This is a genomic window from Comamonas sp. AG1104 (assembly GCF_003350425.1).
GTDB classification, from domain to species: domain Bacteria; phylum Pseudomonadota; class Gammaproteobacteria; order Burkholderiales; family Burkholderiaceae_C; genus Comamonas; species Comamonas testosteroni.
On sequence record NZ_QQAS01000001.1, the window covers coordinates 171,099 to 632,471 of the forward strand.

Genomic DNA, 461,373 nt, shown 5'->3' on the forward strand with positions numbered 1-461,373 from the left:
GGAGACCGCGCTGCAGCGCATGTGCCAGGCCCATGTGCTGCTGCAGGACCAGGTGGATGTGCAACTGGTGCGTGATGGAGCGCTGGCTGGCATTGTGCTGCGCCCGGTGGGGGATGAGCCGCTGCCCAATTTCCTCTATGAGTTTTCCCTGCGTGTGCTGTGGCGGCTTACTGCCTGGCTGATGGGCGGTACGCTCAAGGTGCAGTACTTTGACTTTGCCTTCGGGCAGCCCGATTACGCCAACGACTACGGCGACACCTTTCCTGCGCCTCTGCATTTCGGCCTGCCGTTTTCGGCATTCTGGTTTGATGCGCGCAAGCTCGCCCGTGTCTGCAGCCGCGACGAGCAGGCTTTGCAGACCTTTGTGGCCAGCTGGCCGGCGGCGGCCATCATGCCGCCGCGTACCGGAGAAGGTGTGGATGCCCGGGTGCATGCCCATTTGCTGCAGTCGCGTCCGCAGTGGGCAGGACTGGAAGCTACGGCCGCCGAGCTGAACATGTCCGCCCCCACGCTGCAGCGCAAGCTGGCTGCTGCAGGCACGTCCTTTCAGGCCATCAAAGATGAGCTTCGCCGAGACATCGCGGTCTCTCGGCTGGGGACCAGCAAAGTCAGCTTTACAGAGCTGGCGGCAGATCTGGGGTTCGCCGACGCGGCGGCGTTTCAACGTGCATTCAAGGGCTGGACGGGCAGCTCTCCTGGCCTTTACCGCGCCAGGCCGCTCGAGAGCTGATTGCTTGAAAACCCTTGAGTGAAAGCCCTAGTTATTTTTACAGAGCAAATGATTGGTAAAAATAAAAAAGGCCGATATGCTGCATCTCATGCAAATAAGTCATGAAGCAGTCATGGAAAAAAAGCGCGGTCGAGGCAGGCCTCCGAAATCGGCCGATGAGCGCAATGAAAGCATGCGTCGTGGCGAACTGGTGAAGGTCGCGGCGCAGCTGTTCAGGCAGCGCGGATTTCATGGCACCAGCACACGCGATATCGCTGCAGCTGCAGGTATGCAGCCAGGTTCCCTGTTCTATTTTTTCGAGAGCAAGGAGGCCATCCTGCATGCGGTCATGCGCGATGGAATGGCACAGGCTGCCGCCAGCCAGGCCGCTGCACTGGATGGGCTGACGGCGCGTGCCAGCGGTGTGCAGCGCCTGCGGTCCCTGGTGCGCAATCACCTGCAGATCATGGTCGGCCCGGAGAGTGACTTCATTCCCGTCATGCTGTACGAATGGAGACTGCTCAGTGATGAGCAGCGCGTGGATGTGGGAGCGCAAAAAGACGAATACGAGGCGCAGTGGATGCCCGCACTGCAGGCCCTTCACCACACGGGAAAGCTCAAGGCAAGTCCCGAGATTGCACGCCTGTTGATCTTCGGTGCGCTGAACTGGACGGCTCAATGGTTTACCGAGGGCCGTGGGCTGACGCTGGATGAGCTTACCGAGCAAGCCCTGGCCTTATTCATTGGAGAGCGTTGATGTACCAATCCGTATTCCGTGCCGCACTGTTTGCGGGGCAGGTGGTTGTGGTGACCGGTAGCGGCTCGGGAATCGGTCGCTGTGTTGCGCACGAGCTCGCATCCCTGGGGGCCACAGTCGCCCTGGTGGGACGCAATCAGGACAAGCTGGCTGCGGTTCAAGCCGAGCTGCAGCAGGTCGGAGTACCTGAGGATAGAGTCAGCTGGCACAGAGCGGATATACGGGATGAGGCTGCCGTCAAAGCGCTGGTGGCCGAGGTTCTGGCCCGCCACGGGCGCATCGACGCCCTGGTCAATAACGCGGGTGGGCAGTACATCGCGCCCCTGGCCAGCATCGGAGCCAAGGGCTGGCAGGCCGTGCTGGACACCAATCTCACAGGCGGCTTTCTGATGGCGCGCGAATGCTTTGTGCAACACATGGCAAAGCATGGTGGCTCCATCGTCAACATGGTGGCCGACATGTGGGGCTCGATGCCGGGCATGGGGCACAGCGGTGCGGCGCGAGCGGGCATGGTCAGCCTTACTGAGACGGCGGCTGCGGAATGGGCATCCCATGGCGTGCGTGTGAATGCCATCGCACCCGGCTACATCGCCTCCAGCGGCATGGATCAATACCCACCCGAAGCGGCTGCCATGTTGCGAAAGATGCCCGCTACCGTGCCGGCTGGGCGCTTTGGCAACGAGGCCGAGGTTTCCGCCTCCATCGTGTTTTTGCTCAGTCCCGCAGCCAGTTTCATCAGCGGCACGGTTTTGCGCGTCGACGGTGCCCGTCCCCAGGTGCGCATGGGCATGGGCACGGTGGCTGCCAGCGCCGAGGTGCAGCAGCGCGGCGCAGTGCGTGCCTTTGACGGCTTTTCTCTCTACCAGACTCCCAAGGTGTTTCAGTCATGAGCGTCTTTGCATCGCAATGGAATGCAGCCGGCGAACAGGCGCAGCAGCGCCGGGCTGCCACGCTGGCGCGCATCGCCGCGCTGCGAGAGCTGGAGCAGCGGGCGGCCCAGGCGTCGCAGCGGGCCAAGCCGCAGTTTGAAAAGCGCGGCCAGTTGCTGCCGCGAGAGAGAGTTGCCTTGCTGCTGGATGCAGGAACGCCATGGTTGCCGCTGTGCACGCTGGCGGGTTTCATGCTGGACCAGGAAGACCCCGCCAAGTCGGTTCCCGGAGGCGGAATGCTGGCGGGCATCGGCTTTGTTAGCGGCGTGCGCTGCATGGTGGTAGCCAGCGACTCTGGCATCGAGGCGGGAGCCATCCAGGAAAAAGGCCTGGACAAGATGCTGCGCGTGCAGGAGATCGCGCTGCAGAACCAGCTGCCCTTCATTCATCTGGTGGAGAGTGCAGGCGCCAATCTCATGCGCTACCGCGTCGAGGGCTTTGTGATGGGCGGAGCCTTGTTTCGCAACCTGGCGCGGTTGTCGGCGGCAGGTTTGCCTGTCATCACCGTGCAGCATGGCTCGGGCACGGCCGGCGGTGCCTATATGCCCGGATTGTCGGACGTGGTCATCATGGTGCGCGGTCGCTCGCGCGCCTTTCTGGCCGGGCCGCCCCTGCTCAAGGCGGCGACCGGCGAGATCGCGACCGAGGAAGAGCTGGGAGGTGCCGAAATGCACACCAGTGTCTCGGGGCTGGGCGAGTATCTGGCGGAGGACGATCGCCATGCCCTGGGAATGGCGCGCGCTGTGGTGTCTCAGCTGTCGCAGTGGAAAAGGCCTGAAGCGCTTGATATATCCAAACAGGAGGCTATTGGTTCAGGAATCGTCGAGCCGCGTTACGAGGCCGATGAGCTCTTGGGGCTGATGCCGGCGCACCATCGCGAGCCAGTGGATATGCACGAAGTCATGGCGCGGCTGGTCGATGGTTCAGAGCTGCTGCTGTTCAAGTCCGGCTACGGTGCGGCCACGCTGTGTGCGCAGGCGCATATCGGGGGCCATGCCGTGGGCCTGATCTCCAACAACGGTCCCATCGATGTGGCTGGTGCCAACAAGGCTGCGCATTTCATCCAATGGATGTGCCAGCTCGGTCATCCCATCATCTATCTGCAGAACACCACGGGCTATATGGTGGGCAAGGACAGCGAGCAGGCCGGCATGATCAAGCACGGCAGCAAGATGATTCAGGCCGTGACCAATGCCAGCGTGCCGCAGATCACCATCCAGTGCGGGGCCAGCTTCGGTGCGGGCAACTACGGAATGTGCGGCCGCGGCTATGCACCGCGCTTTCTGTTCAGCTGGCCCGGCGCCAAGACGGCGGTGATGGGCGGCGAGCAGGCGGCCAGCACCATGCGTCAGGTCACCGAGGCTGCCATGGCACGCAAGGGCTTGCCCGTCGATGCCGAGCAGATGCAAAAGCAGTACGACCAGATCGTGGCCATGTTCGAGGCCCAGGCCGATGCGCTGGTGACCAGTGGGCTGCTGCTGGATGACGGCGTGATCGATCCGCGCGACACCCGCGAAGTGCTCTCGTTTTGCCTGCAGACCTTGCACGAAGCGCAGCAGCGCACCTTGCGTCCCATGCAGTTCGGGGTCGCGCGCATGTAGTGCGGCACCTCTTCCCTTTTTCTTCCAAACAGGACTCGACGGAGACAAGCCATGCAATGGACCCATGAACATCTGGAAGTGCGCAAGACCCTCAAGCGCTATATAGACGAGAAGATCAATCCCTATGTCGACGCATGGGAGGAAGAGGAAATCTTTCCCGCACACCAGGTCTTCAAGGGTCTGGGCGATCTGGGCTTGCTGGGCCTGACCAAGCCCGAAGCCTATGGCGGCTCGGGTCTGGACTATTCCTATAGCCTGATGATGGCCGAGACACTGGGCCATATCCGCTGCGGCGGCGTGCCCATGGCCATTGGTGTGCAGACCGATATGTGCACGCCCGCACTGGCACGCTTTGGCAGCGATGCCTTGCGCGAGCAGTTCCTGGCTCCCGCCATTGCGGGCGATATGGTGGGCTGCATAGGCGTGAGCGAGCCCGGTGCGGGCAGCGATGTATCGGGCATCAAAAGCCATGCCCGCAAGGATGGCGATGACTACGTCATCAGCGGCCAGAAGATGTGGATCACCAACAGCATTCAGGCGGACTGGATGTGCATGCTGGTCAACACCGGCGATGGACCGGTGCACAAGAATAAAAGTCTCATCATGGTGCCGCTGCGTGACGGCCCGCGCGGCAAGCTGACCAAGGGCGTGGAAGTGGCGCAGAAGCTGCGCAAGATCGGCATGAACTCCTCGGACACGGGCCTGCTGTTTTTTGACGAGGTGCGCGTGCCGCAGCGCTATCTGGTGGGGCAGGAGGGGCAGGGCTTCATCTATCAGATGCAGCAGTTTCAGGAGGAGCGGCTCTGGGCATCGGCCAGTGGCCTGCTCGCCATGGAGGATTGCATTCAGCAGACCATCGAGTGGGCGCAGCAGCGCCAGATGTTCGGCAGCACCCTGATTGATCAGCAATGGGTGCAGTTCAAGCTGGCCGAGTTGCAGACCGAAGTCGAGGCCCTGCGGGCACTGACCTATCGTGCTGCCCAGATGTATATGGCGGGCCACGATGCGCTGCAGCTGGCCAGCATGGCCAAGCTCAAGTCGGGGCGGCTGACGCGCGAAGTGGCCGACACCTGTCTGCAGTTCTGGGGTGGTATGGGCTTCACCTGGGACAACCGCGTCTCGCGCCTTTACCGCGACGGGCGCCTGGGCTCGATAGGCGGCGGTGCTGACGAGGTCATGCTGGGCATCATCGGCAAGACCATGGGGCTGATCAAGCGCCAGGCGCACTGAGGAGCGGCGCATGACTCAGGTGCTTGAAATCGAACGCCTGCCCTTGGGCAACGGCTTTGTGGAATGGTGGCGGCTGAACTCGCCGCAAACCCGCAATGCGCTGACCGATGAGATGGTGCAGGCCTTGCGCGATCAGGCCACAAGAGCGCAGAAGGATTCACAGCTGCGCGTGGTCGTGCTGTGCGGCAACGGCGGGCATTTCTGTGCGGGCGGCAGCCTGGGAGGCTTTGCCAGCAGCATAGGCTCGCCGCTGCCTGAGGGGGCGCAGGACCCGCTGGTTCAGGTCAACCGCGAGTTTGGTCAGCTGCTGCAGCAACTGGTAGAGCTGCCCCAGTTGCTGATCGCTGCCGTGCAGGGCGCAGCCATGGGCGGCGGTGTGGGGCTGGTCTGCGTGGCCGACTGGGTGGTGGCGGATCAGCAGGCCGTCTTTGCCACACCCGAGGTGACGCTGGGCATTGTGCCCGCGCAGATCGCGCCTTTTGTGTTGCGCAGGCTGGGCGATGGCTTGGCTCGCCAATGGCTGCTGGGCGGTCAGCGCTGGTCCGCAAACCAGGCGCAGCAGGCAGGCCTGGTGCAGACCGTGATCCAGGCCACAGACACTGCCCACTGGCACAGTCAGCTGCAGCAGCAGCTCGAGATCTGCGCGCAGGCAGCACCGCAGGCGGTGGCTCTCACCAAAAAGCTGCTGGCAGCCATTGGCGGGCAAAGTCTGGATGCATCGCTGAACCAGGGTGCGCAGGCCTTTGCCAGTGCGCTGCGCAGCGCTGAAGCGGGGGCCGGGCTCAAGGCCTTTTCCAGCAAGCAGCCCGCTCCCTGGACCTGCAATGCAGGAGGCACATCATGAAGCGCATTCTGATTGCCAATCGTGGCGAGATTGCGCTGCGCATCATGGCCACGGCCAGGCGCATGGGCATAGAGACCGTGGCGGTGTACTCGGATGCGGATGCGCAAAGCCTACATGTGCAACAGTCCACGCAGGCCTATGCACTGGGCGGGCTGACATCGGCACAGAGCTATCTGGACGTGAACAAGCTGCTGGCGGCCGCCAAGGCGACAGGGGCTGATGCCATTCATCCCGGTTACGGCTTTCTCAGTGAGGATGCGGGCTTTGCCCAGGCTGTGCAGGACGCGGGCCTGATCTGGATTGGCCCACCGCCGGCCGCGATCCGCCAGCTCGGCAGCAAGGCGGCCGCCAAGCAACTGGCCAAGACCCATGGCGTCCCCTGTCTGCCGGGCTATGAGGGCAATGACCAGAGCGATGCGCGCTTTGCCGACGAAGCAGCCATGATTGGCTACCCTGTCATGGTCAAGGCGGTGGCCGGTGGCGGCGGGCGCGGCATGCGGCTGGTGGAAAGTGCCCAGCAGCTGCATGCCGCTCTGAACAGTGCACGTTCGGAAGCGCTGGCTGGCTTCGGCAATGGTGACTTGCTGGTGGAGCGTGCCGTCATGCACCCGCGTCATGTGGAAGTGCAGGTGTTTGCCGACGGGCATGGCCATGTGATTCATCTGGGGGAGCGCGACTGCTCGGTTCAGCGTCGCCACCAGAAGATCATCGAGGAAGCCCCCAGTCCGGCCGTCAACGCCGAGCTGCGCGAGCACATGGGCAGCTGCGCCGTGGCCCTGGCCAAGGCGGCAGGCTATGTGGGGGCGGGTACGGTGGAGTTTCTGGTCGAAGGCCGACAGTTCTATCTGATGGAGATGAATACCAGACTGCAGGTCGAGCATCCTGTGACCGAGGCCTTGACGGGCCTGGATCTGGTCGAGTGGCAGATTCGCGTGGCGCGTGGCGAGGCCTTGCCGTTGACGCAGCAGCAGGTTCGGCTCGACGGCCATGCCATCGAGGTGCGGTTGTGCGCCGAAGACGAGAACTTTCAGCCCCATACCGGCGTGGTACGGCATTTCTCAGCCCCCGAGGCCGCCGTCTTCAACCGCGCGCCGCTGCGCTTTGACCACGCATTGCATACCGGCAGCGAAGTCACACCCTATTACGACGCCATGCTGGGCAAGCTGATCGTCCATGCGCCAACGCGAGAACAAGCCATTGACAGGCTGATTCATGCACTGGGCCGGCTCACGGTACTGGGCTTGCCGACCAATCGAGCTTTTCTGATTGAATGCCTGAACGACGAGGTGTTCAGGCGGGGCCAGGCCCTGATCTCCTATCTGACGGGGGATGCGTCACGCTTGCAGCAACTGCTGCGAGAAAAGGAAGCTCTTGCGCACCAGCATTGGGGAGCGCTGTGCGCCGTGGGCCAAAGGCCGGGGCCGCTGGCTTGCAGCTATGCCCAGTTGCGCAAGCTTCAGCACCGGGGCCGGGCACAGGAGCTGGCGCTGCGGCCCGAGACTGAACAAAGCTGGCTGCTGCACCGGCACGGCGCAGAGCCTGCGCTGCTGCAGGTCGACGAGTTGCTGGCCTATGGCTGGCGAGCGAGATCGGCGGGCCTGACCCAAACCGTGCATGCAGTGCAACTGCCCGCAGGGCAGGGCGGGACGCGCTGGCATCTGCAGGCTGGCGGTGTGGACTGGTGGGTCGAAGATGTCAGCTATGCCCCGCCCGAGAATGTGGCTGCAGCGGGCCAGACTGCAGAGCTGCGCGCACCGTTCAACGGCCGTGTGGTGCAACTGGGCGTGGAGACCGGGCAGGCGCTCAAGGCTGGCGATGTGGTCGTGGTCGTCGAATCCATGAAGCTGGAGCACAGCCTGAGCGTGAAGGCCGACTGCCGGGTGGAGGCCGTGCTGGTCAATGGCGGCCAGCAGGTTGCGCCGGGCCAGGTGCTGCTGAAACTGGCGCCCAGGTCTGGAGACACTGCATGACTGATGCCACTGAACGCGACATGCTCTATGACATGGTGCGCCGCTTTGCGCGTGAGCATATCGCTCCTCATGTCACGGCCTGGGACGAGGCGGGAGAGTTCCCGCGCCAGCTCTATCGCCAGGCCGCCGAGCTGGGGCTGCTCGGCATTGGCTACCCCCAGGAGCTCGGTGGTACTGTGGCCACGCACGGTCTGCGCGCCGTTTTGTGGCTGGCGCTGTGCCGCTACGGGGGCAGCGGCGGAGTGCTGGCCAGCCTGTTGTCGCACAACATCGGCCTGCCGCCTGTGGTGGCTCTGGGCAGCGATGCGCTCAAGAAGCAGGTGGTGCCCGATGTGCTGGCAGGCCGCAAGATAGCGGCCCTGGCGATTACCGAGCCTGGCGGTGGATCGGACGTGGCGGCACTGCGCACTAGGGCCAGGCGCGATGGCAACGAGTATGTGATCGAGGGCGAGAAGACCTTCATCACCTCGGGCATGCGTGCGGACTGGATCACGGTGGCGGTGCGCACGGGCGAGCAACGAGGTGCATCCGGTATCTCTCTGATCCTGGTGCCCGGCGAGAGTGCGGGACTGCGCCGCAGCCAGCTGCACAAGATGGGCTGGCAATGCTCGGATACCGCCCATCTGTTTTTTGATGGCGTGCGCGTGCCTGCCAGTCATCTGCTCGGGGCTGAGGGCGAGGGCTTTCGCGCCATCATGCAGAACTTCAACGGCGAGCGCCTGGGCATTGCCTGCGCTGCGCTGGGCTTTGCCCAGGCCTGTTATGACGAGGCGCTGGCCTGGGCGCAGCAGCGCCAGACCTTTGGCGTGACGCTCAATCAGCATCAGGTCATACGCCACAAGTTGGTGGACATGCAGCAGCGCCTGCGCAGCACCGAAGCCTGGCTCAACGCCGTCTGTGCACGTGCCGATGGCGGCGATAGCGGTGCGGACTGGGTGGGCGAGGTCTGCGTGCTCAAGAACCATGCCACCCAGACCATGCAGTTCTGCGCCGATACGGCGGTGCAGATCCTGGGCGGCATGGGCTTTATGCGCGGCACGCTGAGCGAGCGCATTTACCGCGAAGTCAAGGTGCTGACGATTGGCGGCGGCACCGAGGAAATCATGAAAGAGCTGGCCGCGCGCCAGTGGCGTATCTAGCGCGGCTGTCGCAGCAGCCTCAGCTGTTGCCGGGAGGTTTGAGCGAAATCAGCCTGAAACGCTTATGTGTAAAGCGTTGTCAGCTTCTATTCAAGGAGCAATATGTCCGATAAAGCCATTATTACCTGTTCCATTACCGGGGTGCTGACCGACCCGAATCAGCATCATGTGCCCGTGACGCCAGAGCAACTGGCGCAGGAAGCACGCCGAGCCTATGACGCGGGCGCATCGGTGGTGCATGTCCACTTCAGGCGCCAGGAGGAGGGCAAGGGCCATCTGCCCAGCTGGGATCCGGCAGTGGCCAGGGCCTGCGTGGATGCCATGCGTGCAGCCTGCCCGGAGCTCATCATCAATCAGACCACCGGGGTGGTTGGCCCCGATTACCAGGGACCGCTGGACTGCCTGCGTGCCACGCGACCCGAGATGGCGGCTTGCAATGCAGGCTCGCTCAACTATCTCAAAACCCGCAGCAACGGAAGCTGGGCCTGGCCGCCCATGCTGTTCGACAATCAGCCCGCCAAGGTGCAGGACTTTCTCGATGTGATGGCCGAGACCCAGACGCTGCCCGAGTTCGAGTGCTTTGATGTGGGCATTGTGCGCTGCGTGGGCATGTATGTGGAGACCGGCATGTACCGGGGCCTGCCCGAATACAACTTCGTGATGGGGGTGGAGTCAGGTATGCCGGCAGACCCGGATCTGCTGCCAATCCTGCTCAGGCTCAAGATCAAGGATGCGCCCTGGCAGACCACGCTGATCGGGCGCAGCGAGATCTGGCCCACCCATCTGCGCACGGCCGAGCTCGGCGGGCATCTGCGCAGCGGACTGGAAGACACTTTCTATCTGCCGGACGGTAGCAAGGTCACATCCAACGCTCCGCTGATCGAGCAGTTGGCGCGCTATGCGCGTGATGTGGGCCGTGAAGTCGCCACTCCCAGTGAGGCCAGGCAGATGCTGCACCTGGCGGCCTGAATCGAGGAGAGGTGGCAGATGAACACTTGTACTCCTCCTCGGACCGTGGCGCAGGCACTGGCGCAGACCGTGGCCGCTCATCCCCACAGGGATGCCTACATTGATCAGGGGCGCAGCTACAGCTGGCAACAGGTGGATGTCATGGCCAGCTCCTGGGCTGCCCATCTGTCCTCGCTGGGCCTGCGGCCCGGTGAACGCATCGGCATCATCCTGCCCAACGGTCTGCCCTGGGTGCTGAGCTATCTGGCAGCGGCGAAGACGGGGCTGGTCGTGGTGGGCCTCAGCGTCCGATACCGGGACGCCGAGCTGGACTTCATGCTGCAGGACAGCCAGGTCAAGGCCGTGCTTGCGCCGCGCGAGTTTGCCGGTTTCGACTACCAGAACTATCTGGCGCAGGCCCGTCGGCGTTTTGCGGCGCTGGAGCACCTGTTGTGGGTGGATGAAGGATTCGAGCAACCGCTGCAGTCCGGCGCGAAAGTCTTGCATGAAGGCACCGGTCCTGAACCGGATGACCTGCTGATGATCATCTACACCTCCGGCACCACAGGCAGGCCCAAGGCGGCGGGGCTGACGCATCGCTCCCAGTTGGGCTCAGCGCTGGCGCAGCACGCGCATGTGAGGGCTGTGGTGGACGATATGGTGCAACTGGCCATGCCGCTCAACCATGTGGGTGGCATTACCTGCGGCGTGCTGACCATGCTGCTGGCGGGCGGCACCTGCGAGCTGGTGCCCATGTTCAGCCCCGAGGCCGTCTGGAAGATGGCGCACCGGCATCCGCCGACCTGGCTGGTGGGCGTGCCCACCATGCTGACACTGCTGCTCATGCATCCGCTTCTGGCCGAGGTTGATATGAGCCGGCTGCGCCTGATCGTGGTGGGTGGATCCAATGTGGAGCCAGTGTTGCTGCAGCGGCTGCAGCAGCAGTTTCCGGGCGTGAGCATCATGAATCTCTACGGTCTGTCCGAGACTTCGGGGGCCATCGTGATGACGCCCTGGCAGGCGGATCAGCAGGCCCTGTTGCACAGCATAGGCACGCCGCTGCAAGGGGCGCAGCTGCGCGTGGCGGGGGCTGATGGAGAGGAGCTGCGGAGTGGCGAGGTGGGAGAGCTGTGGTTTCGCGGTGCGGGGGTGATTCCGGCCTATGTGGGGCAGCAGCAGGACCAAGAGGTGTTTGCCGGCGGCTGGCTGCATTCTGGGGATCTGGGGCTTGTCGATGAGCGGGGCCTGGTCTACCTCAAGGGGCGGCAAAAAGACATGTTCATACAGGGCGGTTTCAACGTCTATCCCAGCGAGGTGGAGAGCGTGATTGCCGGTCATGCAGGCGTGCTGATGGTCGCCGGCATCGGCGTGCCGGACCCCGTGCTGGGCGAGGTGGGGCGCTACTACATCGTGATCAGACCTGGTGCCAGCGTGAGTGGGGAGGAGCTGCTCGCGCATTGCCGCCAGCAGCTCGCTGACTACAAGCTGCCGCGCCAGCTGGTGTTTCGCGCCGAGTTGCCGCTGACCCCGGCAGGAAAGATCCAGAAAGCCTTGTTGCGAGCAGAGGAGTGCTGTTCATGAATGTGCAATTTGATTTTTCGGGCCGCCATGTGATGGTGTTTGGCGGCACCACAGGCATCAACCTGGGCATTGCCCAGCACTACGCGATGGCAGGAGCCAGGGTCTCGGTCGCCAGCCGCAAGCAGGCCAATGTGGATGCGGCCCTGGCGACGCTGGGGGCACAAGCCTTTGGCGTGGTGGCCGATGTGCGCGATGAGCAAGCGGTGGGCGCGGCGCTGGCGCAGGCCGTAGCCTGCCATGGGCCGCTCGACGTGCTGGTGTCTGGTGCGGCAGGCAACTTCCTGGCACCTGCAGAGCAGATGTCGTCCAACGCCTTCAAGGTGGTGGTGGACATCGATCTGCTGGGCAGCTTTCATGTCGCGCGTCAGGCTCTGGCGCATCTGCGGCAGCCGGGCGCCAGCCTGATCTTCATCACTGCGCCGCAGTCCACCGTGCCGATGATGTACCAGGCCCATGTCTGTGCCGCCAAGGCTGGAGTGGACCATCTGGCGCGGGTGCTGGCGTTGGAGTGGGGTGCCAGGGGCATTCGTGTGAACGCCATTTCCCCCGGCCCCATCGAGGGCACGGAGGGCATGCGCCGTCTGGCCCCGCAGGGCGCAGAAGGAGACGCTCTGGTGCGCAGCATGGTGCCGCTGGGGCGCATGGGCACAACCGCAGATATTGCCCGGCTGGCCATGTTTCTGGGCAGCGATGCGGCCAGCTACATCTCCGGCACGGTCATTGCCTGTGACGGCGGGGCGCAGGGCCAACTCTCGCCCATGGTTGCCGCCGCGGCGATGGCCATGCCGCAGCAGGATTAGAGACACAACAAGAAAAAGCGTGGGTTATGGGTTCCGGGTTGCACACTATCAAGGAGACAAACCATGATCGAGATGAGTCTGACGAAGGAGGCACGGCGCATCCGGCGCATTGCGCTGGGTGATCTGCTCTACCGCACGGCGCGCAAGTTCGGCAGCCGCACGGCGCTGGTCGATGGTGCTGAGCGCATCAGCTATGCCGAGCTGGATGCACGAAGCTCGCGCTTCGCGCATTATTTGCTGTCGACGCTGGGGACTGGCAAGCAGATCGGCATGTTGTGCGCCAATTCCATAGACATGGTGGTGGCCTGCAATGCCATTCACAAAGCGGGTCAGGTGTGGGTGCCCGTCAATATCAAGCTGGAGGCATCGAGCATCGACTACATCCTGCGGCATGCTGAGGTGTCGGCAGTGGTGCTCGATCAGGAGTTGCTGGCCCTGCCCGGACTGGCCGAAATTCTGCAGCAATTGCAAGTGCCGCTCATCATCACGCGCCTGCAAATGCCGCAGGTGCAGCAAGGACTGCCGGGCATATCGTTGACACAGGCCGAAGCAGGCCAGTCCGATACTTTGCCGGAGGTTGACATTGACGATAACCAGGCGGCCTTGCTCATGTACACCAGCGGCACCACGGGCAATCCCAAAGGCGTCGTGCATTCCCATCTATCGGTATATGCGGCGGTCAAGGGCAATATCGACGAAATGAAATATGGCGAGGCCGATGTGCTCAGCGGCTGGTTGCCCCTGTTTCATTGCGCACAGCATGCGCTGGTGCAGACTGCGCTGGCGGCAGGCGCCTGCACCGTGCTCACACGACAGTTTGTGCCGGCGGAGGTGGGGCAGCTGGTAATGAAGGAAGGCGTGACGATCTTTGTCGGGCTGCCCCTGATGTATGCAGCGATGCTGGCCGATCCGGGTTTTGCACCCACCACGATCCGGCAATGTATCTATGCCATGGCACCCATTCCCAAGCCCTTGATCGCCCAGATTGCGCAGCGCATGTGCCGCAATATCTCTCTGGCCACGGGGCAGACCGAGATATATCCGGCCACCATGACTTTCTACCCCTTGCTCAACGCCGAATGCGATGCCAATTTCTGGGGGCGCTCTCTGACCACTTGCGAGACTGCCGTAATGGATGATGATGGCAATCTGTTGGGAGCCTGCCAGATCGGCGAGATCGTGCATCGCGGCCCCAACGCCATGCTGGGTTATTTCAAGGACCCCAAGGCAACGGCCGAGGCACAGAAGTTTGGCTGGCACCATACCGGCGATCTGGGCATGTGGGACGAGCAGGGCCGCATGGAGTTCATAGATCGCAAAAAGGACATGATCAAGACCGGCGGCGAGAACGTTGCCAGCGTGAAGGTTGAGGCCGTGGTGCTGGCCCATCCCGATATCGCGGCCGCTGCCGTCTTCGGCTTGCCGCACCCGCATTGGAGCGAGGCGGTCTGCGCATTTGTGATGCGCAAGCCCGGAACCTCGGTCGATGCTGACTCGGTGCTTGCTCACTGTCGTCAGCATCTGGGGGGCTTCGAAGTGCCAAAGCTTGTGCACTTTGTCGATGCCTTCCCTTCCACGGCAACAGGCAAGGTACAGAAGAACGTGATGCGCAGGCAGTTCGAGCAGATTGCCAGGGATCTATGGGGGGAGTGATGCTCGCCGTGGATTGAAAAAGGCCGGCGATAGCTGGCCTTTTTGTCATCATTCCACGGTTTCCGGTACCCAGGCAAAGACGGGGGGAGTGCGTTCGGCAATGACCTTGTTGCGAGCCTCCAGCAAGGGGTAGAGCATTTCCGGCTGGGGAACAATCCAGTATTCGCCGCGTTCGATCGCCGCAAAAACCAGGCTGGCAAACTCGTCGCTGTCCAGACCGTTTGCATCAAGCAGATGTCTCATCATGCCGTGAAACTGGGCCGACGCGGCGGATGGTGCTTCTCGGAAGATAGCAGTCTTGACCGGACCGGGAGCCAACAGCGAGACCTTGATATGCGGGGTCAGAGCGGCCAGCTCGCTGGCCAGACTTTCGGTCAACGCCACCACGGCAAATTTGGTGGCCGAGTAGGGGGCCATCAGCGGGCTCGGCAGAAAGCCGCCTACCGATGCTGTGTTGATGATACGGGCAGGTCGGTTGGCCCTGAGCAGGCGCGGCACAAAAGCGCGCAGGCCGTTGACGATGCCGTTGACATTGACCTGCCAGGCTTGCTGCCATTGGGCATCGCTGATCTCCCAGCTATTGCCGGTGCTGAGAACGCCTGCGTTGTTGAAAAGCAGATCGACCTGACCGAAAGCTGCATAGGCCTTGTCGGCCAGCGCATCCAGCGACGCCTGGCTGGTGACATCGGTGGCCACGGCCAATGCCTGATCTCCCAGCTCCAGCGCGACTTTTTCAAGGCCCGTCTGGTCGCGGTCTGCAACCACGACCTTCATTCCAAGAGAGACTGCCTTTTTGGCAAGGCCTGCACCAATTCCACTGGCGGCGCCGGTGATGACTGCAACTTTCATGATTTCCTCTTTGGCTAAATACGAATGAATTAAAGCATTCCCGGCTTATCTATATTTCTCACGAAATCCCGCTTGACAGTTATTGAAGGTGTTTACAGTCTTCGTTGATTGATTTAATAAATGCAAATAATTGCTTGACATATAAAAAACCAGGGCACAGTACGTCCGAATGGATTAATGGTTTCCACTAGGGACTGTAAACACAAACTTATTTTGTAAAGAGGAAAACTCAGAGTGATTTGAATTTGAAAAGAACAAAGAATATCAATCCTCATCGCCAATTGGTGGCGGTCAGTCAGGATTGAGGTTTGAAAATGAATCCATGCATCAGTGGTTTGGAAGGAAAAGTGGTTCTGGTCACAGGTGGTGCCTCGGGCATTGGCTTGGCCAGTGCCCAGGCCCTGGCCTCCAGCGGAGCCAAGGTGGTGTGCGCCGATCTGCAGCAAAGCCAGGACTTGCCGCAGGGGTGCGAATTTCGCAAGCTCGACGTGAGCAGCGAGAAGCTGACCAATGAGTTGGTTGCTTACATGCTGGAGCGCTATGGGCAGATTGATGGACTGGTGACTTCGGCTGGCATTTCCCGCGTGGGTGATCTGCAGAGCATGCCCTTGCAGGAGTGGGAGCAGGTACTGCAGGTCAATTTGACAGGGACCATGCTCAGTGCACGTGCCGTGGCCAGCCACATGAAGCAGCGCGCTCAGGGCTCCATCGTCACCATCGCCAGTATCAACGGCATGCTGGGTAACCCGACCAATCTGGCCTATTGCACCTCCAAGGGGGCAGTGATCCAGATGGTGCGCAGTCTGGCTGCAGATCTCGGTGCTTACGGCGTGCGGGTCAACAGCATCAGCCCCGGCTATATCCATACGCCCATGACCACCATGCTTGATGAACTGCCTGTAGGCCAGGCTTTCGAGGCCATGCATCTGCTCAAGCGGGCGGGCAAGCCTCAAGAGGTGGGTAATGCCGTGGCATTTTTGCTTTCCGATATTTCTTCATTTATTACCGGGGTCAATCTTCCAGTGGATGGTGGATTCTCTGCAGCCAAAGTAATTAATATTTAAGGAATTCCAATGAAATATGATGTCATAGTTATTGGTTGCGGAATGTCCGGCATTCTGGCTGGTATTCACCTGAAAAATAGCGGGAAGAAATTCATTATTCTGGAGAAGGCCGAGACATTAGGAGGAACCTGGCGGGATAATACTTATCCTGGCCTGACTTGCGATGTGCCGTCGCACGCCTATACCTACTCTTTCGAGCCCAACCCCGAATGGTCTCGGGTACTGCCGCCCGGAGCCGAGATTCAGCAGTATTTCGAAGGTGTATTCCAGAAATACGGTATTGGCGATTTTTCGCAGTTCGGCACCGAAATCACGCGTGCCCAATGGACGGGCGATGCCTGGACGCTGCAGGATCAGCATGGCAAGCAATACCAAGGCAAGGTGGTGGTTGCTGCCACAGGTGTACTGCACCACCCCAACTATCCGCAGATCAAGGGCCTGGAGGAGTTCAACGGGAACACGATTCACAGTGCGCGCTGGGATCATTCGGTACCGCTGGACGGTAAAAGGATCGCCGTCATCGGCACCGGATCAACGGGCGTGCAAATTGTCTCGGCACTGGCTTCGCGTGCCGGGGTGCGGCACTTTCAGCGCACGGCCCAATGGATTTTCCCGGTCGAGAATCCGGCTTTCAGCGAAGAGCAGCGTGCCGAATTCCGCAGCAACCGCGATCTGCTGGTTTATCTGCAGCGCGAACCTACTTATGTGGCCAATGTTGAACGCTTTACCGAGGGTGTGCTGGATCCGAATTCGGAACAGATTCAGGAAATTCAGAGAATCTGCCAGGACAATCTGGATGGGTCTGTTGCAGACGCAAGCCTGCGTGAAAAACTGCAGCCTCATTACCGGGCCGGTTGCAAACGCCTGATTTACTCGCCCGACTACTACGAGGCGATCCAGCACCCCAACTCCGAGCTGATCACCGAAGCTATTGCCAAGGTCGAGAAAAAGGGAGTGCGTACCAGCGACGGCGTACTGCATGAGGTGGACGTCATCGTCCTGGCCACGGGATTCAAGACCGACCGCTATGTGCGCCCCATGAATGTGACGGGCCTGAACGGAGCCACGCTGGAGCAGGCCTGGTGCGATGTGCCAACTGCATACAAGGCCATTTCGGTGCCGGACTTTCCCAACTTTTACTTCATGAACGGGCCGACCTCTCCCGTGGGCAACTTCTCGTTGATCGATATCTCGGAAATGCAGTGGGGCTATATCTCACAGCTGATAGAGCGTGGTCAGCAAGCCGGTGTAGCAGGGCTTTCGGCCAGGCCCGAAGCCCTGGCTCAGTACGACCAGGAGCGCTTGCAGGCCGCCAAAGGCTCGGTCTTCGGCTCGGGCTGCAACAGCTGGTACCTGGACAGAAACGGTGTGCCCAACACCTGGCCTTGGTCGCAGTCGCGCTTCAGACAGGAGATGAGTGCGCCGGTGTGGCAGGACTATATCCACCACCAGACCGAAGAGCTTGTGGCCTGAGTGCCGCCTTGCGCCCGTCCTGGTCGGGCGCGCTCCATCAACTTCAAGGAGTCCCAATGCAGATACACCCCGAAATGGCTGCCGTGCTGGAGCAGTTCAAGGATGCTCCGCCCATGGATTTTGTGGCCACTCCGGTCCCCGAAATCCGCAAGCTCATGGACCACATGGCCTTCCCGCCTGCCGACCTGCCCATGCATGAGGTGCGTGAGATCGACATCCCCGGGGGTGACGGCCAGCCGCTCAAGCTGCGTCTGTACCGTCCCAGCACCGCGCAGGCAGCGCCGGTCATGGTCTATTTTCACGGTGGTGGCTGGTGCATAGGCACGCTGGAAACGCATGACAACCTGTGCCGCCACCTGGCGCGCCTGACTGGCATGAATCTTGTGTCGGTCGATTACCGTCTGGCTCCCGAGCATGTCTTTCCCGCCGCGCTGGACGACGCCTATGCCGCCACTCGCTGGGTGGCGCAGCATGCGGCCGAGCTGCATTGCGATGCGCATCAACTGATGGTGGCGGGGGACAGCGCGGGGGGCAATCTGGCCATTGCCACCTGCCTGCGGGCAAAAGAAGACGGCTGGAAAGGCATAGCCCAGCAACTGCTGCTCTATCCGGTCTGCGATGCGCATATGGATGCGCCATCGTATGCGCTTTATGGGCAGATGCCGTTTCTCACCACCGAAGCCATGGCCGCGATGTGGCGTCACTATCACCCTGCCATGCCTGCACACCCGCTGGCTTCCATCATGCAGTACCCCGATCTCGCTGGTTTGCCAGCAGCGGTGCTGGTGACTGCGGAACTGGACATATTGCGCGACGAAGGAGAGGCCTTTGGCCTGCGCCTGCATCAGGCCGGAGTGCCGGTGGCCTGCCTGCGGGCTCAAGGCATGTTGCATGGGTTTGCAAATTTCAGCACCCTGGTTCCGGCGGTGGCAAGCTTGCTCGAAGAGGCTTGTGCAGAGCTCCACCAGGTCAAGTCCTTGGGGCTTGCTCAGCCTTGAATTTTGCAACTGTTCATGCATACAGTTGTGTGTGATGAAAGCCTCAGTTTTATCCCCGCATCATGTGGACGCTCTTGTGGAAAACTATGCTTTCAATCCTTGAAACCCGCGCCAGATGGCGCTTTGCACGGATTGCCTAAAAAATAGACGATTTGAGCAAAGAGACTGAACAGAGGGTTTTTACCAGTGGTTCTGAGGTTGTAAAAAAGCCCGCCAACCGTTGCCGGTAGCGGGCTTTTTTGTGGGCTCAAACGTGCTCAGGAAAGTTGCTGAGGCGTGGGGCGTGTGCGGTAGAACTGCATGGGAGACTCTTTCATTTCCTTGGCATGCTGGTTGAGCACTGACTTCTTCATCTTGCCCACCACATGCATTTCGCAGGGCTTGCAGTCAAAGCGCAGTGTGAGCTTTTCCTTGCCGTTGATCAGCTGCAGCGGCTCTGCCTTGATGGTGCCCTTGACGCCGATCACGCCTTTGGCCTGCTTGGGGCACAGGCTCATCGAGAAGCGCACGCAGTGCTTGGTGATCATCAGCGAGACTTCGCCTTCCTCTTCCTTGCTCTCGTAGGCGGCGTCGATGATCTTCACGCCATGCTTCACATAGAAGTCATGGGCCTTCTGGTTGTAGACATTGGCCAGATAGGTCAGCGTGTCTTCAGGAAAAGGCACGGGTGGCTCCACGGGCTTGGCGCGGGGCAGGCGCACAAAGCCGTCGGCGCGGGCCTGCTCCAATGCGGCCACGGCATCGCGGCGTAGCTGGTTGAGCACCGATGCCGGGACAAACCAGGGCTGGCTCAGGCTCAGTGAGATATCGTTCACCTCGAAAACCGTGGCGCCAAAACGCCCCAGCTGCTCGCGCAGCGAGGCCTGGGCCTTTGCGGTATCGGTAGCGCTCTGGTGCTCCTGGTCAATGGCGGCCGCGCCGACAAAGCCGTCCTCATCGGTCAGCGTCAGCGCGAAGCCTGAAGCGGTCTCCTTAAACTCGGCCCACAGACCGATGCGGCGCTCGCTGGACTTTTTCTCAAGCGTACGCACCCAGTCCATATCGCGGTTGCGGTTGATTTCCAGGCCCTTGCGCAGGTCCTTGAATTCGGCAATCTCGTTCTTGGGGAAGACACGCCAGATGCCTTTTTTGGCACTCACGCATTCGGCACGGTTGATGTGCACGCCCACCAGTTCCTTTTGCAGATCGTAGTAGCACAGACCGTCGCCGTTGTGCAGCTCGGTGGCCTTGTCGCTGGTCTCGATCTCGAACCATTTGTCGCCGACCTGGGTCACCCAGCCGATGGCACGACCCGGTGTCTTGGGCGTGTCGAAGGCGCCGATGTCATCCTTGCGTCCGTTGACGAAGTAGTCGGTGAACTCGCGGTTGAAGTTCTGGTCCGGATCGGGTTCGAACGAGAAAGTGGTGCGGCCTGACGACGAGCGCGCCAGCGGCTGATCGGAGAACTCGCGCTCCTCGATGATTTCGTCTAGCAGCTTGCGGTAATGGGCCGTGATGTTCTTCACATAGCCCATGTCCTTGTAGCGGCCCTCGATCTTGAAGCTGCGCACGCCGGCATCGATCAGCGCACGCAGATTGTCGCTCTGGTTGTTGTCCTTCATGGACAGCACGTGCTTTTCATGCGCGATGATGCGGCCGCTGGCATCCGTCACCTCATAGGGCAGGCGGCAGGCCTGGTTGCAGTCGCCGCGGTTGGCGCTGCGACCCGTGTGGGCATGGCTGATGAAGCACTGGCCCGAGTAGGCCACGCACAGTGCGCCATGCACAAAGTATTCGATGGTGGTGCGGCTCGGGTCTGTCGCGGCGCGCACGGCGGCAATCTGCTTCAGATCCAGCTCGCGCGCCAGCACGATCTGCGACAGACCGGCGTCCTGCAGAAAGCGGCCCTTCTCGGGCGTGCGGATGTCGGTCTGGGTGGACGCGTGCAGCTGGATGGGTGGCAGGTCCAGCTCCAGCAGACCCATGTCCTGGATGATCAGTGCATCGGCTCCGGCGTTGTAGATCTGCCAGGCCATATCGCGCGCGCCCTGTAGTTCATCGTCGCGCAAGATGGTGTTGAGAGTGATGAAGATGCGGCTGCCGAAGCGGTGGGCATGCTTGATGAGCCGCTCCAGGTCGCGGATGTCATTGCCTGCCGTCGCGCGCGCACCAAAGGCCGGTCCGCCGATATAGACGGCGTCCGCGCCGTGATTGACGGCTTCGATGCCGATATCGGCGTCGCGCGCCGGGGACAGGAGTTCGAGCTGGTGGGGCAGGAGAGACATAGGGGCAGGATTATCTCAGCAAGCCCTGGTTTCGGCACAGTGGCGGGTAATCGCCTGTATCAATGGCCGCGTGGGCTGAAGGTTCGGGGGAAAACCACGGGGCCGCTGCGGTCCGCCAGCCGGTAGCCCATGGCGGGGCGGTTCGATGTGCCTTCCACATGGCCGGCCTCGACCAGAAAGTTCGCTGCCAGCATGCGGGTGCGAAAGCCGCTCTTGTCCACGCTGCGCCCCAGCACGGTTTCATAGACTTGCTGCAACTGGGGCAGGGTGAAGGGCTCGCTCAGCAAAAAAGCGGGCAGCGAGGTGTATTCGACCTTGTTGCGCAGACGTTCAACCGCCGCCTGCAAGATGGTGCCATGGTCGAACGCCAGAGCGGGCCGGCGCAGCAATTCATCCACTTCGAACCAGGCCACATCGGCCGCATTGGCGCCTTTCGTCAGTTGCAGATCATGGGCGGGAATTAGCGCAAAGTACACATGGGTGGCCGACCAGCCACGCGGATCACGCGCCGCACTGCCCCAACTGCCAAGCTGCTCCAGATAGGGGCTGTCCACACCCGTCTTCTCCTTGAGCTTGCGCGCGGCGCAGGCCTGCAGATCGGCATCCAGTTCCACATTCACAAACCCTCCGGGCAGGGCCCAGAGTCCGGGAAACGGATCGTCTTCATGGCCTGGGCGTTGCACCAGCAATACATTCAGGCGGCCCTGGGCAATCGTGAAGATCACCACATCCACCGTGGTGTAGGGGCGGGGAAAGTCCGGCGCTGGCTTGGAGTGACGCTGTGTAACGGTCATGAATCAGGCTTGACTGAATGAATGCTGGGTTGTATTGTACAACTTGCATAAGTTGCTCAATGCAACTTATGTCCTGTAGCTGGAGCCCAGACCAAGCATGCAGACGCATGCCAACAAAGCCTGGCCTGGGTTTGCGGCAAGGCAGTGGCACCGTGGAAAGTACGACAAGGTCGGGTCCCGGTAGCGCAAGGGCCTGTCATGAGCCAGATCGACAGCTTCAAACAAAGAGAAAAAGAGAACAAGAAAATGAAAAACCCAAACACCACCGCTCGCAGCAAGTTCCTCAGCCTGGTGCTCAGGCACAGTCCCGAGACCATAGGGCTCAAGCTCGACGAGGCGGGCTGGGCCCGGACCGATGAGCTGCTGGCCTGCCTGGCGCGCTCCGGTCGGCCCATCAGTCTGGTGGATCTGCAGACCATGGTTGCTGACAACAACAAGCAACGCTATTCCTTCAGCGCGGATGGCAAGCGCATTCGTGCCAATCAGGGCCACTCCATCAAGGTCGAGCTGGGCCTTGAGGCAAGGCGTCCTCCGGCAGTGCTCTTCCACGGAACGGCCACGCGTTTTCTGGATGCGATTTTTCATGAGGGCCTGAACCGGCAGTCACGCCACCATGTCCATCTTTCCGAAAGCCAGGCAGTGGCTGCTCAGGTCGGCAGTCGCCATGGCAAGCTGGCCCTGCTGCAGGTGGACGCCGCGCGCATGCAGGGCGAGGGCCATGTGTTCTACCGCTCCGACAACGGTGTGTGGCTGACCGATGTCGTCCCTGCCCGGTATCTGCTGAAGCTGGCGCCATGAATGCCTCGGGAATCATCGCCGTCGACGCGGATGGCGTGCTGCTGGACTACAACCTGGCATATGCCTCAGCCTGGGAGCGGGTATTTGGCGAGCGGCCCGCGCTGAAGCGGCCTGACGCCTACTGGGCCATGGACCGCTGGGGTGTTGCCAGCCTGCAGGGCGAGGCCTTGAGCCGCTTTCGCACCAGCTTTGATGCGCAGTTCTGGTCGAGCATTCCCGCGATTGACGGAGCGCTCCAGGCTTGCGAGCAGCTGTGCGCTGCGGGGTATGAGCTGGTCTGCGTGTCGGCGATTCAGCCGCAGTTCGCCGAGGCTCGGCAGACCAATCTGCGCAAGCTGGGCTTTCCCATATCGCGTGTGGTCGCCACCAGCGGCCGTGCCGATCCGGGTCCCAGCCCAAAGGCACAAGCCCTGGCGCAGTTGAGACCTCTGGCATTTGTCGATGACTTTCTGCCGTATTTCGACGGTGTGGATGCCCGGATTCACAAGGCGCTGGTGCTGCGCGAGCAAGGCGGGTCACCCAATACCGGGCCGGGTCTGCAGGCCATTGACTCCACTCATGCCACTTTGGCGGACTTTTCCCGTTGGTGGCTGAACCATTATCAAGAAGAACAGACATGAACCGAGATTACGATATTCGATCCGTAGCCGATCTGGTGGCCCAGCTCGACCAAGGCTACCGCCCCAAATACCTTTGTTTCTGGGGCCATCAAGCCGAAAGGAATGGCTCGGTGGGCAAAGGCTGTCTGAGCCAGTGGTTTTCTGCTCCATTCACCGTCGAGGGGGATCGCTTTGCCACGGCGGAGCATTTCATGATGGCAGGCAAGGCACGGCTGTTCGGGGACGAAGAGGCGCGCGCGCAGGTGCTGGCTGCACCGTCTCCTGCCAGTGCCAAGCAGATAGGGCGCAGCGTGCGCAATTTCGACGAGGCTCGCTGGAAGGCGGAGTGCTTCGACATCGTGGTGAGTGCCAATGTCGCCAAGTTCTCCCAGAACCCGGCCATGGGCGAATTTTTGCTGAGAACCGGCGAGCGTGTGCTGGTCGAGGCCAGTCCGCGCGACCGCATCTGGGGCATCGGCCTGGGCGCTGCCCATCCCGATGCCGAGCAGCCGCGCAAATGGCATGGACAGAACCTGCTGGGTTTTGCGCTGATGGCCGCACGCGCTCAGTTGAGAGTCGGACAATGAGCACGCTGGACCGTTTTGAAGGCGCTCTGCTGGGCCTGGCTTGTGGCGATGCCGTGGGTACGACGCTGGAGTTTCGGGAGCGCGGAAGCTTTGTGCCGCTGACCGATATGGTGGGGGGCGGGCCGTTTTCACTGAGAGCCGGACAATGGACGGATGACACGTCCATGGCTTTGTGCCTGGCCGAGAGCCTGGTTGTCAAAGGAGGTTGCGACCCCGGGGACCAGATGACGCGCTACGCCAACTGGTATCAGTGGGGTTACTGGAGCTCCACCGGTCACTGCTTTGATATCGGCATGGCAACGCGCGAGGCGATTCAGCACTATCTGCGCACCGGCAATGCGCTGGCGGGAAGTGAAGATGCGCGCAGCGCCGGCAATGGCTCGCTAATGCGGCTGGCCCCGGTGGCCATGGCGTATGCCCATGATGAGCAAGAGGTGCAGGAGCGGGCGGCGCTGAGCTCTCGCACCACGCATGCGGCTGCCGAGTGTCTGGATGCCTGCCGTCTGTTCGCCGTGGCACTGAGCCGCGCCCTGCGGGGCGCAGACAAGGCGCAGGTGCTGGATCTGGCTGCGTTGCCGTTTGGCAGCCCGCGCATCGCCGAGATTGCACAAGGCAGCTGGCGCAGCAAAAGCCGCGAACAGATCCAGAGTACGGGCTATGTGGTGCACAGTCTGGAAGCTGCTTTGTGGTGTTTTGACAGGCTCGATAGCTTTGAAGCCGTCGTGCTGGAGGCAGCCAACCTGGGTGACGATGCCGACACCACTGCGGCCATTGCCGGCCAGATTGCGGGTGCGTTCTGGGGTCGCGGCGGCATTCCTGCGCACTGGCTTGAAAGACTGCATCAGCAGGCCGATATTCGCGCGCTGGCGCAATCGATTTATGCGTTGAATCAGGTGCTGGCCCAATAAATTTTGCGTGGCCATGCTCCCTTCACGGGACCTGCTCGCATCAGGAAAGTTGGTCGCAGGTCCTTGGTTGTCGCAGCGGAGGTCGCGAGAGCCGTACCGGGTCTGCGCGGTCTGCGGGTGCCTGTGGCCGTGGTGAACATGCAGGCCTTCAAAAAAGCTTGCCCGCCAGCCAGGAAAGCTAGGCGCAGCGTGCACCATCCCTGTCAACGCGGCACAATCAAGGCGCTGAGTTGGCGACGGTGCGAGAGCTAGGTCGGCAGCTTCAGCCGAAAGCCGAAATATCCCCCGCAGCCGGAGTCTGTGCTCAACGCCGAAAGAGCCGAGCCTGCTCAGGCTTGCTGGCAATTGCTCCAATGGAGTTCTGGTCCTTAGACTCCAGAGATTGCCCCTTCGCTTGCACATTGAACTGGTATCGCAGGCTTTGCCGCTACGCTTGAGGCTTTGGCCTGGCGAAGGCTTGCATGCCACAGCCTTCCGCTTCATCAAGGAGAAAGCATGTCCATGACTGATCGCTCGGCCCAGAGCCGCCGTGTCCGCACCTCGTGTTCCCTGAGCCTGGCGCTGGTCGCTGTGTCCCTGACGTCCGCCCATGCAGCGGATGCGGAAAAGCCTCTGGTGGTGCGCATCGCCCATGGCGGCCCAGTCTCGGGTCCTATCGCCGCCTTGGGCAAGGATGAGGAAAATGGCGTGCGCATGGCGATTGACGAGCTCAACGCCCGCAAGCTGCAACTGGGCGGCCGCCCCGTGCACTGGCAGCTGGAGGCAGGCGATGATGTGGGTGACCCCGGCCAGGCCACGGCGTTGGCACGCCGTTTCTGCGACAAGAAGGTGGCGGCCGTGGTGGGGCATCTTCAGTCGGGCACCACGCTGCCCGCAGCCAAGATCTACAACGACTGCGGCATTCCCAATATCACCCCGGCAGCCACCAATCCCGCGATTACCGAGGCCGGCTATGACGACACCTTCCGTGTCATCGCCAATGACCGGGCCATGGTCAATGCCTTGCTGGACTATGCCGTCAAGCATCAGGGCGTCAAACGCATCGCGATCGTGGATGATCGAACTGCCTATGGACAGGGCATCGTCAAGCTGTTTGAGGCCGCAGCGGCCGAGCGCGATGTGCAGATTGTCGACAAGCAGTACACCAGCGACAAGGCCACGCAATTTTCGCCCATTCTCACGGCCATCAAAGGCCGTAAACCCGATGCGATCTTCTTCGGCGGTCTCGATGCGCAGGCCGCTCTCATGCTGCGTCAGATGTCGCAGCTGGCCATGAATCAGGTGAAGTTCCTGGGCGGTGATGCGCAATGTTCGGAGCGCCTGCCCTCCATGGCTGACAAGGTGCCGGCGCTCAAGAATGTGGTTTGCGTGATGAGCGGCAGCTCTCTGGGCAATATGCCCGGTGGTCTGCTCTGGAAGCAGAAGTATGACCAGCGCTTTCCCGGCCAGTATCAGGTCTACAGCCCTTACGCTTATGACGCGACCATGGTGCTTGCGAAGGCCATGCTGAGTGCCGATTCAGCTCAGGCCGAGGCCTATCTGCCCCGCTTGCGCCAGACGCGTTACGAGGGTGTGACGGGCACGATTGCCTTTGATTCGCAAGGCGAGTTGCAAAGCCCGCGGGTCACGCTTTATGGCTATGACTCCGGCGAACGCAAGGAACTGGTGATCAGCGGTCATTGAGCGGTATCGGTGTTTCTCAAAGGAATATCCGTCAAGCTATTGACTGTCAGGCGCATATAGCTATGGATTTTGATACTTCCGTGCACGAACACTTCATGCGCGAGGCGCTGGAGCAGGCGCGCTGCGCCGCCGACTGTGGCGAAGTGCCGGTGGGGGCAGTGGTCGTCAAGGACGGGCAGGTCATAGGCCGCGGTCATAACAGCCCGCTCTCTGCCCAGGACCCCACGGCCCATGCCGAGGTGCTGGCCTTGCGCGAAGCAGCTCGGACTCTCGGCAATTACCGGCTTGACGGCTGCACGCTGTATGTGACGCTGGAGCCCTGCACCATGTGCAGCGGCGCCATGCTGCATGCGCGTGTGGACGCCGTGGTCTATGGCGCGGCCGAACCCAGGACCGGCGCCGCCGGATCGGTGCTCGACGTCTTCGGCTACGCCGCCATCAACCACCAGACGCGGGTACTGCGCGGCGTGCTGGCAGCGCAATGCTCGGCACTGATGGCAGAGTTCTTCCAGCTGCGACGCCTGGAAAAAAAGGCGCAGCAGCCGCACCCGCTCAGGGACTGGGCGCTGCGAAATGCCGATGAGGCGTTTGCCGGCCTGCCCGCCTGGCCCTGGCAGCCGCAGTGGCGCAGCGACCTGCCGGCGCTGCAGGGGCTGCGTCTGGCGGTGGTCGATGAAGGGCCAGAGGATGCCGCAATGACCTGGCTGTGTCTGCATGGCTGCCCGGGCTGGGGCTATGGCTTCCGGCATCTGCTGCACGATTTGCTCGCTGCCGGTCATCGCGTGGTGGTGCCCGATCTGCCGGGTTTTGGCCGCAGCGACCAGCCCAAGAAGGACAAGCAGCACAGCGCGCCATGGCATTTGCAAATCATCGCCGAGCTGATCGAAGCGCTCGATCTGCGGCGGCTGGTACTGGTCGGCCAGGGCGATGGCGGCCGGCTGGGTCTGGCTGCAGCGCAAGCCCTGCCAGAGCGCTTTGCCGGCGCGTGGCTGATCGACACCTGGCCGCTGAATACGCAGCCGCAGCAGCGTCAGCAATGGTTTGAACAGGCTGCGCGCAAGCCCGGTTGGGATGTGGCCAGTGCCATGGCCGAATTGGAAGGGAGCAGCAATGCCGAAGAGGCCTGCGCCTGGAATGCCCCGTTTGCGCAGCCTGGCCATCGGGCCGCACTCAAGGCCTGGCCGCGCCTGCAGACCGAGCTGGCTGCGCCGCCCGCCGATCTGCTGCAGCAATGGGCGCAGGCCGATAGGCTGTGGCTGCAGCCCGCAGTCACGCAGCAGCCCGTGTCTGCTGCGCAATGGCAGGAAGCCTGGCTGCAGGCCGTGCCGCAACTGGCGGCGCAGACCAGGGTCTGGCGGCAAACCCAGCCTGGCGCTCCGGTTCCTGCTGCACAGCAGGGCGGCGGTGCAGCGGCTGTGGAATACTTTGCGCCGTAGCCCGATCGGCCAGGCCGGCGGAGCAAGCATCTGAACTAGGACTTATGCAAACAAGAATGCAACAAGGGCTCGCCTTCTGAGGCAGTCGCCCGGCCTGAATCTGTTTTGCGTAAGTCGTATGAACTTCTGAATCTGCGGATTCACCCACTTTCACGGAGCATGCGGCCGATGGCCGCATGAAAAGGCTTTGGCAACCTCGCGCAAATCCCCGGCATCCACTACAGCACCTCAGCAGCAAGATCCCCACCACCACGTCCACTCTCACGGGCATGAGCCGGCCCAGCAGGCTCATGTGCATGACGAGCACTGCAGCCATGAGCATGGTCACCACGATCATCAGGACCATGTGCACAGCGCCGATGGCAGCTGCTGCGGCCATGATCACAGCCATGGCGGCAAGCATGTCTACATCTATTCGCCCTCGGGGGCGGTGCGCGACAAGGCAGCCTTCAAACGCGGCGTCAAGCAACTGGAGGCTCTGGGCCACGAGGTGGAGATCGATGCCGATGCGCTGGCCAGCAGCCAGCGCTTTGCGGGTGACGACGCCACCCGTCTGGCGGCTATCCATCGTGCCGCCGCCAGTGGGGCAGATGTGGCACTGATTTCGCGCGGCGGCTACGGTCTCACGCGCATCCTGCCGGGCATCAAGTACAAGACCGTGGCCAAGGCGATTGCGGGCGGCACCAAGTTTGTCGGTCTCAGCGACTTCACGGCTTTTCAGCTGGCCATGCTGGCACAGACCGGCTCGGTCACCTGGGCGGGGCCCGCGCTCAACGCCGACTTTGGTGTGGATAGCAAAAAGACAGGCGAGCCCGTGGACGACATCATGCTGGACTGCTTCGAGGACCTGCTCAGCGGCCAGGGCGAGGGCGCGGGCTGGCAGATGCCCAGGATTGGCGAGCTGCCCAATGGCAGGCCCCAGCTCAAGGACTTCTATGTTCCCGGCGGAGCCACCTTGTGGGGCGGCAATCTGGCGGTGCTGGTGTCCCTGCTGGGCACGCCTTACTTCCCGCAGGTCGATGGCGGCATTCTGTTCATCGAAGACGTGGGCGAGCATCCCTACCGGATCGAGCGCATGCTGACGCAGCTGCTGCTGGCGGGCGTGCTGCAAAAGCAAAAAGCCATCGTCTTTGGCCAGTTCACCGAATTCAAGCTCACCACGCATGACAAGGGCTTCAAGCTGCAGACCGTCATCGACTGGCTGCGCATGCAGCTCAAGCGCCCCGTGCTGCAAGGTTTGCCCTTCGGCCATGTGCCCACCAAGGTGCTGCTGCCCGTGGGCGCGCAGGTGTCGCTGTCCGTGGAAGGGCGGGATGCGCTGATCTACTGGGGACATGTCTGACGGCAGACCGCCGCTGAGGCTGCAGGGGGCGTTGCCAGCATGGCCTGTGCCTTGTGCGGGGTCTAAGAGATCTCTGTTTTGATAGCTATCAACGTAGACTGCATAACGTCTGAGTGTTGATTTTGCTTGTACTTTGGATATCGGGAAGGACGCACGCATGGGCAAGGCTGCACTGCAGTGGAGCGAGGAAATGCTGGCCCGCCTGGGCCAGGAAAAAGACTCGGTGCTGGCCGAGCGCTGGGGCACCTCGGCCAAGACGGTCAACCTCAAGCGCAATGCGCTGGGCATTCCGGCTTTCGGGCATTTCCAGTGGACGCAGCCAGCGCTTGCTTTGTTGGGCCGGGAAGCGGACGCCGAGGTGGCTAAGCAGCTGGGCATCAGCAAGGCCAGCGTGGTGGCCAAGCGCACCGAGCTGGGCATTGCCTCGGTGACGGGCGCTGCTGCCAGCAGCGCTTTTGACTGGAGCGACGAGGCCGTGGCTTTGCTCGGTACCGCGTCCGATGCCAGGGTTGCCGAGCAACTGGGCCTGAGCCGCCTGACGGTCTACAACGCTCGCATCGCCAGAGGGATTGCTGCCGCAGGCCGGGCGGCGGGCAAGAGCCCGGAGCCATGAATCCGACTGCCGCGCCAGTGGCCGATCTTGCGGCAAACCGGCCGCAGACTCTGCTGCGCGCGGTATTGCTGGGCTGGCTGTGGGTGGCGGCCCTGGCCGGCTTTTCCCATCTGCTGACGCGCTTGCCGCCCTGGGGCTGGCTGCTGGCAGTCTTGCTGCTGGTGCTGCTGCCGGCCTGGGGGCATTGGCTGCTTCTGATGCTGCGCAAAAAGCTGCTGCGCATGCAGTTTGCGCCACAAGGGCATATCGGCCGCTGGCTCGGCGGCGGTTGGTGGCCGGCGTGCAAGGCATTGGCACTGGCCTTGCTGCTGTGCACCAGTTCACTCTGGCAGGCCTGGTTTCTGGCGCCCTGGGAATGGGCGCTGCTGGCGCTGGCACCCTTGCTTTATGCCTTGCTGGCCTGTGGCATGCAGGGGAGATTGAAGCGAGAGTTTTCATCCACGGCCTTTGCCTGGGCCTTCACTCAGCGCGCTGCTACTTGGTTGCTGCTGGTGCTTCTGGGTGGTGGCTGGCTCTATGGCATGGCCAGCCAGCAGGATATGGGACGGACACTGGCGGCCGGCATGGCGCCTGAAGCGCTGAATCTTGCTCTGGCCCAGATTCATGCCGCGCCCTCGGGGCTGGTGCGCTGGGGGCTGGATGCCCTGCTGGCCGTGCAGCTGGCCAGTGGCGCCATGGCCGACCTGCCCCAGTTGCCCGCGCTGCGCCTGTTGCTGCTGGCGCTGTTCGGTCCGGTAGGCGTGCTGCTGTGCCTGGGGCGCGCCATGCAGGGGGCATCGACTTCTTCGGCCCTCCTGCTGCAGGCCAGGCCTTCGGGGGCAGTGCGCAATGCGGCCTCTTCGCCGGCCGCACGTACGCCGGCCGCACCTACGCCGGCCGCACCTTTGCTGGCCCTGGTTGCCGTGCTGGTGCTGGGCATTCTGGTACAGACCACGGCCGCCCTTGACGGTCTGGCCCGTGCGCAGGAGAGCCCGCTGGCGCTCAAGCGCCTGCCCGAGTGCGAGCGCATCGGGCAGCAGCTCTACAGCCTTGGCACGCTGGACGCCACACGCCAGCAGGTTCTGCAACTGCTGGGCCGGGCCCAGGCCGGACAGGCCCTGTGCCAGAGCATCCCGCAGATGAACCGGCAGCTGGATGCCGTCGTCGAGCGCTATCTGGACTGGTATTTCAGTCTGGGGGCGGAGTGGGGACGCATCCTCAGTCTGCTCACGGGCGATGTGAGCCAGTTTCTGCAGAACAAGCTCAGCGAAACCCTGGGAGCCACGCCAGGGCTGGAGGGCTGGGTGCAGACTCTGCAAAAGCAGGCACTGACCAGCGGCGCTGCTCTGGCCGAGGGCCAGCAGCGCATCGAGGAAACCCTGGCGCGTCATCATCTGGCCCTGAGTCCCGAGCAATGTCTGGTGCGTGCCGAGGTGGCCAGCCTGCCTGCGCTGGAGTTGTTGGGCGATGCACGCCAGCGGCTGACGGCCAGCGCCCTGGTGGGCACGGGGGGCGGTGCTTTTGCCGCAGCCGTTGCGGGCAAAGCCATGGCCAAGGCCTCGATGAAGGCGGCCAGCAAGGTGCTGGCCAAGGCCGCTGCCAAGCAGGGTCTGGGCAAGGCCGGGGCAGCGGTAGCCGGTGCGGCCGTGGGCTCCGTCGTTCCCGGTGTCGGCACCGCCGTGGGGGCCGTGGCGGGAGCGGTCGCCGGTGTGGTGCTGGGCGTGGGGATTGATTGGGCGGCACTGTATGCCGAAGAACTGCTCACGCGCGATGCCATGCGCGCCGATCTGCGTGCTGCGCTGGGCGAGCAGCTGCAAGGCCTGAGCCGGGCCATGGGCTGTCCCTAGTCGACTCCGCAGTCGGCCCGGCGCTGCGCCAGAAGCCGCGAAAACCTGTGCTGCGGGTGCTGTCTAGGGCTGCATTCCCGCGAGCGCAGGCGTACAGTGAAGTTTCGCTGCAGGAGTTGCATATGCTCAATTACTCCCTCATGAAACCCGAAGGCATCTTGCTGCTGGAGCCCCATGGGCCTCTGACCGAGCAGGATTTCGACGGCGTCAGCCAGGATGTGGACGATTTCCTGGCCGAGCATCCCAAACTGCATGGGGTGATGATCCAGTCCAAGGACTTTCCCGGCTGGGAAAACTGGGCCGGCTTCAGCGCCCATATGGGCTTTGTCAGAGACCATCGCCATCAGGTGGAGCAGATCGCTCTGGTGACCGACAGTCATCTGGCGGGCATGGCCGAGTTCGTCGGCAGGCATCTCACGCATGCCGAGGTCAGGCATTTCCCGTTTACCGAAGATGCCATGGCCATGCAGTGGCTGCATGCGGCCTGAGTCGCCTGTCTGAAGCAGTCCGGCAACTCTGCCGCCGAGCCGCGGCAGAGTTGCCTGGATCATCCTAGCCCTGTTTTCGGTGGCCGGTCGTCGCGGTCGCTGCGGCCGCCGCCTGCTGCGGGGCCTGTGCGTAGCGCTTGAACTCCATGGTGTAGGTGGCGCGGCCCTGAGTCATGGAGCGCAGATGCGTGGCATAGCCGAACATTTCCGATAGCGGCACCTCGGCCCTGATGGTCTTGCCGTCGCCCGCCATGTCGTCCATGCCCTGCACGGCGCCGCGGCGCGAGGACAGATTGCCCATCACGGCGCCTGCGTATTCTTCGGGCGTCTCCACCTCGACGGCCATGATGGGCTCAAGAATCACCGGGTCGGCTCTCTTGCAGGCTTCCTTGAAGCCCAGGATGGCGGCCATGCGGAAGGCCTGCTCCGAGGAGTCAACCTCGTGATAGGAGCCGAAGGTCAGCCGCACCCGCACATCGACCACGGGGTAGCCGGCCAGAACACCAGAGTTCATGGCTTCGCGCAGGCCTTTTTCCACGGCGGGGATGAATTCGCGCGGAATCACTCCACCCTTGATTTCGTCGACGAATTCAAACCCCTTGCCCGATTCCAGCGGCTCCACGGTCAGCACCACATGGCCGTACTGGCCTTTGCCGCCGGACTGGCGCACGAACCTGCCGTCCACATCGCTGACTTTCTTGCGAATGGTTTCACGGTAGGCCACCTGGGGCTTTCCCACATTGGCGGCCACATTGAATTCGCGTTTCATGCGGTCGACGATGATTTCCAGGTGCAACTCGCCCATGCCGGCAATGATGGTCTGGCCCGATTCCTCGTCGCTGCTGACCCTGAAGGACGGGTCTTCGGCTGCGAGGCGTGCCAGTGCCTGGCCCATTTTTTCCTGATCGGCCTTGCTCCTGGGCTCCACGGCCTGGGCGATCACAGGTTCGGGGAAGGAGATTTTTTCGAGCACGATGGGCGCTTGCGGATCGCACAGCGTCTCGCCTGTGCTCACGTCCTTGAGACCCACGCAGGCCGCAATGTCACCTGCGCGGATTTCGTCGATCTCCTGGCGTGCGTTGGCATGCATCTGCACGATGCGGCCTATGCGCTCCTTTTTGCCCCGGGTCGGGTTGTAGACCAGATCGCCCTTGGCCAGCACGCCCGAGTAAACACGCACAAAGGTCAACTGGCCCACGAAAGGGTCGGTCATGAGCTTGAAGGCCAGGGCGGCGAATTTCTCGTCATCGCTGGCATGGCGTATGAGCGTGGCACTGGCGCTGTCGTCTTCGCTATGCCCTTCGATAGCCGGAACATCGAGCGGCGAAGGCATGAGCTCGACAATCGCGTCAAGCAGACGCTGTACGCCCCGGTTCTTGAAGGCCGAACCGCAGAGCATGGGCTGAATTTCGGTGGCAATGGTGCGCAGCCTCAGGCCGGTGATGATGTCCTCGGTATCGAGGTCGCCGCTGTCCAGGTATTTCTCTGTCAGGGCTTCATTGGCCTCGGCAGCGGCCTCCACCATCTTCTGGCGCCATTCCTGTGCACTGGCCAAAAGCGCTTCAGGGATTTCCTGGTACTCGAATTTCACCCCTTGCGACTCGTCATCCCAGAAGATGGCCTTCATCTTGATGAGATCGACGAGGCCGTGAAAATCGGCCTCGGCCCCGATGGGAATGACGATGGGCACGGGGTGGGCCTTGAGGCGGTCCACCATCATCTGGCGCACACGAAAGAAGTCGGCACCCACGCGGTCCATCTTGTTGACGAAGGCCAGGCGCGGCACCTTGTACTTGTTGGCCTGGCGCCAGACGGTCTCCGACTGCGGCTGCACGCCGCCCACGGAGTCGTAGACCATGACAGCGCCGTCGAGCACGCGCATGGAGCGTTCCACTTCAATCGTGAAGTCCACGTGGCCGGGGGTGTCGATGATGTTGATGCGATGGGCCGGGAAGTTGTGTTCCATGCCCGACCAGAAGGCCGTGGTGGCCGCCGAGGTGATGGTGATGCCGCGTTCCTGTTCCTGCTCCATCCAGTCCATGGTGGCAGCGCCGTCATGGACTTCGCCCAGCTTGTGGTTGACCCCGGTATAGAACAGTATGCGCTCGGTGGTGGTGGTCTTGCCGGCATCGATATGCGCGGAGATGCCGATATTGCGATAGCGCTCTATGGGCGTGTGGCGAGCCATGATGACCTCCCTGAAACACAGTTCTGAAACTGAAGCGCCGGCACCATGGTGGCGGTGCCGGCAAGCAGAGGAAACGCATCGGAAATACTAGAGAGATGGCTACAAGCTCACTGCCAGAGTGGGTATGGCCCGCGGCATAAAACAGAAAAGGCAGGCCAGGGCACAAGGCCTGTAGCCTGGCGGGCACCCGGCTTTACCTTCATTGAAGAACAAGGACTTGTGAACATGACAGAGCAGAGCATTCAGACAGCCGCCCACAAGATGGTCTACATCCTGGTGGTGGAGCAAAGCTTGCGTGCCGGCGAAGGCATGAGCGAGAAAGCGCTTGCTGCCGACCTGCAAAGACACGGCATAGGCGAGGGAGAGCGCCAGTCAGCGCTGGACTGGGCCGTCGGCAAGGGCTGGCTGGAGAAAGCCGAAGGCGACGAGGTGCGCCTGACCGAAGCCGGCTTTGACATGAATTTCACGCAGTAGCGGCAGACGCCGGGCCATCCACCCGGCGTCTATTCCAGGTAGACGCCTTTTTCCTTTTTGCGTGCCCGCATGCCGGTGCGCAGGAACAGTTCGCTGCCGCCTTGCACGGCCAGGGGCTGGCCGGGCTTGCCGCCGTCCTGGGCCAGGTGGGCATCGGCGCGCGCATTCCAGTGCTCCAGCAGATCCTGCAGGGCAAGGCGCTCCGCCTCGTTCAGCTGCGGGTGCTGCTCCAGGAACTCCTGCAGATACTGGCGCGCATCCTGCTCCAGCTGCTCGCGCGTGGTCGCCAGCGAGATATAGCTGATGTCATCGTCGCGTCCGCTGGTATGCGTGCCCAGCAGATAGCAGCCAATATAGTCGCCCCGGGGCTGACCCACGGCCGGGTCCTGGCTGAGTTTCTTGAACAGGCTGAAGGGCCACATGCGTTGAATTCCTTGGGACTGACGCAAACAGGGAAGCACGACGGGCATTTCCATCGACAGAAAACCATGCCTGATCCGAGTCTGCGTAAGTCGTTTACCTAACACCGGGCCGGGGCCCAAACAGGTATTGTCGCCCATGGCTGGACGCGATCAGCATGTGGATGTTGCGCACCGGACGCATGACAAGAGGCGATATGGGAGACATCACTTTGGCGGCAGAACCTTGCGCCCACCCCTGGCTCAGGCGCACATGGCATCTGGCGGCTGCGGCCTGCGGACTGGTTTTGCTGGCAGGGGCCGCCTTGGCGGTCTATGGCGTGCGGGCCCAGCCGCGCCTGGATGGCAAGCTGGTCCTCGAAGGGCTTGAGCGCAGCGTGTGGGTCAGGCGCGACGAGTCCGATGTCACGCATATCAGCGCTCAGTCGCCGCAGGATGTCTGGCGGGCCCTGGGCTATGTCCATGCGCAGGAGCGTGGCTGGCAGCTGGAGTTCAATCGCCGTCTCATGCAGGGGCGGTTGTCGGAGACTCTGGGCCCGGCCACGCTGGAGCTGGACAAGCTGATGCGTGCTCTCGATATTCATGGCGCGGCGCGTCGCCAGTACGTGGCGCTGCCGCCCTCGGTGCAGGAGGCCTTGCAGGCCTACAGCCAGGGTATCGCCGCCTTCTACGCCAGGCCCTCGCAGGCTGCAGCGCCGGAGTTCCTGCTGCTGGGCACCAGGGCCGGAGCAGGAGGGCCATCAACCTGGCAGCCTGAAGACACCGTGGGCTGGGCGCTGATGATGGCGCTGGACCTGGGCGGCAACTGGGGCAACGAGTTCGCGCGGCTGAATCTGCTGCAGGTCCTGAGCACCGAGCAGCTGTGGCAGCTGATGCCGCCCTATCCGGGCGAGCAGCCCGCGACGGCGGTGGATCTGGCCAGCCTGTACCGCCAGCTTGGTGTCTACCGGGAGGCGGATGCCCAGCCCAAGGTCTCGGCACCCGCCGGGCAGATGCAATCAGCCTTGCAGCAATGGGCGGCCTCCATGGCGAGGGATATGGGCACGAATGACGGACTGGGCAGCAATAACTGGGTGGTGGCCGGCAGCAAGACCCGAAGCGGCAAGCCCTTGCTGGCCAACGATCCGCATCTGGGGCTGAGCGCTCCGGCCATCTGGTATTTCGCGCGCCTTCAGTCGCCACAGGGTCGGGCCGGCGACGGCAGCGTCCTGAGCGCGCTGGATGTGACGGGTGCCACCTTGCCGGGCATGCCCTTTGTGGTGCTGGGCCGCACGGCGCAGGTGGCCTGGGGCTTTACCAACACCAACCCCGATGTGCAGGACCTGTATCTGGAGCAGATCAACCCGGCCGATGCCAGCCAGTACCGCACACCCAGTGGTTGGGAAAAATTTGCCGTGCGCGAGGAGGTCTTCAAGGTCAAGGGCCAGGGCGATGTCAGGGTGACGCTGCGCAGCACGCGCCACGGCCCCGTGATCAGCGATGCGCAGCAGCAATACGGCAAGGTCATCAACACCGATCGCTATGCGCTGGCCCTGCGCTGGGCGGCTCTGGACACGGACAACCGCACGGTGGAGGCCGGCCTCAGGGCCAACGGGGCGCAGACCGTGGCCGAACTGTTCGAGGCGTTTTCCATCTACCACTCGCCCATGCAAAGCATTGTGGCGGCCGATGTGCAGGGGCATATCGGCTTCAAGGCCGCGGGCAGGGTGCCGGTGCGTGCGCCGGGCAATGACTTGCGCGGCGTGGCGCCGGCGCCTGGCTGGGATGCGCGCTATGACTGGCAGGGCTGGCTGGGCTACGAGCAGACGCCGCAGGACGATGGCGGCACGCGGGGCTTTGTGGCTACGGCCAACCAGCGCGTGACGGAAGCGGGCTATGCACATTTCCTGACCCAGGACTGGAGCCTGCCCTATCGCCACCAGCGCATAGAGCAGTTGCTGGCGGCCGGCAGTCCGCACGATGTGGCCAGCATGGCGGCGATCCAGAACGATGTGCAGTCCCTGGCCACCCGGACCTTGCTGCCCGTGCTGCGCAAGGCGCAATCGAGCCACGCCCTGGCAGCGCAGGCGCAGCAACTGCTGACGGGCTTTGATGGGCAGATGGAGCGGGACAGGCCCGAGCCGCTGATCTTCTCGGTCTGGGTCGACGAGCTGACGCGCGCCCTGGTGATTGCGCGAATTGGCGAGCAGCGCTTTGCCATGAGCTACGGCAAGCGGGACTTCCGCGCCGGGCTGGAAGGAATGCTGGCGCGCAATGACGCCTGGTGGTGCGCGCCGCTGAGCTGCGAGCAACAGGCCGGCCAGGCGCTGACCCGCACGCTGGACAAGCTGCAGGCCGCTTACGGCGAGGACCCGCGCCGATGGCGCTGGGGCGCGGCGCACCCGGCGCTCAGCGCGCACAAGCCGCTGGGCTCGGTGGCAGCGCTGGCCGGCGTGTTCAATGTCAGTGTGGCCTCGGACGGTGACACCTATACCGTCAACGTCGGGCAGTACAACGCCAACCCCCAACCATCCGATGCCAAAGGCCCACTGGGCGGGCGCTTTGTCAGCCGCCACGCGCCTTCGCTGCGCGCCATCTACGACCTGGGCGATCCGGAGTCCTCGCAGTTCATCTACCAGACCGGGCAGAGCGGGCTGGCGCTGTCGGGTCGCTATGCCGACATGAGCCGGGAATGGGCCGACGGACGCTACCGCAAGCTGCAGATGCAGCCTCTGCGCTGGCGCCATGTGCTGGAACTGCAGGCCGGAAAGGGCGTGGAAAGCTATTGATAAGTGAGCTTGTAGCGTATGTCATATATTGATTTCAGATATAAATGATTCTGAAAACCAATGTTTACATGTGCTAAAAGCTCCTATGGAGATAGCAAAAACAGCCGCAGTCTCAGCAGTCGCAGTCTTTCAGCGCAAGAAATCCTCGATCAGGCCGGCCACGGCCACTGGCTGGTCGTGGTGCAGCATATGGCCCGCGTCCTGCACGCGGGCGATTTCGCATTGCGGGATGTGGCGAATGCGCTCGTGGTATTGCTCCAGCGTGTAGCGACCCTGGTGCCACTGGCCCAGGCTGTCGTCCGAGGCTTCGACCGACAAGGTGGGCGCGGTGATGGCGGCAAGGCAGGCCAGTGCTTCGTCCACGCGGTAGAGATAGGGGTTGGCGATCTTGTGCGCGGCGTCGCCCAGAATATGCCAGCGGCCCTGGGCATCGGGGGCCGACCAATGGTGAGCCAGCCATAGCGCCTTGTCGCGGGGCAGGCGGCGATTGGTTTTTTGCAGGCGATTGGCAACGGCCTCCACGCTGTCGTAGGACGCAAGGCCCAAGCCGCCGGCACGCTGCTCGCGCAACTGGTCCATCCACTGAGCCAGACGCCCTGGGGCCTGGCCGGGCGTGGTCGGCGCCATGCCGAAGCCCTCGAGATTGACAAAGCGGCGAATGCGCTCAGGCCGCGCCCCCGCGTACATGCAGGAGATATTGCCCCCCATGCTGTGACCGACCAGGTCAATGGGCCGATCGGGCGAGATCTGCTCCAGCAGCATGTCCAGGTCGGCCAGGTAGTCGGTGAAGTAGTAGCTGTCGCAGGGTTCGGCGCTGCGGCTCAGGCCGAAACCGCGCCAGTCGTGGGCCACGATGCGGCGGCCCTGCACAAAGGCGTCGCTGAAGGCGTCGACTACAAACTGGTAGGAGGCAGCCACATCCATCCAGCCATGGGCCAGCACCAGCACAGGCAGATCGGGATCGATTCCGGAAGCCGGCTCGGGCTCCCAGCTGCGCAGGTGGCACTGCATATTTCGCACGGGCAGCATCTGCGAGCGCCACTGGCGGCGCGGCTGATAGGGCGGGATATCGGTGAGCTGGCCGGTCAGCGTGGGGTTGTGCGTTGTCATATTGTCTCCGTTGTTTTGATTATTGCTGCGCTTGCAGCATGGCCCGTCGTGCACGGGACAGTTGTGTCAGCAAAAACAAGGTGTCGGCTCTGATCTTGCCCTGACCTTGTACTCTCAGGCCCTAAACTTGGAAGCATGACTTCTGCTGCATCCACTTCCCGTCTTTCCATGAATCCCGTTGCTCTGGGGCAGAGCGATCTGCGCGTCAGCCCCATCTGTCTGGGCACCATGACATTCGGCGAGCAAGTCGATGAGGCTGAAGCCTGGCGCATCATGGACCGCGCCGTGGAGCGCGGCGTGGATTTCTTCGACACGGCCGAGATGTATGCCGTGCCCGCTCGCCAGGCCACCTTTGGCGCGACGGAATCCATCATCGGCCGCTGGCTCAAGGCCCGCCCCGGCATGCGCGAGCAGATCACGCTGGCCAGCAAGGTGGCCGGCCCCTCGCGCGGCATGCCCTGGATCCGCGAAGGCTCGGGCCTGTCGGCGGATGACATTGTTCGCTCCTGCGACGCAAGCCTTGAGCGCCTGCAGACCGAGGTGATCGACCTCTACCAGATTCACTGGCCCGAGCGCCATGTGCCGGCCTTCGGCACCATGTATTACGACCCGCAGAAGGAAAGCTCGCTCACGCCCATCCACGAGCAGTTGCAGGCACTGGCCGGTCTGGTCAGGCAAGGCAAGATCCGCCACATCGGCCTGTCCAACGAGACGCCTTATGGCGTGCACGAGTTCGTGCGCCTGGCCGAGCAGCACGGACTGCCGCGTGTGGCTGCGATCCAGAACCCTTACTGCCTGATCAACCGCAGCTATGAGAACGGGCTGGACGAAACCTGTCACCGCCTCGATGTATCGCTGCTGGCCTATTCGCCGCTGGCGTTCGGCCTGCTGACGGGCAAGTTCGACCAGTTTGCGCCGACCGAGGAGGGCGCGCCCAAGCAGGCACGTATCGCCAGGTATGAATCTGTGCAGAAGCAGCGCTGGGGTCGCCCCGATGCGCTGGCCGCCGCGCGCCGCTACAACACGCTGGCGCGCGAGCATGGCCTCACTCCCACGCAGCTGGCATTGGCCTTTTGCTACACCAAGTGGCAGGTGGCCAGCACCATCATCGGTGTGACTTCGGTGGCCCAGCTCGACGAGGATCTCGATGCCTGGGGAGTCGAGCTGTCTGCCGAGCTGCTGGCCGAAGTCGACCGCATCCGCTGGGAGATGCGCGATCCCGCTGTCTGAGCACTTTATTGAGGGAAAATGGCTGATGACCCATATCGGGCATGCGCCACTAGCTATCAAAATTGAATCATGGCAAAAAAAGACAAAAACGCCCATGTCAGCGAGACTCCGGCCACGCAGATGCTCAGGGCCCACAAGGTGGAGTTCACCGAGCACCCATATGACTATGTGGAGCATGGCGGCACCGAAGAATCAGCGCGCCAGCTGGGGCTGGACGAGCATGCGGTGGTCAAGACCCTGGTGATGCAGGATCAGGATGCCAAGCCGCTGATCGTGCTCATGCATGGCGATTGCAAGGTATCGACGAAGAACCTGGCGCGCCAGATCGGGGCCAAGAGCGTGGAGCCTTGCAAGCCCGAAGTGGCCAACCGCCACAGCGGCTATCTGGTGGGCGGCACCTCGCCGTTTGGCACCAAGCGGGAAATGCCGGTCTATATCGAGGAAACCATACTCGCGCTGCCACGCATCGCCATCAACGGCGGGCGGCGCGGCTATCTGGTGCAACTGGCCCCTGAGGTCTGCACCCGTCTGCTCGATGCCCGGCCGGTGCACTGCGCGCTGGCAGAATAGGGGGCTAGCCAGCTGGGGGCAGACGCCGGCCGGCAAAAACGCAAACAACAAGGACTTACGCAAACCAGGATGCACAAGGGACATGACGGTCGACAAACCGCCATGCCTGATCCGGATTGCGCAAGTCGTGACAACAATCGGTGCCGTCGACCTTGGTTGGCGAGCCTAAGGGCCAGTCTCTGGCCGAGGAATTCCTTTGAACGCCCTCTATCCCGTTATTGCCGTCATCGCGGCCTATCTGATTGGTTCGCTGTCTTTCGCCGTCATCGTCAGCCGCGTCATGGGCCTGAACGATCCGCGCACCTATGGCAGCGGCAACCCCGGTGCCACCAATGTGCTGCGCTCGGGCAGCAAGGCGGCTGCGGCCGTCACGCTGCTGCTGGATGCGCTCAAGGGTCTGGTGCCTGTGGTTCTGGTCAAGGCCTTCGGAGAGCCGTTCGGTCTGGGTGACAGCACGGTGGCACTGGCCGGCCTGGCGGCCTTCCTGGGCCATCTGTACCCGGTGTTCTTCGGCTTCAAGGGTGGCAAGGGTGTGGCCACGGCCTTGGGCGTGCTGCTGGGCATCAGCGGCTGGCTGGGTCTGGCAACGGCGCTGACCTGGGTCATAGTGGCCGTGTTCTTCCGCTATTCCTCCCTGGCCGCGCTGGTGGCATCGGTGTTTGCGCCCGTGTACTACGTGCTGTGCAGCGGCATTGTCTGGGATGCAGAAACGCCCATCACCGCCGCGATTGTCGTGATGGCGATCCTGCTGGTCTGGCGTCATCGCGAAAACATCCAGCGCCTGATCGCAGGCAAGGAATCCAGGCTGGGACAGAAAAAGACCGAGAGCTCCAAGCCTGCAGAGGGCGCGGCCCGCAAGAGCAGCAAGAGCAAGCATCGCTAGGACGCGGCTGCTACATTTCGCCGAGGCCGCCTTCAGGCCTTTATCATTCAAGCGCAAGAAGCTCCTGATTAAATAGCAAAAAGATATGGCTTCCAGCCCATCGCAGCGCGACTACAGCGCTCCCTGTCCTGGTTGTGGCGCGCCGGTCCACTTCGCCAGTGCGCAATCGAGTTTTGCCGTCTGCGAGTTCTGTCGCAGCACGGTGCTGCGCGATGGCGAGACGCTCAAGCGCATTGGCTCCATGGCCGAGGTGTTCGAGGACTACAGCCCGCTGCAACTGGGCGCCTCGGGCATGGTCAAGCGCAACGGCAAACCCGAGCCCTTCACCCTCGTGGGCCGCGCGCAGTACAAAAGCGCGGCCGGCAGCTGGTCGGAATGGGTGGCTGCGCTCAGCAACGGCGAGCTGGCCTGGCTGAGCGAGGACAATGGCAGCTTTGTCTTTGCCGTGAACTGGCAGCCGCCGGGCTGGAACGTGACCGAGTTCCAGCAGCGCGAATGGCGCATGGGCCGCGAGCTCAAGGCCGGCACGGAATCCTTCACCGTCACCAGCATTCAGGATGCGCAGCTGATGGCGGCCCAGGGCGAGCTGCCCCAGTTGCCCCAGCTGGGCAAGAGCTTCAAGCTGGTGGAGCTGCGCAGCGACAAGAACCAGATTCTCTCCATCGACTTCAGCGACAAGACGCCGGCCTTCAGCCTGGGGGCGGCCGTGGTGCTGGATGCCTTGCAGATGCAGGGCCTGCGCAGCAGCGCCCAGCAAAAAACCCAGGGGCGCCACTTCAACTGTCCCAAGTGCGGTGCCGTGGTGCCCGTGCGCTTTGACACCACCAAGGCCCTGAGCTGCCCCAGCTGCGGCAGCCTGATCGACATGTCCAAGGGCATGGGGGCGGAGCTGAGCTATGCCGAGCAGCGCAGAAAGGTCAAGCCGCTGATCCCGCTGGGCAGCGAAGGCACGCTCGACGGCCTGAAATGGCAGGTCGTGGGTTTTCAAAGGCGCAGCGGGCGTGGCCTGGGCGAGGATGAGGACGACACCTTCACCTGGGACGAGTACCTGCTCTACAACAAGAAGGCGGGCTTTTCGTTCATCGTCGATTCGGAGGACGGCTGGAGCACGGCGCGCGTCATCACGGGCGCCCCCAAGCTCAGCAAGAATGGCGCCACGGCGACCTATCTGCAGCGCAAATACCAGCGCGACTATGCCTATCTGGCCGAGACGGAATATGCAGAAGGCGAGTTCTACTGGCCCGTCTTCAAGGGAGCCAAGTCCAGCAATGTGGACTTTGCCAATGGCGGCAAGCAGTCCACGCTGGCGCTGGAGACCGCCAATCAGGAAACCACCTGGACCCACGGGCAGCGTGCGTCGGCAGAGACCATTGCCAAGGCCTTCGGCACAGCCAAGCTCAAGGACCGCTCCCAGGTCAGCCCGCTGTCGGGCAGCGGCTTCAGCTGGGGCACGATTCTGTTCTGGCTGTTCCTGCTGCTGTTCATCCTGCCGTTTCTGCGTGCCTGCATGTCCAGCCCCAACTGCGATCCGCGCACCGACCCCAACTGCAGCTACAGCCGCTCCAGCAGCGGCTCCTATGGCGGCTATACCTCCGGCGGAAGCCACAAATAACGCCCCTATCTCATTCGAGGAGAGAGATCATGTTTGACTGGTTCAACCCCCAGAACTTCTTCGGCTCCATCATCTACGCCCTGGTGGGCGTGGTGGTGTTCTGGCTGTGCTTCATCATCATCGACAAGATCACGCCCGTGGACATGTGGGCCGAGATCGTGGAGAAGCACAACAAGGCGCTGGCCATGGTGGTGGCGGCCATGTGCCTGGGCATCAGCATCATTGTCGCTGCGGCGATTCACTAACACCCCCTGAGGCGCTTTGCCTGGGCGGCCCCGCGCCTTCCCCCTCTCTCGCTACGCGGGAGGGGGACGACCGCATCGCTGCGCGGCGGCGCTTGCTGGCTGTCCCTCGTTTGCCGCGCGCCCCGGGTCTGAGCTTCAGAGCCCAATGGGAAGTGCTGATTCCTGAGGAGTGCAGGCCGATGGTTTGCTGAACTAGATAGAAAGTACCTTTGATGACTTCGATGGTGGCCGAGCAGGACAGCGCTGGCCAGGGGCCTCGGCCCATTGATGTGGCGCTGCTGGCCAGCGTGTTCGTGATTGCGGCCTGCGGTCTGCTCTATGAGCTGGCAGCAGGCGCGCTGGCGTCCTATCTGCTCGGCGATTCGGTGCTGCAGTTCTCCACCATCATCGGCACCTACCTGTTTGCCATGGGCATAGGTTCGTGGCTGTCGCGCTATTTCGAAGATCAGCTGCCTGCGCATTTTCTGCGCGTGGAGCTGATGGTGGCGCTGGTCGGCGGAGCCTTGCCGGCCGTGCTGTTTCTGGCCAATGCCTATGCGCCGGGCGCGTTCCGCTTTCTGCTCTACGGCATGGTGATGGTGGTGGGCACGCTGGTGGGGCTGGAGATCCCGCTGGTGATGCGCATCTTGAAGCGCAATGCATCGCTCAAGGATCTGGTCTCCAAGGTGCTGACCTTCGACTATCTGGGGGCTCTGGCTGTGTCGCTGGCGTTTCCCATCGTGCTGGTGCCCAAGCTGGGGCTGGTGCGCACCGGTCTGCTGTTCGGCTTCATGAATGCGGCCATCGCCGTCTGGGCCCTGGTGCTGTTCAAGCATGAACTGCGCAATCTGCGTGCCCATGCCTGGGCCTGCGCGCTGGTGCTGCTTGCGCTGGGCGGCGGCATCGCGGGCGCGGATCAGCTGACCCGGCTGGCCGACGACCATTTCTACCAGGATCGCATCGTGCTGAGCAGCAGCTCGCCCTACCAGCGCATTGTGGTGACCCAGGGACGCCAGGGCGCGCGCCTGTACCTGAACGGCAATCTGCAGTTTGCCCAGAGCGACGAGTACCGCTATCACGAAGCGCTGGTCCACCCCGCCATGGCCGCACATGGCGCACCGAAGAAGGTGGCGGTGCTGGGTGGCGGCGACGGCATGGCCGTGCGCGAGGTGCTCAAGTACCCCGGCGTGGAGTCCGTGGTGCTGGTGGAGCTGGACCCGGCCATGACCGATCTGTTCAAGAGCAATGCCATGATGACGGCGCTCAATGGCAATGCGCTCAACGACGCCCGTGTGAGCATCGTCAATACCGATGCGTTTCACTGGCTGCAGCAAAGCACGGAGACTTTCGATGTGATCGTGGTGGATTTTCCCGATCCCACCAATTTCGCCATCGGCAAGCTGTTTACCAACAGTTTTTATTCGCTGCTGGACAAGCGTCTGGCGGCCAGCGGCTACGCCGTGATTCAGACCACCTCGCCGCTGATCGCGCGCCAGAGCTTCTGGACCGTGGTGCAGACCGTGGAGTCCGTGGGTCTGACGGCCAAGCCCTATCACGTGCATGTGCCCAGTTTTGGCGAATGGGGCTTTGTGCTGGCCAGCCATCGTCCCTGGCGCGAACCCGGGGCCTTGCCCGCTGGCATGCGTTTTCTGACCCTGCCCACGCTGCGCCTGATGTTTGACTTCCCTCTCGATATGGCGCGCGTGCCGACGGAGGTGAATCGCCTGTCCAATCAGGTGCTGGTCAACACCTATGAGCGCGAGTGGGGCAAGGTGGAGCATTGATGCCGGACTATCTGCACCGGCGTGACTGGCTCAAGCGGGCGGCTGTCGGCACCCTGGGCGCCCTGGGCGCTGTGGGTGCGGCCGGCCTGGCCGGCTGCAGGCAGGAGCAGCCCAGGCTGGAAGATCTGCCAGGTGGCTTCAGTGGCGTGGCGCTGGAGCGCGGTCATGGCCTGCGCCCTTTCTGGCAGCGCCTGGAGCAGGGGCTGGAGCTGCCCGCACCTGCCGTGGTGCACCGGGCGCCGGTCGTGATTGCGGGCGGGGGCATGGCCGGGCTGGCGGCGGCGCGCGCGCTGGAACTGGCTGGTGTTCAGGGCGCAGCCTTGCTCGATACCCAGGCTGCCATGGGAGGCAACAGCCAGGCTGGGCAAGTCAAGGGCATTGCCTGCCCGCTGGGCGCACACTATCTGCCCGTGCCCGGCGACGATGCCCATGAGGTGCAGGACTGGCTGGAGGAGCTGGGCGTGCGCCAGCGCTTGGCGGGCCGCTGGCGCTACGACGAGCGCTATCTTTGCCACAGCCCGCAGGAGCGCTTGTACTGGCAGGGCGGCTGGCATGAGGGACTGCTGCCCGTGCAGGGCGTGAGCCAGCGCACGCTGGAGCAATATGCACTGTTTGAAAAGCAGGTCGAGGCAGCGGCTCGGGCGGCGGCCTTTGCCATGCCATCGATCCGTGTCTGGCAGCGCGAAGCGGGTCTACCTGCCTCTCATGCGGTGCTCGATGCACAGCGTTTCGACCAATGGCTGGCGACGCAGGGCCTTGATGACGAGCGTCTGCTCTGGTATCTGGACTACAGCTGCCGGGATGATTTCGGTGCCGGTCTGAGCCGCGTCTCGGCCTGGGCGGGGATTCACTATTTCGCCAGCCGCCATGGTTTCCACGCGCCGCGTCCGCAGTCCGAGCATGAGAGCGAAGCGGACGGCGAGCAGGTGCTGACCTGGCCGCAGGGCAATGGCTGGCTGGCGCAGCAACTGGTGGCGGGGCTGAAAGCCACGCAGCTGCAGACCGATTGCAGCGTGCTCGCCGTCACCGAGGACGCGGGTGGCGTGCAGATCGATGTCTATCACCACGGCCGCCAGCAGCATGAACGCTGGCTGGCGCGACATTGCGTGGTGGCGCTGCCCAGCTTTGTGGCCGCAAGAGTGCTGCGCAATGCGCCCGATTTTCTGCGTGCCGTGACGGCCCGCCTGGACTGGGCGCCCTGGCTGGTGGCGAATATCCATATCGACCGGCCGCTGGCCGACTACCCTGGCGCCGAGCCCGCCTGGGACAATGTGCTCTACCGCGACGGCAATGCAGGAGGCCTGGGCTATGTGGATGCGGGCAATCAGCGGCTGGACCGCATACGCCGCCAGCCAACGGTGCTGAGTTACTACCAGGCGCTGGGTGACTGGGCCGATGGGCGCAGGCAATTGATGCAGCAGCCGTTTGCCTTCTGGCGCGAGCGCATCGTGAACACGCTGAGCGAGCCGCACCCAGACTTGCTGCAGCATGCCACACGCATGGAAATCACTCGCTATGGCCATGCGATGGCGATTCCGCGCCCTGGTGATCAGCAGGTATTGAGCGAAATAGCCGTCAAGTTCAGTTCCAGCAAGCGTAATCTGCTACTGAATGGGGAGCGAGTGCAGAGCCTGCCCACGCCTGCGACGGCGCGGCTGAGCTTTGCGCATTCGGACTGGGCCGGCTATTCGGTGCTGGAAGAGGCGTTCACGCGTGGCCACCATGCCGGCCTGATCACTGCACAAGGCGTTTAGAAAGGGTCAGCGTCTGCTGCCTGGCAGCTTCACCATGCGATACAGCTTGGCATTGCCGCGTGCACTGTGAATGCCCAGCTGTGCCATGGAGCGCAGGTCCAGGTCCAGCGTCAGCGACGAACGTGCCAGCGCGGAGGTGATGGCCGGCCTGCGCCCGTCCAGATGCAAGATGGGTGGGTACATGCTGTGGCCGTCACGGTCGATCACGCTGGCAATCTCGGGTTCTTCCAGACTCTTTCCGCAGCGCAGCACCACGGCCACCTCGCCGTTGCCTAGCTGTACATAGGTGCCGGGCGGGTACAGGCCCGCGACATCGATCAAGGCCTGCATGACCTCATCGGCGTATTGGCCACCCTGCTGCAGCACTTGCAAAGACTCGGTGGCCGAGCGGCCGCTACGGGTCTTGCGCGGGCTGATCAGGGCCGCATAACGGTCTACCGTGCCCAGAATGCGCACCAGACGCTCCAGCGGCTGCAACTGTGCCAGCGGCGCGGGCTGCAGCACCACATGGTGGTATTGCACGGTGTCCAGCCAGAGCGGGTCACGCACCATCAGCCTCTCCAGCATCAGGCGGCCCTCTGCGGGGTGCTGCTTGACGGCTTCGGCCTGCTGGCCGCTCAGCGGCGTACGTTGCTCGGCCAGCTGGTTTTGCAGCGCGGTCATGCCGATGTTCATGGTCAGAGCGGCCCGGATCAGCGTGTCGCGCTCCGATTGAGGCAGCTCAAGCTCCTTGGCAAGGATATGGCACAGGCCCGCGCAGACCACGGCGTGAGACGGGCTGTAGCCTACTGTTGTCGAGCTGGCACGCTGAAACATCAGATACAGCGCGGCATCGCTGTCCTGCGTGATGAGGTCCTGCAACCATAGATCGAGCTGGTGCAGCTTGATGGCAAAGCCGGGAATGCGCAGCGGCTCGGTCAGCAAAACCGCGAGTGCGGCCTCCAGATCCGACCATAGGCCCAGCAGGTCTTCGTAGGGGTCGTCGTAGCGTGCTTGCATGGGCGTGAGGCGGGTTCAGTTCTTTTCGAGAACCATCTCATTGCCCTTGCGGGTCATCTGAAACCGGGTCAGCAGACTGTTGCCCAGCAGCACATAGGGCATGGACTGGGGGGCAACGACGGCCTCTATGTCGTAGACCTCCATGTCGCCCAGTTTGACGCTCTCGAGCTTGATGCGCCAGCCCTGGGCAGTGCCGTTGGCCGTGCGCATCAGGACGGGGACACCCTGCTCGTAGGGCAGGCCCATGCGATCGGCATCGGCTCGGCCTATGGCAATGGTGCTGGCGCCGGTGTCCACCATGTACTGCATGGTTTTGCCATTGATATAGCCACGATCGACGAAATGGCCGCGCGAGTCGGCGATCAGGACCAGCCGGCCCGAGCGTGCTGCACCACCAATGCCGCCCCGGCTGCCTATGCTGACCGGAGCTGCTCCCAGGTGCACAGTCTGGCGCTGGCCCTTGATATCCACCACAGCGGAGTCGCCGCTGATCTGCAGCAGGCGCACGTCCTTGTGGCTTTCGTTGACGGCCAGCGCCTTGGGGGCGCTGCCATCAATGACCAGCAAGGCCTTGCTGCCCAGCACGCCGGTCAGGGCCACGGACTGCCCCCAGGCGCCGCCAGCGGCCAGACCGACCGACAGCGCAAGACCCATGCGCCGAACGGCGGCACAGGAGCAGGCAGTGAAGCTGCGCAGGGGGGGCTTCATTCAATCGCGGAAGTTGTTGAACGACAGAGGGTGGTCGGCCAGATCCTTGCGGATCAATGCCATGGCCGCCTGCAGATCGTCACGCTTGGCTCCGGTGATGCGGACCTTCTCTTCCTGAATGGCAGCCTGCACCTTGAGTTTGCTTTCCTTCATCAGCTTCTGGATCTTCTTGGCCAGCTCGGACTCGATGCCGTTCTTGACCTTGATGAGCTGCTTGACCTTGTCGCCGCCAATCTTCTGTGCCTTCTGGATGTCCAGGAAGCGCACGTCCACATTGCGCTTGGTCAGCTTGTTGCGCAGCAGGTCTTCGACTTGCTGCAGCTGGAACTCGGCATCGCCGTAAATGGTGATTTCCTTGTCCTTGAGTTCGACGGCGGCCGATGTGCCCTTGAAGTCGAAACGGGTGCCAATTTCCTTGGTGGCGTTGTCAACGGCGTTCTTCACTTCGACGAAATCGGCTTCGCAAACAGTGTCAAAAGAAGGCATGTGTAATTCCTATCAGTATCAGAGCGGTAAACAGCCACAGTGCGCCGGCCGTGATGTGCTGCTTGCCAGCAGCAGAGCAGGCGCAGTGCGACAATTGGATGGATGTTAGTCGAGAAAAATGTTCCCCTGCAGCATTGCAACACCTTTGGCATTGCCGCGCGCGCCGAAACACTGGTGCGCATTCGTAGCCAGGACGATATCCGCCAGTTCCTCGCCGACCCGCTATGGGGACGGCAGCCTGTGTTCGTCCTTGGCGGTGGCAGCAATGTGGTGCTCACGGGCGACGTGGCCCCCGTGGTGCTCAAGATGGAAATCATGGGCATGAGGCTGCTGCGCGAAACCGACAAGCACTGGATTGTCGAGATCGGCGCCGGTGAGCGTTGGCACGATATGGTGGCATGGACGCTGGCCCAGGGCTATACAGGCCTTGAGAACATGGCCCTGATTCCAGGCACGGTAGGCGCGGCCCCGGTGCAGAACATCGGCGCGTACGGGCTGGAACTGCAGGATCGTTTCGACTCCCTGGACGCGATCGATCTGGTCACCGGCGAACAGTTCAGCCTCAATGCTGCGCAATGTGCCTTTGGTTACCGTGACTCGGTGTTCAAGCATGCACCCGCTCAGCCCAAGTACTGGCCCGTGACGGGCTCGACGGCTGTCCCTCGCGGCCTGGGCCTCAAGGGGCGGGCGGTGATCACCCGGGTGCGTCTGGCGCTGCCCAAGAGCTGGCAACCGGATCTGGGCTATCTCGATCTGCAGCGCAAGCAGGCGGAAAAAGGCATAGAGCAGCCGAGCGCGCAGCAGATCTTTGAATGGGTCTGCGAGATCCGCCGTGCCAAGCTGCCGGACCCCGAAGTCATCGGCAATGCGGGCAGCTTTTTCAAGAACCCCACGGTGACGACCGAGCAATGCGCGGACATCATCGCGCGCGAGCCCAAGATCGTTCACTATCCCATGGATGACGGCTCCATCAAGCTGGCGGCCGGCTGGCTGATCGATGCCTGCGGCTGGAAAGGCAAGACCATGGGCCGGGCGGGTGTCTACGACAAGCAGGCGCTGGTACTGGTCAATCGAGGAGATCGCCACAGCACCGACGCCAGTGTGACCGGCGGCGAGGTGATGACACTGGCCGGGGCAATCCAGACCAGTGTCTACGAACGCTTTGGCATTCGCCTGGAACCCGAGCCTGTGGTGATCTGAGTTTGTGGCGGTCTCAACGAAAAATGGAGCCTCCCGGCTCCATCTTTTGTTGGCAAAAGCGCTTATTTCCAGAATGCCGGGCGCAGCAAAATGCCTGAAATACGGTAAGGAGCCTTGGGCTCGACCGCCAGTTCCATGGGCACAAAGCCCTTGGTGCAACTCAGCAGCACGCTGGTGGCCAGAGGTGTGGAGCTTTCCATGCGGCCGACCGTCTGGCAGCTGCCGACGCCGGTGCGCACGGAGTCCAGGGCTTTCTGCACGGTGTCGATGGGAGAGTTCTTGAGGAACTCTTCGTTGAAATTGCTGGCGGCCAGCTTGGACTTGCCGTCCATGGCAGCGACAACTGCCTGCAGGCGCTTGCGCAATGCGGCGTCTGCGGCAGCGGCGTCCACGTTGGCAGGGACTGCCTGAGCTGCAGGTGCTGCCTGAGCTGCCTGCGGAGCAGCAGCCTTGGTGGCATCGGTCGCAGCAGCATCGGGCTGGGCCTGTGCTGCAGTCATGAAGCCGGCAGCAGCCAGCAGGGCGGTCAGACAAACAGCATTGCGTGTTTTGGTGGTAATCATCCGTTGAGCCTTTCGTCAAACAACGACAGGCACTGTAAACCTTCTGCAAGCTTGATTTCGATAGACGGCACACTGTTTTTTGTGAATAAATGGCAAAGACCTGATGCTGGCTGTGACGGTGGTGCGACTTTGTTGCAGCGCAGACAAGCTTGTTTGTCAGGGTTACTGCTTGCCGATGAGGCTTGTGCACTGCCTAAAATCTGTTGCACTGCAATAGCTCAATTGACGACGGGGCCGATCCCCAGAACATAAAGGACTTGCGATGCAAGAAAACAAAGAGGGCAAAGAGGGTGATGTCCAGGTGGGGAATCAGCGAATCATCAAGAAGTATCCCAATCGTCGCCTCTACGACACCAATACCTCTTCATACATCACGCTGGCCGAGGTCAAGCAACTGGTCATGGATAGCGAGCCGGTGCTCATCAGGGATGCCAAGACCAATGAAGACCTGACGCGTTCCATCCTGCTGCAGATCATTCTGGAGGAAGAGGCGGGCGGGGCCCCCATGTTCTCCGAGGCCATGCTGGCCAACATCATCCGCTTCTATGGTCATGCCATGCAGGGCTTCATGGGGAGCTACATCGAAAAGAATGTGCAGATGTTCACAGACTTCCAGAGCAAGCTGGCGGGCCAGCCCCAGGGGATGAACCCCGAGGCCTGGAAGCAGTTCATGAGCATGCAGCCTCAAGCCATGCAGGGCTTGATGGGCAGCTATATGGAGCAGTCCCAGAACATGTTCACCCAGATGCAGGAGCAGATGCAAAAGCAGACAGAGCAGATGCTGGGTGTGTTTGGCATCAAGCGCTGAACGAAATCTGCTTTTCCCGAGCGGGCCAATGGCCCGCTTTTTTTGTGTCTGTTGCTGGCGTTTGCCTGCGCTAGTCCTAATTGACGATGCTTGCGCTTGCCAACGGTCGAACAATGATTTCGTTGCTTCGCAATTGCGAGTCGGCAAGGAAGAAGAACGATAAGAGAAGTTCAATGACAGGTAGATGCATGGCAGATGCATCCAAGGAGACTAGGCATGAAGTTAGGAGTGGGCCCCCGTTCGCTGGTGGTCTTGGCTGCAGGTGTATTGTTTGCGGGGGCAGGTTGGGCCAAGGCGACGCCCGATGAACTGGCCAGGCTGGGCAAGTCGTTGACCTGCACGGGGGGAGAAAAAGCGGGCTCAACCAGTGGTGTGCCCGAGTTCACAGGGAAATGGCTGGGTACACCACCCGGCATTCAATACAACCCGCATGCTGGTCAGCACCCGGTAGACCCCTATGCCGGTGAAAAGCCGTTGCTCACCATCACGGCTGAGAATATGGCGCAGTATGCCGAGCGCCTGAGCGAGGGCCAGAAGGCCATGTTTGCCAAATACCCCAGGACCTATCGCATTCCGGTCTATCAGGGGCATCGCGACTTCCGCTTTTCGGATGCCGTCTGCGCGGCGGCCCGAAAGAACGCCCAGGATGCGGTGATGAACGCAGACGGTCAGGGCACAACGGGTGCTGTCAAAGGAGCGCTGCCCTTCCCGTTCCCCAGAAACGGACTTGAGCTGGCCTTCAACAATCTCTTGCCTTCGCGTGCTTTCACCGAACACACGCTGCGTGACAACGCCAATGTGCTGGCCGATGGCAGCATCGTCTGGGGTCGTGCCGACAATCGCGCCTTCAGTCAGGTCAACGACCCGGCCAACGCAGGTCAACCCCTGAGCAGTCCCATGTCCCAGGGCATGAATGCAGTCAAGCTGCCCGAGCGTGAGAAGGGCGGCGTCAGCGTGGTGTCCGAGCCGGTTGAATTTGGCAAGGAAAAGCGCCTGGGCTGGAGCTATGACCCCGGCACACGTCGTGTGCGCCAGATTCCCGAATACGGTTTCGATCAGCCTCTATCGGGCACCGGCGGCAAGCTGACGATTGACTCCGATCGCCTGTTCAACGGCTCGCCCGAGCGCTACAACTGGAAGTCGCTGGGCAAGAGGGAAGTCTATGTGCCGGCCAACGCCTACAAGATTCACGGCAGCAACGTGAAGTATGCCGATCTGCTCAAACCGGGTCATGAAAACCCCGACTACATGCGCTACGAGCTGCGCCGTGTCTGGGTGCTGGAGGCTTCGCTCAAGGATGGCTATCGCCACATGTTCGGCAAGCGCGTGCTGTTCCTCGATGAAGATACCGGCCAGGCGCTGATGAGCGATTACTACGATGCCCGTGGCCAGTTGTGGCTGCAGGCGGTGGTCAATCATTACTACGCCTTCGACGCCCGGATCTGGCATGCGGGCACCAGCTTCTATCACGACCTGAACTCCGGCGGCTACGTGGCCTACAACCTGTTCCAGGAACGCCCCCAGGGGCCCGTCTTGAACAAGGGCAATATGACTGCGGCCATGTTTACGCCCGAAGCGGCGCGTAACGCAGGCAACTAAAAAATGAATGCGGCAAACAGCCTGTGGCGTACTTTGTGTGGCTGTGGGCTTTTGCCATTCAAGCAAGGAAGCGCTTGCGCCTCCTTTTTTATGTGGCCGTAGCAATGCCCTGTTCAGGGCTTGGACAAAATCAAGAGGAGACAGAGGATGACAAATCGTTTGCAGGGTAAGGTGGCGCTGGTCACTGGTGGTGCCAGCGGTGTGGGTCTTGAGGTGGTGAAGCTGCTTCTTGGTGAAGGCGCCAAGGTCGCATTCAGCGATATCAATGAAGCGGCGGGGCAGCAACTGGCGGCTGAACTGGGCGAACGCTCCATGTTTGTCCGCCATGACGTGAGCAGCGAGGCGGACTGGACGCTTGTGATGGCGGCGGTGCAGCGGCGTCTGGGCACGCTCAATGTGCTGGTCAACAATGCCGGCATCCTGCTGCCTGGTGACATGGAAACAGGGCGTCTGGAGGATTTCAGCCGCCTGCTCAAGATCAACACCGAGTCAGTCTTCATTGGTTGCCAGCAGGGCATTGCGGCGATGAAGGAGACAGGAGGCTCGATCATCAATATGGCCTCGGTATCGAGCTGGCTGCCCATAGAGCAATACGCCGGCTATAGCGCCAGCAAGTCCGCCGTGTCGGCACTGACCCGCGCCGCTGCACTGAACTGTCGCAAGCAAGGCTATGCGATTCGCGTCAATTCCATTCATCCCGATGGCATCTATACGCCCATGATGCAGGCTTCGCTGCCAAAGGGCGTGAGCAAGGAAATGGTCTTGCATGACCCCAAGCTCAACCGTGCCGGTCGCGCCTATATGCCCGAGCGTATCGCGCAGCTGGTGTTGTTCCTGGCCAGCGACGAGTCCAGTGTCATGAGCGGTAGCGAGCTGCATGCAGATAACTCGATTCTGGGCATGGGGCTATAGATGAAAGCTTGAATCTGACCGCCCCCGGAAGGCCTTGAAGCGTTTCAAGGCCTTTGCCGTTTTCTGAGTAGGATGATGCAGGCAATGGACTTGAGCGGTAACGATGCGGTCGTTCAAGTTCGGTTGGGTTTTGAGAGGATGCCTTCATGAAATTGGGTTACACAATCATCTACGTCCCGGATGTCTCGGCATCGCTGGAATTCTTTGGCCGGGCATTCGGCATACAACAGCGTTTTCTGCATGAATCCGGAACCTATGGCGAGCTCGAGACAGGGCAGACCACGCTGGCATTTGCCGCCCATGAGCTGGGCGCGTTGAATTTTCCTGGAGGTCATGTCGAAGCACACAGCTCTGCCAAGCCATTGGGATTTGAAATCGCGCTGGTCACGGAGGATGTCTTGCAGGCCCATCGGAACGCGCTGAGCGCAGGCGCCATCGAGATGGCCGCTCCGACGGCCAAACCCTGGGGGCAGATGGTGTCTTATCTGCGTTGCCCCGACGGCACCGTGGTGGAGCTTTGTACGCCCATGGCTGCCTGAGCCAAAGAGATGCTTGCCCGCAAGGGCGCAAGGTCGGGGCAGGGTCTCACGCACTGTTTGCAATATCGCGAACATGTGGCACAAGTTGCACGCTGGCAGAGTTTGAGCAGGCAGATCTCTGTGCTGCCCGGTCTGAGCGAGCCTTGAGCAGCAATGCTGTCCCGAGGCAAGAGACACTGCGCGGGCGCATGGCGGCTCTGTGACGATGGTCCAGGACGAGCCCATCGGCAGTCATTTCCATGCTGAGGCGGTTCAGTATGGTTTTGATAGCTGTCAACGCTTTATGGACAAGGTATTGCTTCTATATACTCACATTTTTTTGTGAACAGGGGAAGCAATGCTTGCGCGATGGTCTGGTGCTTTGGTGCTGTCGGCTTGGCTGTCAGTTTGGGGTTGTGCGCAGGCTCAGCCCAGCGAAACGGTCAATGCCGCGAAGACAGGTGATGTCGGGGCACAGTACGAGTTGGGAAAGGCCTATCTTTACGGCAATGGCGTGGAAAAGAATGCCGACGATGCCATGCGCTGGCTGCGCCTGGCCGCCGAGCACAATCATGCTCCGTCTCAGTATCTGCTGGGTCTGGTCTATGTACTGGGGGCCGAGGGTGTGAAAAAGGATCCTGAGGCAGGCCTGGCATACATTCATCAGGCTGCAAACGCTGGAAATCTTGATGCGCAGAACCTGCTTGGAACTATTTATCTAAAAGGCGAAGCAGTTGAAAAGGACGCCGCAAGAGGTGTCGCATGGCTGGAGCGCGCTGCACAGCAGGGCTCTGCAGCGGCACAAAATAGCCTGGGCTTTGTCTACCGCAAAGGCGAGCTGGTTGCCCAGGATCAGCAGGCCTCGTTTCGCTGGTATCTGAAGGCGGCCCAGCAAGCCGATGTGCTTGCTCAGTTCACGGTGGCCGAGATGTATTACCTTGGCGAAGGCGTGGAGAAGAACCATGCCGAAGCCGCGAAATGGCTGGCCCCGCTGGCAGACAAGGGCGTGCAGAAGGCCCAGTTACTGCTGGGAAAGATTTGCTTCGAAGGCCAGGGCGTGGACCCCGACTACAAGCGGGCCGTGCTGCTGCTGCATGCTGTTGCCATCCGTGGCTCGGGCGAGGCTTACTATGAATTGGGCCGTCTGTTCGAACAGGGAGAGGGCGAGTATCGCAATGAAAAGGAAGCGATTGCCTATTACACCCAGGCGCTGAAGTACCAGCATGCAGCGGCGGCGCAGCGGCTGGAGCAACTCTCCGCTTCGTCGCCCAAGTCCGCGGAGTTTGCGCAGTCCATGGAATACATGGAGAACCTGAACTCGGCTCTCAAGGGCAATGTTCTGGCCCAGTACAACGTCGGTGTCTTTCAATATCTGGGCAAGGGCTTTGCGCAACCCAACTACACCGAGGCCGCCAAGTGGTTCACCATGGCAGCCAATCAAGGCTATGCCAAGGCCCAGTACAACCTGGGCACCTTGTATGAAAACGGTGAGGGTGTGGGCAAGAGCCTGGTTCAGGCGCTGAAGTGGTACCGTCTGGCCGCCGAGCAGCAAGATGCCCCGGCCCAGTACGCGCTGGGAACTTTTTACCGGGACGGTCTGGGTGTGAAGAAGAATGCCAAGCAGGCTCGTGAGTGGTTGCAGCGCGCCGCAGAGCAAGGCTATGCACCGGCAAAAAAGGCTTTGGCACAGCTCTGACCTGACAAGCGGGGACCGTTTTCGCGGTCCCCGGCTGGCCCGGGCGAGGGTGAAGGCAGCTAGACCGGCTCCGAGATTTCGATGAGGTTCAGGTCGGGGTCACGCACATAGATGGAGCGAATTCGGGATGTGGCACCGGTGCGCATCACAGGGCCTTCGGCGATGGGAGTCGACAACTGCTGCAGACGCGCGATAACTTCGTCCAGCGGCACGGAGGCCAGGAAGCACAGATCCAGAGCTCCGGGTACCGGCGTATGAGCCTTGGGTTCGAACTCGCGCCCTTTCACATGCAGATTGATCTTCTGCTGGCCGAACACAAAGGCCTTGCGCTCCACGGGCGGGGTGCCGCCGATGAAGGATTCCAGCCGCATGCCGAGGACTTCGGTGTAAAAGCGTATGCATTGCGCTTCATTGGCCGTGGTGAGAACCAGGTGGTCGAGGTGACTGATCATGACTAGGCTACTGTCTGGTTGTGAAAGCGAGTGTGAGGGCACGCGATCTCGCGTTGCAGGGGAACGGCATGGCAATGGTGCAGCTGGAGGCAGGCATTGCCGTTAAGGCTGCAGTCCGGGTCGATTTTGTCAGGCTGTCGTCGTTGCGTCCTGGCGCATGACTCCCTGCAAAAATGCCTGTTCTGCAAGCTGTGCCAGCGGAGCGCGAGGGATGCGACCGCGGCGCTCTCCATCGATGAGCGCGATCACGGTTCCCAGCCATAACTCGGTCAGCGTTGCGGCACTGAAATCGATGCGGAACACGCCTTCCTGTTGGCCGCGCAGGAAAAAGGCATCGACCTTGGGTTCCCAGATCGCATTTTCCTCCATGGGTTTTTCGACTTCGTTCCAGTAATAGGTCAGGAACAGCGTGAATTCGCGATGTTCAAGATGCTTGGCATTGAGGCGCTTGAGTGCTTCGAGCACCGGGCCTTCCTCGATACGGGCTTCGTCCAGAGCCTCGTCCAGCGTGCGCAGGCTTTGCTCCAGCAGGCGCTTGATCAGCAGATCGCGCGTGGGGCAGAAGCGATAGAGGGTGGCCTTGCTGATGCCTATGGCCTTGGCCAGTTCCTGAAGCGTGGCGCGCGGGTGGTTGACCAGGGCCAGGGCCAAGGGGGGGAGGATTGCTGTGTTGTCGTGAGGGGCTGTCGTCATTCCTGGCTCCGGTTGGGGCGGATACGGATGAACCTATTTTGATTCAAGCGGCGAGCCTAAAAGCTTGAGATAGGAACTTTACTTGGTATCAAAATGCCATGAATCAATATAGGTCTTAATGAATCAAATTTGATTCAAAAAATATTTTCATGCATCATGCGCTTCTTTCAAGATTTGACAAGACTCAAAAGCCATGAAGAAGAAAAGCCAGAATGTGCGTGCCTGGCCGGCCCTGGCCGCATTGGCGGCCGCAATGATGTTGGGCGGCTGCATCAAGTCGGAAGCGGGCGGCCCGCCTCGGGAATTGCCGCTGGTGGATGTGGTGACCGTCAAGCCCAGGGCGCTGAGCCTCAGCGCAGAACTGCCCGGGCGCATCGAGCCCGTGCGTGTGGCGGAGGTGCGTGCGCGTGTGCCGGGCATCGTGCTGAGCCGTAACTTCAAAGAGGGCTCCGATGTGAAGGCCGGTGAGGTGCTGTTCAACATCGACCCAGCACCGCTGCGCGCGGCGCTGTCGCGGGCCCGGGGCGAATTGGCGCGAGCCGAGGCAGCGCTTTCCGAGGCTCAGTCCGTGGTGCGTCGTTACGAGCCGCTGGTGGCGCAGGAAGCCGTAAGCCGCCAGGATTTCGACAGCGCCAAGGCCGCTCTGCACAGTGCCATGGCCACGCGCCAATCTGCTCAGGCCGAAGTAGAGGCGGCACGCCTGAACCTGGACTATGCGACGGTGAGGGCCCCGATTGCGGGCCGCATCGGCCGTGCGCTGGTGACGGAGGGCGCACTGGTCGGCCAGGGGGAGGCCACACCGATGGCTGTGATACAGCAGCTCGACCCCATTTATGCCGATTTCCGCCAGACCGCAGCGCTGGCCACGCGCTTGCGTTCACAGCAGAAGGCGGAGCAGTCGCACAGGAGTGCTCCCGTGACGCTGGTGGCGGATGGCCTGGACGAGAAGCGCCAGGGACGCATGCTGTTTTCGGATGTGACGGTGGATCGCGGCACCGGCCAGCTTGCGCTGCGTGGTGAATTCCCCAACAAGGATGGCTTGCTGTTGCCCGGCATGTATGTGCGTGTGAACTTGGGGCTGGGTGAGGATCCCGCGGCCATTCTCGTTCCTCAGCGTGCGGTGCAGCGCGGCAGTGATGGGCTGGCCCATGTGCTGGTGCTCGACGAGCACAACATTGTGCAGTCCCAGAAGGTGGGCACCGGCGCCATGTACGGATCCGAGTGGCATATCACCGAGGGCCTGAAGGAAAACGCCAGGGTGTTGGTCGGAGGCCTTGCGGCAGCCGCGCCCGGCACCAAGGTGCAGATCAGAGCGGCCGCTGCAAATGTCGCCGACGTCGTCAAGGACGCGGAAGTTACGGAAAAGAAATGAGCACTATGCGCTGGTCCTGCAAGCGCTGAATGCCAAAAAGACAAGCCTTATTCAAGGATAGATAATGTCCCGGTTTTTTATTGATCGCCCCAAGCTGGCCTGGGTGGTCGCGATCTTCATCCTGCTTGCCGGCCTGCTGGCAATCCCGGCATTGCCCGTGGCGCAGTTTCCCAATGTGGCTCCGCCGCAGATCTCCATCTCGGCAACCTATCCGGGGGCATCGGCCACCACGGTGATGGAGTCGGTGACCAGCGTCATCGAGGAGGAGCTCAACGGCACCAAGGGTCTGCTGTACTTCGACTCGTCCAGCGGTGCCACGGGCCTGGCCGAAATCACGGCCACCTTCGCGCCTGGTACCGATCCCGCACTGGCTCAGGTCGAGGTGCAGAACCGCATCAAAAAGGCCGAAGCCAGACTGCCCGCATCGGTGATGCAGATGGGTCTGCAGGTCGAGCAGGCCAGCGCCAACTTCCTGCTGATCTATTCGCTGACCTACAAGGGCGACGATAGCGGCAAGAACGAGGTCCGCCTCTCCGACTATGCGGTGCGCAACATCAATAACGAGATCCGCCGCGTGCCCGGTGTGGGCAAGGTGCAGTACTTTGGCGCCGATGTCGCCATGCGGGTCTGGGTCGATCCGCAGAAGCTGCTGGGCTACGGCCTGTCTGTGGCGGACGTGAATGCTGCCATTGCCGCGCAGAATGCCCAGGTGCCGGCGGGCAGCTTCGGCAGCCAGCCCGGATCGTCCGAGCAGGAACTCAGCGCCACGATTGCCGTCAAGGGAACGCTGAGTTCGCCCGAGGAGTTCGGTCAGATCGTGTTGCAGGCCAGGGCCGATGGCTCGGCCGTGCACCTGGCCGATGTGGCGCGTCTCGAGGTCGGCCAGCTCGATTACAGCTTCGCCTCGCGCGAGGACGGCCACAAAGGAGTGGCGGCCGCCGTGCAACTGGCACCTGGTGCCAATGCTATGCAGACCGCCAAGGCGGTCAAGGCGAGGCTAGCCGAGCTGTCGCAGAACTTCCCGGACGATATTCAGTACGCCGTGCCCTACGACACCTCGCGCTTTGTGGAAGTCGCCATCGGCAAGGTGATCCAGACCCTGGTCGAGGCCGTGGTGCTGGTGTTCCTGGTGATGTGGCTGTTTCTGCAGAACCTGCGCTATACGCTGATTCCCACCATCGTGGTCCCGGTGTGTCTGGCCGGCACCCTGGCGGTGATGTATGCGCTGGGCTTCTCGGTCAATATGATGACCATGTTCGGCATGGTGCTGGCCATCGGCATTCTGGTCGACGATGCCATCGTGGTGGTGGAGAACGTGGAGCGTCTCATGGCCGAGGAGGGCCTCTCGCCGCTGGCCGCCACGGTGAAGGCCATGCAGCAGGTCTCGGGGGCCATCGTCGGCATCACGCTGGTGCTGGTGGCCGTGTTCCTGCCCTTGGCCTTCATGAGCGGCTCGGTGGGCGTGATCTACCGTCAGTTCTCGCTGTCGCTGGCGGTCTCCATCCTGTTCTCGGGCCTGCTGGCGCTGACATTCACGCCAGCGCTGTGCGCCACGCTGCTCAAGCCTGTTGCCGAGGATCACCACGAGGAGAAGAAAGGCCTCTTCGGTTGGTTCAACCGCCACTTTGCCAAGCTGACCGAGCGCTTTTCGCTGCTCAACCAGCGTCTGGTCAGGCGCACGGGCCGCTATATGCTGATCTATGCAGCCATCGTGGGCGGGCTGGGCTTTGCCTATACGCGCATGCCCGAGTCCTTTGTGCCTTATGAAGACATGGGCTACTACATCGTCAGCGTGCAACTGCCCCCTGGTGCGACCGAAGCACGCACCGAGGCCGTGGTGCGCGACATGGAAGCCTATGTGCAAAGCCGCCCCGCCACGGCCCAGGCCGAGTTCCTCATGGGTTACAGCTTCTCGGGCATGGGGCAGAACGCGGCCATGGCCTTCGTCACGCTCAAGGACTGGTCCTTGCGCGGCAAGGGTCAGGCGTCGTGGGACGAGGTCCAGGCCTTCAATCAGCGCTTCGGCAGTCTGTCCGACGGTGCTGCCATGGCGGTGGACCCGCCACCCATTGACGGCCTGGGCAATTCCGGCGGCTTTGCGCTGCGTCTGCAGGACCGCGCCAATCTGGGTCGCGAGGCTCTGGTTGCCGCGCGTGACGAGTTGCTGAAGAAGGCCAATGCCTCGCCAGTGATCGCCTACGCGATGATGGAAAATCTCGAAGATGCGCCGCAGCTGCGTCTGGACATAGACCGGCGCAAGGCCCAGGCCCAGGGCGTGAGCTTCGCCAGCATCAGTGCCGTGCTGTCCACGGCCTATGGCTCGGCCGTGATCAACGAGTTTCCGAATGCCGGACGCCTGCAGCGCGTGGTGGTGCAGGCCGACACGGCCGCGCGCATGACGCCCGAAGCCCTGCTGCGCCTGTATGTGCCCAATGCCCAGGGAGAGCAGGTGCCGCTGGCCTCGTTTGCCAGTGTGGAATGGGAGCAGGGGCCGGTGCAGATCTCGCGCTACAACGGCTATCCGGCCTTCCGCATCGCGGGCGACGCCAAGCCCGGCCACACCACGGGTGAGGCCATGGCCGAGCTCGAACGAATCCTGGGCGAGATGCCGCGCGGCATAGGCTACGAGTGGACGGCGCTGTCCTATCAGGAAAAGGCCGCTGGCGCACAGGCCCCCAAGCTGTTCGCACTGGCGATCTTGGTGGTGTTCCTGCTGCTCGTGGCCCTGTACGAAAGCTGGAGCATTCCAGCAGCCGTGATGCTGATCGTGCCCATAGGCGCGCTGGGATCGGTGCTGGCCACTTCGTCGCTGGGACTCTCGAACGACGTGTACTTCAAGGTCGGTCTGATCACCATCATCGGCCTGGCGGCCAAGAACGCCATCCTGATCGTGGAGTTCGCCAAGGACCTGCACGAGCGCGGCCATTCGCTGACGGAGGCTGCATTGCAGGCAGCCCGTTTGCGCTTCCGCCCCATCGTGATGACGTCGCTGGCCTTCATTCTGGGGGTGGTGCCGCTGGCACTTGCCACCGGGGCGGGGGCCTCCAGCCAGGCCGCCATCGGCGTCGGCGTGATCGGCGGCATGCTCAGTGCCACTTTGCTGGGCGTGCTGTTCGTGCCCATCTTCTTTGTCTTCGTGCTCTCGCTGCGGCGCAAGCGCCGCTCAGTGCCGGAGGAAAAAAACACAGACTCCGAAGGAGAACCCGCATGAACGGGCGAAACCCCATGCGTACCGCTGCGCTGACGCTGATTGCCGCAGTGCTCTCCGGCTGCTCTTTTGCACCGACCTATGACAGGCCTGCTGCGCCCATTCCCGGCACCTGGAGCGCGACATCATCGGCCTCGGCTGCGTCGGTGCAGAGCTTGCACTGGAAGGATTTCGTGATCGATGAGCGCCTGCGCTCGCGTATCGAAACGGCACTGGCCAACAACCGCGATCTGCGTCAGACACTGCTCAATGTTCAGACCGCACGCGCGGCCTATCGCGTGCAGCGTGCGGACCAACTGCCCGGTCTGGAGGCACAGGCCGGCGGCAACCGCCAGCGCCTGCCTGCCGACCTGAGCGGCACAGGAGCGGCCAGGGTGCAGAGCAACTATCAGGCAGGTCTCGGGCTGATGGCTTTCGAGCTCGATCTATTCGGCCGTGTGCGCTCGCTGTCCGAGGCCGCGCTCATGGAGTATCTGGCCACCGAAGAGGCTGCGCGCAGCGTGCAGATCAGCCTGATCGCAGAAGTGATTCAGGCCTCGCTGGCGCAGGACAGCGCACGGCAGCGCCATACCCTGGCGCTGCGTACCTTGCAGGCGCGCGAGAAGGAGTGGCAGCTGATGAGCGAGCGCAGAAAGACCGGCACGGCAAGCCGTCTGGATGAGCAGGAGGCGCAAGGACAGCTTGAGCTGGCGCGCGCCGAAGTCGAGCGCTTCGAGCGCGAGCTGCGCCAGACTGCGAACGCACTGGACTGGCTGGTGGGCGATGGCGTGGTGCAGGCTGTCGTGGATTTGAATGTCAAACCCATGGTGCAGGAGATTGGAGCCGGTCTGCCGTCCGAGCTGCTGGAGCGGCGCCCCGATATCCGCGCCGCCGAATATCAGCTGCGCGCGCGCAATGCAAGCATTGGCGCGGCGCGGGCCGCGTTCTTTCCGCGCATCTCGCTCACGGGCTCCTATGGTTCGGCAAGCTCCGAGCTTTCCGATCTGTTCGCCGGCGGTCAGCGCTCCTGGTCCTTCATGCCGCAGCTGAGCCTGCCGATTTTTGATGGCGGCCGCAACCGCGCCAATCTGGAAATCGCGCAGCTGCGCAAGGACATGGCGGTCGCCAGCTACGAGCGCAGCATCCAGACGGCATTCCGTGAGGTCAGCGATGCACTGGCCTCCGTGGAGACGCTGAGGCGCGAGGAGCTTGCCCGCCAGCGCCTGGTGCAGACCAGCGCGAATACGCTCAAGCTGGCCGAGCTGCGCTATCGCGCCGGTGTGGACAGTCATCTGCGCTATCTGGATGCCCAGCGCACGGACTATGCGCAGCAGATGGCACTGATCGAGGTCAGCGCGCAGCGGCAGATGGCCCTGGCCACGCTGTTCAAGGCCTTGGGCGGCGGCTGGGGCCCAGCGGCTGGTTGAGTGTTGCAGGGCTTGCCGCCCGTCAACCCGCTTCACGCGAGCTCGCCAAGCGAGAGAGGCCGCCGGGAGCAATCCGGCGCTGCAGGCGAAAGAGCCAGGACCTAGTCCTGGCTCTTTTTTTTGCGCTTAGGCGGCAGCAGGACCGCTTGTTGACTTGCAAGACCATGCAGTCCCTCGCACTCGCCGGTACCAGGCTGGATGTGCTTGGTGCTAATGCTGCACCGTGAATTCAAATTGCATCCACGGTCGAATACGCCAAAAAGAAAAAAGGCCTTGAATTTCTTCAAGGCCTTTTATCATTTGGCGGAGCAGGCGGGATTCGAACCCGCGGTGGGCTATTAACCCACACACGCTTTCCAGGCGTGCGACTTAAACCACTCATCCACCGCTCCACAGCGATCCCAAAATACTTCATTTCTGAAGTAAAAAACCAAGTGTGGTCGACTTGATTTTAAAATCTGGCGGAGCAGGCGGGATTCGAACCCGCGGTGGGCTATTAACCCACACACGCTTTCCAGGCGTGCGACTTAAACCACTCATCCACCGCTCCGTGTGATGAAGCCGCTATTCTAACCAGAAATTTCGACCTCAAAATGAAAGTGCAGAAAGTTCTTTTCTGCATGCCGCGTGAAGCGAGCAGGCTCAGGCGCTCTTGCCCACCTGAACCATCTTCATGGCGGAAGCAATCAGGCCGGAGACCTCGGTCATGTTTGCAGGAATGACCAGAGTGGTGTTGGAGTCCGCAGCCACCTTGCTGTAGGCCTCCACGGCGCTTTCAGCCACCTTGAGCTGAACGGCCTGCTCGCCGCCGGGCTGGCGAATGGCCGTGGCCACGCGCTCCAGCGCCTGTCCGGTGGCTTCGGCCACGGTGGTGATGGCGGCAGCTTCACCTTGCGCCTTGTTGATGGCGGCTTGCTTCTCGCCCTCGGAGCGGGCGATGAAAGCTTCGCGCTCGCCGGTGGCGATGTTGATCTGTTCCTGGCGTCGACCTTCGGAAGCGGCGATCAAGGCACGCTTTTCGCGTTCGGCCGTGATCTGGGCCTGCATGGCGCGCAGAATTTCAGCGGGCGGTGTCAGATCCTTGATTTCGTAGCGCAGCACCTTCACGCCCCAGTTCAGCGCCGCCTCGTCGATGGCATTGACGACCTGGGCATTGATCATGTCGCGCTCTTCAAAGGTCTTGTCCAGCTCCAGCTTGCCGATCACGCTGCGCAGCGAGGTCTGGGCGAGCTGGGTGACGGCCATGATGTAGTTGGACGAGCCATAGCTGGCGCGCATGGGGTCGGTGACCTGGAAGTAGAGAATGCCGTCCACGGTCAGCTGCGTGTTGTCGCGCGTGATGCAGACCTGGCTGGGCACGTCCAGGGGAATTTCCTTGAGGCTGTGCTTGTAGGCGATGCGATCCACGAACGGGATCAGAAAGTTCAGGCCGGGTGTGAGCGTGCCTGCGTATTTGCCCAGACGCTCCTTGACCCATGCATGCTGCTGGGGAACCACCTTGATCGAGCGGACGATGAAGATGACGGCAATGATGGCGATGGCGAGAGGGACTGCGTAATCCATATTGTCTCCAGCCCTTGTGGGGCGTTGGTGTGAAGAAAGAGAGTGAGGCGTTCCAGCGCCCAGCATAACCATGCCGGGGCTGGCCGATGATCAGATCTTGTCAACCAGAAGGCGGTTGCCAATGACTTCGGCCACGCGATGTGGGCCTGGAATGGGCAGGGCGCCCTGGCGTCCCATGACAGTCCAGGTGGCTCCGCGATAGCGAACCTGGGCCGTGCCGTCGGCGTTCCACTGCTCCACGACCACGGTTTCGCCCACATCCATGTTGACATCGCGATTGCTGGAAGAGGGCAGTCTGCGCGGGCTGCGCTTGCGCAGCAGATAGCAGACGAGGACGGCACCCGAGCCCAGCAGGGCTGCGGCGACGATCTGGTTGCTGGTGCCCAGGCCGAAGTGAGCGCAAAGCGCACCGGCAATGGCACCAAGAGCCAGCATGAGGAGATAGAAAGTACCGGTCAACAGCTCCGCAATGACCAGCAAACCGACAAGCAACCACCACGCGGTGGAGTGATCCATACCTGAGCTCCTGTTAAGGCCTGTATTTAGTGCACCACATTCTGGGTTAAAAACAGCCTGTTTCAAAGCCGCAATAAGGATATTCCTTACACTTCGCGGCTGTTTCGTTTTTTAGGCCTGATTGGTACGGAGGCTGTTCATGAAGTTTCGCTTTCCCATCGTCATCATCGACGAGGACTATCGTTCCGAGAACACCTCGGGACTGGGCATCCGCGCCCTGGCTCAAGCCATTGAAGAAGAGGGCTTTGAAGTCCTGGGCGTGACCAGTTATGGCGATCTGTCGCAGTTCGCCCAGCAGCAAAGCCGGGCCAGTGCCTTTATTTTGTCGATCGACGACGAGGAGTTCCAGCTCGGCGGCGACAGGGACCCCATCATTCACAGCCTGCGCGACTTCATCGGTGAAGTGCGCCGCAAGAATGAGGAGGTGCCCATCTATATCTACGGCGAGACCAAGACCAGCCGTCACCTGCCCAACGACATTCTGCGTGAGCTGCATGGCTTCATTCACATGTTCGAGGACACGCCCGAGTTCGTGGCCAAGCACATCATCCGCGAAGCCAAGAGCTATCTGGAGAGCGTGCAGCCTCCGTTTTTCAAGGCACTGCTGGACTACGCCGAAGACGGCTCCTACAGCTGGCACTGCCCCGGTCACTCGGGCGGTGTGGCCTTTCTCAAGAGCCCCGTGGGCCAGATGTATCACCAGTTCTACGGTGAGAACATGCTGCGCGCCGACGTCTGCAATGCCGTGGAAGAGCTGGGCCAGCTGCTGGACCACAACGGCGCCATCGGCGAGTCCGAGCGCAATGCCGCGCGCATCTTCAATGCCGATCACTGCTACTTTGTGACCAATGGCACATCGACCTCCAACAAGATCGTCTGGCACCACACCGTGGCACCCGGCGATGTGGTGGTGGTGGATCGCAACTGCCACAAGTCCATCCTGCACTCGATCATCATGACGGGTGCGATTCCGGTGTTTCTCAAGCCCACGCGCAATCACTTCGGCATCATCGGCCCGATTCCGCAAAGCGAGTTCAGCGTGGAGTCCATCCAGGCCAAGATTGCCGCCAACCCGCTGCTCAAGGGCGTGGATGCCAAGGCCGTCAAGCCCCGCGTGCTGACGCTGACACAGTCCACCTACGACGGCGTGCTCTACAACACCGAGACCATCAAGAGCATGCTGGACGGCTATGTGGCCAATCTGCACTTCGATGAAGCCTGGCTGCCCCACGCTGCCTTCCACCCCTTCTATGGCAGCTATCACGCCATGGGCAAGAAGCGCAAGCGTCCGATGCACTCGGTGGTCTATGCCACCCAGTCCATCCACAAGCTGCTGGCCGGCATCAGCCAGGCCTCGCATGTGCTGGTGCAGGACAGCCAGACCGAGAAGCTGGATCACCCGCTGTTCAACGAGGCGTATCTGATGCACACCTCGACCAGCCCCCAGTACAGCATCATCGCCAGCTGCGACGTGGCTGCCGCCATGATGGAGCCGCCCGGCGGCACGGCGCTGGTGGAAGAGTCGATTGTCGAGGCGCTGGACTTCCGCCGTGCCATGCGCAAGGTGGAAGACGAGTTCGGCGACGACGACTGGTGGTTCGAGGTCTGGGGCCCTGAAGCCCTGGCCGAGGAAGGCGTGGGCACGGCCCAGGACTGGATCATCCGCGGCACGGATGCGTCGACCAAGACCCGCTCCAAGAAGAACGGCAAGGAGTTCGACAACTGGCACGGCTTTGGCGATCTGGCCGACGGCTTCAACATGCTGGACCCCATCAAGTCCACCATCGTCACGCCCGGCCTGGACCTGGACGGCGACTTTGCCGACACCGGCATTCCCGCGTCCATCGTCACCAAGTACCTGGCCGAGCATGGCGTGGTGGTCGAGAAGACCGGCCTGTATTCCTTCTTCATCATGTTCACCATCGGCATCACCAAGGGCCGCTGGAACACCATGCTGACCGCGCTGCAGCAGTTCAAGGACGACTACGACCGCAACCAGCCGCTGGCGCGCATCCTGCCCGAGTTCTGCCAGCAGCATCGCCGCTACGAGCGCATGGGCCTCAAGGACCTGTGCCAGCACGTGCACGAGCTGTATGCCAAGTACGATATTGCACGCCTGACGACCGAGATGTATCTGTCGGATCTCAAGCCTGCGATGAAGCCCTCGGATGCCTATGCGCATATCGCGCAGCGCAAGACCGAGCGTGTGGAAATCGACCACCTGGTCGGCCGCACCACCGTGGGTCTGGTCACGCCTTACCCACCCGGAATTCCGCTGCTGATTCCCGGTGAAGTCTTCAACAAGAAGATCGTGGACTACCTGGTGTTCGCGCGCGAATTCGCCAAGGAGTGCCCGGGCTTCGAGACCGATATCCACGGTCTGGTGGAGCTGGAAGACGAAAACGGCGAAGTCCGCTACTACGCGGACTGCGTGGCCGAGCAAAGCGTCAAGGCTGTGGCAGTGAAGAAGACGGCTGCGGTGAAGAAGCCCGCTGCCAAGAAGCCCGTTGCCAAGAAGACGGCAGTCAAGAAGACGGCTGCGGCGCCCGGAGCCACGACCGTTGCCAAGACGCCTGCCACAAAGGCGGCAACAAAACCGGCAACAAAACCGGCAACAAAGGCCGCAGCCAAGTCCACCGCAAAGCCTGCAGTGAAGGCTGCGGCCAAAACTGCAAGGAAGGCTGCATAAGCCTTGGCTTTTGCAAGGCCGGGGCGATCCCGGCCTTTTGCACATCAGCCCGGAGTGCCTGCACTTCGGGCTTTTTCATATCCCTGCCATGCATTCATTCCTGAAACCGGCTGGCGCCGTGCCTCTGTGGAAGCTGTTGGCGGCAGCCAGCCTGGGCTGGGCCTTGTTCATGCTCTGGGGCTGCCTCAATGAGACGGGCAGCAGCGGTGGGCTGATTCTCAGACTGTTCCCGTTTCTGGGTGGCTTCGAGCACACGGACAAGCTGGTGCATGCCGGCTTGCATGCTGTGCTGGCGGGTTTGCTCTGCTGCGCGGGGCTGGCGCGTGCGCATGCTACCGGCTTGCGCTGGGCAGCCGGGCAAGCACTGGCCGTGGTGCTGTTGTGCGCCGGCTATGGCGGCGTGATCGAGCTGCTGCAGGCCGGCTTCTCCACCACGCGGTCAGCCGAGTGGCTCGATGCGCTGGCCAATGCCGCGGGCGCGAGCCTGGCTGTGCTGTTCATTGAGGGGCTGCGCTGCATGAATCAAAAATAGTAGCTGCTTGCGCTTTACCTATATTGTTTTAATGTATTAAACAATCTGAAATATAGTTAGTTGTTGCGCAAGTAGCTCCTGTTTTTGATGTCTATTCCAGAGTGATTTTCGCGTCGCGGATCAGCGCAGCCCAGCTGGCCTGCTCCTTTTGCAGATAGGCCTGGGCATCCTGCAGGCTGCCGCCCATGGGTGTGCTGCCTTCGGACTGCAACTGCTTGAGCACTGCAGGGTCCTGCAAGCCGGTGTTCACGGCGGAGTTGATCTTCTGCGCCAGCGCGGCGGGCGTGTTTCTGGGGGCCACGATCAGCTTCCAGTCCACGGCTTCAAAGCCGGGGAAGCCGGACTCGGCCACGGTGGGGACCTGGGGCAGGATGGCAAGACGCTTGGCCGAGGTCACGGCCAGGGCGCGCAGGCGCTGGCCCTTGATCATGGGGTAGACCGCCTGAGGCGTGCCGAACATATAGTGGGTCTGCTTGCCCAGCAGATCGGTCACGGCCGGCGCGGCGCCCTTGTAGGGCACGTTGAGCACATCGATCTTGGCCTTGTAGGAAAGCATTTCCCCTGCCAGATGGCCGACGGTGCCCGTGGACGCCAGGCCTTGCTTGATGGCTCCGGGCTGGGCCTTGGCTGCGGCGATCAGGTCATGCAGCGATTTCCAGGGCGAATCGGTGGGCACGACCAGTACCACGGGCTGCGAGGCCACCAGCGCCACGGCAAGCAGATCGGTCTTGGCGTTGAAAGGCATGCTGGGCAGCAGCGATGGATTGATGGCCAGATTGGCGGTCTGTCCCATGCCGAAGGTATAGCCGTCGGCCGGTGCCTTGGCGACGGCATCAAGTCCGATATTGCCGCCCGCACCGGGCTTGTTGTCCACCACGATGACCCAGCGATTCGCGGTCGCCATGCGCTCGCTGATCTGGCGCGTCACCGTGTCGGTGCCGCCGCCAGGCGTGAAGGGCACGACCATGCGTATCGACTTGGCGGGCCATTCGCCGGGCTGGGCTGCAGCATTGCCTGCGGCAAGCGTCATGGCCATCAGCGTGCATGCTGCTATCGCCTGGCGGCGGCTCGGGTGTCGGGAAGAAGGGCTGTGTGGCATGGTTTTGTCTCCTGAAATCTGGAAATTGGGGTAAAGAATCCCCGCAGGGCGCGCGTGGGCGTCCTGTTCTGGGGGGGGCGTGAAATCGGGCGGGGCGATGGCCCCGCAGGCCGCTCAGTCGGGCAGGCCCTGTGACAGCGCCTGGGCCTGATCCCGGCTGTAGCCCAGCGCCGTCAGAATCTCCAGGCTGTGCTCGCCGAGTCTGGGGGGTGAGAGGCGCACCTGCAGGTGCTTGCCGTCCAGGGTCAGCGGCAGCAGCACGGTCTTGCTGTCGCGGCCGTCCGGCAAGGTGATGGGGGCCAGCGCTCCGGTGGCGTTCAGGTGCGGGTCCTCGAGCAGATCGTGCGGGCGGGCGATGGGCGCAAACGGCAGGCCCTTGTCCTCGAAGACCTGAGCGATATGCGCGGCGCTGTATCCGGCCATGGTTTCGCGCAGCAGCGGCATCAGCCAGCTGCGGGCCTGCACGCGGTCGTTGTTGCTGCCAAGGCGCGGGTCGTCACGCAGCTGCTCCAGGCCGAAGGCGTTGCAGAACTCGCGCCATGCGCCGTCGCTGACCACGGCCAGAAAGATCTGCTCGCCGCCCTGGACTTCGAACACGTCGTAGATCGCCCAGGCCGAGATGCGCGCGGGCATGGGGGCTGCGGGCTTGCCGGTCACCGCGTACTGCATCATGTGCTGGGCGATCAGAAACACATTGTTCTCGAACAGTGCGCTTTGCACTTCCTGGCCCTTGCCGGTCTTTTCGCGCTGGGCCAGGGCTGCCATGGCTCCCATGGCGCCGAACATGCCGCCCATGATGTCGTTGACACTGGTGCCCGCGCGCAGCGGGTCGCCGGGCCGGCCTGTCATATATGCGAGGCCCCCCATCATCTGCACCACCTCGTCAAGTGCCGTGCGATGCTCGTAGGGGCCGGGCAGAAAGCCCTTGTGGCTCACATAGATGAGGCGCGGAAACTGCTGCTTGAGGCTTTCGTAGTCGAGACCCAGCTTGGTCATGGTGCCGGGCTTGAAGTTCTCGGTCACCACATCGGCCGTGGCGATCAGCCGCAGCGCGGCTTCCTTGCCTTCGGGGGTCTGCAGATCCAGCGTCAGGCTTTTCTTGTTGCGGTTGAACAGCGGGAAAAAGCCCGAGCCTGAGCCCAGCAGCTTGCGCGTGGCATCGCCGTTGCGGCCGTGGCCCACGGGCTCAACCTTGATGACTTCGGCGCCCAGGTCGGCCAGCATCAGGCCGCAACTGGGGCCCATGACCATATGGGTGAATTCCACCACGCGGATGCCGGCATAGGGCAGGGGAGCTGCGCCGGTGTCGGCGGATTCGGTTGAGGAGTACATATTCATCTCTTGTGGTGCTCGGCTCGTCGATGAGCCGAGGCGTGATCAGTAACGGTGAGGCACAAAGCCCTTGGGCAGGCCTGCGGGTGGCAGCATGCCGTACAGCGCCTCGCCCGGCAGACCGGCGGCCAGCGTTTCTCGCGCTGCAAGCAATCGCTCAATATCAATGCCGGTGCGCAGTCCCATGGCTTCGAACATGAAGACCAGATCTTCGGTCACCACATTGCCCGAAGCGCCGGGGGCATAGGGGCAGCCGCCCAGCCCGGCCTGGGAAGCGTCGAAAGTGCGCACACCTGCCTCATAGGCGGCCAGGCAGTTGGCCAGACCCAGGCCTCTGGTGTTGTGCATATGTGCGGCGCCGGCCCTGTCGCCGAGTTCGCTACGCAGGCGAGTGAACAGGCGCTTGACCTGGGCCGGGTTGGCCATGCCTGTGGTGTCCGACAGCCCCGATTCGTCGGCTCCGGCGGCCACGCAGGCTGCAGCCAGGGCGATCACCTCGTCCTCGGGCACCAGGCCCTGCAAGGTGCAGCCGAAAGCGGTGGAGATGCCGGCCTCGATATGCACGGCAGGGGCCATCTCGTCGCGAAGCCTGGCGATGGCGCGTACTTCCTCCACCATCTGTGCAGGCGTCTTGCGCACATTGGCCATGGAGTGCGCGGGGCTGGCCGATACGGGCAACGTGATCTTGTGCGCGCCGGCGCGCATGGCGGCTTCGGCTCCCTTGAGGTTGGGCACCAGGGCCATGATGGTGACGCCGGGGTGGGTGACGGCGTGGCGCACGACCTCGGCGGCATCGGCCATCTGCGGCAGCAGCTTGGGCGAGACAAAGGAGCCGACCTCGATTTCCTGCACGCCCGAAGCCACCAGGGCATCGATCCAGGCGTATTTATGGGCCGTGCTCATGGTGGCCGAGACCGACTGCAGGCCGTCGCGGGGGCCGACTTCGCTGATCAGGAGATCGAAGCGGTGGGGGAATGACATGGTTGCCTCACTTGGATTTCATGCTTGCATTGCAGCTGGCACAATGCTTTAATGGCGTTCTATCTAATAGAACTTAATTCTTTCTATTGAAATATTGCCTTGCGTCCTGATGCCCTGTCAAGCTGAGAGGCAGGAGTTTTTATGCCGCGTAAATCCCTGAATGAATCCGTAGCCGACGAGAATGCCGCGCCTGGCGGTGTGGCCGCAGTGGACCGCGCCCTCAGCGTGCTGGGCGCATTCCAGGATGGCGATGCCGCGCTGAGCCTGGCCGAGCTGGCCGAGCGCACGCGCCTGTACAAGAGCACGGTGCTGCGATTGCTGGCCTCTCTGGAGCATGGCGGCTGGGTTCAGCGCCAGGATGACGGGCGCTATGCGGTGGGCTCGGCCGTGGCCAGGCTGCATGCGGTTTACGAACAGAGCTTCTCGTTGGACAAGCTGGTCATGCCGGTGCTGCGCGCACTGGTTCAGGCCACAGGCGAGAGTGCTGCCTACCATGTGCGCCAGGGGCGCGAACGCCTGTGCCTGTACCGCGTGGATTCGCCGCACCCGGTGCGCGACCATGCGCGTGCCGGCGATCTGCTGCCTCTGGACAAAGGCGCTGGCGGGCGCGTGCTGGTCGCTTTCGATCCCGAGCTGGGCGACTGGGTGAAGAAGCAGCGCAGCCACTATGCGCGTGTACGGGCCGATGGCTATGAAGCGCTGGTGGGTGACAGGCATAGCGAGATCGCTGGCATTTCGGCCCCGGTTTTCCGCCGCAGCGGTGAGCTGGCCGCCGCCCTGACGCTGACCATGCCAGCGCATCGCTATGACGAGCGCTATGTCAAAAACGTGCTGCAGGCCGCGCGCGACCTGGGGGCGCAACTGCCGTAGCCACTGATGTCGCGGGATTCAAACGCATGGCCGGGGGCAGTCAGCGAGGACACCTGAATCACGGGCCTGCCGGCTCGGGCTGAAAGCCTGGCTCACTGCGCACGCGCAAGAAGCGGGCAAAGCGCGGCAGGCCGCTTTTCTCGTGCAGGCCCTGGTAGCGGTAGGTGACCCAGCTGCCGAGCGCAGGCGGGCTTTTGCGCATCTGCGCCGTCAGTCCGGAGCCCAGTGAAAACTGCTTGCCGTCCGGGGTCTGCACCAGCAGCGCACCCGTCATGCCCTGCCATTGCCCGCGTCCGCTTTTGTAGCCTATGACCCGGGCTTCGGCATCATCGAAAGGCTTGAGCTTGAGCAGGTCGTCGCTGCGGCCCGGGCGATAGGGCGCGCTGCCCTTGTGCAGCATCAAGCCCTCGCCGCCGCCTTTGACGACCGTGTGCAGCCATTGCTGCAACTCGGCTTCCGAGCCCAGCTTGCGCTGCTCCACCATCTGCACCCAGTCCTGGGAAATGACCCCGACGGTGCGCTGCAGCAGCGGCAGGCGCTGGTCAAAGCTGCCCGGAGCTGCGGGTAGATCAAACACCATGAATCTCATCTGGCGCCAGGCCCGATCGTCCGGGATGGCCTGTGCCGTGGTGGACTGAGCATGGGCAAACCGGCCGCGTCCGGCCCAGAGCTCGCCATCCATGGGGGTGGCCGGCCAGTCCCGAACAAACCACTCTGGCGTCGCGATCCGCTGCCCGCCACGGCTGACGAGCTGGTGGCCGTTCCAGTAGCCGCGTACGCCGTCCAGTTTTTCGCTGACCCAGTAGTCCTGCAGCGGCAGGCCGCTGCGCCAGACCTGGGCCAGCATCAGCGAAGGCGGCTGGGCCGTGGTCTGGGCCCGCACGGCAGCAAAGCCCATGCAGAGACAGGCGCAGACCAGCCAGAGAATGCATTCCCGAAGGGATCGGTGCCGTGGTTCAGGCATGGCTATCTCCCGGTAAAGATGCAACTCATGCTAGAGCGCGGAGCCTGTGCTGTCGATGCGGGTACGAACCCATATCAAAGAACATAGCCATCAGCGGCTTATCTATAGGGATTGTGGTGATTCCAATGAAAAAAGCCGCTGCAGCCAGGCAGCGGCTTTTGTCAAAGCGGCAGGGCCTTCAGTCGCGGCTGATGACGGCGCAGGCGATGAGCGCGCCGGCATTGCCCGTGGGCTGGGTGGTGTAGTCGTCGGGCTGGGCATGGACGATCACTGCCCGGCCTATGACATTGCCAGGGCCGGCCAGCAAGGTGATGTCTGCCGACTGTACGTTGACGGTGGCCACGCCGTTGGAGTCGGCCTTCAGGCTTGGCAGGTCGCCCATATGGTGCTGGGTCGAGTCATATTTGCCATGCGGATTGCCCAGCGGGTTGAAGTGGCCGGCAGCGGCATTGCCGTTGTCGCCGCAGTCGCCCTTGTCGTGGATGTGAAAGCCGTGCTCGGAATTGGGCTTGAGGCCGTGAATCACGGCATTGATCACGACCTGCTGGCCGCTCTTCTGGGTGAATTTCACATCGCCGCTGACCTTGCTGCCCGAAGTGGCCTGCAATCTGGCGATGGCCTGGGCGGGCTGGGGCTCGGGGGTGCTGCAGGCCGTCAGGGCAGCAGCGGATGCGGTCAGGATGAGAAAACGATATGGCATGTAAGCTCCTCTTGAATATTCGTCAGAACCATAGAGAAAACACTGTGAACCATAGCGTCAGTGCCTTGCCGCGCTTGTAGGGCAAGGGCCAAGATGTCGGCAGCGGTCCCCAAAAAACAAAGCCCCGCAGGCTGCTGAAGCCTGCGGGGCTGGTGTCGTCAAAAGCCTGGGGCTCAGACTTGGTCGGCCGACAGGCCTGCGGTCTGGCTGAAGCCGCCGTCCACGTAGGTGATCTCGGCGGTCACGCCGGAGGCCAGGTCGGACAGCAGGAAGGCAGCGACATTGCCCACGTCTTCAATGGTCACGTTGCGGCGCAGGGGTGCGGCATCGGCCACACGGCCCAGCAGCTTGCCGAAGTCCTTGATGCCCGAGGCCGCCAGGGTCTTGATGGGGCCGGCGGAGATGCCGTTGGCGCGGATGGCGCGGCCGTCGGCAGTGCGGCCCACGGCTTCGGCCAGGTAGCGCACGGAAGCTTCCAGCGATGCCTTGGCCAGGCCCATGGTGTTGTAGTTGGGGATGGAGCGCAGAGCACCCAGATAGGACAGCGTCAGCAGCGAGGACTTGTCGTTCAGGTAAGGCAGGGCCGCCTTGGCCATGGCGGGGAAGCTGTAGGCGCTGATATCGTGGGCGATCTTGAAGTTCTCGCGGCTCAGGCCGTCGAGAAAGTTGCCGGCAATGGCTTCACGGGGGGCAAAACCGATGGAGTGCACAAAGCCGTCGAACTTGCCCCAGGTGGCGCCCAGGTCGGCGAACAGCTTTTCGATCTGGGCGTCGTCGCCCACGTCGCAGTCGAACACCAGCTTGGAGTCGAAGTCGGCAGCAAATTCGGTAATGCGGTCCTTGAAGCGTTCACCCACATAGCTGAAAGCCAGTTCTGCGCCTTGCTCGTGGCAGGCCTTGGCAATGCCGTAGGCAATGGAACGGTTGGACAGAACGCCCGTGATCAGCAGCTTTTTACCGGCGAGAAAACCCATTGTTGTTCTCCAAAGAAAATTGAAAGAGATGATGGCTGCATCTGTGGCAGACGCGCCATCTTTGAAAACGTATCTGTACGAACTGGGTGCGAATCAGTCGGGGTAGGGCAGAATTGTCGCATGCGCCATTGGATGATTTGCTCAGCCCTGATTGTCAGCAGCCAAGTTGCCACACCTGCCCTGGCAGCACATGGCTATGCGCTCTGGGGTCAGCCCAAGTATGCGGCCGACTTCAAGCACTTTGACTATGTGAACCCTCAAGCGCCCAAGGGCGGCGAGCTGCGCATGGTCAGCAATCTGCGCTATTCGACCTTCGACAAGTACAACCCCTTCACGATCAAGGGCTCGCCGCCCGCCTATCTGGCGGACATGCTGTTCGAGACCTTGCTGACTCCCAGTCTCGACGAGACGGCGACGGGCTACGGCCTGCTGTCCGAGGATGTGGAGGTGGCGGCCGACGGCCTGTCCGCGACCTTCAAGCTGCGCAAACAGGCGCGCTTTCACAATGGCAAGCCGGTGCTGGCTCAGGATGTGAAACACAGCTACGAGACGCTGCTGAGCAAATATGTCTCGCCCGGCTACAAGACGCTGTTTGCCGAGGTGGCCGGCTGTGACGTGATCGACGAGCGCACGGTGCGCTTTCGCTTCAAGAAGCCCAATCGTGACCTGCCGCTGACCGTGGGCACCCTGCTGCCGGTGTTCAGCCGCGACTGGGGGCTGGGCGCGGATGGCAGGCCCAAGGCCTTTGACCAGGTGGTGATGGACACGCCGATTGGCAGCGGGCCCTACAAGATCGGTCCGGTCAAGTTCGGCAAGGACATCAGCTATGTGCGCGACGCGGGCTACTGGGGGGCAGCCTTGCCGGTGCGTGTCGGCCTGGCCAACTTCGACCGCATCACCATCAAGATCTACAAGGACGGAACGGCGCGGCTGGAGGCGCTCAAGGCCGGCGAGTTCGATCTCATGCGCATCAATAGCGCGGGTGACTGGGCCAGGCGGTTGACGGGCAGGCGCTTTGCCTCGGGCGAGCTGGTCAAGGGCGCATTCGAGAATAAGCTGCCCTCAGGTTTTCAGAGCTTCTTCCTGAACCTGCGCCGCGAGCAGCTCAAGGATGTGCGCGTGCGCGAGGCCTTGGGTCTGGCCTATGACTACGAGTGGATGAACCGCCAGATGTTCTACGGCGCCTACCAGCGCGTGCACGGGTTGTTCGGCAACACGGCGTGCGAGACCCGGGGCGAACCCACCGAGGCGGAGCTGGCCCTGCTCACCCCTTTCAAGACCAGCCTGCCGCCCGCCACGCTGGGGCCCATGGCCCAGCCGCCACGCACCGATACGGGCGACGGCCTGCGCGGCAATCTGCGCCGCGCGCAGAAGCTGCTGGCCGATGCAGGCTGGACGGTCAAGGACGGAGCCTTGCGCAACGCCAGCGGCGAGCCCATGGTGCTGGAATATCTGGACAGCAGTGAGAGCGGCGTCAAGATCGTCAGCAGCTGGATGCGCAATCTGGAAAAGCTGGGCATCACGCTCAAGGTGCGCAATGTGGACTACGCGCTCTATCAGCAGCGTATGGACAAATACGACTTCGACATCGTGACGCTGAACGTGCCCGGTACGCACAACCCGGGTCAGGAATATGCCGAGCTGTTTGGCAGCGCCGCCGCCGATGTGGAGGGAGCCTCGAACTATGTCGGCCTCAAGAGCAGGGCGGTGGATGCCATCATCGCCCAGATGGCTGCGGCCAAGTCCGAGCAGCAGATGCTGCCCGCCTGCCATGCGCTGGAGCGCATCATCGTGCACGGCCATTACCTGATTCCCCAGTATTACTCGGGCACGCACCGCATGGTCTATGACGCCTGGAGGCTGGCGCTGCCGGGGCAGATTCCGGCCTATTCGCCGGGCGAGCTATGGGCGGTCTATGCCTGGTGGGCCAAGTGAAGTCGCCCCCACGCTCCACCGTTGCACGGGTTGCTGTCCCCCGAGGGGGCTGGCCTTGCTTGGGGCGGCCCGGCGCTGCGGCCATCGCCGCTGCGGCTGAAAACAAGGGTTGATCGAAGATGTTTGCCTATATTCTCAAACGCATTTTTCTGATGATCCCCACGCTGCTGGGCGTGCTGCTGCTGACCTTTGTGGTCATCCAGTTTGTGCCCGGCGGCCCGGTGGAGCAGTATCTGGCCGAGGCCAAGGCTGGCGCTGGACATGGAGCCGAAGGCGCTTCCATGAGCTATCGCGGCGGCCAGGGCGTGGATCCCAAGCGCCTGGAGGAGATCAAGGCGCTGTACGGCTTTGACAAGCCGCCGGTCGAACGGTTCGTGCAGATGCTGGGCCAGTTTGCGCGCTTCGATCTGGGTACCAGCTTTTTTCAGAACAAAAGCGTCTGGGCGCTGGTCAAGGAAAAGCTGCCGGTCTCCATCAGCCTGGGCCTGTGGACGTTTTTCATCAGCTATCTGGTGGCTGTGCCGCTGGGCGTGGCCAAGGCCGTGCGAGCGGGCTCACGCTTCGATCTGGCGACCACCATTGTGATTCTCATCGGCTATGCCATCCCTGGCTTTGTGCTGGGTGTGGCGCTGCTGGTCATCTTTGGCGGGCAGCTGCAGTGGTTTCCGCTGCGCGGGCTGACATCGGCCAATTTCGACGAACTCAGCACCATGGGCAAGGTGGCGGACTATCTCTGGCATATCGCGCTGCCCGTGACGGCCATGGTGGCCGGCAGCTTTGCCGTGACAGCCATGCTGACCAAGAACTCGTTTCTTGAGGAGATCCGCAAGCAGTATGTGCTGACGGCCCGCGCCAAGGGCCTGTCCGAGCGCCAGGTGCTCTACAAGCATGTGTTTCGCAATGCGCTGATTCCCATCGTTACGGGCTTTCCCTCGGCTTTCATCGGTGCCTTCTTTGCCGGGGCGCTGCTGATCGAGACCCTGTTCTCGCTCGACGGTCTGGGTCTGCTCAGCTACGAAAGCGTGATCCGGCGCGACTTTCCCGTGGTGCTGGGCACGCTTTATCTGTTCACGCTGATCGGCCTGGTGACCAAGCTCATCAGCGATCTTTGCTATGTCTGGGTGGACCCCCGGGTCAAGTTTGACTGATTTATGCAAGATAAGCCTCAAACCAATGCCCCGCAAGCGCAAGAAGCTATGAATACAGGAGTAGAGCGCGCGCCGGCGGCGCCTGCTGCCCAATCCGAATCCCCAGGGCGTCGGGCCTGGAGGCGTTTCAAATCCAACCGGCTGGGCTTTGTCAGCCTGCTGATCTTCTCGGTGCTGGTGGTGCTCAGCCTGTTTGCCGAGCTGCTGTCCAACGACAAGCCGCTCATCGTGCGCTATGAGGGGCAGACCTATCTGCCGCTGCTGCACGATTACCCGGAAACCACGTTTGGCGGCGATTTCCATACGCCTACCGACTATCTGGACCCCTTCATCCGGCAAAGGCTCGGTGAGGGCGATAACTGGGCGATCTTCCCGCTCAACCGCTATGGCAAGTCCACCATCAACTACTTTGCCAAGTCTCCCAACCCTTCTGCGCCGTCGGCGGACAACTGGCTGGGCACCGACGACCGGGGGCGCGATCTGCTGGCCCAGCTTATATATGGTTTTCGCGTCAGCGTGCTGTTCGGCCTGGCGTTGACGGCCGTGGGCGTGCTGCTGGGCGTGCTGGCGGGGGCGGTACAGGGCTTCTTTGGCGGCAGGACGGATCTGGCCTTTCAGCGCCTGACGGAAATCTGGGGCTCCATGCCCGAGCTATACCTGCTCATCATCTTCAGCGCGCTGTTTGCGCCCAGTGTCTCGCTGCTGCTGATCCTGCTGAGCCTGTTTGGCTGGATGGGGCTGGCCGACTATGTGCGCGCCGAGTTTCTGCGCAATCGCCAGCTCGACTATGTGAAATCCGCCCAGGCGCTGGGTGCCAGCAATCGCTCCATCATCTTTCGCCACATCCTGCCCAACAGCATGACGCCGGTGATCACCTTTTTGCCGTTTCGCATGAGCGGAGCCATCCTGGCTCTGACCTCGCTCGATTTCCTGGGCCTGGGCGTCCCGCCGGGCACGCCCAGCCTGGGCGAGCTGCTGAGCCAGGGCAAGAATAATATCGATGCCTGGTGGATTTCCCTGTCCACCTTTGGCGTGCTGGTCATCACGTTGCTGCTGCTGACCTTTATGGGGGACGCCCTGCGCGATGCGCTGGACCCGCGCAAGGCGTAGGCTTGAGCATTGCCCTATACCGCGCACGTACCTACTTATCTTCCTGAGTTTGCATTGTGATTAAAAAATTTTTACAAGAAGTCATCCGTATTCATAAAACAGGTGCCGCTACGGAGCACTCTTATCGCCCTGCATTGCAAATGCTGTTGGAGAGTGTGGGCAGCGAAATCACTGCGATTAACGAACCCAAACGGGTGGCCTGCGGTGCGCCTGACTTCATCATCCAGCGTGGTGAGTTGGCCGTGGGGCATGTAGAGGCCAAAGACTTGCATGTTGGTTTGCGTGGCATGAAGGATGCCAACAAGGCGCAGCAAGAGCGCTACCGCAAAGCTCTGCCTAACCTGATTTACACCAACTGCCTAGATTGGGATTTTTATCGCAATGGCGAGCTGTTTGCCTCGGTCAGTATTGCCGATTACTTGCTAGGCATCCAGCCTAAGGCAGAACAGTTTTTAACCCTGGAAAAACTGCTCAAAGACTTCATCAGTCAGCGCCCGCAAAGCATTAGCAGCCCTGAAGTGCTGGCCACAATGATGGCGGGCAAGGCGCAGCTGATGAAAGACATTTTCGCCAAGACCCTGAGCGCCGATGACGGCAGTAGCAGCGAGCTGTCCGGCCATTACCAGGCCTTTAAGCAACAGTTGATACGCGACATCAGCATGGCTGACTTTGCCGACCTGTACGCTGAAACCATCGCCTACGGCCTGTTTGCAGCCCGCCTGCATGACGACACGCCCGAGAGCTTCAACCGTCAGGAGGCCTTGGACCTGCTGCCCAAATCCAACCCGTTTTTGCGCAGCCTGTTTGGCTTTATTGCCGGGGTTGATCTGGACCCGCGCATTGCCTGGGTGATTGATGACTTGGCCGCTGTATTCCAGGCTGCCGACGTCAAAAAAATCATGCAGGGCTTTGGCCAGCTGACGGGGCGCAAAGACCCCTTTCTGCATTTTTACGAAACCTTCCTATCTGCCTACAACCCCGGCAAGCGCAAATCCCGGGGCGTTTGGTACACCCCAGAGGCTGTGGTGAACTTTATCGTCCGGGCCGTGGATGAGGTGCTGCAAACCGAGTTTGGTTTGGCCGATGGATTGGCCGACACCAGCAAAATCGCCATCGACTGGGACACCGACGCCAACGACAAAAAAGGCAAAGCCGTCACGCAGAAAAAAGACATTCACCGGGTGCAAATTCTGGACCCGGCCACGGGCACCGGCACCTTTTTGGCCGAAGTGGTCAAGCAGATTGCACCAAAAATCAAAAGTGTAGGTGAGAGTCTCTGGACTTCGTATATTGAAGAGGACTTGATTCCGCGTCTGCACGGTTTTGAGTTGCTCATGGCCTCCTACAGCATGTGCCACATGAAGCTGGACATGATCCTGACCGAGCTGGGTTACCTGCCAGGCAACAATCCGCCACGTTTGAGCGTGTACCTGACCAACAGCCTGGAAGAGGGCGAGCGCGAAGTCATGGATTTATTCATGGCGCAGTGGCTCACGCGTGAGGCCCGCGAAGCCAGCGCCATCAAGCGTAAAAATCCCATCATGTGCATCCTGGGCAACCCACCCTATGCCGGCGAAAGCAGCAACAAGGGTGCGTGGATCATGGACTTGATGGAAGCCTATAAAAAAGAGCCAGGCGGCAAACAAAAACTGCAAGAGCGCAACTCCAAATGGATCAATGACGACTATGTGAAATTCATCCGCATGTCCGAGCATTTGATTGAGAAAAATGGTGAAGGCGTATTGGGTTTTATCACCAACCACGGCTATCTGGATAACCCCACTTTTCGTGGTATGCGCTGGCATTTAATGCGCAGCTTTGACAAAATGTATGTGCTGGATTTGCACGGCAACAGCAAAAAGAAAGAAATTACCCCCGAAGGCAATCCCGACATCAATGTGTTTGATATTCAGCAGGGTGTCAGCATTTTAATTGCAGTCAAGCACAAGCGAAATATCGAAAAAAAATCCCCCGCAAAACCCCTGGCACAGGTATTTCATGGTGATTTATGGGGCAAACGTGAAGATAAATACAAAGCATTGTTTGACAGCAACTTGGCCAGCTTTGAATGGCAAAAGTTAGCACCCCAAGCGCCGCAATATGCCTTTATCTGCCGCAACCATGGATTGCAAGAAAAATACCAGCAGGGCTTTGCTGTGCATGAATTAATGCCGGTCAATTCTGTGGGCATAGTCACTGCCCGCGATGCGCTGACCATTGACAGCGACAAGGATAAGCTGTGGCAGCGTGTCAACGATTTTGTCGAACTAGAGCCCGAAGCCGCGCGGCGGAAATACCAGCTGGGTGTGGATGTGCAGGACTGGCAGGTAGCCGAGGCGCAAAAAGATGCCAAGGCCAATCTCAGCATGGAAAAGCTGGTGCCCATAGCCTACCGACCTTTTGATAACCGCTGGACGCTCTATACAGGTACATCACGCGGTTTTCATTGCCGTCCGCGCGAAGGTGTTATGCGGCATATGCTGCATGAAAATTATGGATTAGCAACGGCAAGAAGTAATAAAACTTCTACGGTTGATCATTTCTATGTGGTTAATGGATTAATGGAAACTAAGTGCGCTGAAAGAAGTACTCAGTCAGCTATTTTTCCTCTTTATTTATACCCCGAAGGCGATGCGCTCAAAGAAAAGCGTCAAATCAACTTTGACCCCAAGCTGTATAAAAAACTGCAAACACTGGCTAAGCATAAAAAAAACGGCCAGCCCGACGAACTGGCAGTATTCGATTACATCTATGCCGTGCTGCACTGCCCGGTCTATCGCAGCACTTATGCAGAGTTTCTGAAATATGATTTCCCGCGCATCCCCTGGCCTGCCAATGCGGATGAGTTTTGGCGCTTGCGCGAGCAGGGCAGTCAATTGCGCCGGTTGCATTTGATGCAATCCACGGCCATTGGTGGCACCTCTTATCCGTTGAAAGGCGAAGGGGATCGCTGTATTGACCAACCCAAGCTGCAAAAAAACCAAATTTGGATTAACAAAAACCAATACCTTGACGAAGTGCCCGATGGTGTGTGGGATTTTTATATTGGTGGCTACCAGCCTGCGCAAAAATGGCTCAAAGACCGTAAAGGCCAAACACTGAGCTTCAACCAAGTCAAGCATTACCAAAGTATTTTAAAAATCCTCGCCCGCACGGCAGAAATCATGCAGGGCATCCACCTGGAGGCTTTGGCATGAACCAGGTTGATGCATCGGCCCTTGCGGGGGCTGTGCAGCCCCTGCTCCAGGTCGAAAACCTGCAGGTCAGCTTTGGCGGCAAAACCGTCGTCCAGGGTGTGAGCTTCAGCCTCCACGCCGGTGAAAAGCTGGCACTGGTGGGGGAGTCCGGCTCGGGCAAGTCGGTCACGGCGCTGTCGCTGCTGCGCCTGGTGGGCGATGCGCAACTGGGTGGCCGGGCCCTGCTGGACGGGCGCGATCTGCTGGGGCTTTCGGAGCGCGAGATGCAGGGCATACGCGGCGGCGATATCGCCATGATCTTTCAGGAGCCGATGACGGCGCTGAACCCGCTGATGACCGTGGGCGCGCAGGTCGCCGAGGTGCTGCAGCTCAAGCAGGCACTGAGCCGTGCTCAGGCCTTGGAGCAGGCGGTGGAGCTGCTGGCCACGACCGGCATTCCCGAGCCTGGACGCAGGGCGCAGAGCTTTCCGCACCAGCTCAGCGGCGGCCAGCGTCAGCGCGCCATGATTGCCATGGCCCTGGCCAGTCGTCCCCGGCTGCTGCTGGCCGACGAGCCGACGACGGCGCTGGATGTGACGCTGCGTGGCCAGATCCTGGATCTGCTGGCCGATCTGCAGCGGCAGACCGGCATGGCCGTGCTGATGATCACGCATGACCTGAACCTGGTGCGCCGCTTCGCCGACCGCGTGGCGGTCATGGAAAAAGGCCGTCTCGTTGAGCAGGGCGCTGTGGCCGATCTCATGCAGAACCCGCAGCATGCCTATACCCGCAAGCTGCTGGCCAGTCGGCCGGTGCGCAATGTGGTGGAGGGGGTCGAGCCCGCCGGCAAGGCGGCCGTGGTCCAGACCCGGGCCCTGCAGGTGAGCTATGCCACACCCTTGCCCGGCATTCGTGGCTGGTTCAAAAAAGGGGCATTCGTGGCGGTCAAGGGCGCGGATATGCTGCTGCGCCCCGGTCGTACCCTGGGCGTGATCGGTGAATCGGGCTCGGGTAAATCCACGCTGGCCCAGGCCGTGCTGGGGCTGTTGCCGGCGGCCGGGGAGCTGCAGGTGGCCGGCAGGCCATGGCAGCAGCCGGCCATCCGCAACAGCGCGGCCAATCTGGCGCTGCGGCGCAAGATCCAGGTGGTGTTTCAGGATCCGTTTTCTTCGCTGTCGCCGCGCATGACGGTCGAAGAGATCGTCGGTGAAGGCCTGCAGATCCATGTCCCCGAGCTCGCCGCCGGGCTGCGGCGCGAGCGCGTGCTCAAGATGCTGGAAGAGGTGGGGCTGACCGAGGCCCAGTTTCCCGGCCTGCTGCAGCGATATCCGCATGAATTCTCGGGCGGGCAGCGGCAGCGCCTGGCGATTTCACGAGCTCTCATCATGGAGCCCGAGGTGCTGGTGCTGGATGAGCCCACCAGTGCGCTCGACGTCACCATTCAGCAGCAAGTGCTGGCCCTGCTGCAGCGGCTGCAAAAGGAGCGTGGTCTGGCCTATCTGCTCATCACCCACGATGTGGATGTGATTCGCGCCATGGCCCATGAGGTGCTGGTCATGAAGGACGGGCAGATCGTGGAGCAGGGCGGGGTGCAGGCGGTGCTCACGGCGCCGCAGCAGGCCTATACGCGTCAGCTGGTCGAGGCCGCCGGGGTCGTTGCCGAGTCGCCGGCGGTCTGAAGGTGATGGCGGGCAGCGCTTTCCCTTCAAGGGTTTGAGGCGTTGAACACCTGCAATTGCTGTCGATTCACTGATTCGCGAGGCAGGCATTCGCTGAAAAACACTGAATCCGCACTCGAAAGTTTGTATTTATTTGGCGCGAATTCTCTGGCTGTGGCCTAATTGATCCTTTTCAACCTCCCAATTGAGAATTCGACATGGGCAATAAGATCGTTACCGAAGCAGACCGCAAGGCCACTCCCCGTCCCCAGGCACCCAATGGCGTGACCCTGCCCACTCCCGGCCGTGGCCAGCGCGTGAGCCTGGAGCGTGGTTCGCACACTCGCAGCAAGAAGCAGCCCGGCAAGCGCCACGGCTAATTCCTGCAGCAGGCTGCGCCCTGGTGTGCGGCCCGCAAAAAAGCCCTCGTCACTTCGGTGCGAGGGCTTTTTGCTTTTCACGGCTTCAGAGCGCTGGTTCGCTCATCCCTGCAGATTCTTCAGCTTGCGGCGCAATTGCTGCACTTCCTCGATGAGATCGGTGGTCAGGGCGGCGAGCTGAGGGTCGGCGTCGAAGCTGTGTTCCAGTTGGGCAATGCGGCGTGCACGCACCAGCGTCTGGCTGCTGAAGCGCCATTGCTCGTGGCTGATCTCGCGCAGCTGACCTTCGTTGTCGTAGCTGATGACGCCTGTCTGCACATGCTCTATCACCCATTGCGGGCTGGTGCAGCAATGGCGCGCCAGCTCGTGCAGATCAAGCACGGCCTGCTCCAGCAGCTCGGCAGGTTCGTAGAAAGGGTAGTGGGAGGTGCTCATGGGAAAACCTTTCAACTCAGGCTGCGGGCATCGAACTGCGGGAAGGCCTTGGCAAAGTCGGCATAGGCCTGCTTTTGCTCGGGCGTCGCGGCGGGCGGGAAGACCACATCCAGCACCAGATACAGATCACCCGGCGTGGCGGCAGGCAGGCCCTTGCCCTTGAGGCGCAGCTTGCGGCCCGAGCGATAGCCGGCAGGCACGGTGACTTCCAGCTCTCCGGCCAGCGTCTTGAAGCGCACGGGGCCGCCCAGCTCGGCCTCCCAGGGCGCGAGCGGCACGCGCTGGTAGACATCCTTGCCCTCGGACCACCAGCGTGGGTCGCTGCGAAAGTGCACCTCCAGCAGCAGATCGCCCGGGGCACCCTTGCCCAGGCCGGGGTTGCCCTGGCCGGCAAGGCGAATCATCTGGCCCTCGCGCACGCCTTTGGGAATGGTGACCTGCAGCTCCTTGTCCTTGTAGGTGGGGATGCCTTGTTCGTCGAGTACGGTGGCACGCAGATGCAGCGAGCGCACGGCTCCGCTATAGCTGTCCTGCAGATCAAGCTCTATGCTGGCATGCTGGTCCTGGCCGCGCATATCGGGTGTGCTGCGCGCGCCTTGCTGGCCCTGATGGCGTCGTGCACGAGCGGCCTGGCCGAACATCTGCGAGAAGAAATCGCTGAAATCGGCGTCGCTGCCGGCATTGCCCTGGCTGCTGAAGTGAAAATCCTGCTGATCCCAGTCTGGCGGCGGGCGAAAGCCTCCGCCGCCCTGGGCTCTGGCGTTTTGCGCAAACTGCATCTCGTCGCCCATGGCGTCGTAGGCGGCGCGCTTTTCGGGGTCGGAGAGTACGGTGTTGGCTTCGTTGACCTCGGCCATGCGAGCGTCCGCATCTTTTTCCTTGCTGATGTCGGGGTGGTATTTGCGGGCGAGCTTGCGATAGGCCTTCTTGATGTCCTCGGTGGAGGCCTTTTTGTCCACGCCAAGTATCTTGTAATAGTCCTTGTAATCCATGGAGTCACCAATCTTCTTGTCGAAAGAAGGGCGCAAGCTAGCTGCTATGGCTGCTGCCATTGCCGCGCCCGGGTTCAGGAAAATAATAGGGATAGAGTGCGGCAGCTTCAAGGGTCTCAATGTGCGCTGGTCGGGTGATGACCGGGGTTTGAGTCCTTGGGGGCATCTGGCGCTACCATTGCGGGGATCAATGCAGGGGCGTGTGCGAAGGCCTGCCCAGAGTTTGTGAAATGAAACAAGAAATTACAAAAGCAGACGCATGGCTGGTTGTCTGCCTCTGTGCTGACTGGTGCGGTACCTGTAAACAGTACCGGCAACCCTTCGAGGCTCTTGCTGCCCAGTTTCCGCTTATGCGTTTTGTCTGGCTCGATGTGGAAGACCGCGAGGATGTCGCTGGCGATCTGGACATAGAGACCTTTCCGTCCATTTTGGTGGCGCAGGGCGAGCAGGCCAGATTCCTGGGACCTGTGCTTCCGCAGACGGGGGTGCTGGCGCGGATGCTGCAATCCCTGCCCGCAGATGCTGCGGCGAGGCCTGCCGATGTGCAGGAGGCCCAGGATTTGCTGCAGCGATTGTTGCGCGCCGATGACCTGCAGGAAGTCTTGCGTTGATCGCTGTTTTATGCGAGACACTTTTTGCGAAAACAATGGTTTGCGGCTACAATCACGGCTTCACGACCAAACGGGCGGGTACATACCGCCCGTTTTTTTTGGGCAATTCATGGCGAAACCTGTTTTTGACAGAGCTAAGTCCATGATTTGACAGATTTTTCGGGATTGAACTGAATACACGTGGCACTACAGCAAATCGTTGAACAAACCGTGACAGGTCTGGGCTATGACCTGGTTGAAATCGAGCGCTCGGCCGGTGGCCTGCTGCGCATCACGATTGATTTGCCTTGGCAGGCGCCGGAGGAAGGTGCGCCTGAGCTGCCCGAGCAGTTCGTGACAGTGGAAGACTGCGAAAAAGTCACGCGCCAGCTTCAGTTTGCGCTGGAAGTCGATGGTGCGGACTACGCCCGCCTGGAGGTCTCTTCTCCAGGCATTGACCGTTTGCTGCGCCATGAGCAGGACTTCATCCGCTTTGAAGGCTCGGAGGTGGATCTGACGCTCAAGGCTCCCATCGGGGCTGCTGGTGGCGACAAGATCAATGCAAACCGCAAGAAATTTCGTGGCACGCTGGAACGGACTGAAGAAGGTGGCTGGCAGATCGTCTGGAGCGATGAGCCGCCTCCCAAGCCGGGCGTGCGCGTCAGCAAGAAGCGTGAGCCAGCGCCGTTGAACGCCATGGGCTTTACGCTTGACGAGTTGCGCGAAGCTCGTCTGGCACCGATTGTGAATTTCAAAGGACGCGCAGCCAAGCCTGAATGAGGCAGCTGAAGCGTTGGAATCTTTTGGGGCAAAGAGGTCGCATGCAAATCCTCTTTGTGTGATTGAAATAGGAGAGTCGTCGCATGAATCGCGAACTGTTGATGTTGGTTGAAGCCATTTCGCGTGAAAAGAACGTGGAACGCGATGTGGTTTTTGGTGCCGTGGAATCCGCACTGGCACAGGCCACCAAGAAGCTGTACCAAGGTGAAGTAGACATCCGCGTGTCCATCGATCGCGAAAGCGGCGACTACGACACCTTCCGCCGCTGGGTGGTGGTGTCTGACGATGCCGGTCTGCAGAACCCCGACGCCGAAGAAATGCTGATGGATGCGGAAGACCGCGTGCCCGGCATTCAAATTGGTGAGTTCATTGAAGAGCAGATCGAGTCGCTGCCCATTGGCCGTATTGGTGCCATGGCTGCCAAGCAGGTCATCTTGCAGAAGATTCGCGACGCCGAGCGCGAAATGCTGCTCAACGAATTCCTGGCCCGTGGCGAGAAGATCTTCACCGGTACCGTCAAGCGCATGGACAAGGGCGACATCATTGTCGAATCCGGCCGTGTGGAAGGCCGGCTCAAGCGCGGCGAGATGATCCCCAAGGAAAATCTGCGCAATGGCGACCGCGTGCGTGCCATGATCATGGAAGTCGATGCGACCTTGCGCGGCGCTCCCATCCTGCTGTCGCGCTCGGCCCCCGAATTCATGGTGGAGTTGTTCCGCAATGAAGTGCCGGAGATCGAGCAAGGCCTGCTGGAGATCAAGAGCTGCGCCCGTGACGCCGGCTCTCGTGCCAAGATCGCCGTACTGAGCCACGACAAGCGCGTGGATCCCATCGGCACCTGCGTCGGCGTGCGCGGTACCCGTGTGAACGCCGTGACCAACGAACTGGCCGGCGAGCGTGTGGATATCGTGCTGTGGTCCGAAGACCCCGCACAGTTCGTGATCGGTGCTCTGGCTCCTGCCAATGTCTCTTCCATCGTCGTGGATGAGGAAAAGCACGCCATGGACGTGGTGGTGGACGAGGAAAATCTGGCCATCGCCATCGGTCGCGGCGGTCAGAACGTACGTCTGGCCTCCGAGCTGACAGGCTGGAAGATCAACATCATGGACGCTGCCGAGTCTGCTCAGAAGCAGGCCGACGAGTCGGCTGTCTCGCGCAAGCTGTTCATGGAAAAGCTGGATGTGGACGAGGAAATCGCCAACATCCTGATCGAAGAAGGTTTCGAGACCCTGGAAGAAGTGGCCTATGTGCCGCTGCAGGAAATGCTCGAAATCGAATCCTTCGACGAAGAGACGGTGAACGAGCTGCGTAGCCGCGCCAAGGATGCACTGCTGAGTCAGGAAATTGCTCGCGAAGAAAATGTGAGCAAGGCATCCGAGGATCTGGTGTCTCTGGACGGCATGAGTGCCGAACTGCTGGACAAGCTGGCGCAAGCTGATGTGCACACCCGTGACGATCTGGCCGACCTGGCAATCGACGAGCTGACCGAAATCACCGGTCAGACTGCCGAAGAAGCCAAGGCCTTGATCATGAAGGCGCGTGAGCACTGGTTTACCGATGGGCAAGAGTAAGGTCAGGGAGGTACAGAGCATTTATGTCGAGTAATACGGTTGCAGAATTTGCGAAAGAGCGCAACACGACCCCTGATACCTTGCTGCAGCAGCTCAAGGCCGCCGGGGTTGACAAGGCCAATGCCGCTGATGCGCTGACCGAAGGTGACAAGCAGCGTTTGCTGTCTCACCTGCAGGCAAGCCATGGCAGCGGTGCCAAGAAGATCACGCTGACCAAGAAGTCCACCAGCGAAATCAAGCAGGCGGATTCATCGGGCCGTGCCCGTACGATTCAGGTGGAAGTGCGCAAGAAGCGCACTTTCGTGAAGCGGGAAGACACTCCCGCCGAGGCTCAGGCCAATGCGGAAAGCATGGCTAAGGCTGTGCAGGAGCGTGCCGCTAGTCAAGAGCTGGTACGCCGTGAAGAAGATGCTCGCCGCGAGGCCGAGCTGTTGAGCCATCAGGAAGAACAATTGGCCAAGGAACGTCAAGAGCGCGAAGAGCGCGAGCGCCGCGAGCGCGAAGCCGAGGAACGTGCTGCAGCCTATGCAGCCGCTGAAGTCGCCAAGGTGGCTGAAGCCAAGGCGGCAAAGGAAGAGGAAAAGCGCGAGCACGCCGCAGGCGCTGCTGCACGTGCTGCGGCCCAGGCCGATGCACGCGCCAAGGCGGAAGCCGAATCCCAGGCCAAGGCTGCTGAAGAAGCCAGCCGCGCCAAGGATCTGGATGAACGCCGCCGCAAGGCACTGGCCGAGGCGGAAGCCATCCGTGCCATGATGGCCGCGCCCAAGAAGGTGCTGGTTGCCAAGAAGCCCGAAGAGCCCAAGAAGGCTGCTCCGGTCGCTGCGGATGCCAAGAAGCCTGTTGCCGCCAAGGATGGCAACAAGCCTGCAGGCAGCGCTGGTGCAGCCAACGCCGGCGGCGGTGCCCGTCCTGGCAAGGAAGTCAAGTCTGCCAAGCTGTCTTCGAGCTGGTCCAACGATGCGGCCAAGAAGAAGGAAATCAAGACCCGTGGCGACAGCTCCGGTGGCGTCGCTGGCCGCTCCAACTGGCGCGGCGGACCCAGGGGTGGCCGTCGTGGCAATGACCGTCACGAGCAGCAACAGCAGCAGGCTCCCGAGTTCCGTCAGCTGGAGATCTCGGTGCCCGAGACCATCACCGTGGCCGAACTGGCCCACAAGATGGCCATCAAGGCATCCGAAGTCATCAAGGTTCTGATGAAGATGGGCCAGATGGTTACCATCAACCAGCCGCTGGATCAGGACACCGCCATGATCGTGGTGGAAGAAATGGGCCACACCGCCAAGGTGGCTGCGCTGGACGATCCCGAAGCCTTCACAGCCGAGGAAGTTTCCAACTCCGAAGCCGAGCAACTGCCCCGCGCTCCTGTGGTGACCGTCATGGGTCACGTGGACCACGGCAAGACCTCGCTGCTGGACTACATCCGCCGCACCAAGGTGGCGTCGGGCGAAGCCGGCGGCATCACGCAGCACATCGGTGCCTACCATGTGAAGACGCCTCGCGGCATCATCACCTTCCTGGACACTCCCGGTCACGAGGCCTTCACGGCCATGCGTGCTCGCGGTGCCAAGTCCACCGACATCGTGATTCTGGTGGCTGCTGCCGACGACGGCGTCATGCCCCAGACCAAGGAAGCCATCAAGCACGCCAAGGCGGCTGGTGTCCCCATCGTGGTGGCCATCACCAAGGCCGACAAGCCCGAAGCCAACCCCGACCGCGTCAAGCAGGAGCTGGTCGTGGAAGAGGTGCTGCCCGAAGAGTACGGCGGTGATTCTCCCTTCGTTGCCGTGTCCTCCAAGACTGGCCAGGGCATCGACGAGCTGCTGGAGCAAGTGCTGCTGCAGGCCGAAGTGCTGGAACTCAAGGCGCCGGTGGAAGCCGCTGCCAAGGGTATCGTGATCGAAGCCCAGCTGGACAAGGGCCGCGGTACCGTGGCTACGGTGCTGGTGCAGTCCGGTACGCTGAAGGTCGGCGACGTGGTGCTGGCAGGCCAGACCTATGGTCGTGTGCGAGCCATGCTCGACGAAGACGGCAAGCAGACCAAGGAAGCCGGTCCTTCCATCCCTGTCGAGATTCAGGGTCTGAACGAAGTGCCCATGGCTGGTGACGACTTCATGGTGCTGAGCGACGAACGCCGTGCCCGTGAAATCGCGACCTACCGCGCCGGCAAGTTCCGCAATACCAAGCTGGCCAAGCAGCAGGCTGCGAAGCTGGAAAACATGTTCGCCGAAATGTCCGCTGGCGATGTGCAGACTCTGCCCATCATCATCAAGGCCGACATGCAAGGCTCGCAGGAAGCTCTGGCAGCCTCGCTGCTCAAGCTGTCGACCGACGAGATCAAGGTTCAGCTGGTGTACTCCGGCGTGGGCGGTATCTCCGAGTCCGACGTCAACCTGGCTCTGGCTTCCAAGGCCATCATCATCGGCTTCAACGTGCGTGCGGATGCTCAGGCCCGCAAGACCGCTGAAGGCAACGATGTCGACGTGCGCTACTACAACATCATCTACGACGCCGTGGATGAGGTGAAGGCTGCGATGTCGGGCATGCTGGCTCCCGAGAAGCGCGAAGAGATCATCGGTATGGCCGAGATCCGTACCGTGTTCGTGGCGACGAAGATCGGCACCATTGCCGGCTCGTACATCACGCAAGGTCACGTCACCCGCAACGCACACTTCCGTCTGCTGCGCGACAACGTGGTCATCTACACGGGCGAGATCGAGTCGCTGCGCCGCCTCAAGGACGATGTCAAGGAAGTCAAGGAAGGCTTCGAGTGCGGTATCAAGCTGCGCAACTACAACGACATCAAGGAAGGCGACGTGCTGGAAGTCTTCGAGATCAAGGAAATCGCTCGTACGCTGTAAAAGCAATAGCTGCTAGCGCCTGCTGCGCAAGGGTTTGAGGCTGAGAACGCCTTGAACTCCTTGTGCAGCAAGCGCAAATAGCTCCTTTTTTATTCATGGCAACCAAACGCAAATCTGCTGCACCCAACCGCAGCTTCAAAGTTTCCGACCAGATCCAGCGTGATCTGTCGGAGCTGATCGCCCGCGAGTTGAAGGACCCGCGCGTCGGCATGGTCACGCTGCAAGGCGTGGAGGTGACTCCTGACTATGCCCACGCCAAGGTGTTCTTCAGCGTGCTCGTCGGCGATCCCGAAGTGACGCTGGCTGCACTCAATCAGGCCGCAGGCTTTCTGCGCAACGGCCTGTTCAAGCGTCTGCACATTCATACCGTGCCCACGCTGCATTTCGTCTACGACCGCACTACAGAGCGTGCTGCCGACATGAACGCCTTGATCGCCAAGGCTGTGGCGTCGCGCGGACCCGAAGAGGAATAAGCACATGAACGCCCCTCGCACCCGGGTGCAGCGGCGCCCTGTGCATGGGGTGTTGCTGCTTGATAAACCGCTGGGCTGGTCCAGCAACGATATCTTGCAGAAGGTCAAGTGGCTGCTGCGCGCCGAAAAGGCCGGGCATACAGGCACGCTTGATCCGCTGGCCAGTGGCGTGCTGCCGCTGTGTTTCGGCGCTGCCACCAAATTCAGTCAGCTTCAGCTCGAAGCCGAGAAAACCTACGAAGCCATTGCCCGCCTGGGCCAGACCACGACCACGGCCGATGCCGAGGGCGATGTGGTGCTGGAGCGTGCCGTCGACCTGGCAGCCATCACGCCCGAGCGCCTGGCGCAGGTGCAGGCCCAGTTCACGGGCGACATCAAGCAGGTGCCGCCCATGCACAGTGCGCTGAAGAAGGACGGCAAGGCACTCTATGAATACGCCCGTGCGGGCGTGGAAGTGGAGCGCCCCGCACGCGATGTCACGATTCATGCATTGGATCTGACGCTGGTGCAGGACGATCAGGGGCATCCGGCCGTCAAGATGAGAGTGACCTGCAGCAAGGGCACTTACATCCGCACATTGGGCGAAGACGTGGGCGAGGCCCTGGGCTGTGGCGCCCATTTGCGTTTTTTGCGCCGTGTGGAAACCGGCGGTCTTGAAGTGTCGCGCTGCGTGACGCTGCAGGCGCTGGAAGCCATGAACGATGAAGAGCGCATCGCGCAGGTCCAGCCTGTGGATACCCTGCTGCATCGTCATGCCGTCGTCACCTTGGGTGAACAGGATGCAGGACGCTTTCTATCAGGCTTGCGCCGTCGAGGGTCTTGGGCTGATGCCCCGGCCGTGGCGGTGTATGGTGAGCGCCCGCATGCCCTTTTAGGGGTAGGCCGTGTGGCGAGCGGGGAGTTGATCCCCGAGCGCCTGCTCAGTCCGCTAGAAATTCAACAAATTTTGGAAGGAACGCCGCGTCCACAAGCAAGCGGCATTTTGGAAACATTATGAGCAAACAAATCCGCAACATTGCGATCATCGCGCACGTTGACCACGGTAAGACCACCATGGTGGACCAGCTGCTGCGCCAGTCCGGCACTTTTGCCGAGCACGAAAAAGTCGTCGACACCGTGATGGACAACCATGCCATCGAACGTGAGCGCGGCATCACCATTCTGGCCAAGAACTGCGCCGTGTCCTGGAAGGACACCCACATCAACATTCTCGACACGCCCGGTCACGCGGACTTCGGCGGCGAAGTGGAACGCGCCCTGTCCATGGTCGACGGCGTGGTGCTGCTGATCGACGCGCAAGAGGGCCCCATGCCCCAGACGCGCTTCGTGACCAAGAAGGCTCTGGCCCTGGGCCTGCGCCCCATCGTGGTGGTGAACAAGGTGGACAAGCCCGGTGCCAACCCCGACAAGGTGATCAACGCCGCTTTCGACCTGTTCGACAAGCTGGGCGCCACCGACGAGCAGCTGGACTTCCCCGTGGTCTACGCCTCCGGCATCAACGGCTGGTCGTCCAAGGAAGAGGGCGAGCCCGGTGCCAAGTGGGGTGAGGACATGTCCGCCCTGTTCGACACCATCCTGGATCACGTGCCTTCCGTGCAGGGCGACGCCAGCGCTCCCCTGCAGCTGCAGGTCTCCGCTCTGGACTACTCCACCTTCGTGGGTCGTATCGGCGTGGGCCGTATCACCCAGGGCACGCTCAAGCCCGGTCAGCAAGTGGCTGTGATGGCCGGTCCTGACGGCAAGAGCTACAGCGGCAAGATCAACCAGGTGCATACCTTCCAGGGTATCGATCGCGTGCAGGCCACCGAAGCCGGTCCTTCCGAGATCGTGCTGATCAGCGGTATCGAAAACATCGGTATCGGCGAGACCGTCACCGACCCGGTCAATCCCCAGCCTCTGCCCATGCTGAAGATTGACGAGCCCACCCTGACCATGAACTTCTGCGTGAACACCTCGCCCCTGGCAGGTCGTGAAGGCAAGTTCGTGACCAGCCGCCAGATCTGGGACCGTCTGCAAAAGGAACTGCGCTCCAACGTGGCTCTGCGCGTCAAGGAAACCGACGAAGACGGTATCTTTGAAGTCTCCGGCCGTGGTGAACTGCACCTGACCATTTTGCTGGAAGAAATGCGCCGCGAAGGCTACGAGCTGGCCGTCTCCAAGCCCCGCGTCGTGATGCAGATGATCGACGGCGAAAAGCACGAGCCTATCGAGCTGGTGACTGCCGACATCGAAGAAGGCCACCAGGGCGGCGTGATGCAGGCACTGGGCGAGCGCAAGGGCGAGCTGGTGAACATGGAACCCGATGGCCGCGGTCGCGTCCGTCTGGAATACCGTATTCCTGCCCGTGGCCTGATCGGTTTCACCAACGAATTCCTGAACCTGACACGTGGTTCCGGCCTGATTGCCAACATCTTCGACAGCTACGAACCCCATAAGGGCGACATCGGCGGCCGCAAGAACGGCGTGCTGATCTCCATGGACGACGGTGAAATCTTCACCTACGCCTTGGGCAAGCTGGACGACCGTGGCCGCATGTTCGTGAAGGCCGGCGACCCCGTGTACGAAGGCATGATCATCGGTATCCACAGCCGCGACAACGACCTGGTGGTGAACGCCACGCGTACCAAGCAGCTGACCAACTTCCGCGTCAGCGGCAAGGAAGATGCAATCAAGATCACGCCTCCCATCGACCTGTCGCTGGAATACGGTGTGGAATTCATCGAAGACGACGAGCTGCTGGAAATCACCCCCACCAGCCTGCGCGTGCGCAAGCGTCACCTGAAGGAGCACGATCGCAAGCGTGCTTCGCGTGATGCGTAATTCACAAGCCCAGGCTGTGAATCCAAAAAAAGGCCCTTAGGGGCCTTTTTTATGGCACGTCTGCTGCTGGGCGGGCTGCTCATCTGCCTGGCTTGATACATCGCAACCGCTGCGGTATCGATTCGTCGCCATGCGAGCAATGGGCAGAGTTGCTGCCGAGTTGTTGCCGGACTGCTGCCGAGTTTCAGCCGGGCTGTGGCAGTCAAGTGCTGCAGATGCTGACCTCACGGGTGCGGAGCGAAGTCTGGACGTCTGGCGCCGCAGCGCTGATGCAAGAGCAGGGGGAGGCGCTGAGTCGCGGGGGCGTCAGAAACAAAAAAACCGCATGGCAGCCATGCGGTTTTTGAGAACGGCCTTGTCTCGCGCCGTTGAGAAGCAGTCGATTTACTTCTGCGCCAGAATCCAGGCCACCAGCTTCTTGGCATCGGCGTCGTTCACCTGGGGATTGGCGGGCATGGGCACGGGGCCCCACACGCCGGAGCCGCCCTTGATGACTTTGGCAGCCAGCTTGTCTGCTGCATCCTTTTGGCCTGCATACTTGGCGGCCACATCCTTGAATGCGGGACCAACCAGCTTCTTGTCAACGGCGTGGCAGGCCATGCAGTTCTTGGACTGCGCCAGGGCCTGATCGGCCATGGCAGGGGCCACGGCAGCGGCGGAAAGGGCGAAAGCGATCAGAAATTGCTTCATCATGAGTTCCCAGGGTGCGGGGTTAAAGTTGATCTTTTAGCGCATTGTAGTGCTTGGGTTGTGTACTCTCCAGTGCACTCTGTGTTTTGGAAAATCAGTAAAAAAGGGGATGTATGTATCTGTTAGGTTTGGCGATCGTGTTGTCGCTGCTCAAGCTTGCGCAGATCGGGCCTGTCGCAGGCTGGAGCTGGTGGCCGATTCTGGGTATTTATGGCGCGGCTGCCGCCTGGTGGGCCTGGGCCGATGCTTCCGGCTATACCAAGCGCAAGGCCATGGAGAAGATGGACCAGCGCAAGAAAGAGCGTATCGAGCGTCAGAAGCAGGCCATGGCACCGGGCCAGCGACGTCGTTGAGCAGCGAATCAGACATCGTGATTGACGATGTCTTGCGATTGTTTTGCCTGACAGCCCGCCATGGGCTAGGCATCGCTGCCTTGCAGTGCTGGGCCATAATCCAAAGAATCATTTCCCGATAACGTCTTATAGCGAACCCCATGCCCGCATACCGTTCCAAAACCTCCACTGGCGGCCGCAACATGGCCGGTGCGCGCGCCCTGTGGCGTGCCACCGGCATGAAAGATGGCGATTTTGACAAGCCCATCATTGCGATTGCCAATTCCTTCACCCAGTTCGTGCCCGGCCATGTGCATCTGAAGGATCTGGGGCAACTGGTCGCGCGCGAGATCGAGGCGGCCGGCGGTGTGGCCAAGGAGTTCAACACCATCGCCGTGGACGATGGCATCGCCATGGGCCATGATGGCATGCTGTATTCGCTGCCCAGTCGCGACCTGATCGCGGACTCGGTCGAATACATGGTCAATGCCCATTGCGCCGATGCGCTGGTGTGCATCTCCAACTGCGACAAGATCACCCCCGGCATGCTGATGGCCGCGATGCGCCTGAACATTCCGGTGATCTTTGTTTCCGGCGGCCCCATGGAAGCCGGCAAGACCAAGTTGGCCAACCCCGAAACCAAGACCATCGAGTTCAAGAAGCTGGACCTGGTGGATGCCATGGTGATCGCGGCCGATCAGCGCTATTCCGACGCCGAAGTGGCCGAGGTGGAGCGCTCCGCCTGTCCGACCTGCGGTTCCTGCTCGGGCATGTTCACCGCCAATTCGATGAACTGCCTGACCGAAGCGCTGGGCCTGTCCCTGCCTGGCAACGGCACCGTGGTGGCCACGCATGCGGATCGCGAAGAGCTGTTCCTGCGCGCCGGCCGCCGTATCGTCGAGCTGGCCCGCGACTATTACGAGAACGACAACGACAGCGTGCTGCCACGCTCCGTGGGCTTCAAGGCGTTCGAGAACTGCATCACGCTGGACATCGCCATGGGTGGCTCCACCAATACCATCCTGCACCTGCTGGCCATCGCCCAGGAAGCGGGTATCGACTTCACCATGGCCGACATCGACCGCCTCTCGCGCGTCGTGCCCCAGCTGTGCAAGGTGGCGCCCAACACGCCCAAGTACCACATCGAAGACGTGCACCGCGCCGGCGGCATCATGGCCATCCTGGGCGAGCTGGACCGCGCCGGCAAGCTGCACACCGACGTGCCCACGGTGCATGCCAAGACCATGAAGGATGCGCTGGAGCAGTGGGACATCATGCGCACGCAGGACGAGTCCGTGCGTCACTTCTACATGGCCGGCCCGGCCGGCATTCCCACGCAGGTGGCGTTCAGCCAGAACACCCGCTGGCCCAGCCTGGACCTGGACCGTGCCGAAGGCTGCATCCGCAGCTACGAGCACGCTTTCAGCAAGGAAGGCGGCCTGGCCGTGCTGCGCGGCAATATTGCGCTGGACGGCTGCGTGGTGAAGTCCGCAGGTGTGGACGAATCGATCCTGGTGTTCGAAGGTCCGGCCCATGTGGTCGAGTCGCAGGACGAGGCCGTTGCCAACATCCTGGCCGACAAGGTCAAGGCCGGCGACGTGGTCATAGTGCGCTACGAAGGCCCCAAGGGCGGCCCCGGCATGCAGGAGATGCTCTATCCCACCAGCTACATCAAGTCCAAGGGGCTGGGCAAGGCCTGCGCGCTGCTGACGGATGGCCGCTTCTCGGGCGGTACCTCCGGTCTGTCCATCGGTCACTGCTCTCCCGAGGCGGCAGCCGGCGGCGCGATCGGTCTGGTGCAGAACGGCGACATCATCCGCATCGACATTCCCAACCGAAGCATCAACATGCTGGTCAGCGACGAAGAGCTGGCCCGCCGCCGTGAAGCGCAGAATGCCAAGGGCTGGAAGCCTGCCCAGGCGCGTCCCCGCAAGATCTCGGCGGCCCTCAAGGCCTATGCCAAGCTGGTGACCAGCGCCGACACCGGCGCCGTGCGCGATCTGTCTTTGCTGGACGACTGAACGATCGCCGTTACGTTTGTTTCGTCATTTCGTCAGCGTGGACTCCCATGCTGACGGACAATCCCACAGCCGCTCGATGCAAGTCGCGCGGCTGTTTTTATTGTCTTGCCAGAAAGTGATCTCCATGTCTTTCGCTGTTCGCCCCTCCTTCTTGTCGAAGACCGCAGGGCTGCTGGCCTTGCTGGGGGCATTGACGGCGCAGGCTGCAGAAGGGCGTTATCCGCAGCGTCCCGTGCGTCTGGTGGTTCCTTTCACACCCGGAGGCTCCACCGATATCGTGGCGCGACTGGTTGCCGATGCCATGCACACGACGCTCGGTCAGCCCGTGGTGGTCGACAACCGCTCCGGCGCCAGCGGCTTCATCGGGGCCGAGGCCGTGGCCAATGCCGCGCCTGACGGCTACACGATCGGCCTGGGCACCATTAGCACGCTGGTGGTCAATCCCATCATGCTGCCCCAGTCGGCACGCATAGACCCTGCCAAGGCCTTTGTACCGGTGGTTGCACTGGCGTCCATTCCGTCGGTGTTCTCCGTGCATCCCAATATGGGTGTGCAGAACTACGCCCAGTTCCTCACTCTTGCGCGCAGCAAGCCGGGTCAGTTCAATATCGGATCGGCCGGAGTCGGCTCCATCGGGCATCTGATTGCCGAGCGCCTCAATGCCGATCTCAAGCTCAAGCTGCACCACATTCCCTACAAGGGGCAGGGGCCGGTGATCAGTGGCGCGTTGTCGGGCGAGACCCAGGTGCTCAGCGATCAATATCCCTCGTCGGCTGCGCATGTGGCTGCGGGCCGCCTGGTTGCGTTCGCCGTGGCCGCACAGGAGCGCTTGCCGGCCCTGCCGCAGGTGCCCACGTTCAGGGAGTTGGGTCACCCTGCGCTCAACGGTCTGGCCATCACCTGGTTCGGTATCGTTGCTCCGGCAGGAACGCCGCAGGCCGTCGTGACCAGGCTCAACGGCGCTGCCAACGCGGCCCTGCAGGAGCCTGCCGTACAGGAGCGGCTGCAGGCCATGGGCGTGCATGTCTTGGGCGGCACACCGCAGCGATTGAGCACCATGATGGATGAGACCGCCAGGGTCGTGCGCCAGACCGTGCGCGAGCAGGGTCTGGCGGTGGACAAGCCGCATTGACGCTTCGCATGGGGCTTCCGGTGCCGGATGCCGCAGTCATCCAGGCCGCGGCTTGGCGCCTCTGAGGTCTTTGAATCGAGGAATGAGGCCTTGCCGCGTTCTCGGTGCATGCAGTTTTGCAGAAACGTCATCGGCCTGCGGCACAATGCCTGACATGCTGATGTATCCGCACATTGATCCTGTAGCCGTGCAGATTGGCCCGCTGGCCGTGCACTGGTATGGCATAACCTATCTGGTGGCCTTTGGTCTGTTCCTGTTTCTGGGCACGCGCCGACTGCACCACCCTCCATTCAAATACATGACGGGCGAGCGTGCTTGGGCGCGCAAGGATGTGGAGGATATTCTCTTCCTCGGCGTGCTGGGCGTGGTCGTGGGCGGGCGCATCGGCTACTGCCTGTTCTACAAGCCTGGCTACTACCTCTCGCATCCGCTGGAGATTCTTGCCGTCTGGCAGGGCGGCATGAGCTTTCACGGCGGCCTGCTGGGCGTAATCGGCTCCATGATCTGGTTTGCGCGCTCGCGCAAGCGCAACTGGCTGGAAGTCGCAGATTTTGTGGCGCCCTGCGTGCCCACGGGGCTGGCTGCGGGCCGGATCGGCAACTTCATCAACGGCGAACTCTGGGGGCGTTTTGCGAGTGCCGATCTGCCCTGGGCCATGGTGTTTCCGCAAAGCGGCTCCATGCTGCCGCGTCATCCCTCGCAGATCTATCAGTTTCTGATGGAAGGGCTGCTGCTGTTCATCATTCTGTGGCTGTACGCGCGCAAGGAGCGCAAGCCCGGCCAGGTCGCGGCGGTATTTCTGATCGGCTATGGGGCCTTCCGCTTCATTGCAGAGTACTTCCGCGAGCCCGACGACTTCCTGGGCATTCTGTCTCTGGGCATGAGCATGGGGCAGTGGCTGTGCATTCCCATGATCGTGGCCGGTGTGCTCATGTGGGTGTGGTGCGGCAAGCGCCAGGCCTACGCGGTTCAGCGAACCACGGCCTGAAGGCCAGATTCTGAAAAACGCAGACCTCGGTCTGCGTTTTTTATGGTGCGGTGTGCGAGGCAGAAAAACTGCACATAATGGCTGAAAGCGTTACTGCAATTGCGGTATCTGCTTCTTCAATGAGAGCATGATGGTGCTGGAACAAGGAGATGCATATGGGGTGGGCAGCCGAGTGGATTGAGCAAACCAAGCTGTGGGTGCGCGGGGCTGAGGGCGAGAAGGGCGATGGCCAGCATCGCCCGCTGGCGCAACGCCTGGAGGCCACCTTGCGTCGCGGGGAGGAGGCGCTGTCGCCGCGCGAGCTGCGTCGCTTGCTGCAGGACATGCAGCAGGTGGCCGATACCGCGCTCAGTGACGTGGAAGGCGGCCGTCACGCGCAGGTGCTGATGGACTGGTATGGCAAGGCCGATCTGGCTGCACGCAAGGACTTCTGGTTGCTGGCGATCGAAAAGTTCGGCCCCGATGCCAAGGCCTTGCAGGCGGCCCGCGAGCGCTACGACAAGGCGGGCAGCGATGTAGAGCGCGGCGAGGCCGAGATGAGTCTGCGCCGTGCCCTGGTTTCATCGCGCACGCGGCTGCTGCAGCGTTTTGCCCAGCCCAGGGGCGGCATGGGCTTTTTGGTCGATATGCGTGCCGAACTGCTGGCCTTGCCCAAGGCCGAGCAGCACTATGTGGCGCTGGACGCCGAGCTGGAGCATCTGTTTTCCAGCTGGTTCGATGTGGCCTTGCTGGAGCTCAGAAGCCTGAATTGGGATTCGCCCGCATCGCTGCTGGAGAAGCTGATCAAGTACGAGGCAGTGCACGATATCCGCAGCTGGGCCGATCTGAAAAATCGCCTCGACAGCGACCGCCGCTGTTATGGGTTCTTTCACCCGCGCATGCCCAATGTGCCGCTGATCTTTGTGGAGGTGGCACTGCTGGACAAGATGGCAGGCAGCATGGCGCCGCTGCTGGACGAGGCCGCAGCGGCCGCCGATCTGGCCAAGGCCAATACCGCCATCTTCTATTCCATCAGCAACACCCAGACCGGACTCAAGGGCGTGAGCTTCGGCGATTCGCTGATCAAGCATGTGGTGGAGACGCTCACGCAGGAGTTCCCCAAGCTCAAGCAGTTCGCCACGCTGTCGCCCATTCCGGGACTGCGCAGCTGGCTGAGCAAGAACGGCGATGCAGCGCTGGCGGAGCTGGACGACAAGCAAAAGGCAGCTCTGGAAAAAGTCGCTGGCGGAGTGAGCGCTGCGCAATTGCTGGCTGCGCTGGACGACCCCGGCTCGCTGCCGGAAAAGTCGGTGGTGCGTCAGGCTGCCATGTTTTGCGCTGCGCGCTATCTGGGTCGGGAAACTGCCAAGGGGCGTCCGCTGGATGCCGTGGCACGCTTTCACCTTGGCAACGGTGCGCGCGTGGAGCGCCTGAACTGGGCGGCAGACCTGTCGTCCAAGGGGCTCAAGCAATCCATGGGGCTGATGGTCAACTATCTGTATGACCTCAAGCGCCTGGACAAGCACCGCAGCCTGTTGGCGCAGAGCAAGATTCCCGTTTCCTCGGAGATCGAATCGCTGTGCAAGGGTTGAGTGCATCGCGACTCGCGCTGCGCCCGGCCTGAGCCGGCTTTTGCTGCTGCGTCTTCCAACCACAAGCCTGGCTGCGGCGATGTTGCTGACCAGGCGCGCAGAGGAGATATAGATGCAGGATTCTTGGGCAAAGAGCGTGGGTTTGCAGCGGCGCACGCTGCTGGGGTCGGCGGGGGCGCTGCTGGCGGCTGGGGCATCGGGCTGGACGGGCATGGCCCAGGCATCGGAGTGGCCGAGCAGGCCTGTCAATTTGATCGTGCCTTTTCCTGCCGGTGGCGGCACCGACACCTTTGCCAGACCGTTCTCTGCCCAGTTCGCCAAGACCTCGGGCAAGACCCTGGTGATAGACAACCGCGGTGGCGCGGGCGGCACGCTGGGTGCCAGCATTGCGGCCAAGGCCGCACCTGACGGCTACAACTTCTTCATGGGCGGCACCCACCATGTGATTGCGCCCTCGGTCTATCCCAAGCTCGAATACGATCTGGAGCGCGACTTCATCCCGCTGGCGCTGCTGGCCAGCGTGCCGCAGGTCGTAGTGGTCAATCCCAAGAAGGTGACTCATGCCAGCTTGCAGGCTCTTGTGCAGGACCTACGTGCCAACCCCGGCAAGTACAACTATGCCTCGGCAGGGCCGGGTTCCTCGCACCACCTGGCAGGTGAGCTGTTCAAGCTGCAGACCAAGACCCAGATCACCCATATTCCTTACAAGGGCGCAGGCCCTGCGCTGCAGGACCTGATCGCCGGCAATGTGGACATGCTGTTCGACGGCCTGGGCTCATCGGCCCAGCATATCAAGGGCGGCCGCATCAAGGCCTTGATGGTGGCGGGCGCCAAGCGCAACCCCGCCTTCCCCGATGTGCCCAGCGCCGCCGAGTGCGGCCTGCCGGACTTCACCGTCACCACCTGGTATGGACTGTGGGCCCCCAGGGGCACGCCTGCTGCCGTGCAGCAGCAGATGCTGGACGAGGTGCGCAAGATCGGAGCCGCCGAGGACATCAAGGCTGCCTGGGCCAAGAACGGCGCCGATTACGGCCAGCTGAGCCAGCCGCAGTTTGCTGCCATGGTGCAAAGCGAGATCCAGCGCTGGGCCCATGTGGTCAAGGCGGCGAATGTGAAGATTGACTCCTGAGCCCGCTGGCTGCCTTGCGGGGCGGCCTTTGCTCGCATCCCATTTGAAGAAGTGCGTTTTTTCAGTGCCTGGCGCCACCGGCCAGGCCAGGGCCGGGCCTATGATGGCCATGGACCTTTTGCTTTCACCGTTTCCGAGTTCGACAGCATCACGATGACCGACATGCCTCAAGCCAATCTTTTCAGCGCGCTGCGCGCTGCGTTTCCTGCGGATCTGACGAAAATCGCCGTGGAGGCCATCGAGCCCGATGGCTCCAGCCTCTACTACACCTGGGCCGATCTGGAGCAGGGCAGTGCACGCATGGCCAATTTGCTGGCCTCTCTGGATCTGCCCGAGGGCAGCCGCATTGCGGTGCAGGTGGAAAAGTCGGTCGAAGCCATGATGCTCTACCTGGCCACGCTGCGCAGCGGCCATGTGTTCCTGCCGCTGAACACGGCCTACCAGAGCGCAGAGATGGAGTACTTCATCACCAATGCCGAGCCGGCCGTGGTGGTCTGCGCACCCGGCTGTTTCGGCTGGGTGTCCAAGATTGCATTCAACCACGGCGTGGGCCATGTCTACACCCTGGGTACCGACCGCACGGGCAGCTTGCTGGAGCGCGCGGCCCACCACAGCGACGAGCACCAGGTCGTTGCGCGCCGCGCCGACGATCTGGCGGCGATTCTCTACACCAGCGGCACCACGGGGCGCAGCAAGGGCGCCATGCTCAGCCACGGCAATCTGCTGAGCAATGCGGCCATGCTCAAGGTGTACTGGGGCTGGCAGGAAGGCGATGTGCTGATTCACGCGCTGCCCATCTTCCATGTGCATGGCCTGTTTGTCGCCATTCACGGGGCGCTGCTCAACGGCAGTCCCATGATCTGGTTTGCCCGCTTCGAGCCCGAGGCCGTCATGGCGCGCTTCAAGGACGCGACCGTCTTCATGGGGGTGCCGACCCTTTATGTGCGCATGCTGGCCGACGCCCGGCTGGACCGCGACATGGCCGCGCACATGCGTCTGTTCATCTCGGGCTCGGCCCCCATGCTGATCGAGACCTTCCGCGCCTGGAAGACGCGTACCGGTCACACCATCCTTGAGCGCTATGGCATGAGCGAGACCATCATGCTGACCTCCAACCCCTATCAGGCTGATGCGCGCTATGGCAACGAGGCCGAGCGCCGTGGCGCAACCGTGGGCTTTCCCCTGCCTGGCGTGGGCGTACGCATTCATGGCGACGACGGCAAGGCCCTGCCCGCAGGCGAGATCGGCAATATCGAGGTGCAGGGCCCTAATGTCTTCAAGGGCTACTGGCGCATGCCGGAGAAGACGGCAGAGGAGTTCACGGCCGACGGCTGGTTCAAGACCGGCGATGTGGGTCTGCAGGATGAGCGCGGCTATTTCAGCATCGTGGGGCGCAGCAAGGACTTGATCATCTCGGGCGGCTACAACGTCTATCCGGCCGAGGTGGAGGGCTTCATCAACGATCTGCCTGGCGTGGACGAAAGCGCACTGGTTGGAGTGCCGCACCCGGACTTTGGCGAGGTCGGCGTTGCCGTCATCGTGCCGCGCAAGGGTGCGCAGCTCGATGGGCTGAAGATTCTGGAGTCGCTCAAGGCCAGGCTGGCCAACTTCAAGGTGCCCAAGCGCTGCTATGTGGTGGACAGCCTGCCGCGCAACACCATGGGCAAGGTTCAGAAGAAGCTGCTGCGCGATCAGTATCAGCAGGAGTTCTCCTGAACCTGCTGCCGAGTGTCTCCAGCTGGACGCCAAGCGTTGGTTTTTGGCTGCACTATTGGCTGCGTTTCAGGCGCTTGTCTTTTGACTTGACTCCTGAAAAGTGAGCTGTTCACGCAGCTTGCAAGGCAGATTCAGCATCGAATCGACCCATAAATAAAGCAGCTTGTACGCAAGCTGCTTTTAATTTGTGAGTGGCAAACGGCGACCCCTGAGCAGCCTGTGTCACTGGATATCAGGGGGCAAGATCGGCCAGGGGCGCCCGGCGAGGTCCGTCCCGTCATTGGAAGCCGCGAAGCGGCTCAAGGGGAGCCAGTCAGCGCAGCACCAGCACCGGCACGGGTGAGTGCGTCAGCACATGCTGGGTTTCGCTGCCCAGCAGCAGGCGCTGCAGGCCCTTGCGACCGTGCGAAGCCATGACGATCAGGTCGCAGTCATGCTTTTTGGCCATTTCCACAATCGACTCGGCCACCAGGTCGGAGTGGGCGATTTCGGTCGTGACATTGACCTTGCGCTCATGGCCAAAGGCTTTGACGCCGTTCAGCAGGGTCTGGGCCTGATTGGTCCATTGCTCCTCAACGCGCTTGGCTTCCTTGATGTCCAGCAAGTCGCTGCCTTCCAGATAGCTGCGCGGATAGTGCGAGACAACCTTGAGCGCAATCACGCTGGCGCCGCACAAAGCGGCCAGATCCAGGCCTGCATGCACAGCCTTGTCCGAGAGTTCGGTGCCGTCGGTAGCAATCAAAATGCGGTTGTACATAGCTTTCTCCTTAGGTTGCAGGTGTTGTAAATACAAGCATATGTCGATTGGGCAGTTAACGGTTGATTAATGTCAAGGTGGGTATCATCTGGCGTAGTTACGCTTGAAACATGTCCCAACACACTACTGTCCAGCCTTCCGCGGCAGAGCATGCTGTTGCTGACACCGGTTCCCTGAACTTGTCCCAGATGCACAGTCATCTGCTGGACGATCCGCAAGAATGGAGCTCGTTTGGTCGCCCCGCCGGCCAGAGCCCCAAGGCCCCAATCTCCGAGAACGCAACCGAGTCCCCGGTGTGGGATTCCTTCGTGGTTTTGGAGGGCATGCACTGTGCTGCGTGCGCGCTGACCATCGAGGAGGCGCTTCGGGCCGTCCCCGGAGTGCAGGCAGCCGAAGTCAGTGCCGCAACGCGCCGAGCCCGTGTCGAGTGGCGTCCTGCCCAGGTGCTTCCATCGCAATGGATGGAGGCCGTATCGCGTGCCGGCTATCGGGCCTTGCCCGCGCGCGATGCGTTCGCGCGCGAGCTGCGCCAGGCCGAGACGCGCCGTGCCCTGTGGCGCTGGCTGGTGGCCGGCCTGTGCATGATGCAGGTGATGATGTATGCATGGCCGGCCTACACGGCGCGGCCCGGCGACCTGTCGCTGGAGATGGAGACCTTGCTGCGCTGGGCCTCCTGGGTGATTTCTCTGCCTGTGGTGCTGTTTTGCTGCGGCCCCTTCTTCAAGAGCGCGCTCAAGGACATCAGCCAGCGCCGCGTGAGCATGGACCTGCCCGTGGCCATTGGCATGCTGATCACCTTTGTCATCAGCACGCTGGGCACTTTCGATCCCTCCGGTCCCTTCGGTCACGAAGTCTTCTTCGACTCGCTGACCATGTTTGTCTTTTTCCTGCTCACGGGTCGCTGGCTGGAGCTGCGCCTGCGCGACCGCACGGCCGGTGCATTGGAGGCCGTGATGAACCGGCTGCCGGATTCGGTGCTGCGTCAGCAGCCCGACTCGGGCGAGTTCGAGCGTGTGGCCACGCGCCGCCTGCGTGTGGGTGATGTGGTGCGTGTGCTCACGGGCGAAGCTTTCCCCGCAGACGGCCGGATTCTGCGCGGCACCACCCATGCCGATGAGGCGCTTTTGACTGGCGAATCCACGCCTGTTTTGCGCGCACAAGGCGATGCCGTCACCGCTGGCAGCTACAACCTGGACAGTGTTGTCGATATGAGGGTGGACAGCGTGGGTGAGGGCACCCGCTTTGCGCAGATCGTGAATCTGATGGAAAGCGCTTCGCTGCAAAAGCCCACTCTGGCCCAGCTGGCCGACAAGGTGGCCCGGCCTTTCCTTGTCGTGGTGCTGCTGGCGGCGCTGGCTGCCGCCATCTGGTGGTGGCCCACCGACCCGGGCAAGGCCATGATGGTGGCCGTGGCGGTGCTCATCGTCACCTGCCCCTGTGCGCTTTCGCTGGCCACGCCCGTGGCCATGCTGACGGCGGCTGGCACCCTGGCGCGCAGCGGCGTGCTGGTGCGCAATCTGCAGGGGCTGGAGGCGCTGGCCGCTGTGGATACGCTGGTGTTCGACAAGACCGGAACGCTGACGCGCGACGGCCTGGTGCTGCGTGCGCTGACACCTGCTGAAGGTCAGGGCACGGATGAGCTGCTGGCGCTGGCCGCCTTGCTGGCGCGTCAGTCCATGCATCCCGCTTCCAGGGCCCTGGCGCAGGCAGCCGAGGTGGCCGAACTGCCTGCCAGCGCGTGGCTGCTGGACTCCGTACAGGAAGTTGCTGGCAGCGGCCTCGATGTCTGGGTGCAGGCGCGCAGCAATACCGCTTTGCGCCGCCACCTTCGCCTGGGCTCGGCCGCGCATTGCGGCGTGCCCGAGTTGGCACCGCATGAGCCGGGTCAGAGCGTGATGCTGGCCGAGGAATCGAAAAGTGGCTGGCGGCCCCTGGCGCAGTTCCATCTGAGCGAGGACGTGCGCCCCGAAGCGGCCCAGGTCATTGCCGACCTCAGGCAGCAAGGTGTGGCGGTGCAACTGCTCTCGGGAGACCGTTCTGCAGCGGTGCAAACCGTGGCCGCCAAGCTGGGCATAGAGCAGGCGCAGGGCGATTGCCAACCGCAGGACAAGCTGGCAGCCATGCAGGCGGCACAGGCTGCAGGGCATAAGGTTGCCATGGTGGGCGACGGCCTGAATGACGGCCCAGTTTTAGCCGGAGCGCATGTCTCTTTTGCTTTTGGTAGAGCAGTGCCGCTGGCACAATCGCGAGCAGACTTCGTGGTACTGGGAGACAGCCTGGAGTTAGTGTTGCAAAGCCTGTTGCTGGCCCGACGGACCCTGTCCGTGGTGCGCCAGAACCTGGGCTGGGCAGCAGCCTATAACGCGATCTCTATTCCTCTGGCCCTTGTGGGCTGGATGCCTGCCTGGCTGGCAGGGCTCGGCATGGCGCTGAGCTCCTTGCTGGTCGTCGCCAACGCAGCCCGTCTTGCACGTGCGTTGCCGCTGCAGGCTGTAGATAGCAACGCGTCCGCCCCCGCGCACCTTGCGCCGCGGGGCACCGTCATGCCACTGACTCAAGGAGGCCATTGATGGATATTTTGTATGTATTGATTCCGCTGTCGGTTGTTCTGGTCATGGCCATTGTGGCTGCCCTGTGGTGGGCCGTGTACCGGGGCCAGTTCGAGAGCGTGGAACAAGAAGGCGAGCGCATTCTTCGCGACGATTGATGTGGCTCAACGAGCCCGACCAGAAACCAATGAACACTTTGCAAGATATCTAAGAGGTGCCCGATGGAAGCAACAAATAACAATGCTGTCTATTACGACGACACCGTCGTAAGACAGTTCTCTATCATGGCTGTGGTATGGGGGGTGGTAGGTATGGCGGTGGGCGTGTTTATCGCGTCCCAGCTGGCCTGGCCGGAACTCAACTTCGGCATTCCCTGGCTGAGCTACGGACGTCTGCGTCCGCTGCATACCAATGCCGTGATCTTCGCTTTTGGTGGCTCGGCGCTGTTCGCGACCAGCTACTACGTGGTGCAACGCACCTGCCAGACCAAGCTGTTCATGCCCAAGCTGGCCAGCCTGACCTTCTGGGCCTGGCAACTGGTTATCGTCGGCGCTGCCATCAGCCTGCCTCTGGGTTATACCCAGGGCAAGGAATACGCCGAGCTGGAATGGCCTCTGGACCTGCTGATCGCAGTGACCTGGGTGTCCTACGCCATCGTGTTCTTCGGCACTATCGGCATCCGCAAGGTCAAGCACATCTATGTGGCAAACTGGTTCTTCGGCGCCTTTATCCTGGCCGTGGCCCTGCTGCACATCGTCAACAATATTTCCATCCCCGCCGGCTGGATGAAGAGCTACTCGGCTTACGCCGGCGTGCAGGATGCGATGGTTCAGTGGTGGTACGGGCACAACGCCGTGGGCTTCTTCCTGACCGCCGGCTTCCTGGGCATGATGTATTACTTCATCCCCAAGCAGGCGGGTCGTCCCGTGTACTCGTATCGCCTGTCGATCGTGCACTTCTGGGCGCTGATCTTCACGTATATGTGGGCGGGTCCTCACCACCTGCACTACACCGCTTTGCCTGACTGGACTCAGTCCGTGGGCATGGTGTTCTCGCTGATCCTGCTGGCTCCCAGCTGGGGCGGCATGATCAACGGCATCATGACGCTGTCGGGTGCCTGGCACAAGCTGCGCGACGATCCCATCCTGCGTTTCCTGATCGTGTCCCTGTCGTTCTACGGCATGTCCACCTTCGAAGGCCCGATGATGGCCATCAAGACCGTGAACGCGCTGAGCCACTACACCGATTGGACCGTGGGTCACGTGCACTCCGGCGCGCTGGGCTGGGTGGGTCTGATCACCATGGGCTCTCTGTACTACCTGATCCCCCGTCTGTTCGGCCGCGAGAAGATGCACTCCGTGCCCGCAATCGAGCTGCACTTCTGGATGGCGACCATCGGCATCGTGCTGTACATCGCCGCAATGTGGATTGCCGGTGTGATGCAGGGCCTGATGTGGCGCGCTGTCAACCCCGACGGCACGCTGACCTACACCTTCGTGGAAAGCGTGAAGGCGACCTATCCCTTCTATGTGATTCGCGTGACTGGCGGTCTGCTGTATCTGGGCGGCATGCTGGTGATGGCATGGAACACCTGGAAGACCGCAGTGGCCGGCCGTTCCGTCAAGGTGGCAGTGCCTGCCGTGGTGGCTCACGCCTGAGCATTGAGGAGCAAAAGCAATGTCTGATCAAAATAACGCAGCTCCCAAGAGCTTTTCGCACGAGAAGATCGAGACCAGCAACTTTTTGCTGATCGCGCTGACGCTGTTCGTGCTGACCATTGGTGGCCTGGTGGAAATCGTGCCGCTGTTCTTCCAGAAGTCCACGACCGAAGCCGTGGCGGGTCTCAAGCCCTACACGCCGTTGCAGCTGATGGGGCGCGACGTCTATCTGCGCGAGGGTTGCTACAACTGCCACTCGCAGATGATCCGTCCCTTCCGCGCCGAGACCATGCGCTACGGCCACTACTCGGTGGCTGGCGAGTTCGTGTACGACCACCCCTTCCAGTGGGGTTCCAAGCGTACCGGCCCCGACCTGCATCGCGTGGGCGGCAAGTACAGCGACGAATGGCATCGCATCCACCTGAACAACCCGCGTGACGTGGTGCCCGAGTCCAACATGCCTGCCTACCCCTGGCTGGAAGCCAACAAGGTGGAAGACACGGCCGTGGCAACGCGCATGAGCGCGCTGCGCAAGGTGGGTGTCCCGTACACCGATGCGGAAATCGCCGGTGCTCAGGCCGAGGTCAAGGACAAGACAGAGATGGAGGCAGTGATTGCCTATCTGCAGGTCCTTGGTCGCGCTGTCAAGTAAGAGAGAAAGGGCTGGAAATGGATATCACCACCATGCGTATCGTGGCCACGCTGGCATCGCTGGCGTGTTTCGTGGGCATCTGGTGGTGGGCGTATGCCCGCCGCAACCAGGCCCGTTTTGACGAGGCAGCTCAGGTTCCATTCCTGGAAGACTGAGTCTGATCACCACAACGAGAACATCCCATGAGCGATTTCATTAACAATTTCTGGTCGGTGTATGTCGCGGCGATTACGCTGATCGGCATCTTTGGCTGCTTGCTGCTGCTGATTCTGGTGGCCAGCAAGAAGGTCGTTCCCTCGGGCGACAACACCACGGGCCACGTCTGGGACGAAGACCTGCGTGAACTCAACAACCCCATGCCCAAGTGGTGGATGGGTCTGTTCGTGATCACCGTGGTTTTCAGCCTGGGCTATCTTGTGGTCTACCCAGGTCTGGGTGGCTTCAGCGGCAAGCTGGACTGGAGCCAGACCGGCGCCTACGACAAGGAAATGGCCAAGGCCAAGGCGGACCTGGAGCCCCTGTATGCCAAGTTCACCAGCATGCCTACCGAAGAAATGGCCAAGGACCCTCAGGCCATGGCTATTGGCGAGCGTCTGTTCATGAACAACTGTGCCCAATGCCACGGCTCTGACGCTCGCGGCAGCAAGTCCTTCCCGAATCTGGCGGACGGTGACTGGTTGCATGGTGGATCTCCCGAAAAGATCAGGGAGACCATCACCAACGGCCGTATCGGCATGATGCCGCCCATGGCGGCAGCCGTGGGCTCGGCGGAAGATGTGCGCAATGTGGCGCACTATGTGCTGAGCCTTTCGGGCAGCCCTCACGATGCCGTCAAGGCTTCGCAAGGCAAGTCCAAGTTCGTGGCCTGTGCGGCTTGTCACGGCATGGACGGCAAGGGCAACCCTGCACTGGGAGCGCCTAACCTGACCGATGACATCTGGCTGCATGGCTGGGGTGAGGCGGCAATCGTCAACATTGTCAACAACGGCAAGCACAATGAGATGCCTGCCCAGAAAGAGAAGTTGACGGAGGCTCAAATTGCCGTGTTGGCTTCCTATGTCTGGAGTCTTTCGAATACGCAAAACCAGAAGTAATGCGTTCTTAAAAGGCGGTGCTCTGGCACCGCCTTTTTCGCGTTTCAATTTTCAGTAATTACAAAAATATTAAGGAACTGCGATGCCGTGCGATCAGGGAAAGCCCCGAAAAGTCATACCGATCACGCCTGAGCCTCACGAGGGCGGGCCTGAGTTGGTGCCGATGTTCGCTTCCGAGCAAAAAGTGTACTCACGCTCTATTAGCGGCGTGTTCTCACGGTGGCGCTGGGCCATGGTGTTTCTGACCCAGATCGTCTTCTACGGCCTGCCCTGGCTGCAGTGGGGCGAGCGCCAGATGGTGTTGTTCGATCTGGGAGCCCGGCGCTTCTATCTGTTCGGACTGGTGCTGTATCCGCAGGACTTCATCTATCTGACGGGGCTGCTGATCATCAGCGCGCTGGGGCTGTTCCTGTTTACCGCCGTGGCCGGGCGTCTGTGGTGTGGCTTCTCCTGTCCGCAGACGGTCTACACCGAGATCTTCATGTGGATCGAAAGCAAGGTCGAAGGCGATCGCAGTGCCCGCATGCGTATCGACAAGAACGGCTGGACTTTGGAGAAGATCTGGAAAAAGTCGCTCAAGCAGTTTCTCTGGATCGTTCTGTCTCTCTGGACAGGCTTCACCTTTGTCGGCTACTTCGTGCCCATCCGTGAATTGGGTGTGGAGTTGATGGCCTTCCAGGGCAACTGGCAGATTTTCTGGGTGGCGTTCTACGGCTTCGCCACCTACGGCAATGCTGGCTATATGCGCGAGCAGGTCTGCAAGTACATGTGTCCCTATGCACGCTTTCAGAGTGCCATGTTCGACAAGGACACCATGATCGTCAGCTACGACGCCGAACGTGGCGAAGCTCGTGGTCCGCGCAAGAAGGACGTTGACTACAAGGCTCAGGGTCTGGGGGACTGCATAGATTGCAAGCTTTGCGTTCAGGTCTGCCCCGTGGGCATCGATATCCGCAAAGGGCTGCAGTACGAGTGCATTGGCTGCGGTCTGTGCATCGATGCCTGCAACTCCGTGATGGACAAGATGGAGTATCCGCGCGGCCTGATCCGGCTGACCACTCAGAATGCCGTGGCCAAGGCCTGGAAGCAGGTGCAGGTGATCCGCCGCATTTTCCGCCCCCGTGTGTTGATCTACTCGGCCGTGCTGGTGGCCCTGAGCGCCGCCATGATCGCCAGTCTGGTGCTGCGCGAGCCGCTCAAGGTCGACGTGATTCGCGACCGTGCTGCGCTTTCGCGCATCGTGGCGGGAGGCAAGCTGGAGAACGTCTACCGTCTGCAGATCATGAACGCCACCGAGTCCGAGCAGCACTACCGTATCAGCGCCGTGGGCCTGGAGAATCTGGAAGTCGCATCCGAGCAGGAAGTGACCGTTGGCCCTGCCGAGACGCGCGGCATTGCGGTGCGGCTGCAGATTCCGTATGGCTCAGCAGCTCCCGGCTCGCACCCCGTACACTTCAATGTGGATGCAGTGACTGCCGGAGCAGGGCGTATTTCCGAGAAGACGGTATTCCTGGTGCCGCGTTAATGCCAGGTCTTGCCGGTCTTCGTGGGCCATCACGGAGGCCGGACAAGGACACTGCCAATCGGCAGCAATCTATGCCACCTTGCCATATGTGCCTGGGTGGCCAGAATTTTGGAAAGAGGTTTCATCATGTCGGCAGCACAAGCCAAGGTCTCGCAAACGGCCAAGATCATCCACCCCGAGGACGGCAAGCCGTGGTGGAAGTTTGCCCATGTCTGGCTCATCATCGCCGGCCCTGTGATCGTGGTGATTGCCGGCTTTGTCACCGCATACATCGCACTGAGCAGGCCCGATCCCGTGATTGACCCTGACTACTACCGCCATGGCATGGAAATCAACCAGCGCCTGAGCGAAAGTGAAAAAAGCATGGCCCCTGCAGTCACCGGCCGCAATCATGCGGCCACTCCAGCCAAGGATCATCCGCTGGATCGCTGAGCGCTCCGGCGCTTGCTCCGCCAAGGTCGCTTTTGCGGCCTTTTTTGTTCCCGATATCAAAATCAGAGCGTGCTGCGCATGCTCTGTCTAACGTTGATGCAGCAATAAATGGTTTTTTGTTATTAGGAAGGCGCAGGGTGCTACTGAAAAGAGAGTAATTCAGGGTTTCCCGCCACGGTGCATGCCCGCAGTCCTGCATGAATGGTCACCACTGTTGTGCAAAATATGACCAAGCCCACAGCCCAAGGAGAATCAGGATGGATGCTCGACGCTGGATGTGGATTGTCTGGCCGGCCTTTCTGGCGGCGGCAATCATGGAGATGGTGGTTTTTGCCTTTGTGGACCCGCTGGATGTGCACTGGCTGGGCTCCCCTCTGGACTGGTCGCGCCAGGCCATCTATACGGTCGCTTTTTTTGCCTTCTGGGTCGTGACCCTGATGGGAGGTGCGATGACGGTGATGCTGGGGCGCTCCGTCAGCGATCTCAATGGCGGCATTGTTTCCGAGCCTCTGCCCGAGTAATTCGCCCAGACAAAAAAGCCCGCTGTCCGCGGGCTTTGTCTTGAGTGCATCTGCTGACTCGGTTCAGCTCTGGCATTGCTGGCTGTTGACGATGCGTTTGAGCGCCTCGGTATCCAGAATGCGCAGGTGGCGCTGCTTGACTTCGATGATGCCTTCCTCGGCGAACTTGGAGAAGGTGCGACTCACGGTTTCCAGCTTGAGGCCCAGATAGCTGCCGATTTCTTCACGCGTCATGCGCAGCACCAGCTCCGACTTCGAAAAGCCGCGTGCCGACAGACGCTGGACCAGGTTCAGCACAAAGGCCGCCAGGCGCTCTTCTGCGCGCATGCTGCCCAGCAGCAGCATCACGCCATGCTCGCGCACGATTTCGCGGCTCATGACCTTGTGCACGTGGTTCTGCAGGGCCGTGACCTCGCGCGAGAGCTGCTCCAGTTTGTCAAACGGCATGACACAGACCTCGGCGTCTTCAAGGGCCACGGCATCGCAAGTGTGGTGGTCGTTGACGATGCCGTCCAGACCAATGATTTCGCCCGCCATCTGAAAGCCTGTGACCTGATCGCGTCCGTCTTCGGTGGCCACGCTGGTCTTGAAGAAGCCGGTTCGAATGGCATACAGGGAAGTGAACTCTTCGCCATTGCGAAACAGCAGCCCGCCGCGCTTGATTTTGCGGCGCGTGGCCACAATCTCGTCAATGCGCTCCATTTGTTCATCGTCCAGGCCCATGGGCATGCACAGTTCACGCAGATTGCAGTTGGAGCAGGATGCTTTGATGGTCTGAAGATTCATGGGCTTTTTGCAACCGCGCAGACAGGCACAGAGTGGAGAGTCGCGCTGGTCATTGACCTCGTGGTTGAAGATGAGATGGATCAAATTGTCGCAGCACTTGCCTTGAAGTCTCTTGATTTTCATCAAGGACAGGGTGATTGCCTTGGGGCACATTGCCTATATTCGTTCAAAAACATGCGCTTTTGCCTATTTTGGGCATGATTTTCAGGATCTGATTTCCATTGAAATATGCTCCATACAGTGTGTGGGCGCACCCTAACTCCCAGTTATGACCGCAGTCACGCCTGAGTTGCTGAGCCGCTTTGATATCCCCGGCCCACGCTACACATCGTTCCCAACAGCCGACCGTTTTGTTGAGGCTTTTGGTGCAGACGACTACATACTGGCACTAAAGCAGCGCAAGACGCATTCCGGCTCGCGCGCTTTGCCCCTGTCCGTTTATGTGCATGTGCCGTTCTGTGAGTCGCTTTGCTATTACTGCGCCTGCAACAAGATCGTGACCAAGCATCATGAAAAGGCTGCCGAGTATCTGGACTACCTGAGTCGAGAGCTGGCCATGCATACCGAGCATTGCGGCAAAGGCCAGCTCGTAAGCCAGCTGCATCTGGGTGGAGGCACACCGACCTTCTTCAGCGATGCCGAGTTGCAGCAACTGATGGTCTTGATGCGTGAGCATTTCAAGCTGGATCCGGCGGGCGAGTACTCCATCGAGGTCGATCCGCGCACCGTCAGCAACGAGCGGCTGAGAGCTCTCAAGGACATGGGGTTCAATCGACTGAGCTTTGGCGTGCAGGACTTTGATCCCGCGGTGCAGAAAGCGGTGCACCGCGAGCAGCCCGCCGAGCAAGTCTTTGCGTTGGTGGCCGAGGCGCGCCGCCTGGGCTTTGTCTCCATCAATGTGGACCTGATCTACGGTCTTCCCAGACAGACGCCCGAGTCTTTTGCGCGCACGCTGGCACAGGTCAATGAGCTGCGCCCCGATCGCATTGCGCTGTATGCCTATGCGCATCTGCCCGAGCGCTTCAAACCGCAAAGGCGGATCGAATCGGCAGACCTGCCCATGGGACAGGACAAGCTGAACATGCTCTCCGGCGCAATCGATGCGTTCATGAATGGCGGCTATGTCTATGTAGGCATGGACCACTTTGCACTGCCTGACGACTCTCTGGCCATTGCCAAGCGTCAGGGGCGCTTGCATCGCAACTTTCAGGGCTACAGCACCCAGCCTGATTGCGATCTGATTGCACTGGGCGTATCGGCTATCGGCAAGGTGGGCGCGACCTACAGTCAGAACGTCAAGACTCTTGAAGAGTATTACGACGCCGTCGATGGTGGCGTGCTGCCCGTGCAGCGCGGATTGGCGCTTTCGCGTGACGATCTGGTACGCAGAGCCGTCATCATGTCCATCATGTGCCAGGGCTCCGTCCTGTATGAACCCATGGAGCAGGCCTGGCTCATCAATTTCCGCGAGTACTTCGCTGCGGAGCTCGATGCGCTGGCGGAGATGCAGCGCAACGGCTTGGTCGAACTGTCCGTCGAGGGCTTCAAGGTCACCGGCCTGGGCTGGTTTTTTGTGCGCGGAGTAGCCATGCTGTTTGACCGATATTTGCAGGCCGACCGGAACCGCGCCCGCTTTTCACGCATCATCTAGCGCATGTTGTTTTCGCTGGTCTGGACTGCTTTGATCATGGGGCTCGTGGGTGGGCCCCATTGTCTTGTGATGTGCGCTGCCCCCTGCAGTGTGGTCACAGCAGCGAAGCCCATCGGTGGCGGGCAGCCCATTGCCGTGCACGGCCTGCAAAAACGCCAGTGGCTGCGTACTAGCCTGTTTCATCTGGGCCGCATCGCTGCCTATGCCCTGCTGGGCGGGATTGCGGCCGTGGCCATGGAAAGTCTGGCCTGGCTGACCAGTCAGACAACGGCATTGCAGAGACTTTGGACGCTGATGCATGTGGCGGTAATGGCCTGGGGACTGGCCATGGTGGTGCAGGCGCGGCAACCAGCCTGGCTGGAGCGGGCGGGGCGTTCCGTCTGGGCCAGGGTTCAGCCCTGGGTCACTGCGCCGGGCGGAAGTCTGGCCGCCGGCTTTGCCTGGGCACTGATGCCTTGTGGTTTGCTGTATTCGGCGGTATTGGTGGCAGCCTTGAGTGGCGGTGCCTGGCAAGGTGCTTTGTCCATGGCAGCCTTTGCAGTCGGCGGCGCAGTGTGGCTGCTGGCGGGACCCTGGCTGTGGCAATTGGGGCAGTCACATGTCAATGCATTGCGGGCCAGGTGGGGCACTAGAGTCGCAGGTCTGATGCTGATTGGTGTTGCGAGTTGGGCTTTGTGGATGGACCTGGTCTACAAACCCAGCCTTTGGTGCCGATAAGTCACACAAGAGGGGCTTGTTGATGCTGTTTGCATCCCAACAGACCCTAGTCATGGTTGAGCAGTCATGGAACTGCGGAATAATGTCTTATCTTGTGTGTAGCGCTCAAAGTGAATCGTTTCGTTGCTATTGATATCGGACAACTGCGTATCGGCATGTATGTCCATCTGGAGACTGGCTGGTTGCGCCATCCATTTCCCGTCAGCAGCTTCAAGATTGTCAATGACGAGCAGTTGCAGACACTAAGGACTCTGAAGCTCAAGGCAGTTCAGGTCGATCTCTCAAGAAGTGATCTGGAAGAGGCGGCAGCGTCTGTGGCTGCAGACCCTCAACCCGCTCCTTGCCCCCCCGAGAACGATGCGCATGCATGGCGCAACAGTATTTTGGGCCTGCAATCCAGGTTTCTGGGCGCGGTTTCCGTATTTGATGACGTGCAGGCCTTGTTGCCAGTCAACCCCGAGAAGGCTCGAACAACGACGGATATGCTGGTTGCGCAGCAAGTCGTCAAACTGGCACAGGCTCGTGATCTGAGTTTGCATCTGCTCGCGGATACGGGGGGCGCCACCTTTGGCGTTCATGGTGTCAATGTCTCCGTACTGAGTCTGTTGCTGGGCAAGACGCTGGGCCTGCGCAATGACGTATTGCAGGATCTGGGCACGGCGGCGCTGTTGCATGACATGGGCAAGCCGGGGCTGGAGATTTCCGCATCGGCCAACGCACTGAATCAAGGCACGGGCCGCACGCCTCTGCGAGAGACCGTGTATGCACGTCATGTCGGAGAGTCAGTGGCATTGGCTCTATCCATGGGCTATCCTCCTTCCGTCACGACGGCCATCGCCCAGCATCATGAATGGGCCGATGGGTCAGGCTTTCCACTCGGCTTGCTGGCCGCAGATATGGACATTGCCGGACAGATCCTGGCGCTGGTCAATAATTTTGAGCGCTTGTGCAATCTGCCACTGCAAGGCAACGAAATGACGCCTCATGAAGCCATGGCTGCACTTTACGGGCAGTATCGCCAGCGATATGCGCCCGATGTGCTCAAGGCATTCGTGCAGACCTTGGGGGTCTATCCGCCGGGCTCTTTGGTGGAGCTAAGCGATGGGCGGATGGGCGTGGTGGTGTCCGTCAACACCAGCCAGTCGCTCAAGCCGCAGGTGCTGACCTATGACATTCAGGCGCCGCAGAAACTGCGGTTTGTAGATTTGCTTGAATATGTGGGTTTGGGTATTCGCCGAGGGTTGACGCGAAATCAGCTTTCTCGAAATGCGTTAGAAGCTTTACAGCCGCAAAGGCGTCTTTGCTACTTTTTTGATAGTTCTGCAGCACCTGCTGCCGAGAAAGACCTCGCGTGACTTTGCAGCAGAGTTTTTTGATTGACCCTCTGCTTGCCTCCATGCTCGATGGTTTGCAGGAGGCGGTCTGGCTGCTGGATGCGCAGACGTTGCGTGTCGTGCATGCCAATGCAGCCAGTATGCAACTCACAGGCTACACGCCCGAGCAGGCGCAGGAGCAGTATGTTGATGTGCTGTGCGCCTCTCTGGTGCAAAAAGCGTTCTGGCAGGATGCCTCAAACTGGGTGGGTGGTGCGAAATTTCTCACGGAAATTTGTACAGCCAATGGTTCATTGACAGCTGTGGAGATGGGGGTGGGCTCCGTCGCCCTGAACCCGCGCTGGTTGATGCTCACCATGCTCGACCGCAGCGAGCAGTTGCGGCACGAGAGCGAACTGGACATGCTGCTTGCGGAGTTGCGGGCGACGCTTGAGTCCGCTGCAGACGGCATGCTGGTCTGTGATCTGCGCGGCGGCATTCGTGCATTCAACCACCGTTTCGCGGAGCTGTGGCAACTACCCGAACCACTGCTCGTGCAGCGAGATGATGCGGCCATCTTTACCCACCTGGAAGCGCAGACCATCAGCAGCGAGAGTCAGTTCACTCTTTTGCAGGATGCGCAGGACCTGTCGGCTCCTGAAACCTCGGAGGTACTGCAACTGCTCAATGGCAGGGTTCTGGAGCGCCGCTCCGTGCCTCAGCTCAGTCGCGGTGTGGCAATAGGACGTATCTACTCCTATCGAGACATCACGGTGGAATCCAGCTCGGCGACCGAGCTGCGCCTGGCTGCAAGAGTGTTCGAGTCCAGCCTGGACGGTATCTTCATTGCCGATGCCAATGGTGTCATCGTTCAGGTCAACCCGGCTGGCGGGCAGTTGCTGCATGGCAAGGCGGTGCTGGGGCTCGCTGCCTGGACTCTGTTCGAGTCCGAGGGGGGGGCTGTGTCCGACCTGCTGGAGCTGGCCGCTGCGCGCTGGGATGTGGGCAGCTTCTGGGAGGGCAATCTTTGGCTCAAGCAGAGTGAAGGTCAGCGCTGCGCGGTCTGGCTGTCCTGGGTGGCATTGCGTGACGGCTATGGGCGTCTAGTGCAAAGCATTGGCTTTATGCGCGACATGACCATGCAGCGCAGTGCACAAAAGCAGATTGAGCAGCTGGCTTACAGTGATGCGTTGACAGGGCTGCCCAATCGCCTGAGTTTGAGCCGTCACGTGCAAGCCGCCATCACTGCTGCGCGCTTCACACAGCAGCCTTTCAGCATTCTGTTTCTGGATCTGGACCGTTTCAAGATCATCAACGATTCACTGGGCCATGACTTCGGCGACCGGGTGCTCAAGCTGGTTGCTCAGCGGCTGAGCGGACTGCTGCGCCCTGCCGATGTGCTGTGCCGTCAGGGCGGAGATGAATTTGTTCTCTATCTGCATGATTGCACGGGGGAAGGGGCTTCGGCCGTAGCCGCCCGTATCCTGGACGAAATGCGCCAGCCCTTCATGCTTGACGGTCTGGGCTTTTCCGTTCAGTGCAGCATTGGGGCTGCGCAATTTCCGGCAGATGGTTTGACGCTGGACGAGCTGATTCGCCAGGCCGATATCGCCATGTATCGCGTCAAGGAGCGTGGACGCGGCAATTTCAGCTTCTATCAGCCGCAAATGAGTGCGGGTCTGCTCTCGCGCATGAAGCTGGAGCATGCCATGCGCCAGGCGCTGGACAAGGGGCATATGGCCGTGCACTTTCAGCCACAGGTACATATCCGTTCGGGTCGCATCGTGGCGGCAGAGGCTTTGCTTCGATGGACGGACCCCGAACTGGGGGTGATCTCTCCTGCAGCCTTCATTCCCTTGGCCGAGGAGTCCGGCTATGTGGTTGCGCTGGATGCCTGGGTGCTGGAGCAATCAGTACAAGAGGCGGCGCGCTGGCTGGCTATGGACATGCCCGTCAAGGTATCGGTGAATGTCTCCGCGCTGGAGTTCAGGCAGCCGGACTTTGTGGATCGCCTCAAATCTGTGCTGGAAGCCAGCGGCTTGCCGGCACAGTGGCTGGAGCTGGAGCTGACCGAGAGCATTTTGCTGCAGGAGGCGCAGGAAATGGCTTTGCGTGTCCACCAGATCGCAGAACTGGGTGTGGGTCTGGTCATTGACGACTTCGGTACCGGCTATTCGAGCTTGGCTTATTTGAAAAAACTGCCGATCTCCAAGATCAAGATCGACCAGAGTTTTGTTCGCGGCCTGCCGCACGATGCGGGAGACAAGGCCATTGTGGGCGCCATCATCAGCATGGGGCAGGCATTGGGCGTGGAGCTTGTGGCAGAAGGTGTGGAAACACAGGAGCAATGCCAGGCAATTGAGCAGTTACAAGGCGACTACTTTCAGGGCTATCTGTGCTCGCCAGCCTTGCCTGCGGAGCAATTCCGAAAGCGTTTGGAGCAGAGCGCATCCGAGCAGGAGCCGAGGGTTCAGCCGTATTCGCCGGATGACGATGCCAGCGGTATTCATATTGCAGGTCTGCAATAGTCGGGGGACATGCTTTTTTGCTAGGTTTCCTATCGTCTGATTTGACGATGCGCAGTTTCTGAGGATTCAGCAAAATCAAGGCATTTCTTGGGCCGACTTCCGGGTGCGTGCATCAATGAAGAACGCGCGCAGAGTTGAGTAACTGTGCAGTATTTGATGGGCCGGATTTTTTGAGACAGCAAATGCCCAAAAGCGATTACGCATCTTTTGATTTCTACAACTATCGCTCGGATGCTCTTCAGGCCATCGCCGGCTTTCCCGTTCCTAACGCTGTGGAGCCTGAGGCAGCTTCTTCGCCGGAGCAGGCATCGGTCATCGGTGCCGAAGCCCTGAGTCAACTGATTACTGCGCTGTACGAGTCAGCCATGGACCCGCAGAACTGGAAGGTATTTCTGGAGCTGCTGCGCTCAAGCGCCAATGGCAACTACGCCTCGCTCGTGGTGCGAGACCCTCATGGTGAGAATGTGGGCTGGGTAATTTCAGCAACGGGCGGTCGCTCCGAAGTCATTCCTTACGACCCTTATGCGCAATGGAGTCCGTTTCTCGGTATCGTCAAGGACAAGGTGCTCACCCTGCTGGATGTGATGACGGAGGCCGAATGGCATTCCTGTCGCTACTACACCGACTGGTGCAAGGGGGTGGACATCGAGCACATTCTGGCCGTGGATGTCATGACCGATAACGGCTGCTCCTATGGTTGGCGCATCACGCGGCCAGCGGCGGCGGGAGCATTCGATTCAGCACATCTGGACATGGTGCGCATGTTGGTGCCGCACCTCAAGCGGGTGTTGAACATGCAGCTGAATCTGCATCGCGACCGGCAGGTCATCTCGCTATACGGGCGTGCCACCGCGCAGCTGATGATGGGCGTGGTCATTCTCGATCAGACGGGGAAAATGATCGAGGCCAACCCGGCGGCCACCACCATTTTGAACGTGGGTGATGGAATACGGGTCAACAACGGTGCGCTCGAGGCGGTCTATGCCAATGACAATCGCCGGCTGCAGCGTCTGATCCGTGATGCCTTGCTTTCGCCCAAGCTGGAGAGCGTCTCCATGACTGAGGGCATGTCCATCACTCGCCAGTCCGGTCAACTCAACTGGGGTGTGGTGGTGCAGAGCATCTCTCCCGACGAATGGACCGAAGGCAAGCAGCGTCCCAGCGTAGCGGTTTTTCTGCGCGATACGACGGGCAAGGCAGAGCCGCCCGTCAAGCTCACACAACAGCTTTTCCATCTGACTCCTGCAGAGACAGCAGTGGCCACGCATCTGAGCAACGGCATGTCTTTGGAGGAGGCGGCCGAGGCGTTGGGTATCAAACCCAATACCGCCCGTGCCCATTTGCGCTCCATCTTCTCCAAGACCGGTGTTCGTCGTCAGACCGAACTGGTGAGACTCTTTCTCAACAGCGTGGCCTGGCTGGGCAATCATTGATTCCAGCCCGGAAATAGGCAAAAAAGATCCTCATTCACCGGCTGGGCCCATGCCTTGGAGGTCGGCACTATCACGGCGGAGACGCAGCCTGCAAGGTTGAAACCAGCTTTGAATGCGAAGGCAAGCATTCCACCGACGTCTGGAACTGTCGAATGCCGATCGCAGTCTTTCAGTGGGCCGCCTGGTACGCTTGCTGCAGAGGCGAGAGCATCGAGCACTGTCGGCTGAGTTGCCCGCGCAGGCTGCATGCAGGGGAACAGGGTGGCAGTTGTTTGCAATGCTTTGCGGCATGCTTGGGATCTCGCTTTCTATTTCTGCACCCCGAATGAGAAAAGCACGCGAAGGGCCGGGGTGTTTGTGGGCAGTGGCTGCAGGGCGGTGCTCGTCTCTGGCCTTCTTGAAAGCTGGAAGGGATGGATGCGCGGAAGCTGCCGCAGCACCTACCAGATTGAGTGGTGATCACAGGGCGCCAGAAAGTAAAATTTAAATAGTTGAGAGCTATGGGTAACTGCTTCTGATTAATTGAGTGAGGCATGTATGGATCGAATGGATGCCAGTGCAACGTATGAAATGAGCCCGCGCAGGGTCGTGCTTGAGTACAGGACCAACGGTGAGGCTCGATCGGCAGCTATCAGTGGCGATGCGCTTGAGCGCCTGAAGAGAGCCAAGGAACTTGCTGGAGCGGGGCAGAATCTGGCGGCATACAGAGCCCATTGGCAAGCAATTCATGGGCTGGCTGCGACAAAGCACGATCAAGGTCAGGGGCCTGTCGTCATTCGCGTCGGTGATATTCACGCTCGATAGAGTGATGTGGGTCCTGTGCCAGCACTCCCTGTGCTCATGAAGGAATCGGACGGCGGCCTTTCTTGCTTCCTGAATCTGAACGTCAAGCCACTCGGCCTTGACGGTCAGCTCTGTACGTTACGAAGCGGCTGTAAAGGGTATGGGATTTGCTTAATGGTGCAGTGCGCATCGCGCTCCAGGAAGTTAAAAGCTCGCTCGGTGGCGAGCCTGTTTGTCGGTTGAAGTGGCTTGTCAGGGCTCACTCATGTGGCTCACGTTTGGAGTGCAGTTAATTCATGTCGGACGTCTTGGCGTTGGCAGATGGCCGCCGTCGACGTAGATGTTCTGACCGGTGATCCACTCGCCTTGATCGCTGCACAGGAATGTGACCAAGTGGGCGATGTCTTCGCCGGTACCTGCCCGACCCAGAGAGATGTAGCCGGCGATCATGTCGTCCCACACTTTGCCGCGAGGCACATCATCCAGGCGACTTGTTTCCACGATGCCTGGAGCCACGACATTCACGCGGATCTTCTTGGGGCCAAGCTCTCGCGCCATGATGGTGCTCAGACCATTGATGGCCACCTTGGTGGTGGCGTAGGCCCCGGTGTCGGGTGCCAGCAGCTGCGCTGCCAGCGATGAAATATTGATGATGGCGCCGCCGTCTCCCTGTTCCCCCATTTGTTTTGCGAACGCACGAGACATATAGAAGGTTCCGTTCAGGTTGACATTCATCACCCGATGCCATGTATCGATGGATAGCTCCGTCACCGGGATGCGGTCGTCGCCGCGGGTTGCGCCCGCGTTGTTGATCAGAAAATCCACACGCCCCAATTCTGCAATCGTGCGTGCAAGCAGTGCGTCGATGGACTCTGGGTTGCTGACGTCGGAAACCACAGGCAGGGCGCGGCGCCCGAGCTGGCGGACTTCATCTGCCACCGATTCGATATCGCGCCAATGCGCCTCGCGCTCATCTTCCGGATAGGTTTCGGGGGCGCGGCCCGTGCCCGTCAAGACAACATCACAACCCGCCTGCGCCAATGCCAGTGCAATGGGCCGACCGATGCTGCGCATCCGGCCAGCACCAGTGACTACGGCCACTTTGCCTTCAAAACCAGTCAACGTATACGACATGCCACTTCCTTACGATAGGGTCCCGGAACATTCAGACGAATCAAGATTCTTCGGTCTGGCTTGAGGCTCATGCACTCCAATCTGCGCATCAGGGACGATGCATCCGTTGAAGATCGAGCAACTCATCAGCCGGATTCTTGGAGTGGCGCCGCTGAGGAAAATCGTCTGATGAGACTAGGGATACGCGCCCATTGATGCATTCCTGCTTGCTTGTCAGTCAGGAGGCGCGCGCTGGTTGCAAGTGGGTGAGGTCGGTACTCCTTTTGCGCTAGAGCAGCGCCAGCCTAGACGCAGGGTAGAGCGACTGACAGCATGGGCTGAAGCAGCGCGCTCTCCAGAAAGAAAAAACCCGCTCAGTGCGGGTTTGGATCGGGGCCGATCAAGCGCGGCGAAGTGCTCAGATGCCTTGAAATTTGAATGGCGGCGACGCTTTGAATTGTTTGGTTGCATCCCCGGAATAGGTGTGATTCTGGTCCGGTCCCAGATCGATCTTCATTACCTTGCCTTTTTCCTTGCTGAAGTCCAGTGCCTTCAGGTCCACCCAGAATGTGTTGGGCGTCAGTGCCGACTCAAAGAAATACAGCTTGCGCTCGTGATCAAACACGGTGCGCCAGCGGGTGGAGGAGATATTGGGCTCTTCCGGGGTATTGAGGCCGTACGGCACGGAGGCATTGCGGATCACGCTGAAGACGCTGGCCAGTGCCTTGTTCGGGCTTTGATCCTTGGGTATGGCGTTGACGTAGAACGAAGCGCGGGCGAAGCGGTCTGCAGCACGGTTGGTACCGGGCAACATGGTGGTGCCCCCAATCTGCTTCCAATAGGTATTGAGCGCCAGTTGCTGGTCGAAGGTCGGCGAGTTTGTCATGACCTGGTATTGGCGACCATGATGAATGACTTGCTTGCCGCCGATGTACTCCACGATCGCGCTATCACCGCTGGCATCGGAGATGGAGAGGTGCACGGTGGTCAGCCGATTTTCTCCCGGCATGGTGTCGGATACCAGGGTGAATGGTTCTTCGCTCAGGGCGGCCACAGCCTGCTGCACGGTCGCAAAGTTGTCCAGCACATATTGAGCCCAGGCAGCGATTGACAGACCCGGCTTGCTATTGGCGCCGAAGGAGGGATATTGAGACTCGACGAGCCACAGAAGGTTGGCATTCAGGCCGGCCTCGTTGACGCCGTCGGTGGTGGAAATGTCATAGCCCGAGGTGATGACGCTGCCGTACTTGGATGTCCAGCGCACGGTGTTGGGGCCGGTTTCGCCGGTGCGCTGCATGCCTCGCGGCAGGACCCAGAGGTTGCTGACGATGTCACTTTTCCAGTCCATGGATCGTGCAGTGATCACGTGGCCGTTGGCGCCCTGAAATACCAGTCGTGTGCATGCCCAGGAACTGGACACCGCCGCAAGACCTGAAACTCCCAGCACAAAAGCAGCCACATGAGGGCGGATACATGGCATGTTCATCTTCATTAGTGCCTCCACGGTTAAAAAATGTGAATGGTGCCAAGCATGCCACATGCATCGGTAGTGAGATATTGATCAAGCTCCAGCGGCATGGATGCCAGGCTGTAGACATTCAAGCGCCCTCAGTACCCGCTCTTGCAAGAAGCCCAGCAAGGCAGTGGTGATTTGCGAACGTCAGGTGCATGCGCTCTTCCAAAGACAAATCACGTTGCATGGCAGGCAGGACTCGAGAAGTGGATCTTCAGAACACTTGTTCGCATGGCACGTCGGCTCCGGGCGCGGCCTTGGTGTCGGCGATGCTGGCGCTGTCCGGGAAGAATGCAAGACCATTGCGGCCTTGGCCTCCCTTCGCTTCAACTAGATCGGGATTCAGACGCGGAAGCTTGCCCTTGGCAATGGCACCATCAGTATTAGGCGGCGATCGTCCAGGCTCTCGGCGGCCATGATCGTATCGAGAAGCGCCAAGTTCTTGATAGCTGCGGGTAGAGGGCGGGAGTGACCATCCATAAGGACGTTATCTGGTGGATCAGGCCCTTGGCTAGCTAAAGATTTGAACTAGGCGAGTACCACGCAATTGCGTCCAGCTGCCTTGCCTTGATACATGGCAGCATCAGCGCGCGAGATGAGGGCTTCTGCGGTTTCTCCCTGTCGATACTGAGCCGCACCCAGCGTACAGGTCACTTGCAGATCCTTGTGCACTAACTGTGCCCACGGGAGTGCTTCTGTGCTTTCGCGAATTCTTTCGAGCAGCACTTCTGCTTGGGCCAGTTGCGTGTCACAGAGCACCAGAAGAAATTCTTCTCCACCGTAACGACCAGCGCAATCGGTTGCACGAATCTGCGAAGACAGAAGCTGTCCAAAAGCTCGAAGCACTTGATCTCCTCCTTCATGCCCGTAACGGTCATTGACCTGTTTGAAGAAGTCAATGTCAAGCATTGCGATGCAAAACGAGGCGCCTCTGCGTTGAGCTGCATGAATACATTGCTGCAGTCGATCCATGACCCCTCGGCGGTTTGCCAGTCCCGTCAAGTCATCGTTGCGCACCAAGTTTTCAATCTGCTTCAGCGCGACGGCCAGTTTTTCATTACTCGCACTGAGTCGATATTGCATGCTGCGAAAGTAGGTGACCAGGACGCTGCATCGGACGACCGCTCCGAGCATGACACCGACAGTGAGGAACTGCCCGATGAGGGTATCGGTGGTCATGCGCATCTGTGGCCCTACCCAATAAACGGCCAACGCAATTGCAATGAGCGTGCAACTCCAGGTCATCCAGAAACTTGTACGCCGCGGCGCAAGAAAGCCGTCGGTACTGAAGACCAGAAGCATAACCAGTGCCTGGAACGCAGCCTGAGGAGCGGCGACAAGTAAGCCCAGCACCCCTGTAACCGCGACCAGCTGGTGCCAGAAGAACAAGCCAGGGTCACTCCGAGTCTGGCTCCAGCCGCTGGCGTAGGCCCAGGTGATAAAGGCCATCCCTGCGCCTATCCAGAGTCCATACAGCAGCACTGCATGCAGCGGTACGTAGCCTGCCCAGCAGTGGCCGAGGAATAGCAGGAAGGCATATAGATGGCTCAATAGGACCGAAGCGTGCAACTGCCATGTGCGCTTACGCCAGCGTTCGAAATGCTGAGTTTCATCGGCAAGAGGCGATGAAGACTTAGGGCCCCACAAAGGTGGTCCGCGTGTTTTTTCAGGGGAGTGAGCCATTGCCGGTTAATGGTCGCTGAAGTGCAAAGTGCGATTGGTTGTTACAAATAACAGTTTGCCCGAATTCTGGCCCTGGAAAATTACGGCGAGTGACCTGACGAAGCTCGGATCGAACTGACAACTATCGGGGTGTCAGACAATGCGACTCAGAGCCATTGGAAGGCTATATCGGTAGAAGTGTTTCCTGACGCCTTTAGCTCGACATGACGACCTAAGGCACAGCGGTAAATGTTCATGCTCTTGAACATTGCGCTCCAGAAACAAAAAAGCCTGCTTGAGCCGGGCTGGTGCACTAATTGGGTAGGCAAACAGGAAGTTCAACAAGAACTTACATGAGGCGCGCGCGGCAAGACTAGCCTGCAAGGCTCCACGTTCTTAAGGAGTTGCTATGAAGGCGCTACTTTTAATCGCAGCACTTGCCGGTACGCTGGCTGGATGCTCAATGATGCCGGGGCGTAGTTCAGGGTCCATGCCTGCCGAGGGTTCCAGTCAGACGATGGGTGGCATGAATATGAGCGGCGACCGGGATCGCTGGATGTATGACGACAATGGGCGTCCTTGGACCGGAGGTGATGGTGCCTTCTATGGCGCACAGAACAGATAGGTGAATAGCTGGGTCAAGGTTTTGCTTTGAGGCACTGCACGGTCCTTTCGTCCAGCCGCTCGGCATACGTGTCTGGGCATACGAATTCGTCGCGCAGTGCCTTCACTGAAACAAAGGACTCATCAGCCTGCGCGAAAGAGCCGATCAGCCCCTACCTCTGGTAGACAGCCAAGTTTTATGGCTTCGAAGCTTCAAAAAACAGAGCGCATGAATACTGACTGTTGTATGAATTAGGTAAGCAAAGTAGCCGTTCAACAAGAATTTACAGTGGGCACTTACCTCAGGAATAGTCTTGAAGACTCCTTCTTCTCAAGGGGTTGTCATGAAAGCGCTACTTTTAATTGCAGCAGTAGCCAGTACGCTGGCGGGCTGCTCAATGATGCCGGGGCGTGATGCCGGGCGCATGCAAGAGCAAGGTGCCCAACGGACGATGGGAAACAGTGATATGCGCTATGAGTGGGGGCGTGGAGCGTATCAAGGTCCTGGCAGCATGCCGCAGTGGGCAGGCGGGGATGACACTTCTGGAGGCCTTGGCTGGCGTCGTGATTAGGCTGGAAGAGCGCATCTTGTGCGAACGCCGCTATTTTCTACCTGGCCCCCAAGGATTTTCCTTTAGACACTGCACGCTCTTGGCACCCAGCCACTCCAGGAGGCTCCGATCGCCTGGTACTGACTGAGTAAGTCGGGCATCCTTCAACCAGAGGCATTTCCCTGCCATCGACCGCAATCATCACGCCTGTTGCGTTGGCGTCGATTTCAACAGGAAGATCATTGGGTTTGTCCAAGGAGTTGATGTGATTGGCCAGGCTCCGGCCTTGCCGCAGATGCGCGAGGTGGTCATTCCCGATGCGCCCGATGCGTCCAATGTGAGCCTGCCGGACGCGCCGGCGTTTTTGGCGCTGAGCACGCACCAGTTTGGTGGCGTGAATCTGCACGAGGACTGGCTGGCCAAGCTCGATGACATGCCCGAGCTGCAGCTGCTGGAGCCGCCGCCCTTTGAGTTCAAACGTGCGCCGGGCTATGCATCGGCCTTGCTCGACAACCTCAAAGCCGTGATTGCAACCCGCATTCAGGGCCGCACCGGGCTGAAGCCCGAAGCAGAGCAAGCCATCTGGGACCGTTCGCGCGACCGCGAAACCCAGGTGGCGCTGGCGCGCGAGCAGGAGGTGATGCGCGCGGCCGAGGAGCTGGGCTTTCCGCTGCCGTCCGGGGTGCTGGTCGGCTAGTTGGCCGATGCCCGTCGTGAGTTCCACGACAAGCTCTCGGGCCTGTCGCGCGACATCGCCATCAAGCAGGCCGAGCTGGAGCAGGCCAATGTGAAGGACGCGATCACCCAGGGGCTGGCGCTGGAAGGCCAGTTGATGGACCAGGCCATGCAGCTGGACCGCCTGTCATTCGAGGCGGTCAAGGCGACGGCCGACCATGGCATTGCGACTCATAACGCGGCGCTCGAGCGCTTCAAGGCCTTGCAGAACTGCCGGTCGAGGTGGCCAAGATGGATGCCGCAGCCAAGCCGTCGGCCATTCTGGTGGACGGCTACAAGGTGAGTGCCAGCGCCTAGAGCAGGGTGCCTGCTTCGGCAGGTATCACTGGCGGCGTTGGCTGGAGCTATAGCGGATCGCTTTATCAGTGATGAAGGACTGAAAACGACCCAAAGCGGAATTCCAAAAGATCAGGTTCAGTGCTAGATGCGCAGAGGATGCCTTCCTATACCTGCATAAAATCTGAGGAAAATTAACAGGTTAGTAAGCAGAATCAGGGGCCGCTGCGTCGGCTTTGGTCTGATCTCGCATCCGATGACCCCATTGATCAGCCCACTGCGTCAGGGGTTTGAGGGCACTTCCCAGCTTCCTGCCTTCTTCCGTGAGCCGGTACCCCCCCTCCGCGTGATCCACCAAGCCCACCTCACGCAGTTCGCCGAGTCGAATGTTCAATAGACGGGTGTTTGTCTCGCAAGCGTCCAGCAAAGCGCGAAACGTCAGCGAGCCTGACTGCAGCTCCCAAAGAATTCGCAGCGTAGTCCGTCTTCCTAGCAAATCCAGGACGACCATGAGAGGGCGTCCTGACTTGGAACCTCGGACTGGTTTGTCAATAGCGGGTGTCATACGTATGCTTTACTTTATACAGCGCGCAATATAGCCTGAACTTCAGGTTAGGGGCGCCGGCTGGCGGTTGCTCCAACCTGCACTATTTGGAAGGCAATACATGACAGCACGCATCGCCCCCGCACACCCCCCCTTTGAGTCCGATATCGCGGAGCGCATCGACAAGACCATGAAGGGTCGCCCGCCGCTGTGGCTTTTCGCGACCTTGGCCCGCGATCCTCGTCTGGCCAGGAAGTTTTTCTCCGGCAGTCTGTTGGATCGCGGTCATTTGACAATACGGCAAAGGGAAATCGTAATTGACCGCACGACGGCTCTGTGTCGCTCTGAATACGAATGGGGGATCCACGTAACCGGCTTTGCGAAGCTGGCCGAACTCACTCACGATCAGGTTCGCTCGACCGTTCTCGGCTCGGCAGCAGATGCCTGCTGGAGCGACGAGGAGAAACTGCTGATACGGGTCTGTGATGCACTGCACTCGCACTGCGATATCGACGACCAACTCTGGGCGAGCCTCAGTGCCACCTTCCCCGAGAACGCCTTGATGGAACTCCTGATGCTGGCAGGTTTCTATCGAACAGTCAGCTACCTGACCAACGCACTGCGGATGCCGCTCGAAGACAACGCGGAGCGATTTCCCACGGCCTAGCGCCGGATTGGGCTGTGCCTACGCGGAGCCCCTTTGGCATCCGCGTACATGCAAGACTCTGTTGCAGAAAATCGTTCACAGGAAGCTGAGCCAGCAGAGGCGTGAAGTTCATGCATGGCGGGGCTGACCCTAGATCTGGACAGCCCGGCCAATGAACTGGATGGGGCCGGTGGGGCGTCCACTCGGCGATCCGCCGTAGGGCTCCAGGGTCAGCTCAAACAGTTGGTTGGGCTGCAGGGGCGGGAGCTTGTCCACTGGGACCTCTATGGCCTGGCCCGGCGTGACCAGACCGAGCGATACCGGAGCGCTCCAGCCGTCGGCTTTGGTCCAGAACTGCAGAGACTTCTCGGCGGGAACACTATCGGTGCCCAGCGGGAGCAGGCGCAGTCTTCCTTCGACTTGGGCCTGTACCAACCAGCCTGGAGACTGGCTCTGGGGTGCGGCCAACACGACGAAATAGCGTGGCGCTGCCGGAGGAGACGCTTCACGCACTGCAAGAACAGTGGCCAGCACTGCTGCAGCGGCGAAACCCGCGCCCGTCAGGCTGCGCCAAAGAGCGAGGCTGTCCCATTGCCACCAGCGTATTCGGGATGGAGTGGCTTGGGGGTGAGTCTTGGGTGCAATGCTTGCGGCGATGCGCTGCCATAGGCCGGCCGCCGGCTCGACCGGCTCGGCCAGGGTCGTGAGCGGCAACAGGCGCTGCTCCCATTCATCCACTGCTGCGCGCAGGGCAGGCTCAGATATCAGGCGGGATTCAATGGAGCGGCGCTGGTCTGCATTGAGCGTGCCCAATACATACTCTCCGGCCTGGGTGTGCAGGTCGTCTGGAGGCAGTGATTGTTGGGTTTCGCCGCTCATTGCATGCATTCCCGCAGTGCGCGCAGTCCGCGCTGAATCCAGGCTTTTACTGTGCCCAAAGGGGCTTGCACCCTTTCGGCAATTTCGCTGTGTGTGCAGCCGTCAACATAAGCGTGCAACAAGCAGGCGCGGCGTGCAGGCTCCAAACCATCCAGGCATTGCCCCAGACGGCCAAGCGCTGCCTGTCGTGCAAGCTCATCGCCGCTTTCCTGCCACGTCGCAAGAGCTGCTTGTGCATCGAGGTGAGTCGTCGCCGGTTCATCCAGCACTGTCTCGCGAGCACTGTCCCGCACTCGATTCAGGGCAGCATGTCTGACTATGCTGTAGATCCAGCCCCGCCCAGCACCTCGGCCGGCGTCGAAGCTCGATGCGCGCTCCCAGATGGACACAAAAGCATCGTGCAGAACATCCTCTGCAGCAGCACGATCCCGAACAATTCTGAGAGCCACGCCCAGCAGGTAGCGCGCTTCGTGCTCATAGATGCTGCGCAAGGCCTCGCGATTACCTCGCGCACAGGCTTGTAGCGCAGCGTCGTGGTCGAAAGCGTCGTCTTTAAGGGCGGCTGCAGGCGGCACAAATAAAAGGGTAGAAGGAAATAGAGATAGATCCTTCATGCATTCTAGTCATGCTGTTGCAAAGCCTTACATCGTGGGTTTCCAGAAGATGTAATCGGCCTGGTACTTGACCATGGTCTTTTGGCCTTTGGTGGTCGAGGTGCAAGGTTGGTCGGCCGGTGCTACGCCTCCTTGGAGCGCTACGCGTTGGATGTAGCTAACGCCTACCAGAGCGCCGGCACCCATGGCGGGATTGGCTTTGACCAATTGGTATGGCAAGTTGCCGGGGCCAGAAGGAGCGACTGCAATCTGCGTAGCCGTAAGCTTGGAGCCGTCGTTGGCCTCCCAGGTTGCGGGAGGGCCGTAGTAGCGACCAATGGACTTGCCCGCACGATCTTTCAGCACCGCATCGGGGCCGACGAAGACCCATTCGGTTTGACCTGGTGCGTTGGCCTTGTCCCGGCACTCATAGGTGATGTCGCCACTGCCTACGGTTTCCCAGGCTACCTTGTGACCTGCGGGGACCTGAATGGGCGCTGGCAGCGAAGCCTGCGAGAAAGTGCTGGCCGGAGACTTCATCGAGCCGCAGGCGGCGAGCAGCGCTGCCGTAGAGGTAACGGCAACCATGGCCGCGAAACGGGGTGCGAAGCGAGTGGACGACATTGAGATTCTCCAATTGGATCGGTTGCAAGGATTCACTGAAGCAGCACATTTCTTGTGTTGCTGCAGGTACTACCCACGAGATCGATGTTTGGATGCACCCGATGCAGATTTTTCTTTGAAAATGTCCCGTAACGCTATGACTTGCGCTGCTTTAGTAGCCTTCGACCAAAGACATCTCCGTTCCATCGACCGCCATCATCACGCTCGTGGTGTTGGGGTCGATTTCAATTGGGATGCCCCACAGCTCGTTGGGTGTACCGAAGGAATTGATGATGTTCAACTGCCGCAGCACTTGCGGCGGCATCTTGATGATGCTTGGGATCGCGTTGTTATGGGCCTTCCAGTGCCTCAGGAGGGTTTGGCAAACACGCTTGCGGACTGTGTGGATCGGTGATTCATCGATCATGGCGCGATTGTCTCAGAGCAGATCGCTCTTTTGTCGGCCATGCTGAGCCATGTCTTGCACCGAGCGGCACAATTCCAGCATCTCAATATGCTGCGCATCCAGTAGAGGGTCGCGTACAGCTCATGCTGTACGACCATTGAAGGATGACTTTCATCGGCGAACTCCTTGCGCCCTCTGTACACAGTCACAGCACGGAGCCCACCAAATTCAATTTATGCGCTGCTTTCTCGGTTTATGTCATACCGGTGTGACGATCTCGGGAAGTTTTACCGATGCCTGGACTGAGCACTTGGCTCCCTCAACTGTGTAAGGCAACTAGCGCTATTGGATTCCTGCTTGAGGTCGATCTGCGCCAGTCGCGATCCGGTTGTGAGTTCAACTGGTCAATACAGCATATGTGCTGAAAATCTCCGCAGGTGCTATAGCCAGCCGGCACGACGAAAGCGGTAGTAGATATAGGCGCAAACGCCGACAATCAATAACAGTGCCGCAGGGTAGCCATACTGCCACTTCAGCTCTGGCATATGCTCAAAATTCATTCCCCAGATGCCTACGAAGGCCGTGCATATTGCAAAGATGCTGGCCCAGGCCGCCAGCCGTTTGGTGACTTCGTTTTCATCGATTGCGACCAGTGCCAAGTTGACCTGCATCGCGGTCGAAATGGTGTCTCGCATTCCCTCGATGAGACCATTAATGCGGACCAAATGGTCTGCTACATCACGGAAGTAATCCTGCGATCCAGTGCATACCTGTGGCACACGTCCACCGTAGAGCTTGCTTACCGCCTCGAGCAATGGTGCAACAGCGTGTTTGAGAACCATGACGCGTTGCTTCAGCCCATAAAGCTGCTTGATGCTCTCTCGTGCAGCTCGCTGCGTGAAGATCTGTAGCTCAACGGCCTCTAGCTCGGCCTCTAGGGCTTCAAGGATCGGAAAGTAACGGTCAACCACCGCGTCCATCAGCGCATACAAGACAAATCCCGCGCCGTGTTTAAGAAGCTCGGGTTCTTTCTCGCAGCGATCCCGTACTCCCAGAAAACCTTGTTTGCTGCGATTTCTGACCGATAGAACGTAGTTGGAGCCGATGAACACATCCACCTCACCCAAGTTGAAATGGCCTGGTTGATTGGGGTCTGGCTCCAGAAGGTGCATGACGGCAAAGAGCGACTGACCGTACTCCTCTATCTTGGGTCGTTGATGCCCATGATGGGCATCCTCTACAGCAAGCTCATGTAGGTCGAACTCTTCACGCATTTCTTCTAGCTCTGTCGACGTCGCATCGGACAGAGCGACCCAGACAAAGCAGTTAGGTCTTGCAATGTACTCGCTGATATCGGCGACTGGAATGTCTGCCAGTTTGGATCCTTTTTCGTAGGCCACGCAATTGATCAGCATCGAGATCCTCTTGAAACAATCGAAAAGCACCAATGGTGCCATGCACGAACCTCAGCAGAGTCCGGCGATAAACAGATGAAAGTGGACCGATAACAGCGGGACAGGTTTTCCTTAACGCCCTTCACCCTCTTTGAGGCTATTGCTGAGGAAACACTACGGTCCCGGCCCGAAATACACAAGCCCATCCTCTACGTTGACCGCAAGCAGTCATCCAAGGTGGGCTTCTTCTGTGATCTGGTCGCTGGCGCTGCTTGGCAGGATGCGCTCATTGAGCCGCCCTCAGTTCGAGGGCGCTTTTGTTCCAGTGAGCGGGGGCATGGCAACGGCTTGTAAGCCGTTGAGCTGAGCTGGACGCGAAACAAAAAACACTTCCGGGCGAATTAAGACTCCCCAGGACGGTACATCGGTTATGGTGGGTAACTTAAATCACTAAGGAATCGCCTGATGCCAAAACCAAACTACCAATTCGAAAAAAGGCAGCGGGAGCTCGAGAAAAAGAAAAAGAAGGCTGAGAAGGCTCAGCGCAAAGCTACAGGGCCCGAAACAGCTGCGCCAGTCCTGAACTCTGAGGCACTGGTTGAGAACAAGTAGGTAAGGGATAGGCTTTGTGTCGGTGCGACTTTTGAGAGCCTCAAAAGAGCTGCGCCGGCATTTAGATAAGCGGCTTACCAAAGCATGATCAATGGTGCCTGGATATCTACAGCCTTGAACTTTGGAAGCTGGAAAAAGATTGCCTGCTAGATGAGTCATCGCGCAGACAATTTTTTTCCAAAACCGGAACACATGCTGGAACAGTTCCCGGAACGTCTTCAAAATTTATAGCATTACATCTTTGATGCCTGAGGCCGGAATCGACCCGCCACGCCTTGCGGCGGGGGATTTTGAGTCCCCTTGGTTGGGCGTTCGATGAGCCGGGCTAGGGGCAGGCAAAACGTGTGGTATGGATTTCGCCGCGCCGTGTGCGCTGGCCGAGTTGTGAAATCGCTGGAAGGATCCGGCGTCCGGTGAGCCGGTGCAGAGCTACAACACGCTGACCATCAATGCCGACTCACATTCCCTGATGAGTCGCATGCACAAGCCAGATCCCAGGCTGCTGGCGGACCAGCAGGACAAACGCAGCGTGATACCGATCGAGATGCAGGGTGTGGACCAGTGGCTGGCGGGGACTCAGAAAGAAGCGTCTGAACTGTTGCGGCTGGCACCGGTCGGCGTGTTCGATGCCGTACCGGCCTGGTTCCAGGCGCCTGCTATCGGCCAGAAGCCCTTGCCTCGGGTTTTCACCCTCCCCCGCGTTTGAATGCTTTGACTTGCCACAACATGCCAAGCTTCAGTGATTGCCCCGTGCGCGGGCTTGCGTCCACACTCGACTTCGTTTCAAAAGTAACAAGTCATTAGCTGTGCGCCTACAAATCCCTGTCGCCTTCCAGGCTCTCACCCTGGCCACCTGCCAGACTGCTGTTCCCAGCTCCTCCACACGCTCCAGCTCCGCCGGACTGCTGGGCCTGCTGTGTCTGGGCTGGCTCTCGCCGGTGCTGTCCCAGCCGGTCTCTATTCCCGATGCGGGCAGCCTGCAGCGTGAGACCGAGCGCAGCCTTCAAGCGCCAGGTGCCATCCCCCAGTTGCGCGCCAAGCCGGCGCAGGAGCAAGCCGCAGACCCCGATGCCCCTCGCGTCACGGTGCAGCGCTTTGTCATCGAAGGCGCCCAACTGCTGCCAGAGCCCGCGCTGCAGGCCTTGCTGGCCGATTTGCAGGGCCATGCGCTGAGCATGCAGGAGCTGGAGCAGGCCGTGTCCCGCATAGAGCGGGCCTACCGCGATGCCGGCTGGTATGCCCGGGTCTGGCCGCCGCCGCAGGATGTCACCCAGGGCGTGGTGCACATCCAGGTGCTGGAGGGCCGCTTTGGCCAAGCCAGCGTGCAGCCTGCCGCATCGTCCGCCGGTGCTCCGCTGCGGGCCGATGCCCAGCGCGTTTTGCGCACCGTCACAGCAGGGCTGCAAGCAGGCCAGCCCCTGTCGGCGGTCAAGCTGGAGCGCGGCCTGCTGCTGGCCAACGACCTGCCCGGCGTGGAGGCCACGGCCGTGCTGCAAGCCGGCCAGGCCACGGGCAGCAGCGACCTGGCCATCGAGGTCGCAGACCAGCCCCTGCTCACGGGCGATATGGCCCTCAGCAACTACGGCCTGCGCACCACGGGAAAGGGCCAGCTCTCGGGCGGGCTGGCCGTCAATAATCTCTCGGGCCGGGGCGACCAGCTCAGCCTGCGCATGCTGGGCTCGGCCCACCTGGGCAGCGTGCAGGCCCGCTACAGCCTGCCCCTGGGCTACGACGGCCTGCGCCTGGCGGTCTGGAGCTCGGCCATGGATTACAAGCTGGCCGGCAGCTACAGCAGCCTGGACGCCAAGGGCCAGGCCTATAGTGCCGGCATGGGTCTGAGCTATCCGCTGCTGCGTCAGCAGGCCCGCAATCTGCAGCTGCATGTGGGCCTGCAGCACCGCCGCTACGACGACGACATGCTGGACACGGCCGTGCGCCGCCAGCGCAACGAGGTCTTGAACTTAGGGCTCAGCGGCAACCTCAGCGACAGCCTGGGCGGCGGCGGCATCAACTGGGGTAGCGTGCAGCTGCTGCATGGTCGGCTGCGCATGCAGGCCAGCACCGGAGAAGTCACACAAGACGCAGCAGGCCCCAACACCCGGGGTAATTACACCAAGCTGGCCTGGCAGGCCAACCGCCTGCAAAGCCTGGCGGGCTGGCTGGGCCAGGGCTGGCAGCTGCAAGCCAGTGCCAGCGGGCAATGGGCCAATCAAAACCTGGGCAGCGCCGAGCGCATGGGCCTGGGCGGACCCGACCAAATCCGCGCCTACCCCGTCAACGAGGCCATGGGCGACCAAGGCCTGCTGCTCAAGCTGCAGCTGCAGCGCGAGCTGGGCAGTGCCCTGGGCGGGGGCTGGCAGGCCCAGCTGTTCTACGACTGGGGCCAGATCCGCCAGCACAAAAAGCCATGGCAGGGCTGGGATGGAGGCAGTGGCATGGCCAACAGCTACCACCTGGCCGGCTGGGGCCTGGGCCTGCGCTGGAGCGGCCAGGGCGACTGGCGTGGCTGGCAGATGCAAGCCAGCGTGGCCACCCCGGTGGGCAACAACCCTGCTGCCAGCCAGGGACGCAACAGCGACGGCAGCAGCCAGCGCAGCAGCCGGGGCTGGTTGGTACTCAGCCGCAGCTTCTAAGGGGTAAGGGGCGGCCCAGCCCCCATCGCTTGAACTCACAGAACCATCGCTGTCAGCGCTACGGATAGGTGCGCACAGCGTTTTTAAACCCATTTTTTTGCAGGTGCATCGCATGAACCACTACTACCGCCTTGTACGCAGCGCCGACGGCACGCGCTATATGCCCGCCCCCGAAACCGCCAAGAGCCAGGGCAAGGCCAGCAAGGCCGTGGCCTCGGTCAGCGTGCTGCTGGGCCTGGTTTCGGCAGGGGGCAATGCCTGGGCCCAGGCGCCACCGGCCAATGCATTGCCTACCGGCGGCCAGGTCGCGGCTGGCCAGGCCAGCATCGGCCAAAACGGCAAGCAGATGACCATCAACCAGGGCAGCGACCGTGCCGTCATTAACTGGCAGGGCTTTGACATCGGCAGCCAGGCTGCCGTGCGCTTTAACCAGCCCGGCACCAGCTCCGTGGCCCTGAACCGGGTGGTGGCAGGCGATGCCAGCCAGATCCACGGCCAGCTCAGCGCCAATGGCCAGCTCTGGGTGCTCAACCCCAACGGCGTGGTGTTTGGCGCCGGCAGCCGGGTGGATGTGGGCGGCCTGGTGGCCAGCACCATGCACAGCAGCGACGCCGACTTCATGGCCGGCAAGGCCGTGTTCCATCGCAACGGCAGCACAGGTAGCGTCCTCAATCAAGGGGAGATCACCGCCCATGGCGATGGCGGCCAGGGCGGCCTGGTGGCCCTGCTGGCCCCCACCGTGAAAAACGAGGGCATCATCCGCGCCCAGCTGGGCAGCGTGGTGCTGGCCGCGGGCGATCGCATCACGCTCAGCACCGGCGTGGGCGGCAGGCTGCAGGTGGCGCCAGACCCGGCCACCGTGAAGACGCTGATCGAGAACAAGCAGCTCATCGTGGCCGATGGCGGCCAGGTGCTGATGACCAGCCGCGCCGCCGATGCGCTGTCGGCCGGCGTGGTCTCCAACAGCGGCACCGTGCAGGCCCGCACCCTGGCCCACCAGGAAGGCCGCATTGTGTTGCTGGCCGATATGCAGCATGGCAGCACCCAAGTGGCAGGTCTGCTGGACGCCAGCGCCCCCGATGGCGGCAATGGTGGCTTTGTGGACACCAGCGCGGCCCGGGTGCAGATCCAGGCCGGCACCCGCGTGACCACCCAGGCCGCCAGTGGCAAGACCGGGCAGTGGCTGATTGACCCCACGGACTTCACCATCAGCGCCGGCGCAGCTACCCAGACAGACAGCGGCATAGGCGCAGACACCCTGGTTGCCAACCTGGCCAGCACCGATGTCACACTGCAAACCGTGGCCGCCGGCAGCGACAAGGGCAGCATCCATGTGAATGCCGATGTGCGCTACGACGCCAACCAACTCACGCTCAATGCCCACCACGACATCAACATCAACGCCACCATGGATGTGGGCGGCACGGGCAGCCTGGCACTGAACCATGGCAACACCCTGGGCAACGCCTGGACTGCTCCGGCAGCAGACAGCCAGCTGAGCATCAATGGCCGCGTGAACTTTGCGCAAGCCGGTGCGGGCCTGCTCAGCATCAACGGCCATGGCTATACCGTGATCAACGATGTGGACGCCCTGCAGGCCATGAGCATCAATCTGAGCGGCAAATACGCCCTGGGTGCCGACATCGACGCCAGCGCCACAGCCGGCTGGAACTGGAACTGGGATGTCAGTGTCAACAACGGCTTTGTGCCCATTGGCAGCGGCAGCGACAACACCGACGCCACGCGCTTTACCGGCAGCTTCGATGGCCTGGGCCACAGCATCCGCGATCTGACGGTCAATGTGACTCAGCCGCAGTACTCCAGCAACTATGGCTACAGCGCCAGCTATGCGGGCCTGTTTGGCACTACCGGCAGCGCTGCGCGCATTGCCCATGTGGGCCTGGACAATGCCAGCATCAAGGCGTCGGGGGGGAGCACCAACTCGGCGGGCACGCTGGTGGGGAGGAACAGCGGCGCTATCGTCCAAAGCTATGCCACGGGCAACGCCACGGCAGAGGGGGGGGAGAAAAACTCCGCGGGCGCGCTGGTGGGGGAAAACTACGGCAGCATCAGCCAAAGCTATGCCACGGGCAGCGCCACGGCAGAGGGGGGAGGGAGGAACTTCAGCAACTCCGCGGGCGCGCTGGTGGGGGAGAACATCCGCGGCAACATCAGCCAAAGCTATGCCACGGGCAGCGCCACGGCAGTGGGTGCGGGAGGCTACAGCAAAAACTCCGCGGGCGCGCTGGTGGGGGAGAACCTCGACGGCAACATCAGCCAAAGCTATGCCACGGGCAGCGCCACCGCATCGGGAGAAGGGAGCTACGAAAACTCCGCGGGCGCGTTGGTGGGGGCGAACGTCTACGGCAGCATCAGCCAAAGCTATGCCACAGGCAGCGCCACGGCAGAGGGGGCGGACTGGAACTTCGCGGGTGCGCTGGTGGGGATGAACAACGGCAGCATCAGCCAAAGCTACTGGAACAAAGAACTGGCTACCAGTGCGGTGGGCGTCGACAGCGCCGCTGGTGCGACGGGGCTGACCACGGAGCAAATGTTCGATGCCCGCCACCTTGCGGGTTTTGCATGGGGCACGGTCTGGGGCAATGCAGGCAACCAAAGCACGCCCTATCTGCTGGGGATGGCAGGCAATCAGGTGTTTATCAAGACCGATGTGCCCAGCAGCGTCAGCCATGCCAGCCGCCCGCCGATGTACACCGCCATTCAGGATGTGCAGCAATTGCAGGCCATGCAAAACGATCTGGCAGGCCGCTATGCACTGGTCAACCATATCGATGCCAGCGCCACCGCTGGCTGGAACCTGAATGCCGGCATCTACAACGGCTTTGTGCCCATTGGCAGCAACAGCGACAACGACGCCACACGCTTTACCGGCAGCTTCGACGGCCTGGGCCACAGCATCCGCGATCTGACGGTCAATGTGACTCAGCCGCAGTACCCCGGCAACTCTGGCTACGACAACACCAGCTACGCGGGCCTGTTTGGCGCTACCGGCAGCGCTGCGCGCATTGCCCATGTGGGCCTGGACAATGCCAGCATCAAGGCATCGGAGGGGAACTGGAACTACGCGGGCGCGCTGGTGGGGGAAAACAACGGCGATATCGTCCAAAGCTATGCCACGGGCAACGCCACGGCATCGGGGTGGGGCTCGAACTCCGCGGGCGCGCTGGTGGGTAAAAACAACGGCAACATCAGCCAAAGCTATGCCACGGGCAGCGCCACGGCATCGGGGGGGAGCTACCACTACGCGGGCGCGCTGGTGGGTGAAAACAACGGCAGCATCCGCCAAAGCTATGCCACGGGCAGTGCCACGGCATCGGGGGGGTACTGGGGGAACTACGCGGGCGCGCTGGTGGGGATGATCCACTTCGGCAGCAGCATCAGCCAAAGCTATGCCACGGGCAGCGCCACGGCATCGGGGGGGAGCTACAACAACTCCGCAGGCGCGCTGGTGGGGAGAAACTACTACGGCAGCATCAGCCAAAGCTACTGGAACAAAGACCTGGCCACCAGTGCGGTGGGCGACGGCAGCGCCGATGACGCTATGGGGTTGACCACGGAGCAAATGTTCGATGCCAGCCACTTTACGGGTTTTGCATGGGGCACGGTCTGGGGCAATGCAGGCAACCAAAGCACGCCTTATCTGCTGGGGATGGCAGGCAATCAGGTGTTTATCAAGACAGATGTGCCCAGCAGCGTCAGCCATGCCAGCCGCCCGCCGCTGTACACCGCCATTCAGGATGTGCAGCAATTGCAGGCCATGCAAAACGATCTGGCAGGCCGCTATGCACTGGTCAACCATATCGATGCCAGCGCCACCGCCGGCTGGAACCTGAATGCCGGCATCTACAACGGCTTTGCGCCCATTGGCAGCAGCAGCGACAACACCGACGCCACGCGCTTTACCGGCAGCTTCGATGGCCTGGGCCACAGCATCCGCGATCTGACGGTCAATGTGACTCAGCCGCAGTACCCCGGCAACCCTGGCTTCAGCTCCAGCTATGCGGGCCTGTTTGGTGCTACCGGCAGCGCTGCGCGCATTGCCCATGTGGGCCTGGACAATGCCAGCATCAAGGCATCGGGGGGGATCTGGAACTCTGCGGGCGCGCTGGTGGGGTGGAACAACGGCGCTATCGTCCAAAGCTATGCCACGGGCAACGCCACGGCAGAGGGGGGAATCGGCACCTACGCGGGCGCGCTGGTGGGGGAAAACTACGGCAGCATCAGCCAAAGCTATGCCATGGGCAGCGCCACAGCAGAGGGGGGCTCAGGCAACTCCGCGGGCGCTCTGGTGGGGGTGAACATCAACGGCAACATCAGCCAAAGCTATGCCACGGGCAACGCCACAGCCAAAGATGGCAACGCCAACTTCGCGGGCGCGCTGGCGGGGGAAAACTACGGCAGCATCAGCCAAAGCTACTGGAGCGCGGACCGCAATCCCGGGCAACCAGGGGTGGGAAATAACAGCGGTTTAGATGCCGAATCCCAGGGGCTCACGGATGCCGAGTTCCAAAAAGCCAGCAGCTTTGCGGCCTGGGGCAGCGATATTGATGACCAGGGCGGCACGGGCGCAGCCTGGCGCATTTACGAAGGTCACAGCACGCCGTTGCTGCGCACGTTTTTAAAGCAGGTCACGGTGGACCTGGGAGCATTAGCGAGCAAGACCTACGATGGCACCACAGGCAGCGGCGTAATCGGCGGCTCGGATTACAGCATTGCACCAGGTGTTGTTCTAGGCGGTGCAGGCAGCGACCTCAGCTACCAAAGCAACAATAAGAACGCCGGCAACTACAGCGCAAAAAATGGCGGACTCTTGGTAAGTGGGCTGTATTCAAACCAGCAAGGCTACGACATCAGCTACCAAGGCAGCTTTGAAATCACCCAAGCCTCACTGACCGTGACGGCCGATGCGGCCAGCAAGGTCTATGGCGATGCCGATGACCTGAAGTACACCAGCAGTGGCTTGATCCACGGCGACAGCCTGGGCGGAAGCCTGGGCCGTGCTGCTGGTGAAAACGTGGGCAGCTATGCCATCCACCAGGGCAGCTTGGCCAACAGCAATTACCGCATCACGTTCACGGGCAACCAGCTGCAGATCACACCCAAGGCCTTGACCGTGACGGCCGATGCGGCCAGCAAAGTCTATGGCGATGCCGATGACCTGAAGTACACCAGCAGCGGCTTGATCAACGGCGACCGCCTGGGCGGAAGCCTGGGCCGTGCTGCTGGTGAAAATGTGGGTAGCTATGCCATCCACCAGGGCAGCTTGGCCAACAGCAACTACAGCATCAGCTTCAATGGCAACCAGTTGCAGATCACGCCCAAGGCCCTGACCGTGACGGCCGATGCGGCCAGCAAAGTCTATGGCGATGCCGATGACCTGAGGTACACCAGCAGCGGCTTGATCCACGGCGACAGCTTGAGCGGAAGCCTGGGCCGTGCTGCTGGTGAAAACGTGGGCAGCTATGCCATCAACCAGGGCAGCCTGGCCAACAGCAACTACAGCATCAGCTTCAATGGCAACCAGTTGCAGATCACGCCCAAGGCCCTGACCGTGACGGCCGATGCGGCCAGCAAAGTCTATGGCGATGCCGATGACCTGAGGTACACCAGCAGCGGCTTGATCCACGGCGACCGCCTGGGCGGAAGCCTGGGCCGTGCTGCTGGTGAAAATGTGGGCAGCTATGCCATCCACCAGGGCAGCCTGGCCAACAGCAATTACCGCATCACGTTCACGGGCAACCAGTTGCAGATCACGCCCAAGGCCCTGACCGTGACGGCCGATGCGGCCAGCAAAGTCTATGGCGATGCCGATGACCTGAAGTACACCAGCAGCGGCTTGATCAACGGCGACCGCCTGGGCGGAAGCCTGGGCCGTGCTGCTGGCGAAAATGTGGGTAGCTATGCCATCCACCAGGGCAGCTTGGCCAACAGCAACTACAGCATCAGCTTCAATGGCAACCAGTTGCAGATCACGCCCAAGGCCCTGACCGTGACGGCCGATGCGGCCAGCAAGGTGTACGGCGATGGCGATGCCGATGACCTGAAGTACACCAGCAGCGGCTTGATCAACGGCGACCGCCTGGGCGGAAGCCTGGGCCGTGCTGCTGGCGAAAATGTGGGCAGCTATGCTATCCACCAGGGCAGCTTGGCCAACAGCAATTACCGCATCACGTTCACGGGCAACCAGCTGCAGATCACACCCAAGGCCTTGACCGTGACGGCCGATGCGGCCAGCAAAGTCTATGGCGATGCCGATGACCTGAAGTACACCAGCAGCGGCTTGATCAACGGCGACCGCCTGGGCGGAAGCCTGGGCCGTGCCGCTGGTGAAAATGTGGGTAGTTATGCCATCAACCAGGGCACGCTGGCCAACAGCAACTACAGCATCACATTCACGGGCGACCAGCTGCAGATCACGCCCAAGGCCCTGACCGTGACGGCCGATGCGGCCAGCAAGGTCTATGGCGATGCCGATGACCTGAGGTACACCAGCAGCGGCTTGATCAACGGCGACCGCTTGGGCGGAAGCCTGGGCCGTGCTGCTGGTGAAAACGTGGGCAGCTATGCCATCCACCAGGGCAGCCTGGCCCACAGCAACTACAGCATCACGTTCACGGGCGACCAGCTGCAGATCACACCCAAGGCACTGACGATTACCGCCGGCAATGCTCAGAAAACGACAGGTCAGAGCCTGGTGTTTCAGGGTCATGAGTTCACGGCCCAAGGCCTGGTGGGTTCAGAGCAGATTCAGAGCGTGCAGCTGGATAGCGCAGGGGCCGCGGCCAGCGCTGCAGCAGGCAGCTACGCCATCGTGGCCAGTCATCTGCGCGCAGGTGCGGGCTTTGATGCACGCAACTACGACATTCGCTATGTGGATGGGCAGCTGCAAGTGCAGGCGCAGGCACAGCGCACCGCCCTGGGCGTGGGTGATCTCTGGCGCCTCTACAGCCCGCAGCTGATGCAGCAGCCAGGCCCACAAGTCCCTCCGGCACAAAAGAAACCGCTGCTGACCATAGAGCCGGAGCACATTCGGATGGCGGCCATATAAGGTCCGACTGCCCAGCCAGAGCCGCCCTATAGCCCCGATTCCCGCCGGTGCTGTTGGCGGCTGTGCGTTAGTAAGCAGCCATTGGGGGGACTTATTCCCGAACTTCTGCTTGGGGTCGTTTACGGACTCAGGTTTTGCCGAAGCTCGCGTAAGGCTTTGCGCCAATCCCATGGTGCGACTGGCTCGGCATCTCGCCAAAGTCCAACTTTTCGCACCGCAGCTTCTTGCTCCGCAAACTCGTATTGGCCGCTAGCGTTCTGGGACGTCGATGTCCTGCGGCCTGACTTTGACTTGCTCATAAGCGCCAGGCTCACCACAGCGGGCGGGGTCAGGGTGTGGCCGCCTGAGATGCCGACAAGGAGGCAAAGGAGGGCGGCTGCCGAGCATAGCCTCAGTCTATTAGGCAAGAAAAAAGCCCGCAATGCGGGCTAATCATCAATTCAAAATAGATGCCTAAGTTGTTGATTCCAATTGCGTGCAACTGGCTGGTTTTGTTTGGCTTTTGAGGCCATTTATTGTGAAAAAACCAACTAAACCAACAGCTTGTATGTGTAAAGGTGTCTGCAAATGCCACCGGTTCGTCATCCTGAACCGGGGGTTCAGGTGGGCAAGAGCAACCTATCGTTGGGTTCATCTGACGCGAGACGATCACGCTCAATAGGTGATTTATCAAGCCCATGCTCGTTGAGCATTGGTTCAAGGAAATATAAAAACCGGCAGATTTGCAGACGGTTTTATTCTAACGGGTATTGGCAGTCGCGCGGAGGTCATGACTGCTTTGCTGCTGAGGTTACCTGATCAGAGCAGCCTGGCGTCAGCATCCAGTGCCTGATCGAGCTTGAGCACCAGTTGCTCGGCAAGCTCCTGCTGGCGCTGCAGCTCAGCCTGGGCGGCCTCATTGGCCTCAGGAGGCGTGAACTGTTCCTGAGCAAGCGCCTGCATTTCTGCCTGGGCGTTGGCCATAAGGGCTTGCTGGGCATCACGGTCAAGCACGTCGAAAGCCATATTGAGGGCTGCCAGTACCGCCACACGCTCGCGCGAGCGGACTTTGCCGCTGTCACGGATGCGGGTCATGGCGTCATCAACGCGGCGAACGGCTTCCTGCACACGTTCTTCTTGACCATCGGGGCAGGTCAGCACATAGCTTTGCTGCATGATTTGCACATCGATCTGCTTCATGGGCGTCAGTGGCGGGTCTGGTGATGGAGGGTGACGGCTGTCACTCTCCCTGGTTGGCGGGCAGGCGTTCGATCAATGCATCGACGCGCGCACGTGCGGCCTGCAGGCGCAGACGCAGCAAATCGCGCTCTTGCGTCAGAGCGATGACCTGATCGGTGAGCAGGGTGTTGGTGCGCTGCAGTTCCTCGTGGCGCACCAGCAGACGCTCTACGCGCTCGGCAATGAGATCAAGAGAGGGCTGGGTGGTCATAGACTCTGCCATTGTAGGTCTTGCAGTCCGTGGATGAGTATAAATGTGCAGGCAAATTCAGCAGTTTGTGCCAGAGCACAGGCTGCTTGACTGCCGTAGTCGGGAAACTGCAATATTTCTCTCAAAATCGTAGCGTGCTGCGCAAGTTCTGTGTGCCTCAAACGCATGTTTAAGGTAAAAAATCGTCACCTGAGCCGCGCAAGGCTACTTCGAATGAAGGATCTGCGCTGCGTAGCGCTCATTACAATGGGCGTCTGTTGGTGCTCGAGGCTGCTTTTCTGTGGTCTCAGTTCAACGGGAAGCAGGGAGGGGTTGGCCAGATGCACTGGCACTCCGAACCTGCGCTGCCCCCGCAACGGTCGGCGAATGGAATGCTGCGGCATTCCGCCTTTTCCCCCATGGCCACTGGCGCTTCGCGCTGGGAAGGCCGGCAAGAGGATGATTCGCCTAGCCCGGATACCGGCCAACATGGGTTGCCTGCATATTGTGCAGGTATGTTTGCTCAATGTCGGCGGGTAGGCTGGCATGGGCGTATTCAAGTGTGCTTTCCATGAGTCCGCAATCTTCGTCCCTGCGCCTGGCGCGGGTGGTTTCGCGCGCACGCGCCTCCTTTGTTCTCCGTCCCACCTTGCTGGCATCTGCGTTGGCCATGGCGTTTGCCGCACAGGCTCAGTCAGCTACGCAGGCCGATGCGGTGCACATGAAAGAAACCGTGGTCACCGCCAATCGCATCGAGCAGCCTTTGTCCGATCTGGTGGCTGATATGTCGGTGGTGGGGCGTGAAACGATTGAAGCTGCGGGCGCCGTGGGCGTGGCCGATGTACTCTCGCGTCTGCCGGGTGTGCAGATGGTGCGCAACGGCGGCGCCGGCTCGACCACCAGCGTTTATCTGCGCGGTGCCGATACGCGTTTCACTGCCGTCTATATCGATGGCGTGCGCGTGGACTCGCAGTCCACGGGCGGCGCCTCCTGGCAGGATATTCCGCTGGAAGCGATCGACCGCATTGAAGTGTTGCGAGGCCCGGCGGCGGCTGTTTATGGCTCTGACGCCATCGGCGGCGTGGTGCAGATCTTCACCAAAAAGGGCGATGGCAAAGCCAAGCCCTATGTGGGCCTGGGCTGGGGCAGCCGTGGCACGGTGAAGGCTCAGGCCGGCGTCAGTGGCGGTGCCAGCGGCTGGGACTACAGCCTGGGTGTTTCACATGCCAGCAGCAACGGCTTCAATGCCAAGACCTCTGCGGGCTTCAATCCCGATGCCGATGGCTATCGCAGCAACGCCTTCAACGGCCGTGTCGGCTATCAGATCAACAGCAATCAACGTGTTGAGGCCACGGCTCTGACCAGCTACATGAATGCGGGTTATGACGCCACTGTCTCCAAGACCAGCCCCATGGCCGACGACCGCAGCATCTACAAGATGAATGCGGTAGGCCTGAACTGGCTGGCCAAGTGGAGCGATGTCTACAGCACGCGCCTTCAGTACACGCAGTCACGCGATTTCTACCAGACCAAGCCCAGTGTCTATGAAACCGACACACGTTTGCAAAGCTATCTGTTCCAGAACGAGTGGCGGCTGGGAGCGCAGACCGTGACAGCCGCGCTGGAGCGCCGTGAGGACAAGCTGGTCAACAACGGCCTGGATATCGGCAGCCGCAATCGCTCCCAGAACGCACTGGCACTGGGCTATGGCCTGCATGCGGGCAAGCACACGCTGCAGCTCAACGCCCGCCATGACCGCGACAGCGAGTTCGGCGGCCACACAACGGGCAGTGCTGCGTATGGCTATGAGTTCATGCCCAACTGGCGCGCAACCGCATCGGCCGGCACTGCCTTTCGCGCACCTACGCTCTATCAGCGCTTCAGCCAATATGGCGATGCCAGCCTGTCGCCCGAAAAAGGCCGCAATGTGGAGCTGGGCCTGAAATGGGGCAAGGGCAGCGACAGCTTCTCGGCCACGCTTTATCGCAACAATGTCTCCAATCTCATCAACTATGTGGGTGGGACAGGCACCTGTGCGGGCAATACCGGCCAATACGGCGGCTGCTATGCCAACGTGGCCAAGGCCCGTTACGAAGGCATCACCCTGGCCGCCACCACCCGCTTGGGCATGGTGAACCTGCAAGGTTCGGTGGACTTCCAGGATCCGCGCGATACCGATAAGGATCTGCAACTGGCTCGCCGCTCCAAGCGTTACGCCAATCTGTCTGCCGACACCACACTGGCCGGCTGGAGGCTGGGCGCCGAAATGCAGGCTGCCGGAAAGCGCTTTGACGATGCTGCCAACAAGACCGTGCTGGGCGGCTACACGCTCTGGAATCTGAGTGCACAAAAGCAGCTGACACCTGAATGGAGCCTGGTGGCGCGCATCAACAATCTGGCTGACAAGCGCTATGAGCTGGCCCGAACCTATGCCACCGAAGGCCGCAGCGGCTATATCGGGGTGAAGTGGGAAGCCAGGTAAGCGGCCATGTCAGTCACCGCAATGCATGAAACAGGCTCGGGCGTGCGCTGCCCCGCGCTCTTGATCAGTGCTCCGGCCTCCGGCCAGGGCAAGACCACCGTCACGGCAGCCCTGGCTCGCCTGCATGCGCGCCAGGGACGCAAGGTGCGCGTGTTCAAGTGCGGGCCGGATTTTCTGGACCCCTACTGGCATGAGCTGGCCAGTGGTTCGCCCGTGCATTCGGTGGATTTGTGGATGACGGGCGAGGCGGATGTGCGCCAGCGCCTGCATGAGGCGGCCCAGGAGGCCGACCTGATTCTTGTCGAAGGCGTGATGGGCCTGTTCGACGGCAACTTCAGCGCAGGCGATCTGGCGCAGCTGCTGGGTCTGCCCGTGCTGGCCGTGGTCGATGCCTCGGCCATGGCGGGCACTTTCGGGGCGCTGGCCTACGGCTTGCAGCATTACCAGGCCGGCCTGCGCTGGGCAGGCATGCTGGCCAATCGGGTGGCCACGGCGCACCATGCGGATCTGCTCAGGCAGGGCCTGCGCGACCAGTCTATGTGGCTCGGGGCCATGCCCGGGGTGCAACTGGGCGATGCGGCAGTCAAGTCCAGGTCTGCGGCGCTGCTGCCCGAGCGCCACCTGGGCCTGATTGCCGCCCATGAACTTGGCGATGCCCTGCAGCGTCTGGATGCCGCGGCCGATGCCCTGGCCCAGACGCCGCTGGGGCAAAGGGCCTGGGTTTCGGGCGACGGCCAGCCCAGCTGGCAGGACTGGTGCGTGGACTTTGCCGCGCCAGACATTTGCGGCGATCAGCCTTGCGTGGAGCCCTGGCTGAGCGGCCGTCGCATTGCCATTGCGCGCGACGCGGCGTTTTCGTTTATCTATCCCGCCAATCTGGACTGTCTGCGTGCCATGGGGGCAGAGCTGTGCTTTTTCTCGCCACTGGCTGGCGATGCACTGCCGCCCTGCGATGCGATCTGGCTGCCCGGCGGTTATCCGGAGCTGCATGCCCGGGCCCTGCATGAGAGTCGGCAGTTGCGCGACGGCATTGCCCTGCATATGGCGCAGGGCAAGCCGGTCTGGGCCGAATGCGGCGGCATGCTGGCGCTGTGCGATGGCGTGACCGCTCTGGACGGCAGCACCCAGTCCCTGTGGGGGCTGCTGCCCGGTCAGGTCGTCATGCAGAGCCGGCTTGGCGGACTGGGCATGCAGCAGCTGGCACTCGATGCGGGCTTGCTGCGCGGCCATACCTTTCACTACACCAGACTGGAGACGGCCATGCCGGTGCTCACGCGCAGCAGCCGCCCCGGCGCGGCCGTGCAGGCCGACCGTGGCGAGGCGCTTTATCAGCATGGCAGTGTGCGGGCCAGTTACTTTCATGCCTGGTTTCCGTCCTGCCCATCGGCTGTGGCGGCGCTTTTTGGCGCAACAATCGAAGGCTGAGCCTTTAGTCCATCACCATGAGCCCTGCAAGCACAGTCTCCTTCGTCATGCCGCGTACCCAGCTCATACTGGGCGGGCAGAAAAGCGGCAAATCCCGTCGCGCAGAGTTGCTGGCGCGCCAGTGGCTGCAGGCGGATGCCGGGCATCAGGCTGTGCTGGTGGCTACCGGCCAGGCCTGGGACGCGGAAATGAGCGAGCGCATTGCGCGCCACCAGCGCGACCGCGCCGAGCGCGTGCCCGGCATGCTGACCATAGAGGAGCCGCGCGAGCTCGCCCAGGTGCTGGCCCGGCACAGCAGCCCGCAGCGACTGCTGGTGATTGATTGCCTGACCTTGTGGCTGACAAACTGGCTGATGCCGGTGCCGGCTGAGGATTTGAAGGGAAATCAGCCTCAATCCCATGACTGGAAAGCGCAACTAGCTCTCTTTTTGAAAGCGCTGGATGAAGCCGCCGGCCCCGTCATTCTGGTGGGCAACGAAATCGGTCTGGGCGTGATTCCCATGGGGCGCGAAGTGCGCGCCTTTGTCGATGCGCTGGGCTTGCTCAATCAGCAGGCGGCTGCGCATTGCGACAGCGTCACGCTGATGTGCGCCGGCTTGCCGCTGGCGCTGAAAGGGCCGCAGGCATGAAAGCGATCACCCAACGCCTGGCGGCCTGTATCGCAGCAGGCCTGCTGCTTGCCTGTGTCCTGCCTGCCGCGGCGCAACCCGTGCAGATATCCGATGCGCGTGGCGTCCAGGTGCAACTGGCCAAGCCGCCGCAGCGCATCGTTAGCCTGCTGCCTTCGCTGACCGAGAGCCTGTGCGCGCTGGGCGGCTGCGAGCGTCTGGTGGGCGTGGATCGCTATTCCAACTGGCCGGCCCATGTGAAGACCTTGCCCGTGGTGGGCGGCGGGCTGGATCCGAATATCGAGAGCATTGTGGCGCTCAAGCCCGATCTGGTGCTGGTCTCCATGGCTTCACGCGCCGTGGCGCGCATGGAGGCGCTGGGCCTCAAGGTGGTGGCGCTGGAGCCGCGCACCCACGAGGAAGCGCGCACCGTGATGCAGAAGCTGGGCCAGCTGCTGGCCTTGCCGCCAGCCCAGGGCGCAGACCGCGTCTGGGCCGGAATCGAAGCCGACCTGAACAAGGCCGCAGCCAGCGTGCCCGATGCCATGCGCGGTCAGCGTGTGTACTTTGAAGCCAGCCGTGGCCCCTATGCCGCCGGTGAAAAGTCCTTTATCGGCCAGACGCTGGCACGGCTGCAGCTGCGCAATGTGATCGATGCCAGGCAAGGACCGTTTCCGCGCCTGAACCCTGAATATGTGGTCAAGCTGGACCCGGACATTCTGATGGCCGGCGAGCGGTCCTGGAAAACCGGTGTGCCCGAATACCCGGGCTGGGCCCAGATGCGGGCGGTGAAGCAGGGCGCGATCTGCGCCTTCACGCCCGAGCAATCCGACATTCTGGTGCGCCCCGGCCCACGCATGGCCGAGGGCGCGCAGATCATCGTCCAGTGTCTGCAGCGTCTGGCGGCGAGGCAGGGCAAGAGCCCATGAAGGCCTGCATCTCCAGTCCTCACCGCAGGGGGCAGCGCGGGCTTGCCGCTGCCTGGCTGCTGCTGTGGCTGACGCTGGCTGCGGCTTTGCTGGCGCTGTTGGGCGCGGGTATTGGCAGCACCGGGTTCGAGAGCGTGCTTCATGCTCGGCATGACCCACTGGCCTGGCAGATCGTGATGGACATTCGCCTGCCGCGCACGGCGGCGGCCCTCCTGGCCGGAGGCCTGCTGGGGCTGGCCGGGGCGGTGGCGCAGGGCGTGTTTCGCAACCCGCTGGCTGATCCTTATTTGCTGGGCAGTGCTTCGGGCGCGTCGCTGGGAGTGGCGCTGGCCATGGCTGCCCTGGGTGTCTCACCCTTCGCTCTGGCCGGCCTGGCCCGCTGGGGCGTGACGGGCGCGGCTTTTGCCGGTGCGGTGCTGGCCGTGGTGCTGACCCTGGTGCTGGCCAAGGGCGTGCAGAACACCATGCGCCTGTTGCTGGCCGGTGTGGTTGTGGGCGTGGTGCTGGGCGCCGCCGCATCGCTGGTGCTGTTGATGAACCCCGACATCATGCAGGCCATGCAGTCCTTCATGCTGGGCAGCACGGCGTTTGCGGGCTGGAATGCCTGCGCACTCATGCTGTGGGTGCTGCTGCCTGCGCTGGTGCTGGCCTGCTGCCTGAGCCGCGTGCTCGATGGACTTGCGCTGGGCGAGGCCACGGCCCATAGCCTGGGTCTGCCTCTGGCTCCGCTGCGCCTGCTGCTGATCGTGCTGTTGGCGCTGGCCACGGGCACCGCCGTGGCTCAGACCGGTCTGATTGCTTTTGTGGGCCTGGCTGCACCTCATCTGGTGCGTTCCATGGTGCGCGCGCTGTACCGCTGGCTGCTGGCACTCAGCAGTCTGATGGGAGCGGTGCTGCTGCTGGCTGCCGACCTGCTGGCGCGCTGGCTGATCGCACCGCAGGAGCTGCCCGTGGGGGTGCTCACCGCCGTGCTGGGCGGCAGCTATCTGCTCTGGTTGATGCACAAACGTGGCGCCATGCCGTCTGGAGAGGGCGCATGAGCGGCAATACCGAGACCGGAATCGCTTTGGCGACCGAGGCCCTGAGCGTGCAGCTGGGCGAGCGCGAGGTGCTGCATCAGCTCAGTCTGCAGATTCCCAAAGGCCGCTGGACGGCCATCGTCGGCCCCAATGGCGCGGGCAAGTCCACGCTGCTGCGCGCCATGGCAGGCATGCGTGCCGCCAACCAGCGGCAAAGCGGTGCCGTGTTTTTGCAGGGCCGCAAGCTCGGCGACTGGAATGGCAGAGAGCGTGCCAAGGCACTGGCCTGGCTGGGCCAGAATCAGCCGGTGGCGGCCGATATGGCCGTCTATGACCTGGTCATGCTGGGGCGCTTGCCCCACCAGGGCTGGCTGGCTCCGGCCTCAAGCGCCGACCGGCAGGCAGTGGAGCAGGCGCTGCGCCAGACCCATGCCTGGGACTGGCGCCAGCGCAGCATAGGCCAGTTGTCGGGTGGTGAACGCCAGCGCGTTCTGCTGGCGCGGGCCCTGGCCGTGCAGGCACGGACCCTGCTGATGGATGAGCCGCTGGCCAATCTTGACCCGCCCCACCAGACCGACTGGATGCTGACGGCCCGCAGTCTGGTGCAGCAAGGCGTGACCCTGGTCAGCGTGCTGCACGAGCTGTCCTTTGCCCTGCTGGCCGATGAAATGATCGTCATGCAGGCCGGCCGTATCACCCACCAGGGCGCCTGCGGCGATCCCGCGACCCATGCCGCGCTGGAGGCCGTGTTTGACCGGCGCATACAGGTGCGCGAACTCGACGGCCTGTGGCTGGCCCTGCCGCGCTTGAGCTGAGCTCGACCGTAATTCTTGAATTTTTGCCCTTAAGCCCTTGATAGACAAGCGAGAGTAGCTATGAATATTGAAACGCCTCCCACCGAGAAGCCTTACGAAAAGCCCGAGGGCGAGCGCCGCGGCCTGATCATCGTCAACACCGGCAATGGCAAGGGCAAGAGCACGGCCGCCTTTGGTCTGGCCTTTCGCGCCACGGGCCGGGGCAAGGCCGTCAAGGTCTATCAGTTCATGAAGGTGCCCACGGCCCGCTTTGGCGAGCATCGCCTGGCCGAGCAGGTCGGTCTGCCCATCGAAGGGCTGGGCGATGGCTTCAGCTGGAAGAGCAAGGACCTCGATCACTCCGCCCAGCTGGCGCGTGACGGCTGGGAAAAGGCCAAGGCCGATATTCTTTCGGGCGAGCTGTTTCTGGTCGTGCTCGACGAGATCACCTATCCGCTGATCTATGGCTGGCTGCCGCTGCAGGAGGTGCTGGACACGCTCAAGGCGCGCCCCAAGGATGTGCATGTCTGCCTGACGGGTCGCCGCTGCCCGCAGGAGATCATCGACATTGCCGACACCGTGACCGAGATGACGCTGATCAAACATGCCTTCCAGGCGGGTATTCCCGCTCAAAGAGGTATCGAAGACTGATGGCTTTTGCCATGTCTGTGGCGCGACAATAGTTCCATGACCGAATCCAAGACCAGCTCCTTCGCGACGATTGCCGCAACGCCTTTCACCGAGGCCGAGCGGGCTGCCGTCTACCGTGCCATCTATGAGCGCCGCGACATGCGCCATTTTGCGGGCGGGAAGGTGGCCGACGAGGTCCTGCTGCGCCTGTTGCGCGCTGCGCATCACGCGCCCAGCGTGGGGTTCATGCAGCCCTGGCGCTTTATTCGGGTCAGGAGCGCCGAGCTGCGCCGGCAGATCCACGGCCTGATCGAGGAGGAGCGCGTGCGCACCGCCCATGCCCTGGGGGAACGTGAAGAGGACTTCATGAAGCTCAAGGTTCAGGGCGTGCTCGATGCGGCCGAGGTGCTGGTAGTGGCCATGCCGCCGGGACGCGAGGCACATATCTTCGGTCGCCGCACCCTGCCCGAGATGGACATCGCCAGCAGCGCCTGTGCCATCCAGAACCTCTGGCTGGCCGCGCGCGCCGAAGGTTTGGGCATGGGCTGGGTTTCGATTTTCGATCCGCTGGCGCTGGCCAGATTGCTGCAGATGCCTGAAGGCGCCCACCCGCTGGGCGTGCTCTGCCTGGGCCCTGTCGATGCCTACTATGCCGAGCCCATGCTGCAGCAGGAGAAATGGGCCTGCCGGGCACCTCTGGAAGACATGCTGATGGACGATGTCTGGGACGACTCGCGTGTAGTGGCTGCGGCCACCAGGGGCAAGCCGGGCGGCGATGCATGCTCTGCGAAGGGCAAGCCAGACGCATGACGAGTTTTGGCTGGACTGAGCTGATCGGTCTTTCTCTCAGTCCGCTGGCATGGCTCTATCAGACATTCACAGCCAGTGATCTGGCGGCGCTCAACTGGGCTGCCAATGTGCAGGCGGGCCTGCTGGCCGTGCTGGTGGCCCTGCTGCTGGACCGGCTTTGGGGCGAGCCGCCGGTGTGGCTGCACCCGGTGGTGCTGATGGGCAAATTGCTGGGCTGGTCGGGGCAGGTACTTGCACCGCGTGCCGAAGTGCAGAGTGACTATCTGCGTTTCTGCCTGGCAGCGCTTGTCTGGTGTGCGCTGGCAGCTCTGTTTTTCATGGTTTATGGGCTGGCTCAGTTCATGCTGGGTTTTGCCCCCTGGTGGCTCTGGGGACTGGTGATGGGGGTGTTGCTCAAGCCGCTGTTGTCCTGGCGCATGCTCAAGGATGAGGTGCTGGCCGTGGAGGCCGCACTGCAGCAATCGCTGCCCGCCGGGCGGGAGCGCCTGAGCTGGCTGGTGAGCCGCGACACGGCACAGCTGGACGCGGCCACCGTGCGTGAAAGCGCCATCGAGACGCTGGCCGAGAACCTCAGCGACTCCGTGATTGCCCCGCTGTTCTGGTTTGCCGTGGCCGGTTTGCCCGGGGCAGCCGTCTATCGTTTTGCCAATACGGCCGATGCCATGTGGGGCTACCCCGGCTGGCGAGGCCAGGGCGACCGCCGCCGCCACTGGCAATGGGCGGGCAAATGGGCGGCCCGCGCCGACGATGTGCTGAACTGGATTCCGGCGCGCATCACCGCAATGTGGCTGGCGCTGCTGGCCGGCGGCCTGTCCTGGGCCGGCTTGAGGCGCGATGCAGCCGTGACACCATCGCCCAATGGTGGCTGGCCCATGGGCGCCATGGCGCAGGCATTGGGGGTTCAGCTTTCCAAACCCGGCGTCTATCGGCTCAACCCGCAGGGGCGTGCACCGCAGGCGGCTGATCTGGAGATGTCTGTAAGATTTGCATCAAAAGTGATCGCAGCGCATGTCCTGCTTGCGTTAGCAGCTATGATTTTGGTGGTTGTGTGGAGAGGAAGGCTGCTTGCCAATGTTTGATGTGAATGCGGCAGCCATGCATGGCGGTACCGATGCGCAGGGCGTTCCAGCGCATGATTTTTCGACCAATCGCAATGCCTGCGGGCCTTGTCCCATGGCCGTGAAGGCGCTGCAGGCCGCCCATGTCGCGCAGTACCCCGATCCGCAATACAGGGCATTGCGCGCGCAGCTGGCGGCTTTTCATGGCGTGGCGGTAGAGCGCATCCTGATCGGCGGCAGCAGCAGCGAGCTGATTCATCGCCTCACGCTGCACGCTGTGCGCAGTGGTGCCAAAAGCGTGCAGTTTCCCCAGCATCACTATGGCGACTATCTGCAGGCCGCGCGAGTGTGGAGGCTGGCGTTGTGCCGCCGCACAGAAGCGGCCGTGGCGCCGGTGCTCAGCTGGGCCTGCGAGCCGTCAAGCCCGCTGGGGGCGGAGGAAGACGTCTGGCCTGCCTGGCAGCAGCCGCCGGCGCAGAAGGAATGGCGCGTGCTGGACTGCGCCTATCTTCCGCTATGGCTGGAGGACCAGCCACCCGAGCGCAATCTCGACGCCGTCTGGCAGCTGTGGACACCCAACAAGGCCCTGGGCATGACGGGTGTGCGCGCTGCCTATGCGATTGCTCCCCTGCATGCCACAGCCGCTGAGCTGCAGGCGCTGAACGCGCTGGCGGCATCCTGGGTGGTTGGCTCGCATGGCGTGGCCATGCTGCAGGCCTGGGTGACGGACGAGGTGCAGCAATGGCTGGCGCACAGCCTGATGACCTTGCGCCGCTGGAAAGCGCAGCAGCTGGCGCTGTGCGAGAGACTGGGCTGGCAGGTTGTTCCTGGTCATCGGGCCAATTACTTTGTCGCAAGTCTGCCGCTGGCGGAGCTTGCCGCGCCTCTGGCCGGCCTGCGTGCCCAGGGCATCAAGCTGCGCGACTGTGCAAGCTTTGGCCTGAGCGGTCATGTGCGGCTGGGTGTGCTGCCGCCCGTGTCGCAGGCTGCGCTGGAGCAGGCCTGGAAAAGCATTCAATGACCTTGCCGATCAGACCTGATGGGCGCAAGGCGCTACTATTTCCCATGGACACTGAAACCTTGAAGCTGCGCTCGGTGCTGGTGGAGCGCTATGTCACGCCACTGCGTGAAGGCGGCTCCATGCCGGCAATTGTCGAGACCGACGATTTGGGCACCTATGTGCTCAAGTTCCGGGGCGCCGGGCAGGGCGTGCGTGCACTGATGGCCGAGATCATCTCTGGCGGCATGGCACGTGCGCTGGGCCTGCCGGTGCCCGAAATCGTGCTGCTGCATTTGAACGGCGATCTGTCCCGCACCGAGTCCGACCCCGAGATTCAGGACCTGATTCGCGCCAGTGACGGTCTGAACGTGGGGCTGGACTATCTGCCGGGCTCCATCAACTTTGATCCGGCAGTGGACGCGGTGGACGACGACTTTGCCTCGCGCCTCGTGTGGTTCGACACTCTGGTCAGCAATGTGGACCGCACGGCGCGTAACACCAATATGCTGATGTACCAGAAGCAGCCCTGGCTGATCGATCATGGCGCGAGTCTGACGTTTCACCATGCCTGGAACGGAATGGTTGCCGATCCGGCCAAGCCGTTTGCGCCCAGTGCCGAACATGTGCTGCTGCCGCAGGCCAGCCAGCTGGCGCAGCTGGATGCGCAACTGGCCGCAAGGCTTGGGCCCGAAGTGCTCAAGAGCATTCTGGACGAGGTACCAGACTGCTTTCTGGAGCAGGCCGCTGCCGACAAAGAAGGCGATCTGCTCAAGAATGTGCAGGCCCATCGCGAGGCCTACATCAATTATTTCGTGGCCCGGCTTGCCGAGCGTGGCCGCTGGTTGCAAGGAGTGATCGATGCACGCGCATGAGGTCTACGACTACGCCATCGTGCGCGTGGTGCCGCGCGTGGAGCGTGAGGAATTTGTGAATGCAGGCGTGATCCTGTCGTGCCAGCGCACCGGCCATCTGCAGGCTGCCGTGGCCCTTGATGAAAAGCGTCTGCTGGCGCTGGACCCGAATGTGGATCTGGAGGCCGTGCACCGTCATCTGGGCTCCATCGTGGCCATCTGCGAAGGCCGGGTCGATGGCGGGCCGATTGCGCAGTTGCCTATGCGGGCGCGCTACCACTGGCTCACCGCCAAGCGCAGCAGCATCATCCAGACCTCGCCTTCGCATATGGGCATGTGCACCCATCCCGGCGAGGCGCTGGCCCGAATCCTGCAGCGTGTGGTGCTGCCGATCCCAACCGAGATTTAAGACATGACAGCACGTTGCATCATGGTGCTGGGCACCAGCAGTGGCGCGGGAAAAAGCTGGGTGGCCACGGCACTGTGTGCCTACTACCGCAGCCAGGGCCTGAAGGTTGCACCGTTCAAGGCGCAGAACATGAGCAACAACGCGCGCGTCGTTGCCACGCCCGAGGGCCGCTGGGGCGAGATCGGCACGGCCCAGTATCTGCAGGCGCTGGCTGCGGGGGCGGTTCCCGATGTGCGCATGAACCCGCTGTTGCTCAAGCCCGAGGCCGACACGCGCAGTCAGGTCGTGCTGTTCGGTCAGGTCAATGACGAGCTGAGCGCCATGCCCTGGCGAGGTCGCAGCCTCAAGGTCTGGCCGCAGATCGCGCAGGCGCTGGACGAGCTGCGTGCCGAAAACGATGTGGTGGTGATCGAAGGCGCAGGCTCGCCGGCCGAAATCAATCTGCATGCCAGCGATGTGGTCAATATGCGCGTGGCCAAACATTGCAACGCGCATTGCCTGCTGGTCTCGGACATAGACCGTGGCGGCGCCTTTGCCCATCTCTACGGAACCTGGGCATTGCTTCCCGAGGATGAGCAAAAGCTCATCAAGGGCTTTGTGCTCAACAAGTTCCGGGGCGACGCGGCACTGCTGGCGCCGGCGCCTCAGATGCTGGAAGAGAAGACGGGGGTGCCCACGGTGGCCTGCATTCCCATGCAGTTCCAGCACGGTCTGCCCGAAGAGGATGGCGTGTTTGATGATCGCGGCAGCACGGGAGCCGGGCGGGCCGTTCACACCACGATTGCCATCATCGCCTATCCGCGCATCAGCAATCTCGATGAATTTCAGCCCTTGCTGCAAGTGCCGGGCGTGCGCGTGGTCTGGGCTCGCTCTCCCGCGCAACTTGCCGAGGCGGACTGGGTCATTCTGCCAGGCAGCAAGGCCACGGCTGCTGACTTGGCCTGGATGCGCGCGCAAGGGCTGGATGCAGCCGTTGTCGCTCATGCCGAACTCGGCAAGCGCGTGCTGGGCATTTGCGGCGGCTTGCAGATGCTGGGCGAGGCGCTGATCGATCTGCATGGCGTGGACGGCAATGCTGCAGGCCTGGGACTGCTGCCGCTGGCGACATTGTTTGCACAGGACAAGACCGTGCAACCAACGACCTTGAAACTGCCAGCGTTGCAGGCTCCATGGAATGCCTTGAGTGACGTGCCGACGCGTGGCTACGAGATCCACCACGGCCAGACCCAGCTGCGTGCCGACATGCAGATGGCCAGCATGCGACCGGCTCAGGAACTGTTGCCCGGCATGCTATGGCAGGGAGGCAACAGTGCTGTCATCGGTACCTATCTGCACGGCCTGTTTGAAAACGCCGAGGTAATTCATGCGCTGTTCGGCCACGATGCGCCCAGTCTGGAGCAGGTGTTTGAGCGGCTGGTGCAGGGCGTGGGGCAATGGTTTGAGCCGTGCGCGCTGTGAGCGCCCGCAGCAGTTGTAGGACTGATCCTGCGGGCTCAAAGCCGCTGAACCGATAAGCCCTGCCTGAGAGTGCGTGCAAGCTGACCGGGCTATTCACTTTTTGGAATGGAGTTGCGTATGGCTTTTTTCAAGGTTCAGACTCTTCAACTGGCTTTGGGTGCCGCGGTTTTGTCACTGGCAGGCATGGCCAGCGCACAGGTGGATGCAGCCAAGCCAGCGGCTGAGGCAGCTGCGATGGATGCGGCCAAGCCTGCGATGAAAAAGCATCACCGCCATCATCACAAGGGCCAGCGTCCCATGCGCGAGAACAATTCGTCTTCTCGCGAGGCGATGGCGGCCAGTGCCGAAGCCAAGAAGGGCAAGCTCGATGACGGCCAAGGCCTCAGCCAGTACGAGCGCAATGCCTATGCCCGCTGCGGCGTGTTCAAGACCGAAATCGACCAGCAGGCCTGTATGGCGCGTGTCAAGGACGGCGCTGTCAGCGGCTCGGTCAAGGATGGCGGCATCTTGCGCGAAATCACGGTTGAGGAAGTCATTCGCTGAGGCTTTTGCAGCGTCTTCAGTCAAGGCCCTTAGGGGCCTTTTTTCATACAGCTCCTGGGCAATCGGTGAACTTGGCGTTGCAGTGCCAATGAAAGCGCGATACTTGCAAGATCGCAAAAACGTGCCTTCTGCATCCCGGTGGTGGATGGCACCCAGGCCTGATGCACCGGGAATGACTGCACGCATGAGTTCCGCTTCCTTTTCCGAATTCCCACCGTCCACCATCTGGTCCTGCCCGCAGGTGCAGGACATCCATGATGCGGCGCTGCAAGCCCGGGTTCAGCATCGCCTGGATTTCAAGACCAAGCCCCAGGGATCGTTGGGCGTGCTGGAACAACTGGCATTGCGCATTGCCGGCATCGTGGGTTGCGAAACTCCCAATCTGTATGCACCGCAGATGGTAGTGTTTGCTGCGGACCACGGACTGGCCGCTCAAGGTGTGTCGGCCTATCCGGTCGACGTGACCTGGCAGATGGTGGAGAACTTCCTTGCTGGCGGCGCCGCTGTGAGTGTGCTGTCTCTGCAGAACGGGATTGATCTGAACGTGGTCGACTGCGGCGTGGCCCGCGACTTTGAGGTGCGCGAGCAGGATCCTGCGCACAAGCTTCCCAAGGCCCATGAGCCGCGCCTGTGGCGGCGCAAGGTGGCTTATGGTACGGCGGACTGCAGCCAGGGCCCGGCCATGAGCGAAGCCCAATGCGCGATGGCGCTGCGCAATGGCTCAGAATTGGTCAAGAAACTGCCGGGCAATGCACTGTTGCTGGGCGAGATGGGCATAGGCAATACATCCAGCGCTTCATTGCTGCTGGCGCGTCTGTGCGGCGAGCCGGTCGAGGAAGTGACCGGAGTGGGCACGGGCCTTAGCAGCGAAGGCCTGGCACGAAAGATCGCCGTGCTCAGGCGGGTGCTGGATTTTCATGCCGGCGTGCAAGAGCCACTGGCCGTGCTGGCTGCCATGGGCGGGCTGGAGATCGCCACCATGACGGGAGCCGTGCTGCAGTCCGCGGCCGAACGCCGCCTGATCGTGGTGGACGGCTTTATCACCACAGCCGCCGTGCTGGTGGCCAGCCGCCTGCAGCCCCATGTGCTGCAGCGTTGCGTGTATGCACACCGATCGGGTGAGCCGGGTCATGCCCGTATGTTGGCCCACCTGCAGGCCCAGCCCATGCTGGATTGGCAATTGCGCCTGGGCGAAGGCTCTGGCGCGGCGCTGGCCTGGCCGCTGCTGCGCTCGGCAAGCACCATGCTCAACAATATGGCCAGCTTTGAATCGGCTGGCGTCAGCGGCAAGAGTTGATGCAAAAAATATAGCTGAAAGCTTTTTGTGGATGTGCAGTTAAGGCGTTTCTAGCTCTTTTTTCCTGTTGCCGGTGCCAGGGTTTTTGGCGTGAAATCGCAGTATTTCGAAGCCACGCATTCCCAGCAGCGGGGCTTGCGTGCCTGGCAGACATAGCGGCCCAGCAGGATCAGCCAGTGATGGGAGTCCACCGCGTATTCATCGGGTACGCGCTTGAGCAGCTGCTTCTCGACTTCCAGCGGATTCTTGCCGGGGGCCAGCCCCGTGCGGTTGCCGACACGGAAGATGTGCGTGTCCACGGCCATGGTGGGCTGGCCGAAAGCCACGTTGAGCACCACATTGGCGGTCTTGCGGCCCACACCGGGAAGGGCCTCCAGCTCTTCGCGGGTTCGGGGTACCGTGCCTCCATGCAGCTGAACCAGCATGCGGCAGGTTTCCATCAGATGCTTGGCCTTGCTGCGGTACAGGCCTATGGTCTTGATGTAGCTCTCCAGCCCATCAAGCCCCAGATCCAGAATGGCCTGCGGAGTGTTGGCAGCAGGAAAAAGCCTGCGCGTGGCTTTGTTCACCCCTACGTCGGTGGCCTGGGCAGACAGCAGCACGGCGGTCAGCAGCTCGAACACCGTGGTGTATTCCAGCTCGGTTTGTGGCGTGGGATTGGCGGCCTTGAGCGCAGCAAAAAACGGCGCTATATCGTTTTTCTTCATGGGCGATATTGTGGCTTGTCGTTCAGGGGCGGAACAAAGAAAAAGCCGCTGGGGTACACAGCGGCTCGGCGGGCGGAACCGCAGCAAGTCAGGGATCCAGGTTGTAGCTCAACACAAGGCTGTAGCGCAGTTCCCGATCGGGGTTGTTGACAGAGCGATCGCCCAGCGGTTTGCTCATGGCAAGGTCCAGTGCGTAATGGCGGCTGTCGGACAGGCGCAGCCCCAGACTGGCAGAGCGCAGTGTATTGCCGCTGACGCCGCTGGTTTGCTGATGCGTGCGTGCCCACTCATAGAGCAGATAGGGTTCGGCCGACTTGATCCAGGCCTGGTTGATGAGGAACTGGTAGTTGAGCTCGGCACTGGCGCCCATGCCGGAATCGCCAGAAAACTCGCCAGCCTGATAGCCACGGCCGAAGCGGGTGGAGCCAAAGGAGATTTTCTCCGGGACGGGAAGAATGTCGGCACTGTATTGCCCGCCAACGGCAAAAGCGGCACCCATCTTGTTGGCGAAGCGATGGCGCTGTGCATAGTCGGCGGTAATGCGCGTGAAGTCCAGCTTGGCCGGGTTTTCAAACTTTTGCTGCAAGCCCTGCCGATAGTAGAGGTCCAGGTTTTTGTAGGCCCCCAGGCTGTCCAGACCGTGGGCCAGCAGGACCGAAGCCGAACGGGTAGTGGTCTTGCCAAAGGACGCCCAGGCCATTTGCGCATAGAGCGTGCGAACCTTTTCCTCACGCAGCAGGGAGGCCTGGCTATCGGCCAGTTCACGGCTGTAATTGATGGCATACAGACCCGCCGTGGTGCTGAGCTGGGTGGTATTGCTCAAGATCCACGGGTGGCTGATATTGAAGTCCAGCTTGCGCTGCTGTGTCAGGTCATCAATGCCTGGAATGCGCGTTGCCGGCGGGTTGAAGCTGCGGTAGTCGGAATAGCTGACACGTGCTTGCGTGCCCTCGGGTGTCAGTTGCTGAGTGAAGCCGATGCTGCCGAAACGCTCCTTGTCGGGGTTTTGCAACATCGCCGAAGCCTGAAGCTGGCTGCCTGCCCACAAGGGGTCATTCAGGGTGAGGGAAGCAATGATGCGCGGCGTGGGCTTGCGCGCCTCGCCCCCGACGGTGACGGCAATGGGTTTGTGCTTGGATTTGATGACCAGGGGCACCGCACCATCGGTGGTGGTCGGCAGATTGGCAGATGCCGTGATCTGCACTCCGGGAAGGCGTGCCATCAGCTGGGTCTGGTGCTGAAAGGTCTTGGTGGTCAAAGGCCTCTCATTGAGCAGCGGCTGGGCAATTTCGCGTATCTGATCCTCGGAGCGGCCGAAATTGCCTTCCAGATTCAGGCTCTGCACATAGCCTTCGACCACGATGACCTGCACCGCGCCGTTGGCAAAGTCTTGCGGCGGCAAGTAGGCAAAAGACAGAGCGTAACCATGGCGTTGATACAACTCGCTGACCTTCTGGGTCGCGGCATTGAGTTCACCGACCGTATGCGTGCCATTGATGAAGGGGGTGAAAAGCGCGCTGACCTCTTCGAAAGGAATCGCCGTGCTTCCCTGCACATTGACGCCACGTACCGCGACGCGGAGGTTGACGAGATCCTGGGGACTTGGCGGGGGCTTGTCTATCTGCACCGGAACCTGCCTGGGCTGCTGTTGCAGATTCCTTGCCGATTCGGGCGTTTGGGGCAGGCTGTTGAGCGGATTGCCGCCCTGCTGTGACCAGGCCAGAGGAGCCCAGGCCACAAGTGCCAACGCCTGAATCCTGGAGCCGATGCGGCCCTGTGGTTTTGCTTTTGACTGCAAAAGTCCCTCCTGTTCTATTTTTATGACTCTCATTGTTCCTTACATCCCCAGAACTGGGTATGGGGCTGTCGTAAAAAAGCCCGCCTCAAGGCGGGCCAGGCTCAAGCGGCGCACGCAGGCCACCGCCGTTGTCCTTATTTGCTGGTGGCTACCGCTCCACCGCCCAGGCCGAGCGCCAGATTGCCGCCCAGCAGTCCACCCAGCAGGCCACCCGAGGTGCTTGCACCACCTGCTGCTCCTGCGCCTGCAGCGACATTGGTCACGCCGCCAAGTACACCGCCCACGAGGCCTGTGACTGCGCCAACGGTGTTGCCGACCAGGCCCGTCACCGCAGTGCCTGCACTGCCGGTGCCTCCTGCCGGAGCGCCTGCCGATCCTGTGACACCACCGACAAGCCCTGTGACGCCGCCCAGCACGCCTCCGACCAGATTGCCTGCTCCAGCGACAGGGCCACCGGCATTGCCGCCACCGCTTGCTCCACCGGTCACGCCACCGACCAGGCCTGTGACGCCGCCCAGCACGCCGCCGACAATATTGCCTGCTCCACCAGCAGAGCCGCCTGCACCGCCCGTGACATTGCCAAGTACGCCACCTAGCAGGCCGCCGCTAGGTGTGCCGGGACCAGTCGCCACACCACCCAGGCCGGCCACGGTCTGGCCGACACCCGAGACCACGCCGCCCAGCGGAGCAACAACCGGAACTCCGGTGCTGGTGACGGAAGCTCCCACATGATTGACTACGCCGCCCACGGTGCCCAGCAAGCTGTTAACCGGCTGGCCCAGGCCCGTGGTCTGAACCAGATTCTGGGTGGTGCCCAGGACGGTGCTCAACACCGGCGTGGCGACCTGGCTGACCTGAGTCGTCAGACCCGAGACCAGCGGGTTGCTGGTAAGCTTTGCCACCGTGCCTTCGACGCCGGAAACGGTGGTGCCAAGGATTTGCACCGTGCCGCCCGCCAAGCCTGCCACATCACCGACCACGCCAAGCTGAGGAGTGTCCAGCGCACTGACCGTCTTGCCTGCCGAAGTGACTGCCGCGCCCAGATAGCCGACGGCGGGAGCCACGCCTTGCAAGGTGGTGCCGATGGGGTCGGCCGTCTTGCCGATCTGGCCCAGACCTGCACTGACGCCGCTACCCACGCTGTTGACGGCATTGTTCACATTGCCAAGAATGCCGCCGGCCGGCTGGGCCACACCGCTCAGAGGCGTGCCGCTGGTAGCCGTGCCCAGGGTGGAAGTCACGATGTTGTTGACGTCGCTGATGACGCCGCTTGTCCCGGAAAGCGTTCCAGTGACATCCGCCACGGTGTCGCGCACCGGAGTGAGCGGAGTGCTTGCCACAGGCGGATTGCCCGTGCCGCCATCACCGCCGCCGGTGTTGCCACCACCGGTGCCGCCGCCAGTGCCACCGCCGGTGCCACCAGTGCCGCCTCCGGTACCGCCAGTACCGCCACCAGTACCGCCGCCGGTTCCTCCACCGGTGCCGCCTCCGGCGACAACGTCTCCGCCGCCGGTGCCGCCGAGGTCGCTGCGCAAAGAGCCGCTCGAGCCGCAGGCTGCCAGGCTGGCAACCAGAGCCACAGCACACAGGGTGCGCAAGCTCGACGGGGTCTTGCCGTTAATCGCGGCAGACAAGGCCTTGCTGGTAAAAGTGGTAGTACGCATAAATCCTCCATCCCAAAAACAAGTGAAAAAATTCGTCAAGTACGCGGTCCGAGAATCGGTAGGCGTATGTTCTTGTCAGAGAGGCTGCACTGTCCAATTCAAAGTTTGAGACACGAAGTTATGCGCAATTAACAATTGCTATCAACTTTTGAAAATTGGTAGGAGTTTGATTACTTGCTGCATGGAATAGCGCCTACATAAAAGCCACTTCCTGTCTCTGGGGCGATTCGCGCGCCACAATGGGCATCTGCCGCTCAAGCAGCGACGAGATTCCCGTAGCGCTTTAACCAAGAAAACGTATGCAATTTGCCAAACGACTCGATAACGTAGAAACCTCTGCGATCCGCGAACTCTTCAAGCTGCTGGGCAAGCCAGGCATCATCAGTTTTGCGGGCGGCTTTCCGGACAGTGCAATGTTTGACGTAACCGGGATCAGCGCTGCCTCTGCGGCAGCCCTGCAGCAGGAGGCGGGAGCCGCATTGCAGTACGGTGCGACAGAGGGTTACCAGCCGCTGCGCGAGCAACTGTCGTCCTTTATGGCCGGCAAGGGCGTGCCCGATGTGGCGCCTGATCAGCTCATCGTCACCACCGGCAGCCAGCAGGCGCTGGACTTGCTGGGCAAGACCATGGTGGGAGAGGGTGACAAGGTCATCGTCGAAGGCCCGACTTTCCTGGCCACGATTCAGTGTTTCCGCCTCTATGGCGCAGAGGTGATCTCCGCCCCTGTGGATGAGCATGGCGTGAAGACCGACGAGCTGGAAAAGCTGATTGCCGAGCACAAGCCCAAGCTGGTCTATCTGATCCCGACCTTTGGCAACCCCAGTGGTGCCATGCTGAGTCTGGAACGCCGCAAAAAGGTGTTGGAACTGGCCGTCAAGTACCAGACTCTGGTTGTGGAAGACGACCCCTACGGCGATCTGTACTTCAATGAAGCGCCTCCTGCCAGTCTGCTGTCACTGACACGCGAAGTCCCCGGCAGCCGCGAGTGGCTGGCGCACTGCGGTTCCTTGTCCAAGGTGCTTAGCCCTGGTCTGCGTATCGGCTGGCTGATTGCACATCCCGAATTGCTTGCTCGCGCAGTGATGTGCAAGCAGTTCAGCGATGCTCATACGAGCACCTTTGCCCAGGCCACTGCAGCTCAGTACCTGAAGTCCGGCGCCATGCCCAGGACCCTGGCCCATGTGCGCGAGGTCTATGCCAAGCGTGCCGAGACCATGGGCGATGCGCTGCGCGAGCAACTGGGCGATGCCGTCGAGTTCGTACAGCCTGCCGGCGGCCTGTTCATGTGGGTGCGTCTGACGGGCGCGCGTGGCCAATTGGCGGATGCGGCTGTGCTGGCCAAGAAGGCCATTGAAGAGGGTGTGGCCTTTGTGCCGGGCGCTCCGTTCTATGCACAAAACCCTGATACGGCGACCTTCCGCCTCTCGTTTGCCACGGCTGACGAGGACAAGATTCGCGCAGGTATTGCTCGTCTTGCCAAGGCGCTCAAGGCATGAGCGACAGTCACGAAGCGCTGCAAGAGCGAATCATGGAGCTGGAGATCAAGGCCAGCTACACCGAGGATTTGCTCGAACAACTCAATATGACGATCTACCGTCAGCAGCAGCAGATCGATCTGTTGATCAACGAGGTGAGGGAACTCAAGCGCCAAGCGCCAGAAGGCGGGGGGGCGGCGGTGCGCAATCTGCGCGACGAATTGCCGCCGCATTACTGACTGCGGCTGCGCCTGGAATTTCCGCTTGAGCTGCGGCAGATTCAAGATGCCTGCGGATGCTCGAGCCGCAGGCATCTCCGCTGCGGTTGCCTTCTCTGTTAGCGCAAAGCGGGCTTTGCCCGCATGAGATCGTGGGCGGCGCATCGCAGAGTGCCTATTTCTAAGTTTGAGGGAGGCCGGCGGCTCGAGCCAGCGATTGCCGGCCCGGCAAGGGCGGCACAGCCTTGTTTCAGCGCCGCAAGCTTTTTTCGGAGTGCCTGGTTTTTTGCGCTGGTAGGCGCGTGGCGGCAGGCCGCACCAGCACTTGAAGGCGTGGGCAAAGACGCGCTCCGATTCGTCGCCGTAATTCTCGGCGACCTGTACCTGAGGCAGGCCCGATTCCAGCAGCTTGCCCAGTAAGGCTGGGTGGGCTGGCCAAACGCTCGCCCCAAGCCTGGAATACCAAGCCCGGTATAGCGGCAGACATCGGACGTCCACACAACGGTCGCGATGACGATACCGCCTAGAACAGGGGGCAGGGGAACGGAAGTCACGTGGCGCTGATTCCAGTCACAAGCAGGATGCTTCGATGCTTCGATGCTTCGATGCAGCGTTCAAGGCTGGAATCTCTTTTGATTACGTATGCACTCAACCTGCGCTGTAAAGCGTCTTTGCTGAAACTCCACAGAGGCTGCAGGGGGCCGTTTCGTTCCTGTGAGCTGTTGAATGTGTCAGTGAAATGGCTTCACTATTGCTTTGTCATGAAATCGCCATATAGCGTGTGTAACATTTGCTCACAATGATTCCTATAGCGATGCTGCATGCCAGAAATCCCCGAGTATTTGAGCGACTTCCGGCCACGCTTTCGCCCACCGAGCGCTGCCGATCTCTGCACCGAGGTTCCGTGCATGACGACTGATGACACGAATGAGAAAGTCATGGAGGTTTTCAACCGCTACCGTGACCTTGTCAGCCTGCCTGTCGTTGAGGGCAAACAGCCCATCGGACTCATCAATCGCAACATCTTCCTGTCGCAGATGAGCAAGCAGTTCCGCATGGAGCTTTATGGTCGCAAGAGCTGTATCGCGTTCATGGATAAAGAGCCGCTGATCGTGGATGCAGCTTTGGACATCGAGGCGCTGACTTTCAAAACAGTGGAGTACGGCGAAAAAGCGCTGTCCGACGGCTTTATCGTTACCCGAGATGGTGTGTTTGCCGGAACAGGCAATGGGCTCCAGCTCATGCGGGTAGTGGCGGATATGCAGGCTTCGCGCAATCGCCAGATCATGCACAGCATCGAATATGCCAGCGTGATTCAGCAGTCGACACTTCGCAGCTCCCTGGATGCGCTCGCAAGAGCCTGTCCCGAAGCACATCTGGTGTGGGAGCCACGTGACATTGTCGGTGGCGATTTCTACCAGTTCAGCACCGACACCGATGGCTGGTTTGCGACCGTGGCTGATTGCACGGGGCATGGCGTGCCAGGTGCTTTCATGACCTTGATTGCGTCGACCAGCCTCAACCAGGCGATAGAGCAGAACGGGTCCCGCGATCCGGCCAGTCTGCTGGGGCATGTCAATCGCAGCATCAAGCAGATGCTGGGTCAAGTCGACGGTCAGGACGCAACACCGGGCTCGGACGACGGCATGGATGCGGCCTGCTTCTGGTTTGAGCCCGCAAGCGGGCGCTTGACCTTCGCGGGCGCACGACTGTCCATGTTCCTGCTGCGCCCTGATGCGGACACTGTTGAGATGCTGGAGGGGCAGCGCAAGGGAGTCGGCTATGTCGACAGCGAAATCGATTTCGCCTGGCTCAACCAGGAGGTAAGCCTTCCCCGCGGCACGCTTGTCTTTGTGAGCACCGATGGACTGATTGACCAGATCGGCGGGCCACGCGGTATCGCTCTTGGCAAGCGCCGGGTGCGGGAATCACTGCTTGAGCATCGACAGAAGTCTCCTTCAGAGATCAATATGGCCTTGCTCGAATCTCTGCGCGTCTGGCAAGGTGAACACCACCGCCGCGACGATCTGACTTTTTTCTGTTTTCGTGCCTAGTCTCAAGGCCCATATATGCCTTCCCCCATGATTGCCGAGAAGTACGGATCCTTCTTCAATTTGGCGCGCCAGCACCAAGTCATTTTCTATTACGTCGGGTATTTCTCGCAGCACATCGTTGCGGCCATGGCCGATGCAGTGAAGTTGCAGCTTGAAGTTGCCGGGGTTGCCGCTCCGACCCGGCGCAAGCTGTTTTCCTCGTTCGTGGAGATGGCGCAGAACATCATTCACTACTCAGCGGATTCGCTGACCCCCTCCAGTCTGAACAACGGGGAGCTACGTCATGGCTCGGTCTGCATTCGTCGAGAGGAGGACGGCAGCTTTTTGCTGCTTTGCGCCAATCCTATCGAGTCACTGATGGCCGAAGCGCTGCGGGTGAAACTGAATGCACTGCGGAGCATGACGCTTGAAGAGATCAAGCAAGCTTATCGACAGACACTTCGCGAGGAGACGCCTGAGGGAAGCAAGGGTGCGGGCATGGGTTTCTTGACCGTTGCCCGGGATGCCAGGGAGCCGTTGGAGTTCGACTTCGACGGGGAATCTGGCGATTCGCCTGTCTTCTACCTGAAGGCAGCCATATAGGCACAGCGAGACCGTCAACGAATAAAGAAAACTGATGGAAAACCTCTACATTGCCCCAACGCCCAGCTCTCCCGAGGTGGATTTCATTTTTGATGCGCATACCTTGAGCATGCGCGGCGAGTCCTATCCGGAAAATGCTGCAGCTTTCTACAGCGACATCATTTCTCGGCTCAAGGACTACCTGTCCGCACAGATAGAGACAACGATCGAAGTGAATATTGCGCTGGCGTATTTCAATAGCTCCAGTACCAAAATGCTCTTCAATTTGATAGAGGCTTTGAGCAACTGCGCAGAGGCCGGTAATCACGTGGTGCTCAACTGGTATCACGATGAAGAAGACGACACGATTCTTGAGTTCGGGCAGGAGCTGAGCGAGGATTTTCCCGCTCTCGAGTTTGTTGCCCATCCAGTTGGAGCAACCTGAATGGACAGCCCTGGCACTTCAGTGGCGCCAGATCTGTTTGAAGCAGAGAACCAGGCGCTGTTGACTGCGCGAGCGGCACATACCGGCTGCGCCTGCACAGTGCCATCTCAATGCAGACAGGCTTTGGGTGACCTGCTTCTTGCATACGAAAGGCTGTTGCGAGAAACACGCCGACTGGTGCGCCGCAGCGATCGCGCGGAACTGGAGATGAATCAGTTGAATTCCCGGCTTCAGGATCTGGCGGCAGAGCTTGAACATCGGGCTACTCACGACACGCTGACTGGTGTCCTGAACCGGGCTGCAGTCATCGAACTGGTGAACCAGTATTTTGTGCATGATGATCTTTCACTGATCGTGCTGGATATCGATCACTTCAAAAGAATCAACGACAGTTTTGGTCATCCGACGGGTGACAAGGTCATCCTCGGCGTTGTTGCCTGCCTTCAGGCCGTGGTGCCTTCCTCAGCGCAGATCGGCCGGGTCGGCGGTGAGGAGTTCACCGTTGTGCTACCTCGTCAGAGTGCGGACGTTTCCGAAAGACTTGCACAGGATCTCCGGCGCGCGATTGAGATCTGCGATTTCGGTCTGCCCGATGGAAGCGCTGTCACTGCCAGCTTTGGCGTGAGTTGGGCACCCCCGGGCGGCGATTTCGACAGCGCGTATGGCTTCGCTGACGAAGCGCTTTATGTCGCAAAGCGTGGCGGACGCAACCAGGTCTACCTCTCGTCGTGTTTTTTGCAATCTCTCGAGCATGAGACCTGAGCCAGCTCCAGGGGGGGATCAGTCGCGCCTGGTCTCCGCCGATGCAATGCCAAGCGCAGACTCGGCCTTTGGACCAAGGTGGCGCATCCTCATTGTGAGCGCAGATCCAGAGGTTCACGCGGCAAGCCGTTCCTCTTTGGATGCGCAGATGCTGTTCGAGCGCCCGCTGCTGTTTTTGAATGCGTTTTCTGGCGACGAGGCAAGACAGCTGCTTCTGAGCGAAACCGACCTGGCCGTGGTCATACTCGATCTTGCGATGGAGCGGGCGGGCGTGAGAATTGATCTGGTGCATTTCATACGCCATGCTGCGGCCCTGCGCAATACCCGCATCATTCTTCTGTCCGGCCAACCGGGGCAGGAGCCCGGGCTCGATGCACTGATTGAAAATGACATCAGTGATTACAGAACTAGAGCGGAACTGACTGCGGATCGGTTGCACGTCATCGTTGCCACGGCAGTTCGCTCCTATAAACAGCTGTGCGCGGCGGACACAAGCCGAGGCGGCCTGGAGCATGTTCTGCGATCCAGTGCATCTCTGCTGGAGATCAAGGATTGCTACGAATTCGCATCCGGCGTACTGACACAGCTGGCGGCTTTGCTGAAGGTTGCGCAAGTAGGTGTGGTGTGTGCTCAGGAGGTGGCCAATCCCGACGGCTGCTACTTCGTGCAGGCGGCAACGGGCCGATTCTCCGAGCTGATTGGGCGTCCTCTGGAGTTGTTGCCGCAGACATCGGAACTAGGCTTGCTAAGAAAGGCGGTTGAAGGCCGCTGCAATGTCTACGGCGAGACTGGCGGGCTGGCACTGCATATCGGCCACGATGATGGACAGAACTTCGTGGTGTTTATCGATGTGCCCAGGCACCATGCTGTGCTGCATCCGCAGCTGCTGGATGTCTTCTGTGCCAACCTGAGCACATTGCTGCATAACCGCGGTTTGCTCGGGCGCCTGAAAGAGAGTGCCTATCATGATCCTCTGGTGAATCTTCCCAATCGCGCCCATTTCGTCGAGGCAGTCGATGAATGCGCAAGACAGGGCTTGCACGACTACATTCTGGCGCTGATCGACATTGACGATTTCAGTGCTACGAACGACCTGATGGGGCATCTGTTCGGGGACCGTCTTCTGGAGCGCGTTGCTCGCTGTCTTGAAGATGTGCTGCCAGGCGATGTGCTGTTGGCCAGGCTGGGTGCAGACACCTTCGGGGTATTGGGGGCTATTGGACAGGTGCAGCCCAGGCGTCTGCTGGAGTGCGTGCGCCAACCGCTGAGTATTGATGGGGCTCCTTACAAGGTCTCGCTCACCTGTGGCTATGTGCTTTTGCCTCAAGAGTTTCGAGCAGGGGCGGACTTGGTCAAGGATGCCACGATTGCACTCAAGCGTGCGAAGCGAGATCACCGCGGTCAGGTGCTGCGGTACTCCGATCAGATGGGATCCGAGGCACGATCCAGGGCATTGTTGCTATCGGAACTCAGAGAGGCGATCGAGAACCGGGAGCTGTTTCTGGTATATCAGCCTCAGCTCAACCTGGTGACGCGTAGCGTCGTTGGAATTGAGGCGCTTCTGCGATGGCGTACGGAAGATGGCCGATTCGTGCCTCCGGACAAGTTCATCCCTGTTGCCGAGCACTCGGGTCTGATTGTGGCCCTTGGCCAATGGGTGCTCATGGCCGCATGTGCAGCGATGCGCGAATTGCTGGATGCAGGAGTCGCGCCTCAGCGCATCGCCGTCAATGTCTCGACGGTGCAGCTTCAGGACCCTGGATTCCTTGAGATCGTCTGCGCAGCACTCGCCAGCAGTGGTTTGCGAGGGGATCACCTTGAGCTGGAGATCACCGAATCAGTGGCGGCGCTTCCCACGGATTTGCTGAAATCAACGCTGTCGGCGCTGAGGGCAGAGGGCGTCTCCATCGCCATCGATGATTTCGGTACCGGGTACTCTTCGCTGAGCTATCTGGAGCAGCTTCCTCTGGATCGGATCAAGATTGACCGTTCCTTTGTATGTCAGCTTAGCGAACCGGACGGCGCACGGATAGCGGAAATGGTCGTTCAACTGAGTCGCAAGCTCGGGCTGAGCGTGCTCGCCGAAGGAATCGAGGACGCCACTGTGTGCCAGGCATTGCTCGCCATGGATTGTTATGAAGGACAGGGCTATCACATCGCGAGGCCCATGAACAAGAGCGCTCTCCTGGAATGGCTTCAGGCGCAGTGCCTCGATGCAGACGCAGAAAGTCGCACCCAACTGATGGCGCCACCGGTCGAACTCTCTTTTGATTCACGGGGTGCTGCCGCGTTCGGTGCGGAACAATCAGTAGCGGCTGTCCTCCCTGCAGTAAGCAGTTCCTCAAGACATGGTGTGCGAGACAGGGACCGGCATACATGCGCTTGACTTTGGCGCTTTCTTCCTGCTTGTGCCCTGGCGTACAGGTATTCCTGGCTGTCGGTCTTTATGTGGCCAACGTGGTGTTTGCCGCTGGCAAGGCGGATTGTGGCGCTGAACCCGAAGTGTTGGGGTGGGCCTGTGGCGCGCGCTTCACTGCAGCTGGATTTTCTTCGGCAAGTAAATGCCCCGAGCACTCTTGGTCGACTCTTGCTTCCTGACGTGTAAAGATTCAAGAATGCCTTGAAAAACAATAGCCAAGTCTTCGATACCTATCCGCAGAAAATCCTGGTAAGAAAAAAAGCCCCTGCAAGAGGGGCTGAGAGAGCTTGCACTGACTCCTTCGTCCTGGATATATAAATTGCCGGGGAGTAGCGAACTCATCGGCTTTTTGCGTTCAATCCAAGTTATCCCGCCAGCAACTCAAGGCAGTACCTACGCAGCATGCAGCGAAGCTCGGGACTATTCCAGCGGGGTGTTTGCAACGTTTTTCATCTTGCCCAGGAAGAGGCGGGTGAAGAATGCGGCCATGACGATGATCAGCACAATCACGGCAAGGCTCATCAGCCCGTAGTCGGTGGAAAAGAGATCGATCATCAGCTTCATGGTTCCTCCCTGTTGAGTCTCCGCAGTCTTGCGGGCATGTCTTACTATGGCTGCTTGGCCGGGCCGGGGGCTTGTGTTGCATCAAGCTTTGGCAGCCGTCGCGTTGAGGCAGAGCAAGCTGGTGTACAGGGGGAAGATCAATCCTGTCAGACGCTTTCAGGAAATCTGGCTGCGAAGTGCTGTGATCGTTTTCAGGGTAAGGGGCTCACTTCTCTCTTATTTGCGCAGAAAAGGCAAGGCTACCTCCGCGGGAATGGGGCAGACATAGGGCTTGCCTTCACGGCGCTGTAGCAACTCCTCCTTGGCGCGCTCCAGCAGTTCGGGCTGGGCGAACAGCTCCACGGCGGTGGCCGTGAGAATCTTTGCGGCGTGCACCATGCCGATGTGGGCCAGGCCGGACTGGCCTTGCGACACCATCTGCCAGGAGTGCAGCGGCGTGCCGAAGGCATAGCAGGCCACCCAGGCTTGAGCCGTGGGCGTAATCCAGCTCACATCGGCCACGTCGGTGGAGCCGAACATGATGTCTTTGGCGTTCGGGTCGTAGGGCGTCAGACCTTCAAAAATGGCTGGCACCTTGCCACGCAACACGCTCGCCAAAGGGCGGCTGACGGCATCGACATCGTTTTTGTCCAGCGTGGCCTGGAACTGGCCGGCAACAGCATGCGCCTGTGCATCGGCTTGCAACTGTCCCAGTGCCTGCATCTGCGCATGCATCACGCTGTTCAGCGTGCTGTTTTGCAGCAGATTGGAGCAGGCCTTGTCGAAGATGATTTCGAGCTTGCAGTCTGTCATCAGCGCGGCGCCACGCGCCACGTTCTGCACACGCTCATAGAGTTCGGCGGCTTCGTGGTTGCGTGCTGCCCGTACCAGATACAGCACTTCGGCGCGCGCTTGCACGACATTGGGCGACAGACCACCGCTATCGGTGACAGCGTAATGCACACGAGCGTCCGAGGGCATGTGTTCGCGCAGATAGTTCACCCCTACGTTCATCAGCTCCACTGCATCCAAGGCGCTGCGGCCCAGGTGGGGAGAGTGCGCAGCATGCGATGCCTTGCCGTGGAAGACAAACTTCGCCTGGATATTGGCCAGCGTGCTCTGGCTGAACAGACCGGTGTAGCTGGCTGGGTGCCAGGTCAGTGCTGCATCCACATCATCGAACACGCCGGCACGGGCCATGAAGGTCTTGCCGGAGCCGCCTTCCTCGGCCGGACAGCCGTAGTAGCGCACACGCCCATTCGTTCCGGTGCTTTTCAGGTGCTGCTGCAGAGCAATAGCGGCAAAGTGCGCCGAAGTGCCCAGCAGATGATGGCCGCATCCGTGGCCGGCCAGGCCGGGGCTTTCGGTGGACGGGGTGCACACCAGTGCACCGCTTTGCTGGTTCAGGCCTGATAGGGCGTCGTATTCACCCAACAAGGCAATGACCGGGCCGGTATCGCCCCATTCGGCCATGAAGGCGGTGGGGATGCCTGCCACATCGCGTGTGATGCGGAATCCAGCCTGCTGCAGCGCATCGATGTGGAGCTGGACCGAAGCATTCTCGGCATAGCGCAGCTCGGCCAGAGACCAGATCTGGTCGGCCAGCGCCGTCATGCGTGGTGTCTCACGTTGAAAGAAATTCTGCAGGGCGCTCATCGCTTGCATGGCAAAAGGGTCCTTGAGCTGTGGTGAAGAAGATGGGGCATGAGGAGGAAATTGGCCGACTGCAGCGAGCGCCGGCTGCAGGGCAGGCTCTTATTCGGGCTTGACGCCGGCCTTGTCGAGCAGGGCCTTGTTGCGCTTGAGTTCGGCGGCGATCTGGGCCGGGAACTGGGAGGGCGCCGTCTCGGTCGCCGTAGCGCCCAGATTCTTCAGATGCTTTTGCACCTCGGGCAGGTGGACGGCTTTGACAGCCGCATCCTGCAACTGCTTCACGATGGGGGCTGGTGTGTTGCTGGGGACGACCAGACCGAACCAGCTGATGCCCAGTTCGTTGAGTTCGTCGTAGCCCAGCTCCTTGAAGGTCGGTACATTGGGTAGGTCGGGCGAGCGGCCATGTGAGGCGACCACAACAGGCAGCAGCTTGCCACCCTTGATCTGCGGCATTGCCGAGGGCAGCTGGTCGGTCATGATCTGGACCATGCCGGCAAGGGCGTCATTGAGTGCAGGGCCGTTACCGCGATAGGGCACGATCTGAATCTGGGTCTTCATGGTTTCGTTGAACGAGGCAACCATCAGATGTCCCAGCGTTCCCAGTCCCGGTACTCCGGCGCTGTAGGTACCGGGCTGTGCCTTGATCTTGGCGAGGAAGTCGTTGAAGTTGTTCACGCCCATCTTGGGGTGGGCCATATAGACCGAAGGCATGGTCACCAGATTGGCCACCGGCAGCAGCTTGCCCTCAATCTTGCTGGCGCGTTTGTAGAGCAGGGGGTTGATGGTGGCCGTGCTCACGGTAGCCATGCCAATGCTGTAGCCGTCCGGAGCTGCCTGGGCGATGGCCTCGCTGCCGATCAGCCCTCCAGCGCCGCCCTTGTTGTCCACGATCACCGGTTGCCCCAGCGTGGTGCGCATGCCTTCGGCAATCACGCGTGCCACGATGTCGGTGGAGCCGCCGGCGGCAAAAGGTACGATGAGCTTGACAGGTTTGCTTGGATAGACCTCAGCGGCCAGTGCCTGCGGCGCGGCCAGGGTCCACAAGGAGCTGGCAATCGCCAGAGAGAGCAGGCCGACGCGGCGAGTGAGGCCATTTGTGCAGCCGCGAGTGCGTGAAGAGATGGACATGGAGGGCTCCTGAAAGATATCGGCCAATCCATGCCTACACCATCAGTGCTGTTCACGAATTTCTGCCGTCATGGGAATGAAATATAGAAATTTCGGAGCCTTGGCAGTACATGTTATTTGCGGTTAGCTATAAGCTTTGCCGATACCTTGGGTGCGCCTCTCTCTATGGAGTCTGATATTGACTGGTGAAAACCCTTATATTGCTAGCAATCATTGAGATCATTGATCACGTTTGCCATGGACAGTGCCTGGGACAGAGGTGCCGCTCAATATCGCTGGATCTATTTACGGGTCTTGTGTATTGGTTCACGCTCGGCGACAGCGGAGGTTTCGACTTCTCAAGCTGATGACTCGAAAGCTGCCGTCGAGGTTCTCTCAGCAGGTTGCCTTGGCGGTGTGATCGAGCGGCAGCAATATTGCCTTGTCTGCGGCCGGCGCTGCTTGGCCGGCTTGGGCACGAGCAATCGCATCGAGCTTGAGTTCAACTGTTCGCTAGTTGCCACAGCCGGACGCCGGGCGGGGCAGACTCTCGAATGATTGCTAGGCAAGGCCTGGGACTGTTGGCGGCGTCGTGCCGTGTTGGGGCACAAGGGCTGTATTGTGTGCACAATGGTGGCTCCGCTCGGACGAGCGGCTCGCGCATTCCAAATGCTGCTTTATATTGATTCGCGTCGCAGACCATCCAAGAAGACCGCATGTCGATCAAATCCATTCTGAAATCCACCGTGGTGGCACTGACGATCGTGACCGGTGGGTCGCTTTTCGCACAGGGCACTCCCATCAATGCAGCGGCCTATGACGCTCTGGTTGCGCAGGGGCCTGTGGCCGATGCGACGACCATCGCATCGAGCACCTGGGCCAGCAAGATCAAACAGGCTGGCATGCTGCGCCTCGGCAGCACGCAAACATCGAATCTTTTCTCGCTGCTCAATGAGAAAGACGGCAAGATCCGCGGCTTTGACCTGGGGCTGGCCCAGCTCATCACTCGCTACATTCTGGGCGACGCCGCCAAGTACCAGTTCACGCAGGTGACCTCGTCCACGCGTGAGCAGGTGCTTATCAATAATCAGGTGGACATGGTCTTCGCCACCTACTCCATCACTCCTGCTCGCGCCGAGAAGATCTCGTTTGCCGGCCCTTACTACACATCGCAGTCCGGCGTGCTGGTCAAGTCGAACAACAAGACGGTTCAGTCTTACAGCGACCTGGGCGGCAAGAAGGTGGCCACGCAAGCGGGCTCCACGGGGCCTGCGATATTGGCCCAGTATGCTCCCAAGGCTGTCGTGCAAGAGTTTCAGACACATCAGGAAGCCCTCGATGCACTGCGTCAGGGGCGCGTCGATGCCTACGTGACCGATTACACGCTGCTGCTCAACGCCCTGAGCCTTGGCACCAGCAACGCGCGGCTGGCGGGTGCGCCATTCGGCGCGCAGGACCCCTATGGAGTTGGACTGCCCAAGGGCTCGGACGGCGTAGCATTCATCAATGCCTTCCTGAAGAAGCTGGAGGCTGACGGTACCTGGGCCAAACTTTGGACTATCTCCATAGGGCAGCGTACCGGTAGCACGACTGTTCCGACGCCGCCCGCTCTGCCTTGAACGATGGGTGAGGTTTCCAGGCTCCTGGCCGACTATGGGCCTGCCTTCTGGCAGGCCCTCTTGCTGACATGGAAGCTTACGTTGGTGTCCTTTGTGCCCGGGGTTATGCTGGGCACGGTCGTCGCGGTGCTTAGGCTTATGCCATTGCCGCCGCTGCGCTTGGCACTGACCGTCTACGTCGAGATCTTCCGCAATATACCCAGCGTAGCGCTGCTGATCTTCATCGTTTTCGCGCTACCCGATCTCAACATCGTGATTGACTATGAGCCCAGCGTGATCCTGACGCTGACGCTGGTCTGCTCCGCATTCACGGCGGACTACCTGCGCTCGGGTATCAATACCATTCCCGGTAGCCAGATTGAGGCTGCGCTCAGCCTGGGCATGCGGCCGCTGCAGATTGTGTCTGCCGTGGTCCTGCCGCAGGCGCTGCGTTCGGTGGTGCAGCCGATGACTTCGCTGCTGATTGCATTGATGTTGTCGACTTCTCTGGCGTCGCAGTTGCCGTTCCCAGGCCGGGAGCTCACGGCGCTCGTATCCAAGATCGCCAACGACTCGGCGCTCGGCATTGCCGCGTTCGCAGTGGCTGCCACCATGTATGTGTTGACAGGCCTGCTCATCGCCTGGGCCGGCGCGGCTCTGGAAAAGAAAGTGCGGATACTGCGATGAGCCGTTCTCTGGAGGACATTCTGTTTGCTGCGCCAGGCCCCCAGGCCCGGGCCGTCACCAACGCGGTGAGCGTGATCGCCGCAGCCGTGCTGCTTTTGCTGGCGGTGGCAATTGTGTTCCGCTTCCATTCGGCAGGGCAGTTCGATGCCCCGTACTGGGAATTCTTTGCCTGGCCGACGACCTGGAGCTTTCTTGCCAAAGGACTGCTCGGCACGCTGGCATCGTCGGCGATGGCCGCCGTCATTGCTCTGGCCCTCGGGCTGGTGCTGCTGCTGGGGCGGCTGTCGCGGCTGAGGTTGATGCGTTGGCCCAGCATTGCTGTCATCGAGTTTCTGCGCGGCACGCCGACGCTGCTGCTCATCTATGTTTGCTTTCTGGTGCTGCCATCGGTCGGGATCAAGCTGAGCACCTATTGGATGCTGACCTTGCCCATAGGTCTGAGTACCGCAGCCGTGGTTGCCGAGGTATATCGTGCGGGCGTGCTCGCCGTTCCGCGCGGCCAGACCGATGCCGCGCGAAGCCTGGGGTTGACCGAAGTCCAGGTCTTTTTCTCCGTTGTCTTTCCTCAGGCCGTTCGCTACATTGTTCCGGCACTGGTTGCGCAACTGGTCATCGTGGTCAAGGACACCACCTTCGGCTATGTCGTCACCTATGGTGAACTCATGCAGAACGCCAAGGTGCTGATAGCGAACTACCACTCGCTGGTGCCGGTGTACCTGGTCGTGGCAGCGCTTTACTGCCTTGTGAACTATGCGATTTCAAAGGCGAGCCAGCGACTAGGTAGGCCCATGCATTGATCGCTTTCGGGAGGTTCGCGGGCGGCTGCTACGGCGCTCTGTTATTAGCAGGCGGGGCAATTGCCACGACAATGCGGTGTCGCAGCGTTTCCTCCGACAGCTCAAGCGGGAGTGAGTGCTTAGTCAGATGCGTGCACATTATCCGAATCACGGTCACTTCGATGCTCGATGCGAGCGGTCCGCTCTTGAACACCGGCTATGTTCGGTGCCGGCGTTGGCGAGAGGCTGCAACGAACTTTGTGGAAGCGATCGACACCCGTTGAAATCATGGCTGCTGACTCTTCTTTTTCCCAGATACAGGCCGGAGCAGGGGCTGCAAGCCCTGAGGGCCGCTTGCTCTTTTCCCGTATGGTCAAGCAGGTGCGGCTGCGTCAGTTGCAGCTTTTGCTGGCTTTGCAGCAATGCGGCTCGGTCATGCAGGCGGCAGTGGAGCTGAACATGAGCCAGTCAGCGGCTACCCAGGCCCTGGCCGAGCTTGAGCGGGTACTGGACATCAAGCTGTTCGAGCGCCATGCACGCGGCATGCGGCCCACTGTAGCAGGCCAGGCATTGATCGATGCGGCACGCGGCATGCTGGTGGGATTGCAGGAAGTGTCCGAATCGCTGGCCTCCATCCGTCGCGGGGCTTCGGCAGCGCTACGCCTCGGGGCCATTCCGGCAGCTGCGCTTTCGGTGCTGTCCCAGCTGCTGCCGCGCTTTTACGAGGCACATCCGCAGGTCTATGTGGATGTGCATGAGGACGCCAGCGCCCCTTTGCTGTCGCAGCTCATGGCTTCCGGTCTTGATGTGGTGTTCTGTCGCCAGCCCCAGCTTTTGCCGGTGGAGTTTTCCTTCGAGCCGCTGCTGCTGGATGCGGCCGTGGTGATTGCGGATGCTGATCATCCTCTCGTCGGGCGGTGCGATGTGCCGCTGCCTGCCTTGAGGGGCGCGCGCTGGGTGCTGCCGAGCTTTGGCATCGCGGTGCGCAATATCGTGGAGACCGAGGTGCTGCCCGTGCTGGAGGATGCCTCCTGGTTTCCGGCCTCCACCGTGTCCCTGCCCGTGCTGGAGGGCCTGCTCACCCAGCCTGGGGCCGTATCGCTGGTGCCCCGCAGCATCCTGCCGGGACTGCGTTCCCAGGGGCGTGTGCGTGCGCTGGATGTGCGTTTAGAGGGCGGTTTGCCGCCGCTGGGCGCGGTGTATCGCACAGATCATGCGCCAGCGCTGCTGCAGGAGATGCTCAAGCTCTGGCATCGGCTCGAGCTGCCTCATGCAGCAGTACCGGCGTCCGCATAGGCTGGCACCGGCAAGCAGGCTGAACGTCCCGGCCCATCGAGTCCTTGCAGACATGAAGCGCTTCACGCGCTGATCGGGTGTGACGGCCAGGCGACGGATGCGCCTTGGCAACCCAGGGTCAGGGGGCAGCGAACCTGCGCAGCAGGTAGATGTCCATGATCCAGCCATTTTGCTCACGGGCCTGGGCGCGCCTGCTGGTGATGTCTGGCGCGACATCGCAAAGCCTGCCGTGCATGAGCAATTGCTGGGGCATGCCGAGATAGGCGCCCCAGTAGATGTCGACATCGGTGTTTTGCAACTGCTCATAGCTGCGTTGACCATCCAGCATCACGACCAGGGTGTTCACCCCGGATGGCCAGCCGTTTTCGCGCAACTGGCGACCGGTGGTGATCAGAAAGGGTTCACCAATTTCATTGAGAGCGATGCCGTGGGCACTGCACAGCACCTGCATGGAGGTGATGCCGGGCACGACGCGCACCTGTTCGCGGGCCAGGCCCAGACGCGACGCAATGCGCAGCGTGCTGTCGTAGAGGGCCGGATCGCCCCAGACGAGCAGGGCCACGCGTCCCGAACGAGCAGGCAGATGGTGCTGAAGACTGGCTTGCCAGCACCGGGCAATGGCATCGTGCCATTCATCCACCTGCTGGTCGTAGTCCGATCCCTCCTGGCGGCGTTGGGGCATGTCAAAGTGAGCAATTCGGCTCTCTTCCACGGCCAGGCTTTGCAGCAGCGACAGACGGACTTGAGCCAGTTCGGACTTGCTGTCTTCCTTGTGCGGCAGCAGAACCAGGTCGGCGCTGCGAATCGCTTTTTCGGCTTCCCGGGTGAGGTGATCGGGGTTGCCGGTGCCGATTCCGATCAGAAACAGCTCCAGCATCAGGCGCCTTCGGTTCCGCGAGGGAAGCGCGGTTCGTCGCCGCGCGGACGGTAGCGGCGATCGTAGTCATTGGCATAGAGTCGGCTGTTGCCGAAGTCCTGCTGGCTCAGCGTGGCACCGACCAGAATCAGCGCGCTGCGCTGCAGCGGATTGGACTGGGCTGCGCTGGCAATATCTCCGACACGGATGCGCAGCAGCTGCTCATCGGGCCATGAGGCACGCCAGACAATGGCTGCAGGGCAGTCTGCGCCGTAATGACTGGTGAGTTCCTGCTGCACCTGCTCGGCCACATGGACCGACAGGTGAATGGCCAGCACGGCGCCGGTCGCCGCGAAGGCGGCCAGGGTCTCGCCCTCGGGCATGCTCGAGGCCCGGCCCGAGGTGCGTGTCAGCACCACCGACTGGCAGGAGCCGGGCAGAGTCAGCTCGGCTTCCAGCGCAGCGGCTGCGGCACTGAAAGAGGGGACGCCGGGTGTGACGGTGTAGGGGATGTCCAGTTCGCGCAGGGCGCGCAGCTGCTCTCCCATGGCAGACCAGATGCTCAGATCACCGGAGTGAAGGCGGGCGACATCCTGCCCTTGCTCATGTGCGGCCCGGATTTCGGCCACGATGTCTTCCAGCGACATGGGGGCGGTGTTGACGAGACGGGCACCTGCAGGGCAGTGCGCCAGCAGCTCGCTGGGTACCAGCGAGCCTGCGTACAGGCACACAGGCGAGGCGGCCAGCAGATCACGCCCGCGAACGGTGATGAGGTCGGCCGCACCGGGGCCGGCTCCGATGAAATGAACGGTCAAGGAAAAACTCCAGGGATCAATGAGGTGGGCAGCGGCAGGCCGGCAATCGCCAGCGTGGCCCGTCGGTCTGCCGAAACGGTGCGCAGCACCAACAGCCGGCTTGAGGCATTGGCAGCGCTGGCATGCAGGGCCAGGGCTTCCGCGACGCTGCCGGTGGCAAAGCGCTGTTGCAATCTTGGGGAATGCGACGGCGTGGCGATATGCGCAATCGCGCTGTCGGCAAAGCTTTCCCAGTCTATCTGCGCAAGCCTCTGGCGGGCCCAGTCTTGCAGGGCGCCAGCCGCCAGCGTTTGGCTTTTGCTGGAGAGCAGGGCGAAGGTCCAGCGGCAGCCGGCCGTGTCTGCGCTCGCCAGGGCCTGGGTGGCCTGGCTCCAGCAGCTTTCGAATGATTGAGGCAAGGCGCCGGCTTGAAAGCCCCAGCCTGCGAACAAATATCTCATCGGCTGCTCCAGACCCACTGAACCAGAGGGCGAGACGGGGTCCAGGAATGCATGCTGCCCAGGCTCTGAGCTTCGCTCCATTGCAACTGATACAGCTGGCCGCCATGCGTGCGGTGCAGCTCCAGCAGCAGCGCCTGGGTGTGCAGCGCCACGGCATTCACCACCAGCCGCCAGGGCCCGGGAAGGCGCATGCAGAGGGCGTTGAACAGCTCGGCGCTAAAGCCTCCGCCGACAAAGACGGCCTGAGGCTCTGGCTGCAGACGAGGCAGGGCTGTCAGGGCGTGGTCATGAACCACTTCGATCGCTGCCGCATAGTGCTCAGCATTCTGCGCAATATTGGTTGCACGCGCGGCATGCTGCTCCACGCAGATAGCCTGGCCGCCAGCCAGGCACCACTCGACGGCGACCGAGCCCGAACCTGCCCCCAGATCCCAGAGCCACTCGCCTTTTCGCGGTGCCAGCGCGGCCAGCGTCATGGCGCGCACCGGGCTTTTGGTGATCTGCCCGTCATGTGCAAACTCACTGACGGGCCGGCCTGGCACCTGGGACAGACCTTTTCCGCCGCGCGCTTCGAAAGCAGCAGTCACGGGGGCCTTGGCCGGCTGGGCTGCCAGCAGCGCGGCCAGCTCGCGCACCGTGCCGGAGCGGATGTCCTGCTGATCGCTGCCTGCCTGCTCCACCAGCCACAGCGGGCTGTCGCCCCAGCCTTGCTGCAGCAGCCATTGCGCCAGGGTGTGAGCGGCCGGGCCGTCACGCAGCAGGCAGATGAAGCGCTCGTGAGGCGCCAGCAGAGGCGTCAGGCTGCTCAGGCTGCGGGCATGCAGGCCCAGACAATGGGTGCGCTCCTGGGACCAGCCCAGCTCGCCTGCAACCCAGGAAAATGTCGAGGCTTGAGGGTAATTGCGCCACTCGCCCAGTTCCAGGTGCCTGGCCAGCGATGCCCCGGCACCGAAGTGAAACGGATCGCCGGACACCAGCACGGCCACGCCATGCTGTCCACGCAGTTGCAGCACGGGCTCGACGCTGAAGGGGACGGGCCAGGCCCTGCCGCGCGTCCCTGCTTGCGCCAGCGCCAGATGACGCGGACTGCCGAACACAACACTGGCATCATCCAGGGCTCGTCGCGCTGCAGGGCTCAGGCCTTCCAGCCCTGATGGATGAATTCCGATAATTGAAAGCCACGGATTGGCCATGACCCAAGTTCTCCTGTTAGGCGGCACTTTCGATGCCTATATGTTGTCCACGCTGCTGCACGAGGCCGGGGTGCAAGCCATCTATTCCTATGCCGGGGCCACCCAGACGCGCCGTACTCCGGCCCTGCCTGTGCGTGTGGGTGGCTTTGGTGGCGTGCAGGGGTTGGTCGATTATTTGCGTGCTCAGCGCATCACCCATGTGATTGACGCCACCCACCCCTTCGCGGCACAGATGAGTGCCAATGCCATCGCGGCCTGCGCCCAACTGGATCTGCCCTTGCTGTCCATGGAGCGGCCAGCCTGGCAGGCGCAGCCCGGCGATCAATGGCGGCATGTGCCGGATATGGCGGCTGCCGCCAAGATCCTGAGCCCCATGCTCAAGCGGGTGTTTCTGGCCATAGGGCGCAAGCAGCTGGCGGCGTTTGCGGGCCTGGCTGGCGAGCACCAGTTTGTGCTGCGCGTCATCGACCAGGAGGGCGGCGCCTTGCCGTTGCCGGCATCCAGCTATGAGCTGATCGTGGCGCGCGGTCCGTTTCAGCTCGCCGATGAGCTGGCGCTGCTCAGGCAGTACCGCGTCGACTGCATCGTCAGCAAGAATGCCGGTGGCGCAGATACCTATGCCAAGGTCGAGGCCGCGCGGCAACTGGGCATTCCGGTCATCATGGTCGACAGACCGGTGCTGGCGCCGCGCGCCCAGTGCCAAAGCCCGCAACAGGCCATGGAGTGGCTGCACCGGCAGCGCTGCTGAGCACTTTTGCCCGGCAGGACCTTGCGCGTACTCAGGCATGGTCTGTCACGGCAGAGGTAGCGCAGTTGCCGGCCTCATAACTGCGCGGGGTGTAGACATGCTTGCCCACCTGGCGAGTCTGGCTGTTGCCCACGATCACCACAGTGCGCATATCGGCCATATCGGCCCGTGCATGCAGCAGCCGCACGACCTGCAGCGTCTCATCGGGGCGGCTGACGTTGCGGGCAAAGCAGATCAGGCGCTCGGGCTCGCACTCCTGGTGCAGTACCTGCAGGGCGCGCGAGAAGCCTTCGGGGCGCGAGCGCGAGCAGGGGTTGTAGAAGGCCATGGCGAAATCGGCCTGGGCGGCCAGACGGATGCGGCGCTCGATGATGCTGGCGGGTTTGAGGTTGTCGGACAGATTGATGGTGCAGAAGTCATGTCCCAAGGGGGCGCCCAGGCGGGCTGCTGCTGCCAGCATGGCGGTGATACCCGGCTGCACCTGCACATCCACGCCCTGCCAGTGGGCATGCTCCTCGGGGCTGGCCTGCTCCAGCGTCTCGAACACGGCACTGGCCATGGCGAACACGCCGGGGTCGCCTGACGAGAGCATCAGCACCTTGCGGCCCTGGGCTGCAAGATTCAAGGCGTCGCGTGCGCGATCAAGTTCCTCGCGGTTGTCGCTGGCATGCAGTTGCAGGTGCTCCAGGCCCTGCAGCCGCGCCACATAGGGAAAGTAGCCGAATGCGTCGCTGGCGCTGGCAATGCTGTCGCGTACCTGCTGCGTCAGCAAGGCATCATCGCCCGGGCCCAGTCCGAGCACCAGGAGTTGTGGAGGCATTGAGGTCTTGCTCATGGCGGCGCGATCACATGTCATTGGCAGGGCGGCGGCCCTGGCCGTGCACGACGATGATGGCGAAGTAAGGGCAGCGCTCGGGCGCATCGCGCAGCGGCATGACCTGCTGATCGCTCATGGTGCCGTTGATGACCAGCCAGGCACGGTCCAGCTTGCCTTGCTCGTCCAGCAGCGCACGGATGCGGCCCAGATGGCGTCCCACCTTCATGATGACCAGCGCGTCCGAGCGCGCCATATGCTCGCGCAGCGGCGTATCGGGCAGGGTCGCGGGCAGCACGCTCATCACATCGTCACCCCAGGTCATGGGGATGCCGGTGGCATGCCAGCAGCCCACCATGCCGGGTATGCCGGGCAGCACCTCCACGGTTACCTGTTCCGCCTGGCGCAGACGCACATAGAGGTGCATGAAGGAGCCGTAGAAGAACGGATCGCCTTCGCAGAGCACGATCACATCTTCGCTGCGCGTCAGTTGCGTCAGCCGGGCCTGCCAGTCCTGATAGAAACTGGACAGCTGGGCGATGTAGCGCGGGTCGTCATGCGGAATTTCCGTGGTCAGCGGGTACTCCATCGGGTACTCCGTGACCTCGGCATGCAGCAGGCCGTTGACAAGTTGCCGTGCCTTGCCCGGGTGACCGCGCTTGCGGAAGTAGGCCACATGACGGGCGTTTCTCAGCAGGCGGTCGGCCTTCACGCTCATCATGTCGGGATCGCCGGGACCCAGTCCCACGCAGAAGATTTTTCCGTGATTCATGGTGACTCTTCCTACTCCACCGTGGTTGCCAGCGCGTTGATGGCGGCAACCGTGATGGCGGAGCCGCCGAGGCGCCCTTGCACGATGGCAAACGGAATCTGTCCCCATTCGCGCAGCGCGTCCTTGGACTCAGCAGCTCCCACAAATCCGACCGGGCAGCCGACGATGGCAGCCGGGCGCGGGCAGTCCGGGTCCTGCAGCATATGGAGCAGATGAAACAGGGCCGTCGGCGCATTGCCGATGGCGACCACGGCGCCGTCCAGATGCTCGCGCCACAGCTCCAGTGCTGCGGCGCTGCGGGTGTTGCCCATGTCGGCGGCCAGCGCTGGCACACGCGGGTCCTGCAGGGTGCAGATGATGGGGTTCTGGGCCGACAGGCGCTTGCGCGTGATGCCCTCGCTGACCATGCGTGCATCGCAGAGCACGGGTGCTCCGCGCTGCAGCGCGGCTTCCGCCACTTCGGCAAAGGTCGGGGAGAAATGGATATGCGCGGCCAGCTCCACCATGCCGGCTGCGTGAATCATGCGGCAGGCGACCCGCTCTTCCAAGGGGTTGAAGCGCTTGAGATCGGCCTCGCGGCGGATGATGCTGAACGATTGCCGGTAAATCTCTTCACCGCACTTTTCATAGTTGTAGGTCATTGAGTTGTTGCTGTATCTCGTGAGGATCGGAGTTCAGAGGCCGATAGGGAATGGATACCCGGGCCGACGGTTGTGCTTCGGCGGGGCTGGCGTGCAGCCATATCTGGCCCGCTGTGTCCCGGCTGGCAAACACCACATTTGTCGCATCGGCAGGCAGGGCACAGAGCTTGGCGCAGCCGCTGATATGAAGATGGCGGTCTGCCGCCTGTGAGCTGGCGAACCGCAAGGCCATGGACTGGGCCGGGATATGGGCCTGAGGGCAGTGGGGGGCGCCGGTGCAGGCCGAGACCCGCAGGCGCACATCCGCGGACTGGCTGATCCAGTCCCTGGCATCGAGCCGGGCAGGCAGTGAATCCAGATGCTTGTTCGGCAGAAGCAAGGATTTCCAGGGCGTGACCCGGATCTCCGCTTGTTCGGGCATGAGAGCTGCCAGCTTCTGTATGGCCCATGCGTCCAGGCGCCCCAACGGGGCGCCGAGCAGCAGGCCGTGAGGGTTGAGCGCTCCGGGCCGCAATGACCTGGCAGCGTTCCTTTCCAGAGTCCGGGGCTCAAGGTGATGACTGGCTTTGGCGAGTCCGCAGGCCTGAAGGTCGATGGGCTTTGCAAGGCCGCGCAATCGGCCCGCCGCCTGCGCGCCACGCTCACGGGCAAACCACAGGGCAATCTGTAGGGCAGCCTGCACGGCAGCCGGTCCAGTCTCAAAGCCGTACCAGTCCTCCGACTGGCCCAGGGCAAGCCCATAGCCTCCATCGGCGCAGGCCCATAGCTGAAGGTCGGAACTCAGGCTTTGGAGATGGCACTGCGGATCGTCGACCAGCATGTCGAATTTGCCGGGTAGGGCCGGAATGTCCTGCTGTTGAAGGGCCAGGGGAGTCAGATCACGCGCCGCTGCCCCGGAAAGCGCCAGAGCCAGTGCATGGGTGCGATCTCCTCTGGCATAGAACGGAGTGCAATGCACGGCAGGCGCCAGATCTGCCTGTTCATTGGCAGGGGCCAGCCTGGATACAACGAGCGCTGCGCGCAAGGCAGGCAGTGCCGATTCGTGCACGCCGCGCAATTGCAGATTGCCGAGCCGGGTCAGCTCGATCTGGCCCGAGGCATGGGTTCGTGCGAGCTCGGCCAGTACCAGCCACTGAACGGCGCTCAGAGACGCACAGCGAGGGCGTACACGAACGATCCAGCCGTCCTGTGCCTGCATGGGCTTCCAGGTGCTGGGGCACCAGCCGCGAATCTGAACGGTCTCAGGGCTGGACAAGCGCTGCTCCAGGCGACGAGGCCAGGGCACGGCCGGCCCGCTGGGACAAATCTGACTGGAAAATTCCATGCAACATAGGTCATCCAAGGTCGGTTTGGCCGATACCCGGGCCAGACAAACAAAATGTGCAGAGGGAAATGAAGAGGTGATGAGCCGCACGCAGGCGCTGGCATATCACAAGCCACATGCAATCCCGCTGCGCCTTGTACACATCAGGCCGGTCTCCGGACTTACAGAGCCCACCTGAGGGTGGCATGTCGATGCGCCTTCCCGCTTTCGCAGTGGCGGCCATGGCCGTGGGCCAGAGCGAGCATCGCCATATCTCTGATTACCGTTGCGGGTGCAGTGCAGGATTGATGGAGACTCCATTGACCTGCTTCTCGTTTCACCTCCGCGTGCAAAAGCACGCTATGAGGCACCTGTGGTGGCGCGATCTTACGCGATAACCTGGTCCACACGGCCGAACTCATCGGCCTGGCAGCCGCTTTCCTGCCGCCTGTGCGGTGACAGGGTATCGATAGGGCGGGCAGGGGGCGTTATACCCTGTCAGGTGACTATCAAAATAGATAGCTATTAACGCTTTTCTGTTAAGCGATAGAGGTGGTTTTTAGTTGAATTTCAGCGGCAGTCGCAGAGTATCCGGCCAGGCCTTTGCCAGCCGCTCGGCGCCGCCAAACAGACGCCTGCTCTGGCCTGCAGCAGTTTCACAGTCCACCAGAATCTGCGCCAGGGCAGGTATGGGGCCGCGTTCCAGCTGCAGCACATCGGGGCTGCGGAAGTCGCTGATCAGCCACAGGCAGGACGGTTGCCGGGAGTATCTGGCCGCCATCTGCCAGCCTGACTCCAGGGCCTGGGCCAGCGGCGTGCCGCCACCGCCGCGCAGCGGCTCGATCAGGTCGGCATTCCAGCGTGGCGCCCGCGTGGGCTCCAGCAGCCAATGGAGCCGGCCTGCGCCGAAGCACAGCAGGGCCACGGATTCGCGCTGCTGATAAGCCCGGCGCAACCACTGCAGCAGCAGGCCCTTGGCCCGGGCGAACGCGCCGCTCTCCACCATGGAGGCCGAGCAGTCCAGCAGGAACAGGTGTTGCCTGCGCACCTCTCCTTCGGGCTGGTGCCAGCGCAGATGGGCGGGTGCCAGCGGCAGCCCCTGGCGCTGGTGCAGGGTGGCAGTCCAGTCAATCGATGCCCCTGGCATCTTGTGGACGCTGGATACGGCATGGCTGGCCAGAGTCAGACCTTGGTCGGCAGAGCCGACTTGCCCCCGGCCGGCGCTCAGCGCAGCAGACCGGAGGCCCGGGCTTTTTTTGCGGCCAGGGCCTCCAGGGCTGCCTGTGCCATGGCGTCGGCCTGTTGCGGTTCGAAGACGACGCTGCTCACGGCTTGAGCCTGACCCCAGCCGGCAGGCGGCTGTTCGAGGCCCGGGCCGGCGTCTGGAGGCAAGGAGCTGGTAGCGCCGGGCTCGCGGGAGGCCGTTGAAGGGGATGCTGATGCCTGGATATCAGGCTCTGTGAGGTCTTTGCTGTCCTTGCCGGATTGCGCTGCGGGCGCGGCTGGAGGTGTGCTGGCCGGTGCCTGTCGGGGTTGACTGGCGCTGCCGGGGTCTGGCTGGGCAGCGCGATGCTGCAGTACCAGTGGTGCGACTTCGGACACATGGGCTGGCGTGATGCTGTGACTGCCTTGCCAGGCTGCCAGCGCGCGTGCAGCGCGCAGCATGACCAGGTCGGCACGCAGTCCGTCCACCTGGGCGGCAATGCACTGCAGGGCCACGGCCTCGTGGACGGCATCGCTCCAGGCCAGTTCCGAGGCATTGCGGCAACGGCTGCGGGCCTGCGCCAGCCGCTGGCGGATCTCCTGCTGGCGGGCCGCATGGGATTGCACAAAGCCCTGGGGGTCCAGGTCAAAGCGCAGCCTGGCCTTGACGATGCTGCTGCGCAACTGCGGGTCATGGGCATTGTCCAATTGCACACAAAGGCCCAGGCGGTCCAGCAACTGCGGGCGCAGCATGCCTTCTTCGGGGTTCATGGTGCCGATCAGCACAAAGCGCGCGGCATGGCTGTGCGAGATCCCGTCGCGCTCTATGCGATTGATGCCGGAGGCTGCCACATCAAGCAGCACATCGACGATGGCATCGGGCAGCAGATTGATCTCATCGACATAGAGAACCCCTTCGTGCGCCTTGGCGATCAGGCCCGGCGCAAAAGCCACTTCATGGCCCGCCAGAGCTTTGGACAGGTCCAGGCTGCCGGTCACATGCTCGATGGAGGCACCTAGCGGCAGGGTGACGAAAGGTGCAGGTGCCAGCAGATCCGCCAGCGCACGTGCTGCCGTGGACTTTGCCGTGCCGCGCGGGCCCCGGATGAGCACGCCGCCCAGTTGTGGCTCGATTGCGGCCAGCAGCAGAGCCTGCACGAGGGCGGGCTGTCCCTGTATGGCAGAGAGAGGGAATACGGGTACCGGATCGTGGTTGGGGTTCATTGGGAAACCTGTCCTTCCATGAATTCTTCGTGCTCCAGCATCTGGGCCAGCAGGCTCTGGCGATGCTCGCCTGGCTGCTCCCACATGCCGCGGTCTATGGCTTCCAGCAGACGCGAGACAATATCGCCCAGCGCCTGTGGATTGTGCTGGCGCAGAAACTGGCGCACGCTCTCGTTTTCGACATAGGCCTGGGTGACCAGGGCGTAATGCTGGTCCGAGACCAGCGCGGTGGTGGCATCGAAGCCGAACAGATAGTCCACCGTGGCCGCCATCTCGAAGCCGCCCTTGTAGCCGTGGCGCATGGCGCCCGCAATCCATTTGGGATTGGTGACGCGGGCGCGCACCACGCGGCCGATCTCCTCGGCCAGGGAGCGAATCCTGGCAGACTGAGGATTGCCGTGGTCGCCATGATAGACGGCAGGGTCGCTGCCGCCCAGGTGCCGCACGGCCGCCACCATGCCGCCTTGATGCTGGTAGTACTCGCTGGAGTCCAGCAGGTCATGCTCGCGGCTGTCCTGATTCTGCAGCACCACGTCCAACGCCTGCAGACGCCGCTCCAGCGCGGCGCGGGCCGGCACGCCATCGGCCTGCTGGCCGTAGGCATAGGCCCCCCAGTGCAGGTAGTGGCGTGCAAAGTCACCTGCGTCGGTCCACTGGCCGCTACGCAGCATCTCGTGCATGCTGGCACCATAGCTGCCTGTGGGCGCTCCGAAGACGCGCCACAGGGCCTGTTCGCGGGCCGCGTCGGCGCTCAGGCCCTGGTCCATTGCGGTTTGCGTGTCACGCAGCATGCGGGCGCGGATAGGGTTGTCCTCGGCGTCCTCATCCAGCTCGGCCACGGCACGCACCGCGGCATCGAACATCTGCACCACGTTGGGAAAGGCATCGCGGAAAAAGCCGCTGATGCGCAGCGTCACGTCAACGCGCGGGCGACGCAGCCCGACGGCTGGAATGACTTCAAAGTCGGTCACGCGCTGGCTGCCGGCCGCCCATTTGGGGCGCACCCCGATCAGGGCAAAGGCCTGGGCGATATCGTCACCGCCGGTACGCATGGTGGCTGTTCCCCAGACGGAAAGACCGATGGCCTGTGGATATTCGCCATGCTCTTGCAGATATCGCTCCAGCAGGCGCTGCGCGGACTGCTGCCCCAGCGCCCAGGCGGTCTGGGTGGGGATGGCACGGGTGTCCACAGTGTAGAAATTGCGACCCGTGGGCAAGGTGTCACAGCGCCCGCGCGAGGGCGAGCCGCTGGGGCCCGGCGGAACAAAGCATCCTTGCAGTGCGCGCGAGAACTGCAGCAGCTCCTGGGGGCCGCAGGCGTCCAGTGAAGGTGCAATCTGCTGCTCTATGCGCGTCAGCACTTGTAGTGTGTGCGGCCAGTCGCGGGCCAGCTCGGGCCGGGCAATGACCTGCAGGGCCAGCAGCTCGAGCCGCTCGCGCGTGTCGCCGCCATGGCGCCAGGCACCGGCATCCTGCTGCTGCAGCGCGGCCGGGCGCAGGCCGTTCCAGGGCGCGGCGGCATCCATGTCCAGCGGGTTCCAGTCCATGGCCGGCAGCAGGTCGGCGACCAGTGCGTTGAGCAGGCCCTGCTCGTCGCCACCACCGCCCGGATAGCGCGCCAGAGAGAGCAGGGTCGATTCACGCTGCTGGCCCTGGGGTGAGCTGCCGAAGATATGCAGGCCATCGCGGATCTGGGTTTCCTTGAGTTCGCACAGATAGGCATCGATGCGTTCCAGCAGCTGCTCGTCGGCATCGGGCTGCGCGCTCGCCGTTTCGAGGCCAAGTTCGCGCAGCAGATCCTGCTGTCTGGCGCAGTCCAGAATCTGCTTGCGCAGCATCCCGGAGCGGCGCAGATCGACCAGCAGGGCTTCGTAGTATTCGTCCACCAGACGTTCCAGCTCCTGCATGGGGCCGTGGTTTTCGGCGCGCATGAGCGGCGGCATCAGATGGTCGATGATGACGGCCTGGCTGCGGCGCTTGGCCTGAGCCCCTTCGCCCGGGTCGTTGACGATGAAGGGATAGACATGCGGCAGCGGGCCTAGGATGGCATCGGGCCAGCATTGCTGCGAAAGCGCCAGGCTCTTGCCCGGCAGCCATTCCAGATTGCCGTGCTTGCCCACATGGACCATGGCGTCCACGCCGAACACATCGCGCAGCCAGAAGTAGAACGCCAGATAGTGATGGGGCGGCACCAACTCGGCGTCGTGGTAACTCGCGTAGTCATTGCGTCCATCGAGAGAACGTGCGGGCTGTATGCCGACAAAGACATGACCCAGCTGCAGGCCCGCAATCATGAACCAGCCATCGCGCAGCATGGGGTCCTGTTCGGGCGCACCCCAGCGCTCGGCTATGGCCTGGGCCATATCGCCGGGCAGCTTTGCCAGGCGCTGTTGATAGGCCTGAAGCGAATAGCCCTGGCTTGCAGGGCGCAGTGGCCATTTTTTTGGGTCATTGGCAATGCCTTGCTGCAGCAGGCCCATCAGAGCCAGACCGGAGTCGGGCCGCGCAGCAGAATCGCCCAGTTGCCAGCCGTCACTTGCCAGCTGATCCAACAGCGCGATCACGGATTCCGGCGTATCGAGGCCCACGCCGCTGCCCATGCGTGCCTCGCTGCCCGGGTAGTTGGCCAGTATCAGCGCGGCTTTCTTCTGCGCCGCTGGCTTGCTGCGCAGCTGACACCAACGCCAGGCCAGCTCGGCAATCCAGGCGACGCGGTCGGGCTCGGCCTGGTAGCTGATCACATCGGTCTGCGTCAGCTCGCAGCGATGGGCCAGGCCCTTGAAGCTCATGGCGCGCGTCATGATGCGGCCGTCCATCTCGGGCAGCACCACCTGCATGGCAATGTCGCGCGGGCGCAGGCCCTGGCTGTCAGCCAGCCAGTCTTCGCGGTTGCTTCCGCTGGCAATCACTTGCAGCACCGGAATGTCGCCGGCCAGCGCATCGGCCGCTTCGCCTGTGCGCGCATGTTCTCCGAGGGCAGCAAACGCCGTGGTGTTGAGAATGATCTGCACCTGGTGCGCAATGCACAGGGAGCGCAGCGTCTGCAGGCACAGCCCGTCCTTGAGCGACTCCAGGGCCAGCGGCAGCGGGTTCAGGCCGCGTGCGAGCAGGGCGTCGGCCATGGCATCAAAGGCCTCGGTATTGGCCGCCAGCAGATGCGAGCGGTAGAACACCAGCATCGCCACGGGGGCTCCGGGCTGCCAGCGCGCCTGCAGATCGTCCAGGCCCGGAAGATGCCCGGCATCGTCTGCCAGCCAGCTTTGTGGCACATGAACGGCCACGGGGGGCAGCACCCGCACGGGCGCGCCCTCGCAGCCCTGGTTCAGGCCCCAGGCTGCCGCCATGCGCAGGAACTCGCGGGCATTGCCAAGGCCGCCGGCGCGCAGATATTGCCACAGCGCACGGCTTTGCTCGGGCTCAAGCGTGCCCTTGGCCAGCAGTTCGGGATCCTCCTGGTTGTCGCCAGAGAACATGGCCAGCTTCTGGCCCTTGCGGCGCGCCAGCTTTTGCAGCTGCTCGATGCCGTAGGGCCAGGTGGACTCGGCTCCCAGATGGTCGACGATGACCAGCCTGGCATGCTGCAGCACCTCGTCGATATACAGATCGAGCGAGGCGCTCTGGCGCAGATGCAGCAGATTGGCGAGCCGCAGCGTGGGGGCATCGGTTTCGGCTTGCTGCCACATCCGGTAGGCATCGGCCAGCAGCGACAGCGTGGTGTCGGCAGAGCTGAGCACCACCATGTCGGCAGGCGTCTGGTCCAGACGGGTGATGATGCTGTCGTCTTCGACAAAGCCGCCGGGGCGGGAGCTGAGCAGGTGCATGATTCAAAAAGATAGCTTTATTCGCTTGCCAGTAAAGCGATTGAGGCTGATTTTGCTTGGATTTATGCCTGTGCGCCCAGCAAGGCCTGGCGCAGCGCGGCGGCGTCCAGCTGCTTGCCGATGAACACCAGGCGCGTGGCTGCAGCTTCGCCCTCAGCCCAGGCACGGTCGAAATAGGCATCGAAGCGGCGGCCCACGCCTTGCACCAGCAGACGCATCTTCTTGCCCGGCAGCGCGGCAAAGCCCTTGACGCGCAGCACGCCATGCTGCTCCACGATGGACTGCAGAGCCAGCATCAGGCGCTCACGGTCCACGGCACCCAGGTCCAGGTGCAGGGAGTCGAAGGCATCGTGGTCATGGTCTTCGTCATGGTCGTGGTGGCTGTGCTTGTCGTCGATCGACAGCTCGGCGGCGCGATGCTGGCCCAGCAGCACGTGCAGGGGCACCTGGCCCTGCACGGCTTCGATCATCTTCACGCTGGCAGGCACCTCTTCGGCCACCAGGGCACGTACCTGGCCGAGTTGTTCGGCCGTGACCAGATCAGCCTTGGACAGCACCACCAGATCGGCGGCCGAGAGTTGGTCTTCGAACAGCTCATGCAGGCTGGCGTCATGGTCGAGATTGGGATCGGCCTGACGCTGTTCATCGACGGCATGGGGATCATGGGCGAACTGGCCGGCGGCCGCAGCGGGCGTGTCGACTACGGTGACCACGGAATCGACGGTGAAGACGTTGGCAATGTCAGGCCACTGGAAGGCCTGGACCAGGGGCTTGGGCAGGGCCAGACCACTGGTTTCGATCAGCAGCACATCGATGTCGGCGCGGCGCTCGGCCAGGGCCTTCATGACGGGGAAGAACTCTTCTTGCACGGTGCAGCACATGCAGCCGTTGGCCAGCTCGTAGATCTGGCCGTCGGCACCACCTTCTTCCTTGCAGCCTATGGCACAGGTCTTGAGAATTTCGCCGTCAATGCCCAGTTCGCCGAACTCGTTGACGATGACCGCCACGCGCAGCCCCTTGGCCTGCTCGAGGATATGGCGCATCAGCGTGGTCTTGCCGCTGCCTAGAAAGCCGGTGACGATGGTGGCGGGGATCTTGGTGGTTTGCATGGATCTATCTCCGGTAGAGGAAAGCAATAGAAATCAGGAGCGTTCGAGGACAGCCGGTCCGTGGACATGGCATTGCGGGTTGACGCGCGCATCAAGCACATGGCCTGTGAGCGTGGACGCCAGATTGTCGGCATCCATGGGGCCGTACCAGACACCGTCGGGGTAGACGATCATCAACGGGCCACGGTTGCAGGGGTACTGGCAGCCGGTCTGCAGCGGCTGCAGCCGGTTTTTCAGTCCCGGGGTTTCACGTATCGTTCGCGTCAGTGTGGGCCATAGCTGCAGCGCTCCCTTGGCCGCGCAGCGCGGGCCCACGCACCACAGCACATGCTGGCGGTGCTCGGGCACTAGCGACCAGCCCTTGGGGTCATGCTCCCATGGATCGTCGCCCAGCACCTCGGGCACATCGGGCTGGCGCAGTGCCTCTTCCACGGACCGGGCCAGCAACTCGGTCAGTTCGGGGAGCTGCAGCAGTGGTTGACCAAATACCAGACGCGGAGAGGGCTGTGAGGGATCACGTGCTGCACGCCAGCGCATGATGAGCTTGTGCAGCCAGCGGCGCAGCGAGGCTTCGTCAGGCACCATCATGGGCAGGATCAGAATGCTGCGGGCTTTGGCACACAGGTCCAGCGCCTCGCCCAGCGTGGGCTGGGCGCGGTCCACATACGCCGTGGTCACCTGCTGCACAGGCTGGCCTGAGGCCCTCATGGCGGCCTCCAGCCGCGCGGCCAGATCGCTGAGCTCCGTCAGGCCTGCGGTATAGGCGCCGCCCCGGCTGAGCAGGATGATGGCCAGCGAAGGCGCTGTGGCCTGCTTGAGGTCGGCGGGTTGGGAGGTGGGGAGATGCTTGTTCACGGCAGCTCTCCTGCAGAAAACTCCACGCTCTGGACGCTGATCTTGCGCTCGGGGTGCAAGGCGGCTGCCAGGCGCTGTGCGGCTTCGATATTGCGCGGGCCGGGTGTGGCTTCGGCATAGCTCATCACGAAGAACCGGCGATTGCGAATGGCGGAAACCGCCTCAAGTTCCTTTTTTTGCAGCAGGAAGTCGATCTTGCCCTGAGCATCGGGCTGGCCGTAGTCAATGATCACGATCCACTCGGGGTCGCGCTCGATCACGTCTTCCCAGTTGCCGCGCTGCCAGTTCTGGCTCAGGTCTGCAAAGATATTGCTGGCACCGGCTTCGTCCAGCATGGCCTGCGGCATGCCGAAGTGGCCGACGGTGACGGGAATCTCCTGGCCGCTGTCGTATACAAAGACGCGCGGCAGCGTGCGATTGCCTTGCATCTGCTGGTGCAACTGGGCCTGGGAGGCCCGCAGTTTGTCTATGCGTGGCAGGGTCTGCGGGAGGACGCCAAAGATGCGGCTGATGTTCTCCATGTCCAGCAATGCATCGTCCAGTGCGATGCGCTCGCGCTTTTGCACGCGGATGCAGGATTCGGACAGCACATAGGAGGCGATGCCGTGGCTGGCCAGGCGCTCCGGGGTCACGCCACCTTGGCGAAAGCCATAGCTCCAGCCGCCAAAGACAAAGTCGGCTTCGGCGCCCAGCAATACCTCCAGGTTCATGCCCTGGGATGAAAGATCGGGCAGACGCTGCAGCCAGGGCTTGAGCTGGGGGCTGATCTCCTTGCTGGAAGGGATGCCCGAGTAGCCGACCAGGTGCCGGCCCAGACCGAGATAGAGAAAGCTCTCGGTGATGTTGACGTCATGGGTGACGGCGCGCTGGGGAACCTTGTCGTAGCGCACGGTCTGCCCGCACACCGGCAACTCCAGCGCTGGCTGATGCTGGCGCATCGGCACCGCAACCGCCTGCGGCTCGGGTGCTTTGCCGCAACCGGCCAGCAGCAGCGATGCTGCCAGCAGCGCCGAGGCGCAGGGTCGATTCAAGCCAATAGCTTGCATGACAGCAGGCCTGGGCAGCATCAGAAACGCATCAGCGCGGACAGTTCCACGCTGCGCCCGCGTCCCAGCAGCCACTGGTTGCCGCTATAGGCATAGGTGGCATAGAGACGGTTGGTCAGGTTGCGGCCCACCAGGCGCAGCGTGGTGCGCGGGTTCATATCCCAGCTCAGCACGGCGTCGGTCACCACATAGGAAGGCATGCGAACGGTGTTAGCGTTGTCACCAAAACGGTCACCCACATAGCGCATGCCCAGCGATGCCTGCCAGGGGCCGGTGCGGTAGTGACCCCAGAGGTTGGCAGTCACGCGCGGCACGTTGCTGGGGCGGTTGCCTGCACGGTCCACGCCTTTGCTGCCTTCGAGCAAACGGTCGAACTTCGCATCCACATAGGCAATATTGCCTTCGAAGCGCAGCGCCTTGCTGGCATGGATGAGGCCGGTCAGTTCAATCCCCTTGGACGACTGCTTGCCGCCCTGGACCGACAGTGCCGGACGATCGGGGTCGCGGGTGATGATGTCGTCCTTGACGATGCGATAGGCCGCCACGGTCCATTCGCCACGCCCATCGGCCAGTTGCTGCTTGTAGCCGACCTCGATCTGGCGGCCCTGGCTGAGGCTGAAGCCCGATTGCGACTGGGCAATCGACAGCAGGCTGGTGACGGGGTCATGGCCGGTGCTGGTCTGTACATAGGCGCTGCTGAGTGCATCGAACTTGTGGGTCAGGCCCAGGCGCCAGGAGGTGCCGTTCAGCGGCTTGTCAAAGCCAGAGCCATCCTGAATATTGTTGCGTGAGAAGGCATACCAGTCGCGGCGCATGCCGGCCATCAGCAGCCATTGCTCGCTGATCTTCCAAGCATCTTCGAGATACAGCGCATTTTGGCGGATGCTGGAGTTCATGCGCGGCAGATAGGCATCGGGGCTGTCCCAATAGCCGTGCTGCGGGTTGAAGGCCGAAACCGTGGACTGACCGGTGTAAGGCGAGTTGCTGGTACTGGTGAACTGGGCGTTCGAGATGTCCCAGCCCATGGCGATCTGGTGGTTGGCTGCCTTGAGGTCCAGCCCCATGCGATTGCCCGTCTGCTGCACATCGTGGCCGATTTCCAGATAGTCGGATCGGCCCACCTGGCCGGTGGCCGGCTGGTAGTTGTAGGCCTCGATATTCTTCCAGTGGCGATCGGACTTGAAGTGATAGAGCTCGTTGCGCACCGTCAGCGCGTCGCTGGAACGCCACTGGGCCTTGGCACGGAAGCGCTGGTCCTTGAACTGGTCGATGGCATCGAGCACGTTGTAGTTTTTGTTGCGCAGTTCCTTGACGATCTGCCCGCCGACCACGGGCGAGCCGAAATAGCGCTCGGGCTTTTGCTGGCTGATGTCGGCGCTCAGGTCCACGGTCAGATCGCTGCGTGGTGTCCAGCGCAGTGCGCTCATCAGCTTGCCGCTGCTGGCCTTGCCCAGTTCGCGCTCGCCGTCGGTGCGGTCGCCATAGGCATCGAGCCGGTAGCTCAGGGTCTCGCCCAATGCGCCACTGGCCCCGATGCCGGCGTAGGCCCTGCCGTGGCTGCCTGCTCCCAGCAGCACTTCGGTGGAGTGTTCGCGGCTGGGCTGCTTGCGGATGGCGTTCATGGTGGCACCTGTGGTGCCGCTGCCATACATCAGCGATGCGGGGCCGCGCAGCACCTCGATGCGCTCATAGCCCCAGCTGTCGCCCGGATAGTTGACGGTGCCCGAGGCCACGCCCAGCATGATGCCGTCCTCGGCAATGCCGATGGAGTTCACGCCATTGAAGCCGCGGCTTGAAAAAGAGAGCCCCCCATTGCCGGGGGCGCCCGATGTGCTCAGGCCCACGGTGCGGGTGACAGCGTCGGCCACGCTGTAATCAGCGCGCTCTTCGATCTGCAGCGAAGACACGCCGCTGACGCTGGCCGGGAGGTCCAGCACGGGTACGTTCACATGGGAGGCCGTGGTTGACGGCTGGCTGGTCTGCAACTCATGCGAGGGCAGGCGGTTTTCCCGCACCGTGACTTCGGGCAGGGACTGCTGGGCCATGCCGACGGCGGGGCAGAGCAGAAGCAGCTTGATTGCGGTGCTGCCTAAATGGCGCAGCTGAGGCTTGGAGTTGAGGGCGGAATGAAGAGCAGCAGAGGTTTGTGGATGAGAGCACATATCACGAGGCCGAAACTGCCTGAAGGGATAGCTGTGCCGCAGACAGGTCCGCCTTTTTCAGGCATGACGCAATCCACTTTCTGGCCGCTATCCGCACCCCGCAGACAGTTTTCGTAAAGACCGCCCCGAGGGGCGGAGTTGAGTCATCGGCAGGCCGGTCTCCGGGCTCACAGGCAATTCATTGCTGAATTCACGACTCGCCTTCCCGAAAGATGCAGACCGTCGCGATGCGAGGGGCCGGATCATGTCCAGTGGCTGCAAGCGTTGATGCGCTCGCATGAGTGTGTTGACCTGTTTACCGTTGCGGGGGCAGCCAAGGCTTCCTGAGCTTGCGATCAGACCTTGTTCCCGTTTCACTCGCTTCAAGCGAGCACCTTCCGAAACGAAGCGCCATCAAGGCGCCGCGAGAGTTTATCAGTCCCCGGGCGAAACGCAGAGGGATTTAGAGCAACTCGTCCGGCATGAACTCGATCAGCGGTCTGCCGCTGCGCTCGCTCAGGCGTACCTGGGCACGCACGCCGTAGACTTCGGCGATGGTCTGCGCGGTCAGCACCTGGGCCGGTGTGCCCTGTGCCACCAGTTCTCCTGCCTTGAGCAGGTACAAGCGGTCGCAGTAATGGGCAGCCAGTGGCAGCTCGTGCAGCGCGGCCAGCGTGGTCAGGCCCAGACTGCGGATCAGGTTCATCAGCTCGAACTGGTGGCGTACGTCCAGGTGGTTGGTGGGCTCGTCCAACACCAGCAGCCTGGTCTGCTGGGCCAATGCCCTTGCCATGAGCACGCGCTGCTTCTCGCCCCCTGACAGGGTCGAAAACATGCGCTGCGCCAGCGACTGGGCCTGGACCTGGACCAGGGACTGGGCGACGATGTGGAAGTCCTGCTCGCTGTCCCGGGCGAAAGAACTCTGGTGCGGCGTGCGCCCCATGAGCACCACATCGCACACGCGCAGATCGAACTCGCTGGCGTTTTCCTGGGTCAGTACCGCCATGGAGCGGGCATTGTCGCGAGCGCTGCGCTGCCAGACGTCCTGTCCATCTATGCAGACCGCACCACTGGCAGGCCTGAGCATGCGGTAGATCATGCGCAGCAAGGTGGACTTGCCGCTGCCGTTGGGGCCGAGCAAACCGACCAGTTCGCCATGCCGGATATGCAGGCTGATGTCCTTGACTATGAATGCGGCCGCCGTCTGCCAATGCAGGTGGCTGGCCTCCAGCAGGAAGGATGAGCTGGGTGCGGAACTCACGGATTGCCCTTTTCCCGCACGCTCTTGCGGCACAGCATCCAGACAAAGAAGGGGCCGCCCAGCAGCGAGGTGATGACACCCACAGGTACCTCGGCGGGGGCAAAGCTGATGCGCGAGAACACATCGACCCAAATCAGAAAGATGGCACCTGTGAGCGCGGCCACGGGCAGCACGCGCCGGTGCTCGGAGCCGACCAGCATGCGCGCGACATGGGGCACGATGAGGCCGACAAAGCCTATCGGACCCGTCAGAGCCACCAGCACGCCTGTCACCATCGAGACCAGAACGAATAGCCAGCGCCTGGTGCGGGTGGTGTCCACCCCGAGCGTGGCGGCGGTCTCTTCGCCTGCCAGCAGCGCATTGAGTGAGCGGGCCTGCGCCAGCAGCAGGACCACGCCAGCCGCCAGCAGGGCGGCCGGCAGGCCCAGCTCCTGCCAGCGGGTTCCGGCCAGGCTGCCCAGGGTCCAGGTCAGCACGGAGTTGGCCAGCTCGCGCTGATCGGCCGTCAGCACAATCAGACTGGTGACACCACCCAGGCAGTAGGCAATGGCCACGCCGCCCAGAATGAGTCGCGATGCCTGCAATCGTCCATTGGCATGGGCCAGGAAGTACACGGCCACACAGGCCAGCAGCGCACCGCTGAAAGCTCCCAGCGGCAAGGCCAGCTCGCCCGCAAATGCCAGTGCACCGAAGGCCAGCACGCTCACGGCCCCGACCGACGCACCGGATGAAACGCCCAGCAGATAGGGGTCAGCCAGCGGATTGCGCACCATGGCCTGCATGGCCACGCCCACCAACGCAAGGCCTGCGCCGGTCAGGGCAGCCAGCAATACGCGCGGCAGGCGCACGCGCCAGACAATCTGGTATTGGGCGCTGCTCCAGCTGCCTGAAGGCCAGTCCAGGCCCAGGCGCTGACCCAGCTCATAAGCCGTGATCTGCCAGGCTTGCCCGGGGGCGATCCGTACCGGCCCCAAGGTGATGGCTAGAGTCAGAGACAGCAGCAGCACTGCCGTCAACATGGCCAGCCATAGCTTCAGCTGATGGCGTTGCTGGACGAACATCTGTGCCAACGGCTGGGTCATGGCTGCAGCAGGGCGGTGGCCCGGGTGGGCATGGCGCCAGCGGGCCCGAGGCGCGAGGCAAAAGCCTGTGCAAGGTGTCTCATTGTCATTAGCCAGGGCAGACAGTCTGCATGCTGGTGACGAGATCGGGCGGAGGGCGGGCCTCGCAGCCTGTTGCCGTCACGCTGCTCCCCGCAGACGTTCGTTGCACATGCCGACTGCCGGAACTGGGTCCGGACGGTCAGCGCTCAACAGGCCGGTATCCGGGCTGGCAGATTGCGCGAGGCATGTTACTTCGCCTTCCCGGCGCTGCCGCGCACCTCGTCGAAGAGGCCACGTAGAACACCAGTGACAGGCTCCTGCAAGCGCAAAAGCCATGAAGTGGTTTGATCTGCTTACCGTTGCGGGGGCAGCCAAGGCTTTGAACCTTGTTCCCGTTTAACCCGATGAAGCACCGGGCACCTGTCGCATGGAGAAAAAGCCTGCGGCACGGCCGTGCCGAGACTTGTTTCAACGAAAAATTATATAGCAGCGCATCCAGACATCGTCTGGGAGATCAGGGCGATTCCTTTGGGGCAACGAGGCACGGCACAAGGTAGGCATCGCGTTCAGCGAGGCGCTGGTGCAAGTTCAGGCACTGTGGCGGCGCTGCCCGTGATCGATATCCGATGTCCAAAAAGGCTCCAGCCGCCTGAAATGTAGGTGGCGGCTATTTTTGAGTGGCCACAGTCAAAACTGAGCTGACATTTGTGCACAAAATAGAGGCTGAGAAAGCCCCCGATTCTGAGGACACCATGAGCATTTGGTCCATCGACGCACAGACCGTCACCCACAGCATTCAGCTCGCTGTCGCGCCGGTTTTTTTTCTGACTGCCGTGGCCGGCATGATTGGCTCCGTTGCGGGGCGGCTGGCGCGCATCATTGACCGGGCTCGCAAGCTGGAGGAAAGCCTGCGCACCCTGGACGATCACGATCTGATCGCCCGCCACCTCAAGGAGCTGCATTTTCTGCGCGAGCGCGGGCGGCTGGCCAACGTATCCATCGCGCTGCTGACACTGTGCGGCATGTGCATAGGGCTGACCATCGTGCTGCTGTTTGTGGGCCAGGCCTACGGCGTCAGCGGCCACGGCTATGCCGTTTTCAGCTTCCTGCTGGGGGTGCTGGCCTTTGTGCTGGCGCTGTGCTGCTTCCTCTGGGAGACCATCATGGCGACACGCATTCTGGACTTTCATATGCTCACCCAGGCCAGGGCGGCCGTTCGCCATGTGGAGTCCGAGCATCGCCCCTGATTGCGCTGCGAGACATGTTTTTCCTGCCTCTGATCCTGGTGCCCATCGTCTTTCTGATGGCACTTGCTCGCCTCTATCAGATTCCCGTGCAGCTGCGCTCGGGGCGGTTGCGGCTGGTCGAGCGCGGCAGGCTGGGCTTGCGCCTGGCCACCTTGCTGGCCTATGCCGGTCTGCTGACGGGTAGCGGGGCATTGCTCGCGGTCTTGGTGTATGCGAGCTTTTTCGCGCCACAGCGCTGGTCGGCCTATCTGCACCTGGCTCCTTATCTGGCGCTTTATCCCTTGCTGTATCTGGCTGCCGCATGGGTGTCCTATTACGGCCTGAAAAAGTCTGCTGCCGCCTGAGCTAGTCCTGCATGGGCTCCAGCCAGGCGGCCGCGGCATGGATGATGCAGTCGGTCAGTCGCTGCAGGCTGGTCTGGGCATTGCGGGTGTGGGCCCAGTACATGGGGATGTGGAGATCTCTGCCCGGAAGCAGTTCCATCAAATCGCCACTGGCCAGCTGCGGAGTGATCAGCTGGGCCGGGTGCATGCCCCAGCCCATGCCCAGTTCCACGGCACGGGTGTAGCCCTGGTTGGAGGGCAGAAAGTGACGTGCATTGTTGCGTCGTCCGTCCAGCCCCAGGCCGTGCAGCCATTGGTCCTGCAGGCTGTCCTTGCGCCCGTAGTACATCATTGGCGCCTTGGCCAGCATCTGGGCCAACTCCCGGTCTGATTCGGCTTGGCCCAGGTGGCGCTGCACAAACTCAGGGCTGGCCACGGCGATATAGCGCATGCGGCCCAGCGGCCAGGTGTTGCACCCTGCAATCGCCGAACCCGTGGCCGTGACCGCGGCCATGACTTCGCCTTCCTTGATGCGTTTGGCCGTGTGGTCCTGGTCGTCAATGCTGATGTCCAGCAATTCGTTGCCGTCCTGCGTGAAGGTCGCCATGGCATCCATGAACCAGGTCGACAGGGAGTCGGCATTGACTGCAAGCTTCAACGTGGGCAGGGCGGTCTGTCCTTCCGGGATCAGCTCGGGGTTCTTGCGTCGCAAATCGTTTTCCAGCAGCGCTACCTGCTCCACATGCAGGCACAGGCGCCGGCCAGCCTCCGTGCCGGTGCAGGGCGTGCCGCGCAGCACCAGTACCTGCCCCACGCGTTCCTCGAGCAGCTTGATGCGCTGGGAGATGGCGGAGGGTGTGACATGCAGCTTGCGCGCTGCACGCTCGAAGCTTCCCTCACGCAATACGGCGGCAAGCGCTTCCAGTCCCGCATAGTCAAACATTAGAAATTCTTCATTGAATTGAGTAAATGTAATTTTACTTAATTGCTGCGCAGAGCAAGAATCCGGGCCGGTTTGGAGGAGTCAGCTGCTCATGGACATGACAACTAATTTTTATTCCGCCTGGATTGCAGGCTTTACAGTGTGCGCTTCGCTCATCGTTTCCATAGGTGCCCAGAACCTGTATGTGCTGCGTCAGGCAGTGCAGGGCGAACATGTGAAGGCCTGCGTGGCTCTGTGTGTGCTCAGCGACGGGCTGCTGGTTGCGCTGGGGGTGGCCGGCATGGCGCAGATGCTGGCCAGGTATCCGGCATTGGCCCAGTATCTGACGCTGGGCGGAGCCGCATTCTTGCTGGCCTATGGCCTTTTCGCCTTGCGGCGCATGTGGCTGGCGCCGGATGCGGCCATGGAGGCTGGCGAGCGCAGGGCGGCACCACGCGGAATGATGAGCGTGCTGGCTGCGCTGGCAGCCATCACTTTGCTCAATCCTCATGTGTACCTGGATACGGTGTTGCTGATGGGCTCGATTGGCGCTCAGCAGGAGGGTGCAGGCCGCTGGTCCTATGTGATTGGGGCAGCCTCGGCCAGCTGCCTCTGGTTTGTGCTGCTGGCGATGGCGGGGCGCCGTCTCAAGCACCTGTTTGCGAACCCCGGTGCCTGGCGCGTCATGGATGGCATCACTGGTGTGATGATGCTGTGTCTGGCCTGGTGGGTGGCGAGCAGCGCATTGGGAATGGAAATTTGAGTCTCAAGTTGCGCCAGCGCCATTCATTGCAGGCTCTTTCACACTCCTGCATTGGGTTTCAAGCCTCTGCGGCTTGTTCCCACAGGCCTACGGCCTCGATGAGGTTCCAGCTATTGCATTCAATGCGATAGTGGCCTGTGGCTCCGGTCTTCTGGCTCTGGCCCTCGATCACCACAATATGCTTGCCGTGACGCTGGGCTTCGGAGAGCGGGCGGATCTTGTCGTAGTTGTGCCTCTCGGCAATATCGCCACGAAAGGCAATCGTCACTTGCTCGCGCCGGGGGAAGTAGTCCTTGGCATATTTGTCCAGAGTGCGATCGGCAACCAGCGTGGCCATATCGGGCGAGGTAGCGGAAGAAGCGTTCATCGTGTTTCCTCAAGAGTGGACTCTTGTTTGTGTGAAGAATTTGAGCCGGTTTATGACGTAATTGTTGCATTTTGTTTCCGGCGGCGCCAGTGCGAATCTCCATGGCAGGTGGCAGACCTCGTCCGACATCAACTCCGACCGGGCAGTCGCACCACCCTATGGCGCAGACAGTGGCAGCTGAAGCCCTGTCTTGATGCGCTCCAGTGCGATTGAGGTGCTGTAGCGGCGAATGTTCTCGTCACCTTCGAACAGGCGTCTGCAGATGGCCTGGTAAGCATCCATGTCGGTTGCCGTGACGACCAGGATGTAGTCGGTTTCGCCCGTCACATAGAAGCACTGCTGCACAGCCGCTTCCTCGGCTATCCGTGCTCTGAAACCGCGCGACAGATCCGGCCTGTCGTTGACCAACTGCACGGTGATGACCGCAGTCAGCGTGCGGCCCACTTTGATGGGCTCCAGCACGGCCACATTGGCTGCAATCACCCCGGTTTCCTGCAATCGTTTGATGCGCCGCTGCACGGCTGGGGCCGAGAGGTTGATGTGCTCCGCAATCAGACGCTGTGGCATGAGGTTGTTGCGCTGGAGCAGGGCAAGAATCGCGTGGTCAAAGGAATCCAGATCGGCAGCAGGCATGGTGTTGGATGTGTTGAGAGCGAAACTTGCAGATTCAATGCTGAAAACGAGCAAATTTCGCGGGTGACATGCAATATCGTACTCACCTATGTCAAAGAACAGCTGGAATCATTGGTGGCCCGTGTTGGCCGTGTTGGGCTCGGTCACTGCACTCGGGCTGGGGACTTCGCTGGCCAAGCAGCTGTTTCCCCTGATCGGTGCCCAGGGCACATCGGCACTGCGAGTGGGCTTTGCAGCGTTGATTCTGGTGTGTGTCTGGCGGCCCTGGCGCTGGTCGCTCAACCGTCAGCAGGCGCTGGCTCTGCTGGTTTTCGGCATGGCACTGGGCGGCATGAATCTGATGTTCTACATGGCGCTGCGCGATATTCCGTTTGGCCTGGCCGTGGCCATCGAGTTTTCGGGACCGCTGGCTGTGGCCATCTACTACTCACGCCGCGCGATGGACTTTGTCTGGCTGGCGCTGGCGGTGGTCGGCCTTGCCTTGATTCTTCCTCTGGGCGGCAATGCTTCGGGCCTTAACCTGTCACCGGTGGGCATTGCCTGCGCACTCGGAGCCGCTGTCTGCTGGGCCTCCTACATCGTGCTGGGGCGCAGGCTGGGCCATATCCCCAGCGGCCAGGCCGTCTCCCTGGGCTTGCTGTGCGCGGCGTTGGTGGTGGTGCCGTTTGGTGTGGCCGAGGCAGGGCTCAAGCTGCTGACGCCGTCGATCCTTCTGTTCGGGCTGATGGTGGCGGCCATCTCCAGTGCCTTGCCCTACTCACTGGAAATGCTGGCTCTGCGTCGTCTGCCACCTGCAACCTTCGGCATTGCGCTGGCGACCGAGCCAGCCATTGCAGCGCTGATGGGCATGCTGCTGCTCAGCGAGAACCTGACGGCCACGCAGTGGACCGCCATTGCCTGCATCATGGCTGCGGCCATGGGCAGTGCAGTGACGCGCCCAGGCGCCAAATCGCCCGCGGTGGATGCTTCGGCAGCCACTTCCGGATGAATACCCATGCTATGAAAAGAGATGCTGCTAGCGCTTGCTCATCAATGCTTTGCTGAAATATTTCTAGTGAATAACCCTTGAAATTTAGGCGGGAAGCTCTGTTTTCTGTAGCTGCAATAGTTCAAAACGCTGCTTGTTCAGCGTTTTTTATTGCCACCTCGACTGCCTGTAAATCGATGTTCCGATCAGTTTTTCGAGTCGTCGAAATCTTGAATGATGGCAGATAGATAGGGGGCTTTGTTGCTTCAATGAGGGCAGACTTCTATGCTCATTTCGAGTCATATTTCTTGACCGATTTTTACGCTATCCGGTTTGCGGTTTTGGCTGTCGTGGCTACTGCGTATTTGTAGGAATCTCGGTCTATTCAAATTAGGAGCGAGGTGCTACAACGGATGCACACGGTAACGAATGCCTTGCAACTTTGCGGCACTGATTCGAGCCCTGGTGCCGCCACGGGAGGTCATATGGATGTCATCAGCAATTCTGCAGCACGCTACGTTCGTCTGCGTGAAGAAGAAATGTCGCTGGACGAGTACCTTAGCCTTTGCCAGCGTGATCCCATGGCCTATGCCGGAGCCTCACAGCGCATGCTGTCCGTCATCGGTGAACCCGAAATGGTGGACACCCGCAACGATCCTGTGCTGTCGCGTCTGTTTGCCAACAAGGTCATCCGCCGCTACCCCGCGTTCTCCGAGTTCTACGGCATGGAAGATGCCATCGAGCAGGTGGTGAGCTTCTTTCGCCATGCGGCCCAGGGTCTGGAGGAGCGCAAACAGATTCTCTATCTGCTGGGGCCTGTTGGCGGCGGTAAAAGCTCGATTGCAGAGCGCCTCAAATACCTGATGCAAAAGGCACCGTTCTACGCGCTCAAGGGATCGCCGGTGAACGAGTCGCCACTGGGCTTGTTCGACCCCGTGGAAGACGGCCCGGTGCTGGAAGATGAGTTCGGCATTCCGCGTCGCAGTCTGCAGCATGTGCTCTCGCCCTGGGCAGTGAAGCGGCTGGAGGAGTTCGGCGGAGACATTCGGCAGTTCCGAGTGGTCAAACGCTACCCCAGCATTCTCAAGCAGATAGGCATTGCCAAGACCGAGCCCGGCGATGAGAACAACCAGGATATTTCCAGTCTGGTGGGCAAGGTGGATATCCGCAAGCTGGAGAACTTTTCGCAGGACGACACCGACGCCTACAGCTACTCCGGCGGCCTGTGCCTGGCCAATCAGGGTCTGCTGGAGTTCGTGGAAATGTTCAAGGCCCCGATCAAGGTGCTGCACCCCTTGCTGACGGCCACGCAGGAAGGCAATTACAAGGGCACGGAAGGCTTTGGTGCGATTCCGTTTGATGGCATTGTGCTGGCACACAGCAATGAAAGCGAATGGAAGGCCTTCCGCAACAACCGCAACAATGAGGCCTTCCTCGACCGCATCTACATCGTCAAGGTGCCTTACTGCCTGCGCGTGAGCGAGGAAGTCCGCATCTACGAGAAGCTGATCCGGGAGTCTTCGCTGGCCAACGCCATCTGCGCGCCCGGCACGCTCAAGATGATGGCGCAGTTCTCCGTGCTCACGCGCCTGAAGGAGCCGGAGAACTCCAGCATCTTCAGCAAGATGCAGGTCTATGACGGCGAAAGCCTCAAGGACACGGATCCCCGTGCCAAGAGCTACCAGGAATACCGCGACTATGCGGGCGTGGACGAGGGCATGGAAGGCATCTCCACCCGCTTTGCCTTCAAGATTCTGGCCAAGGTCTTCAACTACGACAGCACCGAAGTGGCGGCCAACCCTGTGCACCTGATGTATGTGCTGGAGCGGCAGATCGAGCGCGAGCAGTTCCCGGCCGAACTGGAGACCAAGTACATAGGCTTCATCAAGGAATATCTGTCGCAGCGCTATGCCGAATTCATCGGCAAGGAAATCCAGACCGCCTATCTGGAGAGCTACAGCGAGTACGGCCAGAACATCTTTGACCGCTATGTCACTTACGCCGACTACTGGATTCAGGACAGCGAGTACCGCGACACCGATACCGGCGAGGTGTTCGATCGCAATGCTCTCAATGCCGAGCTGGAGAAGGTTGAAAAGCCGGCTGGCATTGCGAACCCCAAGGATTTCCGCAACGAGATCGTCAACTTTGTGCTGCGGGCCAGGGCCAACAACCAGGGCAAGAACCCGAGCTGGACCAGTTACGAGAAGCTGCGCGTGGTGATCGAGAAGAAGATGTTCTCCAACACCGAGGAGTTGCTGCCCGTCATCAGCTTCAACGCCAAGGCCAGTGCGGAGGATGCGCGCAAGCATGAGGACTTCGTCACCCGTATGGAAGCCAAGGGCTATACGCCCAAGCAAGTGCGTCTGCTTTGCGAGTGGTATCTGCGCGTGCGCAAGAGCAGCTGACAGCGGTGTCGGTGGCCCGGCGCGGCCACCGGCAGGACGGTTGAGAACAGCCCCTTGAGATGGGAGCACAGATGGCACTGCATATCATCGACCGCAGGCTCGCAGGCAAGAATAAATCGGTGGGCAACCGCGAGCGGTTTGTGCGGCGTTTCAAAGAGCAGATCGCGGAGGCGGTGCGCAAAGCCGTGTCTGCGCGCGACATCCGCCATATCGATCAGGCGGAAAGCATCACCATTCCGAAAAAAGACATTCAGGAGCCGGTCTTCAGGCATGGGCAGGGTGGTATCCGCGATATGGTGTTGCCCGGCAATCGCGAGCATGTGCGCGGTGATCGCATTGCCCGGCCGCCTGGTGGAGGCGGCGGCTCAGGATCGCAGGCCAGCGATAGCGGTGAGGGGCAGGACGACTTCACTTTCACATTGACCAAGGAAGAGTTCATGGAGCTTTTCTTTGAAGATCTGGCCCTGCCGCGCCTGCTGCGCAACCACATCGGCAACACCTTGCAATACAAGACAAGGCGCGCCGGCTACAGCCATGACGGCACGCCCAGCAATCTGGCGCTGGTGCGCACCATGCGCGGCGCCCTGGGGCGGCGCATTGCGCTGACCAAAGCTCCGCACCGTGAGCTCAAGGCGCTGGAAGAACAGCTTGAAACTCTGCTGGCGCAGGATGACGGCACCAGTGAGTCAGTAGCCGAGTTGCAGCGCCGTATCGATACCTTGCGTGAGCGTATCGGCGCAGTGCCTTTCCTGGAACAACTGGATCTGCGCTTTCGCAATCGCAGCAAGGTGCCTGTGCCCAGCAGCCAGGCCGTGATGTTCTGTGTGATGGACGTGTCCGGTTCCATGGATCAGGAGCGCAAGGAACTGGCCAAGCGCTTTTTCATTCTGCTGTACCTGTTTCTCACCAGGCATTACGACAAGATCGAGATTGTTTTCATCCGCCACCACACCCAGGCTGCAGAAGTCAGCGAAGACGAGTTCTTTCACTCCACGGAAAGCGGTGGCACGGTAGTCAGCAGCGCGCTGGTCCTGCTCGAACAGATCATCAGGGCCCGCTATCCGGTCAACGACTGGAATATCTATGTTGCCCAAGCCAGCGATGGCGACAACTTCAGCGACGATGGTGGCAAATGCCACAGCCTTCTGGCCGAGAGAATATTGCCGCTGGTGCGCTACTACGCATACCTGCAAGTGGTGCTCGAGGAGCAGAGTCTCTGGGAGGAGTACAGCCGCCTGCTGCCGCTGTTCCCCCATTTCGCCATGCGCAAGGTATCGGCCGCCAACGAGATCTACCCGGTGTTCCGCGATCTCTTCAAAAAGGATGGGGTATCGATATGAACCTCAATCTCTATCCCGTGCTGGATCTCAGCGCAAGCAGAAAGGCCGGAAATTCGCATGTTCAAGGGGAGCCGCGCTTTCGCGATGTGCCGCAGGCGCCTTTGATGGCGTCCCAGCGACCGGCGTCTCCCTTGCCCGACCCCAGCGACTGGACTTTCGAGCTGATCGAACAGTATCACGCGGCGATTGCGGCCACGGCTGAGCGCTACGGCCTGGATACCTATCCGAATCAGCTGGAGATCATCACGGCCGAACAAATGATGGATGCCTATTCCAGCGTGGGCATGCCGGTCAACTACCGGCACTGGAGCTATGGCAAGGAGTTTCTGGCCACGGAGCGCCGCTACCGACGAGGTCACATGGGACTGGCCTATGAGATCGTCATCAATGCCAACCCTTGCATCAGCTACCTGATGGAGGAGAACAGCACGGCCATGCAGGCCCTGGTGATTGCGCATGCGGCCTATGGGCACAACAGCTTTTTCAAGAACAACTATCTGTTTCGCATGTGGTCCGACGCGGGCAGCATCATCGACTATCTCGTCTATGCACGCGACTATGTGGCGCAATGCGAAGAACGCTATGGTTTCGACACCGTGGAGCAGTTGCTGGACTCCTGCCATGCGTTGTCGAACTTTGGTGTGGACCGCTATTGCCGTCCCTCGCATAAAAGCCTGTCGCGCGAGCGCGCCGAGAGAGAGGCACGTGAAGCCTATGTGCAGCAACAGGTCAATGTGCTGTGGCGCACCCTTCCAGCACGAAGGGACAAGGACAAGGACAGCACGACGCAAGGCAGCGAGCGCTTTCCCCGAGAGCCCGAAGAGAACATCCTCTATTTCATCGAGAAAAACGCTCCCTTGCTCGAACCCTGGCAACGAGAGATCGTGCGCATCGTGCGCAAGATCGCCCAGTATTTCTATCCGCAGCGCCAGACTCAGGTGATGAACGAGGGCTGGGCCACCTTCTGGCATTACACATTGCTCAACACTCTGTATGACGAGGGTTGGTTGACCGATGGCGTGATGCTGGAGTGGCTGTCATCGCATACCAATGTGATCTACCAGCCTCCAGCGGGCCACCGGGCTTTCAGCGGCATCAATCCTTACGCGCTGGGTTTTGCCATGTACCGTGATATTCGGCGGATCTGCGAAAAGCCGACCGAAGAAGATCGCCGCTGGTTTCCCGACATGGCCGGTACGCCCTGGCTGCCGGCGCTGCACCACGCCATGCGCAATTACAAGGACGAGAGCTTTGTCGGCCAGTTTCTGAGCCCGCACCTGATACGCGACATGCGTTTGTTCTCTCTGCACGATGACCCTGACGAACGTGATGTTCTGGTCAGCGCCATTCACGACGAAGATGGCTACCGCACGCTGCGCCAGTTGCTGTCTCAGCAATACGACCTCGGGACGCGTGAGCCCAATATTCAGGCCTGGAGCGTGAATCTGCGCGGCGACCGCAGTCTTACCCTGCGGCATACCCAGTACCAGGGCAGGCCGCTGGCAGAAGATGCGCAGGAGGTTCTCAAGCATGTGGCTCGCCTGTGGGGATTTGGCGTGCATCTGGAAAGCGTCAACGGCGATGGCGAGACACCGGTTTTGCGGCACTCGGTGCCTGCCCCCTCGCATTGAGAAATCTCAAGTGGAAATTGCTTAAGGCCCTTGCCTGTAAAGCGCTATAAGCTATCAAATGAAAAGAAAAAGCGCTGCATAAGCAGCGCTTTTTTCTGGGTCAGGTCGTCAAGTGTGGTCGGCGGCCGGTTCTGTCCGGCCCCGGGACAACAGCAGGAGCTTGTGCCCACCGTACCCTTTCGAGCGCGGCCGTCACCCCTGTCGATGAGGGGCGGCCAGCGCTGCTAAGACTTTTGCGAATCAGAACGCAGGAACCACGGCGCCCTTGTACTTTTCCTGGATGAACTTCTTGGTGTCTGCAGAGTGCAGAGCGCTCATCAGCTTGGCAATGTCGGCACTGTTGGCGCGATCCTTGCGGGCCACCACGATATTGGTGTAGGGCGAGTCGGCTCCTTCGATGAACAGGGCATCCTTGGTGGGGTTGAGCTTGGCTTCGATTGCGTAGTTGGTGTTGATCAGAGCCAGATCGACATCAGCCAGGGCGCGGGGCAGCAAAGGCGCTTCCAGTTCCTTGAACTTCAGCTTCTTGGGGTTCTTGACGACGTCCAGAGCAGTAGGGGTCAGGCTCTTGGGGTCCTTGAGCTCGATCAGGCCATGCTTGGCCAGCAGAATCAGCGCACGGCCGCCGTTGGAAGGGTCGTTGGGAATGGCCACGGTAGCGCCATTCTTCAGATCCTTGATGTTCTTGATCTTGCTGGAGTATGCACCGAAGGGTTCCACATGAACCTTGCCGTTGGGCACCGCCACCAGCGAGGTCTTGCGGTCCTTGTTGTAGCTGTCCAGATAGGGCTGATGTTGGAAGAAGTTGGCATCGAGCTGCTTGTCTTCCACGGCGGCGTTGGGCTGCACGTAGTCGCTGAACTCCTTGATTTCCAGATCGATGCCCTGAGCCTTCAGTGCGGGCTTGATGTGATTGAGGATTTCGGCGTGAGGAACAGCCGTGGCACCCACCTTGAGCACGTCAGCAGCCTGGGCCGACAGCGCCAGAGTGGCAATAGCGATAGCAGAGAGAGCTTTCTTCAACATTGGTTCTGACCTTCTTCAGCAAGTTGCAATAAATTCCGGGCCTCATCTGGACCGCAGTGAACTAAGGTACATAGTCTAGTGCCGTGTACCGACGTCTGCAGGACATTTTTCTTATTTGGTTATAAGAGCGTCGTTTTTTATACAAAATTTCATTCCGATTGACTGCCATGAATCCCGAAATGCTGGAGCGCCTGGTGCGCGTGCCTATGCCTTATGGCAAGTACAAGGGCCGTTTGATTGCCGATCTGCCCGGCAACTACCTCAACTGGTTTGCCCGCGAGGGCTTTCCCAAAGGCGAGATCGGTCAATTGCTGGCTTTGATGCAGGAGCTTGATCACAACGGACTCAGCGGTTTGCTGGAGCCCATTCGCAAGGCTGCAGGGCTGCCGCCAAGAGCACAGGAATAGGTCGCAGAGAGGGCAGGCTTCAGACGGCCAGATGAGATATGCGGCAGGCGGGCCTGCACAAGCCCTGGCCGTTCGCCCTTGGTCGGAAGCAGGTAGCAGGCCTTTGGGCTTGGCTGACTGCGGCCTGGCCGCGAGTCTTCAAAATGCCCTGCTTTGGCCCGAAGGCGTTGTCAATTCCCGGCTCTGGACATATATGGATGCAGCTGCTCGCAGGGGATGCTCTCACGCCTTTGAGTCTTGCGAGAGGTCCGAATGCTGAACAATGCGCCCCTTGCCTGCATGTTTGGCTGAGTACATGGCCTCGTCCGCACTCTGCATCAGGTTGGCCGAGGAACTACCTGCGGTGCTGATGGAGATACCGATGCTGCTGCCGACTTGCACCATCACTCCACCATCCAGCGCAATGGGCTGGCGCACGGCTTCCATGCATCGCTTCATGACAGACATGGCCTCACCGGAAGTGCGCAAGCCGGATAGCAGCACCACGAACTCATCGCCGCCCAGGCGGGCAACGCAGTCGCCGGCACGAGCCTGGGCCGTCAGTCGGGCAGCCACCACACGTAAAACTTCGTCGCCCGCATCGTGACCCTGGGTGTCGTTGACCTGTTTGAAACCATCCAGGTCCATGAAGCACACGGCAAGCATCTGGCCGTCGGCGAGCTCCTGGTTCAGCGTTTCCTCAAGTGCTCGGCGGTTCGCCAGACCCGTCAGAGCGTCGTGGTTGGCAAGGTGATTGGCGGCTTGTTCACCTTGCTTGAGGGCGTCGATGTCCACCAGAATCCATAGCGACTCTTCGGCATTCAGCAGTGTGCCGGATGCATCCACCCACAAAAGCTTGCCCTCGGCATTCTGTACCTGGAACTGCGCGTGAAATTTGCCCCGAGCCAGCAAGGAGGCATAGGCTTTTTCGCCGATACGCCTGTAGGAGGCTTCGTCCGGGTAAAGCATGCGCGTGGATGCGCCCTGCAGTGCAGCTGCTGGCTGCTTGAGCAGACGGCGCATGGCGGGGTTGGTCCAGACGATCTTGCGCTCGCGCAGGCGAGCCATGCCGATCAGGTCATTGTTGATGACCAGCTCCTGCTCTTTGCGGATGCGGCGTTCACGCTGCTGCAGCCGGTAAAGTGCCACCGAACCAAGAGCGATCAGGACAATGCACAAGCCGGTGAGACCCCATGCACGCCAGGCTGAGGCTCGCCACATGGCCATATAGGCTTCCGTACCCAGCCCGGTAAACACCGTCAGAGGATATCCAGGCAACCGATGGTAGGCCGTGATGCGCTCCACGCCATCGATCAGGGTCGGTGTGATGTACCAGCCTTCCTCGCTGTTGCGGCTGATGGCCTGGTGATATTCAGACGAGACGGCGGCCTTGCCGATACCCGCGTCGGCGTCCTGGCTTGCAGCCGGATAGCGCGCTACCAGCAGTGCCTGATCGGTGCGCAATGCCATGGCGCTGCTCGTGCCGAACGACTGGCGCTGGAATAGCTGGTGAAAATGCTCGGCCGCGACTATGGCATAGACGATGCCCTGGAACTGACCGCCCTCGGCCTGAAGACGCCTCGCTAGCACGATAGACCATTTTCCGAAGGAATGGCTGATCAAAGGCTCGGACACCACCATTCGGTCTGCTTCGCGGGCTTGGGCGAAATAGGCGCGTTCCGCCACTGAAAACGGCACATCAATTTCGCTGGGAGTGATGAGTACCTCGCCAGCACTGTCCGTGATGCGCAGGGCGGTGACAAAAGGAATCAGGGCACGCTGCTCATGGAGCATTTCGTACAGGGCAAAGTTGGCAGCGGCAAGGCCGTCAAAGCTGCGCGCGCGGTAACGACTGGCAATCGATGACAGAGCGTTGTCCACCAGTCGCACCTCGGCAGCCAGCTCCAAGCTCAGGCTGCGCGCCTGATGTCTGGTGACGGCCACTCCCAGGTCCATGTCCGCACGGTAATTGGCATGCACGCCCAGCCATGTGGCAAAACACAGCAAGGCCGCTACCAGCAGGTTGCCGAGCACGATGCGATGTAAAAGCTTGTGAGAGCGAAAGCTTGTCATCTTGATTCTTGAGGTCCTTGAATACCAACCTGGATATGAAACGGCTCGGTTCCAGACATTTGCATCAATCACCTGCCGAGTAAAGCATCGCAGAGCTCAACAGCGCAATAGTCTTGCAATCATCCAGCAGGTGCCGGGAGGTTGATGCGAGCAGGCGTCCGAGAGGGTGTGCCGCGTGCGTGAATGGTCAGTAGCGGAGTTCCAGGCATCGAAGTATTGCGTGTGAGTGATTGTGCAGGGCCGGCCCTTCCACCAAGCTTGTCGCGGGCACAAGGCGATGCGGCCGGCAGAAGATGGAGCTGAAACATATGCGGAAATAGTGAAGGCATTGAGAAACCTGAAATGAGAATTGATATCATTTGAGGTCTGTTTGAGATCTATCCCCATTGCACCATGCCCGTTGTCGAAACAGCCTCCCATCGTGAAGTCGCCGCGCTTTACACAGATCATCACGGTTGGTTGCAGGGCTGGTTGCGCCGAAAGGTGGGCAATGCCTTTGATGCAGCAGATCTGACGCAAGACACTTTTGTCCGAATCCTGGGCGTGCGCGAGCCGCCGCGCATAGAGTCGCCGCGCGCTTATCTGACCACAGTGGCCAAAGGGGTACTGGTCAACTGGTGCCGGCGGCAGGCGCTGGAGCGTGCCTATCTGGAGGCTCTGGCCCTCTTGCCCGAACCTGAAGCGCCGTCGCCTGAGCACCGGGCCCTGGTGCTGGAGGCCCTGCATGAGATAGATGCCATGCTTGATGCCTTGCCGCCGCTGGTACGACGCACTTTTTTGCTTTCACAGCTGGAGGACATGAAGTACGACGATATCGCCTTGCAGCTGGGCGTGTCGCTGACCAGCGTCAAGCGTTACATGGCCCAGGCTTTCAGGCAGTGTCTGGCGCTGATGGAATGACTGCAATGGATGCACGTTTGCTGGACGAAGCTGCGGACTGGCTGGTCCGCCTGAACGATGAAGGCCTGACGGCTGCCGAAAGCGTCGCCTTCGAGCGCTGGCGCCAGGCCAGTCCCGCCCATGAAGGCGCCTGGATGCGGGCCGAGCGGCTGATGGACAAGCTGGGAGGGTTACCGCCGGCGCTGGCCATGCCGGCGCTGGGCCGATCGCAGCGTCGCAGCCGACGGGCCGCAGTGGCCAAGTTGGCTGTTTTGCTGGCCGCAGTGCCTGGTGGCTGGATGAGCTGGCGTGTGGCACAGCAGCAGGGATGGGCAGCCGATCTGCGTACTGTCACGGGCGAGCAGCGCCTCGTGACATTGGCCGATGGCAGCCGTTTGCTGCTGGATACAGGAACGGCTGTCGATATCCGGTTTGATGCTCATCAGCGCCTGATACATCTGCACCGGGGCTCGATCCTGCTGGAAACTGCCGCCGATCCCAGCGGCGTGGACCGGCCGTTGCTGGTTGAGACGGCCGTGGGGCGCCTGCGGGCACTGGGCACACGCTTTTCGGTACAGCAGAGCAGCGAAGGCAAATTCGTGGATCTGGCCGTAACCCAGGGTGCGGTCGAAGTCACATTACTCGGAGCCTCCCGGCCCGCGCTGGTGGTGCCCGCGGGCAACTGGGCTAGGTTGACTGCGCTGGGCGCAGGGGAGCTGCAGACGGCAGGGCCGCAGCAACTGGCCTGGGTGCACGGCATGCTGGTGGCGGATGCCATGCCCATGGCAGAAGTCTGTGCCCAGCTGTCGCGTTACCGGCCCGGCCTGCTGAACTGTGCCCCGGAGGCGGTGTCCATCAAAGTTTCGGGTGCGTACCCCTTGGCCGATACCGACCGGGCCTTGGCCATGCTGGTCGAAACCTATGCCGTGACGGTGCACCGGCGTTGGCAGGGTTATTGGGTCACGGTGGCGGCCCGCTGAGTTCACAAGCAAGGCATCTTCTAAAAAAATGCACGAAGGTGAGACTTTCTGGAAAGTTGTTTGGCAAGCAAGGTGAACCACTCATTTTTGCTTCCAAAGGACTGTCTTTCATGCCTGCTTCCATGGCCTCCCGTTCCCTATCGAATCCTGTATTCAGCCCCGTTGCGCGCGCCGCGCAGCTTGCCTTGCTGGGCTGGGCGCTGGCAGCGACCGCCGTACAGGCGGCCGAGCCGCCTGCAGCCGGGCAGGCTCAGGCCTACCGGATAGAAGCAGGACCGCTGGGCCGGGTGCTGTCCGAGGTGGCGGCTACGGCCGGCATGGCACTGTCGTTCGATCCTGCGCTCACACAAGGCCGGCAAAGCCCGGTGCTTTCCGGCAGCTTTACGCCGCGCGAGGCACTGCAGCGCTTGCTGGCTGGCAGCGGGCTGGAGCTGGTGTCGCGTCCTGGCGGCAGCTATACCCTGCAAAGGCAGGCAGTGGCGCCCGTCTCGAGTGAGGAGGGCAGCACCCTGTCGGAGGTGCGCGTCACGGTCCAGGCCGAGCGCAGCGGCACCACGGAAGGCACGGGCAGCTACACCCAGACGGGGCCCAGCCGCACGGCTACGGGCCTGGGCCTGACTCTGCGCGAGACGCCGCAGTCGGTGAGCGTGATGACACGCCAGCGGATGGACGACTTCAAGCTGGAGACACTGGCAGATGTGCTGGAGCAGACGCCGGGCATTGGCGTCTATCGCCAGAACAACGCGACGGACTTCCAGGCCCGCGGCTCGGAGGTGAACCTGCAGGTCGACGGCATGTCCCAGCTCAGCAATGGCTGGTACTTCGTCACCAGCACCATGTATTCGTTGGACGATATGGCGGAGATGGACCGTGTCGAGGTTCTCAAAGGCTCGTCGGGACTGGTTGTCGGCAAAGGCGGCTATGGCGCCACCGTCAATCTGATCCGCAAGCGTCCCACGCGTGAGTTCCAGGCCAGTGCGCGCGCCAATGCCGGCAGCTGGGATACCTACCGTGCGCAGGCCGATATAAGCGGCTCGCTCAACGAGGCGGGGACGCTGCGCGGCCGCGTGGTTGCGTCCATGACAGATGCGGGCAGCTTTCGCGACAACGAAAAGAGCAACAGCAAGATGCTGTTCGGCACGCTGGAGGCCGACCTCACGCCCGATACCCTGCTGAATCTGGGCATCACGCTGCGTCAGCGCGAGGCACGCGGCTTTGGCACGACCCGACCCATCCAGCGCTACACCGCAGCGGGTGCCGAAGTGGGGCTGATGCCGCGCTCGTTCAATAACGGTGCGCCCTGGTCGGGCTATGAACAGGAAAGCACCGAGCTGTTCGGCAGCGTGGAGCAGCGTCTGGCCCATGATTGGACGGCAACCCTGAAGTTCTTCCATCAGAGCGTGAAGATGGACGACATGACGCTGGGCTACCTCTGGAACAACACAACCGCTGCCTATCTGCCGTGGCAGGACGTGGAAAACCGCAACTGGTCGGTCAATCTCGATGTCAAAGGCCCTTTCACCTTGCTGGGACGCACGCACGAGCTGTTGGCCGGCGTGGGTGTGTCGCGCTACCACAGCGGCTTGCTCTACGGCAGCTCCAAGAACGTACCTCTGGCCAATCTGGGCCTGAGCTATGCCCAGGGCGGTGGTGCGCTGGCGCAGCCCGATTTCCGCAACTGGAACTATGACCGCCATGTCTTCAACCAGCGTCAGCAGTATGCCTATACGGCAGGGCGCTTCCGCCTGGCAGATCCGCTGCAGCTGATAGCCGGCATGCGCGTGACGCAGTACCGCCAGCATGACGTGACGCCCACCTGGTGGAACTACGATATGCGCGAGACCGTCACCACGCCCTATGCCGGCCTGGTCTACGAAGTGCATCCCCAGGTCTCGCTGTACGGCAGCTACGCGACCATCTTCAAGCCGCAAAGCGCCCAGGATGAACAGGGGCGTACCCTCGATCCCGAGCAAGGCAAGACCTATGAGGTCGGGGCCAAGGGCGAGTTCTTCGACAAGCGGCTCAACGCCAGCATCGCTCACTTCTGGATGAAGACCGACAACTCGGCCGAGGAGACAGGCAGCTTCACGCCTGGCGGCGACATGGCCTACCGTGCCGTCAGCGGCGCCACGCGGCGCGGCTGGGAGCTGGAGCTGTCGGGCGAGCTGGCGCGCGGCTGGCAGGTGCAGGGCAGTCTGGTGCAGCAAAACAGCTCGCTGACCAGCTCCAGCCAATACCCCAAGTACCAGCTTAAGCTGGGCAGCACCTACCGCTTCGAAGGCGGCGCGCTGCGCGGTCTGACGCTGGGGGCTGCGACTCGCTGGCAAAGCAAGACCTCGACCAGCGACAGCCACAACACACTGGCCCAGCAGTCCTATGCCGTGCTGGATCTGATGGCCCGCTACCAGGTCGACAAGCATCTGTCGCTGAGCCTGAACGTGAACAATCTGCTGGACAAGAAATACTTTGCCGGCGTCAGCAGTCTGGGTGGCCTCTACTACACCTGGGGTGCACCGCGCAGCGTGAATGTGGGCATGCGCTACGACTTCTGAGGGCTGGCAGTACTCGGGTCCTCGAGTCCGCCAGCCACTTCTGCCTGAGTGCGGAGGCGCGCCAGGCGGGCTGTTGCTGGCCCGCCCTGCCCTAGTTCAGCCAAAGCCCTGTGCGGGCTGGCGGCGGCAAGCACGCGTCGCTGCGGCACTGCTGCTCGGGCCGGCCTGTGCCAGGGCGCGGCGCGGATGACCCTTTTCGGGTTTTCGTTTGTCATACATAGAGAAAGGGCCTTGCGGCTTGCTTCGCCCCGGGCTGTCCGGGGCCTCCATCTCTTTCCTTATGTCATGACTCCATTCTTTCTACGCTTTGTGGGCAGCAGCGTCCTGTCCCGGCTGCTGGCCGCCGTCCTGGGTGGCTATCTGCTGGCCAGCGCCCTGGCCGTATTCCTGGCGACGGTCCTGTCCGAGCCGCGTGCCGAGTCGGTGCTGGCGGGCATGCTGTGGAGTTTCGCTGTGTATGTTTTGGCCGTGATCTGGGCCTTCTCGCCGGTGTCGCCGGGCCGCGTCTGGCTGGGGCTGCTGCTGCCCAGCGTCGTGCTGGCGGGCGTCTCGGCTTGGCTGGCTGGAGGTGCTTGAGCATGGCCGAGCGTAAAAATGCGGGCGGAGCAGGCCAGGGCGGTTTTCGCCAGGCCCAGGCCTGGCTGCACACCTGGTGCGGCCTGTGGTTTTCCTGGTTGCTGTTCGCGGTCTTTTTCACGGGGACGCTGGCGGTCTTCGAGGAGCCCATCTCCCACTGGATGACACCCGAGCATCACGCCCAGGAGCAGGCGCAGGCGGCCGCCCGTGCTTCCGGCCAGCGTGGGGGTGATCTGGGCCAGCGCCTGGCCTGGGGCTTGGCCTATATGGAAAAACACCATCCGGGGGCCGAGATGTGGGAGCTATGGCCTTCGGATGCCGAGGGCGCTGGCGACCTGCGTGTGTACTGGTTCGATGAAAAGCACCAGTACGCCTCGGCCCAGCTGGATTCCGCCACCGGCCAGCCGCTGGTCAGAGACCCAGCTCGTGGCGTCGTGCGCGCCACCCAGGGCGGTCACCATTTCGTGGATTTCCACTATCGGCTGCATGCAGGGCAGGCAGGACTCTGGGTGGTCGGCATTGCGGGCATGGCCATGCTGGTGGCGCTGCTCAGCGGGGTCATCACGCACAGGCGCATCTTCAAGGATTTCTTCACCTTTCGTGCTCGCAAGGGGCAGCGCAGTTGGCTGGATGCCCACAATGCGGTGGCGGTGCTGACGCTGCCGTTTCAGGTCATGATTGCCTATACGGGGATTGCCATCTCCGCCTCGACCTTGATGCCCGCCGGCATTGCGGCCTATTTTGGTACCGACAGTCAGGGGCTGCGCTCCTATGTGGTGGCGCTCAACGAGTCGGACAGGCCTGAGCGATCGGGCAAGGTCATGGCTGTTCCGGATCTGGAGCCGTTTGCTCGGCGCGGTCAGGAACTGATGGGACAGCCTGTGCGGGCCGTGGTCGTGGACAACCCCGGTGACGTGGCGGCGCGCATCGGTGTCTACGGCTGGAACAGCGACGAGGAAATGCAGCAGCGCCTGAACCCGTCGACCGGCATGGTGATGTTTTCGGCGGCGACAGCCGAGGTGCTGAGGCTGCGCCAGCCTGGCGAGGTGGACGGTGGTGACGCCTCCATGGCCAAGTCGGTGATAGGCAGTCTGCACCAGGTGGAGTTCGGCGGTCAGCCGCTCAAGTGGCTGTATTTCCTCTGCGGGCTGGCGGGCAGCGCCATGATGGCAACCGGGGCAATCCTGTTCATGGTCAAGCGTCGCAACAAGCATCTGGGTCGGCAGGCTGGCGAGTTCGGCAGCGCCACGGCGCGCGTGTACCGGCTCGTCGAAGGGCTCAATGTGGCGGCCATCGCGGGTCTGAGTCTGGGCTGCATCGGCTATCTGTGGGCCAACCGCCTGGTTCCCGTCGGGCTGTCCCATAGAGCGAACTGGGAGCTGGCGGTGTTCTTTGGGCTCTGGAGTCTGGCGCTGCTGCATGCCCTGGTGCGTGCGCCCGCCGCGGCATGGCAGGAGCAACTGGGCCTGCTTGCCCTGTTATGCCTGCTGCTGCCGCTGCTGAACTGGATCACGGTCGGTGACAGCCTGCCTGCGCAGATCGCTCGCGGCGATTGGGAGAGCGCAGGGGTGGAGCTGAGCGCCATGGCTATGGGATTGCTTGCAGCCTGGGCCTGGCGTTATCTGCGGCGCCGCAGCGCCCGTTCGGAAAGCCCGGTTTCAAAGGGCAAGATGGAGGTGGGAGCATGAATGTCTTGCAAGCATCGTGGCTGGCGTTTGCGCTGAGCTTTGCGGGCATGGCGGCGCTGGCGTTTGCCATGGAGCGCCACCACGAGCAGCTCACGGCTGCCATGGAGATCTCTGCGGCGCGAGCAGGGCTGCTGCGCGCAGTGGGAGCGGGGCTGCTGGCTGCGGCGGTCATGCCCTGCGTACAGGCCTGGGGCTGGTCCGTAGGCGTTGTGGCATGGTTGGGCTGGCTATCGGCGGGCGCATTGCTCGTCGTTGCCCTGATCAGCATCGCTGCCCGTTGGGCCGCTGTGGCTGCCTGCATTCTGGCTGCGGCTGCAGCGATCATGGCCGCTGTCTAGCGCGCCTGAGATCGCGGCGGAGGCCGGCATCGGCGGCCACGGCCAGCTCATGGTGCATGGCTGTGGTCCTTCATCTTGCGTGTGCCGGGTGGCACAAAATCATGCAGAGCGTGACGAAAAAGGATGCAAAAAAGGGATGCAGGTGCATCCCTTTTTGACAGTGGCCGCAGGCCCGGTGTGCCTGGCGGCAACAAAGCCTGTTGATTACTTGACAGCTGCGCGTGCGGCTTCCGCCTTGGCCTTGGCTTCGTCCAGCTTCTTTTGCAGAGCGGCGGCTTCCGCTTCAGCCTTCTTGGCCTCTTCTTCCTTGGCCTTCTTGGCTTCGGCTTCCTTGTCGCCGCCACCCATGGCGCCGGCAATGGCATTGCCAGCCATGGTGCCGGCCACGGCGCCAACGGCAGCACCTGCCATGGTGCCCATCATGCCGGAGCCACGAGCGGCAGGAGCCGCTGCAGCTGCGGGAGCGGCCGCAGGAGCTGCTGCCGCGGCGGGGGCTGCTGGTGTGGCCGGTGCAGCAGCCTTGGGGGCGGCGGCAGGAGCCACGGGTGCGGGCTGAGCGGGCGCCTTGCTGCCGATGCTGGCAGGGCGAACGGACTTGCTGCTGCCCATGCGCTTGGCCTGAGCCAGGGAAGGCACGGTCAGCGATGCGATGGCGATAGCAATCACGGAGGCAGCAGCACGGTACGAAGTCTTCACGAATTGGTTTCCAGTCATGGTTGTCATAGATGGCCGTCTGCTTCTCAAGGATGCAGGCCACCAGCATGCCTTGCGACTCTTGTCGCATCAGACTTGCTTGCTATGGTATTTAAAGTCAATGGGTGGATTTTCAAGGTGCTGAACTGAAACTGTCCGTAAAAGGACAGGGCTCAGACCCTGGCGGCCGGATGTTGTGTGATGTATGAGGCCGCACGCTATTGTAGGAACAGTCTGCATGCGCAAAAGTTCCAGCAGTCTTCAATGCAGGGAAATAGTCATGAAGTGCCCCCCCGCAGCGCCTGAAGCGTAAGTGGGGCATGCTATCGAATCGGCGGAAGATTGCTTTAGCGCTTCTGGTGCAACTGCACCCAGTCCAGAAAGCGTGTCATGTACTTGACGAGGAAGTCATGACTGCCCAGGCCGATCTTGCCATCGGCGTCGAGCATGGTGTCGGACCAGCGCACAAAGCCCTCGGGCTGGGGCAGGGTGGGCATGTCCAGCGACACCAGGACATTGCGCAGGTGCTGCTGGGCCATGGCCGTAGCAGCCGCGCCGGGCGAGCTGCCGATCACGGCGGCCGGCAGTCCTGCCCAGACGGATTGGCCATAGGGACGGCTCAGGCCATCGAGCACGTTCTTGAGCGATGCAGGGATGGAGCGGTTGTATTCGGGCGTCACGAACAGAACGCCGTTGCTGGCGCGAATCAGGGGCTTGAGGTCGTCGAAGGGCTTGAAATCGGGGGTGTTGTCGAAGTCGCGGTTGTAGACCGGCAGGCGACTGATATCGATGAATTCGAACTCGGCCTTGTCCTGCATGAGTGCGGCCAGGCCCTGGCCGAGCTGGCGGTTGATGGACTGCTTGCTGAGGCTGCCCACGATGACGGCGATTCTGAGTTGGCTCATGCTCTGACCTTTCGACCGGGTTGAGGAAGATGCATGGCACTTTAGCAAAGCCGCAGAGAAATGCCGCACCTCAGCGCACGCAAAAAAGCCGCAGTCCCCCGGAAGCAGGGACTGCGGCTTGGTGCTGGGCGAATCTGTCTCAGACTAGCGGAGCACTTCCAGCAGGCGATCCAGGCCGCCTTCGTTGATGGCGACCTTGGCCTCGTTGCGCACGCGCGGCTTGGCGTGGAAGGCCACAGACAGACCGGCCGCCTGCATCATGGGAATGTCGTTGCTGCCGTCGCCGACGGCAATGCACTGGCTGGCATCGATGCCGATCAGCGAGGCCACTTCCAGCAGGGTACGGCGCTTTTCCGCACCGTCGCAGATATCGCCCCAGGCTTGCTCCACCAGGCCGCCGGTCAGTGCTCCGCCCTTGATCTCCAGCACATTGGCGCGCACAAAGTCGATATCCAGAAGGCCGCGCACATGCTCGGCAAAGTAGGTAAAGCCGCCCGAGACCAGCAGCACCTTCAGGCCCGCGGCCTTGGCGGCCTTGACCAGGGTTTCAGCGCCCGGCGAGAGTTTCATGCGTTCGGCCAGAACGCGGGCCATGTCGGCCTCGGTCACTCCGACCAGCTTGCCTACGCGCTGGCGCAGGCTGTCCTTGAAGTCGGTGATCTCGCCGCGCATGGTGGCTTCGGTAATCGCCGCCACTTCGGCCTTCTTGCCCGTGGCGTCGGCGATCTCGTCGATGCACTCGATGGTGATCAGCGTCGAGTCCATATCAAAGGCGATGAGCTTGTAGTCCGCCAGCTTCTGGGGAGCGGTAAAGCCGCGGATCATCAGGCCGGGAGCGAATTCGGTGGCGTCGGTCATTGCGAGTCGTGCGAATGAGGGGGTAGCAGAAGGGGGAATGGCGGAGATCGGGTCTGCGCCATTCCTCAAGATGGCCGCCATTATCCGCTGTTGTGGCGGGCTTCGGCTGGCCATTCACCCAGGAGTCTGCCCCCTGATGCTGCACGAGACGGCATCTACTGCGGCCGAATGCCTGCGGCCTTGACCAGCTCGGCATGCAGCTTGATGTCCTGGGCCACGGTCTGCCTGAGCTGCTCTGGCGTCGATGGCGCGACTTCCATGCCGTTTTCACCCAGTTTGGTCTTGATCTCGCTGTCCAGTACAACGCGCACGGCGCGGTTGAGCTTGTCGATCACGGGCTGCGGCGTCTTGGCCGGAGCGAACAGGCCGACCCAGGCCGAGAGGTTGAGGTCGGCAAAGCCGCCTTCCGCCATGGTGGGGGTGTTGGGCAGCATGGCCGCGCGCCTGGGCGCCATCAGCGCCAGGGCATGCAGCTTGCCGGCCTGGATATGGGGCAGGGCTTCGGGCAGCACGGCAAACAGCATGTCCACATTGCCTGCCAGCGTATCGTTGACGGCTGGCGCACCGCCTTTGTAGGGCACGTGCAGCATCTTGGCCTGGGTGTGCGTCTCGAACATCAGCGCGGCCAGGTGCTGGGGGCTGCCGTCGCCGGAGGAGGCAAAGGTCAGCTTGCCCGGTGCGGCCTTGGCTGCCGCCACCACGGCAGCCACGCTGGGGAATTTCTGCCTGTCCTTGACCACCAGCACCATGGGCTGGTTCACCAGCTTGCTGATGGGCGCGAAGTCGGTCTCGGGGTCATAGGGCAGGGATTTGAAGATGCTCTTGTTGGTGGTCAGGAATGAGGCCGGCGAGACCATCAGCGTATAGCCGTCCGGGGCCGAGCGTGCCACGGCCGGCGTGCCGATCTGGCCCGAGGCGCCGGCGCGGTTGTCCACCACAAAAGGCTGCTTGAGTTCACTGGCCAGCTTTTGCCCCACGACTCGGGCAATCATGTCGGCGCTGCCTCCTGCGGGCAGGGCGACTATGACCTTGACCGCGCGCTCGGGATAGGCGTCCTGTGCCTGTGCCGTGACGGCAAAGCCTGCAGCCAGCGCGCAGGCCAGTGCGGGGCGGGCCATGGCATGAACGGCATGGCGAATTTTGCTGTGAGCGATATTGCGAACGGGTTGGAGCAGCATGCGATCCCTCTCTTTCTCAAGATATGCACCAGCTTGGTGATTGCCGCGGTGCGATAGCCCGATGATGAGCAAGCCTTGTGCCAAATGCCTTGGCGTTTAGCCGGATGGGAAAGATGCGGTTTGCGCAGTGGACGGGAAAGTGGCAGAGCTGAAGTGGTAGAGCTGAAGTGGTAGAGCTGAAGTGGTAGAGCTGATGCGCCTCGAGGGCCTCAGCTTTCAGGATTGCCAGGCGGCTGCAGGTATATGGCATCGGACCAGGTGGCCACCCAGTGCGGGCGAAACACCACGAATACCGCTGTCAGCATGCCGGTGGTCACGCCATCGCTCCAGGCCATGAGCCAGCGCGCCATGTGCGAGAGCTCGTCGTTGACATTGGGCAGCACATGCCCGGCCCATTGGCCGAGCAAGGACGCAATGAACACGCACACAACCGTGCCCAGGAAGCCGCGCAAGAAAATAAAGACAAAGATGTTGTGCCAGCACCAGCGGCGCACTGCTGCCCCCCAGAGCATGGCCAGCGTGGCCGGCACCAGCCCCTGCCAGACCGCCAGGCCCAGAGCGTCCTGCAGTCCGAGTGCGGGAGCCAGCGCAAAGGCAATCGCGCTTGTCGCAATCAGTACCGGCACCGCAAGCGGCCAGCCGATCATAAGCAGCACCAACGGTGCACCAGACCAGTGCAGTTGCAAAGGCATTTTGTGCAGCTCTGGCAGCGCCCAGATCCAGGGCAGCAACACCAGAATGGCCAGCAGCGGTGTGATCAGCGGCGACAGCACCGGGTCATGCATGCCGCCGGGGCCGGCCCGGCTGCCCAGCATGCGCCAGGGACGGCAGAGCAGGGCCAGCAGCAGGGCTAGCAGGGTGATGGCGGTTTCCAGAAACATGGCGGCTCGGAAAATCAGGTTCCGCCGCCATCTTGCACCGTCTGCATCGGACTGGGCTCAATAGCCCTGCTGGCGTTGTCAGCAGCCTTGTCAGGCATGAACAGCTGTTTCGCTCTTGAGCGGCTGACCCAGGCTGCGAAGCACATCGCGCACCATCTGGGCACGGTCCTTGGGGTTCTCCAGCTCTTTTTCGATACGCAGCTTCTCGTTGCCCGCCAGCTTGATGTGCTTGTTCTTCTGGATCAGGTGAATGATGTTCATGGGATCGATCGGCGGCTGGGGCTTGAAGCTGATGTTGATCACGCCGGGGGCGGCATCGACCTTGACCACGCCATAGGGCTGGCTCAGCACGCGCAGGCGGTGCACGTCAATCAGGGTCTGCGCCTGGGGCGGCAGCTTGCCGAAACGATCCACGATTTCCTCGAGCAGGGTATCGATCTGATCGGCCGTCTTGGCTGTGGCCAGCTTCTTGTAGAACGACAGGCGCAGATGCACGTCACCGCAGTAGTCGTTGGGCAGCAGGGCCGGTGCGTGCAGATTGATGTCGGTGGAGGCCGACAGCGGCGATAGCAGATCGGGTTCCTTGCCAGCCTTGAGGCTGCGCACGGCTTCGGACAGCATCTCGTTATAGAGCTGAAAGCCCACTTCCATCATGTTGCCGCTCTGGTTTTCACCCAGCACCTCGCCGGCGCCACGGATTTCCAGGTCATGCATGGCCAGATAAAAGCCCGAGCCCAGCTCCTCCATCTGCTGGATGGCCTCCAGCCGCTGCTGGGCCTGCTTGGTCAGGCCGTCCAGGTCCGGCACCATCAGATAGGCATAGGCCTGATGATGGCTGCGTCCCACGCGGCCGCGCAACTGGTGCAGCTGTGCCAGACCGAACTTGTCGGCGCGGCTGATGAGAATGGTGTTGGCCGATGGCACGTCGATGCCGGTCTCGATGATGGTCGAGCACAGCAATATGTTGTAGCGCTGGGCCACGAAATCGCGCATCACGCGCTCCAGCTCGCGCTCGGGCATCTGGCCGTGGGCCACGGCGATGCGGGCCTCGGGCAGGATTTCCTCGAGCTTTTGCTTGCGGTTCTCTATGGTCTCGACCTCGTTGTGCAGGAAGTAGATCTGTCCGCCGCGTTTGAGCTCGCGCAGCACGGCTTCGCGAATCACGCCCGTGCCCTCGTTGCGCACAAAGGTCTTGATGGCCAGACGCCGCTGCGGCGCCGTGGCAATCACCGACAGATCGCGCAGCCCCTCCAGCGCCATGCCCATGGTGCGCGGAATCGGGGTGGCCGTCAGTGTCAGCACATCGACCTCGGCACGCATGGCCTTCATGGCCTCCTTGTGACGCACGCCAAAGCGGTGTTCCTCGTCGATGATGAGCAGGCCCAGGTTCTTGAACTGCGTGGACTCGGACAGCAGCTTGTGCGTGCCGACCACGATATCGACCGTGCCGTCCGAGATGCCCTTGATGGCGGCCGTGATCTCCTTGCCCGAGCGAAAGCGCGACACCTCGGCCACCTTGATCGGCCATTTGGAGAAGCGGTCCACCAGGGTCTGGTAGTGCTGCTCGGCCAGCAGCGTGGTGGGGGCCAGGAAGGCGACCTGCTTGCCGCCCATGGCCGCCACAAAGGCCGCGCGCAGCGCGACCTCGGTCTTGCCGAAGCCCACATCGCCACAGACCAGGCGGTCCATGGGCTGGGGGCTGATCATGTCCTGCACCACGGCGTGAATGGCGGCGCGCTGGTCGGCCGTTTCCTCGAAGCCGAAGTCGGCCACAAACTGCTCATAGTCGGCCGTGGGGAAGCGGAAGGCATGGCCCTGGCGCGCGGCGCGGCGGGCGTAGATATTGAGCAGCTCGGCGGCCGAGTCGCGCACCTGTTCGGCGGCCTTGCGCTTGGCTTTTTCCCATTGCGTGCCGCCCAGCTTGTGCAGGGGCGCATCGTCGGGCGAGACGCCGGTGTAGCGGCTGATCAGGTGCAACTGGCTGACGGGCACATAGAGCACAGCGTCGGCCGCATATTCCAGGTGCAGAAATTCCTGCAGCGCGGGCGTGCCGTCAGGGTTCTTCTGGCCCATGTCCATATTGATCAGTCCGCGATAGCGGCCAATGCCATGGTCGGCATGGACGATGGGGTCTCCCACCTTGAGCTCGGACAGGTCCTTGATCAGGGCCTCCACGTCGCTGACCTGCTCCTGGCGGCGGCGACGGCGGCCCGTGGGACTGCTGGCAAACAGCTCGGTTTCGGTGACAAAGTCCAGGCCTTCCTCGATCCAGGCAAAGCCCGTCATCAGGCTTGAGGTGGCAATGCCGACCTTTTCTGTGGCATCGGCCTGGAACTCGGCCAGAGAGTCGAACACGGGCGGGTTGACGCCCGAGGCGCGGAAAAAGTCCAGCAGGCTCTCGCGCCTGCCGTCGGACTCGGCCAGAAGCAAGACCCTGCTTGTGCCCGCTGCTATATGTTTTTGCAGCTTGGCCAGCGGATCATCGGCTCCGCGCAGCACGGAAAGGTCTTCGAGCTTCTGGAAGATGGCACTGTCGGCCACATCTTCGGTGCCCGGTCGCAATGCCAGCTGGGCATGCTCCTTGCTGCGGGTATAGAACTGGTCGGCGCTGAGAAACAGGGTCTCGGGCGGCAGCGCCGGGTGGTCGGGGTCGCCTTGCACCAGGCGGTAGCGGTCCTTGGTGTCCTGCCAGAAGCGCTGGAAGGCCGGCTCCAGATCGCCGTGCAGCACCACGGTGGCCTCGTCACCCAGATAGTCAAAGACGGTGGCCGTCTCGTCAAAGAACAGCGGCAGGTAGTACTCGATGCCGGCCGTGGCAATGCCCACACCCATATCCTTGTAGATGCGGCTGCGCGTGGGGTCTCCTTCGAGCAGCTCGCGCCAGCGGCTGCGGAACTTGGCGCGCGCCTCCTCGTCCATCGGGAACTCGCGGCCGGGCAGCAGGCGCACCTCGGGCACGGGGTAGAGGCTGCGCTGGGTGTCGGGGTCGAAGGTACGGATGGAGTCGATCTCGTCGTCGAACAGGTCCACGCGGTAGGGCTGGAGCGAGCCCATGGGGAACAGGTCGATCAGGCCGCCGCGCACCGCGTATTCGCCATGGCTGACCACCTGGGACACATGCTGGTAGCCCGCCAGCGTGAGCTGGGCCTTGAGCTTGGCCTCATCCAGTTTCTGGCCCTGCTTGAATTCAAAGGTATAGCCGGCCAGAAACGAGGGCGGGGCCAGACGATAGAGGGCCGTGGTGGCGGGCACGATGACCACATCGGCGCCATGCTGCTTGTCGCGCTGGTTGATGCGCCACAGCGTGGCCAGGCGCTCGCTGATCAGATCCTGGTGTGGTGAGAAGCTGTCGTAGGGCAGGGTTTCCCAGTCGGGAAACAATGCGCAGCGCAGCTCGGGGGCGAAGAAGGCCATCTCCTCCATGAGGCGATGGGCATCGGCGGCATCGGCCGTGACGATGGCGGTGACCCGGCCGTCCTGCTTTTCACGCTCGCCCAGCCTGGCCAGCAGCAGTGCGTCGGCGCTGCCAACAGGGCGGGGCAGGTGAAAGCGTTTACCGGGGGTGAGCTTGGGCAGTTGCATGGTTTTTCACAGACGAGCGCAGGCAGCGGCACACAGGTGCGGGCTGGATGCAAAAAAAAAGGGGACAGATTGAATGCGGGCGAGTCCGGCCATCAAAGGCAGGGCTCACAGCCCAATCAGCGCGGAGCTGATGGTTGGCGGCGCATTCACTCAAAATGGGGACACCTCAAGGCGATGCAAGTCGAAAGCAGGTCTTCGATGGATCTCAGGGGCTTTCGGACGAAATGCTGATTTTAAAATACTGTGCATGACAGATCGGTTTTTCTCGCCTGAGTCCATGACGGACGACAAGGCAAATGCGGCGTCGTCGTCGTCGTCGTCGCCGGTATCTGCGCCCCGCTGCTGGGGGCTGATTCCCTGCGCGGGCGTCGGTCTGCGCGCCATTGCTGCAGATTCCCCTGCCCCCGAGCTGCCCAAGCAATACCAGAGCGTTGCGGGCCAGCCCATGGTCATGCACACGCTGGCCGCCATGTTGGCGGTGCAGCGCATGCACCGGGTGCTGCTGGTGGTCTCTGCTGCCGATGGTTTCTGGCAGGGGCGCGCCACGGACGATCGGCTCGGCATTGCTGCCTGTGGCGGAGCCACCCGTGCCGAGACCGTGAGCAACGGCCTGCAGGAGTTGCTGCGCATGGGGGCCAGCGGCGAGGACTGGGTGCTGGTGCATGACGCGGCGCGCTGTCTGGTTGCATCGGCGCAGGTCAATGCCTTGATTGATGCCTGCCTGCCGGATGCGGTGGGTGGGCTGCTGGCGCTGAAGCTGCCCGACACGCTCAAGCAGCAGGCCGCCGGCGCAGGCCCGGCGCGTGTGGCGCAGACGGTGGAGCGCAGCGACAAATGGCTGGCTCAGACGCCGCAGATGTTCCGTATTGCAGCCTTGCTGGCTGCGCTGCAGGCGGCGGGTGCTGCGGTGACCGACGAAGCCAGCGCCATGGAGCTGGCCGGTCACTCACCCAGACTGGTGCCGGGTGGTGCGCAGAATTTCAAGGTGACCTATCCCGACGACTTCGCGCTGGCCGAGGCTGTGCTGCTGCAGCGCAAGGCGCGTGGGTAGACGGATTCGCCATCGACTGAGCTTGGCGACGGGCAAGGCCGTGTCCGAGCCGGATTGGCACAGATGGTATTTAATTTAATAGCTGCTTGCGCTTTCTGAGCAAGGGTTTGACAAGGATTTTTATGAATTTTCGTATTGGTGAAGGCTGGGATGTCCATGCCCTGGTCCCTGGGCGCAAGCTGATTCTGGGTGGTGTCGAAGTGCCTCATACCCTGGGGCTGCTCGGGCATTCGGATGCCGACGTGCTGCTGCACGCAATCACCGATGCCTTGTTCGGTGCTGCGGCATTGGGCGATATCGGCCGCCATTTCTCGGATACCGACCCGCAGTTCAAGGGGGCTGACTCCGCCGTGCTGCTGGCCGAAGCTGCCAGGCGCGTGCGTGCCAAGGGCTTCGAGATCGGCAATATCGACAGCACCATCGTGGCCCAGGCGCCCAAGCTGGCACCCCATATCGAGAAGATGCGCGAGCGCATTGCCCAGGTGCTGGAGCTGGATGTGGAGCAGGTCAACGTCAAGGCCAAGACGGCCGAGAAGCTGGGGCCTGTGGGTCAGCAGCAGGCCATGGAGGCCCGTGCCGTGGCCTTGCTGGTGCGGACTGCCTAGCCTCGTTCGGCGCAATGGCCGCTGCGAAAGGCGGTCATGAATCGCTGTAGAGGGCTTGCACTTCGGCCCCGGTCAGGGTCGGGGTGTCATTGGCCAACGCGTAATAGTCGGGCTTCTCGTCGATGTAGATCTGCTGCGCCAGTGTCAGTCCCTGGGCGTCCTGAAACAGCCCGGCAGACAGAAAATGCTCGTTGTTTGCCAGCAGGCGGTAGAAGAGGTGGGTGCCGCAGCTGCTGCAGAAGGCACGCTCGGCCCATGGCGAGGAGGCATAGCGCGTGACGGGGCCGCTGGTCTGCACCGCCGTGCCGCCATGCAGGGTGAAGGCAGGGCCTTCTCCCCAGCGCCGGCACATGCTGCAGTGGCAGACATGAACTTCGTGGGTATCGGGAGCGGTGACGAGAACTGCTTTGCACAGGCATCGGGCTTGCATGGTGAACTCTCCGGCAGATGGTTGAAAGGCGATGCCGATTGTGCAATGGGGTGGGCAGATTCAGTCTTCCACGACCTCATCGTCTTTCTTGTCGCGCGGCAGATTGCGCTTGACCTGGGGGCGCTGCAGGCGCTGCTCGGGCGCCGCACCGGCTGTCACACCCATGGCGCGCTGCAGCTGCAGATGGGCGACCAGGCCGCCCGTCGATGAGTTGGACAGGGCAAACATGCCGCCCATGCGCTGCACCGTCTTGTCCACGATGGACAGGCCCAGGCCTGCGCCCGCAGCTGCCGTGCGCGCCGTGTCGCCGCGGAAGAAGGGCTGGGTCAGGTTGGCCAGTTGCTCGGCAGGCACTCCCTTGCCATGGTCGCGGATGCGGATGACCACCCATTTCTCGCTTTCCTTGGCAACCACGTCCACCTCGGTGGTGTCGGTGGACGGGGTCTTGCCGTAGCGGCGTGCGTTCTCGAAGAGGTTGGAGATCACGCGTGCCAGCTCCACCTCATCGGCCATGACATAGAGGTCTTCCGGCACGTTCATGGTGATTTGCAGCTCACGGTGGTCCTGCACAGCATAGACGCAGGAGGCGACCACGGCGTGCAGATCCACGGGGCTGAGCATGACACGATGATCGGGGCGGGCGTAATCCAGGAATTTGTCGATGGTGGCGTCCAGTTGAACGATGTCGGCCACCATGTGCTCGCGCGCCACATCGTCATAGACGCTCATCTCGGTTTCCAGACGTAGCCGCGCCAGCGGCGTGCGCAGGTCGTGGGAGATACCGGCCAGCATCACGGCGCGATCCTGCTCCAGCTTGGCCAGCTTCTGCGCCATGCGGTTGAAGCCGATATTGACTTCGCGGATTTCGCTGGTCACGGCCTCCTCGTCAAGCTGGCTGGCGTCGAAGTCCCCCTCCCGCACGCGATTGGCCGCGTAAGACAGTTGCTTGAGCGGCCGGTTGATCAGACGGGCGATGGCGGCTGCGCCGATGAGCGACAGCAGGGCGGCCGTGATCAGCCAGATCAGCCAGGTCTGGCCGCTGGCAGGAGTGAAGCGCGACTGGTCCATCAGCATCCAGTTGCGGTCGCCATTGATGGTGAAGCCCACCCACAGGCCAGGCTCCCCGTTGACGCTGCGCGCCACCACGGTGCCGTAGCCCAGGCGGGTGGTCAGCTCCTCGGTCAGCTTCTGGCCCAGGGCGTTCTGCTCCAGCAGCTCGAAGGAGTCGCCGGGCTCGCGGGGCAGAATGCGCACGCCTTCCTGGTCGGCCATGGTCTTGATCAGGGAGACGCGATTGATCGCATCCGAATGCTCGAGTGCGGCGCGGCTCAGGTTGACCAAAGAGGCCACTTGCTTGGCTGTTTGCAGCGTGCGCGGCTCGAAATCCAGTGCCCGCAGTGTCTGCAGCCAGGCCAGAATGCTGCCCACCAGCAGCAGGGCCAGCAGGCAGAAGGTTCGCCAGAACAGGTTCAGCCCCACAGGCGAGCGAGCAGTGCTGCGCCGCTCGTACTCCAGAGGTACGGGGCTGGTGGCGTCGGGCGGCGGATGGTGAAAGGCGCTCATGAACAGCAATGCGGAAATAACTGGACCCGAGGGTACGCCCAATATGGGCGACACGGGTTACGGTTTGTCCAAAAAGTGTCTATCTACTGGTGGTTGTTGAAAGAGCTTGACTTATGGGCCTTATGGGCCGGCACCCAAGCGCAACAAGCCGCGCAGCGGGCGGCTTGTTGCAATGGAGGTGGGCAGAATCAGTTCATGCCATCGGGTACGAACACATAGCCCACGCCCCAGACGGTCTGGATATAGCGTGGTGCGGCAGCGTCTTCCTCGATCAGCTTGCGCAGGCGGGAAACCTGCACGTCCAGGCTGCGGTCAAACGGCTCAAATTCGCGGCCACGGGCCAGCAGGGCCAGTTTTTCGCGCGACAGAGGCTGGCGCGGGTGGCGCACCAGGGCCTTGAGCATGGCGAATTCGCCCGTGGTGAGTGGCAACTCCTCGCCATTCTTTTGCAGCACGCGAGTGCCCAGGTCGAAGGTGAATGGGCCAAAGGTCACCACCTCGTTGTCGCCCGAAGGAGCGCCCGGTGCTTCCTGAGGAGGGCGGCGGCGCAGCACTGCATGGATGCGGGCCAGCAACTCGCGCGGGTTGAAGGGCTTGCCCAGATAGTCGTCGGCACCCACTTCCAGGCCCACGATGCGGTCCACATCCTCGCCCTTGGCGGTCAGCATGATGATGGGGGTGCGGTCGTTGGCAGAGCGCAGGCGGCGGCAGATGGACAGGCCATCCTCGCCGGGCATCATCAGATCCAGCACGATCAGGTCGACAGTCTCGCGCAGCAGGATGCGGTTGAGCGCCTTGCCGTCCTCGGCAATCATGATCTCGAAGCCTTCCTGCGTCAGATAGCGGCGCAGCAGGTCGCGGATGCGTGCATCGTCATCCACCACGAGGATCTTGTCAGTACGGTTGTTCGTCGTTGCCATGATCGTCCTTGTCGATTTATTTGTAACTGGCCCATTGTTATCGCTGGATCAGAAAAATCCAGCAAAACAAGGTCAAATCTTGCTGCTTGTTACGATTGTTGCGTTTATTAATGGAACAATAAATGTTTCATGAGGAACTTTTTCAGAGTATTTTGCACTATTGTTTCAGTGTTTGTTCTGTTGGTGTGTCGAATGTGGAGTATTCGTACATAAAGTCACACTCTGGGCTGACATGCTGCGCTGCAGCGACTTTGCGCAATGGTGAAATGCATGTGTATCTGCATGGCCTGATTTACTTACAAGGGTGAACCGCATGAATCAATTTTCCAAGTCTTCCTCTTCCTCTTCCTCTCGCTGCGCGGCTGCCGCACTTGTGCTGGCTGCGGCCTGTGCTGGCGGCAATGTATGGGCCCAGGTCGCCGCGCGCGACATGCAAAGACCTGCCAATGTGGTGCAGCTGTCGGCTCAGGGAACGGTGGAGGTCAAGCAGGACTGGATGACGGCAACCCTGTCTGCCAGCAAGGATGGTCGTGATGCTGCGTCCGTTCAGTCCCAGTTGCAAAAGATCGTGGAGTCCGCCATGACCACGTTGCGTAACGATGCCCAAGGTCGGCAGATGGAGTTGAGCACCGGTAATTTCTCCATCTCGCCGCGTTATGGCAACAACGGCAAGATCGAAGGCTGGCAGGGCCAGGCCGAGATCGTGCTGCAGGGGCGCGACTTTGTTCGCATCACCCAGGCTGCGGCCAAGGTGCAGGACATGACGCTGGCCAGCATGAGCTTCGGCCTCTCACGCGAAGCACGGGAAAAGGTGGAGGGCGAAGCCCAGGCCAAGGCGATCGAGAGCTTCCGCCAGCGTGCTGCGGCCATCTCCAAGAGCTTCGGTTTTGCGGGCTACAGCCTGCGCGAGGTCAATGTGAGCAGCAGCGGCAGTGGCGGGCATCCCATGCCGCGCCCTCGCATGATGAGCATGGCCAAGGCCAGCTATGCCGATGCTGCGCCTGTGCCGGTGGAGGCGGATCGCACCGAGGTGACGGTCAGCGTCGGTGGCTCGATTCAGATGCAGTGATCGGATCCGCGTGGCTCGTATAAAAAAGGAGCAGCTTGCGCTGCTCCTTTTTGATTTTCATCATGATTTGATGCTGAATATGGCTACTGGACGGCGCTAGATGCTATCTAATTGATAGACGCATTCGCTGGAGCCGAGCGGCTTTTATTGTGCGGCCCAGCCGCCGTCCATATTCCATGCCACGCCGCGCACATTGTTGGCAGCGGCCGAGCAGAAGAAGACGGCCAGCTCGCCCAGCTCTTCGGGCGTGGTGAACTGCATTGAAGGCTCTTTTTCTCCCAGCAACTGTTTGGTGGCGTCTTCATTGCTGATGCCTTGGGCGGCAGCCTTCGCATCCACCTGCTTTTGTACCAGCGGCGTCAGCACCCAGCCGGGGCAGATGGCGTTGCAGGTCACGCCAGTGGTGGCGTTTTCCAGCGCCGTCACCTTGGTCAGGCCGACGATGCCGTGCTTGGCGGCGACATAGGCCGATTTTTCGGCCGAGCCGACCAAGCCGTGCACCGAGGCCACATTGATGATGCGGCCCCAGTTGGCCTGCTGCATGGCTGGCAGGGCCAGGCGCGTGGTGTGGAAGGCGCTGCTCAGGTTGATGGCGAGGATGGCATCCCACTTCTCCACGGGGAAGTCCTGCACCTTGGCCACATGCTGGATGCCGGCGTTGTTGACCAGAATGTCGACGCGGCCGAATTCGGCCGCGGCGTATTTCATCATGGCTTCAATGTCGGCGGTCTTGCTCATGTCCGCACCGTGGTAGCCGACTTCGATGCCAGCCGCTTTGCCTGCATCAAGCACTTGGGCGCGTGGTGCTTCGACATCGCCAAAGCCGTTGAGCACGATATTGGCGCCCTGGCGTGCGAGAGCGATTGCGATACCTAGGCCGATTCCGCTGGTCGATCCCGTCACGAGAGCGGTTTTGCCTTTCAACATGGACATACAAGGTCTCCGAATGAATTACGATGCGACACAGCCATTATCGGCTCCGGTCCTGAAAATGCGTTCTCCATGAATCAACCTACGCTGAATTACGTATCGTGTCCCGGAGCCTCTGCCATGGCTCCCAACTGGGCCAGTTCCCAGCGTCGCCAGCAGGTCGAGGTTCAGCCCGAGGGCACACACCGCATGGCGTATTGGGAATGGAACCATACCGGCAATCCAAGACATCCTCATGTCATCGTCTGCGTGCATGGCCTCTCGCGCCAGGGGCGGGACTTTGATGTGCTGGCCACCGAGCTCAGCCGCTTTGCTCGCGTGATCTGCCCCGATGTGGTGGGGCGCGGCGAAAGCGACTGGCTGGCCGACCCCATGGGCTATCAGCTGCCGCTGTATGCGGCAGATATGCTTGCGCTGCTGGCCCAGCTGCATGCACAGGCGCCGATTGAAACCCTGGACTGGGTGGGCACCAGCATGGGCGGTCTGATCGGGATGGGGGTCGTGGGGCAGTCCGGTCTGCCGCTGCCGGTGCCTGTTCGGCGGCTGGTGCTCAACGACGTAGGTCCGGCGATTGAATGGGAGTCGCTGGAACGCATCGGCTCCTATGTCGGCAAAGGCTTGCAGTTTCCCAACTTTGAGAGCGCTGCTGCTGCCATGCGCTTGATTTCCGAGGGATTCGGCCCACATAGCGATGAGCAGTGGAGCCGGCTCTCGCAAGCCATGATCAAGCCAGATCCCCAAGGGGGCGTGGTGTTGCATTACGACCCCCGTATTGCAGTGCCCATGGCTCAGATGACGCGCGAGACCGCCCAGGCTGGTGAGGCCTTGCTCTGGCAGCTTTACGACCAGATCAAGGCACGGGTCTTGCTTATCAGAGGGGCCGAGTCCGATCTGCTTTCGAGCCGTACCGCCAAGGCCATGACCGAGCGTGGGCCCAGAGCGCATTGCACGGAACTGGAAGGTGTGGGACATGCTCCGACGCTGGTAGTGCCAGGGCAAGTGGCGTTGATACAAAAGTTTTTACAAGGGGATAAGGGTCTGCCTGCGAGCATCAGTCTTGCGCAGCAGGCCCAAGAGGAAGCTGCATGAAGACCAGCGATACCGTAACCACAGTCTCTGACGCCGCACCCAAGCTCACGGAGCCTACGCCGCATCTGATTACCGCCACATCCGAGGTTTTGCCTGACCAAGTCAATGCGCTGGCGCGCGCGCGCGCCTTTGCAGAGCCGCTGATTGCCGGCGAAGTCATGGAGACCGGTGAAAACACCCTGACCCACGCCGACGCCGTGGCCGCCATCCTCAAGAAGATTGGGGGCTCGGAAACCATGCAGGCGGCCATTTATCTGGTGCACGCCAGCGTGCACCTGAACAAGCCGCAGGAAGTGATTGCCAAGGCGTTTGGCGATAATTTTGCGACCCTGGCGGTCGAAACCATCAAGCTCATCCGCGTGCAGCAGCAGGCGCGAGAGGCCGAGTTGAGCAGCCAGCATGTCGATGGCGTGGCCACGCAGACCGAGAACGTGCGCAAGATGCTGCTGGGCTTCTCGCGCGATCTGCGGGTGGTGCTGCTGCGCCTGGCGTCGCGTTTGCAGACGCTGCGCTACTACGCGGCCGAGAAGAGCCCGGTTTCACCCAGCATCGCGCGCGAAGCGCTCTATGTCTTTGCGCCGCTGGCCAACCGTCTGGGCATCTGGCAGATCAAGTGGGAGCTCGAAGATCTGGCTTTCCGTTTTCTGGAGCCCGATACCTATCGCCAGATTGCTCGTCTTCTCGATGAAAAGCGGGTCGAGCGCGAAGCCTATATGGAGCAGATGCGCGCGCGCCTCGAGGCCGACTTGCGCGCCCACAGCATCAGCGCCTCGGTTCAGGGGCGTCCCAAGCATATCTACAGCATCGTCAAGAAGATGCGCGGCAAGTCGCTGAGCTTTGACCAGTTGTTCGATATTCGTGCCATGCGCGTCATCGTGCCTACGGTCAAGGACTGCTATGCAGCCCTTTCCTGGGTGCATGAGCAATTCACGCCGCTGGAAAAGGAGTTCGACGACTACATCGCCAAACCCAAGCCCAACGGCTATCAGTCGCTGCACACAGTGGTGCGCGATGAAACCGGCCGCACCATAGAGATCCAGATCCGTACCCAGGCGATGCACGACCATGCCGAGCATGGCGTGGCCGCGCACTGGGCCTACAAGGAAGCCGGCACCAAAGGTTATGCGGGCGTCTCTGCGTCCAGCGAATATGACGCCAAGATCGCCGTGCTGCGCCAGTTGCTGGCCTGGGGCAGCGACCTGACGGGCTCGGCCCAGCGTGGTCTGTTTGAAGATCGCATCTATGTACTGACGCCCGATGCGGCCGTGATCGAGCTGCCGCAAGGGGCCACGCCGGTGGACTTTGCCTACTCGGTGCACACCAGCCTGGGCCATCGCTGCCGTGGCGCGCGTGTGGACGGAGCGATGGTGCCGCTGAACACCGCTCTGGAAAGCGGCCAGACGGTAGAAATCAACACAGCCAAGGAAGACCGGCCCTCCCGCGACTGGCTCAATGCCGAGCTGGGTTATCTGGTCAGCAACCGTGCCAAGGCCAAGGTGCGCGCCTGGTTCAATGCCCAGGCCACGCACGAAACCGTCTCGCGCGGGCGCGAGGCCGTTGAAAAGCTGCTGCAGCGCGAGGGCAAGACGGCGATCAAGCTCGAAGAGCTGGCTGCACAGCTGGGCTTCAAGTCTGCTGATGCACTGTTTGAAGTCGTGGGCAAGGACGAGTATTCGCTGCGCAATATCGAAGTCGTGCTGCGCCCCAGTGAAGAAACGCCAGAGGAAGACGCATTCACTCCGGTGCGCAAGGCGCGTGGCCATGACTCGTCGCGCGGCGGGGTGCTGGTGGTGGGCGTCGATTCGCTCATGACGCAGCTGGCCAAATGCTGCAAGCCCGCTCCTCCGGATGAGATTGGCGGCTTTGTGACTCGTGGCAAGGGCGTGAGCGTGCACCGCTGCGATTGCTCCAATTTCCGCGAGATGATGGCCAAGAGCCCCGAGCGTGTCATCGAGGTCGACTGGGGCACCCCCAAGCATGTGGACAAGGGCGGACCGGTTTACCCTGTGGACGTTGCGGTGGAGGCGGCCGACCGTCAAGGTTTGCTGCGCGATATCTCGGACGTGTTTGCACGCGAGAAGACCAATGTCATCGGGGTGCAGACCCAGTCCGTCAAGGGAACGGCGTGGATGACGTTCACGGTGGAAGTGGCGGATTCGGGTCGCCTCAACAAGGTACTTGGCATCGTTGCCAGCGTCTCCGGCGTTCGCTCTGCCAGAAGGCGCTGATGTAAGTCCCAATTGCGCCTGACAGTGCTCGATGACAAGAAAATGTTAGCTCTCAAAAAATGAGTGAAAAACCCGTGCTACAATTGCTTCATCGAACAGAACAACAGGCGCGTAGCTCAGCTGGTTAGAGCACCACCTTGACATGGTGGGGGTCGTTGGTTCGAGTCCAATCGCGCCTACCAAACGTGCAGACGAAACCAGAGTTTGCAGCAAAAATGCCCGCTGAAAAGCGGGCATTTTTGTTTTGTTGGTATGAAGCCGTTCGAGCAGAACGGCATTCAAACAGACATTTTTTCGCAACTGTCGGTTGATTTCTGCCTGTGTCCGGATCACGCATCCCGATCATCGTCCAGAGCGCAGTAGTGGTTCAGGATTGAGCCGCCCCTCGCAACATGGCTGCTCTTGACTCCGTCTTCCGATTTGCTGTCACTTCACATGACGGCGCAATGCCTTCCCGGAGGTGCCAATAACGCACGTTGTCTGCCTGACTGGCTGCAGTTCAGACACGCTTGCTAGAAAGCCGGATTCAATTCCAGCAGCAAGTTCGAGGAGCCGGGAGTCACCGAGAACGACTGACTGTAGATATCTCCTGCTCGTGGCATGGCCTGGCCGTCCAGCGACAGCCGCGCCTGCAAACGTAGCTCCGGGAATGACGACATCGAAACTGCGGGATCGAGCAGGTTCTCCGGTCCCAGCGTGAAATGTGCCGGCAGGGAGGTCGCAGGCAGGCGCAGCACAGCCACAGGCCGGGGGTGACCGTCGGCGCGAGCCACGACAAAGACCTGAGCCTTGGCCAACCGGGCTGGTTCTGATGGATTGGCCTTGGAGGCTGTCCATCGCAATTCTCCGCTCAGGCGGCTTTTGGAGACAGCCGCAGTCCTGGCAGTGCTAGTCGAACTGTCTTCGGACGCCAAAGCCTCCAGCTTGAGCAGATCATCTTGCACTCGCAGTGCCATGTCCGATCCTGGCTCCAACTGGCGCAGCAGGGCTTGCCAGTTCTTTTGTGCCTCATCCAGCTTGCCGTGGCGTGCGGCGGCACTCCCTGCAAGTGCCAGGGCCTTGGGTTGATCGGGCTGCAACATCAGTGCCTGCTTTATGGCCTTGCCGGCTTCGCCATCCAGATCACCGCCCTGTGCCGATGCCAGCGCGTCGGCCAGATCGGCCCATAACCTCGCCTGGACTTCCTCATCCATCGAGCTACGCCGCGCCTCCTGCAAAGCCCGTCGGTATGCATGGGCAGCAGCGTCAAAGAGCTCCAGCGTTTCATAGGAGCGGGCCAGCATTACCCAGCCAGGCAGGTTCTGGGGTTGCTCTTCAAGGCGCCGGGCCAGCCCTTCCACCATGGCCTGCACCTGTGCATCGCCCGCACCGTCTCCGTGCACGCCGGGCTGCTCCTGCGCCAGTTGCGCTGCAGCCTTGGGGTCGCCCACCTGCAGGTACAAAGCGAACGCGGCAACAGGAAGCAGCACCGCCAACAACAGTGCGCTGCCACGGCGTAGCCATGGACTTTGGCGCCAGGCAACCGATGCCCGTGGCCTGTCCAGTTCGCTGAGCAGACGCCGCTGAAGTTCTTCGACCGCTTGAGCATGGTCGGTCTCGCTCAGGCGCCCGCCTGAGCGCTCCAGCTTCAACTCGGCCAACTGGGTCTGGTAGAGGCGGCGCAGAGCTTCATCAGGATCGCCGGCGGGCAATGGGACCTCGGCCAGCAGAGGCGGCAGCAGTACCGCCAGGCTCAGCATCATCAGGACTATGGCACCCAGCCACAACCAGTGCATGGCGCTCATTGGCGTTCCTCCTTCGAGGTCGTATCCAGCCATTGACGTGCACGGTCGCGTTGCTGCGGCGTGAGTGGCTCGTCCGGCATGCTCCTGTGGCGCAGTGTGCGTCGCAGCAGGACAAAGCCGCCCAGCGCGGCAAGGAACGGGCTGCTCCACAGCAGCCAGGTCGATGGCTTCCAGGGCGGGTTGTAGCGCACAAAGGAGCCATAGCGCTGCTCGAAGAAGTTGATCACCTGCTCATTGCTATGGCCCTGCTCGAGCTGGCTGCGGATCTCGCGGCGCATGTCCTCGGCCATGGGGGCACGCGATTCGGCCACGGTCTGGTTCTGGCAGACGACACAGCGAAGCTGAGCGGCCAGCGCCATTTCACGATCCAGCAGTTCCTGGTCCCGAGCGGTCTGCCCAGCCTGGGCCAGCATTGCCATGCAGGCCAGCAAGGCCGCTATGCCGGCTGCACCGGTGCTTCGCGGTTTCATTGGAGACTCCTGATGACCGGCAGCAGCCGATCGCGCCATATTTCTGCGGTTACCGGGCCCACATGGCGATAGCGCACACGGCCCTGGCCGTCAATGACAAAGGTTTCCGGCACTCCCTGGATGCCGAAGTCCATGCCCACGCGGCCATCGCCGTCGATGGCTGAGGCTCGGTAGGGGTTGCCCGCCACTCGCAGCAGCGCGCGAGCCTTGTCCGGCTGATCCTTGTAGTTCAGGCCGTAGACGGCGACCGCGTCGCGCTTCGAGAGTTCGGCCAATACGGGTAGCTCCTGTCGGCAGGGTGCGCACCATGAGGCCCAGACATTGAGCAACCATGCCCGGCCTCGCAGGTCCTGCAGTTGGAGGATTTGCTGCGGGTCTTCGAGCAGAGGGCGGTCTATGGCCGGTGCGGGCTGTTCCAGCAGCGCCGAAGGCAGGGCCCGTGGGTCACGCTGAAGGCCAAGCCCGAGCATGACGGCCAGGCCTAAAAATATTGCCAGGGGCAGGACAAAGCGCATCAGGCAGCTCCTTGCAGGGCCGGAGCACCGGACTGGCGGTGCGCTCGCTGCTTGGCTGTACGAAAGCGCCGGTCCATGAGGCTCAGTCCTGCGCCCAGCGCCATCATCAGTGTGCCTATCCAGACCCAGTCCATGAAAGGCTTGACCTGTAGGCGCACGGTCCAGCGCAGGCCTTGATCGTCCAGTGGATCGCCCAGGGCCACGAAAACGTCGCGCGTCCAGCCGCTGTCAATGGCGGCCTGGCTCAGCGCCATGCCCTGGGCACGGTAAACCCGCTTCTCGGGAAACATGCTCCAGCTGTCCAGCCCCGCTCGACTGACGGTGAATTGGGCACGCTGCGCGTCATAGTTGGGGCCGGCGGCTGGACCAAGGCTGTCGAAGCGGAAGCGGTAGCCACCCGCCTCGGCAGTCTCACCCTGAGCCAGCGTGGTTTCGTGCCGGCTCTCCAGCCCGTCAGCCAGGCTTACCGCCAGCACGAACACGCCCGCACCGGCATGGGCCATCAGCATGCCCCACCAGCCCCAGGGCTGGCGCGACAGGCGCTGACCCAGATGGCCGATTTCCAGGCCTTGCCCCAGACGCTGCCAGATATGGGCCAGTGTGCTGAGCAGGCACCACAGGCCCAGGGCCAGGCCCAGCAGGGTGGCCGGGGAAAGGCGCACCCCCATCCAGCCGCCTGCCAGTGCCAGCACCGCCGCGCAGGCAAGGCTCAGCACTAGGGCTACGCGAAGGCGCCGCCACAGCTCGCCAACTAGGCTGCTCTTCCAGCGCGCCACCGTGCCCACGCCCATCAGTGCCAGTGCCGGCAGTACCAAGGGCAAAAAGACGGCCTGGAAGTACGGCGGCCCAACGGAGATCTTCTCACCGCTCAGCACATCGAGCACCAGCGGGTACAGCGTACCTATGAGCACCGCCAGCGCAGCAGCGGTGAAGAGCACGTTGTTGATCAGCAAGAAAGTTTCGCGCGAGAGCATGGCAAATTCCCCGGAGCCGCGGCCCAGCTCCGGTGCGCGCCAGGCGAACAGCCACAGTGAGGCACCCACCACGGCCACGATGAAGCACAGGATGAAGAGCCCCCGACCTGGGTCTACGGCAAAGGCATGAACTGAGGTGAGTACGCCTGAGCGCACGAGAAAGGTACCCAGCAGGCTCAGTGAAAAGGCGCAGATGGCCAGCAGGGCGGACCAGCTGCGGAAGGCGCCGCGCTGGTCAGTCACTATCAGCGAATGCAGCAGGGCCGTTCCCACCAGCCAGGGCATGAAAGAGGCGTTTTCCACCGGATCCCAGAACCACCAGCCGCCCCAGCCCAGCACGTAGTAAGCCCAGGCGCTGCCCAGCAGAATGCCCAGCGTCAGAAAGCCCCAGGCCGCCAGCGTCCAGGAGCGAGACCAGCGTGCCCAGGCAGCACCCAACTCGCCCGAGATCAGTGCCGCCAGCGCGAACGCAAAAGGCACGGCAAAGCCCACATAGCCCATGTACAGCAGCGGCGGATGCAGCACCATGCCGGGGTCTTGCAGCAAGGGATTGAGGTCCTTGCCTTCGGCAGCTGCGGGGATCAGGCGCGTAAACGGATTGGAGAGAAACAGCAGGAACAGCAGCAGGCCTACACTGATCCAGCCCAGCACGGCGAGCACGCGCGCCACGAAGGCCGGCGGCAGGTCTCGGCTGCGCCAGGCCACCGCCAGGGTCCAGCCAGAGAGCATGAGCTGCCACAGCAGCATGGAGCCTTCATGCCCACCCCAGAAAGCTGCCAGCTTGTAGGCCATGGGCAGGTCGCTGTGCGAATTGGCCGCCACATACAGCACCGAGAAGTCTTCGCGCCAGAAGCACCAGAACAGGCTGGCCGAGGACAGCACGCACAATGCGCATAGCAAAAAGGCTGCTGGCCGGGCCAGCTTTACCCAACCCGCCACTCCCCAGTGGGCACCGGCCAGTGGTAGCACCGCCAGCAGTACTGCCGTGACCAGGGCCAGTACCAGAGCGAACACACCGAGTTCAGCGATCATGTGCGGCCTCCGCTGGAGACGGTGCCGGCCCTGTCCTGGCCGGTTTCCTTGACAGTGTCATCCCCGGCAGATTTTTCTGGCGGCTTGCCGGCGGCGTTTTTCAATGCATGGGCCGCTTCGGGCGGCATATAGTTCTCGTCGTGCTTGGCCAGCACCTCGGAGGCATGGAAGGCTCCGTCCGCCTGCATACGGCCCGATACCACCACACCTTTGCCCTCACGGAACAGGTCGGGCAGCAATCCCCGATACTGCACAGGCACACTGCGCACTTCATCGGTCACTGCAAAGCGCAGCAGCATTCCGTCGCCGCTGCGCTGCAGTGAGCCAGGCTCCACCAGGCCACCCAGGCGAAAGGCTGCACCATGCGGAACCTCGCCCGCGTGAACCTGGCTGGGGCTGTAGAAGAACATCACATTGGAGTTGAGTGCTCGCAGCACCAGTGTGACGGCTACGGTCACCAGCGCAAGTCCTGCCAACACCCACAGTAGGCGACGCTGGCGCGGCTTCATGGGTTCTCCCAGGTTGCGAGTCCGGATGAGGCTTCAGCCTTCAGCCGACGGCTGCGCACATAAATGCTGACCAACTCGATACCCAGAGCCATCGCGCTCACACCGTAGGCCAGAGCAATGAAAAAAGCATGATCCTGCATTACAGACTCTCCTCGCGGGCTCGCTCCAGAATCAGGCAACGTGCTCGTACTAGTGCAACGGCCAGCGTATAGGCCCAGCAAGCCAGCGCCATCAGAAGCATGCCGGCCAGCATGGTGTGCGTCATGCTGGGAGCTGTATCCATGCGAATGCTTGCGCCCTGATGCAAGGTGCTCCACCACTGAACCGAGAAATAGATGATGGGAACATTGACCACGCCAGCAAGCAGCACGATGGCGCCAGCGCCATCGGCCCGACGCGAATCCTCTATGGCCGAGACCATGGCCATATAGCCCAGATACAGGAACAGCAGGATCAGCTCCGACGTCAGACGGGCATCCCATACCCACCAGGCTCCCCAGGTCGGCTTACCCCAGGCAGCCCCGGTCCACAGGGCGATGGCCGTGAACAACGCACCCGTAGGTGCCAGTGCCCTTGCCAGCAGGGGTGAAAGACGGGTGCCGTAAATCAACCCCAGGGCAGCATGGAGCGCTGCCACCAGGTAGATGAACATGGACATCCAGGCAGCCGGCACATGCAAAAAGATGATGCGGTAGACCTCGCCCTGTTGGTGATCCGTAGGTGCCAGTCCAAATCCGACCCATAGACCCGCGGCAGCCAGCACGGCAGCCAGCACAGCCATCCAGGGCCAGACTCGGCCCGCCCAGTGGTAAAAAATCGGGGGCGAGGTCAGTTGGCGCCATTTGCGGCCGCTGGACCCTGCTGCAGGCGTCGGTGATGCATTGGAAGTAAGGGAACTCATATCACTCCAGCGCGAGGCGCAAGGCCGCGGCGATAGCCCAAGGGCCGGCCAGTAGCGCCAGGCACAGGCAGGCCCCCAGCAGATTGAGAGCAGGCGCTGCACTCAGCCCTTGCTGCGCCTGGGCCACGGCATGGCTGCCAAAGATCAGGATGGGCACACTCAGCGGCAGCACCACCAGAGCCAGCAACAACTGCCCACGCACACCCAGTGTCAGTGCTGCGCCCAGAGCAGCCAGCAGGCACAGGCTGGGCGTTCCCAGAGCCAGCGATGCCAGCAGGATGCCGACCACCGTCCCATCCAGGCCGTACTGCCAGCCCAGCAAGGGAGCCACAAGCAACAATGGCAACACGCCCAGCAACCAGTGCGTGGCCACCTTGAGGCCCACCAGCAGCGGCAGGGGCGCCGGCGCCAGCAACCACTGCTCCAGCGACCCGTCGGCCATGTCGCTCTCGAACAGCCGGTGCTGCCCCAGCAGCACGGCCAGCAAGGCTGCGACCCACACAATGCCCGGCGCAATCTGCCTCAGCAGGGGCGCGTCCGGCCCCAAGGCCAAGGGGAAAAGACTGCCCACCAGCACGAAAAAGAACAGCCCGCCCAATGCATCGGAAGGCCTTCGAGCGGCCAACTTCAACTCTCTTGCACACACAGCTATCAGCAAACGGCCACCTGCTCATTCATTGCCGTTGTGATCACGGAGCGGGATAAATCCAGCACCGACACCCGGGGCGTCGGCAGCACCAGGTTGCGGTGCGAAGCCACCACAGCCATTCCTCCAGAGGCCAGATGCTGCTCCAGTGCCTCGCCCAGATATTGTTCGCCCTGACCATCCAGGCAGTTGTCGGGTTCGTCCAGCAACCACAGCGGACGCTCGCCCAGCAAGACACGGGCCAGTCCCAAGCGCCGACGCTGCCCCTGGGACAGTCGGCCAAAAGGCCGTGCGACGACTTCCGTCAACGACAACGCCTGCAAAACGGCTTGAACACGTGCTTCATTCCAGCTCACTGCCATCAGATTCAGCGCAAAGCGCAGATTCTCCATCCCTGTCAAGGTGTCGCTCATTCCTGCCTGATGTCCCATATAGGCCAGTTGCCGCTGGTAGGCAGGATCCTGGGGGGACAGCGTGCCGCCGCACCACTGGAGGCTGCCAGTGCGCCATGTCAGAAGGCCGGCCAGACAACGCAGCAGGCTGCTCTTGCCCGCGCCGTTATGACCTCTGAGCATCAGCAGCTGACCGCCACCGAGTTCCAAGCCCAGATCGCGCAGTACCACCCGGCCGCCGCGTACACAACCCAGGCCGGATATGCAAAGAAATCTGGAAGCAGCCGTACCCAAACCATTCATCCCGCTATTGCACCGACGCAACTGAAGCCTCAGCTGGCCCCGGCACTTTCTGACCTGGCGTGTCGCTTGGGCCCTGTCCAGGAGGAATGTGAGGCAGCTTATGGGCAATGCCCTTGTGACAGTCGATACAGGTTTTTTCCTTGCTGGCCAGATAGGTGCTGTGCATGTTCTGTGCGCGCAAACTCTGCCGTGTCATATCCATGGAGTCGTAGTTATGGCAGTTGCGGCACTCCAGCGAATCGTTGGCCTTGAAGCGAGCCCACTCGTGCTGCGCCAACTCCAGCCGCTTGGCTTCGAACTTTTCAGGCGTGTCGATCGTTCCGAAGATCTTGCCCCACACTTCCTTGGAGGCCTGCATCTTGCGAGCGATCTTGTCGGTCCAGTCGTGCGGCACATGGCAGTTGGAGCATACGGCGCGTACGCCCGAGCGGTTGGTGTAGTGGATCGTGCTCTTGAGCTCGGCAAACACGTTGTCCCGCATCTCATGACAACCCGTGCAGAATTTCTCCGTATTGGTCAGTTCCATGGCGGTATTGAACGCGCCCCAGAAGAGAATGCCGCCGATGAAGCCGCCGATGGTCAGAAAGCCCAGGCTGAAATGTACGCTGGGGCGGCGGATCACCGCCCAGTAGCGCTTGAGAAGTGTCAACATAGATGAACCTCGTGCGCCGCAGCGTCAATTTTTCTTGGATGGCTTGCCCGACTGGGACTGCAGGGCCTTCAAAATCACGGTATCCACGTCCTCGAAGGTGTTGCTGACCAGAGGGCGAACGGCATCCTGGGCCACATGGCATTGCTGGCAGAAGTAGCGTCGCGTGGATACCTGCCCCAACATGCGCCCGTCGCGATCCATATAGTGCGTGACCGATACTGGCACGGCCTGCGAGATCTCGGCCTTGGTTCGTGAGTGGCAGTCCATGCATTTGTTGAAATTTTTGTCTACCTGATAGCCGTCCACGCGATGGGGAATCGTGGGAGGTTGCCAGGTGTAGTTGCGCGTGCGGCGCACGTCATCGTTGACGGCATTGCCAAGCACTGGTGGCTTGGTCGCCTGCATGATGGGCGTAGGGCCGCGCGCCGAGTCATAAAAGGTCTCCGCGATAGCGGATGGCGTCCAGGCCATACCTATATTGAGCATGAGCAGCATGCCCACAAGACGGACGAATTTGCGGACGAAGTTCATGGTCAACCTCTCTTTCGTCAAACCTTGGTGACCTTCACAGCGCACTTCTTGAAGTCCGTCTGCAACGAAATCGGGTCGGTAGCATCCAGCGTCACCTTGTTGATCAGCTGGCTGGCGTCGAACCAGGGGACGTAGACCAACCCGCGCGGTGGCTTGTTGCGGCCGCGGGTCTCGACGCGCGTGCGCATGGAGCCACGCCGCGAGGACAGCTCCACTTCGCTGCCGCGGCGCACGCCCAGCGCCTTGGCGTCATCAGGATGCATGTAGCACAGTGCGTTAGGCACGGCACGATGCAGCTCGGGTACGCGCCGGGTCATGGATCCTGAGTGCCAGTGCTCAAGCACTCGGCCCGTGGAAAGCCAGAACGGATAATCCTTGTCTGGAGCCTCCGCTGGTGGTTCATAGGGCAAGGCAAAGATGTTGGCTTTGCCGTCGATATTTCCGTAGAACTGGTAGCCCGTACCGGCCTTCACATAGGGGTCCGAGCCTTCGCGGTAGCGCCAGAGGGTTTCCTTGCCGTTGACCACGGGCCAGCGCATGCCGCGTACCTTGTGATATTGGTCGAACGGTGCCAGATCGTGGCCGTGGCCACGTCCGAACGAGGCGTATTCCTCGAACAGACCTTTTTGCGGGTAGAAGCCAAAGGCCTTGGCTTCCTCGTTCTCATAGGCTGGATCCATATCGGCCAAGGGAAACTTGTCCACGTTTCCGTTGCGGTACAGCACCTCGAACAGGGTCTTGCCGCGCAACTGCGGTTTCTTGACCAGCAGTTCCTCGGGCCAGACTTCCTCGACCTTGAAGCGCTTGGAAAACTCCATCAATTGCCACAGGTCGGAGCGCGCCTCACCAGGAGCCTTGACCAACTGGTGCCAAAAGTGGGTGCGGCGCTCTGCATTGCCGTAGGCGCCTTCCTTCTCGACCCACATGGCCGACGGCAAGATCAGGTCGGCGGCCACAGCCGTGACTGTGGGATAGACATCGGAGACCACCACGAAATTGTCGGGATTGCGGTAGCCCGGATAGCCTTCCTGAGCCAGGTTGGCACCCGCCTGAATATTGTTGTTGACCATCACCCAGTAGGCGTTGAGCCTGCCGTCCTTGAGCGCACGGTTTTGTTCCACTGCGTGGTAGCCGGGTTTGGGGGGAATCGTGCCTTCGGGCAGCTTCCAGATGGTTTCCGCAGTCTTGCGATGTTCCGGGTTCGTCACCACCATGTCCGCAGGCAGGCGATGCGAGAAGGTGCCCACCTCACGCGCCGTTCCACAGGCCGACGGCTGTCCCGTCAGTGAGAACGGGCTGTTGCCGGGTGTGGCGATCTTGCCCAGCAGCAAGTGAATGTTGTAGACCATGTTGTTGGCCCAGACACCGCGCGTGTGCTGGTTGAAACCCATGGTCCAGAACGACACCACCTTGCTGTTGGGGTCTGCATAGAGTTCGGCAAGGGCCTTGAGGCGGTTGGCCGGTACACCCGTGAGCTTGGTTGTGTACTCGAGCGTATAGGTGGATACGAACTTGGCGTATTCCTCATAGTTGATGGACTTGGCACCGTTGGGATCCTTGGCGTTCTTGGCCGCCTTCTGCAGAGGGTGCTCGGGACGCAGCCCGTAGCCGATATCGGTGTTGCCGAGCTTGAAATTGCAGTGCTTGGAGACGAAGTCCTTGTTGACCCTGCCCGTGGTGATGATGTGGTTGGCGATGTAATTGAGTATGGCCAGATCGGTCTGAGGCTTGAAGGTCAGAGACATATCCGCCAACTCATACGAGCGGTGCTCGAAGGTGGACAGCACGGCCACCTTCACGCCTGGTGTGGACAGGCGCCTGTCGGTCACGCGAGTCCACAGCACCGGATGCATTTCCGCCATGTTCGAGCCCCAGAGCACAAAGGCAGTCGCGGCCTCGATGTCGTCATAGCAACCCATGGGCTCGTCCATGCCAAAGGTGCGCATGAAGCCGGCAACTGCCGAGGCCATGCAGTGGCGTGCATTGGGATCAATGTTATTGGTGCGAAAGCCCGCCTTGAACAGCTTGGAGGCTGCATAGCCCTCCCATACCGTCCATTGGCCGGAGCCGAACATGCCCACTGCGTCGGCCCCCTTGGCCTTGAGCGTCTTTTTGAACTGCTCTGCCATGACGTCGAAGGCCGTATCCCAGGAAACCTGCTGGAACTCGCCATCCTTGGCGTAGCGACCATTCTTCATGCGCAGCAGCGGCTTTGTCAGACGGTCCCCTCCATACATGATCTTGGACAGGAAGTAACCCTTGACGCAGTTCAACCCCCGGTTGACCTCGGCCTCAGGGTCACCCTGAGTGGCCACCACGCGGTTGTCCTTGACGGCCACCATGACGCCGCAACCTGTACCGCAAAAGCGGCATGGCGCCTTGGACCACTTCAGATCGGCGGCCATTGCACCTGCATCCTGGGACAGAGCTTCTATGGGTATGCCTGCAACGGCACCTGCGGCTGCGGCCGCAGATTGACGGACAAAATCACGCCTAGTGCTAGTCATGTGTTACCTCTTGGTTTAGCGACTGCCAGTTCTCAACATGCTGATAAACCAGGGATGCGTTGATTACGCCATCGAGCAGCTCAATCTGAGACACGCAATCAAGTATTTCCCTTGCATGGGGCGCTTCCAAGGTCACCACCAACTTGCCGGCCGGATGACTTCCATGTATTTGGGCGCCTTTGATCGTGACGATGCCAGCAGCTACTTGTGCCAATGCTTGAGGAAGCACATGCACAACCAGGCTGGTGATATGCAAGTCGGTATGAGTTTCAATGGGCTCAGATTCTTCATGCATGTGGAGGGCCACCGATGATCATCTGATAAAACCAGATCGCAAAGCCGTAAGACGCAATCAGTACAACGGCCAATATAGGTGCCATAACAACTGCGAGAAATGCGAAGCTACGCAACTCCTCGGTACGAGTCGATTCAGGCTGAGGTTCTGTCATTAGCAATCCCCCTTGGCTTGGATGCCTGAGCATCCGTGATTTGGCGATAGAGATCCGATAACGAACTTTGCCACGAGATTACCTACAAAATTGACTTGCAACAAGGTTCTTCTCGATTCGTTGCATTACATCAATTCCTTCATTCAGATTTCATTAAGTCAATTGACATTCAAGGAGATGCCTCGGGTGTTGACTAAATAGCTGGCTGACTCAAGCGCAGCTTGGAACAGCCCTCTGCAAACTGAATTTGCGCCTCAATCTCGCACTGATCCGTTGAAGTTGAGAAGTGGCACCGGACCTGAAACCGATAGCCGCCGTCTGCTGCTTGCTTGAAAACCGTCACTGGATCACCTGTCCGCCATAGAGTGGTAATCGAGGTTTCGTATGGCCGCATTCAGTGATGGAAATCGCCGGAAAGCCAAGCCTGCACAAGAAATTGCTGCAGACCGTGGATTCAGTGGCTCAATGCAGCGCAGGACCTCGCGGCATTCAAGACGCGCTCCTTTCAGCCAGGCAATGAATGACAACGAGACTCATGCGAATTCAACCTGGATTTGTGCAAGCTCGAAGCATCGCCGTACCGAGCACGATGTGCGTCGAACCAAAAAGCGCTCCACAAAAGCGCTTTATAGGAGCAAAGTATTTATGAGCGAAGCTCTGCATCTGCTCGTCCATCAACCTGCATTGGACTACCCCTAGGCTTGTCTACCTGCTCAGGGAGAGTCCAATCGCAATCCTGGTGTCACCTATAAGCTGCTCGTAATAGGTTGCGATGTGATGCGGCAACCACTGCTCAGGGGCTCAATCATCTCCAGCAGTCGCTTGTAGCCCGTGCGCTGCACCCGCCACTGGCCGGCGACCCTGGTATAGCAGTCCTCGTACAGTGCACTGCCGGTGAGTATGGTCTGCTCATCCAGATTGATGAACAGGTCATTGAGGTACCAGATGCCGGTGGCCGCGTCACCGTTGACCTGGATTTCCGGTGTGTGCCCGTTGTGCATACCAAAGCGCCTATGGGTGAAGGCATTGCGGTAGAAGATCATGGCTTCATCGATGCCATTGATCTCATACTGGTAAGTCGGGCTGTCGAAGCGGATATGGACATCATCGGCCAGAACGGTTTTCAGAAGCTCCAGATTGCAGGTGTCGATGCCGCGAAAGTAGCGTGCCTTGAGCTGTTTGATTTCTTCAATATCCAGAAGAGTTTGCATGCGGTTCTCCTCTGGAGTTTAGTGAGGCAGGTAATGGCCGCCACTGACGTCCAGTTGGGCGCCGGTCACCACGCGCGCATAGTCGCTGGCCAGATACAGCGCGGCAGAGGCGCAATCGGCATCGTCGGGAATCTCGTTGCGCAGGGGAATCTGCTGGGCAATCACATTGACCAGCGATTCCATGGGCACGCCCTGGCGCTTGGCTTCCGCCTGGAAATAGCCTTTGACCGGTGCGCCCCACATCCAGCCGTTGTAGGTGCTGTTGACACGGATGCCGAAGGGGCCAAGGTCTTCTGCCAGATATTGCACAGCGGTCTTGAGCGCGCCTTTGGATACGGCGTAACCGGCTTCGAGCTGATTGGGGCGGCGCGTTGCCATGGTGTTGATCATCACAATGCTGCCGTCTTTTTGCTTTTTCATCTGTGGCACCACGGCCTGGGTCATGTTCATGGAACCGTAGAGATTGACTTCCATGACCTTGCGCCAGTCATCCATGGAGGAGTTGCTAGAAGATCCCCAGCTCCCGTGGGCATAGGCCGAGTTGATCAATGCATCAATGCGGCCGAACTTGGCGATGGTTAGCTCTGCAAGCCGCTGGCACTGCTCGGGCTGCGAGATATCGGTGGACACCTTGAGCGTCTCGCAGGAGTGGCCGGCATCGCGAATCGCTTGCTCTGTCTCATCCAGCATGGACTGCGTGCGGGCTGCCAGCACCACGGCTTTGGCCTGATACTCCGCCGCACGCAGGGCGAGCTTGATGCCCATGCCGGGGCCGATGCCAGAGATGATGATGACTTTGTCTTTCAGAAGCATATGGGTCTCCTTGGATTTATAGTCTGGGGTTTTCTCAGAATGCAGCCCGGGTGCGGGCAAAGTGCAGCTCTTCCGCGCGGTGCTTGACATCCTCAGCGACCTGGTCAAAGGCGATCTTTACCCAGGCACCATGCTCGCGCATGATGGTGTCGGCGTTCAGACCCAGGAACTGGTCGGTGGTGAAGTAGGTGCAGCGGTTGGCGTCAATTGCCTCTATGTATTGATCACGGCGCGCTGCGTCCTTGTTTTCGGGCACGGGGCGCTGTTCCCAGGACAGCAGTTGCTCGGGCTCAAATGCGACCAAGTATTCATTGACAGGCCAGACTTCTCCCGTCAGCGGGTGGCGGGTTTTCATCTCGACGAGGTCATTGAGCTTGAGCCCACAGCGGATGTCGGGGCAGAAGCGATTCCAGAGGTGATAGTTTTCCAGATCCGCAAGCACTTCCCAGACCACGCTGGCGGGCGCATTGATTTCCACCTTGATGGAAGTGACGAGGTTGGCAGCTTTGGTCATCTTGGATGTCGCTTCAGTTGATGGGCTTGGAGGTGATCTGCAACTGCTCGCTCAGTGGCTCAACGGTTTCAAGCAAGGTCTTGTAGCCCGTCTCTGCAATCCACCAGCGGCCATCGCGCTTGACATAACGGTCTTCATAGATCGCACCGCCATGCATATGCGTTTTCTCTTCGAGGTTGATGAAGACGTAGTTCAGATACCAGAGCGCAGTAGCTTCCTCTCCCATGACCTCGATCTCCGGCGTGTGGCCGTTGTGCATGGCCAGGCGGGTTTTGGTGAAGGAGGTTCTGTAGAAGTCCAGCGCCTTGTCTATGCCCTCCAGGTGGAATTCATAAGCAGGGCTTTTGAAAGCCAGCTTGATGTCTGATGTCAGCATGCCCCTCAGCAACTCCAGATTGCAGGTGTCGATGGCGCGAAAGTAGCGCGCCTTGAGCTGTTTGATTAGCTCAATGGCTTCTAAGTCCAACATATGTCTTGTCTCCTTTTGTGATGAGCCGGTCTTGGGTGCCGACTTGATAAAAGCTGCGGATGATGCAGTCCGGGCTGCTGAAGTCCATGATGAGGTCCTCGGATTCGGACATGTATTGCTGCCGCAGGCGCAACAGTTCTTCATCCCCTTGGGAGTCATGGAAGCCATCAGCACTGCCAATGAGGAACTGGCGCCAGCTGTCAGCCGAATACCGCTCGGGGCGCCGCGGACTGAACATGATTTTTTAGCTGCCGCCACCTCTTAGCTTTGGCTTTGCAGATGCCTGGCTCGATACAGCGCGTAGTCGCGTTGCATCTGCTGCTCGCTCAGGCCAAAGGTCTCCAGGCTGTAGTCATGTCCCGCACGTTTTTCACGGCCATTGCTGGAAAGCCATTGCTGCGCATCGGTGCGGGCTTTCTCGGTGAAGGGCATCTGGGCGAACTGATAGACAGCCTCCAGCACCTGCATGGGCTTGGCCACGGTGTCCAAGAAGTGGATATCCAGAAAGCGCCGGCTGTCCTGCTGCTCGCGCACCTGCATGGTGTGGTGAATACCACGCGCCATGCGGCTGTTCCACTGGCGGCCTGCAGCGCTTGGGTCGGGCTGGTCGCTGTAGATCTGCCACAGCGTATGCGCCATGCTGGCCATGGACGGGATGGTCTGCGCTGGCTCGCGATGGGTCAGAATGACCTGAGCCTGGGGAAAGACGGACAGCAGAATTTCCAAAGTGTGCAGATGCTGCGGGGCTTTGAGCAGCCAGCGCTGGCCCTGCGCCTCGCCGCGCTGGCTCTTTTGCCATTGCAGAAACTGCAGCATCTTCTTGAGCTGGGTGTAAACGGGGCGCTGATCCTGCTGATCGAGCCAGGTGGTGTAGCTGGGCACATCAGCGTAAGCGTCCATGGCGCAGAGAAAGGAATGCTCCATGAGCATGAATTCCTCGTCGCACAGCGTGGCGCTCATGGGGTGGATGGACAGAATCTGGGGAATCGCCTCAATCGTTTGAGCGACCTCTGCTTTGGCCATGGTGATGCGTTTTTCGCAGTCCTGCGGGCCTTCTCCGGTCAGTGGTGCAGGGTAGCGGGTCTCCCACCAGGCAACAGAGTAAAAGCGCGGGTCTACGGCCAGTGTTCGTTGCAGCATGGTGGTGCCGGTGCGCGGCAGGCCCACTATAACCAAGGGGTCTTCGATCTCGATCTTCGAGATTTCTGGGAAGCGCTGGAGATAGTCCTCCATGAGCAGGCGATTGGCCAACTGACCCACAAGTCTCTCGCGCATCATGACAATGCCGGTTGCTGACAGCTTGGCCTCGGTGTTCAGGGCGCGCGTCAGAACTTCCAGCGCTTGCCGGTAGTTGTCGTTGCCAAAATCTTTGAGGCCTGGGGCACGCTCACGTGCAGCATGCAGCAGTTCTTCGACGTGCAGAGTTTGGGGTGTCACAGGGGTATTCATACAGTCTCCAGCAACTGGTCTATCGAGATAACTTTGGTGGTGGGGTGGCACTGCTCCTTGGCGCCAACCCAGCGCAGGCACATGGTTCCCTGGCGTAGACCGGCTGTCTGTAGCCAGTTGGCAAGGCCGGGGTCTTTTTCACTGAGCACCAGAGTGACGCCGCCGCTCTCGTCGTACTGCGCCTGATGCTTGTTGATGCAGATCTGGTGGTAGCGGTAGTCCAAAGACTCCAGCCAGTAGTTATTGATCTGCAGATTCCAGAACGAGCATTCCGGCACCTTGTCGATATGAATGACAAGGGCCTGGTCCTCGCTCAGTTCCCAATGCGAGTGGTAGTAGAAGATATTGGGATCGCCGCCCACGGACTGGCAGTAGGCCTGATCGGCTGGCGGCAACTGATTGCTATGGGGTTGATAGCTTTGTGCCCAGTCTGCAAAAAGCTTTGCGGTGTTTTCGACAAAGGATGTCACGCGCCGCAGCGACTGCGCCAGCACTTGCGGGTCCAGCGGGCCAGGGGTGTCCGTGGTGCCAATGCGCTCGATGGCGAGCTTGGCGGGCACTTCGCTTTTGCGATCCATGAAGGTCTGGCGCACCAGCAGCGACACCGAGGCATCTTCCATGGGCAGCCAGTTACCCGGCTGCGGGTCACGGCTGACGATGAGTTCGAAGTCGCCGTTCTCGTCAGTCTTGAGCTGTGTAGCGTCGATAAACCCGGTGACGACCATGCGGCCATCGGTTTCATAGCCGCCTTTTTGCGTGCAAAAACTCAGGTAGGAAACACTGCCCCGGTTGCCCTGAATGCGGTACTTCATGGAACCGTTGAGGCGCGAGTATTCGTAGATGTTGTCCGGATTGTCCGCACCAATCTTGGCGGTTTCGTGCGAGGTCTTGAAGAAGCTGGGAAACGCCGGGTCGGCGAATTCCACATGCATCTCCAGCGCGATGCGCAGCAGTCGGGTCAGATAGCGATAGCCTTCTGCCCGCGTTGCAGGGTCGGCAGGGGTTTCGGGACGCAGAATCTGCTGGCCGCAGCGTTTGAGGTGATCGCAGAACTGCGACCAGGTTTCGCCGCTTAGCAGTTGTTCATTAATGGTTTGGGTATCCATGATCTGGCTTTCTTTGTGTGCCGCGCATTGCCATGTGGTGGCTGTGTGCGGTGGGTGAAAGAAGAAAAAGGGGCGTTGCAAAGGCTGGCAACGCCACAGTTCATCCAGTTGCTTTAGTCTTCCGCGGCGATGATTTCGCGGGCCACCAGTTCGGCGATGATCTTGTCTACAGCCTCTTGCGCAGTCATCTCGGGGGTGGAGATATGAATGTCCGGAGACTCCGGCACTTCAAACGGTGAGTCGATCCCCGTGAAGTTCTTCAGCTCGCCACGGCGCACTTTCTTGTAGAGGCCCTTGGGGTCACGCTCTTCGGCAACGGCAAGCGGTGTGTCGATGAATACTTCGAGGAACTCACCATCTCTCACCAGCTTGCGCGCCATTTCGCGTTCTGCCTGGAATGGTGAGATGAAGGCGGTGATGGCAATCAGCCCGGCGTCCACAAACAGCTTGCCCACTTCAGCGACGCGCCGAATGTTTTCCACGCGGTCTGCATCGGTGAAGCCAAGGTCGCGATTGAGACCGTGGCGCACGTTGTCGCCGTCGAGCAGATAGGTATGCCGGCCACGCGCATGCAAACGGGTTTCGAGTAGATTGGCAATCGTGGATTTGCCAGCGCCCGACAGACCGGTAAACCATAGCAAGGCAGGTTTTTGATGCAGGCGTTCGGAGCGCGAAGCCTGGTTCACGTTCACATGCTGCATGTGAATGTTCTGCGAGCGGCGCAGCGCAAAGTCGATCAGTCCCGCACCCACCGTGGCATTGCTCAGGCGATCGATCAGAATGAAGCTGCCGGTTTCGCGATTGTCCTTGTAGGCATCGAAAGCGATAGGCTGACTGCTGGACAGATTGCAGACACCGATTTCATTGAGTGCCAGCTCCTTGGCGGCCAGATGCTCGAGCGTGTTGACATTGATCTTGTACTTTGGCGCTGCGAAAGTGACAGGAACGGTCTTGCCGCCGATCTTCATCAGATAGGGGCGGCCGCCGAGCATGGGCTGCTCATGCATCCAGATCAGCGTGACTTGGAACTGATCGGCCACATCGGAAGGAGCATCCGCGACGGCAATCACATCGCCCCGGCTGCAGTCCACCTCATCAGCCAAAGTCAGGGTAACGGACTGGCCGGCAACTGCCTGTTGCAAATCTCCATCCTGGGTGACGATACGCGCAACCTTGGTCACCCGCCCGCTGGGCAGGATGCGGACACTGTCTCCGGGGTGAATCTGGCCACTGGCAATGCAACCCGCAAAACCGCGAAAGTCCAGATTGGGGCGATTGACCCATTGCACGGGCATGCGAAATGGCAACTTTTGCTGGCGCGCTTCGTCGATTTCCACCGTCTCCAGATAGCCCATGAGCGTGGTGCCGCGGTACCAGGGCATATGCTCGCTTTGCTCGGTGATGTTGTCGCCACGCAAGGCAGACATGGGGATGGCCGTGATGTCTTCCAGATGGATCTTCTTGGCGAACTCGCGGTAGTCGGCCACGATGTCGTTGAAGACTTTCTCGGAGTAGCCCATCAAGTCCATCTTGTTGACGGCCAGCACGATCTTGCGGATGCCGATCAACGATGCCAGATAGCTATGGCGTCTGGATTGCGTCAGCACACCGCGGCGCGCATCGATCATCACGACGGCCACATCGGCGGTGGAGGCACCAGTAACCATATTGCGGGTGTACTGCTCATGGCCAGGCGTGTCTGCCACGATGAACTTGCGCTGATCGGTCGAGAAGAAGCGGTAGGCCACATCGATGGTGATGCCTTGCTCGCGCTCCGCGGCCAGACCATCGACCAGCAGCGCGAAATCCAGCTCTCCGCCCTGCGTGCCGACTTTCTTGGAGTCTGCGACCAGTGCTTCCATCTGGTCTTCGAACAGCATCTTGGATTCGTACAGCAAGCGGCCGATCAGCGTGCTCTTGCCATCATCCACGCTGCCGCAGGTGATGAAGCGCAGCAGGCTTTTTTGCTCGTGTGACTTCAGGTATTTCTCGATATCTTCAGAGATGAGTGCAGATACATGTGACATCAGAAATACCCCTCTTGCTTCTTCTTTTCCATGGATGCAGCCGAGTCGTGATCGATCATCCGGCCCTGTCGTTCCGAAGTACGGGTCAGCAGCATTTCCTGGATGATCTTGGGTAAGCTGTTCGCGTCGGATTCGACCGCACCCGTCAGGGGGTAGCAGCCCAGGGTGCGAAAGCGCACATTGCGCATCATGGGAACTTCGCCACTCTTGAGCGGCATGCGCTCGTCATCGACCATCAGCAGCGTGCCGTCTCGCTCCACCACTGGGCGAGGCGCTGAAAAATAGAGCGGAACGATGGGAATGTTTTCGAGATAGATGTATTGCCAGATATCCAGCTCGGTCCAGTTGGACAGCGGGAATACCCGGATGGATTCGCCTTTGTTCTTGCGCGTGTTGTACAGATGCCAGAGCTCCGGGCGCTGGTTTTTGGGATCCCAGCGGTGCTGGTCCGAGCGGAAGGAAAAGATGCGTTCCTTTGCGCGAGACTTCTCTTCATCGCGGCGTGCGCCGCCAAAGGCGGCGTCGAAACCATACTTGTCGAGAGCTTGCTTCAGACCCTCGGTTTTCATGACGTCGGTATGAATTTGCGAGCCATGCTTGAACGGGCTGATGCCCATTTCAAGACCTTCAGGGTTGATGTGGACCAGCAGGTCCATGCCCAGCTTGGCAGCCATCTGATCGCGAAAGCGATACATGTCCTGAAACTTCCAGGTCGTATCCACATGCAGCAAAGGGAAGGGAGGTTTGGCCGGGTAGAAGGCCTTCATCGCCAGGTGCAGCATGACCGCACTGTCCTTGCCGATGGAGTAGAGCATGACGGGGTTCTCTGCCTCAGCAACAACCTCGCGCATGGCCTGAATGCTTTCGGCTTCCAGCCTCTGCAAATGAGTCAGCACCACAGATTTCTCCTTGGTTTTTTGTTTTGGGTGTTGCCAACTGTAGGAGTCCGTTAAATCAAATCTTTGCGCGAATTGATGTTTTAGAAGTTGCCGGGTCATGCTCGCCATAGGATCCAGCTTCGGTGACGCTGGGGTTCTGACGGCGGTGTTCTTTGGCGCCAGCGATACGTCTTGCGCAGTCTTCAAGATGCTGCTGGCCAGTTCGTTCGACTGGCTGAGCATCTCTGTGGCCGCAGGCAGATGAAACAGGCGAAGCCGGTCGTGGCTGTCGCTGGCCAGCGATGAAAAGGTGGCTGCACGTTGCCATTGCATGGCCGCAAGCAAGGCAAAGATCTTGCCGTCGCTGGAGTGCCTGAGGCGATCAAAAAAATCTTCCAGATGTGCGGCGCGCAAACTGCCCTCATATGGTTGCCAATACACCTTGCCGCGGTTATCGACTGCACGCAGGATGCCGTGCCTGAGGCGTCCGGGGCAGTTGTTGTGGGCGCCAAAATCGTCGATCCAGACAATGCTGGCGCTCTCTTTTCTTGCCTGCTCGCAAATGTCCAGATAAGTGCTGGCGTACCAGCGCTGCACAGAAGGGGATGCCTGCTTCATGCGCTTGACGGGGCGGTCGGCATTGAGATTCCAGCGCTGCAGGTATTGCGCGTTGGTGCGCTCGGGCAACTCGAGCTGCTGGCGCTGACAGATCAGCTGCTGCATGGCTTCTAGCTGCCACAGCAAATAAGGCAGGCCATGGTCGGAGGGCTGGGTGCTGACCAGTTGGACATAGATGTCCTGCTCCTGCATGGCCGACAAGGAGCGGCCTTCGCCCGGTTTGCGACCTCGCTCGCGCACAGGGACAGCGTTCCATCCCCCTTCCTGCCAGGCTTTATGGGCGGCGATGATGGTCGGCGTGGACAGGCCTGTCGCCATACCGACTTCTTTGAGTGTTTTGCCTTCAAGCCGCAGTTTCACGGCTTGAATTCGCAGTGGATTGATATCTTGAACACTGAGTTTCTTACCAACAGCCATGCGCATTCCTGTTAAACATTCAATCGCTTATTTGCGAAGATCCGGACGCATTTACTGTCGGCCTGTCCTCTGATCGGCGCATAGGCCAAACGGACCACCTGAATAACAACACAGGAGATTTTTGTGACTCAGACTCGAAGCGCACTGCTTGAAGACGTAATGGCCATCACCCGCGAAGCGGGTGCTTTAATCATGAAGATCTATTGCAGCGACTTTGAGGTGCGCGGCAAGCAGGATGCATCGCCCGTGACTGAAGCCGACGAAAAGGCCGAGCGCCTGATTCTTGAGCGCCTGGGCGCCTTGCAGTCGCAGTTTCCCGTCGTCTCCGAAGAGGCAGCTGCAGCGGGATATGTACCTGATATGGGGCAGTGCTTCTGGCTGGTTGATCCTCTTGACGGAACCAAGGAGTTCATCAACCGCAATGGCGAGTTCACAGTCAATATCGCGCTGATCGAAAATGAAACCCCTGTGCTGGGTGTCGTGTTCGCTCCAGCGTTGGATCGCATGTACGCGGGAGCCTTAGGACTTGGCGCATGGCTGGAGGTGCAGGGCAGGCGGCAGGCCATTGAATGTAGAAGCATTCCGGAGGATGGCCTTGATGTGGTGGCCAGCCGTTCGCACGGCGATGCCGAGGCGCTGGGTCAGTTTCTCAATGGGCGCTTGGTGCGCTCACTCAAAAGTGCAGGCTCATCGCTCAAGATTTGTCTGATCGCAGAGGGAGAGGCTGACCTCTATCCCCGCTTGGGGCGCACCATGGAGTGGGATATCGCTGCGGGTCATGCGGTGCTGGCCGCGGCAGGCGGCCAGATTCATGCGCTCAATGGAGATGTTCTGAGCTACGGCAAACGAGATTTGAGCAACCCTCATTTCTATGCCTGCTCGGCAGATTACCGCTGATTTCAAGCTTTCGCACAGCATTGCCACCCGCCCTGAATGCTCTGAGTGCGGGCACTCACCACCTCTCTGTTGAAGATTCATGAGCTTTGCCGCGACGCTAATTCGAGCCTGCCTGCTTTGCGGGCTGCTGATGAGTGCAGCCTGTGCCGACAAGGCTGCGTCTCGCCAATCCGTCAAAATCGTTGTCGGCTTCGAAGCCGGCGGTGCGATGGATACCTTGGCGCGCGCGTTTGCCACCAGGCTCTCAGCGCAATTGCAGCGTCCCGTCTATGTGGAAAACAGAGTGGGGGCAGGTGGAGCCATTGCTGCGAACTATGTTGCAAAATCCAGGCCCGATGGAAATACGTTGCTCTTGGCGTCGCCTGCCGAAATATTCATCAATCCTGTTTACACCAGAAGTCGGGAGTCAGGCGAGGTCGCTGGCATGGTGCCGGTTGCAAAAGTCTCCTCGGCTCCTATTGTTCTTGCCACTCGGGGCGACTCCGCAATACATCAACTGAGTGATATCGCAGTTGCAGCACAAAAAAATGCCCGTGGCCTGAGTTTCGCGTCCTCAGGAATTGGCAGCTTGCAGCATTTGGTGGGCGAGAGCCTGGGAGAAGCTCTGAGGGTCGAGCTATTGCACGTTCCATACGGGGGAGCCGCTTCTGCAACTGCAAGCCTGATGGGCAAACAAGTGGACTTGCTTTTTGCGGGGCTTGCTCCCATAGCCTCCCATCTTCAAAGCCAAAAGATGCACGCATTGGGCATTGCATCGGCTCACAGGTCGAAGCGCTTCCCCGATATTCCTACGTTTCAGGAGAAGGGACTCCAAGGCGTCAGCTTCGAATACTGGCAAGGAGTCTTTCTTCCCAAGGGGGCGTCATCCGAACTGGCTCTATATCTATCCACCGAGATCAACAAGGTGATCAAAGACACAGGCTTTGTGGAGCAACTGGAAAATTCAGGTTTTGAAGTTGCGTATAAGGACCACAAACAATTCGAGCCATTTTTGCAAGCAGAAGATCAGAGCTACCGAAGTTTCTTTAGGAAATCGGCCTTTTATATTGATCTCATGATTTTGAGTGGAGCTCAAATTTAGCTAGATCATTTGATGTAGAAATCGCACAGCATCGGGTCTGCAGCGCTTGTGCCCGAGCTGTGAGAGCGGACTCCAGGCAAGTCGCCGGGCTGGAGCTGCCATTCATTGTCCCCAGCTTCCCGAGAACCTTGCGTTGGGATGCCTGCATTGATGCGCGGATGAGCGCTCTGGAACGGTTACCGACTGCAATGAGTCGCTGCAATCGCTGGTGTTGACTGGTAGCGCGCAAGGCAGACATGAGCAGCAACTATCGTTGCCAAGCTGCTGCAGGGATATTTCAGTCCTTGAAGAATATCCGGCGATGAGGCATGAGGCTTGAACTTAACAATGACTGGAAGTCACTGATTCCGGAGTACACAAGAAGAAGCCAAGGTCAGGGGCTCATTTGCCCACTGGCTAGCTCGGACAAGCCATTGCGCTGCACATGCTGGACCAGAAAATCAAGAAATATCCGGGTCTTGAGAGGCAGGTGTGTGCGGTGTGGGTAATAGGCATAAAAGCCCGGAAAGCTTGCCCAATAGGGTTTCAGCACTTCAACCAACTGGCCTGTGTTGAATGCGTCGATCATGGATTCGCGCCAGCCGGTAATCACGCCGATGCCGTCCAGGGCCGCGCGCATGGCCGTGTCGCTATGGTTGACTGTCAGTGGCCCGCTCACGGAGCGCTCGCTCAGTTTGCCGTCGATATTGAATTCCCACTTGTAGACTGCACCGCTGCTGCTCATGCGGTAGTTGATGCATAGGTGTTGCTCCAGCTCATCGGGGTGCTCGGGTGTGCCGTGCGTTCTGAGATAAGCAGGGGATGCACCGAAGCACATGGTCAGATCCTGTGTGAGTGGCACGGCAACCATATCGCCCTCCAGTGACTCGCCATTGCGTATGCCGACGTCAAATCCTTCTCGCACGATGTCCACAAAGCCGTCGTCATAGACCAGCTCGACATGAATGTGCGGATGCAGTGCAAAGAACTCGGCGAGCATGGGCTCGACGAGCACCTGGCCTGCAGGATGAGAGATGGTGAGGCGCAGTGTGCCGCCTTCGACGCCCGCTTGGAGTTGAAGATCTTCGGTCGCTTCGCGCAGGTTGGTGAGAGCCGGGGAAATGCGCTCCAGATAGATTCTTCCGGCTTCTGTCAGATTGAGGCTGCGCGTTGTTCGATCGAACAGGCGTACATCCAGACGGGTTTCCAGCTTCTTGATCGTCTGGGACAGTGCGGCCGGTGTGACCCCGATGGCGTGGGCGGCATAGGTCAGACTGCGATGCTGAGCTACCTGCTCAAAGGCAGCCAGATAGGCGAGTATTTCGGGCTTCATGGCTTCTATTTTTAAGTAAAACTTAATAACTTAAATAGATTGACTGGCTTTTTCTTTTGCATCGCCTGGCGCACACTGCCTCTGCTTCGCGCGATGCTGCATGTGCTCGTGCGGCAGCTCCTGTGTTTAAAAGCAAATAAGAAAGCACTCCCCATGCCTGTCAAATTCACTCTCAACGGCAAGCCCGCATCGGCCGATGTGGATTCTTCAACACCCATTCTCTGGACCCTGCGTGACACGCTGGGTATGACAGGGACCAAATTTGGTTGCGGCATGGCCATGTGTGGAGCATGCACTGTGCATCTGAATGGCCAGGCCATTCGTTCTTGCATTACGCCCATATCAGCGGCGCAAGGGCAAAAAATCGACACCATCGAAGCACAGGCTGCCGACAAGGTTGGAAAGGCTGTCGAGGATGCGTGGGTTCGCAACGATGTGGCGCAATGCGGCTATTGCCAAAGTGGGCAAATCATGAGTGCAACGGCGCTGCTCAAAAGCAATCGCCAACCCAGCGATGCAGAGATCGATGCAGCCATGGCTGGCAATATCTGCCGCTGCGGAACTTATGCACGCATCCGTGCAGCCATCCACGATGCTGCCAAAAAACTGTCGGCCTAAAAGAAAGAAGGAGCACATCCCATGCCTATACCCAACCATTTTCTTGCAGACATGCCCAAAGGTCTGCGTGCGCTGGCGGCTGACACGATAGATGCAGGCACAAAGCTCGAGCGACGCGATTTCCTCAAGCTGGCGACGGCCTCTGGTTTTGCATTGGGCGTATTTCCCTCCGCTGCACTGGCACAGGCGAAGGGTAACGAAGAGGTCTCTACAAGCGCACTCAAGCCTTACCAGCAGCCATCGGCTTTTGTGAAGATTGATCGCGATGGTACGGTGACGGTAACGATCAATCGTCTGGAGTTTGGTCAAGGCGTGCAAACCGGCCTGCCCATGGTGCTGGCCGAAGAGCTGGATGCCGATTGGTCCAAGTTGCACAGCGTGCACGGTAATGCCGATCCCGCGTATCTGGATCCGGTCATGGGGATGCATCTGACGGGCGGCTCCACTGCCATCAAGAACTCGTATGTCCAGTATCGTGAACTGGGGGCGCGTACCCGCTCCATGCTGCTGGCCACGGCGGCCAAGCGCTGGGGTGTAGACCCGCAGTCCTTGCGCACTCAGGCAGGACAGGTGATCGGACCTCGGGGCAAGAAGCTGGGCTACGGCGAGTTGGCGGATGAGGCCATGAAGATGCCTGTTCCGCAGCAGGTGAAGCTCAAGGACGTCAAAGACTTTCGCATCATCGGTCGTGCCACGGGGCGGCTCGACGCACGCGCCAAGTCCAGCGGTAGCCAGTCCTACGGCATCGACATGCATCTGCCGGGGATGTTGACCGCGGTTGTGGCGCATCCGCCGGTGTATGGAAGCAAGATTCAATCGGTAGACGATGCGGCAACCAAAGCCATCAAGGGCGTGCGTGCGGTGCTTCGTGTGCCCAGCGTATGGGGTGGCGAGCTGGTTGCGGTGCTGGCCGATGGTTACTGGCCAGCCAAGCAGGGGCGCGATGCCCTGAAAATCCAGTGGGACAGCGCAGGGGTTGGCAAAGTCGATTCGGCCCGGCAACTGGCGCAGTATCGTGAACTGGCCAAAAAACCGGGCGCGCTCAAGTTCGATGCCGATGTTTCGGCACTGAACGGTGCTGTTCACAAAATCAGTGCCGAGTATGTATTCCCCTACCTTGCTCATACGCCAATGGAGCCGCTGAACTGCACGGTGCGTGTGACAGGTGTAGGAAAGGATGCCAAGGCTGAGCTTTGGTTGGGTACACAGGCTCCGGGCTGGGAAGTTGCAACTGCGGCGCGCGTGCTTGGTGTGGCTCCTCAGAATGTTCGAGTCAATGTTCAGATGGCAGGGGGCGGTTTCGGTCGTCGTGCCAACCCGCGCAGTGACTACGTGGCCGAAGCCTGCGAGATTGCCAAGGCCGCTAGAACATCTGGTGTTGACGCCCCGGTGCGCATGATCTGGAGTCGCGAGGACGATGTCAAAGGAGGCTACTACCGACCCATGCATGTGCATCGTGCCGAGATAGGTTTTGACGGTAAGGGAAAGGTGATCGCCTGGGATCATGTGATCGTAGGCCAGTCGCTTGCCAAAGGTACGGCGTTTGAGGGCTTCATGGTCAAGAACGGAGTGGACACCACGACGGTTGAAGGAATGAAAGAGCCGTACGACCTGCCGATGAGACTGTCGGTGCATCACCCCGAACTCAATGCGCCGGTTCTGTGGTGGCGCAGCGTGGGCTCAACACATACCGCTTATGTGATGGAGACCTTGATGGACGAAATCGCCCGAGCTGTAGGGCAAGATCCGGTCGCATACAGGCTGCAACAGTTTGGCGACAGGCATCCGCGTCACAAGGCCGCGTTGCAACTGGCAGTCGAAAAGTCGGGCTACGGAAAGCGCCAACTGGCCGAAGGCAGAGCCTGGGGCGTGGCCGTGCATCAGTCTTTTGATTCGGTGGTTGCCTATGTGGTCGAGGCATCGATGAAGGACGGCACTCCCAAGCTGCATGCGGTTACAGCTGGCGTGCATTGCAATCTGGCGGTGAACCCTCGGAGTGTCGAGGCCCAGGTGCAGGGTGGTGCCTTGATGGGGCTCGGCATGTGCTTGCCTGGCGCGGCCATCACATTCAAGGACGGGCAGGTGGAGCAAGGTAATTTCAATGACTACACTGTGGCCCGCTTGACCGATATGCCCGCGATCACCGTGCATATCGTGCCGAGTGCCGATGCACCCACGGGTATGGGTGAGCCGGGTGTGCCGCCATTGGCACCCGCTTTTGCCAATGCCATCGCCAAGCTGAGCGGCCATACACCACGCGAGCTGCCTTTCCCGAAGGCGTAAGAGCATGAGCCTGGATCGCGCTAGAAAAGCTCCTGCTGAGAGGACGTCAGGGTGGCGAAATCCTCTCCGAGGGGGATCAAGATCGAGTCGGCAATCGGCTTGATCTGTTTGGCCAGATAGTGCTCGTAATCGATGCGTGAGCGGCGGATTTCCAAAGGCTCAGGACCATTCCTGGTCATGACGTATTGGATCCAGCCGCCGTTCTGGTACTGCCTGGGTCGCTCCACACGATCGTTGTACTCATCGGCAATGCGAGCGGCACGGACCTGTGGCGGCACATTGGCCACGTAGGCATCCAGGCGATGCCGCAGGCGTTTGCGGTAGATGAGCAGGTCATCCTTCTTGCCCGCCAGCGTCGAATGGGCGTACTCGATGACGAACTCGCGGTAAGGGGCACCTTGGAAGACGCGCGAGAGCAAGCCTTCCTGGAACTGCCGTGCCAGCGGTGTCCAGTCGCTTCGCGCCATTTCAAGGCCGCGGTAGATCATCGATTCGTTTCCGGCGGCGTCTACACTCAGGCCGGCATAGCGCTTCTTGCTGCCGACGTCCGAACCGCGGATGGTGGGCATGAAGAACTTCTTGTAATACGTGTCGAACTCGATCTCAAGAAAGCTCTTCAGGCCTTGCTCCTGGCGCAGGGTTTGAGTCCACCACGCGTTGATGTCCTGAGCCAGCTTGGCAGCCACGGCATATGCCTCTTCGGTACTATGGGGCCTCTTGAGCCAAATAAAGATGGAGTCCGTGTCTCCATAAATAACTTCGTATCCGCGCTCTTCAACCAGATCCCTTGTGAGCTTCACCATTTCGTGGCCACGTAAGGTAATGGCCGAGATCAAATCCGGATTGAAGAATCTGCATTCCGAAGCGCCTAGCACCCCTGCGAATGAGTTCATCACCAGCTTGAGCGCTTGCGACAGTGGTTCGTTGCTGGCGCGTTTGGCCTCATCCCGTGCCTGCCAGAGGGTAGTCACGATTTCCGGAAGACAGTGTTTTTCGCGAGAAAAGAGCGTGCCTCTTGGGCCTTTGATCAAAAGCTCGGAAGAGCTCGCATGTCGACCCTCGACCAAACCCACGGGGTCAACGAGGAAGGTGCGGATGATTGATGGATAGAGACTCTTGTAGTCCAGAACCACGACGGAGTCGTAGAAGCCAGGCTTGGAGTCCATGACGTAGCCACCGGGGGATGACTTTCCTTGAACATCGCCCACGTTGGGCGCGACATACCCCATGCGGTGCATGCGTGGCAAATAGTGATGGCTGAATGCAGCAATGGAGCCACCGAACTGGTCGAGCTGCAGGCCAGTAGTGTGGGCCCGCTCCATCGCAAACTGCAGCAGCTTCGCCTTTTCGAAGATTCGTAGAACCAGCTCGCAGTCGCGTATGTTGTAGGCTGCAAGAGCGGGCTTGTCTAGCTGGTAGCGCCGCTCGATTTCGGCCATCTTGTCGTATTCGTCTCCGATGTCCTTGCCTTCGCCCAGAAGCTCTTGCGCGACGTTCTCGAGGCTGAAGGACGGGAAGCTCCAGACAGCGGCCCTGAGCGCTTCAATCCCGTCAACGACAACTCGTCCTGGCATGGGGGCAAACAGATAGCCTTGTTTGCCGGGATGAGTTCGCCATGCAATGGGCTTGCGCTCGCGTCCCAGGAGTAGCGGTGTTGCACATTCGTCTGCAGTTTTCTGCAGCACACGAAGGTCGAACTGAATGACATTCCATCCAATGATGACGTCCGGATCATTGCGTGCAAACCAATCGTTGAGCCTGTCAATCATGGCTTTGCGTGTTGTGCAATGAATCAGCTCGAATCCAGGCGTTTCTATGGGGTCGGCAGGAGGCTCACCCAGCATGAAAACGACGCGCTCTGCCATGCCGTCCAGTGCGATTGAATAAAGATCCTGGTGCTGACTGGTCTCGATGTCCAATGAAACGACCTTCAGAACCGGCCGGAAATCGGGCGCAGGAACAAGCTTGCAGTTCACCAGCGCCGCATGTTCCGTCCGGCCGCCTTGCAGCGCGACTCCCGCCGTGATGAAACGCTCCATCAAGTAGCGCTCATGGGGGCGAACATCGGCTTCCAGTAGGGGTATGCCTAGTTGCTGGAGAGTGCGTGCAAGTCGCCGTAATTGGCGAAAACTCCTGGCATAGATACCCAGGACGGGCTCTTGCTGAAAGCTCCTCAGTCCCAGTTCCCGCAATTCCACTCCAGCCAGGAGCGAGAGTTGCGCTTCTACCGCTTCTCTGTGCCGGGCCTCGACGAAAGCCACTGATTTCTGAGCAGCGAGGAGGACCTTCAGGGGGCCGCTATCGGTTGCCAGCCAGTACTCAAGCTCGACGCCCGCTGGTGTGTCTCGCCAATTGCGAGTAAGGATGAATCCCTGGCGTTCTAGAGATAGCACAAAAGATGAAGTCAAGCGAATGTGACCGTCTTGAACCGGAGTTCAAGGCCCTGGCGGTGTGTGATGACATGAGCTTGCAGAGCAAGCCACATACTTCGAAAGAGGTGCCAATGAAATGATACCCAGCAATCATGACCGCGTTTTTCCAACAGAGCCATGTCAACAGCAATCCAGGTGTTCCGCGGACCCAAAGCGGATCGAGCGAATAGATGGAGTGACGCCAATGTTCCGTGAGGTTGAATATTGCTAATCGACGACTGCCCATATCGATAGCAGGCATTACGAGAGGCTTGGTCTGAAATTCCGCTCTACGCCTGAAAACCGTCACTTGTTCACTAAGTCGGTCCGCCAGGATTTCAATGCACGGTTCTGCAACGGGTGTCGACAGTGTATTGAGCGGGCCAATGCAGCACAATGATTGTGCTTCAGTGCAAATTGCACATTGGCTTCGATGCCCAGACCTTCCAGGTGCCGGCCCATTCAGTCACCTCCAACAATGTCAGCGGTGCTGCTGTAGTTGTTGGCGCAGATCCTGGCAAGGGGGCCATCTGCTCATCGTCATGACGGAGAGCAGCATCACATCCATCATTCCCGCGGAAAAGAATGCCTGGATGTTCAGACGCCTTTACACACCGCAATGCGACGATTGCCGCTTGTCGTAGCTTCGGATGCAGGCTAAGGAGAAGCCGAAGAGGGTATCTCCGGTGCAGCTTGGTCGGGACCAAGCTGCATTTCATCAGGTAATTGGGTGTGAGGTTGATGTCGCATGGTTAGAGCGACGGTTCGCAAGGCACTCAATAGTGCCCGCCCGGACCGAGCAGGGTTCAGGCAACCAGCGCGCGAGTCAGCAGATCGACTCCTGCCAGGAAGTCGCCGATGTCCATGGCTTCATGCGGATTGTGAGAGCCATTTTCGTTGCGAATGAAGACCATGGCCGATGGCACGCCTGCATTGGCGAACACTGCTGCATCATGGCCGGCACCGCTTGCCATGCGCTCCAGTTTCATGCCTTGCTCAGCGGCTGCTTCCAGACGGTTCAGCCAACCTGCATCCATGGTGGCTGGTTCCGTGAACAGGCGCTCGTCGAACTCGAAACGTACGCCGCGGGCGCGCTCTATGGCCTGGCACTCTTCGCGCATCAGGGTATAGAAGCGCTCCAGGGTCTGGGTGTCCTGGCTGCGCACCTCAAAGCTGAATGCCACTTCGCCGGGAATGACGGAAACTGCATGCGATTGTGCCGAGGTGGAGCAGATGCCCGTGGTCATCACCATGTCCATGCCCATCTGCAGCAGCACGCGCCAGTGTTCGTCCATGCGCGACAGCAGCTCGGCAACCGCCAGCAATGCATCCTTGCGCAGCCAGCGCGGCACGGCGCCCGAGTGGCCGGTTTCGCCGATGCAGCGGATCAGGTTGTGGCGGACGTTGCCGCGGATGCCTGTGACCAGGGCTACCGGCCAGCCGCGATTGACCATGACCGGACCTTGCTCGATGTGCAGCTCCAGATAGGCCGATACATTCGCGAGGTCGAGCAGCGGCTCGGCGCGCTCAATGGCGTCGACATCGGCTCCGCAGCGCGACATGGCTTCGCCGAGCACGCCTGCGCCATCTCGGTGAGGGCGCTTCAATGTGGCGGCAGGTAGCTTGCCCAGCAGAGACAGAGAGCCGAGGTAGGCCTTGCCGTACCAGGCGCTTTCCTCGCCGCGCAGGGCCAGAACGCGCAGTGGCGGGGCCTGTTCGTGGCGGCCACGCAGCTGAAGCAGCATCAGCATGCCGGCGACAATGCCTGCCAGTCCGTCGAAGTTGCCGCCCTGCGGCACGGAGTCGGCATGCGAGCCAACCACGATGTAGGGTTCCGCCCGGCTTTCCTCTGGCAGGCTCAGCCACAGGTTGCCGGCTCGATCCCATTCATGACTCAGGCCCAGATCTTCGGCCCGGTCCTCAAGTATGCGCAGCGCGGTCGTCTCGCCTTCGCCATAGCTTTCACGGGTGACGCCCAGGCCGTCACGGGTGGCTTCGCGAATTTCAGAGAGCAGGGCCTGCGCCAGTGCGCTGGTATCCGTCATGGTGTTGCAGGCCATCATGCTCCGCTACCTCCATGTCGGATGGACCAGTCCACAGGCGAGGCCGAGAAGTCCGCCAGCGTGGCCTTTTGCTCGGCACTGAGCTGTCCGCTCGCCAGCAGCGCTTCATGCAGCTGATTCCAGGTCGCCAGAGCATGCAGGGACAAGGCGTGATCGGCCAGGGTGCCTGCCTGGGGGGCATAGAGCGCATAGTCGAGCAGAACCAGCACGTCCTCGACCACGGGACCGGCGCGGCGCAGGGCGGCAACCGTCCCGGCCTTGGAGCGGCCGTCGGTGGTGACATCATCCACCAGCAGGACCTTGGCATCGGCAGGCAGGCGGCCTTCGAGCTGGGCTGTGATGTCCCAGCCGACAGGGCGCTTGCGCAGATAGAGCATGGGCAGCTCAAGTCGCTCGGCCAGCCATGCCGCAAAGGCAATGCCCGAGCTTTCGGTTCCCACGATGGCATTGATGCCGCGTGCAGCAATCAGAGGGCGTATGCAGCGGGCTGCGATGTCCATGATTTCGCTGCGCAGAGCGACATCGGACATCAGGACCTGGGCATCCACATAGACCGGGCTGGCCCAGCCCGAGGTATAGATGAACGGTTGATGCGAAGCAATGCGTACAGCGCCGAGGCTGACCAGGGCCTGGGCAACGCGTGGCGCGTCGGAAGCGGAAAGAAGCATGTGAGTGTGTGTTTGCAAAGCGGGCATGTTAAGTAGCCAGGCCTGCAGCAAGAAGTGGCTAAAATTCCTCGAGCCGTTCCAAAACGAGATGGCTTGAGCTGCGCGTCGGGGTGTTGACGGCTGCGTCCTGTCTGAAATCCCTGGCTGCGCTTGCGTGCGCCTGCTTGTCATCGCTCCATGTCCGACTTCACTTCGCCGCGCAGCTTTCTGCGCCAGATAGACCTTTCATCGCTGGATCTGTTCGTGCTGATCTGCGAGCACGGCAGTATTGCGCGGGCGGCCGAGCAGGGCGGCATGGTCGCCTCGGCGGTCAGCAAGCGTGTTGCCGAACTGGAATCCCTGGCCCGCACTCCCTTGCTGCTGCGCCATGCCCGCGGGGTGCGCCCGACCCCTGCCGGAGAGTTGCTGCTGGCGCATGCGCGCACGATTCTTCTGGGTGTCGAACACCTGCGTGACGACCTTGGCGAATATGCGCGGGGCGTACGTGGGCTGGTGCGCCTCAGTGCCAATGCTTCGGCCGTGGAGCAGTTCTTGCCCGAGGATATTGCTGTCTTCGTGAAGCATCATCCCGACATCCGCATCGACCTGCGTCAGGCAACCAGTCGCTCGGTAGCGCGCGCCGTGCGCGATCACATGGCAGATCTGGGGGTCTGCAGTCCGAGTGATGAAGTCGAGGGGCTGGAGTCCATGCCGTACCGGCATGAACGCATGGTGTTGATCATGCCCAATGACCACGCTCTGGCCCATCATCAGGAACTGGCCTATGAAGAAGCACTGGACTATGCCCAGATCGGTTTGCGCGACAGCAGCATCGTTCAGGAGGTGCTCAATCAGGAAGCCCGCGCTGGCCGACGTATGCTGCGCCAGCGCATCGAGGTCGACAGCCTCAGTGCCATGTGCCGAATGATCGAATGCGGGCTGGGCGTAGGCGTCATGCCCGAAGGCGCATACCAGAGACTGGGCGAGGCTCGCGCTTTGCATGCGGTGCCGCTGACCGATGCCTGGGCAGAGCGCAGCCTCAAGCTGTATGCCAACAGCTTTGCCGATCTGCCTGCACCGGCCAGACATTTTGCACAGGCACTGATGCCGAAGGAGTGAGGCAGAGCGGATTGCATGAAGCGATATGGGCGCTGCTTGCCTGCCTTTGCTGGACTCACTTCAGCCGGTCAAGGCCGATGTCTGCCATTGCGTGCCTGCAAAGCTATGGGCAAGTGATGCAGGCAGCTTGCACGGCCCAGGCACGTCGATTGGTGGATGACTCCTGAGTGAGTCGCCGCCAGGTCTCAGCTTTGCTTTGCAGCCCACAGATGCTGCGCCCACATACCGGCCAGCATGGCGGCGACAAACAGCCAGACTTGCGGTGTGAGGGTCGCCAGATTCATCAGCGCCGGGCCGGGGCAAAAACCTGCCAGCCCCCAGCCTATGCCAAACAGGGCCGAGCCTGTCAGCAGCTTGCGATCAATGACGGTGCTGGTGGGCAGTTGCATGGGCTCTCCCAACAAAGCGGTCTTGCGGCGCTTGGCCCAGGTGAAGGCAATCAAGCCTACGGCGATGGCTCCGCCCATGACGAAACCCAGCGAAGGATCCCATCGACCGAAAAAATCCAGAAAGTTCTGAACCTTGGCGGGGTTGCCCATACCCGAAAGAATCAGACCCAGGCCAAAAACCAGCCCGCAGAGCAAGGCAGCAATATTGATGATCATGATGTTCTCCTTGCTGGCTCAGGCAATGACATGGCGCATCACGAACACGGTGATGGCGCCCGTGGCGATAAAGGTCGCCGTAGCGGCCAGAGAGCGCGTCGACAGGCGTGACAGGCCGCACACGCCGTGGCCGCTGGTGCAGCCCGAGCTCATGCGCGTGCCGAAGCCCACCAGCAGGCCGGCGGCAATGATGACTGCCGGGCTGGAGGGCAGCTGCATGGCTGACAGTGGGGCAAACAGCGACCAGACCAGTGGCGCAGCAACCATGCCCAGGATGAATGCCAGACGCCAGCCCCACTGCTTGATGGAGGTCCAGGTCGGCAACTGCAGCAATGCCCCGGCAATGCCGCTGATGCCGACCACGCGACCTAGCAAGGCAATGAGCAGGGCTGCGGATAGACCGATCAGCAGGCCGCCGGCCAGAGATGTCCAGGGTGTGAATTCACTCCATAAGATATTCATGCTGTCTCTCCTGGTTGGCAGAACAATTGATAGAGGGTCTGCATCAGCTGCAGGGCGCGGGCATCGGCCAACTGATACCAGATGAATTTGCCTTCGCGGCGGGTGCTGACCAGACCTTCACGCCGCAAAATGCCCAATTGCTGGGACAAGGTAGGCTGGGACACGCCTGTCAGTTGCTCCAGCTCGCCCACGGTGCGCTCTTGCAGGGAGAGCTGGCACAGCAGCAGCAGTCGGTCTTCATTGCCCAGCAGCTTGAGCATGGCCACGGCTTCGCTTGCATGGGCTCGCACGGCATGCAAATCCAGCGTGGACTGTGCTTCGTCAAAGGTTGATGAGTTCACTGTTCTGCTTTTCAAAATATTTTCATATATTATATAAAAAAGTAAATTGATTGGTGTGCTTCAGAGTTTCGGGTACATCGTTTTAGGAGTCGCCATGTCAGCCAATGTGATGCATATCGAGCCGTTTTTTGATGCGGCAACCGGTACCGTGAGCTATGTTCTGGCCGATACGATCAGTGGTCAGGCCGCAGTGATTGACCCGGTGCTGGATTTCGAGCCCAAATCCGGCACCCTGAGCAGCCGCTCCGCGGACAAGCTGATCGACTATGTGCGAGCCAATGGCTGGCAGCTGCAGTGGATTCTGGAGACTCACGCTCATGCGGATCATCTCTCCGCAGCCCAGCATATTCGTCACCATCTGGGCGGCAAGGTGGCGATCGGAGCCCATATCTGCGATGTGCAGGCCGTGTTTCGCAAGATCTATCACTTCGAGCGCAGCTTCTTGCCCGACGGCAGCCAGTTCGACCATCTGGTGCAGGATGGCGAACGTCTGCCGCTGGGGCAGCTGGAGTTGCTGGCCATGCATGTGCCCGGCCATACTCCTGCCGATATGGCCTACCGTGTGGAGGATGCCGTGTTTGTAGGCGATACCCTGTTCATGCCCGATGTGGGCACGGCACGTGCCGACTTTCCCGGCGGCGATGCGGCGACGCTTTATCGTTCGATTCGGCGCATTCTGGCGCTGCCTGAGCAGACCCGCATCTTTGTCTGCCACGATTACCCTCCGGCGGGGCGCAAGCCGCAATGGCAGACCACGGTACAGGCCCAGCGCGACAGCAACATCCATGTGCATGATGGCGTCAGCGAGTCGGAGTTTGTGCAGATGCGCACTGCACGCGATGCCACGCTGGATATGCCCACGCTGATTCTGCCCTCGGTGCAGGTCAATGTGCGCGCCGGCAAGCTGCCGCCTGCACAGGATGACGGCCGCACCTATATTCAGCTGCCCATCAATGCCTTTGCCAAGAATGGGCAGCTGCCTCAGGGTCTGCAGCAGTGATTAATGCGCTGTGCTGCTCTGACTGGCGCTGGCCGCGCGTGTGCTGTTCAGCTCATTGAGCTTGAGCTGCAGGCGCACCATGTGCTCGGCATAGACCAGCACTTCCTGTGTGGGCAGAGGCTTGGCGACACGTCTGGCATAGACATTCAGCGCTCCTTGGACTACCTCGGGGTCATCGCTGTCTGCATACCAGGCCCAGTCGGCCAGATGGGAGGCCAGCTCCGGATTGCTGTCTGCCAGCGCCACTGCACGCTGAATCACCGGCCTGGCTCCGCCAGCTAGCTGCACGATTTCTTTGGCCTCATTGGCCAGGGGCGCCGGGCGCCAGTGCGATGGAATATCGTCCCACCAGCCGCTGTACTCGCTGACCACCATGCGGCCTATGTCCTTGGCAGACACATATAGCTCGCGTGCATCGCTTCGCCGGGCCAGCTCCGGCGGCAGTGCGACTTTTTCAATGACCTGATCGCGGCGTACTCCGCTGTTCAGGCCGGCCACCACTTGCCTGGAGATGCTGTCCAGCATCTGGGCCTGGGCGGGCAGTCGGTCCTGAATTTCCTCGGGCTTGGTGATGGCCGGACCATGCGCCGGCAGCAGCAGCTCGGGTTTGAGTGCTGCCATGTCGCGCAGGGCCCGGGCCCACTCCTCGGGGTAGCGCTGGCGGCGCTTGCCGTTGCCCGCATTGGGCAGAAACCCCTGGAAATAATCCGCGCTGGCCACGATTTTCCGGCCTGGAACGGCAACCCATATCTGGTCTTCGGTCTCGCCGCGCGCATGGGTCAGCACAAAGTCTTCGCTGCCGATTTTGAGTGTGGTCTTGTCCCTGAAGGTCTGGGTGGGCCGAACTGCATCTGCCCAGGTCCGGGGCACATCGGCCACGCTTTGCTGGTTGTTGCGTGCAATCAGACCGTTGCTGCGCATGTCCAGCTCCATCTGGGAGATGAAGCGCTGCTCGGTCACTACATGCGGCTTCTGGTCCATCAACGCCCAGGCGCCAAAGGCATGGTCGGCATGAAAGTGCGTGAGGATGACGGTGTGCAACGGCTTGTTGCTGAGCTTCTTCAGCGTTTCGGCCAAGGCCGGGCCTGCAGGTGCGTAGCCGCTATCGACCAAGACCAGGCCTTCGTCGGTCTCGAAGACCACCACGTTGACGATGGGGAAACGCAGCAGCCAGGTGCGTGGAGCCACGGCCTCGACTTTGAGCTTGGCTCGGGCATCTGCAATGGCGTTCTGGTCGGTTCGGCTGTACATGCTGTTGGCTACTGCATACGACAGCTCGGTGCCAAAGCCACCGCCTTCCATGATGGACCTGACCATCTGCGGATTGGCCTTGAACACCTGGGCGCGGGCAGCAAGCACAGCGGGGCTTTTCGCTCCCGAGCCACCGCGATCATCCTGATCGTGGGCGTTGGCCGTGCCTGTGCCGAACTGGCTCAGTGCCAGGGCTGTGGCAAAGGCGTATCGGGAGAGGCGAGATACTTTTCTCATGTTTGCCATTGCTGCATTCATTGGGCGTTGATCCGTTGCACCGGCTCCAGAATCCACGAAGGGTCCAGCACCTCGGGCCAGGGCTGGTAGGCGCGGGCCATCAGGTAGAACAGGTTCTTCTCGGGCGTGGGCAGCCAGTTGGCGCGCTTTTCTGGGCCCGGGTCCGTGGGCTGCAACCAGATGTCCAGGCTGCCGTCGGCGTTGAACTTCATGCCCTTGGTGCGGTCGCCAATGGAGTAGCGGTTGATGGGGTTGTCCACCATGTACTGGCCTCCGGTCACGAATTCATAAAGAGAGATGGACCAGAAGGCATCTGAGGGCAGACGGCCTTGGGGCAGATGCAGGCGGTAAGCCTGTCCCTTGCCGAGCGCCTGATTGTTGCCGTCCACACTGGCAGCGAAATAGGTGGCCTCGGCGGCCTCCAGGCCCAGAATGCCGCCCGACATGGCTGCCGACTGGGCACGCATGGCGTAGTTGCTGCCAAAGCCGTCAGGCAGGCGATAGGGGGTCCAGCCGTTTCTGTGTCCAGGGTCAGTCGTCTTGCGGTCGGCATTCAGGCGATTTTTGAGTTCGCTTTTCTCGATCTCGGGTGCCAAAGCCAGCCAGCGCTGTTGAACGGACTCGGGCAGCTTGTCCCAGCTGCAGGCCTTGCCGCAGATGCCCACGCTGGCAAAGCGTTGCAGCAGTGGTTGCTCTGTGCCGGGCGGTGGGTTGCGCACCAGGGCCTCGTTGCTCACATCGACAAAGCGGCTCCAGTCCAGGGCTTGCGGCTTGATCTTGGGATTCTCTTCGTGGGTCTTGAGCACAGGCTCCATGCGAAACCCATCCTGCACGGCATGGGCGCTCTTGAGGTCATCTTCACCGGTGACCAGCACGCGCAGATTCAGATAGACGTCCCGCGTAGGCGCGCGCACGATCTGGTCGACCTGTGGGATCTTGCCGCTCCAGCGCGGGCCGACCAGGGCTACCTTGCGTGCCGTGGTGCCGCCAATGCGCCGGCCCACGTAGGAGAAGGTGTTGAGGTCTGCGCCAATCATTGCGATCACGTAGTAGCGGCCATGGGTTTCGGGCAGGGACAGCACCAGCGGAGACTTTTCGAGATCCAGCCAGGCCGTGGAGTAGAAGGTGTCGCGAATCGGGCCGTTGGCCCAGCGGTCCTTGGGCGTGGCCAGGTGGCGCGAGTGGCGGAAGTGGTTGAGCGTGGTGGCGGTGGGCGAGTCCTTGACCTCCAGGGCTTCATGTCGCATTTTCATGAATTCCTGATAGGGGTAGGCGTAGAGCATGGCCTCGCGGATCAGGCTGTCCAGTGCCTGGTCTTCGGTGGCTACGGATGTCTGGGCATGGGTCATGCCCAGGCAAAGGCCCAATGCAGCAGCTGCCATGGCGCGCAGCCCGGCGCGATTCAACTTTGACATGTGATTGAGATGGTGTTGTTGTGGTGATGACCGAGGCCGTTGGCTTTTTCCATCCCGGCCCGGCCTTTTCTGCGGCGAGCACCGCATACCGCGTGTGCTGGCCGCTCATGGGGAACAAGCCGCTCAGGTGCCGGCGTTGCGTGTGGCTTCAGGGGTGAACATGGAGGGGGTCATGTCTCCCTTGTTGAGCACGGGGCCCTTGGGGCGTTCCTGGAACAGGTTGTAGGCCACGTAGCCGCCGCCGATCAGGTCGTGGTAGAAGGCCGTGCCCGCATGCCAGGCGTTGGAGTCGAACGCGTAGTAGTAATTGATGAGGCCTTGCTGCCACAGGTTGCCACGTGCATCGTAGAAGTCGCTCATTACGGCGTGGCCGGTGTCTTCGTCAAGGAAAAGCACGCGCTTGCCATAGAGATGGCGATAGCCTTCCTTGAGCGTGGCTTCCAGCACCCAGACGCGGCGCAGTTCGTAGCGCATGTATTCGGGGTTGGCATGGCCGGGCTTGAGCAGGTCGGCGTACTTCACGGTATTGGCGTGAATCTTGTACGCGTTGGCGGGAATGTAGATTTCCTTCTTGCCCAGATTTTTCCAGTTGTAGCGCTCGGGCGAGCCATTGAAGAGACGGTCGGAGTCAATCGTCATCTTGGCGCCCACACCGCCACCCATGGGCTGGTCAAAACCATACTCGGGAATCTGGCGCACCCGGCGTGTGCCCGGATCATAGCTCCAGCCCAGGCGCTTGTCCTTGCTGAAGTTGACCGGCTCCCGGCTGACGCTGACCCCACCTTTCTCGCGTTCGGGCAGCTTGACCGCATTCATGCCCTGGGCCATGGTGCCTTCCAGCGGCTTGCCGGCCTGCTCGGGGGAGTGCAGCAGGCTCATGCTGCGGTTGTCGGCGCGGCCGAAGACGGTGGAGCCATCCTGCATCACATAGGCGTTGTCACGCAGCGTGTGTTCGGTGAACGCGCGCAGCGGAAACAGGTTGTTGAAGGCCAGCTCCATGCCGGTCTTGGGGAAGGGGAACGGTATGGCACCCTTGACCGCGTTGTCAGCCCCCATTCCATCGGCGTTGATCACGGCGTTCTGCGCATTGGCTTTGGCCGAGGCACAGGCAAAGTCCGGATAGCGGAAGTCGCGGTGGCCCGGATACACGGGAATGCTGAAGGTCTTGGGGTAGCGCGCAAACATGGCCTTCTGGCCCTCGGTCAGATTGGCGGCGTACTTGGCCGCATTCTCGGCCGTGATGGAGAACAAAGGCTTTTCATTGGCATAGGGGTCCACCGGGTGCTGACCCACGTGCGGCGTGTACTGAATTCCAGGTGGCGTTCCCAGCCACTTGCCCGTATATTCGGGCACGCCGCTGGCGGTGCCGGCCTTTTCGGCACCGATACAGGTCAAGGACTTGCCCAGCTTTTCAATTTCTTCGGGGCTGCCTTTGGCGGTGGCTGCACCAGCCATGACGCCGGTCACGGTCAGCGCGATCAGGGCGCGGTAGCTCAGGTTGCTTTCCATCACGAATCCTCAAAGATGTATGTGTGCAGCATTTGCACTATCGATCTGCCCGCGAATCGGGCCAAGGTCTAGTCCAGGTCAGCTAGTCGCTGACTTGACGCCTGTTGACGAATTCAATGTTCAAGCGAGCTTTGCGGCTCGCCATCGCTCGTTTGGACTAGCCACTAACGCCTAGCGAAGTCACCACAGAGACAGACTGCCGCTCCGGCCCCGCGCCGACTCGGGCAAGCAAGGGAAAACCTGTGGTAGATGACCTAGGGAAAACCAAGATGAAAATGCGCTTAAGGGAGGCCCGGCGTGATGCCTTTAAAAGCGAAAGGCCGCCATGGGCGGGGCGACGTAGACCGCAAGGACTACCGGTGTCTGAAGGATCAGGTGGCGAAGTGTCTACTTTTCTGCCGGGCGTTGCCGGTGCTTGGCTCAGCTGCCGGGCATGCCAAACAGGTCATGCGCATCCAGCAGGGCCCAGGCAATCTCGGGCTTGCGCTCCAGCCCCTTGCGGATCGCGGCAGGAATGCTCTGGCGCGTTTTGCGGCATAGACCGGGCATATCGCCAAGATCGATCTGGATGCCGCGCATGGTGCGCACCTCGTTGTTGCCGGGGGTGATGCGTATCTCCAGGCCCAAGAGCGCGTGAATGCGCTGCTGCATATGCTCTAGATCGACCAGGCTGCTGATGCTCTCCAGGCGCTGCAGCAGCTTTTTCTCTTCCTCGCGCGTGAGCTGCAGAATGCGCAGATCCGCGTCCGGCGTGCCAAGCAACTGCTCGCGCCGGCAGTCGCAGGCGCCGGGTGGGCATTCAACACGGATGGGCAGAGGGGGCGGCTGCATAGGGCGGCAGAGAAAACCAGAGGCAGATGCCAGCATGCTAAGGCCTGCAAGGCCGTGCCGCCAGTGGGGACAGGCCCGGGCAAGGCCTGCGTTTGATGCCGTGCTGGCGGCGCCATAAGTGAATTCACTTGTCCCAGTTGCTCTCAGGTTTGCCTAGACTCAGGCATTATTGAGGGTTACTACTAAAAGTAGGCTGGCTTGATCTGCCGGCATCTACCAGAAGAAGGCCTGCATTGCCCGCTGCCCGGCAGCGCTGCAGCTGGGATGGGAATAATCACTTTTGATAGCGTCAAGCGCATTGTTCATGCGTGATACGCAATATTTTTCATGATAGAAATTCGGGATTTATCCCTGACATACAAAGGCCCCAAGGGCCCTGTGCACGCCTTGCGCGGCATCAATCTGGAAATCGCTTCGGGCGAGGTGTTCGGCATCATCGGCCGCTCCGGCGCGGGCAAAAGCTCGCTGGTGCGCTGCCTGAATCTGCTCAACCGCCCCACGGAAGGCAAGGTCATCGTCAACGGACGCGACCTCATGCAGCTGTCCGATGGCGAGCTGCGCGCCGCGCGCCGCGACATCGGCATGGTGTTCCAGCACTTCAATCTGCTGTCCTCGCGTACCGTGTATGACAACGTGGCCCTGCCGCTGGAGCTGGCCGGTATTTCCAAGGACGAGATTTACCAGCGCGTGACGCCGCTGCTGGAGCTGGTGGGCCTGGATCATCTGGCCGACCGCTATCCGGCCCAGATTTCCGGCGGCCAGAAACAGCGCGTGGGCATTGCCCGGGCGCTGGCCAGCAACCCCAAGGTCCTGCTCAGCGACGAAGCCACTTCGGCGCTGGATCCCGAAACCACGCGTTCCATTCTGGATCTGCTGCGCAAGGTCAACCGCGAGCTGGGTGTGACCGTGGTGCTGATCACCCACCAGATGCTGGTCATCAAGCAGATTGCCGACCGCGTGGCCGTGATCGACGGTGGCGAGATCGCCGAGCTGGGGCCCGTGATCGATGTCTTCACCCGCCCTCAGAAGGCGATCACCAAGAGCCTGATCGACGAGATCGTGCCCCAGCAGTTGCCAGAATCCGTGATGACCCGCGTGAACCAGCTGGCCGCTCAGCTGCAGCCCGGCCAGCAAGGCCAGTTGTTGCGTCTGTCCTATGCGGGTGAGAGCGCCTATCAGCCGATTCTCTCGCACCTGATTCGCGAGCTGGGTCTGGATCTGTCGATTCTGCATGGCCAGATCGATGAGATCCAGGAGCAGACCTTTGGCTCGCTGGCAGTGTACGCCAGCGGCGAGGCCGCCAAGATTGACGCGGCCGTAGAGCACCTGCGCGCCAGCGGTGTGCAAGTGCAGATCGTGTCCAGCAAGGATTGAGAGCGATGTTTGAGAATTTTTCGGAAATGATGCTCCAGCTGCTGCTGGATTCCTTCTGGGAGACGCTGATCATGGTCGGCATCTCGGGCCTGATCGGCGGTCTGATCGGTATTCCGCTGGGCGTCTTCCTGCGCCTGACCGACCATGGCGGCATCTTGCAGAATGGCCCGGCCAACAAGGTTGTTGGCTGGATCGTGAATGCGCTGCGCTCGACCCCCTTCATCATCTTGCTGGTGGCCATCATTCCGCTGACGCGTCTGATCACGGGCTCTTCCATCGGCACCTGGGCGGCCGTGGTGCCGTTGACGATTGCGGCGGCGCCTTTTGTGGCCCGTCTGGTGGAGACCGCCTTGCGTGAAGTTGATGGCGGCCTGATCGAAGCGGCCCAGTCCATGGGCGCAACCACCGGTCAGATCGTCTGGAAGGTGCTGCTGCCCGAGGCGCTGCCTGGCATCGTCGCAGGTCTGACCATCAGCTTCGTCAGCCTGACCGGCTACTCGGCCATGGCGGGCGCCATTGGCGGCGGCGGCCTGGGCGACCTGGGTATTCGCTACGGCTACCAGCGCTTCCTGCCCGATGTGATGCTGGTTGTGGTGATCATCCTGATCTTCTTTGTGCAAGCCATTCAAAGCCTGGGCGACTGGGCCGTGCGCCGTCTGAGCCATCGCTGAGCCGTGCCGTACATTACAAAAAATTAAGAAAAGGGCTGCTGCCTGGAAACAGGTGCCGCCCTAAAATGCAGGTTCAAAATTTTTTGAAAGGCCGCTCTTGCTCAAGGGCGGCCATGATTTTTTCTGGGTAGATAACAGCAAATGATGGATGGTTTGATTACCGGCCGACTGACCGGCATCCCCGAGAGTCGCGTAGACCGCAACCGCCGCCCCTATATGGTGGCTCGCATGCGAGCCAATGCCGGCGACGGCTCCTCGATTCCCGTGAATATCGTCGCTTTTGACAATGCACCTTGCGCCGTGCTGCGCAGTCTCTCCGAAGGCGATGCGATTGCCTTGCGTGGCAGCTTCACGCCCAAGGTCTGGATCGACAGGCAAGACGAGTCCCATGCTGTGCTTGACGTGGTGGCCCAGCAGGTGCTGGCAGCACCCACGATGTCCGATCTTTGACAGCCTGCGCATGCAGACAAGCCCGCCACCGTGAAGGAGCGGGCTTTTTTGTGGGCGCTTGGGTTGTCGCATGCAAGCCGTTGCGGCTTGTATTGCCAATCTGTAGTTTGCATCTGAGCAATCTGTCTAAGAAACAGCGCGCTGGCACATGAAACTGACGCTACAGTCTTAGCCACTCTCAATCTTTGGCACAAGGAATCTGCATGTTGAACAAGCGCTCGCTTTTGCGCACCACATTGGCCGTGGCTGCTGCGGCCACCCTGGGTTTTGCCGCCCAGGCCCAGGACAAGACCATCAAGATCGGCGTGACCGCCGGTCCTCACGCGCAGATCATGGAAGTGGTCAAAAAGGTTGCTGCCAAGAACGGCCTGAACCTCAAGGTCATCGAGTTCGGCGACTATGTCCAGCCCAATGCGGCACTGGCCGCCGGCGATCTGGATGCCAACAGCTACCAGCACCGCCCCTATCTGGATGCTCAGATCAAGGATCGCGGCTACAAGATCAGCTGGGTGGCCGACACGGTGAATTTCCCCATCGGCATCTACTCCAAGAAGATCAAGGCCTTGTCCGAGCTCCCCACCGGCGCCAAGTTCGGCCTCCCCAACGACCCCACCAATGGTGGCCGCGCGCTGCTGCTGCTGCAGACCCAGGGTCTGATCAAGCTCAAGGAGGGCGCGGGCCTGAAGGCGACGCCCCTGGATGTGGTCTCCAACCCCAAGAAGCTCAAGTTCGTCGAGCTGGATGCGGCCCAGTTGCCACGTTCGCTGGACGATCTGGATGCCTCCACCGTCAACACCAATTTCGCGATCTCGGCTGGTCTGAACCCCAAGAAGGATGCGATTGCGCTGGAGTCGGCCAAGAACCCCTATGTGAACATCATGGTGGTGCGCGATGCCGACAAGAATCAGCCCTGGGTCGCCCAGCTGATCAAGTCCTATCACTCCGATGAGGTGCGCCAGTTCATCGACAAGGAGTTCAAGGGCTCGGTCTTCCCGGCGTTCTGATGACTCCCCCCTGAGGCGCTTCGTGCCTTCCCCTGGCCGGGCGCCCCCAAGGGGGACGACAGCCTCGCTGCGAGGCGGCTCTTGCTTGCTGTCTCTTTGCTGGGGTATGCCTGTTTCTGAGGCATTTAACTAAGCGCTGCACTTGCAGCGCTTTTTTATTGCTCTTTATTTGATAGCTTATGGCGCTTGTTTATATTGAATCTTAGATAGAAAGTTGCTTGAAATCTATTGTGGGATTGCGCTAGCTGCTCATTTATTCAAGCGTCTGAAACCACTCGGCGATAGGGGCACGGTTCGTGCGTGTCTGGTTGACGGGGGCTGAGTCGTCGGCCCAGCCCAGGGCCAGGCCGCAGACGATGTGTTTGCTCTCGACCAGGCCCAGCACGCGGCGCACGGTGGCTGGGTAGGAGGCCAGGGCGCCGATGGCGCAACTGCCCAGGCCCATGGCGGCGGCTGCCAGTTGCAGGCCGTAGAGTGTCATGCCCAGATCCATATAGCCGCCGGGGCCGTAATGGGCGTCGATGGTGACGACCAGCGCCACGGGTGCATCGAAGAAGCGGTAGTTGCGCGCAAATTGTGCTTCGCGCCCGGCGCGGTCATCGCGCGCCACGCCCAGGGCGCCGTAAAGCGCCTGTGCCGAAGCCACCTGGCGCTTGCGAAGCTGCATGGGCATGGGGCGCGGAAAGTAGGTGTAGTCCTCGCATTCGGGCACCTGGCTTTCAACGTCCTGCAGCAGGGCGGCAGTCAGCTGCTCGCGCAGCTTGCCGCGCACTGCGATCAGCTGGCCTGGCTGCAGATTGCCGCCGCTGGGCGCCTGGCGCGCCGTCAGCAGCAGCTGCTGCAGCAGCGCATCAGGCACGGCATCGGGCAGGAAAGCACGTGTGGAGCGGCGCTGCTGCATCAGCGCCATGCCTGCCGGCAAGTCGATGCTTTCAAGTGGTGTAGCAGTTGAGCCTTTGCTGGACATGGGGTGGTAGCTATCAAAAATGAATTCAGGGGGTGGCTTGCAGCCATTGCACCAGGGTTGCCGCGCCAATGCCGCCGGCGCCGGCAATGGCAGCCAGGCCGAGTGAGGTCTTGGGTGTCGATGACTGGGCCTGATACTCAAGCTGAGTCAGGCAGCGCACCAGCGCAATCGCGCCCGACGCGCCTATCGGGTGGCCGCGCGCCAGGCCGCCGCCCGCGCTGTTGATCTGCTCGGGCGCAAGGCCCATGGCGGCGCAGAAAGCCAGGCCTTGCACGGCAAAGGCGTCATGCAGTTCGATGGTCGAAAGATCCTGGGCCTGCAACGGCGACTTGTGCGACCCGGCCAGCGCATGGCTGCCTCGGGCCAGCGCCATCTGCGCTGCCGCAATGGCGGCAAGCAGTGGAGTCTCTGGCGCAGCGCCCACGCTGGCGCTGGCCAGCCATTGTGCGCGTGGCTGCAGATTCCAGCGGGCGCAGGCCTCGGGCGTGGCCAGCAACAGCAGGGCCGCACCATCGGCCTTGGCCGAGATGGTCAGCGTACTGAGCGCATGGGCGGTGATTTCGTCGGCACTCGAACCCTCATGGCTGCCCCGGGCCACCACCGGCATGCGCGCGGCACGCCCGGGCTGGAGGGCACGCGGATAGACGTCTGCCGCAAGCCCTGCCACAGGCACGATTTCGGGGGCGAGCTGCGCCTGGGCGGCCAGGGCCCGGCTGTGGCTCAGCAGCGCATACTGCTCCTGCTGGCTGCGGCTGAAGCCATGCGCGAGCGCATAGTCGGCTGCCGACTGCAGCATATCGGGGTCGCGCTCGGGGTCGGGGGCAAATGGCGGGCGCTCGTAGCACTGGGGTTGCTCGCCGGGGTGTAGCGGGCGGGTCTGGCGGATGGGGGCGCGGCTCCAGGCCTCGATGCCGCCGGCAATCACCACCTCGGCCTGACCCGATTGCAGCAGACCCACGGCCATGGCCACGGCATCCAGGCCCGAGCAGCACTGGGTATCGATGGTGTGTGCGGCGCAATTGTCGGGCAGGCCGGCGGCCAGTGCCAGCATGCGCGCCGGGTTGCCGCCGGCGCCCAGGGCGTTGCCGATGACGATCGCGTCCACGGCATGGGCCGGCAAGCCGCTTTGCTGCAGCAGTGACAGCAGCAGCGGCCGGCCCAGTTCATGGGGACTGAGCCGGGCCAGGGCCGAGCCTAGCGGAGCCACCGGGCTGCGGGCCCAGGCAATGATGGGGGTCTTGCTTGGCATGGGCCTCAACTCTGCCATGGCCGCAATGCGGGGAGCTGGGCAGGGGATATGCCAGCATCGGCCGGCGCTGTCATCCGGGCGCGCAGGGCCTGGGCCAGCTGGCCGTGATCGGTCTTGCCGCTGGCTGTCTGTGGCCAGTGCTCGCAGATCCACCACTGGCGCGGCACCTTGAAGGCTTCGGTGCGCTCGCGCAGCCACTGGTTCAGCTCCAGGGCCGAAGGCGCCTCGGTCTGCGGCCTCCATTGCAGCACCGCGTGTACCTGCAGGCCGCGCAGTGCATCGGCCTGGCCGTGCAGCGAGACCTGGGCAATGGCCGGGTGGCTGGCCAGCAGGTTCTCCACCTCCTCGGGAAACAGGTTCTTGCCCTGGGTGACGATCATGCGGCTCTGGCGGCCTGCCAGGCACAGCATGCCGCGTTCGTCGATATGGCCCATGTCGCGCACGGACAGCCAGTCGCCATCGCGCAGCACGGCCGTGGCGTCATGGGCATCGCCCACATAGTCCATGAACAGCATGGGGCTGCGGATATAGATCAGGCCGTCACTGACGTGGCGGGTGCCATGCTCGGCCAGCGCATTCTCGGCGGCATCGCTGCCGGTGGGGCGAATGGATAGCTCCACATTGCTGAATGGCCTGCCCACGGCCTGCGGGCCGCTGGCTTCGTCGGCATCCATCCAGGCCACAAAACTGGCCTCGGAGGCGCCGTAGAACTCGATGATGCGGGCCCGGGGGAACAGGGCACGCAGCGCCGGCGTGTGGGCGCGCATCCAGCGCGCGCCGCTGATGGTGATCAGTTCGACCTCGGGAATCGGTGCGAGTTGTCGATGCTCCGCCCATTGCAGCATCAGCAACAACTGGCTGGGCACGGCGATGAGGCAGGGGGTATCGCCACGCGCCAGGGTTGTGAGACAGCGCGAGGCCGAGAACTTCTCCTGCATGACGGCGCCGCAGCCATACCAGATGCCTTGCATGGCCCCGAACAGAAACAGCGAGTGCGAGATGCGCCCCGGCGCCAGCGTGCGCTGGGCGACGACAGGGCCGAAATCCTGCAGCCCGACGCGAAAGCTCTCCGTCCACGACAGATGGTGGCGCTTGAAGCCCTTGGGCAGGCCGGTGCTGCCCGAGGTAAAGCCTGTATAGAAGGCTGCCGTCGGTGCTGCCGATTCCAGTTCGCAGGGCTGCTTGGGCAGCCAGCTTTCAATGCGCTGGCGCACAGCCGGTTGCCAGTCGGGGTCGGCGACAGCTGCGCAGCGGCCGCTGTGGATCACGGCCAGAAAATCCACCAGTCGCTCCAGCGTGGAGCGGCTGGCATCCAGCAGCAGCATGTGCGGCGCGCGTTGCGCCACCAGGCGTGCCGAGCGCTGCTCGACCTCGGCATGCAGCCGGCCAAAGGTCCAGGAATCGGCCTCGCTTTGCAGGGCCACCACATCGGGCCGGTGCTGCGCCCAATGGGCCAGCGGGCCGTGAACCAGCTGCCAGAAGCCCTGCAGCGGCGCTGCAGCGGACAGCGCGTTCACCGGCGACCGCCAAAGCGCCAGTCAGGCATTCCGCGCGCCACGGTGTGGACGATGATGGCGCAGAGAATGCATTTGATGAAGTCGCCGGGCACAAAGGCCAGCGTCACGGCAAAGGCCTGACTCAGGCTCATCTTGGCGACCAGCATCAGGCCCAGCACGCCAAAGGCATGCAGGCACAGCAGGCCGCCGATCAAGGAGGCGATGAAGGCGCTGAGCGCTGTGCGACGTGGCGTGCTTTGCGGCAGGGCGGCCATGATGGCGCCGGTCACGGCGGCGGCCAGCATATAGCCGATCAGATAGCCGGCAGAAGGCGCCATGAAGACGCCGATGCCGCCGCGGCCGCCAGACAACAGGGGCAGGCCCACGGCCACGGCCGCGAGAAACAGCGCCATGGACTGCAGGCCGCGCCAGGGCCCGAGCATGACGCCTGCCAGCATCACGCCCAGCGACTGGATGGTGATGGGCACGCCGAACGGCAGGTCGATCTTGGGAATCAGGCCCATCACGGCCATCAGTGCGGCGAACAGAGACACCTGAGCCATGGAGCGTGCGCCGCCGCGCGATACGGTGTGAGAGGGAGTGGTAGTCATCAATGCTCTCCTAGAAACCCAGTCTTGCCCAGAGGGCGTCGGCTACACGGCGCGTGGCCTGCAGCATATGAATCATCAGCGGTGCAATCAGGCGCAGACCGCCGCTTTTGCCGGTGCGCAGGCGGTATGCCTCGTCCAGCTTTGTCCATTGCACAAAGAAATGTTCGGTAAAGCGCAGCATGAGTGCAAGCTGCATGGCCACGCGCTCGGTGGGGATGCCCAGGCGGGCCAGCGGGGCCAGCAGCCATTCCAGCACCTCAACCAGATCGCTGGGGCGCGTGGTGATGGTCAGCGCAATGCCCAGAGTCGAGGCACAGACCAGCCGCAGACTGCTGAGGGCTGCCAGCACAGGGTTGCCCATGAAAACATGAAAGCCCGCCACCAGCAGCGCCGCGACGATCACCGAGCGCATCAGCCGGCGCGCCACCTGCGTGGCCTGACCCAGCGATATCCAGAGAACCAGGCAAGCCACGCCGCAGCCCGCCAGCACCCAGGGGTCGGTCATCAAGAACAATAGCGTGCCGAAAACCGCCAGCAGCAAGAGCTTGAGGCCGGCCGACCAGCGATGCAGCCAGGTCGCAACTTCGCTGTAGAGACTACCCATGCAGGTCTCCGTGCGCGCTTTTCTTCAGCAACTGCTCCCGCACTGAGGCCTCGTAGGCGCTGCAGATGTCGCGGCCCGCTCCGTCGCCACGCAGCCGGCCTTGCTCCAGCCAGATCACACGTTCAAAGTCGCGTACATGGTCGAGCACATGGGTGGAGACCAGCACCTGTTGCGGCGCGGCAGCGATATCCTGGGCCAGGCGGGCCTGACCGGGCAGGTCCAGGCTGGCGAAGGGCTCGTCCAGCAGCAGCAATTGCGGCGCGGCAATCAGCAGCGAGAGCCAGCACACCTGCTGGCGCTGGCCCTGGCTAAGGCTGCCAACGGCCCGCTCGGCCCAGTGGGCCAGACCGCGCGCGGCCAGCAGCTCGCGTGCCCTGGCTCTGGCCTGCTGCTTGTTCAGGCCCTGGGGGCGCAGGCCCAGGGCCAGTTCTTCCTCCACAGTGGGGAAGATGATCTGGTCGTCCGGGTTCTGGAACATCAGGCCGATCAGGCCGGGCTTGTGCTGGCGCGCCTGCAGCAAGGGCATGCCATCCACCAGTACCTGTCCGGCCTGGGGCAGCTCAAGTCCGCAAAGCAGGCGGAACAGGCTCGATTTGCCCGCGCCGTTGTTGCCGATCACGCCGATGCGCTTTTGCGTCAGGGCCAGGTTCAGGCCGTCAAACACCTGGGTCTGGCCACGCTGCAGCCGTATGTCGACCAACTGCACGCCTTGCGGGGCCGGGATCTGCAAACCGCCGCTCATGCGCCAGCTCCTGCTGCGGCAAGGGCAGGGCTGCAAGGCGCCGGGCTGGAATGTGGATGGCAAGAAACGAAAAGGGCTGACATACGGGGGCGAATCTGAAACCGTGCCCCGGCTTCAAACATGCGAGGCAGCGTTGGTGGCGGATTCTAGCGCTGTGAATTTGCTTTCAAAAGACTGCCATCTGAGCTCTTTTTAGGTGAATTTTCTATAAGAAATGATTTCTTTACTTTGGGCTGGCGGTCGTTGTCGTTTGCCCCGCATTTCGTGTCTGTTGCACGCCTGATGGCAGCGTGTTGCAGAGTGAAGAATTTCTGTGTGCTGTTCTTGCCGGCTTCAGTGGCTAACTTCGTTCAATCTGCATGAGTGCTGGCGTGAAGATTCATGAGATTGGCCGTGGATAGCCATGTTTTGACGCGGCTTGCATGGCTGATGAGCGCAAGCCTGTTGCAGGCGTCTGCCTTTAGGCAGTCAAGCCGGCGCGAGATTGGCAGTTTTCGGGCTCAGACAGGCAGTTTGCAAGCACCAAAATTTTTCTGAAGAAATCTCTTTTGAGCCGTCCGGATATAAAAAAAGCGGGCTCAGGGCCCGCTTTTTGCTGTCCGGCAACGCGGATGACCTAGCTAGAACTGGTAGCTGAGGCTGGCACCCGTCATCCATTGACGTCCCGGGGCCGGCTCGTAATAACGTCCGTTGCCTTCGTTGACGATGACCGAGCCCACATAGTTCTTGTCGGTCAGATTGTCGACGCGGGCAAAAGCATTGAGTTTCCAGGCGCCCAGGCGCCGGGTGTAGCCCACGCTCAAGCTGGCCACGTTGTAGCTGGGGGCATAGACCTGGTTTTTGTCGTCGGCGGCAATACGGCCCACATGACGCCAGTCCAGACCCACACGCCAGTCGCTGGCGGGAAGCCATTCCAGCCCCAGGTAGCCCAGATGCCTGGCCGTGCCGGCAATACGGTTGCCGGCGGGAATGCAGTCCTGGCCCTTGCTGTCGCAATAGCCGCTGCGCAGGCTGGCGTCGAGCACGGTCAGCGCGCCGTTCAGGCGCAGCTGGGGCATCAGCCAGGTGCTGCCGCTCAGCTCCATGCCGCGGCGGCGGGTTTTGCCTGCGTTCTGATAAGAGGTGCGGCCGTTGTCGTTGCTGGCCACCACTATTTCATTGTCGGTGCTGGTCTGGAACAGCGCTGCAGACCAGTCGCCGCGCAGACCGGCCACATTGAAGCGTTGCTTGATGCCCAGCTCGGCGCTGGTCGATACCGCAGGTTTGAGGCCGAAGTTCAGGCCTCCCACCAGATCGGGACGGTAGGAGATCTCGTTGAAAGTCGGTGTTTCCATGCCGCGACCCAGCGAGGCATAGATATTGGTGTCTTGATTGAGCTCGTGCTGCAGCGAAACCACTGGCAGCAGCTTATGGAATCCGGCATTGCCGCTATCGTCCTTGTCGGCCAGGAAATGGTCGCGTGACTGGAACTGCACATTGCTCCAGCGCAGGCCGGCATCGAGCTTCCAGCGCGGCGCAAAGGCCCAGGAAGCCTGCAGATAGGGGTCAACGCTGGTGAGGGTGTTGCGCTCGTCGCGCACCAGCTCGCCTACTACGCCCAGCTGGTTGCCCACAAAGTTCTTGTAGCCCTGGCGGTCTTCCCTGACGGTATTGGCGGCCAGACCGGCAATTAGGCCCAGGCTGCCGCTGCCCAGCTCGTACTTGCCGCTCCAGCGCGCATCGATGCCGCCATAGTCGCGCTTGAGGCCTATCACCCCGCCTCTGTAGCCGGTTTGCGATGCCTTGGGTGTGGACTGAAACTGCATCATCTCGCGTTGACCGGCATAGGCCATGAGGCGCAGCGCCTGGCCGCCATCCAGCTGGCGCTCATAGGTCAGGCCGGCCTGTGTCTGCTTCACGCTTTTGCGCGAGTCGTAGAGCAAGGGGTTGGACGCCACAGCCTTCGGATCTGCCGCCCAGTCCTTGGGCGTGATGCCGCCGGGGTCCTTGGCATCGATGTCCACATGGTTGGCCACCAGGGTCAGCTGGCTGTATTCGTCGGGCTTGACGTCGATACGGGCGTTGAACAGGTTTTTGTCCGCTGCGCTCTGGACCCGGTAGCCGTCGGTGAGAAAACGGCTGGCGCTGAGCACATAGCCAATCCCATTGGCTTCGCCCTTGGCCTTGAGGCCCAGGCGCTTCTGCCCGTCGCTGCCCAGTGCAAAGCTGCTTTCCACCGAGGGCGCGCCCTCGCCTCGTTCGGTATAGGCATTGATCACGCCGCCAGAGGCGTTGCCATAAAGCGCGGAGTAGGGGCCGCGCAGCACTTCCACGCGCTCCAGCGAGGCGATATCGATATTGTTGGTCTGGCCCTGGCCATCGGGCATGGTGGAGGGGATGCCGTCCACATAGATCTGTATGCCTCGCACACCGAAGGTGGAGCGCGCGCCAAAGCCGCGAATCGACAGCTGCAGGTCTTGCGCGTAGTTCTGGCGGTTCTGCAGCTGCAGTCCCGGAGCGGCGCTCAGGGACTCCGAGAGATTGACCTGCAGATTGCGCTCGCGCATGCGCTCGCCGTCGAGCACGGTGACGGAGGCCGGGGTCTGCTCAAGCGCGGACTCCTGCAAGGTGCTGCGCACGGTGACTTCGGACAACTGGGGCAGCTCTGGCTGGGCGGCGGCTTGCTGGGCTGTTGCGGACTGTGCCGTCAGCAGCAGTCCGGCGGCGGCCACAGGCCAGCCTGCCAGATGACAAAGGCGCGAAAAATGCATGTGAATATCTCTGGGGCTTGGGGCGGGCATTCAGTGCCCTGGATCGCTTGCAAGCGTCTGCTGACGGAGTCCATCGCCGCGCCATGCCGCGCTTTCAGGCATGTCGTACCTGCGCCATTGTCGGCGCCGCGGCAGGTTAGGTCTAGGGCAGCTTGCGGTGCTGGGTCGATTGTATTTGGGCAGCAGTGTTTTGATGTTTTTGCCCTGGATGTCCTTCTTGCTCGTGCTGGAGCCTTACCCCAGGTTACAAGTGACGCGACTTTCATGCGCCAGCTCCGGCCCCTTGCAGCGATGCCGTTGGGGTAAGATGGCGCCGCGCTCCGGGGTGCACACCAGTGCTGAGATCTACACCCGCGAACTTGACCCGGTTCATACCGGCGGAAGAAGAGCTTGCAAGCTGACCTCAGGGCAGTGCGTTCTCGCATGGTCAGCAAGCCTTCGGAGCATGACGTCCCCGCTCTCGAAGGAATTTCATGGACAAGGCCGCTTCGCTGGTCGCCGATCTGCTTGCTTTCATCGCAATGGATGACTGCACCGACGACCAGTTCAATCAATTCGCCCTGCGCCTTTTCGCCTACCAGTACGAATGCAATGCGCCGTTTCGCAGCTTTTGCCAGCGACGCGGCGCCACGCTGCGCAATGTCAGGAGCTGGCGCGATGTCCCTGCTGTGCCCATCGATGCCTTCAAGGCCATGGAGCTGCGCAGCGAGCCGTCATCGCCCGCCGAGCGTGTATTCATGACCAGTGGCACCACGGGCCGCGTCGCACGTGGGCGTCATTTCCATCCGCAGCTCGATGTCTACGACCTGTCCATGAAGCGCTATTTCTCCAGGCGTTTCATGCAGGGTCTGGAGCGCATGCCCATGGGTATTCTGTTTCCCGATGAGCAGGCCATGCCCAATTCCTCGCTGGCCCACTATCTGGCACTTGCCCGCTCCGAATTCGGCTCGGCCGGCAGCCGCTACTACCTGAACTCGGAAGGGCTGGACATGCCGGCCCTGTGCGCCGCGCTGGAAGAGTCAGAGCGCAGCGGCCAGCCTTTTGCCCTGCTGGGCGCGAGCTTCAGCCTGGTCCATGTGATGGATGCCCTGCGTGAGCAGGGCCGCAGCTTCCGCCTGCCCGCAGGCAGCCGCGTACTGGATACGGGCGGCTACAAGGGGCAGTCGCGCGAGCTGCCGCTCGAGCAGTTCTATGCCGAGCTTTCCCAGTTGCTGGGCGTGCCGCGCAGTCTGTGCATCAATATGTATGGCATGACGGAGCTGAGCACCCAGTTCTATGACGATGGCAATGCGGTGCTGCCTTCGGTCAAGTCCGGCCCGCACTGGATTCGCTCGCGTCTGGTCGAGCCGATCACCGGCAGGGACGTGGCCGCTGGTGAGCGCGGCATTCTGGTGCATTGCGATCTGGCCAACTACAACGCGGTGACCACCATCCTGACCGAGGATGTGGGCCTGTGGGCCGGCCCGCAGGAAAAAGACGGCTTTTTGCTGCTTGGACGGGCCGAAGGGGCCGCAGCCAAGGGCTGCTCGCTGGCGGTTGAAGAGTTTGTGAAAGCTGCCGGCGCATGAACGAGCAGCGCAAGCTACAGCGCATCAGGGCTGGCTATCTGCCGGGCCTGAACGACGATGAAGTGCAGTGGCAGACGCTGGACTTCAAGTCTCGGAACGGCCAGGTGCTGGAAGTCTGCGTTCCCGTGCTGACGGCGCCGCAGATGCAGGCACTGGCCTGTCGTGTGCGTACAGCTGCGGCCATCCATATGCGTCCCATGCCGGTGGCCGAGATCATCGATGCCGTCGATCGTGCGATGGCTCGCCTGCTGGACCGTAACGACATCTACCGCCAGCAGGCCGAAGCCTGGCTGCCCGTGGTCAGCGGCTATGACGCCGATATGGTGCGGCTGGGGCTGACAGGATTTTTCAAGACCTTTCGTGCAGCGCAGCTCAAGCGCTTTGTGGCCGAGGATTTTGCCAACCCGGCGGTGCTCGATGGCTTTCAACCAGCAGCCAAGGGCGGCGCCGTACGTGCTTTCGGCCCGGATCTGCTGGTGCATAGCTGGGCGGGCAACGTGCCTGCGCTGTCGCTGTGGAGTCTGGTCTGTGGCTTGCTGGTCAAGGCCCCTGCGATTGGCAAGCTGGCCAGTGCCGAGCCTTTGTTTGCGGGATGGTTTGCGCGCCTGCTGGCCGAGGTTCACCCGCCGCTGGCCGATTGCCTGGCCGTGGTGTGGTGGCGCGGTGCAGGTGGCGAGGAGGCCGACGCGCTCTATGCCCAGGCCGATACGGTGCTGGCCTATGGCGGCAATCAGACGCTGGATGCACTGCGCCGTCGTCTGCCCGTGACGACGCGCTTTTTGCCCCATGGCCACAAGCTGGGCTTTGGCCTGATCGGTGCCCAGGCGCTGGATACGCTCAAGGCTCCGGCCATGGCAAGGCAGGCAGCCTGGGATGTGATGCGCTACGACCAGCAGGGCTGCTATTCGCCCCATGTGTTCTATGTGCAGCGTGGGGCGCCGGTCTCGCCGCGTGCTTTTGCCGACTATCTGGCGGCCGAGCTTGCCAATCTGCAGCGACGTTTTGCACGCCGCGAGCTGGATCTTGAAGAAGGGGCGGCGCTGGCCCGCTGGCAGCAGAACATGGAGTGGGGCGGCGAAGCTCATCAGCTGCTGGGGCCTGTGGATGCCCCCTGGAGCGTTGCCTACAGTGAGAGTCTTCAGCCTCTGGCACCGACCGCGCTGTACCGCACGATTGCCGTGGTGGCCGTGGACCGGCTCGATGCCGTGCTGCCCGTGGTGGCCACTCAGCGCGACTATCTGCAGACCGCCGGCATTGCGGCCGGCCCCGAAGAGCTGTACCGCCTGGCCGGGCTGCTGGGTGCGGCTGGCGTCACGCGTATCAGCGCCATCGGCTCCATGAGCATGCCCGAGGCGGGTTGGCACCATGACGGGCGCTTCAACCTGCTGGATCTGGTGCGCATGACGGAGATCGAGCAGTCGGCAGAACTGGCGGCCCAGCCGCTGGCCTCTTATGCGGACTGAGGGAGTGGATACAGCCGTGGCATTCATGGAGTTCAAGCAGGCCCGATTCAGCTACCCGGGACGAGCGCCCGTGGTGGATGGCGTGGACTGGCAGGTCGGGGCCGGAGAGTTTCACTGCCTGCTGGGGCGCAGCGGCTGCGGCAAGACCACGCTGCTCAAGCTGGCGGCTGGCCTGCTCAGGCCTCAGTCGGGCCATATCTTGCTGCGCTGCAGCGAACTGGCAGCGCCGGGGCCGCAGCTGGGCTTCATGTTCCAGGCACCGACACTGCTGGACTGGCATACGGTGATCGATAACGTGCTGCTGCCCGTGTCGCTGCAGCGCAGACCCACGCAGCAGGATCAACAGGCGGCCATGCAGTTGCTGGAGCAACTGGGTCTTGCCGCCCATTCACGGCTTTACCCAGGCCAGCTCTCGGGCGGACAACAAAGTCGCGTGGCTCTGGCGCGAGCCCTGATCCTGGAGCCGCCGCTGCTGCTGCTCGACGAGCCTTTTGCGGCGCTGGATGCCATCACACGCTCCGAGCTGCAGGACGACTTGCTGCGCACCTGCCATAGGCATGGAACGACGGTGCTGTTTGTTACCCACGACATCAACGAGGCCGTCTATCTGGGCGACCGCATTGCACTCATGCATGGGGGCCGCATCGTGGACGACTGGTCGATAGAGCTGCCGCAGCCGCGTCAGCAAAGCATGCGCCATGGTGCGGCGTTCAACGACTACTGCGCCCGGGTGCGCACCTCGATGGACCGGGGGGGCGCATGAGCAGCTTGCTGAGCAAGACACATTGGCTGTCTGCCTTGCTTTTGATAGCCGTTCTTTCAATATGGGAGCTGGCTGCGAGGCAATTTGGCTTGTCGGCGCTGGTGTTGCCTGCGCCCTCGGCAGTGGCGCTGTCGCTGTGCTCGGGTCTGGCATCCGGCTATTTCTGGCCGCATCTCTGGGCGACCTTGCAGGCCTTGCTGCTGGGCCTACTCATAGGCAGCGCCGTAGGCCTGCTGGCCGGCATGGCACTGGCCGAGTCTGAACTGCTGGAGCGCGTGCTCAAGCCCTATGTGGTGGTCAGCCAGGTCGTGCCCAAGCTGGCCCTGGCGCCATTGTTTGTGCTGTGGTTCGGCTTCGGCATGTTGCCAACGGTGCTGATCACGGCGCTGATCTGCTTTTTTCCGTTGATGGAAAACACATTGACGGGCCTGCGGCAGGTGGATGCTCAGCGCCTGCAGCTGTTTCGCATGCTGGGCGCTACACGTCTGCAGACCTTGCTGCGCCTGAAACTGCCGACGGGGCTGCCCGCGATTCTGGCCGGGCTGCGCGTGGCCGTGGTGCTGGCGCTGGTCGGCGCCGTGGTGGCCGAGTTCATGGGCGCCAGCCAGGGCCTGGGGGCAGTGGTCATTGCAGCCCAGGGAATGATGGACACCACGCTGATGTTTGCGGCGCTGGTGCTGATTGCCGCCATGGGGCTGCTGCTGTATCAGGCCTGTCTTGTTCTGGAGCGCTATTTGCTGCGCTCCCATCACTTTTCAACCTCGCAGTCGGGCAACCGGGCCTGACTGCATCTTCAAACCATTTGTCATGCACAACAGCAACCAGACTTCGTTCATCTCTCGCCGCAGCCTGCTCGGCGCCTGTGCAGGCCTGAGCGGCCTTGCCATGACCGGCACCAGCATGGCGGTTCCCCTGCAGGGCAAGATTCGCCTGGCGGGCTGGAGCAAGCCCATCAGCGAGATCACCAATATTCTGGTCGAGCCCGAAAAAGGCTTCTTCAAGGCGAATGGCGTGGAACTGGCCTATCTGCCCGGCGCGGGCGGCGGCGATGCGATCCGCAATATCCTCAGCGGCCAGGCCGACGTGGCGTTTACCGACCCCGGCTCCTTCTTCATGGCTCTGGACAAGGGCGAGAAGCTGGTGGCGATCTACGACATCTATCCGCAGAACGTGTTCAATGTGGTCTCGCTCAAGTCCTCGGGCATTCGCAAGCCGGCAGACCTCAAGGGCAAGAAGATCGGTGTCTACAGCCTTGCCAGCGGAACGCGCCAGAACCTGCTGGTGATGCTGCATCAGGCCGGCCTCAAGGAGTCGGATGTCAGCATTGTCGTGACCGGCCTGCTGAACTTTGCGCCCCTGATGCAAGGGCAGGTTGATGCGACTGCCGCCACGGATACAGGCCTGGCGGTGGGGCTGCGCAAGGGCATAGGCGAGGTCAATGTGATGCAGGTCAGCGACCACCTCAATATGTCCAGCGACATGTTTGTGGTGCGCGAGGAAGTGTTCCAGCAGAAGAAGGACTTGCTCAAGGCATTCGTCAAGGGCTACCGCGAAAGCGCTGCTTGGATGATGGCGAATCCCGAGGAAGCCTCGGTGCTGGCCAGCAAATATGCCATCGATGGCACGCGTCGCGATATCAATCTGGATGTGATCCGCCTGCGTAACGCCTCTTCCATGCCGGCAGTCCAGGGGCAGCCGCTGGGCAGCTTCGATATGACCGCGCTGCAAAAAGGCGCCGATGCCTATCGTGCGCTGGGCATGGTGCAGCGACAGATCAAGGTGGCGGATGTGGTTGTGCCGCTGTAAATCTCCCCCTGAGGCGTGTTACCTGGGCGGCCCGCGCCTTCCTCTTCTCTCTGGGGGCGGGGGGCGACAGCATCGTTGGGCAGGACCTTGCTTGCTGTCTCTTGCTTGGGGCCTGCTAGTGTTTGAGCGGAAATCGTGAATATGAGTCAGTCTTCTTCTATGGGCTTGCGCGGCAAGGTGGTGCTGGTGACGGGGGGCAGCCGCGGCATTGGCGCGGCGATTGCCCTGGCGTTTGCACGCGAGGGCGCGACGGTGGCCATCAACTACCTGTCCAACGACGAGGCTGCAGCCAGCACTGTGGATGCCTGCCTGGCCGCGGGCAAGGACTCGGGGGGGGATGCCTGGGCGGTCAAGGCCGATGTGGGTTCGCCCGATGCGGTGCAGAGCATGGTGGACGGCATCGTGCGCGAAGCGGGGGGCATCGATATCGTGGTCAACAACGCTTTCAGGCCCTATGCATTTGACCCCGAACGACGCAGCCGGTTTGACGATCTGCAATGGGCAGACTATCAGGCCCAGTTCGACGGGGCCGTAGGTGCAAGCTTCAATGTCTGCCGTGCGGTGCTGCCGTTGATGCGCCAGCGCGCGCGCGGCAGCATTGTCAACATCGTCAGCAATCTGGTGGAGCAGCCTGTCGTCGCCTACCACGACTACACGACATCCAAGGGCGCCTTGCTGGCTTTCAGCCGCAATCTGGCCAGCGAGCTGGGGCCAGTGGGCATCCGCGTCAACTGCGTGGCGCCCGGTCTGGTCTATCCCACGCAGGGCACACAGGGCAGCAAGGAGTCTTTTCGTGAATCGCTGATGGCGGCCACGCCGCTGCGTCGGCTGGCGCGGCCCGAAGATGTGGCGGGGCCGGTGCTGTTCCTGGCGTCGGAACTCAGCGGTTTCATGACCGGGCAGCTGCTGCTTGTCGACGGCGGCCTGGTGATGCGCTGAACTGCCAGGCAGCAAGGCAAAGCCTGTCTGCCTTCTTGACCTTACTGCTTGGCAGATGCCTGGGCGTGATCCATCGCATCGATGATGGCCACGCCGGTCTGCTGTACGCCGGGGGCGTTGAAGCCCGGGCCAGGCGTGACGGCCGGGTGGCTGAGCAGCTTCTCGGCCATGCTGGGCGCTGCGGCAGGTGCGCTGACCTGAGCGGGGGCCGACGGCCTGGTGGCAGGCTTGGGAGCGGCTTGCTCGGTGGAGTTCAGATAGTCGTTGTAGCGCTTGTAGGCCTGACGGTCGGTACGGGTCTGCTCCTGCTGCTGCGAATGCTTGAGATATTGATAGGCGACCGTACCCAGAATCAGTGCTGCCACCAGAAACGCGGCAATAGCGGTAACGACGAGGTTCTCGTCGGAGCGCTGAGGTGCTTGATGGATGGCGGTGGACATGGGGCGGGAAGCTGGCATCTGGGAAAGCGTGACCGGGTCAAGCGGGACTCGGTCCTGATAAGTATCTAACTGTTTTCAGCGTATCAAAAACAGCGGGCTCAGGCCTTCAGATCGGCATTTTTTTCGAGAACTTCAGTCGGAAATGTCGAAACCCCGGTAGGGACCAGTTTTGTCGTGCAAAAAAAGCCGGCACGCCTTACGCGATGCCGGCTTTTTCACCTCAGTCAGCTATCAGGCAGCGACGGCTTGTGCTTGCTCGATCTGAGCCTTGGCAGCTTCCATGGCCGCAGCCTTGGCGTCGGGACCCATGGCCACGCCTTCAGCACGAACAATGGTCACGTCGGTCACGCCCATGAAGCCGAAGATCACCTTCAGATAGCTTTCCTGGTGTTCCATGGCCTGGCCCGCTTCGCTGGTGGAGTAAGCGCCGCCGCGAGCGGAAGCGATGATGACCTTCTTGTCGCCGGCCAGACCCACGGGGCCGGTAGCGGTGTACTTGAAGGTACGGCCAGCCTGGGCGATGCGGTCCAGCCAGGCCTTCAGCTGCGAGGGAATGGTGAAGTTGTAGAAGGGAGCGCCCACGACGATCACATCAGCTGCGAGGAACTGGCTGACCAGCGCTTCGGAGACAGCGTTTTCCTGACGTTCGACTTCGGTGGCAGCGGCCTGGCCGGTGCGAAAGCCCAGAGACTGCGCGCTCAGGTGGCTGGGGGCGCTCACGGCCAGATCCAGGTAGTCCACCTTGGCTTCGGGGTTGGCCTGCTTGAGGCTGGCAACGATATCGGCTGTCAGTGCGCGGGTAACGGAATTGGAGCCAGTGATGGAAGAGTCGATGTGCAGGATTTGCATATTGGTACCTATACCTCTAAAAATGAGTAAGAGAGCACTTCTTGCCCAGCCCGGATGCTGCGTTGCGGCAAAACAGTGATTCGTTTTGAATTGCAATGGGATAGATTGTAGATTTGTTTAGATTCGGCAATAAGTCTGCAAAAATGCGATAGATCGTTCCAAATATCAATTCAATCGAGTCCAAGGATTTATGCATGGTGGATCTCAACGACATGCTGTACTTCGTCGAAGTGGTCGAGCGCGGCGGCTTTGCCGCTGCGGGGCGAGCACTGGGTATTCCCAAGTCGCGCCTCTCGCGTCGTGTTGCCGAGCTGGAGGCCCATCTTGGAGTGCGCTTGCTGCAACGCACCACCCGAAAGCTGTCTCTGACGCAAGTGGGGGAGACCTTTCTTCGCCATGGCCAGGCCATGCGCGATGCCGCCCTGGCCGCGTCGGATGCCGTGGCCGAAGTCCAGACCGAGCCGCGCGGCACCATTCGTGTGACCTGTCCGGTGACACTCGCGCAGACGGTGCTGGGTGAGCTGATGCCCGAATTCCTCAAGCGCTGCCCGCTGGTGCAGGTGGAGATGCAGGTCACCAACCGCCCTGTCAATCTGGTCGAGGAGGGGGTGGATGTCGCATTGCGCGTGCGTGCCACTTTAGAGGACAGCGGCTCCATGGTCGTCAAGCGACTCGACAGCTCACGCCAGATCCTGGTGGCCAGCCCCGACCTGCTGCAGCGCCAGGGCACTCCCAGGTCGCTGGAGGACTTGCAGTTGCTCGACAGCATGGCGATGGCGGCAGTTGACGGCCATTCCAGCTTGTTGCTTGTCGGGCCCGAAGGCAAGGAGCACCGGCTGCAGTTGCAGCCGCGCTATGTGGTCGACGATTTGCTGACGCTGAAGTTTGCAGCCCTGGCCGGCAGCGGCATGTGCTGGCTGCCTGACTATATGTGTCAGGACGAATTGACCCGAGGCACTCTGGTGCAGTTGCTGCCGCAATGGGCGCCTCCGCGCGGCATTGTGCATGCGGTGTTTCCTTCGCGGCGCGGGCTGGCGCCGGCAGTCCGGCATTTTCTGGACTTTCTCGGTGAGCGCATGCCGGGCAGCAGCATCTCTGCCGCGCAGAAGGCTGCATCTGCCTCGGCGCTGCATTAGCTTCTGCCCATAAGGTAACAACAAAACATTCGTTGGGATTTGTGCAGGCCCTGCCCACAATGACTGCCTTGTTATCAGATCAGGAGCGCGCCGGGCTTTTTCCCCTGGCTTGGCTGTCGCTCCGAGATTACAGGAGGCAGCATGACATCCCCATTTCGCATCGTGATCGTGCCGGGCTGGCGCAACTCCGGCCCCGGTCATTGGCAAAGCCTGTGGGCCGAGCAGCTGGAGGGAGCAGTGCGTGTACAGCAGCAGGACTGGCTGGTGCCGCACCGCGATGCCTGGGTTGGGGAGCTGGAAAAAGTCTTGCTCGCCGATGAGCGTCCTGCCGTCATCGTGGCTCACAGCCTGGGTTGCATCACGACCGCACATCTGGGCGATGCTGCTGCAGCGCGCGTTCATGGAGCCTTGCTGGTGGCTCCTGCCGATCCAGAGCGCCGCGCCCAACTGGCCGACTTCGCTCCCGTGCCCTATGCGCCGCTGCCTTATCGCAGCGTGCTGGTGGCCAGCAGCAATGATCCGTTCTGCCCCATTCGCCGTGCGGGCGCTTATGCCAGGGCCTGGGGCAGCGAGCTGGTGCGCTTGCAGAACGCCGGACATATCAATATCGAATCGGGCTTCGGCGCCTGGCCGCTGGGGCTGGCACTGCTGCAGTCGCTGACCGAGCAGGGCGGCTGGACTACCCAGACCTCAGGCCGGCCCTTGCAGTCAGCTGCACTTGCGGCTTGAAATTCTTGGTCAGGCTCCCGGTAATGCTTTACTTTTGATAGCTTAAAGCGCTTGCTGATAAAGCGTTCTTAGCTACTTTTGCGTTTGCTTTGCGTGCTGTTTTATTCTTTATATTGAATTTCAGAAAAACAAAGAAAAATATATTCTTTTGAGTTTTAAGGACTCGTTCGCACAATGTCTACATCTATACACATTGCTCAAGAAAAGGCAGCGAACCATGCATTCCGTGAAGCTCAAGACGTTGTTGGCATCCATCGCACTGGCAGCAGCAGGCGCTGCCTCGGCTCAGACTCAGCTGCTCAATGTCTCCTACGATGTGGCGCGCGAGTTCTACAAGGATTACAACGCTGCCTTTATCGCCCACTACAAGAAGACCAAGGGCGTGGATATCAAGGTGGACCAGTCCCATGGCGGCTCCAGTGCTCAGGCCCGCGCTGTCAATGACGGTCTGGCTGCGGATGTGGTGACCTTCAACACGACCACCGATGTGGATTTTCTGGCCCAGAACGGCGTGGTCGCCAAGGACTGGAACAAGAAGTTCCCGCATGATGCATCGCCCACCACATCGACCATGCTGTTCCTGGTGCGCAACGGCAATCCCAAGAACATCAAGGACTGGTCCGATCTGGTGCGTCCCGATGTGAAGGTCGTGGTGGTCAACCCCAAGACCGGCGGCAATGGTCGCTACGCCTATTTGGCCGCCTGGGGCTCGGTGCGTGAAAAGGGCGGCACCGATGCGCAAGCCGCCGAATTCGTGCAAAAGCTCTACAAGAACGTGCCCGTGCTGGGCAAGGGCGGCCGCGATGCGACCAGCATCTTCTTGCAGCGCAATATCGGCGATGTGCTGATCACCTTCGAATCCGAAGTCGTGTCCGTGGACCGTGAATTCGGCCAGGGCAAGGTCGACGCCGTCTACCCTTCGGTGAGCATCGTGGCCGAGAACCCCGTGGCCGTGGTTGAGCGCACCGTGGCCAAGAAGGGCACGACACAGCTGGCCACCGACTATCTGCAGTGGCTGTACTCTGACGAAGCCCAGGAAATCGCTGCCAAGCATGCGATCCGTCCGCGCTCCGAAGCGGTGCTGAAGAAGCACGCCGACCAGTTCAAGCCCATCAAGCAGTTCACCGTGGCCAAGTACTTCGGCTCTCTGACCGAAGCGCAGAAGGTGCATTTCAACGATGGCGGTCAGTTCGACAAGCTGTATACCCCCGGTAAGTAACCTTCTTCCCCTTGGCCGCTTTGCGGCTTCCTCCTCTCTCGCTGCGCGGGAGGGGGCAACATCCTCGCTGCGGGACGGCCCTTGCTCGATGTTTTTGAGCTGGGCCGTGCTTGATTGACCTTCAGTGAAATCCACCCCCCGTTTCGTCCTTGAATATGTCCTCTGCTGCTCTAGCCCCCCGCAAGGCGCGTAGTGCCAAGCGAGTGTTGCCCGGTTTCGGGTTGACGCTGGGCTACACCATTTTTTATCTGAGCATCATCGTGCTCATCCCGCTGGTGGCCCTGCTGTCCGCCAGTTTTACCCTGACCTGGGATCAGTTCTGGGCGGCAGTCTCGGCACCGGCCGTGGTGGCGTCTTACGAGCTGTCCTTCACCATGTCCTTTATCGCGGCCTGCGTGAATGTGGTGTTCGGCATGCTGATTGCCTGGGTGCTGGTGCGCTACCAGTTCCCCGGCAAGAAGGTGGTGGATGCGCTGGTCGATCTGCCGTTTGCGCTGCCCACGGCCGTGGCCGGCATCTCGCTGTCGGCGCTGTATGCGGGTAATGGCTGGATTGGGCAGTACTTCGAGTCACTGGGCATCCAGATGGCCTACAACCCCAAGGGCATCGCGATTGCACTGATTTTCATCGGCCTGCCGTTTGTGGTGCGTACCGTGCAACCGGTGCTCGAAGACTTCGAGAAGGAGCTGGAAGAGGCCGCGACCAGCCTGGGGGCATCGCGTTGGCAGATTTTCTACAAGGTCATCCTGCCGCATATCGGCCCGGCGCTGCTGACGGGCTTTGCCATGGCTTTTGCGCGCGCCGTGGGTGAATATGGCTCGGTGATCTTCATTGCCGGCAACATTCCCATGGTCTCGGAAATCACTCCGCTGATCATCATGGCCAAGCTGGACCAACATGATGTGGCCGGTGCCACGGCCGTGGCCGTGGTCATGCTGCTGATCTCTTTTGTATTGCTGCTGCTGATCAACGCACTGCAGGCATGGCAGCGCAAGGCGCAGGGAGGCCGCTGAGATGTCTTCGATTCACGCAGCCATTCAAGCGCTGTTCCCCAATCTGCTGCCCATCTGGGCACACCTCATCACCATCGTCGCGATTGCCCTGGTGGTGCTGGTCGCGCTGTACAAGATCACGGCCCCGCCCAAGAGTGCCAAGCTGGAGAAGATGACCACGACCGAGCCGCGCTGGGTGCGCTGGGTTCTGACCACGGTGGCTCTGCTTTTCATGCTGGTGTTCCTGATCCTGCCGCTGCTGTCCGTTTTTGGCGAGGCGCTGCGCAAGGGCTGGGATGTCTATGTCACGTCGCTGGGCGAGCCCGATGCGATTTCGTCCATCAAGCTCACGCTGATCACGGCGCTGATTGCCGTGCCCCTGAATCTGGTCTTCGGTGTGGCTGCCGCATGGTGCATTGCCAAGTACGAGTTCAAGGGCAAGGCATTTTTGACCACCTTGATCGATCTGCCGTTCTCCATCTCGCCCGTGGTCGCGGGTCTGATGTATGTGCTGGTGTTTGGTGCCAACGGCTGGCTGGGCCCCTGGCTGGCCAAGCATGAGATCCAGATCATCTTTGCCGTGCCAGGCATTGTGCTGGCCACCGTGTTCGTGACCTTTCCCTTCATCGCCCGCGAACTGATCCCGCTGATGCAGGCTCAGGGCAGCGATGAGGAGCAGGCCGCCATCGTGCTTGGTGCTTCGGGCTGGCAGACCTTCTGGAATGTCACCCTGCCCAATATCAAATGGGGGCTGGTCTATGGCGTGATTCTGTGCAACGCCCGTGCCATGGGCGAGTTCGGCGCTGTGTCCGTGGTCTCCGGCCATATCCGGGGCCAGACCAACACCATGCCTTTGCATGTGGAAGTGCTGTATGCCGACTATCAGGCGGCTGCCGCCTTTGCCGTGGCATCGCTGCTGGCGCTGCTGGCGCTGGTGACGTTGGTCATCAAGTCCCTCGCCGAGTGGCGTGCCGAGCAGCAGGCCAAGGCCGCAGCCGAAGCACCACCCGAGCGCCCAGGCCAGATCAGCCTCACAACGAACAAAACCGCCAAGGCAGCCTGAGCTGCCCGGATCAGAACAAGAGATTCATCATGAGTATCGAAATTCGTAATGTCAGCAAGCAGTTCGGCGATTTTCAGGCCCTGCGCGATGTGAGTCTGGATATCAAGTCGGGCGAGCTGATCGCCTTGCTCGGCCCCTCAGGCTGCGGCAAGACCACGCTGCTGCGCATCATCGCGGGTCTGGAGACGGCCGATGTGGGCAGCATCCACTTCAGTGGCGAAGACACGACTGATGTGCATGTGCGCGACCGCAACGTAGGCTTTGTGTTCCAGCACTATGCGCTGTTCCGCCACATGACCGTGTTCGAGAACGTGGCCTTCGGCCTGCGTGTCAAGCCGCGCAAGGAGCGCCCCAGCGAGGCAGTCATCAAGGAAAAGGTCATGAAGCTGCTCAAGCTGGTGCAGCTGGACTGGATTGCCGAGCGCTACCCATCGCAGCTCTCGGGTGGCCAGCGTCAGCGTATCGCGCTGGCCCGTGCCCTGGCTGTCGAACCCAAGGTGCTGCTGCTCGACGAGCCCTTTGGCGCTCTCGATGCCAAGGTGCGCAAGGAGCTGCGCCGCTGGCTGCGTCAGCTGCACGACGAGCTGCATGTGACTTCCATCTTCGTGACCCACGACCAGGAGGAAGCCTTGGAGGTAGCGGATCGTGTGGTGGTCATCAACCAGGGCAAGATCGAGCAGGAAGGCACGCCCCAGCAGGTCTGGGACAATCCTGCCACGCCATTTGTCTATGGCTTCCTGGGCGATGTGAACCTGTTCAAGGGCCGCGCCAGCGACGGCCGGGTCTATCTGGACGAAGGCATGCAGCTCGACAGCAGCGATGCGCGCGGTGCTCAGGACAGTCAGGCTTTTGCCTATGTGCGGCCCCATGATCTGGAAGTGGAGCGCTATTCCCCGGGCCAGAATCTCGACGCCCAGGGTCGCCCCACAGGCATCGTGGCCCAGCTTTCGCGCGCCATTGTGGTCGGTCCCATCGCCAGGCTGGAACTTATTCCCTCAGAGACCACACCAAACGCCAGCAATGCCGGTGAAGACGGGCTGATCGAAGCCCAGATTCCCGCGCAGCAGTTCAAGGACATGGGCTTGCGCGAAGGTGAAACCCTGGTGGTGACGCCGCGCCGTGCCAAGGTGTTCCTGGATGAGGCGGCTGGGATTTGATACCCCCTGAGGCGCTACGCGCCTTCACCCTCTCTCGCTTTGTTGCGGGAGGGGGACGGCACCCTCGGTGCGCGACAGCGCTTCCTAGGTGTCTCCTGCGAAAGGAATCGTGCAGGTGCAGGGGGGGCGTTATCCTTGCCTCAGGCATGATCCGTTTATTTCGCAGAAAGAATCTTGATGCTTCAATGGTTTGAAACCGCGCCGCGGCGCATCCTGGCGCTCATCAGCGTTGCCTGTGTGGCCATGCTGGCGTTTGGCCTTTACCTGCAGCATGTGGTGGGCCTGGAGCCTTGCCCCATGTGCATCGTGCAGCGCTATGCACTGATTTTGGTAGCTATCTTCACAGGCTTGGCAAGCCTTAGAGGTCAAAAAGGCTGGTGGATGAGCTTTGGCGTTCTGGCTCTGCTGTCCAGCGGCTTCGGCGCATTTGTGGCCGCACGTCAGAGCTGGTTGCAGTGGTATCCCCCCGAGTTTGCGACCTGCGGCCGTGACTTCTATGGAATGATCGAGCACTACTCCTTCAGCCGCTCCATTCCCATGATCTTCCAGGGCTCGGGCGACTGTGCGGCCATTGACTGGACCTTGCTGGGCGGCTCCATTGCCAACTGGTCGTTTGTAGCCTTTGCTGCTTTCACGATTGTTTTGCTGCTGACTCTATTGCAGGCTCGAAAAAAGTAATTGTTAAATATTTTCAAAAAACGCCCTGAGGGGCGTTTTTTTTATTCCAAGGAAATCAATTTAATCTATTTCTGGTATATGGAGAAAAATTCCAATCTAATTATCTGTATTCATTGAATGAATTGCTGATTAATGGAATTTACAAAAATTAACAATTTGACATGTTGTTTTTTATTTTTTGTTTGTATTTTCATCCGTTTCTTATAGATTTTTCTGGAAGTTCATATCTATTCAATTGGTTGTTGAATTTGGGATATCTTCTTGTGCGGCAATAATTTACCGAGGTTTTGCGGGAAGGGTTTTAGTGCTTTCTTCTTGTCAAGATAATCTGGCAATTTTTAGTTAGGTAAATTTTTGTAATTTTCAGAACTAAATTGATCTAAAGAAAATCGCCTCCAATTTCACTTCTGAGATTGAATATGGGGCGACTTAATCTCTTTGCTTGGCTGGGGCGGATTTTTCTGATTTTGCAGCTGCTTTGGCTGCCGCAACTGGCGAATTCGGCAGCCTATGCAACCAGCGGAGACGGAAAATACAAGAATGAAATCCTCTGGCTGACTTGGGGGAGTGATACCAATCCTTTGGGAGTAAAGGGGAAGGCGCTTTCCAATACCTCCATCTCAAAGGCCAGCATCCAGGTGGCCAATGGTGTGAACATTGACGTTCAGTGCAAGTTGCTGAATATCAATGGCAGCCTGGAGAGCTACGCTCCTGGTGGCTTTGGCGGTGACACCTTCGACGATGCATATAACATCGGCGGTTCTGGCGGAGCCAATCAGTTGGTGGCGGGGTTGATGACCCGATCAACTACAACCAGCTTTCAGATCAGTTGTACATCGGAGTTCGTGGGGGGCGCAACCCGTACCCCGATTGCCTTGCGCGGTTTTGCCATCGCCGACGCCGAGGCTATGGCACCTGGCGGGACACGTGAATACATCGTGGGCGCTGCAAAGGGAAACTGGCATGCGATTGAGCGTTTTGGCAGCAGTTCGGATCCCTACTTTGTCGAAAAGAGCGACACCCAACTGGGAACACCTGCCATTGGTAATTCGGGCGATAGCTTTGTGAAACTCACGACTGGTGGCACGGCGGATGGCAATCGCTCGGTGGTGACATTTCTGGAGTTTCCGGTTTCGCAGCCGGCGGCGTCACAGGTTATGAGCTTTCAGATCAAAGGTGGCGGCAACACAGCAATTGCAGTAGGCGTATTGACGCCTTTTGCCGACTTTGGCGATGCTCCTGCGAGCTATGGTGCGGCCATGCATCTGATTGATGATGTCAATCTCTCGTCAGATGGTATTGGTCAGAACTCAATTGAGACAGTGACTGCCTTAAATGTGGCCTATATGCAGCCGCCCAGAACACTGTATCTGGGGACCAAGGGTCCTGACTCCGAACCCAGCTCCAAATTCAGTGCAGATGCGCTGGGTGATGACAATAGCGGCCAAAGCGCCAGCAGTCCGGCCTTTGCTGGTGAGGAAAATGGCTGGCCTGCAAACGAAAAAATCAGCGTGCTGAAAGCAGGTACATCGCACACGGTGAGCATTGCCTGCAATCTTGGGACGGCTGGTTCTGGTTCTGCAGTCGTTTCGGGCTGGATTGATTTCAACCAAAATGGCGCGTTTGATTCGCCAGCGGAAAAAGCATCGGGTATCTGCAGCGGCGGTCGGGCGCAACTGAGCTGGAATGTGCCAGTGGACGTTAAGAGCGGTACAACTTTTGTACGTTTGCGCATCGGCGGTGTCGGGGTTGATGTAGACAAGGCCGAGGGCGTGGCTCGCGACGGTGAAGTGGAGGATCACGCGGTCACCATCTTGGCGCCTGCGCTAGCCATTACCAAGAGCAGCAATGCGATCTCCGGCGCGTGGACCGTGGACCAAGCGGGGGCGCTGTACCGACTGACGGTTTCCAACCGTGGCTCGATCCCGACGGGGCCAGGCCCGGCTCCTTATTGGAAGCCGCTGAAAGTGCTGGATCTGATGCCTGATGGTGTTCAGCCTGCCTGGAGCGGTGTGCTGACTACTGCGACAGGCTGGAACTGTTCATTCAGCGGTCAACTCGTGACCTGCGAAAACGCGTCCATGCATCTGGGTGAAAGTGGTAGTGCAACTTCACAGTCGAGCATCGAACTGCCGGTGAAGATCACTAGTCAGGCAGCGACTGGATCGGCCATTACCAATTACGCCAGCGTGGGCGGTGGCATGGACCCTAACAATGGGGGCGAGCCACCTGCTCCCGGAGCTTGCAGTGCAGCCAACTACTGTGCCTCCACATCGGTGACGGTCAAGGCACCTGCGATCTCGGTATCCAAGATCGCTCTCCCAGCCGATCGCTCCAAAGTCAAGGTCGATGACATCATTACCTATACCTTGCAAGTCTCCGTGAAAGATTCGGCAACCTTGTCCCCTTTCGTTCTGACGGACACATTGGGTGTGGGACTGGAATATGCCGGCATCGCAAGCAACACTGGGGGTTTTGTTGAGGGCGGCAGCGCAAGTACCCGGACGTTCACGCTGGCTGCGGGAGTTGCTCCCGGTAACTACTCGGTCAGTTATCGCGCCAAAGTACTTGCCAGTGCCGTTTCCAAGGTGGAAAACAAGGTTGTGCCTTCCGGTGGTGGGAATCCTTCCGACCCGATCCCGTCCGTGCCGGCATGTGTGACCTGCTCTACAGAGCATTCGCTGGAAAGCCCGCTGGTGACTGTCAGCAAGTCTTCAGACCCTGTCTCTGGCCAGATGGTGAAGTCTGGTCAGACCATTACCTATACCTTGACCACTGTGGTGTCTCGTTCTCAGACGGTGTCTCCGGTGGTCCTGTCCGATGTCCTGGGCGCTGATCTGCTCTTTGGCGTCGTGGTTGCCAATGATGGCTTTGTGCTGTCTGGATCGGGCAATCAACGAGTGTTCACCTTGCCTGCGGGTAAGCTTCCGGGCACCTATGTGCTGCGCTATACGGCCCAGGTCAAGGCAAATGCCAGTTCGAGCGCCAACCTGACAAACGTAGTGACCGCTTCGGGTGGCGGCAATCCATCAGATCCCGGGCCGGGCTGTACGCAATGTCAGACCGAGCACAAGAAGAGCGATCCCAAAGTGGAGTACTCCAAGTCCACAACGGCGGTGAAGGCGCAGGAAGGGGATTTGATCGAGTATCAGGTAGTGGCCAAGGTCTCGGACGCTCAGACGACCTCGGATGTGGTTCTGGTTGACACCCTGGGTGCCGGTCTTGAGTTTGACTCGGTCAGCTCCTCCGGTGCCTGGCAGATCTCGGCGACTCCTGGCTCCAAGAGCATTACTTTGAGACTGCCCGCACCAAGTCTGCCGGGTAGCTATAAAGTGGCCTACAAGGTGAAGGTCACTGCCGGAGCTAGCAATCCATTGACCAATGTGGTCACCCCCGGAGCTGGTGGCGGCACACCACCCACTTGCTTGGCTGGGGCACGCTGCGAAACATCCACGCCCTTGGTCGTTTCCGATGTGCGTTATGACAAGGAGCTCGTCGGCGCCTCCGGGCCCGTCAAGGTGGGTGACGTTCTGACCTTCAGGCTCAATGTCAAAGTCAAGAATGCGCCGACCTTGGGTGAGCTGGAACTGTTGGACACGCTTGGCAAGGGCCTGGCCTTTGTCGCAGTTCAGGCCAGCCCAGTGGGCTGGACTGTGACGAACTCTGGAAGCGACATCAAGGTAACGATTCCCGCCGGCTTGGTTTCCGGTGCTGCTGGTGCAGAGCAGATCCATAGTCTGACGTACACGGCCAAAGTGACCCCGCAGGCGACCGGTACGGTGCGCAATGCCGTGATCGGCAGCGGATATGACAATCCAAGCTGCGCCATCGCTTGTGTGACCGATACGCCGGTTGTCAAGCCTGAGGTGGTCTTTAGCAAGACCTCGCCGAACACCAGCGCACGAGTGGGTGACATCATCAGCTATGTGGTGGAGATGGATGTCCGTAATGCAGCCCTGAACGAAGCCGTCTCCAGCATCGTGGACAACCTGAGTCAAGGGTTGGAGTTCGTGGCAGTGATGCCTGGTCCGGGTATCAGCTACTCCATCAATGGCAAGGCCTTGATACTGACGTTGGCCAAGGAAACGATTCCGGGCATCTACCGCGTGAGTTATAGCGTTCGGGTACTGCCGGATGCGATCACTTCGGTGAACAATCGGGTGGAAGGCATCCCGAGCGATGGTGGCCTGACTCCGACTTGCGGCCAAGCTCCCTGCTCGGTGACGACTCCCGTGGTGCGCGAAATCGATGCCGTGGATGATCCATTGCCCAGCGTCAATGGCGCAACGGGTAGTGCAAATGCAGGCAATGCCTATGTCAACGACACGCTCAATGGCGTGCCTGTTGAACCGGGCAAGATCGTCGGCACAGTCATCACACCGGCAACCCCTATCAACGGTGGAACGGTTCCCTTGCTTGATGTGGCTAGTGGTGTTGTGTCAGTGCCGCCCGGCACCCCCGCCGGCGACTATTCCATCGTCTACAAGATCTGCGACAGGCTCGCTCCCACGGTGTGCGATACGGCCACTATCACCATCAAGGTGACGGCTTCCCCCATAGACGCCAAGGACGATAGCTACACCGGCAATCGTGGCTCGGGTGGCGATCAGGAAGTGGGTAATGCCTACTCGGAGAATGACACCCTGGACGGCAAGCCATTCACGCCTGAGCGCATCACTGGCACGGTGACCACACCGGCCCAGCCCATTGGTGGCGATCCCCGTGTACCGGTGCTTGATGTGGTGACCGGCAAGGTCACCGTTCCCTCGGGGACACCTGCGGGCGACTATGTCATCCACTACCGTATCTGCGAGAAGCTCAACCCGAGCAATTGCGATGACGCCGTGATCAAGGTCACGGTCAAACCTGATGAGTCGCTGTTGCGTATCGTCAAGACTGCCTCGGTGCGCACCGTGAAGATTGGTGACCTGGTCCGCTACAGCCTCCAGGTGCAGAACATTGGTGCCGTCAAAGTCGTCAATGCCAACGTGATCGACACGGCTGCCAACGGTTTCACCTTTGTCAACGGCTCCATGAGTGCTGTGGGCCTGGGCTCTGCCGTCTCTGCATCGGGCGTGCGCCCTGTGCAGTTCAGCGGCGTCACACTGGATGTGGGCCAGACCGGCACCATCGTTTACATGATGCGTGTGGGTGCCGGTGTGCGTCCGGGCAACCATGTCAACACGGCCTTTGCCCGTAACGGTTTGGGAGACCCCATCTCCAACCAGGCCACAGCCTCGGTGGAACTGGTCAGCGACCCGTTGCTTGATGACTCTTTGATCTTCGGCACCGTGTTTGATGACCGAGACCGCGACGGCTGGCAAGACAGCGCCAGGATCTCGGGCCTGAAAGCTCAAGGTGGTTTTGCACCTTCGGCTTACATCGCCAATTCCACGACAGTGGATCGCGGACAAGGCGCCGAACCGGCAGCTGACGCCAGCGCTCCGCTGCTGCATGGTCTGGCACTGGGCTCCATCACGGCCCGCCAGTCCGAAGCCGACCCCGTGGCCAAGCACACCGTTGTCATCCACCAGAAGCTCAAGAGCCTGGACTTTACCGACGACTTTGTGCTGAGCAACGACCAGGGCGTGACCGTGCGCATGAATGCGGCCGGCCAGACCCTGATCGAGAAAACTGGTGAAGCTGCTGCTGGTCGCAATGCGGTCGAGATCGACGTCGAGCGCAAGATCAGCCAGGGTGCCGACGGCTATGGTGTGGACTACATCATCAAAAGCACCGGCATTGATGAGCGCGGCATTCCTGGCGTGCGTGTGGCATCCGTCGAAGGCCTGCTCATGGAAACCGACCCCTTTGGCCGCTACCACCTAGTGGGCGTTAACGGAGGGCGCTGGGAGCGTGGCCGTCACTTCATCCTGAAGGTCGACCCCAGCACTCTGCCGGCCGGTGCCGAGTTCACCACCAGCAACCCGCTGCTGCGCCGCATCACTCCCGGTCTGCCCGTGCGCTTTGACTTTGGCGTGCAGCTCAACCCCGAGTTCATGGCCGGTGCGCAACAAACTGCCGAGATCGAGTTGGGCAGCGTGCTGTTTGCCGCAGGCTCTACCGAGATCCGCAAACAGTACCTGGCTGAGAACGGTGTCATTGCCCAGGTTGCGGCCAAGCTGCAGCAATACCAGGGCGGCGAGCTGCTCATCAGCGCCAATGGCGAAAGCGAAGCCGTGGCCTTTGGCCGGGCAGATGCGGTGCGCAAGGCGGTGATCGAGCAACTGTCCGCCCCTGTGCAGGCAGCCACCAGGGTCAGCGTGCGTGGTGATGTGAGCGATTCGGGCAGCCTCGTCAGCGGCGTCACTGCCAACGGTGCCGTGCTGGGCAACGTGCTGTTTGACACCGACAAAGCCATCGTGCGCCCCGAATACCAGGCGTTGCTGCAAAAAGTGGCAGCCCACCTGAATGCGCAAGGCAGCGGCATGGTTTCCATCGTCGGCCACACCGATGTGCGAGCCAGCCACGCCTACAACCAGAAGCTGGGCCTGGCCCGAGCCAAGGCGGTCTATGAGGCGCTGCTTCCCCATCTGTCCCAGAAGCTGAAGCAAAAGCTTCAGGTCCAGGCAGAAGAGGGCGCAGCCCCCGCCCATCGCTCCAACAAGAAAGCCACGCGCCACTGAGGTTCAGATCATGAAAATGAAATTGCTTGACTACACCATCATGAGTTTGATGGCAGGTTCGGCGGCAGGACTCTGGGCCGCTGAAATCAACCCCAGGGCGGCCGTGGCCAGCACGGCTCCAGCCTCTGCTCCTGAAACAGAAGCTGCCGGCGTAAATGCAGACTGCGCTGAAGTCCAGAATGTCTCCGGCGGCCAATGTGATGCTGACGGCCATATGCTGTTCCGTCTTCAATCGCAAAGCTACGACCAGCCCGTGACCCTGGGCACCAGCCGTCAGTCCAGTTCGCAAGAGCTGGCTCCTGACCGTCGTGTCACCCTAGGTCTGAAGACTCCGGGCAGGGCCGATGCGCGTGGGCGCTTCTCCTTCTCGCTGCCCGACGGCGGCGTGATCTGGGCCACCGAAGATCCGACGCTGGGCCAGGCTGAGTTGACGGCTTCCGGGCCCACTCTGGTGCCGTTCGACATGGGGAGCATCACCAAGAGCGTCAACTTCTACGTGCGCAGCAACTACCCGGCCTTCATTGATCGCATGGAACTGCTGGTCTTCCGCAGCAGCGACACCGACTTCGTCAAGCCCATTGCCACCGTGCCGCTCAAGGTCGGAGCCGTGGTCTCCACCGAGTGGGATGGCCAGTTGTCCAGCGACTACCGCTACCGGGTCGGCGACGAGCTCATCTATATCGTGCGGGCCTATGGCAAGCCCGGTACGGACGGCAAAGTCGTGCAGTTCGACGAAACCTACCCCAGCAAATTCCAACTTGTCACTCCGCAGGACGAACAGCGTGCCCACACGCTGCTGCGTGACAATCTGGAAAAATCCATGAACGGATCGCTGTCGCTGCAGCAAGCACTGCAGCAAAGCCTGATCAACAGCGCTTTTGCGGGCAATGGTCTGCGCCTGCAGAATATTCCGTTCTACGGCTCACGCATTCGCGTGCAGGGCCGCAACATTCCCGAAGGTACGACCCTCAAGATCAATGACCAGAGCTACCCCGTAGATCTGGAGGGCAAGTTCGTTGCTGAATACATGATGCCCGTGGGCCAGCATGAGTTTGACGTGGCCGTGGAGGCAAGGTCGAGCGTAAGCTGGGCGTGGACGTCAGCGGCGAATACTTCTTTGGCGTGGCCCTGGCCGACGTCACCTTGCAGGGCAACCGCATCAGTGGCTCGCACGAAGGTTTCAAGGAAGAGGGCAGAGACAAAGATTTGCTCACCGACGCCCGTCTGGCCTTCTATCTGAAGTCCAAACTGAAGTCCAAATACCTCATCACTGCCCAGGCCGACACCACCGAGCGCCCCATAGGCAGCCTCTTCAACGGCTTTACCGACACCTACGCACGCGATGTCTTCCGCCGTCTCGACCCCGATCAGTACTACCTGACCTACGGTGATGACTCCACCACGACGCGGGACGTCGACACCCAGGGCCGCATGTACCTGCGTGCCGATTGGGACAAAAACCAGGCCCTTTGGGGCAACTACGCCACTGGCCTGACCGGCACCGAGTTTGCGCAATACCAGCGCTCGCTCTATGGCGCAGCGGCCAGCCTGCGCAGCAACGAAACCACCCAGCTGGGTGAGGCAAAATCCCAGCTGCGCGTGTTTGCCTCCGACAGCAACACCGCTCATGGCCACACTGAGCTGCTGGGCACGGGCGGCAGTCTCTACTACCTGCGCCACACCGACATCCTGCCCGGCTCCGACATCGTCATGCTGGAAGTGCGTGACCGGGCCACGGGCCGCACCATCAGCACCCAGCAACTAGTACGGGGCGCGGACTACGAAGTGGACTCCTACCAGGGCCGCATCATCACGCGCAGACCGCTGGCCCAGATCGCCAGCGAAAGCAACAACTCCATCACCCGGGATGCGCCGCTGTCTGGCTACGAGCAGCGCCTGCTGGTGGACTACGAATACGCCCCCAGCGATCTGCGCAAGAACATGACCTTGGGTGGCCGTGGCAAGCAATGGATTGGCGAGCATGTGGCCGTGGGCGGCACCTATGTCGATGAGCAGAACGAAGGCGACGACTACAAGCTCAAGAGTGTGGACGTCACCCTGCAGGCCGGCCGTGGCACATACCTCAAGGTCGAGCGCAGCCACAGCGAATCCACCAGTGTGCCCGTCTTTTTCTCGGATAACGGCGGTCTGAGTTTTACCCGCCTGAACCCCGCTGCAGCCCGCAAGGGTGATGCCACCTCGGTCGAAGCCCGCGTCAATCTGCAAGAGCAGGGCATAACCCAAAGCGCCTGGAGCACCGGCGCCTGGTGGCGAAAGGTCGATGCCGGCTTCTCCACCGCCCGCACCGACTACCTGGGCCAGGACGTCACCGAATATGGCGCCGAGCTGCTCGGCGAGCTGCGCCCCGACATGACCCTCTACGCCAAGCACAGTCGTGCCGAGCGAGGTGGCGAGTCGCTCACCCAGAGCCAGGTCACCACCGAATGGCGCATGGACGACAGGCGTGCGCTGACGGCCGAAGTGCGCCGCATCGACGAAGATCGCTACAGCGGTCAGGGCATCGGCACGCTGGCAGCGCTCAAGTACAGCCAGCGCCTGAACCCCTCGCTGGAGCTCTACGGCATTGGTCAGGCCACACTCGACAACGACGGCGGCAAATACCGTAACAACGACGCTGTCACCGCAGGCGCCCGCTACCTGTTCGGCAACCAGTCGTCCGTCAGCGGCGAAGCTACCCATGGCAGCCGGGGCAATGCGTTGACCATGTCGGGCGAATACCGCCTCACGCCCGAGCACAGCTTCTATGGTGCCTACACCGTCTCCACCGACACCACCCAGTACGATAGTCTGTTCAACAACGGCAAGCGCCCCGGCCTGACGCTGGGCCAGCGCTGGCGCCTGAGCCAGCGCACCAATATCTTCAACGAAAGCCAGTACTTGAAGGATCCGCGCAGCGGCTCTGGCCTGGCCCACACTTTTGGCATGGACTTCTACCCCGGCCAGAACTGGCGCCTGGGCTACACCTTGCAGCATGGCGACCTGACGGCCTCCACTGGTAACGTCAGTCGTGACGCCATCAGCCTCTACGGTGGGCGCACCAATGTGCGCACCAACTGGAGTAGCAAGGTTGAATGGCGCCGTGACTCCGGATCGGAGAACCGTACTCAATGGGTACTCACCAACTACCTCACCCACAAGGTGGACAACAGCTGGCGCATCGCCGGCAAGCTCAATTACTCGGAAACCAAGGACAGGAACAACGCCGAAGCCGGCGCCAAGCTGGTCGAAAGCAGTATCGGCTTTGCCTACCGACCCTGGGACAGCTCCCGCTGGGGCCTGTTCGGTCGCTACACCTATCTCTACGACATGAGCTCACTGGGCCAGGTTGGCTGGGACGGAACGGCCAGCACCTCGTCCGCCTACTATGACCAGCAGTCGCATGTGGTCTCGCTCGAAGGCGTGTACCGCTGGACCCAGAAATGGGAGAGCGCCGTCAAATTCGCCCACCGCGAAGGCAAGGCAAGATTCGGGCGTGGCACAGGGCAATGGTTCGACTCCGCCACCACGTTTGCCGCCGTGCAGGCCCGCTACGAGGTGATGAACCAGTGGCATGCCCTGGTCGAATACCGCTGGCTGGGTGTGAAGGACGGTGGCGACAAGAACGGCTGGCTGGTCGGAGTGGACCGGGATTTGACCAAGAATCTGCGCGTGGGCGTGGGCTACAACTTTACGGACTTCAAGGGCGACCTGACCAAGGTGGATGATTACCGGGCCAAGGGCTGGTATATCAACATGGTGGGCTACTACTGATCGAGGAGTGAGCGCTATATAAAAAGCCCCCGCAGCTTGTGTTGCGGGGGCTTTTTATATGGAAATTGGGGCGCAGCGCATATTTGTAAACGCATGCAGTTATGAATTCGATATCAAAGACTTTCAATGCTGTCGCTGACAAACGTAGCTCCAGTCGTGCCTGGCACCCAGCCCGGATAGGTTTCCATGACTTCGGCAAACAGGGCCGAGTCGATCCAGCGCTGCAGCCAATGCTGCAGATGAGGCCAAGGCTGCTCATTCCACTGCGCTTCGTCGATGCGCGCGTACTGGCGCACAAAGGGGCGTAGTGCCATATCGGCCAGGCTGGGGTTCAGGCCGAACAGATAGCCGGTTTCTTCGAGCTGATCGTTCAGGGCCGACAGCCAGGTCAGCGCATCGGCCTGGGCCTGGTTCACGGTCTCGGCGTCGTGGCGCTCGGGGTATTTGCAGCGGTCAAGAGCCTGTTTGAAGAAGCTGTCATTGCGCTCGATCAGAGCCAGCATGTCCTCCAGGCTGCCATGCGTGGGCTGCAGCCAGCCATCGGGGTCGTTGTCGCGCAGCGCATGCAGCATCACCTCCAGGCTTTGGTCAATGACTTTGCCGTCCTGCAGTACCAACACGGGCACCGTGCCCTTGGGCGATGCGTCGATCAGCGCCTGTGGCTTGTTGCGCAGATTGATTTCACGCAGTTCGCAAGCCAGGCCCGCGTGGGCCAGCGCCAGACGGGCGCGAATGGCATAAGGGCAGCGGCGGAAGGAGTACAGGACGGGCAGGGTGGCGGCGGCAGTCAAGGCGGTGTCTGATGAGATGAATAAAACCAAAGCGCCATGGCGCTTGCTGGGCGTGTACTGTACCTGTTGCTCTGAAGCCATGCAGGCCTGTGCGGCTTAGGTGCGGTGGAGTGCTCACGGATTGATAGCTTGAAACTCTTGACCCGAAAAGGTTTTATCCATTGCAGAGCGCTTGCTTCAGTCAGTTTGCAGCTGGGTCATCAGCCACTGTCTGAAGGTCTGCAGGGCGGAGCTGGCCTGACGCGACTTGAGATAGGTCAGCCAGTAGGCGCCGGTGTCGACCTCATGGGCAAAAGGGCGCACCAGCCGGCCTTGCTGCAGCATGTGCTCGAACATGCGCGCCGGCAGCAAGGCAACGCCTGCGCCTTGAGCGGCGGCCTCGGCCAGTGTCAGCGAAGAGTCGAACATGGCTCCGCGCGCCAGCGGGGCTGCCTGGTCAAGGCCGGCAAACCAGCCTTCCCATTCCTGGGTGCGATAGGAGCGCAGCAGGGTTTGCCGGGCCAGGTCGGCAGGCTCGCGCAGCTGTTGTGCCAGCACGTGAGTGCACATGGGAGACAGCGGTGCGCGCAGCAGCATCTGCGCGTGCGTGCCATGCCAGGCACCGTCGCCAAAGCGCACGGCGGCGTCCAGCCCTTCGCCGGCCAGATCCACGCGATTGTTATTGGTCAGCAGCCTGAGGTCTATATAGGGGTGCAACTGCTGGAACTGACTCAGCCTGGGGATCAGCCAGCCGATGGCAAAAGTGCCGACCACGCCCACGGTCAGAATTTCACGTGGTCGTGGCTCTGCCACCTGCTGCAGCGATTGTTCTATGCGCTCGAAGCTCTGCGCTACCACGGGCCACAAAGCCTGGCCTTCGTCGGTCAGGACCAAGCCACGCGGCAGGCGACGAAACAAAGGTTTGCCCAGGCGTTCTTCGAGATTGCGGATGTGCTGGCTGACGGCGGCCTGTGTCACATGCAGCTCCTGTGCTGCGCGGGTCAGGCTCAGGTGACGGGCTGCTGCATCAAACATGCGCAAGGCGTTCAGTGGAAGCTGCATGGGACGATGGAAGTAAAAGTTTTTCTAATGGATTGCGTCAATTATTACTGCTGGTTCGTAAGAATCTACCGATTTATGCTTCAAACCATGGCAGTTAACCAAAAGAGGATCTTATGCAACGACGCAGCATGCTGACAACAGGACTGGCCTTGGGTCTGGGGGCCTGGGGACTGAGCGGCTGTGCTTTTATCTCCAAGCAGCAAGCCGCAGCAGCGAGAACATTGAGCGACGAGCTGGCGGCGCTGGAAATTCAGTCTCAGGGCAGATTCGGACTGCATGTGCTGGATACCGTCAGCGGTGCCGAGGCAGGCTGGCGTGGCGATGAGCGCTTTCCCATGTGCAGCACCTTCAAGACCTTGCTCGCAGCACGTGTGCTGTATCTGGCGCAAAGAGACGAGATTCGTCTGTGGCGCAAGCTCTATTACTCTCCTTCCGAGGTCGTGGCATGGTCGCCGATATCCGAAAAGCGGGCGGGAGCCAATGGGGGCATGACGGTGCAGGAGCTGTGCGAAGCGATGGTGCTCGTCAGCGACAACACGGCGGCCAATGTGCTGCTGGAGGCCAGCGGCGGGCCGGCGGCGCTGACGCAATGGCTGCGCGAACTGGGTGACGGCACCACCAGGCTGGACCGCAACGAACCTTCGCTGAACACGGCGCTGGCCGGCGATGAGCGCGACACCACGACGCCGCAGGCCATGGTGCAAAGCCTGCAGAAGTTGCTGCTGGGCGATGTGCTGGAGGGCTATGCCCGCGCCCTGTTGCAGCAATGGCTGGTGGACAGCCGTACCGGCGACAAGCGTGTGCGTGCCGGCATGCCCGGCGACTGGAAGGTGGGTGGCAAGACGGGCAGCGGCGAGAGGGGTACGGCCTGCGACACCCTTATCGTCTGGCCTACCGAGCAATCTGCGCCGCTGCTGGTGACGGCCTACCTGACTGGCAGTCAGCTCGATGGTGCGGGTCGGGAGGCCGTGCTGGCCAGGGCTGGCGAAGCGGTCAAACGCTGGTATTACGCGATCTGAAGCACCGTGGCCATTTCGATGGTGGGCAAGGATCTTGCATGCCTGCCGGCCTGGAACAAGCGCTGTTGCAGGGGTCTGGCCGTCCACTCGATTGCCTTCAGCAAGACGCGCTGCGGGCTGGCCTTTCTGGCCTGAGCTGTGCTGCCTGCCCGGGCCGGAACACCGGGCAAGCAGCAGTTGCCACTCCTGAAGGTTTGAGCACCGGAGATGACCCGGGGTGGAGCTCGTCCAGCCGCGCCAGCGATGCAGACGCAAGTTCAAAGCCTGTCGCGACGCCGGCTCTGCATCGATGCGAAGAGGCTTTGAGATTCGCCAATCAATGAGATTGATTCTCATTTTCTGATAGAGTCTGCGCTTTCCCGCTCCGTAGCTGCATGCTTTGCGGCCGATTCCAGAGCCTGGGCGGCATGCCTCGCAAGAGGTCGAGGTGTATCCGTGGTTGCGCACTATTACGCAGAACTCGTCAGTTTCTTTGCTCGCTCGCTCAATAGCCGGGATGCGGCTGCTGATGTGGTGCAGGAAAGCTATGCCCGCGTATTTGCCATGCAGTCGCAAGATCTTGCAATACGGGACTTGCGGGCACTGCTGTTTCGCACCGGCAAGAACATCGTGATCGACGATGCGCGCCGCCGCACTGCCGAAGCCCGCATGCTGCAGACACTGGCCGTGGTGGCTGCGGACGAAGCTCCCTCGCCCGAGCGTCAGTTGCAAGGGCAGCAGCAACTGGCCCTGCTGTCTCGCCGTTTGCAGGCCATGCCGCGCAAGCGCCGCGAGGTGTTTGTGCTGGTGCGCATCTATGGCTTCAGCCATGCCGAGGCCGCAGCCTATATGAATATCAGCGAAGCCGCCATTGAAAAGCATGTGGTGCGCGCCGTGTGTGATTGCATGGGGCTGACCTCATGAGTGTCGACGTTTCCTTCGGCATGCCGGATCGCAAGCGGCTGGAGCACGCCTTGTTGCTGATTGCGCGCCAGCATGGCGCAAGCCCTGAAGCGGCGCAGGAAGCGACCGAGGCGCTGGCGCGCTGGCGTGCCAGGGAACCTGCGAACGAACAGGCGGCGCAGGCGGCCATGGCAGGCTGGGCTGCGACACAAGGCAGTGCCTTGCAGGGCGAGATGCCTTTGCCCGCGACTCATTCTGCGCGTGTGCAGCAGACCCGCCGTCGTGCGCTGTCCGTGCTGGGGGTAGCTGGTGTGGCGGGCCTGGCCGGCATGCTTGGCCGCTGGCATTGGCTGCAGCCAACGGAGCAGATGGCGCTGCATACAGGTCATGGCCAGCAACTGAGCCGCCAACTTCCCGACGGCAGCCAGCTTGATCTGGCGCCAGGCACCGACGCATCGGTGCTGCTGTATCGCCAGCGTCGCGAGGTTCATCTCCAACAGGGCGAAATCCGGCTCAACGTAGCCCATGACGCAGAGCGACCCCTCGAGGTGTACACGGCCCTGGGCCGCGTACGTGTGCTGGGCACGGTTTTCTCCGTGGCGCTGCGGCCTGCCGGCCTGCAGGTCAGCGTTGCTCAGGGGCGTGTGGCAGTGTGGAAGCAGGGCGGCATGGCCGATCGGCCCCCCGACGCGCTCCTGACCGCAGGCCAGGGCTTGCGCCTGGGGGCAGACGGCCAGCTTGCCCCTTACTCCCTGAACGCGGCGGATGTGGGCGCCTGGCGTGAAGGCTGGCTGGTGTTTGACCACACACCACTTCCCGAGGTCGTGGCGCGCTGGAATGACTACCTGACCCAGCCGATGGTGCTGGACGATGCAGCTTCTCTGCAAGCCCTGCGATTGACCGGCAGTTTCAAGCTGCGCGAGCCTGCCATCTTCATCGCCAGTCTGCCGCGCTCCCTGCCGGTGCGAGTGCAGTCGCTGCCCGATGGCAGAGTCGCCATCCTCCGGCGCTGACGGCAGGCCTGGCCGGCTGAAAATTTTTGTCCGGTACAAGCCGTTTCATGCGTCTTCACTGTGAAAGCACTTTGACAAGCAATTCACAGGATTCATCTGATGAAAAGAAATCACTCTCATTTTTCTTCTGAACAAGAGGAGGGTACGGCTGCAGGTTCACAGGCTGCGGGTTCACATTGTGGCGGTTTGCGCGCAGTGTCTCTGGCCAGTGCCATGGCCTGTCTGGCATGGTCAGCTCTGGCGGTGTTGCCGACGGCCCATGCCCAGGCCGTCAGCAGCCAGGCGGCCATGTCCACATCGCACAGCCTGAGCTTGCCTGCGCAGCCCTTGGGGCAGGCATTGAATGCACTGGCCCGCACCTGGGGGGTGTCGGTTTCGGCCGACGCAGCCTTGGTGGAAGGCCGCACGGCGCCTGCGCTGCAAGGCGTTCAGACCTTGAACGAGGCGCTGGCCAAGGCGCTGGCGGGGAGTGGGCTGGAGGCTGTCCCTGTCGGGGCGGCCATCACCGTGCGTCGCCACAGCGGCCAGAGCGGCGTTCTAGGCGAAGTGACGGTGACGGCCCAGGCTCAGCGCGAAGCCACGGAGGGCAGCGGCTCGTATGCCGCCTCGCATGTGTCCCTGGGCAAAGGGCAGGACATCCGCGAGACACCGCAGTCGATCTCGGTGGTGACGCGCCAGCGCATTGAAGATCAGGCCATGAGCAATGTGGGGGAGGTGATGCAGCAGACCACCGGCGTGACGGTGGACTATGGCGGTGCGGGAGGGCTCGGCGGTGCGGCCACCAAGTTTCTGTCGCGCGGCTTCGAGATCAGCAATGTGCAGATCGACGGAGCCAGCGTGGACGCTTTCAGTCAGCAGCTGTTCGACCCCAATCTGGCCATGTATGACAGCGTGCAGGTGGTGCGCGGCGCCAACGGTCTGTTCAGCGGCAATGGGGAGCCTGGCGGCGCCATCAATCTGGTGCGCAAGCGTCCCACGGCGCAAAGGCAGATTCTGGGCTCGGTGGGCGTCGGCAGCTGGAGTCGCAAGCAGGCCGAGCTGGATGTCGCGGGTCCATTGAATGAAGCAGGAAGCCTGCGTGGCCGTGCTGTGCTCGCGCATTCGGACAAGGATTTCTTCTATCGCGGAGCAAATTCGCAAAACAGCTTGCTCTACGGCATTTTGGAGGCCGATGTGACAAGCTCCACACGTGTGAGCCTGGGAGCCAGCTACGACAAGCTCAAGGCCACTCCCTGGCGCGAAGGCCTGCCGCGAGCTGCCAATGGCGACGATCTGAAGCTGTCCCGCAAAACCGCGCTGATGGCGGGCTGGAGCCACTACGACAAGAGCGCCAAGGAGGTTTTTGCGCAGCTCGACCAGCAACTGGCGGGGGACTGGAAGCTAAAGGCCCAGCTCAATTATCAGAAGGTGGACAGCGATGCACGGCTGGCCAGCCTCAGCGGAGCCGTTGACCCGGCAACAGGTCTTGGCGCCAACTGGACCGGCTTTTCCAACGACTTTCGTTCGGAGAAAAAGAGCCTGGATGTGCATGCCAGCGGCCCGTTCTCGCTGTTCGGTCGCAAGCACCGCTTGCTGCTCGGCGCGGACTGGAGCAAGGTCCGTGACGATCAGGACACCTATTACTCCGAGATGGATACGCCGCTGTCTCTGACCAATGTCTATGCGTTCGATCCCGGCAGAATACCCCCAGCGGTACGTGAACGTATGACGCGCAGCTATCCCGGCTATGGTGCCACGCAAAAAGGCTTTTATGGTCGTGCCAACCTGAGCCTGACGGATCAGCTCACCGCCATTGTCGGAGGACGATATGCCAGCTACTCCTACGACACGCCATATATCAACTACAACGCCGATGGCAGTGTTCGGGCCAGCGGTCGCGAGTACTACAGCGAAAGCGGCATCTTCACCCCCTATGCGGGCCTGGTATATGACCTGGGCAACCAGTGGACAGCCTATGGCAGCGTGACCGAGATCCACAAGTCGCAGGCCAATATGCTGGCTGGGCCGGCACCGGGGGCTGCGCTGGACCCGATCAAGGGGCGCAGCTTCGAGCTGGGCATGAAGGGGGAGCTCGCCGATGGCAAGCTCAATACTGCGCTGGCCTTGTACCGTATCGAGCGCAAGGGGCAGGCGGTGCGTGATCCGCGTTATCCGGAAACGGATGTGGGGAATCTGGGCCTGAGCTGCTGCTATGTCGCGCAGGGCAAGATCATCAGCCAGGGGCTGGACATGGAAGTGACCGGTCAGCTGGCGCAAGGCTGGCAGTTGTTTGCCGGCTATACCTACAACCACAATCGCAACAAGACCGACCCGTCGCAACTGGTCTATAGCTCCATCACACCCAAGCACCTGTTCAAGCTGTGGAGCACGTATCAGTTGCAGGGGCAGCTCTCGCCATGGACGCTGGGCGGCGGCGTGACGCTGCAAAGCGCCACCTATGTCAGCGGTACGGCCAACAGCTACAACCCGGCATCGGGCCAATACGATGGCAATGCCGTTCCCTTCCGCTTCACTCAGGCCGGCTACGCCGTCTGGGGCGCCAGCGTGCAATACCGTATCAATCGCAACTGGTCGGCTGCACTCAATGTGCACAATCTGTTCGACAAGACTTACTACAAGACGGTTGGAACCTCGGGTAGCGGCAACTGGTATGGCGAGCCGCGCAGCGTGCTGCTGACCTTGCGTGGCGCGTTCTGAGCGGGCTGACATGAGCGGCAAGCCAGCATCTCAGCCCGGACTTCGCCAGACCATGTCATGGCTGCACACCTGGTGCGGCCTGGTGTGCGGCTGGCTGCTCTGCGCCATTTTTCTGACGGGCTCGATCAGTGTGTTCCGTGAGCCCATCACGCGATGGATGCAGGGATTGCCACTGGAGGGAAGCGGCCATCAGCCGCTTTCTCTGGACGAGCGTCTGAAGGCCTTGCGGCTGGCCGAGCGGCACCTGAGCAAGACGGCGCCGGATGCGAGTATCTGGCGCATCGGTCTGCCGCTGCACACAGGCGATGGGGTCAAGGTATTCGCGCGTGCCCAGGACGGCGATCTGCAGGCCAGCCTGAATGCACAGACGGGCGAAGCCTTGCCCGAACCCGCCACGCGTGAGACCGAAGGCGGCCGGCATTTCATGTCCTTTCACTATTCCTTGCAGGGAGGTATCGCTGGCTTCTGGGTGGTGGGACTGGTCTCGATGTGCATGATGGTGGCGCTGGTCTCCGGCGTGATCGTGCACCGGCGCATTTTTCAGGACTTCTTTACCTTCCGGCCCGGTAAGGGCCAGCGCTCCTGGCTGGATGCACACAATGCATCGGCCGTGCTCACGCTGCCGTTTCTGTTCATGATCGTCTACACGGGACTCGCGCATTTCTACACCAGCTATATGCCTTGGCCGCTGCAATCGCTGTTTGGGCAGGACCATTCGGCCTACAGCCGCTACGAGTCCGAGCTGAAGGCCAGGCCCGAGGTGAAAGCGGCTTCAGATGCGCCTGCCGTTACCGTTGCCGGTGCGGATCTTGTCAGCCTTGCACAGCATGCCCAGTCCTTGCTGGCGCAGCCTGTGGTGGAGGTGTCGATGCAGCGACCCGAGCACGGTCGGGCCACGGTGCGTTTCATGGAAGGCAAGCCCGATACGGCGGCGACGCGCCAAATGGTCAATGTCGCCAATTCGGCGACCTTCGATGCCGTCGACGGCCAGCTGCTGCAGCCGCCCGCCAATCGGCCGTCCAGTAGTTTCGCAAGCGACACCTATCCCTTCATCAGCGCGCTGCATCTGGTCACCTTTGGTGGCTGGACGATGAAGTGGCTGTACTTTGTCCTGGGTCTGATCGGCACCGCGATGATTGCTTCCGGATCGATACTGTTTGCAGTCAAGCGTCGAGCAAAAAGCGGTAACGAATGGGGCGTGGCAACGCATTCCGTGTACCGCTGCATCGATGCGCTCAATGTGGCAGCGCTGGCAGGCTCGGCGCTGGCGTCCATTGCCTATCTGTATGGCAATCGTCTACTGCCCCTGGTACTGGAGGCGCGTTCCCACTGGGAAATTCGTGTGTTCTTTGCGGTCTGGGCTCTGAGCCTGCTGCATGCGCTGCTGCGCACGGCGCGCCAGGCCTGGCGCGAACAGCTATGGATTGTGGCCTTGCTGTGCCTGGGCCTGCCGCTGCTCAATGCCATGACTACAGGCCAGCACGTGGGCATGTATCTGGCGCAGGGCGATGGTCAGAGGGGCGGACTGGAGCTGACCTGCATGGCGTTGGGGCTGCTGGTTGCCTGGGGCGCATGGCGGCATGACAAGTCGCAGCGTAGCAAGAACATGGTGCAGCCGCGTGCGGGCCGTGGCGCGATCTCAGGAGGTCTCACATGAAAGCGGCGGCAATGACCAGAGCACAGACCAGGCGCCATCGCTGGGCGGTGCTGCTGCGCGTGTTGATGGCCGCGCTGGGCGGCTATGCGCTCACGGCGCTGGCCTGCGCCGTGATGGCCCATGTGCTTGTGGCCGTGGGAGCCATGCAGCGTGGACCTGCCGTGCTGTTGTCTACCTTGCTCAGCTTTGTGCTCTACACGGCAGTGGCGCTCTGGGTCTTTCATGTGCGCAGCCTGCCGAAAGTGGCGGCATGGATGGCAGGCTCGGCTGCCGTGATGGCGGTCGCGCTGCAGGCGCTGAAAGGTGTGGCATGAGTCTGTGGCAAGTGATGGTCTGTGCCTTGGCGCTGTGTCTGGCAGGCATGCTGGTGCTGAGCCAGGCCATGGACAGGCATTGCGATCAGCTTGTATCGCGCGGCGAGCCCGGGCCCGCGCTGCGGGTCGTGTTGCGCCTGATGGGGGCAGCGCTGATGCTGCTCGCACTGTGGCTGTGCACGGGCTTGTGGGGTGCTGCGGTGGGAGTCATCGTCTGGCTGGGCGACCTGTGTGTGGCCGCGCTGGCCCTCGCATGGCTGCTCGCCTACATGCCAAGGTCCGGTGCGGTGCTGGTGGCCATGGGAGGTCTGGCTGCCTTGGCCGTGACGCTTTTGGTCGCATGCACGGAATGACCGATACGGCATGAGGGCTACCGGATTGGAGCCAGCAGGCCTGGATACAGAGGCCTGTCACCGCCATGGCGGAGATGAGTCTGCGCGGCATGACCGCATGTGCATTCCCTCGGGCTTTAGCCCGGTGATTTGAAATATATGTGCCGCTCGGTTGGCTATCGTAAAAAACCTGTGTGGGCAATCGTTGTGGCTATTGCCGATTTAGCAAGCCCTTGGGCGGGCGCAGAATGTGGCTATTCACCCATTTTTCCAGCCGCCCCGAAACGATTGCCCGCCCATGCAGCAAGAGCCAGATTTCTTTCACAACCTCAATGAGGAGATGCGCGACGGAAAGCGCTGGCTGGAGCGGACGGTGGTGCTGGCCTATGCCGCGGCAGCGGGCCTGAGCGTGGTGGCTTTCACGCTGCTGGCAGAGGCAGCATTCGGATTTTTCGAGAGCATCTACCACGGTGTCAATGGCTGGCTGGTGCTGATCTGGATGCCGGCCATCACGGCGGCAGCGGTCTGGGCCACGCGCAAATGGGCTCCAGGTGCCAGCGGCTCGGGCATCCCGCAGGTGATTGCCACGCTGGAGCCATCGGTCGATGCCAGTCTGCGCAAGCGCTTTGTGTCGCTGTGGCTGTCGTTTGCAAAGATCGTGCTGTCCAGCGCAGGCTTTCTTGCGGGGCTGTCGATAGGGCGGGAAGGACCGTCTGTGCAGGTGGCTGCCGGCGTCATGCATTCGGCGCGACGCTGGCTGGGGCCCAAGTCCGTCATCAATACCCATGCCTTGCTGGTGGCCGGTGGAGCGGCGGGCATTGCCGCAGCCTTCAACGCTCCGCTGGCGGGTGTGGTGTTTGCAATTGAGGAACTCTCGCGCAAGCTGGAGTCGCGCTCCAGCGGGCTCATCATCGCGGCCATTGTTCTGGCCGGTCTGATGGGGGTCTCGGTCTTCGGCAACTTGAGCTATTTTGGCCGCATTCGTGTGGCAGAGCTCGGCTGGCGTGACCTGCTGCCTTGTCTTGCCGTGGCGCTGACCTGCGGCGTGCTGGGCGGCTTGTTCGCCAAGCTCATGACCCACTCGCTGACTTCGTCCTCCGAGCGTCTCAACAAACTCAGGTCACGCTTTCCCATCCGCTTTGCGGCAGTGCTGGCCCTGCTGATTGCCGTCATCGGCGTGGTCACCGGCGGCGCCACCTTTGGTGCGGGCTCCGAAGCCGTCAAGCATATGCTGCAGGGCGAGGCCGATGTGCCCGAGTTCTATGTCACGCTCAAATTCATCGCTACCTGGCTATCGGCCTGGGTGGGCGTACCCGGCGGTATCTTTGCGCCCTCGCTGTCGATTGGTGCAGGCGTGGGCAATAACGTTGCATCGATTGCTGGAACCACGGATATAGCGCCTGCATTGATAGCGATGGGCATGGCGGCCTTTCTGGCGGCGGTCACCCAGGCGCCGCTGACGGCCTTCATCATCGTGATGGAGATGGTGGACGGCCACTCACTGGTGCTGAGCCTCATGGCATCGGCCATGATCGCCAGCATGATCTCGCGCATGATTGCGCGGCCGCTGTATGAATCGCTGGCCTTGCACATGCTCCAGGTGGCAAGGGCCTCTTTGCCCAAGGAGCCGGAGCCTGAAACGGCTGCGGCTCCAGCGGAGTCCACACAGCCAGTGGCACTGAATGAGTCATCCGAGTCCGATGCACTGCAAAAGCCGCTTCAAGGCTAGGCTGTCGGTTGAATCCACGAGCAGCGTCTACGCGGAATTGAACCGGCTTGGGTCAACGGTGGTTGTGCTCGGGTGAAATCAGTAGTTCAGGTGATTCTGGACGCGAGGCGCAGTCGGTGAGTCAGGCCTACAGGCATGTGATATCCAATGAGCGAGAAGTGGGGCGACCTCGCCATTGGTGAGGTATGTGACGTCTACGACTGAGGCCACTTGCAGCACCGATCTGGCCTATCGTTCCAGCCGGTCATCTTTTTCGACTTCCGAAGCCAAGCGTTAAGCAAGCGTCCTGGATACGACTGCCGCTGGCCATCGCGGTTGGCCCTTGACCGACACAAGCGTCAGGCCAATGGGCTTGGGCAGTCCGGACTGCCAGGAGTACGCCAGCTGTATCAAGTGCGACCCAATTTGCAGGCGTTACGCTTGTTTGCGCACAATCACATGCATGGCCCGCTCGCCCTGTCTCACCTCGGCGATCTCATAGCCCAGAGCACGCATGTCCAAGCCTTGCCAGAGGTTTTCACCGGAGCCCATCAACAGAGGACGTACAGCGAGGTGAATCTCATCGACCAGCCGCGCCTGCAGGAACTGTCGCACGGTATCTACGCCGCCGCCAATGCGAATATCGCGATCACCTGCGGCTGCCTTGGCTTGCTCCAGCGCCGATGCAATGCCATCCGTGACGAAGTGAAAATCAGTGCCGCCCTGCATGTGCAGTGTGGGCCGCGCGTGGTGAGTCAGGACAAATGCGGGCACGTGATAAGGCGGCTCATCGCCCCACCAGCCCTTCCAGCTTTCGTCAGGCCAATGGCCGCGTATCGGGCCGAACATATTGCGCCCAAGGATCCACGCACCGATGTTCTCGAAGGAGCGCTCGGCCATCTGATTGTCGACACCTGTTTCGCCGATCTGAGACCCCCCATGCATACGCTGAAAGACTTGGGTGGGGAAGAACCACTCAAGGATCTCAGGCCCACCGACGCCGAGCGGGTTCTGCAGATCCTGGTTGGGGCCGGCGGAGTAACCGTCCAGCGAGATGCCGAAGCAGAGGACTTTGACTTTCATGACGGAACACCTTTCAGATGAGCGAGCGATGATCGAAGGCCTCGATATCAACGTCTGTACTTAGCGTTTCCACATGCCTCGGCAACCCGTCGCATTGTTGAGCGCAGCGTGTTGGGGTCGAAGCCAGGTCGGACCGCTGCTTCGGGTATCCGCCTGAATCTGAATGGATGCTGCTGCGGACTCAGTCATCCAATTCGCTGCTCAGCTTGATCGCGACTGAAACTACCCATCTTCAACCGCATGACCCCACAAAGCCGCAGGCGGTGCAGAACTGACAGCCATCCTTTCTGATCATGGCGTGTGCTCCGCAGTCGGGACACTTTTGGCCGCTGACGGAGACACTGCTCTCGGGCGGAGATGTCGGCGTGGCCGCCGTGCTGGGCGCCGGCTGGGGCAGGCCGCGGTTGGCGATGATGCTTTGAATCGCATAGGCCAGCAGCGCCACTTCGCTGTCGTGCCAGAGCGGGATGCGACTGCCATCGTCACGCGTCCTGCTGCCGTAGCGCACCGGGCCGCGATCCCAGGCCACCTTGCGCAGATCAGCCAGGGCCTTGTCGAGAAAACCGCCACGCGCGGCCAGACTCAGGCTGCGCATGGTGGCCGTGATCCATTGCTGGCTCTCGCCAGTCTGGCCCACGGGCATGAAGAACTCGATGGGACGCTCCACACCGTCGACAACCATGAAGCTGACGACCAGATAGAGACGCCGTATGCCGTCATGCGTGAAATATTCGATCTTGTCCACCACGGCATTGAGCGGACCCTCGGGGCGACGCTCGATCACGGCCGTCAGGCCGCCGGCGCCTGAGGAATTGATAGCGGTCTGTGCTGTATCGGTAAGCGCTTGGGAGGGGTTAGGTGCTGAATCTGTGGAGAGAACCGCACCCAGTGTGTCGTTGGGGCGGTAGGTGGCACAGCCTTTGAGACCAACCTCCCAGCACTCCATATAGAGGTGCTTGAAGTCCTCGAACGGATAGTTGGCCGGGATGTTGACGGTCTTGGAAATCGAGGTGTCGATAAAGGGCTGTACGCAGCGCATCATGGCCACATGCTCGCTGGCGCTCAGTTCCAGCGCACTGACAAAGCACTCGGGCAGCGAGGCCTCGTCACCGTGCAAGGCCTTGTAGAGTCGGTAGGCGTGATCCTGCACGGTGTAGAACTGCTCGCCGCCGTCGGCCGTGCGTTTTTTGCGCGTATAGGTCCAGGAAAAGGCGGGCTCGATGCCGTTGGACGCATTGTCAGCAAAGGCCAGCGACACGGTGCCTGTGGGAGCGATGGACAGCAGATGGCTGTTGCGAAGGCCATATTTTTTAATGGCGGCGCGCAGCTCCTTGGGCAGGCGTTTGGCAAAACCGCTTTTCAGATACTGCTTGGCGTTGAACAGCGGGAAGGCTCCTTTTTCCTGTGCCAACTCCACTGATGCGGCATAAGCCGCATCGCGCATGGCGCGGGCTATGGATTCGGCCTGCTGCAGGCCTTCATCGCTGGCGTAACGCAGGCCCAGCAGAATCAACGCGTCACCCAGTCCTGTGAAGCCCACGCCGATGCGGCGCTTTTGCTGCGCTTCGCGCTGCTGCTCGGGCAGGGGCCAGACGGTGGCGTCCAGCACATTGTCCAGCATGCGCACCTGAACCGTGACGGCGGCGCGAAAGGCCTCCATGTCGAAGAAAGCCTGGGGTGTGAAGGGTTCGCGCACAAATCGCGTGAGTATGACGGGGCCCAGATCGCAGCAGCCATAGGGCGGCAGGGGTTGCTCGCCACAGGGATTGGTGGCGGCGATCTGCTCGGCATACCAGAGGTTGTTGTCGGCATTGATATTGTCGAGAAACAGGATGCCGGGCTCGGCGAAGTCATAGGCCGAGCGCATGATGGCATCCCACAGCGTGCGCGCAGGCTGGCTGCGATAGACCCAGAGACCATCGTCGCGGCGATGGGCGCCGGCCTGTATCTGTGCCTCGCTGGGGCTGGCGACATGCACCAGCTCCCATTCGGCATCGTCCCTGACCGCCTGCATGAAGGCGCTGCTCACGCCCACGGAGACATTGAAATTGTTCCAGCGGCCTTTTTGTCGCTTGGCGGTGATGAACTCCAGCACATCGGGGTGGTCAATGCGCAGCACACCCATCTGGGCTCCTCGGCGCGCACCGGCCGATTCCACCGTGGTGCAGGATGCATCGAAGACATCGATGAAGGAGCAGGGGCCCGATGCAAAGGAGTTGGTGCCACGCACCAGCGCACCGCGCGGTCGCAGATTGGAGAAGTCATAACCCACGCCGCCACCGCGGCGCATGGTCTCGGCCGCCTGAGAAAGCGCTGTGTAGATGCCGGGGTTGCCCTGGCTGTCGAAACCATTGGTGGCGTCGGCCACGGGCTGCACAAAGCAGTTGATCAATGTGGCCTTGGTGTCCAGCCCCGCAGCTGCCATGATGCGGCCAGCACCGATGGCACCGCGCTGCAGATTGGCCAGGAATTGCTGCTCCCAATGCGTCTGAAGTTCAGGCTTTTCAACTGCTGCCAGGGCTCGTGCCACGCGGGCAAACAGGTCTTGCTCGGATTGCTCGCCGTCAGCCAGATATTTTTCGGCCAGTACATCCTGGCTGATGGCCTGAGGAGGGAGTGTGTTCATGGCATGCCTCATGCAAATCGGATGTCGACTTTGTAGCGCAGACTGCTTGGTAGTGCTGTGACGCAGCGCAACATCGCCGATGCACCAAGTGGGCAGAGGCCTCCATCGGCATAACGGGCCCGCCCCGAAATTGTGACAGACCGGCCCAAACTAGACGGAAAAGACCGGGTCGGCGTATGAGGGAGGGCTCCGCGCAGGCCGAGCTTCAAATGGTGTCGGCCGACGATAGGGCGAAGCAGCGAGGCTACGCGCGGGTCTGAATCATGTCCCCCTCAAAGCGCGCAGCGGCATTCACGAGCGCCATCACCGATGCGGTGACGATGTTCGCGTGCATGCCTACGCCAAATCGAGAGCCGGGCACGCCAGGCAATGCGGCTTCGATGATGGCAACGGCGCAGGCATCGGCGCCGTTGCCCAGGCTGCGCTCTTCATAGCTGTCGATGCGCAGCGGCAACTCCAGTGCAGCGACGGTGGCTGCAATTGGGCCGTTGCCGATGCCGCTGCGCAGTCTGGGGTGCCCGTCGGCATCGTGCCAGTGCAGTTCGATACCCTGGCCTTGCGGGCTGTCGAACAGGCGGTGGCTTTCATAACGCAGTGACCGAGATTCGGCTTGGGCATGCAGGTAGGTGGCTTCGAAGAGTTCCCAGATCTGCGTGCTGCTCAGCTCGGTTTCGCTGCTGTCGGCCCAGGCCTGGACAATGGCGCTGAACTCAATCTGCATGCGCCGCGGCATGGTGATGCCTCTGTCCTTTTGCAGCAAGAAGGCAATGCCGCCCTTGCCGGACTGACTGTTGACACGCACGATGCTGTCATAGGTACGTCCCAGGTCCTGCGGGTCTATGGGCAGATAGGGCACGCGCCATGGGGCATCGGCTTTCTGCGCCGCAAAGCCTTTGGCAATCGCATCCTGGTGTGAGCCGGAAAATGCTGTGAACACCAGATCGCCCACATAGGGGTGGCGCGGATGTATGGGCAGGGCCGTAGAGGCTTCGGCGATGCGTGCCACGGCGGCGATGTCGGAGAAATCCAGGCCCGGAGCAATACCCTGGGTGTAGAGGTTCAGGGCCAGAGTCACCAGGTCCACATTGCCGCTGCGCTCGCCGTTGCCGAACAGGCAGCCTTCCACACGCTGGGCACCGGCCAGCAGGGCCTGCTCGGCACAGGCCACGCCAGTGCCTCTGTCGTTATGGGGGTGCACCGAAAGCGTGATGTGCTCGCGCCGAACCAGACGCCGGTCCATCCACTCGATCTGGTCGGCAAACACATTGGCGGTGGTCACCTCCACGGTGGTCGGCAGATTGATGATCATGGGGCGTTCGGGGCCGGCATCCCAGGCGGCAATCGCCGCATTGCACACGGCCAGGGAAACGTCCAGCTCGGCCATGCAAAAGGTTTCCGGAGAGTACTGCAGCACCCATTCGGTTTCGGGGTGCTGCTCGGTCAGTTGCCTGAGGTGGCGCACATGGTGCTCCACCATGGCAATGATCTGCGGCACTTCCATGCCAAAGACGATTTCGCGGAAGGCCGGGGCCACGGCGTTGTACAGGTGCACGATCACGCGGCGCGCGCCGGCCACGCTGCGCACCGTGGTGGCAATGAGGTCCTCACGCAGTTGGGTGATGACCATGGGCGTGACGTCATGCGGAATCAGCTGGGCATCGATGAGGTGACGCACGATGTCGAAGTCGGTCTGCGAAGCGGAGGGAAAGCCAACTTCGATTTCCTTGAAGCCGATGGCGACCAGCTCCTGGAACAGCCGCAGCTTGCGCTCGCGGTTCATGGGTTCGAACAGCGCCTGATTGCCGTCGCGCAAATCGGTCGACAGCCACACGGGCGCTTGCGTCAATGTACGGCCAGGCCATTGGCGGTTGGGCAAGTCCACAACGGGAAATGCGCGGTATTTGGTAGAAGGATCAGCCAGCATAGAGACCTTGGAGTTGAAGAAACGATCACCTGGTCTCCCTGCCCGGATGGGGCTGGCTAAGGCCGGGGTCTGGGAAGACCAGGATGGGACCATGCGCGAACACGTGCATGCAGACCCCGACCAGATGTCAGAGCCAGTAGGCGTAGCGAAAGCGGGTGGCAGTGTTTCACGGCAAAAATGCTTGTTGATGCAGACAGTGGGGCTACTTTATGCGGCCAAAGGTATAGACTTCTATCGATAGATATTCATTTGTTGTAGAGATTTGGACATATTTCATGGGTTTTGCTTCCCCCGAACATGGTGCACATGCCCTGGATTTGCAGCATGCCCAGGCCTCGTCACTGCCTGTCACCGGCGTGGAACAACGCTACCCGCCTGGTCATGTGGTGCCGCAGCACAGCCACGCGCGCGGCCATCTCATTTATGCCTCGGAAGGCGTGTTGCTGGTCGAGTCCCCTTGCGGGCAATGGCTGGTTCCACCCACCACTGCGGTGTGGCTGCGCCCGGGCATGCTGCACAGGATCACGGCGACCACGGCGGTGCGAGCCTTTGGCCTGTTTATTGAGGAGGCATGGTCGGCACGCCTGCCGGCCCGGGACTGCGTGCTCCACGTCTCGCCGCTGGTCAGGGAGCTGATGGCGGCGCTTGTCGACTTGCCCCATCAGGGGCCGCATCGCCCGCGCGATGCGCTGCTGGGTGATCTGCTGCTGGAGGAGTTGCAGGCGCTGGCGCCGCTGCCGTATTACCTGCCCTGGCCTGAAGATGCGCTGATGCGACGCATCTGCGAGAGCATGCTGGGTGCACCGGCGCAGCGCACCACGGTGGAACTCCTGGCCCGGCAGCACGCGCTGACGCCCAAGACGCTGCACCGTCGATTTCTGAAAAGCACCGGGATGAACTGGGGCCGGTGGTATCAGCAGATGCGGCTGATGGCTTCCATCCCCCAGTTGCTGCAGGGCATGCCCATCACCACCGTGGCGCTGGAAAGCGGCTATGAAAGCCATAGCGCCTATTCGGCGGCTTTCCGCAAACAGTTCGGCCGCCCGCCGTCGGAATTTGCGGCTGTGGCAGACAGAGCGACGCCACGTTAGCCGGCCTTGCTGCACACAGAGCCGCGGCTTGCGCCGCCTGCGCCTGCTGCACGCATCTTTTACTCCCCAAAAAAATAGCCCCCAACGCTTGTTCATCAAGCGCTGAAAGCCATTTTTGATAATGAAGGCGGATTAGAGCTTCTTCACCAGTACCTGGCTCTTGCGGCCCCAGTTGTATTTGGCCTTGCGGGCCTCCGGCAGCCATTCGGGCTCCACGGGCTGAAAGCCGCGCTTGATGAACCAGTGCATGGTTCGCGTGGTCAGCACAAACATGGTTTCGCAGCCCAGGGCGCGTGCGCGCTGTTCAATGCGTTTGAGCAGCTTCTCGCCATCGCCCGTACCCTGGCTCTTGGGCGAGACGGTAACGGCGGCCATTTCGGCGGTCTTGGCCTCGAGGTAGGGGTGCAGGGCCGCGCAACCGAAGATCACGCCGTCATGCTCGATGACCGTGTAGCTGGCGATATCGCGCTCGATCTCGGTGCGGTCGCGCTTGACCAGCGTGCCGTCGCGCTCGAAGGGCTCGATAAGCTGAATGATGCCGCCCACGTCGTCGATCGTGGCCTCGCGCAGTTCTTCGAGCTTTTCGTCAATGACCATGGTGCCTATGCCGTCGTGCACATAGATCTCCAGCAGAAGCGCTCCGTCGGTGGAGAAGGGCAGGATATGGCTTCGCTCCACGCCATGCTCGCAGGCGCGCACGCAGTGCTGCAGGTAAAAGCCCACATCGGTAGGCTGCTGTGCAGGCGGGAGCTGGGCCAGCAGGCGGCGCGCGGCGTCCAGCGGCAGCTCGGTATCGATGGGGTTGTTCTCATCGGCCGGGCCGCTGGGGTCCATGCGCACGCCGGGCACTTCGGTCAGGAACAGCAGCTTGTCGGCCTTGAGCTCGATCGCCACGCGGGTGGCCACTTCTTCCATGCTGAGATTGAACGCCTCACCCGTGGGCGAGAAGCCGAAGGGCGAGACCAGCACCATGGCTTCTGAGTCGAGGGCGCTGCGAATGCCTTCCACGTCTACCTTGCGCACCAGACCGGAGTGCATGAAATCCACACCGTCGACGATGCCTACGGGGCGGGCCGTGAGGAAGTTGCCCGAAATCACGCGCACGCGCGCGCCGGCCATGGGTGTGTTGGGAAGACCCTGGCTGAAGGCGGCTTCGATCTCGTAGCGCAGCTGGCCGGCCGCTTCCTGAGCGCAGTCCAGTGCTATGGAGTCGGTGACACGCATGCCGTTGTAATAACGCGGCTCCTGGCCCTTGAGGCGCAACTGCTCGTTGACCTGGGGGCGGAAGCCGTGCACCAGCACGATCTTGACGCCCATGGCCTGGATCATGGCCAGATCCTGGACGATGGAGCTGAGCTTGCCCGCATCAATGGCTTCACCGGTCAGGCCCACCACAAAGGTCTGGTGTCGGAACTTGTGGATATAGGGGGCCACAGACCGGAACCAGGGAACAAAGGTGAAGTTGAAGACGGTGGACATGGCAGTGCGCGAAAACCTCGAAAAGCGGGAAAAAAGGCCCGCGTCGGGTATTACGCAGGCCTGAGGCGCAAAGTGTAGCGGCTACTCGCTTGCCTTAGCAGGTTGTTGCAGGGTTTGTGCGCGCTGATCGCACAGTTTGTGGCTTTTGTGGCGTGAAGTTTTCAAAAAATGACGGCTTGTATTTGAGCAGAGCTCCGAGTGGCAGTCAGCGTCGAAACCATGCGAGGCAAAGATAGACACTCGGTCAATCGTCCGGTTGCCGGTTGCCGTTTGCCGTTTGCCGTTTGCGCAGATTTTTCCGTGCTGCTCATTTCATGGCGCATCTTTCGACCACGTCGAGAGGGGGCCAGCTCAAGATTGTCAATCCAGGCGTCATAGAGAGAGCACATGCTCTCTGCAGGTCATGGCTGTCCCTGTGGATTAGGTCAAAGATGTCGCGACTACTTTCAGGATATCTCGTCCGAGAGGCGAATCCGACCCCCTGTTGAAGCCCTCACATGCTGCCGCCCATCATGGGCAGGATCATGCGCACGATTCGTATGATGGCCGGACCCAGAACCACCATGATGATGGCCGGGAAGATGCAGGTCACCAGCGGCAGCAGCATCTTGGTGGGGATCTTGGCGGCGAGCTCTTCGGCACGCATCTGCCGTTTGTGGCGTAGATCATCCGAGAAAACCCGGAGCGATTCGCCTATGCTGGTGCCAAATCGGTCTGCCTGCGTCAGCATGGCCGTAAAAGTGTGAATTTCATCTACACCGGTGCGGGCCGCCAGATTTCGCAGGGATTTTTCGCGAGTGCTGCCAGCACGCATTTCCAGGTTGGTCCAGTGGAGCTCCTCTGCCAGGGCTTCGCTTTTGATGCGAATTTCATCGGTTACCTTGCCCAGCGCGGCATCCAGGCCCATGCCTGCTTCTACGCAGACCAGCATCAAATCAGCGGCATCGGGAAAGTTTTCAAAGATCTCGCGCTTGCGGCGCGAGGCCATCCAGCGCAGAACCAGATTCGGCAGGTAACAGGCCACAAGAGCGGTCACCAAGGGGAAGAACAATAGCTGGGTGCTGTCTGCCTTGCTGGCTGCCCGCATGAGCGAGTACACCGTCAGCCCCAAAGCAAGAGGCAGCAGCGTTTTGACTCCAAAGTACAGCAGTGGTGCACTCTCGTGGCGGATGCCGGCATTCAGAAAGCGCAGCCGCAATGGCGTTGCATCACTGTCTTTGGTGGGTGACGACAGGTGTGCAAATGGGCCGACCAGCTTGACGACTGTTTCTGTCCACCCCTTGTCTTGAGAGGTGGGTGTAAGTGACTGTAAGCGCCTCTCGGCGACTGTTGGCGTTGCCCAGAAGAACAAGGCTCCAGCAGCCAGCATGACGGCGGTGAAAGTGAGCAGGGCGACGATCAACATGGAGGACTCCTTGCGTTTCAGATGGACTCATACCCTGATACGGGCGATGCGGCGCAGCAGCAACAGACCTATGACCATCAGTGCGGCCAACCATTTCAGAATGGTGATGCCAATAGGGTCAGTCCAGAGCGGATGCATGAATTCCGGATTCATTAGATTGAGCAGAGCGGCCAGTCCAAATGGCATCAAGCCCAGGAACCAGGCCGACATTCGCCCGTCAGCGGAGAGTACGCGGACCTTGGCATGGAGCTTGAGCCGCTCGCGGATCAGGCGACTCAGGTTGCTGAGCATCTCGGTGAGGTTGCCGCCAGACTCGCGCTGTATCAGTACGGCGACGATGAAGTAGCGCAAATCTGTGATCGGTACCCGCTCACCCAGATTGCTCAAGGCCTGCTGTAGCGATGTGCCATAGTTGATTTCGTCATGCACCAGGCGGAACTCGTCGGCGATAGGTTCGGTCAGTTCCTCTCCAGCCATTTGCAGGCTTGCGGAAAATGCATGGCCTGCGCGCAATGCGCGCGCTATGAGGTCCAGCGCTTCTGGGAGTTGGTGCTCCATACGTTTCAGGCGCTGCAGTCTTTTGCGTTGCAGAAACAGCCATGGAAGGGAGCCCAGCACCAGACTTGAAAGCACGCCCAGCTCCATGGGTTGGCGAAGCATGACGGTTGTCAGCATACCTAGCGCAAACAGTATTGCACTGCCTAGCAGCAAGCCCGAAACCGTCCAGTCCAGGCCTGATTGAACAATGAAGCGGTCTAGCTGGTGGGCGCGCGGCATGGTTTGCAGCACACGCTGCATCCTGGGCATATCGCTAAGTACGCGCTCCTTGACCAGCTTGGTCGGATTGCTGTTGTCATCGGCTGCTGACAAGGCTCTGAGCCGGCGCTCAAGCCGCTTTGCCTCAGGACTCTTGTACTGCTTCCAGATCGTGTGCAGTGCTTCCAGTAGCAGGAGCACTGCTGCAAACACCAGACCGATGATTACCAGGATCGAGTGGGAAGAGAAAAAGGACAGCATGGCGGCACCTTTTTGCGGAGTTCATTGATAGTGGCGTTCTGGAGCGAAGATGCTGTCGGGCAACGCAATGCCGAAGCCTTTTAGCCGATCGGCGAACTTGGGTCTGACACCCGTGGCGTGGAAATATCCCTGGACTTCACCATTGGCGCCGATCCCGGTCTGGGTAAAGGCAAAGATCTCCTGCATGGTCACCACATCCCCCTCCATGCCCGTGATCTCCTGGATGCTGGTGATCTTGCGTTTGCCATCCGTGAGCCGGAGTGCCTGCACGATCACCGTAATGGCCGATGCAATCTGCTGGCGTGCGGCCTGGTGCGGCAGATTGAGGCCTGCCATGCCGACCATGTTCTCGAGTCGAGCCAAAGAGTCGCGTGGCGTATTGGCATGGATGGTCGTTAATGAGCCTTCGTGGCCGGTGTTCATGGCCTGCAGCATGTCTACCGCTTCGGCGCCCCGGACTTCGCCGATGATGATGCGGTCAGGGCGCATGCGCAGTGCGTTACGCACAAGGGATCGCTGCGTGATTTCTCCACGGCCCTCTATATTGGGCGGGCGCGTTTCCATGCGCACCACATGAGGCTGCTGCAGTTGCAGCTCGGCCGCATCCTCGATGGTGACCACGCGTTCCGTTGTTGGAATATAGCTGGAGAGAATGTTGAGCAGCGTTGTCTTGCCGGCGCCGGTGCCGCCAGAGATGATCATGTTCACCTTGGCCTTGGCCAGAGCCTCAAGAACCAGGGCCATGCCAGGTGTCAGGCTTTTGAGGTCGTTGATCAGATTCTCCATGCGCAAAGGGATGCGTGCAAAGCGCCGGATCGACATCATGGGGCCATCAAGGGCCACGGGCGGGATGACCGCATTCACGCGCGAACCATCTGGCAGGCGGGCATCGACCATGGGGCTGGATTCGTCGATGCGTCGGCCTATGCGTGAAACGATCTTGTCAATGATGCGCAGTAAATGCTTTTCATCGGTAAAGACAACGGGCGTCAACTCCAGCCGGCCCTGGCGTTCCACATAGATCTGATCGTAGCGATTGACGAGGATGTCCGATACCGAGGGGTCGGCCATCAACAGCTCGAGTGGACCGAAACCCAGCATCTCATGCTGGATATCTCGGATCAGCATTTTTCTCTCGAGATCGTTGATGGCCGCGGAGTCCTCAGTCAGCAGTCGCTCGGTCATGGTCGCAATTTCTTGCTGCAGTGTCTGCACGGATACTGCATCCAGGGCAGCAAGATCGAACCGCTCCAGCAGCTTGGCATGAATGCGGCTTCTGAGTGCCAGATAGGCCGCAGAGTGACTATAGATGGGGGTGGATGGCGCAGGAGGCTCTGCTGCGGGCATGGCCGACATATCTGCGGACTCAGACACGACCTGCAGCAGAGGCTTGGGCGTGCGTGTTGATGGCGCGGTCAAGAAATCTCGTAGTGACATGACAGTCTCCTTCTGCAATACAGATGCCTACGCCCGGCGAAAGAGCCGGTTCAAGAAATTACCGTTTTCTTCATGAGTTCGAGGTGACAGCGCATCGGCCCAGGCCGTCAGCTCGCGCACCACGCTGCTACTGCGAGCGGATTCGGCCAGCGGTGCTCCAGCATTGATGGCTGCTTGTACTTCCTGGGCTGAGTCGGGAATGCTGCGCCATTGCTGTTCCAGGCCCAGGGTCTTGCGCACTTCAGACAGACCGATTTCGCTGCGCCTGTCCACCCGGTTCAGCACCGGATGCAGGCGGCTTTGCGGGTAGCCCAGATCGTGGAACATGCGCAGCAGCTTTTGCGCATTGCGAACGGCGGGTACGTTGGGCAGCAGCACAGGAACAATGCACTGCGCCTTGTCGAGCACGCGTAGAGCCAATGGGTCCAGCACGCGCCCCATGTCCAGCAGCACGAAGTCGTAGTGTGTGGCAGCCAGTTGCACGATGGCCTCAATATGCCCGGGCTCCACTTCCATGGCATGCATGGCATCTTCGGGGGCCGCCAGCACATGCAGGCGTGGTGTGATCTTTACCGTACTGGCGGTGAGAAAAGATGCGTCAAGGCGGTGAAGGTCACGTGCCACATCCGCCAATGTCGAGCTTGGCTTGCCTTCATGCAGATAGGGCAGCGCATCGCCAAACTGCAGATTCAGGTCGATAAGCAGCACGGAGTGCTTTTGCGCCAGCGCCCAGCCCAGGTTGGTGGCCAGGAAAGTGGCGCCGGCACCGCCCTTGCAGGGCAGAAAGGCCATGACTTGCCCTTGTGCACGGTTGGTGGTGCTGTCCTGCAATTTGCTGGCAAGGCGCTGAACGGCATCGGCCAGCGCCTGCGGCGGCGGCGGCGATGGCAGAACCTCGCGCACGCCCGCCCGCATGGATTGCAGCAAAAACTCTGGTGTCTGCTGGGCGCACAGCAGGACCACGGCCATGCGTGGGTGATGGGTGGTTACCTGTTCCACCGGAGCCAGGTCTGCGGGGTCGCAGCACATACCATCGACGATGATCAGATCCGGCAGCTCCTGCTCGGCAATCGTGGGCATGCGGGTCTTGCCACCCTCGAAGGTCTGCACCTGGTGCGACTGCTCTTGCAGCACATGGGCCATCTCGCGGAGATGGGCGGTGTTGGGGGAGATGATGGCGATTTTCATACGAGTTCTCGCTGGTCAAGGGGTGCAGTCCGATTGGGCGTTGGAGTCCTGGTACATGATTTCACGCGGCAGGGTGGTGCTAAATCCCGGCATGTCGATGACGGTCTGCGCCGCCGACCCCACGATGGGCGCGATCCATTGGAACTTCAGACCGTCTTGAGGGATGCTTACCGTGACGCTCTTGCAGGTGGCAGTCGTGCAACTGTCGGGTTTCCAAATCACGTCCACAGCGGTGATTTGCGGCAGCCGGTTCTGCATGTGCTGAAGCACCTTGGTTTGCCGGTTTCGGTCATCGCACACCACCGCATAGCGAGCACCGGCACGTGTGGCTTCGTTGGCCGCGGTCCAGGTGTAGAGCAGGCGGCTGAAATCCACCACGCCCAGCAGGAACATCAGAAAGATCAGCAGCCCCAGTGCAAATTCAATGAGTGTGGAGCCGCGTTGAGTGAGGTGTTTCATGTCAGCGTCCTCATCGTGGCGGTGATATTGCCGAAGTTGATGCCTCCGTTGGTGAACAGCTGCAGGCCGAACACGCTGGATATCGGTGACGAGAAGTGATACCCGGTAACCGTGACGGTGACGGTATTGATCAGCGGGAGTGCACCCGTGGTCTGCCAGCTGCAGCTCACGGCGCTGGTCTTGAGTCCGGGAGCTAGGGGTTGGCTGCCCGCTGTCGTTGTACCGTAGACCACCAGATTCTGGGCGTCAGGGCATAAGGTGTTAGGCGTGTTTGCCGAGAGATAGCGCGCGGCATCGCGTACCGACTTGGTCACCGTGTTGTATTCGTAAAGGGCACGGCCGAACTCGATGACGATCATGCTCAGCATGATCATGAAAGGAATGCTTAGCGCCAGCTCAATCAGCGCTGCCCCCTGTTGTCGATGCTGATATTTGCGCATGATGTTCACCTTACAAGGACGGGTACCAATGGGCCGTATGTACCGCCTGCCAGACCGGTGGTGGTGCAGGGACTGTCTAGGTCGGTGGCATTGCCCCGGTATTCAAGGGAAATGTCGTCTTTGATTGGGCTGGGAAGCGGTTGCAGCATCAACATGCAGGCGAAATTGACGACATAGCCACCGGTATTCACTACAGGGACGAGTACCAGGCGGCGGTCGGCACCAAAAAGTTTGATCTCGGCGGTCCCTATCACGGTTTCATTGCCTTTGGCGGGACAGCTGGGCCCACAAGGGGTAAACGATTGGCGCTGCGTTATGAAGTTGGAGGTGCCGCCTTGAGCAGGACCGTCGTAGGCATTGAATTTGCTCGGCCAGTTGGTGTCGGTGTAGATATAGCCCGTGAAATCGGGGCGGCTCGCACTAGGGTTCTGAGACGGGGTGTCTGAAGCCTTTTTGTAAATACCAAAACGATGGTTCCAGTATTCGAAAGCCGAGGCTTTTAGGCCGTTGGTATCAAGGGGGAGTTGGGGAAACTGGGTGTTGCAGTATTTCCCTTCCAGCTCAGCCCATGTTTCAGTGGCACTGGTGGATCCATCCAGATTGGACCAGCCGAAGTCGCTGCCGCCACCCGATTTGGTCATGGCGACGATCCAGGTGCCTTTGCCGCCACCGGGCGAACTGTTCAGTGCATCGAACTTTGCCTTTTTCAGTTGCACGGGAATTGGGCAGGCACTTTGTGAAGGCGCGCGAGTTGCCACGGCCCTTGCTTCCACGGTGCCTGTATTGGGCCAGGTGGCGCTATCGCCGGTAAAGGCCCCCATGGCTTGCAGCAGCCAGAGCTTGATGCTGCTCATGGAGTACTGGCATTCGGCATAACGTGCCAGCTTGCCGTCCGATGTCGGAGTGACGTAATCCTGTTTCCGAAAGCTGATGCCAGTGGCGGGGAGCTTTCCCTGTCCGTTCCAGTTAGCGGATTGCAGATTGGCGTTGTTGCTGTTACCCGCCGCCATGCCTGCGTTCTGGGCGCGCGTGATGGCGTCAGATTGACCATTGAGTTCTCGTGCCGCTGCCAGCGCGCAGCTGTCCATGGCCGTCTGCAGCTCGGTCTTGACGATAAACAGCCGGCCCAAATCCAATGCAATGCCCATAAAGCCCAGCAGGAACAGCATGAACAGGGCAAAGGTAATCAGAAAGGCACCATGCTGCCGCCGCTGTGTGGCAGAACCACGCATGGGCCGGGCTTTGGACCTGAGGTGTGGGTGGTTTCTCATGATGTGTTTCGAATGGAGTGGTTGGCTGGAGAGCCATGACGGACGAGACGACCGCCATGGCTTATCTGTGGATAGAGTCAGGTGCAGCTAGCCGAGTTGGTCAGGCAAGCCTTGACTTTGGTGAGCCAATCATTGAAGAGGGCGTCGCTGATCGAAGACTTCATCAGCAGGATCAAGCCAATGGAGACCACGGCCACAACGAGTGCGTATTCGATGATCTGCGCGCCTTCTTCATCCTGGATAAAGGCTTGCAGGGAATGGCCAAAATGCTGAGTGATGCTGTTCATGGTGATACCTTAAAGTTGGGTCAACGATTCCATGCTGGCGCTATGGCGCGGCGCCAGAACCACGCATGTGCCGGGTTGTGCTCCAGTAGTGCGGGCTGTTTTTCATGGTGCAATGCGCCTCGAACGGTTCTTTGCTGATGGCCATGACAGTTGGCGCGGCCGCGTCATGGCGTACCTCTCAATACAGTTAGGTGCAACTGGCCGAGTTGGTCAGGCAAGCCTTGACTTTGGTGAGCCAATCAGTGAAGAGGGCGTTGCTGATTGAAGACTTCATTAGCAGGATCAAGCCAATGGAGACCACGGCCACAACGAGTGCGTATTCGATGATTTGCGCGCCTTCTTCATCCTGGATAAAGGCTTGCAGGGAATGGCCAAAATGCTGAGTGATGCTGTTCATGGTGATACCTCAAAGTTGGGTCAACGATTCCATGCTGGCGCTATGGCGCGGCGCCAGAACCACGCATGTGCCGGGTTGCGGTCCAGTAGTGCGGGCTGTTTTTCATGGTGCAATGCGTCTTTATCGGTTCTTTGCTGATGGCCATGACAGTTAGCGCGGCTGCGTCATGGCTTACCTCTCAATACAGTTAGGTGCAGCTGGCCGAGTTGGTCAGGCAAGCCTTGACTTTGGTGAGCCAATCAGTGAAGAGGGCGTTGCCTATGGAAGACTTCATCAGAAGAATCAGTCCGATGGACACTACGGCTACGACGAGCGCGTATTCGATGATCTGCGCACCTTCTTCATCCTGGACAAAGGCTTGCAGGGAACGGCCAAATTGCTGAGCGATGCTGTTCATGGTGATACCTCTAAAGTGAGTAACGGATCGAAAACATCTACACGGGTTGGGTGCCGGTTTGCTGGGCCGGCGGTAAGTGGCGTGCAAGGCCGCGATGCGATCTGTTCTCCTTTCAAATTCAATGGTGTGGAACTGATGAACTGAGATCTGGAGATTCCAGGGACTAGGGCGTACCGCCGCTGCCTCCCCCTGCACCGCCGCTTTGGTTGCCGGTCAGCGAGCCGCCAATATTGATGACATTGACTGCCTGCGGTGGCGTTTTAAAGCTGCGCTCGTAGCGTTCCATGGTGTGCGCTGCGGCTCGACCGTCCATGCCAGTGGCTCCATCAACACCGACGCCAGGAGCCTTGCCGGCTTCAGGGTTGAGGGTCATCTGCATGCGGGCGGTGCGCACAGCCTCGCCAAAGCGAGCGTCGTAGTGCGGGGTTGTGCTGCCGCAGCCCGCCAGCAGGGCGGCGAGGGCCACGGGAAATAGGATGCTGCGTTCGATCATGGCTTGCCTCCGGTTCAGGTGGGCGGGTTCAGGGGGGCGGGACGGTCAACCGAGGGCTCGGCCGGTGCTTGCGGTAGCAGCTCCTGTGGTGCTGCTACCGGGGCAGGTGCCGGAGCTGGGGTTGCAGTGCCGGACGGCATGGCTGCGGCGGGCGCAGTCTTCGCGGCTGGCGCGGGCTTGGAGCTCTCCAGCGCACCGTTGAGATAGACCTCGGCGCGTGAGGGCACCACATGGTTGTCGGTGGGCACTCTGGGTGCTTCTGCGAGTGCCTGTACCAGGCGCGGAGTGATGATGAACATCAACTCGGTCTGATCGGTCTGGAACTCGGTGCTGCGGGCCAGTGCGCCGAGAACCGGTATTTCCCCCAGTCCCGGAAAGCGTTTGACGGCCTCGGTGATGTTGTTCTTGATGAGACCGGCAATGACCAGACTTTGCCCGTCATTGAGCTGCACCGTGGTGTCTGCGCGTCGCACCGAAAGCGAGGGAATGACGGAGGTGACGCCATTGATGGCGGTGAAGGGTGAGCCTGTCTGAGACAGGTCGGACACTTCTGAGACCAGCTTGAGATTGACGCGTGAACCACCCAGTACGGTGGGCGTGAACTTGACGCCGATGCCGAACTCTTTTTCCTCCAGCGTCATCACTGGCACGCCAGTGGTATTGCTCTGTGCCACGGGAATAAAGATCTTGCCGCCCGAGAGAAAGCTGGCCTGTTGGCCGCTGATGGCCATGATGTTGGGCTCGGCCAGAATACGCACCAGGCCGTCGTCTTTCTGGCCGTCAATGCTGATTGAGCCTTTGCCTATGCGCATGGCGCTCAGCAGTCCGCCGCCGCCACTGAGGAAGTTGGAGGCGATGGAGAATGTATTCATGCCATTGCTGGTGATGCGCTGGCCCGCAAGACTGGCACCGAGCTTGTCGAGCAATGTCTTGCTGACCTCGGCAATCTTGACTTCCAGCATCACCTGGTGAGGCGAAGTGGTGCGCAGCAGGTTGACGATCTTCTTGCTGTCGCTGTAGGCGCCGGCGAGCGTCACCACATCGTCCAGGCGCAGCGGATTGCTGATCTCTCCGCTCAGGACCAGGGCATTGTCGGCGCCCTGGACGCGGATGCTGCGTTCCTCGGGCATGAGCTCGCTGAGCTTGGCCTGCAGCGGCCCCGGGTCCATGGTGACGATCACGTCCTTGATGAAGCAGGCACCCTGGGCGTTTTGCAGGATGACGTTCATGGAGCCAGACTTGCGGCCGCGAAAGAACAGGTCTCGCGGGCTGAGCAATTGGACCTCGATATCACCCATGCCGTTCTGCATTTGCGGCTGGGCATTCGCGGCCATGGGCGCTGCTGCCTGGCCCGCTCCGGGCGTCTGGCCGCTGACCAGGATGCGCGCCATGGGCGAGCTCAGCGGAATGACCACGGATTTCCCCAGCGTGACGGTGGTTGGATCCTCCGTGCGGATGGCTGTGCAATTCCTGGCGGGCAAGGTGTTGCGGGGCGCTGCGGGAGCTGCCGCAGCCACGGGGCCGGGCTGAGCAGGCGTGCCCGCAGATTGGGCCAGCACAGGCGCTGAGCTGGCGAGCAGCATGCTGGCTGCTATGTATAGGTGATGGTGTTGCACGGCCGACCTCTCTGAGTTGTTGCGAGTAGAAGATCAGAAGCAGTTGAGAGTTCGAGCGCCGCCCTGGATCACTTCGACACAGGTGGCTGTCGAAGCCTGGGGTGCGGGCCTGGCTCGCTGCATCACGGGTTTGGCAGGAGCTGCGACCTTGACCGGTGCAGGGGCTGCCTCTGGTGTTCCAAACAGCTGGTGCTTGGTGATGCCTGCAGTGCTGGTGGGATCTTTGTCAATCTGGTTGCGCAGCACCAGTGAAAGATTGCCCACGCTGCGTGCAAGATCGAGTTTCTCGGCATCTTCCGGGCTCAGCTCGAGGGTGACGGCGCTCACCACCTTGGGTTTGGTCTCGTCACGATCGGCTTCCTGGGCCACGGCCAGAACCAGCACGTTCTCCAACACGGTTTTGCTGATCTGGCGCGACTCTTCTGTCTTGCCGTTCTGTTCCTGCTGGGCATTGACCACCACATCCACGTAGTTGCCGGGCAGGGCGAAGCCCGCAACACCGACCACATCGTTGACGCGTACCGTCATGGCCCGCTTGCCCGGAGCGATGACGGCTGCCAGTCCGCCTTTGGTGCCTACGGGTGCCAGCTTGCCTTCGAGCACGGCTTCGCCACGCAGCACGCCGACCTTGACGACGCGATCCTGCAGCTGTTGCATGTCATGGAATGCGCCATCGGGTATGGAGCCCCGCGGCCAGTCCACGGTGTTCAGCATGTTCGGCAAGATCTTGCCGCCCAGTGGAATGTCGGTGGCAGCGACAACCACCTTGTCGGCGTCCAGGCTGCCGCGTTGGGCCACCCAGTTGGCGGCGTAGACAGCCGCTGCCAGACTGGCCAGTGCTGCGAGGATAAACAGACCCAAAGCTTTGAGGTTTTTCATGGGAGGCTCCCGCTATGCCGTGATGTAAGTGACTAGACCCAGGTGAACTGCCGAGCGACCAGGAACGCCAGGGTTCCCAGGGCGATGCTGACGCCGTAAGGCAAGGTGCCTACCGAATGCGCCGAGTTGGAGCGGGCATCGGGACGGATCCCCGCAGCGACATTGACGTAGAGCAACTGCACTGCCTCGGCCGAGTTGCGCACCAGCTTGCCGGCCATGCGATGCCAGAGTGCGTAGCTGATGGCTGCCAAGCCGCCGGTGATAAAGACAAAGATCACGACCTGACAGGTGGCGGCGGGGCCTAGAAAGCTGCCGACCATGGCCATCAGCTTCACGTCGCCGGCTCCCATGGCATGCAGCAGATAGAGAGGCAGCATCAATGCCAGGCCTACCGCCATGCCGCCCAGTGCCCAGAAAAAGCCGCCGCTATGGGGGTGGTGGGCCAGCAGACCATAGAGCAGGGCCAGGGTGATGCCACCGAAGGTCAGGCGATTGGGGATGCGCCGTGTGCGCAGGTCACTGATGCTGGCTGCCAGCAAAAGCAGCAACAGGATCAGCGAACGCGGCTCGGTGAAAACGGCGGCCACGAGTTCGGATGCTGCGCTGAGTTCGGAAGATGTCATGGTCAATCTCCAGTCCTGTGTTCAGCGAATCCTGTTCGGGCCTCAGAGTTGACGCTGGCGGTCTGCTGCGTTCAGCTCATCTGACTGATGTCTACAGGATTCGGACGATATGTGACTAAATACAATTTTTCTATCAACTTCATTCTTTTGTTTAATTTTGTGGAAATAGTATTCCTATAGAAATCGCTTATCAATATTCGAGTTCGTAAGAATTTTTCTAATCCGCGTGAGATGCAAATGTGACGCCGTTGTAGGTTGCGTAAGCATTGGTCTCATGCGCTTGCTGACGCAGATCGGCCCACGGTCGGTGTTGGCTACAGAGCGCGATCGCAAGGCCTTGCCTGGAGCCCGCGCGCAAAGGCGCCCGGGGGGCGGCGAAGGCGCTGACATGGCTTGAAGAGGGAGCTGGCTCGGTGGGCCCGGCAGGCGCTGAAATGCGCTATGGGCGTTACCCATGTTCCGGGGCCTGAAGTGGCCGCTGCTGCATGGCGGGGCAGGCCCGGGCGTCGGCATCACGACTTGGGGCAAGGCTGCGGCAGGACTGAGTAGCCGCTTTGAGGGATGAGGCCAGGGTAATCCTCGGCAAGCTGCAGCCCGGCTGGAGGCTGGCATTCCCTCCTGGCCTGTCGGCGCGGTCCTGCAGACGGTCTGCTGCGAGCGTTGAGGCGGCCTTCAGGCAACACCCGATCGGTGCATTCACAGGGAATGTTATGCTATAAAAAATATAGCTTCAAGCGCTTTGCCTGAATGGATTTCATGGGTGAAATCCATTGATTCCATTGCCAGTAAGGTGGTGATAGCTTCTATTTTGATAGCTGTCTGAAGGCGGCAAACATCGGCGCAGCTTCAGGCCTTTGCCCTGCGCTGGCTGTGCAGGCCCAGCAGCACCAGCACGACGGCCACCAAGGGCAGCATGCCGATATTGATGCCGTTCCAGCCAGCGCTGTGCAGCAGCTGGCCCGATCCGAACGAGGCCACGGCCACCGTGCCAAAGACCAGAAAGTCGTTGAGTGCCTGCACCTTCGCGCGCTCCGAGGGGCGGTAGCACTCGGTCAGCAGCGCCGTGGCACCGATGAAGCCGAAGTTCCAGCCCACGCCCAGCAAAATCAGCGAGCCCCAGAAGTGGAAGATATCCAGGCCCATCAAGGCCAGCACACCGGCCGCGCCTATCATCAGCAGGCCCAGAGCTGTCACGGGCCGCTTGCCATAGCGTGCAATCAGCTTGCCGGTAAAAAAGCTGGGCACGAACATGGCCAGCACATGCCATTGGATGCCCATGGCGGCTTCGCCCACGCTGTGGCCGCAGCCCACCATGGCCATGGGCGCAGCGGTCATCAGGAACGCCATCAGTCCGTAGCTGACCACACCGGCCGCGCAGGCCACGAAGAACTGGGGCGTGCGGGCAATCTCGCCCAGCGGCCTGGCGTCGTCAGCCACGGCCTTTTTTCTCTGAGGCGGCGGCAGACGCAGGCCCATGAGCAGGGGCAGGGCCAGCAAGGCCAGGGCCGCCTGGCTGTAGAAGCTGCCGGCAAACGGGGTCGCAGGCAGGGCGTCACGGGTCCAGATCACGACCTGCGGGCCGATGATGGCGGCAATCAGACCGCCGATCATCACGCGCGAAATGGCCTTGGCCTGCTGCGCGGGCTCGCTCACCAGATCGGTGGCGGCGAAGCGGTAGCTCTGCACGCAGGCCGCATAGAAGCCGGCCAGCGCCGTGCCGATGCAGAAGGTGACGAAGTCGCTGTGGGCAATGCCTTGCGCGGCGACCACGCCGGAGATCACGCCCAAAATGGCACCCAGCACATAGGCCGCGCGGCGGCCCATGCGGTTCATGATCCAGGCCGCTGGCAGGGTGGACAGCGCCAGTCCGAGCTGGTAGATGCTGACCGGCAAGGTGGATGCCGTGGGGTTGGACGACAGCTGCTGCCCGACCAGCCCGCCCAGCGAGATGATGATGGGCGGAGAGGCTCCTCCCAGGGATTGGGCTGCGACCAGCAGGCCCATATTGCGGCTTTGTTGTGTGTTGTTGTCTGATTGCATAAATCGCTTTGGCTGTCCATGCTTGTGCGCAGATCTGTCACATCTTGCAGCATTCATATTGGCCGCACATTAAAAGGCTTGCTGCGGGCATGATGCAGATACGAGCCTGGTGATCGAAGTGAATGGAAGAGATATGACGTTGAAATGCCTGACTGGCCGGGCTGCGAGCCTGAATATCGCGATGGCGCTCATGAGCTGGGCGTCGATGGCGCATGCCGAGAAGACAGACACCCTGCATGAAGCAGTGGTCTGGTCGGCTAGCTATCGTGGCGAGATCGCCGGCAAGGCAGTCAAGCTGGAGCTATGGCGGCTGGGCGGTGCCGTCGGCGGCAGCTATTGCTATGAACCCTGCAATCGGCCCGGCGCCACGCTTGATCTGGAAGGCACGGCAAGCGGACAGCTGACGGAAACGCCCATGACGGGGGCCAGCGATCCCAGGCCTTCGGGCCGCTGGTCGCTGGCGGCTTTGCCGGGCATGGCGCCGCAGCGTCTGCAGGGCCAGTGGCAGTCCATGGATGGCAAAAGGCGCTGGCCGGTCCATCTGCTGCGCCAGCCACCGGATTTTCCCCATGCGCTGCATTACGAGTTGCGCCTGCTGATGAATCAGAAGCTGCGCTCCCTGGCGGACTGCGGCGAACATACGGATCTTCAGGTTTCAGCCATTCAGGTCTATGAGCAGGGACGCTTGAAGCAAAGCCTGCCGACCGCTGCCGTGGGCAGTTGCTGGCTGGTGCAGCCGAGCTGGGTGGATGCGAATTTTGACGGCTGGCCGGACCTGACCCAGGCCCTGGATCTGCCTGCGGGGCCGAATATTGCGCACCGAACCTGGCTTTACGACCCGAGTACGCAGAAGTTGGTACTGGGGCCGCAGTCCCTGCAGGACATCACCTCGCCCGCCTTTGATGGCAAGGCCAAACGCATCTATAGCGAATGGCGTGCCAGCTGCTGCAGCCATGGCGTGGACATCTATGCCTGGAAGCCCACCGGGCCGGAGCTGGTCGAGCAGGCCGAAAGCTATATGCTGCCGGTGCGCAAGGGCGGCAAGCTCATGGCCTGCTATCAGATGCCGGCCTATGCACAAGGCCATGTGCGCTGGCCTGGCGGCCTGTACCAGCGCGGCGGCGAGCTGAGCCTGGGGCAGGAGCCCGCTGCCGACTGGTGCGATACCGATCCCGCTGCCACCATGGGCCAGAACCAGGTACAGGTACTGGCCGAGCCCAGACCTGGACAGCCACCCCAAGTACTCAAGGCCTATGGCGCAAGCTACCGCAAGGTCGATACGCCCCAAGGTGCCCGTTACTGCCCCGATATCGCGGTCTTCGATGCCGATGCCCACAAGGTGGTGCGTGTGCTGATGAGCGAGAACGCCGAGCAGAACTGCGAGGCGGAAAAGCCCGCCGGTACTCAGCCCTGAAAACGGGTTATCGCTATGCATGGAAATCGCTTGCTGCTATCTTTTTAAGAAGGTTTGCGTGTTATACAATTTCACGGAATTGAGATTCATTCTTAATAAGCCTTAGCCACGCACTTCGTTTTAGCCATAGGAGATCAATCAAAAACGAGGTCTACATGGCAACCCCGGTTCGTGGCGGCGCAGGCAAGGTGCAGCCGGCATCCACACAGTTCGCGCCATTCGCGCATTGGCTTTCTTCTGCGGCCTGCCGCAGCCCCCGCTCAGCCGTGGGGCTGGCGGTGTTGGTGGTTTTGAGTGCCGGCGCCCAGGCGCAGTCCCAGACGCCGGATGCGCAGGAAAAACGCCTGGGCGAAGTCACGGTTTCTGGCAGGCAGGACGGCAGCGCTCTGCCCGCGCTTGCCCCTGGTGCCCAAGTCGCCAAGGGGGCAGCGCTGGGGCTGCTGGGCAATGTGGATGTGATGGATGCTGCTTTCAACATCACTGCCTACTCCGAAGAGCTGATCCGCGACCAGAATGCGGCCACGGTAGCTGCCGTGCTGGAAAACGACTCTTCGGTGCGCTTTACCACCAATACCGGCCATGTCAACGAGAACTATGTGATTCGGGGCTTCGACGTCAACGCCAGCGAAGTGGCGTTCAACGGCCTGTATGGCCTGGCGCCCGACAGCCATGTGCCGACCGAGATGATCGAGCGCGTGGAACTGCTCAAGGGCCCGGGCGCGCTGCTTGGCGGCATGGCTCCCAATGGAGCGGTGGGCGGTGTGGTGAATGTGGTCAGCAAGAAGCCGCTGGCCGAGGATCTGACGCGGCTGACCACCACCTTCACCTCGGGCTCGCAGCTGCAGGAGCATGTGGATGTATCGCGGCGCTTCGGCCCCGAGCGCCGCCTGGGCATACGCTTTAACGGTGCGCTGTCCAGCGGGGAAACCGAGGTCGACGACCAGAAGCGCCGCCGCCGCCTGGGTGCCGTGGCGCTCGACTATCAGGGCGATCGCTTCACGCTGGGGCTGGATGCCTATCACTACAAGGTGAATCTGGACAACGGCAGCCCGGTGATGGTGAGCTTTGGCAAGATGAAGAATCTGATTGCGGCGCCGGATGCCAGCAACAATCTGTTCCGCGGCGTCAACACCGAAGTGGAGAACAAGTCGGTGGCGCTGCGCGGCAGTTTCGAGCTGAGCGACAGCTGGCAGCTCTACGGCAGCCTGGGCAAGGCCTGGCATGACTATGCAGGCCAGCCCACGGGCACACGTGTGGTGCTCAATGCGGTGGGCGACGGCTCTGCCGTAGGTCAGACCTATAACCTGCAGGGCTACACCAACAGCACGGCGCTGGATGCGGGTTTGCGCGGACGCTTCAAGACCGGCGATGTGGGCCATCAGCTGGTGTTCTCGTTCAACGAGCTGCAGCAGCAAAGCGGGCGCGCGCTGCCCATCGTGGTCAGCAGCAGCTACACCACCAATATCTACGACCCGGTGCTGCCGGTTCTGGCAGGCCCTCGCAATGCCGTGCGCCAGGAAAACGACAATGTGATCCGCAGTTTCGCCGTGGCCGATACCCTGAGCCTGCTGCAGGACAGGCTGCAGCTGACGCTGGGCGCACGCCACCAGCGCGTGAATCAGAAGATGAAGGGCTACGACGAGAGCGCTGTCACTCCCATGCTGGGCCTGGTGGCCAAGCCCTGGGGCGAGGATCTGTCCTTCTATGCCAACTACATCGAGGGGCTGAGCCCCGGCCTTGAGGTCGGCTCCACCTATGCCAATGCAGGAGAGGCATTCGCGCCCTACAAATCCAAGCAGATGGAGGCGGGCGTGAAGTGGCGCCGCGCAGGCTGGACGAATACGCTGTCGCTGTTCCAGATCGAGAAGCCTTCGACCACCATCGATACGGCGGCCAATACACTCAAGCTCAATGGTGAGCAGCGCAATCGCGGTGTGGAGTGGAATACCTTTGGTGCCGTGAGCTCCAGCTTGCGCGTATTGGGCGGCATCACGTACCTGCAGCCCAAGCTGACCAGCACTCAGGGCGCCAACAACGACGGCCATGATGCTTTCGGCGCGGCGCGCTGGGCGGCCAATCTGGCAGCAGACTGGGATGTTCCGGGCGTGGCCGGTCTGGCGCTGAACGCACGCATGGTGCACACGGGCAAGCAGTGGGTCAACTCGGCCAACACCTTGCGTGCACCGAGCTGGACGCGCTTTGATGTCGGCGCCCGCTACACCACGCGCGTTGCCGACAAGAAAGTGGTCTTGCGCGGTACGGTGGACAACGTCTTTGGTCGCAACTACTGGGCTGGAGCCTTTGCCGACAACTTCCTGACCGTGGGTGCACCGCGCACCGTGCGCATCAGCGCTGCGGTGGACTTCTGAGGCGGAGGAAGCATCAATGCATGAAAGTCATCAAGGGTTGCCATTGCCATTGCCATTGCCGGTGAGGGGCCACAGGCCACCGGGCAAAGGGCTGCGCTCCCTGCTTGTTCCAGGTCTGCTGGCTGCGGCCAGCGTCGGCATCGGCGGCCCGGCCGGTGCGGCCCGGCCCTTGCCGGCCAGCACTCTTCAGAGCGAGGGCAAGGCGGCCTCGTTGCTTTCGGTGCGGGAGCCGCTCTCCGGCAGGCTGGCCCCGGGGCAGACGCTGAGCCTGCAGCTGGAGGCTCCGGCCGGAGCCGTGGTGCGCGGCAATCTGCAGGCGCTGGGCGTGGTGCTGGATGTACAAACGCCTGACGGACGCCATCTGCGGCGGCTGAGTCAGGGCGCAGGCGTCGATCACGCATTCACCTGGCAAAGCCGGGGCAAGGCGAAGGAGCGTCTGGTGCTGCGCGCAGAGAATGCCCTGCCTTATGCATCGTCAGCAAGTGGCATGTCGGTGGCGCAGGGCGGGCACAGCGATGCACCGACCCATGCCGCGCCCAGTCCTGGCGCCTACGAGCTGACGATCACCCAGGTGCTGGCGCCGTTGGCGGCTGGCCATGGGCCTGCGGCAGAGATCGAACCCGAGCCGCTGCGCAGCCCCAGGCTCAAGGCCTTGCAGGAGCGGCTGGCGCAGGGCGGCGACAGCCGCAGCTTCTGGCAGGAAATGGAACGCCAGGGCACGCCGCTGATCGAGCCCTGGGATGCCGAGCATCAGCTGGTGAGCTTTGTCTGGCGCGGCGCCGGGCAGTCCGTGAGACTGTTCGGCAGTCCATCGGGCAATCATGAGCCGCTGCAGCGCCTCGGAAGCAGCGATGTCTGGTGGGCCAGTTTCGTCATGCCCAGGGATGCACGGCTCAGCTATGGCTTTGCGCCCGATGTGCCTCAGGTTTCGGCCGATGCCATGATTCAGCGCCGATCCATTCTGTCCACCTTGCAGCGCGACCCCCTCAATCGCCAGAGCTGGGGGCGGTCTGCGGATCTGCAGGCGGTGCAGGATCGCTACGACGGGCGCTCCGTGCTGACACTGGCCAAGGCGCCGCCCCAGCCCTGGAGCCAGTCCCGTGCCAGCGTGGCAACTGGCCAGTTGCAGCGTCACTGGCTGGGCAGCCAGGCGCTGGGCAATGGGCGCGATATCTGGATTTACAAGCCGCAGGGCTGGCAGCAGGCCGATGCGGCTGGGCGTTCCCTGCTGGTGCTGTTCGACGCCCAGGCCTATCTGCGCCAGGTTCCCACGCCCGCCATCATCGACAACCTGATGGCCGACGGCCTGCTGCCTGCAACGGCCGTCGTGCTGGTGGCCAATGGCCAAGGCGACGCGCGCAGCCGCGAGCTGCCGCCCAACCCGGTGTTTGCCGACTTCATGGGCAAGCAGCTCATGCCCTGGCTCAAGACACAGGGTATAGCGGCCGGGCCTGAGCGTACGGTGATTGCAGGATCGAGCTATGGCGGCCTGGCTTCAAGCTATGTGGCGCTGCGCTATCCGCAGTGGTTTGGCAATGTGCTCAGTCTTTCGGGCTCCTACTGGTGGGCACCCAAGGGCGAGCCGCCCAATTGGCTGGCTCGCCAGTATGAGCAAACACCGCAACTGCCCATTCGCTTTTACCTTGATGCCGGCCTATACGAAGGGGCTCGCGGTGGTCAGGCAGGCATACGCGAAACCAGCCAGGAGCTGGGTGATGTGCTGCGTGCCAAGGGCAACAAGGTCGTGCAGCGTGTGCACAGCACCGGTCATGACTATGTGCACTGGCAGGGTTCGCTGGCCTGCGGGCTGCTGGCGCTGACGGGGCGAGAGCCATCGAACAAGGGGCTCAAGGAGCAGGTCGAACAGGCTTGCGGGCTCTGAGTCCGGGGAGCACAAAAAAAAGGGGCCTGAAGCCCCTTTTTTGCTTTTGGCCTGGAGCGCTTGTTTGCAAGCGCTGCAGGCCTTTTTTATGCAAGCTTCTACTTGAGCTTGTTGCCGCATTCGCCGCAGAACAGGTCATTGGCGGCTACAGGGGCGCTGCAGGCGGGGCAGCTCGGCGCAGCCTGAGCCAGGCGGGCTTTCTCGACTGCCTCTGCTTCGGCGCGGGCGCGGGCCGCTTCACGCTCGGCAGCCTGCTGCCTGGCCAGTTTCTCGGCTTCGGCTTGCTGACGTGCTTCTTCGGCAGCCTGGGCTGCGGCGCGCTCCTCAGCGGCCTTTTGCTGTGCTGCGCGCTCTGCGGCCTGGGCTTCGGCCCGCTGGCGTGCGGCCAGTTCCTGAGCTTCGGCGGCCGCACGCTCGCGTGCAGCTTGCTCGGCGGCCTCGGCTTCAGCCTTCAGACGGGCTGCTTCGGCCTCGGCACGCAGGCGTGACGCTTCGGCTTCGCTACGCTGGCGGGCGGCAGCCTCTTCAGCGCTTTGACGTGCTTTTTCCGCCGCATCGGCGGCAGCACGCTCGCGCGCCTGCTGCTCTGCAAATGCCTGTTCGGTGGATGCCGCTGTGGCGGCAGTCAGACCTGCGGCAGCCGCTGCTGCGCCAGCCGTTACTGCGCCAGTCGTTACCGCGCCAGCGCTGGCATTGCTGTCGTTGCCGGGCGGGGTGTCGGTGGCGGCGGGCTTGGCTGTGGCTTCCTGCAGGCGCTCGCTGGCAGCCTGCTTGGCGCGCTCGGCCGCAGCCATGGTGCGTTCTGCGGCAGCCATGGTCTGGGCCTTGGCTTCCTCGGCTTTTTTGCGTACATCGCCAATCAGGCTGTCCAGTGCACCCTCGGCCTCGGCAGGGTCCACGCTTTCACGAGCCTGCAGATAGATCAGATTCATGCCCATGATGGCGACTTGGGCCAGCAGTGCGCCCACCACACAGTACAGAACGCCCAGGCCGGCGATGAGGCCGGTGCTGCCGCCACCCATCATGCCCATGGGATTGAAGCCACCACCGTAGCCACGGCCGTAGCCGCCGCCCATGAACATGCCGGCCATGGCGCCGGCATCTCCGGTAATGCTCATGGCCATCCCGGTCAGGGAGACGGTGGCAGGCAGCAGTCCGGCAAACAGCATGAAGCAGACCAGGCCCAAAATGACATAGAGCACGACTTCCATCAGCACCACTTCGACCAGACGCTTGCGAGCGATGCTCAGCACATTGGCCAGCGCAGCCTTGACGGACAGGCCGCTCCACAGCGCGGGACCCATCAGCGGGCCGACGACCCAGATCATGGCGATCAGCAAGGCTGCGGCGACCAGCACCAGAATCGGGTGGGCCACAAAGGCCAGAATGCCGCCGAGCACGGGAATCTTGCAGATGAAGTAAATGACGGCAGCCAGCAGGTAGTAGGCCAGCGTGGCAACAAATATCGCCAGACCGACCAGCAGGAATTTGGGAAGGCACAGCAGACCGGCCGATGCAGCCGCCGAGAAGGAGCGTACGGGCTCGTTCCTGGCCTTGTCCATGAGCATGATGCCCACGCCTGAAGAGCCGGCCAGCAGCGCGACGACCGCCGCCAGCATGAAGATCAGGTACATGAAGAAGCCGGCCTTGACCAGCATCCAGGCCGCGCCTGCTATCAGTGCGCCGGTCAGCAGCAGCGTCAGAAAGCACAGCAGCAGCGGTCGCCACTGAGTCAGTCCTTCGGCGGCTCTGGCAAGGGTGGCAAAACGTATTTCTCCCAGGGGTTGCTCTCTCATTTTTTGTCCTGTCTGATGGTTGAGGCTGGCTGGTGTGGCGCGATGAGCCGCTGGCTTGCCGGGTGTCAAAGCTTGCCGCGGATCTCGCCAGCTTCGATGGTGTAGCGCTCCACGCCGGCGGGCAGACCAGTATCGATCTTCTTGATGACAGTCACGGGCTTGCCGCCCTTGGACTGCGTGGTGCCTGTGGCGGTATTCACACGCCCGGCCTTGACGTCCTCATCGGACTGATCGACCACGATGCTCGACGAGCCCCGGTTGTCGGCCAGTTCATTGGCCAGTTCCTTGAGCACATTCATGGCCTGGGTGTATTCCTTGCGGCCCTTGGCGGCCAGCGGCATCTCCACGGTCAGGGCGGAGAAGCTGCGCATCTGGTGTGCCTGTCCCGACTGGGCATCGGCGATGCTGACGGTTCTGGTCTGCACCGGACCGGCCACGGCGCGCTGTTTGGGCGGCAGCTTGTGCATGGCTTGCACGGCCTGGGCCTGCATGCTTTGCGCCTGCTGGGTTTCCTGATCCAGAGCGGCCTGCAGACGCGCAAAGCGCTCGTTCTGCCCGCCCGACACAGCGGTTGCGGGCGCGCTGCCGCCGGGGCCGCAGCTGGGGTCGGCGGAATTGGTGACGCGCGAGAGCATGCAGCTCAGCGATGTGGAGGCATCTTGCAAGGTGGCGCAGCCGCCAAGCAGGGTTGCGGCGCAGGCCAGCACAGTGAGTTTGAGTTTTTTCATGGCTTTCAATCCAGCAGGTCATCCAGCGATGGCGCGGTGTTCTTCTTGACTGCGGGTGTTCTTGCAGGGGCCGGCATGGGCGGTTTGCCAGATGCCGGGGCTGGGGACAGCTGCGGGCTGGCCGCTGGCGCGGGGGGGGCGCTGACAGTGTCTGGGGTCGTCACCACAGGGGCGACTGCGGTGGCGGGCGCGTTGTCTACGGCGCCGGCAATCGTGGCATTTTCGGCAGGTGTCGTTTGCGCTGCGGTACTGCCGCCCAGCGGGCCGACCAGGGCGTCGGCCTTGGCTTTGTCTTCGGGCGAAATCCCATCCTTGCCGGCCTGGGACGAACCGGATGCACTATTGCCCGCGCCGGTCAGGCCCTTCATATTGCTTGCCATCATCACTCCGCCTGCAATGGCAGCGATCAGCAGTGCCAGCGCCACCCATTTGATCCAGGCATTGCTGCCGCGCACCGGCTCCTGGGGAAAGGCCGGTGTGCGGTCGTTGCGCGGCGCAAATGCGACGGGCTCCGACTGTGGCGGCCTTGGTGCGGGTGTATCCATGGGCTCGATCAAGGGCGGAGCCATGCTTGCGCCATCAATGGTCTGCGAGGCACCTGAAGGCATGGGCTGCGCAGTTGCCGCTGCAGCACAGTTTTCGACGGGGCGCTCAAACACCATGCCGCATCGTGTGCAGAAGCGGGCCTCGGGTTTGCAGACAGCCTGGCATTGGCTGCAGATTTTTTCAGCAGCAGTGATTGCCGCGTCCGGCTCTTGTCTGGCGCCGCAGCTCTTGCAGAACTTGGCATTGGGAGAGAGCGGGTTGCCGCATTGGGAACAATTCATGGTCTGCAATCGAGAAAAGAGTCCGCTGGAATGGCCGCTCGGCGGCATTGCTGCCTTGGCAATGCCTGGAATATGGGCCGGTTTCTGCGCATTGGCATGAACCGGTACGGACCCATGAAAAATGATTTGTATCTTAGCGGCGCATTTGCCGCAGCCTGTTGGATCGCTTTATGGGAATGTAAGTACGCTTGGTTTTGACAGCTTTTTGTCAGGCATGGCAATCCATGAATGGGGTTTTGGTTAATGAGACTGCGCGCTAAATTTCAAGGGAGTTCTGGTGCAAGTGACTGATTTGAAAAGAAGGCCGTAAATCAGCTGCTTTATGGAGGCCGGGATTGCCGAGAAAAGTTCGAATCTCGAAATCTGTTTGATTTTTGCAAATGCTTCAAATGGTTGAGAGTGTTTTGCGCTGTAAAGATTTCAACGAAATACGGGCCTTGCGGAACCCCGGGAGTCTGCAAAGCCGGTAATCACTGCTGCGCAACCAGCGTCAGCAGCTCGATTCGCGGCGCTATGCCAAGGCGTATGGCAAAACCGGCCCACAGGCCTGCTCCGCTGCTGACCAGCAGCTTCATGTTGCCGACGTCATATTCGCCGCGCACAAAACCGTTGTTGACGGGAGCCACCAGCCAGCGGTCCATGCCCAGAATCAGCCCGCCGTGGGTATGGCCCGATATCTGCAGGTTCACGCCCTTGTCCGCGTTGTCGCGCGCGAACTTGGGCTGGTGTGCCAGCAGGATATGAAACGGTGCGCCGGCCTTGCGGGCCTGGGCGGCAACCGCGTCCACATCGGGGGGGATGCCTTCGGGGACCTCGGGGTCGGCGTTGTTGGGCGAGGTGCGGCCGAACACCGGGTCGCCGATGCCGGACAGGGCCAGCTTGCTGCCCTTGATGTTCAGCAGTTGCATGCGGTTTTCCAGCAAATTCAGGCCCAGGCGGCGGAACTCGGCCATCCAGGCGTTATAGCCGCTGTAGTACTCGTGGTTGCCCGGTGCCGCCCAGACGCCGTAGCGTGCGCTCAAGGCGGCCAGCGGTGCTACATGGGCGCGGCTGGTGGCGACATCGCCGTCCACCATATCGCCGGGCAGCACGATCAGGTCGGGCGTGGTGGCCAGGGTGCGCTGCACGATGGTCTGCACATAGCTTGCATCATTGACCGGGCTGGCGTGGATATCGGCCAGCACGGCAATGCGCAGGCCCTGCAGGGCAGCGGGCAGGTTTCTGACCGCGATCTGCTGCTCGTGCACCCTGGGCGGCTGCAGGGCGTTGAAGACACCGATGGCGCTCAGGCAGCCGGTGGCCACCACGGCGGCTGCGGTGAGTGCGGGAAGGTGCAGCAGCTGCGCCAGGCCGGTGCGGCCCATGAGCCGGGCGATCAGCCACAGCACATCGCGCAGCAGCACGAACAGCGCCAGCATCAGCAGCATGGCCAGAATCCAGCCACCGGGAACCTGCAGGCGCGCCACCACGGCGTAGGGCAGGGCATTGGTCTGCACGGCCTTGAGCAGCAAGGCCGGCGCGATGCCCAGCAGGCCTGTGATCAGCACGGCCAGCAGGCGGGCCAGACGGGAGGTGCCGTTGAGACTGGAGACAGGCCACCAGAGCCAGAGAGCCAGAAGAGGGATGACGAAAGCAGCAGTCGAGACCATGGGCAGCGGAGAAACCAAAAAACGACTTGCGCAAAAAGGGCCCAGCTCGGCCGACTGCCTCAGAAGGCAGGCCGTTGTAGCATTCTTGTTTGCGCAAGTTCTGCAAAAATTGCCGCGAGCATAGCAAGCGTTGGTGTCCCCGCGATGAACGCTGCTGCATCTGCCATCGCCGGCGCGCCGCAGGGCGTTGAAAATTGCGCGGCACGGCTGCTTTTGTCATTGCTGCGCAAGACCGGCCAAGGACGGGGATAATCCCAGCCCTTATGCCTTTGAAGATCAACTTCCCCGAGTCGCTTCCCGTATCCAGCCGTCGCCAGGAAATCATGGAGGCCATGGATCGCCATCAGGTCATCATCGTCTGTGGCGAGACTGGCTCGGGCAAGACCACGCAGCTGCCCAAGATCGCACTGGCGCTGGGCCGGGGCAGGCTCAATGCCGCGCCCGATGCCAACGGCCAGGTGCGCGGCCATCTGATCGGCCACACCCAGCCGCGACGGATCGCGGCTTCTTCGGTGGCCAAGCGCATTGCCGAGGAGCTGAACACGCCGCTGGGCGAAGTGGTGGGCTACAAGGTGCGCTTTCAGGACACGCTGCAGAAGAACGCCTCGGTCAAGCTGATGACCGACGGCATCTTGCTGGCCGAGACCCAGACCGATCCGCTGCTCAAGGCCTACGACACGCTGATCATCGACGAGGCGCATGAGCGCAGCCTGAACATCGACTTTCTGCTCGGCTATCTCAAGCAGATCCTGCCCAAGCGCCCCGATCTGAAGGTGGTGGTGACCTCGGCAACCATCGATGCCGACCGCTTTGCCAAGCACTTTGAGAGCAAGGATGGTCCCGCCCCCGTGATCATGGTTTCGGGCCGAACCTATCCGGTGGAGATGCGCTATCGCCCGTTCGAGGGTGAAAAGGACAAGGATCTGAACGACGCCATTGCCGATGGCGTCGATGAACTCTGGGCAGGCGGCAAGGGTGGCGATATCCTGATCTTCCTGCCCGGCGAGCGCGAGATCCGCGAAGCCGCCGACCATCTGCGCAAGCATTTGCAGCACTCGCCCACGCTGCGCAGCGCCGAGGTGCTGCCGCTGTTCTCGCGCCTGTCTCAGGCCGAGCAGGACCGTATCTTTGACGGCCATACGGGCCGGCGCATCGTGCTGGCTACCAATGTGGCCGAAACCTCGCTCACGGTTCCGGGCATTCGCTATGTGATCGACGCCGGTACGGCGCGTGTGAAGCGCTACTCCTTTCGCAGCAAGGTGGAGCAGTTGCTGGTCGAGCCGATCTCGCAGGCCGCTGCCAACCAGCGCGCGGGCCGTTGCGGCCGTGTGGCCAACGGTATCTGCATTCGCCTGTATGACGAAGAGAGCTTTGTCAGCCGCGACCGCTTCACCGACCCCGAAATCCTGCGCTCCTCGCTGGCAGGCGTGATCCTGCGCATGAAGTCGCTGGGTCTGGGCGATGTGGTGCATTTTCCCTTCCTTGAAGCGCCCTCGGGCCGCGCCATTGCCGACGGCTATCAGTTGCTGGCCGAGCTGGGTGCGGTGGACGATCACGGCCATCTGCTGCCCATGGGCAAGGAGCTGTCGCGCCTGCCGCTGGACCCGCGCGTGGGCCGCATGATTCTGGAAGCGCGCGAGCGCCGCGCCTTGGCCGAGGTGCTGATCATTGCCTCGGCTCTGAGCGTGCAGGACGTGCGCGACCGTCCCATGGAAGCGCAGCAGCAGGCCGACCAGCAGCACGCCAAGTTCGACGACGAGAAAAGCGAATTCAGCGGCTATCTGCGTCTGTGGCAGTGGCTGTCGGATGCGCGCGGCGGCAAGGTCGTGGCCAAGAGCCGCAAGGAGATGGCGGCCCAGCACGCGCCTGCGGCCAAGCCCAATGCGCGCAACCAGGCCTTCCTGCCCGTCAGTCAGCGTGCCGGCGGTGCGCAGCTCGAAGGCACGGTCGAGGAGCGGCTGGCGCTGTTCAACCCCGCCGAGCAGGCCCAACATGCCGACGAGGCCACGCACAAGATCAGCAACCGCCAGTGGGAACAGTTGCTGCGCCAGAACTTTATCAATATCCGCCGCGTGCGTGAGTGGCGAGATATCCACTCTCAGCTGCTGACGGTGGTCAAGGAGCAGAAATGGCTGCTCAACAACGAGGCTGCGGGCTATGAGGCCGTGCATCTGTCGATGCTGTCTGGGCTGCTCGGCAATATCGGTTACAAGGCCGAGGAGAGCGAGAGCTATCTGGGCGCGCACGGCATCAAGTTCCACCCGCATCCCGGCGCTCACCTGAGCAAGAAGCCCGGCCGCTGGATCGTGGCGGCCGAGCAGGTCGAGACCTCGCGCCTGTACGGCCGCGGCATTGCGGCCATAGAGCCGCAGTGGCTGGAGGAGGTGGGCGGCCATCTGCTCAAGAAGCAGCTGCTGGACCCGCATTGGAGCAAGAAGCAGGCCGATGTGGTGGCGCTGGAGCGCGCCACGCTCTATGGCCTGGTGGTCTACAACGGCCGCCGCGTGAGCTACGGCCGTGTCGATCCGCACGAGGCGCGCAATCTCTTCATCCGCCAGGCTCTGGTGGAGGGTGAGTGGGAAACCACGTGGCATTTCCTGCCCGCCAACCTCAAGCTCATGCGAAAGGTCGAGGAGCTGGAACACAAGAGCCGCCGCCAGGACGTGCTGGTCGACGACGAGCTGATCTTTGCCTTCTACGACCAGCAACTGCCCAGGGATGTGTACAGCGGCGCGACCTTCGACAAGTGGTTCCGCACCGAGAGCAGGAACCAGCCCGAGCTGCTGCGCCTGTCCAGGGACGAGCTGATGCGGCACGAGGCCGCCGGCATCACCACGGACAAATTTCCCAAGACAGTGAAGCTGGGCGGTGCCGATTGCAGCGCCAGCTATCTGCACAGCCCTGGCGACGCGCGCGACGGCATCACGGTCACCGTGCCGCTGTTCGTGCTCAACCAGGTGTCGGAGGAGCGTGCCGAGTGGCTGGTGCCGGGCATGCTCAAGGACAAGATCCAGGCGCTGCTCAAGAGCCTGCCCCAGCGCCCGCGCAGCCGTTTTGTGCCGCTGCCCGAGAGCGCCGCGCGGCTGGCCGAGCTGTTCACGCAGAACGAACGCTGGGCCCAGGGGGTGCTGATCGACGCCTTGCTCAAGCAGGTGCAGGCAGAGACCTCGCTGGATGTGAAGCGCGCAGACTTCAAGCTGGACATGCTGAGCCCGCATCTGTTCATGAACTTCCGCATCACGGACGAGCATGGCCGCCAGCTGGGCCAGGGCCGCAATCTGGGCGCGCTCAAGGCCGAGTGGGGCGCCAAGGCACGTGGCGCTTTTCAGGCGCTTGCTTCATTAAAGGTAGCTGCTAGCGCAGGTGATACAAGAATTTCAGAGTCAAAAGTATCTGAAAGTGATAGTAGGCAAGCGAAAGCAGCTCCTAAAAATGATAAGACTGCGGCGGGCAAGCCGGCCCAGTCGCATGATGCGCGCTACAAGGACTGGAGCTTTGGCGAGCTGCCCGAGCTCATGGAAATCAAGAAGGGCGGCACCACGCTGATCGGCTTTCCGGCCTTGATCGATCATGGCGATGCCGTCGGCATCGAAGTCTTCGACGAACCCGAAGCCGCTGCCACAAAGCACCGCGTGGGCCTGCGCCGTCTGTTCGCGCTGCAGATTCGTGATGCGCTCAAGTATCTGGAGAAGAACATTCCCGACCTGCAGAAGATGGCCGTGGCCTATATGCCGCTGGGCACGCAGGAGGAGCTGCGCGGCCAGATCATCGATGTGGCCATTGACCGCGCCTTTCTGCAGGAGCCATTGCCGAGCAACGAGGCCGACTTCAAGCAGCGCGTGCAGGACGGCCGTGGCCGCCTGACGCTGATTGCCAACGAGGTGGCACGCATGTCGGCCACGATCCTTGCCGAGTACGCGGCCGCCGTGCGCAAGATCAAGGACACCAAGAACGCGCCGGAGGCCACCAAGGACGCGAGCGAGCAGCTGCAAAAGCTGATGCCCAAGAACTTCATCGCCGTGGCCCCCTGGGCGCAGCTCGGTCATTACGCGCGCTATCTCAAGGCCATTACCTCGCGCCTGGACAAGTACCGGGCCGATCCGGCACGCGATGCCGCCAAGCTCAAGGAGCTGCAGCCGCTGGAGCAGCGCTACTGGCGGCTGGTGGCCGAGCGCAAGGGGCAGATCGATGCCCGTATGCAGGAGTACCGCTGGATGCTGGAGGAGCTGCGCGTGAGCTTTTTTGCCCAGGAGCTGCGCACGCCCTATCCGGTCAGCGCCAAGCGGCTGGACAAGGTCTGGGCGCAGCTGCAGCAGTGATGCTGCCCTGACGGCCTGGCAAGTGCGGCCCTGCCTGCCTAGGCGGGCCGGCTTTCGCCCTGCAGCAGCGGATTGCGCGAAAACAGCTCCACCACCCAGTCCACAAAGGCGCGCACCTTGGCGCTGAGGTGGGAGTTGGGCGGATAGACCACGTAGATCGGCAGCAGAGGGTGCTTCCAGTCTTCCAGCACCCGTTGCAGCTGGCCGTTTTCCAGGTACTTGTGAATCTGAAAGCGGCTGAGCTGCCCTATGCCCTGGCCCGCGAGTATGGCGCTGATATAGGCATTGCCTTCGTTGATGCCCAGGTGGGCGGGACTGGCGATCTCTATCACTTCGCCGTCTTTGTGGAACTCCAGCGGATAGCGCCTGGCCGAGACCGGCGAGAAATAGATCACATTGCGATGGCCGGACTCCAGATCGCGCGGATGCCGGGGCACGCCGTGGCGCTGCAGATATTCGGGGGCGGCAACCGTGATGAATTCCAGATTGCCGATGCGGCGCGCCACCAGGGACTGGTCGGCCAGCTCGCCGCCGCGGATCACACAGTCCACGTTGTCGCTGATCAGGTCCACGGTACGGTCGCTCACGCCCAGATCGATCTGTATCTCGGGGTAGCGGGACTGGAACTCGCTCAGATGGGGAATGATGAGCAGACGCGCCACCGTCGTTCCCACATCCACGCGCAGGCGCCCGCGCGGCGTGGTGCGCGCCTGGCTGACGCTGGCCTCGAGGTCGTCGAAGTCGGCGAGCAGGCGCACGGCGCGGTCGTAGTAGGCCGCACCGTCGGCGGTCACGGTGACGCGACGCGTGGTACGGTTGAGCAGCTTCACGCGCAGGCGCTCTTCCAGCGCCTGAACGTTCTTGGTCACACTGGCTTTTGGCATTTGCAGCGAATCGGCTGCACGCGTGAAAGTGCCGGCTTCCACGACCCGCGCGAAAATACGCATGGCCTGTATCTGATCCATGGGATCTCCTTGTCCTCGCGAAAACCCGGACTCGCCGAGGATGCGGGATTCTCACACACAGCTCACACCGTCATTGTTCGAGAATTGGAAACAGTGTGGCCGCGTTTGCGGGGTTTATGCCGTCAATTGCTGTTGCTACATTTCTGTTCCATCACCCGGTCCTGTCCGGAAAATCCATGTCAAACACCAAAGCCACCGCATTGCAGCCGATTACTCATACCGACACCACGATTTCCGTGGCCGACGGTGTGCAGGCCCATGTGCGCCTGTATGGCGGCAAGCGACGCGGGGAAGTGGTCCCGCTGGTGCTGCATTTCCATGGCGGTGCCTTTGTGGCCGGGGATCTGGACAACGGTTGCACCGTCGGCAGTTCGCTGGCGGCGGCCGGGGCCTGTGTGGTGTCGCTGGCCTATCCGCTGGCACCCGAGCATCCGTTTCCGCGTCCGCTGGAGCTGGGCTACGAGGTGCTGCTGTGGGCCTACAAGCAACGCACCAAGCTGGCTGGCAAGGGCGCTCCGCTCTATCTGGCCGGCGAAGAGGCCGGCGCCAATCTGGCGGCCGGCGTCTGCATGATGGCGCGCGATCAGCAGCAGCCCCCGCTGGCCGGGCAGATTCTGATCTCTCCTATGCTGGACCCTTGCGCGGCCACGCCTTCGCAGCGTGCCGCCCAGGGCGAGTCCGTCGAATGCAAATGGGCTTCGGGCTGGTGCCAGTACCTCGGTGAGCCGCATGATGCGGAGCACCCCTATGCGGTGCCGGCACGGGCCCGCCGCCTCGCGGGACTGCCGCCGACGCTGATTCTGGTCGGCGAGGCCGACCCCATGCGCGATGAGGCACTGAACTATGGCGCGCGGCTGGAAGCTGCCGGCCTGAGCGTGTTTCGCCATGTGTTTGCAGAAGCGGGGCAATGGCCGCAGGCGCTGCTGGAGCAGCCGCCCGAGTCCTGCCCTTGCGCCGCGCAGTTGCAGGAGCAGCTGCGCCAGTTTTTCGAAACCACTCGATGTCGGCTCTGAGCTGATCTTGCCCTGCCCAGATCGCTGACCTGATCCGTCCCTGTGGGCCGGACGCAGCACGGCTGCGCCTTTTTCCTCTCTTTCTCATTCGATTCCTGGCCTGAGCGCTGGAAGGGATGAGTCATGCCTGCCGCCGAAAGAGCCGCTACCGCTTTCAACCCTTGAACCAAAGACATTGCCATGAACGAGCACTCCAAACTCTCCAACCGCCGCCGGTGGGCCGCAGCCGGCGTCGCCGCTGCCGTGATCGCCACGACCGCCGCCATGCTGGGCCTGCAGGCATCGCACGCGGAAGCGCCGGCTGCGCAGGCCGCCGCGCCGGCCGTGCCGGTCTCGGCAGCCCAGGTTCTGCAGCAGGACGTGACGCTGTGGAATGAATTCTCTGGTCGACTCGAAGCCGTGCAGCGCGTGGACGTGCAGCCGCGCGTCTCGGGCGCGGTGCAGGCCGTGCATTTCAAGGAAGGTGCGCTGGTCAGGGCCGGTGATCTGCTGTTCACCGTGGACCCGGCTCCCTATGTGGCAGAAGTCGATCGCGCTGAAGCCCAGGTCGTTGCTGCCAAGGCGCGCATGGCCTATACCCAGAGCGAGTCCGAGCGCGCCACGCGTCTGTGGGACGAGCGGGCGATCGCGCAAAAGGAATACGACGAGCGCGTGAATGCCCGGCGCGAGGCCGATGCGAATCTGCGCGCTGCACAGGCTGCGCTGCAGACCGCCAAGCTGAACCTGGGCTACACCCAGGTCAAGGCTCCGGTGAACGGGCGCGTGGGCCGCATCGAGGTCACCGTGGGTAATCTCGTGAGCTCGGGGGCCGGAGCGCCGGTGCTGACCACCCTGGTGTCGGTGGACCCCATGTATGCCAGTTTCGACGCCGACGAGCAGATCGTGGCCCAGGCGCTGCAGGGTCTGCAGAGCTCAAGCCAGGGACGCAGCACGCGTGCGCTGATTGAAACCATTCCCGTGCAGATGGGCGTGGGCACCAGCGGCGGCACGCCTTACACCGGTCATCTGCAGCTCATAGACAACCAGGTCGATGCCAAGAGCGGCACGGTGCGTGTGCGGGCCGTGTTCGGCAATGTGGACGGCACGCTCATGGCCGGCCAGTTCGCGCGCATTCGCATGGGTCAGCCCCAGACCACCCAGGCCGTGCTCATCAACGAGCGCGCCGTGGGCACGGACCAGAGCAAGAAATTCGTGCTGGTGATTGGTGCTGACAACAAGGCCGAGTACCGGGAGGTGCAACTGGGCGCGCCGGTGGACGGCCTGCGTGTGGTCACTTCGGGCCTCAAGGCCGGCGAGCGCATCGTCGTCAACGGACTGCAGCGTGTGCGCCCCGGCGTGGTGGTCGCGCCTCAGGACGTGCCCATGGACGCCAAGGCCGAGCTGGCCGATGGCCGCAGCGCCGCCAAGCAACCTACGGTCTGAGAACCCTTAATCCTCCGACACCATGAACCTTTCCCGATTTTTCATCGACCGCCCGATCTTCGCGGGCGTGCTGTCGGTGCTCATCTTTCTTGCTGGCCTGATCGCCATGCGGACGCTGCCGATCTCGGAATACCCCGAGGTCGCTCCCCCTTCGGTGGTGGTGCGCGCCCAGTACCCGGGCGCCAATCCCAAGGTGATTGCCGAAACCGTGGCCACGCCGCTGGAGGAATCCATCAACGGCGTGGAAGGCATGCTCTATATGGGCAGCCAGGCCACGACCGACGGCGTGATGACGCTGACCGTGACCTTCGCGCTGGGCACCGACCCCGACAAGGCCCAGCAGCTGGTGCAGAACCGCGTCTCCCAGGCCGAGCCGCGCCTGCCCGAGGAAGTGCGCCGCCTGGGCATCACCACGGTCAAGAGCGCGCCCGACCTGACCATGGTCGTGCACATGGTCTCGCCCAACGGCCGCTATGACATCGACTATCTGCGCAACTATGCCGTGCTCAATGTGAAGGACCGCCTGGCGCGCATCCAGGGCGTGGGCCAGGTACAGATCTTCGGCGGCGGCGACTATTCCATGCGTGCCTGGCTCGATCCGCAGAAGGTGGCGCAGCGCGGTCTCTCGGCCGCCGACGTGGTGGCCGCCATCCGCGGCCAGAACGTGCAGGCAGCGGCCGGCGTGGTCGGCGCCTCGCCCGGCCTGCCTGGCGTCGACATGCAGCTGTCCATCAATGCGCAAGGACGCTTGCAGACCGAGGAAGAGTTCGGCGACATCATCGTCAAGACGGGCTCCGACGGCGCGGTGACGCGCCTGCGCGACGTGGCCAGGCTGGAACTGGGCGCGGCCGATTATTCGCTGCGCTCCCTGCTCAACAACGACCCCGCCGTAGGCATGGGCGTGTTCCAGGCTCCGGGCTCGAATGCTCTGGAGATCTCTGCCAATGTGCGCTCCACCATGGCCGAGCTGCAAAAGCACATGCCTGAAGGTGTGGAGTTCCGCATCGCCTACGACCCCACGCAATTCGTGCGGGCTTCGATCAAGTCCGTGATCCAGACCCTGCTGGAAGCCGTGGCCCTGGTGGTTGTGGTGGTGATCCTGTTCCTGCAGACCTGGCGCGCTTCCATCATTCCGCTGCTGGCCGTGCCGGTCTCGGTGGTGGGCACGTTTGCCGTGCTGCACCTGCTGGGTTTTTCCATCAATGCGCTGAGCCTGTTCGGCCTGGTGCTGGCCATCGGCATCGTGGTGGATGACGCCATCGTGGTGGTGGAGAACGTGGAGCGCAATATCGAGGCCGGCCTGTCGCCACGCCAGGCCACCTACCGCGCCATGCAGGAGGTGAGCGGGCCCATCATCGCCATCGCCCTGGTGCTGTGCGCCGTGTTTGTGCCCCTGGCCTTCATCAGCGGCCTCACGGGCCAGTTCTACCGCCAGTTTGCGGCCACCATCGCCATCTCGACGGTGATCTCGGCCATCAACTCGCTGACCTTGTCGCCTGCGCTTTCCGCGCTGCTGCTGCGCGGCCACGATGCGCCCAAGGACGCGCTGACACGCGGCATGGAGCGCGTGCTGGGCGGGTTCTTTCGCCGCTTCAACGCCTTGTTCCGCCGCGGCTCCGATGCCTATAGCGGCGGCGTGCAGCGCGTCATCGGCCGCAAGGCGCTGATGCTGGTGATCTACGCCGTGCTGGTGGGCGCGACCTGGGGTCTGTTCAAGCTGGTGCCCGGCGGCTTTGTGCCGGCCCAGGACAAGCAGTATCTGGTCGGCTTTGCCCAGTTGCCCGATGGCGCCACGCTGGATCGCACGGAAGACGTGATCCGCCGCATGGGCGAGATCGTCAAGAACAATCCCAATGTGGAAGACGCCATCGCCTTCCCGGGCCTGTCCATCAACGGCTTCACCAACAGCTCCAACTCGGGCATCGTCTTTGTCACGCTCAAGCCCTTTGCCGAGCGCAAGCATGCCGACCAGAGCGGCGGTGCCGTGGCGGGTCAGCTCAACCAGGCCTTTGGCAGCATCCAGGAAGCCTTTATCGCCATGTTCCCGCCGCCCCCCGTGGCAGGCCTGGGCACGACCGGCGGCTTCAAGCTGCAGATCGAGGACCGTGCCTCGCTGGGCTACGACGCCATGGACGCGGCCGTAAAGGCATTCATGGCCAAGGCCTACCAGACGCCCGAGCTGGCCGGCCTGTTCACAAGCTGGCAGGTCAACGTGCCCCAGCTCTACGCCGCCATCGACCGAACCAAGGCGCGCCAGCTCGGCGTGCCCGTGACGGATATCTTCGAGACGCTGCAGATCTACCTGGGCAGCCTGTACGCCAACGACTTCAACCAGTTCGGCCGCACCTATAGCGTGCGCGTCCAGGCCGATGCCGCCTACCGGGCGCGTGCCGAAGACGTGGGCCTGCTCAAGGTGCGTTCCACCACGGGCGAGATGGTGCCGCTGTCGGCGCTGATGAAGCTCGAACCCAGCTTTGGGCCCGAGCGCGCCATGCGCTACAACGGCTTTTTGGCCGCCGACGTGAATGGCGGGCCCGCTCCTGGCTTCTCCTCGGGTCAGGCCCAGGCAGCCGTCGAGCGCATTGCTGCCGAAACCCTGCCGCCCGGCATAGGTTTCGAGTGGACCGAGCTGACCTACCAGGAAATCCTGGCCGGCAATTCCGCCGTGCTGGTGTTCCCCATCGCCATCCTGCTGGTCTTCCTGGTGCTGGCGGCTCAGTACGAAAGCCTGACCCTGCCGATTGCCATCATCCTCATCGTGCCCATGGGCCTGCTGGCCGCCATGACGGGCGTGTGGCTGAGCGGCGGTGACAACAATGTGTTCACGCAGATCGGGCTCATCGTGCTGGTGGGGTTGTCGGCCAAGAACGCCATCCTGATCGTGGAGTTCGCCCGCGAGCTGGAATTTGCCGGCCGCACGCCCGTGCAGGCCGCCATCGAAGCCAGCCGTCTGCGCCTGCGCCCCATCCTCATGACCTCGCTGGCCTTTGTCATGGGCGTGCTGCCCCTGGTGCTGTCCACGGGCGCGGGAGCTGAGATGCGCAGCGCCATGGGGGTGGCGGTGTTCGCCGGCATGATCGGTGTGACGGCCTTTGGCCTGTTCCTCACGCCGGTGTTCTATGTGGTGCTGCGTCGTCTGGCCGGCAACCGTCCGCTGCAGCAGCATGGCAGCCATGTGGCACCGATCAGCGAGCCGGGTCACGGCGCCTCGGCCCTGCCCATGCCTGCTGCACCGCGCGGCCATGACGAATAAGCCCCAATCAACCATGGATTCCGATATGAAAACGATGCAAGGCATTCGATCCCTGATGCCGTCCCTGAGCGCGCTGACGGCAGCTTTGGTGCTGGCAGGTTGCGCCAGCGCACCGCCCACGGTGGCCGAGCATGCCGGCGTTGCCGTGCCAGCAAGCTTCAGCGCCCAGGCCGCAGCCGCGGGCTGGACGCAGGCTGCCCCGGCAGAGGCCCAGCCGCGCGGTGCCTGGTGGCTGGTATTTGCCGACGCCGAACTCAGCGCTCTGGTGGAGCGCGCGGGTGAAGCCAATACCGATGTGCAGACCGCTGCGGCACGCCTGGCCGAAGCCCGTGCGCTGCTGCGCTCGGCCGATGCCCAGCGGCAGCCGCAGATCGGGGCCTCGGGCGGCGCTGTGCGCCAGGCCGGGCTGAACACCGCGAGCGGCATGCAACCCGCAACCCTGGTCACGGCCGGCTTGAACTTCTCCTACGAAGCGGATCTGTTCGGCAGGCTGTCGCGGGCCAGCGAAGCGGCACGCGAGGATGCCAATGCACGCGAAGCACTACTGCAGAGCACGCGCCTGATGGTGCAGGCCGATGTGGCGCAGACCTATCTGCAGCTGCGTTCGCTGCAGACCGAACGCCAGCTGGTCGAGCAGAGTCTGGTGGCCTATCGCGAGACCTTGACGCTGATCGAGAAGCGCTTCCGGGCCGGCGATGCGGCAGAGCTGGACGTGGCGCGCATGCAGACCGAGGTTTCGGCCACCGAGGCCGAGACGCTGGCGCTGGAGCGCCAGCAGGCGGCCCTCACGCATGCGCTGGCCGTGCTTGTGGGCGATATCGCCACAAGCTTCACGCTGGCTGCACAGCCTGTGCTGGCAACGCTGCCTGTGATTCCGGCAGGCGTGCCTGCGACGGTGCTGGCGCGCCGCCCCGATGTGTCGGCGGCCCAGGCTTCGGTGCTGGCTGCCCAGGCCCGCGTGGGCGTGGCCCAGGCCGCATGGTTTCCGGCTATCACGCTCACGGGCAATGGCGGCTATGCCTCTCCGGAGCTGGGCGATCTGTTCAAGTGGTCGGCGCGCTCCTGGGGCATAGGCGCCTTGCTGTCCCTGCCCATCTTCGACGGCGGCCAGCGCGCAGCGCAGGAAGAGGGCGCACGTGCGCGTCTGGAGGCAGCAGTGGCCGCCCAGCGCGGCCAGGTGCTCGCGGCCTTTCGGGATGTGGAGGATCAGCTCAGTGCCTTGCGTCTGCTCTCGGGTCAGGCCCATGTGCTGGGGCAGGCCGTGCAGTCTGCGGAGCGCGCCACCCATCTCTCGGACGTGCGCTATCGCAACGGTCTGGTGAGCCAGCTGGAGCTGCTGGATGCACGCCGCAACGAGTTGCGCAACCGGCGCCAGGCCCTGCAGGTGCGCACCGCGCAGTACACCGCCACGGTGGCGCTGATTCGTGCACTGGGCGGAGGCTGGGACAGCGGCGAGCCCGTGGCGGCTCGTGGATGAGGAGGGGCCTGCTCCGGGCAGGCCTGAGCTGGGCCCAGATGCAACATCATCGCAGGCTCTGTGCCGGCCCGCGTCTACCGCTGTCGGCAGCTGCCTCTCTGCGTTGAGTGATGAAGCTCGGCACAAAGGTCTTCGGCCGCCAAGAGGCGGGCTCTAGCCTATCCCCGCGTGGTGACCGGATTGCAAAGCGCAGTCCTCAGTGCGCGTACCGCGCTATCTACCGTGGTGAGTACCGGCAGGTTCGACGCTTGCTCGCAAACCGCCCTGGCTCTTGCCATGCTGAACTGCGCCAGAGCGATACGGGTACATCCTTCGTCTCTCAATCGAGCGGCTTGGGCTGCAATGAGCGCGTCGTGGCGGGCCAGGTCTCCCGCATTCATGGCCTGCAACGCGCCTTCGGCCAGAGCCAGAACGAGGTCGGCATCCGGACCGAACTCGGGCGGCATCGACTTCAGCGTGGGCGCAAAAGTCGCGATGAGTCCAATTTTTCCGGGCTGTCGCAGTGCTTCGGCCACCATGGCCTCATTGGGCCGAAGCACCGGGAGGTCGGCATGCCGCGCAGCGACCGCATCGATGCAGGATCCGAATGCCGAACAGGTGAAGAGAATAGCTTGGGCACCCGTGCCCACTGCGTAGTCGGCCAGGACCTCGAAGCGCCTGTGCATGGCTGTGTCGAGTCCGTGGCTGCTTCGTGCGAGGTCTGCCGACAGGCTGTCGTCCAGCAGGTTCATGCGAACGGCTTGCGGCCAGTCTCGGTCGAATGCGGCGTTGATGGGCTCGACCGAATGGCTAAGGGCGTGAATGAGAGCAATCCGAGTCATATGTTGGTGCCTGGAAGTTCGAGGATGTCAGATGCCCTTTGAAGAAGGATTCTCGAAGCCTTCTCTGGTTTCTGCGTTGAGTGGGTAGTTGATGTTGGTCCCCTTCGGTGGAATCGGCGACATGAACCACTTTTTGTAGAGTGTCTCCATTTCGCCTGATTTCATCATTCCGACCACCACGCGGTCTACCAGCGCCTTGAACTGCGGGTCGTCCTTGCGCAGCATCAGAGACTGATTTTCTGTGCGCAGGTTTTCGCCCGTGATGATGAATTCCTTCGGGTTCTGGGTGTTCGCGATAAGACCTGCCAACAAGATGTCGTCGAGCACGAAGGCGGCTGCACGGCCCGAATTCAGCAGCAGAAAGGAGTCGAGATGGTCTTTCCCGGACAATTGTGTGACCTCCAGCACCTTGCCACGGTTGGTTTCACGCAGGAGTCGGAACGAAGTCGTGCCAGCGGTGGTGACAACCGACTTGCCTTGCAAGTCAGCAATGCTCTTGATGCCTGAGCTGGCCTTGACTGCCATGCGCACGTTGTATCGGAAGATGTCCGGAGAAAATGCCACGTCCTTCTGGCGTTCTACCAAATTGGTCGTGGAGCCGCACTCAAGGTCGACCGTCCCGTTCGTCACAAGAGGGATGCGGTTCTGCGACGTCACCACCTGGTACTTGATATCGATTTTGGGCTGTTTCAGCTCGGCCTTGATGGCGTCCACAATTTTCATGCAGATGTCGAGGCTGTAGCCGATGGGGGTGGCGGTATCGGAGATGTATGAGAATCCGAAGGAGGCCTCGCGGTGACCCAGGGTGATAGTCCCGCTCTCCTTGATCTTTTTCAAGGTAGGCGACTCCTGTGCGAGGGCATCCAGTGCGGGGACAAGAGCAGTGGCCATCATGGCGGCAGCCGCGACGTTTCGGATAGACAAGCGCATGGTATTCCTGAATGAGAGAGTGGGGTTGAGAACGGGGTGTGGGAGTCTTCAGGCCGCGATTGCGGCTTGCCGGGTGATGGCGTCCACGGACTCTGCCAACAGACTGGCAATGGTCTTGAGCTCATCGCGGCTGGCGATATAGGGCGGTGCAAGCAGCACATGGTCTCCGTTGACTCCATCGACAGTGCCTCCGAACGGATAGCACAGCAGGCCCCGCGCCATGGCGTCCTTCTTGAGATTTGCATTGACCTTGAGCGCCGGGTCGAATGGGCGTTTCTCGGCTTTGTCTGCAACCAGCTCAATGCCCCAGAAGAAGCCACGACCGCGCACGTCCCCCACGTGAGGGTGGTCGGCGAAGGTTTCGCGCAGCAGCGCACCGAAGAAGGCACCGTCCTCCTGCACCTTGGCCAGAAGTCCGTCCCGGTGGATGACCCGCTGGACGGCAAGCGCCGCAGCACAGGCGACGGGGTGTCCTAGATAGGTGTGCCCGTGCTGGAAGAAGCCGCTGCCGAAAGACATGGCGTCAACAATGTGCTTTTTTGCAAGCACCGCGCCTATGGCCTGATAGCCGCCTCCCAGTCCCTTCGCGACGGTCATCAGGTCCGGGCTGATGCCTTCCTGCTCGCAGGCATGCAGAGTCCCGGTCCGTCCCATGCCGCACATTACTTCATCGAGGATGAGAAGCACGCCATGGCGGTCGCAGACTTCGCGCACGGCCTTGAAGTAGCCAGGTACCGGAGTCAACACGCCTGCAGTTGCTCCGCCCAAGGTCTCTGCCACAAAGGCGATGACTCGCCCCGGACCTTGGGCGAGGATGGCCGTATCCAACTCTTGCGCCAGCCGTTGTCCATATTGCTCGGGAGTTTCTTCGGCGCGTTGTTCGCGATACGGGTAGCAAGGCGCCACATGCGTGGCAGGTACCAGAATGGGAGCGAAAGGGGCGCGGCGCCATTCGTTTCCGCCAACGGCCAGAGCACCCAGGGTATTGCCGTGGTAGCTCTGTCGCCGGGCAATGAAATGTGTGCGCTCAGGCTCTCCGATTTCCACAAAGTACTGGCGTGCCATCTTCAAGGCGGATTCCACAGCCTCGGAGCCACCGCTGACCAGATACACATGGCTCATGCCTTCAGGCGCTGTGCGGATGAGCTCGTCTGCGAGTTCCTCGGCCGGCCGAGAGCTGAAGAAACTGGTATGCGCATAAGGGAGCTGGTCGATCTGGGCGTGCATCGCCGCAATCACGTCTGGATGTCCGTGGCCCAGTGATGAAACGGCTGCGCCCCCGGATGCGTCCAGGTAGCTATGGCCGCTGGCATCCTGAATTCGCATGCCGTGAGCCGATACGGCAACGGGTGGGGCGGTTCGCAGATGGCGGTGAAAGACGTGCGTCATGTGGAAGATTCCGAAAGCTGATGCGGGTGCTTGGAGGTGTTGCTGTGTTTTGGAACTAATGTTCTATTAAAAGAATTTAATGGAACAAATGTTTCGTCAAGAGGTATTTTGCTGAGTTGTATGCTTTGGGAACATTTGTTCCATAAGCGTTCCAGCCAAGCATCTGGCGAGGAAAGCTTTCGATTGAGTCTTCAACCATGACTGTCAAAGACGAGCTGCGAGGCCGCTTCAACTCACTGAGTCCAGCTCTGCAGCGGATTGCGAAATACGTGCTGGACCATCCCAACGAAGTGGTCACCAGTTCGATGCGCACCGTGGGTATCAGTGCGGATGCACGTCCGGCGACGCTGGTGCGATTTGCTCAGCAGCTAGGATTTGCCGGCTGGCCGGAACTCAAGCAGGCGATTGCGCAGGAGATGGGCTTGGGTCGGGAAGCCTATGGCGACAGGGCCCGCTCTTTGCTGGAGCGCGCCAGTGAGCAAGGTCTGGCGGGCGAGATATTTCAGGTTCACAAGGCGAACCTTGAGGCCACGGAGCGTCATAGCAGGAGCGGGCTCAACGATGCGGCCGTCTTGTTGGAAGCGGCGCCCAATGTTCATGTAGCGGGGTTTCGTGCCTGCTTTCCCATCGCGTTTTCTTTCGTCTATGTGTATCGGCTTTTCAGAAATTCCGTGCATCTCATAGACGGCCAGGGCGGCTCTCTGGAGATGCAGACTCGATCCATGACCGAGGAGGATGCACTCCTGGTCATCAGCTTCGCGCCCTATTCCCGGGAGGTGCTGCAGGTGGTGGAAGCAGGCAAGCGTGCTGGCTGCAAAGTAATTGCCATTACCGATAGCGATGCCTCGCCGCTGTCGCTTTTGGCGGATGTGACGTTGCTTTTTTCGACACAGAGTCCTTCATTTTTTCCATCGATTACCTCGGGGATGGCATTGACAGAGTCGCTGCTGGAACTACTGGTCAGTCGCGCGGGCAAGCCGGTCATCGACCGCATTGAGAGGGCAGAGGCCCACCTGTTCGAGTCAGGCGCCTATGTGGATGCCGGGGGCCGTAGCCGAGGCAGCTAGTACCGCCGAGGGCGCGGGGCACCTAGCTCGTAACAGAGTGACGCGGCAGGGCACCCCATCTCCAATGACGCAGCAGCTCAGGAGGGCATGTATTGGAAAAGCCGGAGACGGCAGCGAGCCGTTGGTGCGGGCAATCGACGCAGCCCGCACGTGGTCGCTATGGTTTCGGTTGATTTGATGGGCGTCAAGGCAAGACTTGAGGCTCTGGAAACGCAGGTGCCAGTGGTGCTAGATTCATTGACGGTCCATGTGGATCGTCAATGGGTGCTTCATGAACATCACTTTTCACGGTGCGGCGCAGTCGGTTACGGGATCCTGCTTTCTGGTCGAGGCGCATGGGTGTCGCTTTCTGATCGACTGCGGCATGGCCCAGGGCGGTCGCGAGGCTGACGAGCACAACCAGCAAGCCTTTGCCTTTGATGCCGCAGGCCTGGACTTCGTCGTTCTGACCCATGCGCATATCGACCACAGCGGCCTGCTGCCCAAGCTCGTGGCTCAGGGCTTCAAGGGCCCTATCTATGTCACTCTGGCCACTAAGGACCTGCTCGAAGTCCTGCTCAAGGACAGTGCCCATATCCAGATGATGGATGCCGAACGGGCGGCGCGGCGTCAGCGCGAAGGCAAGCGGCGCGAGCGAGAGTCGGCGGTTCCTCTGTACTCGCTGGCCCATGTGGCGAGCACGCTGGAGCAGGTCCAGGCCATGCCTTATCGCCACAGCTTCAAACCTCATCCTGCGGTGACAGTATGTTTTCAGGATGCCGGGCATATTCTGGGCTCGGCCATTGTGGAGCTGTGGCTGGCAGATGGTCATGGCGGCTCGCGCAAGCTGGTGGCCAGCGGCGATCTGGGCCAGCCGGGGCGGGTGATCCTGCGCGACCCCACGCCGATCATGGATGCCGATCTGCTGCTCATCGAGTCCACCTATGGCGACCGGCAGCACAGGAGCACGGGCGATACCCTGGAGGAGCTGGTCGATGTGGTCACGCGCACGGTTCCCCATGGCAATGTGGTCATCCCGGCATTTGCCGTGGGGCGCACGCAGGAGCTGCTCTATCACTTTCTGCAGCTGATCCAGCAGCAGCGTCTGCCGCCGGTAGAGATATTTGTGGATTCACCCATGGCGGTGGCGGCCACGGACATCACGCTGCGGCACTTCAGCGTGTTCGACGAGGAGGCCAGGCAGTTGCTGGGCAGCGTCAAAAGACTCAAGGAGTCGCCGCACATTCATTTCATCAGCGATGTGGAGGACTCCATCAAGCTCAACCGCATCAGGAGCGGCGCGGTCATCATCTCGGCCAGCGGCATGTGCGATGCGGGGCGGGTGCTGCATCATCTGAAGAACAATCTCTCCAGGCCCGAGTGTGCCGTGGTGATCTGCGGCTTTCAGGCCGAAGGTTCGCTGGGGCGCAGGCTGGTCGACGGTGCCAGGTTGGTGCGCCTGCTCGGCGATGAAGTCGAGGTCCGTGCCGGCATCCATACCCTGGGCGGCTTTTCGGCCCATGCCGACCAGCAGGCCCTGCTGGACTGGGCGGCTGCGTTCACCCGGCCGCCGCAGCAGACCTTTGTGGTGCATGGGGAGCCGCAGGCATCCCGGGCCTTGGCCGCGCTGCTGCACGAGCGCCTGCATTTCTCGGTGCAGGTTCCGCAGCCCGGCCAGGTCTTCGAGTTCTAGCGCGTGCCGGGAGTCTCCGATATGCGGAATCCTCCTTGCGCGCGCCCTGTTGCATGATGTTCTGGCGGCGAAGGCTGATGCCGGTCGAGACCGGATTCGTGCAGCGGCTTTTCGGCACTGCGCTGGATGAGCTGCTGCCCGGCATGCGTCTGCATGTGCGGCGTCTGGGCGATACCAGGCGGGCGCTGTCCCTGGGGGGCGGGCGCATCTATCTGCCGCGCAACTTTTTTGAGCAGGCTGACCCGCATCGGCCGCTGCGGCTTGCCCATCCTGTGGTGGCAGGCGTCTTTGCCCATGAGCTGCTGCATCAGTGGCAGCGTCTGCAAGGCCGGGCGGTGACGTGGGAGGCGTTCGGCCTGCATCTGCGCGCGGCATGCCTGCGGCGCGATCCCTATCACTATCGGGCCTGTGCAGATCCGCAGCAGATGCTGCAGTGCTTTCTGGACGCAAGCGTGGAGCAGCAGGGGCAGATCTGGCAGGACCATGTTCAGGCCCTGGTGCAGGGCCAGCCTCTGGCCTGCATGTGCCTGATTGCCGAGCATGTGCACCAGGCTCAAGCTGTCCAATCCAGGTTGGGCCGGGTCAGCAAAGACTAGGCAGCCGGGTTGAGTGCGGCTATGAGATCGTGCTCGTCCACATCGCGCGCCGCGCCGAAGCCTGCGACATGCCTGCCGCTTTGCGGCGTGATGCAGACAAAACGAAAGTCGCCCAGCGCCGTCATGGGCTCGGCTTCGGGAAAGCGCTCCAGATAGCTGGCCCGGGCGCCATGCCACAGGCCGCTGTCGCGCGGCGGAGTGGATGCCACACCCTGAATGCTGATGCGCTCCAGCGCATGCACGGCTTCGCCTGCGGACTCTGGCCTGCTCATCAGCAGGCTGACGGCGGGATGCCGCTCCATGGCCTGTGTGTGGCTGGCCAGCGCGCTGACATGCAGTACCAGGCAGCTGAATTCGCCACTCCAGGCCCATGGCACCAGAGACAGGCCCGGGGCCGGAAGATATCCGGGCGCTGAAGAGCCGGCCTGCGGCTGTACGGCCAGGGCGGCGGTGCGCTGGCTGGCGAGTAGCTGGCGCAGCGACTGCTGCAGGCGTGATTCATGAGGCATTTGCGCATGGTAAGCCATAGCGCGGAGCCGGAGCAGGGCGAGCCGCGCCAGGTCGCACCAGTCGTCACCTGCGTGACCGGCTGTTGGGGGCATCCCGGATGCCGGGCCGAGGTTGCAGGCCTAGTCTTGCGGATTGATTAGTCCACCCGGACTATGTATACGCTTTTCTGATTGCCTGACTCATGCCCGCTCACCACAAGTTTTGGCCTAATCGGCTGCCATATTCCATCACCGTTCCAGCAACTAGCGTCTGGGAAAACCTTGCTATCAATGCCAGGCGCTACCCGGACAAGGCCGCGCTGGTGTTTCTGGGGCGCACCACGACCTATAAGCAGCTGTGCGAGGGCACGGAGCGCATGGCTGCCTATCTGCATGGCCTGGGCGTGAAAAAAGGCGACCGCGTCATCGTGCTGATGCAAAACAGCTCGCAATTGGTGCTGGCGCATTACGCCATCTTTCGTGCCAATGCGGTGGTGGTGCCGGTCAACCCCATGAATACGGCAGAGGAGCTCAAGCACTACATCACGGATTCGGGCGCCAAGGTGGCCATTACCACGGCCGATCTGGCGCCGGAGCTGGCCAAGGCCAGCAATGCACTGGAACCCTCCGAGGCGCTGCAGCACTTGCTGGTGACACGGTTCACCGACGGCTTTGATGCCGATGTGCAGGGGCCGGATGCGCCGCCCGAAGCCTGGCGCAACTGGCTGCTGGGCGAGCGCGAGCCTGCCAGCCTGAACCACGGCCAGGTCCATGCATGGACGCAGGCGCTGGCCTGCAGCGAGCTGCCGCCACTGCATACTGCGGGCCGTGACGATCTGGCCGTTCTGCCCTATACCAGCGGCACCACGGGCCAGCCCAAGGGCTGCATGCACCTGCACCGCAGCATCAACCACAACGCCGTCTCTGGCGCGCTGTGGGGCACGGGCACCAGCGAGAACGTGGTGCTCGCCGTCGTGCCCATGTTTCACATCACGGGCATGGTGTCCGTGCTGCACAGCGCCATCTACGTGGGGGCGACGCTGATCATCATGCCGCGCTGGGAGCGTGAACTGGCAGGGCGCCTGATCTCGCACTATCAGGTCACGAGCTGGACCAATATCCCGACCATGGTGATCGATCTGCTGGCCAGCCCCAATTTTGCGTCCTTCGATCTCTCCAGCCTCAAATACATCGGCGGCGGCGGCGCCGCCATGCCCCAGGCCGTGGCCCAGCGCCTGCTTGAGCAATACGGTCTGCGCTTTTGCGAGGGCTATGGCCTGACCGAAACCGCCGCACCCTCGCACAGCAATCCGCCCGACCATCCCAAGCAGCAATGCCTGGGCATTCCCTTCATGAGTACCGACGCGCGCGTGATCAGCCCCGACACGCTGGAGGAAGTGCCCCAAGGAGAGCAGGGCGAGATCGTGGTCAACGGCCCCGAGGTGTTCGAAGGCTACTGGCAGCGCCCCGAGGCGACCGAGCAGAGCTTTATGGAGCTTGATGGCAAGCGCTTTTTCCGCACCGGCGACCTGGGACGCGTGGATGAGGAGGGCTATTTTTTCATCACCGACCGGCTCAAGCGCATGATCAATGCCAGCGGCTTCAAGGTATGGCCGGCCGAGGTGGAGTCGCTGATGTTCCGCCATCCTGCGATTCAGGAGGCCTGCGTGATCTCCGCCAAGGATGCCTATCGCGGCGAGACCGTCAAGGCCGTGGTCGTGCTGCGTGCCGGCCATGAGACTACGACGGCAGAGCAGATCATCCAGTGGTGCCATGACAATATGGCGGTCTACAAGGCACCGCGTCTGGTGCAGTTCGTGACGGCTTTGCCCAAGAGCGGAAGCGGCAAGGTGATGTGGCGGATGCTGCAGGAGCAGGAAGTCGCAGTCTGAAATGCAAAGAGGGGGAGTGGCGGAAAGCAGCTGGAGTCGAACCAACCCGGGAGCGGCTGACGCCCCCCACCGGGTTTGAAGCCCGGCCGCGCCACCGGGCACGATTGCCTTCCTTTGAGTCAAGAGTGGCAGCTGCCACTCTTGTAGAAGATAGGACAGTGATTGTAGCCAGCAATCCGGCACCCGATGACAAAAGCACGTCAAGGCCGCATATCCCGCTCTAATCTGATTTGATAGCTTGTTACGTAAGTGGGATAAAGAATCTGGACTGATTTTTATCTGTTTTCCTTGCAGGCTCAGCGTGGCGTGCTATTCCAATGTACGTCAGGGCGCAGCAGATGGGCGTCGCGCACGCGGCGCGTGTAGCCGGTGCGGTCGAAGAATTCGAGAATCTGGATGGCGCGCTTACGGCCCAGACCAGTTGCGTCGCGGAAGGCGCTGGCTTCCACTTCCCCCCTGGCGTGGCGGCTGGCGATGTCGGCAACCAGGGCCGCGAGCTCATCCATGCGTGCCGGTGTATAGAACAAATCCTTGACGACCTGGAACAACTGGCCCTGGCGCGAAAGCTTTTTGAGCAGCTGGCGCACCAGCTCTTCACCTGCCGCATGGTCGCGCGCCAGATCGCGCACCCAGGGTGGGTCATAGCGGCCTGCAGTGATGGCGGGCAGCAGCTTTTCGGCCAGCGTCTGCTCGGCACTGCTCAGCTGCACGCTGTGTTGCGGCAAATGCAGCCAGGCACCGGTGCTGGCTAGCAGTTGGCTGCTGAGCAGGGCATCGACCAGGCCTTGATAGAGTGCGTCGTAGCTGCCTTGCTGCAGGCCTGGCAAGGCCATGCGCCTCAGTCTGGCCGCGTTGACGCCGGGCTCGTCGGGCGATTTTTCGTGAAAGCGCGCCAGGCTGTCGATGATCTGGGTCTGCAGCCGCTGCCAGCGCTGCAGGCCCAGCACCAGGGCATCGCCGCCGGCAATGGGTAGCTGGATGGTGTCGGCAAGGCGGGACTCGGGGAAGGCATGGCCGCTCAGACGCACCAGCTGCGAGCGCGCAATGCCGTGTGGAGCCTGTGCAATCAGTGGCCCGAAGTCGCTGCGGGCTATGAGCTGCTCCATGGCGTCGAGGTAGGCCATGCGCTCCGCGCTGCGGCGCTTGCGGCTCGGGGCATAGGGGTCGAGCACCATGCCGCCTGCGATGGTGCGGCTGGCCTGGGCGTTGCGCAGGATCAGGCGGTCGCCGGGCAGGGCGAATACCGGCGTATCCAACACCAGCTGCACGCGGGCTTCGGTGCCGGGCTCTATGCCTTGGTCCTGCAGCAGGGCGACATGGCCTGTTGTGCGCTTGGTGCCCAGATGCACATGCACCGCAGTCCATTGCTCTAGTGGGGGCGCTTCGCTGAGCAGGTGCAGATGAATGTCGAGGCGATCCGTGGCTTGCATCAGGCGCGGGTCCATGATCCAGTCGCCGCGTTCGATTTCGTCCTTGCCTATGCCAGCCAGATTCAGTGCGCCGCGCTGGCCGGCGACGCCGCTGTCGCTGCTCTGGTTCTGTGCATGAATGCTGCGTACGCGCACGGCCTGACCGCTGGTCGAATGCGCCAGCGTGTCACCCACCCGCACCTGGCCATTGAAGACCGTGCCCGTGACCACCGTGCCCTGTCCCGGCAGCGTGAAGACGCGGTCCACGGCGAGCCGGAACAGTCCGTCCCGGGGACGGGCCTGCATCATCTGGGCCTGCACCTGCAGGTGTTCGCGCAGAGCCTGCACGCCGGCATTGCCGGGGTCTGCGGCATTCGTTTCAAAGATGGGACTGCCCGCCAGCGCAGTGACGCCGAGAATGGCGTTGATTTCGCGGTGCACGTCGGCAATGCGTTGCGGCAGCACGCGATCGACCTTGGTCAGCGCCACGCTGCCACGCCTGACACCCAGCAGCTGCAGAATTTCCAGATGCTCTATGGTCTGGGGCATGACGCCGTCATCGGCCGCCACGACCAGCAGGGCGTGATCAATGCCCACGGCGCCGGCGGCCATGGTATGGACGAATTTCTCGTGGCCCGGCACGTCGATGATGCCCAGCACATCGCCGTTGGGCAGCGGGCTGTAGGCATAGCCCAGTTCGATGGAAATGCCGCGGGCTTTCTCTTCCTTGAGGCGGTCGGTTTCCACGCCGGTGAGCGCACGCACCAGCGTGGTTTTGCCGTGGTCGATGTGGCCTGCGGTTCCGATGATCATGGTGTGCTTGTAGTTTTGATGGCTGCTGGCGCTTGTGTATCAAGCGAGGCAAGGTGTTTTTGTATAAATGCGGAGGGCCGGGGCCATGGTGCTGCCTCAGGCCAGCCGCGACAGTTGCGCGGCAAACAGGGCCTGTGCCGGGTTTTCCAGGCAGCGCAGATCCAGCCACAGCGCGTCGTCATGCAGGCGCCCGATCACGGGCCGAGGCAGGCCACGAAAGCGTGCTTCGAGCCGGGTCAGCTGGCGACCCGCCTGCTTGCCGCTGGCCGGATAGATTCTGAGGCCGAAGCTGGGCAGATTTTCCACGGGCAGGGCGCCACTGCCGATCTGGCTGTTCATGGCAGCGGTCTCCACCACATAGTCCTGGCCTAGTGCCTGCTGAAGCAGAGGCTGCAGTTGCTCGGCCTGGGTCTGCATGTCGCTGGCCTTGCGCGTGAACAGGCGCAGCGTGGTCAGCTCCTGGGCGAGCTTTTCGGGGTTCAGATACAGGCGCAGCGTGGGCTCCAGCGCCGCCAGCGTGATCTTGCCCACGCGAAGAGCGCGCTTGAGCGGATTTTTCTTGATTCTGGCGATCAGCTCCTTGCGGCCCACGATGATTCCGGCCTGCGGGCCGCCCAGGAGTTTGTCACCGCTGAAGGTGACGATGTCGGCGCCGGACTCGACCGTCTCGCGCACCGTGACTTCATAGGGCAGGCCCCAGTCGCGCATGTCGATCAGCGTGCCGCTGCCCAGGTCGACAATCATCGGCAGATTACTGTCGTGCGCAATGCGGGCGACATCGGCGTCGCTCACCGCCTTGGTAAAGCCGGTGATGGCGTAGTTGCTGCAATGCACCTTCATGAGCGCGGCCGTGTTTTCGCCTATGGCCTCTGCATAGTCTTTCTCATGCGTGCGATTGGTGGTGCCGACTTCGACCAGCCGCGCGCCGGCGCGGGTCATGACATCGGGGATGCGGAAGGCGCCGCCGATTTCCACCAGCTCGCCGCGCGAGACCACGACTTCCTTGCCCGTGGCCATGGTGGACAGCACCAGCAGCACGGCTGCGGCATTGTTGTTGACAACGGTAGCGGCTTCGGCGCCAGTCAGCTCGCAGATCAGCGACTCGACCAGATCGTCGCGATCGCCGCGGCTGCCGTCTTCAAGGTCATATTCCAGGTTGGCGGGGGAGCTCATGGCCTGCACCACGGCGTCGATCGCAGCCTGCGGCAGCAGGGCGCGGCCCAGATTGGTATGCAGCACCGTGCCGGTGAGGTTGAAGACCGGCTGCAGGCGTGGCGCGAACCGGGCCTGAAGCTGGCGCTGTGCGGCTTGCACAATGCTGCCGATGTCGGCCTGCACAGTCTGGCCGGGCTGATCGGCAAAACCCAGGAGCTGCTGGCGCAGCCCCGTCAGCACATCGCGTACTGCCTTGGTGCAGGCGTCCAGGCCATAAGACTCGCGCAGCACCTGCATCTCGATGGCGAGCAAGACCTTGTCCACGGCGGGAAGCTGGGAGGGGTGCGAAATTTCAGGGGCGGTCGCTGCGGTATTGCTCATGGCCGGAGGGTGTGGGGTCTTCGGAAAATGGAAAAGGCGGCAGAAAGAGCTGCCGCCTTCATTATGCTGGCGCTTGCTGCCGGCGGGATCAGGCTGCGGGGTCCACCAGCTCGTTGCCAGTCTCGCCCGACTGCTCTTCGGCTACGGCCACAAACAACAGAGGATTGGCGCTGGCGCGCTGGAACTGGGTCTCGCTCATCAGCAGATCCAGCATCAGGCTGGCCAGATCGTCGGCCAGAGGCTCGACCATGGGGTTCTTTTCCTGATTCACGATCTTGCGGTAGCTGCCACATTCATCGCAGGTCTCGGCCAGAACTTCTTCGCCCGCACCTTCAAGGCCCTGGTAGTGAATGCCCTTGGTGGATTCGCAGTGCGTGCATTTGATACGCACCATATGCCACTCGCAGGCGCAGGTTCCGCAGTGCGCATAGCGGTGACCGGCCACTTTGCCGCCAATGCGGATGACGCTGGCCACGGGCTCGCTGGCACAGATGGGGCAGATGCTGGCAGGGTCGGTGTAGGGAACGTCGCGGGCACGGAGACTGGCCGAGCGCTTGGCAAAGGTCACTTGCAGCGCAGCCATGATGAAGGGGGCCATGCCCACATGGCGGGCGGCGACTTCTTTTTGCAGCAGCTTTTTGGCAATGTCTGCACGGGTCTCGGGGGCTAGTGCACGCAGCTCCTTGAGCAGAGGCTGCAGCGGTGCGGGCAGGCCTTCGCTGCCCTGCAGCGTGTCGAGCATGTTGTCGAGCACGGCTTGCCAAGCGGGATCGATGGTGTCGACTGCGGGCAGCAGAGGCATCGAGTGCTCCTGAGCACGCGCCATGAGTTCGGCATCGGGCGCAGAGATCTCGATGGTGGCGGCAGCCTTGTGCTGCGCATCCGTGATCTGGGCCACAAACAGCAGATAGTCTGCAATGGGATTGCCGTTGGCCAGCTGACGCAGGCGTGCAGCGCGTTCGGCGAACAGACTGCTTGCCTGGGGCAGCAAGATGCGGGGAAAGCTGGTGTGATCCAGTGCTTCGATTTCACCGGGTTGAAGAATGCGTTGCATTGACAGGGTTTCCAAATGAATCAGCCGCCGAGCGCCGATAAACGCTTGGCGGCTGGGTTGTTAGGGGAGAGGACTAAAAACCTTAGTCGTTGTCACCCGTCATCTTGCGGTACCAGCCGCGGTGGTGTTGCTTGGCCCAGGCTCGCGTTACTGTGCCATAAAGCATGGCGCGAATGGTGCCGCGAGTCCAGATGGCGGCATACACGTGCATGATGATCAGACCGATCATCCACACGGCAGCGATGGCGTGAACCACCGAAGCCGCTCGCACCACGTTGACCGGCAATGTCCACCAGGCGCGCCACATCAGAAAGCCGGTGATCACGATCAGCAGCATGCCGATTACCAGGCCCCAGAACAACAGCTTCTGACCACCGTTGTACTTGCCCTGTTCGGGCATGTCGTGGTCGTCGCCATCGATCATCTTGTTGACGTTCTTGAGCCATTCGATGTCGCGCGGCTCAACGATGTTGAGCTTGGCGAAACGGCAGGCCATGATGACGAAGAATGCGCCCATGACAACCCCGATGTAGGGGTGCAGGATGCGGGTCCAGGGGCCGCCACCGAACAGATTGGTCAACCAGAAGAAGGCCGGGTGAAAGAACGCCAGACCGGACAGGGCCAGCAAGATGAAGCAAATGCCTACCACCCAGTGGTTGGCGCGCTCCGATGCGTTGTAGCGCACGAGGTCGCGAGGATTGCGTTTCATTTGCCGTTCTCCTTGTTCAGCGCTTCGGCGTCCTTGCGTTCCATTTCATCTTCAAGGTCCTTGGACACGTCGTTGGGTCCCTTGGTGATGTAGTGGAACAGGCTGCCGATTGCGGCTGCGCCCAGTGCGGCCATGGCCAGAGGCTTGGCTACACCCTTCCACAGCGACACCATGGGGCTGATGGACGGATCGTCCGGCAGGCCCTTGTACAGCGAAGGTTTGTCCGCATGGTGCAGCACGTACATCACGTGCGTACCGCCCACACCCTGCGGGTCGTAGAGACCTGCCTTTTCGTAGCCGCGTTCCTTGAGGTCCACGACACGGCGGGACGCTTGCTCCTGCATGGCTTCCTTGGTGCCGAACTGGATAGCGCCCGTGGGGCAGGTCTTGACGCAGGCAGGCTCCTGGCCAACAGCCACGCGGTCCGAACACAAGGTGCACTTGTACGCCTTGTTGTCCTTCTTGGAGATGCGCGGAATGTTGAACGGGCAGCCCGTGACGCAGTAGCCGCAGCCCACGCACTGGTCTTGCTGGAAGTCCACGATGCCGTTGGCATATTGGACGATGGCGCCAGGCGAGGGGCAGGCCTTGAGGCAGCCCGGGTCTTCGCAGTGCATGCAGCCGTCCTTGCGGATCAGCCATTCCAGGTTGCCTGTGGCTTCGTTTTCGTACTCGGCAAAGCGCATCACGGTCCACGACTCCGACGTCAGATCCGTCGGGTTGTCGTAGACGCCTGCGGCAACCGTGCCGATTTCGTCGCGAAGGTCGTTCCACTCCATGCAGGCGGTCTGGCAAGCCTTGCAGCCAATGCATTTGGAGACGTCGATCAGCTTGGCGACTTCTCCCGCGTGCGCACCGCGTGCGCTGGGTGCGGGGGTCGTCGTGGCCGAGCGGCGTTTGATATCGAGAGACATGGTTGAGGACATCAGCGTGGCTCCTTAGATCTTTTCCACCTTCACGAGGAAGGTCTTGGATTCAGGGGTCAAGCTGTTACCGTCACCCACGGAGGCTGTCAGGTTGTTCGCCAGATAGCCCTTGCGTCCCGTTGTGGAGAAGCCCCAGTGAATAGGCACACCCACGTGATGGATGGTCTTGCCATCGATCTTCATGGGCTTGATGCGCTTGGTCACCACGGCAACCGCCTTCACGAAACCGCGCTTGGACGAAACCTTGACCTTCTGGCCGGTCTCTATGCCCAGTTCCTTGCCCAGTGCCTCGCCGATTTCCACGAACTGCTCGGGCTGAACGATGTTGTTCAGCTGAACGTGCTTGGTCCAGTAGTGGAAGTGCTCGGTCAGGCGGTAGGTCGTACCCACGTGCGGGTAGTCCTTGGGATCGCCCTGGGTGCCCTTGGCGGTTTCCAGGATGCGTATCACGGGGCTGATGACGGCCAACTTGTTGTTGGGATACATGGGGTTGTAGCCCAGCGGGTTGTCAAACGCCTCGTAATGCGTGGGGAACGGACCTTCTGCCATACCCTTGCGGGCAAACAGGCGAGCCACCCCTTCGGGGTTCATGATGAAGGGGTTGATCACCTCAGGATCCAGGCCCACGGCGACGTCCGGCACGTCCGCGCCGCCCCATTGCTTGCCGTTCCACTTGATCAGCACGCGTTCGGGGTTGAAGGGCTTGCCCTGGCGGTCGCAGGATGCGCGGTTGTACAGCACACGGCGGTTGGCAGGCCAGGCCCAGGCCCAGTTCAGCGTGTTGCCTATGCCTGTCGGGTCGCTGTTGTCGCGGCGCGCCATCTGGTTGCCGGACGAGGTCCAGCTGCCAGCCCAGATCCAGCAGCCGCCCAGGGTGGTGCCGTCATCGCGCATTTCGCCGAAGCCCGCCAGTTGCTCGCCGGCCTTGCGGATGAGCTTGGTGGGGTCCTTGGGGTCGAACAGATCCACCAGCGCACGACCGTTGTATTCCTTGGCCACTTCCTCGGAGGAGGGGTGATCGGCTTCGGCATAAGGCCAGTACAGATTGGTGATGGGGTCGGAGAACTTGCCGCCGTCCTTCTGGTAGAGAGCCTTCAGGCGCAGGTGCAGACCGGACATGATGGCAATGTCGGTCTTGGCCTCTCCTGGGGGCTCTGCAGCCTTCCAGTGCCACTGCAGCACGCGCGAGGAGCTGACCACTGCGCCATCTTCTTCGGCGAAGCAGGTGGTTGGCAGGCGGAACACTTCGGTCTGGATGGAAGCGGAGTCCACGTCGTTGAATTCGCCGTGGTTCTTCCAGAACTCGGAAGTTTCTGTGACCAGCGGATCCATGATGACCAGGAACTTCAGCTTCTTGAGACCTTCGCGCACGCTGTTGCTGTTGGCCAGAGCCGCCAAGGGGTTGAAGCCTTGAGCGATATAGCCGTTAACCTTGCCCTGCGTCATCATCTCGAAGATCTGCAGCATGTCGTACTGCTTGTCCAACTTGGGCAGATAGTCGAACGCCCAGTTGTTTTCAGCAGTTGCGGCCGCTCCCCACCACGCCTTCATCAGGCTGACATGGAACTTGGGCGTGTTCGACCAGTAATTCATCTGGCCAGGGCGCAGCAGCTTGGGCGTGCGGGTGGCGATGTACTGGTTGTAGTCCTGTTCGGCTTCGTTTGGCAGCGTCAGGTACCCGGGAAGCGAAGCAGACAGGATGCCCAGGTCCGTCAGGCCCTGGATGTTGGAGTGGCCGCGCAGCGCGTTCATGCCGCCGCCAGCGATACCGATATTTCCCAGCAGCAGCTGGATCATGGCGCCGGTACGCAGGATCTGCGCACCAGTGGTGTGCTGAGTCCAGCCCAGGGCGTACATGATGGTGGCAACACGGCCGGCTTCGGCGGTCGAAGCAAGCTTCTCGCACACGTGCAGGAATTTTTCCTTGGGTGTGCCGCAGATGGATTCCACCTTCTCGGGCGTATAGCCGGCGTAGTGCTTCTTGAGCCACTGATAGACGCAGCGAGGGTGTTCCAGCGTGGGATCGACCTTCACAAAGCCATCTTCACCGAGCTCATAGTCCCAGGAGGCCTTGTCGTACGTGCGTTTTTCGGGGTTGTAGCCGGAGAAAATACCTTCGTCGAACGCAAAGTCCTCGCGCACGATGAATGAGAAGTCCGTGTAGTTCTTCACATACTCGTGGTGGATTCTGTCGTTTGTCAGCAGGTAATTGATCACGCCACCGAGGAAGACGATGTCCGAGCCGGAACGGATCGGCGCATAGAAGTCAGCCACGGATGCCGAGCGGTTGAAGCGCGGATCGACCACCATGAAGTGAGCCTTGTTGTGCTCCTTCGCTTCGGTCACCCACTTGAAGCCGCAGGGGTGTGCTTCGGCGGCATTACCGCCCATGATCAAAATAACGTCCGCGTTCTTGATGTCGACCCAATGGTTCGTCATCGCTCCACGGCCAAACGTCGGGGCAAGACCTGCCACCGTCGGGCCGTGTCAGACACGTGCTTGGTTGTCGAGTGCAAGAAGGCCCCAGGAACGGGCCACTTTGTGCGTGATGTAGCCGGCTTCGTTGCTGGAGGCCGAAGCGGCCAGCATGCCGGTGGTCAGCCAGCGGTTGACCTTCTGACCTTTTTCGTTGGTTTCAACGAAATTGGCGTCGCGGTCTTCCTTGAGCAGCTTGGCGATGCGGTTCAGTGCCTCGTCCCAGGACATGCGCTTCCACTCGGACGAGCCGGGGGCGCGGTATTCGGGGTACTTGAGGCGGCTGGGGCTGTGGACAAAGTCCAGCAGCGATGCACCCTTGGGGCACAGCGTGCCGCGATTGACCGGATGATCCGGGTCGCCTTCCACGTGCATCACGGACAGGCGGGAGTTTTTCCCGCCGTCGCCCAGGGAGTACATGAGGATGCCGCAACCTACCGAGCAGTAGGTGCAGGTTTGACGGGTTACGGTGGTGGCTGACAGTTTGTACTGTCGCACCTCAGCAAGGGCGGCTGTGGGTGAGAAGCCCATCAGCGCCAAGCTTGAACCCGCCAGAGTCGAACCAGTCACTTTCATGAACTGGCGTCTGGAGAATTGGTCCATTGTGGGGTACCTTTTCGTATGAACGCTTATGTGAAAGCAAATTTTACGACCCCCCTCATTTTTGATAGCAGTTACAAACCCTTAATTCTTGAGTAACGTTGAGCGACTTTGAGTTTTATGTTTCGTTTTTGTTTTTCTTAATGGCGGCGATAGCTTTCAACCTACGCCTCTCAACCTATCAACTTTCAGCTCGAAAAGCCATCGGTCGGCAGGCCGAATGGAACAGAAAATTCCTAATCTGTGTCGCTTTTCCGTGTTTCGGCAGGAAGGGGGGCGACGGCGGAGGCGAGGTCTGCTGAAGGCTGCTGCGAATCGGTTGTTGTGCGTTTTTGCGCGATTTTCTGATTCAGCAGCTTCTCCTCCTGCTCCTGCATGGTGGCAAACAACTCCCAGGCCGCCATGAACAGGGCGGCGATGGCCGGACCGAGCACAAAGCCCGAAAGACCGAACAAGGCCATGCCCCCCAGGGTGGAGATCAGCACCACATAGTCAGGCATCTTGGTGTCCTTGCCGACCAGCAGGGGGCGCAGCACGTTGTCCACCAGGCCGATGACCAGTACGCCATAAGCGGCAAGGATCAGGCCTTTGGTGACAGCGCCCGTGGCCAGAAAGTAGATGGCCACCGGCCCCCAGACCAGGCCCGCCCCCACTGCGGGCAGCAGCGACAGAAAAGCCATGACCACAGCCCAGAGTACTGCGCCCTGAATGCCCAGAATCCAGAAAATCAGCCCCCCCAGCGCGCCCTGGGCGGCTGCAACGGCCAGATTGCCCTTGACTGTGGCGCGGATGACAGTAATGAACTTGATGGCCAGCTCGCGCTTGTGTTCGGGCGCGAGCGGCGTGGCTGCCCAGATGCGTGCGACCAACTCCTTGCCGTCGCGCAGCAGAAAAAAGATCAGGTAGAGCATGACGCCGAAGCCCACGACAAAGCCCAGGGTGTTCTGTCCCAGTCCCACGGCCTTGGTGGCCGCGAGCTTGCTGGCCTGCAGCGCGATGTTGGAGAGCTTGGCCTGGATTTCCTCCAGAGTGCCCAGGTGCAGCTTTTCCATCCATGGCGTCAGCCAGGAGGGAAGGGCATTGAAGACTTGCTCCACATAGCTGCCAGCGGACAGGTTGCCGCTGCTGACCTGGTCATAGATGGCCGAGGTCTCCTTGATGAGCGACAGCCCTATCAGAGACAGCGGCAAAATGACCATTACCAGACTAATTAGCAAGGTTGCCAACGCGGCCAGCGTGGGCTTGTTGGGCATGCGCATCAGCAGCTTGCGGTGCAGGGGGGCGAAGACGATGGCAAACACCACACCCCAGAAGATGGCTACGGCATATTCCTCGAGAACCAAGCCGAATCCTGCGGTTACTGCTATTAAAAGAAGAATGAATGCACGTTTGTGAAGCGGCAAAAGCGGCATGCGAATCCTTGTTTATGGAGTTCCCGCAATGTAAGCGACTCCCAGGGGTGTAAACATCTTGTCTTTTATAAGACCAAGACTTTGAACAGTGGCACAATGGCTGCCGCAACTCAAGGCCCTTCCCCAGCCACAGTCGCATCCGCCAATCGGTACAGCCGTGTCGCGGGAGGTTCCACAAACCAGCTAATGCTTTCCGAAGGAAAGCGGAGGTCAGCGAGATATGAGCGATCAGTCAACGATCTATCAAGCCTATCAAGGCAACACCTATCTGTTCGGCGGCAATGCGCCCTATGTCGAAGAGATGTACGAGAACTACCTGGCCAACCCCGGTAGCGTCCCCGATTCCTGGCGTGAATACTTCGATGCACTGCAGCATGTGCCTGCAGTGGACGGCACCGACAACAAGGACGTTCCTCACCTGCCCGTGATCAATGCTTTTGCCGAGCGTGCAAAGCAGGGCGGCACCAAGGTGGTGGTGGCTTCCGGCGCTGACTCCGAGCTGGGTCGCAAGCGCACGGCCGTGCAGCAGCTGATTGCTGCCTACCGCAACGTGGGTCAACGCTGGGCCGATCTGGATCCCCTGAAGCGGACCGAGCGCCCCGAAATTCCCGAGCTGGAGCCTTCCTTCTACGGCTTCACCGATGCCGACCAGGAAGTGGTGTTCAACACCAGCAACACTTTCTTCGGCAAGGAAAGCATGACTTTGCGCGAGCTGATGAATGCTCTGCGCGAAACCTACTGCGGCACCCTGGGCGCCGAGTACATGTATGCCACCAATCAGAATCAAAAGCGCTGGTGGCAGCAACGCCTGGAATCGATTCGTTCCAAGCCCGTCTTCAACGCCGACGAGAAAAAGCGCATCCTTGACCGCCTGACCGCTGCTGAAGGCCTGGAGCGTTATCTGCACACCAAGTATGTGGGCCAGAAGCGCTTCTCGCTGGAAGGTGGCGAGTCCTTCATCGCCGCCATGGACGAGCTGATCAACTCCGCCAGCGCCAAGGGCGTGCAGGAAGTCGTGATCGGCATGGCTCACCGCGGCCGTCTGAACGTGCTGGTCAATACCCTGGGCAAGGCGCCCAAGGATCTGTTTGCCGAGTTCGACCACACCGCTCCCGAAGATCTGCCTGCCGGTGACGTGAAGTATCACCAGGGCTTCAGCTCCGACGTGTCTGCCAAGGGCGGCCCCGTTCACCTGTCGCTGGCCTTCAACCCCTCGCACCTGGAAATCGTCAACCCCGTAGTCGAAGGTTCGGTGCGCTCGCGCATGGATCGTCGCGACGACCCCATGGGCAAGCAAGTGCTGCCCGTGTTGGTGCACGGTGACGCAGCCTTCGCCGGCCAGGGCGTGAACCAGGAAACCCTGGCGCTGTCCGAAACCCGTGGCTACACCACCGGCGGTACGGTTCACATCATCATCAACAACCAGATCGGTTTCACCACCTCTGATCCCCGCGATCTGCGCTCCACGCTGTATTGCACCGACATCGTCAAGATGATCGAGTCGCCCGTGCTGCACGTGAATGGCGATGATCCAGAAGCCGTGTGCCTGGCCATGCAGCTGGCGCTGGAATTCCGTATGGAGTTCTCCAAGGATGTGGTGGTCGACATCATCTGCTTCCGCAAGCTGGGTCACAACGAGCAGGACACACCTGCACTGACACAGCCTCTGATGTACAAGAAGATCGCTGCCCACCCCGGCACGCGCAAGCTGTACGCAGACAAGCTGGCCACGCAAGGCCTGGGCGACACGCTGGGCGACGACATGGTCAAGGCCTATCGCGCCGCCATGGACGAAGGCCGTCACACCCAGGACGTGGTGCTGACCAACTTCAAGAGCAAGTACGCTGTGGACTGGAGCCCCTTCGTGGGCAAGACCTGGACCGACGCTGGCGACACAGCTATTCCCTTGACCGAGTGGAAGCGCCTGGCCGAGAAGATCACGACTCTGCCTGCCAGCGTGAATCCTCATGCTCTGGTCAAGAAGGTGTATGACGATCGCGCAGCCATGGGCCGCGGCGATGTGAACGTGGACTGGGGCATGGGTGAAACCATGGCCTTCGGCTCCCTGGTCGCTTCGGGCTATCCCGTGCGTCTGTCGGGTGAAGACTCGGGTCGCGGCACCTTCACGCACCGTCACGCCGTGGTTCATGACCAGAAGCGTGAAAAGTGGGACGAGGGCACTTATATTCCTCTGCAGAACGCTGCCGAGAATCAGGCTCCGTTCGTCGTGATCGACTCCATCCTGTCCGAAGAGGCAGTGCTGGGCTTTGAATACGGCTATGCATCGAACGATCCCAACACCCTGGTGGTGTGGGAAGCACAGTTCGGCGACTTCGCCAATGGCGCCCAGGTGGTGATCGACCAGTTCATCGCATCCGGTGAAGTGAAGTGGGGTCGTGTCAACGGCCTGACACTGATGCTGCCTCACGGCTATGAAGGCCAGGGCCCCGAGCACAGCTCGGCGCGTCTGGAGCGCTTCATGCAGCTGGCTGCCGACACCAATATGCAGATCGTGCAGCCTACAACGGCCAGCCAGATCTTCCACGTGCTGCGTCGCCAGATGGTTCGCGGCCTGCGCAAGCCGCTGGTCATCATGACTCCCAAGTCGCTGCTGCGTAACAAGGACGCCACATCGCCCCTGTCCGAGTTCACCTCTGGTGGCTTCCAGACCGTGATCCCCGAGCAGGACGAAACCATCGTCAAGAACGCTGCCAAGGTCAAGCGCATCATCGCCTGCTCGGGCAAGGTGTACTACGATCTGGTCAAGAAGCGTGCCGAGAAGGAATCCAAGGACGTCGCCATCATCCGCGTCGAGCAGCTGTATCCCTTCCCCCACAAGGCGTTCGCCGCCGAAGTGAAGAAGTACGCCAACGCTACTGACATCGTGTGGTGCCAGGATGAGCCTCAGAACCAGGGTGCCTGGTTCTTCATCCAGCACAACATCCACGAGAACATGCGTGAAGGCCAGAAGCTGGGCTACTCCGGTCGCGCTGCGTCCGCTTCGCCCGCCGTTGGCTACGCACATCTGCACCAAGAGCAACAAAAGGCACTGGTGGAAGGCGCATTCGCCAAGCTCAAGGGCTTTGTCCTGACCAAGTAATACAGGCGACACCCCCTGTCCGAGGACAGGGGGCACAAGAAACATCTTTGGAAAGAATTCAAAATGGCAATCGTTGAAGTTAAAGTCCCCCAGCTGTCCGAATCCATCACTGAAGCCACCATGCTGACCTGGAAGAAAAAGGTCGGCGAGGCAGTGGCCATCGATGAAATCCTCATCGAAATCGAAACTGACAAGGTCGTGCTGGAAGTGCCCGCTCCTTCGGCTGGCGTGATCACCGAAATCTTGCAAGGCGACGGCGCAACCGTGGCTGCCGAGCAAGTGATCGCCAAGATCGACTCCGAAGCCGTCGCCGGTGCCGCTGCTCCTGCTGCCGCCCCCGCTGCTGCTGCGACTCCTGCTGCTGCCCCCGTGGCCGCTGCTCCTGCCGGCGCCGACAAGAGCGGTGTGGCCATGCCTGCTGCTGCCAAGATCCTGGCCGACAACAACCTGTCCGCTGCCAACGTGGCTGGCACAGGCAAGGACGGTCGCGTGACCAAGGGTGACGCTCTGGGTGCCATCAAGGCCGGCGCAGCCATCCCCACCGGCGCTCCCAAGGCAGCTCTGCCTCAGGTGGCAGCTCCCGTGACCAAGGAGAACCTGGGCGACCGTCCCGAGCAGCGCGTGCCCATGACACGTCTGCGCGCCCGTATTGCCGAGCGTCTGCTGCAATCCCAGGCGACCAATGCCATCCTGACCACGTTCAACGAAGTGAACATGGCTCCTGTGATGGAACTGCGCAAGAAGTTCCAGGACCAGTTCACCAAGGAACATGGCGTGAAGCTGGGCTTCATGTCCTTCTTCGTCAAGGCTGCAGTGCATGCCCTGAAGAAGTTCCCCGCAGTGAACGCCTCCATTGACGGCAACGATATCGTCTACCACGGCTACTTCGACATCGGTATCGCTGTGAGCTCGCCTCGCGGCCTGGTGGTGCCCATCCTGCGCAATGCAGACCAGATGAGCTTCGCCGACATCGAAAAGAAGATTGTCGAATTCGGTCAGAAGGCCAAGGAAGGCAAGCTGGGCATTGAAGAAATGACCGGCGGTACCTTCTCCATCTCCAATGGCGGCACCTTCGGCTCGATGATGTCCACCCCCATCATCAACCCCCCTCAATCCGCCATTCTGGGCGTGCACGCCACCAAGGATCGCGCCGTGGTCGAGAACGGTCAGATCGTGATCCGTCCCATGAACTACCTGGCCATGTCCTATGACCACCGCATCATCGACGGCCGCGAAGCCGTGCTGAGCCTGGTGGCCATGAAGGACGCGCTGGAAGATCCTTCTCGCCTCCTGTTTGATCTGTAATTCAGCAGATCGAGCTTCTACAAAGCCCACCACCAAAAGCGGTGGGCTTTTTTCGAGTTAAACAGAGAAAAGATTCAAATCATGAGCAAGCAATTTGACGTCGTCGTGATCGGCGCAGGCCCCGGCGGCTACATCGCTGCCATCCGCGCGGCACAACTGGGTTTCAACGTCGCCTGTATCGACGAGTGGAAGAACGCCGCTGGCGGCGCTGCTCCTGGTGGCACCTGCACCAACGTGGGCTGCATTCCCTCCAAGGCGCTGCTGCAGTCTTCCGAGCATTTCGAGCATGCCAAGCTGCACTTTGCCGACCATGGCATCTCCACCGGCAAGGTCGAGATGGACGTGGCCAAGATGATCGCCCGCAAGGAAGCGATCGTGAAGCAGAACAACGACGGCATCCTGTACCTGTTCAAGAAGAACAAGGTCACCTTCTTCCATGGCCGCGGCTCCTTCGTCAAGGCTGTCGAAGGCGGCTACGAAATCAAGGTTGCCGGCAAGGAAGAGGAAGTCATCACCGGCAAGCAGATCGTGGTGGCCACTGGCTCCAACGCCCGTGCTCTGCCCGGCGTGGCTTTCGACGAAGAGAACATCCTGTCCAACGACGGCGCCCTGAGCCTGGGCAAGGCTCCCAAGAAGCTGGGCCTGATCGGAGCCGGTGTGATCGGCCTGGAAATGGGCTCGGTCTGGCGCCGTCTGGGCACGGAAGTGACCGTGCTCGAAGGCATGGACAAGTTCCTGCCCGTGGTCGACGAGCAGATCGCCAAGGAAGCCAAGAAGGCGTTCGACAAGCAAGGTCTGAAGATCGAGCTGGGCGTGAAGATCGGTGAAGTCAAGTCCGGCAAGAAGGGTGTGACCGTTGCCTACACCAATGCCAAGGGCGAAGCCCAGACGCTGGAAGTGGACAAGCTGATCGTCTCGATCGGCCGTACTGCCAACACCATCGGCCTGAACGCCGAAGCTGTGGGCCTGGCCCTGGACGAGCGCGGCGCCATCGTGGTGGACGATCTGTGCAAGACCAATCTGCCCGGCGTGTGGGCTGTGGGCGATGTGGTGCGCGGCCCCATGCTGGCGCACAAGGCTGAGGAAGAAGCCGTGGCCGTGGCCGAGCGCATTGCCGGCCAGCACGGCCATGTGAACTTCGCCACCCTGCCTTCGGTGATCTACACCAGCCCCGAAGTGGCATGGGTGGGCCGCACCGAGCAGCAGCTCAAGGCTGAAGGCGTCAAGTACAAGGCGGGTTCCTTCCCCTTCCTGGCCAACGGCCGCGCGCGCGCACTGGGTGACACGACCGGCATGGTCAAGTTCCTGGCCGATGCCGAGACTGACGAGATCCTGGGCGTGCACATGGTGGGTCCCATGGTGTCCGAGCTGATTTCCGAAGCCGTGGTGGCCATGGAGTTCAAGGCATCGAGCGAAGACATCGCTCGTATCTGCCACGCTCACCCCTCGCTGTCCGAATCCACCAAGGAAGCGGCTCTGGCTGTGGACAAGCGCACCCTGAACTTCTAAGTTTTTTTCAGTCTTGCGCGCAGGTTTTGACATGGCTGTGAAGTGCCCGCGCGCAGGCTGAGTTTCTTTTAGAATTCAGAACAAAATGGCTGCTAACGCTTAGTGCATAAGCGGTAGCAGCTATTGTTTTTTGAGCATCTGGAGACAAGACGGTGAATGTAAGACAAGCCTACGAGGCGGAGCTGGCCGCCAAGGGTTTCAAAAGCGATCCCGCGCAGTTGCGTGCAGTCGATGCGTTGCAGCGCTGCGCTGACGAGTGGGCCGCGTACAAGGGCAAGCGCTCCAATGCTCTCAAGAAGCTGATCAATCACCCCGATCTGCCCAAGGGCGTCTATATGTACGGCGGGGTGGGGCGCGGCAAGAGCTTTCTGATGGAGTGCTTCTTCAACGCCGTGCCCCTCAAGCGCAAGGTGCGTCTGCACTTTCACGAATTCATGCGCGAAGTGCACCGCGAGATGCATCTCATGCAAGGCACGCAGAATCCGCTCGATGCCCTCGGCGCCAAGATCGCCAAGAAGTACAAGCTGATCTGTTTTGACGAGTTTCATGTCGCCGACATCACCGACGCCATGATTCTCTACAAGCTGCTCGAGTCGCTGTTTGCCAACGGCGTGGGCTTTGTGACGACCTCCAACTTCGAGCCAGACGGGCTCTATCCCGGTGGTTTGCACCGCGACCGGATCCTGCCTGCGATTGCCTTGCTCAAGGAGCGCATGGAAGTGGTGAATGTGGACAACGGCACTGACTATCGCCGCCGCACTCTCGAAGATGCCAAGCTCTATCACTGCCCGCTGGGTCCGGAGGCCGATGCCGCGATGCAGGAGACCTTCGATCGCCTGGCCGAAGCCCATGACGAAGAACCGGTGATGCAGATCGAGACCCGCAAGATTGCGGCCAAGCGCCGAGCCGGCGGCGTCGTGTGGTTTGACTTTCGCGAACTCTGTGGTGGCCCTCGCTCGCAGAACGACTATCTTGAAATTGCTACGCAGTTTCACACCATCTTGTTGTCCGATGTGCCCGAGCTGCATGTGAACATGGCTTCGGCCGCGCGGCGCTTCACGCTGCTGGTGGACGTGCTCTACGATCGCCATGTCAAGCTCATTGTGTCGGCAGCCGTGCCGCCCGAGAAGATCTATACCGAAGGTCCTCTGTCCCACGAGTTCCCGCGCACCGTCTCGCGCCTCAACGAGATGCGCTCCAAGGAATATCTGGCGCTTGAGCGCCGAGTGGTCGACACCAGCTTGACCTGATCGCCTGCGGGCAGCTGCCTGCGGCTTTAAGATGCCAGCCTGTACTTCGAGTTCTGAGTTGATGACGATGCCCACTATCCTTGCCCAGCTGATCCGCCGCCGTATTGCAGGCTTTGCACTGGCACCTCTGGCCGCCGTCTGGCTGGCTTGCGCGCCTGCCATGGCCCAGGTAAAGGCGGATTCGGCGCAGCAGAGCGACAAGCAGGCGCAGAAGGAGGTTGCCGACAAGGCGCGCCAGCATCTGCTCCAGCAGCGCGAAGCCGAGCGCGACGAGATTCTCAGCAAGCGCGCCGTCATCGAGCAGCAGCGTGTGGCTGATGAAAAACTCTGCTATCAGAAGTTTGCCGTGGAAGGCTGTCTGGCCGATGCCCGCAAGGCGGCACGTGAAAAAGATGCGCCACTGCGCGCGCGCGAGCTGGAAATCAACGATGCGGAGCGCAAGGAAAAGGCGGCGGCCAAGCTGCAGGCCATCGAAGAGAAAAAGGCCGAAAATGCTGCCGTGCCCATGAAGTCGCAGCAACGCGAGAAGAACGGCAAGAGCTTGCCGCAGCCCACTGGCCCGGGTGCCAAACCTGCGGTTGACGAGCAGGCGGCGCAGGCCCAGCGCCAGACCGAGGCCCAGCAGCGTGCCAGCAAGCAGGCCGACTATGTGCGCCGTCACGAGCAAAACCGTGCCCAGGCCGATCAGGGGCGGGCCGAGCGTGAAGCCAAGGCCCGGGCAGATCATGAGGCCAAGCTGAAGGCTGCAGCCGAGCACAAAGCCAGGGCTATGCAGCAGGCCAAGGAGCGCGGTCAGACTGCAGCGCCGCTGCCAGCGCCTGCTCCCTGATGCATTCGAGGATCGATAGTGCTCAACAGCAGGGTGCTATCGAAAGCATTGCTGCAAGCGCGCGTTTCCAAGGCGTTTGAAGATGTCTTGTCTGGACTGATAACTCTTCAGGCGCTTGCTGCTGCGGCTGAGGTATCCAGCTTGAGTATTGCCAGCGAGAGGTTGTCACCACCTCCAGCCGCGCGCCGCCTGGCTTTTTCAATCAGAAATTGAGAGGCTTCGCGTGGCGACAGGCCGTCGAGCACAGTGCCCAGCTCCTGCGCGGTGAAGTAATGCCACAGGCCGTCCGAGCAGGCCATCAGGCTGTCGCCTGGCAGCAGTTTCTCAATCATGTGGTGGCTCATGGGCGGCGGTGGCTCGGCACCCAGGCATCCCAGCAAGATATTGGACTGTGGGTGGTACTGAGCCTCGGCTTCGGTAAGCTCGCCGCGGTCGACCAGTGCCTGTACATAGGAATGATCGAGCGTGCGGTGCACTAGGGCGGCGCCGCGAAAATGGTAGAGCCGTGAATCGCCGGAGTGCATGAAGTGGCAGCGATTGTCGGGCAGCACCACGAAGACCGCGATGGTGCTGTGGGGCTCCTGTTCCGCTGCTATGGCGGTAAGGCGAATGACGGTGTGGGCATCTTGCACAATGGTGCGCAGCATGCGTGTGCAGTCTTCCTTGGCGGGCTCAAAGCGCTCGAAAAGCTGACGGGCCGTCAGCATGACCTGGTCAGATGCCTTTCTCCCGCCGCTGCGCCCGCCCATGCCATCGGCTACCACGCCGAGAATGCAGCCCTTGGCATAGGGGTGCGCCATGAGCAGAACCTGGTCCTGCTGGTATTCTCGGTCACCGCGATGGATGCCGGTGGCCGCCTGAATGCGGTAGCTGGATGACATGAGTATGTGCGAGTGCGCTCGCAGAGCGATATTTAACGTTGCGTTACATTTTATCGACCGGAGGCTGGGCTTCGGCGAATATTTGCGATCTTATGTGAGCTTGGGCTGACTTGGCTTGTTGGAAGGTGAAACGGTTTTGACTCATTTGCAGGAGGCGGTCGCGCAGGTGTTTGCGCAGCAAGGTGCGCTCTCGCTGGCTGAGCCCGCATTCACGCCGCGCCCAGGCCAGACCCGCATGGCGTTGGCGGTGGCTCAGGCCATAGAGGAGGGCGGGGTGCTGGTGGTGGAGGCAGGCACGGGTGTTGGCAAGACCTACGCTTATCTGGTGCCTGCCTTGCTCAGCGGCCAGCGCGTGCTGGTGTCTACGGCCACCAAGGCGCTGCAGGACCAGTTGTTTGCCCGTGATCTTCCGCGCCTGGTTCATGGCCTGGGCCTGCCACTTCGCATGGCCAGGCTCAAGGGGCGCTCTTCCTATCTATGTCTGGAGCGGCTGGAGCGTGTGCGCCAGGGCCGCACGGCTCCCCAGGATCCGCAGGTGCTGCGCGCCGTGGCGGATGTGGAGCGCTGGGCCAGGGTCACGCGTACCGGTGATCTTGCCGAGCTGACGGCGCTGGATGAGCGCTCCCCTGTGATGCCCTTGGTGAGCTCCACCAAGGACAATTGCTTGGGGTCTGATTGCCCGCACTGGCAGGACTGCCATGTCAATCAGGCGCGTCAGCAGGCGTTGGAGGCCGACGTGGTGGTGGTCAACCATCACCTGCTGTTTGCCGATCTGGATGTGCGCGACAGCGGCATGGCCCATCTTTTGCCCAACACTGGCGTGGTGGTGATCGATGAAGCCCATCAGCTCAACGACATCGGCGTGCAGTTTGCAGGCGAGGCTCTTTCCAGTCAGCAGTTGGTGGGGTACGCACGTGATGCCCTTCGGCTGACGCAGGAGCATGCACGCGGCATGGCCGACTGGCTGGTGCTCTGTGCCACGCTGGAGCAGGCCATGCGTGAGCTGCGCCTGCAGGCAGGCAAGCCTCCGGTCGGAGGGCGGCTTGCGTGGCAAGCAGTGACCCCGCAGGGACTGGACGCGGTGAAATGGCGTGCGGCACTGGTGCGGCTGGGGCAGAGCCTGCGTGCCCTGTTGATTCCACTCTCAAGCCTGGGGGGGGCAGGGGCCGAGTTGCTGCGTCTGTATGAGCGCGGCGCAGAGTTGCTCGCGCGACTGGCACGCTTTGCTGCACCTGCAGATGATGAATGCGTGCGCTGGCTGGAGGTCGGTGCGCAGTATCTGCGCATGCTGGAGTCTCCGCTGTCGATTGCCCGCATCATGCAGCAGCGGCTGCTTCAGCGCTCGCTGGAGGATGCCGGCTCGGATGAGGGCGGGGAGGTCGATCCTTCAAGGAAGAAGGCCTGGGTTTTCACCTCGGCCACATTGGGCAATGACGCCCAGCTGAGCTGGTTTGTCGAATCCTGCGGCCTGCGCGGCGCACAGGTGCTACAGGTGGAAAGCCCGTTTGACTACCATCGGCAAGCCGGTGTTTATGTGCCTCAGCCCTTTGCTGCGGCAGGCAGCGCGCAGCACAGCCAGCAGGTCGCCCAACTGGTGCTGGATGCAGCGCAGCGCATAGGCGGGCGCACCCTGGTGCTCACTACCACCCTCAAGGCCCTGCATGCGATCAGCGCATCGCTGCGCACCAGCCTGGGCCTGTTTGCAGATCTGGATGTGCTGGTACAGGGCGAGGCACCCAAGCTGGCCTTGATCCAGCGCTTTATGGCCGCCGGGGCAGTCGCTGGGCGAGGAGCTGTTCTGGTGGCTTCCGCCACTTTCTGGGAGGGGGTGGACCTGCCAGGCGACATGCTGCAGCTGGTGGTGATCGACAAGCTTCCGTTTCCGCCACCTGACGACCCCTTGGTCGAAGCCCGTTCGCGACTGCTGGAGAGCGTGGGGAGAGGGGCGTTTCATGATTACATGCTGCCCGAGGCGGCCCTGGCCCTCAAGCAAGGGGCCGGACGCCTGATCCGTAGTGAAGCCGATCGTGGCGTGCTGGTCATCTGCGACAGTCGCTTGATGACTATGGGCTATGGAGCGGAGTTGATGTCGGCGTTGCCTCCCATGCGCGTGCTGGGCAGTCAGCCGGAGTTCGAGGCGGCGCTGGAGCAGTTGACGGTGCAACACGTCAAACGTGACGGCGAGCAGACGCCGACGCAGGATTCAGAGGCGTAGAAATGAAAAAGGATGCGCTCGGCGCATCCTTTTGTCTCTTGGGTGGCAAACGCTGCTTACCAGAGCTTCCACCAGGATTCTTTTTTCTTCTCTACGTTTTGCTCGGCGTTGGCGCCATAGCTGCTGTCCAGCACGCGCTGGGCGTCGTCGCGCAGCTGAGTCATGCCCAGGGCGTCATAGGATTTGACGAGGATCACCATGGCTTCGCGCACCGAGGGCACGTTCTGGTAGTCCCTGATGGCAGTCTGCGCACGGGCAATGGCCGCCACATAGGCGCCTCGGCTGTAGTAATACCTGGCGACATGGACTTCGTACTGGGCCAGCGAGTTCACGATGTACTGCATGCGCTGGCGGGCATCATCGGAGTACTTGGAATCTGGAAAGCGGGTCACCAGTTCGCGGAAGGACTCAAACGAATCCTTGGCGGCTTTCTGGTCGCGCTCGGACAGATCCTGGCGGGTCAGCCAGCCAAACATGCCCAGGTTGTCATTGAAGTTGACCAGGCCCTTGAGGTAGAGGGCGTAGTCCATGGCGGGGCTGGCAGGGTGCAGCTTGGTGAAACGGTCCAGCGTGGCCAGAGCCTGCACTTTTTCGCCGCCCTTGTACTGGGCATAGGCTTTTTCCAGCTGGGCCTGCTGGGCCAGAGGTGTGCCGGCGGCACGACCTTCGAGCTTTTCAAACAGCGGCACGGCCTTGTCATAGGCACCCGAGGAAGATTCGTCGCGCGCCTCGGTATAGATGCGCTCGGGTGTCCACTTGGCCGTCGGGTCGTCCTTGGTGCTGGAGCATCCCGCCAGCGTGGCGGCGATTAACACGGCAGGGACTAGAGTCAGTGAAATACGCGGCATGGTGGACAGTTTTCTGACAATCATTAGCGGTAATAGGAGGCAGGCCCGTCGCATCTGGCGGCAAGGCGCAAAACCTACACCATACACCACCAGGCCTAGACCTTCCTGAAAAAGGATCGACGCATTGTAATGGGCCGCTGGATCGCGCCGGCGAGTTGCTGGCGTCTTTACGCTACGGCCAGAGCGAATCTAGAGGCATTGAGTCCGCAGGGACGAAGCGCTCTTCCTACAATAGCGGCCATGTTTGTCCATCTGCGCCTGCACACCGAATTCTCCGTCGTCGACGGAACCACCCGCGTCAATGCCATGATCAAGGCCGCTGCCGAAGATGGGCAGGTGGCGATGGCCATTACCGACTTCAACAATCTGTTTGGCGGCATCAAGTTCTACCGCGAAGGCCGTGGCAAGGGCGTCAAGCCTCTGCTGGGCGCCGAGATCGTGCTCGAAGGGCTGGGCGATGCGCCGCCTTCGCGGATCATCGTTCTTGTGCAGAGCAGGCAGGGCTACCACAATATTGCCGAGCTGCTGGCACGCGGCTGGACGCGCAATGTGGTGCGCGACCAGGCACAGCACAAATGGGAATGGTTGCAGGAGCTGGGCGAGGGCCTGATCGTGCTGTCCGGCGCGCAGGCCGGCCCCGTGGGCATTGCGCTGACGCGTGGCGACGAAAAAGGCGCGGCCGAGATCGCCCAGCGCCTGGCCACCATGTTCCCGCACCGCTTCTACATCGAGCTGCAGCGTGCGGGCCGCTCCGATGACGAGTCGCATGTGCTGGCGGCCGTGAAGCTGGCCAGCCGCTTGAATCTGCCGGTGGTCGCGACCCACCCGATCCAGTATGCCAAGCCCGACGATTACGAGGCCCACGAGGCCCGTGTCTGCATCGCCGAAGGCGAGATCCTGGGCAATGCCAAGCGGGTGCGCAAGTTCACGCGCGACCAGTATTTCAAGACCGCTGCCGAAATGGAGCAACTGTTTGCCGACATCCCGAGCGCGATCGAGAACACGGTGGAAATTGCCCGCCGCTGCAGCCTGACGCTGGAGCTGGGCAACCCGCAACTGCCCAACTTTCCCGTGCCCGATGGCATGACCATGGACGAGTTCTTCCGCCATGAGTCCTACCAGGGGCTGGAGGAGCGCCTGGTCCACCTCTATCCCGATGCGGCCAAGCGCGACGCCCAGCGTGCGCGCTATGTGGAGCGGCTGGAGTTCGAGCTGGGCACCATCATGAAGATGGGCTTTCCGGGCTACTTCCTCATCGTGTCGGACTTTATCAAGTGGGCCAAGGCCAATGGCTGCCCGGTGGGGCCGGGCCGTGGCTCGGGTGCCGGCTCGCTGGTGGCCTATGTGCTCAAGGTGACCGATCTCGACCCGCTGGAATACAACCTGCTGTTCGAGCGTTTCCTGAACCCCGAGCGCGTGTCCATGCCCGACTTTGACGTGGACTTCTGCCAGCAGAACCGCGATCGCGTGATCGACTATGTCAAGGACCGCTACGGCCGCGACGCCGTCAGCCAGATCGCCACCTTCGGCACCATGGCCGCGCGTGCGGCCATCCGCGACGTGGGCCGTGTGCTGGACATGAGCTACACCTTCTGCGACGGCATCTCCAAGCTGATTCCGAACAAGCCCGGCCTGCATGTCACGCTCAAGTACCCGCCCAATCCGCCCAAGGAAGGCGACAAATACACCTACGCCATCAAGGAAGAGCCGATTCTGGCCGAGCGCATCGAGCGCGAGGAGGACGTCAAGACCCTGATCGAGATGGCGCAGAGCCTGGAGGGCATGACGCGAAACATCGGCATGCACGCCGGCGGCGTGGTGATTGCGCCGGGCCGCCTGGCCGATTTCTGCCCGCTCTACCAGCAGCCAGGCAGTACCTCGGCCGTGGCCATGTACGACAAGGACGACGTGGAAGCCGTAGGCCTGGTGAAGTTCGACTTCTTGGGTCTGGCCACGCTGACGATCCTGGAGATCGCGCGCGAATTCATCATGAAGCGCCACAAGGGCCAGGAGAACTTCCAGTTCGAGAACATTCCGCTGGACGACTACCCGACCTACAAGCTGTTCTCCGACGGCAAGACCGAAGCAGTCTTCCAGTTTGAATCGCGCGGCATGCAGCAGATGCTCAAGGAGGCCAAGCCCTCGCGCCTGGAAGACCTGATCGCCCTGAACGCCCTCTACCGTCCCGGCCCCATGGACCTGATTCCCACCTTCATTGCCCGCAAGCACGGGCAGGAAGTCGTGGAGTACCCGCATCCGCTGGTCGAGTCGGTGCTGGCCGAAACCTACGGCATCATGGTCTATCAGGAGCAGGTGATGCAGACCGCCCAGGTGCTGGGCGGCTACTCGCTGGGCGGCGCCGACTTGCTGCGCCGGGCCATGGGCAAGAAAAAAGTCGAGGAGATGGTCAAGCACCGGGGCATCTTCCGCGAGGGTGCGGCCAAGAACGGACTGAGCGAGGAAAAGGCCGACGAGGTCTTCGACCTGATGGAGAAGTTCGCGGGCTACGGCTTCAACAAGTCGCACGCGGCAGCCTACTCCCTGCTGGCCTATCACACGGGCTGGCTCAAGGTGCACTACACGGCCGAGTTCTACTGCGGCAATATGACCGTGGAAATGGACAACACCGACAAGCTCAAGGTGTTGTACGAGGACGCGCTCAAGATGGGCATCACTTTCGAGATGCCCGATGTGAACCGCGGCGTGCACCGCTTCGAGCCGGTGACCGACAAGGTCATACGCTATGGCCTTGGAGCCATCAAGGGGACAGGGCAGGCCGCCATCGAAGCCATTGTGGCTGCGCGCAACGGCGAGGGCACAGGCCCCAACGGCCATGAGAAGGGGCCGTTCAAGAGCCTGTTCGACTTCTGCCTGCGTGTGGACCGCAGCCGCATCAACAAGCGGACGGTGGAAGCGCTGATCAAGGGCGGCGCCTTTGACACGATAGACATGAACCGCGCCTCGCTGATGGCGACGCTGGACACGGCCTTCGGCTTTGCTGCCACCTCGATTGCCAACGCCGACCAGGGTGGTCTGTTCGACATGATGGGCGATGACGCGCTGGGTTCGAGCACGGCGGAGCCGCCCATGGCCGATGTGCTGCCCTGGGGCGTCAAGGAAAAGCTGACGCTGGAAAAAACGGCCATCGGCTTCTATCTGACAGGCCATCTGTTCGACGAGGTCGAGTCCGAAGTGCGCCGTTTCGTGCGCACCCCGATCGGCGAGATGCGCGATAGCCGCGAGCCGCAGACCATGGCCGGCATCATCGGCGGTCTGCGCACCATCAACGGCCAGCGCGGCAAGCTCAGCATCTTCACGCTGGACGACAAATCGGCGGTGATCGAAGCTTCGGTCGACGAAAAAACCATGGCTGCTTGCGCCGAAGTGCTCAAGGAGGACGAGTTTGTCGTGGTTTCGGGTCGTCTCCAGCCCGACCGCTTCAGCGGCGGCCTGCGCATGAAGGTGCAGCAGATGTGGAGCCTGGCCGATGCACGCTGCCGTTTTGCGCGCTATCTGCAGGTCAGCGTCGGGGAGAAGATGCCCGATGTGCCGGCGCTGCTGCGCCAGTTCCCGGCCAAGGTCGAGGAAACCGAGAGCGGCAATATCAACCATGGTGTGAAAGTGCGCCTGGACCTGATCTGCCGCGACGAGCGCGGCTCGGCCAGCTGCGAGCTGGCGCTGGGCGAGAGCAGTCGCTTCTATCCCTCGGATGCCGCACTGGCCGCCTGGTATGGCTCGGCAGCTGCGGGTCAGGTCAAAGTGGTTTATGAATAGACAGCATGGCAGCCCTTGCAAGCTGCCTGCACTCGAATGTCGGATAAGAGCCTGATTTTTTGATAGCGCAGGGCGCTTGCTGGGTAAGGGATTTCCATGGATTTCCCTTGGTTTTGCCAAATTTGATTCCAGCCGCCTTGAAATCCCTAACAATGCTATGCATATGCCAGCGCAAAAACATTGCAACGGCTCGCTAGAATGGATTTCATGGCTACCCAACTCCCATCAATTCCCCCGGTCTCGCCAGCGATCAGAACGCCTGACGATGGAGATTCCTTGGTGCTTGAAAGGCGCCGCCAGCGGCTGCAGCCGCCACGCATGTATCAGGTGGTGATGCTCAACGACGACTTCACGCCCATGGAGTTCGTGATTGCCGTGCTGCAGGAGCTGTTCGGCAAGGACCGAGAATCGGCCACGCAGATCATGCTCAAGATTCATTTGGACGGCCGTGGCGTCTGCGGCGTCTACAGCCAGGATGTGGCGGCGACAAAAGTCGAGCAGGTACTGCAGGCGGCCCAGAAAGCGGGCCATCCGTTGCAGGCCACATTCGAGCCTGTTGAATAAGCGCAGTCCGCCCTCAGATTAGTTAGCAGAGAGTCAACCAAGCAAGCCGAAAGGAGTCGCACATGATCGCTCAAGAACTGGAAGTCAGCTTGCACATGGCGTTTGTCGAGGCCCGTCAGCAGCGCCACGAGTTCATCACCGTGGAGCATCTGCTGCTCGCCCTGCTGGACAACCCCAGTGCAGCTGAAGTGCTGCGCGCATGCGCGGCCAATATCGACGACCTGCGTTCATCGCTGTCCAACTTCATCAAGGACAACACACCGCAGGTGGACGGCACCGAAGAGGTGGATACGCAGCCCACGCTGGGATTCCAGCGTGTGATTCAGCGCGCCATCATGCATGTGCAGTCCACGGGCAATGGCAAGAAAGAGGTGACGGGCGCCAATGTGCTCGTGGCCATCTTCGGCGAAAAGGACTCGCATGCCGTGTACTACCTGCACCAGCAGGGCGTCACACGCCTGGACGTGGTCAACTACATCGCCCATGGGATCAAGAAGGGCGAGCCGCCCGAGCCCGCCAAGGCCGAATCTCCTTCGGAGAGCGAAGAAGGCGCGGCGGGCGAACGCAATGAAAAAGCATCGCCGCTGGAGCAGTTCACGCTGAACCTGAACCAGGCTGCCAAGGAAGGCAAGATCGATCCGCTGATCGGGCGCGAGTACGAGGTCGAGCGCACCATCCAGATCCTCTGCCGCCGCCGCAAGAACAACCCGCTGCTGGTGGGCGAGGCCGGTGTGGGCAAGACGGCCATTGCCGAGGGGCTGGCCTGGCGCATCACCGAAGGCACGGTGCCCGAGGTGCTCAAGGAAGGCGTGGTCTACTCGCTGGACATGGGCGCGTTGCTGGCCGGCACCAAGTACCGCGGCGATTTCGAGCAGCGCCTCAAGGGCGTGCTCAAGTCGCTCAAGGACAAGCCGCATGCCATCCTGTTCATTGACGAAATCCACACGCTGATCGGCGCCGGTGCGGCCTCGGGCGGCACGCTGGATGCGTCCAATCTGCTCAAGCCCGCGCTGTCCAGCGGACAGCTGCGCTGCATCGGTGCGACCACGTTCACGGAATACCGTGGCATCTTCGAAAAAGACGCGGCCCTGTCGCGCCGTTTCCAGAAGGTCGATGTGGTCGAGCCAACCGTGGCCGAGACCGTGGACATCCTCAAGGGCCTGAAGTCCCGCTTCGAGGAGCACCACAGCATCACCTATGCGCAGGAAGCCCTGCAGGCGGCGGCTGAGCTGTCGGCCAAGTACATCAATGACCGTCACCTGCCCGACAAGGCCATCGACGTGATCGACGAGGCCGGTGCTGCCCAGCGCATCGCACCCGAAGGTCAGCGCAAGCAGACCATCGGCAAGGCCGAGATCGAGGCCATCGTGGCCAAGATCGCCCGCATTCCGCCGGCCAACGTCAGCAACGACGACCGCAGCAAGCTGCAGACGCTGGAGCGTGACTTGAAGAGCGTGGTCTTCGGTCAGGACAAGGCGCTGGAAGTGCTGTCGTCTGCCGTGAAGATGGCGCGCTCGGGTCTGGGCAAGCCGGACAAGCCGATCGGCTCCTTCCTGTTCTCCGGCCCCACGGGCGTCGGCAAGACGGAAGCTGCCAAGCAGCTGGCCTATATCCTGGGCGTGGACCTGATCCGCTTCGACATGTCCGAGTACATGGAGCGTCATGCAGTCAGTCGCCTGATCGGCGCGCCTCCCGGCTATGTCGGCTTTGACCAGGGCGGTCTGCTGACCGAGGCCGTGACCAAGAAGCCGCATTCGGTGCTGCTGCTCGATGAAATCGAAAAAGCGCATCCGGACATCTTCAACGTGCTGCTGCAGGTCATGGATCACGGCACGCTGACCGACAACAACGGACGCAAGGCCGACTTCCGCAACGTGATCATCATCATGACCACGAATGCGGGTGCCGAGACCATGAACAAGGCCACCATCGGTTTCACGAACCCGCGTGAGGCCGGTGATGAAATGGGCGATATCAAGCGCCTGTTCACGCCCGAGTTCCGCAACCGTCTGGATGCCATCGTCAGCTTCAAGCCGCTGGACGAGCAGATCATTCTGCGCGTGGTCGACAAGTTCCTGCTGCAGCTGGAGCAGCAACTGGCCGAGAAGAAGGTGGACGTCACCTTCAGCGACGAGCTGCGCAAGCATCTGGCCAAGAAGGGCTTCGATCCGCTCATGGGTGCGCGCCCCATGCAGCGCCTGATCCAGGACACCATCCGCCGCTCGCTGGCCGATGAGCTGCTGTTCGGTCGCCTGACCAACGGCGGACGCCTGGAGGTGGACTGGGACGAAGCGGGCAACGAAGGCAAGGGTGATGTCAAGCTCACCATTACCGAGTTGCCCAAGGATGCCCCCAAGGCCGAGCCCGAGCAGGCAGTGGCCGACTAAGGCCTTCGCCAGCGCCCGTATGCGGTGCTGAAACAAGAGACCGGCAGTGGCGACGCTGCCGGTTTTTTATTGCCTGCCTGGCCTGTATTTGCTCTCTTTATGAGAGCTTTTATCGCTTGTTTGGCAAGCAATTCAGGTGCTTTTATGCTTGAGTACTTCTGGTGGCGGGCGAAGTCAGCTATGAATGATGATTCGCTCATCAGGTTCTATGGACTGCATCCTGGCGGATGCAGCAGCTGCCAATGCGGTCGTTTCGGTGCTTGTAGCCAGAATGGGCGCAAGCTTTGGCGGAATGTTTTGTCCTGCGGACGACGATCAGATCGCGCACGCGAAGGAGCCGCACCGCAATGCCGGGGGCAGAGCTGCCTGATCAATCGCGCAGGTACAGAAGCAGCATGAAGACCGGCGTGCCGATCAGAACGCCAATGATGCAGAACAAGGGGCCGTAAACAAGCAGGCTTATTTCCAGGGTGCGTATGCATCCCGAGATGCCCTCATGCAGGCAGCTGACCCCGTCGGGCGGCAGAAAGATGCTGTGAAACGGCAGAAAAAGCGCCGCCACGGCCAGGCTGGCAAGCAGTGCCAGAAAGGCGGAGAGAATAAGTCGGCCCAGGGTTTTCATGATGTGCATCTCCCAAGCAACTATAGATGGTGGAGCCATGAATGCCGGGTTGCGGCGAGAAAACGGTACGGGAGCCTGCCTAGGGCTTGCCTGCCGTGCCGCGCGCGACCTGGCTGATGAGGCTGAGTGCAGCGACGATGATGCCCTTGGTCAGCGGCAGCAAGGCAAAGAACAGAAAAAAGAGGTGATTGGCCTGCCACAGCGGCAGGGTGCGCAGATGCTCAAGCACGCGCTGGCCATGCCCGCCAGCCACTATGAAGGCAATGGCTGCGGCGATCAAGGTCAGAAACAGGAGAGCTGCAGCCCTGGCTGCCCCTGGCGCGCGCTGAAAGGCGATGGTCAGGGGGCGGATCAGGCAGCAGCCAAAGACCAGGGCGCAGAGAAAAGGCACCAGATGCACGGCTTCGCCCCCAAGCAGCCAGGGCAGGGCCGTCGCATAGGACAGAACCAGCAGGCCGAGGCCGGTGGTTCCGATGAGTCGGGGCTGCCGCTGCCGCTGTTGCTGCTGCTTCATGGACGCCTGCCGGTGCGCTGGGACGAGGCAGCGAAACTAATAAAAAAAGGAGCTGCTATCGGTTGCTGCATAACGATTTCAGATACTTTTGTATTTGAAAGGCAATGCTGAAAAGCGTAGGCAGCTATCAACATTGCTGTCAGGGTTTGATGCCGCTCACTTGACCTGGCGCTTTTCCAGCTTGCGCGCCAGCGTGCGCCGGTGCATGCCCAGGCGGCGTGCGGCCTCGGAGATGTTGAAGCCGGACTCGGCCAGGGTCTCGTGAATATGCTCCCATTCCAGCGTCTTGATGGAGGTGGTCTGGCTGCTGACCTCCACGTCGGTGCGGCCCTCGACCCGCCCGAAGGCGGCTTCGATATCGTCGGTATTCGAAGGCTTGGCCAGGTAGTGGCAGGCGCCGAGCTTGACGGCTTCCACGGCCGTGGCAATGCTGGCGTAGCCGGTGAGCACGACGATGAGCGCATCGGGGTTGTGCAGATGCAGCATCTGCACGCAGTTCAGGCCCGATGCATTGCCGGCCAGCTTCAGGTCCATGACCGCATATTGCGGCCGGTGCTGGGTCAGCAGCAGCTGCACTTCCTCGCCGCTGGTGGCATGCAGCACGCGGTAGCCCCGGCGCTCGAACGAGCGCTTGAGCGTGCGTGCAAATGCCGCGTCATCTTCAACCAGCAGCAGTAAACGGTCTTCTTGCATGCAAACAACAATGTCTTAAATCGCGAGAGCGGACTGGGGCAGGTTGACCTCCACCAGAGCGCCGCCGCCTTGCTGAGCCGGCAGATTGCCGGCGTGAACGCGGCCGCCAAGGGCGCGGGCCACGTTGGTCACCAGAAACAGGCCCAGGCCGCGACCGGGGCGCTCCTGTTTGGTGGAGACATGGCACTGGCCCAGTTGCTGCAGCACGGCGGCATCGAAGCCCGGGCCGTGGTCGCGCACCTGGATGCGGATCTGGTCGTGATCGCTGCTCAGGGTCAGCTCCACCCAGTCGGGCGAGGCTTCGAGGGCATTGTCCAGCAAATTGCAAATCATTTGCTGCAATGCAGTATCCGAGAGCATGGCGAAGTCCTTCACGCCCTGCTGGTGCAGCGCAAAGTGCCGCAGGCTGTTATGCGCCTGCCAGTGGCTGACCACGCCTTGCACAAAGCTGGCAAAGGTGGTGCTTTCCGTGCCTTCGGCCCGGGTCTCGCCGGCCGACAGCAGCACGCCCGAGACGATGGACTTGCAGCGCAGCAGCTGACGCTGCATTTCCTGCAGGTCCTCGCGCAGATCCTCGTCCTGCATGAGGGCCGGCATATGCTGCCAGTCGCCCAGGATCACGGACATGGTGGCCATGGGTGTGCCCAGCTCGTGGGCCGCGCCGGTGGCCAGCAGGCCCAGGCGCACGATGTGTTCTTCCTCGCTGGCGCGCTGGCGCATGTTGGAGATGCGTTTGTCGCGGCGGCGCGTGTTCTCGACGATGCGGGTCAGAAAGACGATGGTCAGGATGCTGGTCAGCGCAAAGCTGATGAGCACGCCCACGACGTAGAGGCTGGGCAGGCCTTCCTGACTGACGAACTGCACATGCAGGGGCTGGTGAAACAGGGTCAGGCCCAGGACTCCGACAAAGGAGGCCGCCACCACGCACCAGGTGTAATGAGCTGGCAGCAGCACGGCACTCAGAATGCCCTGCAGCAGATACAGATAGATAAAGGGGTTGCTGGCACCGCCGCTCAGGTACAGCTGAATGGTCAGGGCCAGCACATCGGCCAGCAACGCATAGAAGACGCTGCGCGAGGTCACGGGGCGGTGCAGGCCCTGGCTCCAGTAGATATAGGCCAGGTTGGTGGCCACCAGGGCTACCAGCACCAGTGCCATGGGCAGCAAGGGCAGGGCAATCTGAAAGCCGTAGTGCACCAGCGAGATGGTGACGACCTGGCCGACCACGGCAATCCAGCGCAGCTGAATCAGCAGCTGCATGTTCTGCCGCTCGGTCAGGCGCTGTACGCGAAACAGGGAATCGGAAATTTGGCTCACCGCGCAATTGTCACCGAGCGGGACTGCCACGGACGCCTCTGGGGCTATGCGTTCCTGATGTAGGCGCCGCCTTAAAGGGCAGAGAAAAAGCGCTCCGGGGAGCGCTTTTCAGAGATAGGCATCAGCTTTTGGCAACCGCCTTGTCGTGCCGGCGTACCAGCCAGGCCGCTCCGATCACCATGATGGCCAGCCCATACCAGGTAAGCGCATAGACCAGATGGCTGTTCGGGAAGCGGATCACCGTCATGCCGGGGCGAAGGACTTCGGTGCCGGCCTCTGCCCGGGCATAGGCCGGGTTGCTGGCGGGTACGCCCTGGTCTATGAAGTAGGGGGCGGGCCTGCTCAGGCCCTGGGCCTGGGCGATGGCGGTGACATCGCGCGAGTACCACTGGCCGTTGGCGGGATCGTTCTTGCGCAAAAAGCCGCCGCCTGGCTCGCTCATGCGCATCAGGCCGATGACGGTGACGGTCTCGGCGGACGGGCCGGCTTCGGCAATCTGCTTGAGCCACTGGCCGCGCAGCTTCTCGGGCGTGAAGCCGCGGTTGACCAGAACCTGCGTGCCATCGGCCAGTTGCAGCGGCGTCATGAGCCAGAAGCCCGCGCCGGCCTCGGTCAAGGCCTTGGCCAGCACGCTTTGCCTGTCCAGCCATTGGCCCTGCGCCTTGACGGGCAGGTACTCATGGCTGGCGGCATTGATCTGGGGCCATTGGCCGGGCTCGGGAACCGCTACGGGGGCACTGTGCACGCGCTGCTCCACGCGCTCGATGAGATCGAGCTTCCAGGCGCGGCGCTGCACCTGCCAGGTGCCCAGAGCCATGAACCCTAAAAACAAGGCGATGCCCACAAACGCGAGCATCGCCTTGGCGAAGGGGGAGCGCTGCCGCGCAGCGCTCTGGTTCTTCATCAGGTCAGTCAAGGTGTGACAGCTGCGGGAGCCGTGTGACCTGCGTGATCTGCATGGCCTGCGGCCTGGTGCAATTCATGACCGGGCATCATGTTGGTGTTCATGTGGAACATGACCCAAAGCGTGCCGGAGATCGCAATCGCCAGGAAGATCACCGTGAAGATGGTGGACAGCATGGTCCAGCCGCCCTGGATCTTGCCGTTCATGTGCAGGAAGTACACCATGTGCACGAGCACCTGGATCACCGCGAACAGACCCAGCACGGCCACGGCCGTGGTGCGGTCGGTGATGATGTTGTTCATGACCAGGTAGAAGGGGATGGCGGTCAGGATGACAGCCAGGATGAAGCCCTTCACATAGTCGCCCATGGTGACGTGCAGGTCGTCGTGATCGTGGTGATCGTCATGACCGGCGTGGATATCGTGTGCGCTCATTTACAGCACCCCCATCAGATACACAAAGGTGAACACACCGATCCAGACCACGTCCAAGAAGTGCCAGAACATGGACAGGCAGTTGATACGGCGCACGTTCTCGTTGATCAGGCCGTGCTTCTTGATCTGGATCATCAGGGTGATCAGCCAGACCAGACCGAAGGTCACGTGGATACCGTGGGTGCCCACCAGCGTGAAGAAGGACGACAGGAAGGCGCTGCTCTGAGGCGTTGCACCTTGATGGATCAGGTGGTGGAACTCATAGAGTTCCACGGCCAGGAAGGCTGCGCCCAGCAGGCCGGTGACGGCCAGCCACAGCAGCGTGCCGTTCACGTTCTTCTTCTGCTTTTGCAGCATGGCAAAGCCGAAGGTGATGGACGACATCAGCAGGAAGGCCGTGTTGACGGCGACCAGCGACAGATCGAACAGATCCTTGCCCGAGGGGCCGCCTGCATAGCTGCGGCCCAGCACGCCATAGGTGGCGAACAGTGCGGCAAAGATCAGGCAGTCGCTCATCAGGTAGAGCCAGAAGCCCAGCGAGGTGCCGTTTTCCGGATGGGGCTCGTGCGCGAGGTGGTACTCGCGAGTAGCCAGGGCGGCTGCGCCGCCAGCGTTGATATGTGTATTAGACATGGGCTGCTGCAAGCTGCTTGGTACGTGCTTCTTCCGTTGTGGCCACTTCGACCGCAGGGATGTAGTAGTCACGCTTGTAGTTGAAGGTATGAATGATCGAGGCCAGGATGGTCGCGGCGAACGAAGCGATCGTCAGAGGCCACATATGCCAGATCAGAGCAAAGCCCAGAACCGTGGACAGGCCGGCAATCACCACGCCGGCGCCGGTATTGGCGGGCATGTGGATGGGCTCGAAGCCGCTCAGCGGACGCTGATAGCCGTGCTTCTTCATGTCGGTCCAGGCGTCGATGTCGTGCACCACGGGGGTGAAGGCGAAGTTGTACTGGGGAGGGGGCGAGGAGGTGGCCCATTCCAGGGTACGGCCTTCCCATGGGTCGCCGGTCACGTCACGCAGTTCGTCGCGCTTCCAGATGGACACGGCCAGCTGGATGAAGAAGCAGCCGATACCGGCAGCGATCAGGGCAGCACCGCAGGCAGCGATGATGAACCAGATCTGCAGCGAGGGATCGTCAAAGTGGTTGGCACGGCGAGTCACGCCCATCAGACCCAGGATGTACAGGGGAGTGAAGGCAACCCAGAAGCCGACCAGCCAGAACCAGAACGAAGCCTTGCCCCAGAACTCGTTGAGTCGGAAGCCGAAAGCCTTGGGGAACCAGTAGTTGATACCGGCAAACACGGCAAACACCACGCCGCCGATGATCACGTTGTGGAAGTGGGCGATCAGGAACAGCGAGTTGTGCAGCACGAAGTCTGCGGGAGGCACGGCCAGCAGCACGCCGGTCATGCCGCCGATGGCGAAGGTGACCATGAAGCCCACCGTCCACAGCATGGGCACCGAGAAGCGGATGCGACCGCGGTACATGGTGAACAGCCAGTTGAAGATCTTCGCGCCCGTGGGGATGGAGATGATCATCGTGGTGATACCGAAGAAGGTATTCACGCTGGCACCCGAGCCCATGGTGAAGAAGTGGTGCAGCCACACCAGGTAGGACAGGATGGTGATACACACGGTGGCGTAAACCATCGAGGTGTAGCCGAACAGGCGCTTGCGGCTGAACGTTGCCACGATTTCGGAGAACACGCCGAAGCAGGGCAGGATCAGGATGTAGACCTCGGGGTGGCCCCAGATCCAGATCAGGTTCACGTACAGCATGGGGTTGCCGCCCAGCTCGTTCGTGAAGAAGTTGGTGCCGACGTAGCGGTCCAGCGACATCAGCACCAGGGCTGCGGTCAGCACGGGGAAGGAGGCCACGATCAGGGCGTTGGTGCACAGGGCAGTCCAGGTGAAGACGGGCATCTTCATCAGGTTCATGCCGGGAGCGCGCATCTTGATGATGGTCACGATCAGGTTGATACCTGACAAGGTCGTGCCCACACCGGCGACCTGCAGGCCCCAGATGTAGTAGTCAAGACCCGTGCTGCCGCTCTGGTGCCCCAGATTGGACAGGGCCAGCCAGCCGGAGGTGGAGAACTCGCCCAGGAACAGGGAGATCATGACCAGCACGGCGCCGCCGGTGGTCATCCAGAAGCTGAAGTTGTTCAGGAACGGGAAGGACACGTCACGTGCGCCGATCTGCAGAGGAACCAGGTAGTTCATCAGGCCGGTCACGAAGGGCATCGCCACGAAGAAGATCATGATCACGCCGTGGGCCGTGAAGATCTGGTCGTAGTGGTGAGGAGGCAGGTAGCCCATGTTGTCGCCAAAGGCCATGGACTGCTGCAGACGCATCATCACGGCATCGGCAAAGCCGCGCAGGAACATGACTAGACCGAGGATCATGTACATGATGCCGATCTTCTTGTGGTCGATGGAGGTGATCCAGTCGTTCCACAGCGGAGCCCAGAGGCGGAACTTGGTGATGCCGCCGACCACGACGAGGCCGCCAAGCACCACGGCAATAAAGGTCAAGAGCACGATGGGCTCATGCGTCATGGGAATCTGGTCCCATGTGATACGGCCCAACAGCCAGTGGGAGGCCGGGGTTGTTGTTTCAGACATGTTGAGTCTCTTCTGTCGTATTGGAGCGGCTGAGCGGTGAGCGCATCCGCACCGTGAACTACTTATTGCTGTGCGACAGCTCCGGAGGCGGCGACTTCGTCGAGCAGAGCGACAACGCGGTCAGCGTCTTTGGAAGTGCAGACATCCAGGGGTAGGGTCACGCTGGAGGTCTTGCTGTGGTGTGCAGGTGGCCTGCCGCCGGCGGCGTCGATGGCCATCATTTCGTTCATGCACATCTTGCCGTCTTCCACGCAGCGGTTGAGGACCTTGTGGTACAGGCCTTCGTCCACGCTGGCGAAGCGTTCAACGGGGTTGCGCTCGCTGGGCTTGGCCAGATCGATATAGGCATCGCGTGTCAGGGTCTTGCCTTCGGTCTTGGCCTTGGCAATCCACTGATCGAACTGCTCGTTTTCCAGGCCGTGGAACTTGAAGGTCATGCCCGCAAAACCAGCGCCGCTGTAGTGAGAGGACTTGCCGCCATAGACACCGGGCTTGTTGATCACGGCGTTCAGCTCGGTCTGCATGCCGGGCATGGTGTAGATCATGCCGGCCAGATCAGGAACGTAGAACGCGTTCATGGTGTGGGTGGAGGTCAGCTTGAAGTGAATGGGGCGATCCACCGGGGCAGCCACTTCGTTGACGGTGGCAATGCCTTGCTCAGGGTAGAAGAACAGCCATTTCCAGTCCAGCGACACGACCTGGATCTCCAGAGGCTTGACGTTGGGGTCCAGAGCCTTGGTCGAGGAGATGCGGTCCAGGGGACGATAGGGGTCGAGCTTGTGGGTGCTGATCCAGGTAATGGCGCCCAAAGCGATGATGATGAGCAGGGGAACCGTCCAGATCACCAGCTCCAGCGCAGTGGAGTGGTGCCATTCGGGGTCGTACTTGGCTTCGGTGTTGGACTGGCGGTATTTCCAGGCAAACAGCAGCGTCAAAAAGATGACGGGGACGATGATGAGCAACATCAGCAAAGTGGCCGTAATGACCAGGTCGCCTTGCTGCTTGGCGACATCGCCAGCTGGGTTGAGGACGACGGCCTTGCTGCAACCGGCGAGGGTTGCGGTCAAAGCGGCCGCTGAGAGCCACGCGGGCCCACGGATTTCCTTGATTTTTAACATGCTTTAGGCGTGACAAAGTCGCGCTTAGGTGTAAACGCGGATTACTGGATCTCGGCAAATGTAATACCAAACAGGGGCTTGTCCATTGGACATTTTGTCCAAGGTCAACAGCTCGGGATTGGAAATGCGCTATGCGACAAGGGTTTAGCCGCTTTGGCGTGTAGACAAACTTTGAGTTGACAGGGCTTGAAATTGTCAAATCAGCCCTCAGAAACGGGGCCCGCAGGTGGCTGGGCTGACAGTGTTCAGGGCAAAAACTCTATTGCAGCTGCACATGCTTGGGCGTAGAACGGAAAGCGTCCCCGGGACTGAAAAGTAAGACAAGGAGTTGTACCTTTATGACAAGCATGAACCCGTCCGTTGGTCTTACTCAGCAAGACTATGAGAACTCGGAAACCTTGGCCTATGCGGATACCGACGAGGATGTGACCCCCGGCGAGATTGCCGTGGGGGTGATCATCGGGCGCTCTTCCGAGTACTTTGACTTCTTCGTGTTCGGCATCGCCTGCGTGCTGGTGTTTCCCTCGCTGCTGTTTCCCTATCTATCCAAGCTCGACGGCACGCTGGCCGCGTTTGCCATCTTCTCGCTGGCCTTCGTGGCCCGCCCCGTGGGCACGGCGCTGTCCATGGCCGTGCAGCGGGCCTGGGGCCGTGCCACCAAGCTGACTCTGGCGCTGCTGCTGCTGGGCGTGTGCACGGTGGGCATGACCTTTTTGCCCAGCTATGAGACGGCCGGCATGAAGGCCGTCTGGGCGCTGGTGATCCTGCGCATCGGCCAGGGCCTGGCGCTGGGTGGTACCTGGGACGGCTTGCCTTCGCTGCTGGCAATGTCCGCGCCGCCGAACAAGCGCGGCTGGTACTCGATGATTGGTCAGCTCGGGGCGCCGCTGGGTTTCATCATTGCGGCAGCGCTGTTTGCCTTTCTGTACTCCAACCTGACGGCCGACGAGTTCATGAGCTATGGCTGGCGCTACCCCTTCTGCGTGGCCTTCGCCATCAACGTGGTGGCGCTGTTTGCCCGCCTGCGCCTGGTCGTGGGCCAGTCCTATACCCAGCTTCTGCAGGAACGCGAGCTGGAGCCCATCAGCGTGACCAGTCTCATGGCCAACGAAGGCCGCAATGTGATGATCGGGGCTTTTGCCGCGCTGGCCAGCTTTGCGCTGTTCCATCTGGTGACCGTGTTCCCGCTGTCCTGGATTTCCATGTATTCCGACCAGTCCATGACAGAAGTGCTGGTGGTGCAGATCATTGGCGCGCTGCTGGCAGGCGCGGCCATCATGCTCTCGGGCTGGCTGGCGGACCGTGTGGGTCGCCGCAACACCCTGGGCACCATGGCCTGCCTGATCGGCATCTTCAGCTTTCTGGCGCCCTGGCTGCTGGGCAGCGGCAGCACCGGCAACAATGTGTTCATCCTGGTGGGCTTTGTGCTGCTGGGTCTGTCCTACGGCCAGGCCTCGGGCACCGTGACCTCCAACTTCTCGTCGCGCTACCGTTACACCGGCGCGGCCCTGTCCACGGATATGGCCTGGCTCATCGGTGCGGCGTTTGCGCCTCTGGTGGCCCTGGGAGTCTCGGCAAAGTTCGGACTGGTGGCTCTGGGTATCTATCTGCTGTCGGGCGCCTTGTGCACGCTGGCTGCCCTGGGTATCAACCGTGCCATCGAGGCCCGCGATCAATAAGAAGGTTGCTCGCTTCTCTGCAAAACGCCCGGTGTTTGCATCGGGCGTTTTTCCTGATGCCGCAGCGCATGAAAAAGCCGCCTTCAAGAGGCGGCTTCTTTACGGATGGGCGGGCTGGATCAGTCCAGAGCCAGACCAGCCTTCTTGATCACTTCGCCAAAGCGCTTGCTCTCTGAAGCCATGAAGGCCTTGAATTCGGCGGGTGTGGGGTTGAAGGACTCGTAGCCGAAGGCGGCGAACTTTTCCTTCACGTCCTGGCCGGTCAGCGCCTGGCGGACATCGGTGCGGATCTTCTCGACCACGGCGGCAGGGGTGCCGGGGCGCACGGCCAGGGCGTTCCAGCCGATGGCTGCGAAATCCTTGGGGCCGCCCGATTCGGACACCGTGGGCACGTTCTCGAAGCCAGCAATGCGGCTGGGAGCCGCCACCGCCAGGAAGCGCAGCTTGCCGCCACGCACCAGAGGACCAGCAGTGCCCAGAGAGCCCAGGGCAAAGGTCAGCTCGCCATTGGCAACGCCCTGGTAGAGCTGGCTGGTTTCCTTGTAGATCACGTGCTCCATCTTGGTGCCGGTCTGGTTTTCCAGCAGCGCCGAGCCCAGGTGCACGGGGTTGCCCACGGACCAGGAACCGTAGTTAAGCTTGCCGGGATGCGCCTTGGCATCGGCGATCAGATCGCCGATGGTCTTGTAGGGGCTGTTGACGGGCACGCAGACAAAGAAGTAGTTGCGGAACAAGGGCATCAGGATGTCGAAGTCCTTGTTCAGGTCGTAGGGCAGCTTCTTGAACAGGTGGGGGTAGGCCGCGATGTGGACGTTGTCCAGCTGGATCATGTCCGTGCCGTCAGTCGCGCCACGCTTGAATTCGTTGATGGCGATGAAGCCGTTGCCGCCGGGACGGTTTTCCACCACCACGGGCTGGCCCCAGGCGCGGCCCAGCTTGTCGGCCACCAGGCGCGAGATGCCATCAGGGCCGCCGCCTACGGGGAAGGGGTTGATGATGCGCGAGGACTTGGTGGGCCACTTGTCGCTCTGGGCGAAAGAGGGGGCTGCCACGGCTGCAGCAATGGCGCCAAGTGCGAATGCAGCTTGGCGACGGCTCATATTGAGCTTATGGGTCATTTTGTCTCCCTGGAAGGATGTCGATGATGAATTGCGTGTGGACCACGCATTGTTGATATCGTCGGCTGTTATTTTTAGATATTCAGGCCCAGTTAATTACATTGTGTCACTTGGGGCATAAACACCTAGGTCTAGCTGAGGCTAGCAGCTATAGCAAAATAGCATAGCTTGTTTTGAAAGGTGTGAGCATGAATCTGCAGCAGATAGAGACCTTTGTTCGGGTGGCCGAAGTAGGGAGCTTCAGCAAGGCTGCGGTACTGCTGGACACCGCCCAGCCGGCTCTCAGCCGTCAGGTGCGGGCCCTTGAAACAGAGTTGCGCGAGACCTTGCTGATACGCACCGGGCGCGGCGTGACGCTGACCGATGCGGGGCGGCGCCTGCTCGAGCATGGTCACGCCATCATGCAGCGCGTGGCCATGGCCAAGGAAGATCTGGGCAGCCAGCGCGACGAGCCCGTGGGGCGCATCACCGTCGGCCTGCCGCCGAGCCTGGCGCGGCGCCTGACCCTGCCCCTGATCGACGGCTTCAGCCGCGAAATGCCCAAGGCCAGGCTGGCGGTGGTCGAGGGTTTTTCCATGAATATCTCGGAGTGGCTGACCTCGGGGCGCATGGATCTGGGCCTGGTCTACACGCCCGAGCCCCATCCGCAGATCGAGGTCTCGCCCGTGCTCGAAGAGCGCCTGTGCCTGATCGGCCCGGCCAGCACGCTGGCAGGGCGCACCAGCATCCCGTTCGAGCATCTGGCCGAGTTCCCGTTGATCATGCCCCAGCACGGGCAGATTTTCCGCAAGCTGATGGAGGCCCAGGCCACGCTGTCCCAGGTCAAGCTCAATGTGGTCTGGGAGGTTTCCAGCGTGCCCGCCATTCTGGATCTGGTGCGCGGCGGCTATGGCTATGCGGCGCTGACCGATAGCGCCATGCACAGTCATGCCACGGATGCTGCGCTGGTGGAGGTGCCCATCAAGTCGCCGCATATCGTCAGCACCTTGTGCCTGGTGCAGCCCGCCAAGAAGAAGTCCACGCCCCTGATGCGCCGCACGGCCGAGCTGCTGCGCCGCCTCAGCATGCAGGTCTGCTCGGTGGAAAGCGGCCATATCTGAACGCTGCGCCTGTGCCGGGGCATTGCCGCTGATGGCTCATGCTCCTGTTAGTGGAGCTTGTTGCGATTGTTAGATAACGATTTCAGATATATATCTATCTGAAATTGAATGGGAGCAGGCGCAATAAGCTTCTGAATTAATAGCGTCAAAGCTGGGGGCGCAAGGTTCTGGCGGCCTCCTGCAGCAGCGGCAGTATTTCCTGCTGCATGGTTTGCGGGCTCATGCGTTTGGCCGATGTCACCACATTCAGCGCAGCCACGGTGCGCCCGCGCATATTGCGCAGCGGCACGGCCACAGCCTGAATCGCCAGTTCATGCTCTTCAAGTGCCATGCAGTAGTCGAGACGGCGCACCTCGTCGAGCAAGCCCTTGAGCGCCGCGCCATCGGATACCGTGTGTGCCGTCAGCTTGGGCAGGTCATAGGTGGCCAGCCAGTCGTCGAGCTCCGAGCTCGAGAGCGAAGCCAGCAGCACCCGTCCGGTGGACGTAGCGTGCGCCGGCAGGCGCGTGCCCAGGTGCAGTCCGTGGGCCATCAGACGCTCGCCTTTTTCATGCACGGCGCTGCGCGCGACGATGACGACTTCACGCCCCTCGCGCACCACGCAGGAGTAGGACAGTCCGGTCTGTGCGGCCAGCCTGTGCAGCACGGGTTGCACGATGCGCGGCAGCCGGGCCGAGGCCAGATAGCTGCCCGACAGGCGCAGGACCTTGGGAGCCAGCCAGAAATAGCTGCCATCGGATTCGAGATAGCCGAGATAGGCCAGCGTGAGCAGATGGCGCCTGGCTGCGGCGCGCGTGATGCCTGCGCGATCAGCCGCCATGGTGGCGTTCAGGCGCTGGCGCTCGGTGTCGAAGCTCTCGAGTACGGCCAGGCCCTTGGCCAGGCCAGCAATGAAGTCTGCCGGGGCGATGGAGGGGGAGCCGGGGTCACTCATGGAGGGGGCTGCCGTTCTTGTTTTGCGCGATCATCGTTCTCATTGTGCGATTATCGCGCAAACAACGCTTCTCTCCTTTGTCTTGATGCAGCACAAAACTTAGTCTTGCTGCACAGCGCAACCGGCGTCGTCACGCTCGCCGATTGACAGGTTTTTGAGCCATAACAAGGAGTCATATTCATGCGTACACAAGTCGCCATCATCGGTGCCGGTCCCTCAGGTCTGCTGCTGGGGCAGCTGCTCTACAAGGCGGGCATCGACAACATCATCATCGAGCAGCGCAGCGCCGACTATGTGCTGGGCCGCATCCGCGCCGGCGTGCTGGAGCAGGTGACGGTGGATCTGCTCAAGCAGGCGGGTGCCGACAAGCGCATGAATGAGGAAGGCCTGCCCCACGACGGTATCGAGCTGCTGTTCAAGGGCAAGCGCCACCGCATCGACCTGAATGGTCTGACCGGCGGCAAGCGCGTGATGGTCTATGGCCAGACCGAAGTGACCCGTGACCTGATGGAGGTGCGGGCTCAGGAAGGCCTGACCACAGTCTACGAAGCCAGTCATGTGCAGCCTCTGGACTTCGAGAGCGACAAGCCCAAGGTGCGCTACGAAAAAGACGGTCAGGTGCATGAGATCGAGTGCGACTTCATCGCCGGTTGCGACGGCTTTCACGGCATCTGCCGCGCCAGCGCTCCTCAGGACAAGATCAAGACCTTCGAGAAGGTCTATCCCTTCGGCTGGCTGGGCCTGCTCTCGGATACGCCGCCCGTGTCGCACGAGCTGATCTACGCCAACACCGAGCGCGGCTTTGCCCTGTGCAGCCAGCGCAGCGCCACGCGCAGCCGCTACTATCTGCAGGTGCCGCTGACCGACAAGGTCGAGGACTGGAGCGACGAGGCGTTCTGGGAAGAGCTCAAGAAGCGCCTGGACCCCGAAGCCCGCGCCAATCTGGTGACCGGGCCATCGCTGGAAAAAAGCATTGCACCGCTGCGCAGCTTTGTGACCGAGCCCATGCGCTTCGGCCGCATGTTCCTGGCAGGTGACGCCGCGCACATCGTTCCCCCCACCGGCGCCAAGGGCCTGAACCTGGCGGCTTCCGACGTGGGCTATCTGTCGCAGGCCTTTGCCCAGTACTACAAGGAGCAGTCCGAAGCCGGTATCGACCGCTACTCCGAGCAGTGCCTGCGCCGCGTCTGGAAGGCAGAGCGCTTCTCGTGGTGGATGACTTCCATGCTGCACAACTTCCCCGGCGAGGGCGAGTTCAACACCAAGGTGCAGGAAGCCGAACTGGACTACATCGTTCACTCCGAGGCCGGCTCCACCTCGCTGGCCGAGAACTATGTGGGTCTGCCCCTGGTTTAAGAACGTGTTGACGATCTCTACGCAGCCGCGTTGGAGCGCAATCGGGATGAGTTCGAAGCGATGGCTCGCCGCTTGCACCGGGGTGCAAGCAAGAGGCATCGCGCAGAAATCGCCCGATTTCGCTCCAACCCTTCGGGACAGTGTCTTTGCGGACGCCCGGTCAGGGGCGGTCTGCGGCGTTGCCTCGCCGGCCGCGCAAATCCTCGCAATAGCACGGCTATTGCTGCGGTATCGCGCGCGGGGGGCCGCCCCCTTGCATCCCCTCCCGCAAAGCCGCTGTCGCGGCACGAGGAGATTGTCAACACGTTCTACGCCCAAGACCGCCTGGGCTTCATCACCGCGGTGATGAAGCCCGGTGCGTGGTCCCGGTGCGTGGTCCCGGTGCGTGGTCCCGGTGCGTGGTCCCGGTGCGTGGTCCCGGTGCGTGGTCCCGGTGCGTGGTCCCGGTGCCTTGCGCTCTGCCTGCATTGCCATGCGCGATGCAGGCTTTTTTTTCATCCATGCAATTTGGTTGATGCTGCCTTGCGTAAATTTTGATGACGCGGCGCAAGCCGGCGGGGCTTGCGAGGAGTAAGCTTGCCGACCTTATGGCGCACATCATGTTTTCCCCTCCCTATATTGCCGCTGCCGAGGCAGCCCAGTCCCTGCGCACGCGCGGCTATGCCGTGCTGCAGCCCGAGGACTTTGCCCAGTGGATGGGCCTGAGCGTGAGCGATCTGCATGCCATGGATGCGGACTGGCAGGGCCTGCCGCCCGATGCCTTCCTCAAGGATGGTGGCCGCTATCGCCGCCGCCGCCATTCCTGCTTTGTCAGCGAAGGCGACCAGGTGCAGCAAGTGCCCCACCGCGCGCACTGGCAGCCGGTGGAATACAACGCGCTGCATGGCGGCATGCAGCGCATGTTCGAGCCCATGCTGGAGAGCACGACGACGAGCGCGGCATGGCTGGAGATGATCAATGCTCTGGGGCAACTGGCCGATCAGGTGTTCTGCGCCGACGAGCGGCATGAGCGCTGGTTTGTCGAGGCGCACCAGTTCCGCATCGACACCACGGACGGCATCGGGCGGCCCACGCCCGAAGGCGCGCACCGCGACGGCGTCGATCTGGTCGCCGTGCTGCTGGTGGGACGCAAGGGCGTCAAAGGGGGCGAGACCCGCGTGTTCGAAGCGACCGGCCCCAATGGCCAGCGCTTCACGTTGACCGAGCCCTGGTCGGTGATGCTGCTCGACGATGCGCGCATGATTCATGAGACCACGCCGATCCAACCTGCCGAGCCCGGTGGCGTGCGCGACACGCTGGTGCTGACCTATCGCCGCGGCAACTTCCAGGGGGCCGAGCTCCAGGAGCAGCAGGGCCAGGCCGCTTGAGCTTGATTGGGCCGGACGGCTTTGTTCTGAAAATTTGAGCAAAACTGTAACGTGCTCAACGCATCAAAGTGACGCCATCGACACTGCATGATGCAGGCTTGTTGCGGCGAAGCTTTCGCCCCTTCAAGTCTTTCCTGCATCCAACAAGCCAGAACAGCTGGCCGACACCACGCCCTGCAGGGCGTGGTTTTTTATATGAATCGCTTTTACGCCCTTAGTATTTCAGTGCTGACCGCTCTTGTCACAGTAGCGGCCTGCAAGCCTTCGCAAGACCGTCCGGCACAGGCGGCCTACACCAAGGAGCCCACGATCTACTTTCGCAACGGCCTTGAGATTACCCTTGGCGATGCCTCGGTGCCGGTTCACGGGGTGGAGGAATGCCCTTATGGTCTGGCCGCGCCGGCCGGTGCCGTGGTCGAGCTCAATGATGCCAAGTGCATCAGGTTGTCGGACGATACCGAGCAGATCGTCGTAATGCTGGACCTGCCGGGCGGCATCGTCCAGGAGGAATGGACCGTGCGCCGCGATGCACCGAGCAAGCCTCATGAGCCGGCTTTCAAGAACGTCTCCCTGCTGCGTCCCGACGGCACGCGCATCACTATCACCGACAAGTCCGACACTCTGCTGGACAAGTGCTACGAGTACCAGGCGGCCCATGTCTGCATCTGAGGCAGATGGCTTGGAGTGAACTTTAGGGTTGATTCATGTCAACACGCTGAGGCATGATGAAGGCAGACTGCATGCTATTCCAAGAGCGGCATTTGCCCTGGGTCCCTGGTCCGGGCTCCGTGTCGCCTGCAACCTAGAAGGAGAAACATATGTCCATGTTCAATCACATCCTGGTTCCGGTCGACGGCTCCAAGCCCTCCATGCTGGCCGCACGCAAGGCCGCTGAACTCTCCAAGGTTTTCGGCAGCGCCGTGACGGCGGTGTATGTGGTCGATCCCTATCCTTTCACCGGCGTGGGCGCCGACTTTGCCTATGGCCAGTCTCAGTATCTGAGCGCGGCCACCGCCGAAGCCAACACCGCCCTGGATGCGGTCAAGGCCATCATGGATGAGGCGGGTGTGCCCGTGAAGACCCTGGTGGGTGAGGGTCATGCAGTGCATGAAGGCATTGTGCGCACCATGGAGAGCGTGGGCGCAGACCTTGTTGTCATGGGCTCGCAGGGGCGACGCGGCCTTGAGAAGCTGATGCTGGGCAGCGTCACGCAACGTGTGCTGGGCGCAGTCAAAATCCCGGTTCTTGTTGTGCGCGAGTGAGCGTAAGGCGGCTGCCCACGAAGCAACGGCTCCTCAGGGAGCCGTTTTTCTGATGAGCCAGAGTGCTCAGCGATTGAGCAGCCGGGCCAGCCAGCCTTTTTTCTTGCGCTGCAATTCCAGCTCCTGAAGCACCTCGGCCTTGAGCTGTTCCTTCTGTGCAGCTTGTCCGCTCTCTTTGGACATCATGCGCAGATAGACCTTGGCCGAGTCCACATAGCCATGGTCTTCGTTGCGGATGTGGTTGAACAGCCAGCGCGAAAGCATGCCGTGCAGTTCGGCGGCCACATCCTCACCCGCATCGAAGCGGGTCTGCATCTCGATCACGCGGCGCGTGAACAGCTCGTGCACTTTTTTGTGCGGGCCGGCGAACATATAGCCGGCGCTCTCGATCAGGCTTTCCTCGAAGACGAAGTGCGAGACGGTGTAGTCGATCATCTCGCCGATGACATCGCCCAGACCTTCGCGATCTGGCGAGCTGCGCAACTCGTAGAGTCTGTTGATGTAATCGACGATGCGGCGGTGCTGCCGGTCGATCTCCGCAATACCGGTGTCCAGCTCGGGGACCCAGACCAGCAATGCCATGATGTTCTCCAGAAATTCAGGGGTTTCCGCAGAAGTATTCACGAGCCTGTCATAGGCTGCATTGATTCAGATCAGGCCTGCCCACGCCAGGCAGGGCGGCGCGAATCCTGCGCGCCGCGTCGGGATGTCACTCGATCTTGGCGCCCGAGGACTCGACGACCTGCTTGGACTGCTTGAAGTCGGCCTGGAACATCTTGTCGAAGTTGGCCACGCTCATGGACTGGGGCTCGGCGCCCTGGGTCAGAATGGCGTCGCGCACCTCGGGCGTTGCCAGCAGCTTGTTCACTTCGACATTGACCTTGGTCACGATGGCTGCGGGCGTGCCCTTGGGCATGAACAGGCCGTACCAGGTGCTCACATCAAAGCCCTTGAGACCGGACTCGGCCAGTGTCGGGGTGTCTGGCAGCGAGGACGAGCGCTTTGCCGAGGTCACGGCGATGGCGCGCAGCTTGCCGGCCTTGATCTGGGCTATGGCCGAGGGTACGGAGGACACCAGCAGATCCACATTGCCGGCCAGTGCATCCATCATCGCGGGGTTGGAGCCCTTGTAGGGCACGTGGGTCAGATGAATGTCCGAGGCCTTTTCCAGCATCACGCCGGCCAGATGGATGCTGGTGCCGTTGCCGGGCGAGCCGTAGGTGATCTTGGACGGGTTCTTCTTGGCTGCAGCCACCACGTCAGCCAGCGTCTTGTACGGCGAGTTGGCGGCGGTGGCGATCACGATGGGGGTGTAGGCCACATGAGCCACGGGGGTCAGATCCTTGCTGGGGTTCCAGGGCAGGTTCTTGTAGAGGTAGGGGCCAAGGACCACATTGTCCTTCTGGCCCATCACCATGTCATAGCCCGTGGGCGCCGCTTTGACCGCTTCGGTGATGCCGATGGTGCCGCCTGCACCCGCACGGTTGTCGGGCACCACGGTCCATTTGCTGACTTCGGTGAGCTTGTTGGCAATCACGCGCGAGAGGATGTCGGTGCCGCCGCCAGGCGGGAAGGGCACGATCATGCGCACGGGCTTGTTGGGGTAGTCGGCAGCGGGGTCTTGTGCAGCGGCTGAAAAGCTCAGGCCCGCGCTTGCGATCACGGCTGTGCTGATGAGAATTTGGCGAATCATGAAAAAGAAGCTCCAGAGACGAACGGGGGAGCGCTGGCCCGCAAACAAGGGCGGCGCAGTCGCGGCTGGTACCTGAGCCTTGAGCTCGGAAGCCAGAGTCACGGAAGGTGGGCTTTTCGATGATCGGGGACGGTGGTTCCGCCATCAATGGGTATTTGTCTTTACCGGGGTGCGAGAGCCATGCCGTACGGACATGATCGCCATCCGCACGCGCTGCACGACAGGGTTGCTGCCGTTGCTAGCACGGGGGCAGCGTACCGATCGGGTGTCGCTGCCGATGTGGCCCACGGGTGCGGATTGTGGTTCTGCGCGCAGCCTCAGAGGCTGCTGCAGACCAGTGGAAACATTCTGCCACGCATGAAAGACTTGCCAGGGCTTGGTTCGAGAATAGGCAGGGCCTGTTCCCCGATTTTTTGCCTGGCCCGGTAGTTCACAGCAACAAGAGCTGCAGGCGCCTTTGGCCTTTGGTTTGGATAAGGCGGCTGCAGCCATGTGTTGGAGTCCGGCCGCTCCGAGTGCGATCTCAGGCCTGGCGTACGTCGGCGACTACCTGGTCGCCGAAGTCCGGTCGTGCCAGCCAGGCCAGCACGCGGGCTGCGGCGTCATCGGCCGAGGTCAGCTGCCCGTTGCTGTGCAGGCCTGCAAAACGGCCCACGTCGGGGAAGTCGGTTGAAGCTGCGCTGCGCAGTTGTACCTGCATATCGGTGTCGATGACGCCGGGTGCCAGAGAGACAATGCGTGCGCCGTTGGGCTTGGCAGCCTCTTCCAGCGCCACACAGCTGCTGAACTGGTCCATGCCGGCCTTGGCCGTGCAGTAGCTGGCTTGCGAGGCCATGGCACGGCGGCCCAGACCCGAGGAGATATTGAGCACCTTGCGGGGGATCTGCCAGCTCTCGGTTGCTCCGAGAAAGGCTCCGGTCAGGGCCATGGGCGCTTCAAGACCCACGCGCAGGGCATTGATCATGTCGGCGGCAGGCACCTGAGACAGCGGCGCAATCTGCGGCATGACGCCCGCATTGTTGATCAGGGTGATGCTGGCCCATTCATGGGGATCCATCGTGCCCAGCCAGGTCGCCAGGCGTTGCGCGGCTGCGGCGCTTTGTGCCAGGTCCTGCTCCCATTGCAATAGCTGCTCGGGCTTGCTGGCGCTGGAAGTGAGGGCGGAGCTGGTTTTGCGGGCAATGCTCAGCAACTGATGGCCTTGTTGCAGCAGCAGTTGCCCCATGGACAGGCCCATGCCGCGAGAGCCACCGGTCAGAATCGTTAAATGCTTTGTCATGCCGGGCATCTTACGGGTGATTGAAGACAGAAAAAGAGCAGGCCCCGCAAGACTGACGTCCGGCAGGGCCTGGTGATGACCTCAGATGAGGTCAGTGAGCTGTCAATGACCCAGATAGGCCTTGCGCACCTCGTCATTGCTCAGCAGGTTGACGCCGCTGTCCTCCAGCACCACCTTGCCGGTTTCCAGCACATAGCCTCGGTCGGCAATCTGCAGGGCGCGGTTGGCGTTTTGCTCGACCAGGAACACCGTCACACCCGCTGCACGGATGGTCTGAATGATCTCGAAGATCTGCGCAATGATGAGCGGCGCCAGGCCCAGTGTGGGTTCGTCCAGCAGCAGCAGGCGCGGCTTGCTCATCAGTGCACGGCCTATGGCCAGCATCTGCTGCTCACCGCCGGACATGGTGCCCGAGCGTTGCGCTGCACGCTCCTTCAAGCGAGGAAAGAGCTTGAACACATGCTCGACGCCGTCGGCGATCTCGGCCTTGTTCAGGAAAAAACCGCCCATCTGCAGGTTCTCGGTCACCGTCAGGTCCTTGAAGACACGACGGCCTTCGGGCGAGACGGCAATGCCGCGGCGCATGATGTGATGAGTGGACATCTGGGTGATGTCCTCGCCCTCGAACAGAATGCGCCCGCTGCTGGCACGAGGGTTGCCGCAGACCGTCATCAAGAGCGATGTCTTGCCTGCACCATTGCTGCCGATGAGGGTGACGATCTCGCCCTGATTGACATGCAGGCTGACATGATTGACCGCGCAGATCGCGCCATAGTGGGTGGAGACCTGCTCCAGTTGCAACATATGCTGGCTCATCAGGCCTCTCCCAGATAGGCCTTGATGACCCGTTCATCATTGCGAATCGCCTCGGGCAGGCCCATGGCGATGGGCTTGCCGTATTCCATGACCAGAATGCGCTCGGACACTCCCATGACCAGGCCCATATCGTGCTCGATCAGCAGCACAGCCACGCCGTACTGCTTGCGCAGATCGTCGATCAGATGCTGCAGGTCTTTCTTCTCCTGCGGGTTCAGGCCGGCGGCGGGCTCGTCCAGCATCAGCACGCGAGGCTTGGTGATCATGCAGCGCGCAATCTCCAGCCGGCGCTGGTGACCGTAGGCCAGATTGCCGGCCTCGCGGTTGGCAAACTGGCGCAGGCCCATCACGTCCAGCCATTGCAGCGCGTTGTCGATCTTTTCCTGTTCGGCACGGCGATAGCCTGGAGTGTTGAACAGGCCGCCGAGCAGCGTGGCGCGCGACTGGCGGTGCTGTGCGACCAGCAGGTTTTCCAGTGCCGTCATGCTCTTGAACAGGCGCACGTTCTGGAAGGTGCGCACCACGCCATGGTTGGCGACCTGATGGCTGCTGTGGCCTGCAATGCTCTGGCCGTCCAGAACTACCGAGCCGCCTGAGGGCTGGTAGAACCCGCTGATGCAGTTGAATACCGTGGTCTTGCCCGCGCCGTTGGGGCCGATGATGGCAAACACTTCCTGAGGGCGTACGTTAAAGCCCACGTTGTCCACGGCCAGCAGGCCGCCGAAGCGCATGCACAGGTCTTTGACTTCTAGCAAATACTCGCTCATGCGCTTGCCCTGCCTGTGGTTGTAGTTATTGAAATAATAGCGTTCAGGTGCAGCTTCATGACTTCACCTCCACTTGGTGCCGCTTCATGGGCAGCAGGCCCTGTGGGCGCCAGACCATCATCAAAATCATGACCAGACCGAAGATCAGCATGCGGTATTCGGAAAACTCGCGTGCCAACTCGGGCAGCACGGTCAGGATGATGGCCGCCACGATCACGCCCAGTTGAGAGCCCATGCCGCCCAGCACCACAATGGCCAAGATCAGGGCCGACTCGATGAAGGTGAAGGACTCGGGATTGACGATGCCCTGGCGAGCGGCGAAGAAGGCGCCGCCGAAACCCGCGAACATGGCGCCCAGCGTGAAGGCCGAGAGCTTGATCTTCATGGGGTTCAGGCCCAGCGAACGGCAGGCGATCTCATCCTCGCGCAGCGCTTCCCAGGCGCGGCCAATGGGCATGCGGATCAGGCGGTTGCTGATGAATAGCGTCACCATGGCCAGCAGCAGGGCCATCAGATAGACGAAGATCACCATGTGCATGGAGTTGAACTCCAGACCGAAGAACTGATGAAAGGTCGTGCCGTCCTCGGTCAGGGGCGAGCGGGTCATGGGCAGGCCCAGCACCGTAGGCTTGGGAATGCTGGAGATGCCGTCGGGGCCGCCCGTGAAGCTGGTCAGATTGGTCAGCAGCAGGCGGATGATTTCACCGAAGCCCAGCGTCACGATGGCCAGATAGTCACCGCGCAGGCGCAGCACGGGAAAGCCCAGCACGAAGCCGAACAGGGCCGAGGCTGCGCCGGCCAGCGGCAGCGCTTCCCAGAACGTCCAGCCAGCCCAGTGGAACAGCAGCGCATAGGTGTAGGCGCCCACGGCATAGAAGCCCACAAAGCCCAGATCCAGCAGGCCGGCAAAGCCGACCACCACGTTCAGACCAAGGCCCAGCATGACGTAAATCATGGCCAGGGTCGCGATGTCGACAGCATTGCGGCCCGCGAAGAACGGCCAGGAGGCGGCCATCATCAGCACCACGAAGATGACGACGTTGCGTGTGCCCGACTTCATCTGCGGCACGGCCGGCAGATTGACCTTGGGCAGCTTGCCAGCGAGCAGGGGCTTGAGCATCTGCACGACAAAGATGGCAAGGCAAGCCCAGCCGGTCATGCTCCAGTCGGGAGTGATGATGGTGCGCACGCCGGCGCGCTCCAGGTGCAGGCTGAAGATGGGGGTGACGACGATGGCCGTCATCACGGTGGCGATCAGCGCATCGCGCAAAGCGGCAGAAAAGCTGTACTTCATCAGACTTTCTCCACTTCAGGTTTGCCCAGCAGGCCCGAGGGGCGGAACATCAATATGGTCACCAGCAGGCCGAAAGCCACGATGTCCTTGTATTCCGACGAGATGTAGGCTGCAGCAAAGGTCTCGGCTACGCCCAGAATCACACCGCCCAGCATGGCGCCGGGGATGGATCCGATGCCGCCCAGCACGGCGGCCGTGAAGGCCTTGATGCCGGCGAGGAAGCCGATGAAGGGGTTGAGCTTGCCCACCGCCAGCGCAATCAGAACGCCGCCCACGGCCGCCAGCACGGCGCCCAGCACAAAGGTGAAGGAGATGACTTTGTTGGTATCTATGCCCAGCAGATTGGCCATGTGCATATCCTGAGCGCAGGCGCGTGAGGCACGGCCCATGCGCGAATGCTTGATGTACATGGTCAGCGCAATCATCAGAACCACGGTCACTGCGATGATGAGCACGCGGGTATAGGGGATGAAGACCTCGAAATTGCCCATGTGGAAATTGATGGCGCCCGGCAGCAGCGAAGGCACGGCCATATCGCGTGCGCCCTGGCCCAGAGCCACCCAGTTCTGCAGGAATATGGACATGCCGATGGCCGAGATCAGTGCGACCAGACGCGGGCTCTGGCGCACGGGCTTGTAGGCCACCTGTTCGACGACCAGGCCATAGACTCCGGTGACGAACACGGCCACCACCAGCATCAGGCCGATGATGGCCCATACGGGCAGGCCGCTTTGCGTGCCAATCGCCGAAAGCGTCACGAGGCCAATATAGGCCCCGATCATGTAGATGTCACCGTGTGCGAAATTGATCATGCCGATGATGCCGTAGACCATGGTGTAGCCAATGGCGATCAGGGCGTAAATGGCTCCGAGTGAGAGCCCGTTGAATAGCTGTTGTATCAGCTGGGGGAGAAAGTCTGACATGTAACGCCACCCTTGAAACAGGAAAAGGCCCGAGGGCCAGATAACAAACATCCGGAGGCATGGCCCCTGCCATTGCCTCCGGAGAGAGTGGTGGAATTACTTGGCGAGCGATTTGCTGCCGTCCTTGTGCCACTGGAAGACCTGGAAATCGAAGGAGTTCAGGTCACCTTGCTTGTTCCAGGACACGGGGCCCAGCACGGTGTCCACGCCGGTCGATTTGTGCATCCAGTCCGCCACCTTGGCGGGGTTGTCGCCAGCGGCCTTGATGGCGGCCAGCAGCGATTGAGTTGCGGCAAACGAGGTCAGCTGGAAGGCACCCGAAGCATTGCGCTTCTTGTCCTGGAAGGCCTTGACCACGGCAGCGTTCTTGGGGTTGGCGGCAAAGTCGGCGGGCAGAGTCACCAGCATGCCTTCGACGGCAGGGCCGGCAATGGCATTCACTTCGGGGTTGCCCACGCCTTCAGGGCCCATCATCTTGACCTTCAGACCTTGCTCGGCAGCCTGGCGCAGCAGCAGACCCATTTCGGGGTGGTAGCCGCCGTAATAGACAAAGTCCACGCCTGCGCCCTTGAGCTTGGTGATGACTGCGGAGTAGTCGCTGTCGCCAGCGTTGATGCCCTCGAACAGGGCCACCTCGATCTTGGCCTTCTTCAGGTCGTCACGCACGGAGGAGGCAATACCCTGGCCGTAAGACTGCTTGTCGTGCAGCACGGCAACCTTCTTGGGCTTGAGCTTCTCGGCAATGAACTTGGCGGCCGCCGGGCCTTGCTGGTCGTCACGGCCAATGGTGCGGAAGATGAAGTGGTAGTTCTTGCCGTCGGTCAGAGCGGGCGAGGTCGCAGAAGGAGTGACGACCACCACGCCTTCGTTGTTGTAGATGGGTGCTGCGGCAATCGAGGCGCCGGAGCAGACGGGGCCGACCACATAGCCGATCTTGTTGTTGACCACTCGGTTGGCAGCGACAGGACCTTGCTTGGGTTCGCAGGCATCGTCCACGGGTACCAGCTCGATCTTCTTGCCGTTGATGCCGCCAGAGGCATTGGCCATTTCAACGGCGGTGGTGGCGCCTTCCTTGACCATGTCGCCATACTGGGTCAGCGCACCGGTGGTGGGGATGACCAGGGCGATCTTGATTTGGGCATGCGCGGTGGAGACCAGGGCGGCACCAGCCAGGCCCAGGGCAGCAACAACGGTTTGCATGCGGAACGGAATGCTCATGAGGACTTCCTTAATCGGGAGATGTTCGAAAAGCGCGATTGCTGCCATAGCAGTTCGCGCAAAGAAGCTCAGATTAATCGAGTGGTCAACGAAGGCAACAGGGTATGCAGGGGCTGGTGCAGGCTTTCGGTTTTTGCTATGTCGTGCATAGCAGCTATTACCCAAGGGCTATGGCTCAGCCTGCATTTGTGATGTATATGCACAGTCCAGGCCTGAACTGTGCTGCAAGTGTCTGCATCAGCGGTCTTTTTGTGCAGGCTTCTGCCCTGCCTCAGTGCAGCGCTGAAGGGTTATCTGTTGCGGCGAGGCAACTTTGAGAGCTTGACGGCTGCTGCTGATTTGATGGGGCTTAAAAAAGAGGCTCGCTTTTTAGCTGCAGCAGTTCACCGGTGACCGGGTGCGACAGCTCCAGTGCTGCAGCATGCAGCAGCAGGCGCGGGCTGGCGCTGGCCACGGCTTCGCTGGCATATAGCGCATCGCCTAGCATGGGGTGGCCTATGGCAGCCATATGCAGGCGCAACTGATGGGTGCGGCCCGTCAACGGGCTCAGCAGAACCCGGGTGCCGGGTATTCCAGATTGAGTGGTGTGCTCGATCACCCGCCACAGCGTCTGGCTGCTTTTGCCGGTTTCGTGATTGATGACGCGCAGCGGCCGACGCTCCCAGTCGGCCGCAATCGGCAGGTCTATCAGTTGCCAGCCCCTGGTATCCGCTGCTTCACTGTGCGCCTGCAATTCGCCGGCCACTACGGCGATATAGCGCTTGTCGACCTTGCGCTCGGCAAAGGCCTGGCTGAGCTGGCGTTGGACGGCCGGATTGCGAGCCATGACGACCAGACCGGATGTGGCCTGATCGAGCCGATGCACGACCAGTGCATCGCCGAAATGCCGGAGGGCTCGCAGGCTCAGGCAGTCTTGCTTGTCGGGGCCGCGACCGGGCACGCACAACAGGCCGGAGGGCTTGTCAAGCACCAGCAGGTGCTCGTCTTCATACACACAGTTCAACGCACTCATTCAAGCAGCTATCGATTGTTTCAGGGGTTGAGCAGTTCATGAACAGTGGCGCAGAACTCCTGCACATCGTTGGGCTTGTGGATCAGGGCCCGGGCGCCGGCTGCAATCGCGGCCTGCTCGATTTCGGCCGTCACATAGCCGGAGGCCAGGGCAACCGGCAGTTGAGGGCTGATCTGCAGAGCCTGTCTGAGCAGGTCCAGGCCGCTGAAGCCGGGCATGTTGTAGTCGGTGACTATGAGGTCAAAGCGCTGTGGCTCCTCATGCAGGGCGGCCATGGCCTCGTGAGGATCGGTAAAGCCCGAGACTTCATAGCCGCGACGGCGCAGCAGGCGCTGAAACAGAAAGACCAGGGCCTGATCGTCGTCCACATACATGACATGGCTGGGGCGCGTGGCCAGGACAGGTTCGGGCAGCGGGGCTTCGGGTTTGTCCATGCGCATGGGCGGCAGCGCACAGTGGCTGGAAGTCGGGTCGCTGAGCGGAAAGTACAGCGTGAAGCAACTGCCCTGGCCCAGTTCGCTGTGTACATCGACAGCGCCGCCATGGGTGCGCATCACGCCATGTACGACCGAGAGGCCCAGGCCTGTGCCCTGGCCGACCGGTTTGGTGGTGAAAAAAGGCTCGAAGATGCGCCTCTGGGTCACGGCGTCCATGCCGGGGCCGGAGTCCTGCACCATAAAGACCAGGTATTCGGCCACGGGCAGACCCAGGCGCTCGCATTGGTAGCTGTCGGGAGCAATGCGCATGGCTCGCATCTGGATGATGCCGCGCTGACTGCCAATGGCCTGCATGGCGTTGTTGCAGAGATTGAACAGCGCCTGCTCCACCTGGGTGGGGTCGGCCAGCAGCGGCGGCAGATCGCTGGACTCCTGCACCTGAAGCTCTATGGAGGGAGGCAGAGTCACGCGCAGCAGGCGAGCCGTGTCGGACATGACTTCCTGCACCTGAACCGGACGGCGTTCAGGCAGGTCATTGCGGCTGAAAGTCAGAATCTGGCGCACCAGATCTCGGGCGCGGCGACCGGCTTTTTCGATCTCGCGCAGGCTTTCCATGGCGGCCGGGTTGCCGCAGCTATCGGCCTTGGCCAGTTCCACATTGCCCAGGATTGCACCCACGATGTTGTTGAAGTCGTGGGCAATCCCGCCGGCCATGGTGCCCACGGCCTGCATCTTGTGGGATTCGCGCAGTTGGGTCTCCAGCACATTGCGCTGGGCTTCGGCGCGATTGCGGCTGGTCAGGTCGCGCGCAAAGATGGTGGTGGTGTCGCCGCTGCTGTGGTGCTCGAAGGAGACGCTGATTTCCATGGGAATCTCACGCCCCGACAGGGTCAGACCCGTCATCTCGCCCAGCACGGCCTGTGTGGTCAGCGAGGAAAAAGCCAGCGCCCGGGCGGCATCGGGTAGAAAGCGCTCCAGCGGGCTGCCCAGGGCATCCTGAGGCGAGCACAGAAACAGGGCCGCCGCCGTGGGATTGAAGACGGTGATGCGCTGGTGCTGGTCGACGCAGATGATGGCGTCCAGCGCGGAGTTGATGACCGACTCCAGCCGTCTCTCGCTGGCATAAAGCTGCTGGTTGCGCTCTTGCAGCGCCTTGCGCTCGGCAAGCAGCGGGCCTTGATTGACAACGGCACACAAATACTGCCAGGTGGCTGGACCGTTTTGCTGGGGCACGACCACGCCGGCCACATGCAGGTCGCCGCAGAGCTCGAATTCTTCGGTGATCTGGAACAGAACCTCGTGTACCTCGGCGCGTCCCAGCGCTTTGGCCTGCTCGAAGGCCGTGGTCACGCGCTCTGCGTCGTTGACATGGACAAAGGGCTTGAAGTTGATCAGCAACCGGTCTTTTTCGGTGGGCTGAAAAGCGCGGTGTGCCATGGCATTGGCCTGAACCACCATATCGTATTCATCAACCACCAGCAGCGGCAGCGGAATACTTGCAAACAGCGTTTCAAACCGCTCCGATGCGCTCTCGGCGACGGCCTGGCTGTAATTGAGCACCTCGTTTTGCAGCTCCAGCTCGTGCTGGTAGTTGCGCAACTCCGCTACCAGGGCCTGCAGCGGGTCTTCATCCTCGGGCACCAATGGCTGGGTGCTGGCGCTCAGGCCCAGCGGCGCAGCACCAGGGGCCAGCAGGGCATGCAGAGGCAGGCCGCCATCAATTACAGGCAGCAAGGGTGGGGAAGTGGGTTCAGAGGAGCTCATGAGACAGGCGGAAGACATCGGCAGTGTAAGCCGGTCCCTGCAGTTGCCCTTGAAAAAGGCGGACAGTCAACCGGTATTCAGGCAACTCGGTGCTCGGTTTGGCGCCAGCAACGCGGATTGCATTGATGTTGTGAATGCACTGATTGCTGGCGAGCAGCGATGGGCTGGCAGGCGTTCGGCATTGATTGAGCATAAAAAAGCCAGTGCGGCGGAACGCACTGGCTTGGGGCGGAGACCTTGGCTATCAGTCTTCGTAAGCGTCCATGGGCACGCAGCTGCAAAACAGATTGCGATCACCATAGACGTTATCGACGCGGCCCACGGGGCTCCAATACTTGGCGCGGCGCAGGGCAGGCACGGGATAGGCGGCGGCTTCGCGGCTGTAGCCATGGTGCCAGTCGGCGGCCAGCAAGGCCTCTGCCGTATGGGGTGCGTTCTTGAGCGGGTTGTCGTCCCGGGGCAGTCTGCCGGCCTCGACCTCGGCAATCTCGGCGCGGATGGCGATCATGGCCTCGATGAAGCGGTCCAGCTCATACAGGCTTTCACTCTCGGTCGGCTCCACCATCAGGGTGTTGGGCACGGGAAAGGACAGTGTGGGTGCATGGAAGCCGTAGTCGATCAGGCGCTTGGCCACGTCCTCGGCCATCACGCCGCAGCTGTCCTTGAAGTGGCGCAGATCCACAATGCATTCATGGGCCACGTGTCCGTATTCGCCCGCGTACAGCGTGGGGAAGTGCTCCTTGAGCCGCGCGCTGATGTAGTTGGCGTTGAGGATGGCGGTTTCGGTCGCCAGCTTCAGACCCGGCTCGCCCATCATGCGGATATACATCCAGCTGATCGGCAGAACGGCTGCATTGCCCAGAGGCGCTGCGCTGACAGCGCCCACCTGGCGGACGTCGCCTGCGGTGGCATGCCCAGGCAGAAAGGGCACCAGATCTTCGACCACGCACACGGGGCCGACGCCGGGGCCGCCGCCGCCGTGAGGAATGCAGAAGGTCTTGTGCAGGTTCAGATGGCTGACATCGCCGCCGAACTCGCCGGGCGCGGCAAGACCTACCAGGGCGTTCATATTGGCGCCGTCCACATAGACGCGGCCGCCATGGCTGTGCACCAGCTGGCACAGCTCCTTGACCTGGGTCTCGAACACGCCGTGCGTGCTGGGGTAGGTGATCATGATGCAGGCCAGATTGGCACTGTGCTTCTCGCAGGCCAGCTTCAGATCCGCCATGTCCACGTTGCCGTTGTCGTCGCATTGGGTGACCACGACCTGCAGGCCCACCATCTGCGCGCTTGCCGGGTTGGTGCCGTGGGCGCTGCTGGGAATCAGGCAGATATTGCGGTGCGCCTGGCCGCGTGATTCATGGAAGGCCTTGATTGCCAGCAGACCTGCGTACTCGCCCTGGCTGCCTGCATTGGGCTGCAGGCTGATGCCCGCGTAGCCCGTGGCCTGACACAGCCAGTCGCGCAGTTGCTGGTCCAGCTCGGCATAGCCTTGCAGCTGGCTGGCAGGAGCAAACGGGTGGATGTCGGCGAACTCTGGCCAGGTGATGGGGATCATCTCGCTGGTGGCATTGAGCTTCATGGTGCAACTGCCCAGCGGGATCATGCTGCGGTCCAGGGCCAGGTCCTTGTCGCTGAGGCTGCGGATATAGCGCAGCATGGCGGTTTCGGAGTGATGGGTGTTGAAGACCGGGTGGCTCAGATAGGCCGTGCTGCGCTGCAGGGATTCGGGGATCAGTGAGGTAGGGCCTTCGTCCATGGCCTCGATGGTGGGCAGAGCCTGACCCTCCTGGGCAAAGATGCTCCAGATCAGCTCGACATCGGCCCGGGTCGTGGTTTCGTCCAGGCTGATGCACAGATATTCATTCCAGGCCTTGCGCAGATTGACGCCTCGGGATACGGCACGAGCCGCCAGGGCATCGGTTGCATCCCGGGTATGCAGGCTCAGTGTGTCGAAGGCTGTGTCGTGGTGATGGGCGCTGAAGCCCAGCCTTGCCAGGCCCCGGCTCAGGATCGCCGTCAGGCGCGCCACCCGCTGGGCAATGCGCTTCAGTCCCTGGGGGCCGTGGTAGACGGCATACATGCTGGCGATCACGGCCGGCAGGACCTGGGCCGTACAGATATTGGACGTCGCCTTTTCGCGGCGGATATGCTGCTCACGTGTCTGCAGCGCGAGGCGGTAGGCGGGCTTGCCATGCACATCGACGCTGACACCCACCAGACGGCCGGGCAGGCTGCGCTTGTATTCGTCGCGGCAGGCCATGAAGGCCGCGTGCGGGCCGCCTGCTCCCATGGGCATGCCGAAGCGCTGGCTGTTGCCCACGACAATATCGGCATCCCATTCGCCGGGCGGTGTCAGCAGTGTCAGGGCCAGCAGGTCGGTGGCCACGATGGCGGCCGCCTGCTTGGCGTGAATGGCTTGCACATCGGCCTTCCAGTCCACGATCCAGCCGCTGGAGGCCGGGTACTGGATGACGGCGGCAAACAGGTCGCCCGCCAGCGCGGCATCCCACTCCTGCTGGCTGTTGGCGATCACCACTTCGATGCCGATCGGCCGGGCGCGGGTCTCGATGACTTCAATCGTTTGCGGGTGCAGATCGCCGGCCAGCACGATGCGATGGCTTCTGGATTTGACAGAGCGCCTGGCCAGCGCCATGGCCTCGGCGGCTGCCGTGGCCTCGTCCAGCATGGAAGCATTGGCAATCGGCATGCCGGTCAGGTCGGTCACCATGGTCTGGAAGTTGACCAGCGCCTCCATGCGGCCTTGTGAGATTTCGGCCTGGTAGGGAGTGTAGGCCGTGTACCAGGCGGGGTTCTCGAGGATGTTGCGCAGGATGACGCCCGGCGTGTGCGTGCCGTAATAGCCCTGGCCGATAAAGCTCTTCAGCACCTGGTTCTTGCTGGCGATGGCCTTGAGTTCGGCCAGCGCAGCGGCTTCAGTAATCGGCGGCGGAAGATCCATGGGCCTGGCGCGAGCGATGGAGTCGGGCATCACATCGCGGATCAAGGCGTCCAGCGATGGCTTGCCGATGGCGGCCAGCATTTTTTGCTGCTCATCGGCGTCCGGGCCTATATGACGGGGGATGAATTCTTGGCTGTTTTCCAGCGCTTCCAGCGAAGCGACGGGGGCGGGAGGCGACATCAGCATGGGAGGGACCTATTCTCAAATACTGTGACTGACGGTTTGCATGCCAGGCATGCGTGAATGCCGTATGCCTGAAGGCATACGGCCGGTGCTTCAAGCAGTGCTGGCTTGTTCCAGCGCGGTGTTCATCAGGGCCAGGCGTTCGCTTTCCTGGTCGGCATATTCCCAATCGGGATATTTGCTGCGCGCCACGGTGTTCAGCCATTGCTGGCAGGCCAGGGCAAGCAGGGCTTGCTGGTGCAGATCGGCATCGATGCTGCCTGTGATCTTGAGCTGACCAAAGGCGGTGGCCACGTGGGCGCGACAGACCGAGCGCAGATAGATCTGGTTCATGTCGTCGCTGGCCATCCATTGGGCCTTGGCAGCTTCGTCTTGAGCCAGCATGTCCTGGGGCACGGGCAGATCCCAGTCGCTCAGTTGCTGACGCAGAAAGCGCAGCGCCTTGGCGGGCTTGCCGCCCGTCTGCTCCTGGTACCACTCTTCAAGTGCGGCCAGCGTGTCGCTGCCATCATCGTTGCCGAAGGGGCTGAAGTCGTCACCGCAGTCGTAATAGAAGTCCTGGGCCGCGATGCGCGCAAAGGTCGGGTGGCTGGTCTCGCGGGCGAGACCGATGTCCGGATCGTCGAAATACAGAATGGTGCTCATGGCTGCATGCAAAAACGGCCTTCGCAATGCGAGGGCCGTTGATACGCTTAGTTGTCCTTGGCGAAGTCGTTGTAGGCGGTCTCTTCCATCAGAGCTTCGAGCTCGCCCACATTGCTCATCTTGACCTTGAAGAACCAGCCCGCGGCCAGTGGGTCGCTGTTGGCGAGAGACGGGTCATCGCGCAGGGCTTCGTTGACTTCGACGATCTCGCCGGTCACGGGCATGTAGACATCGGCAGCGGCCTTGACGGATTCGACCACGCCAGCCACATCGCCGGCCTTGAAGGAGGATCCCACGGCAGGCAGGTCCACAAACACCACATCGCCCAGCGCATCCTGTGCGTGTACGGTGATGCCGACGATGGCGGCATTGGTGTCAGCGGCGTTGATCCACTCGTGTTCTTTGGAATACTTGATGCTCATGGAAAGCTCCAGATGGGGGATTCAGGGGAATCGGGTGTTGTTTGAGAAAGGTCCAGTTCGCACTTTAGCGGTGTTCTGGCGGCTGTTTGGCAAAGTGGCCCGTCTCATGCACGGCGGCAGACCTAGCCGCGGTAGTAGCGGGTGGGAACGAATGGCGTGGCGACCACCTTCATGGGCACGGGCTTGCCGCGCACCATGGCGAAGATTTCCGTATCAATGGCGGCGTAGTCGGGCTCGACATAGGCCAGTGCCACGGGCTGGTTGAGCGTGGGGCTGAGCAGGCCGCTGGTGATGTGGCCGATATGCTGTCCGTCCATGTTTTCCAGCACGGCGGGCTCGCGCACGGGAATGCGCTCCAGCGCGATCAGGCCCACGCGCTTGCGGCGCAGCGACTGAGGGTTCTGCAATTGCTCCAGCACGATGGCCGCACCGGGAAAGCCGCCCTCGCGCTCGCCGCCGCTGCGGCGCACCTTCTGCATGGCCCAGTTCAGCGCGGCTTCCACCGGGGTGGTGCTGGTGTCTATGTCGTTGCCGTACAGGCAAAGTCCGGCTTCAAGGCGCAGCGAGTTGCGCGCGCCCAGACCGATGGGGGCCACCTCGGGCTGGGCCAGCAGAGCTTGGGCAAAGGCTTCGGCTGCTTCTCCGGGCAGGGAGATTTCAAAGCCGTCCTCGCCCGTATAGCCGCTGCGCGTGATGTAGAGCGCATGGCCTTGCCAGTCAAAGTGATTGCCGGTCATGAAGACCAGTTGCGTCACACCGGGAATCAGACGCGAGAGGGCCGCAGCGGCTTGCGGGCCTTGCAGGGCCAGCAGGGCGCGCTCGGGCAGTGGGACGACCTCGCAGCGGTTACCGATGCCGCTCTGGATATGGGTGATATCGGCCTCTTTGCAGGCGCCGTTGACGATGAGGAACAGATCATCGCCGCGATTGACGAACATCAGGTCGTCGAGAATGCCGCCTTGCTCATCGAGCAGCAGTCCGTAGCGCTGCTTGTGCAGGCCCAGGTCGATGACATCGACGGGCATCAGCGATTCGAGCGCGGCGGCGGCATCGGGGCCGCGCAACAGCAACTGGCCCATGTGCGAGACATCGAACAGGCCGGCGGCCTTGCGCGTGTGCAGATGCTCGGCCATCAGGCCTTGAGGGTATTGCACGGGCATGGAGTAGCCGGCAAACGGCACCATGCGGGCACCCAGTTTCTGGTGCAGGGCAAACAGCGGCGTGGAACGCAGATCGGAAGAAGTGGCAGCAGCAGTCACAGGCAAGCGCTCCGGTGGTCAAAACCAAATGAGTGGCCATGCATGACTGGGCCATGCTTGGCGGGCTTGCCCTGCTGTCCGCTTTACCTGAGAGATTCACTGTCTTTGCTTTCGCGGACAGTTTGCTCCTTCGGTGGATGCTGGCGCACATACGAAATGACGGCCTGCATCTCTCTCCAGCAAGGGACGCTGCAGGCTCGCACACCTTGCAGCGTTTGTCAGTCCTTTTGCCTGAGCGTTTTGACTCCGGGTGGGGGTCTGCGCCTTCGGCGGTGCAAGGCAGCTTCAAGCTGCAGGCACTCTCTCCTGACGTTGGCGATTCTAGCGGCGGGCAGGGTGCCTGCACCACCGCAATTAGTGGATTTTGGGGTTTTCGAGCACAGATCGCCGGGATTGGGCCTGTGCGCTCATCGTGTCTCGGTATTCAAGGATGGAGGCTCGGGGAGCTCAATCTCCTGGCGTGGAAACACCAACTGATAGGGCTGCTCGAAGCAGGCTGCCACGGGCTGGCCCTGGCGCATGCCGGGCTTGAACTTCCAGAGCTTGAGCGAGCGCATGATGGAATTCACGATGCGGGGATCGGCATCGGCAGGTTGATAGGCCACACGGCCGAGCTGACCCTGAGCCGTGACTTCCAGGCGGAAGACCACCGTGGTTTCCAGCCCGTTCGGAAACCAGTGGGCGCTGATGGAGGGCGTGGTGTGGCGGCGTGGCCGGGGTTGCTGATCGAGCTGGGCGGGGGGTGTGCAATCTGCATTGATCCAGGCGGGCCATTCCATGCTCTGTGACCGCTTGCGCTGCGTGTTCAATGACGGAGCCGGCGTCGGCTCCGGCCGCTCGGAAACCGTGCTCGGGGTGCCGGCATCCGGAGGCAGCTTGGGCTGACTGCCATCGGAGAGGTGGGAACAGGCACCGAGCAGCAAGGTGGCCAGGGCTGCGGCAAGGTGTGAAGTGCGCGAAATGTCCATGAGGGCATTGTCGGCCATGTCGGCAGCATTTTCAGGGTTGCGCAGGGCGCAGATCCAGTCCTTTGATATCGACCTCGGCACAGGCACGCCACCAGGCCGAGCCGGCATGCGGAGCGCTCAGGTCCAGGCGCTCGCCCATCATGGGCGTGGCGATCTCTATGCCGTGCTGCCTGCCCAGACTCAGAATTTGCTCGAAGGGATCCCACCAGGCATGCATGGCGAGGTTGAAAGTGCCGTTGTGTATGGGCAGCAGCCATTGGCCGCCGAGATCCCGGTGGGCTTGCATGGTCTGGGCCGGATGCATATGGACATAGGGCCAGTGGGCGTCGTAGGCTCCGGTCTCCATCAATGTGACATCGAAGGGGCCGAAGCGCCTGCCGATTTCGGCAAATCCGTCGAAGTAGCCGCCATCGCCGCTGAAGAAAACGCGCAGCGGCCTGTCGGCCTGGCGGTCTTCTATGGTCCAGGAAGACCAGAGCGTACGGTTGCCGTCTCGCAGGCTGCGCCCAGAGAAATGCTGGGCGGGCGTGGCCGTGAAACGCAGGCCGTCGACCTCGCTGCCCTGCCACCAGTCGTGCTGCACGATCTTGTCGGCCGGCACGCCCCAGGCCGCCAGTCTGTCTCCCACTCCCAAAGGGCAGAGAAAAACGCCTACCTTGGGCGCAAGCACTCGAATGGTGGCTCGGTCCAGGTGGTCGTAGTGGTCATGCGAGAGCAGCACGCCGCGCAAGGCAGGCAACTCGTCCAGGGCAATCGGCGGGGCATGAAAGCGCTTGGGGCCGGCAAACGATAGTGGGGAGGCACGCTCGGAAAACACCGGGTCCGTCAGCCACCAGCCGCCGCGCAGCTTCATCAGCAAGGTGGAATGGCCCAGGCGATACAGGCTGCGTTCGGGCGCGAGGTTCAGCTCGGCCGTGCTAAGCGGCAGCACGGGCAGCGCCTTGCCCGGCTCGGAATCGGCCGGCTTGTTGAAGAAGAACTTCCACAGCGTCCCGGCATCAGGCTTGGGGCCGTCAGCCGGACGTGGATACGTGTTGCGAAAGCGCCCGCCTGAATACTGAGGCGAGTCCTCGTAGTCGGCGATGGGGGTGGAGAGGCTTGGTTTGCGAAACAAGATCGGGCGCCTTAGTAAGACATTTGCCGCAGTTTGGGACGGTTTGCTGCGCTGCAAGAGCGAACTTGCAAGAGGCCGTATCGCGGCAACGGCCATTCGGGCACTGGCATGGGACCGATGCGACACTTGCTCGAGGAGGAGCAAGCACAATGAATCCCATGGTTCTGAATCTCGAAAATCTGCTGGCTGCCGGCAAGGACGGTGCCTTGCTGCGTTACACCCTGGGCAAGGCTTATGCCGATGAGGAGCTGATGGGCGTGGCGCGCGAGCATCTGCGCAAGGCCACGGCACTGGATGCCGAATACTCCGTCGCCTGGAAGCAGCTGGGCAGGGTGGAGCTGGCGCTGGGCGATGCGCAGGCGGCGCGAGCCGCCTGGCAGCAAGGGCTGAGCTGCGCTCAGGCCAAGGGCGATGCCCAGGTCGTCAAGGAGCTGCAGGTGTTTTTGCGGCGCCTGGACAAGCAGGCTGCCGGCACCTAGAAACTTCAGAAAAATAGCTGCAAGCGATTGTGGATCAATCGCTTGCAGCCCATTCTGTCTGAAGTTTGTCAGTGTGCGCCGGCGGCCGCGTCGGAGGCTCCTGCGGCAGAGGCCGGGCGCTTGGTGAACCAGATCAGCACGATCAGGCTCAGGAACAGAAAGGACGATGCCAGAAAGATGTCGTCGGCGGCCCGTGTGAAGGCCTGCTGATCGATCAGCCGGTTGATCTGGGCATAGGCCTGCTCGGCGCTCATGCCCGCTGCCTGCAGATTTCTGACCGTGCTGGCAAACGTGCCCTGGCCCTGCACCAGCAACTCGGTCAGATGCGCATGGTGCATGGAAGCCCGGCTTTCCCACAGGGTGGTGGCAATCGAGGTTCCCATGGCACCAGCCGTGATCCGCACGAAGTTGGACAGACCAGCGGCGGCAGGAATGCGGTCCGGCGTCAGTCCGCTCAGCGTGATGGTGGTCAGCGGAATGAAGAAAAATGCCATGGCACCGCCCTGAATCAGCGTGGGAATCAGGATATGGGCGAAGTCGGTCTCCACGGTGAACTTCGAGCGCATCCACAGCACCATGGCAAACACGATGAAGGCAATCGTGGCCATCTTGCGCGGATCCCAGACACCGACCTTGCGGCCCACCATTGGCGTGAGCAGGATGGCCAGCAGGCCAACCGGCGCCAGGGCCAGGCCGGCCGAGGTGGAGGTGTAGCCCATCCATTGCTGCAGCCACAGCGGCAGCAGCACGACATTGCCGAAGAACAGGCCATAGGCGATCGACAGCGCGATCGAGCCAGCCGCGAAGTTGCGTCGCTTGAACAGGCGCAGATCGACGACTGGATGGGCGTCGGTCAGCTCCCAGACCACGAAGACGGCAAAGGCCACCACGGCAATCACCGCAAAGGCGATGATTTCATTGGAGGCAAACCAGTCCAGCTCCTTGCCCTTGTCCAGCATCAGCTGCAGCGCCGCCACCCAGAGCACGAGCAGGGACAGGCCCACGGTGTCGATAGGCAGCTTGCGCGTGGGCGTTTCGCGGTTGCGGTAGATGCTCCAGGTCATGAGGGCCGAGAGCAGGCCCACGGGAACGTTGATGTAGAAGATCCAGGGCCAGGAAATATTGTCCGTGATCCATCCGCCCAGCAGTGGCCCGACCACCGGCGCGACCAGCGTGGTCACGCCCCAGAGCGATAGCGCCACACCGGCCTTGGCGGGCGGATAGCTGGACAGCAGCAGGGTCTGCGACAGCGGGATCATGGGGCCGGCCACGGCGCCTTGCAGCACGCGGAACAGCACCAGCATCTCCAGCGAGGAGGCAAAGCCGCAGAGCCAGGAGGTCAGCACGAACAGCAGCACGCTCATGGTGAACAGGCGCACGGCGCCGAAGCGCTGGGTGAGCCAGCCCGTCAGCGGCACTGAGATGGCATTGGCCACACCAAAGCTGGTGATGACCCAGGTGCCCTGGCTGGGGCTGACGCCCACATCGCCGGAGATGGCCGGAATGGCCACGTTGGCAATGGAGGAGTCCAGCACGTTCATGAAGGTGGCCAGCGATAGCGCCAGCGTACCCAGGGCGAGCTGCGCGCCCTTGAGCGGGGCGATGGCTGGCGGCATGGGGCGGGCCGCCGGGGCTGGTGGCGAGGCGCCAGCTCCGGGGTCGTCAGAGGTCGTGGAAGTCATGGCTGATTCCGCGTCTTATTGCGCAGTTTGGGCTGCGGACTGGGCGGGCTGAGCGGGTGCGACCGGGGCGGGCAGGTCGGCCAGCTGGGTCAGCGCCGGCAGCTTGTCGCCCGCGATGATGTGCTGGATGCGCTGCTCGGCCTGGGCCAGGCTGCCGTCATAGACGGTAGTCTGGGCCACGGGCTCGGTGCGCGGCGTGCTGGCCAGGGCCTGACCGTCCTTGTCGCGGATATCGACCTTCACGTCCATGGACAGGCCCACACGCAGCGGGTGCTGCTTGAGCGCCTCGGGCTCGAGGCTGATGCGCACGGGAACGCGCTGCACCACCTTGATCCAGTTGCCGGTCGCGTTCTGCGCGGGCAGCAGCGCAAACGCCGCACCCGTGCCTGCGCCCAGGCCCACGACCTTGCCTTCGTACGTTGTCTTGTCGCCGTAGACATCGGCGGTCAGCTCCACCTTTTGGCCCATGCGCAGATCGGCCAGCTGGCTTTCCTTGAAGTTGGCATCCACCCAGAGCTTGTGCAGATCGACCACGGTCAGCAGCGGCGAGCCGGCGGCCACGCGCTGGCCCAGTTGCACGCCGCGCTTGGCCACAAAACCGTCCACGGGCGCGATCAGCCGCGTGCGCTGCAGGGCCAGATAGGCCTCGCGCACCTTGGCTGCGGCCGCCATGACGGCGGGGAAGTCCTCGGCCGTCGTGCCCTTGGTCTGGGCTTCGGCGGCCGTCAGCTGGGCCTTGGCCGCGCGCACGGCGGCTTCGGCGGCCGCCACGGCGTTGCTGGCGGCCGCTGCCAGAGCCTTGGCATGGTCAAACTCTTCCTTGCCCACGGCGCCGGTGGCCGTGAGGGGGCGGCGCCGCGCCACATCGTCGTTGGCCTTGGCGGCATCGGCCTTGAGGCGCAGCAGATCGGCTTCGCGCTGGGCTACCTGGGCGGCCAGCGGGGCGTTGTTGGCATACAGGGTGCGGGTCTGGCGCGCGGTCTGGGCCAGTTGCGACTCGGCCTGGGCCAGCTGCACCAGATAGTCGGCAGGGTCCAGCTGCACCAGCAGCTGGCCGGCCCTGACATAGTCGGTATCGTCGGCGCCGATGCTGATCACGGTGCCGCCGACCTGGGGCGTGATCTGCACCACATTGCCTGCCACATAGGCGTTGTCCGTGGTCTGGTAGTTGCGGGCCACCATCCAGTGCCAGCCGCCCCAGGCGATGGCGGCCACGGCGACAGCGGCCGCCACGATGGTCAGGCCCTTGCGGCGGCCCGCAGGGTTGGCGCTGGGCGTGGCTGCCGCAGGAGCTTGAGGAGCGTTCTGAGTAGGCTTGGTGTCGGTCATGATGTTGGCGCTTTGTTATCTGTGAAGCGGTTTTGCGCTATTGAAAAAGAGGAGCTGCTAGCGCTTGTCAATAAAGGAATTGAGAGTGTTTCTGCCTTGAATTCAATGACAGTAGGGCGATAGCAGCTATTGATTTTGTTGAGTCCGATGTTTATTGCAGGGCAACAGCCGGGGTGTCGTCGCTCCAGCCGCCGCCCAGGGCTGCGGCCAGGGCCACTCGGGTGTCCAGCTCGCGCGCCTGCAGGTCCACGGCCAGACGGCGCTGGTTGATGAGCTGGGTTTCGGTGTTGAGCACGGTGATCTGGCTGCCCAGGCCGGCCTGATAGCGCTGCACGGCAAAGTCATAGGCCCGCTCGGCCTTGGACAGCGACTCGGTTTGCAGCTGCTGCTGGCGCTGCAGCGATTGCACGGAGGCAATGGCGTCGCCGGCCTGCTTGACGGCATCGAGCACGGCGCCGTTGTACTGGGCGATGGCGGTGTCGAGATCGGCCTGTTTGCCGCGCAGCTGGGCGCGCAGGCGCTTGCCGTCGAAGATCGGCAGGCGCAGCGCAGGCGTGATGCCCATCTGGCGCGAGCTGCCCTGCAGCAGATTATCCAGGCCCAGCGCGTTCAGGCCCACAAAGGCGGTCAGGTTCACATCGGGGTAGAAGTCGGCCCTGGCCGATTCAATGCCTTGCGTGGCCGCTTCCACGCGCCAGCGCGCGGCAACCACATCGGGGCGGCGGCCCAGCAGATCCGCGCCCAGAGCCTGGGGAACGGGCTGGATGCGCAGCACCGACAGTCTGGGCGAGAGCGCATTTTGCGCATCGGGCGCCTGGGCGCAGAGCACGGCAATCGTGCGGCGCGCCAGCGTGATCTGCTCGCCGAGCATCTCGATCTGGGTTTGGGCATCGGGCATGCCGGCCTGGGCCTGGGTCAGCTCCACCTGGCTGTCCAGACCCGCTCGGGTGCGCTGCTCGCTCAGGTTCAGCAGTGACTGGCGCTGGCCCAGCGTGCGCTGTGCCACTTCCTTCTGGGCAATCAGCCGGGCCAGGGCGATATAGCTGCGTGCCACCTGTGCGGCCAGCTGGTTGGCGGCGGCGGCGCTGTCGGCCTTGGCAGCACGCGCCTGGCCCAGCGCGGCCTGCAGGTCCGCGGCATGCTTGCCGAAGAAGTCGGGCGACCAGGACAGGCCGGCCTGCAGATTGCCGCTGTTGTAGATATTGCCCGCAATGGGGGCGGGAATCATGCCGTTGGCCGTGTAGCGCTGGCGTGTGGCGTCGGCGCTCAGCGTTCCGCGCACATCGCTGGCCGTGCTGCTGGCCGTGGCCAGGGCTGCGGCTTTTTCAAAGCGGGCGTTGCTGGCGGCCAGGCTGGGGCTGCCGGCCAGGGCCTGATCGATGAGCTGATTGAGCTCGGCATCGCCCAGACCTGTCCACCATTGGGAGGAGGCCAGTGCCGTGGCGTCCGCAGCGCTGAGGCTGGCGGAGTCGTTCAGGCCGACATCGGCCGAGCCCAGTCGTGCCAGCGGCTGGTGCGCCGGCCCTTGCGAGGCACAGCCTGCCAGCGCGAGCACGGCGGCCAGTGCTGCGGTTGCCAGCAGCGGATGGCCAGGGGCGCACTCGGTGGCGGGTTTGCGTGATGGTCTAGAGGTCATGGAAAAGTGCCAGTGGTTTTTATTGAAATAGGGCGGTGAAAAAGAAGGCAGCAGGCCAGCCTAGTGCCTGGGATCGCGGCCTGCCTCGTTCGTTTGGATGGGGGGCTTGCCCGGCTCCTGGGTCAGGGCCTCGCGCAGCGCATCGCCGTTGACCAGCATGCGCTGCAGCATGGACAGCATCAGCGTGCATTCGCTGTGGCTGAAACCGCGCAGATGGCCGTTGAGTACCTTGGTCAGCACCTTGGGCACCTGGGTGGCGACGCTGCGCCCTTCCTCGGTGAGTACCAGATGCACCACGCGCCGGTCGGTGGTGGAGCGCTCGCGGCGCAGCAGCCCCTTGGCCTCGATGCGGTCCAGCGCGCGCGTCACCGAAGCCGGGTCCATGCCCAGGTCCTTGGCCAGCGTGCTGCTGTTGGTGTCGGAGCAGATCAGCAGCTTGTAAAGCGGCAGCCACTGCACATAGGTCAGTCCTTGCTCGGCCAGCTGAGCGTCGGCCAGCTGCAGGATGGAGCTCAGTACACGCCGCATGAGAAAGCCAATGCTTTTGTCCGGCGCGTAGACCCCTGCCTGGTAGAAGAAGCTGGATTCGTCCTGCGGGTCGATGATGGGGTCGGTCTGGTTTTGCAATGGCGCCACCAATATTTGCTTGGTCAATGATTGAGTCGGCAATTATTGTGCAGCTGCAAAAAAATGTCAGCAAGGTTTGAGCAGCGAGATATCGGGCCTTGGCGTGCTTGTACCGCTTGCTATGAAAATAAAAGCAGTTTGCGTCTTGTTGTTATGTGCATGAATCTGGCGCAGCCCCAAAAAAAAACCCGGTCATGGAGACCGGGCGGGTGCGGGCAGGGGAAAGGAGGCTCAGAGCGGAACGCGCAGCACGACCACGATCACCAGGCCAAGGGCCAGATTGAAGGAGACCCATTTGCGGATGCTCTGCAGCGCCTTGCCGCCTGCGGGCCAGTCCTTGAGCTGCACGGCCGCATTCAGGCGCTTGAACAGTGCGAAGCGGATATGACCGAACACGGCCATCATCACCAGGCCCAGAATGCTCATCACAATCCAGTTGACCGGCATGTTGAACTGGCCGCCGGCCTGGGCGGCCATGGCGTGAATGCTGCCAATCATGCCGATGCCGGTGGCCAGCACGACGACCACCAGCACCATGACCCAGGCAAAAAAGCGCTGCAGCACGCCATGCATCAGCGTCACGCGCTCGGGCGGCTGCAGACCCTGGACGGCGGGGTGCAGAAAGAAATGCGCGAAAAACATGCCGCCCACCCAGATGATGATGGCCAGAAGGTGCAGAAGTTTGAACAGAATGAAAAGCATGGCTTGTGGGGCTTGATTGGGGAGATATCGCAAGCCTAACGGAGATCGTCCTACGGATGGAACACACAGGCCGAAATAGCAGGGCTTTCGCTTTGCCCAGGCCTGATTAGACTTGGCTGCAACCAAAAACAGCCAGCAATGGCACAGGAGTCCTTATGCCAGAACAAGCCACCGTCGTCGCCTTCAAGCAGTCTTCAGGGCGGGTCGCCTTGCGTACCGGCAACGGCCGCTTTGTGCTGGCCGAGCAGACCGATTCCAGCGCGCTGCGCGAAGGGCTGAGCCTGAGCGGCAATATGAGCGAGTTCGGTCCCGAGGTCTGGAGCGACGACAGCGGACAGAACCAGTACGAAGTCTTTGTGCTGGGCTGGGATCTGTCGCAGGAAGCAGTCGAGCTGGAGATGTGATGTGTTGCGCCTGGAAAAAGAGCTGCCAGCGCTTGATTGACAGGCGCTGGCAGCTCTTTCTTTTGGGATTTTCCTGGAGCCGGGGCTTTCACCCCGGTGCGCCCTGTTACTTCTTCAGGTCGAAGCGGTCCAGCTCCATGACCTTGACCCAGGCGGCGACGAAGTCCTGGTAGAACTTCTGCTCATTGCCCTTTTCGGCATAGACCTCGGCCACGGCGCGCAGAACGGCGTTGGAGCCGAAGACCAGGTCCACGCGGGTGCCGGTCCACTTCTTGGCGCCGCTCTTGCGGTCCACGCCTTCGTAGTTGCCATCCTCCAGAGGCTGCCACTGTGTGCCCATGTCAAGCAGATTGACGAAGAAGTCGTTCGTCAGCTTGCCCGGAGTCTGGGTCAGCACGCCGTGGTTGCCGGCGGTGTTGATGTTGATGGCACGCAGGCCGCCGATCAGCACGGTCATCTCGGGGGCCGTGAGCGTCAGCAACTGGGCCTTGTCGATCAGCAGGGCTTCGGCGGGTGCCGGGAAGCGTCCTTGCAGGTGGTTGCGGAAGCCGTCGGCCTTGGGCTCCAGCGGCGCGAAGGATTCTGCATCGGTCTGCTCGTCGCTGGCGTCGCCGCGACCGGGAGTGAAGGGCACGTTGATCTTCACACCAGCGTCTGCGGCCGCTTTTTCAACGCCCGCGCTGCCGGCCAGCACGATCAGGTCGGCCAGCGAGATGCGCTTGTCGCCCTCGGCAGCCTTGTTGAACTCGCGCTGGATTTCCTCGAGCTTGCCCAGTACCTTGGCCAGTTGCGCTGGGTTGTTGGCTGCCCAGTCCTTTTGCGGAGCCAGGCGGATGCGGGCACCGTTGGCGCCGCCGCGCTTGTCCGAGCCGCGGAAGGTGGAGGCCGATGCCCAGGCCGTGGCCACCAGCTCCTGCACCGACAGACCCGATGCCAGCAGCCTGGCCTTGAGGGCGGCCACATCGGCGTCGTTGACCAGTTCATGCTTGACGGCGGGGATGGGGTCTTGCCAGATCAGCTCTTCCCGGGGTACTTCGGGGCCCAGATAGCGTGCACGCGGGCCCATGTCGCGGTGGGTCAGCTTGAACCAGGCGCGGGCAAAGGCTTCGGCGAAAGCCTGTGGGTTTTCGAGAAAGCGGCGCGAGATCTTCTCATAGGCCGGGTCCATGCGCAGCGACAGGTCGGTGGTCAGCATGGTGGGCTTTTTGTGGGGGCCGCCATGCGCGTCGGGGATGACATCGCCAGCGTCCTTGGCAACCCACTGAATGGCACCCGCAGGGCTTTTTTCCTGCACCCATTCGTACTTGAACAGGTTCTCGAAGAAGAAATTGCTCCACTGTGCAGGAGTCTGGGTCCAGGTCACTTCCAGGCCGGAGGTGATGGCATCGCCGGCTTTGCCGGACTTGTAGCTGCTGGCCCAGCCCAGGCCCTGGGCTTCCAGGCCGGCGGCTTCGGGCTCGGCGCCCACATGGCTGGCGGGGCCCGCACCATGGGTCTTGCCGAAGGTGTGGCCGCCGGCGATCAGCGCCACGGTTTCCTCGTCATCCATGGCCATGCGGGCAAAGGTGTCGCGGATGTCATGCGCGGCCGAGAGAGGGTCGCCATTGCCGTCCGGGCCTTCGGGGTTGACATAGATCAGCCCCATCTGCACGGCGGCCAGCGGGTTCTCGAGGTCGCGCTCGCCGCTGTAGCGGCTGTTCGGGTTCTGGGTGGGGGCCAGCCATTCCTTCTCTGCACCCCAGTACACATCCTGATCGGGTTCCCAGGTGTCCACGCGGCCGCCGCCGAAGCCGAAGGTGCGGAATCCCATGGTTTCCAGTGCAACGTTGCCGCACAGCATCATCAGGTCGCCCCAGGAAATCTGGCTGCCGTACTTTTGCTTGATCGGCCACAGCAGGCGGCGCGACTTGTCGATGTTGACGTTGTCAGGCCAGCTGTTGAGCGGGGCAAAGCGCTGCTGGGCGCGGCCCGCGCCGCCTCGACCGTCCTGAATGCGATAGGTGCCTGCTGCGTGCCAGGCCATGCGGATGAACTGGGGACCGTAGTGGCCGAAGTCGGCGGGCCACCAATCCTGCGAGTCGGTCATCAGGGCGCGCAGGTCGCGCTTGACGGCTTCATAGTCCAGCTTCTGGAAAGCCTGGGCGTAGTTGAAGTCTTCACCCAAGGGGTTGCTTTTGGCGGAGTGCTGGCTCAGCAAATCCACGCGCAGCTGATTGGGCCACCAGTCCTTGTTGCTGGTGGCGTTGCCTGCGGCGGCGGTTTCGCTGTTCTGTCCTTGGTGGAAGGGGCACTTGGATTCAGTAGTCATGGGGCTCTCCGTTTCAACGATCCGACAGGTCGGTAGGTCCAGGAAACAGATATCAATCAATGATTGATATCAATAAATTCAACTCAATAGCTATTAGCGATTGGTTGAGATGAATTATCGGTGCGCGGCTGGCCTGAAGCGCGTGTTGTGCTATTGAAATTACTAAGCAGCGCCATAGGAAGAAATGTGGGTCGAGTCTTGAGCCGACGCAAAGACGGGTTCAGGTACTTCGCAAAGTGACTGAGACTGTGACTTTTAAAGCGTATGCGAGGCAGCCTGTTTGCACAAGCATGAGCCATCAAATCAGGTCGTTGACCTACCTGGCCTCAGCTGTGGCAGCGGCTCAGCCGGCGACCAGCTTGTGCACCAGATCGGCTGCGGTGGAGGCACCGTATTTGCGCATCAGCCGGGCGCGGTAGATTTCCACGGTGCGATGGCTGATGGCCAGTGCCTTGCCGATTTCCTTGCTGGTCATGCC

Annotated in this window: 386 protein-coding genes, 4 tRNA genes, 1 pseudogene and 7 riboswitches (2 of these 398 running past the window's edge); of the genes and pseudogenes, 196 read left to right on the forward strand and 195 right to left on the reverse strand. The window is 61.6% G+C overall.

Annotated elements, in window-relative coordinates:
* From DFO48_RS00795 to DFO48_RS00850, 12 genes are all read left to right on the forward strand, one after another.
* Positions 1-730, forward strand: partial view of an AraC family transcriptional regulator gene (locus DFO48_RS00795; RefSeq protein WP_114862253.1) — the 3' portion only. It extends 290 nt beyond the left edge of the window; 730 of the gene's 1,020 nt are visible here — the last part of the coding sequence; the start codon falls outside the window, past its left edge; the stop codon is at positions 728-730.
* Positions 731-842: 112 nt separating this feature from the next.
* The gene (locus DFO48_RS00800; RefSeq protein ID WP_233506260.1) at positions 843-1,466 is read left to right on the forward strand and encodes a TetR/AcrR family transcriptional regulator; all 624 of its coding nucleotides are present in this window, start codon (positions 843-845) and stop codon (positions 1,464-1,466) included.
* Positions 1,466-2,356 carry an SDR family oxidoreductase gene (locus tag DFO48_RS00805; RefSeq protein WP_114862254.1) on the forward strand — a complete coding sequence of 297 codons (891 nt, stop codon included), beginning with the start codon at positions 1,466-1,468 and terminating at the stop codon, positions 2,354-2,356. Before DFO48_RS00800 ends, DFO48_RS00805 begins: the two co-directional genes overlap by 1 nt.
* A complete protein-coding gene (locus tag DFO48_RS00810) occupies positions 2,353-3,996 on the forward strand; it encodes an acyl-CoA carboxylase subunit beta (RefSeq protein WP_114862255.1) in 1,644 nt (547 codons plus the stop codon). The genes DFO48_RS00805 and DFO48_RS00810 overlap by 4 nt, the downstream gene beginning before the upstream one ends.
* 51 nt (positions 3,997-4,047) lie before the next feature.
* Positions 4,048-5,226, forward strand: a complete 1,179-nt coding sequence (locus tag DFO48_RS00815) for an acyl-CoA dehydrogenase family protein (protein ID WP_114862256.1) — start codon at positions 4,048-4,050, stop codon at positions 5,224-5,226.
* A 10-nt stretch (positions 5,227-5,236) separates the two neighbouring features.
* A complete protein-coding gene (locus DFO48_RS00820; protein WP_114862257.1) occupies positions 5,237-6,070 on the forward strand; it encodes an enoyl-CoA hydratase/isomerase family protein in 834 nt (277 codons plus the stop codon).
* Positions 6,067-8,040: a biotin carboxylase N-terminal domain-containing protein gene (locus tag DFO48_RS00825; protein WP_114862258.1), complete on the forward strand. Its 1,974-nt coding sequence runs from the start codon at positions 6,067-6,069 to the stop codon at positions 8,038-8,040. The genes DFO48_RS00820 and DFO48_RS00825 overlap by 4 nt, the downstream gene beginning before the upstream one ends.
* Positions 8,037-9,179, forward strand: a complete 1,143-nt coding sequence (locus DFO48_RS00830; RefSeq protein WP_114862259.1) for an acyl-CoA dehydrogenase family protein — start codon at positions 8,037-8,039, stop codon at positions 9,177-9,179. Before DFO48_RS00825 ends, DFO48_RS00830 begins: the two co-directional genes overlap by 4 nt.
* Positions 9,180-9,281: 102 nt before the next feature.
* Complete coding sequence (locus DFO48_RS00835) at positions 9,282-10,148, forward strand: 3-keto-5-aminohexanoate cleavage protein (protein ID WP_003080624.1); 867 nt, start codon at positions 9,282-9,284, stop codon at positions 10,146-10,148.
* Positions 10,149-10,166: 18 nt separating this feature from the next.
* The gene (locus DFO48_RS00840) at positions 10,167-11,708 is read left to right on the forward strand and encodes a class I adenylate-forming enzyme family protein (protein ID WP_114862260.1); all 1,542 of its coding nucleotides are present in this window, start codon (positions 10,167-10,169) and stop codon (positions 11,706-11,708) included.
* A complete protein-coding gene (locus DFO48_RS00845) occupies positions 11,705-12,508 on the forward strand; it encodes an SDR family oxidoreductase (RefSeq protein ID WP_114862671.1) in 804 nt (267 codons plus the stop codon). The genes DFO48_RS00840 and DFO48_RS00845 overlap by 4 nt, the downstream gene beginning before the upstream one ends.
* Before the next feature lie 63 nt (positions 12,509-12,571).
* Positions 12,572-14,161 (forward strand): class I adenylate-forming enzyme family protein, encoded by a 1,590-nt coding sequence (locus DFO48_RS00850; protein WP_114862261.1) that lies wholly within the window; start codon positions 12,572-12,574, stop codon positions 14,159-14,161.
* A 48-nt stretch (positions 14,162-14,209) separates the two neighbouring features.
* Here DFO48_RS00850 and DFO48_RS00855 read toward each other — a convergent pair whose 3' ends face one another.
* Entirely contained in the window at positions 14,210-15,010 is an 801-nt protein-coding gene (locus DFO48_RS00855) for an SDR family oxidoreductase (RefSeq protein ID WP_003080612.1), read from the reverse strand.
* A 314-nt stretch (positions 15,011-15,324) separates the two neighbouring features.
* Between DFO48_RS00855 and DFO48_RS00860 the strand changes: the two genes are divergently transcribed.
* Genes DFO48_RS00860 through DFO48_RS00870 form a run of 3 tightly spaced genes read left to right on the forward strand, consistent with a single transcriptional unit; the run spans position 15,325 to position 18,545 of the window.
* Positions 15,325-16,074, forward strand: a complete 750-nt coding sequence (locus DFO48_RS00860) for an SDR family NAD(P)-dependent oxidoreductase (RefSeq protein ID WP_003080609.1) — start codon at positions 15,325-15,327, stop codon at positions 16,072-16,074.
* Between the two features lie 9 nt (positions 16,075-16,083).
* Positions 16,084-17,547: an NAD(P)/FAD-dependent oxidoreductase gene (locus DFO48_RS00865; protein ID WP_114862262.1), complete on the forward strand. Its 1,464-nt coding sequence runs from the start codon at positions 16,084-16,086 to the stop codon at positions 17,545-17,547.
* A 56-nt stretch (positions 17,548-17,603) separates the two neighbouring features.
* Positions 17,604-18,545, forward strand: coding sequence for an alpha/beta hydrolase (locus DFO48_RS00870; protein WP_114862263.1), 942 nt, complete (start codon positions 17,604-17,606; stop codon positions 18,543-18,545).
* Between the two features lie 257 nt (positions 18,546-18,802).
* Here the strand turns inward: DFO48_RS00870 and DFO48_RS00875 are convergent, their stop codons facing one another.
* Complete coding sequence (locus DFO48_RS00875) at positions 18,803-20,809, reverse strand: U32 family peptidase (protein WP_114862264.1); 2,007 nt, start codon at positions 20,807-20,809, stop codon at positions 18,803-18,805.
* A 59-nt stretch (positions 20,810-20,868) separates the two neighbouring features.
* Positions 20,869-21,603 (reverse strand): NUDIX domain-containing protein, encoded by a 735-nt coding sequence (locus tag DFO48_RS00880; RefSeq protein ID WP_114862265.1) that lies wholly within the window; start codon positions 21,601-21,603, stop codon positions 20,869-20,871.
* A gap of 246 nt (positions 21,604-21,849) precedes the next feature.
* Here DFO48_RS00880 and DFO48_RS00885 point away from each other — a divergent pair, with 246 nt between their 5' ends.
* From DFO48_RS00885 to DFO48_RS00930, 10 genes are all read left to right on the forward strand, one after another.
* Positions 21,850-22,401: an RNA 2'-phosphotransferase gene (locus DFO48_RS00885; RefSeq protein WP_114862672.1), complete on the forward strand. Its 552-nt coding sequence runs from the start codon at positions 21,850-21,852 to the stop codon at positions 22,399-22,401.
* Positions 22,398-23,021: an HAD family hydrolase gene (locus tag DFO48_RS00890; protein ID WP_114862266.1), complete on the forward strand. Its 624-nt coding sequence runs from the start codon at positions 22,398-22,400 to the stop codon at positions 23,019-23,021. Before DFO48_RS00885 ends, DFO48_RS00890 begins: the two co-directional genes overlap by 4 nt.
* Positions 23,018-23,587, forward strand: a complete 570-nt coding sequence (locus tag DFO48_RS00895; protein ID WP_114862267.1) for an NADAR family protein — start codon at positions 23,018-23,020, stop codon at positions 23,585-23,587. The genes DFO48_RS00890 and DFO48_RS00895 overlap by 4 nt, the downstream gene beginning before the upstream one ends.
* Complete coding sequence (locus DFO48_RS00900) at positions 23,584-24,495, forward strand: ADP-ribosylglycohydrolase family protein (RefSeq protein ID WP_114862268.1); 912 nt, start codon at positions 23,584-23,586, stop codon at positions 24,493-24,495. The genes DFO48_RS00895 and DFO48_RS00900 overlap by 4 nt, the downstream gene beginning before the upstream one ends.
* Before the next feature lie 495 nt (positions 24,496-24,990).
* Positions 24,991-26,178, forward strand: coding sequence for a branched-chain amino acid ABC transporter substrate-binding protein (locus tag DFO48_RS00905; RefSeq protein ID WP_114862269.1), 1,188 nt, complete (start codon positions 24,991-24,993; stop codon positions 26,176-26,178).
* A gap of 62 nt (positions 26,179-26,240) precedes the next feature.
* A complete protein-coding gene (tadA, locus tag DFO48_RS00910) occupies positions 26,241-27,614 on the forward strand; it encodes a tRNA adenosine(34) deaminase TadA (RefSeq protein ID WP_114862270.1) in 1,374 nt (457 codons plus the stop codon).
* A gap of 292 nt (positions 27,615-27,906) precedes the next feature.
* Positions 27,907-28,956, forward strand: a complete 1,050-nt coding sequence (locus DFO48_RS00915) for an LD-carboxypeptidase (RefSeq protein ID WP_199406927.1) — start codon at positions 27,907-27,909, stop codon at positions 28,954-28,956.
* 157 nt (positions 28,957-29,113) lie between these two features.
* Complete coding sequence (locus DFO48_RS00920) at positions 29,114-29,569, forward strand: hypothetical protein (RefSeq protein WP_003080586.1); 456 nt, start codon at positions 29,114-29,116, stop codon at positions 29,567-29,569.
* Positions 29,566-31,395, forward strand: coding sequence for a hypothetical protein (locus tag DFO48_RS00925; protein WP_114862271.1), 1,830 nt, complete (start codon positions 29,566-29,568; stop codon positions 31,393-31,395). Before DFO48_RS00920 ends, DFO48_RS00925 begins: the two co-directional genes overlap by 4 nt.
* Before the next feature lie 122 nt (positions 31,396-31,517).
* The gene (locus DFO48_RS00930; protein ID WP_114862272.1) at positions 31,518-31,883 is read left to right on the forward strand and encodes an STAS/SEC14 domain-containing protein; all 366 of its coding nucleotides are present in this window, start codon (positions 31,518-31,520) and stop codon (positions 31,881-31,883) included.
* 64 nt (positions 31,884-31,947) lie between these two features.
* Here the strand turns inward: DFO48_RS00930 and fusA are convergent, their stop codons facing one another.
* Positions 31,948-34,071: an elongation factor G gene (fusA, locus tag DFO48_RS00935; protein ID WP_003080579.1), complete on the reverse strand. Its 2,124-nt coding sequence runs from the start codon at positions 34,069-34,071 to the stop codon at positions 31,948-31,950.
* 225 nt (positions 34,072-34,296) lie between these two features.
* Between fusA and DFO48_RS00940 the strand changes: the two genes are divergently transcribed.
* Positions 34,297-34,545, forward strand: a complete 249-nt coding sequence (locus DFO48_RS00940; RefSeq protein ID WP_003080577.1) for a hypothetical protein — start codon at positions 34,297-34,299, stop codon at positions 34,543-34,545.
* Positions 34,546-34,574: 29 nt separating this feature from the next.
* Here the strand turns inward: DFO48_RS00940 and DFO48_RS00945 are convergent, their stop codons facing one another.
* Positions 34,575-34,967 carry a hypothetical protein gene (locus tag DFO48_RS00945; protein ID WP_003080574.1) on the reverse strand — a complete coding sequence of 131 codons (393 nt, stop codon included), beginning with the start codon at positions 34,965-34,967 and terminating at the stop codon, positions 34,575-34,577.
* A gap of 194 nt (positions 34,968-35,161) precedes the next feature.
* On the opposite strand from DFO48_RS00945, the gene DFO48_RS00950 reads away from it, so the two are divergent.
* On the forward strand, positions 35,162-37,732 hold the full coding sequence (locus tag DFO48_RS00950; protein ID WP_233506262.1) for a penicillin acylase family protein: 2,571 nt from the start codon (positions 35,162-35,164) through the stop codon (positions 37,730-37,732).
* A 129-nt stretch (positions 37,733-37,861) separates the two neighbouring features.
* Here DFO48_RS00950 and DFO48_RS00955 read toward each other — a convergent pair whose 3' ends face one another.
* On the reverse strand, positions 37,862-38,842 hold the full coding sequence (locus tag DFO48_RS00955) for an alpha/beta fold hydrolase (RefSeq protein WP_114862274.1): 981 nt from the start codon (positions 38,840-38,842) through the stop codon (positions 37,862-37,864).
* A 168-nt stretch (positions 38,843-39,010) separates the two neighbouring features.
* Between DFO48_RS00955 and DFO48_RS00960 the strand changes: the two genes are divergently transcribed.
* From DFO48_RS00960 to DFO48_RS00990, 7 genes are all read left to right on the forward strand, one after another.
* Positions 39,011-40,072 (forward strand): aldo/keto reductase, encoded by a 1,062-nt coding sequence (locus DFO48_RS00960; protein WP_114862275.1) that lies wholly within the window; start codon positions 39,011-39,013, stop codon positions 40,070-40,072.
* Positions 40,073-40,141: 69 nt separating this feature from the next.
* Positions 40,142-40,642, forward strand: a complete 501-nt coding sequence (gene ybaK, locus DFO48_RS00965) for a Cys-tRNA(Pro) deacylase (protein ID WP_114862276.1) — start codon at positions 40,142-40,144, stop codon at positions 40,640-40,642.
* Positions 40,643-40,838: 196 nt separating this feature from the next.
* Positions 40,839-41,525: a glycerol-3-phosphate 1-O-acyltransferase PlsY gene (gene plsY / locus DFO48_RS00970; RefSeq protein WP_003080563.1), complete on the forward strand. Its 687-nt coding sequence runs from the start codon at positions 40,839-40,841 to the stop codon at positions 41,523-41,525.
* An 85-nt stretch (positions 41,526-41,610) separates the two neighbouring features.
* A complete protein-coding gene (locus tag DFO48_RS00975) occupies positions 41,611-43,137 on the forward strand; it encodes a DUF4178 domain-containing protein (RefSeq protein ID WP_114862277.1) in 1,527 nt (508 codons plus the stop codon).
* A 29-nt stretch (positions 43,138-43,166) separates the two neighbouring features.
* Positions 43,167-43,382 (forward strand): DUF350 domain-containing protein, encoded by a 216-nt coding sequence (locus DFO48_RS00980; RefSeq protein WP_003056416.1) that lies wholly within the window; start codon positions 43,167-43,169, stop codon positions 43,380-43,382.
* 212 nt (positions 43,383-43,594) lie between these two features.
* Positions 43,595-45,145 (forward strand): polyamine aminopropyltransferase, encoded by a 1,551-nt coding sequence (locus tag DFO48_RS00985; protein WP_003080558.1) that lies wholly within the window; start codon positions 43,595-43,597, stop codon positions 45,143-45,145.
* Positions 45,145-46,899, forward strand: coding sequence for an NAD(P)-binding protein (locus DFO48_RS00990; RefSeq protein ID WP_114862278.1), 1,755 nt, complete (start codon positions 45,145-45,147; stop codon positions 46,897-46,899). Before DFO48_RS00985 ends, DFO48_RS00990 begins: the two co-directional genes overlap by 1 nt.
* Before the next feature lie 6 nt (positions 46,900-46,905).
* On the opposite strand, the gene DFO48_RS00995 is transcribed toward DFO48_RS00990, so the two are convergent.
* The 3 genes from DFO48_RS00995 to DFO48_RS01005 are packed head-to-tail and all read right to left on the reverse strand — an operon-like array spanning position 46,906 to position 49,092.
* The gene (locus DFO48_RS00995) at positions 46,906-47,898 is read right to left on the reverse strand and encodes an HD-GYP domain-containing protein (protein ID WP_114862279.1); all 993 of its coding nucleotides are present in this window, start codon (positions 47,896-47,898) and stop codon (positions 46,906-46,908) included.
* Between the two features lie 15 nt (positions 47,899-47,913).
* Complete coding sequence (locus DFO48_RS01000) at positions 47,914-48,552, reverse strand: TIGR02281 family clan AA aspartic protease (RefSeq protein ID WP_233506320.1); 639 nt, start codon at positions 48,550-48,552, stop codon at positions 47,914-47,916.
* A 54-nt stretch (positions 48,553-48,606) separates the two neighbouring features.
* Positions 48,607-49,092: a YajQ family cyclic di-GMP-binding protein gene (locus DFO48_RS01005; RefSeq protein ID WP_003063225.1), complete on the reverse strand. Its 486-nt coding sequence runs from the start codon at positions 49,090-49,092 to the stop codon at positions 48,607-48,609.
* A 102-nt stretch (positions 49,093-49,194) separates the two neighbouring features.
* On the opposite strand from DFO48_RS01005, the gene murB reads away from it, so the two are divergent.
* Positions 49,195-50,292 (forward strand): UDP-N-acetylmuramate dehydrogenase, encoded by a 1,098-nt coding sequence (murB, locus tag DFO48_RS01010; protein WP_003080551.1) that lies wholly within the window; start codon positions 49,195-49,197, stop codon positions 50,290-50,292.
* A gap of 62 nt (positions 50,293-50,354) precedes the next feature.
* On the opposite strand, the gene DFO48_RS01015 is transcribed toward murB, so the two are convergent.
* A complete protein-coding gene (locus tag DFO48_RS01015; RefSeq protein WP_003080548.1) occupies positions 50,355-50,855 on the reverse strand; it encodes a hypothetical protein in 501 nt (166 codons plus the stop codon).
* A gap of 262 nt (positions 50,856-51,117) precedes the next feature.
* Between DFO48_RS01015 and phaR the strand changes: the two genes are divergently transcribed.
* From phaR to DFO48_RS01040, 5 genes are all read left to right on the forward strand, one after another.
* Positions 51,118-51,663: a polyhydroxyalkanoate synthesis repressor PhaR gene (gene phaR / locus DFO48_RS01020; protein ID WP_003080546.1), complete on the forward strand. Its 546-nt coding sequence runs from the start codon at positions 51,118-51,120 to the stop codon at positions 51,661-51,663.
* A gap of 216 nt (positions 51,664-51,879) precedes the next feature.
* The gene (locus DFO48_RS01025; RefSeq protein WP_114862280.1) at positions 51,880-53,262 is read left to right on the forward strand and encodes a DUF1329 domain-containing protein; all 1,383 of its coding nucleotides are present in this window, start codon (positions 51,880-51,882) and stop codon (positions 53,260-53,262) included.
* Between the two features lie 147 nt (positions 53,263-53,409).
* Positions 53,410-54,174 (forward strand): SDR family oxidoreductase, encoded by a 765-nt coding sequence (locus DFO48_RS01030; protein ID WP_114862281.1) that lies wholly within the window; start codon positions 53,410-53,412, stop codon positions 54,172-54,174.
* A gap of 146 nt (positions 54,175-54,320) precedes the next feature.
* Positions 54,321-54,713 carry a VOC family protein gene (locus tag DFO48_RS01035; protein WP_003080539.1) on the forward strand — a complete coding sequence of 131 codons (393 nt, stop codon included), beginning with the start codon at positions 54,321-54,323 and terminating at the stop codon, positions 54,711-54,713.
* A gap of 463 nt (positions 54,714-55,176) precedes the next feature.
* The gene (locus DFO48_RS01040) at positions 55,177-56,388 is read left to right on the forward strand and encodes a tetratricopeptide repeat protein (protein WP_233506263.1); all 1,212 of its coding nucleotides are present in this window, start codon (positions 55,177-55,179) and stop codon (positions 56,386-56,388) included.
* A gap of 59 nt (positions 56,389-56,447) precedes the next feature.
* Here DFO48_RS01040 and DFO48_RS01045 read toward each other — a convergent pair whose 3' ends face one another.
* Entirely contained in the window at positions 56,448-56,840 is a 393-nt protein-coding gene (locus tag DFO48_RS01045; protein WP_114862283.1) for a VOC family protein, read from the reverse strand.
* 129 nt (positions 56,841-56,969) lie between these two features.
* Positions 56,970-57,533, reverse strand: a complete 564-nt coding sequence (locus tag DFO48_RS01050) for a TetR/AcrR family transcriptional regulator (RefSeq protein WP_114862284.1) — start codon at positions 57,531-57,533, stop codon at positions 56,970-56,972.
* Between the two features lie 193 nt (positions 57,534-57,726).
* On the opposite strand from DFO48_RS01050, the gene DFO48_RS01055 reads away from it, so the two are divergent.
* From DFO48_RS01055 to DFO48_RS01065, 3 genes are all read left to right on the forward strand, one after another.
* Positions 57,727-58,905 carry an efflux RND transporter periplasmic adaptor subunit gene (locus DFO48_RS01055; RefSeq protein WP_114862285.1) on the forward strand — a complete coding sequence of 393 codons (1,179 nt, stop codon included), beginning with the start codon at positions 57,727-57,729 and terminating at the stop codon, positions 58,903-58,905.
* A 64-nt stretch (positions 58,906-58,969) separates the two neighbouring features.
* Positions 58,970-62,116 (forward strand): efflux RND transporter permease subunit, encoded by a 3,147-nt coding sequence (locus tag DFO48_RS01060; protein ID WP_114862286.1) that lies wholly within the window; start codon positions 58,970-58,972, stop codon positions 62,114-62,116.
* The gene (locus tag DFO48_RS01065; RefSeq protein WP_114862287.1) at positions 62,113-63,519 is read left to right on the forward strand and encodes an efflux transporter outer membrane subunit; all 1,407 of its coding nucleotides are present in this window, start codon (positions 62,113-62,115) and stop codon (positions 63,517-63,519) included. The genes DFO48_RS01060 and DFO48_RS01065 overlap by 4 nt, the downstream gene beginning before the upstream one ends.
* 301 nt (positions 63,520-63,820) lie before the next feature.
* On the opposite strand, the gene DFO48_RS01070 is transcribed toward DFO48_RS01065, so the two are convergent.
* The 4 genes from DFO48_RS01070 to DFO48_RS01085 form a co-directional block, all read right to left on the reverse strand.
* Positions 63,821-63,911: transfer RNA gene (locus tag DFO48_RS01070), tRNA-Ser, on the reverse strand.
* A 67-nt stretch (positions 63,912-63,978) separates the two neighbouring features.
* Positions 63,979-64,069: transfer RNA gene (locus DFO48_RS01075), tRNA-Ser, on the reverse strand.
* Between the two features lie 92 nt (positions 64,070-64,161).
* The gene (locus DFO48_RS01080) at positions 64,162-65,082 is read right to left on the reverse strand and encodes an SPFH domain-containing protein (protein WP_003063190.1); all 921 of its coding nucleotides are present in this window, start codon (positions 65,080-65,082) and stop codon (positions 64,162-64,164) included.
* Positions 65,083-65,172: 90 nt separating this feature from the next.
* A complete protein-coding gene (locus DFO48_RS01085; RefSeq protein ID WP_114862288.1) occupies positions 65,173-65,598 on the reverse strand; it encodes an NfeD family protein in 426 nt (141 codons plus the stop codon).
* Positions 65,599-65,737: 139 nt separating this feature from the next.
* On the opposite strand from DFO48_RS01085, the gene DFO48_RS01090 reads away from it, so the two are divergent.
* Together DFO48_RS01090 and DFO48_RS01095 are read left to right on the forward strand one after the other, a co-directional pair.
* Complete coding sequence (locus tag DFO48_RS01090) at positions 65,738-68,287, forward strand: arginine/lysine/ornithine decarboxylase (protein ID WP_114862289.1); 2,550 nt, start codon at positions 65,738-65,740, stop codon at positions 68,285-68,287.
* Between the two features lie 88 nt (positions 68,288-68,375).
* Positions 68,376-68,819: a VanZ family protein gene (locus tag DFO48_RS01095; RefSeq protein WP_114862675.1), complete on the forward strand. Its 444-nt coding sequence runs from the start codon at positions 68,376-68,378 to the stop codon at positions 68,817-68,819.
* A gap of 91 nt (positions 68,820-68,910) precedes the next feature.
* Here the strand turns inward: DFO48_RS01095 and DFO48_RS01100 are convergent, their stop codons facing one another.
* From DFO48_RS01100 to DFO48_RS25355, 3 genes are all read right to left on the reverse strand, one after another.
* Complete coding sequence (locus tag DFO48_RS01100) at positions 68,911-69,855, reverse strand: tripartite tricarboxylate transporter substrate binding protein (RefSeq protein WP_233506322.1); 945 nt, start codon at positions 69,853-69,855, stop codon at positions 68,911-68,913.
* A gap of 177 nt (positions 69,856-70,032) precedes the next feature.
* Entirely contained in the window at positions 70,033-71,250 is a 1,218-nt protein-coding gene (locus DFO48_RS25350) for a CaiB/BaiF CoA-transferase family protein (protein ID WP_199406929.1), read from the reverse strand.
* A gap of 45 nt (positions 71,251-71,295) precedes the next feature.
* Positions 71,296-72,231, reverse strand: a complete 936-nt coding sequence (locus tag DFO48_RS25355) for a hydroxymethylglutaryl-CoA lyase (RefSeq protein WP_199406930.1) — start codon at positions 72,229-72,231, stop codon at positions 71,296-71,298.
* A gap of 141 nt (positions 72,232-72,372) precedes the next feature.
* Here DFO48_RS25355 and DFO48_RS01110 point away from each other — a divergent pair, with 141 nt between their 5' ends.
* Entirely contained in the window at positions 72,373-73,101 is a 729-nt protein-coding gene (locus DFO48_RS01110) for an IclR family transcriptional regulator (protein ID WP_003080511.1), read from the forward strand.
* 58 nt (positions 73,102-73,159) lie between these two features.
* On the opposite strand, the gene DFO48_RS01115 is transcribed toward DFO48_RS01110, so the two are convergent.
* The 3 genes from DFO48_RS01115 to fabI form a co-directional block, all read right to left on the reverse strand.
* Positions 73,160-74,065, reverse strand: a complete 906-nt coding sequence (locus DFO48_RS01115) for a DNA ligase (RefSeq protein WP_114862291.1) — start codon at positions 74,063-74,065, stop codon at positions 73,160-73,162.
* Between the two features lie 178 nt (positions 74,066-74,243).
* Positions 74,244-74,765, reverse strand: coding sequence for a superoxide dismutase family protein (locus DFO48_RS01120; protein WP_114862292.1), 522 nt, complete (start codon positions 74,763-74,765; stop codon positions 74,244-74,246).
* A 173-nt stretch (positions 74,766-74,938) separates the two neighbouring features.
* Positions 74,939-75,739 carry an enoyl-ACP reductase FabI gene (fabI, locus tag DFO48_RS01125; RefSeq protein ID WP_003063172.1) on the reverse strand — a complete coding sequence of 267 codons (801 nt, stop codon included), beginning with the start codon at positions 75,737-75,739 and terminating at the stop codon, positions 74,939-74,941.
* 120 nt (positions 75,740-75,859) lie between these two features.
* Between fabI and DFO48_RS01130 the strand changes: the two genes are divergently transcribed.
* The 6 genes from DFO48_RS01130 (at position 75,860) to DFO48_RS25360 (ending at position 85,146) form a co-directional block, all read left to right on the forward strand.
* A complete protein-coding gene (locus DFO48_RS01130) occupies positions 75,860-77,674 on the forward strand; it encodes an extracellular solute-binding protein (RefSeq protein ID WP_114862293.1) in 1,815 nt (604 codons plus the stop codon).
* Positions 77,675-77,793: 119 nt separating this feature from the next.
* Positions 77,794-78,822 (forward strand): microcin C ABC transporter permease YejB, encoded by a 1,029-nt coding sequence (locus tag DFO48_RS01135; RefSeq protein WP_114862294.1) that lies wholly within the window; start codon positions 77,794-77,796, stop codon positions 78,820-78,822.
* 48 nt (positions 78,823-78,870) lie between these two features.
* The gene (locus DFO48_RS01140; protein ID WP_114862295.1) at positions 78,871-79,932 is read left to right on the forward strand and encodes an ABC transporter permease; all 1,062 of its coding nucleotides are present in this window, start codon (positions 78,871-78,873) and stop codon (positions 79,930-79,932) included.
* Positions 79,933-79,988: 56 nt separating this feature from the next.
* On the forward strand, positions 79,989-83,129 hold the full coding sequence (locus DFO48_RS01145) for a type ISP restriction/modification enzyme (RefSeq protein WP_233506264.1): 3,141 nt from the start codon (positions 79,989-79,991) through the stop codon (positions 83,127-83,129).
* Entirely contained in the window at positions 83,126-84,787 is a 1,662-nt protein-coding gene (locus DFO48_RS01150; protein WP_114862297.1) for an ABC transporter ATP-binding protein, read from the forward strand. Before DFO48_RS01145 ends, DFO48_RS01150 begins: the two co-directional genes overlap by 4 nt.
* Positions 84,788-84,984: 197 nt before the next feature.
* Positions 84,985-85,146, forward strand: coding sequence for a hypothetical protein (locus tag DFO48_RS25360; RefSeq protein ID WP_003056362.1), 162 nt, complete (start codon positions 84,985-84,987; stop codon positions 85,144-85,146).
* 102 nt (positions 85,147-85,248) lie between these two features.
* Here the strand turns inward: DFO48_RS25360 and DFO48_RS01155 are convergent, their stop codons facing one another.
* Positions 85,249-85,581 (reverse strand): chaperone modulator CbpM, encoded by a 333-nt coding sequence (locus tag DFO48_RS01155; RefSeq protein WP_003080495.1) that lies wholly within the window; start codon positions 85,579-85,581, stop codon positions 85,249-85,251.
* Positions 85,582-85,592: 11 nt separating this feature from the next.
* Positions 85,593-86,573 (reverse strand): DnaJ C-terminal domain-containing protein, encoded by a 981-nt coding sequence (locus tag DFO48_RS01160; protein ID WP_114862676.1) that lies wholly within the window; start codon positions 86,571-86,573, stop codon positions 85,593-85,595.
* Positions 86,574-86,803: 230 nt separating this feature from the next.
* Between DFO48_RS01160 and DFO48_RS01165 the strand changes: the two genes are divergently transcribed.
* The 7 genes from DFO48_RS01165 to typA all read left to right on the forward strand — a co-directional run bounded on the left by DFO48_RS01165 (position 86,804) and on the right by typA (position 95,665).
* A complete protein-coding gene (locus DFO48_RS01165) occupies positions 86,804-87,184 on the forward strand; it encodes a thioredoxin family protein (RefSeq protein ID WP_114862298.1) in 381 nt (126 codons plus the stop codon).
* 180 nt (positions 87,185-87,364) lie between these two features.
* Positions 87,365-87,943 (forward strand): ribosome maturation factor RimP, encoded by a 579-nt coding sequence (gene rimP, locus DFO48_RS01170; RefSeq protein ID WP_003080490.1) that lies wholly within the window; start codon positions 87,365-87,367, stop codon positions 87,941-87,943.
* An 83-nt stretch (positions 87,944-88,026) separates the two neighbouring features.
* Positions 88,027-89,514 (forward strand): transcription termination factor NusA, encoded by a 1,488-nt coding sequence (nusA, locus tag DFO48_RS01175; RefSeq protein ID WP_003080487.1) that lies wholly within the window; start codon positions 88,027-88,029, stop codon positions 89,512-89,514.
* Positions 89,515-89,537: 23 nt separating this feature from the next.
* Entirely contained in the window at positions 89,538-92,372 is a 2,835-nt protein-coding gene (gene infB, locus DFO48_RS01180; protein ID WP_034349990.1) for a translation initiation factor IF-2, read from the forward strand.
* 95 nt (positions 92,373-92,467) lie between these two features.
* Positions 92,468-92,845 (forward strand): 30S ribosome-binding factor RbfA, encoded by a 378-nt coding sequence (gene rbfA, locus DFO48_RS01185; protein WP_003080483.1) that lies wholly within the window; start codon positions 92,468-92,470, stop codon positions 92,843-92,845.
* A gap of 4 nt (positions 92,846-92,849) precedes the next feature.
* Entirely contained in the window at positions 92,850-93,842 is a 993-nt protein-coding gene (gene truB, locus DFO48_RS01190) for a tRNA pseudouridine(55) synthase TruB (protein WP_003080481.1), read from the forward strand.
* Positions 93,839-95,665: a translational GTPase TypA gene (gene typA / locus DFO48_RS01195; RefSeq protein ID WP_003080479.1), complete on the forward strand. Its 1,827-nt coding sequence runs from the start codon at positions 93,839-93,841 to the stop codon at positions 95,663-95,665. Before truB ends, typA begins: the two co-directional genes overlap by 4 nt.
* A gap of 384 nt (positions 95,666-96,049) precedes the next feature.
* On the opposite strand, the gene DFO48_RS01200 is transcribed toward typA, so the two are convergent.
* Positions 96,050-96,355, reverse strand: coding sequence for a c-type cytochrome (locus DFO48_RS01200; protein WP_034350048.1), 306 nt, complete (start codon positions 96,353-96,355; stop codon positions 96,050-96,052).
* Positions 96,356-96,468: 113 nt separating this feature from the next.
* Between DFO48_RS01200 and DFO48_RS01205 the strand changes: the two genes are divergently transcribed.
* The 7 genes from DFO48_RS01205 (at position 96,469) to DFO48_RS01235 (ending at position 105,244) form a co-directional block, all read left to right on the forward strand.
* Positions 96,469-96,708 carry a TIGR04438 family Trp-rich protein gene (locus tag DFO48_RS01205; protein ID WP_003080475.1) on the forward strand — a complete coding sequence of 80 codons (240 nt, stop codon included), beginning with the start codon at positions 96,469-96,471 and terminating at the stop codon, positions 96,706-96,708.
* Between the two features lie 140 nt (positions 96,709-96,848).
* Positions 96,849-98,708, forward strand: coding sequence for a dihydroxy-acid dehydratase (ilvD, locus tag DFO48_RS01210; protein WP_114862299.1), 1,860 nt, complete (start codon positions 96,849-96,851; stop codon positions 98,706-98,708).
* A 124-nt stretch (positions 98,709-98,832) separates the two neighbouring features.
* Complete coding sequence (locus DFO48_RS01215; protein ID WP_114862677.1) at positions 98,833-99,840, forward strand: tripartite tricarboxylate transporter substrate binding protein; 1,008 nt, start codon at positions 98,833-98,835, stop codon at positions 99,838-99,840.
* A 145-nt stretch (positions 99,841-99,985) separates the two neighbouring features.
* Positions 99,986-100,828, forward strand: a complete 843-nt coding sequence (gene lgt / locus DFO48_RS01220) for a prolipoprotein diacylglyceryl transferase (RefSeq protein WP_003080469.1) — start codon at positions 99,986-99,988, stop codon at positions 100,826-100,828.
* A 155-nt stretch (positions 100,829-100,983) separates the two neighbouring features.
* Positions 100,984-102,399 carry a malonyl-CoA decarboxylase gene (locus DFO48_RS01225; RefSeq protein WP_003080467.1) on the forward strand — a complete coding sequence of 472 codons (1,416 nt, stop codon included), beginning with the start codon at positions 100,984-100,986 and terminating at the stop codon, positions 102,397-102,399.
* Positions 102,400-102,511: 112 nt separating this feature from the next.
* On the forward strand, positions 102,512-103,528 hold the full coding sequence (locus tag DFO48_RS01230) for a tripartite tricarboxylate transporter substrate binding protein (protein ID WP_114862300.1): 1,017 nt from the start codon (positions 102,512-102,514) through the stop codon (positions 103,526-103,528).
* 162 nt (positions 103,529-103,690) lie between these two features.
* A complete protein-coding gene (locus DFO48_RS01235) occupies positions 103,691-105,244 on the forward strand; it encodes a malonyl-CoA synthase (protein ID WP_034350043.1) in 1,554 nt (517 codons plus the stop codon).
* Between the two features lie 313 nt (positions 105,245-105,557).
* Here the strand turns inward: DFO48_RS01235 and DFO48_RS01240 are convergent, their stop codons facing one another.
* Complete coding sequence (locus DFO48_RS01240; protein WP_003080460.1) at positions 105,558-106,001, reverse strand: universal stress protein; 444 nt, start codon at positions 105,999-106,001, stop codon at positions 105,558-105,560.
* Between the two features lie 188 nt (positions 106,002-106,189).
* Between DFO48_RS01240 and DFO48_RS01245 the strand changes: the two genes are divergently transcribed.
* The 9 genes from DFO48_RS01245 to DFO48_RS01285 all read left to right on the forward strand — a co-directional run bounded on the left by DFO48_RS01245 (position 106,190) and on the right by DFO48_RS01285 (position 114,432).
* Positions 106,190-108,571 carry a cation-translocating P-type ATPase gene (locus DFO48_RS01245; RefSeq protein ID WP_114862301.1) on the forward strand — a complete coding sequence of 794 codons (2,382 nt, stop codon included), beginning with the start codon at positions 106,190-106,192 and terminating at the stop codon, positions 108,569-108,571.
* Positions 108,571-108,708 (forward strand): cbb3-type cytochrome oxidase assembly protein CcoS, encoded by a 138-nt coding sequence (ccoS, locus tag DFO48_RS01250; RefSeq protein WP_003056328.1) that lies wholly within the window; start codon positions 108,571-108,573, stop codon positions 108,706-108,708. Before DFO48_RS01245 ends, ccoS begins: the two co-directional genes overlap by 1 nt.
* 63 nt (positions 108,709-108,771) lie before the next feature.
* A complete protein-coding gene (gene ccoN / locus DFO48_RS01255) occupies positions 108,772-110,208 on the forward strand; it encodes a cytochrome-c oxidase, cbb3-type subunit I (RefSeq protein ID WP_034349987.1) in 1,437 nt (478 codons plus the stop codon).
* Positions 110,209-110,227: 19 nt separating this feature from the next.
* The gene (gene ccoO, locus DFO48_RS01260; RefSeq protein ID WP_003080453.1) at positions 110,228-110,860 is read left to right on the forward strand and encodes a cytochrome-c oxidase, cbb3-type subunit II; all 633 of its coding nucleotides are present in this window, start codon (positions 110,228-110,230) and stop codon (positions 110,858-110,860) included.
* 17 nt (positions 110,861-110,877) lie between these two features.
* Positions 110,878-111,015 (forward strand): CcoQ/FixQ family Cbb3-type cytochrome c oxidase assembly chaperone, encoded by a 138-nt coding sequence (locus DFO48_RS01265; protein ID WP_003063128.1) that lies wholly within the window; start codon positions 110,878-110,880, stop codon positions 111,013-111,015.
* 27 nt (positions 111,016-111,042) lie between these two features.
* Positions 111,043-111,954 (forward strand): cytochrome-c oxidase, cbb3-type subunit III, encoded by a 912-nt coding sequence (gene ccoP / locus DFO48_RS01270; RefSeq protein ID WP_003080451.1) that lies wholly within the window; start codon positions 111,043-111,045, stop codon positions 111,952-111,954.
* 82 nt (positions 111,955-112,036) lie between these two features.
* A complete protein-coding gene (ccoG, locus tag DFO48_RS01275) occupies positions 112,037-113,479 on the forward strand; it encodes a cytochrome c oxidase accessory protein CcoG (protein ID WP_034349985.1) in 1,443 nt (480 codons plus the stop codon).
* Between the two features lie 126 nt (positions 113,480-113,605).
* Positions 113,606-113,911: a FixH family protein gene (locus tag DFO48_RS01280; protein ID WP_003080438.1), complete on the forward strand. Its 306-nt coding sequence runs from the start codon at positions 113,606-113,608 to the stop codon at positions 113,909-113,911.
* A 257-nt stretch (positions 113,912-114,168) separates the two neighbouring features.
* Positions 114,169-114,432, forward strand: a complete 264-nt coding sequence (locus DFO48_RS01285) for a hypothetical protein (RefSeq protein WP_053282663.1) — start codon at positions 114,169-114,171, stop codon at positions 114,430-114,432.
* A 63-nt stretch (positions 114,433-114,495) separates the two neighbouring features.
* Here DFO48_RS01285 and fnr read toward each other — a convergent pair whose 3' ends face one another.
* Entirely contained in the window at positions 114,496-115,218 is a 723-nt protein-coding gene (fnr, locus tag DFO48_RS01290; RefSeq protein ID WP_034350040.1) for a fumarate/nitrate reduction transcriptional regulator Fnr, read from the reverse strand.
* A gap of 268 nt (positions 115,219-115,486) precedes the next feature.
* On the opposite strand from fnr, the gene hemN reads away from it, so the two are divergent.
* The 5 genes from hemN (at position 115,487) to DFO48_RS01315 (ending at position 122,860) form a co-directional block, all read left to right on the forward strand.
* On the forward strand, positions 115,487-116,869 hold the full coding sequence (hemN, locus tag DFO48_RS01295; protein WP_003080434.1) for an oxygen-independent coproporphyrinogen III oxidase: 1,383 nt from the start codon (positions 115,487-115,489) through the stop codon (positions 116,867-116,869).
* Between the two features lie 3 nt (positions 116,870-116,872).
* Positions 116,873-117,586, forward strand: a complete 714-nt coding sequence (locus tag DFO48_RS01300) for a sulfite exporter TauE/SafE family protein (protein WP_114862302.1) — start codon at positions 116,873-116,875, stop codon at positions 117,584-117,586.
* Between the two features lie 110 nt (positions 117,587-117,696).
* The gene (locus DFO48_RS01305; protein ID WP_233506265.1) at positions 117,697-118,941 is read left to right on the forward strand and encodes an HD-GYP domain-containing protein; all 1,245 of its coding nucleotides are present in this window, start codon (positions 117,697-117,699) and stop codon (positions 118,939-118,941) included.
* A 41-nt stretch (positions 118,942-118,982) separates the two neighbouring features.
* Entirely contained in the window at positions 118,983-121,427 is a 2,445-nt protein-coding gene (locus DFO48_RS01310) for a bifunctional diguanylate cyclase/phosphodiesterase (RefSeq protein ID WP_042437916.1), read from the forward strand.
* A 182-nt stretch (positions 121,428-121,609) separates the two neighbouring features.
* Positions 121,610-122,860 (forward strand): helix-turn-helix transcriptional regulator, encoded by a 1,251-nt coding sequence (locus DFO48_RS01315; RefSeq protein ID WP_003080430.1) that lies wholly within the window; start codon positions 121,610-121,612, stop codon positions 122,858-122,860.
* 1,077 nt (positions 122,861-123,937) lie between these two features.
* On the opposite strand, the gene DFO48_RS01325 is transcribed toward DFO48_RS01315, so the two are convergent.
* The 3 genes from DFO48_RS01325 to DFO48_RS01335 form a co-directional block, all read right to left on the reverse strand.
* The gene (locus DFO48_RS01325) at positions 123,938-124,777 is read right to left on the reverse strand and encodes an SDR family NAD(P)-dependent oxidoreductase (protein WP_114862304.1); all 840 of its coding nucleotides are present in this window, start codon (positions 124,775-124,777) and stop codon (positions 123,938-123,940) included.
* Between the two features lie 397 nt (positions 124,778-125,174).
* Positions 125,175-126,248: a linear amide C-N hydrolase gene (locus DFO48_RS01330; protein WP_114862305.1), complete on the reverse strand. Its 1,074-nt coding sequence runs from the start codon at positions 126,246-126,248 to the stop codon at positions 125,175-125,177.
* A gap of 549 nt (positions 126,249-126,797) precedes the next feature.
* On the reverse strand, positions 126,798-127,718 hold the full coding sequence (locus tag DFO48_RS01335) for a GGDEF domain-containing protein (protein WP_114862306.1): 921 nt from the start codon (positions 127,716-127,718) through the stop codon (positions 126,798-126,800).
* Positions 127,719-129,350: 1,632 nt separating this feature from the next.
* On the opposite strand from DFO48_RS01335, the gene DFO48_RS25535 reads away from it, so the two are divergent.
* Positions 129,351-129,782: a hypothetical protein gene (locus DFO48_RS25535; protein ID WP_233506266.1), complete on the forward strand. Its 432-nt coding sequence runs from the start codon at positions 129,351-129,353 to the stop codon at positions 129,780-129,782.
* A complete protein-coding gene (locus DFO48_RS25540) occupies positions 129,783-130,103 on the forward strand; it encodes a hypothetical protein (protein ID WP_233506267.1) in 321 nt (106 codons plus the stop codon).
* A 195-nt stretch (positions 130,104-130,298) separates the two neighbouring features.
* Here the strand turns inward: DFO48_RS25540 and DFO48_RS01355 are convergent, their stop codons facing one another.
* Entirely contained in the window at positions 130,299-130,661 is a 363-nt protein-coding gene (locus tag DFO48_RS01355; protein WP_034349978.1) for a helix-turn-helix domain-containing protein, read from the reverse strand.
* Between the two features lie 100 nt (positions 130,662-130,761).
* On the opposite strand from DFO48_RS01355, the gene DFO48_RS01360 reads away from it, so the two are divergent.
* A complete protein-coding gene (locus DFO48_RS01360) occupies positions 130,762-131,307 on the forward strand; it encodes a carboxymuconolactone decarboxylase family protein (protein WP_114862307.1) in 546 nt (181 codons plus the stop codon).
* Between the two features lie 129 nt (positions 131,308-131,436).
* Here the strand turns inward: DFO48_RS01360 and DFO48_RS01365 are convergent, their stop codons facing one another.
* The 5 genes from DFO48_RS01365 to corA all read right to left on the reverse strand — a co-directional run bounded on the left by DFO48_RS01365 (position 131,437) and on the right by corA (position 135,182).
* On the reverse strand, positions 131,437-132,165 hold the full coding sequence (locus DFO48_RS01365; RefSeq protein ID WP_114862308.1) for an anti-sigma factor domain-containing protein: 729 nt from the start codon (positions 132,163-132,165) through the stop codon (positions 131,437-131,439).
* A complete protein-coding gene (locus DFO48_RS01370) occupies positions 132,162-132,740 on the reverse strand; it encodes a sigma-70 family RNA polymerase sigma factor (protein ID WP_114862678.1) in 579 nt (192 codons plus the stop codon). Before DFO48_RS01370 ends, DFO48_RS01365 begins: the two co-directional genes overlap by 4 nt.
* Before the next feature lie 66 nt (positions 132,741-132,806).
* On the reverse strand, positions 132,807-133,382 hold the full coding sequence (locus DFO48_RS01375) for a DUF3455 domain-containing protein (protein ID WP_003080404.1): 576 nt from the start codon (positions 133,380-133,382) through the stop codon (positions 132,807-132,809).
* Positions 133,383-133,533: 151 nt separating this feature from the next.
* Complete coding sequence (locus DFO48_RS01380) at positions 133,534-133,788, reverse strand: hypothetical protein (RefSeq protein ID WP_003080403.1); 255 nt, start codon at positions 133,786-133,788, stop codon at positions 133,534-133,536.
* A gap of 419 nt (positions 133,789-134,207) precedes the next feature.
* Positions 134,208-135,182, reverse strand: coding sequence for a magnesium/cobalt transporter CorA (gene corA / locus DFO48_RS01385; RefSeq protein WP_003080402.1), 975 nt, complete (start codon positions 135,180-135,182; stop codon positions 134,208-134,210).
* A gap of 1,012 nt (positions 135,183-136,194) precedes the next feature.
* On the opposite strand from corA, the gene DFO48_RS01390 reads away from it, so the two are divergent.
* The 3 genes from DFO48_RS01390 (at position 136,195) to DFO48_RS01400 (ending at position 145,475) form a co-directional block, all read left to right on the forward strand.
* Positions 136,195-136,479, forward strand: a complete 285-nt coding sequence (locus DFO48_RS01390) for a hypothetical protein (RefSeq protein WP_233506268.1) — start codon at positions 136,195-136,197, stop codon at positions 136,477-136,479.
* Positions 136,480-136,579: 100 nt separating this feature from the next.
* Positions 136,580-138,406 (forward strand): ShlB/FhaC/HecB family hemolysin secretion/activation protein, encoded by a 1,827-nt coding sequence (locus DFO48_RS01395; protein ID WP_158545651.1) that lies wholly within the window; start codon positions 136,580-136,582, stop codon positions 138,404-138,406.
* Positions 138,407-138,518: 112 nt separating this feature from the next.
* On the forward strand, positions 138,519-145,475 hold the full coding sequence (locus tag DFO48_RS01400; RefSeq protein ID WP_114862310.1) for an MBG domain-containing protein: 6,957 nt from the start codon (positions 138,519-138,521) through the stop codon (positions 145,473-145,475).
* Between the two features lie 798 nt (positions 145,476-146,273).
* Here DFO48_RS01400 and DFO48_RS01410 read toward each other — a convergent pair.
* Together DFO48_RS01410 and DFO48_RS01415 are read right to left on the reverse strand one after the other, a co-directional pair.
* On the reverse strand, positions 146,274-146,654 hold the full coding sequence (locus DFO48_RS01410) for a cell division protein ZapA (RefSeq protein WP_003080033.1): 381 nt from the start codon (positions 146,652-146,654) through the stop codon (positions 146,274-146,276).
* Between the two features lie 40 nt (positions 146,655-146,694).
* The gene (locus tag DFO48_RS01415; protein ID WP_003063053.1) at positions 146,695-146,904 is read right to left on the reverse strand and encodes a hypothetical protein; all 210 of its coding nucleotides are present in this window, start codon (positions 146,902-146,904) and stop codon (positions 146,695-146,697) included.
* 241 nt (positions 146,905-147,145) lie between these two features.
* Positions 147,146-147,387: riboswitch (cobalamin riboswitch) on the forward strand.
* Positions 147,388-147,454: 67 nt separating this feature from the next.
* Between DFO48_RS01415 and DFO48_RS01420 the strand changes: the two genes are divergently transcribed.
* The 15 genes from DFO48_RS01420 to cobT all read left to right on the forward strand — a co-directional run bounded on the left by DFO48_RS01420 (position 147,455) and on the right by cobT (position 162,196).
* Positions 147,455-149,365 (forward strand): TonB-dependent receptor domain-containing protein, encoded by a 1,911-nt coding sequence (locus tag DFO48_RS01420; RefSeq protein WP_114862311.1) that lies wholly within the window; start codon positions 147,455-147,457, stop codon positions 149,363-149,365.
* A 6-nt stretch (positions 149,366-149,371) separates the two neighbouring features.
* Positions 149,372-150,790 carry a cobyrinate a,c-diamide synthase gene (locus DFO48_RS01425; protein ID WP_233506269.1) on the forward strand — a complete coding sequence of 473 codons (1,419 nt, stop codon included), beginning with the start codon at positions 149,372-149,374 and terminating at the stop codon, positions 150,788-150,790.
* 47 nt (positions 150,791-150,837) lie between these two features.
* On the forward strand, positions 150,838-151,419 hold the full coding sequence (locus tag DFO48_RS01430; RefSeq protein ID WP_003080022.1) for a bifunctional adenosylcobinamide kinase/adenosylcobinamide-phosphate guanylyltransferase: 582 nt from the start codon (positions 150,838-150,840) through the stop codon (positions 151,417-151,419).
* On the forward strand, positions 151,416-152,327 hold the full coding sequence (locus tag DFO48_RS01435; RefSeq protein ID WP_003080019.1) for an ABC transporter substrate-binding protein: 912 nt from the start codon (positions 151,416-151,418) through the stop codon (positions 152,325-152,327). Before DFO48_RS01430 ends, DFO48_RS01435 begins: the two co-directional genes overlap by 4 nt.
* A complete protein-coding gene (locus DFO48_RS01440) occupies positions 152,324-153,367 on the forward strand; it encodes an iron ABC transporter permease (protein WP_003080016.1) in 1,044 nt (347 codons plus the stop codon). Before DFO48_RS01435 ends, DFO48_RS01440 begins: the two co-directional genes overlap by 4 nt.
* Positions 153,364-154,161 (forward strand): ABC transporter ATP-binding protein, encoded by a 798-nt coding sequence (locus DFO48_RS01445; RefSeq protein ID WP_003080013.1) that lies wholly within the window; start codon positions 153,364-153,366, stop codon positions 154,159-154,161. Before DFO48_RS01440 ends, DFO48_RS01445 begins: the two co-directional genes overlap by 4 nt.
* Before the next feature lie 60 nt (positions 154,162-154,221).
* On the forward strand, positions 154,222-154,791 hold the full coding sequence (cobO, locus tag DFO48_RS01450; protein ID WP_003080011.1) for a cob(I)yrinic acid a,c-diamide adenosyltransferase: 570 nt from the start codon (positions 154,222-154,224) through the stop codon (positions 154,789-154,791).
* A 36-nt stretch (positions 154,792-154,827) separates the two neighbouring features.
* On the forward strand, positions 154,828-155,580 hold the full coding sequence (bluB, locus tag DFO48_RS01455; RefSeq protein WP_003080008.1) for a 5,6-dimethylbenzimidazole synthase: 753 nt from the start codon (positions 154,828-154,830) through the stop codon (positions 155,578-155,580).
* Entirely contained in the window at positions 155,577-156,659 is a 1,083-nt protein-coding gene (gene cbiB, locus DFO48_RS01460) for an adenosylcobinamide-phosphate synthase CbiB (RefSeq protein ID WP_114862313.1), read from the forward strand. Before bluB ends, cbiB begins: the two co-directional genes overlap by 4 nt.
* The gene (locus DFO48_RS01465) at positions 156,652-157,659 is read left to right on the forward strand and encodes an aminotransferase class I/II-fold pyridoxal phosphate-dependent enzyme (protein ID WP_114862314.1); all 1,008 of its coding nucleotides are present in this window, start codon (positions 156,652-156,654) and stop codon (positions 157,657-157,659) included. The genes cbiB and DFO48_RS01465 overlap by 8 nt, the downstream gene beginning before the upstream one ends.
* 65 nt (positions 157,660-157,724) lie before the next feature.
* Positions 157,725-158,510, forward strand: a complete 786-nt coding sequence (locus DFO48_RS01470; RefSeq protein WP_114862679.1) for a HipA family kinase — start codon at positions 157,725-157,727, stop codon at positions 158,508-158,510.
* A complete protein-coding gene (locus DFO48_RS01475) occupies positions 158,497-158,898 on the forward strand; it encodes a DUF3037 domain-containing protein (RefSeq protein WP_003079996.1) in 402 nt (133 codons plus the stop codon). The genes DFO48_RS01470 and DFO48_RS01475 overlap by 14 nt, the downstream gene beginning before the upstream one ends.
* Positions 158,899-158,901: 3 nt before the next feature.
* Positions 158,902-160,356: a cobyric acid synthase gene (locus DFO48_RS01480; RefSeq protein ID WP_114862315.1), complete on the forward strand. Its 1,455-nt coding sequence runs from the start codon at positions 158,902-158,904 to the stop codon at positions 160,354-160,356.
* A 117-nt stretch (positions 160,357-160,473) separates the two neighbouring features.
* On the forward strand, positions 160,474-160,899 hold the full coding sequence (locus DFO48_RS01485; RefSeq protein WP_003079992.1) for a hypothetical protein: 426 nt from the start codon (positions 160,474-160,476) through the stop codon (positions 160,897-160,899).
* 184 nt (positions 160,900-161,083) lie between these two features.
* Positions 161,084-162,196 carry a nicotinate-nucleotide--dimethylbenzimidazole phosphoribosyltransferase gene (gene cobT, locus DFO48_RS01490; protein ID WP_114862680.1) on the forward strand — a complete coding sequence of 371 codons (1,113 nt, stop codon included), beginning with the start codon at positions 161,084-161,086 and terminating at the stop codon, positions 162,194-162,196.
* A 50-nt stretch (positions 162,197-162,246) separates the two neighbouring features.
* On the opposite strand, the gene nth is transcribed toward cobT, so the two are convergent.
* The 3 genes from nth to DFO48_RS01505 form a co-directional block, all read right to left on the reverse strand.
* Positions 162,247-162,903 carry an endonuclease III gene (gene nth, locus DFO48_RS01495; protein ID WP_003079988.1) on the reverse strand — a complete coding sequence of 219 codons (657 nt, stop codon included), beginning with the start codon at positions 162,901-162,903 and terminating at the stop codon, positions 162,247-162,249.
* A gap of 88 nt (positions 162,904-162,991) precedes the next feature.
* On the reverse strand, positions 162,992-164,701 hold the full coding sequence (locus DFO48_RS01500; RefSeq protein WP_199406932.1) for a ShlB/FhaC/HecB family hemolysin secretion/activation protein: 1,710 nt from the start codon (positions 164,699-164,701) through the stop codon (positions 162,992-162,994).
* 134 nt (positions 164,702-164,835) lie between these two features.
* Positions 164,836-166,365, reverse strand: a complete 1,530-nt coding sequence (locus tag DFO48_RS01505; protein ID WP_003079985.1) for a collagen-like triple helix repeat-containing protein — start codon at positions 166,363-166,365, stop codon at positions 164,836-164,838.
* Between the two features lie 299 nt (positions 166,366-166,664).
* Between DFO48_RS01505 and DFO48_RS01510 the strand changes: the two genes are divergently transcribed.
* From DFO48_RS01510 to DFO48_RS01545, 7 genes are all read left to right on the forward strand, one after another.
* Complete coding sequence (locus DFO48_RS01510; RefSeq protein ID WP_114862316.1) at positions 166,665-167,861, forward strand: PLP-dependent aminotransferase family protein; 1,197 nt, start codon at positions 166,665-166,667, stop codon at positions 167,859-167,861.
* On the forward strand, positions 167,858-168,079 hold the full coding sequence (locus DFO48_RS01515) for a SlyX family protein (RefSeq protein ID WP_114862317.1): 222 nt from the start codon (positions 167,858-167,860) through the stop codon (positions 168,077-168,079). The genes DFO48_RS01510 and DFO48_RS01515 overlap by 4 nt, the downstream gene beginning before the upstream one ends.
* A gap of 800 nt (positions 168,080-168,879) precedes the next feature.
* Positions 168,880-170,112, forward strand: a complete 1,233-nt coding sequence (locus DFO48_RS01525; protein WP_003079979.1) for a SpoIIE family protein phosphatase — start codon at positions 168,880-168,882, stop codon at positions 170,110-170,112.
* 15 nt (positions 170,113-170,127) lie between these two features.
* Positions 170,128-170,694 carry a SiaB family protein kinase gene (locus tag DFO48_RS01530; protein ID WP_003079977.1) on the forward strand — a complete coding sequence of 189 codons (567 nt, stop codon included), beginning with the start codon at positions 170,128-170,130 and terminating at the stop codon, positions 170,692-170,694.
* 34 nt (positions 170,695-170,728) lie between these two features.
* Positions 170,729-171,118: a DUF1987 domain-containing protein gene (locus tag DFO48_RS01535; protein WP_003079975.1), complete on the forward strand. Its 390-nt coding sequence runs from the start codon at positions 170,729-170,731 to the stop codon at positions 171,116-171,118.
* Positions 171,119-171,880 (forward strand): GGDEF domain-containing protein, encoded by a 762-nt coding sequence (locus DFO48_RS01540; protein ID WP_114862318.1) that lies wholly within the window; start codon positions 171,119-171,121, stop codon positions 171,878-171,880.
* 148 nt (positions 171,881-172,028) lie between these two features.
* Positions 172,029-174,266, forward strand: coding sequence for a bifunctional diguanylate cyclase/phosphodiesterase (locus DFO48_RS01545; protein ID WP_114862681.1), 2,238 nt, complete (start codon positions 172,029-172,031; stop codon positions 174,264-174,266).
* Between the two features lie 453 nt (positions 174,267-174,719).
* Here DFO48_RS01545 and DFO48_RS01555 read toward each other — a convergent pair whose 3' ends face one another.
* The 3 genes from DFO48_RS01555 to DFO48_RS01565 all read right to left on the reverse strand — a co-directional run bounded on the left by DFO48_RS01555 (position 174,720) and on the right by DFO48_RS01565 (position 177,623).
* The gene (locus tag DFO48_RS01555; protein WP_003056033.1) at positions 174,720-174,863 is read right to left on the reverse strand and encodes a DUF3149 domain-containing protein; all 144 of its coding nucleotides are present in this window, start codon (positions 174,861-174,863) and stop codon (positions 174,720-174,722) included.
* Positions 174,864-175,079: 216 nt separating this feature from the next.
* Positions 175,080-176,507, reverse strand: a complete 1,428-nt coding sequence (locus tag DFO48_RS01560; RefSeq protein WP_003079967.1) for a M20 family metallopeptidase — start codon at positions 176,505-176,507, stop codon at positions 175,080-175,082.
* A gap of 90 nt (positions 176,508-176,597) precedes the next feature.
* The gene (locus tag DFO48_RS01565; RefSeq protein ID WP_114862682.1) at positions 176,598-177,623 is read right to left on the reverse strand and encodes a tripartite tricarboxylate transporter substrate-binding protein; all 1,026 of its coding nucleotides are present in this window, start codon (positions 177,621-177,623) and stop codon (positions 176,598-176,600) included.
* Positions 177,624-178,318: 695 nt separating this feature from the next.
* On the opposite strand from DFO48_RS01565, the gene DFO48_RS01570 reads away from it, so the two are divergent.
* The 4 genes from DFO48_RS01570 (at position 178,319) to DFO48_RS01585 (ending at position 181,959) form a co-directional block, all read left to right on the forward strand.
* A complete protein-coding gene (locus tag DFO48_RS01570; protein ID WP_003079964.1) occupies positions 178,319-179,221 on the forward strand; it encodes a glutamate ABC transporter substrate-binding protein in 903 nt (300 codons plus the stop codon).
* 3 nt (positions 179,222-179,224) lie between these two features.
* The gene (locus DFO48_RS01575) at positions 179,225-179,887 is read left to right on the forward strand and encodes an amino acid ABC transporter permease (protein ID WP_034349767.1); all 663 of its coding nucleotides are present in this window, start codon (positions 179,225-179,227) and stop codon (positions 179,885-179,887) included.
* A complete protein-coding gene (locus DFO48_RS01580) occupies positions 179,884-180,684 on the forward strand; it encodes an amino acid ABC transporter permease (protein ID WP_003079959.1) in 801 nt (266 codons plus the stop codon). The genes DFO48_RS01575 and DFO48_RS01580 overlap by 4 nt, the downstream gene beginning before the upstream one ends.
* A 267-nt stretch (positions 180,685-180,951) precedes the next feature.
* A complete protein-coding gene (locus DFO48_RS01585) occupies positions 180,952-181,959 on the forward strand; it encodes a LysR family transcriptional regulator (RefSeq protein WP_114862320.1) in 1,008 nt (335 codons plus the stop codon).
* Between the two features lie 118 nt (positions 181,960-182,077).
* Here DFO48_RS01585 and cobF read toward each other — a convergent pair whose 3' ends face one another.
* The 4 genes from cobF to cbiT are packed head-to-tail and all read right to left on the reverse strand — an operon-like array spanning position 182,078 to position 185,263.
* A complete protein-coding gene (gene cobF / locus DFO48_RS01590) occupies positions 182,078-182,836 on the reverse strand; it encodes a precorrin-6A synthase (deacetylating) (RefSeq protein WP_114862321.1) in 759 nt (252 codons plus the stop codon).
* Positions 182,836-183,630, reverse strand: a complete 795-nt coding sequence (gene cobM / locus DFO48_RS01595) for a precorrin-4 C(11)-methyltransferase (RefSeq protein ID WP_003079952.1) — start codon at positions 183,628-183,630, stop codon at positions 182,836-182,838. The genes cobF and cobM overlap by 1 nt, the downstream gene beginning before the upstream one ends.
* On the reverse strand, positions 183,627-184,070 hold the full coding sequence (locus tag DFO48_RS01600; protein WP_003079950.1) for a cobalamin biosynthesis protein: 444 nt from the start codon (positions 184,068-184,070) through the stop codon (positions 183,627-183,629). Before DFO48_RS01600 ends, cobM begins: the two co-directional genes overlap by 4 nt.
* Positions 184,067-185,263 carry a precorrin-6Y C5,15-methyltransferase (decarboxylating) subunit CbiT gene (cbiT, locus tag DFO48_RS01605; protein ID WP_114862322.1) on the reverse strand — a complete coding sequence of 399 codons (1,197 nt, stop codon included), beginning with the start codon at positions 185,261-185,263 and terminating at the stop codon, positions 184,067-184,069. Before cbiT ends, DFO48_RS01600 begins: the two co-directional genes overlap by 4 nt.
* Between cbiT and DFO48_RS01610 the strand changes: the two genes are divergently transcribed.
* Complete coding sequence (locus DFO48_RS01610; protein WP_114862323.1) at positions 185,256-186,011, forward strand: cobalt-precorrin-6A reductase; 756 nt, start codon at positions 185,256-185,258, stop codon at positions 186,009-186,011. The two genes, cbiT and DFO48_RS01610, sit on opposite strands and share 8 nt — an antisense overlap.
* Positions 186,012-186,042: 31 nt before the next feature.
* Here the strand turns inward: DFO48_RS01610 and cobJ are convergent, their stop codons facing one another.
* From cobJ to DFO48_RS01675, 13 genes are all read right to left on the reverse strand, one after another.
* The gene (gene cobJ, locus DFO48_RS01615; RefSeq protein ID WP_114862324.1) at positions 186,043-186,831 is read right to left on the reverse strand and encodes a precorrin-3B C(17)-methyltransferase; all 789 of its coding nucleotides are present in this window, start codon (positions 186,829-186,831) and stop codon (positions 186,043-186,045) included.
* 25 nt (positions 186,832-186,856) lie between these two features.
* Positions 186,857-187,597, reverse strand: a complete 741-nt coding sequence (gene cobI, locus DFO48_RS01620) for a precorrin-2 C(20)-methyltransferase (RefSeq protein WP_003079943.1) — start codon at positions 187,595-187,597, stop codon at positions 186,857-186,859.
* A gap of 11 nt (positions 187,598-187,608) precedes the next feature.
* The gene (locus tag DFO48_RS01625) at positions 187,609-188,238 is read right to left on the reverse strand and encodes a precorrin-8X methylmutase (protein ID WP_114862325.1); all 630 of its coding nucleotides are present in this window, start codon (positions 188,236-188,238) and stop codon (positions 187,609-187,611) included.
* Positions 188,222-189,562, reverse strand: a complete 1,341-nt coding sequence (locus DFO48_RS01630; protein ID WP_114862326.1) for a nitrite reductase — start codon at positions 189,560-189,562, stop codon at positions 188,222-188,224. The genes DFO48_RS01625 and DFO48_RS01630 overlap by 17 nt, the downstream gene beginning before the upstream one ends.
* A gap of 128 nt (positions 189,563-189,690) precedes the next feature.
* Positions 189,691-189,931: riboswitch (cobalamin riboswitch) on the reverse strand.
* A gap of 169 nt (positions 189,932-190,100) precedes the next feature.
* Complete coding sequence (locus DFO48_RS01635; RefSeq protein WP_003079936.1) at positions 190,101-190,688, reverse strand: VWA domain-containing protein; 588 nt, start codon at positions 190,686-190,688, stop codon at positions 190,101-190,103.
* 77 nt (positions 190,689-190,765) lie between these two features.
* A complete protein-coding gene (locus DFO48_RS01640) occupies positions 190,766-191,968 on the reverse strand; it encodes an ATP-binding protein (RefSeq protein WP_114862327.1) in 1,203 nt (400 codons plus the stop codon).
* Positions 191,965-195,789 (reverse strand): cobaltochelatase subunit CobN, encoded by a 3,825-nt coding sequence (gene cobN / locus DFO48_RS01645; protein WP_114862328.1) that lies wholly within the window; start codon positions 195,787-195,789, stop codon positions 191,965-191,967. Before cobN ends, DFO48_RS01640 begins: the two co-directional genes overlap by 4 nt.
* Positions 195,790-195,851: 62 nt before the next feature.
* Positions 195,852-196,898 (reverse strand): cobalamin biosynthesis protein CobW, encoded by a 1,047-nt coding sequence (cobW, locus tag DFO48_RS01650; RefSeq protein ID WP_114862329.1) that lies wholly within the window; start codon positions 196,896-196,898, stop codon positions 195,852-195,854.
* A gap of 33 nt (positions 196,899-196,931) precedes the next feature.
* Positions 196,932-197,753 (reverse strand): (2Fe-2S) ferredoxin domain-containing protein, encoded by an 822-nt coding sequence (locus DFO48_RS01655; RefSeq protein ID WP_114862330.1) that lies wholly within the window; start codon positions 197,751-197,753, stop codon positions 196,932-196,934.
* The gene (locus tag DFO48_RS01660; protein ID WP_114862331.1) at positions 197,750-198,820 is read right to left on the reverse strand and encodes an ABC transporter substrate-binding protein; all 1,071 of its coding nucleotides are present in this window, start codon (positions 198,818-198,820) and stop codon (positions 197,750-197,752) included. The genes DFO48_RS01655 and DFO48_RS01660 overlap by 4 nt, the downstream gene beginning before the upstream one ends.
* A complete protein-coding gene (locus DFO48_RS01665) occupies positions 198,820-200,844 on the reverse strand; it encodes a TonB-dependent siderophore receptor (protein WP_233506274.1) in 2,025 nt (674 codons plus the stop codon). Before DFO48_RS01665 ends, DFO48_RS01660 begins: the two co-directional genes overlap by 1 nt.
* 251 nt (positions 200,845-201,095) lie before the next feature.
* Positions 201,096-201,354, reverse strand: a riboswitch (cobalamin riboswitch).
* Between the two features lie 49 nt (positions 201,355-201,403).
* Positions 201,404-202,201 carry an ABC transporter ATP-binding protein gene (locus DFO48_RS01670; RefSeq protein ID WP_114862333.1) on the reverse strand — a complete coding sequence of 266 codons (798 nt, stop codon included), beginning with the start codon at positions 202,199-202,201 and terminating at the stop codon, positions 201,404-201,406.
* On the reverse strand, positions 202,198-203,262 hold the full coding sequence (locus tag DFO48_RS01675; protein ID WP_114862683.1) for an iron ABC transporter permease: 1,065 nt from the start codon (positions 203,260-203,262) through the stop codon (positions 202,198-202,200). The genes DFO48_RS01670 and DFO48_RS01675 overlap by 4 nt, the downstream gene beginning before the upstream one ends.
* 236 nt (positions 203,263-203,498) lie before the next feature.
* A riboswitch (cobalamin riboswitch) is annotated at positions 203,499-203,743 on the reverse strand.
* A 313-nt stretch (positions 203,744-204,056) separates the two neighbouring features.
* Between DFO48_RS01675 and DFO48_RS01680 the strand changes: the two genes are divergently transcribed.
* Together DFO48_RS01680 and DFO48_RS01685 are read left to right on the forward strand one after the other, a co-directional pair.
* Positions 204,057-204,551, forward strand: a complete 495-nt coding sequence (locus DFO48_RS01680) for a DUF2721 domain-containing protein (RefSeq protein ID WP_003062966.1) — start codon at positions 204,057-204,059, stop codon at positions 204,549-204,551.
* A gap of 14 nt (positions 204,552-204,565) precedes the next feature.
* The gene (locus tag DFO48_RS01685) at positions 204,566-204,895 is read left to right on the forward strand and encodes a hypothetical protein (protein WP_114862334.1); all 330 of its coding nucleotides are present in this window, start codon (positions 204,566-204,568) and stop codon (positions 204,893-204,895) included.
* 1 nt (position 204,896) lies between these two features.
* Here the strand turns inward: DFO48_RS01685 and DFO48_RS01690 are convergent, their stop codons facing one another.
* Complete coding sequence (locus tag DFO48_RS01690) at positions 204,897-205,817, reverse strand: HTH-type transcriptional regulator ArgP (RefSeq protein ID WP_114862335.1); 921 nt, start codon at positions 205,815-205,817, stop codon at positions 204,897-204,899.
* Between the two features lie 91 nt (positions 205,818-205,908).
* Between DFO48_RS01690 and DFO48_RS01695 the strand changes: the two genes are divergently transcribed.
* On the forward strand, positions 205,909-206,559 hold the full coding sequence (locus DFO48_RS01695) for a LysE/ArgO family amino acid transporter (protein WP_003079911.1): 651 nt from the start codon (positions 205,909-205,911) through the stop codon (positions 206,557-206,559).
* Between the two features lie 58 nt (positions 206,560-206,617).
* On the opposite strand, the gene DFO48_RS01700 is transcribed toward DFO48_RS01695, so the two are convergent.
* Together DFO48_RS01700 and DFO48_RS01705 are read right to left on the reverse strand one after the other, a co-directional pair.
* Positions 206,618-206,926, reverse strand: coding sequence for a hypothetical protein (locus tag DFO48_RS01700; protein ID WP_034369622.1), 309 nt, complete (start codon positions 206,924-206,926; stop codon positions 206,618-206,620).
* Between the two features lie 156 nt (positions 206,927-207,082).
* A complete protein-coding gene (locus DFO48_RS01705; protein ID WP_114862336.1) occupies positions 207,083-207,559 on the reverse strand; it encodes an Lrp/AsnC family transcriptional regulator in 477 nt (158 codons plus the stop codon).
* Positions 207,560-207,647: 88 nt separating this feature from the next.
* On the opposite strand from DFO48_RS01705, the gene DFO48_RS01710 reads away from it, so the two are divergent.
* From DFO48_RS01710 to DFO48_RS01725, 4 genes are all read left to right on the forward strand, one after another.
* Positions 207,648-208,547, forward strand: a complete 900-nt coding sequence (locus DFO48_RS01710) for an EamA family transporter (RefSeq protein WP_114862337.1) — start codon at positions 207,648-207,650, stop codon at positions 208,545-208,547.
* A 464-nt stretch (positions 208,548-209,011) separates the two neighbouring features.
* Complete coding sequence (locus DFO48_RS01715; protein WP_003079904.1) at positions 209,012-210,934, forward strand: PrkA family serine protein kinase; 1,923 nt, start codon at positions 209,012-209,014, stop codon at positions 210,932-210,934.
* A gap of 71 nt (positions 210,935-211,005) precedes the next feature.
* Complete coding sequence (locus tag DFO48_RS01720; RefSeq protein ID WP_114862684.1) at positions 211,006-212,274, forward strand: YeaH/YhbH family protein; 1,269 nt, start codon at positions 211,006-211,008, stop codon at positions 212,272-212,274.
* Positions 212,271-213,905: a SpoVR family protein gene (locus DFO48_RS01725; RefSeq protein ID WP_003079900.1), complete on the forward strand. Its 1,635-nt coding sequence runs from the start codon at positions 212,271-212,273 to the stop codon at positions 213,903-213,905. The genes DFO48_RS01720 and DFO48_RS01725 overlap by 4 nt, the downstream gene beginning before the upstream one ends.
* A 240-nt stretch (positions 213,906-214,145) precedes the next feature.
* Here DFO48_RS01725 and DFO48_RS01730 read toward each other — a convergent pair whose 3' ends face one another.
* Positions 214,146-214,931 (reverse strand): MetQ/NlpA family ABC transporter substrate-binding protein, encoded by a 786-nt coding sequence (locus DFO48_RS01730; RefSeq protein WP_114862338.1) that lies wholly within the window; start codon positions 214,929-214,931, stop codon positions 214,146-214,148.
* A gap of 167 nt (positions 214,932-215,098) precedes the next feature.
* Here DFO48_RS01730 and DFO48_RS01735 point away from each other — a divergent pair, with 167 nt between their 5' ends.
* Positions 215,099-215,338, forward strand: a complete 240-nt coding sequence (locus DFO48_RS01735; protein WP_012838051.1) for a DUF3820 family protein — start codon at positions 215,099-215,101, stop codon at positions 215,336-215,338.
* 222 nt (positions 215,339-215,560) lie between these two features.
* Here DFO48_RS01735 and DFO48_RS01740 read toward each other — a convergent pair whose 3' ends face one another.
* Positions 215,561-217,390: a sensor domain-containing diguanylate cyclase gene (locus DFO48_RS01740; RefSeq protein WP_114862339.1), complete on the reverse strand. Its 1,830-nt coding sequence runs from the start codon at positions 217,388-217,390 to the stop codon at positions 215,561-215,563.
* Between the two features lie 393 nt (positions 217,391-217,783).
* Between DFO48_RS01740 and DFO48_RS01745 the strand changes: the two genes are divergently transcribed.
* From DFO48_RS01745 to DFO48_RS01755, 3 genes are all read left to right on the forward strand, one after another.
* On the forward strand, positions 217,784-218,290 hold the full coding sequence (locus DFO48_RS01745) for a sigma-70 family RNA polymerase sigma factor (protein ID WP_034349759.1): 507 nt from the start codon (positions 217,784-217,786) through the stop codon (positions 218,288-218,290).
* Positions 218,291-218,295: 5 nt separating this feature from the next.
* On the forward strand, positions 218,296-219,249 hold the full coding sequence (locus DFO48_RS01750; RefSeq protein WP_114862340.1) for a FecR domain-containing protein: 954 nt from the start codon (positions 218,296-218,298) through the stop codon (positions 219,247-219,249).
* A gap of 110 nt (positions 219,250-219,359) precedes the next feature.
* Positions 219,360-221,801 carry a TonB-dependent siderophore receptor gene (locus DFO48_RS01755; protein WP_114862685.1) on the forward strand — a complete coding sequence of 814 codons (2,442 nt, stop codon included), beginning with the start codon at positions 219,360-219,362 and terminating at the stop codon, positions 221,799-221,801.
* A 96-nt stretch (positions 221,802-221,897) separates the two neighbouring features.
* On the opposite strand, the gene DFO48_RS25780 is transcribed toward DFO48_RS01755, so the two are convergent.
* On the reverse strand, positions 221,898-222,020 hold the full coding sequence (locus tag DFO48_RS25780) for a hypothetical protein (RefSeq protein ID WP_255413066.1): 123 nt from the start codon (positions 222,018-222,020) through the stop codon (positions 221,898-221,900).
* Between the two features lie 66 nt (positions 222,021-222,086).
* Here DFO48_RS25780 and DFO48_RS01760 point away from each other — a divergent pair, with 66 nt between their 5' ends.
* Genes DFO48_RS01760 through DFO48_RS01770 form a run of 3 tightly spaced genes read left to right on the forward strand, consistent with a single transcriptional unit; the run spans position 222,087 to position 224,403 of the window.
* Entirely contained in the window at positions 222,087-222,377 is a 291-nt protein-coding gene (locus tag DFO48_RS01760; RefSeq protein ID WP_003079868.1) for a DUF3649 domain-containing protein, read from the forward strand.
* A 2-nt stretch (positions 222,378-222,379) separates the two neighbouring features.
* Positions 222,380-224,065, forward strand: coding sequence for a PepSY domain-containing protein (locus DFO48_RS01765; RefSeq protein WP_114862341.1), 1,686 nt, complete (start codon positions 222,380-222,382; stop codon positions 224,063-224,065).
* Entirely contained in the window at positions 224,062-224,403 is a 342-nt protein-coding gene (locus DFO48_RS01770) for a DUF3325 domain-containing protein (RefSeq protein WP_114862342.1), read from the forward strand. The genes DFO48_RS01765 and DFO48_RS01770 overlap by 4 nt, the downstream gene beginning before the upstream one ends.
* A 204-nt stretch (positions 224,404-224,607) precedes the next feature.
* Here the strand turns inward: DFO48_RS01770 and DFO48_RS01775 are convergent, their stop codons facing one another.
* The 6 genes from DFO48_RS01775 to mfd form a co-directional block, all read right to left on the reverse strand.
* Positions 224,608-225,126 (reverse strand): hypothetical protein, encoded by a 519-nt coding sequence (locus tag DFO48_RS01775; protein ID WP_003079857.1) that lies wholly within the window; start codon positions 225,124-225,126, stop codon positions 224,608-224,610.
* Positions 225,127-225,443: 317 nt separating this feature from the next.
* Positions 225,444-226,001, reverse strand: a complete 558-nt coding sequence (locus DFO48_RS01780) for an NADPH-dependent FMN reductase (RefSeq protein ID WP_114862343.1) — start codon at positions 225,999-226,001, stop codon at positions 225,444-225,446.
* 144 nt (positions 226,002-226,145) lie between these two features.
* On the reverse strand, positions 226,146-226,859 hold the full coding sequence (gene serB / locus DFO48_RS01785) for a phosphoserine phosphatase SerB (RefSeq protein WP_114862344.1): 714 nt from the start codon (positions 226,857-226,859) through the stop codon (positions 226,146-226,148).
* A gap of 155 nt (positions 226,860-227,014) precedes the next feature.
* On the reverse strand, positions 227,015-228,037 hold the full coding sequence (locus tag DFO48_RS01790) for a tripartite tricarboxylate transporter substrate binding protein (RefSeq protein ID WP_114862345.1): 1,023 nt from the start codon (positions 228,035-228,037) through the stop codon (positions 227,015-227,017).
* 209 nt (positions 228,038-228,246) lie between these two features.
* Positions 228,247-228,918, reverse strand: a complete 672-nt coding sequence (locus DFO48_RS01795) for a hypothetical protein (RefSeq protein WP_114862346.1) — start codon at positions 228,916-228,918, stop codon at positions 228,247-228,249.
* 90 nt (positions 228,919-229,008) lie between these two features.
* The gene (gene mfd, locus DFO48_RS01800; protein WP_114862347.1) at positions 229,009-232,500 is read right to left on the reverse strand and encodes a transcription-repair coupling factor; all 3,492 of its coding nucleotides are present in this window, start codon (positions 232,498-232,500) and stop codon (positions 229,009-229,011) included.
* 277 nt (positions 232,501-232,777) lie between these two features.
* Between mfd and ispD the strand changes: the two genes are divergently transcribed.
* Positions 232,778-233,551 (forward strand): 2-C-methyl-D-erythritol 4-phosphate cytidylyltransferase, encoded by a 774-nt coding sequence (gene ispD / locus DFO48_RS01805; RefSeq protein WP_114862348.1) that lies wholly within the window; start codon positions 232,778-232,780, stop codon positions 233,549-233,551.
* 122 nt (positions 233,552-233,673) lie between these two features.
* Complete coding sequence (gene ispF, locus DFO48_RS01810; RefSeq protein WP_003079838.1) at positions 233,674-234,156, forward strand: 2-C-methyl-D-erythritol 2,4-cyclodiphosphate synthase; 483 nt, start codon at positions 233,674-233,676, stop codon at positions 234,154-234,156.
* A 34-nt stretch (positions 234,157-234,190) separates the two neighbouring features.
* Here ispF and DFO48_RS01815 read toward each other — a convergent pair whose 3' ends face one another.
* The 3 genes from DFO48_RS01815 to ompR form a co-directional block, all read right to left on the reverse strand.
* Positions 234,191-234,586, reverse strand: a complete 396-nt coding sequence (locus DFO48_RS01815; protein ID WP_034369663.1) for a GFA family protein — start codon at positions 234,584-234,586, stop codon at positions 234,191-234,193.
* Between the two features lie 60 nt (positions 234,587-234,646).
* Positions 234,647-236,149 (reverse strand): sensor histidine kinase, encoded by a 1,503-nt coding sequence (locus tag DFO48_RS01820; RefSeq protein WP_114862686.1) that lies wholly within the window; start codon positions 236,147-236,149, stop codon positions 234,647-234,649.
* Positions 236,150-236,337: 188 nt separating this feature from the next.
* A complete protein-coding gene (gene ompR / locus DFO48_RS01825) occupies positions 236,338-237,069 on the reverse strand; it encodes a two-component system response regulator OmpR (RefSeq protein WP_003055820.1) in 732 nt (243 codons plus the stop codon).
* A gap of 313 nt (positions 237,070-237,382) precedes the next feature.
* On the opposite strand from ompR, the gene DFO48_RS01830 reads away from it, so the two are divergent.
* Positions 237,383-238,138: an SIMPL domain-containing protein gene (locus tag DFO48_RS01830; protein ID WP_114862349.1), complete on the forward strand. Its 756-nt coding sequence runs from the start codon at positions 237,383-237,385 to the stop codon at positions 238,136-238,138.
* Between the two features lie 144 nt (positions 238,139-238,282).
* On the opposite strand, the gene DFO48_RS01835 is transcribed toward DFO48_RS01830, so the two are convergent.
* Positions 238,283-239,065 (reverse strand): 3-hydroxybutyrate dehydrogenase, encoded by a 783-nt coding sequence (locus DFO48_RS01835; RefSeq protein ID WP_003079827.1) that lies wholly within the window; start codon positions 239,063-239,065, stop codon positions 238,283-238,285.
* 75 nt (positions 239,066-239,140) lie between these two features.
* Between DFO48_RS01835 and DFO48_RS01840 the strand changes: the two genes are divergently transcribed.
* From DFO48_RS01840 to DFO48_RS01850, 3 genes are all read left to right on the forward strand, one after another.
* The gene (locus tag DFO48_RS01840; protein ID WP_199406933.1) at positions 239,141-240,157 is read left to right on the forward strand and encodes an alpha/beta fold hydrolase; all 1,017 of its coding nucleotides are present in this window, start codon (positions 239,141-239,143) and stop codon (positions 240,155-240,157) included.
* A complete protein-coding gene (locus tag DFO48_RS01845) occupies positions 240,154-242,385 on the forward strand; it encodes a bifunctional (p)ppGpp synthetase/guanosine-3',5'-bis(diphosphate) 3'-pyrophosphohydrolase (protein ID WP_003079822.1) in 2,232 nt (743 codons plus the stop codon). The genes DFO48_RS01840 and DFO48_RS01845 overlap by 4 nt, the downstream gene beginning before the upstream one ends.
* A 105-nt stretch (positions 242,386-242,490) precedes the next feature.
* Positions 242,491-242,567 (forward strand) — tRNA-Val (locus tag DFO48_RS01850).
* A 330-nt stretch (positions 242,568-242,897) separates the two neighbouring features.
* Here the strand turns inward: DFO48_RS01850 and ccmI are convergent.
* The 23 genes from ccmI to cysD all read right to left on the reverse strand — a co-directional run bounded on the left by ccmI (position 242,898) and on the right by cysD (position 263,558).
* Positions 242,898-244,169, reverse strand: coding sequence for a c-type cytochrome biogenesis protein CcmI (gene ccmI / locus DFO48_RS01855; protein WP_114862350.1), 1,272 nt, complete (start codon positions 244,167-244,169; stop codon positions 242,898-242,900).
* Positions 244,166-244,639 (reverse strand): cytochrome c-type biogenesis protein, encoded by a 474-nt coding sequence (locus DFO48_RS01860; protein WP_114862351.1) that lies wholly within the window; start codon positions 244,637-244,639, stop codon positions 244,166-244,168. The genes ccmI and DFO48_RS01860 overlap by 4 nt, the downstream gene beginning before the upstream one ends.
* On the reverse strand, positions 244,636-245,154 hold the full coding sequence (locus tag DFO48_RS01865) for a DsbE family thiol:disulfide interchange protein (RefSeq protein WP_003079816.1): 519 nt from the start codon (positions 245,152-245,154) through the stop codon (positions 244,636-244,638). Before DFO48_RS01865 ends, DFO48_RS01860 begins: the two co-directional genes overlap by 4 nt.
* A complete protein-coding gene (locus DFO48_RS01870) occupies positions 245,154-247,160 on the reverse strand; it encodes a heme lyase CcmF/NrfE family subunit (protein WP_114862352.1) in 2,007 nt (668 codons plus the stop codon). The genes DFO48_RS01865 and DFO48_RS01870 overlap by 1 nt, the downstream gene beginning before the upstream one ends.
* Positions 247,157-247,669 (reverse strand): cytochrome c maturation protein CcmE, encoded by a 513-nt coding sequence (gene ccmE, locus DFO48_RS01875; RefSeq protein ID WP_114862353.1) that lies wholly within the window; start codon positions 247,667-247,669, stop codon positions 247,157-247,159. Before ccmE ends, DFO48_RS01870 begins: the two co-directional genes overlap by 4 nt.
* Complete coding sequence (ccmD, locus tag DFO48_RS01880; protein ID WP_114862354.1) at positions 247,666-247,809, reverse strand: heme exporter protein CcmD; 144 nt, start codon at positions 247,807-247,809, stop codon at positions 247,666-247,668. Before ccmD ends, ccmE begins: the two co-directional genes overlap by 4 nt.
* Positions 247,809-248,570: a heme ABC transporter permease CcmC gene (gene ccmC, locus DFO48_RS01885; protein WP_199406934.1), complete on the reverse strand. Its 762-nt coding sequence runs from the start codon at positions 248,568-248,570 to the stop codon at positions 247,809-247,811. The genes ccmD and ccmC overlap by 1 nt, the downstream gene beginning before the upstream one ends.
* A gap of 1 nt (position 248,571) precedes the next feature.
* Complete coding sequence (ccmB, locus tag DFO48_RS01890; RefSeq protein ID WP_172590543.1) at positions 248,572-249,228, reverse strand: heme exporter protein CcmB; 657 nt, start codon at positions 249,226-249,228, stop codon at positions 248,572-248,574.
* On the reverse strand, positions 249,222-249,911 hold the full coding sequence (ccmA, locus tag DFO48_RS01895; protein ID WP_114862355.1) for a heme ABC exporter ATP-binding protein CcmA: 690 nt from the start codon (positions 249,909-249,911) through the stop codon (positions 249,222-249,224). The genes ccmB and ccmA overlap by 7 nt, the downstream gene beginning before the upstream one ends.
* A gap of 4 nt (positions 249,912-249,915) precedes the next feature.
* A complete protein-coding gene (locus DFO48_RS01900) occupies positions 249,916-250,563 on the reverse strand; it encodes a cytochrome c3 family protein (RefSeq protein ID WP_003070157.1) in 648 nt (215 codons plus the stop codon).
* Positions 250,564-250,587: 24 nt separating this feature from the next.
* Entirely contained in the window at positions 250,588-251,094 is a 507-nt protein-coding gene (locus DFO48_RS01905; RefSeq protein ID WP_114862356.1) for a nitrate reductase cytochrome c-type subunit, read from the reverse strand.
* Positions 251,095-251,111: 17 nt separating this feature from the next.
* Positions 251,112-253,601: a periplasmic nitrate reductase subunit alpha gene (napA, locus tag DFO48_RS01910; RefSeq protein WP_114862357.1), complete on the reverse strand. Its 2,490-nt coding sequence runs from the start codon at positions 253,599-253,601 to the stop codon at positions 251,112-251,114.
* Positions 253,594-253,896, reverse strand: a complete 303-nt coding sequence (locus tag DFO48_RS01915; RefSeq protein WP_223305786.1) for a chaperone NapD — start codon at positions 253,894-253,896, stop codon at positions 253,594-253,596. Before DFO48_RS01915 ends, napA begins: the two co-directional genes overlap by 8 nt.
* A complete protein-coding gene (napE, locus tag DFO48_RS01920) occupies positions 253,889-254,050 on the reverse strand; it encodes a periplasmic nitrate reductase, NapE protein (protein ID WP_003070148.1) in 162 nt (53 codons plus the stop codon). Before napE ends, DFO48_RS01915 begins: the two co-directional genes overlap by 8 nt.
* 746 nt (positions 254,051-254,796) lie before the next feature.
* On the reverse strand, positions 254,797-255,261 hold the full coding sequence (locus DFO48_RS01925; protein WP_114862358.1) for a nuclear transport factor 2 family protein: 465 nt from the start codon (positions 255,259-255,261) through the stop codon (positions 254,797-254,799).
* Positions 255,262-255,279: 18 nt separating this feature from the next.
* Positions 255,280-256,074 (reverse strand): SDR family oxidoreductase, encoded by a 795-nt coding sequence (locus DFO48_RS01930; protein ID WP_003079791.1) that lies wholly within the window; start codon positions 256,072-256,074, stop codon positions 255,280-255,282.
* Between the two features lie 34 nt (positions 256,075-256,108).
* Positions 256,109-256,588 (reverse strand): SRPBCC domain-containing protein, encoded by a 480-nt coding sequence (locus DFO48_RS01935; protein ID WP_114862359.1) that lies wholly within the window; start codon positions 256,586-256,588, stop codon positions 256,109-256,111.
* A 13-nt stretch (positions 256,589-256,601) separates the two neighbouring features.
* The gene (locus DFO48_RS01940; RefSeq protein WP_114862360.1) at positions 256,602-257,057 is read right to left on the reverse strand and encodes a nuclear transport factor 2 family protein; all 456 of its coding nucleotides are present in this window, start codon (positions 257,055-257,057) and stop codon (positions 256,602-256,604) included.
* A complete protein-coding gene (locus tag DFO48_RS01945; protein ID WP_114862361.1) occupies positions 257,035-257,295 on the reverse strand; it encodes a hypothetical protein in 261 nt (86 codons plus the stop codon). Before DFO48_RS01945 ends, DFO48_RS01940 begins: the two co-directional genes overlap by 23 nt.
* A 23-nt stretch (positions 257,296-257,318) precedes the next feature.
* Positions 257,319-258,506, reverse strand: coding sequence for a sulfotransferase (locus tag DFO48_RS01950; RefSeq protein WP_114862362.1), 1,188 nt, complete (start codon positions 258,504-258,506; stop codon positions 257,319-257,321).
* On the reverse strand, positions 258,503-259,612 hold the full coding sequence (locus DFO48_RS01955) for a DUF1214 domain-containing protein (RefSeq protein WP_003079775.1): 1,110 nt from the start codon (positions 259,610-259,612) through the stop codon (positions 258,503-258,505). The genes DFO48_RS01950 and DFO48_RS01955 overlap by 4 nt, the downstream gene beginning before the upstream one ends.
* Positions 259,613-259,725: 113 nt before the next feature.
* Positions 259,726-261,639 carry a sulfate adenylyltransferase subunit CysN gene (gene cysN / locus DFO48_RS01960; protein WP_114862363.1) on the reverse strand — a complete coding sequence of 638 codons (1,914 nt, stop codon included), beginning with the start codon at positions 261,637-261,639 and terminating at the stop codon, positions 259,726-259,728.
* Positions 261,639-263,558 (reverse strand): sulfate adenylyltransferase subunit CysD, encoded by a 1,920-nt coding sequence (gene cysD, locus DFO48_RS25845; protein WP_370449542.1) that lies wholly within the window; start codon positions 263,556-263,558, stop codon positions 261,639-261,641. Before cysD ends, cysN begins: the two co-directional genes overlap by 1 nt.
* A 117-nt stretch (positions 263,559-263,675) precedes the next feature.
* Here cysD and cysQ point away from each other — a divergent pair, with 117 nt between their 5' ends.
* Positions 263,676-264,449, forward strand: coding sequence for a 3'(2'),5'-bisphosphate nucleotidase CysQ (gene cysQ / locus DFO48_RS01970; protein ID WP_034349739.1), 774 nt, complete (start codon positions 263,676-263,678; stop codon positions 264,447-264,449).
* Positions 264,450-264,528: 79 nt separating this feature from the next.
* Complete coding sequence (locus DFO48_RS01975; RefSeq protein ID WP_114862364.1) at positions 264,529-265,530, forward strand: tripartite tricarboxylate transporter substrate binding protein; 1,002 nt, start codon at positions 264,529-264,531, stop codon at positions 265,528-265,530.
* A gap of 373 nt (positions 265,531-265,903) precedes the next feature.
* Here the strand turns inward: DFO48_RS01975 and DFO48_RS01980 are convergent, their stop codons facing one another.
* Positions 265,904-266,842 carry a LysR family transcriptional regulator gene (locus tag DFO48_RS01980; protein WP_003079763.1) on the reverse strand — a complete coding sequence of 313 codons (939 nt, stop codon included), beginning with the start codon at positions 266,840-266,842 and terminating at the stop codon, positions 265,904-265,906.
* A gap of 153 nt (positions 266,843-266,995) precedes the next feature.
* Here DFO48_RS01980 and DFO48_RS01985 point away from each other — a divergent pair, with 153 nt between their 5' ends.
* Positions 266,996-267,460 (forward strand): (2Fe-2S)-binding protein, encoded by a 465-nt coding sequence (locus tag DFO48_RS01985; RefSeq protein ID WP_114862365.1) that lies wholly within the window; start codon positions 266,996-266,998, stop codon positions 267,458-267,460.
* A 21-nt stretch (positions 267,461-267,481) separates the two neighbouring features.
* Complete coding sequence (locus DFO48_RS01990) at positions 267,482-269,743, forward strand: xanthine dehydrogenase family protein molybdopterin-binding subunit (protein WP_114862366.1); 2,262 nt, start codon at positions 267,482-267,484, stop codon at positions 269,741-269,743.
* Positions 269,744-269,763: 20 nt separating this feature from the next.
* On the opposite strand, the gene DFO48_RS01995 is transcribed toward DFO48_RS01990, so the two are convergent.
* From DFO48_RS01995 to DFO48_RS02005, 3 genes are all read right to left on the reverse strand, one after another.
* A complete protein-coding gene (locus DFO48_RS01995; protein ID WP_233506276.1) occupies positions 269,764-272,151 on the reverse strand; it encodes a DNA polymerase II in 2,388 nt (795 codons plus the stop codon).
* 809 nt (positions 272,152-272,960) lie between these two features.
* The gene (locus DFO48_RS02000; RefSeq protein ID WP_114862368.1) at positions 272,961-274,217 is read right to left on the reverse strand and encodes a hydantoinase/carbamoylase family amidase; all 1,257 of its coding nucleotides are present in this window, start codon (positions 274,215-274,217) and stop codon (positions 272,961-272,963) included.
* On the reverse strand, positions 274,214-274,885 hold the full coding sequence (locus tag DFO48_RS02005; RefSeq protein ID WP_114862369.1) for an orotate phosphoribosyltransferase: 672 nt from the start codon (positions 274,883-274,885) through the stop codon (positions 274,214-274,216). Before DFO48_RS02005 ends, DFO48_RS02000 begins: the two co-directional genes overlap by 4 nt.
* A gap of 177 nt (positions 274,886-275,062) precedes the next feature.
* Here DFO48_RS02005 and DFO48_RS02010 point away from each other — a divergent pair, with 177 nt between their 5' ends.
* Positions 275,063-275,983, forward strand: coding sequence for a LysR family transcriptional regulator (locus DFO48_RS02010; RefSeq protein WP_003070090.1), 921 nt, complete (start codon positions 275,063-275,065; stop codon positions 275,981-275,983).
* A gap of 185 nt (positions 275,984-276,168) precedes the next feature.
* Here the strand turns inward: DFO48_RS02010 and DFO48_RS02015 are convergent, their stop codons facing one another.
* Genes DFO48_RS02015 through DFO48_RS02025 form a run of 3 tightly spaced genes read right to left on the reverse strand, consistent with a single transcriptional unit; the run spans position 276,169 to position 277,391 of the window.
* Positions 276,169-276,588, reverse strand: a complete 420-nt coding sequence (locus DFO48_RS02015; RefSeq protein ID WP_114862370.1) for a YeeE/YedE family protein — start codon at positions 276,586-276,588, stop codon at positions 276,169-276,171.
* 18 nt (positions 276,589-276,606) lie between these two features.
* A complete protein-coding gene (locus DFO48_RS02020) occupies positions 276,607-277,050 on the reverse strand; it encodes a YeeE/YedE family protein (RefSeq protein WP_114862371.1) in 444 nt (147 codons plus the stop codon).
* Complete coding sequence (locus DFO48_RS02025) at positions 277,047-277,391, reverse strand: helix-turn-helix transcriptional regulator (RefSeq protein ID WP_003079745.1); 345 nt, start codon at positions 277,389-277,391, stop codon at positions 277,047-277,049. The genes DFO48_RS02020 and DFO48_RS02025 overlap by 4 nt, the downstream gene beginning before the upstream one ends.
* A gap of 94 nt (positions 277,392-277,485) precedes the next feature.
* On the opposite strand from DFO48_RS02025, the gene DFO48_RS02030 reads away from it, so the two are divergent.
* The gene (locus DFO48_RS02030) at positions 277,486-278,391 is read left to right on the forward strand and encodes an MBL fold metallo-hydrolase (protein ID WP_114862372.1); all 906 of its coding nucleotides are present in this window, start codon (positions 277,486-277,488) and stop codon (positions 278,389-278,391) included.
* On the opposite strand, the gene DFO48_RS02035 is transcribed toward DFO48_RS02030, so the two are convergent.
* The 4 genes from DFO48_RS02035 to DFO48_RS02050 form a co-directional block, all read right to left on the reverse strand.
* The gene (locus tag DFO48_RS02035; RefSeq protein ID WP_233506277.1) at positions 278,392-279,879 is read right to left on the reverse strand and encodes an MBL fold metallo-hydrolase; all 1,488 of its coding nucleotides are present in this window, start codon (positions 279,877-279,879) and stop codon (positions 278,392-278,394) included.
* Between the two features lie 17 nt (positions 279,880-279,896).
* Positions 279,897-281,294 (reverse strand): DUF1254 domain-containing protein, encoded by a 1,398-nt coding sequence (locus DFO48_RS02040; protein ID WP_114862374.1) that lies wholly within the window; start codon positions 281,292-281,294, stop codon positions 279,897-279,899.
* A 123-nt stretch (positions 281,295-281,417) separates the two neighbouring features.
* Positions 281,418-282,803: a DUF1329 domain-containing protein gene (locus DFO48_RS02045; RefSeq protein ID WP_114862375.1), complete on the reverse strand. Its 1,386-nt coding sequence runs from the start codon at positions 282,801-282,803 to the stop codon at positions 281,418-281,420.
* Between the two features lie 420 nt (positions 282,804-283,223).
* Positions 283,224-283,634: a hypothetical protein gene (locus DFO48_RS02050; protein ID WP_114862689.1), complete on the reverse strand. Its 411-nt coding sequence runs from the start codon at positions 283,632-283,634 to the stop codon at positions 283,224-283,226.
* Between the two features lie 327 nt (positions 283,635-283,961).
* On the opposite strand from DFO48_RS02050, the gene DFO48_RS02055 reads away from it, so the two are divergent.
* The 4 genes from DFO48_RS02055 (at position 283,962) to DFO48_RS02070 (ending at position 287,133) form a co-directional block, all read left to right on the forward strand.
* Positions 283,962-285,008: a methionine ABC transporter ATP-binding protein gene (locus DFO48_RS02055; RefSeq protein WP_114862376.1), complete on the forward strand. Its 1,047-nt coding sequence runs from the start codon at positions 283,962-283,964 to the stop codon at positions 285,006-285,008.
* Between the two features lie 5 nt (positions 285,009-285,013).
* Positions 285,014-285,679: a methionine ABC transporter permease gene (locus DFO48_RS02060; RefSeq protein WP_003055731.1), complete on the forward strand. Its 666-nt coding sequence runs from the start codon at positions 285,014-285,016 to the stop codon at positions 285,677-285,679.
* A 144-nt stretch (positions 285,680-285,823) separates the two neighbouring features.
* Complete coding sequence (locus DFO48_RS02065; RefSeq protein ID WP_003070059.1) at positions 285,824-286,129, forward strand: single-stranded DNA-binding protein; 306 nt, start codon at positions 285,824-285,826, stop codon at positions 286,127-286,129.
* Between the two features lie 203 nt (positions 286,130-286,332).
* Complete coding sequence (locus DFO48_RS02070; RefSeq protein WP_003079731.1) at positions 286,333-287,133, forward strand: MetQ/NlpA family ABC transporter substrate-binding protein; 801 nt, start codon at positions 286,333-286,335, stop codon at positions 287,131-287,133.
* A gap of 253 nt (positions 287,134-287,386) precedes the next feature.
* Here the strand turns inward: DFO48_RS02070 and DFO48_RS02075 are convergent, their stop codons facing one another.
* The 7 genes from DFO48_RS02075 to DFO48_RS02105 all read right to left on the reverse strand — a co-directional run bounded on the left by DFO48_RS02075 (position 287,387) and on the right by DFO48_RS02105 (position 295,552).
* A complete protein-coding gene (locus DFO48_RS02075) occupies positions 287,387-288,100 on the reverse strand; it encodes a nitroreductase (protein WP_370449543.1) in 714 nt (237 codons plus the stop codon).
* Positions 288,101-288,125: 25 nt separating this feature from the next.
* A complete protein-coding gene (locus tag DFO48_RS02080; RefSeq protein ID WP_114862378.1) occupies positions 288,126-289,349 on the reverse strand; it encodes an acetyl-CoA C-acyltransferase in 1,224 nt (407 codons plus the stop codon).
* 5 nt (positions 289,350-289,354) lie between these two features.
* Entirely contained in the window at positions 289,355-290,866 is a 1,512-nt protein-coding gene (locus DFO48_RS02085) for an AMP-binding protein (protein WP_114862379.1), read from the reverse strand.
* Complete coding sequence (locus tag DFO48_RS02090; protein WP_003079721.1) at positions 290,863-291,456, reverse strand: biotin transporter BioY; 594 nt, start codon at positions 291,454-291,456, stop codon at positions 290,863-290,865. The genes DFO48_RS02085 and DFO48_RS02090 overlap by 4 nt, the downstream gene beginning before the upstream one ends.
* Positions 291,457-291,466: 10 nt before the next feature.
* Complete coding sequence (locus DFO48_RS02095; RefSeq protein ID WP_114862380.1) at positions 291,467-292,060, reverse strand: energy-coupling factor transporter transmembrane protein EcfT; 594 nt, start codon at positions 292,058-292,060, stop codon at positions 291,467-291,469.
* A complete protein-coding gene (locus DFO48_RS02100; protein ID WP_114862381.1) occupies positions 292,053-292,802 on the reverse strand; it encodes an energy-coupling factor ABC transporter ATP-binding protein in 750 nt (249 codons plus the stop codon). The genes DFO48_RS02095 and DFO48_RS02100 overlap by 8 nt, the downstream gene beginning before the upstream one ends.
* A gap of 620 nt (positions 292,803-293,422) precedes the next feature.
* Entirely contained in the window at positions 293,423-295,552 is a 2,130-nt protein-coding gene (locus DFO48_RS02105) for a TonB-dependent receptor (RefSeq protein ID WP_114862382.1), read from the reverse strand.
* A 311-nt stretch (positions 295,553-295,863) separates the two neighbouring features.
* Positions 295,864-295,955, forward strand: a riboswitch (TPP riboswitch).
* Between the two features lie 70 nt (positions 295,956-296,025).
* Here DFO48_RS02105 and DFO48_RS02110 point away from each other — a divergent pair.
* From DFO48_RS02110 to DFO48_RS02135, 6 genes are all read left to right on the forward strand, one after another.
* Complete coding sequence (locus tag DFO48_RS02110; RefSeq protein ID WP_114862383.1) at positions 296,026-297,120, forward strand: long-chain fatty acid--CoA ligase; 1,095 nt, start codon at positions 296,026-296,028, stop codon at positions 297,118-297,120.
* Positions 297,117-298,583 (forward strand): acyl-CoA reductase, encoded by a 1,467-nt coding sequence (locus DFO48_RS02115; RefSeq protein WP_114862384.1) that lies wholly within the window; start codon positions 297,117-297,119, stop codon positions 298,581-298,583. Before DFO48_RS02110 ends, DFO48_RS02115 begins: the two co-directional genes overlap by 4 nt.
* Entirely contained in the window at positions 298,573-299,346 is a 774-nt protein-coding gene (locus DFO48_RS02120) for an ABC transporter ATP-binding protein (protein ID WP_114862385.1), read from the forward strand. The genes DFO48_RS02115 and DFO48_RS02120 overlap by 11 nt, the downstream gene beginning before the upstream one ends.
* Positions 299,343-300,131, forward strand: a complete 789-nt coding sequence (locus DFO48_RS02125) for an ABC transporter permease (RefSeq protein ID WP_003079704.1) — start codon at positions 299,343-299,345, stop codon at positions 300,129-300,131. Before DFO48_RS02120 ends, DFO48_RS02125 begins: the two co-directional genes overlap by 4 nt.
* A 22-nt stretch (positions 300,132-300,153) precedes the next feature.
* Entirely contained in the window at positions 300,154-301,152 is a 999-nt protein-coding gene (locus tag DFO48_RS02130; protein ID WP_114862386.1) for an ABC transporter substrate-binding protein, read from the forward strand.
* A gap of 141 nt (positions 301,153-301,293) precedes the next feature.
* Positions 301,294-302,091, forward strand: coding sequence for an SDR family oxidoreductase (locus DFO48_RS02135; RefSeq protein ID WP_034349715.1), 798 nt, complete (start codon positions 301,294-301,296; stop codon positions 302,089-302,091).
* A 41-nt stretch (positions 302,092-302,132) separates the two neighbouring features.
* On the opposite strand, the gene DFO48_RS02140 is transcribed toward DFO48_RS02135, so the two are convergent.
* Together DFO48_RS02140 and DFO48_RS02145 are read right to left on the reverse strand one after the other, a co-directional pair.
* Positions 302,133-302,531, reverse strand: coding sequence for a hypothetical protein (locus tag DFO48_RS02140; protein ID WP_003079698.1), 399 nt, complete (start codon positions 302,529-302,531; stop codon positions 302,133-302,135).
* A 231-nt stretch (positions 302,532-302,762) separates the two neighbouring features.
* On the reverse strand, positions 302,763-303,380 hold the full coding sequence (locus DFO48_RS02145) for an FMN-dependent NADH-azoreductase (RefSeq protein WP_114862387.1): 618 nt from the start codon (positions 303,378-303,380) through the stop codon (positions 302,763-302,765).
* A gap of 194 nt (positions 303,381-303,574) precedes the next feature.
* Between DFO48_RS02145 and DFO48_RS02150 the strand changes: the two genes are divergently transcribed.
* The 9 genes from DFO48_RS02150 to DFO48_RS02195 all read left to right on the forward strand — a co-directional run bounded on the left by DFO48_RS02150 (position 303,575) and on the right by DFO48_RS02195 (position 320,751).
* A complete protein-coding gene (locus DFO48_RS02150; RefSeq protein ID WP_003079693.1) occupies positions 303,575-304,516 on the forward strand; it encodes a LysR family transcriptional regulator in 942 nt (313 codons plus the stop codon).
* 141 nt (positions 304,517-304,657) lie between these two features.
* On the forward strand, positions 304,658-305,245 hold the full coding sequence (locus DFO48_RS02155) for an alpha/beta hydrolase (protein ID WP_114862388.1): 588 nt from the start codon (positions 304,658-304,660) through the stop codon (positions 305,243-305,245).
* A gap of 217 nt (positions 305,246-305,462) precedes the next feature.
* Positions 305,463-306,464 carry a sulfate ABC transporter substrate-binding protein gene (locus tag DFO48_RS02160; RefSeq protein ID WP_003079689.1) on the forward strand — a complete coding sequence of 334 codons (1,002 nt, stop codon included), beginning with the start codon at positions 305,463-305,465 and terminating at the stop codon, positions 306,462-306,464.
* Between the two features lie 155 nt (positions 306,465-306,619).
* Complete coding sequence (cysT, locus tag DFO48_RS02165) at positions 306,620-307,477, forward strand: sulfate ABC transporter permease subunit CysT (RefSeq protein ID WP_034349710.1); 858 nt, start codon at positions 306,620-306,622, stop codon at positions 307,475-307,477.
* Between the two features lies 1 nt (position 307,478).
* A complete protein-coding gene (cysW, locus tag DFO48_RS02170) occupies positions 307,479-308,519 on the forward strand; it encodes a sulfate ABC transporter permease subunit CysW (protein WP_003079686.1) in 1,041 nt (346 codons plus the stop codon).
* Between the two features lie 29 nt (positions 308,520-308,548).
* Positions 308,549-309,676 carry a sulfate/molybdate ABC transporter ATP-binding protein gene (locus tag DFO48_RS02175; protein ID WP_003079684.1) on the forward strand — a complete coding sequence of 376 codons (1,128 nt, stop codon included), beginning with the start codon at positions 308,549-308,551 and terminating at the stop codon, positions 309,674-309,676.
* Positions 309,677-309,853: 177 nt separating this feature from the next.
* Entirely contained in the window at positions 309,854-310,354 is a 501-nt protein-coding gene (locus tag DFO48_RS02180; protein WP_003079682.1) for a disulfide bond formation protein B, read from the forward strand.
* A 419-nt stretch (positions 310,355-310,773) separates the two neighbouring features.
* Positions 310,774-316,980, forward strand: a complete 6,207-nt coding sequence (locus DFO48_RS02185) for a CshA/CshB family fibrillar adhesin-related protein (protein ID WP_114862389.1) — start codon at positions 310,774-310,776, stop codon at positions 316,978-316,980.
* Between the two features lie 1,092 nt (positions 316,981-318,072).
* Positions 318,073-320,751 carry a hypothetical protein gene (locus tag DFO48_RS02195; protein WP_147282721.1) on the forward strand — a complete coding sequence of 893 codons (2,679 nt, stop codon included), beginning with the start codon at positions 318,073-318,075 and terminating at the stop codon, positions 320,749-320,751.
* Between the two features lie 113 nt (positions 320,752-320,864).
* Here the strand turns inward: DFO48_RS02195 and DFO48_RS02200 are convergent, their stop codons facing one another.
* Positions 320,865-321,542, reverse strand: a complete 678-nt coding sequence (locus tag DFO48_RS02200) for a glutathione S-transferase (protein ID WP_114862392.1) — start codon at positions 321,540-321,542, stop codon at positions 320,865-320,867.
* Positions 321,543-321,719: 177 nt separating this feature from the next.
* Complete coding sequence (locus tag DFO48_RS02205; protein ID WP_114862393.1) at positions 321,720-322,583, reverse strand: LysR family transcriptional regulator; 864 nt, start codon at positions 322,581-322,583, stop codon at positions 321,720-321,722.
* Between the two features lie 113 nt (positions 322,584-322,696).
* Between DFO48_RS02205 and bla the strand changes: the two genes are divergently transcribed.
* From bla to DFO48_RS02245, 8 genes are all read left to right on the forward strand, one after another.
* The gene (gene bla / locus DFO48_RS02210) at positions 322,697-323,602 is read left to right on the forward strand and encodes a class A beta-lactamase (RefSeq protein ID WP_003079671.1); all 906 of its coding nucleotides are present in this window, start codon (positions 322,697-322,699) and stop codon (positions 323,600-323,602) included.
* A gap of 435 nt (positions 323,603-324,037) precedes the next feature.
* Positions 324,038-324,505: a sigma-70 family RNA polymerase sigma factor gene (locus DFO48_RS02215; protein WP_114862394.1), complete on the forward strand. Its 468-nt coding sequence runs from the start codon at positions 324,038-324,040 to the stop codon at positions 324,503-324,505.
* On the forward strand, positions 324,502-325,497 hold the full coding sequence (locus DFO48_RS02220) for a FecR family protein (protein WP_114862395.1): 996 nt from the start codon (positions 324,502-324,504) through the stop codon (positions 325,495-325,497). The genes DFO48_RS02215 and DFO48_RS02220 overlap by 4 nt, the downstream gene beginning before the upstream one ends.
* 99 nt (positions 325,498-325,596) lie before the next feature.
* Entirely contained in the window at positions 325,597-328,194 is a 2,598-nt protein-coding gene (locus tag DFO48_RS02225) for a TonB-dependent siderophore receptor (RefSeq protein WP_233506278.1), read from the forward strand.
* A gap of 10 nt (positions 328,195-328,204) precedes the next feature.
* Positions 328,205-329,851: a PepSY domain-containing protein gene (locus DFO48_RS02230; protein WP_114862397.1), complete on the forward strand. Its 1,647-nt coding sequence runs from the start codon at positions 328,205-328,207 to the stop codon at positions 329,849-329,851.
* Entirely contained in the window at positions 329,848-330,165 is a 318-nt protein-coding gene (locus DFO48_RS02235; protein ID WP_233506279.1) for a hypothetical protein, read from the forward strand. Before DFO48_RS02230 ends, DFO48_RS02235 begins: the two co-directional genes overlap by 4 nt.
* Positions 330,162-330,518, forward strand: coding sequence for a DUF3325 domain-containing protein (locus DFO48_RS02240; protein WP_114862399.1), 357 nt, complete (start codon positions 330,162-330,164; stop codon positions 330,516-330,518). Before DFO48_RS02235 ends, DFO48_RS02240 begins: the two co-directional genes overlap by 4 nt.
* 277 nt (positions 330,519-330,795) lie before the next feature.
* Positions 330,796-332,226, forward strand: a complete 1,431-nt coding sequence (locus tag DFO48_RS02245; protein ID WP_114862400.1) for a chloride channel protein — start codon at positions 330,796-330,798, stop codon at positions 332,224-332,226.
* Between the two features lie 414 nt (positions 332,227-332,640).
* Here DFO48_RS02245 and DFO48_RS02250 read toward each other — a convergent pair whose 3' ends face one another.
* The 3 genes from DFO48_RS02250 to DFO48_RS02260 all read right to left on the reverse strand — a co-directional run bounded on the left by DFO48_RS02250 (position 332,641) and on the right by DFO48_RS02260 (position 337,838).
* Positions 332,641-333,288 (reverse strand): dihydrofolate reductase family protein, encoded by a 648-nt coding sequence (locus DFO48_RS02250; RefSeq protein ID WP_114862401.1) that lies wholly within the window; start codon positions 333,286-333,288, stop codon positions 332,641-332,643.
* A 232-nt stretch (positions 333,289-333,520) separates the two neighbouring features.
* On the reverse strand, positions 333,521-335,914 hold the full coding sequence (locus DFO48_RS02255) for an adenosylcobalamin-dependent ribonucleoside-diphosphate reductase (RefSeq protein WP_003079648.1): 2,394 nt from the start codon (positions 335,912-335,914) through the stop codon (positions 333,521-333,523).
* A 244-nt stretch (positions 335,915-336,158) separates the two neighbouring features.
* Positions 336,159-337,838, reverse strand: coding sequence for a 2-isopropylmalate synthase (locus DFO48_RS02260; RefSeq protein ID WP_003079645.1), 1,680 nt, complete (start codon positions 337,836-337,838; stop codon positions 336,159-336,161).
* 275 nt (positions 337,839-338,113) lie between these two features.
* Here DFO48_RS02260 and DFO48_RS02270 point away from each other — a divergent pair, with 275 nt between their 5' ends.
* Entirely contained in the window at positions 338,114-338,929 is an 816-nt protein-coding gene (locus DFO48_RS02270) for a helix-turn-helix domain-containing protein (protein WP_003079642.1), read from the forward strand.
* Positions 338,930-339,061: 132 nt separating this feature from the next.
* Here DFO48_RS02270 and argA read toward each other — a convergent pair whose 3' ends face one another.
* From argA to DFO48_RS02350, 16 genes are all read right to left on the reverse strand, one after another.
* Positions 339,062-340,408, reverse strand: coding sequence for an amino-acid N-acetyltransferase (argA, locus tag DFO48_RS02275; RefSeq protein ID WP_003079639.1), 1,347 nt, complete (start codon positions 340,406-340,408; stop codon positions 339,062-339,064).
* 493 nt (positions 340,409-340,901) lie between these two features.
* Positions 340,902-341,813: a type II secretion system F family protein gene (locus tag DFO48_RS02280; RefSeq protein ID WP_003079637.1), complete on the reverse strand. Its 912-nt coding sequence runs from the start codon at positions 341,811-341,813 to the stop codon at positions 340,902-340,904.
* 27 nt (positions 341,814-341,840) lie between these two features.
* Positions 341,841-342,830 carry a type II secretion system F family protein gene (locus tag DFO48_RS02285; protein ID WP_114862402.1) on the reverse strand — a complete coding sequence of 330 codons (990 nt, stop codon included), beginning with the start codon at positions 342,828-342,830 and terminating at the stop codon, positions 341,841-341,843.
* 21 nt (positions 342,831-342,851) lie between these two features.
* Positions 342,852-344,267, reverse strand: a complete 1,416-nt coding sequence (locus DFO48_RS02290) for a CpaF family protein (protein WP_003079632.1) — start codon at positions 344,265-344,267, stop codon at positions 342,852-342,854.
* A 27-nt stretch (positions 344,268-344,294) separates the two neighbouring features.
* Positions 344,295-345,455 carry an AAA family ATPase gene (locus DFO48_RS02295; RefSeq protein WP_003079630.1) on the reverse strand — a complete coding sequence of 387 codons (1,161 nt, stop codon included), beginning with the start codon at positions 345,453-345,455 and terminating at the stop codon, positions 344,295-344,297.
* 15 nt (positions 345,456-345,470) lie between these two features.
* Complete coding sequence (locus DFO48_RS02300; RefSeq protein ID WP_003079627.1) at positions 345,471-345,914, reverse strand: TadE family protein; 444 nt, start codon at positions 345,912-345,914, stop codon at positions 345,471-345,473.
* Entirely contained in the window at positions 345,911-346,354 is a 444-nt protein-coding gene (locus DFO48_RS02305) for a TadE/TadG family type IV pilus assembly protein (RefSeq protein WP_003079625.1), read from the reverse strand. The genes DFO48_RS02300 and DFO48_RS02305 overlap by 4 nt, the downstream gene beginning before the upstream one ends.
* 5 nt (positions 346,355-346,359) lie before the next feature.
* Entirely contained in the window at positions 346,360-347,586 is a 1,227-nt protein-coding gene (locus DFO48_RS02310; RefSeq protein WP_114862403.1) for a pilus assembly protein TadG-related protein, read from the reverse strand.
* 116 nt (positions 347,587-347,702) lie between these two features.
* Entirely contained in the window at positions 347,703-347,912 is a 210-nt protein-coding gene (locus DFO48_RS02315; RefSeq protein ID WP_114862404.1) for a Flp family type IVb pilin, read from the reverse strand.
* 187 nt (positions 347,913-348,099) lie between these two features.
* A complete protein-coding gene (locus DFO48_RS02320; protein ID WP_034408047.1) occupies positions 348,100-348,309 on the reverse strand; it encodes a Flp family type IVb pilin in 210 nt (69 codons plus the stop codon).
* A gap of 187 nt (positions 348,310-348,496) precedes the next feature.
* Entirely contained in the window at positions 348,497-348,706 is a 210-nt protein-coding gene (locus DFO48_RS02325) for a Flp family type IVb pilin (protein WP_003079620.1), read from the reverse strand.
* 163 nt (positions 348,707-348,869) lie between these two features.
* Entirely contained in the window at positions 348,870-349,199 is a 330-nt protein-coding gene (locus tag DFO48_RS02330) for a hypothetical protein (RefSeq protein WP_003079618.1), read from the reverse strand.
* Between the two features lie 14 nt (positions 349,200-349,213).
* On the reverse strand, positions 349,214-350,782 hold the full coding sequence (locus DFO48_RS02335; RefSeq protein WP_114862405.1) for a type II and III secretion system protein family protein: 1,569 nt from the start codon (positions 350,780-350,782) through the stop codon (positions 349,214-349,216).
* A gap of 66 nt (positions 350,783-350,848) precedes the next feature.
* A complete protein-coding gene (gene cpaB / locus DFO48_RS02340) occupies positions 350,849-351,694 on the reverse strand; it encodes a Flp pilus assembly protein CpaB (RefSeq protein WP_003079614.1) in 846 nt (281 codons plus the stop codon).
* Between the two features lie 32 nt (positions 351,695-351,726).
* Positions 351,727-352,317, reverse strand: coding sequence for a prepilin peptidase (locus tag DFO48_RS02345; protein ID WP_114862406.1), 591 nt, complete (start codon positions 352,315-352,317; stop codon positions 351,727-351,729).
* 846 nt (positions 352,318-353,163) lie between these two features.
* Complete coding sequence (locus DFO48_RS02350; RefSeq protein WP_114862407.1) at positions 353,164-354,357, reverse strand: MFS transporter; 1,194 nt, start codon at positions 354,355-354,357, stop codon at positions 353,164-353,166.
* 133 nt (positions 354,358-354,490) lie between these two features.
* Here DFO48_RS02350 and DFO48_RS02355 point away from each other — a divergent pair, with 133 nt between their 5' ends.
* The 3 genes from DFO48_RS02355 (at position 354,491) to DFO48_RS02365 (ending at position 360,022) form a co-directional block, all read left to right on the forward strand.
* Positions 354,491-355,771 carry a hypothetical protein gene (locus DFO48_RS02355; protein WP_114862408.1) on the forward strand — a complete coding sequence of 427 codons (1,281 nt, stop codon included), beginning with the start codon at positions 354,491-354,493 and terminating at the stop codon, positions 355,769-355,771.
* Positions 355,772-355,926: 155 nt separating this feature from the next.
* Positions 355,927-358,140, forward strand: a complete 2,214-nt coding sequence (locus DFO48_RS02360; protein WP_114862409.1) for a TonB-dependent siderophore receptor — start codon at positions 355,927-355,929, stop codon at positions 358,138-358,140.
* A gap of 16 nt (positions 358,141-358,156) precedes the next feature.
* Positions 358,157-360,022, forward strand: a complete 1,866-nt coding sequence (locus DFO48_RS02365) for an enterochelin esterase domain-containing protein (protein WP_114862410.1) — start codon at positions 358,157-358,159, stop codon at positions 360,020-360,022.
* Positions 360,023-360,120: 98 nt separating this feature from the next.
* Here DFO48_RS02365 and DFO48_RS02370 read toward each other — a convergent pair whose 3' ends face one another.
* The 5 genes and pseudogenes from DFO48_RS02370 to DFO48_RS02385 form a co-directional block, all read right to left on the reverse strand.
* The gene (locus DFO48_RS02370) at positions 360,121-361,818 is read right to left on the reverse strand and encodes a zinc ribbon domain-containing protein (RefSeq protein ID WP_114862411.1); all 1,698 of its coding nucleotides are present in this window, start codon (positions 361,816-361,818) and stop codon (positions 360,121-360,123) included.
* 65 nt (positions 361,819-361,883) lie between these two features.
* A complete protein-coding gene (locus DFO48_RS02375; RefSeq protein WP_003079603.1) occupies positions 361,884-362,546 on the reverse strand; it encodes a hypothetical protein in 663 nt (220 codons plus the stop codon).
* Between the two features lie 5 nt (positions 362,547-362,551).
* Positions 362,552-363,091 (reverse strand): zinc ribbon domain-containing protein, encoded by a 540-nt coding sequence (locus DFO48_RS02380; RefSeq protein ID WP_233506326.1) that lies wholly within the window; start codon positions 363,089-363,091, stop codon positions 362,552-362,554.
* Between the two features lie 177 nt (positions 363,092-363,268).
* Positions 363,269-363,421: pseudogene (locus DFO48_RS25545) on the reverse strand (zinc ribbon domain-containing protein); the annotation flags it as partial.
* Between the two features lie 422 nt (positions 363,422-363,843).
* Positions 363,844-365,022: a metallophosphoesterase gene (locus tag DFO48_RS02385; RefSeq protein WP_114862413.1), complete on the reverse strand. Its 1,179-nt coding sequence runs from the start codon at positions 365,020-365,022 to the stop codon at positions 363,844-363,846.
* Positions 365,023-365,285: 263 nt separating this feature from the next.
* Here DFO48_RS02385 and hrpA point away from each other — a divergent pair, with 263 nt between their 5' ends.
* Positions 365,286-369,341, forward strand: coding sequence for an ATP-dependent RNA helicase HrpA (gene hrpA / locus DFO48_RS02390; protein ID WP_114862414.1), 4,056 nt, complete (start codon positions 365,286-365,288; stop codon positions 369,339-369,341).
* Positions 369,342-369,379: 38 nt separating this feature from the next.
* Here hrpA and DFO48_RS02395 read toward each other — a convergent pair whose 3' ends face one another.
* On the reverse strand, positions 369,380-370,306 hold the full coding sequence (locus DFO48_RS02395; protein WP_003079594.1) for a LysR family transcriptional regulator: 927 nt from the start codon (positions 370,304-370,306) through the stop codon (positions 369,380-369,382).
* A gap of 176 nt (positions 370,307-370,482) precedes the next feature.
* On the opposite strand from DFO48_RS02395, the gene DFO48_RS02400 reads away from it, so the two are divergent.
* From DFO48_RS02400 to DFO48_RS02415, 4 genes are all read left to right on the forward strand, one after another.
* The gene (locus tag DFO48_RS02400; RefSeq protein ID WP_114862415.1) at positions 370,483-371,319 is read left to right on the forward strand and encodes an alpha/beta hydrolase; all 837 of its coding nucleotides are present in this window, start codon (positions 370,483-370,485) and stop codon (positions 371,317-371,319) included.
* Positions 371,320-371,499: 180 nt separating this feature from the next.
* Positions 371,500-372,741 carry an efflux RND transporter periplasmic adaptor subunit gene (locus DFO48_RS02405; protein WP_114862416.1) on the forward strand — a complete coding sequence of 414 codons (1,242 nt, stop codon included), beginning with the start codon at positions 371,500-371,502 and terminating at the stop codon, positions 372,739-372,741.
* Positions 372,742-372,763: 22 nt separating this feature from the next.
* A complete protein-coding gene (locus tag DFO48_RS02410) occupies positions 372,764-375,994 on the forward strand; it encodes an efflux RND transporter permease subunit (RefSeq protein WP_003079587.1) in 3,231 nt (1,076 codons plus the stop codon).
* Positions 375,995-376,007: 13 nt separating this feature from the next.
* Positions 376,008-377,471, forward strand: a complete 1,464-nt coding sequence (locus tag DFO48_RS02415) for an efflux transporter outer membrane subunit (protein WP_114862417.1) — start codon at positions 376,008-376,010, stop codon at positions 377,469-377,471.
* 158 nt (positions 377,472-377,629) lie between these two features.
* Here DFO48_RS02415 and DFO48_RS02420 read toward each other — a convergent pair whose 3' ends face one another.
* From DFO48_RS02420 to DFO48_RS02430, 3 genes are all read right to left on the reverse strand, one after another.
* Entirely contained in the window at positions 377,630-378,292 is a 663-nt protein-coding gene (locus DFO48_RS02420) for an aspartate/glutamate racemase family protein (protein WP_003079583.1), read from the reverse strand.
* 27 nt (positions 378,293-378,319) lie between these two features.
* Positions 378,320-379,186: an amino acid ABC transporter substrate-binding protein gene (locus DFO48_RS02425; protein WP_080554162.1), complete on the reverse strand. Its 867-nt coding sequence runs from the start codon at positions 379,184-379,186 to the stop codon at positions 378,320-378,322.
* Positions 379,187-379,270: 84 nt separating this feature from the next.
* The gene (locus DFO48_RS02430) at positions 379,271-380,611 is read right to left on the reverse strand and encodes an aspartate aminotransferase family protein (RefSeq protein ID WP_114862418.1); all 1,341 of its coding nucleotides are present in this window, start codon (positions 380,609-380,611) and stop codon (positions 379,271-379,273) included.
* A gap of 197 nt (positions 380,612-380,808) precedes the next feature.
* On the opposite strand from DFO48_RS02430, the gene DFO48_RS02435 reads away from it, so the two are divergent.
* From DFO48_RS02435 to DFO48_RS02445, 3 genes are all read left to right on the forward strand, one after another.
* Positions 380,809-381,678: a MurR/RpiR family transcriptional regulator gene (locus DFO48_RS02435; RefSeq protein WP_003066482.1), complete on the forward strand. Its 870-nt coding sequence runs from the start codon at positions 380,809-380,811 to the stop codon at positions 381,676-381,678.
* 271 nt (positions 381,679-381,949) lie between these two features.
* Complete coding sequence (locus DFO48_RS02440) at positions 381,950-383,350, forward strand: MBL fold metallo-hydrolase RNA specificity domain-containing protein (RefSeq protein WP_114862690.1); 1,401 nt, start codon at positions 381,950-381,952, stop codon at positions 383,348-383,350.
* 77 nt (positions 383,351-383,427) lie between these two features.
* A complete protein-coding gene (locus DFO48_RS02445; RefSeq protein WP_199406935.1) occupies positions 383,428-383,946 on the forward strand; it encodes a hypothetical protein in 519 nt (172 codons plus the stop codon).
* On the opposite strand, the gene DFO48_RS02450 is transcribed toward DFO48_RS02445, so the two are convergent.
* Positions 383,943-384,455, reverse strand: coding sequence for a pyridoxamine 5'-phosphate oxidase (locus DFO48_RS02450; RefSeq protein ID WP_172590545.1), 513 nt, complete (start codon positions 384,453-384,455; stop codon positions 383,943-383,945). The genes DFO48_RS02445 and DFO48_RS02450 overlap by 4 nt on opposite strands.
* Positions 384,456-384,637: 182 nt before the next feature.
* Here DFO48_RS02450 and DFO48_RS02455 point away from each other — a divergent pair, with 182 nt between their 5' ends.
* The gene (locus DFO48_RS02455) at positions 384,638-386,326 is read left to right on the forward strand and encodes a long-chain fatty acid--CoA ligase (RefSeq protein WP_114862420.1); all 1,689 of its coding nucleotides are present in this window, start codon (positions 384,638-384,640) and stop codon (positions 386,324-386,326) included.
* Positions 386,327-386,343: 17 nt separating this feature from the next.
* On the opposite strand, the gene DFO48_RS02460 is transcribed toward DFO48_RS02455, so the two are convergent.
* The 8 genes from DFO48_RS02460 to DFO48_RS02500 all read right to left on the reverse strand — a co-directional run bounded on the left by DFO48_RS02460 (position 386,344) and on the right by DFO48_RS02500 (position 397,260).
* Positions 386,344-386,439: transfer RNA gene (locus DFO48_RS02460), tRNA-Sec, on the reverse strand.
* Positions 386,440-386,622: 183 nt separating this feature from the next.
* Positions 386,623-388,548 carry a selenocysteine-specific translation elongation factor gene (gene selB / locus DFO48_RS02465; RefSeq protein ID WP_114862421.1) on the reverse strand — a complete coding sequence of 642 codons (1,926 nt, stop codon included), beginning with the start codon at positions 388,546-388,548 and terminating at the stop codon, positions 386,623-386,625.
* A 96-nt stretch (positions 388,549-388,644) separates the two neighbouring features.
* A complete protein-coding gene (selA, locus tag DFO48_RS02470) occupies positions 388,645-390,084 on the reverse strand; it encodes an L-seryl-tRNA(Sec) selenium transferase (RefSeq protein ID WP_114862422.1) in 1,440 nt (479 codons plus the stop codon).
* Between the two features lie 88 nt (positions 390,085-390,172).
* Positions 390,173-391,138, reverse strand: coding sequence for a formate dehydrogenase accessory protein FdhE (gene fdhE / locus DFO48_RS02475; protein ID WP_114862423.1), 966 nt, complete (start codon positions 391,136-391,138; stop codon positions 390,173-390,175).
* Positions 391,139-391,220: 82 nt separating this feature from the next.
* The gene (locus DFO48_RS02480) at positions 391,221-391,847 is read right to left on the reverse strand and encodes a formate dehydrogenase subunit gamma (RefSeq protein WP_003066500.1); all 627 of its coding nucleotides are present in this window, start codon (positions 391,845-391,847) and stop codon (positions 391,221-391,223) included.
* Positions 391,844-392,773 (reverse strand): formate dehydrogenase subunit beta, encoded by a 930-nt coding sequence (gene fdxH, locus DFO48_RS02485; RefSeq protein ID WP_003079546.1) that lies wholly within the window; start codon positions 392,771-392,773, stop codon positions 391,844-391,846. Before fdxH ends, DFO48_RS02480 begins: the two co-directional genes overlap by 4 nt.
* Before the next feature lie 12 nt (positions 392,774-392,785).
* The gene (gene fdnG / locus DFO48_RS02490; protein WP_138983868.1) at positions 392,786-395,851 is read right to left on the reverse strand and encodes a formate dehydrogenase-N subunit alpha; all 3,066 of its coding nucleotides are present in this window, start codon (positions 395,849-395,851) and stop codon (positions 392,786-392,788) included.
* 233 nt (positions 395,852-396,084) lie between these two features.
* Positions 396,085-397,260 (reverse strand): AI-2E family transporter, encoded by a 1,176-nt coding sequence (locus DFO48_RS02500; RefSeq protein WP_233506280.1) that lies wholly within the window; start codon positions 397,258-397,260, stop codon positions 396,085-396,087.
* A gap of 220 nt (positions 397,261-397,480) precedes the next feature.
* On the opposite strand from DFO48_RS02500, the gene DFO48_RS02505 reads away from it, so the two are divergent.
* From DFO48_RS02505 to DFO48_RS02525, 5 genes are all read left to right on the forward strand, one after another.
* Positions 397,481-400,360: a 2-oxoglutarate dehydrogenase E1 component gene (locus DFO48_RS02505; protein ID WP_003055529.1), complete on the forward strand. Its 2,880-nt coding sequence runs from the start codon at positions 397,481-397,483 to the stop codon at positions 400,358-400,360.
* A gap of 63 nt (positions 400,361-400,423) precedes the next feature.
* The gene (odhB, locus tag DFO48_RS02510; protein WP_003079542.1) at positions 400,424-401,665 is read left to right on the forward strand and encodes a 2-oxoglutarate dehydrogenase complex dihydrolipoyllysine-residue succinyltransferase; all 1,242 of its coding nucleotides are present in this window, start codon (positions 400,424-400,426) and stop codon (positions 401,663-401,665) included.
* 81 nt (positions 401,666-401,746) lie between these two features.
* The gene (lpdA, locus tag DFO48_RS02515; RefSeq protein WP_034352346.1) at positions 401,747-403,174 is read left to right on the forward strand and encodes a dihydrolipoyl dehydrogenase; all 1,428 of its coding nucleotides are present in this window, start codon (positions 401,747-401,749) and stop codon (positions 403,172-403,174) included.
* Between the two features lie 152 nt (positions 403,175-403,326).
* The gene (gene zapE / locus DFO48_RS02520) at positions 403,327-404,424 is read left to right on the forward strand and encodes a cell division protein ZapE (protein WP_003079537.1); all 1,098 of its coding nucleotides are present in this window, start codon (positions 403,327-403,329) and stop codon (positions 404,422-404,424) included.
* A 67-nt stretch (positions 404,425-404,491) separates the two neighbouring features.
* Positions 404,492-405,253: a hypothetical protein gene (locus DFO48_RS02525; RefSeq protein ID WP_114862424.1), complete on the forward strand. Its 762-nt coding sequence runs from the start codon at positions 404,492-404,494 to the stop codon at positions 405,251-405,253.
* Between the two features lie 107 nt (positions 405,254-405,360).
* Here DFO48_RS02525 and DFO48_RS02530 read toward each other — a convergent pair whose 3' ends face one another.
* Complete coding sequence (locus tag DFO48_RS02530; RefSeq protein ID WP_003079534.1) at positions 405,361-406,134, reverse strand: PP2C family serine/threonine-protein phosphatase; 774 nt, start codon at positions 406,132-406,134, stop codon at positions 405,361-405,363.
* Between the two features lie 136 nt (positions 406,135-406,270).
* Here DFO48_RS02530 and DFO48_RS02535 point away from each other — a divergent pair, with 136 nt between their 5' ends.
* A complete protein-coding gene (locus tag DFO48_RS02535) occupies positions 406,271-408,349 on the forward strand; it encodes an ATP-dependent DNA helicase (RefSeq protein WP_114862425.1) in 2,079 nt (692 codons plus the stop codon).
* Between the two features lie 56 nt (positions 408,350-408,405).
* Here DFO48_RS02535 and DFO48_RS02540 read toward each other — a convergent pair whose 3' ends face one another.
* Complete coding sequence (locus DFO48_RS02540; protein WP_114862692.1) at positions 408,406-409,197, reverse strand: outer membrane protein assembly factor BamD; 792 nt, start codon at positions 409,195-409,197, stop codon at positions 408,406-408,408.
* Between the two features lie 240 nt (positions 409,198-409,437).
* On the opposite strand from DFO48_RS02540, the gene dnaE reads away from it, so the two are divergent.
* The 3 genes from dnaE (at position 409,438) to clpA (ending at position 415,922) form a co-directional block, all read left to right on the forward strand.
* Positions 409,438-412,971, forward strand: coding sequence for a DNA polymerase III subunit alpha (gene dnaE, locus DFO48_RS02545; protein WP_114862426.1), 3,534 nt, complete (start codon positions 409,438-409,440; stop codon positions 412,969-412,971).
* A 198-nt stretch (positions 412,972-413,169) separates the two neighbouring features.
* Positions 413,170-413,535 (forward strand): ATP-dependent Clp protease adapter ClpS, encoded by a 366-nt coding sequence (gene clpS, locus DFO48_RS02550; protein WP_034349666.1) that lies wholly within the window; start codon positions 413,170-413,172, stop codon positions 413,533-413,535.
* A gap of 62 nt (positions 413,536-413,597) precedes the next feature.
* A complete protein-coding gene (clpA, locus tag DFO48_RS02555) occupies positions 413,598-415,922 on the forward strand; it encodes an ATP-dependent Clp protease ATP-binding subunit ClpA (protein ID WP_003079526.1) in 2,325 nt (774 codons plus the stop codon).
* Between the two features lie 370 nt (positions 415,923-416,292).
* On the opposite strand, the gene DFO48_RS02560 is transcribed toward clpA, so the two are convergent.
* The 9 genes from DFO48_RS02560 to cyoA form a co-directional block, all read right to left on the reverse strand.
* Positions 416,293-416,544: a hypothetical protein gene (locus tag DFO48_RS02560; RefSeq protein ID WP_114862693.1), complete on the reverse strand. Its 252-nt coding sequence runs from the start codon at positions 416,542-416,544 to the stop codon at positions 416,293-416,295.
* Positions 416,545-416,623: 79 nt separating this feature from the next.
* Positions 416,624-417,058 carry a polymerase gene (locus tag DFO48_RS02565; RefSeq protein WP_114862427.1) on the reverse strand — a complete coding sequence of 145 codons (435 nt, stop codon included), beginning with the start codon at positions 417,056-417,058 and terminating at the stop codon, positions 416,624-416,626.
* 156 nt (positions 417,059-417,214) lie between these two features.
* The gene (locus DFO48_RS02570) at positions 417,215-417,751 is read right to left on the reverse strand and encodes a response regulator transcription factor (protein ID WP_003079519.1); all 537 of its coding nucleotides are present in this window, start codon (positions 417,749-417,751) and stop codon (positions 417,215-417,217) included.
* Positions 417,752-417,766: 15 nt separating this feature from the next.
* The gene (locus tag DFO48_RS02575; RefSeq protein ID WP_114862428.1) at positions 417,767-419,068 is read right to left on the reverse strand and encodes an ATP-binding protein; all 1,302 of its coding nucleotides are present in this window, start codon (positions 419,066-419,068) and stop codon (positions 417,767-417,769) included.
* A gap of 121 nt (positions 419,069-419,189) precedes the next feature.
* Positions 419,190-419,972, reverse strand: coding sequence for an SURF1 family protein (locus tag DFO48_RS02580; RefSeq protein WP_114862429.1), 783 nt, complete (start codon positions 419,970-419,972; stop codon positions 419,190-419,192).
* Positions 419,973-419,980: 8 nt separating this feature from the next.
* Positions 419,981-420,406, reverse strand: coding sequence for a cytochrome o ubiquinol oxidase subunit IV (gene cyoD / locus DFO48_RS02585; protein ID WP_114862430.1), 426 nt, complete (start codon positions 420,404-420,406; stop codon positions 419,981-419,983).
* Positions 420,407-421,039: a cytochrome o ubiquinol oxidase subunit III gene (gene cyoC / locus DFO48_RS02590; RefSeq protein ID WP_003055501.1), complete on the reverse strand. Its 633-nt coding sequence runs from the start codon at positions 421,037-421,039 to the stop codon at positions 420,407-420,409.
* Entirely contained in the window at positions 421,032-423,038 is a 2,007-nt protein-coding gene (cyoB, locus tag DFO48_RS02595; protein WP_114862431.1) for a cytochrome o ubiquinol oxidase subunit I, read from the reverse strand. The genes cyoC and cyoB overlap by 8 nt, the downstream gene beginning before the upstream one ends.
* Positions 423,039-423,100: 62 nt before the next feature.
* Positions 423,101-424,156 (reverse strand): ubiquinol oxidase subunit II, encoded by a 1,056-nt coding sequence (gene cyoA, locus DFO48_RS02600; RefSeq protein ID WP_034349657.1) that lies wholly within the window; start codon positions 424,154-424,156, stop codon positions 423,101-423,103.
* Positions 424,157-424,494: 338 nt separating this feature from the next.
* On the opposite strand from cyoA, the gene DFO48_RS02605 reads away from it, so the two are divergent.
* Positions 424,495-425,835 carry an MFS transporter gene (locus DFO48_RS02605; protein WP_114862432.1) on the forward strand — a complete coding sequence of 447 codons (1,341 nt, stop codon included), beginning with the start codon at positions 424,495-424,497 and terminating at the stop codon, positions 425,833-425,835.
* Between the two features lie 119 nt (positions 425,836-425,954).
* Here DFO48_RS02605 and DFO48_RS02610 read toward each other — a convergent pair whose 3' ends face one another.
* Entirely contained in the window at positions 425,955-426,953 is a 999-nt protein-coding gene (locus DFO48_RS02610; protein WP_003055494.1) for a tripartite tricarboxylate transporter substrate binding protein, read from the reverse strand.
* 188 nt (positions 426,954-427,141) lie between these two features.
* Between DFO48_RS02610 and DFO48_RS02615 the strand changes: the two genes are divergently transcribed.
* Positions 427,142-428,053, forward strand: a complete 912-nt coding sequence (locus DFO48_RS02615; RefSeq protein ID WP_034352381.1) for a LysR family transcriptional regulator — start codon at positions 427,142-427,144, stop codon at positions 428,051-428,053.
* A gap of 145 nt (positions 428,054-428,198) precedes the next feature.
* On the opposite strand, the gene DFO48_RS02620 is transcribed toward DFO48_RS02615, so the two are convergent.
* On the reverse strand, positions 428,199-428,987 hold the full coding sequence (locus tag DFO48_RS02620) for an IclR family transcriptional regulator C-terminal domain-containing protein (RefSeq protein ID WP_003079503.1): 789 nt from the start codon (positions 428,985-428,987) through the stop codon (positions 428,199-428,201).
* A 180-nt stretch (positions 428,988-429,167) separates the two neighbouring features.
* Between DFO48_RS02620 and pobA the strand changes: the two genes are divergently transcribed.
* From pobA to DFO48_RS02640, 4 genes are all read left to right on the forward strand, one after another.
* Complete coding sequence (gene pobA, locus DFO48_RS02625; RefSeq protein ID WP_114862433.1) at positions 429,168-430,343, forward strand: 4-hydroxybenzoate 3-monooxygenase; 1,176 nt, start codon at positions 429,168-429,170, stop codon at positions 430,341-430,343.
* A 587-nt stretch (positions 430,344-430,930) separates the two neighbouring features.
* Positions 430,931-431,710, forward strand: coding sequence for a 2OG-Fe dioxygenase family protein (locus DFO48_RS02630; protein WP_114862434.1), 780 nt, complete (start codon positions 430,931-430,933; stop codon positions 431,708-431,710).
* 195 nt (positions 431,711-431,905) lie between these two features.
* The gene (locus DFO48_RS02635; protein ID WP_004340638.1) at positions 431,906-432,379 is read left to right on the forward strand and encodes a hypothetical protein; all 474 of its coding nucleotides are present in this window, start codon (positions 431,906-431,908) and stop codon (positions 432,377-432,379) included.
* Positions 432,380-432,534: 155 nt separating this feature from the next.
* On the forward strand, positions 432,535-432,972 hold the full coding sequence (locus DFO48_RS02640; protein ID WP_003079494.1) for a universal stress protein: 438 nt from the start codon (positions 432,535-432,537) through the stop codon (positions 432,970-432,972).
* 66 nt (positions 432,973-433,038) lie between these two features.
* Here DFO48_RS02640 and DFO48_RS02645 read toward each other — a convergent pair whose 3' ends face one another.
* The 16 genes from DFO48_RS02645 to DFO48_RS02720 form a co-directional block, all read right to left on the reverse strand.
* Positions 433,039-433,596, reverse strand: coding sequence for a bacteriohemerythrin (locus DFO48_RS02645; protein ID WP_003079493.1), 558 nt, complete (start codon positions 433,594-433,596; stop codon positions 433,039-433,041).
* A gap of 85 nt (positions 433,597-433,681) precedes the next feature.
* Positions 433,682-434,665, reverse strand: coding sequence for a tripartite tricarboxylate transporter substrate binding protein (locus DFO48_RS02650; protein WP_114862694.1), 984 nt, complete (start codon positions 434,663-434,665; stop codon positions 433,682-433,684).
* 523 nt (positions 434,666-435,188) lie between these two features.
* On the reverse strand, positions 435,189-435,953 hold the full coding sequence (locus DFO48_RS02655; protein ID WP_003079490.1) for an SDR family NAD(P)-dependent oxidoreductase: 765 nt from the start codon (positions 435,951-435,953) through the stop codon (positions 435,189-435,191).
* A gap of 93 nt (positions 435,954-436,046) precedes the next feature.
* Entirely contained in the window at positions 436,047-436,760 is a 714-nt protein-coding gene (locus DFO48_RS02660; protein ID WP_199406936.1) for an ABC transporter ATP-binding protein, read from the reverse strand.
* Positions 436,760-437,527 carry a high-affinity branched-chain amino acid ABC transporter ATP-binding protein LivG gene (livG, locus tag DFO48_RS02665; protein ID WP_003079486.1) on the reverse strand — a complete coding sequence of 256 codons (768 nt, stop codon included), beginning with the start codon at positions 437,525-437,527 and terminating at the stop codon, positions 436,760-436,762. Before livG ends, DFO48_RS02660 begins: the two co-directional genes overlap by 1 nt.
* Before the next feature lie 55 nt (positions 437,528-437,582).
* Entirely contained in the window at positions 437,583-438,821 is a 1,239-nt protein-coding gene (locus DFO48_RS02670; RefSeq protein ID WP_003079484.1) for a high-affinity branched-chain amino acid ABC transporter permease LivM, read from the reverse strand.
* Positions 438,821-439,744, reverse strand: coding sequence for a high-affinity branched-chain amino acid ABC transporter permease LivH (livH, locus tag DFO48_RS02675; protein ID WP_003079482.1), 924 nt, complete (start codon positions 439,742-439,744; stop codon positions 438,821-438,823). Before livH ends, DFO48_RS02670 begins: the two co-directional genes overlap by 1 nt.
* Before the next feature lie 96 nt (positions 439,745-439,840).
* Complete coding sequence (locus DFO48_RS02680; protein ID WP_003079480.1) at positions 439,841-440,962, reverse strand: branched-chain amino acid ABC transporter substrate-binding protein; 1,122 nt, start codon at positions 440,960-440,962, stop codon at positions 439,841-439,843.
* A gap of 349 nt (positions 440,963-441,311) precedes the next feature.
* Positions 441,312-441,974: an RluA family pseudouridine synthase gene (locus DFO48_RS02685; protein ID WP_114862435.1), complete on the reverse strand. Its 663-nt coding sequence runs from the start codon at positions 441,972-441,974 to the stop codon at positions 441,312-441,314.
* A 20-nt stretch (positions 441,975-441,994) separates the two neighbouring features.
* The gene (locus DFO48_RS02690) at positions 441,995-444,175 is read right to left on the reverse strand and encodes a response regulator (protein ID WP_114862696.1); all 2,181 of its coding nucleotides are present in this window, start codon (positions 444,173-444,175) and stop codon (positions 441,995-441,997) included.
* Between the two features lie 244 nt (positions 444,176-444,419).
* Positions 444,420-447,323: an aminomethyl-transferring glycine dehydrogenase gene (gene gcvP, locus DFO48_RS02695; RefSeq protein WP_114862436.1), complete on the reverse strand. Its 2,904-nt coding sequence runs from the start codon at positions 447,321-447,323 to the stop codon at positions 444,420-444,422.
* A 90-nt stretch (positions 447,324-447,413) separates the two neighbouring features.
* Positions 447,414-447,965, reverse strand: coding sequence for a hypothetical protein (locus DFO48_RS02700; RefSeq protein WP_003079473.1), 552 nt, complete (start codon positions 447,963-447,965; stop codon positions 447,414-447,416).
* Positions 447,966-448,012: 47 nt separating this feature from the next.
* Positions 448,013-448,387, reverse strand: coding sequence for a glycine cleavage system protein GcvH (gene gcvH / locus DFO48_RS02705; protein ID WP_114862437.1), 375 nt, complete (start codon positions 448,385-448,387; stop codon positions 448,013-448,015).
* 122 nt (positions 448,388-448,509) lie between these two features.
* Positions 448,510-449,646, reverse strand: coding sequence for a glycine cleavage system aminomethyltransferase GcvT (gene gcvT, locus DFO48_RS02710; RefSeq protein ID WP_199406937.1), 1,137 nt, complete (start codon positions 449,644-449,646; stop codon positions 448,510-448,512).
* Positions 449,647-449,710: 64 nt separating this feature from the next.
* A riboswitch (glycine riboswitch) is annotated at positions 449,711-449,836 on the reverse strand.
* A gap of 19 nt (positions 449,837-449,855) precedes the next feature.
* A riboswitch (glycine riboswitch) is annotated at positions 449,856-449,965 on the reverse strand.
* 88 nt (positions 449,966-450,053) lie between these two features.
* Positions 450,054-450,632 carry an energy transducer TonB gene (locus DFO48_RS02715; RefSeq protein ID WP_003079467.1) on the reverse strand — a complete coding sequence of 193 codons (579 nt, stop codon included), beginning with the start codon at positions 450,630-450,632 and terminating at the stop codon, positions 450,054-450,056.
* 13 nt (positions 450,633-450,645) lie between these two features.
* Positions 450,646-451,728, reverse strand: a complete 1,083-nt coding sequence (locus DFO48_RS02720; protein WP_003079466.1) for an MBL fold metallo-hydrolase — start codon at positions 451,726-451,728, stop codon at positions 450,646-450,648.
* A gap of 149 nt (positions 451,729-451,877) precedes the next feature.
* Between DFO48_RS02720 and DFO48_RS02725 the strand changes: the two genes are divergently transcribed.
* Complete coding sequence (locus DFO48_RS02725; RefSeq protein WP_003079464.1) at positions 451,878-452,207, forward strand: hypothetical protein; 330 nt, start codon at positions 451,878-451,880, stop codon at positions 452,205-452,207.
* Positions 452,208-452,275: 68 nt separating this feature from the next.
* Here DFO48_RS02725 and DFO48_RS02730 read toward each other — a convergent pair whose 3' ends face one another.
* From DFO48_RS02730 to DFO48_RS02750, 5 genes are all read right to left on the reverse strand, one after another.
* Entirely contained in the window at positions 452,276-453,889 is a 1,614-nt protein-coding gene (locus DFO48_RS02730) for a DHA2 family efflux MFS transporter permease subunit (RefSeq protein ID WP_034349652.1), read from the reverse strand.
* A gap of 15 nt (positions 453,890-453,904) precedes the next feature.
* Positions 453,905-455,218 carry an HlyD family efflux transporter periplasmic adaptor subunit gene (locus DFO48_RS02735; protein ID WP_003079458.1) on the reverse strand — a complete coding sequence of 438 codons (1,314 nt, stop codon included), beginning with the start codon at positions 455,216-455,218 and terminating at the stop codon, positions 453,905-453,907.
* Positions 455,219-455,369: 151 nt separating this feature from the next.
* Positions 455,370-456,854: an efflux transporter outer membrane subunit gene (locus DFO48_RS02740; protein ID WP_114862439.1), complete on the reverse strand. Its 1,485-nt coding sequence runs from the start codon at positions 456,852-456,854 to the stop codon at positions 455,370-455,372.
* 60 nt (positions 456,855-456,914) lie between these two features.
* Positions 456,915-457,490 (reverse strand): MarR family winged helix-turn-helix transcriptional regulator, encoded by a 576-nt coding sequence (locus DFO48_RS02745; RefSeq protein ID WP_199406938.1) that lies wholly within the window; start codon positions 457,488-457,490, stop codon positions 456,915-456,917.
* Positions 457,491-457,712: 222 nt separating this feature from the next.
* Positions 457,713-458,183, reverse strand: coding sequence for a CopD family protein (locus tag DFO48_RS02750; RefSeq protein ID WP_114862441.1), 471 nt, complete (start codon positions 458,181-458,183; stop codon positions 457,713-457,715).
* A 155-nt stretch (positions 458,184-458,338) separates the two neighbouring features.
* On the opposite strand from DFO48_RS02750, the gene DFO48_RS02755 reads away from it, so the two are divergent.
* On the forward strand, positions 458,339-458,587 hold the full coding sequence (locus DFO48_RS02755) for a hypothetical protein (protein ID WP_003079448.1): 249 nt from the start codon (positions 458,339-458,341) through the stop codon (positions 458,585-458,587).
* A gap of 106 nt (positions 458,588-458,693) precedes the next feature.
* On the opposite strand, the gene katG is transcribed toward DFO48_RS02755, so the two are convergent.
* Positions 458,694-460,895, reverse strand: coding sequence for a catalase/peroxidase HPI (gene katG / locus DFO48_RS02760; RefSeq protein WP_114862442.1), 2,202 nt, complete (start codon positions 460,893-460,895; stop codon positions 458,694-458,696).
* Between the two features lie 343 nt (positions 460,896-461,238).
* Positions 461,239-461,373, reverse strand: the 3' end of a protein-coding gene (locus DFO48_RS02765) for a PAS and helix-turn-helix domain-containing protein (protein WP_003055436.1). It continues 408 nt past the right edge of the window; 135 of the gene's 543 nt are visible here — the last part of the coding sequence; the start codon falls outside the window, past its right edge; its stop codon occupies positions 461,239-461,241.

Coding starts and splice junctions, on each gene's coding strand:
- DFO48_RS00800 (WP_233506260.1), top strand. CDS start 843: ATGGAAAAAAAGCGCGGTCGAGGCAGGCCTCCGAAATCGGCCGATGAG.
- DFO48_RS00805 (WP_114862254.1), top strand. CDS start 1,466: ATGTACCAATCCGTATTCCGTGCCGCACTGTTTGCGGGGCAGGTGGTT.
- DFO48_RS00810 (WP_114862255.1), top strand. CDS start 2,353: ATGAGCGTCTTTGCATCGCAATGGAATGCAGCCGGCGAACAGGCGCAG.
- DFO48_RS00815 (WP_114862256.1), top strand. CDS start 4,048: ATGCAATGGACCCATGAACATCTGGAAGTGCGCAAGACCCTCAAGCGC.
- DFO48_RS00820 (WP_114862257.1), top strand. CDS start 5,237: ATGACTCAGGTGCTTGAAATCGAACGCCTGCCCTTGGGCAACGGCTTT.
- DFO48_RS00825 (WP_114862258.1), top strand. CDS start 6,067: ATGAAGCGCATTCTGATTGCCAATCGTGGCGAGATTGCGCTGCGCATC.
- DFO48_RS00830 (WP_114862259.1), top strand. CDS start 8,037: ATGACTGATGCCACTGAACGCGACATGCTCTATGACATGGTGCGCCGC.
- DFO48_RS00835 (WP_003080624.1), top strand. CDS start 9,282: ATGTCCGATAAAGCCATTATTACCTGTTCCATTACCGGGGTGCTGACC.
- DFO48_RS00840 (WP_114862260.1), top strand. CDS start 10,167: ATGAACACTTGTACTCCTCCTCGGACCGTGGCGCAGGCACTGGCGCAG.
- DFO48_RS00845 (WP_114862671.1), top strand. CDS start 11,705: ATGAATGTGCAATTTGATTTTTCGGGCCGCCATGTGATGGTGTTTGGC.
- DFO48_RS00850 (WP_114862261.1), top strand. CDS start 12,572: ATGATCGAGATGAGTCTGACGAAGGAGGCACGGCGCATCCGGCGCATT.
- DFO48_RS00855 (WP_003080612.1), bottom strand. CDS start 15,010: ATGAAAGTTGCAGTCATCACCGGCGCCGCCAGTGGAATTGGTGCAGGC.
- DFO48_RS00860 (WP_003080609.1), top strand. CDS start 15,325: ATGAATCCATGCATCAGTGGTTTGGAAGGAAAAGTGGTTCTGGTCACA.
- DFO48_RS00865 (WP_114862262.1), top strand. CDS start 16,084: ATGAAATATGATGTCATAGTTATTGGTTGCGGAATGTCCGGCATTCTG.
- DFO48_RS00870 (WP_114862263.1), top strand. CDS start 17,604: ATGCAGATACACCCCGAAATGGCTGCCGTGCTGGAGCAGTTCAAGGAT.
- DFO48_RS00875 (WP_114862264.1), bottom strand. CDS start 20,809: ATGTCTCTCCTGCCCCACCAGCTCGAACTCCTGTCCCCGGCGCGCGAC.
- DFO48_RS00880 (WP_114862265.1), bottom strand. CDS start 21,603: ATGACCGTTACACAGCGTCACTCCAAGCCAGCGCCGGACTTTCCCCGC.
- DFO48_RS00885 (WP_114862672.1), top strand. CDS start 21,850: ATGAAAAACCCAAACACCACCGCTCGCAGCAAGTTCCTCAGCCTGGTG.
- DFO48_RS00890 (WP_114862266.1), top strand. CDS start 22,398: ATGAATGCCTCGGGAATCATCGCCGTCGACGCGGATGGCGTGCTGCTG.
- DFO48_RS00895 (WP_114862267.1), top strand. CDS start 23,018: ATGAACCGAGATTACGATATTCGATCCGTAGCCGATCTGGTGGCCCAG.
- DFO48_RS00900 (WP_114862268.1), top strand. CDS start 23,584: ATGAGCACGCTGGACCGTTTTGAAGGCGCTCTGCTGGGCCTGGCTTGT.
- DFO48_RS00905 (WP_114862269.1), top strand. CDS start 24,991: ATGTCCATGACTGATCGCTCGGCCCAGAGCCGCCGTGTCCGCACCTCG.
- tadA (WP_114862270.1), top strand. CDS start 26,241: ATGGATTTTGATACTTCCGTGCACGAACACTTCATGCGCGAGGCGCTG.
- DFO48_RS00920 (WP_003080586.1), top strand. CDS start 29,114: ATGGGCAAGGCTGCACTGCAGTGGAGCGAGGAAATGCTGGCCCGCCTG.
- DFO48_RS00925 (WP_114862271.1), top strand. CDS start 29,566: ATGAATCCGACTGCCGCGCCAGTGGCCGATCTTGCGGCAAACCGGCCG.
- DFO48_RS00930 (WP_114862272.1), top strand. CDS start 31,518: ATGCTCAATTACTCCCTCATGAAACCCGAAGGCATCTTGCTGCTGGAG.
- fusA (WP_003080579.1), bottom strand. CDS start 34,071: ATGGCTCGCCACACGCCCATAGAGCGCTATCGCAATATCGGCATCTCC.
- DFO48_RS00940 (WP_003080577.1), top strand. CDS start 34,297: ATGACAGAGCAGAGCATTCAGACAGCCGCCCACAAGATGGTCTACATC.
- DFO48_RS00945 (WP_003080574.1), bottom strand. CDS start 34,967: ATGTGGCCCTTCAGCCTGTTCAAGAAACTCAGCCAGGACCCGGCCGTG.
- DFO48_RS00950 (WP_233506262.1), top strand. CDS start 35,162: ATGGGAGACATCACTTTGGCGGCAGAACCTTGCGCCCACCCCTGGCTC.
- DFO48_RS00955 (WP_114862274.1), bottom strand. CDS start 38,842: ATGACAACGCACAACCCCACGCTGACCGGCCAGCTCACCGATATCCCG.
- DFO48_RS00960 (WP_114862275.1), top strand. CDS start 39,011: ATGAATCCCGTTGCTCTGGGGCAGAGCGATCTGCGCGTCAGCCCCATC.
- ybaK (WP_114862276.1), top strand. CDS start 40,142: ATGGCAAAAAAAGACAAAAACGCCCATGTCAGCGAGACTCCGGCCACG.
- DFO48_RS00975 (WP_114862277.1), top strand. CDS start 41,611: ATGGCTTCCAGCCCATCGCAGCGCGACTACAGCGCTCCCTGTCCTGGT.
- DFO48_RS00980 (WP_003056416.1), top strand. CDS start 43,167: ATGTTTGACTGGTTCAACCCCCAGAACTTCTTCGGCTCCATCATCTAC.
- DFO48_RS00985 (WP_003080558.1), top strand. CDS start 43,595: ATGACTTCGATGGTGGCCGAGCAGGACAGCGCTGGCCAGGGGCCTCGG.
- DFO48_RS00990 (WP_114862278.1), top strand. CDS start 45,145: ATGCCGGACTATCTGCACCGGCGTGACTGGCTCAAGCGGGCGGCTGTC.
- DFO48_RS00995 (WP_114862279.1), bottom strand. CDS start 47,898: ATGCAAGCACGCTACGACGACCCCTACGAAGACCTGCTGGGCCTATGG.
- DFO48_RS01000 (WP_233506320.1), bottom strand. CDS start 48,552: ATGGGTCTTGCGCTGTCGGTCGGTCTGGCCGCTGGCGGCGCCTGGGGG.
- DFO48_RS01005 (WP_003063225.1), bottom strand. CDS start 49,092: ATGCCTTCTTTTGACACTGTTTGCGAAGCCGATTTCGTCGAAGTGAAG.
- murB (WP_003080551.1), top strand. CDS start 49,195: ATGTTAGTCGAGAAAAATGTTCCCCTGCAGCATTGCAACACCTTTGGC.
- DFO48_RS01015 (WP_003080548.1), bottom strand. CDS start 50,855: ATGATTACCACCAAAACACGCAATGCTGTTTGTCTGACCGCCCTGCTG.
- phaR (WP_003080546.1), top strand. CDS start 51,118: ATGCAAGAAAACAAAGAGGGCAAAGAGGGTGATGTCCAGGTGGGGAAT.
- DFO48_RS01025 (WP_114862280.1), top strand. CDS start 51,880: ATGAAGTTAGGAGTGGGCCCCCGTTCGCTGGTGGTCTTGGCTGCAGGT.
- DFO48_RS01030 (WP_114862281.1), top strand. CDS start 53,410: ATGACAAATCGTTTGCAGGGTAAGGTGGCGCTGGTCACTGGTGGTGCC.
- DFO48_RS01035 (WP_003080539.1), top strand. CDS start 54,321: ATGAAATTGGGTTACACAATCATCTACGTCCCGGATGTCTCGGCATCG.
- DFO48_RS01045 (WP_114862283.1), bottom strand. CDS start 56,840: ATGATCAGTCACCTCGACCACCTGGTTCTCACCACGGCCAATGAAGCG.
- DFO48_RS01050 (WP_114862284.1), bottom strand. CDS start 57,533: ATGACGACAGCCCCTCACGACAACACAGCAATCCTCCCCCCCTTGGCC.
- DFO48_RS01055 (WP_114862285.1), top strand. CDS start 57,727: ATGAAGAAGAAAAGCCAGAATGTGCGTGCCTGGCCGGCCCTGGCCGCA.
- DFO48_RS01060 (WP_114862286.1), top strand. CDS start 58,970: ATGTCCCGGTTTTTTATTGATCGCCCCAAGCTGGCCTGGGTGGTCGCG.
- DFO48_RS01065 (WP_114862287.1), top strand. CDS start 62,113: ATGAACGGGCGAAACCCCATGCGTACCGCTGCGCTGACGCTGATTGCC.
- DFO48_RS01080 (WP_003063190.1), bottom strand. CDS start 65,082: ATGGATTACGCAGTCCCTCTCGCCATCGCCATCATTGCCGTCATCTTC.
- DFO48_RS01085 (WP_114862288.1), bottom strand. CDS start 65,598: ATGGATCACTCCACCGCGTGGTGGTTGCTTGTCGGTTTGCTGGTCATT.
- DFO48_RS01090 (WP_114862289.1), top strand. CDS start 65,738: ATGAAGTTTCGCTTTCCCATCGTCATCATCGACGAGGACTATCGTTCC.
- DFO48_RS01095 (WP_114862675.1), top strand. CDS start 68,376: ATGCATTCATTCCTGAAACCGGCTGGCGCCGTGCCTCTGTGGAAGCTG.
- DFO48_RS01100 (WP_233506322.1), bottom strand. CDS start 69,855: ATGGCCATGACGCTTGCCGCAGGCAATGCTGCAGCCCAGCCCGGCGAA.
- DFO48_RS25350 (WP_199406929.1), bottom strand. CDS start 71,250: ATGTACTCCTCAACCGAATCCGCCGACACCGGCGCAGCTCCCCTGCCC.
- DFO48_RS25355 (WP_199406930.1), bottom strand. CDS start 72,231: ATGTCATTCCCCCACCGCTTCGATCTCCTGATCAGCGAAGTCGGCCCC.
- DFO48_RS01110 (WP_003080511.1), top strand. CDS start 72,373: ATGCCGCGTAAATCCCTGAATGAATCCGTAGCCGACGAGAATGCCGCG.
- DFO48_RS01115 (WP_114862291.1), bottom strand. CDS start 74,065: ATGCCTGAACCACGGCACCGATCCCTTCGGGAATGCATTCTCTGGCTG.
- DFO48_RS01120 (WP_114862292.1), bottom strand. CDS start 74,765: ATGCCATATCGTTTTCTCATCCTGACCGCATCCGCTGCTGCCCTGACG.
- fabI (WP_003063172.1), bottom strand. CDS start 75,739: ATGGGTTTTCTCGCCGGTAAAAAGCTGCTGATCACGGGCGTTCTGTCC.
- DFO48_RS01130 (WP_114862293.1), top strand. CDS start 75,860: ATGCGCCATTGGATGATTTGCTCAGCCCTGATTGTCAGCAGCCAAGTT.
- DFO48_RS01135 (WP_114862294.1), top strand. CDS start 77,794: ATGTTTGCCTATATTCTCAAACGCATTTTTCTGATGATCCCCACGCTG.
- DFO48_RS01140 (WP_114862295.1), top strand. CDS start 78,871: ATGAATACAGGAGTAGAGCGCGCGCCGGCGGCGCCTGCTGCCCAATCC.
- DFO48_RS01150 (WP_114862297.1), top strand. CDS start 83,126: ATGAACCAGGTTGATGCATCGGCCCTTGCGGGGGCTGTGCAGCCCCTG.
- DFO48_RS25360 (WP_003056362.1), top strand. CDS start 84,985: ATGGGCAATAAGATCGTTACCGAAGCAGACCGCAAGGCCACTCCCCGT.
- DFO48_RS01155 (WP_003080495.1), bottom strand. CDS start 85,581: ATGAGCACCTCCCACTACCCTTTCTACGAACCTGCCGAGCTGCTGGAG.
- DFO48_RS01160 (WP_114862676.1), bottom strand. CDS start 86,573: ATGGATTACAAGGACTATTACAAGATACTTGGCGTGGACAAAAAGGCC.
- DFO48_RS01165 (WP_114862298.1), top strand. CDS start 86,804: ATGAAACAAGAAATTACAAAAGCAGACGCATGGCTGGTTGTCTGCCTC.
- nusA (WP_003080487.1), top strand. CDS start 88,027: ATGAATCGCGAACTGTTGATGTTGGTTGAAGCCATTTCGCGTGAAAAG.
- infB (WP_034349990.1), top strand. CDS start 89,538: ATGTCGAGTAATACGGTTGCAGAATTTGCGAAAGAGCGCAACACGACC.
- rbfA (WP_003080483.1), top strand. CDS start 92,468: ATGGCAACCAAACGCAAATCTGCTGCACCCAACCGCAGCTTCAAAGTT.
- truB (WP_003080481.1), top strand. CDS start 92,850: ATGAACGCCCCTCGCACCCGGGTGCAGCGGCGCCCTGTGCATGGGGTG.
- typA (WP_003080479.1), top strand. CDS start 93,839: ATGAGCAAACAAATCCGCAACATTGCGATCATCGCGCACGTTGACCAC.
- DFO48_RS01200 (WP_034350048.1), bottom strand. CDS start 96,355: ATGAAGCAATTTCTGATCGCTTTCGCCCTTTCCGCCGCTGCCGTGGCC.
- DFO48_RS01205 (WP_003080475.1), top strand. CDS start 96,469: ATGTATCTGTTAGGTTTGGCGATCGTGTTGTCGCTGCTCAAGCTTGCG.
- ilvD (WP_114862299.1), top strand. CDS start 96,849: ATGCCCGCATACCGTTCCAAAACCTCCACTGGCGGCCGCAACATGGCC.
- DFO48_RS01215 (WP_114862677.1), top strand. CDS start 98,833: ATGTCTTTCGCTGTTCGCCCCTCCTTCTTGTCGAAGACCGCAGGGCTG.
- lgt (WP_003080469.1), top strand. CDS start 99,986: ATGCCTGACATGCTGATGTATCCGCACATTGATCCTGTAGCCGTGCAG.
- DFO48_RS01225 (WP_003080467.1), top strand. CDS start 100,984: ATGGGGTGGGCAGCCGAGTGGATTGAGCAAACCAAGCTGTGGGTGCGC.
- DFO48_RS01230 (WP_114862300.1), top strand. CDS start 102,512: ATGCAGGATTCTTGGGCAAAGAGCGTGGGTTTGCAGCGGCGCACGCTG.
- DFO48_RS01235 (WP_034350043.1), top strand. CDS start 103,691: ATGCCTCAAGCCAATCTTTTCAGCGCGCTGCGCGCTGCGTTTCCTGCG.
- DFO48_RS01240 (WP_003080460.1), bottom strand. CDS start 106,001: ATGTACAACCGCATTTTGATTGCTACCGACGGCACCGAACTCTCGGAC.
- DFO48_RS01245 (WP_114862301.1), top strand. CDS start 106,190: ATGCACAGTCATCTGCTGGACGATCCGCAAGAATGGAGCTCGTTTGGT.
- ccoS (WP_003056328.1), top strand. CDS start 108,571: ATGGATATTTTGTATGTATTGATTCCGCTGTCGGTTGTTCTGGTCATG.
- ccoN (WP_034349987.1), top strand. CDS start 108,772: ATGGAAGCAACAAATAACAATGCTGTCTATTACGACGACACCGTCGTA.
- ccoO (WP_003080453.1), top strand. CDS start 110,228: ATGTCTGATCAAAATAACGCAGCTCCCAAGAGCTTTTCGCACGAGAAG.
- DFO48_RS01265 (WP_003063128.1), top strand. CDS start 110,878: ATGGATATCACCACCATGCGTATCGTGGCCACGCTGGCATCGCTGGCG.
- ccoP (WP_003080451.1), top strand. CDS start 111,043: ATGAGCGATTTCATTAACAATTTCTGGTCGGTGTATGTCGCGGCGATT.
- ccoG (WP_034349985.1), top strand. CDS start 112,037: ATGCCGTGCGATCAGGGAAAGCCCCGAAAAGTCATACCGATCACGCCT.
- DFO48_RS01280 (WP_003080438.1), top strand. CDS start 113,606: ATGTCGGCAGCACAAGCCAAGGTCTCGCAAACGGCCAAGATCATCCAC.
- DFO48_RS01285 (WP_053282663.1), top strand. CDS start 114,169: ATGGATGCTCGACGCTGGATGTGGATTGTCTGGCCGGCCTTTCTGGCG.
- fnr (WP_034350040.1), bottom strand. CDS start 115,218: ATGAATCTTCAGACCATCAAAGCATCCTGCTCCAACTGCAATCTGCGT.
- hemN (WP_003080434.1), top strand. CDS start 115,487: ATGACCGCAGTCACGCCTGAGTTGCTGAGCCGCTTTGATATCCCCGGC.
- DFO48_RS01300 (WP_114862302.1), top strand. CDS start 116,873: ATGTTGTTTTCGCTGGTCTGGACTGCTTTGATCATGGGGCTCGTGGGT.
- DFO48_RS01310 (WP_042437916.1), top strand. CDS start 118,983: ATGCTCGATGGTTTGCAGGAGGCGGTCTGGCTGCTGGATGCGCAGACG.
- DFO48_RS01315 (WP_003080430.1), top strand. CDS start 121,610: ATGCCCAAAAGCGATTACGCATCTTTTGATTTCTACAACTATCGCTCG.
- DFO48_RS01325 (WP_114862304.1), bottom strand. CDS start 124,777: ATGTCGTATACGTTGACTGGTTTTGAAGGCAAAGTGGCCGTAGTCACT.
- DFO48_RS01330 (WP_114862305.1), bottom strand. CDS start 126,248: ATGAAGATGAACATGCCATGTATCCGCCCTCATGTGGCTGCTTTTGTG.
- DFO48_RS01335 (WP_114862306.1), bottom strand. CDS start 127,718: ATGGCCTTTATCACCTGGGCCTACGCCAGCGGCTGGAGCCAGACTCGG.
- DFO48_RS01355 (WP_034349978.1), bottom strand. CDS start 130,661: ATGACACCCGCTATTGACAAACCAGTCCGAGGTTCCAAGTCAGGACGC.
- DFO48_RS01360 (WP_114862307.1), top strand. CDS start 130,762: ATGACAGCACGCATCGCCCCCGCACACCCCCCCTTTGAGTCCGATATC.
- DFO48_RS01365 (WP_114862308.1), bottom strand. CDS start 132,165: ATGAGCGGCGAAACCCAACAATCACTGCCTCCAGACGACCTGCACACC.
- DFO48_RS01375 (WP_003080404.1), bottom strand. CDS start 133,382: ATGTCGTCCACTCGCTTCGCACCCCGTTTCGCGGCCATGGTTGCCGTT.
- DFO48_RS01380 (WP_003080403.1), bottom strand. CDS start 133,788: ATGATCGATGAATCACCGATCCACACAGTCCGCAAGCGTGTTTGCCAA.
- corA (WP_003080402.1), bottom strand. CDS start 135,182: ATGCTGATCAATTGCGTGGCCTACGAAAAAGGATCCAAACTGGCAGAC.
- DFO48_RS01400 (WP_114862310.1), top strand. CDS start 138,519: ATGAACCACTACTACCGCCTTGTACGCAGCGCCGACGGCACGCGCTAT.
- DFO48_RS01410 (WP_003080033.1), bottom strand. CDS start 146,654: ATGAAGCAGATCGATGTGCAAATCATGCAGCAAAGCTATGTGCTGACC.
- DFO48_RS01415 (WP_003063053.1), bottom strand. CDS start 146,904: ATGACCACCCAGCCCTCTCTTGATCTCATTGCCGAGCGCGTAGAGCGT.
- DFO48_RS01420 (WP_114862311.1), top strand. CDS start 147,455: ATGAGTCCGCAATCTTCGTCCCTGCGCCTGGCGCGGGTGGTTTCGCGC.
- DFO48_RS01425 (WP_233506269.1), top strand. CDS start 149,372: ATGTCAGTCACCGCAATGCATGAAACAGGCTCGGGCGTGCGCTGCCCC.
- DFO48_RS01430 (WP_003080022.1), top strand. CDS start 150,838: ATGCCGCGTACCCAGCTCATACTGGGCGGGCAGAAAAGCGGCAAATCC.
- DFO48_RS01435 (WP_003080019.1), top strand. CDS start 151,416: ATGAAAGCGATCACCCAACGCCTGGCGGCCTGTATCGCAGCAGGCCTG.
- DFO48_RS01440 (WP_003080016.1), top strand. CDS start 152,324: ATGAAGGCCTGCATCTCCAGTCCTCACCGCAGGGGGCAGCGCGGGCTT.
- DFO48_RS01445 (WP_003080013.1), top strand. CDS start 153,364: ATGAGCGGCAATACCGAGACCGGAATCGCTTTGGCGACCGAGGCCCTG.
- cobO (WP_003080011.1), top strand. CDS start 154,222: ATGAATATTGAAACGCCTCCCACCGAGAAGCCTTACGAAAAGCCCGAG.
- bluB (WP_003080008.1), top strand. CDS start 154,828: ATGACCGAATCCAAGACCAGCTCCTTCGCGACGATTGCCGCAACGCCT.
- cbiB (WP_114862313.1), top strand. CDS start 155,577: ATGACGAGTTTTGGCTGGACTGAGCTGATCGGTCTTTCTCTCAGTCCG.
- DFO48_RS01465 (WP_114862314.1), top strand. CDS start 156,652: ATGTTTGATGTGAATGCGGCAGCCATGCATGGCGGTACCGATGCGCAG.
- DFO48_RS01475 (WP_003079996.1), top strand. CDS start 158,497: ATGCACGCGCATGAGGTCTACGACTACGCCATCGTGCGCGTGGTGCCG.
- DFO48_RS01480 (WP_114862315.1), top strand. CDS start 158,902: ATGACAGCACGTTGCATCATGGTGCTGGGCACCAGCAGTGGCGCGGGA.
- DFO48_RS01485 (WP_003079992.1), top strand. CDS start 160,474: ATGGCTTTTTTCAAGGTTCAGACTCTTCAACTGGCTTTGGGTGCCGCG.
- cobT (WP_114862680.1), top strand. CDS start 161,084: ATGAGTTCCGCTTCCTTTTCCGAATTCCCACCGTCCACCATCTGGTCC.
- nth (WP_003079988.1), bottom strand. CDS start 162,903: ATGAAGAAAAACGATATAGCGCCGTTTTTTGCTGCGCTCAAGGCCGCC.
- DFO48_RS01505 (WP_003079985.1), bottom strand. CDS start 166,365: ATGCGTACTACCACTTTTACCAGCAAGGCCTTGTCTGCCGCGATTAAC.
- DFO48_RS01510 (WP_114862316.1), top strand. CDS start 166,665: ATGCAATTTGCCAAACGACTCGATAACGTAGAAACCTCTGCGATCCGC.
- DFO48_RS01515 (WP_114862317.1), top strand. CDS start 167,858: ATGAGCGACAGTCACGAAGCGCTGCAAGAGCGAATCATGGAGCTGGAG.
- DFO48_RS01525 (WP_003079979.1), top strand. CDS start 168,880: ATGCCAGAAATCCCCGAGTATTTGAGCGACTTCCGGCCACGCTTTCGC.
- DFO48_RS01530 (WP_003079977.1), top strand. CDS start 170,128: ATGCCTTCCCCCATGATTGCCGAGAAGTACGGATCCTTCTTCAATTTG.
- DFO48_RS01535 (WP_003079975.1), top strand. CDS start 170,729: ATGGAAAACCTCTACATTGCCCCAACGCCCAGCTCTCCCGAGGTGGAT.
- DFO48_RS01540 (WP_114862318.1), top strand. CDS start 171,119: ATGGACAGCCCTGGCACTTCAGTGGCGCCAGATCTGTTTGAAGCAGAG.
- DFO48_RS01545 (WP_114862681.1), top strand. CDS start 172,029: ATGCTGTTCGAGCGCCCGCTGCTGTTTTTGAATGCGTTTTCTGGCGAC.
- DFO48_RS01555 (WP_003056033.1), bottom strand. CDS start 174,863: ATGAAGCTGATGATCGATCTCTTTTCCACCGACTACGGGCTGATGAGC.
- DFO48_RS01560 (WP_003079967.1), bottom strand. CDS start 176,507: ATGCAAGCGATGAGCGCCCTGCAGAATTTCTTTCAACGTGAGACACCA.
- DFO48_RS01565 (WP_114862682.1), bottom strand. CDS start 177,623: ATGTCCATCTCTTCACGCACTCGCGGCTGCACAAATGGCCTCACTCGC.
- DFO48_RS01570 (WP_003079964.1), top strand. CDS start 178,319: ATGTCGATCAAATCCATTCTGAAATCCACCGTGGTGGCACTGACGATC.
- DFO48_RS01575 (WP_034349767.1), top strand. CDS start 179,225: ATGGGTGAGGTTTCCAGGCTCCTGGCCGACTATGGGCCTGCCTTCTGG.
- DFO48_RS01580 (WP_003079959.1), top strand. CDS start 179,884: ATGAGCCGTTCTCTGGAGGACATTCTGTTTGCTGCGCCAGGCCCCCAG.
- DFO48_RS01585 (WP_114862320.1), top strand. CDS start 180,952: ATGGCTGCTGACTCTTCTTTTTCCCAGATACAGGCCGGAGCAGGGGCT.
- cobF (WP_114862321.1), bottom strand. CDS start 182,836: ATGCTGGAGCTGTTTCTGATCGGAATCGGCACCGGCAACCCCGATCAC.
- DFO48_RS01600 (WP_003079950.1), bottom strand. CDS start 184,070: ATGAGATATTTGTTCGCAGGCTGGGGCTTTCAAGCCGGCGCCTTGCCT.
- cbiT (WP_114862322.1), bottom strand. CDS start 185,263: ATGGCCAATCCGTGGCTTTCAATTATCGGAATTCATCCATCAGGGCTG.
- cobJ (WP_114862324.1), bottom strand. CDS start 186,831: ATGCCTCCACAACTCCTGGTGCTCGGACTGGGCCCGGGCGATGATGCC.
- cobI (WP_003079943.1), bottom strand. CDS start 187,597: ATGAATCACGGAAAAATCTTCTGCGTGGGACTGGGTCCCGGCGATCCC.
- DFO48_RS01625 (WP_114862325.1), bottom strand. CDS start 188,238: ATGACCTACAACTATGAAAAGTGCGGTGAAGAGATTTACCGGCAATCG.
- DFO48_RS01630 (WP_114862326.1), bottom strand. CDS start 189,562: ATGGAATTTTCCAGTCAGATTTGTCCCAGCGGGCCGGCCGTGCCCTGG.
- DFO48_RS01635 (WP_003079936.1), bottom strand. CDS start 190,688: ATGCCAGGGGCATCGATTGACTGGACTGCCACCCTGCACCAGCGCCAG.
- DFO48_RS01640 (WP_114862327.1), bottom strand. CDS start 191,968: ATGAACCCCAACCACGATCCGGTACCCGTATTCCCTCTCTCTGCCATA.
- cobN (WP_114862328.1), bottom strand. CDS start 195,789: ATGCACCTGCTCAGCTCCCGCCCCGGCGGCTTTGTCGAAGACGACAGC.
- cobW (WP_114862329.1), bottom strand. CDS start 196,898: ATGCAAACCACCAAGATCCCCGCCACCATCGTCACCGGCTTTCTAGGC.
- DFO48_RS01660 (WP_114862331.1), bottom strand. CDS start 198,820: ATGCTGCCCAGGCCTGCTGTCATGCAAGCTATTGGCTTGAATCGACCC.
- DFO48_RS01665 (WP_233506274.1), bottom strand. CDS start 200,844: ATGGCCCAGCAGTCCCTGCCCGAAGTCACGGTGCGGGAAAACCGCCTG.
- DFO48_RS01675 (WP_114862683.1), bottom strand. CDS start 203,262: ATGTTCGTCCAGCAACGCCATCAGCTGAAGCTATGGCTGGCCATGTTG.
- DFO48_RS01680 (WP_003062966.1), top strand. CDS start 204,057: ATGAGCATTTGGTCCATCGACGCACAGACCGTCACCCACAGCATTCAG.
- DFO48_RS01685 (WP_114862334.1), top strand. CDS start 204,566: ATGTTTTTCCTGCCTCTGATCCTGGTGCCCATCGTCTTTCTGATGGCA.
- DFO48_RS01690 (WP_114862335.1), bottom strand. CDS start 205,817: ATGTTTGACTATGCGGGACTGGAAGCGCTTGCCGCCGTATTGCGTGAG.
- DFO48_RS01695 (WP_003079911.1), top strand. CDS start 205,909: ATGGACATGACAACTAATTTTTATTCCGCCTGGATTGCAGGCTTTACA.
- DFO48_RS01700 (WP_034369622.1), bottom strand. CDS start 206,926: ATGAACGCTTCTTCCGCTACCTCGCCCGATATGGCCACGCTGGTTGCC.
- DFO48_RS01705 (WP_114862336.1), bottom strand. CDS start 207,559: ATGCCTGCTGCCGATCTGGATTCCTTTGACCACGCGATTCTTGCCCTG.
- DFO48_RS01710 (WP_114862337.1), top strand. CDS start 207,648: ATGTCAAAGAACAGCTGGAATCATTGGTGGCCCGTGTTGGCCGTGTTG.
- DFO48_RS01715 (WP_003079904.1), top strand. CDS start 209,012: ATGGATGTCATCAGCAATTCTGCAGCACGCTACGTTCGTCTGCGTGAA.
- DFO48_RS01720 (WP_114862684.1), top strand. CDS start 211,006: ATGGCACTGCATATCATCGACCGCAGGCTCGCAGGCAAGAATAAATCG.
- DFO48_RS01725 (WP_003079900.1), top strand. CDS start 212,271: ATGAACCTCAATCTCTATCCCGTGCTGGATCTCAGCGCAAGCAGAAAG.
- DFO48_RS01730 (WP_114862338.1), bottom strand. CDS start 214,931: ATGTTGAAGAAAGCTCTCTCTGCTATCGCTATTGCCACTCTGGCGCTG.
- DFO48_RS01735 (WP_012838051.1), top strand. CDS start 215,099: ATGAATCCCGAAATGCTGGAGCGCCTGGTGCGCGTGCCTATGCCTTAT.
- DFO48_RS01740 (WP_114862339.1), bottom strand. CDS start 217,390: ATGACAAGCTTTCGCTCTCACAAGCTTTTACATCGCATCGTGCTCGGC.
- DFO48_RS01745 (WP_034349759.1), top strand. CDS start 217,784: ATGCCCGTTGTCGAAACAGCCTCCCATCGTGAAGTCGCCGCGCTTTAC.
- DFO48_RS01750 (WP_114862340.1), top strand. CDS start 218,296: ATGGATGCACGTTTGCTGGACGAAGCTGCGGACTGGCTGGTCCGCCTG.
- DFO48_RS01755 (WP_114862685.1), top strand. CDS start 219,360: ATGCCTGCTTCCATGGCCTCCCGTTCCCTATCGAATCCTGTATTCAGC.
- DFO48_RS25780 (WP_255413066.1), bottom strand. CDS start 222,020: ATGTATGACAAACGAAAACCCGAAAAGGGTCATCCGCGCCGCGCCCTG.
- DFO48_RS01760 (WP_003079868.1), top strand. CDS start 222,087: ATGACTCCATTCTTTCTACGCTTTGTGGGCAGCAGCGTCCTGTCCCGG.
- DFO48_RS01765 (WP_114862341.1), top strand. CDS start 222,380: ATGGCCGAGCGTAAAAATGCGGGCGGAGCAGGCCAGGGCGGTTTTCGC.
- DFO48_RS01770 (WP_114862342.1), top strand. CDS start 224,062: ATGAATGTCTTGCAAGCATCGTGGCTGGCGTTTGCGCTGAGCTTTGCG.
- DFO48_RS01775 (WP_003079857.1), bottom strand. CDS start 225,126: ATGACAACCATGACTGGAAACCAATTCGTGAAGACTTCGTACCGTGCT.
- DFO48_RS01780 (WP_114862343.1), bottom strand. CDS start 226,001: ATGAGCCAACTCAGAATCGCCGTCATCGTGGGCAGCCTCAGCAAGCAG.
- serB (WP_114862344.1), bottom strand. CDS start 226,859: ATGACCGACGCCACCGAATTCGCTCCCGGCCTGATGATCCGCGGCTTT.
- DFO48_RS01790 (WP_114862345.1), bottom strand. CDS start 228,037: ATGCTGCTCCAACCCGTTCGCAATATCGCTCACAGCAAAATTCGCCAT.
- DFO48_RS01795 (WP_114862346.1), bottom strand. CDS start 228,918: ATGTTTCTGGAAACCGCCATCACCCTGCTAGCCCTGCTGCTGGCCCTG.
- mfd (WP_114862347.1), bottom strand. CDS start 232,500: ATGCAACTGCCCAAGCTCACCCCCGGTAAACGCTTTCACCTGCCCCGC.
- ispD (WP_114862348.1), top strand. CDS start 232,778: ATGACGGACGACAAGGCAAATGCGGCGTCGTCGTCGTCGTCGTCGCCG.
- ispF (WP_003079838.1), top strand. CDS start 233,674: ATGAATTTTCGTATTGGTGAAGGCTGGGATGTCCATGCCCTGGTCCCT.
- DFO48_RS01815 (WP_034369663.1), bottom strand. CDS start 234,586: ATGCAAGCCCGATGCCTGTGCAAAGCAGTTCTCGTCACCGCTCCCGAT.
- DFO48_RS01820 (WP_114862686.1), bottom strand. CDS start 236,149: ATGAGCGCCTTTCACCATCCGCCGCCCGACGCCACCAGCCCCGTACCT.
- ompR (WP_003055820.1), bottom strand. CDS start 237,069: ATGGCAACGACGAACAACCGTACTGACAAGATCCTCGTGGTGGATGAC.
- DFO48_RS01830 (WP_114862349.1), top strand. CDS start 237,383: ATGAATCAATTTTCCAAGTCTTCCTCTTCCTCTTCCTCTCGCTGCGCG.
- DFO48_RS01835 (WP_003079827.1), bottom strand. CDS start 239,065: ATGTTGAAAGGCAAAACCGCTCTCGTGACGGGATCGACCAGCGGAATC.
- DFO48_RS01840 (WP_199406933.1), top strand. CDS start 239,141: ATGAATCAACCTACGCTGAATTACGTATCGTGTCCCGGAGCCTCTGCC.
- DFO48_RS01845 (WP_003079822.1), top strand. CDS start 240,154: ATGAAGACCAGCGATACCGTAACCACAGTCTCTGACGCCGCACCCAAG.
- ccmI (WP_114862350.1), bottom strand. CDS start 244,169: ATGAGCGCCATGCACTGGTTGTGGCTGGGTGCCATAGTCCTGATGATG.
- DFO48_RS01860 (WP_114862351.1), bottom strand. CDS start 244,639: ATGAAACCGCGAAGCACCGGTGCAGCCGGCATAGCGGCCTTGCTGGCC.
- DFO48_RS01865 (WP_003079816.1), bottom strand. CDS start 245,154: ATGCGCTTTGTCCTGCCCCTGGCAATATTTTTAGGCCTGGCCGTCATG.
- DFO48_RS01870 (WP_114862352.1), bottom strand. CDS start 247,160: ATGATCGCTGAACTCGGTGTGTTCGCTCTGGTACTGGCCCTGGTCACG.
- ccmE (WP_114862353.1), bottom strand. CDS start 247,669: ATGAAGCCGCGCCAGCGTCGCCTACTGTGGGTGTTGGCAGGACTTGCG.
- ccmD (WP_114862354.1), bottom strand. CDS start 247,809: ATGCAGGATCATGCTTTTTTCATTGCTCTGGCCTACGGTGTGAGCGCG.
- ccmC (WP_199406934.1), bottom strand. CDS start 248,570: ATGAGTTCCCTTACTTCCAATGCATCACCGACGCCTGCAGCAGGGTCC.
- ccmA (WP_114862355.1), bottom strand. CDS start 249,911: ATGAATGGTTTGGGTACGGCTGCTTCCAGATTTCTTTGCATATCCGGC.
- DFO48_RS01900 (WP_003070157.1), bottom strand. CDS start 250,563: ATGTTGACACTTCTCAAGCGCTACTGGGCGGTGATCCGCCGCCCCAGC.
- DFO48_RS01905 (WP_114862356.1), bottom strand. CDS start 251,094: ATGAACTTCGTCCGCAAATTCGTCCGTCTTGTGGGCATGCTGCTCATG.
- napA (WP_114862357.1), bottom strand. CDS start 253,601: ATGACTAGCACTAGGCGTGATTTTGTCCGTCAATCTGCGGCCGCAGCC.
- DFO48_RS01915 (WP_223305786.1), bottom strand. CDS start 253,896: ATGCATGAAGAATCTGAGCCCATTGAAACTCATACCGACTTGCATATC.
- napE (WP_003070148.1), bottom strand. CDS start 254,050: ATGACAGAACCTCAGCCTGAATCGACTCGTACCGAGGAGTTGCGTAGC.
- DFO48_RS01925 (WP_114862358.1), bottom strand. CDS start 255,261: ATGCAAACTCTTCTGGATATTGAAGAAATCAAACAGCTCAAGGCACGC.
- DFO48_RS01930 (WP_003079791.1), bottom strand. CDS start 256,074: ATGCTTCTGAAAGACAAAGTCATCATCATCTCTGGCATCGGCCCCGGC.
- DFO48_RS01935 (WP_114862359.1), bottom strand. CDS start 256,588: ATGACCAAAGCTGCCAACCTCGTCACTTCCATCAAGGTGGAAATCAAT.
- DFO48_RS01940 (WP_114862360.1), bottom strand. CDS start 257,057: ATGTTGGACTTAGAAGCCATTGAGCTAATCAAACAGCTCAAGGCGCGC.
- DFO48_RS01945 (WP_114862361.1), bottom strand. CDS start 257,295: ATGTTCAGTCCGCGGCGCCCCGAGCGGTATTCGGCTGACAGCTGGCGC.
- DFO48_RS01950 (WP_114862362.1), bottom strand. CDS start 258,506: ATGAATACCCCTGTGACACCCCAAACTCTGCACGTCGAAGAACTGCTG.
- DFO48_RS01955 (WP_003079775.1), bottom strand. CDS start 259,612: ATGGATACCCAAACCATTAATGAACAACTGCTAAGCGGCGAAACCTGG.
- cysN (WP_114862363.1), bottom strand. CDS start 261,639: ATGTCACATGTATCTGCACTCATCTCTGAAGATATCGAGAAATACCTG.
- cysD (WP_370449542.1), bottom strand. CDS start 263,558: ATGCGCATGGCTGTTGGTAAGAAACTCAGTGTTCAAGATATCAATCCA.
- DFO48_RS01975 (WP_114862364.1), top strand. CDS start 264,529: ATGAGCTTTGCCGCGACGCTAATTCGAGCCTGCCTGCTTTGCGGGCTG.
- DFO48_RS01980 (WP_003079763.1), bottom strand. CDS start 266,842: ATGAAGCCCGAAATACTCGCCTATCTGGCTGCCTTTGAGCAGGTAGCT.
- DFO48_RS01985 (WP_114862365.1), top strand. CDS start 266,996: ATGCCTGTCAAATTCACTCTCAACGGCAAGCCCGCATCGGCCGATGTG.
- DFO48_RS01990 (WP_114862366.1), top strand. CDS start 267,482: ATGCCTATACCCAACCATTTTCTTGCAGACATGCCCAAAGGTCTGCGT.
- DFO48_RS02000 (WP_114862368.1), bottom strand. CDS start 274,217: ATGATGGCCTGCAACACCATGACGGATACCAGCGCACTGGCGCAGGCC.
- DFO48_RS02005 (WP_114862369.1), bottom strand. CDS start 274,885: ATGCTTCTTTCCGCTTCCGACGCGCCACGCGTTGCCCAGGCCCTGGTC.
- DFO48_RS02010 (WP_003070090.1), top strand. CDS start 275,063: ATGTCCGACTTCACTTCGCCGCGCAGCTTTCTGCGCCAGATAGACCTT.
- DFO48_RS02015 (WP_114862370.1), bottom strand. CDS start 276,588: ATGATCATCAATATTGCTGCCTTGCTCTGCGGGCTGGTTTTTGGCCTG.
- DFO48_RS02020 (WP_114862371.1), bottom strand. CDS start 277,050: ATGAATATCTTATGGAGTGAATTCACACCCTGGACATCTCTGGCCGGC.
- DFO48_RS02030 (WP_114862372.1), top strand. CDS start 277,486: ATGTCAGCCAATGTGATGCATATCGAGCCGTTTTTTGATGCGGCAACC.
- DFO48_RS02035 (WP_233506277.1), bottom strand. CDS start 279,879: ATGAGAAAAGTATCTCGCCTCTCCCGATACGCCTTTGCCACAGCCCTG.
- DFO48_RS02040 (WP_114862374.1), bottom strand. CDS start 281,294: ATGTCAAAGTTGAATCGCGCCGGGCTGCGCGCCATGGCAGCTGCTGCA.
- DFO48_RS02045 (WP_114862375.1), bottom strand. CDS start 282,803: ATGGAAAGCAACCTGAGCTACCGCGCCCTGATCGCGCTGACCGTGACC.
- DFO48_RS02050 (WP_114862689.1), bottom strand. CDS start 283,634: ATGCAGCCGCCCCCTCTGCCCATCCGTGTTGAATGCCCACCCGGCGCC.
- DFO48_RS02055 (WP_114862376.1), top strand. CDS start 283,962: ATGATAGAAATTCGGGATTTATCCCTGACATACAAAGGCCCCAAGGGC.
- DFO48_RS02060 (WP_003055731.1), top strand. CDS start 285,014: ATGTTTGAGAATTTTTCGGAAATGATGCTCCAGCTGCTGCTGGATTCC.
- DFO48_RS02065 (WP_003070059.1), top strand. CDS start 285,824: ATGGATGGTTTGATTACCGGCCGACTGACCGGCATCCCCGAGAGTCGC.
- DFO48_RS02070 (WP_003079731.1), top strand. CDS start 286,333: ATGTTGAACAAGCGCTCGCTTTTGCGCACCACATTGGCCGTGGCTGCT.
- DFO48_RS02075 (WP_370449543.1), bottom strand. CDS start 288,100: ATGTCCAGCAAAGGCTCAACTGCTACACCACTTGAAAGCATCGACTTG.
- DFO48_RS02080 (WP_114862378.1), bottom strand. CDS start 289,349: ATGCCAAGCAAGACCCCCATCATTGCCTGGGCCCGCAGCCCGGTGGCT.
- DFO48_RS02090 (WP_003079721.1), bottom strand. CDS start 291,456: ATGACTACCACTCCCTCTCACACCGTATCGCGCGGCGGCGCACGCTCC.
- DFO48_RS02095 (WP_114862380.1), bottom strand. CDS start 292,060: ATGGGTAGTCTCTACAGCGAAGTTGCGACCTGGCTGCATCGCTGGTCG.
- DFO48_RS02100 (WP_114862381.1), bottom strand. CDS start 292,802: ATGAGCGGCGGTTTGCAGATCCCGGCCCCGCAAGGCGTGCAGTTGGTC.
- DFO48_RS02105 (WP_114862382.1), bottom strand. CDS start 295,552: ATGCATTTTTCGCGCCTTTGTCATCTGGCAGGCTGGCCTGTGGCCGCC.
- DFO48_RS02110 (WP_114862383.1), top strand. CDS start 296,026: ATGGACAAGGCCGCTTCGCTGGTCGCCGATCTGCTTGCTTTCATCGCA.
- DFO48_RS02115 (WP_114862384.1), top strand. CDS start 297,117: ATGAACGAGCAGCGCAAGCTACAGCGCATCAGGGCTGGCTATCTGCCG.
- DFO48_RS02120 (WP_114862385.1), top strand. CDS start 298,573: ATGCGGACTGAGGGAGTGGATACAGCCGTGGCATTCATGGAGTTCAAG.
- DFO48_RS02125 (WP_003079704.1), top strand. CDS start 299,343: ATGAGCAGCTTGCTGAGCAAGACACATTGGCTGTCTGCCTTGCTTTTG.
- DFO48_RS02130 (WP_114862386.1), top strand. CDS start 300,154: ATGCACAACAGCAACCAGACTTCGTTCATCTCTCGCCGCAGCCTGCTC.
- DFO48_RS02135 (WP_034349715.1), top strand. CDS start 301,294: ATGAGTCAGTCTTCTTCTATGGGCTTGCGCGGCAAGGTGGTGCTGGTG.
- DFO48_RS02140 (WP_003079698.1), bottom strand. CDS start 302,531: ATGTCCACCGCCATCCATCAAGCACCTCAGCGCTCCGACGAGAACCTC.
- DFO48_RS02145 (WP_114862387.1), bottom strand. CDS start 303,380: ATGCAAATCCTGCACATCGACTCTTCCATCACTGGCTCCAATTCCGTT.
- DFO48_RS02150 (WP_003079693.1), top strand. CDS start 303,575: ATGGTGGATCTCAACGACATGCTGTACTTCGTCGAAGTGGTCGAGCGC.
- DFO48_RS02155 (WP_114862388.1), top strand. CDS start 304,658: ATGACATCCCCATTTCGCATCGTGATCGTGCCGGGCTGGCGCAACTCC.
- DFO48_RS02160 (WP_003079689.1), top strand. CDS start 305,463: ATGCATTCCGTGAAGCTCAAGACGTTGTTGGCATCCATCGCACTGGCA.
- cysT (WP_034349710.1), top strand. CDS start 306,620: ATGTCCTCTGCTGCTCTAGCCCCCCGCAAGGCGCGTAGTGCCAAGCGA.
- cysW (WP_003079686.1), top strand. CDS start 307,479: ATGTCTTCGATTCACGCAGCCATTCAAGCGCTGTTCCCCAATCTGCTG.
- DFO48_RS02175 (WP_003079684.1), top strand. CDS start 308,549: ATGAGTATCGAAATTCGTAATGTCAGCAAGCAGTTCGGCGATTTTCAG.
- DFO48_RS02180 (WP_003079682.1), top strand. CDS start 309,854: ATGCTTCAATGGTTTGAAACCGCGCCGCGGCGCATCCTGGCGCTCATC.
- DFO48_RS02185 (WP_114862389.1), top strand. CDS start 310,774: ATGGGGCGACTTAATCTCTTTGCTTGGCTGGGGCGGATTTTTCTGATT.
- DFO48_RS02205 (WP_114862393.1), bottom strand. CDS start 322,583: ATGCAGCTTCCACTGAACGCCTTGCGCATGTTTGATGCAGCAGCCCGT.
- bla (WP_003079671.1), top strand. CDS start 322,697: ATGCAACGACGCAGCATGCTGACAACAGGACTGGCCTTGGGTCTGGGG.
- DFO48_RS02220 (WP_114862395.1), top strand. CDS start 324,502: ATGAGTGTCGACGTTTCCTTCGGCATGCCGGATCGCAAGCGGCTGGAG.
- DFO48_RS02225 (WP_233506278.1), top strand. CDS start 325,597: ATGAAAAGAAATCACTCTCATTTTTCTTCTGAACAAGAGGAGGGTACG.
- DFO48_RS02230 (WP_114862397.1), top strand. CDS start 328,205: ATGAGCGGCAAGCCAGCATCTCAGCCCGGACTTCGCCAGACCATGTCA.
- DFO48_RS02235 (WP_233506279.1), top strand. CDS start 329,848: ATGAAAGCGGCGGCAATGACCAGAGCACAGACCAGGCGCCATCGCTGG.
- DFO48_RS02240 (WP_114862399.1), top strand. CDS start 330,162: ATGAGTCTGTGGCAAGTGATGGTCTGTGCCTTGGCGCTGTGTCTGGCA.
- DFO48_RS02245 (WP_114862400.1), top strand. CDS start 330,796: ATGCAGCAAGAGCCAGATTTCTTTCACAACCTCAATGAGGAGATGCGC.
- DFO48_RS02250 (WP_114862401.1), bottom strand. CDS start 333,288: ATGAAAGTCAAAGTCCTCTGCTTCGGCATCTCGCTGGACGGTTACTCC.
- DFO48_RS02255 (WP_003079648.1), bottom strand. CDS start 335,914: ATGAACACACTCCCTCCTCAGGCCATCAGCCAGGATGTACTGGCCGAA.
- DFO48_RS02260 (WP_003079645.1), bottom strand. CDS start 337,838: ATGCTGGCTGATCCTTCTACCAAATACCGCGCATTTCCCGTTGTGGAC.
- DFO48_RS02270 (WP_003079642.1), top strand. CDS start 338,114: ATGGGTTTTGCTTCCCCCGAACATGGTGCACATGCCCTGGATTTGCAG.
- argA (WP_003079639.1), bottom strand. CDS start 340,408: ATGTCCACCGTCTTCAACTTCACCTTTGTTCCCTGGTTCCGGTCTGTG.
- DFO48_RS02280 (WP_003079637.1), bottom strand. CDS start 341,813: ATGTTGATCGTCGCCCTGCTCACTTTCACCGCCGTCATGCTGGCTGCT.
- DFO48_RS02285 (WP_114862402.1), bottom strand. CDS start 342,830: ATGCTGTCCTTTTTCTCTTCCCACTCGATCCTGGTAATCATCGGTCTG.
- DFO48_RS02290 (WP_003079632.1), bottom strand. CDS start 344,267: ATGTCACTACGAGATTTCTTGACCGCGCCATCAACACGCACGCCCAAG.
- DFO48_RS02295 (WP_003079630.1), bottom strand. CDS start 345,455: ATGAAAATCGCCATCATCTCCCCCAACACCGCCCATCTCCGCGAGATG.
- DFO48_RS02300 (WP_003079627.1), bottom strand. CDS start 345,914: ATGAAACACCTCACTCAACGCGGCTCCACACTCATTGAATTTGCACTG.
- DFO48_RS02305 (WP_003079625.1), bottom strand. CDS start 346,354: ATGCGCAAATATCAGCATCGACAACAGGGGGCAGCGCTGATTGAGCTG.
- DFO48_RS02310 (WP_114862403.1), bottom strand. CDS start 347,586: ATGCGTGGTTCTGCCACACAGCGGCGGCAGCATGGTGCCTTTCTGATT.
- DFO48_RS02315 (WP_114862404.1), bottom strand. CDS start 347,912: ATGAACAGCATCACTCAGCATTTTGGCCATTCCCTGCAAGCCTTTATC.
- DFO48_RS02320 (WP_034408047.1), bottom strand. CDS start 348,309: ATGAACAGCATCACTCAGCATTTTGGCCATTCCCTGCAAGCCTTTATC.
- DFO48_RS02325 (WP_003079620.1), bottom strand. CDS start 348,706: ATGAACAGCATCGCTCAGCAATTTGGCCGTTCCCTGCAAGCCTTTGTC.
- DFO48_RS02330 (WP_003079618.1), bottom strand. CDS start 349,199: ATGATCGAACGCAGCATCCTATTTCCCGTGGCCCTCGCCGCCCTGCTG.
- DFO48_RS02335 (WP_114862405.1), bottom strand. CDS start 350,782: ATGCTGCTCGCCAGCTCAGCGCCTGTGCTGGCCCAATCTGCGGGCACG.
- cpaB (WP_003079614.1), bottom strand. CDS start 351,694: ATGAAAAACCTCAAAGCTTTGGGTCTGTTTATCCTCGCAGCACTGGCC.
- DFO48_RS02345 (WP_114862406.1), bottom strand. CDS start 352,317: ATGACATCTTCCGAACTCAGCGCAGCATCCGAACTCGTGGCCGCCGTT.
- DFO48_RS02350 (WP_114862407.1), bottom strand. CDS start 354,357: ATGCAATCAGACAACAACACACAACAAAGCCGCAATATGGGCCTGCTG.
- DFO48_RS02355 (WP_114862408.1), top strand. CDS start 354,491: ATGACGTTGAAATGCCTGACTGGCCGGGCTGCGAGCCTGAATATCGCG.
- DFO48_RS02360 (WP_114862409.1), top strand. CDS start 355,927: ATGGCAACCCCGGTTCGTGGCGGCGCAGGCAAGGTGCAGCCGGCATCC.
- DFO48_RS02365 (WP_114862410.1), top strand. CDS start 358,157: ATGCATGAAAGTCATCAAGGGTTGCCATTGCCATTGCCATTGCCGGTG.
- DFO48_RS02370 (WP_114862411.1), bottom strand. CDS start 361,818: ATGAGAGAGCAACCCCTGGGAGAAATACGTTTTGCCACCCTTGCCAGA.
- DFO48_RS02375 (WP_003079603.1), bottom strand. CDS start 362,546: ATGAAAAAACTCAAACTCACTGTGCTGGCCTGCGCCGCAACCCTGCTT.
- DFO48_RS02380 (WP_233506326.1), bottom strand. CDS start 363,091: ATGGATACACCCGCACCAAGGCCGCCACAGTCGGAGCCCGTCGCATTT.
- DFO48_RS02385 (WP_114862413.1), bottom strand. CDS start 365,022: ATGGTCTCGACTGCTGCTTTCGTCATCCCTCTTCTGGCTCTCTGGCTC.
- hrpA (WP_114862414.1), top strand. CDS start 365,286: ATGCCTTTGAAGATCAACTTCCCCGAGTCGCTTCCCGTATCCAGCCGT.
- DFO48_RS02395 (WP_003079594.1), bottom strand. CDS start 370,306: ATGGATCAGATACAGGCCATGCGTATTTTCGCGCGGGTCGTGGAAGCC.
- DFO48_RS02400 (WP_114862415.1), top strand. CDS start 370,483: ATGTCAAACACCAAAGCCACCGCATTGCAGCCGATTACTCATACCGAC.
- DFO48_RS02405 (WP_114862416.1), top strand. CDS start 371,500: ATGAACGAGCACTCCAAACTCTCCAACCGCCGCCGGTGGGCCGCAGCC.
- DFO48_RS02410 (WP_003079587.1), top strand. CDS start 372,764: ATGAACCTTTCCCGATTTTTCATCGACCGCCCGATCTTCGCGGGCGTG.
- DFO48_RS02415 (WP_114862417.1), top strand. CDS start 376,008: ATGGATTCCGATATGAAAACGATGCAAGGCATTCGATCCCTGATGCCG.
- DFO48_RS02420 (WP_003079583.1), bottom strand. CDS start 378,292: ATGACTCGGATTGCTCTCATTCACGCCCTTAGCCATTCGGTCGAGCCC.
- DFO48_RS02425 (WP_080554162.1), bottom strand. CDS start 379,186: ATGATGGCCACTGCTCTTGTCCCCGCACTGGATGCCCTCGCACAGGAG.
- DFO48_RS02430 (WP_114862418.1), bottom strand. CDS start 380,611: ATGACGCACGTCTTTCACCGCCATCTGCGAACCGCCCCACCCGTTGCC.
- DFO48_RS02435 (WP_003066482.1), top strand. CDS start 380,809: ATGACTGTCAAAGACGAGCTGCGAGGCCGCTTCAACTCACTGAGTCCA.
- DFO48_RS02440 (WP_114862690.1), top strand. CDS start 381,950: ATGAACATCACTTTTCACGGTGCGGCGCAGTCGGTTACGGGATCCTGC.
- DFO48_RS02445 (WP_199406935.1), top strand. CDS start 383,428: ATGCCGGTCGAGACCGGATTCGTGCAGCGGCTTTTCGGCACTGCGCTG.
- DFO48_RS02450 (WP_172590545.1), bottom strand. CDS start 384,455: ATGCCTCATGAATCACGCCTGCAGCAGTCGCTGCGCCAGCTACTCGCC.
- DFO48_RS02455 (WP_114862420.1), top strand. CDS start 384,638: ATGCCCGCTCACCACAAGTTTTGGCCTAATCGGCTGCCATATTCCATC.
- selB (WP_114862421.1), bottom strand. CDS start 388,548: ATGATCATCGGAACCGCAGGCCACATCGACCACGGCAAAACCACGCTG.
- selA (WP_114862422.1), bottom strand. CDS start 390,084: ATGAGCAATACCGCAGCGACCGCCCCTGAAATTTCGCACCCCTCCCAG.
- fdhE (WP_114862423.1), bottom strand. CDS start 391,138: ATGCAACGCATTCTTCAACCCGGTGAAATCGAAGCACTGGATCACACC.
- DFO48_RS02480 (WP_003066500.1), bottom strand. CDS start 391,847: ATGAAACGCAATCCTCGCGACCTCGTGCGCTACAACGCATCGGAGCGC.
- fdxH (WP_003079546.1), bottom strand. CDS start 392,773: ATGTCCTCAACCATGTCTCTCGATATCAAACGCCGCTCGGCCACGACG.
- DFO48_RS02500 (WP_233506280.1), bottom strand. CDS start 397,260: ATGCCGCTTTTGCCGCTTCACAAACGTGCATTCATTCTTCTTTTAATA.
- DFO48_RS02505 (WP_003055529.1), top strand. CDS start 397,481: ATGAGCGATCAGTCAACGATCTATCAAGCCTATCAAGGCAACACCTAT.
- odhB (WP_003079542.1), top strand. CDS start 400,424: ATGGCAATCGTTGAAGTTAAAGTCCCCCAGCTGTCCGAATCCATCACT.
- lpdA (WP_034352346.1), top strand. CDS start 401,747: ATGAGCAAGCAATTTGACGTCGTCGTGATCGGCGCAGGCCCCGGCGGC.
- DFO48_RS02525 (WP_114862424.1), top strand. CDS start 404,492: ATGCCCACTATCCTTGCCCAGCTGATCCGCCGCCGTATTGCAGGCTTT.
- DFO48_RS02530 (WP_003079534.1), bottom strand. CDS start 406,134: ATGTCATCCAGCTACCGCATTCAGGCGGCCACCGGCATCCATCGCGGT.
- DFO48_RS02540 (WP_114862692.1), bottom strand. CDS start 409,197: ATGCCGCGTATTTCACTGACTCTAGTCCCTGCCGTGTTAATCGCCGCC.
- dnaE (WP_114862426.1), top strand. CDS start 409,438: ATGTTTGTCCATCTGCGCCTGCACACCGAATTCTCCGTCGTCGACGGA.
- clpS (WP_034349666.1), top strand. CDS start 413,170: ATGGATTTCATGGCTACCCAACTCCCATCAATTCCCCCGGTCTCGCCA.
- clpA (WP_003079526.1), top strand. CDS start 413,598: ATGATCGCTCAAGAACTGGAAGTCAGCTTGCACATGGCGTTTGTCGAG.
- DFO48_RS02560 (WP_114862693.1), bottom strand. CDS start 416,544: ATGAAAACCCTGGGCCGACTTATTCTCTCCGCCTTTCTGGCACTGCTT.
- DFO48_RS02565 (WP_114862427.1), bottom strand. CDS start 417,058: ATGAAGCAGCAGCAACAGCGGCAGCGGCAGCCCCGACTCATCGGAACC.
- DFO48_RS02570 (WP_003079519.1), bottom strand. CDS start 417,751: ATGCAAGAAGACCGTTTACTGCTGCTGGTTGAAGATGACGCGGCATTT.
- DFO48_RS02580 (WP_114862429.1), bottom strand. CDS start 419,972: ATGAAGAACCAGAGCGCTGCGCGGCAGCGCTCCCCCTTCGCCAAGGCG.
- cyoD (WP_114862430.1), bottom strand. CDS start 420,406: ATGAGCGCACACGATATCCACGCCGGTCATGACGATCACCACGATCAC.
- cyoC (WP_003055501.1), bottom strand. CDS start 421,039: ATGTCTAATACACATATCAACGCTGGCGGCGCAGCCGCCCTGGCTACT.
- cyoB (WP_114862431.1), bottom strand. CDS start 423,038: ATGTCTGAAACAACAACCCCGGCCTCCCACTGGCTGTTGGGCCGTATC.
- cyoA (WP_034349657.1), bottom strand. CDS start 424,156: ATGTTAAAAATCAAGGAAATCCGTGGGCCCGCGTGGCTCTCAGCGGCC.
- DFO48_RS02605 (WP_114862432.1), top strand. CDS start 424,495: ATGACAAGCATGAACCCGTCCGTTGGTCTTACTCAGCAAGACTATGAG.
- DFO48_RS02610 (WP_003055494.1), bottom strand. CDS start 426,953: ATGACCCATAAGCTCAATATGAGCCGTCGCCAAGCTGCATTCGCACTT.
- DFO48_RS02615 (WP_034352381.1), top strand. CDS start 427,142: ATGAATCTGCAGCAGATAGAGACCTTTGTTCGGGTGGCCGAAGTAGGG.
- DFO48_RS02620 (WP_003079503.1), bottom strand. CDS start 428,987: ATGAGTGACCCCGGCTCCCCCTCCATCGCCCCGGCAGACTTCATTGCT.
- pobA (WP_114862433.1), top strand. CDS start 429,168: ATGCGTACACAAGTCGCCATCATCGGTGCCGGTCCCTCAGGTCTGCTG.
- DFO48_RS02630 (WP_114862434.1), top strand. CDS start 430,931: ATGGCGCACATCATGTTTTCCCCTCCCTATATTGCCGCTGCCGAGGCA.
- DFO48_RS02635 (WP_004340638.1), top strand. CDS start 431,906: ATGAATCGCTTTTACGCCCTTAGTATTTCAGTGCTGACCGCTCTTGTC.
- DFO48_RS02640 (WP_003079494.1), top strand. CDS start 432,535: ATGTTCAATCACATCCTGGTTCCGGTCGACGGCTCCAAGCCCTCCATG.
- DFO48_RS02650 (WP_114862694.1), bottom strand. CDS start 434,665: ATGATTCGCCAAATTCTCATCAGCACAGCCGTGATCGCAAGCGCGGGC.
- DFO48_RS02655 (WP_003079490.1), bottom strand. CDS start 435,953: ATGCCCGGCATGACAAAGCATTTAACGATTCTGACCGGTGGCTCTCGC.
- DFO48_RS02660 (WP_199406936.1), bottom strand. CDS start 436,760: ATGAGCCAGCATATGTTGCAACTGGAGCAGGTCTCCACCCACTATGGC.
- livG (WP_003079486.1), bottom strand. CDS start 437,527: ATGAGCGAGTATTTGCTAGAAGTCAAAGACCTGTGCATGCGCTTCGGC.
- DFO48_RS02670 (WP_003079484.1), bottom strand. CDS start 438,821: ATGAAGTACAGCTTTTCTGCCGCTTTGCGCGATGCGCTGATCGCCACC.
- livH (WP_003079482.1), bottom strand. CDS start 439,744: ATGTCAGACTTTCTCCCCCAGCTGATACAACAGCTATTCAACGGGCTC.
- DFO48_RS02680 (WP_003079480.1), bottom strand. CDS start 440,962: ATGAGCATTCCGTTCCGCATGCAAACCGTTGTTGCTGCCCTGGGCCTG.
- DFO48_RS02685 (WP_114862435.1), bottom strand. CDS start 441,974: ATGAGTGCGTTGAACTGTGTGTATGAAGACGAGCACCTGCTGGTGCTT.
- DFO48_RS02690 (WP_114862696.1), bottom strand. CDS start 444,175: ATGAGCTCCTCTGAACCCACTTCCCCACCCTTGCTGCCTGTAATTGAT.
- gcvP (WP_114862436.1), bottom strand. CDS start 447,323: ATGCTGATGTCGCCTCCCGCCCCCGTCGCTTCGCTGGAAGCGCTGGAA.
- DFO48_RS02700 (WP_003079473.1), bottom strand. CDS start 447,965: ATGAGCACCATTCTGTATTTCGACGATCCGGACATCGGTCTCGCCCGC.
- gcvH (WP_114862437.1), bottom strand. CDS start 448,387: ATGAGCATCAAGTATTCCAAAGAACACGAGTGGATCAACGCCGCTGAC.
- DFO48_RS02715 (WP_003079467.1), bottom strand. CDS start 450,632: ATGGCCGACAATGCCCTCATGGACATTTCGCGCACTTCACACCTTGCC.
- DFO48_RS02725 (WP_003079464.1), top strand. CDS start 451,878: ATGAATCCCATGGTTCTGAATCTCGAAAATCTGCTGGCTGCCGGCAAG.
- DFO48_RS02730 (WP_034349652.1), bottom strand. CDS start 453,889: ATGACTTCCACGACCTCTGACGACCCCGGAGCTGGCGCCTCGCCACCA.
- DFO48_RS02735 (WP_003079458.1), bottom strand. CDS start 455,218: ATGACCGACACCAAGCCTACTCAGAACGCTCCTCAAGCTCCTGCGGCA.
- DFO48_RS02740 (WP_114862439.1), bottom strand. CDS start 456,854: ATGACCTCTAGACCATCACGCAAACCCGCCACCGAGTGCGCCCCTGGC.
- DFO48_RS02750 (WP_114862441.1), bottom strand. CDS start 458,183: ATGCTTTTCATTCTGTTCAAACTTCTGCACCTTCTGGCCATCATCATC.
- DFO48_RS02755 (WP_003079448.1), top strand. CDS start 458,339: ATGCCAGAACAAGCCACCGTCGTCGCCTTCAAGCAGTCTTCAGGGCGG.
- katG (WP_114862442.1), bottom strand. CDS start 460,895: ATGACTACTGAATCCAAGTGCCCCTTCCACCAAGGACAGAACAGCGAA.